Below are 460,020 nucleotides of genomic sequence, written 5' to 3' on the forward strand. Positions count from 1 at the left end.
GCACCATCGCAAACATCGTCAGGGTGTTAACGCTGTAGCCAAAGGCGTAGAGCACGGAAAAAGTACCCATCAGGACGACGGGAACTGCGATTGTAGGGATCAGCGTGGCGCGGAAGTTTTGCAGGAACAGGTACATCACAAGAAATACCAGCGCGATCGCTTCCAGCAGCGTTTTCACCACGTCGATAATTGAGGCTTTGACAAAGGAGGTAGTTTCATACGCCACCTTGTATTCCAGCCCGTGCGGAAAATACTGTGAGAGCTCGTTCAGGCGGTCGATAACCAGCTCCGCCGTTGCCATTTCATTGGCGCCGGAGGCCAGTTTTACCCCCAGACCGGAAGCCGGGTGGCCGTTGAAGCGGCTGAGATAGTCATACTTTTCCGCACCCATTTCGACCATCGCCACATCACCCAGTTTAACTTCTGAGCCGTCCTGATTGACGCGTAGTGTAATCGCGCGAAATTCATCCGGAGTCTGTAGCAGCGACTGGGCGTTGATCGTCGCATTCAGCGCTTGTTTGTCCACCGAAGGCGTGCCGCCAAGTTGCCCGACGGCAATCTGCGCATTTTGTGACTCGATAGCATCGGTCACATCTTTAGCGGTCATCTGGAAGCTGTTAAGTTTGACCGGGTCGAGCCAGATACGCATGGAATATTGTGAACCGTAGGCGTCAATATCGCCCACGCCGTTTAAACGACTGAGCGGATCCTGGATATTACTGGCGACGTAGTCGGCGATGTCCTGCTTATCCATTGAGCCATCGGTGGAGACGAAGGCGATGGTCAGAATATTGGTGTCACCGGTCTTGCGCACCGTGACCCCTTGATTCTGTACCGCCTGCGGCAGCTTACGCATTGCCGATTGCAGCTGGTTTTGCACCTGCTGGACGGCTTCATCAGGATCGGTTCCCGCGAGGAAGCTCAGCGTAACCGACGCCTGGCCTGTCCCGCTGCTCTGCGACGACATGTACATCAGATTATCGAGACCAGTCATGTTCTGCTCGATAACCTGGGTGACGGTATTTTCCAGGGTTTGTGCGGACGCGCCAGGGTAGTTCGCGGTTACCCGCACGTTTGGCGGTGCCAGATCGGGGTATTGCTCAACGGGCAGCGAAAAAATAGCCAGGGCTCCTGTCAGGCACAACAGGATTGCTAACACCCAGGCAAAAATGGGGCGATCGATGAAAAAATTCGCCATTAAAAGGGGACCTCGTGTTTCTGCGTATCGTTATGGGTGTGAATTGCTTCACTTTAGCGGCAAGGTACGGGGCAAACGTGGAGAAAAAAAGAAGATAATGTAAATTATCATGCCCGTTTACAGCATACCTTTCGTGCCAACGCCGTCAGGCCTGGATCGAGAACCGACGGCGCTTTGCGGTTCTTTACGTTAGCTCTCCGTCGGATTCTGCCGAACGAAAACTGATGCTCACCAGCGTTCCCCCTCCGGAGGGTTGAGAGAAAGTCAGCGTGCCGCTCAGCCTTTCCGCCCGCTCGCGCATAATATTTAACCCATAGTGCCCCGAAGGCTCATGCGGCTCGCCAATGCCGATGCCGTTATCGCGAATATAAACCGTGTGATTACCATCCGGCGCAGTCACGCAACTGACGGCAATTTCGGTTGCGCTGGCATGTTTAATCGCGTTCAGCACCGCTTCACGGACGATCTGCAGCAGATGCACCTGCATTTGCGCGTCCAGCGCCAGGGTCGGTAACCGGCAATCAAGCGTCAGTTTAGCTGAGGTCTGATTTTGCAGCGTTTCCAGCATTTCATGCAGGGCGGAGGGGAGATCGGCCTGCTGTAAAGTCAGGCGGAAGGTGGTGAGCAGTTCGCGTAGCTGGCGGTAGGCATCGTTCAGCGCCTGAGAGAAATCCGCCATAATGCTTTGCGCTGGGGCGTTATCTTCGGGAATCGAACGCTTCAGCAGCGTGAGCTGAATGCGTAAATAAGAGAGCACTTGCGCCAGAGAGTCGTGCAGCTCGCGCGCAATCGTCGCCCGTTCCTCCATTAACAACAGCTGCTGAAAATGTTTTTGCGCCTGGTTGAAGTACAACCCGCGACCCAGCATCGAGGAGACGCTGTTAAGCAGCGGGGTAGAAGCATTGACGTTCGGGCTTTGCCAGTGCAGTTCACCGTAGACGGTTTCCTGCATGGTGACCGGCAGGATCTGCATCGGCAGCTCGGGGCTTTTTGCGCCTTCGCTAATTCGCCAGTTATCTCCGACGGTGAGTTCCAGGAAATAGGCGGCGTCATGCTCGCGGACGATCTGTAAAATATGGCGGAAGCAGTACACATCAATCTGACTGGTATTTAACGCCTGAGAGCACTGATACAACACTTCCAGACGACGATGAGCTTCGTGGAGATCGTGGGTCTTCTCAGCGACAGACGCTTCCAGCGAGCGGTACAGCTTGTGTAATTCACTCGACATCTGGCTGAAGGTCTTGCCTAACAACCCGAGTTCGTTGGGCAGATCAGTATCCAGCGAGGGGATGTCAAACTGACCGTGTTCAATGTGCTGGCTGGCCACCACCAGCTTATTCAGCGGACGCACCACCTGCTGGCGAATACGCCGTAAGGTAAAGAAAACGAGGGTGAATATGCCGATCCCGCCCGCCAGTGAAATACCAAAAACCAGCATCACTTTGCGTTCGGCATAATGCTGCAGCGCCAGCACGAAGAGATCGATTTGATCGACATAGTTATTGATATTGCTCTGGTACCAATTTAAATCGCCATCGATCAGACGGGCGTTCATTTCCAGCCAGTTTGCATGTAGACGCCCATAGCGACTTTTTACTGCTTGAGGCACATACCACGCGTTCAGGTTCTGTAGTGCTGGCGAGTTTAGCGCCTGCTGGAAAAGCTGGCGGTGAGCGTTAAGCTGCGGACTTTGGCTTTGCAGATCGTAACCCAGACGGTAACTTTGCATGCGCAATGAGCCAGCCACGTTGATGGCTTCGGCATCTCGTAAGCTGCTGGTCAGCGTGAGCAGCGCAATACCCGTTGAGAGAATCGACAACAGCACTATGTAGAAAAAAGCTTTAGCCAGACTGGCCGAGACCGGACGCTTTACCGTCACTTGTGCATCCTCACACAATACACGTCGCGCCTTAAAACAGCCCGAACGATGCGGTGTATTTGATAAATGTTAATAAAACGCCATGAAACTGGATGGTAACTGAAACGCAATTTCATATGCGATGAAATAAATTGATCTGCCACAGGTTCTGGATAAATAGTTGTGCTTCCTGGGCAAATGAACATTGCCGCTTCCTTCCGTGTCGGTTAATAACAACACTCATATAAAGAATAAGGTTTTTGCAACCAAAAAAGAAGGAAGCCATGAATCGTTTTATTATGGTTAATAGCCAGCAGTGCCTGGGATGCCATGCCTGTGAGGTCGCCTGCGTCATGGCTCACAATGGCGAGCAGCATGTCCTGAGTCAACGGCATTTCCAGCCCCGAATTACCGTCATCAAGCATCAGCAGCAGCGCAGTGCGGTAACCTGCCATCACTGTGAAGATGCGCCCTGCGCCAGAAGTTGCCCGAACGGGGCAATCAGCCATGATAACGACAGCGTTCAGGTGAACCCGAAAAAGTGTATTGGCTGTAAATCGTGCGTCGTTGCTTGTCCTTTCGGCACGATGCAGATCGTACTCACTCCTGTCGCTAAAGGGAAGGTGAAAGCCACTGCGCACAAATGCGATTTGTGTCAGGGACGCGAACAGGGACCCGCCTGCGTAGAGAACTGTCCGGCGCAGGCGTTACAACTGGTGACGGAAAATTCGCTTACCGGTCTGTCAAAAGCGCGCAGGCTACGCACCGCCAGTCTGGAAAGCCAGCCCTGGCATGCCAACGCCACCGATTTCGTTTCGCATGCAATTACCAAACGTGAGCAAATGCAGGCGACGCCTGCGCGTGGTGAGCCGGATAAGCTGGCAATTGAGGCCCGTAAAACCAGCTTTGAGGAGATCTATCTGCCGTTTCGTACGGCGCAGGCGGAACGGGAAGCGTCCCGCTGCCTGAAATGCGGCGACCACAGTATTTGCGAATGGACCTGCCCATTGCATAACCATATTCCGCAGTGGATTGAACTGGTCAAAGCCGGGAATATCGATGCGGCGGTTGAGCTTTCTCACCAGACCAACTGCCTGCCGGAAGTGACCGGGCGCGTATGTCCGCAGGACCGACTCTGCGAAGGGGCATGTACGGTGCGTAGCGAGCATGGGGCGGTCACTATCGGAAATATTGAGCGTTACATCTCTGATCGGGCCCTGAGCAAAGGATGGCGACCGGACTTAAGCCACGTGCAGAAAGTGGATAAGCGCGTTGCTATCATCGGCGCGGGTCCGGCGGGTCTGGCCTGCGCGGATGTGCTGGCGCGCAGCGGAGTCAGCGCCACCGTATACGATCGCCACCCTGAAATCGGCGGTTTGCTGACGTTCGGCATTCCGGCCTTCAAGCTGGACAAATCGCTGCTGGCCCGCCGCCGTGAAATCTTCAGCGCCATGGGTATTCATTTCGAACTTAACTGTGAAGTGGGTAAGGATGTGGCGCTGTCGGCGCTGCTGGAGGATTACGATGCCGTGTTCGTGGGCGTAGGAACCTATCGTTCCATGAAGGCGGATCTGCCGAATGAAGACGCGCCTGGCGTTTATGACGCGTTACCGTTCCTGATTGCCAACACCAAGCAGGTGATGGGGCTGGATGAACTGCCTGAAGAGCCGTTCATCGATACCGCCGGACTGAACGTGGTTGTACTGGGCGGAGGCGATACGGCAATGGACTGCGTGCGTACCGCGCTGCGTCATGGCGCACGCCAGGTGACCTGCGCTTATCGTCGTGATGAAGCCAACATGCCCGGTTCGAAAAAAGAGGTGAAGAACGCCCGGGAAGAGGGGGCGAACTTCGAGTTTAACGTCCAGCCGGTTGAGCTGGTGTTGCATGATGATGGCCGAGTCAGCGGCGTGCGTTTTTTACGTACCCAGCTTGGCGAGCCGGACGCGCAGGGGCGTCGTCGCCCGGTTCCCCTCGCCGGGAGTGAGTTTGTCATGCCCGCAGATGCGGTGATCATGGCGTTTGGTTTTCACCCACATGGCATGCCGTGGCTGGAGACGCATGGGGTTAAGGTCGATAACTGGGGGCGCATTGCCGCCAATGTTGAAAGCGCATACCGTTATCAAACCAGTAACCCGAAAATCTTCGCCGGTGGTGATGCGGTACGCGGTGCGGATCTGGTGGTTACGGCCATGGCGGAAGGACGGCATGCCGCCCAGGGGATCGTTGACTGGCTGGGCGTAAAATCAGTCAAATCTCACTAAGTCGCTCAGAAGGCCGGATAAGGCGCGTTAGCGTTGCTATCCGGATCTGTGCCGCATAATTGCCTGATGGTGCTTCGCTTATCAGGCCGACATTGCACCAAGACAAACCCGGTTTCACGGCGTAGTATTATTTCTCACTTCTTGCTGTGGAGCCGGTATGTCGCAAAAAATTACCCTCATCAAAGATAAAGTCCTTTCCGATAACTACTTCATCCTGCGCAATATCACCTATGACCTGACCCGTAGCAATGGAGAGGTGATTCGTCACAAACGCGAGGTTTACGATCGCGGCAACGGCGCCACTATCCTGCTGTATAACCCGGAGAAGAAAACGGTGGTGCTCATCCGCCAGTTTCGCGTCGCCACCTGGGTCAATGGTAATGAAAACGGTCAACTGATTGAAACCTGCGCCGGGCTGCTGGATAACGACGAACCGGAAGCGTGCATTCGGAAAGAGGCCATTGAAGAGACCGGCTTTGAAGTGGGTGAAGTGCGTAAGCTGTTTGAACTCTATATGTCGCCGGGCGGCGTGACGGAGATAATTCATTTCTTTATTGCACAATACAGCGACAGCCAGCGGGCAAATGCGGGCGGAGGGGTGGAAGATGAAGATATTGAGGTTCTGGAGCTGCCGTTCACCCAGGCGCTGGAAATGATTAAAACGGGTGAGATCCGTGACGGTAAGACGGTGCTATTGCTGAACTATTTGCAGTCGTCGCATCTCATGGACTAATGCGCGGGATTTATATTTCTTTACAAATTTTCGGCCAATCCGACGATTCTTATTGAGCCACATCAGTCGCGCAAGGAAGATACCGCTTAGGCTGTGTGTTTTGACTTCGGGGTTGTACCGTCCATGCGCTATCGCGTTATTTTACTTTTCCTGCTCGGGTTGTTACCCGTCCGTTTGCTGTGGGCCGCGCCCGCGCAACAGACGTTTTCTGACTGGCAGGTGACGTGCAATAACCAAAACTTTTGCGTGGCGCGCAATACCGGAGAACATCACGGCCTGGTCATGACCTTGAGCCGCAGTGCCGGGGCACATACCGACGCCGTGTTGCGTATTGAACTGGGTGGGCTGGAATCGCCTACAGCCAAAGAGAGCGATATTGCGCCACGTCTGCTACTGGATGGCGCGCCGCTCCCGCTTCGCGGCGAACACTGGCGTATTACCCCCTGGCAGCTGATGACCGATGATCCGGCCACCATCAGCGCATTTTTAACAACCGTACAGGACGCAAAGGCAATAACCCTGCAAAAAGGGACGCAAAACCTGTCCCTGGTCGGGCTAAAAGCCGCGCTGCTTTTTATCGACGCCCAGCAAAAACGGGTCGGCAGCGAAACCGCATGGATCGAAAAAGGCGACGAGCCTCCGCTCAGCGTTCCTCCCGCTCCCGCTTTAAAAGGCGTGGCTGTGATTAACCCAACGCCAACGCCTCTCACGCAACAAGAGCGCAGTGAATTGCTGGATTACGGTAACTGGCGGATCAACGGTATTCGCTGTTCGATCGATCCGCTGCGTCGCGAGATGCGCGTCACGGCCTTAACGGATGATAAAGCGCTGCTGATGATCGGCTGTGAAGCCGGGGCATATAACACCATCGATCTGGCGTGGGTGGTTTCACGTACTACCCCGTTGACGTCACGGGCGGTACGGCTAAGCCTGCCTTTTAAAACGGATGCGGAAAGCCGCGATATGGAGCTGACCAACGCCACGTTTGATGAGAAGTCGCGCGAGCTGGTAACCCTCGCTAAAGGACGAGGGTTGGCAGATTGCGGTATCCAGACTCGCTGGCGCTACGACGGTCAGCGTTTTCGTCTGGTGCGCTATGCCCAAGAGCCAAGCTGCGATAACTGGCATGGGCCAGATGCCTGGCCCACGCTGTGGATCACACGTTAAGCACCTTATGCGCTTTGTCGACAATGTTATCCACCGTAAAGCCGAAGAACGGGAACAGCTTGTCTGCCGGAGCCGACTCCCCATAACCCGTCATACCGACAATCGCCCCTTTCAGCCCAACATATTTGTACCAGTAGTCGGCAATTCCTGCTTCTACCGCCACGCGCGCGCTGACGTTTGAGGGGAGGACCGATTCCCGATACGCCTCATCCTGGGCGTCGAAAATATCGGTTGAGGGCAGAGAAACCACCCGCACGTTACGACTTTCACCGGTCAGTTTTTCCGCCGCCAGCAGCGTGATTTCCATTTCTGAACCGGTAGCAATCAGAATAACATCCGGCTTACCGCCGCCATCCTTCAGCACATAGCCGCCGCGGGCAATCTGCTGCACTTGCTCAGGCGTCCGCTCAACCTGCGCCAGATTTTGCCGCGAGAGGATCAGCGCCGTTGGCCCGTCATGGCGTTCGACTGCCAGCTTCCAGCCTACCGCCGCTTCAACCTGATCGCAGGGTCGCCAGGTGCTGAAATTAGGCGTCAGACGCAGGCTGGCGAGCTGTTCGACGGCCTGGTGCGTGGGACCATCTTCCCCAAGGCCAATCGAGTCGTGGGTATAAACCATGATTTGTCGGGCTTTCATCAGCGCCGCCATGCGTGCGGCATTACGGGCATATTCGACAAACATCAGGAACGTTGCGGTGTACGGTACGAAGCCCCCGTGGTGAGCGATACCGTTGGCAATCGCGGTCATGCCAAACTCCCGCACGCCGTAGTGGATGTAGTTTCCTGCATGATCCTCTTTAAGAGAAGTGGAGCCTTTCCAGATGGTCAGGTTGCTGGGCGCCAGATCCGCCGAACCGCCAAGCAGCTCAGGCAGTATCGGCCCGTAAGCGTTCAGGGTATTTTGCGAGGCCTTACGGGTGGCGATTTTGGCCGGATTGGCCTGCAGTTCGGTGATATATTTCTGGGTCGTTTCTTCCCACTCTTCCGGCAGTCCACCGCTCATCCTGCGGGTAAACTCTGCCGCCAGGTCCGGATGCGCATGTCGATAAGCGGCAAATTTCTCATTCCAGCTCTGTTGGGCTTTCTCGCCTTTTTCACGAGCGTCCCACGCCCGGTAAATCTCTTTGGGGATTTCAAAGGCAGGATGATGCCACCCCAACTTCTGCCGGGTCAGCGCCACTTCTTCTTCACCCAGCGCAGCGCCGTGCGCTTCCTCTTTCCCGGCTTTATTCGGTGAACCAAAACCAATCACCGTGCGGCAGATAATCAGCGACGGTTTATCGGTAACGGCCTGTGCTTCCTGAATCGCTTTTTTCACCGCCTCAGGGTCATGACCGTCAATCTCGTGCACTACATGCCAGTGATAGGCCTCAAAGCGTTTCGCGGTATCGTCGGTAAACCAGCCGTCGGTTTCGCCATCAATTGAGATGCCGTTGTGATCGTAAAAGCCGATGAGTTTGCCAAGTCCCAGGGTGCCCGCCAGCGAGCACACTTCGTGAGAAATGCCCTCCATCAGACAGCCGTCGCCCATAAAGACCCAGGTATAGTGATTAACAATCTCGTGGTCTGGCTGGTTAAACTGCGCCGCCAGCGTGCGTTCTGCAATCGCCATTCCGACAGCGTTGGCTAAACCCTGACCCAACGGTCCGGTGGTGGTCTCCACGCCCGGCGTATAGCCAATTTCCGGGTGTCCTGGCGTCTTCGAATGGAGCTGGCGGAAGTTCTTTAACTCTTCGAGCGGCAGGTTGTAGCCGGAAAGATGCAGCAGGCTGTAAAGCAGCATTGAGGCGTGGCCATTGGACAAAATAAACCGGTCACGATCGTACCAGGTGGGATCGGACGGGTTATGGCGCAGGAAATCGTTCCACAGCACTTCGGCGATATCGGCCATCCCCATTGGTGCGCCAGGGTGGCCAGAGTTAGCTTTTTGGACGGCATCCATACTTAGCGCACGAATGGCATTGGCAAGCTCTTTACGGGTCATAGGAAATACTCCTTGAAAAGTAAAGTGTTAGATGCGTGTTGTGATTCACACTTTTGAGATAATTGCGGGCGTTGTCAGCAAAAAGCATAGCAGACAAGCATGGTATTGCTGGCTTAAGCAGGTAACATAGATGTTATAAATTGATAACAAATTCTTTCTTTGAATGGTGAGAGTATGGGGACCTTCAAAGTTTGTGCCGTTGACTGAGGTGATAATGTGCGGCTCAGTAGAATGGTTACCCGCGCCACTTTTTTGATAGATACGTGAAAGGAACAACAAGATGGATGACCAGTTAAAACAAAGCGCCCTCGATTTCCACGAATTTCCGGTACCCGGTAAAATCCAGGTTTCTCCGACCAAGCCTCTGGCAACCCAGCGCGACCTCGCGTTGGCCTACTCGCCGGGCGTGGCTGCACCGTGTCTTGAAATTGAAAAGGACCCGCTGGCAGCCTACAAATACACCGCACGCGGCAACCTGGTTGCGGTTATTTCCAACGGTACTGCGGTTCTGGGCCTGGGTAATATTGGCGCGCTGGCCGGTAAACCAGTGATGGAAGGTAAAGGCGTTCTGTTTAAGAAATTCGCCGGGATTGACGTGTTCGATATCGAAGTTGATGAACTCGATCCGGATAAATTTATCAACGTGGTAGCGGCGCTTGAACCAACGTTTGGCGGCATTAACCTCGAAGATATCAAAGCGCCGGAGTGCTTCTACATTGAGCAAAAACTCCGTGAGCGCATGAATATTCCGGTATTCCATGATGACCAGCACGGCACGGCAATCATCAGTACTGCCGCAATCCTTAACGGTCTGCGGGTTGTTGAGAAAAATATCTCTGATGTGCGCATGGTGGTGTCCGGCGCAGGTGCGGCGGCGATTGCCTGTATGAACCTGCTGGTGGCGCTGGGGATGCAGAAACACAACATTGTGGTCTGCGACTCCAAAGGGGTGATTTACAAAGATCGTGAACCAAACATGGCGGAAACCAAAGCGGCTTACGCAGTGGTGGATGACGGTAAGCGTACGCTGGATGATGTCATTGACGGCGCGGATATTTTCCTCGGTTGCTCTGGTCCGAAAGTGCTGACGCAGGAAATGGTTAAGAAGATGGCGCGTGCGCCAATGATCCTGGCCCTCGCCAACCCGGAACCGGAAATCCTGCCGCCGCTGGCGAAAGAGGTGCGTTCCGACGCCATCATTTGCACCGGCCGTTCCGACTACCCGAACCAGGTTAACAACGTCCTGTGTTTCCCGTTCATCTTCCGCGGCGCGCTGGACGTCGGCGCTACCGCCATTAACGAAGAGATGAAACTGGCCGCGGTACACGCCATTGCTGAGCTGGCGCACGCCGAGCAGAGCGAAGTCGTGGCCTCCGCCTATGGTGACCAGGACCTGAGCTTCGGGCCGGAATACATCATTCCGAAACCGTTCGACCCGCGTCTGATCGTCAAAATCGCCCCTGCGGTGGCGAAGGCAGCGATGGATTCCGGTGTGGCAACGCGTCCGATTGCCGACTTTGATGCTTACATCGATAAGCTGACCGAATTCGTCTACAAAACCAACCTGTTCATGAAGCCGATTTTCTCTCTGGCACGCAAAGCGCCGAAGCGCGTGGTGCTGACTGAAGGGGAAGAGGCGCGTGTACTGCATGCCACGCAGGAGCTGATCACTTTAGGTCTGGCGAAACCGATCCTGATCGGTCGTCCGAGCGTTATCGAAATGCGTATCCAGAAACTGGGTCTGCAGATCAAAGCAGGCGTCGATTTTGAGATCGTCAACAATGAATCCGATCCGCGCTTTAAAGAGTACTGGAGCGAGTACTACCAGATTATGAAACGTCGTGGTATTACCCAGGAGCAGGCGCAGCGTGCGGTAATTGCCAACACCACGGTGATCGGCGCGATCATGGTGCAGCGCGGCGAAGCGGATGCAATGATCTGCGGTACGATTGGCGACTACCATGAGCACTTCAGCGTGGTGAAAGAGGTGTTTGGTCACCGCGATGGCGTGCATACTGCCGGGGCGATGAACGCCTTGCTGCTGCCAAGCGGTAACACCTTTATCGCCGATACCTACGTTAACGACGATCCTACGCCGGAGCAACTGGCGGAAATCGCCGTGATGGCGGCAGAAACCGTGCGTCGCTTTGGTATCGAACCGAAGGTGGCGCTGCTGTCGCACTCCAACTTTGGTTCATCTAACTGTCCGTCGGCCAGCAAAATGCGCGAAGCGCTGGAGCTGATTAAGGCGCGTGCGCCAGAGTTGATGATTGACGGTGAAATGCACGGCGATGCCGCGCTGGTGGAAAGCATCCGTCATGACCGCATGCCGGACAGTCCGCTGAAAGGCTCAGCGAATATTCTGGTGATGCCGAATATGGAAGCTGCCCGTATTAGTTACAACTTACTACGCGTTTCCAGCTCTGAAGGCGTAACGGTCGGCCCGGTGCTGATGGGGGTTGCGAAACCGGTTCACGTATTAACGCCGATCGCATCTGTTCGTCGTATCGTTAATATGGTGGCGCTGGCGGTCGTAGAAGCCCAAACTCAGCCGCTGTAATTTCACTTTAATTTATTTCCGGCGCGGGTTTCTCCCGCGCCTTTTTGTGCACAGAAAACCCCCAGCTAGGCTGGGGGTTCCGGAAAGCTTTCAGCTTTGGGCCAGTTATTAAAACCCCTTTTGATTTGTTAAAACACATTGCGGTCTGGCAACTGCAAATGTTTAACAAGAAATCAAAAGGGGGTCCCAATGGGGGACGAAAAGAGCTTAGCGCACACCCGATGGAACTGTAAATATCACATAGTTTTTGCGCCCAAATACCGAAGACAAGCATTCTACGGGGAGAAACGCAGGGCGATAGGCAGCATTTTAAGAAAGCTGTGTGAGTGGAAAAACGTGCGGATCCTGGAAGCGGAATGCTGTGCGGATCATATCCATATGCTTGTGGAAATCCCACCCAAAATGAGCGTATCCGGCTTTATGGGGTATCTGAAAGGGAAAAGCAGTCTGATGCTGTATGAACAGTTTGGGGATATGAAATTCAAGTACAGGAATAGAGAGTTCTGGTGCCGGGGATACTACGTAGATACGGTGGGTAAGAACACGGTGAAGATACAGGAATACATAAAGCACCAGCTTGCAGAAGATAAAATGGGTGAGCAGTTATCGATCGCTTATCCGGGTAGCCCGTTTACGGGCCGTAAGTAACGAAGTCTGATGCAAATGTCAGATCGTATGCGCCTGTTAGGGCGCGGCTGGTAACAGAGCCTTATAGGCGCATCCGAAAAACCTCCGGCTATGCCGGAGGATATTTATTATTTCCCCTTTCTTAGTGATCCACTTCACCTTTTAAACATGGTTGCCGAATTTTGTTATTTACTCTGACAAAAAATTGCTACGATGAGGGCAGTTTTAGCGGAGGCGGTGAGCAATGGAAAAAGAACGCATTATTCAGGAATTTGTGCCGGGGAAACAGGTTACGCTGGCGCATCTCATTGCGCACCCTGGTGAGGAACTGGCGAAAAAGATCGGCGTTCCCGAAGCGGGCGCCATCGGCATCATGACGCTGACGCCAGGCGAAACCGCGATGATTGCCGGTGACTTAGCTATGAAGGCGGCAGATGTACATATCGGCTTTCTCGATAGATTCAGCGGTGCGCTGGTCATCTACGGCTCGGTAGGCGCGGTAGAAGAAGCGTTATTACAGACGGTAAGCGGTCTGGGTCGGTTATTAAATTTCACTTTGTGCAACCTGACAAAAAGTTAATCAGAGGCGGCGATGAAACGTATTGCGTTTGTCGGTACGGTGGGGGCGGGGAAAACAACGCTCTTTAATGCGCTACAGGGAAATTATTCCCTCGCCAGAAAAACACAGGCCGTGGAGTTTAATGAAAATGGCGATATCGACACGCCAGGAGAATATTTTAGCCATCCGCGCTGGTATCACGCCTTAATTACCACGCTGCAGGATGTTGATACGTTGATTTATATACACGCGGCAAATGATAAAGAAAGTCGCTTACCTGCCGGGCTGTTGGATATCGGCGCCAGTAAACGACAAATCGCCGTTATCAGCAAAACGGACATGCCGGATGCCGACGTCGCCGCAACGCGACAACTACTTCGCGGGATAGGGTTCCAGGAGCCGATTTTCGAACTCAACAGCCATGACCCGCGCAGCGTGCAGCACCTGGTGGATTATCTGACTGAGCTCAGCCAAAAGGAGGAAAGGGCAGGTGAAAAAACTCATCACAGCTAACGATATTCGTGCGGCCCACGCACGCGGCGAACAGGAAATGTCGGTTGTTCTGCGCGCCAGCATCATCACCCCGGAGGCGCGCGAAGTTGCGGAGCTGCTGGGCGTCACCATCAGTGAATGCGATGAATCCGCGCCAACCGCTGCTGCTGCCGCACCGGTTGCGGTGGATGATGGCAAAACGGAAAGCCAGCGCATTCGCGAAACCATCATTGCGCAGTTACCGGAAGGGCAGTTTACCGAAAGCCTGGTCGCCCAACTGATGGACAAAGTCATGAAGGAGAAACAGTCGCTGGAGCAGGGCGGAATGCAGCCGAGCTTTACCTCGGTGACCGGCAAAGGCGGCGTCAAAGTCATCGACGGCAGCAGCGTGAAGTTTGGTCGTTTTGACGGCGCACAGCCGCACTGCGTGGGTTTAACCGATCTGGTGACCGACCAGGACGGTAGCAGCATGGCCGCCGGGTTCATGCAGTGGGATAACGCTTTTTTCCCATGGACGCTGAACTACGACGAAATCGACATGATTCTGGAAGGCGAGCTGCACGTTCGCCACGAAGGCGAAACCATGATTGCTAAAGCCGGGGACGTGATGTTTATCCCGAAAGGCTCCAGCATCGAATTTGGTACGCCATCGACGGTGAAATTTCTGTATGTGGCCTGGCCTGCGAACTGGCAGTCCTGCTAAGGCGGATGTATGAAGGATTTCATTACCGAAGCATGGCTCAGAGCGAATCATACGCTCAGCGAAGGGGCTGAAATTCATCTCCCCGCTGATGCTCGCCTGACGCCATCTGCCCGGGAATTACTGGAAAGCCGACATCTGCGCATTAAGTATATCGACGAGCAGGGCAGCCTGTTTATTGATGACGAAGAACAGCAGCCGCAGCAGGTGCATGGTTTAACCAGCAGCGATACGCATCCACAGGCCAGTTGCGAACTGTGTCATCAACCGGTGGTGAAGAAAGCAGACACGCTGACGCATCTGACAGCGGACAAGATGGTCGCTAAAAGTGACCCGCGCCTGGGATTTCGCGCCGCGCTGGACAGCACCATCGCCCTGGCCGTGTGGTTGCAAATAGAGCTGGCGGAACCGTGGCAGCCGTGGCTGGCGGATATCCGTTCGCGTCTGGGCAACATTATGCGCGCCGACGCTATCGACGAGCCGCTGGCAGCACAAGCTATCGTCGGGTTAAGCGACGAAGATTTACACCGGCTTTCGCATCAGCCGCTGCGCTATCTGGACCACGACCATCTGGTGCCTGAAGCCAGTCATGGCCGTGATTGCGCGTTGCTTAATCTGCTGCGTACCAAAGTTCGTGAAACGGAGACGGTGGCGGCCCAGGTATTCATCACCCGTAGTTTTGACGTGATGCGACCGGACATCATGCAGGCGCTCAACCGCCTTTCCAGTACGGTCTACGTGATGATGATTCTGAGCGTAGCGAAGCATCCACTGACGGTTAGCCAAATTCAACAGCGACTGGGGGAGAAGCAATGATCATTGAACGTGCTCGTCAACTCGCCCAGCGCTCACCTGCACGGGTGGTGTTCCCGGATGCGCAGGATGTTCGGGTGTTGAAAGCGGCAAATTACCTGCATCAGCACGGTCTGGCACATCCTGTTCTCGTCGCCAGTCCGTTTGCGCTGCGCCAGTTTGCCCTCAGCCATCGGGTGGCGATGGATGGCATTCAGGTTATCGACCCGCAAAGCAACCAGTCCATGCGTGAAGAGTTTGCGCTGCGCTGGCTGGCCCGCGCGGGAGATAAAACGCCTGCAGATGCGCTGGAAAAACTCAACGATCCGCTGATGTTCGCCGCCGCCATGGTTAGCGCGGGTAAAGCTGACGTCTGTATTGCGGGCAATTTGTCGTCGACAGCAAACGTGCTGCGCGCTGGGTTACGCATTATTGGGTTACAGCCAGGCTGTAAAACGCTGTCGTCAATTTTCCTGATGCTGCCGCAGTACCTCGGGCCGGCATTAGGGTTTGCCGATTGCAGCGTCGTGCCGCAGCCCACAGCCGCACAACTGGCGGATATTGCGATTGCCAGCGCGCAGACATGGCAGGCGATTACCGGTGAAGAACCGCGCGTGGCCATGCTGTCGTTTTCAAGTCAAGGCAGCGCTCGTCATCCCAACGTCGCTAACGTGCAGCAGGCTACGGAGATCGTTCGTGAGCGTGCCCCGCAGCTTACCGTGGATGGGGAACTGCAATTTGATGCCGCCTTTGTTCCGGATGTCGCCGCGCAAAAAGCGCCCGCCAGTCCGTTAAAGGGCAATGCCAATGTGATGGTCTTCCCATCGCTGGAGGCAGGCAATATTGGCTACAAAATCGCCCAGCGTCTGGGAGGGTATCGTGCCGTAGGTCCGTTAATCCAAGGGCTTGCCGCACCGCTTCATGACCTCTCTCGCGGCTGTAGCGTACAGGAAATTATCGAACTGGCGTTGGTGGCAGCAGTGCCGCGTCAGACTGACATGAGTCGTGAAAACGCCTCACACACACTGGTTGTTTAGGTCCCGTTCTGGACCCCTTAATGAGAGGAAAACACAATGGAAGCATTAGGAATGATTGAAACCCGGGGCCTGGTTGCACTGATTGAGGCTTCTGACGCAATGGTTAAAGCGGCACGCGTGAAACTGGTCGGCGTGAAGCAGATCGGCGGCGGTCTGGTTACTGCAATGGTCCGTGGCGACGTAGCGGCATGTAAAGCCGCAACGGATGCTGGTGCTGCTGCTGCACAGCGTATTGGTGAGCTGGTTTCCGTACACGTAATCCCGCGTCCGCATGGCGATCTGGAAGAAGTGTTCCCGATCAGCTTTAAAGGCGACAGCAACGACATGTAAGTCGTCCATGTGACGCCACAGACTTCATTGCTGGCGTCACCCTCTCTCCTTTTCACATTACCTTCTGCGGAGGGTAGGGGGAGGTTTTACCTGAAATATGCCACGGAGGCGCGTATGAAACTGGCAATCGTCACAGGACAAATTGTTTGTACCGTACGCCATCAGGGGCTCGCGCACGACAAGTTGCTGATGGTGGAAATGATTGATGCCTGCGGAAATCCCGACGGGCAATGTGCTGTTGCTATCGACAGCATTGGGGCGGGAACCGGAGAGTGGGTGCTGCTGGTCAGCGGAAGCTCAGCCCGTCAGGCGCACCGTAACGAATCATCACCTGTCGATCTGTGCGTGATTGGCATTGTTGATGAAGTGGTGGCAGGTGGTCAGGTGATCTTCCATAAATAAGGCAGAAAATCATGAATCAACAGGATATTGAACAGGTCGTGAAAGCGGTACTGCTGAAAATGAAAGACAGCAGCCAACTCGTCAGTGCCGTTCAAGAAATGGGCGTTTTTGCCTCCCTGGATGACGCAGTGGCGGCAGCAAAACTGGCCCAGCAAGGGCTGAAAAGCGTTGCCATGCGCCAACTGGCTATCACGGCCCTACGTGAGGCGGGCGAAAAACATGCCCGAGAATTAGCGGAACTTGCCGTCACAGAAACCGGCATGGGACGCGTTGAAGATAAATTTGCCAAAAACGTGGCGCAGGCGCGCGCCACGCCGGGCGTGGAATGCCTGTCTCCACAGGTTCTGACCGGTGATAATGGCCTGACGCTGATTGAAAACGCGCCGTGGGGCGTGGTGGCCTCGGTGACACCGTCCACCAACCCGGCTGCGACCGTTATTAACAACGCCATCAGCCTGATTGCAGCTGGTAACAGCGTGGTCTTCGCACCGCATCCGGCTGCCAAGGGCGTGTCTCAGCGCGCTATCACTCTGCTTAACCAGGCGGTAGTTGCTGCAGGCGGACCGGCAAACCTGCTGGTTACCGTGGCCAATCCGGATATCGAAACCGCCCAGCGTCTGTTTAAGTACCCAGGCATCGGCCTGCTGGTGGTGACCGGCGGTGAAGCCGTAGTGGATGCCGCGCGTAAGCACACCAACAAACGTCTGATTGCCGCCGGTGCGGGAAATCCGCCGGTGGTGGTTGATGAAACGGCTGATCTGGCACGCGCAGCGCAGTCGATCGTCAAAGGCGCTTCGTTTGACAACAACATTATCTGCGCTGACGAAAAAGTGCTGATCGTGGTCGATAGCGTCGCTGATGAGCTGATGCGTCTGATGGAAAGCCAGCATGCAGTCAAGCTGACCACGGCTCAGGCCGAACAGCTGCAACCGGTGCTGCTGAAAAATGTCGATGAACGCGGTAAAGGCACGGTCAGTCGTGACTGGGTAGGCCGCGACGCAGGAAAAATCGCTGCGGCGATTGGTCTGAACGTACCGGAGCAAACCCGGCTGTTGTTCGTCGAAACCTCTGCGACTCACCCATTTGCCGTAACCGAACTGATGATGCCGGTTCTGCCGGTAGTGCGGGTCGCCAACGTCGAAGAGGCCATTGAACTGGCGGTCAAGCTTGAAGGCGGTTGTCACCATACGGCGGCGATGCACTCGCGCAATATCGACAACATGAACCGCATGGCAAACGCCATTGATACCAGCATTTTCGTTAAGAACGGACCGTGCATTGCCGGTCTTGGACTCGGCGGCGAAGGCTGGACCACGATGACCATTACCACGCCAACCGGGGAAGGGGTGACCAGCGCACGCACATTTGTGCGTCTGCGTCGCTGTGTGTTGGTGGACGCCTTCAGAATTGTATAAGGAGTGAACGACATGGCGCACGACGAACAACGTTGGCTGACACCCAGATTGCTAAAAGCGGCAACGCTATGTAACCAGACGCCCGTAAAGAGCGATTCACCGCTGTGGCTGGGCGTGGATTTGGGGACGTGTGATGTGGTGTCGATGGTTGTCGACAGTGACGGACAGCCGGTTGCAGTTTGCCTGGACTGGGCCGACGTCGTGCGCGATGGCATCGTCTGGGATTTCTTCGGTGCGGTGACCATCGTTCGTCGCCATCTCGATACGCTCGAACAACAGTTGGGTTGCCGCTTTACCCACGCGGCAACCTCGTTTCCACCGGGAACTGACCCACGGATCTCGATCAACGTGCTGGAATCTGCCGGGCTTGAAGTCAGTCATGTGCTCGACGAACCGACCGCGGTGGCAGACCTGTTGCAGCTTGATAACGCTGGCGTGGTGGATATCGGTGGCGGTACCACCGGGATTGCGATTGTGAAGCGAGGCAAGGTGACTTACTCCGCCGATGAAGCGACCGGCGGGCACCACATTTCTCTGACGCTTGCCGGGAACCGTCGCATCCAGTTGGAAGAGGCGGAGCAGTACAAACGCAGCAACGGTAAAGAAATCTGGCCGGTGGTTAAGCCGGTCTACGAAAAAATGGCGGAAATTGTGGCTCACCATATTGCCGGACAGGGCGTGGCAGATTTATGGCTGGCCGGTGGTTCCTGTATGCAGCCGGGCGTTGATGAACTGTTTCGTAAGCGTTTCCCGGAACTGCAGGTGCATTTACCCCAGCACAGCCTGTTTATGACCCCGCTGGCGATTGCAAATAGCGGAAAAGAAAAAGCGGAAGGAATCTATGCAAGCTGAATTGCAGACCGCGCTCTTTCAGGCATTCGATACCCTGAATCTGCAACGCGTAAAAACGTTTAGCGTTCCACCGGTTACGTTGTGTGGACTGGGAGCGCTCAGTACCTGCGGACAGGAAGCACAAACGCGCGGCCTGACGCATATGTTCATCATGGTCGACAGTTTCCTGCACCAGGCGGGGATGACCGCCGCACTGGAACGCAGCCTGGCGATGAAAGGCGTGGCGATGACGCTGTGGCCATGTCCGGTGGGCGAACCGTGCATTACGGACGTCTGCGCGGCGGTCGCGCAACTGCGTGAATCGAAGTGCGATGGCGTAGTGGCCTTTGGTGGCGGTTCCGTATTGGATGCCGCAAAAGCCGTGGCGTTGCTGGTGACCAATCCCACCCAGACGCTGGCAGACATGGACGAGAGCAGCGCGTTACGCCCGCGTCTGCCGCTGATTGCCGTACCGACTACAGCCGGAACGGGTTCAGAAACCACTAATGTCACGGTGATTATCGACGCTGCGACCGGGCTTAAAAAAGTGCTGGCCCACGCAACCCTGATGCCGGATGTGGCGATTCTTGACGCTGCGCTGACGGAAGGTGTGCCCGCACACGTAACGGCGATGACCGGGATCGATGCGCTGACGCACGCCGTTGAAGCGTATAGCGCTCTGAACGCGACGCCGTTTACCGACAGTCTGGCGATTGGCGCGATTGCGATGATAGGTAAATCGCTGCCGAAGGCCGTTGGCTATGGTCAGGATCTGGCGGCGCGAGAAAGCATGCTACTGGCTTCCTGTATGGCCGGGATGGCGTTTTCCAGCGCAGGGCTGGGCCTGTGTCACGCGATGGCGCACCAGCCGGGTGCGACGCTGCACATCCCACATGGACAGGCTAACGCCATGCTGCTGCCCACAGTAATGGGTTTCAACCGCATGGTGTGTCGTGAGCGTTTCAGCCATATCGGACGGGCGCTAACCAACAAGAAGTCGGACGATCGCGATGCCATCAACGCCGTCAGCGAGCTGATTAGCGAAGTGGGCCAGACCAAACGACTCTCTGACGTTGGGGCGAAGCCCGAGCATTACAGCGCATGGGCTCACGCCGCGCTGGAAGATATTTGTATTCGCAGTAACCCACGCACCGCCACGCAGGCCGACATTATCGCGTTGTATGCGGCGGCACAATAAATACACATATGACAGGGAGTGAAGGTTATGGGAATTAACGAAATCATCATGTACATCATGATGTTCTTTATGCTGATTGCCGCCGTGGACAGGATCCTGTCGCAGTTCGGCGGTTCGGCACGCTTCCTCGGTAAGTTCGGTAAGAGTATTGAGGGATCGGGCGGCCAGTTTGAAGAAGGTTTTATGGCGATGGGCGCGCTGGGTCTGGCGATGGTCGGTATGACCGCGCTGGCACCGGTACTGGCGCATGTGCTCGGGCCGGTGATTATTCCACTGTACGAAATGTTAGGTGCTAACCCGTCGATGTTTGCCGGAACGCTGCTGGCGTGCGATATGGGCGGCTTCTTCCTGGCGAAAGAACTGGCGGGCGGCGACGTTGCGGCGTGGCTGTACTCTGGCCTGATCCTCGGGGCGATGATGGGGCCGACGCTGGTCTTCTCTATTCCGGTTGCGCTGGGGATTATTGAGCCGTCCGACCGTCGTTATCTGGCGCTGGGCGTGCTGGCTGGGATCGTCACCATTCCGATTGGCTGTATTGCGGGTGGTTTGATCGCGATGTACTCCGGTGTCGAAATCAACGGGCAGCCGGTGGAGTTCACCTTCGCGCTGATCCTGATGAACATGATCCCGGTGCTGATCGTTGCCGTGCTGGTGGCGCTGGGACTGAAATTCATCCCGGAAAAAATGATCAACGGCTTCCAGATCTTCGCGAAATTCCTGGTGGCGCTGATCACCATCGGTCTGGCGGCAGCGGTGATCAAATTTCTGCTCGGCTGGGAACTGATTCCGGGTCTTGATCCTATCTTCATGGCACCAGGTGACAAGCCGGGTGAAGTGATGCGCGCCATCGAAGTTATCGGTTCTATCTCCTGCGTGCTGCTGGGTGCGTACCCAATGGTACTGCTGCTGACCCGCTGGTTTGAAAAGCCGCTGATGAGCGTCGGTAACCTGTTAAAAATCAATAATATTGCGGCTGCGGGCATGGTGGCGACGTTGGCGAACAACATCCCAATGTTCGGCATGATGAAGAATATGGATACCCGCGGCAAAGTGATCAACTGCGCTTTTGCGGTCTCCGCAGCCTTCGCTCTGGGTGACCACTTAGGTTTCGCCGCGGCCAACATGAACGCGATGATCTTCCCAATGATTGTCGGCAAGCTGATTGGCGGCGTGACGGCGATTGGTGTGGCTATGCTGTTGGTACCGAAAGACGAAGATGTTCCGGCACCAGCAGAAACCAACCCGGAGGCGCAATCGTGAATACTCGCCAGCTACTCAGCGTCGGTATCGATATCGGCACCACCACCACTCAGGTGATCTTCTCGCGCCTTGAGCTGGTCAACCGTGCGGCAGTGTCGCAGGTGCCGCGTTACGAATTCATCAAACGCGAAATTAGCTGGCAAAGCCCGGTGTTCTTTACCCCCGTTGATAAGCAGGGCGGGCTGAAAGAGGCCGAACTTAAGGCGCTGATCCTCGCCCAGTATCAGGCGGCGGGGATTGCGCCTGAGACCGTCGATTCCGGCGCGATCATCATTACCGGAGAAAGTGCCAAAACCCGCAACGCGCGACCTGCGGTGATGACGCTCTCTCAGTCGCTGGGGGACTTCGTGGTTGCCAGCGCCGGTCCGCATCTGGAATCAGTGATTGCCGGTCACGGCGCAGGGGCTCAAACCCTGTCAGAGCAGAAGTTGTGCCGCGTACTGAATATCGACATCGGTGGCGGGACGTCGAACTACGTCCTGTTCGATGCCGGAAAAGTCAGCGGTTCGGCCTGCCTGAACGTCGGCGGACGGCTGCTGGAAACGGACGGTCAGGGGCGGGTGGTGCATGCGCATCAGCCAGGACAGATGATTGTTGATGACGTATTTGGTCCAGGCACCGACGCCCGGACCCTCAATGCGGCGCAGCTTGTTCAGGTGGCCCGACGGATGGCGGCGCTGATCGTTGAGGTGATTGACGGCACGCTGTCACCGCTGGCGCAGGCGCTGATGCAAACCGCTCTGTTGCCGACGGGTGTGAAGCCGGAAGTGATTACGTTGTCCGGCGGGGTGGGCGAGTGCTACCGCAACCAGCCTGCCGATCCATTCTGTTTTTCCGATATTGGGCCGCTGTTAGCGACGGCGCTGCATGAACATCCGCGTCTGCGTGAGATGAACGTGCAGTTCCCGGCGCAAACCGTGCGCGCCACGGTGATTGGCGCCGGTGCGCATACGCTGTCGCTTTCGGGCAGCACCATCTGGCTGGAAGGTGTGGCGCTTCCGCTGCGCAATCTGCCGGTGGCGATTCCGGTTGATGAGGCTGATTTGGTGGCCGCCTGGCAACAAGCGCTGATGCAGCTCGATCTGGACCCGCAAACAGACGCTTACGTGCTGGCGCTGCCCGGTTCGCTGCCGGTGCGCTACGCCGCGCTGTTAACGGTTATTGATGCGCTACTGGCCTTTGTCGCGCGCCATCCGAATCCGCATCCCCTGCTGGTGGTAGCCGAGCAGGATTTTGGTAAAGCCCTGGGCATGCTGTTACGCCCACAGTTACAGCAACACCCGCTGGCAGTCATCGATGAGGTGGTTGTCCGGGCGGGGGACTATATCGACATTGGTACGCCTCTTTTTGGCGGATCGGTTGTGCCGGTGACGGTGAAATCACTCGCATTTCCTTCCTGAGGGAACGACTTATGAAACTAAAGACCACATTGTTCGGCAATGTTTATCAGTTTAAGGATGTTAAAGAGGTGCTGGCAAAAGCCAACGAACTGCGTTCGGGGGATGTGCTGGCAGGGGTAGCTGCAACCAGTTCGCAAGAGCGAGTGGCGGCCAAACAGGTGCTGTCGGAAATGACGGTAGCGGATATCCGCAACAACCCGGTGATTTCCTATGAAGAGGACTGCGTGACGCGTCTGATTCAGGACGACGTCAACGAAACGGCCTATAACCGCATCAAAAACTGGAGTATCAGCGAGCTGCGCGAGTACGTGCTGAGCGATGAAACCTCCGTTGATGACATTGCGTTTACGCGCAAAGGATTAACGTCGGAAGTGGTCGCAGCGGTTGCAAAAATCTGCTCTAACGCGGACCTGATCTACGGCGGTAAGAAAATGCCGGTGATCAAAAAGGCCAACACCACCATTGGTCTGCCGGGCACCTTCAGCTGTCGTTTACAGCCGAACGACACCCGTGATGACGTGCAGAGTATTGCGGCACAAATCTACGAAGGGCTGTCCTTCGGGGCGGGCGATGCGGTGATTGGCGTTAACCCGGTAACAGATGACGTGGAAAACTTAAGCCGCGTACTTGATACCGTGTACGGCGTCATCGACAAATTCAATATCCCGACCCAGGGCTGCGTCCTGGCGCACGTTACTACCCAGATCGAAGCCATTCGTCGCGGCGCGCCGGGCGGGCTGATTTTCCAGAGTATCTGCGGCAGCGAGAAAGGCTTAAAAGAGTTTGGCGTTGAGCTGGCCATGCTGGATGAAGCGCGTGCAGTGGGCGCTGAGTTTAACCGTATCGCCGGGGAAAACTGCCTGTACTTCGAAACCGGACAAGGGTCTGCGCTCTCCGCTGGCGCTAACTTCGGTGCCGATCAGGTGACGATGGAAGCACGTAACTACGGTCTGGCGCGTCACTACGATCCGTTCCTGGTGAACACCGTTGTCGGCTTTATCGGGCCGGAGTATCTCTACAACGACCGTCAGATTATTCGCGCGGGTCTGGAAGATCACTTTATGGGCAAGCTGAGCGGCATCTCAATGGGCTGCGACTGCTGCTATACCAACCATGCTGATGCTGACCAGAACCTCAACGAAAACCTGATGATTCTGCTCGCCACCGCTGGCTGCAACTACATCATGGGCATGCCGCTCGGTGACGACATCATGCTCAACTATCAGACCACCGCCTTCCACGACACCGCGACCGTGCGCCAGCTGCTGAACCTGCGTCCGTCGCCGGAGTTTGAACGCTGGCTGGAAACCATGGGCATTATGGCAAACGGTCGCCTGACCAAACGGGCGGGCGATCCGTCACTGTTCTTCTGATGACGCGGGGATGACACACGATGGATCAAAAACAGATTGAAGAAATTGTACGCAGCGTGATGGCGTCAATGGGTGAGTCGCAGCCGCAGGCTCAAGCGCCGGCAGTACAAGCGCAATGCAGCACCACCCAGTGCGCCGCGCCGACCGGTGAAAGCTGTGCGATGGATTTAGGCTCAGCCGAGGCTAAAGCGTGGATTGGCGTTGAGAATCCACACCGCGCAGAGGTGTTGACTGAACTGCGTCGCAGCACTGCGGCGCGTGTATGTACCGGTCGAGCCGGTCCACGTCCGCGTACCCAGGCGCTGCTGCGCTTCCTGGCCGACCACTCGCGTTCGAAAGATACGGTATTGAAAGAAGTGCCGGAAGAGTGGGTAAAAGCCCAGGGGCTGCTGGAAGTGCGCTCGGAAATCAGTGACAAAAACCTGTATCTGACGCGTCCGGATCTGGGGCGTCGTCTGAGTGCGGAAGCCATTGAAGCGCTGAAATCACAGTGTGTAATGAACCCGGATGTGCAGGTGATTATCTCTGATGGCCTGTCTACGGACGCTATCACCGCTAACTACGAAGAGATTCTGCCGCCGCTGTTGTCTGGATTAAAACAGGCCGGATTGAAGGTCGGGACGCCGTTCTTTGTTCGCTATGGTCGCGTGAAAATCGAAGATCAGATCGGCGAACTGCTGGGCGCGAAAGCGGTGATCCTGCTGGTTGGGGAACGTCCGGGCCTGGGCCAGTCGGAAAGCCTTTCTTGCTACGCCGTCTATTCGCCGCGTGTGGCGACGACCGTTGAAGCTGACCGTACCTGTATCTCGAACATTCACCAGGGCGGTACGCCACCGGTTGAAGCGGCGGCGGTCATTGTGGATTTGGCCAAGCGCATGCTGGAGCAAAAAGCATCCGGCATCAATATGACCCGTTAAGGAGGCATCATGCCAGCATTAGATTTGATTAGACCTTCAGTCACCGCAATGCGCGTGATTGCCTCGGTAAATGACGGTTTTGCCCGTGAACTTAAATTACCGCCACATATACGTAGCCTCGGACTCATCACAGCAGATTCTGATGACGTGGCGTATATTGCCGCAGACGAAGCGACAAAACAGGCAATGGTGGAAGTGGTTTATGGCCGCTCGCTGTATGCCGGCGCGGCGCACAGTCCCTCTCCAACTTCGGGTGAAGTGCTGATTATGCTCGGTGGACCCAACCCGGCAGAAGTTCGCGCAGGTCTGGACGCGATGGTAGCCAATATTGAAAGCGGCGCGGCGTTTCAGTGGGCGAATGACGCAGAAGATACCGCCTTCCTGGCGCATGTGGTTTCGCGTACCGGCTCGTATCTCTCGGCGACCGCAGGATGCCGGCTTGGCGATCCGATGGCGTATCTGGTGGCGCCGCCGCTGGAAGCGACATTTGGTATTGATGCTGCGCTGAAATCGGCTGATGTACAACTGGTGACCTACGTTCCGCCGCCGTCAGAAACCAACTATTCGGCTGCGTTTATGACCGGTAGCCAGGCTGCTTGTAAAGCTGCATGTAACGCCTTTGCCGATGCCGTTCTGGATATTGCCCGTAACCCAATCCAGCGCGCGTAAGAGAGGTTGTGATGATCAATGCACTGGGATTACTGGAAGTGGATGGCATGGTCGCTGCCGTGGATGCGGCGGATGCCATGCTGAAAGCCGCGAACGTGCGCCTGCTTAGCCACGAAGTGCTCGATCCTGGCCGGTTGACGCTGGTGGTGGAAGGCGATCTGGCTGCGTGCCGCGCAGCGCTGGATGCCGGCAGCGCCGCTGCTGCGCGTACAGGCCGTGTTATCAGCCGTAAGGAAATCGGCCGACCGGACGATGATACCCAGTGGCTGATCGGCGGTTTTAAGCGCCAGCCGAAGAAACCAGAACAGAAGCCAGAAGTGAAAACAGATGTAAAAACGCAGAAGACGCAGGACGCCCCGTTGACGCCTGAATCCCCTGATCAACTTCTGACGCTGTTGGCATCGGTCCGTCAAGGAATGACGGCAGGGGAAGTGGCTGCCCACTTTGGCTGGTCACTTGATGAAGCCAGAAAGGCGCTGGAACAGCTCTTTTCTGACGGAGCGTTGCGTAAACGCAGTAGTCGCTATCGCTTAAAAAATTAACCTGTCGGAGGGCCGGGGGCTTCATTGAAGCTTCCGGCTTAAAAGATCATGAAAAAGAACCGTACTGCAAACCTGCACCATCTTTATCATGAAGCATTACCCGAAGACGTTAAACTTACGCCGAAAGTGGAGGTGGACAACGTTCACCAGCGGCGAACAACGGATGTGTATGAGCATGCGCTGACGATTACCGCATGGCAGCAGATCTACGACCAGTTACATCCGGGAAAATTTCATGGCGAGTTCACGGAAATCCTGCTCGATGATATTCAGGTGTTCCGTGAATACACCGGACTGGCGTTGCGTCAGTCGTGTCTTGTCTGGCCGAACTCTTTCTGGTTTGGTATTCCGGCCACGCGCGGCGAACAGGGATTTATTGGCACCCAGTGTCTGGGGAGCGCTGAAATTGCCACCCGCCCTGGCGGGACAGAGTTTGAACTGAGTACGCCGGATGATTACACCATTCTGGGTGTCGTCATTTCGGAAGAGGCGATTGCCCGTCAGGCCAACTTCCTGCATAACCCGGAAAGAGTGCTGCATATGCTGCGCAACCAGTCGGCGCTGGAAGTAAAAGAACAACACAAAGCCGCGTTATGGGGCTTTGTGCAGCAGGCGCTGGCGACGTTTAGCGAAAATCCGGAAAACCTCCATCAACCTGCGGTACGCAAAGTGCTGGGCGATAACCTGCTGCTGGCGATGGGCACTATGCTGGAAGAGGCGCAGCCGATTATCACGGCTGAGAGCATCAGCCATCAGAGCTATCGTCGCCTGCTGTCGCGTGCGCGCGAATATGTGCTGGAAAATATGTCAGAACCGCTGACCGTGCTCGATCTGTGTAATCAACTGCACGTCAGCCGTCGGACGTTGCAAAACGCCTTTCATGCGATCCTTGGTATCGGTCCGAATGCCTGGTTAAAACGCATTCGCCTGAACGCCGTACGTCGCGAGCTGATAAGCCCGTGGTCGCAGAGTACGACGGTGAAAGACGCCGCCATGCAGTGGGGATTCTGGCATTTAGGGCAGTTTGCCACCGACTACCAGCAGCTGTTTGCGGAAAAACCTTCATTGACGCTGCATCAGCGCATGCGCCAGTGGGCATGATGCGATGAATGTGCCGGATGCGACGCAAATGCGTTTTATCCGGCCTGGGGGCTGGTATTGTCTGGGGTTACACCCAGTCGCGAACCTGAATAAACTCGCTAAGGGCGGCTTCCGGGCTGTTCGCTTCCGGCTGCCAGTCATACTCCCAGCGCACCAGCGGCGGCATCGACATCAGAATCGATTCCGTACGGCCGCCGGTCTGCAGACCGAATAACGTGCCGCGATCCCACACCAGGTTAAATTCCACATAGCGTCCGCGACGGTAAAGCTGAAAATTGCGTTCACGTTCGCCCCAGCTCATTGCTTTGCGGCGCTCAACGATGGGCAGATACGCTTCGGTATAGCCTTGACCTACCGCCTGCATAAAGGCGAAGCCGTGGTCGAAATCCGGCGTATTCAAATCATCGAAAAACAGCCCGCCAATGCCGCGCTGTTCGTTGCGATGCTTGAGGAAGAAGTAGTCATCGCACCACTTCTTGTAACGGGGATAAACGTCTTCGCCGAACGGCTGGCACAGATCTCGCGCCGTGCGGTGCCAGTGAACCGCATCCTCATCAAAGCCGTAGTAGGGCGTTAAGTCAAAGCCGCCGCCAAACCACCAGACCGGGTCAGTGCCCGGTTTTTCCGCGATAAAAAATCGCACGTTGGTGTGACTGGTCGGAATGTAGGGATTCTGCGGATGTACCACCAGCGAGACGCCCATGGCCTCAAAGCTGCGTCCCGCAAGCTCCGGGCGATGGGCGGTAGCCGAGGCCGGCATTGCCTCGCCGTGAACGTGGGAGAAGTTGACGCCCGCTTGCTCGAAAATACCGCCGTTACGCAGCACCCGGCTGCGCCCGCCACCGCCTGCTTCACGTTGCCAGTTATCCTCAACAAACTCGGCGCCGTCTACAGCGGATAACTGCTGGCAAATATCATCTTGCAGGCTGAGCAGGAACTGTTTTACGCGCTGTGCATCGGGCTTCATGGTTAACGTTTCTTCGAGTGTGCTTTCTGGTTATCAAACCAGTGGAAATAGCTGATGATGCCATTGGCGATAGCGGTGGCGATTTTCTGGCGAAATGCCGCCGTGCCCAGCAGACGTTCTTCTTCCGGGTTGGTAATGAACGAGGTTTCGACCAGTACCGACGGAATTGATGGTGATTTTAGCACCACGAAGGCGGCTTGTTCCGTGCTGCGACTGTGAAGACGATGTACCGGCTTGATCTTCTTGAGAATATGCGAGCCTAACGTCAGGCTGTTTTTAATGGTATCCGTTTGCACCAGATCGAACAGCACCTGCTGCAGCAAATGGTCTTTATCGGTGGTCTTCTTCCCGGCCACTTCATCGGCCCGGTTTTCACGATCGGACAGATACTTCGCCATGGCGCTACTGGCACCGCGATTGGACAACGCAAAGACCGACGCACCTGCAGCGCTCGGATTGGTAAAACCGTCGGCGTGGATCGACATGAACAGGTCAGCGCCATGCTTATGTGCGATCTCGACGCGATCGTAAAGCGGAATAAATGTATCGCCGGAGCGCGTCAGGCGCGCATCAATCCCCTGGTTGCGTAGAATCGAGCGCACGTTTTTGGCAATCGCCAGTACCACGTGCTTTTCCTTCGACCCATTGCGACCAATTGCGCCGGTATCAATCCCTCCGTGACCCGGATCAAGGACAACAACGCGCTTAGCGCCGGCTTTTTTCGCTTTCGGTTTGCTGTGTCCATTGCTGGTCTTAAGCGCTTCTTCTTTAGCGATGGCTTGCGACATGCCTGACAGCGTTAGGGCGGCCAGCCCGGCTTTCAACACCTGGCGGCGCGATGTGAGTGTTTTTAGTGGTTTAAAAGTGCTCATACGGCCTGAGTTGTAAAAAAAGGTTCTAAACGTTATATCGTATCGCGTTGTCCGTTGCGACGGATCGGGATAAGAATTGTTTTACTTTTCATTTCAATACGTGACAATTCCGTATTATGCCATTTTTTCCGCCGCTTCGCGTCAGATATTGGCTAAATCAGCCGTTCGCGCCATAATCGCTTTTTAACGTCCTGAAAAGGTACCCAATACCATGGAAATACGCGTTTTTCGCCAGGAAGATTTCGAAGAGGTGATCACCCTCTGGGAGCGCTGTGATTTGCTGCGTCCATGGAACGACCCTGAAATGGACATTGAGCGTAAACTCAATCATGACGTCAGCTTGTTCCTGGTCGCTGAAGTGAATGGCGAGGTGGTCGGTACGGTGATGGGAGGATATGACGGGCATCGCGGCTCGGCCTATTACCTGGGCGTACATCCTGAGTTTCGCGGTCGCGGCATTGCCAATGCGCTGCTCAACCGGCTGGAGAAAAAGCTCATTGCCCGCGGTTGTCCGAAGATTCAAATCATGGTGCGTGACGATAATGACGTCGTACAGGGTATGTATGAACGTCTGGGCTATGAACATGCGGATGTACTCAATCTGGGCAAGCGTTTGATCGAAGATGAAGAGTACTGAGTTTCATCCGGCCGACTATGACGCTCATGGGCGTCTGCGCCTGCCTTTTCTCTTCTGGTGCGTGCTGCTGCTGCAGGCGCGCACCTGGGTTCTGTTTGTGATTGCCGGTTCTTCCCGTGAGCAGGGCAACACGCTGCTGAATCTGTTTTATCCCGATCACGACGCTTTCTGGCTGGGTTTGCTTCCCGGCGTTCCTGCGGTATTGGCATTTTTACTCAGCGGGCGACGCTTTGCGTTTCCGGTGGTATGGCGCTGGCTGCGAGGATTACTGATCCTCGCTCAACTGGTGCTACTGTGCTGGCAGCCGGTGATGTGGCTGGCAGGCGATCCGGTCAACGGCGTCGGGCTGGCGCTGCTGGTGGCGGATGTCGTTGCGCTGATCTGGCTGTTAACTAATCAACGTCTGCGCGCCTGTTTTTCCCTCGAGAAAGAATAACGGCACTTTTTGGCGAAACCGGACTCCAAGCAACGTTGATAAATAAGGAAGGAAGTGAAATGAAATCACTGCGTTTGACTTTATGCGCGATGCCGCTGCTATTGACCGGGTGTTCAACGTTGTCATCGGTGAACTGGTCTGCCGCCAATCCGTGGAACTGGTTTGGTTCTTCAACGCAGGTCACTGAGCAGGGCGTCGGAGCGTTAACTGGCGCAACCCCGCTGGATGAAAAAACCATTGCTGATGCGCTGGACGGTGATTACCGCCTGCGTAGCGGGATGAAGACCGATAACGGTAATGTGGTGCGCTTTTATGAAGCGATGAAAGATGACAAGCTGGCGATGGTCATCAATGGCAATCAGGGAACGATTAGCCGTATTGATGTAGTCGACAGCGATATTCCCTCTTCTGCGGGTGTCGAAATCGGTACACCGTTTAGCGACCTTTACACTAAAGCCTTTGGTAATTGTCAGAAGGCGACTGGCGATGACAGCGCGGGTGTTGAATGTAAAGCTGAAGGAAGTCAACATATTAGCTACGTCTTTTCCGGTGAGTGGAGCGGGCCTGAGGGCTTAATGCCGTCTGACGATACGTTGAAAGCATGGAAAGTAAGCAAAATTATCTGGCGGCGTTAATTTGCGTCTGAACAAATCGGCTTGTTAAAAAAACAGGTAGAATAGCGCCCATCAATGCCACGATGTCGTGGCATCTTTTTTTTCAGGAGGAACAATGTCTCAGGTTCAGAGTGGCATTTTGCCAGAACATTGCCGTGCGGCGATTTGGATTGAAGCCAATGTTAAAGGCGACGTTGAGGCCCTGCGTGGGGCCAGCAAAACCTTCGCCGATAAGCTGGCGACCTTTGAAGCGAAGTTCCCGGATGCGCATCTGGGCGCGGTTGTTGCTTTTGGCAACAACACCTGGCGTACACTGAGCGGCGGCGTTGGCGCAGAAGAGTTAAAAGACTTTATCCCTTACGGTAAAGGTCTTGCGCCAGCCACCCAGTATGATGTGCTGATTCATATTCTCTCTTTGCGTCATGACGTGAATTTCTCCGTTGCACAGGCGGCAATGGAGGCCTTTGGCGACTATATTGAAGTCAAAGAAGAGATCCACGGTTTCCGTTGGGTTGAAGAGCGCGATCTCAGCGGCTTTGTTGACGGAACGGAAAACCCGGCAGGCGTTGAAACGCGCCGTGAAGTCGCGGTTATTAAAGATGGCGTGGATGCTGGCGGCAGCTATGTGTTTGTGCAGCGTTGGGAACATAACCTGAAGCAGCTTAACCGCATGAGCATTCATGACCAGGAAATGATGATTGGGCGTACCAAGGAAGCCAACGAAGAGATCGACGGTGATGACCGTCCGGTTACTTCTCACCTGAGCCGCGTCGATCTCAAAGAAGACGGTAAAGGACTGAAAATTGTGCGCCAGAGCCTGCCATACGGTACCGCCAGCGGTACGCACGGCCTCTATTTCTGTGCCTATTGCGCCCGTTTGCACAACATCGAGCAGCAACTGCTGAGCATGTTTGGCGACACTGACGGCAAGCGCGATGCGATGCTGCGTTTCACTAAACCGGTGACCGGCGGCTATTATTTCGCGCCATCGCTGGATCGTTTGCTGGCCCTGTAATTTTTTGATGCCAGATGGCGCTGATGCCGCCATCTGGCACAATATAGCTCTCCCCCGAATCACCCAACGTCCGCCATGCTGATGATGCACTCGCGTTGACGCTCATCCTGAAAAATCACCTCCCACGTTCATTATTATTTACCTGCCAGTTTCTCGGTTATGACAACGGTATTAAATGGAATTATTTGGAATTAATAAACTATTAATACCAATTTATTACTTTAAAAATTCTGAATATATCTGAATTAAATCACAATTTAAATGTGAGGAAGATCAGGTTTTTTAATGCAATTTATGAAAACAAAATAAATAATAAGTGTAATTAATTTCGCTATAAATTGATTTAATGCCTTCATTTGTTGACAATTAAAATGACTGTCTTGTAATCTGAAAATGACCGAAAAATAACGGAATTTATATTTAACCATTTTGCAACAAAGGGTCATTGGAGGTTTTATGTCTACAAAATTATGGGGTGGGCGTTTTGATATGCCTACAAATAAACTGGTCGAATCTTATAATGCGACAATTATGCTGGAACAACGTCTCTGCCCTTTTGATATTCAGGGGAGTATTGCTCACGCCACTATGCTGGGCCGTCAGGGGATTATCACGCAGGATGAAGCGAATGTGATTATTGGCGGGTTAAGGCAAGTTAATAAAGAGATTGAGGACGGGCAATTCGTTTTTGATACCGTTGATGAAGATATTCATATGGCGATAGAAAGACGTATGACAGAAATAATTGGTCCTGTAGGCGGGAAGCTACATACCGGCCGCAGTCGTAATGACCAGACGACTGTCGATTCGAAAATGCACATGAGATCGACTATTCGTGAAATTCAGCAGGATATCGTTCATCTACAAAAAGTTATTATCAGCAAGGCTGAAAATAACATTAATGCGATCATGCCTGGCTATACTCATTTACAGACCGGTCAGCCTATACTTCTGTCGCACTGGATAATGGCATATTATTGGATGTTACGCCGTGACTGGACTCGTTTTGCAGACCTTTATCAACGCATGGGGGAATGCCCTTTAGGTTCAGCAGCCCTTGCTGGTACTACTTTCCCCATTGATCGTGATTTCACGGCTAAAGAGCTTGGCTTTGACAAACCGACTGAAAACAGTATTGATTCTGTCAGCGATCGTGACCATATGGTTGAATTCACTGCCGCCGCTGCTATGTGCTTTATGCATCTTACCCGTTTGTCAGAAGAACTGGTTTTATTCTCAAGTCAGGATTTTAAATTTATTGAGCTTTCAGATGATTTCTGTACCGGTTCCAGCATCATGCCACAGAAGAAAAACCCCGACGTGGCTGAAAAAATGCGCGGTAAAGGGGGGCGTATGTACGGAAATCTAATGGCGATGTTGACCATTATGAAAGGTATCCCTCTGGCCTATAATACTGATATGAGTGAGGATAAAGAGCAGGTCTATGACTCTATGGATACCTTACAGACCAGTCTGAAAATTATGGCGCCGATGCTCGAAAAAATGGTTATTCTTTCAGATAATACTCGCAGCGCAGCGGCAAGAGGATTTTCAAACGCAACCGATATGGCTGACTACCTGGTTCGTAAAGGCATTCCTTTTAGAGAAGCTCACCATATTGTTGGCAGCGCTGTTAATTACTGTATAAAACATAGAAAAATGTTGGAAGAGCTTACTCTGAATGAATTCCACACATTTGATGATAAAATCGAAAATGATATTTATGAGAGTATATCTCTCGAAGCATGTATTAAATCAAGAATGTCTTATGGTGGCACAGGGACTGATGCTGTTAAAAAACAGATCGAAATTGCTAAATCATATTTAAACTAATCCCGAGCATAGTAATTAATATCTCCCGGATGCAATATCCGGGAGACGCTTTGAGGTGAAAAATGGATGCTTTATTTTTTATACAATTATTTATTGTACTCGCCTGTATTGGTATAGGCGGACGTTATGGCGGAATGGGGCTGGGTGCTGGTGGAGGACTTGGTGTTGCAATATTAGTTCTGGGTTTTGGACTTAAACCCTCCGCACCATCTATTACTGCAATGCTAATTATTATTTGTGTGATTGGCGCTGTCAGCGTATTACAGGCCGCTGGTGGGCTTGATTATCTTGTGCGCGTGGCTGAAAAATTACTCCGTAAAAAACCACAGGCAATTACTTTTGTTGCCCCCATATTAACTTCCATATTTACGCTATTCTGTGGGACTACTTACGTTGCTTTCTCTTTGTATCCGGTTGTCGCTGAAGTTGCTGCTGAAGCAAAGGTCCGTCCGGAGCGAGCGTTGTCCGCAACGGTTATTGCGGCAAGTGTCGCGGTTGCTGCCAGTCCGATGAGTGCGGCAACCGCGGGGATGCTGGCTATTCTGCATGAATATGCCGGGATTAGCCTTGGGCAAATACTGACGATTGCTCTCCCATCATTCTTTATGGCAGCTATTGTTACCAGCTTTTCAGTTTATAAACGCGGAAAAGAGCTGGAGGATGATCCGGAATTTCAGAGGAGAGTTGCTGCTGGCGAATATGAGTTCATGCATACTGAGCAGAAAAAAGAATTTGTTGCTTCAGCTGGCGCTAAAAAAGGTGTCGTTATCTTTGCGATTGGTGTGGTACTGGTACTTATTTTAGGTTCTTTTACTGAGTTACTCCCTTCCTGGGATGGAAAAAGACTGTCAACCCCAATGGTTATTCAGATGGTCATGTTGACAGCCGCGTTGTTTATTATGATTGTCAGTAAAGTACCAAGTAGTACCTTGAATAGCGGCTCAGTCTTCCGTGCAGGTTTGATGGGAGTGGTAGCAATACTCGGTGTTTCATGGATGACGGCAACGTTTTTTGATGCTTATCAGCCAGAACTGATTAAAGTTTTTGGTGGCATTGTCAATGATGCACCAATGCTATTTGGTGTGGTTGTATTCTTGTTCTCGCTGGTCATTATGAGCCCGGCGGCGACGGTAGCTGCCATCATGCCACTCGGTGTTACCTTAGGTATTCCAGCCCCGTTTCTTATCGCTATTTTTGCTTGTACCTGTGGTGACTTCATTATACCTGGAGCAAATCAAATCGGCTGTGTTGCATTTGATCGAACAGGTACCACAAAGATTGGACGCTTTGTTGTCAACCATAGCTATATTCGTCCGGGCTTTGTGATGGTTATCTCTCAGGTAATTTTTGCTTATCTCATTGCTCAGGTTGTTCTGTAAAGTAAATTCTATGGAAAATTGCAGTGGCGCTATTCAGAAGTGAGTAACAGGCATCCTCTCTGAATTCATTCAGGGGGGATGCCATGAAGAAATGGTTTACCACAATTAAATTGCTCTCTCACTACATCAGCATTTTGGAAAAAAGGAAGCAAAAAAGAGTTGATGCTACAACGGTGACAAGACCAGGTAGCATGTAGCTGTGATTAACCACATACTTGCCAATTCGAGTTGTCCCGGTACGATCAAACGCCACACAGCCAATCTGTGCCCCCCCTGGAATAATGAATGATCCACAAGTCAGCGGGAGCAGGGCGACCAGGGTTTCTGCCGGATATCCCATTAACACGCCAGCGGGGAGTAGCGCGACAGCAGTCGCTGCGGGGCTATAAATTACGGCTGAAAGACCAAAAACAATAATGCCGAACAAGACTGGATTCTGAAAACCGTGGAAAGCCGTGTTAAATAATTCGTGCCATGCCTCAAAAAAGGAGTTCATCATCCATGACAGACCAAATATGGCGACAACACCTACAAGACCTGCTTTAAAGACAGAACCTGAATCGAGTTTTGACGGAGAAATTCGACATACCATCATAATAATACATGCTGTTGTCAGCATAACTATTTGCAGCGTGGTAGGGATACTCATACGCTCCATTCCGGTACCGTTATTCCACTCAGGACGTAATTCAGGAATTGAACCCATAAGTACGACCAGAATGATACCGGTAAGGAAAATCAGCAATCCTCTCTTCGCCTCTTTTGTCACTATATTGGCTGTTCGCTCTTCAGCTTTTACTGATTCAAACTCACCTTCAGCAACCCTGCGTTGGAATTCCGGATCATTTTTAAGCTCATGACCTCTTTTGAAGACGAACAGGCAGCCGACAACGCAGCCAAGGAACGTTCCGGGAACGGTGACTAACAAGATATCTAAAGCAGAGACATGTAATCCAGCAAGGACAGCAATTGTCCCTGTTACGACCGCACTGACCGGGCTGGCAATAAGCCCAAAATTGGCAGCGATTACTGACATCGACATGGCTCTCTCTGGCCGTACTCTGGCATCTGCTGCAATTTCAGCAATGACTGGATAAACCGAAAAGGCAACATATCCTGTTCCGCAGATAGCAGTAAAAAGATAAGCGACTGCGGGGCCGAGGAAAGTGATCGCGCCCGGCCACTTTCTGAGGATCCGTTCTGCCATCGTAACGAATAAATCAAGCCCGCCAGCCGCCTGGAGGATTGTGATGCAAGTGATAACCGCAAGGATAATAGAAATAACAGTGAAAGGAGGTGAGTCGGGAGGGAGTCCAAAACCAAAAGTCAGGATAGCGAGTCCTAACCCGCCAGCAGCCCCCAGGCCAATCCCACCAAAACGCCCACCTATACCGATACATATAAGTACTATCGCAAACTGAGTTACGAATAACACCATAATTAATTCCTTTTTATTAACAAATGGCTTGGTATAATTTGAATAATAGGGGCTATAATCTTACCATAACAGTATATTAAGCAATCTAACTTATTAGATTATTTATACTCATCAGTTTTGCAGCACTTTAATCCGAGAGTGTTTATGGATAACAAAAACGAACTGTTTGAAAGTATTAAAAATTATCTGCTTGATGATGCTAACCGCAAAGCTGATGGTCGCATTGAAACTGAAACTGAGCTTGCCGTTCGTTTTAATACATCAAGATATAAAGTTCGTCAGGCGCTTAGCACACTGGTACAGATGGGAATGTTGGAACGATCTCCTCGTCGTGGCAGCGTCTTGAAGAATTTGGAACAGCACAACATAAATCACCAGTTGTTAATGCAGTTTGATTTGTCTGGGTTTGATATCACAGAATTTACAGAGGCGAGGATCCTGATTGAATGCGCGATTATCCCTCTGGCAACGCGTAGAATTTTCCCGGCGATGCTCTCCAAACTTGAAAATGAGCTAAGGCTTATTGAAGAGAATGCGGATAACCCCCAGGTGGCCGATCGTCACGATAGAGATTTTCATTTGCTCTTGCTACAGGCGAGTGGCAACCGGGTGCTGCAGGTTTTCTCTGATGTCCTCATTACTTATTTTGAGAAAACAAGGGAGTCGTTACCTGCGAACGATCGTCAGTATTTTCTTGATACGGCGGCAAAACAGAGGGAAATACTGCTTCATATTAAAAAAGGGGATGCGCAGATGGCATCGGAGTTGATGAGAGCACACTTGCTGGAAAAACGGCTGTAAGTCTTCTGTTAATCTGGTCAGAGCATGTTTACCGTTGAGTCCCCGCAACGCCGGGGATTTTTTTTACCTGAGATTAACCTGATTTAGTGAGCTATTCCTCAGCACTTATTTGTTATTGCTGTATCTTCTGCGTGAATGAAGCGAATGCTTCATATTCAAAAGGAGAATATTGAAATGGGAAAACTCACGGGCAAAACAGCATTGATTACGGGCGCATCTCAGGGTATTGGCGAAGGGATCGCCAGAACATTTGCCCGCCATGGCGCGAACCTAATCCTGCTGGATATCTCCGATGAGATTGAAAAACTGGCGGATGAGTTGGCTGGGCGCGGGCACCGTTGCACCGCCGTACACGCTGACGTCAGAGATTTTGCGTCGGTCACGGAAGCGGTAAAACGCGCGAAGAAGATTGAAGGCAAAATCGATATTCTGGTCAACAATGCGGGCGTATGTCGCCTCGGCAACTTCCTTGATATGAGCGATGAAGATCGCGATTTCCACATTGATATCAACATTAAAGGCGTCTGGAACGTGACGAAAGCCGTTCTGCCGGAGATGATTGCGCGCAAAGACGGGCGCATCGTAATGATGTCCTCTGTGACCGGCTATATGGTTGCCGATCCGGGCGAAACGGCCTACGCGCTGTCGAAAGCCGCAATCATCGGTTTGACCAAATCTCTGGCGGTGGAATACGCGCAGTCCGGCATTCGCGTTAATGCTATTTGCCCGGGCTACGTTCGTACGCCGATGGCGGAAAATATCGCTCGTCAGTCTAATCCGGAGGATCCTGAATCCGTATTAGTCGAAATGGCAAAAGCGATCCCGATGCGCCGCTTGGCCTGCCCACTTGAGGTTGGTGAACTGGCGGCATTCCTGGCGTCGGATGAGTCCAGCTACTTAACTGGCACGCAAAACGTGATTGATGGCGGCAGCACCCTGCCTGAAAGCGTTAGCGTCGGCGTCTGATTGATGCCGGTCTCCTCCCCGTGCGCTGGGGAGGAGGTACCCTTATTCTCTTTTCAACTTTCAAATCATCAAACGGTATATAAAACCGTTACTCCTTTAGCACTGGTTATAAATATGATGACCATAAGAAAGTCATTAAATTTATAAGGGTGCGCAATGGCCGTTAACTTACTGAAAAAAAGAACCCTGACGCTGGCAGCAATGCTGTTGCTGGTGGGTCAGGCGCAGGCAACGGACCTGCTGAACAGTTCATACGATGTCTCTCGCGAGCTGTTTGCCGCCCTTAACCCGCCGTTTGAACAGCAATGGGCGAAGGATAACGGCGGTGACAAACTGACGATTAAACAATCTCATGCCGGGTCATCAAAACAGGCGCTGGCGATTCTGCAGGGGCTGAAAGCCGATGTGGTGACCTATAACCAGGTGACCGATGTGCAGATCCTGCATGACAAAGGCAAGCTGATCCCAGCCGACTGGCAAAGTCGTCTGCCGAATAACAGTTCGCCATTCTATTCCACCATGGCGTTTTTGGTGCGTAAGGGTAACCCGAAGAATATCCACGAATGGAACGACCTGGTTCGCCCGGACGTGAAACTGATTTTCCCGAATCCGAAAACCTCCGGTAACGCGCGTTATACCTATCTGGCTGCGTGGGGTGCGGCAGATAAAGCGGATGGTGGGGATAAAGCCAAAACTGAACAGTTCATGACCCAGTTTCTGAAAAACGTGGAAGTGTTTGATACCGGCGGTCGCGGGGCAACCACCACATTCGTGGAACGCGGCCTGGGCGATGTGCTGATCACCTTTGAATCAGAAGTGAACAACATCCGTAAACAGTATGAAGACCAGGGCTTCGAAGTGGTGGTGCCGAAGGTCAACATTCTGGCGGAGTTCCCGGTGGCCTGGGTAGATAAAAATGTGCAGGCTAACGGTACTGAAAAAGCGGCAAAAGCTTACCTGAACTGGCTGTACAGCCCGCAGGCGCAAACCATCATTACCGATTTCTACTACCGCGTGAATAACCCGCAGGTGATGGACAAACTGCAGGATAAATTCCCGCAGACCGAACTTTTCCGCGTGGAAGACAGGTTTGGCTCGTGGCCTGAGGTAATGAAAACGCACTTTGTCAGCGGCGGTGAGTTGGACAAACTGTTGGCGGCGGGGCGTAAGTAAATGTTTGCTGTTTCTTCCCGACGCGTGCTGCCCGGCTTTACCTTAAGTTTGGGCACCAGCTTACTGTTTGTCTGCCTGATTTTGCTGCTGCCGCTTAGCGCGCTGGTGATGCAATTGGCGCAAATGAGCTGGGCGCAATACTGGGATGTGATTACCAACCCGCAGGTGGTGGCGGCTTATAAAGTGACGCTGCTGTCGGCGTTTGTGGCGTCGATTTTTAACGGCGTGTTTGGTTTGCTGATGGCGTGGATCTTAACCCGCTATCGCTTTCCGGGCCGTACGCTGCTGGATGCGCTGATGGATCTGCCGTTTGCGCTGCCTACGGCGGTAGCAGGTCTGACGCTGGCATCGCTTTTTTCGGTCAACGGTTTCTACGGCGAGTGGCTGGCGAAGCTGGATATTAAAGTGACCTACACCTGGCTTGGCATTGCGGTGGCGATGGCTTTTACCAGCATTCCATTCGTGGTGCGTACCGTGCAGCCGGTGCTGGAAGAGTTAGGTCCGGAGTATGAAGAAGCGGCGGAAACGCTCGGCGCTACGCGCTGGCAGAGCTTTCGTAAAGTGGTACTGCCGGAGCTGTCTCCCGCGCTAGTCGCGGGCGTTGCGCTCTCGTTTACCCGCAGCCTCGGTGAGTTTGGCGCGGTTATCTTTATCGCCGGAAACATCGCATGGAAAACGGAAGTGACCTCGCTGATGATTTTTGTTCGTTTGCAGGAGTTTGACTACCCGGCCGCCAGCGCGATTGCATCTGTGATCCTCGGGGCTTCGTTGCTGCTGCTGTTTTCAATTAACACCCTGCAAAGTCGCTTTGGTCGACGCGTGGTAGGTCACTGATGGCAGACATTACCCAATTGAAACGTTATGGCGCACCCCGCATCAACTGGGGGAAATGGTTTCTGATTGGCACGGGCATGCTGGTATCCGCCTTTATTTTGCTGGTGCCGATGGTTTACATCTTCGTGCAGGCGTTCAGCAAGGGGTTGATGCCGGTATTACACAACCTGGCTGATCCGGACATGCTGCACGCCATCTGGCTGACGGTGCTGATTGCGCTGATTGCGGTGCCGGTGAACCTGGTGTTTGGCGTGTTACTGGCCTGGCTGGTGACCCGCTTTAACTTCCCTGGACGCCAGTTGTTGCTCACGTTACTGGATATTCCATTTGCCGTTTCACCAGTGGTCGCTGGCCTGGTCTATCTGCTGTTTTACGGCTCTAACGGCCCGCTTGGCGGATGGCTGGATGAACACAACCTGCAAATTATGTTTGCCTGGCCGGGAATGGTGCTGGTGACGGTGTTCGTGACCTGTCCGTTTGTGGTGCGCGAACTGGTGCCGGTGATGTTAAGCCAGGGCAGCCATGAAGATGAGGCGGCGGTTCTGCTTGGCGCATCCGGCTGGCAAATGTTCCGTCGCGTTACGCTGCCGAATATCCGTTGGGCATTGCTGTACGGCGTGGTGCTGACCAACGCCCGTGCGATTGGCGAGTTCGGTGCGGTATCGGTGGTTTCTGGCTCGATTCGCGGTGAAACCTTGTCTTTGCCGTTACAGATTGAATTACTGGAGCAGGACTACAACACAGTCGGCTCCTTTACCGCCGCGGCGCTATTAACGCTGATGGCGATTATTACCCTGTTTTTGAAGAGCATGTTGCAATGGCGCCTGGAAAACCAGGAGAAACGCGCGCAGCAGGAGGAAAATCATGAGCATTGAGATTGCCAATATTAAGAAGTCTTTTGGTCGCACCCAGGTGCTGAACGATATCTCGCTGGATATTCCTTCAGGTCAGATGGTCGCTCTGTTGGGGCCTTCCGGATCGGGCAAAACCACGCTGCTGCGCATCATCGCCGGGCTGGAGCATCAGTCCAGCGGGCATATCCGTTTCCACGGCACTGATGTCAGTCGTTTGCACGCCCGCGACCGTAAGGTGGGGTTCGTGTTTCAGCACTATGCGCTGTTTCGTCATATGACCGTTTTCGACAATATCGCTTTTGGTCTGACTGTTCTGCCACGGCGTGAGCGCCCTAATGCGGCGACGATCAAAGCAAAAGTGACCAAACTGCTGGAGATGGTTCAACTGGCTCATCTGGCGGACCGTTTCCCGGCACAGCTCTCCGGTGGGCAAAAGCAGCGTGTGGCGTTGGCGCGTGCGCTGGCGGTAGAGCCGCAGATCTTGTTGCTCGACGAGCCGTTTGGCGCGCTCGATGCTCAGGTGCGTAAAGAACTGCGTCGCTGGCTGCGTCAGTTGCATGAAGAGCTGAAGTTCACCAGCGTGTTTGTTACCCACGATCAGGAAGAAGCGACGGAAGTCGCAGACCGCGTGGTGGTGATGAGCCAGGGTCATATCGAGCAGGCCGATGCGCCCGATCAGGTATGGCGCGAACCGGCTACCCGTTTTGTCCTGGAATTTATGGGTGAAGTTAACCGCCTGCAAGGGACGATTCGCGGTGGACAATTCCACGTGGGCGCACATCGCTGGCCGTTGGGCTATACGCCTGGCTATCAGGGTCCGGTGGATCTGTTCTTGCGTCCGTGGGAAGTGGACGTCAGCCGTCGTACCAGTCTGGATTCGCCGTTGCCGGTACAGGTGCTGGAAGCCAGCCCGAAAGGACACTACACCCAATTAGTTGTGCAACCCTTGGGGTGGTATAACGAACCGCTGACGGTGATTATGCAGGGCGATGATTCCCCGAACCGCGGCGAACGTCTGTTTGTTGGGCTGCAAAATGCGCGTTTGTATAATGGCGACCAGCGTATTGAAACGCGTGAAGAGGAACTTGCCCTGGCGCAAAGTGCCTGATAGGTTAATTCGTATAGTTATCATCCGGTGGCGCTGCGCTTACCGGGCTTAACGGGTGGTGCATGACCTGTAAGCCGGGTAAGCGCAGCGCCACCCGGCATTTTATTGAGCTGAAAACGTGAATACATTAGAACAAACAATTGGCAATACGCCTCTGGTGAAATTACAACGTCTGACGGCGGATAACGGCAGTGAAATTTGGGTCAAGCTGGAAGGCAATAATCCCGCAGGTTCAGTGAAAGACCGCGCGGCGTTGTCGATGATCGTTGAAGCGGAAAAGCGCGGGGAAATTCAGCCAGGCGACGTGCTGATTGAGGCCACCAGCGGTAATACGGGTATTGCGCTGGCGATGATTGCCGCGCTGAAAGGCTACCGCATGAAGCTCCTGATGCCAGACAACATGAGCCAGGAGCGACGTGCGGCGATGCGTGCTTACGGGGCTGAACTGGTTCTGGTGACCAAAGAGCAGGGGATGGAAGGGGCGCGTGATTTAGCCCTTGAGATGGCGCAGCGCGGAGAAGGTAAACTTCTCGATCAGTTTAATAATCCTGATAACCCGTATGCGCACTACACGACTACCGGACCCGAAATCTGGCAGCAGACGTCAGGCCGTATTACCCATTTCGTCTCCAGCATGGGGACGACAGGCACCATTACCGGCGTATCGCGTTTTCTGCGTGAACAGGACAAACCCGTCACCATCGTTGGCCTGCAGCCGGAAGAAGGCAGTAGTATTCCGGGCATTCGTCGCTGGCCAGCGGAATATATGCCGGGCATTTTCAACGCCTCGCTGGTGGATGAGGTGCTGGATATTCATCAGAACGATGCGGAAAACACCATGCGTGAACTGGCCGTTCGCGAAGGGATTTTTTGCGGAGTGAGTTCTGGCGGCGCGGTTGCGGGCGCGTTACGCGTGGCGCGCGCGACACCGGGGGCGGTGGTGGTGGCGATCATCTGCGATCGCGGCGATCGCTACCTTTCCACCGGGGTCTTTGGCGAAGAGCATTTCAGCCAGGGACTAGGTATTTAATTTGTCGGCCTGATAAGCGTAGCGCTAGCAGGCAACCGTACGGCACGCTCGCCGGATGACGACGCAAAGCGTCTTCTCCGGCCCGCACTGTTCAATCGTTACGTTTTTCTACCAACTTATCAAGGAATTGCCACAGCGTCTCATTCATCTGCTGGTAATCCCAGGTGCGCATCTCTTCAACAGCGCGAATAAAGCGTTTCCCTTTCGCTTCGGCCAGTTCTTGCTCAGAGTGCTGAATTAATCCTTCGACCGCTTCGGCGGTAAACTCCATATGGCACTGAAAACCATAGACGAAATTACCGTATTGTACGATTTGTCGCGGACATCCCTCGCTTGTGGCAAGAATTGTCGCCTGGTCGGTCAATCCCGGCATGTCATTGTGCCAGTGACCCACGTTGAGCGGTGAGCCGAAATGGCTGAACAACGGATGCTGTTGGCCTGCCTCGGTCAGGGCGATCGGATAGTGACCAATCTCTTTTTCCGGGCTTTGGCACACCTTCGCGCCCAGTGCTTCGCCGATTAACTGCGACCCCAAACAGATCCCCACCACGATTTTTCGTGCCGCAATCGCCTGGTTTATCAGATGTTGCTCTGCCTGAGAGTCAAAGTATGGGCACTCTGCGAGCGTGGTGCGGGGTGACTGCGGCCCACCAAATACCACCAGCATATCGAAGCCATCGGCATTAGCGGGAACAGTTTCTCCGGCGTAAACGCGCGACCAACTGATGGTATAGCCGCGTGATTCGGCCCACGGCAGGTACGCGCCAGCAGATTCGAAAGACTCATGAATAACAAAATGAACTCGCACTTTTTCTCTCCTGTTAGCGCTTTAGCGCCTGATGGATATCAGTCGCCAGCTTATCAATGTCGCTGTCTGCTAATGTTGACAGCGTAATGCGCAAGCCATGCGCAGGCGTATTGACGCCAAACACTTCGCCTTCACGTACCAGCCAGCCGGACTTTGCCAGCGCAAAAGCGATCGCCTGGCTGTTATCTTCTAGCGGCAGCCACAGATTAAGACCGTCGCAGTCGGGCAGCGTAATGCCATGAAGCCGCAGAGCCGCTGTCAGCTTTTGCTGCTGGGCGGCGTAAAACTGCTGAGTTTGCGCCAGCGTGTGTTGATAAGTCTCGTCACTCAGGCAGGCGCAGGCCAGATCCTGCAGCAGATGGCTGACCCACTGACTGCCGGCGTTGAGCCGTAAACGCAGTTTCGCGGAAGTGAGTGGATCGCTGGCGACGATGGCCAGGCGTAAATCCGGGCCTAAAGTTTTCGACATTGAGCGAACAATCGCCCAGCGCGTGGTTTCCTTCGCAATCACCGGATACCAACGGCATGCGGACAGCAGCGCAAAGTGGTCGTCGACGATCACCAGCGTCTGCGGATAGCGGGTCAGGATTTCCTGCAATTGCGCCGCGCGGGATGCGCTCAGACTGCATCCTGTCGGATTATGGGCGCGCGGCGTCAGAATCACCGCCCGCGCGCCTTTCTGTAGCGCGATTTCCAGCATGTCTGGCTGCATGCCTTCGCTGTCAACGTTGACCGGACTGGCGGAGAATCCGGCATAACGCAGCATGTTGATGCTGCTCAAAAAGCATGGATCTTCTACCACAACGCTGTCGCCAGGCAGTAAATGGGCGCACAGCAACCGCTCAATGGCATCAATGGCGCCGCTGGTGATATCAATTTCTCCCGTGGCTGGCATCGCATCTTGCATCCATTGCGCGGCCCACGCCTTAAGGCCGGGTGATACAGCGGCATCACCGTACAAACGAGGATTCTTATTTATTTGCGCGAAATAACGGCTGAGGTCGGGAAGACGCGCGGGGGCTGGATTACCGCCGGAAAGATCGATAAGCGCGGTATCCGGATTGCCGCCTTCCAGCGCAACGGGGGCTGAAATCCCCTTGATTACCGTGCCGTTACGTCCCTGGCTTTGTGCCAGCCCGGAGGTGACCAGGCGTTTATAAGCCGCCGCGACAGTATTACGGTTAACGTTCAATGCTGTTGCCAGTTCACGCACCGGCGGCAACGTTTCTCCTGCTGCCAACGTGCCTGTAGCGACATGTTGACGAATACTGTCAAAAATTTCGTTAGCGGTTTTTCCGTCGATCATTATTGACCTATGACAAAATGAATTTTAGCATATGCCGATAATAGTGAGGCGTAAGCCCGCTGTCCAGCGAGAGGAGAAATTTATGGAGCAGGGGAGTGATATTCAGTCAGTGCTCTTCGGCGACAAGCATCGGGCGTTACAGACCGATATCGTCGCCGTCCAGTCACAGGTGGTTTATGGCAGCGTAGGCAACAGCATCGCCGTTCCAGCCATTAAAGCGCAGGGATTACGCGTGACGGCAGTGCCAACGGTGCTGTTCAGTAATACCCCGCATTATGAAACATTTTACGGCGGCGTTATTCCGGCCGACTGGTTTAGCGGGTATCTCCGCGCCTTGAATGAGCGTGATGCTTTACGCGAGCTGAAGGCGGTGACTACAGGCTATATGGGCAGTGCAGAGCAAATCGCTCTGTTAGCACAGTGGCTGAAAACGGTGCGGGCTACGCATCCGACAGTGTGCATTTTGGTTGACCCGGTGATTGGCGATACGGACAGCGGTATGTATGTAAAAGCTGAAATTCCGCAGGCCTACCGTCAGCACCTGCTGCCGCTGGCTCAGGGACTGACGCCGAACGTGTTTGAACTGCAAATGCTGAGCGGAAAGCCGTGTCGTACGCTTGATGAAGCCATCACGGCGGCGCAATCGCTGCTTACCGAAACGCTGAAATGGGTGGTGATCACCAGCGCGCCGGGGGATAGCGAAGATATTATTAACGTGGCGGTAGTGACGGCTGAAACGGTTGAGGTGTTCGCTCATCCACGGGTTAAAACGGATCTGAAGGGAACTGGCGATCTGTTTTGTGCTGAGCTGGTGAGCGGTATTGTGCTGGGTAAAGCGCTGACAACCGCGACGCACGATGCAGCACAGCGCGTACTGGAAGTGATGAAATGGACCAATCTGTGCGGTTGTGATGAGTTAATTCTGCCACCGGCAGGGGAGGCGCGATGAAGAGTTACCGGCTGGTGGTTCGCCAGAATGGGCGTATGGTTGGACATTTTGACACCAGCGGGGCAACGGCGCTGGAAGATATCTGTGTGGCGCGGGCCATGTTTGGCATCGCGGGTGGCTACAATTGTGAACTGTTAGTGGCGGATTCGGAGCGACGGATGCTGGAAAGCGGGCCGGAAGGGATGAAAATCCTGATGCGCGAGGCGTGTTACCGACCAGTCACCTCACAAATTTAGCGTTATCCGGCAGATTTTGAGGTCTGCCAGATAAAAAAATGGCGCCATCAGGCGCCATTCTTCTCTGCAGCAAGAATTACTTCTTGATGCGGATAACCGGAGTTTCACCCACTGTCACGCTACCGGACAGTTTGAGCAGCTCTTTGATTTCGTCCATGTTGGAGATAACAACCGGAGTCAGGGTAGACTTGGCTTTTTCTTCCAGCAGCGGCAGATCGAATTCAATAACCGGGTCGCCCACTTTGACGCGCTGACCTTCTTCAGCGATGCGCTTAAAGCCTTCGCCTTTCAGTTCAACGGTATCAATACCGAAGTGAACAAACAGCTCAATGCCGCTGTCGGATTCGATAGAGAAAGCGTGGTTGGTTTCAAAGATTTTGCCGATGGTGCCATCAACAGGGGCGACCATTTTGTTACCGGTTGGTTTGATAGCGATGCCATCACCAACGATTTTTTCAGCAAAAACTACATCCGGCACGTCTTCGATGTTGACGATCTCGCCAGAGAGCGGAGCAACAATCTCAATAGTTCCGGTGTCTTTCTTATCATCAGAAACCAGAGATTTCAGTTTATCGAACAAACCCATGATCTTCTCCTAAGCAGTAAATTGGGCCGCATCTCGTGGATTAGCAGATTGTTTTTTCTTCAATGAACTTGTTAACCAGCGTCATTAACTCGTCCGTTGTCGGTTGAGCAAGAGCCTGCTCTGCTAACACCTTCGCATCTTCGAAGTTCGTGTTACGGATAATCTTCTTAATGCGCGGGATAGAAATGGCGCTCATAGAGAATTCGTCCAGACCCATCCCCAGCAACAGAAGTGTAGCACGTTCGTCGCCTGCAAGCTCACCACACATGCCAGTCCATTTGCCTTCCGCATGAGAAGCATCAATAACTTGCTTGATCAGCGTCAGCACAGATGGCGACATCGGTTGGTAAAGGTGTGAAATCATATCATTACCACGGTCAACTGCCAGGGTGTACTGCGTTAAATCATTGGTGCCGATACTAAAGAAATCAACTTCTTTGGCTAAATGACGCGCAATTGTTGCCGCTGCCGGTGTTTCCACCATCACGCCAATCTCAATGCTTTCGTCAAATGCTTTTCCTTCGTCGCGCAGTTCCTGTTTGTAGATTTCGATCTCTTTGCGTAGTGCGCGCACTTCTTCAACAGAGATGATCATTGGGAACATGATGCGCAGTTTGCCGAAAGCAGAGGCGCGCAGGATTGCGCGAACCTGATCCCGCAGGATCTCTTTACGATCCATGGCGATACGTACGGCACGCCAGCCCAGGAACGGGTTCTCTTCTTTTGGGAAGTTCATGTACGGCAGCTCTTTATCGCCGCCGATGTCCATGGTACGGACGATGACCGCCTGAGAGCCACAGGCTTCAGCAACGGCTTTATACGCGGCAAACTGTTCTTCTTCAGTCGGCAGCGATTCACGGTCCATGAACAGGAATTCGGTGCGGTACAGACCAACACCTTCGGCGCCATTACGCTCAGCGCCTTCAACGTCACGAACGGTACCGATGTTGGCGCAAACTTCTACCTGATGTCCGTCCAGCGTGATAGCCGGGAGATCTTTCAGCTTAGCGAGTTCCGCTTTTTCGGTAGCAACCTGCTCCTGAACGGCGCGCAGTTGCTCAATAACTTCATTGGTCGGATTGACGTAAACCTGGTTGTTTACGGCATCCAGAATCAGATAGTCGTCGTTTTTAACCTGAGAGGTGACGCTACCCGTACCTACGATGGCTGGCAGTTCCAGAGAACGCGCCATGATAGAAGTATGGGAAGTCCGTCCGCCCGCGTCAGTGATGAAACCCAGCACCTTGTTCAGGTTCAGCTGTGCGGTTTCTGACGGGGTCAGGTCTGCGGCTACCAGGATAACTTCTTCCTGAATAGCGCTCAGGTCGATAATAGCCAGACCCAGGATGTTACGCAGCAGGCGTTTACCGATGTCACGTACGTCAGCCGCACGTTCTTTCAGGTATTCATCATCCAGCTCTTCAAGGGCTGTGGCCTGACCTTCGATAACTTCATGCGCAGCTGCATCAGCCGTCATGTGCTTATCTTTAATCAGGGCTATGATTTCCTGCTCCAGCTCCTCATCTTCGAGCAGCATGATATGCCCTTCAAAGATGGCTTCTTTTTCTTCACCGAACGTTTCACCAGCTTTGGTTTTGATCGCTTCCAGTTGCGCAGATGCCTTGGCACGACCGCTCAGAAAACGTTCAACTTCCTGATCAACCTTGTCGGCAGAAATTTTTTTCCGGTCAATGACGATCTCGTCTTCTTTCAGCAGCAATGCTTTACCGAAAGCGATACCCGGGGATGCTAAAATGCCTGAAATCATAACCCTACCTTACTTGTGACTGATATTTAAAAGAACTCGTTGAACTTACTCGAGTTCAGCCATCAGTTTAACCAGATGCTCAACTGCTTTCTGCTCGTCTTCACCTTCTGCGGACAGGGTGACAACGGTACCCTGAGTCAGGCCCAGAGTCTGCAGTTTAAACAGGCTTTTGGCGCTAGCGCTTTTGCCGTTGGAAGTCACAGTAATTTCAGAAGTAAAGCCTTTTGCTTCTTTAACAAACTGAGCAGCAGGGCGAGTATGCAGACCGTTCGGAGCGGTAATGGTAACTTCTTGCTGGAACATTATATTTCCCCAACTTATAGGTTTAGTGTTGTGGAACTAAAGTCTAGCCTGGCGGTTCAACTTTAGCCTGTATTGTTAGCATCGGCGTAAACTGGACGCGACACAAAAGGAGTTCGGTGCAATCCGTTGCTGGCAACTTCTTGCCGCTGACGTTTCGTTCGTCATTAAACATTATGCCGCGAAAGGAAGAGTTGAACCAAATCATAAAATCGATTCAGCTAGCGCTTTTCCTGTAACGATTAATTTCGCGCATCAAAATAATTAGTTTGGTTAAATACCAGTTCCGGCGGGTTGAATCAATGCCAGGAGAGTTGAAAATTTGAAGCAGGCCACAAAAAAGCACCCCAAAGGGTGCTTTTTTACGCGTTTTTAACATGCTGGCATTACTGTTGCAGTTCTTTCTCTGTGAAGAGATCGGCAAACAGTGCAGTGCTCAGATAACGCTCACCCGATGACGGTAGGATAACCACAATATTCTTGTTGGTAAAGGATTCATCTTCCTGGAGCTTAAGCGCGGCAGCCACGGCTGCGCCAGAAGAGATCCCTGCCAGAATACCTTCTTCTTCCATCAGGCGGCGCGCGGTAGAAATAGCTTCATCATTGGTGATGGCAACGACTTTATCGATAAGCTTCAGATCAAGGTTGCCAGGAATGAAGCCCGCGCCAATACCCTGAATTTTATGCGGGCCAGGTTTGAGTTCTTCACCCGCCAATGCCTGGGCGATAACAGGGGAGTCAGTAGGTTCTACCGCGACGGTGATCAGATCGGTTTTGCCTTTAGTGCCTTTAATGTAACGGGTCACGCCAGTTAGCGTACCGCCGGTGCCGACGCCGGAAATAAAGACATCAACCTGGCCATCGGTATCTTCCCAGATTTCCGGGCCGGTGGTTTTTTCGTGAATTTCCGGGTTCGCCGGGTTGCTGAACTGCTGCAGCAGCAGGAATTTTTCCGGATCGCTGGCTACGATTTCTTCCGCTTTCTGAATTGCGCCCTTCATACCTTTTGCGCCTTCAGTCAGCACCAGGTTCGCGCCCAGCGCTTTTAAGAGCTTGCGGCGCTCAATGCTCATGGTTTCCGGCATGGTCAGAGTCAGTTTGTAACCACGGGCGGCGGCAACGTAGGCCAGCGCAATCCCCGTGTTGCCGCTGGTCGGTTCTACCAGCTCAACGCCAGGTTTCAGTACACCACGTTTTTCGGCATCCCAAATCATATTGGCACCGATACGGCATTTGACGCTAAAGCTTGGGTTGCGTGATTCCACCTTCGCCAGAATGCGTCCGTTACCGATACGGTTCAGTCGAACCAGCGGCGTATGACCGATAGTCAGCGAGTTATCTTCAAAAATCTTACTCATGGCCTGTCCTTAACTGTATGAAATTGGGATACCGCTTCAGCATACCTGTTGAGAAAGTATGGGGAAGTAAGGAATTCGCATATCTATATGCTGATGAGAAATAATGCGTAGCAGTATGGAATAAGAGCGGGTATAAGCCAGCCCGCTTTTACACATTTTTGCATTACTTCCATAACGCGTGTTTAGCACGATAGCAGTCTACCCACATCGCCGTGGCACCACAAACTGCTACCGGCATGATGAACAGATTGAGCACCGGAATCATGGTGAACAGGCTGGTCAACGCGCCAAACTGCATATTGGTCACTTTGCGCGTGCGCAGCGCGACGCGCATCTCCTTAAAAGGCACCTTATGGTTATCAAAAGGATAATCGCAGTACTGAATGGCCAGCATCCACGCGCTGAACAGGAACCACAGGACCGGGGCGACGGTCTGCCCAATGCCTGGAATAAAATAGAGGATCAGCAACACGAAGGCGCGCGGGAGATACCACGCCAGCTTTTGCCATTCGCGTTTCATAATGCGCGGAACGTCTTTCATAATGCCGAGAATGCCGGTGTCGGGCGGTGTTGCGCCCGTTAAGCGCGCTTCCAGCTGTTCAGCCAGCAGACCGTTAAACGGTGCGGCGATCCAGTTGGCGATAGTGGAGAACAGGTAGCCGAACACCAACAGCACGGAAATGGTCACAATCGGCCACAGTAAATAGCTGAGCCACTGAAGCCAGTCAGGGACGTGACTCATCAGCGCGGGAACCCAGTTACCGAGTTGTGTAAATAACCACCAGAATGCGCCGCCCATCAGCAGGATATTCACCAGCAAAGGCAGAATAACAAAACGACGAATGCCCGGTTGGGTGATGAGCTTCCATCCCTGAGAAAAGTAATAAAGGCCGCTGCGAGGTACAACTGCAGATGATGAAACCATGGTCAGGACGTACTCCTTGTTATATAAGCTCTGGTAAACTGTGCGTATCTTACCGGGTTGTTGAGCGTTAAGCTGTTCGGAAATGTTCGAAAAAACAGCAAAAAGCACAATTTTGTTCATCTTTATGCCGTGAAAGCCAAGAGTACACTTGCACTTGGCGTAATCGACAAATACTCTTAGTGAGTAAATGTTTGCCGTGGTGGCAAGGTGTTAGAACAACAGAGAATATAATGATGCAGGATTTGCGTCTGATATTAATCATTGTTGGCGCGATCGCCATAATCGCTTTACTGGTACATGGTTTTTGGACTAGCCGTAAAGAGCGGTCTTCTATATTCCGCGATCGCCCACTGAAACGCATGAAGTCTAAACGTGAAGACGAGGATTCGTTCGACGACAACGTCGAGGAAGACGAAGGCGTGGGCGAAGTTCGCGTTCATCGTGTGAATCATGCTCCCGGTAATGCGCAGGAACATGGTGTTCCTCCTCAGTCGCCGCAACACCAGTACCAGCCGCCTTATGCGTCTGCTCAGCCGCGTCAGCCTGCGCAGCAGCCTGCACAAGCGCCGGTACCGCCGCCGCATGTTCAGCAGCCGCAGCAGCCGGTGCAACATCAGCCTGTTCAGCAGCCACCTGTGCAGCAACCTGTTGCCCCGCAGGTTCAGCAACCTGCTCAGCAAGCACCGCAACCTGCGCCGCAGACCTTCCAGCCAGCAGAGCCTGTCGTTGAACATCAACCGCAGCCCGAGCCGGTAGTAGAAGATGCGCCTGTTGCTGAAAAACCGCAGCGTAAAGAAGCGGTCATCATTATGAACGTTGCGGCTCATCATGGTAGCGAGCTCAACGGGGAAGTACTGCTCAACAGCATTCAGCAGGCCGGTTTCAAATTTGGCGATATGAATATTTTCCATCGTCATTTGAGCCCGGATGGCAGCGGTCCGTCGCTGTTCAGCCTCGCTAATATGGTTAATCCGGGAACGTTTGACCCAGAAATGACGGGCGACTTCAGCACCCCTGGCGTGACTATTTTTATGCAGGTTCCGTCCTACGGGGACGAGCTGCAAAACTTTAAGCTGATGCTGCAGTCCGCACAGCACATTGCCGATGAAGTGGGTGGTGTGGTGCTCGACGATCAACGTCGCATGATGACGCCGCAGAAACTGCGCGAGTATCAGGACCGCATCCGCGAAGTTAAAGAATCTCTCGCCTGATTTTCCTCTGGCGTGACATTTCCTTTCTAAACCCCCGCCTGTCGGGGGTTTTTTATCATTGATGGTGCGATATGGAATCAATCGAACAACAACTGACAGAACTGCGAACCACGCTTCGCCATCATGAGTATCTCTACCATGTGATGGACGCGCCGGAAATTCCTGATGCGGAATACGATCGCCTGATGCGCGAACTGCGCGAGCTGGAAGCGCAGCATCCGGACCTTGTTACCCCCGACTCGCCAACCCAACGCGTTGGCGCAGCGCCGTTAACCGCGTTCAGCCAGATTCGCCATGAAGTGCCGATGCTGTCGCTGGATAACGTGTTTGATGAAGAGAGTTTTCTCGCTTTCAACAAGCGCGTGCAGGACAGGCTAAAGAGTACCGATAAACTGACCTGGTGCTGTGAACTGAAACTGGACGGCCTGGCGGTGAGTATCCTGTATGAAAACGGTGTGCTGGTCAGCGCCGCAACGCGTGGTGATGGCACTACGGGTGAGGACATTACCTCTAACGTGCGCACCATTCGCGCAATCCCGTTAAAACTGCGTGGCGAAAACATCCCTTCACGTCTTGAAGTGCGCGGTGAAGTGTTCCTGCCACAGGCCGGATTTGAAAAAATTAACGAAGAGGCCCGCCGCACTGGCAACAAAGTGTTTGCTAACCCGCGTAACGCGGCGGCCGGTTCATTACGCCAGCTCGATCCACGTATCACAGCGAAGCGACCGCTTACTTTCTTCTGCTATGGCGTTGGTGTGTTGGAAGGCGGCGCGCTGCCAGATACCCATCTGGGCCGCCTGCTGCAATTTAAAGAGTGGGGCCTGCCGGTAAGCGATAGAGTGGCGCTTTGCGACTCCCCGGAGGAAGTACTTGCTTACTATCACAAGGTTGAAGAAGACCGACCAACGCTGGGATTTGATATCGATGGCGTGGTGATCAAAGTCAACTCCATGGCGTTGCAGGAGCAACTGGGCTTTGTTGCCCGCGCGCCGCGCTGGGCTGTGGCCTTTAAGTTCCCGGCACAGGAGCAGATGACTTTTGTACGCGATGTTGAGTTTCAGGTTGGACGTACCGGGGCGATTACGCCCGTCGCCCGCCTTGAGCCGGTCCAGGTTGCCGGGGTGCTGGTCAGTAACGCAACGCTGCATAACGCTGATGAAATCGAGCGTCTGGGGTTGCGTATTGGCGATAAAGTCGTCATTCGCCGTGCGGGCGATGTCATCCCGCAGGTGGTGAACGTCGTGCTTTCTGAACGCCCGGAAGATACCCGCGAAATTGTGTTTCCAGCGCATTGTCCGGTTTGTAACTCTGATGTTGAACGTGTGGAAGGCGAAGCGGTCACTCGCTGCACCGGCGGTTTAATCTGTGGAGCACAGCGTAAGGAATCGCTGAAACACTTTGTTTCCCGCCGCGCGCTCGACGTTGACGGTATGGGCGACAAAATTATCGATCAACTGGTCGAGAAAGAGTATGTCCACACGCCGGCGGATCTTTTCACCCTGACCGCCGGTAAACTGACGGGGCTTGATCGTATGGGGCCGAAGTCGGCGCAAAACGTGGTCAACGCGCTGGAAAAAGCGAAAGAAACCACGTTTGCCCGTTTCCTCTATGCGCTAGGCATTCGTGAAGTCGGCGAAGCTACGGCTGCTGGTCTGGCGGCGTATTTTGGCACGCTTGACGCGCTGGAAGCCGCTTCCATTGAAGAGCTGCAAAAAGTGCCGGATGTCGGCATTGTGGTGGCGACGCACGTGTTTAATTTCTTCGCCGAAGAGAGCAACCGCGAGGTGATTGTTCAACTGCTGGCGCAGGGGATCCACTGGCCAGCGCCGGTGGTCATTAACGCTGAAGAAATCGACAGCCCCTTCGCAGGTAAAACGGTGGTGCTGACCGGGAGCCTGAGCCTGATGTCGCGCGATGACGCCAAAGCGAGACTGACCGAGTTAGGTGCAAAAGTGGCCGGTAGCGTGTCGAAGAAAACCGATCTGGTGATTGCCGGTGAAGCGGCGGGTTCGAAACTGGCAAAAGCTCAGGAACTGGGTATTGCCGTGATCGATGAAGCTGAAATGATCCGCTTACTGGGTGCCTGAGATGGAAAAAGAGCAGCTGGTTGACATCGCCAATACCGTGATGCCCTTTGGCAAATATAAAGGGCGTCGGTTGATTGATGTCCCGGAAGAGTATCTGCTGTGGTTTGCCCGTAAGGATGAATTCCCGCCGGGCAAGCTTGGCGAGCTGATGCAAATCACGCTGCTGATTAAAACTGAGGGGCTGACGCAACTGGTGCAGCCCCTGAAACGTCCTCTTTAAGCCTTCGCGGCGCGGCTTTTCTGTTGCGCCTGCAATGCGTCCGTCTGTTGCTTGTAGCGACGCGCCAGCACGGCGCACACCATTAGCTGTATTTGATGGAAGATCATCAACGGCAGCACCATCATCCCAATCACCGAAGTCGGGAACAAAATATTGGCCATTGGGATCCCGTTCGCCAGGCTCTTTTTCGAACCGCAGAATACAATGGTGATTTCATCAGCTTTGTTAAAGCCGCATTTGCGCGCAACAAAGACATTTATGCCAATCACGATTGCCAGCAGTATGATGCTGACCACCACGATAAACAGCAGTGAACCCACCCCCACTTTGTGCCAGATCCCGTTAACGACGGCTTCACTGAAGGCGGAGTACACCACCAGCAAAATAGAGGATTGATCCGTTTTCGCGATCCATTTTTTATGTCGAGAAACCCAGTTTCCAATCCACGGACGTGAAAGGTGACCCAGCACGAACGGCAGCAGCAGCTGCAACATGATTTTTCCCACCTGCTCCAGGCTGCCTTCTGCGCCGTGCATATTCATCACCAGCCCTACCAGCAGCGGCGAGAGAAAAATACCCAGTAGGCTGGAGGCCGAAGCAGAACAAACGGCGGCGGCAACGTTACCGCCCGCCAGCGACGTAAAAGCGATGGCTGACTGCACAGTGGCAGGCAAAATACACAGGTACAGGAAACCGGTGTACAGCATCGGGTCAACGTTGACCGGTGCCCACCAGGCGAACAGAACGCCCAGAACCGGGAAGACAACAAACGTGCTGCACATCACCCACAGATGCAAACGCCAGTGGCTACCACCGGCAATAATGGCTTCACGCGAGAGTTTCGCCCCGTGCATAAAAAACAGCAGGGCAATGGCGGCGGTGGTTAAGCCTTCAAAGAAAGGCACAAAACCACCTTCGGCCGGGAAAAAGGACGCCAGCAAAACAACGGTTATCAGCGTTATCGTGAACGGATCAAGAATACGAAAAAGTTTCATAAAGACTCCTGAAATTCGGTAGTAACATTTTGCTTTTTTCCGTTTGAGAAATAAAATTGATTTATTGCATCCATATATGAATCGAATAGATGAATTACTCTCTGCGTCAGTTGCGTATCTTTGTCACCGTCGCTCAGGCCAAAAGCTTTAGCCGGGCGGGGGATATCATCGGCTTAAGCCAGTCGGCGGTCAGCCATAGTGTAAAAGAGCTGGAAGGGCAGACGGGTGTGCGGTTATTGGACAGAACGACGCGGGAAGTGGTACTGACGGAGGCCGGACACCAGTTGGCGGCGCGGCTGGAACGTATTCTGGATGAATTGCATAGCACGCTGCGCGAAGCCGGACAGGTAGGAACGCAGTTAACCGGCACGGTGCGGGTTGCCGCCAGCCAGACGATCTCTGCTCATCTTATTCCGCAGTGTATTGCCCAGAGTAATCAGCTTTATCCGGCTATCGATTTTGTGCTGCACGACCGGCCACAGCAATGGGTGCTGGAGAGTATTCGCCAGGGAGAAGTGGATTTTGGCATTGTGATTGATCCCGGCGCAGTCACCGATTTGCAGTGTGAAGCCGTGCTGTCCGAACCGTTCCTGCTGCTGTGTCGCCAGGATCATCCGTTAGCCCAACGAGAGTGGGTGAACTGGCAGGATTTGTATCATGAACGCCTGGTGCTACAGGATTATGCTTCCGGTAGTCGACCGCTGATCGACGCTGCGCTGGCCCATTTTTCCATTGATGCCAATATCGTTCAGGAGATTGGCCATCCCGCCACGCTGTTTCCGATGGTTGAGGCGGGGATTGGCATCAGCGTGCTGCCCGCGCTGGCGCTCCCCTTACCGCAGGGCAGTCACTTGCAGGTTAAGCGCCTGACGCCGGTTGTTGAACGGCAACTGATGCTGGCCCGACGTAAAAACCGCTCTTTATCAACCGCTGCTCAGGCGTTGTGGGATGTGGTGCGTATGCAGGCCAGTGAATTAACCGCAGCCCGCGCCCGCGATCCGTTGTATCAGTTATAACGCTCACACTGGTGGTTATCAGAGGGGAAATGGTTCTTCTCTGCATAGTAAAAAGGCGCCTTTAGGGCGCCTTTTTACATTGGTGGGTCGTGCAGGATGACTCGCTTCGCTCGCCCTTCGGGCCGTCGCCGTAAACGGCTCCGTTGTCTCACTACGTTCGACTCGACCTGCTGCAGGTTCGAATCTTATAAATTGCAGATAGCAAAAAGGCGCCTTTAGGGCGCCTTTTTACAATGGTGGGTCGTGCAGGATGACTCGCTTCGCTCGCCCTTCGGGCCGTCGCCGTAAACGGCTCCGTTGTCTCACTACGTTCGACTCGACCTGCTGCAGGTTCGAATCTTATAAATTGCAGATAGCAAAAAGGCGCCTTTAGGGCGCCTTTTTACATTGGTGGGTCGTGCAGGATTCGAACCTGCGACCAATTGATTAAAAGTCAACTGCTCTACCAACTGAGCTAACGACCCGAAGTGGTGGGTGATGACGGGATCGAACCGCCGACCCCCTCCTTGTAAGGGAGGTGCTCTCCCAGCTGAGCTAATCACCCACTTCGGTACTTCACATTTTAACAAGAAATCCAGCTGGCGAGAAAGTGGTGGGTGATGACGGGATCGAACCGCCGACCCCCTCCTTGTAAGGGAGGTGCTCTCCCAGCTGAGCTAATCACCCACTTCTCAATTTCTTGTTTTACACGGCGGAGACTACATAAAGTAGTTGGTGGGTGATGACGGGTTCGAACCGCCGACCCCCTCCTTGTAAGGGAGGTGCTCTCCCAGCTGAGCTAATCACCCCCGCTGTGTGGAGTCGCATTATAGGGAGAGTTGAAAATGAGTCAACGCATTTTCTAAAGAAATTGTTCGTTCGTCGTAAATTTAAACAAAACGATCGCAAAACAGTCCGTGCGGCATGATTTGTATACGAAAATGGCAAAGCGTAATGTTCCAACCTGAACAACATTGAGGAATCAGACCACGGTGATAGAATACGAGCCTGATAATCTTCCCTGGATTTGCCGGTTGTCGGCATCTTTATAAACGTAAGGCCATTTCATGAAAATCAAAACTCGCTTCGCGCCAAGCCCGACAGGCTACCTGCACGTCGGCGGTGCGCGTACTGCTCTTTATTCCTGGCTTTTTGCACGCAACCATGGCGGTGAGTTTGTGCTGCGTATTGAAGACACCGATCTCGAACGCTCCACTCCGGAAGCTATTGAAGCCATTATGGATGGCATGAACTGGCTGAATCTGGAATGGGATGAAGGCCCGTACTTCCAGACCAAACGTTTTGATCGCTACAACGCGGTGATTGATGAAATGCTGGAAGCAGGCACCGCATATAAATGCTACTGCTCTAAAGAGCGTCTGGACGCGCTGCGCGAAGAGCAGATGGCGAACGGTGAGAAGCCGCGTTACGACGGCCGCTGCCGCCACGGCCACGAGCATCACGCTGCTGATGAACCTTGCGTGGTTCGTTTTGCCAACCCGCAGGACGGTTCCGTTATTTTTGACGACCAGATCCGTGGGCCGATTGAATTCAGCAACCAGGAGCTGGATGATTTGATCATTCGCCGTACCGACGGTTCCCCGACCTACAACTTCTGCGTTGTTGTCGACGACTGGGATATGGAAATCACCCACGTTATTCGTGGTGAAGACCATATCAACAACACTCCGCGTCAGATCAATATCCTGAAAGCGCTGAACGCGCCGGTGCCAGTTTACGCACACGTATCAATGATCAACGGTGACGATGGTAAAAAACTCTCCAAACGTCACGGTGCGGTCAGCGTTATGCAATACCGCGACGACGGTTACCTGCCGGAAGCGCTGCTGAACTATCTGGTGCGTCTGGGCTGGTCCAGTGGCGATCAGGAAATTTTCACCCGTGAAGAGATGATCAAACTGTTCTCCCTTGGTGCGGTGAGCAAGTCTGCGAGTGCGTTTAACACCGAAAAACTGCAGTGGCTGAACCATCACTATATTAATGCGCTGGCACCGGAATATGTAGCAACCCATCTGCAGTGGCATATTGAGCAGGAAAATATCGATACCCGCGTAGGCCCGCAGCTGTCAGAGCTGGTTAAACTGCTCGGTGAGCGCTGCAAAACGCTGAAAGAGATGGCGCAGAGCTGCCGCTACTTCTACGAAGACTTTGCCGAGTTCGACGCTGATGCAGCGAAGAAACACCTGCGCCCGGTTGCGCGTCAGCCGCTGGAAGTGGTTCGCGACAAGCTGGCTGCGATTAGCGAGTGGACGGCAGAAAACGTGCACCATGCGATTCAGGCAACGGCTGATGAACTGGAAGTTGGCATGGGTAAAGTCGGGATGCCGCTGCGCGTAGCCGTTACCGGCGCGGGTCAGTCCCCAGCGTTAGACGTTACGGTGCATGCGATTGGTAAATCCCGCAGCATTGAGCGTATTAATAAAGCGCTGGCGTTTATTGCTGAGCGTGAAAGCCAGCAATAAGACTGATTGACCGATGAAACAACGGCAGGAGCGTATCCTGCCGTTTTTTTTGCCTGTTATTCAGACTCATCAATACCCAAACGAGTAAGAAAAGTGCGAATACCTTCGCGCGAAATATACATCGCCAGCTTTTCTTGTTCCGTTGGGGACATGTTGTCCAGTGCGCTAATTATCTGGCGACACGCGTGGCTGCGTACTACGTGGGTGTATTCTGCCAGCGGTTCTTCAGCCTGATAAACTTCAGGAACTTTGCGAAAAGCGGGAATATTGAGCAGAAACGCGCGGACGCTGGAGTCAATATGAATCAGTCTTGCACGACCACCTTTAACGCCGGGAAACTTTTCGGTAGTCCAGTTTTGTTCTCTGATCCAACGATTGACGGTTTGTTTGGCAACCCCGAGACATTCCGCCAGCTCTTCGGTCGTCATTTTGCTGCGTAATTTTTTCATATTATTTGTTTTCGCGGATCCCTAAACGCTGTAATAAACCCGTAATGCCTTCACGCAGGATCAGTGAGGTAAACATTTTCTGTTCTGTCGGTGTCATTTCTTTGGCGAGCCTAATCAGCAGCGCTTCAACAGAGGTATCGCCGGATATCGATAAGTTATCTGACAAACCTTCGGCTGAACGCTCAGCGCTGCGAATGTATTCACGAACTTGTTCGGTGACGTGAACCAGCCGGGCTTTACCGCCCTGAACGCCTGGTTTTGGTGATGTCGCCCAACCTTCTTTGCGTACCCATTTATTGATGGTCTGTCGGCTGTATCCGGTCAGATTAGCAAGTTCTTCTGGCGTCATCCGTTCCTTGAACATAACGATTCCCTGAATAGTCGTGGGGTTAATTAGTGGTTCATTTTATAGCACCATTTTAGTAGAAACCGTGACGCGTTTAACTACTGAATGCGAGTTGTTACGCAATGTTCTTCATTTGACTGCTTTTTCAGCGATTGAATTCTATGAGTTAATTTTGCCGTTGACACACGCGAAGGGAATTCATATGATGCCGCCCGTCAACTCGACAAGCTTTACGTAATGGGGCTATAGCTCAGCTGGGAGAGCGCTTGCATGGCATGCAAGAGGTCAGCGGTTCGATCCCGCTTAGCTCCACCAAATTTAATCCCAATGAATTTGGTACGTACGTAAAAGCATCGTGGGGCTATAGCTCAGCTGGGAGAGCGCTTGCATGGCATGCAAGAGGTCAGCGGTTCGATCCCGCTTAGCTCCACCAAAATTTAAACCCTCGCTGAAAAGCGGGGGTTTTTTGTTTCTGCATCCTGCCAGTTCTTACTCTTTAGCTCTTCGGTTTGCTGAATCGCAGGCATAAAAAAACCGGGGAGAATATGAATCTCCCCGGTCTTATCACTGCGACGTTGTCTTACGCTTACAGCACCAGTGCGGCGATAGATGCGGACAGTACGCTCACCAGCGTAGAGCCGTACACCAGCTTCAGACCAAAGCGAGAAACCACGTTACCTTGCTCTTCGTTCAGGCCTTTAATCGCACCAGCGATAATACCGATGGAAGAGAAGTTAGCGAAGGAAACCAGGAACACGGACAGGATGCCTTCTGCGCGCGGGGAGAGCGTAGCGGCGATTTTCTGCAGATCCATCATCGCAACGAATTCGTTGGAAACCAGTTTAGTTGCCATGATACTGCCTACCTGCAGCGCTTCGCTGGACGGCACACCCATTACCCATGCAACCGGGTAGAAGATGTAACCCAGGATGCCCTGGAAGGAGATGCTGTAGCCAAACCAACCGGTCACGGTGGCGAACAGGGCGTTCAGGGCAGCGATCAGTGCGATGAAACCAATCAGCATCGCCGCAACGATAATTGCCACTTTGAAACCAGCCAGAATGTATTCACCCAGCATTTCGAAGAAACTCTGGCCTTCGTGCAGGTTAGACATCTGGATATTTTCTTCGCTGGCATCAACGCGGTAAGGGTTGATCAGCGACAGCACGATAAAGGTGCTGAACATGTTCAGAACCAGCGCCGCAACCACGTACTTCGGTTCCAGCATGGTCATGTACGCGCCGACGATAGACATGGAAACGGTCGACATCGCCGTTGCTGCCATGGTGTACATACGGTTGCGAGACATTTTGCCGAGAATATCTTTATAGGCGATAAAGTTCTCGGACTGACCCAGGATCAGAGAGCTGACGGCGTTGAAGGATTCCAGTTTGCCCATACCGTTTACTTTGGATAACAGGAAACCAATCGCGCGGATGATTACCGGCAGTACGCGGATATGCTGCAAAATACCGATCAGGGCGGAGATGAAGACGATCGGGCAAAGCACTTTCAGGAAGAAGAATGCCAGGCCTTTATCGTTCATGCTACCGAAGACAAAGTTAGTCCCTTCATTAGCAAACCCGAGCAGTTTCTCAAACATCTCGGAGAAGCCTCTCACGAAGCCCAGACCGACATCAGAGTTCAGGAAGAACCATGCCAGTAACACTTCGATAACAAGCAATTGAATAACATAACGAATGCGGATTTTTTTACGGTCACTGCTTACCAGCAGTGCGAGTACCGCAACCACGGCAAGGGCCAGGACAAAATGAAGAACGCGGTCCATATTTGCTCCAAATATGAGGCAGGTTTAGTTTTCGTGCACATTCTATGTAACAACCATAAAGAAAACGAGATCAAACACACACTATAATAAGGACCTGTGACGAGATTCAAAATTAGTGATCGGTGATACACTTCCGTTATGTTTAGTATGGAAGTGAAAAGTTATGTCATTGTGCTATTCTCATAACAATAATTAAACATCTCGCCGGTATTTCCAGAATCCTTATCGATCCATAGACAAACGCTATCAGAAAAATCAACGTCACCCATTAAAATGAATTTGATAATCATTCTCAGTAGGCGTAGCTTGAAATATAGCAAAGGCTATGTTTCTGAGGCACTAAAATGACTAACGATCGCGTTGAGAGTAGCAGTGGGCGGGCAGCGCGCAAGTTGAAGCTCGCATTAATGGGACCTGCGTTCATCGCGGCGATCGGCTATATCGATCCGGGTAACTTCGCCACCAATATCCAGGCAGGGGCCAGCTTTGGTTATCAATTGCTGTGGGTGGTGGTCTGGGCAAACCTGATGGCGATGCTGATTCAGGTGCTGTCGGCAAAACTCGGCATTGCTACGGGTAAAAACCTGGCGGAGCAAATTCGCGATCATTATCCTCGCCCGGTGGTGTGGTTCTACTGGGTGCAGGCAGAAATTATCGCTATGGCAACAGACCTTGCTGAATTTATTGGCGCTGCGATTGGCTTCAAACTGATCCTCGGCGTTTCCTTATTGCAAGGGGCCGTACTCACCGGTATCGCGACGTTCTTAATTCTGATGCTGCAGCGTCGCGGTCAAAAACCGCTGGAAAAGGTGATTGGCGGCCTGCTGCTGTTTGTGGCCGCGGCTTACATTGTGGAGCTGGTTTTTTCCCAACCGAACTTTGCGCAGCTTAGTAAGGGAATGGTGATCCCAAGCCTGCCTAATTCCGAAGCGGTGTTCCTGGCCGCTGGGGTACTCGGTGCGACTATCATGCCGCACGTCATTTATCTGCACTCTTCCTTAACTCAGCATTTGCACGGCGGAACACGCCAACAGCGCTATGCGGCCACTAAATGGGATGTGGCTATCGCCATGACGATTGCCGGATTTGTCAATCTGGCGATGATGGCGACGGCTGCCGCTGCATTTCATTTTAGCGGGCATACCGGTATTGCCGATCTCGATCAGGCGTATCTGACACTTGAACCGTTGTTGAGTCACGCTGCAGCGACGGTGTTTGGTTTAAGCCTGGTGGCTGCGGGACTCTCTTCTACCGTGGTCGGTACGCTGGCGGGGCAGGTGGTGATGCAAGGGTTTATCCGTTTTCACATTCCGCTATGGGTACGCCGTACCGTCACCATGATGCCATCATTTATTGTGATTCTGATGGGATTGGATCCGACCCGTATTCTGGTGATGAGTCAGGTGTTGCTCAGTTTTGGTATCGCGCTGGCGCTGGTGCCGCTGCTGATCTTCACCAGCGACAGTAAGCTGATGGGGGATCTGGTCAATCGTCGTTGCGTTAAACAGATTGGCTGGGTCATTGTGATACTGGTCGTGGCGCTCAATCTCTGGCTACTGGCAGGCACGGCGATGGGGCTATAATCAACCGTGACTCGCGACGGGTCACGGTTTTAATTGAGCTTTTCCTCTATTATGTGCCCTGCATAATTAACTGGCAGGCGTTCATGAATCACTTTGATCTCTCTTTCCTGAAATATCTCCAGGACAACAGTCCGCTCCCCGTTGAAGAGGCTGTCGAGCGTTTCGGTAAAACGCTCTCCACGCTAAAACGGACAATGAAAGAGCTCAATGAACTTCTGCCAGAAAATGTCCAGCTACATCAGGATAATCAGTTTATTACCACCCGGATTGGCTACAGCGAATACCGACAGTTTTTAGCGCGCGTCCAGTTTAATCGCTATATCACTACGGCAGAAGAGAGGGTGAAGGATCTCTTTGTGGCGCTCTGTTTGCACGATGTCGTGAATAAAAATGATTATTACAAAAAATTTTATGTCAGTGCGGGAACGGTAAAAAATGATAATCCCGTCATGATGAGCCTGGTGCAGGAACGCGATCTGATTGTGCAAAGTATCCCGCGTAAGGGCTCCCGGCTTGCGGGGGATGAGTTCCAGCTGCGGCTGGCGGCGTGCATGACGATACTAAAAACGGTCGAAATTGGTGAGGATCACCGACTTATCGCCCACCAGGCCAATGAGCCGACAGGCCGTTCAATTGCCGAACAGTTTCTTCATCAGTGTGCTGCAGAGATAAACCAGGCGGCAGACTATTACGAAGATAAAATCAGTCCGGTCATCGCCTTGGGATATAACGGCAGAAAATACTTACTGGTCTATCTTAGCCTTGCCCTGCACCGTATCCGCAGGGGACACAGAATTACGGAGAGTTCGGCGGCTGAGTTTTTGACGACCTTTCCTTATGGCGTATTGCCTGATGCGGATGAAAATATCTGTCTGGATCTGCTGATTGCTTCACTGACGTTTACTCATCGCCCCTTCACATTATACGACGCCCGGCTGGTCTCTTACGTTAAGCGCACCTGTCACGCTTTAGCCGGATGTCTGGAGAACACCATTCACAATCAGCACGCCTGGTTTGCGGAGATTTATAATTTTATCTATGCCGCCATCATCCAGAATAAATTTCATCTCTGGTTCGATGATAAAAAGCTCCATGATGTCCAGCGACGCTATCCTGAGCTATGGGATCATGTCCAGTATGCGGTGAAGGAGATTGAACATCACTGGCAAACGACCTTTTCTGCTATTCACCTGGCAACCCTGGTGCTGATTATCAAAAAGTATGCGCTCAAAAATCGGGTTGTTGGCGATAAGAAGAAGCGGGTCATTATTGTGACGAACTCGTCAGAGAGTAAGGTCGGCTATTTTAAAGAGATGCTTTTCTCCCGCTTCCATATTGAAATCCCCGCCTGCATCAACATCAATGAGATTGCGCGGCTTCAGCAGCTCGAATTCGACCTGCTGATTACCTTTACAAACAAGATATCGAGTCATCTCCGCTTCGCCGGGCTGGATTATGTCAAAGTGAATTTCTGGCTCACGCAGGACGATCTCCTGTTATTACGCGAAAATGGACTTCCCTCCGCGCGCAAAAAAATACCTGCTGAGGAATTTATTCAGCAGGTTCAGGGAATGAGCCAGGAGGCGTTAAAAATTTTTCTTGATATGCATTACAGTGATATTTTTATTTAGCCAGAGGTTGCGAAACGCCGCGACACCAGACGGCTTCCAGGTTTAACTCTGCACCCAACACGAGAATATCGGCATCTTTTCCTGACGTCAGGCTGCCTTTTCTCGCGTCAACACCCGCCAGGATTGCCGGATTAAGGCAGGCAATCTGCGCGGCTGAAACCCAGCCTTTTTCCAGCCTGTCGACCACATTTTTCACGGAGTCCAGAAAGCTCATCTCCAGTTTGCACAATTCGGACCACTCCGTGGGTGAAACCGTTCGGGTCTTTCCGCTGTGGTCGGTGATTTCAAGACAATGATTGTGAATGCGAAACGTCTCCTGGCGCAGGTAATGGTGGAATTCAGATCCTTCGGGAAAATCCACATATCCCAGACAATCGCTGACCATGACCAACCGGCGATCTTTTTTCAACCGATAGAGAATGTCGAACACTTCTGGTCGCAACGTAATCCCGCTCTGCTTTGCCACCTCGGCATACGTATTCTGATGGTACATCAGCGCCCCCACCACGCCAGGCTCCCGGTGATGCAGCCCGCGCATGGCGCTAAAGGCATGGGTAAAGTGGGTTAAACCGGCTTCAATAGCGAGAGTGGTTTCATCAAAGGTGGCGTCGGTATGACCGGCTGACACGGTGACGCCTGACTGGCGTAAATAGCGGATTAGCGCCAGGGCGCCCGGCAGTTCGGGTGCGAGCGTCATCAGACGGATATTTCCCCTCGCGGCGTGCTGATAGCGTTTGAATCCTTCGATACCGGGTGGTTGAATCGCGTCCTTGCTCTGCATTCCGCTGTATGCAGGGTTAATAAAGGGGCCTTCCATATGAATACCCACCGCTTCGGCACCATCTTCCGCTTTTGCGTCTGCAATCCAGTCTGCGGCGGTGGAAAGACTCTCCAGCAAGAACGTTTCCGGCTGGGTGGCTGATGTTGCAAGCCACGCGGTAACCCCGGCGTTAACCAGATCCCGGCTCATCGCCTGCAAAGAACGGCGTTCACCTCTCCAGGCAAACGACCCTCTCCCCCAGCCGTGAACGTGAATATCCACAAAACCGGGCATCAGCATGGCATGGCGATAATCGACGATTTTTCCGCGTGGCGTACTGTCGAGGCCAGAAATACGTCCGCTTTCAATATGCAGATAGCCGCTTTCGATTCCATTCGGGGTGACAATGCGTTCACTTGCCAGAGAAAGCAGGGGATCAGCCATTGTCTTTCTCCCATACGCGAGCGGCCGTTTCCTCGGCGATTTCTGCGCAAAGGCCGATGTAGTGAGCAGGATCCAGCAGCGTATTAATTTCTGAGTCGCTAAAGTGCTGGCGAATAAGAGGGTCATCACGCAGCACATCAGCGTAGGGGATGCCTTCATGCGTGCTGCGCATTGCCAGTTGGTAGACGCGTTCATGTGCGGCATCTTTGCCCAGCCTTTCCACCAGCTGCATCATGATTTTTTCGCTATTAATAAGACCATGCGTTAACTGCACATTCTGGCGCATACGACCAGGATTGATGACCAGCGTCCGCGTCAACTCTTCGGCTCGCATCACAATCTCAGCCATTAACTCCATACTCTCCTGAATATTACCGTCAAAGATAAAGTAAGCGGAGCTGTCTGCTTCGAAGGGACGTGGGCTGACATACAGGCAGGAGGTCATTACTGAGTACAATTTCTGCGCGTTGGCGATGATCCCCTTCGCCAGTTTAGGATTCACTTTTTGCGGCATGGTGCTGCTGCCAACGGTGCCTTTAGTGAAGGCTTCTGAAACTTCGGCAAACTCTTCGCTTGAGGTCTGATAAACCTCTTCGGCTATTTTGTGTAACGTCGTCGCCAGCAGGCACAAATTACTGATGTATTCAGTGCGGTAAATGCGCGAGTTACGGGAGGGAATCGCCATTGAATGCATTCCCAGCTTTTGGGCAACGCTATCCTGAACCCGGCGGCCGGTTTCACCGGTCGCGTGGAAGGCGCCCACGGCTCCCCCCATCATCACGGTAAAGACGCGTTTTTCCGCTTCCTGCATGCGCTGCTGGGCGCTCAGTAACTCATCAATCCACACGGCGGCTTTATAGCCCCAGGTTATGGGTAGCGCGTGCTTACCGTGGGTACGTCCGGCCATAATCGTTGCTTTATGGTCAGATGCCATCTTTGCCAGGTTACGCAGAATATCGTCCACAAAACCCTGCATGATGGTATCGAACTGCTTTGCCAGATAAAGCTGTGCGGTTTGCTGAATATTCTGCGTGGTGACGCCGTAATGCACGTATTTTCCGCTTTCACTGTCACAGGCTTTGACCAGTACTTTGATGACCGGAACGAAGCCGTGACCAATCTCGCGCAGCAGGCGTTCCATTTCCGTCAGGTCAATCTTATCCACGTGGCAGTTAGCGGTAATATTGACTGCGGCGCTGGCGGGGATCATGCCGTGTCCGGCCTGAGCCTGAGCCAGGGCGGCTTCAACATCGAGCCATGACTGTACCCGCGCTGGCTGCGCGAGGAGAGATTTCATTCCTCGATCGTCGATCGTTTTGCTTTTTGAATCATACAGTGCACGCATTACTATCTCCTTGAATTTATTTCGCACCGACGAGGCGGTCGTCTACCGCGTTACGGACAAATTCTACGTGTGGGCCGAATACCACATGAACATGGTTGCTGGAGGGGATAAAGGTTCCCAGCGAGCCAGATTCTTTAAGAATGGCCATGTCCATTTTTTTCTGATCTTTCAAATCAATACGTAACCGTGAAACGCAGTTTTCAACGCGCTTGATATTGTCTGTCCCGCCCAGCCCCTGAATCACCAGTTCGGCGACTTTGTCGTACTCTTTATTGTTCAGTAAGGTGCTGTCAGCGATTTCACTCTCGCGGCCTGGGGTCTTAATATCAAATTTACCGATCGCAAAGCGGAAGACGAAATAGAAGACAACAAAGTTAATCACGCCGAGGATAATTAAATTAATCCATTGGGTGTGTTCATACATCAAACCGAAAATACCAAAATCAAAAATGGTGCCGCGAATATAGCCGATGGAGACTTCCAGTAATTGCAGTGGAATGGTCAATAAGCCACAGAGTACCGCATAGACAATAAAGAGTTTTGGCGCGATAAACAGGAAGGAGAACTCCAGCGGTTCGGTAATATTCCCCAGCATGGCGGTCAGCACCACGGTCAGGATCATCCCTTTGGCAAATTTCTTATTCTTGAAATAGGCCATGTGGTACATCGCCAGACCAATCGCCGGAACGCGGAACAGCGTCGTGAGCATTTGTGATGAGGCAAGATAGCTGGTGAGCGTCGGCATATACTCTTTCCAGGCCGGATGGGTGGGACCAAGCTCAAACAGGATTTTATTGATAGCGGGCAAAATACCGACATAGGTCTGCCCGTCAATCAGGTACGTACCGCCTGCCGCGGTGAAACGCACGGTGGAACTGAGAACGTGGTGCAGGCCAAACGGGATCAGCAGGCGATTGAGCGTCATATAGATACCTGCACCAATGTTGGGTGCCATCATTATTGTTGATATGGCGCGCATACCTGCGGTAAACAGATCCCAGATAAAAGGAATGATCAAGCCGACGGGAATGGAAAAAGCAATGGCTAAGATCGCGACGGATTTTTTACCGCTGAAAAAGGCGAAAGCGAGAGGTAATTGCAGCCGGTAAAAACGGTCGGTTATTTTAGCTGCCAGCAGCCCGGCAATAATACCGCCCAGCGCTTCGATTTTCAGCGTCTGAATACCTAATACCATTCCCTGTCCGACGAAAGCCATATCCTCTTTCGCCAGCGTACCCGCCAGCTTAAGATGCACATGCATGGCGATAAGCAGAGTCAGGTAAGCCACGACGGATGCAAATACAGCAATCCCTTTTTCTTTTTTAGACATACCGTAGGCGACACCCATCGCGAACAGTAAAGGAATATTATTAAAAACGACGCTGCTGATTAATCCCAGAGAAGAGAGAATTGCTCTGAAAATTTCATTGCCCAGAAAGGGGAGTTTATCAATCATATAGCTCTGCCCTAACGCAGCGCTAATTCCCATGACCATCCCCACAGGCGCCAGTACGGCGATCGGTAATAATAGCGATCGACCGAATGTCTGAATTTCATTCTTAAAATTAGCATTCATAAGTTAATCCTGACGTGAATTCTCTTGAGGATAAGATACGTTCAGGAGATTTTTGCTCAAGGGCAAATAGTGAAAAATAAAAAGCGCAGGATTTGACCATAAAAAAGCAGCCTGCAGGCTAATGCTGGTCACTTAAGGATTGATTAGCTGCAAAGGTATTTTTTATTAAAGCGAAACGGATTGAACTGAAAGTCAGCGTACTGAAGCGATCCGAAGGAAGACGACATAAGGCGAATAGATCACGAAGTGACGATTTTTCCTGCCGGAAGCCTGGGTGGCAAGGGAGACGGTGAGCCTCCCTTGCCCGTTACGGGAATGAGGGTTTCAGAGAAACAATGAACATACGGTGAACGGAACCCTTTGCCATTGTTAAAAATTATCTGTTATCGCAGGTTCCTTTTCTTAATGACGATGCCCGTGACCGCCGTGCCCACGACCGCGATGGTCGTCACGGTCATTCCAGCCTTCTCGATAGCCGCGTTCATAAGCTTTGCGTTTATCCCAGCCACGATGGTAGCCGTTGTCATGACGCCACCAGCGGTTTTTGCGCCACTCATAGTTATGGTGCCAGTAATCCCGGTCGCGCCAGCGGCCGCCATCCCAGTAGTTACCGTAATTATCGCGATCGCCAATTTGCAATTTTATTGATGGCAGCAGGGTGATTTCGCCAGCGTTCGCGGCCAGCGGTGTAAAAGCCATTAAGACTGCCGCCAGAATCAGTGACCTGAACATGTTTTCTCTCCTTCACGATCGAGCCGTAGCCGGCCTGTTAACGTAATATTACGGGGCAGTAAAGCCCCGTTTCATCGCCACAACTCTTAAATCGCAAGTGAGAGCACTTTTTGTTAATAAATGTGTCTTTATTTCAACCGACTCAGAATGGCATCAATCTCCGCGCACTCTTCAGGCGTAAAGTGACGGTTTGCCAGCATGCCGACGGCATCTTCAATTTGCGCCGGTTTACTGGCGCCAATCAGCACAGACGTAACTTTGTCTTCCCGAAGAACCCACGCGAGCGCCATCTGAGACAGCTTTTGTCCCCGTCGCTCTGCCAGTGCGTTCAGCGCTCGAACTTTTTCCAGTTTTTGTGGGGTGATCTGGTCCGGATTCAGAAAACGGCTGGTGCTTGCGGCGCGAGAATCCGCAGGAATACCGTTCAGATAGCGGTCGGTTAACTGCCCGCCAGCCAGCGGTGAGAAGGCGATACTACCGACGCCTTTTTCCTGTAAAAGCGACAGCAGGCTCTCTTCGACCCAACGCTCAAACATAGAATATTTGGGCTGATGAATAAGGCATGGCGTACCTAAATCGTCGAGTATTTCAATCGCTTGTCTGGCAAGTTCAGCCGGATAGTTAGAGAGGCCTACGTACAGCGCTTTGCCCTGACGGACGATATGATCCAGTGCGCGCATGGTTTCTCTGAGCGGTGTTTCAGGGTCGGGGCGATGGTGGTAGAAGATATCGACATACTCCAGCCCCAGACGCTTCAGGCTTTGATCGAGGCTGGCAATCAGGTATTTGCGTGAACCCCAGTCCCCGTAAGGGCCTTCCCACATGGTGTAACCCGCTTTGGTGGAGATGATCAGCTCATCTCGCCACGGTAAAAAATCTTCCTGCAGGATGCGACCAAAATTTCGCTCCGCTGAACCCGGCGGTGGACCATAGTTATTCGCCAGATCAAAATGGGTGATCCCCAGATCGAATGCACGCTGTAACAGCGCCCGACTGTTCTCGACCTGCGTGGTATCACCAAAATTGTGCCACAACCCCAGTGATACAATCGGGAGCTTGAGGCCGCTCTGACCGCAGCGGCGGTACTCCATTGTCTGATAACGATTTTCAGCAGCCTGATAAGCCATATAGCCTCCTGTCAGATAAGGTGTGACTTTGAGTGTATACGTTTACACAAGGCCAGCTGCAATTAAATTTAGGGATGAAAACTGTACATCTTGCTTTCCACCCCCTTCACAGCGACTTTCCTGGACAGTCATCACAGTTCTTCGATACTCAACATGAGGTTACCGTCAGAAGGAAAGCTGTCATGCAAACCCCGTATTCCGTTGCTGATTATCTGCTGGACAGGCTGGCAGGCTGTGGTGTTGGCCATCTCTTTGGTGTGCCTGGCGATTATAATTTGCAGTTTCTTGACCACGTGATTGAACATCCCAGCGTACGTTGGGTCGGGTGTGCGAACGAGTTGAATGCGGCTTATGCTGCGGATGGCTATGCCCGGGTATCCGGGGTGGGGGCGCTGCTCACCACGTTTGGCGTGGGTGAGTTAAGCGCGATTAACGGTATCGCGGGAAGCTATGCGGAATATGTTCCTGTTTTGCATATTGTTGGCGCGCCCTGTCGCGGTGCTCAACGTCGTGGGGAGTTGATGCATCACACCCTTGGGGACGGTGATTTTCAGCATTTTTATCGTATGCAGCAGGCGGTGACGACGGCCAGCGCAGTGCTGGATGAACAAAACGCCTGTTATGAAATTGACCGCGTGCTGCGAACAATGCTCATCGAACGCAGACCGGGCTATCTGATGTTACCTGCTGATGTGGCAAAACAGCGCACCACGCCGCCGAATGACATCCTGATTGTTCCTCTGAGCGAGCCAGAAAGCAGCGTGGCAGAAGCGTTTCGCTACCATGCCCGCGAGCGGTTACTGGACAGCCCGCGCGTAGCGCTTCTGGCAGACGTTCTCGCGCAACGCTTTGGCCTGCAGCCGGTATTGCAACGCTGGATGGCGGAAACGCCGATGGCCCACGCCACGTTGTTGATGGGCAAAGGGCTATTCGATGAGCGCCATCCGGCGTTTGTCGGCACCTACAGCGCTGGAGCCAGCAGCGACTATGTACGTCAGGCGATAGAAGATGCCGACACGATAGTATGTGTTGGCACACAATTTGTTGACACTCTGACCGCCGGGTTTACGCAACAGTTACCACAGGAGCGCACGATTGAGGTGCAGCCACATGCCTCACGGATTGGAAACCGTTGGTTTAACGTCCCGATGGAGCAGGCGGTAACCACCTTGCGGGAGCTGTGTCTGGAGATGTCCTTTTCACTGCCGCCAGAACGCCCGCCAGTTAGACGTATTCAGGTTGAGAAGGGACCTCTGATGCAGGAAAATTTCTGGCATACGGTGCAGCAGTATCTGGCGCCCAATGACATTATCCTCGTCGACCAGGGGACCGCTGCATTTGGTGCGGCTGCGCTCACGCTACCCGGTGGAGCGGAGGTGCTGGTTCAGCCACTGTGGGGGTCTATCGGCTACGCGCTCCCGGCTGCATTTGGCGCGCAAACCGCCTGCCCGGACCGCCGGGTGATCCTGATTATTGGCGATGGTGCGGCGCAGCTCACCATTCAGGAACTGGGCTCTATGCTCAGAGACGGGCAATCTCCCGTTATTTTGCTGCTAAATAATGACGGCTATACCGTGGAGCGGGCCATACATGGCGCAAATCAGCGCTATAACGATATCGCCGCCTGGAACTGGACGCAGGTGCCGCAGGCGTTTTGTCGTGAATGTCAGGCAGAGTGCTGGCGTGTGGAGCAGGCGGTACAACTGGAAGAAGTGCTGGCCCGTTTGTCCCATCCGCAACGATTGTCGTTAATTGAGGTGGTACTACCGAAAGCCGATCTTCCTGAGCTATTGCGCACGGTGACCCGTGCGCTGGAAACGCGTAACGGAGGCTAACTACTTATCGGTGCGCTCGGCGACCATCATCGGTTTGCCCGCCAGCAGCAGCCAGGCGGGCAGCATGACGATGCACAGGAGCGGCAGCAGGGTGGAATCTGGCACCACCACTGCTGCCATAAACAGGCTCAGCCAGGCGTCACGGGTGACGACCAGCACCAGTCCAAGAATCGCGCAGGAGACGGTAATGGCCGCTGGCACCGCTTCAACGTGGGCGTGCAGCATCAGGCCAAGCGCGACCCCAACGAATACTGCCGGGAAAATTCGCCCGCCGCGAAAACCACTCGCAGCTGCAACCACTAATGCCGCCAATTTGATCACGGCGAGCATGAAATAATCCGATGCTCCCAGCGTCTGGCTAAATGCCATTTGCTGCATTTCGTCCAGACCTTTAAACAAGGTAAGCGGTCCGCCGATAACGCCTAAAATGCCGAGGATTAAGCCGCCTGCCCCAAGAATCAGGACCGGGTGTTTCAATCGATGCATTAAATGGTGTAAACGCGGCAGACACCAGACAGCCACCATCCCGGCGGCAATGGCGATGGCGGCAACGACCGCACCGCTGAGGATATCGATCACGTGCATCTGCGTGTAGTGCGCGATGGGCAGTGAAAAATGGGGGTGAAAAAACAGACTGGTGGTCAGCGAGCCCGCGGCGGCGGCCATTAACGGCGCAAACAGGCGATCCCACAAAGGAACATTGTCCGAGCTATTCAGCGTTTGTGAAAAGACCAGCGCGGCGGCAACGGGGGTGCCAAATAGCGCGCCGATGGTGCCGGCAGAGGCGAGGATGGTCCAGTCCAGCTTAGCAATGCGGGGAAACATACGGCTGCCGAGCGCCACAGCCAGTGCGATATTCACGGTCATGATCGGGTGTTCCGGACCCAAACTGACGCCACCCGCCAGGCCGAGGATGAGCGCTGCCAGCAAGCCCGGAATTGCTGAGGTGGGGACCGGCATTCCAATTAACGGCTCACAGGCAGGATCCGGTCCCGCGTGACCCTGGCTGTAGCGAATAACTAACCCGACCATGATCCCCGTGAGCGTCAGCATGCCGATAATCCACAGCGGAGAGTCCTGGGCAATACCGATGCTAACGGGCAGGCGTTCCCACAAAAATTGCTGTAAAACGGACGCCACTTTCATCACAACGATCAACACCAGGCTGGAGGCAATACCAATAATTAGCGCAGGAGTTGATAGCAAGAGCATCGTTCTGGCTCGTGGATGAAGCATATTCTATTCCTTAAAACAGAGTCATAGACATAGTTTGCACAGCCTGCGCAACCGCATCGCTGCAAATGGTGCTGAAACGATAAAGTAATTATGTGATCTGGATCGATTTTCCACGGGCATCAGCCTTCAGGGCGTTGTTGTTATGCCCCCATGAATTTACAGTGTGGCAAAGATTTATTCTGACTTTAGCGGAGCAGTGGAAGAATGACAAAATATGCTTTAGTAGGTGATGTTGGCGGCACCAACGCGCGTCTTGCTCTGTGCGACATTGCCAGCGGCGAGATTTCGCAGGCAAAAACCTATTCCGGGCTGGATTACCCAAGCCTCGAGGCGGTAGTACGCGTATACCTGGATGAGCATAGCGTCAGCGTCGAGGATGGTTGTATTGCCATTGCCTGTCCGATCACCGGTGACTGGGTGGCAATGACCAACCATACCTGGGCATTCTCTATTGCTGAGATGAAAAAAAATCTGGGCTTCAGCCATCTGGAAATCATCAATGATTTCACCGCCGTGTCGATGGCGATCCCGATGCTGAAGAAAGAGCATTTGATCCAGTTTGGCGGTGCGGAACCTGTTGAAGGCAAACCGATTGCTGTCTATGGCGCAGGTACCGGACTCGGCGTGGCGCATTTGGTGCATGTAGATAAACGCTGGGTGAGCTTGCCTGGTGAAGGCGGTCACGTGGATTTTGCGCCTAACAGCGAAGAAGAAGGGATTATCCTTGAGGTCCTGCGTGCGGAAATTGGTCACGTTTCCGCAGAGCGCGTACTGTCAGGTCCGGGGCTGGTTAATCTGTATCGCGCCATCGTCAAATCAGACGGGCGCCTGCCGGAAAATCTGCAGCCGAAGGATATCACCGGGCGTGCGCTGGCTGATTCCTGTATCGACTGTCGTCGCGCGCTGTCGCTGTTCTGCGTCATCATGGGGCGTTTTGGCGGCGATCTGGCGTTAACGCTGGGCACGTTTGGCGGTGTGTACATCGCTGGCGGCATCGTACCGCGCTTCCTCGACTTCTTTAAAGCTTCGGGTTTCCGTGGTGGTTTTGAAGATAAGGGGCGTTTTAAAGCCTACGTACAGGATATTCCGGTATATCTGATCGTGCATGATAACCCGGGCCTGCTTGGTTCCGGTGCGCATCTGCGCCAGACGCTGGGCCATATTTTGTAAGACCAACGCCGGACGGTGCACAGCGCTTATCCGGCTTACATATATCCCGCAAAACCGCGTTTATTACGCGGTTTTTTTATGCCTGCCGCCCGCCTTTCCGACCTTCGTCACATTTCCGAATGGCGGGATTATTTGTCCAGTAAAAGCATTATTTGTCTGATAACGGTCGTTACTTTCCCCGGACCATAATTTCACTCGTTAACTATTACGAGGAAATGATTATGAGCAAAAAACTGATTGCCGTTTGCGCGTGCCCAATGGGGCTGGCCCATACCTTTATGGCGGCTCAGGCGCTGGAAGAAGCCGCGGTTGAAGCGGGTTATGAAGTGAAAATTGAAACCCAGGGTGCGGACGGAATTCAAAATCGCCTGACGGCGCAGGATATCGCAGAGGCAACGTTGATCATCCATTCTGTTGCCGTTACTCCGGAAGATAACGAGCGTTTTGAGTCGCGTGACGTCTACGAAATTACGTTACAGGACGCGATAAAAAATGCAGCCGGCATCATCAAAGAGATCGAAGAGATGGTTGCCGCTGAACAACAATAATTATCGACAGGGAATTACGTATGGCCATTAAAAAACGCAGTGCAACCGTTGTGCCTGGCGCATCTGGTGCGGCAGCGGCAATAAAAAATCCACCGGCCTCCCGCAATAGCTTCTGGGGCGAACTTCCGCAGCATGTGATGTCGGGTATTTCGCGCATGGTACCGACGTTAATTATGGGCGGGGTAATTCTCGCCTTCTCGCAACTGATCGCCTATAGCTGGCTCGATATTCCTGCTGACACCGGCATCATGGATGCGCTGAACAGCGGAAAATTCAGCGGTTTTAATCTCTCATTACTGAAGTTTGCCTGGCTGTCGCAATCTTTTGGCGGCGTGCTGTTTGGTTTTGCTATTCCGATGTTTGCCGCGTTTGTCGCCAACTCTATCGGCGGTAAGCTGGCGTTTCCGGCGGGGTTCATTGGTGGACTGATGTCCACTCAGCCCACGCAGATACTGAATTTTGACCCAGCGACGCTGCAATGGGCAACCAGTGCCCCCGTCCCGTCAACCTTTATTGGCGCGCTGATTATCTCGATTGTCGCCGGGTATCTGGTGAAGTGGATGAACCAAAAAATCCAGTTGCCTGATTTCCTGCTGGCATTCAAAACCACCTTTTTACTGCCCATTCTTTCCGCGATCTTCGTCATGTTGGCGATGTATTACGTGATAACGCCGTTTGGCGGGTGGATCAACGGCGGAATTCGTTCTCTGCTGACGGCGGCTGGAGAGAAAGGCACGCTGATGTACGCGATGGGGATTTCTGCGGCAACGGCGATTGACCTCGGCGGTCCGATTAATAAAGCCGCAGGATTTGTCGCCTTTAGCTTTACTACCGATCACGTTCTGCCGGTAACCGCACGCTCTATTGCCATCGTGATTCCTCCAATTGGCCTCGGGTTGGCTACGCTTCTCGACCGGCGCTTAACTGGCAAACGCCTGTTCAACGCACAGCTCTACCCGCAAGGGAAAACGGCAATGTTCCTCGCGTTTATGGGCATCAGCGAAGGGGCGATCCCGTTTGCACTGGAAAGCCCCATCACGGCAATTCCATCCTATATGGTTGGCGCTATTGTCGGATCGACGGCTGCCGTCTGGCTGGGGGCGGTGCAGTGGTTCCCGGAATCGGCCATCTGGGCATGGCCGCTGGTCACTAACCTCGGCGTCTATATGGCGGGGATCCTGTTAGGTGCGGTGATTACGGCGCTGATGGTGGTGTTCCTGCGCAACATGATGTACCGCAAAGGCAAATTGCTGATTGAAAGCCTCTGATTAGAAGGATTGTGACCATGAGCTTACTTGCCTCGCTGCGTGACTGGCTAACGGCGCAACATCTCGATGCGATGCTGCTGTCATCGCGGCAGAATAAACAGCCGCATATGGGGATCTCCAGCGGTTCAGGGTTTGTGTTTATCAGCCATCAAAGCGCGCATATTCTGGTCGACGCCCGTTACTACACCGATGTTGCTACGCGTACTCAGGGCTATCAGATCCATCTACTTGATGGCGCGCAGACGCTGTATTCACGGGTGAATCACATTATTGCTGACGAAAAGCTGCAGACGGTGGGATTTGAAGGCGAGCAGGTAAGCTGGAATACGGTGAATGGATGGTCGGGCAAACTGCGTGCCCGACTAGTGAGTGCCGTGCCGGATGTGCTCCGGCAGGTAAAAACGGCGCAGGAGATAGCCTGCATTCGCGAAGCCTGCCGGATAGCTGACCTTAGTGCTGAACATATTCGCCGCTTTATTCAACCTGGCCTCAGTGAGCGCGAAATCGCCGCTGAACTGGAGTGGTACATGCGCACGCTCGGTGCAGACAAACCCTCTTTTGACACCATTGTCGCCAGCGGCTGGCGCGGTGCGCTGCCGCACGGTAAAGCCAGCGACAAGCGTGTCGAGGCGGGTGAGTTCATCACGCTGGATTTTGGCGCGCAGTATCAGGGCTATTGTTCGGATATGACGAGAACCTTTCGCATCCCAGACGCAAACCAGCCAGCGCAAGAAAGCCCGCTGTTTTCCGTGTATCAGATTGTTCTGGCGGCGCAGCGCGCGGCGGTGGCGGCAATTCGACCAGGTCGGCGTTGCCATGAGGTTGACGCCGCAGCCAGGCAGGTCATTACGCAGGCGGGCTATGGTGATGAGTTTGGTCACAATACCGGACACGCTATCGGCATTGAGGTGCATGAAAATCCCCGTTTTTCCCCCACCGACGCGACGCTTCTGGCGGCTGGCATGCTGCTCACCGTTGAGCCGGGTATTTATCTGCCGGGGCAGGGAGGCGTGCGTATTGAGGACGTGGTGCTGGTTACGCCAGACGGCGGCGAGGTGCTCTACACCATGGCGAAGACTTTGTTACACACGGGAGAAGCGTAATGGACTTATCGCTACTGAAGGCGCTGAGTGAGGCGGACGCGATCGCCTCTTCAGAACAGGAAGTGCGGCAGATCCTGCTTGAAGAGGCGGATCGTCTGCATAAAGAGGTGCGCTTTGACGGCCTGGGATCGGTGCTGATCCGTCTGAATGAATCAACCGGTCCGAAGGTAATGATCTGCGCGCATATGGATGAAGTGGGATTTATCGTGCGCAGTATTTCCAGCGAAGGAGCGATCGACGTATTACCGGTGGGAAATGTGCGTATGGCGGCCAGGCAATTGCAGCCGGTGCGGATCACTACCCGTGAAGAGAGCAAAATTCCCGGTCTGCTCGACGGAGTGCGCAGCGGTAATGACGTCAGTGCGCTGCAGGTGGACATTGGCGCGCGGTCTTATGAAGAGGTACTTCAGGCCGGCGTACGCCCTGGCGATCGCGTCACCTTTGACACGACGTTTCAGGTTTTGCCGCACCAGCGAGTCATGGGCAAAGCCTTTGATGATCGACTTGGATGTTATTTGCTGGTGGCGCTGCTGCGCGAATGGCATAACGCCATTCTCCCATGTGAGGTCTGGCTGGTGGCCAGTTCCAGTGAAGAAGTGGGACTGCGCGGAGGACAAACAGCAGCACGTGCGGTCGCCCCGGATGTGGCGATCGTGCTGGATACCGCCTGCTGGGCCAAAAACTTTGATCATGGTGCGGCCAACCATCGGCAGATTGGTAATGGCCCGATGCTGGTGTTAAGCGATAAATCGCTGATTGCCTCGCCAAAGCTGACGGCGTGGGTTGAAAGCGTGGCCACCGATGCGGGCATTACCCTGCAGCTTGACATGTTCAGTAACGGCGGCACTGACGGCGGGGCGGTGCACGTAAGCGGCACGGGGATCCCCACGGTTGTCATGGGGCCAGCTACGCGGCATGGACACTGCGCGGCGTCGATTGCCGACTGCCGTGACATCATCCAGACGCAGCAGTTGTTGTCGGCTCTTCTTTCACATCTTACGTGCGAAACCGTGGTTCATCTGACGGATTTCAGGTGCTGATTTCGCGCTAAACAGGAGTTGTTATGCTAACGATTCAATTTCTTTGCCCGCTACCCAATGGCCTGCATGCGCGTCCGGCGTGGGAGCTGAAAGAGCAGTGCAGCCAGTGGCAAAGTGAGGTGATATTTCTTAACCATCGCCAGAACGCCAGGGCAGATGCGAAAAGTTCGCTGGCGCTGATTGGCACCGGGACGCTGTTTAATGACAGTTGTAGCTTAACCATCACCGGTCGCGATGAAGAACAGGCCCGACGAGCGCTGGAGGAGTACCTCCTGCACCGGTTTATTGACAGCGACAGCGTTCAGCCGACGCCAGCGGAACTGGCGGCACATCCGTTGCCACGTTCGCTGATTCGCCTCAACCCAGACCTTCTTTATGGCACCGTGCTGGCAGGAGGCGTAGGGGCAGGTTCGCTCACGCTTTGGCAGAGCGATAATCTGGAAAGCTATCGCGCGATTGCGCCGAGTGCGGAAGACAATACCCGGCTGGAGCATAGTCTGGCGACGCTTGCCGAACAGCTCAATCAGCAACTGCGCGAGCGTGAGGGTGAGAGTAAAACCATCCTCAGCGCCCATCTGTCTCTGATTCAGGACGACGAGTTTGCCGGGAATATTCGTCGCTTAATGCGGGAGCAGCATCTGGGGTTAGGGGCGGCGATTATCGCCAATATGGAGCAGGTGTGCGACAAGCTGTCGGCCTCCGGTAGCGATTACCTGCGCGAGCGCGTTAGCGATATCCGTGATATCAGCGAACAGCTGCTGCACATCACCTGGCCTGAAAGACGTCCGCGCAATGCGCTGGTGCTGAATAAGCCGACGATTCTGGTCGCTGAGGATTTGACGCCCAGCCAGTTTTTAAGCCTCAATTTGCAGCATCTGTCAGGCATGATCCTGGAGAAAACAGGGCGCACATCGCACACCCTGATCCTTGCTCGCGCGTCGGCTATTCCGGTGCTTAGCGGCTTGCCGCTGGAGGCCATTAGCCGCTATGCAGGCCAGCATGCGGTACTGGATGCCCGCTGTGGGGTACTGGCCATCAATCCAGACGATGCAGTTCGCGGTTATTACGCGATTGCGCAGAAGCTGGCCGATGAATGCCAGCGGCGGCAGGCGCTGGATGCCGCTCAGCCCGCGCTGACCAAAGATAATCAGCGTATTGACGTTGCAGCGAATATCGGTACCGCGCTGGAAGCGCCGGGGGCGTTTGCCAATGGCGCGGAAGGGATTGGGCTGTTTCGTACTGAAATGCTGTTTATGGACCGCGACAGCGCTCCCGACGAGCAGGAACAGTTTGAAGCCTACCAGCAGGTCTTATTGGCCGCGGGCGACAAGCCGGTTATCTTTCGCACCATGGATATTGGGGGGGATAAAAATATCCGTTACCTCAATATTCCGCAGGAAGAGAATCCTTTCCTGGGCTACCGCGCGGTGCGAATTTATCCAGAGTTTGCCGGACTGTTTCGCACGCAGCTGCGCGCCATCTTACGTGCGGCAACCTTCGGCAATGCGCAGCTGATGATCCCAATGGTGCACAGCCTTGACCAGATTTTGTGGGTAAAAAGCGAACTGCAAAAAGCGCTGGTGGCACTGAAAGCCGACGGTTTACGCCATGCTCCGACAATTTCATTGGGGATTATGGTTGAAGTGCCGTCGGTGTGTTACATCATCGACCATTTCTGCGATGAGGTGGATTTCTTCAGTATTGGTTCAAACGACATGACCCAGTACCTGTACGCCGTCGATCGTAATAACCCGCGCGTTTCGCCGTTGTACAACCCGATTACGCCGTCGTTCCTGCGAATGTTGCAGCAGATTGTCCGCGTGGCGCACGAACGCGGTAAATGGGTGGGCATTTGCGGCGAACTGGGGGGCGAAGGACGCTATTTACCGCTGCTACTGGGCTTAGGACTCGACGAGCTGAGCATGAGCAGTCCACGTATTCCGGCGGTGAAAAGTCAGCTTCGTCAACTGGAGGGCCAGGCATGCCGTGAACTCGCCATACGGGCCTGTGAGTGCCGTAGCGCTCAAGAGATAGAAGATCTGCTCAACCAGTTTGCACCGCAGAAAGACGTGCGTCCGCTGCTGGCGCGGGAGAACATCTTTGTTGGTGAATCTCTGAGTAACAAAGAGCAGGTGATTCAGTTTCTGTGCGGCAATCTGGGTGTTAATGGGCGAACTGAACATCCGTTTGAGCTGGAGGAAGATATCTGGCAGCGCGAAGAGATAGTCACCACTGCTGTCGGTTTTGGTGTGGCTATTCCGCACACTAAGTCCCAGTGGATCCGCCATTCCAGCATCAGTATTGCCCGGCTTGCTCATCCCGTTGACTGGCAGTCAGAGATGGGCGAAGTGGAACTGGTTATCATGCTGACGCTGGGGGCTGATGAAGGCATTAACCACGTGAAGGTCTTCTCGCAGCTGGCGCGTAAGTTGGTGAACAAGCCGTTCCGCCAGTCGTTGTTTGCCGCTGAAAATGCCGACAGTATTCTCGCGTTGCTGGAGGCGGAACTGACGTTTTAAGCTTCACTGAAAGAGCGCTCTCCAGCCTGCGACGATCTGGTTGCAGGCTGGATGAACGCGACCGGAAAGCGACATCATCAATGCGGCGCGTTTGGCACCGGCAGTTTCCCGGCTCTTAAGAGCGTCATTTCTTGCTTACAGAGCAGAACCACCGCCTGGCGAGCTTTAACACGGCGGGAGGTAAGGGCTCTTTTCACGGTCTGACGATCCGCACCTGATTCCAGCATCTGAAAACACATCAGGGAGAGTGCACGTCTGTTTTTCATCGCATATTCACTTTATTGAGTAAGCCTGCAGGGGGAGCTACATGCCGTTATTTTACAACGATGCAAACGGATATTACTAACCTGTTGGTGTTGTCTCACTTAACGTGCTGACTGAAAACGTACGCTGTACTCTCCCGGCGTCAGGCCAAACTGACGCCGGAACAGGCGGCAGAAATAATTACTGTCCTGATACCCGCACCGCTGTGCGACTTCGCTAATCGACAGATGGTATTTCTGTAAGATGATGCGCGCCTTCGCCATTCTGACCCACCGCAGGTACTCGACGAACCCCATGGTGCCGTGCTGGGCAAACACTTTTGACAGGTGGTTGGGCGTGATATTAAAAAACTGCGCTACGCTTTCCCGGGTCAGCGGTTGGGCATAGTTATCCTGCACCCAGTTACACATACTATGATAGAGAAATTCAGCGCGCGGACGCTCTGTGTCAGGGCGGGTATTCACCACGCTACGACACAGATGCAGCAGGCTAAGCACCAGCGGCTGAATAATATCCTGGGCCTGAGGAGAGCGGCTTAAATGGGTTAATGCGGTGAGCATCGCCTCGCCTTCGCCGCGCTGCGGATGTGGTAACTCAATACGGCGGATCGGACGTAACAGCGATGCCGTTCGATTATCGTAAAAAGAGAGCCCCAGCCAGGCCGGAGAAAACACCAGACTCAGTAGCATCACGGGTTTATCGCTGCCGGGCAAATTCGCTGCCTTCGCCGGGATAAACAGCATGTCGCCTTCTGGCAGGCTATGCTGCTGTTTTTCCAGTTGATTACTGTATTCGCCACGCAGCACGATATCGAGGCGCGGAAGGTCAATACACAAACTGCCGGACGGAAACGTGGTGGGCTGGGTCGCGAACCACACGCGGCCAAGACGCTGCGGGTTCAATACCAGGCCGCTGAACAGATCGGCGAAAAACTGTTGGTCTGCGGGGAGGCCTGGCTCTTTCATCGCTCTTTCTCTGCGCTATAAGTGCATTAACTGCCTGAACTCTTTCACTTTACTCCGACTCACCGGGATTTCAAATTCCAGATCTTTTAAGCGCAAAATGTAGGTGTTGTTAAACCAGGGTTCGATCTCGCGGATTTTATTCAGATTCACACAGAACGAGCGGTGGCAGCGGAAGAAATGCGAAGCAGGCAATTTGCTGCAAAATTCAGTGATGTTCATCGGCATCACGTACGATTCGCGCCGGGTGTAGACAAACGTCATCTTTTCATGGGCTTCTGCGTAGTAGATGTCGTTGATCGGGGTCACGATGATCCGCTCATCTTTGATCAGATTGATCGTATCGTTTTCGCGGGTCACCGGACTGGCAGGCGAGGTTCCCGTTTGCTGTTGCTGCCAGGCTGCTTCCAGCTTTTGCAGCATGCCGACGATGCGTGATTCCTGATACGGCTTCAGGATGTAGTCAAAAGCCTCCAGTTCAAAGGCTTCAACAGCGTGCTCTTTCCACGCGGTAATAAAGATAATAAAGGGCTTGTGCGCGAACTGGCTGATGTTTTGCGCCAACAGGACGCCATCCAGCGAGGGAATATTGATATCCAGAAAAATGGCGTCAACGCGGTTGTGCTGGAGATATTTCAGCACGTCCAGACCGTCGTCAAATGTGCCGACAATCTCCATCTGGCTGTGCTCTTTTATCAGCCAGCTAAGTTCCTGTTGGGCCAGGAATTCATCTTCAACAATGATGACTTTCACGACTTCACTCCTGGTTAAAGCAACAATGTGGCCGGTGCGGCTGCGGGCGAGTGCTGATTAGGCACATAAAAGGCAATCTCAGTGCCTGGCTCCAGACGGCGGATATGGAGGCCCTCGCCGTAGAGCAGCTTAACGCGATGATGCACATTCAACAGACCAATTTTATTGCCCGGCATTTCATTGGATTCGACCCGTTCAATCACTTTTGGATCGATGCCGTGGCCCGTATCCCGCACGGCAATCCGTACCCGATTACCGCACTCCGCAACGCTGATGGTGACCACCCCTTTTCCTTTGCAGGGTTGAATCCCATGGACGATAGCGTTCTCTACCAGCGGCTGAATCAGCAGGCTGGGAATATAACAGCTTACCTCTTCATCGATATCATAAATAACCGTCAGCTTGTCGCCAAAACGGGCCTGTTCGATGGCGATGTAATCCTTGATTTGATACAGCTCTTTTTTGATGTCGATCTGCTCATCGTCTTTTAATTCAATATTATAGCGAAGATAGCGCGATAAATTAAAAATCAGCTGGCGCGCAGTGTCTGGATTCAGCCGCACCGACGATGAAATTGCGTTCAGGGCGTTAAACAGGAAATGGGGATTTATTTTACTTTGTAGCGCACGCAGCTCTGCCTTATTTGCCATTTCGCGTAGCTGCTCCGCCCGGGAGACTTCCAGCTGAGTCGAGATAATTTGCGACAGGCCGATGGCCATTTCCTGCAGCGAGGAGGTTATCTGGTGGGCGTGACAGTAGTAGATTTTTAGCGTACCGGTGACAACACCTTTCTCCCAAAGCGGAATCACCAGCATGGAGTGTATTTCCGGCGTACGGTGCGCTTCATCATTGTTTTTAATGATGATTTTTCCGTAATTGATCGCCTGTTGCGTAGTCGGACTGACGAAATCATCATTATCGCGGTAGTTAAGCTCACCCACGCCAACGTAGGCCAGCACGTGCTGGGTGTTGGTAATAGCGACGGCATCAGCATGGATATCATGGCGAATAATTTCGCACACCTGGCGAAGCGATTCGCTATTGACCTGGCGAAAAAGCGGCAGAGTTTTGTTGGCGATATCCAGAGCCAGCTTAGCCTGCTTCGCGGCGCTGGCTTCTTTCTCGCCTTCCACGCTTTGCACCAGCATGACGATAAAACCAATGCAGACACTACCCAGAATCATTGGGATGCCGATTTTCGAGACGATATCCAGCCCCAGTTCGGTGGTGGGCGCCCAGGCGACGACGAGGATCATGGTCAGAGATTCGCACAGCATTCCGCCTAAAATACCCGCACGCCAGTGCTGCGCTTTGGGGATCCTACGGTTGATCCAGCCGGCAATGCAGCCTGCCAGAATGCTGGTGATAAAGCAGGGCAGGGCGGTTACGCCGCCGATGTCGATCAGGTAGCGGTGGGTGCCCGCGATCAGGCCTGTAATGATACCGACCCAGGGACCGAACAGAATTCCCCCTGACATGACGGCGATAATACGTACGTTAACCAGTGAGCCTTCTACCGGTACGCCGGACCAGGTACTGAACAGGGCAAACATTGAGAAAATCGCGGTAACGGCGAGCAGCTCTTTCGGGGAGTGGGCTGACTTGTGCAACAGTTCGCGAAACAGGCGGATACGAATCAGGAAAAACAGACAGAACAGCATCAGCGCTGCCCGGTCGAATACCGCCAGCAGCATATTGAATATTTCGTGCACGGGTGACTCTTGCGCAAGGGGTAAACCTCTATGATAGGTAACCTGAGGCTGGATGACCAGCACACCCGCAGCCTGTGGCTAATGGGGAAAAACCTTAGTATTAAAAGGGGATTGTTGCATGATTGTTGTATTTACAATGCCTGTCCTGTCAACGGAGCGCGTAAAGTAATATGTTTAACAATAAAATGTTAAATGGTGGTAATTTTAAGCGGAGTGTGAAAAATTTTATTTCCTCATTTTTTCTGGCTATTCCTCTTTTATCTCAATAAAAAATATTTTGTTTTGCCTCTCGACAGAAGGAAATTATTCAGGCTATTTTCTAAACGTGCCACCATCGTGGCAGCGTCGCTCGGACGGTCCGGGCGCTAACGTTAATCTGAGGATATTATGGCTGACTCCCGCCCTGAACGTCGCTTTACGCGTATTGATCGCCTTCCCCCTTACGTTTTTAACATTACTGCTGAACTGAAGATGGCTGCGCGTCGGCGCGGCGAAGATATTATCGATTTCAGTATGGGGAACCCGGATGGGGCCACGCCTCCTCACATTGTCGAAAAACTCTGTACCGTGGCGCAGCGCCCGGATACGCACGGTTACTCCACCTCGCGCGGCATTCCGCGTCTGCGTCGGGCGATTTCCCGTTGGTACCAGGAACGCTATGACGTTGAGATCGATCCGGAATCCGAAGCGATTGTGACGATTGGCTCGAAAGAAGGATTGGCGCACCTGATGCTGGCCACGCTGGATCACGGCGATACGGTCCTCGTACCGAACCCGAGCTATCCGATCCATATTTATGGGGCGGTGATTGCCGGCGCGCAGGTACGCTCAGTGCCGCTGGTCGAAGGCGTCGATTTCTTTAATGAGCTGGAGCGCGCGATTCGCGAAAGCTACCCGAAACCGAAGATGATGATCTTAGGTTTTCCTTCCAACCCGACTGCGCAGTGCGTCGAGCTGGAGTTCTTCGAAAAAGTTGTGGCCCTGGCTAAACGCTATGACGTGCTGGTGGTTCATGACCTGGCCTATGCCGATATCGTCTACGATGGCTGGAAAGCGCCGTCGATTATGGAGGTACCGGGCGCTCGTGATGTCGCGGTGGAGTTTTTCACCCTATCGAAAAGCTACAACATGGCGGGCTGGCGTATCGGTTTTATGGTAGGTAACAAAACGCTGGTGAACGCGCTGGCTCGAATTAAGAGCTATCACGATTACGGAACCTTTACTCCGTTGCAGGTTGCAGCAATCGCCGCGCTGGAAGGCGATCAGCAGTGCGTGCGGGATATTGCTGAGCAATATAAACGTCGTCGAGATGTGCTGGTTAAGGGGCTGCATGAAGCCGGGTGGATGGTCGAGATGCCCAAGGCCTCGATGTACGTTTGGGCGAAAATCCCAGAGCAATACGCCGCGATGGGCTCACTTGAATTTGCCAAGAAACTGCTGAACGAGGCGAAGGTATGCGTTTCGCCGGGGATTGGTTTTGGTGATTATGGTGATACGCACGTGCGCTTTGCGTTAATTGAAAACCGCGACCGTACCCGCCAGGCGATCCGTGGCATCAAAGCAATGTTCCGCGCCGATGGCTTACTGCCTGCCAGTGCAAAATCGGCCACTGAAAGTACCGACTAACAACACGTTTTCCCAAAAGCAAACAGGAACCATCAGGCTCCTGTTTTTTTTGCTGCGTCTTTTAATTTAGATCATCAGGGCGAAAGTACCGGCCCAAACGATGACCATAAAAGAAATGCCCATAAAGAAATATTTCACTTTTCATCTCTCCGCGTACCTGAGGTACGTCTAAATGAACATATGCTAACCTGACAGAGAGCTGATGCACGCGTAAACGAAATGGAGAATTCCCTTCGTTTGCTTGTCTGCATCACCTCAGAATTCTGAGCTTTTATGCTCCAGACGGCGCTAATGTACGCCTAAAAATGAGGTGAGACAAGAGGCATTTTTTTATTTAATTTTAATAACTTACAAGTGTCGTGATTCGGCGACAGTTTAATTTCTATCGGTAATAAATTGCTATTGAGCGACGGAATGTTTACTCGGAGAATTCTCATATCTCCATGATGTTAATGCGGTTAATTTTTCGCGGAATGAGATTATGAAAAGGTTAAAAATGACCAGATTAATGATGTTAGCACTCGTTCTTACGCCAGTGACGTCGATGGCGGCCTCGCCGATGGCATTCAATTTCAGCTGCGCAAGTATTGGTGGTGTGAATAGTGATGGTAAAGGCAATATCTGGATTGATGGCACTAAGGCGACGGTAAAGGCCTTCAATGAAAATTACTGGGAAGCAAAAAGCGGTAATAATACCGTGTCTATCTCCCGTAAAGATGACGGGAATCCGGACGTTTCCTGGACCGGGCCTAATCGTAAGCACGGGATTTGCCTGCCTGAAGACAATATCGACTTTTCAGGGGCAAAGAAATCGACCAGCAACGGGCCTTCTTTTTCCTGTTCTGCGGTAGCAAAGGGCAGTATCGAGGAGGTTATCTGTCAAAGTCCTTCGCTCTCAGCCATGGATTTGGCATTGAACGGGGCCTACAAGCAGGCGCTGGTTAAATCGAATAATAACCCGACGCTCAAAGCAGAGCAACGCGGCTGGGTGAAAGGGCGTAACGAATGCTGGAAAGAGCAGGATAAGCCAGCGTGTATAGCCCGTAACTACAATGAGCGAATGGCTGAATTACAGAACAAGTGGGGCGTGAAGTAATTCAGGCGCAGAAAAAAAGAAAGGCCTTTCGGCCTTTCTTTTTAGATGTACAACGAGGCTTCACCCATCGGGCGAGTTTTGAAGCGACGGTGGATCCAGAGATACTGCTCGGGTGCGCGCATGATCTCTTTTTCGATAATTTTGTTCATATACGCCGCTGCCTGGCTTTCATCTGTTGGATAACCTTCCATTTCTGGCGTGATGAACAGGCGGTAACCGGAGTTATCTGCTTTTCTCACCATGGTTACGGTCAGCATCGCTGCGCCCGATAAGCGTGACAGCACGTAAGTACCGTTGGTGGTTGCGACGTTTTTGACTGCGAAGAAGGGGGCGAATGAACTCCCTTTACGACCGTAGTCCTGATCGGGGGCAAACCATACCGCTTCCCCTTTTTTCAGGGCGCCGACAATACCGCGCAGATTATTTCTGCCGATCATGGCCTTGTTGGAGCGCATACGACCGCGGGTTTGGATCCACTCCATCAACTTATTATTGTGCGGGCGATAGGTTGCCATCATCGGTTGGCAAAGTCCCATTACGCGACCACCCAACTCGAGTGACATAAAGTGTACGCCTACCACCATCACGCCACGGTTTTGCATCTGTGCGCGTTTCAGGTTGTCCAGCCCTTCTACATCAAACCATTTGCGTACCCGGCGATCCGGCCAGAACCAGGCCATACCCGTTTCAAGCAGGGCCATGCCGAGTGAACGGAAGTTCTCATCGACCAGTTTGTCTCTTTCTTCTTGCGACAGATTTGGGAAACAGAGTTCGAGATTTTTATGAGCAATAGATTCACGGCGCTTTAAAAATGGACGAGCCAGCGTGCCTGTACGGGTACCAAGAAAACACAATACCGGATAGGGAAGCTGTACCAGTAACCAGAGCACACCGACGCCAAACCATGTGAGCCAGTAGCGCGGATGCAAAAACGCGCGTGAAAATTTACATTGGGGGAACATAAGCACCTGTTGTTGATACGAAATAGGTGTATCGCGAAGATTCTTTAGTCTGCCGCTTTACAGTCTGTACTGATCGTTAGGCCGCCATGAACGACATTGGTTCCTGTAAAGAGTGTAAAACTGAGTCAGGACAAAACCAGGAAGGGGCATGAATGATCGGACGCTCAATGTACACCCGAATATTAATGTCAGCCAGAAATAATTACTCAAGATGCGTAAATGTTTTTACGGCGATTAAGGTCAAAAATGAGTCGATATATAATGTGTTGTTTTTATGACGATTAAATAAACGGCTGTCGAATAAATTAGTAGTCAGCGATTGAGTGATTTTTGTAACGAAAATGTTGCTTAAATTGCGAACCATTGGGAATTGTCTTAGAATATAAACTCAAGGGAGTGTAAGGACTTACGTAAATTTTTACGGCAAACAGGAGGTATCGCTATGTTCTATTTTTGGATCTTTCTCGCGTTGAGCATTCTGAGCGTCAGTTGCTATATCTGGCAGGTTATGGGGGCTGCGGCGTCAATAAGTGCTTTTATCGGCATGGCCATACTCACGGCATTAATTTACGTTTTTACTATGCAGTTGACCAATGGTAACGAGATGGTTACCGGATTATTCCTTTTTCTTGCCCCAGCATGCGGATTGATCATCCGCTTTATGGTGGGTTACGGTAAGCAATAAATTATCACGTTGAGCTATTTATTCTTTATCTGAATGTATTGAAGTGCCAGCATCGCTGGCACTTTTTGCGAGACTCAAATCGGTTACCGGGCATCAGCCAACTGGAGTGACGCTTCCTCTTGCTGAGCGTTTTTCCGTTGTTGTTCGAGTTCCAGCGCGCCGCGATGGGAGAGGTAGCAGAACAGGATGCAGCAGACAATCCCGCCCATCAACAGATAGAAGCCGCCATGCCATCCCATTTTATCGACCATCACGCCAAACAGGCTGGTTCCCAGCGATGCGCCAAAAATGTAGCTCATGAATCCGCGTAACCCTACCGCAGAACCTACTGCGAAGCTGGGGACGATTTCCATGGTCTGAACGGAGGCCAGGAACTGCGGAACATAAATCAGGCAACCCACGATGGCGGCAAAAATAGTGACCATCAGCAGCGATTCACTTTTCCAGTAACCGATCAGGCAGACGAAAATCAGCGCCATACAGATCATGGCCAGCGGCATGCGACGGCCTTTAAACAGTTTATCGGTGAGCCAACCCGCCAGTAATGTGGAAGGAATTGCCGCCCATTCGAAAAACAGAAAAGCTATGCTCATTTGCTCTTTCGAGAAATGTTTTTCGGTTAATAAATAAATTGGCAGCCAGCTAATCATACCAAAACGCACCATATAGACAAAGACGTCTACCAGTGAAACATACCAGGCATTCTTATTACGCAATACATAGGTGCAGAAGATCTGGAAGGCACTCATATTTTCTGGCGCCTGGACAGCGTGTCGGGAATTTAATACGACTTTTTCTTCCGGCATCATTTGTTCCAGAGCCGGTAAACCCTCCTGGCGTGGTGAACCTTTCCCCAGCATCAGCACAATAAAAGCAAACAGTACGGCAACACAGGCCGGAACAATATAGCTGGCGCTTTGCCAGTGTTCGCTCCCCAAAATGGCAAACGCGGCGCCAACAATCGGGGCGACAATACCACCGCCAACGTTGTGTGAGATATTCCAGAATGCGCCAACGCGTCCACGTTCTTTACGTGGAAACCAGTTAGCGATGGTAATAAATGAAGGGCCAACGCCCATCCCCTGAAACAGACCGTTGAAAACGACCAGCGCGGCAAATATCCAGAATCCGGTACTGAACCCCAGACCTACGTTGACGATAGCGCACAGGATCAGGCCGCATGCCATGAAGACTTTCGGGCTGGCCTTGTCTGCCAGACTGCTCATAATGCCCTTACTGATCCCATAGGCAATAAGCATGCAGCTGCTGAGTAAACCAATCTGCGTAGCGCTGAGATCCAGATGCTCCTTCAGGTATGGAGTCGAGAGCGTGAAGTTATTGCGCACAATATAGTACGCAAGATAGCCAAGAAATACGCTGAGTAATGCCTGAATGCGGTATCGGCCATAAGTTGCCTGGACTTTCTCCGCCGGGACTTTATTCGCCGCTGGTCCTGCCTTAAATATTGATAACATATCATCACCTAATTTTTTATTGATGTGAATATCAGGATTTTTCGCAGTGAAGAGTGAAATAGACGGCGAAGAAACTCAAGTTGATGAAATGTGTCACTATTGACTCAATTTTCGGGCGGCGTAGCAGATTTTGACTCTTTTTTAATAATGGATTTTCAATTCTATTCTTTCACGGGAATTTTTATCATCGGCGTGTGCGGATATTAACAAATTCAGGCTGCATTTTCGGGTATTCTTTACTGATGTCGTCACTTTCCGTTTGGGTATTCTACGAATAACCTTATTCTTCCCCCCAGCGGTGATAAACGGGTAAGTTTTGTCTCAATATTATTTTTTGTACATGTTGGTATTTATGAACGGGATCACAAACAGACTGTTGGGCCGGGGGCGTTTTTGGGCATTCTTGCTCTGTTTTATGTCGCTGTCGGCGAGCTGCCAGGTCCTGGGTAAAGAGCTGGTGATGGCGACCACCTTTTCCCCAGGGGCCACGGCCTGGATTATCCAGCGCTGGCAGACGGAGCCAGGGTCAGTGATGATTCGCACGTTAAACCGGACCAGCGGTTCGCTGGAACAGTTGCTGGATACTGCGAATGCGGAAAACGTCGATCTGATTTTGACCTCATCACCCATGCTGTTGCAGCATCTTCAGGAGCACCAGAAGCTGGCACCTTTCGATAATGCGCTGCCTGAAAGCCAGCGGCTGGTGCCAGACTCGATTCGCTCGACCTCCGTGGCTGTGGCGATATCAGGGTTTGGCCTGTTGATTAATCGTTCTGCGCTGGCGGCGCGGCATCTTCCGCCGCCTGCCGACTGGGGGGATTTAACGCAGCCTAAATATCAGAACGCGCTGTTGATGAGTAGCCCGTCGCGTTCCGATACCAACCACCTGATGGTTGAGTCGCTGCTGCAACAGAAAGGGTGGGAAGAGGGCTGGGCGACGTTGTTGGCCAGCGCCGGTAATCTGGTAACGATTTCATCACGCAGTTTTGGCGTGGCCGACAAAATTAAGAGCGGTCTGGGTGTGGCGGGGCCGGTTATTGATAACTATGCCAACCTGTTGCTTAACGATCCGCACCTTACTTTTACCTATTTCCCTCGCTCGGCGGTGTCACCCACCTATGTTGCCGTACTCAAGAATAGCCAGCACCCCAACGAAGCGCGTCGCTTTATCCGCTATCTGTTAAGCCCGGAAGGACAGCGGATCCTTGCGGATGCGAACACGGGGAAATATCCGGTCACGCAGCTCGCGCCTGATAACCCACGCGCCGCTCAGCAGGCTATTTTGATGAGCCAGCCCGCGCTTAATTATCGGCTGATCCTTAAGCGGCAACAGTTGGTGCAGCGGATGTTTGATACCGCCATCAGTTTTCGACTCGCGCAGCTGAAAGATGCCTGGCGGGCGCTATACAGTGCGGAAGCGCGCCTGAAACGCCCGCTACCCGAAATCAGAGCATTACTGACCAGCGTCCCGATAGATGCCAGAAGTAGTGAGGATGAGGCCTGGCTTGCGCAATTTGAGAATAAAAGCGTAGCCGAACAGCAGATGATGGAGTGGCAGCTCTGGTTTCTTAAAAATCAGCGTCAGGCGATATCCAAACTGGAAGAGTTAAAATGAAAGGTGGTTCGATACTGCAACGCCTGCGCCAGCTCAGCATCAGCAGCAGCCTGCGGGGAGCGTTTCTGACGGGCGCATTACTGACGTTGAGCGTAAGCTGCGTCAGTTTGTACTCCTGGCATGAGCAGAGCTCGCAGATACGCTATTCACTTGATGATTACTTCCCGCGCGTACATTCCGCTTTTTTGATAGAAGGAAATCTCAACCTGGTTGTGGATCAGCTTAATGAATTCCTGTTGGCCCCCAACACCACGGTGAGGCTGCAACTGCGCAATCAAATTATTTCTCATCTGGACAAAATTGAGGTGCTGAGCCGGGGATTACAATCGGCAGAACAACAGCAGTTGGCGGTGATTTTGCAAGACAGTCGGGCGCTGATGGCGGAGCTGGACCGGGTGCTCTACAACATGTTCCTCGTGCGCGAAAAGGTGAGTGAACTCTCCGCGCGCATCGACTGGCTACATGATGATTTTACTACCGAGCTGAATTCGCTGGTGCAGGATTTTACCTGGCAGCAGGGGACGTTGCTGGATCAAATTGAGGCCAAAAACGGCGATGCAGCGCAGTATCTCAAACGTGCCAGAGAGGTACAAAACGAGCAGCAGCAGGTCTACACCCTGGCAAGAATTGAAAATCAGATCGTGGATGATTTACGCGACAGGCTCAATGAACTGAAGTCGGGTAGTGACGACGGGATGCTGGTGGAGAATCATATCCGCTATCTGGAGAACCTGAAGAAAACGGCGGATGAAAATATCCGTACCCTCGATGACTGGCCCAGTACTATCACCCTGCGGCAAACCATTGATGAGTTACTGGAAATCGGGATGATGAAAAATAAAATGCCCGATACCATGCGCGATTATGTCGCCGCGCAAAAAGCGCTCGTTGATGCTAACCATGCCAGAGAGGCAACGCTCGGGCGCTTTCGAACACTGCTTGAGGCGCAGTTGGGGAGTAGCCATCAGCAAATGCAGATGTTTAACCAGCGACTGGAACAAATTGTTCGCGTCAGCGGTGGACTTATTCTGCTGGCGACGCTGCTGGCGCTACTTCTCGCCTGGGGGCTCAACCATTACTTTATTCGTTCGCGTCTGGTGAAGCGTTTTACCGCTCTCAACCAGGCCGTGGTGCAAATTGGTCTTGGCAGAACGGATGCCACCATCCCGGTTTATGGGCGCGATGAGCTCGGGCGCATCGCAGGATTGCTGCGCCATACTCTGGGCCAGTTGAGTGCGCAAAAAAATCAGCTGGAGCAGGAAGTGACAGAGCGCAAGGAGATAGAGTCCGATCTCCGGGCAACGCAGGATGAACTGATCCAGACGGCAAAACTGGCAGTGGTTGGACAGACCATGACCACGCTGGCGCACGAGATTAACCAACCGCTGAATGCGCTGTCGATGTACCTGTTTACGGCGGGAAGGGCAATTGAACAAGGACAATCCGCTCAGGCCAGAAGTACGTTAACCAAAGCGGAGGGGCTGATTACCCGTATTGATGCCATTATCCGTTCGCTGCGTCAGTTTGCACGTCGGGCTGAGCCGGGCGCGCCTTTGCATCCGGTCGATCTGCGACAAACATTCAGCGCCGCCTGGGAACTGTTGGCCATGCGGCATAAGCCACAGCAGGGTACGCTGACGCTTCCAGCCCAGAGTGTATGGGTGACAGGTGATGAAGTGCGTATTCAGCAGGTGCTGGTAAACGTACTGGCAAATGCGCTGGATGCCAGTCCGACTGGCGCGCAAATAGAGGTTCACTGGCAGGCTGAGGGCAGCCGATTGTGCGTCTTTGTCTGCGATAACGGCCCCGGCTGGCCTGAGGCGTTATTGCCATCACTATTAAAGCCGTTTACCACCAGTAAGGATGTGGGGCTCGGTATTGGCTTATCGATTTGTGTATCGTTAATGGGGCAAATGAACGGCGAGCTGCGCCTGGCGTCGACACCGGGGCGTAATGCCTGCGTCGTTCTGCAATTTAATCTGACGGATGTAAACGATGTTGTGTGATGACTATTCTGTTCTGCTGATTGATGATGATGCCGATGTTCTCGACGCTTACACTCTGTTGCTTGAACAAGAGGGGTACCGTGTCTACGCATGCAATAACCCTTTTGATGCCCGAAACTGGCTGCAGGCCGACTGGCCGGGGATTGTTCTGAGCGATGTGTGTATGCCTGGCTGCAATGGAATAGACCTGATGACGTTGTTTCATCAGGATGATAATCAGTTGCCAATCCTGCTTATCACCGGGCATGGCGATGTCCCGATGGCGGTGGAGGCAGTAAAGAAAGGCGCATGGGACTTTCTGCAAAAACCGGTCGACCCCGGCAAACTGCTGTCGCTGGTAGAAGATGCGCTGCGTCAGAGAAAATCCGTGATTGCCCGTCGCCATTATTGCCAGCAAAAGCTTCAGGTTGAACTGCTCGGCTACAGTGACTGGGTCAATCAGTATCGTCAACGTCTGCAACACCTGGCGGAAACGGATATTGCCGTCTGGTTTTATGGCGAGCCGGGAACGGGACGTATGACCGGAGCCCGGTATTTGCATCAGCTTGGGCGGAGCGCTGATGGGCCGTTTATCCGCGGTGAACTAACGCCCGGGAACGCGGGACTACTCAATGACCTTATTGCACAGGCGCAAGGAGGAACGCTGGTCCTGAGCCATATTGAGTGCCTGACACGTGAACAGCAGCACCATCTGGTGCATCTGCAAAGCCAGGAGCGGCGTCCGTTTCGTCTGATAGGCATTGGTGACACATCGTTAGTGGAACTGGCGGCAACCAACCAGATTGTGGCCGAACTCTACTACTGTTTTGCGATGACGCAAATCGGTTGTCAGCCGCTGTCACAGCGTCCGGATGATATTGAGCCGCTGTTTCGTCATTACCTGCAGAAAGCCTGTCTGCGCCTGAACCATCCCGTTCCCGAGGTTGAAGGGGAGTTACTGAAAGGCATGCGGCGTCGCGTGTGGTTAAGTAATGTTCGAGAACTGGCGAATGCCGCCGAGCTTTTTGCCGTTGGGCTACTCCCGCTGGCTGAAACCGCGAATCCGCAGCTGCATCTGCCTGAACCAACACCGCTCGATCGGCGGGTTGAAGAGTACGAGCGACAGATCATTACTGAAGCGCTAAATATTCATCAGGGGCGCATTAATGAAGTGGCGGAGTATTTACAAATCCCGCGTAAAAAATTGTATTTACGCATGAGAAAATACGGGCTGAGCAAAGAACACTATAAGTTTTAGTCGCCAGAATTGGGGGAGAAGGGACGTCGAGAGTATTTCGGTGGCGGCGTTGGCGTTCACCGAAATAGGCAACGGAAGTCCGGGTGATTATCTGGTTGTTTTTCTTACCACATCAAATCATCAGGGATGACAAAATCAGCATACGGATCGTCTTCGTCCTTCGCTTCCTGGCTCAGCTCGCAATTTAAAACAATATAACTTGCATCGCGCTGCGCAATCTTGTCGGCGACGACAGCCGGGATAATGGCGTATTCGCTATCGTTGCCGCTTTCAGCCGTCAGTCGGGCAATGGCCAGACGGCCCTTGATCAGCTGAGACTGAGTCACCTTATCAACATAGACTTTTTTGATCAGGTTATTATCTGTAAAGTTGTAACCAATATCGCCACGGGTAATGGTGATTTTATTCATTTCAATCAGTTGCTTGATCTGGGCTTTATATTCTTTAGACAGCGCGGCCTGTTTCTGCTGTTCGCTGAGCTGCTTGTCGCGCTCAATTTGCGCTTTTTTATTCTCTTCAACCGCTTCTCTGGCTTCGCGAGCCTGAACGCGCGATTTCTTCGCCGTTCTTTGCACTTTGGCCACTTTTTTGCTGCTGACCAGACCTGCCTTAAGCATCTGTTCTTGTAGGGTAAGTTTTGTCATCGTCGCTTCTAATCCAATAAAATCGTTGTCAGGATTATAACCTTAACGTTCGGCGGGATGCCAGAAAATGGCCGTGCCACGACGGTTATCTCCAGTAGGCGTCACCGTTCTGTGTCTTACTCCCTTTCCGAATCGTGTTGATAGTTAACCCGTTTTTTAATAAGAAATAATATGCTAAATGATTTAACTAACTTGAGAATAGATATCATAAATATAAATATTCCAGTGATTTATCCTGATTGTCATAATCAAATAGAGTTATTTTGGCAGGTATTTAATCTAAAAAACAATCAGTTGTCTCTTGATCAAATTTAAAGTGCAGCCTCATTGCGCCGATAACCATAATGAAAATATGGACAATGGAGGGAAGTGGCATGTGGTGGGTTTATCGAATGCCGATGAAAATGAAGTTAATAATCGCGCTACAACCACTATTATTGGCGTTATGTTGGTTTGCTGGTTCAGGAATATTGACGCGCATTGAGACAGAACGGCAGATGGAAAATATTGCTCAACTGACAGCGCTCGCGCGTAGTGCCGGAAATGTGGTGCATGAGCTGCAAAAAGAACGGGGAATGAGCGTCGGATTTCTGGGGGCTGAAGGGAAGACGTTCAAAGATGAGTTAACCGCACAGCGGGCTTTAACCGATCGCGAGATCGAGGTCTTTGTGCGTTCACTGTCCGATACTGCATTGCCAGAAGGGGATGCCGCCAATTCTGTCACCACGTTCAAGAAAAACATTCTGTCGCTTGCCACCATCCGGGAAAACGTCACGCGATTGGGGCTTCCGGCCTCAGATGTCGTTAAGTTTTATACTAATGTCATTGCTGATGTGCTGAGTTTTGTTGGCAGGTTGGGGCAGTTGACGGATTCAGGCGAGATGGCGAACGCATTCGCCGCCTACTACAACTTGCTGAATTTGAAAGAACAAGCAGGTATTGAACGCGCGCTGCTGTCAAATATCTTTTCCTCCGGTCATTTCGCCGAGGGGCAGTTACATCAACTCAGTGATGTCGTCAGTAAACAGAACGTCTGGCTGGCACAATCGTTGCGTCTGAGCCCACCGGAACAGGCGGCCATGCTGGAAAGCCGCTTACAGTCCACAGAAGCGTCAAAAGCCCTCTCATTTCGCGAAACCGCGTTTAGTCATGCCGCGAACGGTGGATTTGATGTCGATCCTACTGTCTGGTTCAAGGTTCAAACCCAGCGTATTGAAGTGATGCGGCAGATAGAAGATGTGACGGCGAATCTTCTGTTAGCGAATGCGGAAAAACTCGAGCAGGATGCACGAAAAAACTGGCAAAGATATATGATTGTCAGCTTGTTAGCGCTCCTGGCATCATTGGCATTCGCAGGGGCAATCGCTATCAATATGCATCGTCAATTTAGTGACACGCTCCGCAAGATTGCGGGTATGAACGGCGATCTGACTCAACGACTGGCGACCCCGGGGAAAGATGAGCTTTCCTCACTTAATCGCGCCTATAACACGATGCTGGAAAGTATTCAGCATATCGTCCAGGAGATTAAACAAGGCTCCGTGGTTTTATCCGATGCCAGCAGCAGTATTACGGCGGGTAATCAGGACCTGGCCCAACGCACGGATGAACAGGCAGCATCAATAGTACAAGCGGTGGCCAGTATGGAACAGCTCTCCACGACGATTACGCAAACGGCAGACAATGCCCGCGAAGCGGAGCAACTGACAATCAGGCTGGAAAAAGAGGTCCGGCAGGCCAGTAACGTCGCCAGTGCGGCAAATCAGAGCATGGGGGATATTCGCTCTTCCAGTGAGAAAATCTCGAATATTGTGACCTCGATTGACGATATTTCGTTTCAGACTAACTTGCTGGCGCTGAATGCGGCAGTGGAAGCTGCACGGGCAGGAGAGATGGGCAGGGGGTTTGCGGTTGTCGCCAGTGAAGTGCGAAATCTTTCGCAGCGTTGTGCCAAAGAAGCTAATCAGATCCGCGAGCTGGTCGCGCAGAATATGGTAAAAATTAGTGAGGGTGTTGAGCGGGTTACGGCGTCCGCTACCGCGCTAGAAGCCGCGGCGGACAATACCACCAGCATGAAGCAATATATTGCGGATATCGCTCGTGTAGCGACGGAACAATCGCAAGGGGTAACTCAGATTAACCTGGCACTGCGACCTATGGAGCAGGTCACGCAGCAAAACGCGGCGTTGGTTTCTCAGGCCGCGAGCGACAGCCAGCGCCTGGACAATCTGTCTGTCACCATGAAGGATCTGGTCAATCGTTTTGTTGTCTGACCTGACGCCGTTTAACCGACCCGGACAACATACCGGGTCGGTTCATCCCCTGGCGGGGAAATAGTATTAACGATAAATTGCTACAACGGGTTTTCCGTCATCGCCTATGGTTCCCCGGTACATACCTTCAGAGTTGAAGGACATGGTGTAATTACCGGCTTTATCAAGCACAATTACTCCACCGCTGCCATTCAGCGCCTTAACTTCATCCAGAGCATTCTGCGCTGCGTCTTTTAAAGGGGTATTGCGGTATTTCACCTGGGCTGCAATGTTATACGCGGTCAGCGTGCGGATAAACATTTCTCCTGAGCCGGTTGCGGATACCGCCACGGTTTCATTGTCGGCATAATTTCCTGCGCCAATGATAGGTGAATCCCCCACACGTCCGTAACGTTTGTTGGTCATTCCGCCTGTAGATGTTCCGGCAGCGAGATTACCGTCTTTATCCAGAGCAACAGCGCCGACAGTGCCATATTTATAGTCATACATCATTGGGTCAGCGAACAGGGCAGCGCTCTTTCCATCGTGATCAAGGAGCACTTTTTCTTTTTTGATTGCATTCTGTAATTGCTGCCAGCGAAAATCTGTTTTGAAATAAGCAGGATCAACGGTTGCGAGTCCCTGTTCTTTTGCAAAGGTATCCGCGCCTGTCGAGACCATGAGAACGTGCGGGCTTTGAGTCATAACGGCATACGCCGCATTAATTGGGTTTTTAACCGTGGTTACACCGGCAACGGCACCGGCTTTTCGGGTTTTCCCATCCATAATGGACGCATCCAGTTCATTGCGGCCATCGTGGGTAAACACGGCACCTTTACCTGCATTGAAGAGAGGAGAATCTTCCATCACATTAATCGCTTTCTGAACGGCTTCCAGGCTGCTACCGCCTTTATTCAGAACCGCATAACCTGCATTCAGAGCTTCAGTGAGTTTTTCTGTATACTGCTTTTCCTGTTCTGGTGTGATGGTATCTTTTGTAATGGTACCGGCACCACCATGGATCACCAGCCTTATCGGCGATTGCGCGTCTCCCCATGCGGGAGCTGTCAGTAAGGTACAAAGGGTCAAAGTAGCGATACTGGTCTTGATTCTGATCATATGAATAAATTCCTTTTTTCTGAGTGATGAATCATTTCCGATAATGTTTCTCATTACCGGTATTAATCAGCCTGTTTATGGAGAACTTATTCCTGACAAACTGGCTAAAGATTAATCATGGCTATACTTCAATAATCATAATTTTGGTTAATTGATTTTAGTCAAAATATATTTTTAATGATTGATTTATCAAAAAATGAAGCGTTTCCGCAGAAGTTTCTATCATTCCACTGACCATACTCGCAGGCTTCCGGTTGCAGTCTGTCGCTGGTAAAGTGAGCAACCAATACCGAGATGTGGCCAGAAGGGAATTCCGAGTGACCGAACGTATTGATTATCAGACTGAAAAATACAGCTTTACTGAGGCGACTGAAAGTTCCCGTCTGGCTGGTCAGTGGGCTGATGTTATTGCTGAATGTCGGGAAATGAAGGCGGGTCCGGAAGAGCGTCTGCGTATTGCTTTATTGAATGTGGACTATGTGACCAGCTTTGAGCTGCCTTTCCGTTTGTTATTACTCCGTACCCCGCAACTGATTGCCAGCGTTCGTGAAGAGCTGCAACTTAGTCAGAAAAACGTAATCTTTAACGGTAAACGCTTTGGTTGTGTTTACAGCCTGAAAGCCAGTCTCGGCGGGATACCGGATGAATTTCAGTACCGCCTGTCGCATCGTATTCGACGCATTAATCGTGCAGGTTCAAGCGAAGCGCCATATCAGCAAATTGCTAAAACGGTGAAAGCACCGCGTGAGCGTCTGAAGCTGGCACTGGAATCAGGCCTTGATGTCACTGCTTTGGACGGGCTTTTCTGGTTTGGCAGCCAACGTATTGCTGCTGACGTACTGAGGCTGAGAAAATCAGGGATGCGGATAGCTACTGAGCAGACAATGGTGTCCGACAATCTTACTGCAACGGTGAGGAATGTGCCGTTTTATCGCCTGGCTTAGGGATGAACTGACAGGTAAATGAAAGGATTTAGCCGGATGCATTTAATTAAAAGTGTCCCTGCAGGAATCGAATGAGAATTTAATCGATTGATATTAATTGGTTTATAACCTGATCGATTGCTGGGTACCATCAAGGATACCATCAGATGATCATGAGTGACTCAATATTGAGTGTCGCGGGAATAGAACTTGGGAAAGTGATCCGCATTGAATTCACCCCTTACCTTTTTGTGCGCGGGTCATCCCATCGGTTTGGTTTGTGAACTGTTACTATAGCCATTTCGAACAACGGAAGATGGCAGAGGGAATATGGTGAGTCATCATTTGCTGGACCAAATGACAGAATGCTTGAAAGAAGCCCGAAAGAAACATGAAGACCTCAACAAAAAAGATGCGATTGAGTTTAACGTCTTTCGGTATATCACTCCTGACGAAAATGGTCTTTCACGCATCATTGCGGATTTGCTAAACGTGCATGATGTTCATGGTCAGCAAAGCCTCTTTCTAAGTAGCTTTCTGGAAATGATTGGAAGAGGGGCGTGGGATGCAACCTCTTGCAGGTTTGTACAGTGTGAGCAGAAAACCGATGCCCTGGGCACTAAACGTCGAATTGATATCGTTGTACAGGGGGAGCGATGGACTTTAGGGATAGAGAACAAACCCAGTGCAGCCGATCAACCTAACCAAGTTTTGGACTATCTCCACGAGCTAAGGAAGCGCCGCAGCGTACTGAACGAAACGCTGCTGATTTACCTGACTCCTGAAGGGAGCAGGCCAAGCCTGATTAGTATCGATGAGCACCAATGTGATGCAGCTCTTCAGTCCGGCGAACTTGTCCTCTTGTCTTATCAAAGCATCGTTACGTGGCTTGATAGGTTATGCAAAAATGATGCGATACCTTATCGTGTGCGAGTATTTTTATTCGATTTGCAGCGTTTTATTTCGGCGAATGTGCTGAATTGTAGAGAGGGGAAAGTTGTGGATGTGTTGTTAGACAAGATCTTTAATGACGAATCAACGCTGGATACGACGTTAAGCTTATTGAGCCTGCAAAATAACATTTATCAAACCCTGACTAAAAAAGCGACTGCAGATTTGATACCACCGGCAGGTTGGGAAGTATGTCGAAAATTATATCCAGATTACGGGATTGGGTTGCGGCCACCAGAGGCCATTGGCTGGCACTATTGCATCGAACCAGCAAAAGGAAGTTATCAGGATTGGAGTTACGGTATTAAGCTTGATAACGCGTTGACCACTACTGAATCGGCCTTGCTGGCTGCGCAACAACTCAAAATAGATTTCCCTACAGGGGCAAAATCCAGTGATTGGTGGCCCTGGTGGCGAAGCTTTAATGGGTATCTGCCGCATGACCTTGATCCCACTGAATACAGGGATTGGCTCACGAGTAATCGTGCCTGGCTTGATATGAACAATGGTGAGTTTTCGAGGCGCTGTGTCGATTTGTTTATTCGGCTACATAAGTCGGTGAGCAGCGGAAGTAATTCTAACATGTAAGGCCTTTTCATCTGATTACCCAAAACCTCCTTTCAGGTCATTACGTAACGCACTAATCTGTGTAAAATCAGAGCTAACCCAATATCGTGGAGTGCTCTGCTATGGATGGCGTAAACAAAACTCATTTGACCGAAACGGACATCATTACCAAATTCATCCTGCCCGCGATTAAAGACGCGGGCTGGGATGTGATGTCGCAGATCCGCCAGGAAGTGAAGCTCCGCGATGGTAAAGTGGTGGTGCGCGGCAAGCTGGCGGCGCGTCTAACCGTAAAATCAGCGGACATTGTGCTTTACCACAAACCGGGATTACCGCTTGCAGTCATCGAGGCGAAAGCTAATAAGCATGAGGTAGGCAAGGGTATGCAGCAGGGGCTGGATTACGCTTGCCTGCTCGACGTGCCTTTTATCTTTGCTTCTAATGGTGATGGCTTTGTCTTCCACGACAAAACGAATCCCGCACAGCTTGAATCTGAAATCACACTCAACGATTTCCCAACGCCGGAGCAGCTATGGAATAAATACTGCGTCTGGAAAGGTTTCACCGCCGAGCAATTGCCTGTCATTAGTCAGGATTACCACGACGATAGCACCGGGAAATCCCCTCGTTACTACCAGCTTCAGGCAATTAATAAAACGGTCGAAGCTGTTTCAGCGGGACAAAAGCGCCTGTTACTCGTCATGGCGACAGGAACGGGGAAAACTTACACCGCGTTCCAGATAATCTGGCGTTTATGGAAAGCAAAAAGTAAGAAACGTATTCTGTTTTTGGCTGACCGCAATATTCTGGTCGATCAAACAATACTTAACGACTTCCAGCCTTTTGGAAGCGCGATGTCAAAAGTGACGAGCAGGACGATTGATCCGGCCTACGAAATTCAACTGGCACTTTACCAGGCCATTACTGGTCCGGAAGAACATCAAAAAGCGTTTAAACAAGTTGCCCCGAATTTCTTCGACCTGATTGTGATTGACGAATGCCATCGCGGCAGCGCCTCGGAAGACAGCGCTTGGCGTGAAATCCTCGAATACTTCAGCAGCGCTACGCAAATTGGCCTGACCGCCACGCCGAAAGAAACCGAAGAAGTCTCCAGCACCGACTACTTTGGTGAGTCGGTTTACACCTATTCGCTCAAAGAAGGCATCGAAGACGGTTTCCTTGCCCCTTACAAAGTGGTGCGTGTGGATATTGATGTCGACTTACAGGGCTGGCGGCCAACCAAAGGGCAGGTTGATAAACACGGTGAACTGATTGAAGACCGTATTTATAACCAGAAAGATTTTGACCGCACGATGGTCATTGATGAGCGCACCTGGCTGGTGGCACAAACCATCACTGACTATCTGAAACGCACCAACCCGATGGATAAAACCATCGTTTTCTGTAACGACATCGATCACGCCGATCGTATGCGCCGGGCGCTGGTAAACCTGAATCCGGAGCAGGTGGCAAAGAACGAAAAGTACGTAATGAAAATCACCGGCGACGACGATATCGGCAAAGGGCAACTGGATAACTTCATCAACCCGAAGAAAGCCTACCCGGTTATCGCCACCACCTCAGAATTGATGAGTACCGGTGTGGATGCGCAGACCTGCAAACTGGTGGTTCTGGACCAGAACATTCAGTCGATGACCAAATTTAAGCAGATCATCGGGCGCGGCACGCGTATCAACGAAAAATACGGCAAGCTGTGGTTCACCATTCTCGACTTCAAAAAAGCGACCGAGCTATTTGCAGACGAACGCTTCGACGGCGTACCAGAGAAAGTGATCCGTACCACGCCGCAAGATATTACCGATCTTGAATTTGATTTCGACCACCAGCTTGAAGACGAAACGCCAGAGCACGAATCACCTGATTTGATAAATGGCGTCGCTGAAACACCTGCCATCTATGACCCAACATCAGGTAACGGCAGTGGGGTTTTTGAAGAAGACGACGAAAACAAAATCCGTAAGTTCCACGTCAATGGCGTCACCGTAAAAGTGCTGGCGAAACGCGTACAATATTACGACGCGGATGGCAAACTGGTGACCGAATCCTTCCAGGACTACACCCGCAAAACGCTGCTCAAAGATAAAGACTACGCATCGCTTGATGACTTCATCCGTAAGTGGCACTCTGCGGACCGCAAACAGCTCATCATTAATGAGCTTGAGCAGCTCGGTGTGCTTTGGGATGTGCTGGCCGAAGAGGTGGGGAAAGATCTCGACCCGTTCGATCTGCTGTGCCACGTAGTTTACGGCCAGCCGCCGTTGACGCGCAAAGAGCGCGCCGACAATGTGCGCAAGCGGAACTACTTCACCAAATACTCCGGGCCTGCGCAGAACGTATTGAATACGCTGCTGGATAAGTACGCCGATGAAGGCGTGCAGGAGATCGAGGACATCCAGGTGTTGAAACTGAAACCGTTCGATTCACTCGGACGCCCGCTGGAAATTATCAAAAGCAGCTTTGGTAGCAAACAGGCTTACGAAGATGCCGTGAACGAACTGGAAAGTGAAATCTACCAGTTGCCACCACGCACTGCCTGATAACCCAACCCTCATTCTGCCACCTGGCGCTGACGGCTCCCGGTGGCATCCTTTTTTAAGAACGGAAAGAAAACATGTCGATTAGCTCAGTCATTAAATCCCTGCAAGACATCATGCGTAAAGACGCAGGCGTAGACGGCGATGCCCAGCGTCTGGGGCAGCTTTCATGGCTGCTGTTTTTGAAGATATTTGATACCCAGGAAGAAGAGCTGGAACTGGAGCAGGATGACTATCGTCTGCCTATCCCGCAGCGCTATCTGTGGCGCACCTGGGCAGCCGACAGTGAAGGCATTACCGGCGATGCGCTACTGGAATTCGTCAACGACGATTTGTTCCCAAAACTAAAAAATATGACCGCGCCGATGGACACCAATCCGCGCGGCTTCGTGGTGAAACAAGCGTTCAGCGATGCCTACAACTACATGAAAAACGGCACCTTGCTGCGTCAGGTGATCAACAAGCTCAACGAGATCGACTTCAGCAGCAGCCAGGAACGCCATCTGTTTGGCGATATCTACGAACAAATCCTGCGCGACCTGCAAAGCGCCGGGAATGCGGGTGAGTTCTATACCCCACGTGCGGTAACGCGCTTTATGGTCAATCGCATCGACCCGAAACTGGGCGAGTCGATCATGGATCCGGCGTGCGGTACCGGCGGCTTCCTCGCCTGCGCCTTCGACCATGTGAAAGAGCACTACGTCAAAACCACCGAAGACCATAAAACGTTGCAACAGCAGATCCACGGCGTAGAGAAAAAACAGCTCCCACACCTGCTGTGTACCACCAACATGCTGCTGCACGGCATCGAAGTGCCGGTGCAAATCCGCCACGATAACACGCTCAACAAACCGCTATCTTCCTGGGATGAACAGCTCGATGTGATCATCACCAACCCGCCGTTTGGTGGCACCGAAGAAGACGGTATTGAGAAAAACTTCCCGGCAGAGATGCAGACCCGTGAAACGGCGGACCTGTTCCTGCAACTGATCATCGAAGTGCTGGCAGACAAAGGCCGCGCGGCGGTTGTGTTGCCGGACGGTACGCTGTTTGGTGAGGGCGTAAAAACCAAAATCAAAAAACTGCTAACCGAGGAGTGCAACCTGCACACCATCGTGCGGTTGCCGAACGGCGTGTTTAACCCGTACACCGGCATCAAAACCAATATCCTGTTCTTCACCAAAGGTCAGCCAACCAAAGATGTCTGGTTCTACGAGCACCCGTACCCGGCGGGCGTGAAGAACTACAGCAAAACCAAACCGATGAAGTTTGAAGAGTTCCAGACTGAAATCGACTGGTGGGGAAATGAAGCTGACGGTTTTGTCAGCCGTGAAGAGAACAATCAGGCGTGGAAAGTCAGCATCGGCGACATCATCACCCGTAACTTCAACCTTGATATCAAGAATCCGTACCAAGGCGAAACCATCAGCCACGACCCGGACGAACTGTTAGCGCAGTACCAGACGCAGCAGATGGAGATCAGCGAACTGCGTAACCAGTTGCGCGACATCCTCGGTGCCGCGCTGGCGGGCAACAAGGGGGCGAACTGATGACCGTAGATAAGCTTATCACCGACCATATTGATATCTGGTCTTCCGCGCTGCAAACCCGCTCCACTGTCGGGCGTGGCAGTAACGGCAAAATCGACCTCTATGGCATCAAGAAGCTGCGCGAGCTGATTCTGGAACTTGCGGTGCGCGGCAAACTGGTGCCGCAAGACCCGAATGATGAACCGGCATCGGAACTGTTAAAGCGTATTGCCGCAGAGAAAGCGGAGCTGGTGAAGCAAGGGAAGATTAAAACGCAGAAGCCGCTGCCGGAAATTAGCGAGGATGAGAAGCCATTTGAGCTGCCGGAGGGGTGGGAGTGTGCTCGTTTAGGTAACACTGTTGCAATTATTCGTGGAATTACATTTCCTGCGAGTGAAAAGCATAAAGAACTGTCGAAGGGGAAAATTGCTTGCCTGCGGACAGCGAATGTTCAAGACAGCATTGAATGGGATGATTTACTTTATGTCAGTGAATCATTTGTGAAGCGTTCTGAGCAATTCGCTGAAAAAGGCGATATTGTTATGTCAATGGCAAATAGTCGAGAGCTAGTTGGGAAAGTTGCATATATCTATAATATTCCTACTGGCTCCGCAACATTTGGTGGTTTCTTAAGCGTCATTAGGCCATATGGCTTTAATGCTGCTTTTCTGATGTCAGTATTACGTTCTCCTAATATAAAATCTATTCTTATTGATAGTTCAAGTCAGACAACAAATATTGCTAATATTTCTCTCGAAAAGTTAAACCCGCTTGTTATTTCAGTTCCGCCTATTGGCGAACAGAATCGAATTGCTTCTAAAGTAGAAGAACTCATGTCCCTCTGTGACCAACTGGAACAGCAATCGTTGACCAGTCTGGACGCGCATCAGCAACTGGTGGAAACCCTGCTGACAACGCTTACTGAAAGCCAGAATGCCGAAGATTGGGCGCGAATCAGCCAGCATTTCGACACGCTGTTCACCACCGAAGCGAGTATCGACGCGCTTAAACAAACCATTCTGCAACTGGCAGTAATGGGTAAACTGGTACCGCAAGATCCTAATGACGAACCTGCTTCTGAACTGCTTAAACATATTGAGCAGGAAAAAGCGCAACTGGTGAAAGACGGTAAAATCAAAAAGCAAAAACCGTTGTCGCCAGTGAGTGAAGAGGAAATACCTTTTGAATTGCCCATCGGTTGGGAGTGGGTAAGGTTGGGAAGTTTATGTGAATTCGTAACAAGTGGTTCACGAGGGTGGAACCAATTTTATTCCGATGAAGGGTCAATATTTATTAGATCTCAAGATATAAAATTTGATCGTTTGGAGTTTGATAATCGAGCTTACGTTAAACTACCTTTGAATACGGAAGGAATACGAACGCGCGTTGAATTCGGCGATCTATTAATGACAATCACTGGTGGTAATGTTGCAAAAGTGGCAATTGTTGATTTAGATTTAGAAGATGCTTATGTTAGTCAACATGTTGCATTAATTAGATTGATGTATAAAGCAATAAATACATATATACACACCTGGTTAATTGGTGAGCATGGTGGTCGAAAACTTCTTTTAGATATAAGTTATGGAGCAAAGCCAGGGCTCAATTTAAAAAATATAAATGACCTGCTTATCCCCTTCGCTCCTCATAAACAGCAAGAAAAGATATTAAAGAGAGTCAATGAATTGATGTCACTGTGTGACAACCTTAACATGGTCTTGCAATCAACCCGGCAAACCCAGCTCCACCTGGCAGATGCGCTCACCGATGCAGCATTAAACTAAGGAGCAGACGATGCCGGTTCATCATGCAATCTGGCGGATAGGGGAGAATCCCCAGCCGCTAACTATCAGCAAACTCGCCAGCGAGCAACTGCTGGAGAAGATGATTTTAAACGACCCCACTATCCTCTCCGATCAGTGGATGATTATCGGGCATCAGGAAAATACACTCGACAAAGGGCGTATCGACCTGTTGGCGATTGCGCCGGATGCCTCGCTGATCCTGATTGAGCTTAAACGCGACCGCACGCCGCGTGAAGTAGTCGCGCAGGCGCTGGATTACGCTTCCTGGGTGGATGACTTAACCGCCGATCGTTTGTCACAGATTTATGAAAAATTCTCCGGCGGCGGCAATCTGGGCGATGCGTTCAGACAGCGCTTTAATACTGAGTTGGAGGAAGAGTCGCTCAACCTGTCGCACCAAATCATCATTGTGGCAGCAGAGCTGGACCCCTCTACCGAACGCATCGTCGATTACCTGAGTAAGAATGGTATCTCAATCAACGTCCTGTTCTTCAAAGTGTTCCAGCACGGAGACGAGCAGTTCTTAAGCCGCGCCTGGCTTATTGACCCGAGTGAAACGCAAACCAACGCAGCACAGGCCACTGCCACTAACGCTAATGCAAAAGAGCCCTGGAACGGCGAGTTTTACGTTTCGTTTGGCGATCCAAACAGCCGTGTTTGGGAGGAGGCTCGCAGCTACGGATTTATTAGCGCAGGCGGTGGGAGCTGGTACAGCCAGACCTTAAAACAGCTTCAGCCAGGCGACCGCATTTGGGCAAAAATCCCGGCAACGGGTTATGTCGGCGTCGGCATCGTACAGAGCGCTGTTGAACCAGCGAGCAGCTTCACCATTAACACGGAACACGGCGAAAAGCTGGCAATGGACGTACTCAGATTTGGCGACGGGTATCGTGAAAATGCTGATGACCCTGACAAATCAGAATATTTTGTTCCCGTGAAATGGCTGGAAACCCGCGCAGAAAGTGAAGCCGTGAATGAGGTCGGTTTCTTCGGCAATCAGAACACGGTCTGTAAGCCTACCACGCCGAAATGGCGTCATACCGTCGATAAACTCAAACGCAGTTTCCCCCGCTGGAACGCCGAGCGGTCTGAGTAAAAACATCTGTAAATCGTACTGGAGGAAAGTATGACCACAGCAGCATTAGGGCAGTTAGCGGTAGTGCAAAAACTCAAGAGCCTTGGGGCCAGCAATGTTGTCGTTCAGAAAGAAGGCAATAAACCGTTTATCACCTTTATTGCCCCGAATGGCAAAACGCACAAAGTGATGACCAGAGCCAAAACGGCAGGGACCTGGCAAACATCAACCCGTTACGGTATTGAAAGTGTTGTTGATAATAATGGCAGCGAGTTCTGGGTATTTATCGATCTTGGCCGGGAGCCCAATGCGTTCTATATCACGCCACTCTCCTGGATTAGAAATGACATTCATCAGGCTCATCTGGATTATCTGGATAAACATGGCGGACACCGTGCTCAAAACGATGAATCAACTCATCACGCCATATCAGTAAAACGCATTGCTGGCTGGAAAGATAACTGGGAGCAGATGGGATTTTAGTAGCAAGAGTTGTTGTGAGTACATCTTTGGTATGAGCGTGCCAGAAAGCTTCATGATGTCGTTTCTATTCTCCGGCAAGGATGCCAGCGAGAAATTTCTCAATCTGTACATCCTCCGACCATTCCACTTGCTTTGAAGGTCAACAGGCAGGCAATTTCTGGTTGCTGATTGTATCCTGGATTGAGCTAATGGAATCAATTTCCCCCTACAAGCCCGTACTAATGACAGTCCGGTAAACCACAGTCTGCTTGGCCTTAAGATAGGGTAAGTTATCAGTTAATCGCATTTTGCGCGGCATGCTTTTTTTTAATGGGATACAAATATTGCTTTCGTTGTTTTTTATTTCAGGTGGAAGTGAGTAATTTTCATATCTTCGAACGTGTGATTTTTCTCTGACTGGTGGTTAATCTGACGCATCAAATTTGATGTGATAGATGAAATTGAACATTTATCCTATGCTTTTTTGATGAGTAGATAACCCTCTGGGCAATAGTGAATATCAAGCAAGTTTTGACAGATAAGCTCAGAAGGTTATTGGTTTTTTATCCTATGGAGTATTAGTCGATTTCATCATAGTGAATCGCCACGGATAATCTAGACACTTCCGAGCCGTTGATAATACTGTTTTTCATATTCTGTCGGTGACATCTGTTCGCTAGAACCATGCCGACGCTTACTGTTATAAAACATTTCGATGTAATCAAAAATATCACTGCGGGCTTCTTCTCGCGTTCCGTAGATCTTTTTCTTTATCCGTTCACGTTTCAACAACTGGAAAAAACTTTCTGCAACCGCATTATCATGGCAGTTACCGCGACGGCTCATGCTACCCTCCAGGCCGTGTGATTTCAGGAACGACTGCCACTCATGGCTTGTGTACTGACTGCCCTGATCCGAATGAACCAGCACCTGTTTTTCGGGATTACGCCGCCATACAGCCATCAGCAGTGCGTTCAGGACAATGTCCTTTGTCATCCGGGATTGCATGGACCAGCCGATAATTTTGCGTGAGAACAGATCAACAACAACGGCAAGATACAGCCAGCCTTCGTGGGTCCTGATGTAGGTTATGTCCGTTACCCAACGCTCATCAGGAGCATCCGGATTGAACTGTCGCTGGAGCCTGTTGGGTGACACGATACTGGCCTCGCCTTTACGTGCCCGCGGGCTTCGGTATCCGACCTGAGCCTTTATTCCGACACGTTTCATCAGTCTCCAGACTCTGTTTACTCCGCACTGTTGCCCGCTGTCACGCAGATCCAGATGGATTTTGCGATAACCATAGACGCATCCCGATTCCAGCCAGAACTGTTTAATCTGTCCTGTCAGTCTCAGGTCTGCCTGATGGCGTTGTGAATGCGGCTGCTGAAGCCAGGCGTAAAAACCACTGGGATGAACATCCAGCACCCGACAGAGCAGGCGAACAGGCCAGCAACAGGAGTTGTCACGGATAAAGGCGTACCTCAGTCGGACAGCTTTGCGAAGTACGCCGCAGCTTTTTTTAATATGTCCCGTTCGTCGGTAACCCGTTTCAGCTCTTTCTGGAGACGGCGGATCTCGGCCTGAGCATCTGACTGTTCTTTATTAGTGGAAGAATCCGGACCGTACTTCTTTATCCAGGCATAAAGGCTGTGGGTGGTGATATCGAGACGTGTTGCAACGCTGGCAACAGAATAACCGCGATCAACAACCTGTTTGACTGCTTCAGTTTTAAACTCTTCGGGATAACGCTTACCGCTCATGGGCACCTCTCTTTAAGCCATCTTAAATGACTCTGAGGTGTCTGTTAAACCCGTGGCGATTCACTAGTGTGAACTCTTCATCTCCTTTGTAAATAAAAAAGGTAGAGCATATTTCATTGGACTTATTGATAGGTTGGAATAAGCAACATCCATTAGATTTTTCATTTGATATGAATATGCCGCTGTTCTCATTTATAACTCCGGAGCTAATAATCCATAATCCATTGATGTACCCTGAAAAATTAAATCCATAACGTAGTTGATGAAAATACACACCTTCTTTATATCCTCGCTTAGAATTAAAGATCGAACCATAGAAGCTCAAGTCGGCTGTAATATTGTACGAGAGGTTGTATCGTTCAATATTATCAGCAACATTTTCGTAAAAACTAACAGACAAATCACCAGCTAAATTTTTTGGCTCAAAAGCTAATGATATAGCACCTATTTTATTCCAGTGAATTAAGTCTTCACATTCGCAATTGAGCAATTTAGCAGCTCTTTCGAATGAGCAGTATTCTAAAGGCGCAATTCGGTTCTCTTTCCAGACGTTGCTATCCATCACCTCACCCTCGTGCGCACCTGATGAAAACCGAGGCAGGCAGCAGGTGTTACTGCTTTTCGCCTGACCGAGCTAGCCTCAGTTAGTTCGGTTAACTGCCAACAACTCGTAATTTCTTCATGTCATATGGTGCGACATGTTTATCCGAGTTTGCTTCAAGATAGTCTGACCACCACTGCATCATTCGGCGGCGCTCCTGCATATGCTGCGCCAGGTGAACATAAGCCGCACGTACCTCATTACGTTCCTGATGACTCATTTGCCGCTCTACGGCATCCCGTGACCACAATCCTGATTCGGTAAGAGCAGAGCAGGCCATTGCCCGGAAACCATGTAAGCAAATATCGGCCTGGGTATCATAACCCATAGTACGGAGCGCTTTATTAACTGTGTTCTCACTCATAGGCTTATAGGGGTTGCTATCGCCAGGAAAAATCAGCGTGTATTCACTGCTGATGGTTTTAATCGATTTCAATATGTCAATTGCCTGCGAAGACAGTGGTACTGCATGCCCACTGCCCATTTTAGCCCCACGTTCAGAGAATTTTACGCCTGCAATTTCTTCTCGCTGGCCAGGGATTGTCCACATGGCAGTTTCAAAATTTATCTCGTCCCAGCGAGCATGGCGAAGTTCGCTTGAACGAACGAATGTATGAAGAGAAAGTAACACGGCGAGTTTGGTGAGAGATCTGCCTGTGTACGTTTCAGTTTTCGTCATCAATTCTGGCAGGCGATCCAGAGGAAGGGCGGGGCGGTGTTTAGTTTTAGGACTCGTCAAAGCACCTTTCAGGTCGTGAGCTGGGTTGTACTCGACTATTCCACGCTGAACCGCATAGCGGAATACGCTGCTCATCGTTGTCTTTACTCTTCCCGTAGTAGCACCAATGCCTTGTTCGTTCATGCTGATAAGCAAGGGTAGCAGATCCCGTGTTTTTAAGTTGTCGATGGGTTTGCTACCGATGAGAGGAAATATGTGGTTTTCCATTTCCCTCAATATTTTATTACGAGTGATCTCTTTCCACTCAGGATGTCCCATCGTTCCGCCGTGCCACTCACGGGCTATAGCCTCGAAAGTCGGTGACGTTGGTTCAGTGCTTTCAGCTTTTTTTGCTTCACGTGGATCTCTGCCGTCGGCAAGCAGCTGTCTGGCTTCATCTCTGCGTTTACGTGCTGTTGTCAGTGGAACATCCGGATACACGCCTAGGGCTAATGTCGCCTGCTTACCAGCAAAGCGATAATTCATGCGCCAGTATTTGCCACCGGTCTTTTTGACCAACAGGTACAGGCTGCCACCATCCGTTAGCTTGTAATCGGAATTCTGTGGTTTGGCATTCTCGATCTGTTTGGGTGAAAGCTCGTTTATAGCCATAAGGGGCACCCCTCAAGAGGTAATTGATGGTATCTGGATATCGAACTGACGAATACCATCACTTATACCATCAGAGTGCTGTAATGTCATGAAGGTAATTGAAAGCTGTGTAAGAAGGAGTGTTGCTGAAAGGCCTGGTATTACTGGGTTTTAGAAATGAACTGAAGTGTTGTGAAATAACTCAATGGTGTCCCCTGCAGGAATCGAACCTGCAACTAGCCCTTAGGAGGGGCTCGTTATATCCATTTAACTAAGGGGACATATATCTAACTGATTTTCAAGCGTTCAGCTTGGGTCGCATGTTATCCTATCATTCCCCGTATCATCAAGCATTTCATTCCTTTTATTTCCTATCCTTTCTTATCTTTCCGCTTAGAAAATCACTTCGTTCACTTGCCATTGCGTACAGATTGAGTACAGAATGCTGAAATTCAGTGTGTACAGGATACAGAGCCGTGGCCCTTAGTGATACCAAACTTCGCAGCATCAATGCTAAGCCCTACAGCGGCGCACCCGAAGTCACAGATGGTGACGGTCTGAGTGTACGCATAACCCCGACAGGAACGATTACGTTTCAACATCGCTACCGTTGGAACGGTAAGCCAGTGCGCCTTACTATCGGACGCTATCCGGCAATGTCTCTGAAAGATGCTCGTGTCATCGTGGGTGAGATGCGCGAATTGTACCTCAAGGGACTAAACCCTAAAAATTATTTTGCTAAAGAAGATGGTGAGCTAACGCTCAAGGAGTGTCTCGACCAGTGGTGGAGCAAGTATGTTGAAACGCTGAAACCCAATACACAGACGCTTTATAAGTCGGTTGTGTACAACACCATGTACACAGAATTTCCAGATGCACCGGTAGTAAATATCCCTGTTTCAGCTTGGGTCAGGTTCTTCGACAAGCAGGAAAAGAAAAACGTTAAAAAGGCAAGGGTGCTGCTTCTCCAGCTCAGATCAGTTATGAACTGGTGTATAAGCCGACAGTTAATCGCTTCATGCGAAGTCTTGAAGCTCAGCGTTAAGAACATAGGCAAGAAACCTGATGTCGGTAGCCGGGTTCTCACCTATACCGAGTTGGCAAAAATATGGTTAGCGCTGGAAAACAACAAGATCGTTACCTCTAACAAGGTGCTTCATCAGCTTCTGTTGCTTTGGGGGGCAAGGTTGTCGGAACTTCGCCTTGCTACCGCCAGCGAGTTCAATATAGATGATCTGATTTGGACAACGCCAGCAGAACATTCCAAGATGGGTAACGTCATTCGTCGGCCTGTGTTTGATCAGGTGAAGCCTTATGTTGAGCGGCTGCTAAATGCAGGAAATAATGTACTGTTCCCAGGACAAGAGTTGGACAAACCTATAGATCGTTCGTCAGCGAATCTCTACATGAAAAAATTAAGGGATAAAATTGATATACCGGAATGGCGAACACATGACTTCAGGCGCTCGCTGGTGACGAATTTATCAGGGGAAGGGGTTATGCCCCATGTCACCGAAAAGATGCTGGGGCATGAACTGGGAGGCGTGATGGCGGTGTATAACAAACACGACTGGCTGGTGGAGCAGAAAGATGCGTATGAACTGTATGCTGATAAGATATTCTGGCATGTTAAACAGCTCGGTTGACGCCACCCTCATCTATCCATTTCATTACAGCTTTTCTGCTGTATCGGGAAGGGTAGGTAAGTACCGGATTAGGGAATCCGTGTTCTTTTCGTAAACGCCAGATTGCCGTTTTTTTCTTTTTGAGCAGGTCAAAAACTTCCTGCTCTTCCATAAAATCGGTAGTAGTCATGAGCACCTCATCAAAAATTACCGTTAAAAATGCACGCTCCACATCCACCGCGAGCACCTTCAGTACAGGCATCGCAGTGGTCTACTTTTTTTGTGCTGGTTCTTCCGCCTGAAGCGGTGCTGCTGCGAGCATGGCTTTGTATCCAGCGACATGTCCACGCCAGTTAGCGATTTCTGACAACCATGCATTCAGCATCTCATTCGTTGGCTCTTTCGGAACCATCACGTAGCCTGGAGGCGCAAGGTAGCGAACCTCCACCGAGCGATCAGGTTCAGATGCTAGGTCAATGCCGATTACCGGAGAGTTGCCAGCCTGGAGAATAGATTTCAGCGCTGCCCTTGGCATTGCCGACCAGGACAGAAATACGTCTGGCCTGTCGACATCTTCTGTCGGGAGAGTGTTTTCGATTTCGTCCAGCGCTTCACTTAGCTTCTGAAATGCGTCGTCTGGAACAACGTGGCACTCTTCGCCATCAACATCTTGCTGACAGCTATCATCTGCGAGTTCGAATGCGGACAAGCAAACATTGAGCAGCATTTCAATAACGCGACGGTGTTCTGCTGTTACGCAATTCTCCGGCACTACTGGCGCTGGCGGTGCACTGTAGAGAGGGCCTGGCGCAACATCGAAACGACGCCAGCGAATATCACAGATTCTTTCCTCATTCGGCGATGACCAGGCCACTACATCAGCAACAGGCTCCGACGCCAGTACCCCATCAATCACCTTCACGGCATCAGCCATTGCGTAGCCGAGATTACCGCCGTCGCTTTGTGCTGCTGCTTTGCTGAGTATTTCGCTTATCTGGTGCAGGCGCTTGAGTGATACAGGACCGTGCGCCGGGTGGTTGTTAGTTGTCATGCTGTAGTCTCTTTTTGATATTTTTCGAACCAGAACACAACCGGCTTTTCGATTACTTCAACCAGGCCAAAGCGTTCAGCGGTGCGGAAATTCACAGAGGTTTTTAATGCACGACCAGCCTGCATCGCTATCTGGTTGCGAAATTCCTCAATATCGAAAACAGATTTAAACAAGTTGCATGGAGCACATGCCGGGAACAAATTGCCGTAATTGTCATATTGAGGGCGATAAACTTCCCCTGTCTGTTTTAGCTTCCATTTCCCTTTCAGCCTGGCTTCTTCATCAATTACCAGTTTGCGATGGACAGCCTCAACATGGTCAGCATGCCAGCCTTTCTCTGGTAGTTCGCAGCCACAATAAGCACAGCGACCGCCAAACTTCATGCGTAGCTCTGCACGTTGTTTTTTCGTCAGCGCCATCTCACTCCCCCTTCACGCCAATGCCAGCGGCAATGCAGATTAGAATTGTTTTCAGTTGGTTAATCATGGCTAGCCTCGAGATCTTGTCGAAGATCATCATTATTTACTCGTGCCAGTACGAAGGACTGATAGTCCAGTTTGTCCATGATCGCGTCATGATCCACACCGTAAATGGCACAAAAGCGTAAATAATCAGGTAAGTAGACATCCATTTTACGTAGCGTCATCGTCAGTGCCGTAGCTTCGTAACCATTAAGTACATGCGCCATCAGGTCCGCTTTTTTAGTTTCTAAATCTGATATGCGCTTCTCTGCGGCTTCCAGCTTTTCACGCGCCTCCCGCATATCGTCACGCATAGCAATCGCAACTGCTTCAAGCGAATCTTTGTCGCGCTGTAGTTGGAGATTCTCATCCAGCAGCGCCAGCACTCGTTGCGCTAACCAACGTTTTTCTTCATCGCCATATGCATTGCCAGCTATCTCTTTGAGACGACCACTTCCAATATCACCGCCATCAGCGCGGTATGCCCGTTTGTTTAGTGCTGTCATTGGGCTGCCTCCATTGAGAATGTCCCTGCTGTAATAGCCATTGCAAGCCTTTGTGCTGCAGCTTTCTGTGCCGGAACGCTGGCAATTACCGTGGCTCTTTCTTTGCTGGCATCAGCACAAACACCATCCCATGAAGAGATAAGGAAGAAGTCTTCCAGCTCGGTCATTGTGGCTTTTGTTACCAGTTCTTCGATCATCTGCACGATGATATGCGCAGGGCGATGCCTCAGTAGTTCCTGGACTGCATAGCCAAACGCATTGATCATCACCGCATGGAATTGGATGTAGTCTCGCTTGTATTCAGCTGGTGATACACCGTGTCGGATACCGTCAATAGCCGTCAGCTTCAGCCACGCTTCCCAAAGGTCATAAATATCGGCAGTAGACAGCGCGTCGTCCCCGTTACCCGCGAATTTTGCAGTGGCATCGCCAATGGCCTTAAAACTTATCCAGAGATCACTTTTTGCAGGAACCACGCTGTGTTCAAAATCGGTGATCTCGGAGAACACTGAGTGAGTGGAGAGGAATGACACCATTGTCTGGGCAACCTGATCCCTGCCGTTATAAGCCATATTTATTGCTGCAGAAGGCTTAGATACGTTGTTATTGATATCAGAGAAAAATTGCTGGCGTGTCTTCAGTGGTAGTTGCAGAGTCATCATCAAAGGTACAAACAGGGGGGTATCGTATTCTCTGCAGAACATGGTTATACCTGCACCACGATGTTGCCCATCAAAAAGTTTAATTTCTGCGTCCATTGGGAACCGAACAACGCCTACGTTTGTATTGCCGAACTCTTCAAACTCCACATGTGAAGCACAGTTACCAACCAGTGGTGGGATGATGAAAGGCTCCTTATTTTCAGCAGCTGCCACTAGGTATTCGTAAAATTTTTTTACGCGTGATTTATTGAGTTCACGCTGAGAACGCTCAAGCGTGTGTCCGTAATTATCGGATGCAAGTACACGGGACAAGGTTCGCCCTGGAACGTTCATCAGAAGAATAAGCGTATTCCCCTGTAACCCGCGAGAGGCTGGGAATTCAAAGTAATATTCCATGCTTGATTTGCTCATCATAAAACCTCTTATCTTGCTTTTTCTACCAACGCAACCCACTGCGGAGCCAGAGTTTCTTCTGCCTTTGCCCGGCTACTGGCCGGTCCGTTAAGCTTCACGCTGTAATGGTCATACGGGCATCTGATACCACCCCAAACCCAGCCAAGATGATTGGGTTTCAGCGAGTATTCGGGCATGTTTCCGCATGTTGGGCATCTTGGTAAATCAGACTGTTTCATGACGAAATTCCCGAAGAATAGAGATAATTTCAGCCTGTATTGCTGGTGGCACTTCAATGGTCAGCACTTCACCAGAGTCCTCAGCACATGAAGAAATAAGCTCAAGAAACTTTCTTGCTTTTCCGGCATTAAACTGAGGATTAGCGATGCTCTTGGTTATTTTTTTCTTTCCTGCCGCTTCCGCTTTCTTCATCAGCCGGGAGGCTTCACGGTCTGCGTACACGCCATGCTCGCGGGAGATGCCGATCGCGATGGCATAATTCATGGAACCATCACGCACGAGCTTTTTGATATACGGGGTGCATTCGTGAAGTTGAAGGTGTTGCAGAATATCGGACTCAGAACGTTTAACTTTTGCCGCTATTTCTGAAGGACTCCAGCCCTGATTCTGAAGGCGATGATATGCAGCGCCACGTTCAAGAGGAGTAAGCGCCAATCCTTGCGAGCTGGTTACCATGAAGGCGATCTTGTCGGCTTCACTACCGACGAAATCTTTGCATTCCAGGCGCACAATGTCGTGGCCCATTTCGATAGCAGCCAGCGCACCGTGATAGCGGTGATGGCCGTCGATAACCTTCACGCCACGCTCGGTAACTTCCACGGCCAGCGGCGGGATGTATTCACCGGCAATAAACGCATCGCGGAATTCTTCAACATGCGCACGATTGAGTTCACGAACGTTGTAGCCTTCTTCGGCGTAAATTTTATCCAGCGGAACATTGTAGGTTTTGCGGGTAGTTAACCCGGCGTCTTTATCATTATAGAGCTGGCCTAAACTGGGCATGGTTACTCCTTCATGTAGTGGGAGAGTGCTTTGCTATGCGCCCGCAGGGCAGGCGCATAAAACAACACACGGTGGGATTAAACAGAGCCTTCGTAGATAGGCAGGTCTTCGCCGAGTTGGCTTTCCATATCGGTGACGATTTCCTGGAATGCGTGCTCAACAACTTTCTTCGGTTCGATCAGCTCATACCAGAGGACCAGTTGACCATCACGCAGGCGGTAGCGGATACGTGCATCGACCTGGTAAGGAGAGCCGTTGTGGAATGGTGAAATTGCCAGGCTGATTTTTTCCGGCATTTTGGTATTACCAGAACCTGATTTTTCATCGCTGAACTGGAACTGGCAGGTACCATCAGAAAGGCGTTTAACAGACTTAAACTCAGATTTGCGAGTCTCCTGGAATGCCAGAACCATTTCGAGTAGTTCAGTACCGGACGGGCCCTGGTATGAATCACTAACCGGCGCAACATTCTGAATATTGTTTTCCAGGAATTCAGCGAAGTTGATCTGGTCCATTTTGCTGCCATCGTTGGCAGTCCATGATTTCCAATCGTCGGAGAATGGACAGTCATAAACAGCTTTATGTGCAGCCCAGCTCGGATTGTCTGCGTTCTGGTGGAAATCCAGCACGGCGACAATGCGCGTTTTAGTTTTATCCGCGAAAACTACAGTACGTTCATCACGGAATCGCTGGATGTAAGCGATCAGCGAACCCGGAGAAATCAGGTTGGCGCTCTGACGAATACGCGACGGAGCCAGTTGCAGACTTTCGAGGGATTTGACTTCAAAGCCATCGGGTACAACAACTGACGGAATGTCCGTCTCGGTCTTCAGAGTTGCAGAGACCAGATCACGAATGTCGAGCACGGCAGAGCCTTCAATTTGAGACATTGAATATTTCCTTATCAGATTGGAATGGTTTTTTTGGTGGGTATTACTGAGCCAGCTTGATCGGTGCTGTTTGTGGTGCAGGTTCGATAACCTTTAAATCAAGCTGTGTTTGAGAGGGATCGTCACGCAGTAGATCGCCATCGGCGGTTGCGAACATGATGGTATCAGCGCGGTCCAGTTCAGGGATGGTTCGGGAGACCTTTGGCGTTACCTTCATGGTGTTTTCGTCACGGGTATTCAACATGGCGCAATTTAGCGTCAGCGTAACCGCACCTTTCTTGCCAGTCTCACGGACTGCTTTAATCACTTCGGCCAGCGCTTCGGTCAATTCAGCATCCAGTGTGCCTTTATTGATATAAGCCAGTTGCTGGCTGAATGGTGTGGTGTTCTTTGTTTCTGACATAGTTATCTCCAGTTATAAACGAGGATCGCCTTTCTGAGTGAGTAACCTGCATAACCAGCTACGCCGCCAGAAATTAGCGATTGTTTTTGGATTACGAACAGCCTGCACCCCACGAGTGACGCGCATCAGGTCGCCGTAGTAAAAATTAACGTTACGGAAGGTCATATAAGTCACCATATGATTAGGTATCCGGCAGGAGTTGAACCTGCGCTGGGTAGGGAGTCCCAGTCGACACCGGAAGCGGACACATTGAATAAAAAGGGCGGCTATCTGTCAGAACATTATCTTCTTCCTCCTGTGAGTTGGTTGAAGACCAGATAACCGCCAAGGCACAGCAACTATTAGAAATTAGTGATTAGCTCACTTTGGTGGTGTGGTGGCCGGTGCTTATCTTCGGCTTGTCTCGGTGGACTGCAATTCACCACACCCCAAAGGGAACTATGTTTAGCTAATGAGACGCCTGTCTTTTCACCACTTCAGGCTCGGTGGTATTCTTGGAGTTCTCACACAACCAAGAGGGATGTTTATGGGCGCTTTTGATAATCAGGAAATTACGTTACCCGCATGCCCCGAGTGCGGCACTAAGACGAAGAAGAAAATCGCTTGGCTTAAGTCGAACAAAAGTTTCACTTGTCGATGTGGGGCCACTATCAATGTCAATAGCAGCCAGCTTACTTCCGAAATCAGGAAGGTTGAGGATCAGTTGAAGAAGCTCTTTAAATAGTTCTTTATCGACAGATATCATTTCTTTATCAGGGATTGTTTTTTCAATCTCTGATTTTTTAATTGTGATTATTGTTTCCACGCATGCTTGACCAAGTGCCTTGCGGGCTTCAGAAACACCAGGTGCATTGTCAGAAATAAAACCAACTATTTTTCCACTTTTTAACGCAGCTCTGTACATATCAGCCAGCGCTGCGTTTTCCGCATCCTTCGCAGCATCGCCTGTAGGCTTCTCCAGCAGGTAAATCAGCACCGAAACATCACGCGAGGTTCTCTCATCTACGTCAGGATGAGTTGCTGCCTGTTTATGTGTGGAATATTCCAGGGCAGCATCAGAGGTCAGATTTAAAATAAGCTTATCAACAGTGTTCAATTCACGCTGAAGGAATTCTTTATGGGCGCGTGCAGATTTTAATTGCTCTATAGATTTGGATTTTTGCTGCATCCACTCATACATCTCTTCCTCTGAATAGTCTCCGGCACATACAGAAGGTTGTTTTTTCAACATAATCATCTCCGTAATCGTTACTTACTGCTGGTGGATTCAGCCCAACCCCCTCATACAGAAGGGGCTGGAATAAATCATTTTGCGCTTGCACACTTCCCCTGCCAGTGCTGCCCATTCACGCACGATTAATATCGTGGCTAACCCTCCCACCGACCGGATCGCGCCCGGTGACACGTCGCATTTATGCGTAGGGGTCTAAACAGGTTTCATGTGCTGTTCCGACTTTGCTGATTGTTAAAGAGCGTGCCTGTCTTTTCACCACATCAGGCTCGGTGGTATCCTTCTAAGCCCCTACAACATCGAAGGAATTGCACATGACAAGATCAGATGTCATATTGCGCTGCTTACTGAACTCTGGTTGCAGCCTTACCGAAGAAGACATTAAGGAGCGCATTAAGCTTGTTTTCGCCGAGGCATATCCGAGAGAAAAATACTCAAAATGGGATATGGAAATTAACGACGAAACCGGAAAGCAAATAATCAAAACCGTTGGTCGCGCCTCACAGATCAGGGTTGATTTGTTCATCCGGGACTTGTGGGATATTCACTGAGCCGATAAAACTAAACCCGTGCCCATTGATAGTGCGGCCACTTTTATTTGCTTCTCGTTCGAGGCTCTCCCTATCACTCAGGAGGGCTTTGATAACTCCATCCAGGAACAACAGATAGTCTGCTGCTACGGCAGTCTCTGTGTTGAGAAACGCCAGCGGAGCGCCATTCACCAAAAGCTCAATCGTTCGTCCTGGCTTGCTCTTCTGCATAACCACCTCATTAATTGTCAAAATCACATCTGCGAATCATCCGGTTATTCATACGCCACCGGCGGCTACTTCGTGGGCGTCCTGCCTGTTCGCTTGCCTGTGTAACTAAAGGTACCTTTTGTTACCTTGGCAGTCAAGTGCGATATGTACCTATAGTTACATTGAGCGGTAAAAAAATAGCCGAAGGTAACTTCGGCTATAGAGGGAGAGGGGAGGGGGAATTAAAGGTTTTGTGTAATCTGTACTACTCGGCCAACAATTCTACAGTTCCCATCGATCTGAATTGGTTTGAAAATCGGGTTAAGTGGCATGAGATAGGCATATGGACTATCCCAAACCAGCTTTTTGACCGTAGCCTCTGTTGAACCATCTAACATAGCCACGACAATCTTTCCATACAGATCATCAAGTTGACCATAATGCGGCTCAACTATAACAATTGAACCTTCTGGAATTGATGGTAGTCCGTGAGGGTTAGTCATTGATTCGCCTCTTACTTCAAGCCCGAAAGCTTCATCGGAGACGTTAGCAGTCGTTTGTGTCCAGCAAATCACATCAGTAAGCCTTGAGCTGGCGTAAGTATCGGTCCACACACCTGCCTGAACGGCAGATATAACAGGTACAGTCACTGGCGGTTTAAGAAAGGGCATCACCTTAATATCGTCTTTAGCTACCTCTCCTTCACCATAGAGAATCCACTCCGGGCTTACCTGGAGAGCCAAAGCAAGTTGATGAAGATTTTCCCCATCAGGCTTGGTTGTGCCGTTTTCCCACTTTGTTACAGATACACGACTGACCCCAAGTTTTTTGGCGAGGGTTGATTGCGTTATGTCGAGCTGAACTCTGCGGGAGCGGATTCGATCTTTCATTTCTGTTTTCATGTAACCAATGTTACCAATGATTGAAGTAACTTTTGTTTGCTATTTATGGTACCTTTTGTTACCTTCGGTTCATCAGATAACAGGAGTAACCATGCGAAAACATGAAGTCATAGAGTATTTCGGCGGTGTGTCAAAAACCGCCAGTACTTTAGGGATTTCTCATCCGGCGGTTTGCCGCTGGGGTGAGGTGATCCCTGAAAAACAGGCATTTGTTATTGAGCGCCTCACAAATGGAAAGCTTAAGTACGACGCCAATCTTTACCAAAAGTCTACCAATGCTGGCGTGCAATAGTAACCACAGAATCAAGGGGTTAACCGTGGGTAACGAACCTGAGTGGAAAGTCGAACGCCAACCAGCATGGCTGGTGGCTGCTATCAGAAAAACCATTGCGACATTGCCCGGTGGTTACGCCGAGGCGGCTGAAATCATTGATACATCACAAGACGCTCTTTTTAACCGCTTACGCGCTGGTGGTGATCAAATCTTCCCTATGGGGTGGGCGATGGTGCTGCAAAGGGCTGCAGGTGTCAGCTATGTCGCTGATGCGTTCTCACGGCAGACAGATAACGGGATTCATATCCCCGGTGCCGCGCCTGACTCAGAGAACCAGGAGATCGGTTTAAAACTTGCTGAGCTGGTGGGGCATTTGGGGGATTTGGTCAATGCGTACCGACACTACATCGACGATGGAGTGGTTGATAAGAACGAGTGGACCAGCCTGAACGACATAGCCTACGAGTTCAGAGTGACGCTGATGACATTTCTCAACCTGATTTCTCGCGTCTACTGCATTCCAAAGCCGGATGACGATGCGGACTGATTAAGTAATTGCCCAATGCGCTAATCGCGCCGGAGGGCTAATGCACCAAAACGAATATTTTCATGTGACCATGCCCACGGTTTTTTCTCGTGAGGACGCCCCGTGGATTAAACAGCAGTTAGCAACACTCCCGGCAGGTATGCGGGAAAAAATCGCGATGGCGTATGCGCAGGCGTACCAGGAGGCGTTCGACGCAGAACCGGTGTCTTTCCGGCAGCAGAACGCAGCACGACGAACGGCAAACCGCCGATTGCGAGAGTTTTGCACGAGATATACCCCAGCGGTCAGGGGATATACCTCGCTCCCACCCAGGGTATGAATTTTTGAAACCGGGTTGGGGGAAAGGGGGCGGTGTTGGGTTTTAGCCCGAAGGGCTGGAACAGCTTTACCAGAAGAGATCGATCTAACAGATAGATCACTGTATGGGGTTAAAACGTTGATTGGGAATCCAGACGTTTAGCCATCCAAAAGGAGATAAAATGATTTATTCAGACGCTAACGAAAAATGGGCCCCTGTTCCAGTTGAGCTTTATTCAAAAGCTTATGAAGTCAGCAATCTTGGCCGTGTTCGCAGCATTCCACGCCTGGCTAACTCTGAATATTTTATTCGTCACATTCACGGAGGTTTTCTCAAAGGCCGCATGCGTAAAGACGGCACAAAAACAGTTACGTTGTCCGTTCGGCGTCAGCGCGAGAAATTTGTCATTGCCGATCTGGTTGCTAAATCTTTCGGGGAGGTATCAGCCAATGCTTAACATCCAGCCTCGCGAGAAACAGATCGTCGCACTCAACATGCTGCGCGGCGCATGGAAGCAGAATAATTCGTTCATGCTCTATGCCCCGGTTGGTTTCGGCAAAACAGCTATTGCCGCGCTGATCACTGATGGCTTTGTCAGCCGCGAAATGCGCGTAATGTTTGTGGCCCCGTATACGGTACTGCTTGACCAGACTGCCACCCGATTCATGGAATATGGTCTTCCTGGCGAAGAGATCAGTTATGTCTGGCGTGATCACCCGTCATATAACCCGACAGCGCTTATTCAGATTGCCAGCGCCGATACACTCATTCGCCGTGAATTCCCGGACAACATCGACCTGCTGATCGTTGACGAAGCCCACCTGAAGCGCAAAAAGTTGCTGGAGGTTATCGACAACCTGACCCGCAACACAAAAACGAAGGTGGTCGGCCTTTCCGGTACGCCTTTCGCCAAGTTCCTTGGCAATTACTATCAGCGCCTGATTAAGCCAACAACGATGAAGGAACTGATCGCGATTGGCGCACTGAGCAAATACGAGTTTTACGCGCCGTCACATCCCGATCTCTCTGAGGTGGAAACGTCTTACGTTGCTGGTTATGGCAGCGACTACAAGGAAGGCCAGCTCAGTAAGGTCATGAGTGAAGCCAAACTGGTTGGCGACATCGTGAAAAACTGGCTGGAGAACGGGCAGGATCGCCCAACAATCTGTTTCTGCGTTGATGTGGCCCATGCGAACTTCGTCACGATGGAGTTTTCCCGCGCCGGGGTGACCGTTGAAGTCATGACGGCAAGCACACCACATGAAGAACGTCAGTTGACTATTCGTCGCTTCGAGCAGGGTATTACCAAAATCATCATCAACGTTGGTGTACTGGTGGCCGGGTTCGACAGTGATGTTCGTTGCATCATCTTTGCCCGACCGACCAAAAGTGAAATTCGCTGGATTCAGACGCTTGGGCGTGGATTACGCGCGGCCCCTGGCAAAGATCACTGTCTCATCTTCGACCACAGCGGCACAGTCAACAAGCTGGGTTATCCCGATGACATTGAATATGACTACCTCCCTTCGTCGTCTGACGGCATGGAAGAAGCCCCGCAGCGTGTTACCAAGACAGACGAGCCGGAGAAACTGCCGAAAGAGTGCAGCCAGTGCCATTACGTGAAACCTGCCGGAATTTATATCTGCCCGAAATGTGGGTTTAAACCGCTGGCCGGGGAAGACGTTGAAACAGACAAATCCCGTGGACTGACCAAGGTCAGCAAAGCGGAAGTTAAATACACCCCAGAGCAGAAACAATCCTGGTGGTCTCAGATTCTTTTCTATCAGCGCACCCGCGCAGCACAGGGACGCCCTGTCAGTGACGGATGGTGTGCGCATACCTATCGCCAAAAATTCGGTGTATGGCCGAGAGGGTTACATCACACCCCGCAGCAAATCACACCTGAAGTGACGAATTTCATCAAATCAAAACTAATCGCCTTCGCGAAACGGAAAGAGAAACAAGGGGAAGCCGCATGAATACCAAACAAGCCGCAATTGGTCGCTGGGCTGAGATATACAAACACTACGGTCTTCCTGGAATTACCGGGAAAAACCACCTTAAAGGGGAATGTCCTCTGTGTGGTCGTAAGGGAAAATTCCGTTGTGACAATAAAAACGGTACCGGTTCATACATCTGCGTGTGTGGTTCAGGTGATGGCTGGGCGCTGCTGACAGCAAAAACAGGGAAAGAATTTAAGGTTCTTGCATCTGAGATAGACAGGCTGATCGGCAATGAATACACCTCAGATCGCACCAATGTAAACCCGGTACGCACATCGCTGGCGCAGCAGCGTGAGAAGGTAAGCCGTAAATTTGCAAAGCTCATCCCGCTGCGTGGGACCAGTGCAGACAGTTACCTGAAGGGGAGAGGGCTTAACACCCTTCCAGCCGAAAGCGTCAGATTCTGCGACAAACAGCCGGTAGGCGGTAAAAGCCTCCAGGCTATTTACGCGCTGGCGACGGATGACAAAGGCGAGCTTTGCTACCTGCACCGCACTCTGCTTGACGGGGACAAGAAAGCGCAAACAGGAGGCGCAGCCAAGAAGATGATGAAGCTACAGGAGGATAGTTATCTGGAGTTTGCTAAATCCGTTGCTATCCGCATGTTCCCCGTATCCTCCACGCTGGGTATTGCTGAGGGTATCGAAACCGCGCTGGCCTGCCATCAAATAACCAAATGTCATACCTGGGCAACGATGAACACTGCTTTCATGAAGAAGTTCCGCGTTCCTGCCGGGGTAAAGAACCTGATTATTTTTGCTGATGCTGACGCAAACGCTGCCGGGCATGCTGCCGCATTTGAATGTGCTGCTGCCAACCTCCACGCCAAAAACGATCTGGAGACTGTATCAGTCCGCTGGCCTGCACAGGGTGACTTTAACGATCTGCTGCAAAACGGCTCCGAAGTATTCGAATGGGTATTCCACAGGGGGATGAAGCAGTGAAGAAGCCAGCCAGACAAAAGCTAAAGGTGTACAAGCCCAAGGTATGCGCTCAGTGCGGAAAGACATTCACCCCAGATCGTAATCTGCAGAAAGTGTGCGGCCCTCGCTGTGCGATTGACTACAACCGTGCGCTGAAAGCCAGGAAGGCAGAAGCAGAGAGAAAGGTCAGCCTGAAGATTCGTAAGAAGGCACTCCAGCCTCGTGGGTACTTTGTCAGTAAGGCGCAGACGGCGTTTAACGCTTTTATCCGCGAACGTGATGAAGGCAAGCATTGCCCGTCCTGCGGCACATATCATCCCCCAATGATTTTCGGCGGTCAGTGGGATTGTGGTCACTTCCTCAGCGTTGGATCACGTCCTGAACTGCGTTTTGAAGAGAAGAACGCCTATCGCCAGTGCAAAGCCTGTAACGGTGGCGCTGGTCGCTTTACCGCTAAAAACAAAACAGTACACGAGCGCTACAGAGCAACGCTAATCGAATGGTTTGGCCTTGAGCTGGTGGAATGGCTGGAAGGTCCGCACAAGGCGAAGCATTACACCAGAGAAGAACTTGAAGATATTGCGGCTACCTACCGCCGTAAAACCCGCGAACTGAAAAAACAGAGGGCAGCATGATTACAGTGCTACTGATCATCTATGCGTTTATGGCTGGTATGACCGCTGAGTATACGCACACCAGGCTGAAAACAATGTCTTCCTCAGGACATCTAATTCTGACTTCTATCATCTTAGGAGTTATATGGCCTTTCGAAATTTTCTGGAGGTCAAAATGAGTTATGACCTTATCTACTGTGATCCACCGTGGGAATACGGCAACAGAATCAGTAACGGTGCGGCCTGTAATCATTACAGCACTATGAGCATGGAAGAACTCAAGCGTCTTCCAATATGGAAAGTGGCTGCTGAAAACGCTGTTCTGGCGATGTGGTACACCGGGACCCATAACCGTGAGGCTGTAGAACTGGCTGAATCATGGGGATTCCGTGTCAGAACGATGAAAGGCTTTACGTGGGTGAAGCTGAACCAGAACGCTGCTGATCGCTTCAATAAGGCATTGAGCGCTGGAGAGCTGGTGGACTTTAACGATCTGCTTGAAATGCTGGACCGTGAAACCCGCATGAACGGTGGCAATCATACCCGTAGCAACACCGAGGATGTGCTGATTGCTACCAGAGGAACGGGCTTGCAACGCGCTAGCGCGTCAGTAAAACAGGTCGTGCATACCTGCCTTGGCGAACATAGCGCAAAGCCGTGGGAAGTAAGGAACCGACTTGAACAATTATATGGTGATGTGAAAAGAATCGAAATATTCGCTCGGGAAGAGTGGAACGGATGGGACCGCTGGGGAAACGAATGCAACAACAGCATTGAAATGATTACGGGCCAGATAAAAGAGGTGAACCATGCAGCGTAATATCCAAATGGTAATGGAGCGCTGGGGCGCTTGGGCAGCAAACAACAGTGAAGACGTTACATGGGCTCATATTGCGGCTGGCTTTAAAGGACTCATACCAGCAAAGACCAAATCCCGCGTTCAGTGCTGTGATGATGACGCGATGGTTATCTGTGGCTGTATGGCCCGACTGAACAAAGGCAATAGTGAGCTTCATGATTTGCTGGTGGACTATTACCTGTTCGGAATGACATTCATGTCGCTGGCAAAAAAGCATAATTGCTCTGATGGTCATATAGGAAAAAAACTACAAAAGGGAGAAGGAATAATTGAAGGAATGCTGATGATGCTTGAAGTGAAACTTGAAATGGATGTCGAGGTGTCATTTATTCCTGAAGGAAAAATTGTTGCGGCTGCATAAAAATAGTTTACGTACGTAAAAATATGAATAAGCTGTTAAGAGTGGTCACTTAGACGCGAACTTAAATATTTCAGAACCTCGCCAATCGGCGGGGTTTTTGCTTTTCGCACTCAGTGTAAGTGAAATATAACCATGTGCTTTCAGGGTGAGTTACTATGCAGATTCCTTTCAAAAGTTGTCTGGAGAGTGGCATGGAATTAACATTTAAGGATCTGAAAGAAAAACGCACTAAACTGGTCGAGGCGCAATGGAAGTTACAGGATAAACTTCAGGAGAAGGCGAGCGAACTACTACGAGAGTATTCAGGTTCTCTTGATCTTACATCTCGTGAGTGGACTGGTTCTGACGGAACAAGATGGCCTTATGTGGACATTGGTATTTGGGAGGAGGAGGGGAAGTTCTTTCCTGTATTAATCCCCCAACTCAATATGGACAGCCGTTACCACTTGAATTTCGTGATTGCAACCACTCTTGATGATTCTCCGCTAACAGGTGGCTACAGGCAGGGCGTAAGCATCTCACTCTGGTATGAGAACTCATCATTTTATGCTGAAGTAGGCTCAGGAGACGACGTCTCCCGTTTTTCTGTCTCATCTCAGCTGGGTGGCTTTTATCAGGTATGCAACGCTATTAAGGCGTTAATTAGCTCTTCTATGGATCGCGCCATGCCAGATATTCCAGCGAATTAATAAAGCATAAACATCTTTCAGGGCTATGCAAATGCATGGCCTTTTCTATATCCCGTTGTGAAATGTTCGTGAGGCATGGGTTGTCAGCCAAAGGATCACCGGGAGACACCCGGCACCACGCATCCATTATTGCATAGCAAAAAGGCTCACAACGGTGGAACTTTTAGCAGGGCGAAAAAAAGCCCGCATTGGGTTGCGGGCATAACAGAGAACAAATAGCTAATATTCAAGTTGTCTTTCATCAACTTGTCAGAAGAATTTAACCTTAAGAAAAATTGATGTAAAGACAATATTGATTTCTGGTTATAGGCTGCGCATTTGCGTGGCCTTTTTCGTATTCAGGCTCACGGGAATCATCCGCTACGTGCTTTGTTGATAAATCCAGCCCGTGAAGCCTGACCCTTTCATCACACACAGCACCCGCTAACTATGCGAGGTGAGGCTATGAAAATGAATGACAAGAACCCTGAATTCTGGGCTGCGGCTTTGACCGGACTCAAAAATGCGTGGCCCCAGATTCTGGGGGCGTCAATGGCCGGACTCATTGCCTATGGTCGTCTGATATATGACGGTGCAACACGAAAAAATAAATGGCTTGAGGGCGTCCTTTGTGGCGCCCTTTCTTTATGCATCACCAGCGCGCTTGATGTGGTTGGCCTTCCTGTATCGATATCACCGTTCGTCGGTGGTGTGATTGGATTCGTCGGCGTAGACAAACTGCGCGAAATCGCTATCAGCGCACTCAAAAAAAGGGCAGGGGTGACCGATGACAACCAGTAATGTTTCCCGCGGTATCCGCAACAATAATCCCGGCAATATCCGCTGGGGTGACGAATGGCAGGGCCTGGCACCCAAAACACAGCGCACCGATAAAGCATTTTGCCAGTTCACCACGCCTGAGTATGGTATCCGGGCGATGATCATCATCCTGCGCAACTACCAGCGCAAGCATGGTCTGAACACTGTAAGCGGCATTATCAAACGCTGGGCCCCGCCAAACGAGAACAATACACAGGCGTATATCAACAGCGTGGCTCAGGCGGCGGGCGTTACCCCCGACCAGCGCATCGATACCAGCGACAGCCGTTTCATGATGAAATTGCTACAGGCAATCATTAAGCACGAGAACGGTAGCCAGCCTTACGGATTCGATACGTTTGTTCGCGCAGTCGAACTGGCGGGGTAATCATGAATATCGCGCTGGTGGAACAATACTGGAAACCACTGGCTCTAATATTGCTGGTGGTAGGCGCGTTTATCACCGGAAATGTCTGGAGTGATCGGGGCTGGGAAAAGAAGTGGGCTGACCGTAATAGCGCGGAATCATCGCGAACAGCGAACGCGCAGACCGCCGCCCGCATGATTGAGCAAGGGCGCATAATTGCCCGTGATGAGGCCGTAAAGGATGCACAAGCGAAAGCTGCTAAATCTGCTGACACTGCTGCTGGTCTGTCTGCCACTGTTAGCAAGCTGCAGCAACAAGCCAAAAAACTCGCTACCAGCCTGGACGCCGCAAAGCACACCGCAGATCTTGCCGCTACCGTCCGAAGCAAAACAACCAACGCCGACGCCAGAATGCTCGCCGACATGCTCGGAGATATTGCAGCAGAAGCTAAACGTTATGCTGGAATCGCTGACGAACGCTATGCCGCCGGGATGACTTGTGAGCGCATTTACGAGTCGGTGAGAGAGTCCAATAACAGCAGGGTTACACGATGAACGCAGAAAACCTAAGTGAAGCGTATTACCTCAATAACGATATAAAATAACTACAGCGTCAGAAAAGCATACTGGAAAGTGGTGCTGGACTTGGTGTGACAATCCAGTCTACCTATCAGGATAATGTCTTTCTTGAGGCCATACGTCCGCATGCAGTGGCTGAACTTGACCGCCGTATCGATGAAAAGAAAGTTGTGCTGGTTAATTTGGGAATTTCCTTCTCTTAATGTGAGTCGTAATAGGGCGGGGAAAACCCCGCCTGAAGCACTTAGAAGCTGCGCGGAGCAGTAGAAAGAATGGATGCCAGCTCTTCCTTCGTTAAATTCCAGCTCCGATTCACAGCGTCAATTTTCTTAAATTCATCAAGCATTGCGTTATAGAGATGTTCTGTATGTGAATGAGTATTGGCGATGGGCTGTTGCTGTTCGGGGAAGCGATCAAATTTCTGATATGCCTCAATGATGCTGAAGTAATCGCATTCATTATTACCGTCGAAACCTGGGAGCTGAATTGCCCCATCATGCACTTTTAGATGATGGTCACGGATTAATTCTTTTTGCTCGCCATCACTAAGTTTCCTGAAAGCATTGGAAAGTCCGCGGTACATATTCAAGACGGCAGTAACAAAATCACGGTCTTCTTTACTTGGTTCGTCAACATCTAATGATGAATATTCTGCCTTGAGAACCCAATCATTACCGGATGACACAGCATATTTAACAAGATGTGGATCAATATCAGTATCGATACCCAAGTGAATGGCAATGTCGCATAACAGAATGGTATTTATTTTATCCTTAATATCCATGAGCTAACCCTCTGAAGTAAAAGAGTAATATCTACACCTGTTAGGTCATGAAGTCTATTGATCTGGCTCACATCTGTAGCAAAACAATTCTATGGAGATTTCAGATGCAGGTCACTTTTGATTTGTGTAAGGGCGTTGCATGCCAGCACTAATTCCTCGCGCCTGTCGCAAGAGAGGTTGTCCTGGCACGACTACGGAGCGCTCTGGTTACTGTGAGCGGCACCGCAATGAAGGCTGGCAACAGCATCAACAGGGTAAGAGTCGGCATGAACGTGGTTACGGTAGCAAGTGGGACATCAAGCGCGCTCGCATTCTGAAGCGTGACAATCATCTGTGTCAGAACTGCCTGCGTACTGGTCGCGCTGTTGCGGCCACAACCGTTGACCATATCAAGGCTAAGGCACATGGGGGTACCGATGACGATTCGAACCTCGAAAGTCTGTGCTGGCCCTGCCACCGCTCGAAAACAGGGCACGAACGATTCAAATGATAGTGATTATCATCAAAAGACGTGGAGGGGAGGGGGAGGTCAAATCCCTGTAGCCGGGCGACCAAAGGACCGCCGCCTAGCCTTTCTTCACATCGCCGCAGGTTAGAAAACTTTTTTTGGGGTCCCCCAGCCGATGATTAATAGGAGTTTTCGATTATGTCAGGACCGCCGAAAACCCCTACCCATCTGCGTTTGGTGAGGGGTAACCCTTCCAAACGACCAATCAACAAAAACGAGCCGCAGCCACCTAAAGGGGTCCCCCCAGTTCCCAAGCATTTCGACAAGCAGGGGAAGTACTGGTTTAAGCGGATGGCCGAAGAACTTGATGCCATTGGCGTCATATCTCAGCTTGATGGGCGAGCCCTTGAGCTGCTTGTGGAAGCGTATACCGAATACAGACATCACTGCGACACGCTGGAGATTGAGGGATATACGTACCGAACTGAAACGCAGACTGGTGACGTCATGATAAAGGCACACCCGGCAGCAATTATGAAAGCCGACGCCTGGAAGAGGCTGCGAGCCATGCTTGGTGAGTTCGGAATGACGCCTGCCAGTCGATCTAAGGTAAGTACAAAAACTCCGGGCGAAGTTGATCTTATTACTGAATTTATGAAAGCGAGGGACTAATGGCTAAAGTTGCCGATGGGATACGTTACGCCGAACGCGTCGTTGCCGGTGAAGTTATCACTTGTGAATTTGTCCGCCTCGCCTGCCAGCGTTTTCTTGATGATCTGAAATACGGTGAGGAACGTGGTATCTATTTCAGCGAGCCCCGCGCACAGCACATCCTCAATTTCTATAAATTCGTGCCTCATGTAAAAGGAGCACTGGCAGGCCAGCCGATTGAGCTGATGGACTGGCATATTTTCATTCTGATCAACATTTTCGGTTTTGTTATCCCACTGGTAAATGAAGAAACAGGCGAAGTCGTGCTGCGTAATGATGGCAGTGGCCGTCCTGTGATGGTCCGCAGGTTTCGCACGGCATATAACGAGGTAGCCCGTAAAAACGCCAAATCGACATTATCCTCTGGCGTTGGTCTCTATATGGCTGGCGCCGATGGTGAGGGCGGGGCAGAGGTTTATTCCGCAGCGACAACGCGGGATCAGGCTCGCATCGTTTTTGAAGATGCGAAAAACATGGTTAAAAAAGCGAAACCCACACTTGGGCGACTGTTTGAATTCAACAAACTGGCGATCTACCAGGAGCAGACAGCATCCAAGTTTGAACCGCTATCTTCTGATGCCAACAATCTTGATGGTCTCAACATCCATTGTGGCATCGTCGACGAACTTCATGCGCATAAAACCCGTGATGTCTGGGACGTTCTGGAGACTGCAACCGGCGCACGATTGCAGTCTCTTCTGTTTGGCATAACGACAGCCGGGTTTAACAAAGAAGGGATTTGTTACGAGCTGCGCGATTATGCCATTAAGGTGCTGCGTGGCTATAACAGCGAAGTGGAAGGCGCGGTGAAGGATGACACCTTTTTCGCCATCATCTTCACCCTGGATAAAGATGATGATCCGTTTGATGAAACGGTGTGGCAAAAGGCTAACCCCGGACTCGGAATCTGTAAGCGCTGGGATGACCTTCGCCGTCTGGCTAAGAAGGCCAAAGAACAAGTTTCCGCCAGGGTTAACTTTTTCACCAAACACATGAATATCTGGGTGACCGCTGAGTCAGCCTGGATGGACATGATCAAGTGGGAAAAATGTGAGTTTATAGCCCCCCGTCATGAGCTGAAAACCTACCCGATGTGGGCTGGCGTGGATCTGGCCCACAAGATTGATATTTGCGCAGCAGTAAAACTCTGGCGGGCAGACAACGGTCACGCGCATGCAGACTTTAAATTCTGGTTACCCGAAGGGCGGCTGGAAAAATGTTCCGCTCAAATGGCGCAGATGTATCGCAAATGGGCGGAGCTTGGGAAGCTGGAACTGACCGATGGTGATGTTATCGATCATGCGCAGATTAAAGCTGATTTTCTGGAATGGATTAGTGGCGAAAACCTGAAGGAAACCGGATTCGACCCGTGGAGCGCAACGCAGTTTAGCCTGGCTCTGGCAGAAGAGGGCGTGCCGCTGGTGGAGGTTCCGCAGACGGTCAGAAACTTTTCTGAGTCAATGAAAGAGGTTGAATCGCTGGTTTACGGCGGGCGTTTTCATCACAGCAATCATCCTGTAATGAACTGGATGATGTCTAATGTCACCGTCAAACCTGACAAAAACGACAATATCTTTCCGAACAAATCCACGCCAGAAGCGAAAATAGACGGGCCTGCCGCCTTGTTTACCGCAATGAGCCGCATGCTTGTAAACGGCGGCGAACAACAGGACAGCCTCTCTGACCATCTGGAAAGTTACGGCGTCCGTTCATTATAAAGAGGCAGTTATGATCCTGATGATTCTCGCCCCGCTGATCGGGGTGATGGGCGCTATTTTGCTTTCGTTTGGTGTATGGATGATTTATCCGCCAGGAGGTTTAATCAGTGCCGGTATGCTTTGCCTTATCTGGTCATGGCTGGTTTCCCGCACGCTTTCGCTGGCCGGGAAAACATTGCGAGGAGGGACTGACTGATGTTTTTCCCCGGAATGTTCAAAAAAAGTGATGCCCCTGTCACTACTGCGGCAGAACTCGCTGAAGCAGTGGGAATGACTTACGACACCTATACAGGGAAAAGGGTAAGCAGCCAGAAAGCCATGCGGCTTACAGCGGTTTTCGGTTGCATCCGTGTTCTTGCTGAGTCGATGGGCATGCTGCCCTGTAACCTGTACAAGATAACCGGAAACAGTAAACAAAAAGCGACTTCCGAAAGGCTGCATAAATTACTGACGATGAAGCCAAATGATTACATGACCCCCCAGGAGTTCTGGGAACTGGTCATTGTCTGTCTTTGTCTTCGCGGTAATTTTTACGCCTACAAAGTTAAAGCGCTTGGCGAGGTGGTGGAGCTTCTTCCCATTGACCCTGGGTGTGTTGAACCAAAGCTTAACAGCCAGTGGCAACCGGTTTACCAGGTAACATTCCCCGATGGCTCAACAGACGTGCTTGGGCAGGATGATATCTGGCATGTCAGAACGCTTACCTTTGACGGGCTGGTGGGGCTGAACCCTATAGCCTATGCAAGAGAAGCAATATCTCTGGGAATGGCAACAGAGGAACATGGGGCGCGGTTGTTCTCAAATGGCGCGGTTACCTCCGGCGTACTCCGCACTGAGCAAACGCTCACTGACGCTGCTTACGCAAGGCTGAAAAAGGATTTTGAGGATCGTCACCTCGGGCTGAGCAACGCGCACCGACCAATGATTCTCGAAATGGGACTGGACTGGAAGTCGATGGCGCTCAATGCGGAAGACAGTCAGTTCCTTGAGACCAGGAAATTCCAGCTGGAGGAAATATGCCGCCTGTTCCGGGTGCCGATGCACATGGTGCAGAACACTGACCGCTCGACGTTTAACAATATTGAAAACCTCGGCATGGGGTTTATCAATTATTCACTCGTTCCGTACATGACCCGCATTGAGCAGCGAATCAACATCGGGCTGGTGAAGGAATCAAAGCAGGGTGTGTACTACGCAAAATTCAATGCCGGCGCATTGCTGCGCGGGGATATGAAGTCGCGATTTGAGGCGTATTCAACAGGCATTAACTGGGGGATTTACTCACCAAATGACTGCCGGGAGCTTGAAGAACTTAACCCACGCGCAGGAGGGGATATTTACCTTACGCCAATGAACATGACGACGAAGCCGTCAGACAGCAGCAAGAACAAAACAACCGAGGAACAACATAATGCCGATGACTAAACAGCGGCTGGATATTCCGCTACAGCTAAAGTCTGTCAGCGACAGCGGGGAGTTTGAAGGCTATGGCTCTGTTTTTGGCGTAAAGGACAGCTTCGATGATGTTGTTGTGCCAGGCGCCTTTTCGGCCTCCCTTCAGGCATGGAAAGAAAAGAATGCTCTCCCTGCATTACTCTGGCAGCACCGTATGGATGAACCCATCGGTATTTACACTGAGATGAAAGAGGATGAGGTTGGCCTTTATGTTAAAGGCCGGTTACTCATTGATGACGACCCCCTTTCGAAACGCGCACACGCCCACATGAAGGCCGGTTCTTTAACCGGCCTTTCTATTGGTTACATGCTGAAAGACTGGGAGTACGACCGTGTTAAGGGCGTGTTCCTTCTTAAAGAGATTGACCTGTGGGAAGTCAGTCTCGTCACGTTTCCGTCGAACGATGAAGCGCGTGTAAGTGATGTCAAAAGCGCATTTTCCCGCGGAGAAATCCCTTCTCAAAAAAGTATTGAACGAGTCCTGCGCGATGTTGGGCTCTCACGCACCCAGGCTAAAGCATTCATGGCCGGGGGTTATAGCTCACTTTCACTGCGTGATGTTGATGAAGTGAGTACCGCACTGGATGCACTGAAAAACATCAAATTTTAATCAGGAGTTAATTATGTCAGTTGACGTTAAAGACGTAGAGCAGGTCGCGCAGGAACTGCAGGCGAAGTTTGATGCGTTCAAAGAAAAGAACGATAAGCGCCTGGAAGCAGTTGAACAGGAAAAGGGCAAGTTAGCGGGGGAGGTTGAAACCTTAAACGGCAAGTTGTCTGAACTGGATGAGCTTAAATCTGCGCTGGAAGAGGAACTGAAGCAGGTTAAACGTCCAGCCGGTGGTCCTCAGAGCAAAGCCGCAAGCGAACATAAAACCGCTTTCATTGGCTTTATGCGTAAGGGTAAAGATGACGGGCTGCGCGAACTTGAACGCAAAGCTCTGCAGGTCGGTGTGGATGAAGATGGTGGCTATGCCGTGCCGGAAGAACTGGATCGAACGATCCTTAATCTTCTGAAAGATGAAGTGGTGATGCGCCAGGAGGCGACAACCATCACAGTCGGCGGCGCTAACTATAAAAAACTGGTTAATCTCGGCGGTACGGCTTCCGGCTGGATTGGTGAAACTGATGCCCGCCCGGAAACCGATGCGTCTAAACTCGGTCAGATTGAGCCGTTCATGGGGGAAATTTACGGTAACCCGCAGGCGACTCAAACCATGCTGGATGATGCCTTTTTCAATGTCGAAGACTGGATCAACAGCGAACTGGCAATTGAGTTTGCAGAGCAGGAAGAAATCGCCTTTACCAGCGGTAACGGGACGAAGAAGCCGAAAGGTTTTCTGGCATACGCTTCCACGCTTGATCCGGACAAGACTCGTGCATTTGGTACTCTCCAGCACATTCTCTCTGGCGCTGCGGCAGGCGTAACGGCTGATGCGATCATCAAACTGGTCTACACGCTGCGTAAAGTGCATCGTAATGGCGCTAAGTTCATGATGAACAACAACAGTCTGTTTGCTATCCGAATCCTGAAAGATTCAGAAGGCAACTACCTGTGGCGTCCTGGTCTGGAACTGGGTCAGCCCTCCTCTCTGGCCGGGTACGGTGTGGCAGAGAACGAACAGATGCCGGATATCGCGGCTGATGCTAAAGCAATTGCATTTGGCAATTTCAAGCGTGGTTACACCATTGTTGACCGCATCGGCACCCGCATTCTTCGTGACCCCTACACCAAAAAACCATTCGTTGGTTTCTACACCACCAAACGAACCGGGGGAATGCTGGTGGATTCTCAGGCCATTAAACTGCTGCAGATCGGCACTGGCGCTTAATTCTCTGGGGCTTCGGCCCCATTCTTATGGAGGTCATGATGCTGCTGAAAAAAGACCTGAAATGGTCACCTGATGGCATTCAGGTCAGAAACATTCCTGCTGGTGAATATGAGGCTGGCACACTTCCTGACCGTGCTCTTGAGGTTGCTTCTCAGATGGGGATTCTCGACGGCACTGAACAGCCTGAAATTGAAACACCAGTTAAGCCTAAAACCAGCAATAAGCGGGGTGAGGGAAAATGAAGCCCTCTGTAAAAGAGCTTCGTTACCAGTGCCGTATCGACAGCGATGATGACACAGAAGATGTGATGTTAACGCTCTACCTCAACGCCTCTCTGAAGCATGCGGAAAAAATGACTAATTGCCGTCTTTATGATAACGCTGTTCCAGACGACGATCCTGATGGACTGGTGATAGAAGATGATATCAAACTGGCCCTGATGCTCCTGGTGTCGCACTGGTATGAAAACAGGGAACCTGTGAGCGGCGACAGCGTTAATACTATCCCGTTCGGCGTCAAATCAATTTTTGAACAGCACCGCAAAGTACCAGGCACGTAGGAGGTGATATGCAGGCAGGACGATTACGGCACAGGGTCACCATTCAGAACTTCACAACCTCCAGAACGCCTTCCGGCCAGCCGGTTGAAAAATGGGAAGATGGGAAAACCATCTCTGCTGAAGTGAAAGGAAGAAGCGGGCGGGAAATGATGGCATCTGGTGCTGAGCATGCTGAAGCAACAATAAGGGTATGGGTGAGATTTAAAAGCGGATCGAGTATTTATGCTACCTCCAGGTTGAAGGTGCTCTCTGGTCCATATAAGGGCCAAACGTTGAATGTGGTAGGGCCGCCCATACCTGACCCTAAAGGGACCCAGCTTGAAATTCTTTGCAAACAGGGGACCGAAAAATGATTGAGACGAGCCTCGATTTTTCTGGGTTAAATGACATAGCAAAAGACCTGGAGGCGCTTAGCCGCGCTGAAAACAACAAGGTTCTGCGTGATGCCACGCGCGCCGGCGCCGAAGTGCTTAAGGAAGAAGTGATCGCCCGTGCACCGGTGCGCACCGGGAAACTGAAAAAAAACGTGGTGGTGGTGACCCAAAAAAGCCGTCGCCGCGGGGAAATTTCTTCCGGCGTCCATATTCGTGGCGTTAACCCGCGCACCGGCAACAGCGATAACACGATGAAGGCGAATAACCCGAGAAACGCCTTTTACTGGCGATTCGTAGAAATGGGCACCGCGAACATGCCTGCACATCCGTTTGTGCGACCCGCTTACGATACGCGCGAGGAAGAGGCCGCCAGCGTCGCCATTGCCAGGATGAGTCAGGCTATTGATGAGGTATTGAGCAAGTGAATGAAGATAATATCTACGCCTTGCTTTCTCCCCTGGCAGAAGGACGGGTATATCCCTATGTTGCGCCATTAGGTAGTGACGGGAAACCGTCGGTCACTCCACCCTGGATTATCTTTTCCATCGTCGATGATGTTTCCGCTGACGTGATGTGTGGCCAGGCAGAGAGCAGGGTTTCCGTTCAGGTCGATGTGTATGCCACAACGATCACTGAATCACGATCTCTGAGAGATTTGGCGCTTGCTTCGCTTAAGTCGTTAAACCCTACAGAGGTGGTAAAAATCCCCGGATACGAGCCATATTATCGGCTATACCGTGCCACCCTGGATTTTAAAGTTACACCTTGATAAATCATTCACCCAACGAACCCGCTTAATGGCGGGTTTTCTTTTACCAGGAGACAGCTATGTCTGCACTTTATGAAAAATCGCAGCTGACGAAGATCCTTATTTCCTCTGCGCCAGCCACCAAAGAAACGATGGATACCGCAACCTTCCTCGATCTGAGTTGCACCATCAAAGAAATTCAGTTCACTGGTGGCCAGAAGCAGGATATCGACGTAACCACGCTTTGCTCTACCGAGCAGGAGAACATCAACGGCCTGCCTTCTCCGTCAGAAATCTCTCTGTCCGGCAACTTCTACAAAAACCCGGCGCAGGACGCCTTGCGTGAAGCGTATGACAACGATACGACCTACGCTTTCCAGGTTATCTTCCCGTCCGGCAAGGGCTTTAAGTTCCTGGCTGAAATCCGCCAGCACACCTGGTCTTCCGGTACCAACGGCGTAGTTGCGGCAACGTTCTCCCTGCGCCTGAAAGGTAAGCCTGAAAACATCGAGTCTGGCTCCTGAGAGGTCGCATGAAGAATATTAAAAATCTCGCCCTGGCTAAGATGTCGGGATTTCGTCATAAGACGGTCGCCGTTCCTGAGTGGGAGGGCGTCAAAGTGGTTCTGCGTGAGCCGTCAGGTGAAGCCTGGCTGCGCTGGCAGGAGGTGGTGAAAGCGGGTACTGATGATGAAAATGTGTCGGTATCGGAAAAGGCACACCGTAATCTTTGCGCTGACGTGGTGCTCTTCATTGACGTTCTGTGTGACACCGATAAGCAGCCGGTATTCAGCGTAGACGAAGAAGAGCAGGTGCGTGAAATCTACGGCCCCGTCCATTCACGCCTGCTCAAACAGGCGCTTGACCTGATCAACAATGCGGACGAAGCGCGGGAAAAGTCTCAACCCCCGGCGTAAAGTTTCTGATGTCGCTTGCGCTCCGGATGGGGCGCACGCTCTCAGAGCTTCGGCAGAATATGACGGCAAGCGAGCTTCTGATGTGGATTGAGTACGACAGGCAAAGTCCGGTTGGCGATATCCGTGGCGACATTCAGGCCGCCCAGCTCGTCTCTGCTATCTACGGCTCGCAGGGGGCAAAAGTACCGCTGGACGATGCGATCCTGCGATGGGGTGGCGATCAGCAATCAGAACCGAAGGACCCGTTTGCAGGGCTTGAGGCGGCGCTAACTGCTGCAACTCAGTGACATTTTGCTACATACATAATATTATCCCTCTTTAACTGGAGGGATTATGGTGAAAATTTTAATACTCATAATATTTCTGATTGCGGGTTGTACTGGTGATACAAGGAACGATATAAAGAATAATAAAAAACTTTCTTTCTCATCAAGCAGAAGTGCAGATGACGTAAGTGGTTGTATACTAGATAAACTAGATTTTTTAATACCAGAAAAACTTGTTACCAATAACTTAGTTGATGGGGAAGGTTTGGAGATTTATATTGGTGCGATTCAGTTCTCCCGCATGAAGTATTTTCATAGGGTAGAGATTAAAAAAAACAATAGTCAATCTTTAATCTCTTATCAACGTTCTGAAACTGACTTCGTACCAATTTCTGAAAAGGAAGTTTTGGAAATAATCAAAGAATGCAAATGAAATTAATTATCCCATTATGATAACCCGCCTCGGCGGGTTTTTTTTCGCCTGGAGAAATGTGATGGCAACATTACGTGAATTGATTATTAAAATTTCCGCTAACTCGCAATCATTCCAGACGGAAATTTCCCGCGCCTCACGAATGGGGCAGGATTATTACCGCACTATGCAGAATGGTGGTCGGCAGGCCGCTGCTGCTGCCAGAGAGAGCGAAAGGGCGCTCTCTGATTTGACTGCCGGATTTGCATCTGCTGGAAGGGCTGCCGCCGCAGCTACGGCAGCTTTTGCAACGGGTAAAATTGTGCAGATTGCTGATGAGTGGAACTCCGTAAACGCTCGCCTTAAACAGGCATCATCTTCTGCTGATGATTTTGCCGCTTCACAGCGTCAGTTAATGGAAATCAGCCAAAGAACCGGCACGGCATTTTCAGATAACGCAAACCTTTTTTCCCGCGCAGCAGCCTCAATGCGCGAGTACGGTTATAGCTCTGACGAAGTTCTGAAAATTACAGAAGCTGTCTCTACCGGCCTCAAACTTTCTGGGGCTAACACCCAGGAAGCGAGTTCTGTTATCACTCAATTCAGCCAGGCGCTCGCACAAGGCGTTCTTCGTGGTGAAGAATTTAATGCCGTTAACGAAGCCGGTGATCGGGTAATCCGCGCTCTGGCTGCGGGAATGGGTGTAGCCCGTAAAGACCTCAAGAGCATGGCTGACCAGGGACAGCTTACGATCGATAAGGTTGTCCCAGCTTTAATGAGCCAGTTAGGAGCATTGCAGGGCGAATTTGCCAGCATGCCACAAACGGTTTCTGGATCCCTTCAAAAAGTAACTAACTCATTCATGGCCTGGGTGGGCGGTGTAAACCAGGCAACCGGTGCTACTGATGCGTTGTCTGGCGGATTGGATAATGTTGCCCAGACGCTTGATTCTTTTACTTCATCAGCAGTGAGCGGCGCGCTTAGTGACGTTGCTGACAATATGTCAACAATTACAACAGTCGCTGGGGCGCTTGTTGGCGTGGGACTGGCACGCTACCTAAGCGGAGTTGTAACCAGTGCCACGAGTGCAACAGGTGCGCTAATTTCAGCTGCGAAATCAGAGGTTGCCCTTGCAGTCGCGCAGGATAAAGCGGCGCAGTCTGCTGTTGCGGCTTCCAGGGCTGAAGTTTATCGGGCTCAGCAAGCAGTACAGAGTTCAAGAAGTGCAGATGTTCAGGCGGCTCAGCAAGAAAAGGTCGCGGCGGCTGAAGCAAAGGTCACTGCGGCCCATACCAGACTGACTACCGCTCTTGCCAGTGGTACAGCTACGGAAAAGGTGCGAGCCAGAACAGCACTTGAACGCGCGCAGGCAGGGCTGGTAGCAGCTAAAAATGCCGACGCTCAGGCTGTCGCTGAAAGGCGTCTGGCTGCCGCTCAGGCTGCTTTAAACCGTAACATCTCAAATCGTGTTTCGACTCAAAGCAATCTCAATAGCGTAACATCTGTCGGCACTCGCCTGATGAGTGGTGCGCTTGGCCTGATTGGCGGCGTGCCGGGTCTGGTGATGCTGGGAGCAGGAGCCTGGTATGCGATGTATCAGAATCAGGAGCAGGCTCGGCGTTCGGCGCAGGAATACGCCACCACGATTGATGAAGTCAGTAAAAAGTCGAAGGCAATGTCTTTACCTGAAGCTTCAGACAATGCTGAGAAAACGCGCGCAGCATTGAATGAGCAGAACAGGCTGATAGATGAACAAAAGAGCAAGATAGAAAATCTGAAAGAGCAGATAGCTGGTTATCAGTCAGTGATCAGTAATCCCGGTCCAACGACCAGCGGTGGTTTCATGATTAACCACCTGACATCTTTGGATACCGTGAACCGTGGACTGGCTACAGCCACTGAACAGTTATCTGTTGAGCAGGAAAGGCTTGCCCAGATGCAGGAGAAATCTGCCTCTATCCAACAGGTTCTTGAAGGTCTTGAGCATCGGCGTGTGACGCTAATTCGGGAGGAGGCAGCGAATCAGAACCGGGCTTATCAATCACTTCTGTTGATGAATGGGCAGCACGATGAACTTAATCGATTACTCGGCCTGGGTAACCAACTCCTTATGGCGCGTCAGGGGCTGGCTAACGTCCCGCTCAGACTTCCGCAGGCCGATCTCGACAAAAAGCAAACCGATGCCCTCGAAAAGAGCCGCCGGGATCTGGAGTTGTCACGCCTGAAGGGTGAAGCAAAAGAGCGCCTGCGACTGAGTTATGCAGCCGATGACCTGGGGTTAACCAGTGATCCGCAATTCCAGACAGGCCGTCAGGAGTTGATTAATAACGGTCTTGCTGAATGGCGGAATAATGAGGCCAACAAACCTAAGGCGAAGGGTGGTAAAACCGAAGGCGAGAAAACCGAGGATGTGTATAAGCGCCTTATCAAGCAGCAAAAAGAGCAGATTGCTCTGCAAGGCCAGAATACTGAACTGGCGAAGGTTAAATACCAGGTCAGCCAGGGCGAACTTGCTTCTCTGACAGAAGCCCAGAAAAAGACGGTATTGCAGAATGCTGCGCTGATTGACCAGGTTAAATTACGTGAGCAACTGCGAAATTACGAAGCCAACCTTGCTGACAGTAACGCCAGCGCCCGCGCAGCCAATGAAGCGCAACTGCTGGGCTACGGGCAGGGCTCCAGGTTCCGTGAAAGACTTCAGGAGCAGTTCAATCTGCGTAAGGAGTTCGAGCAAAAGAATACCGATCTTCTCCGCCAGCGTCAGGCTGGTGAAATCGACGAGACGTTCTATCAGCAGGGACTGGCACTTAATAAGCGCTATCTCGATGAGCGCCTGCGCGACCAGGAGGGATATTACGCAGCTTCTGATGCGCAGCGTGACGACTGGATGACGGGACTGTCTGAGGGTTATGCGAACTGGGTGGACGAAGCTACTGATTATTCTTCCATGGCCGCTGACGGCATGAAGCAGGCCATGGGTGGCGCGGTCACCACGATCACCGACATGCTCAATGGCAACGTTGACAGCTGGAAGGACTGGGGCGTCAGCGTACTGAAGATTATCCAGAACGTCCTGGTGAATATGGCTGTTGCTAATGGCGTTAGCTCAATTGGTTCACTGTTCAGTTTTGGTGCCTCGTCAGCCGCTACCGCCAGCAGCGGTACCGCTATTCAGAATGCTGGCGCGAACTTTACCTTTAATGCGAAGGGTAATGTTTACGACTCTCCGTCCCTGAGCGCTTACAGCAATGGCGTTTTTCAGACGCCTCAGCTGTTTGCTTTTGCCAAAGGTGCAGGGGTTTTTGCCGAAGCTGGTCCGGAAGCCATTATGCCGCTTACGCGCGCCGCTGATGGTTCGCTGGGCGTTCGGGCAGTTGGTACTCCGCAGGTCTCCGGCGGTGTGCCTTCAGTTAACTTCGGCGATATCAATATTCAGGGTGGATCACCACAGGCAGCAAGTCAGGGAACCGCCGGCGCCGCTGGCAGACAACTGAAAGATGCCATCACTGGTGTCATTAACGAACAGGCCAGCATGCCGGGCTCGCCTCTGTGGCGATTAATCAAGGGAGTTTAACCATGGCAGTCGAAACCTTCAGCTGGTGCCCAAAGGTTGCCTCTCAGGTTGATACAAGTTTTCGTACCCGAAAGGCGCAGTTTGGCGATGGCTATACACAGGTGGCCGGGGACGGCATCAACCCGGTAACACCTCAGTGGAGCGTGAGCTTTACCGGCGACGAGGCTTACATTCAGGCCATTAAAAACTTTCTGAACAGACATACAGGGTGGAAGTCATTTATCTGGAAGCCGCCGCTTGAGCCTTCAGGTTTATGGCGCGCGGAATCCTTCCAGATATCTACCCACGGCAACAAAAAATACACCCTCAGCAGCACATTCATACAGGCATACCATCCATGAGTATTTCATCTGATGTCCAGAAACTGGAGCCGGGTAAGCGCGTCCGCCTGATCGAGGTGGACGGCTCAGCGTTCGGTGCGGGTATTCTTCGCTTTCACAACGAGACAATCCCGCATACCGAGGCGGAAATCATCGCCGCAGGCGGCGACGAGTCAAAACTTGAGCCGAAGTCGGTGTGGTGGCAGGGGCAGGAGTATGGCGCGTGGCCGTATGAACTGACCGGCATATCTGTCAGCAGTGACGGCCAGAGTTCACGGCCGTCACTCACTGTTGCAAACATCAGCGGTACGATTGGCGCGCTGTGCCGCAGGTTTCAGGGGATGGCTAAAGCAAAGGTGATCATCCATGACACCTTCGCTCACTATCTGGACGCAAGAAATTTTCCTGGCGGGAACCCGACTGCGAATCCCAACGAGGAGCGCAAACAGGTTTATTACATCGACCGTAAATCAGGGTCAGACGATGAAACCGTAGAGTTTGAGCTTTCCAGTCCAGCCGATCTGCGCGGGCAACTCATTCCGACCCGGCAAATTCAGCCAATGTGCACGTGGTGCATGCGGGGCTGGTACAAAACCGGGAACGGCTGCACCTACGCCGGGCAAAACGGCTGGTTCGATAAAGACGGCAATCGGGTGGACGATCCTTCACAGGATGTTTGCTCCGGATTGCTGTCAACGGGCTGTAAACCTCGCTTCGGAGAGAATGAACAGCTGGATTATGGCGGGTTCCCCGGCGCTTCACTTCTGAGAGGATAATCATGCGCGACAAAACAGTTAGCGCCATTCTGGTGCATGCCGCCGCATCCTTCCCCGAGGAGTGCTGTGGCGTGGTTATTCAGAAGGGGCGGGTGGAGAAATACATCCCCTGCAAAAATAATGCTGAGTCGCCGACTGAGCAATTTGAACTTAATCCTGAGGATTATGCGGCCGCCGAGGAGCAGGGCACTGTGGTGGCGATCGTCCACAGCCATCCCGGCGACGGGGCAACAACTCAGCCGAGCGAGCTCGACATGCTGATGTGTGATGCCACGGAACTGCCCTGGATTATTGCATCGTGGCCGGAGGGCGACATTCGCACCGTCATGCCTCGCGGAGACCGTCCCCTCACAGGGCGCCAGTTTGTACTCGGGTATGCAGACTGCTGGTCTCTCATCATGGACTATTTCCGCATCGAGCACGGCATTGAACTGCCCAACTACAGCGTAGATCGCCACTGGTGGGAGCAGGGTGAAAACCTCTATATGGATAACTGGCAGGAATGCGGTTTCCGTGAGTACGACGGTCCCGCTCAGCCAGGTGACATGGTTATCATGCAGGTTCAGTCCACCGTCCCGAACCATGCCGGGATTTTGCTTGATGGCAACATGCTACTGCATCATATGTATGGCCAGCTAAGCCAGCGTATTCCCTACGGTGGCTATTACCGTGACCGTACCATCAAAATTCTGCGTTATAAGGATTTGATGTAATGGAAAGAAAAACCGTTATCAAACTCAGCGGCTCAATGGCTCAGCGATTTGGCAGGACGCATCGCCGCGCACTAACGTCTGCCAGCGAAGTGTTCAGGGCGCTTTCTAACACCATTGACGGCTTTGATGCTTATCTGCGTGAAGCTCGGGCAAAGGGACTGGATTTTGTTATTTTCCGGGATCGTCGCAATATCGGGCACGAAGAGTTTGAACTCCTGGGACCGGGTGATGAGTTAAGAATAATCCCTGTGATAAGGGGTAGTAAAAGAGCTGGAGTTTTCCAGGCGTTGCTCGGAACGGCTCTGGTCGCTGCTGCCATATGGATGCCGGGAGTTAGTATCGCAGCAAGTAACATCATGTTTCCCGTTGGTGCCGCAATGGCCGTTGGTGGTGTAGTGCAAATGCTCTCTCCTCAGGTTTCAGGCCTGCGAATGCGTCAGGAACCTGATAACAAACCCTCCTATGCGTTTGGTGGGCCAGTTAACACAACAGCATCTGGCAATCCCGTCCCCCTGCTTTATGGGCAACGCGAAATTGGCGGCGCAATTATATCCGCCGGGGTTTATGCAGAAGATCAGCAATAAACCAAACCACGTACTATAAGCCACCTGACGGTGGCTTTTTTTATGGACGCGATATGACGACGACAATCATCAAAGGCCGCGGTAAAGGTGGCAGCAATCAGACCAGAACGCCCGTGGAAGCACCGGACAGCATTCAGTCCATTGCGAGGGCAAAGGTGCTGATTGCTCTTGGAGAGGGTGAGTTCGCTGGCGGACTTGATGGTAAAAACATTTTTCTTGGTGACTCTTCTTCATACACGCCCCTTCAGAACGCCGACGGAAGTTATAACTTCAATAATGTAAAATATGAGTTCCGTTCCGGTACTCAGGACCAGGACTACATTCAGGGCTTCCCCGGCATTGAAAACGAGATTCAGGTTTCATACGAGCTGAAACAGGCCGTGCCGTACGTTCGCGCGGTATCCAACACGCAGCTCTCTGCGCTGCGAATTCGCCTGGGATGGCCAACTCTTTTACTCCAGAAAAACAACGGCGATAAAGTCGGCACCCGCGTTGAGTATGCTATCGATCTGTCGGTCGATGGTGGGCCGTATGAAACGGTGATTAACGGTGCTGTTGATGACAAAACCACGTCGCTTTATGAGCGCAGCCACCGCGTCAATCTTCCAAAAGCCTCGACTGGATGGCAGTTGCGGGTTCGCAGAATCACGCCGGATTCCACGAGCGTGAATGTCGTGGACATCATGCGCGTTGTGGCCGTTACTGAAATTATTGACGCCAAACTTCGCTACGTTAACACAGCTCTGCTGTATGTAGAGTTTGACGCAAAGCAGTTCCCCAATGGCATTCCTCAGGTTGTGTGCAATCCGAAAGGGCGAATCATCCGTGTACCTGACACGTATGATCCTGAAACCCGTACTTACTCTGGTACATGGGAGGGCGTATTTAAATGGGCATGGACGGATAATCCAGCCTGGATATATTACGACATCATCCTGAACGAGCGTTTCGGGCTGGGTCAAAGAATCGACGCGACTCAGATAGACAAATGGGAGCTATATCGCATCGCTCAGTATTGCGATCAGCCGGTACCAGACGGCAGGGGCGGCAGCGGGACGGAGCCTCGCTTTCGTTGTAACGTTTATATTCAGGACCGTAATGACGCCTGGACCGTACTTCGTGATCTGGCGGGTATATTTCGCGGCATGGCGTACTGGGGCGACAACAAGATGTATGTCCTCGCCGATATGCCCCGCGATGTGTGGCACATCTATAACCACTCCAGTGTTGTTGAAGGAAAATTTACCTTTGCAGACCCGAGTGAAACCACCCGAAATACCGCCGCGCTAGTGAACTGGTCAGATCCAGCTAACCACTATAAGGACACGCCTGAGCCAGTTTACGATAACGATCTGGCCATGCGCTTCGATTATCGTCAGCTTGAAATGACCGCAATCGGCTGCACAAGGCAGTCAGAGGCAAACCGGCGCGGGCGCTGGGCGCTGCTTACTAACGGTATCGGCGAGGTGGTGACCTTCAGCACGGGCATGGATGTCCCCCCTGTCGGGGAGGTGATCGGCGTGGCTGCCAACGAGCTGGCCGGAAGAACCATTGGCGGCAGAGTGAGTGCGGTTAACGGTCGCAACATAACTCTCGATCGCGCTGCTGATGTGAAAGCGGGGAACAGGCTGTTTTTGAATCTGCCATCAGGCATAGCTCAGGCCAGAACCGTTCAGGCCGTTAACGGAAACACAGTCACTGTAACCACATCCTACAGCGAAACGCCTGAGGCTGAATGTAACTGGGGTGTTGATTCTGACGATCTGTTTATTGCGCTTTTTCGTGTTACGGGAACGCGGGATAACAATGATGGCACTTTCGAAGTCACCGGAACGACATACAACCCTGACATCTATCCTGCCGTTGACACCGGAGCAAGACTGGACGAGCGTCCTATCAGTGTCATTCCTCCGGGTGTTCAGACTCCTCCAGGAAATATTGTCGTAGACAGTTACTCTACGGTTAACCAGAACATTGCGATTACCACTATGCGCGTCGCTTGGGATGCTGTTCAGGGTGCAGTTGCGTACGAGGCGGAATGGCGGCGTGACAGCGGAAACTGGGTAACCGTGCCCCGAACGTCTTCTCTCGGCTTTGAAGTGCAGGGTATCTACTCGGGTCGCTATCTGGTCCGCGTTAGGGCGGTGAACACCAGCGACGTTTCATCAGTCTGGGCGATATCATCAGAAGTAAATCTTACAGGCAAGGTGGGAAATCCACCGAAACCTGTCGGCTTTGCGACAACTCCGATCAACTGGGGGATTCGCCTGAACTGGGGATTCCCGGCTAACACCGGGGACACGCTGAAAACGGAAATTCAGTACACCGCGAACAGTGATTTCTCGAATCCTCTGTTGCTGTCGGATGTGCCTTATCCGTCTGCCGAATACACCCAACTGGGTTTAAAAGCGGGGCAGGAATTCTGGTACCGCGCGCAACTGGTAGACAGAACGGGTAATGAATCAGGCTGGACCGACTGGGTTCGTGGAGAATCTAATGCGAATGCTGACGACTACCTGGGCGATATTGCAGATGACTTTCTCACATCTGCCGACGGTGACCGCCTGACAGGCGACATTGATACCAACCTCGAAGCCGCATTGCAGAATGCGCTGGCCAACCATGGAACAGTTGAGCACCAGTGGGCGCAGTACGGTGAAGTACGTGCGGATATTCTGGTGGTCAAAACGACCATTGCACAGGTCGATAAGGCCATGGCTGAAATGTCCACGCAGGTGCAGGCGCAGTTCAATGATGTGACTGCCGCGCTGGAAGATAAGCTCACCGCCGTGGTTGATGCGACCGGGGCATCTGCAATTTACACCCTTAAAACCGGAGTTCGAATAAACGGTGTGATGTATAACGCCGGGATGTCGATCGCGGTGCTGGCGGAAGCGGGTAAGCCGGTAGTCACCCGCGTCGGATTTAACGCTAATCAGTTCGTCCTGATGAGTGGTAGTGGCAACACGCAATATTCACCGTTTGCGGTGGTCAATGGTCAGGTATTTATCAGCGATGCGTTTATTCAGGATGGCAGCATTACCAATGCCAAAATTGGTAATTTTATCCAGTCGAATAACTTCGTTGCGGGTTCAGCAGGCTGGCGCATTGATAAAAATGGAAACGCTGAATTACATGGCAAACTTTACGCTGACAGTGGCCAGTTTGCATTTAATGGCACCAATAACACTGTCGTCATCAACGGGAATGGGCTGACGGTCAATTTGTCCGGTGGTGGTCGGGTTGTAGTCGGGAGGTGGTGATATGCCGGAGGGGATATTAATCGACTATAACGATGGACGTCCGGTGATGGCAATTACTGCGGGGCTGCGAGCCCCGAGTTTTTGTACATCGTTCTCGGGCTGGTCATCCCAGTTCATGCAGTATCCGGTCAATACGCCACTTGTTGCAGGTTCACAGGTTATCGTGGTGCCAACCAACCCCATTTACATCTATTCCTATGCTGAATTTGATGTGGCCATTATGACCGGCGTCACCCGCAACGGTAATTCCGGGGTAATCATCGGGGCTGAGACAATCGGAGGGAAAAGCATTGTCCCCGACTGGTCAGGCTACGTTATGGAGCTGCTCCCTGCGGCGACGTATAACGAAGGATTACTGGTTTCAAACTCGACTGACTTCACCGCCATATCTAATCAGGCTGCGCTGATGACCTGCGCCTGGTCGGGACGCATTATGGTTAACGGCAGCGCGCCGCTTCCGGTCAGCGGTATTCCTTTTGGCAAATGGGATAACCCGAATGTGTCGGTGGGGTTTGACGGCGGCAGTATCATCGTGCGCGACATTTCCTACACAGGGCGGGATGACGTGGCCGGCACGGCGACGATTGACCTGGTGATATTCAATCAGACCGCACCTGTCGGTGGCGACGGTATCACGATGACCAACGCCGCAGGCCAGGTGACATTCTCCACGCTGAAACGCCCCTTTGTATATGACCGACAAATCCAGATCACCGATGCCTTCCAGGATATAGGCGGCGGGTTCTGCCAGATAGTCTATACCGGCGTGCAGGTGCGTATGAGTGGTGGATGGGGAAATATCAGAACCAAAGGCGTGGTCATGTCTGGCGGCAGCGTCAGGTCAGCCTACAACAAAGTGTTTGCAAACCGTAATTCCGGTTCATGGGATATGACCCGAAACAGAAATATCGCCATGCCCATTCTTATTATTCCTAACATGTACTGAGGAAAAACTATGTCAGCAGGAACCTTAACCCTGACGAATAACTCTGCTGCGGTCGCTGGCAGCGGGACCGCGTTTACCACCGAGGTGGCGGCCGGAGATTTTATTGTTGTTACGGTCGGTGGTGTTCCCTATACGCTTCCGGTTAAGTCCGTGGAAAGTGGTACAGCGTTGATGCTGGTCAGCAATTACACCGGGCCAACCCAATCTGGCGCGGCCTGGTCAGCTGTTCCTCGTATTGCGCTGAATATGGTTACCGCGGCGCTGGTGGCTCAAAGCGCGGAGGCACTGCGCGGACTGAACTACGACAAACAGAACTGGCAACTGTTATTCTCTGCGAACGGCAATATTACTGTCAGGCTTCCTGACAATTCGGAGTTTACCGGACCATCATGGAAAAGCATTATTGAGCAGGTCAATAATGCGTTGTTGAAAAGCCAGGCCCTGGCCGATCTGCCTGATAAAAATGCGGCCCGCGATAATCTCACTTTGGGAAACTCTCAGGATGTTACATTCGGTAGTGTTCTTGGCTCCCGTGGCGTCAATTCGGTGGCGGGTGGGTCAGGTACAGGCGTCAAAAGCACTGAAGGCGTCAAGAAGGATATTTTACTGACGTCGAATAACGTTGATGGTGAACAGGGCTGGATGATGAACCAGTTGCAGGGATGGATGGGGAATTCGTTCTACCAGTTTGGCGGGATACGAGGCGCGGGAAATTATCTTGATGCCATTGCTTTAATCGCAAGTAGTTTTGGCTCAGGTGCAGTCACATACCGTTTCAACTTTCTTTCTGGTTATGGCGGAGTTGTACAATCACCACGCGGTTTTTGGGGTTCGTGCCAACATGGGGGCTGGGGGGATGTTGACGGCCCCTGGACCACACCTTACTGGTCGTCCATTATTGGTGGAAACGATGAGGGTTGGGCACCAATTGTTTCTGGGGGGTCTTCATCAACAGGAGGATATAGCACCCGATTGTCGCTTGGTATCATTGCCACGGGGGCCAACTCTTGGCCCCACGGAGTCTTACATTTTATGGGCGATGCCAGATTTCACAGGATGTTCAGATTCAATCCTCAGTCTGGTGATATCACTACTGATGTATGGAACGAATCCGGGTCAGGCTGGCAGGGATCGTTCGTGTTCGCCAAGAATGCGACGTCAGACCGCGATCTCAAAGAAGATATTCAATATCGGGACGGGAAAGACAGTTTCGACCGTGTCATGCAGTGGTTGCCGACCATGTTTAAGTATAAGGGGTCGGATACACAGCGTTTTGGCCTTATTGCCCAGGATCTGACTAAAGTTGATCCGCAGTACGTAAAGATAGTGCCTGGTGGACCTGTTTTTGAGGACGTTGTTGGTGTGGATGAGTCCGGTAACGAATATGTTGACCATCAGATTGAGGTTGGTCTCAAAGACGATACCCTTGCCCTTGATAATAATGTCATTATGGCCGATATGGCCTGCGCTATGGTTTATATGGGCAGAGCGATGAAGGAACAGATGTCTGAACTCAATTCCCTGAAGAATGTGATTGAGACGCTGAAAGGTAGCCAGCAAAATTGACGGTTGCCGCAACCACGCCGTATGCAAGAGCATGATTGCGGCCGACTGGCGAACGTTCGATAGTGCGAGTATTGAATGATTGCCAGTCACGGCGGATTGTACTTAAGTAATATGACGGTTCAAGGCGTTTAATCTGAAACCAGCCACATATCAGCCTCTTCAAACATTTCCTGAACAGTACGGCTTATCTGTTCCTTTTCATGCTTGCTGGCGTCAGTGTTGATCGCCGGCAATGTCATCATCGGTTTTACCCGGACATCAGCATCCGGAAAAATCCGGTGAACCCTCTTACTCAATTCGCCCAGAATGATATCTTTTGCACCAGGCAGACCATCAAAATTCCTTTTGTCATAAACGAGTTCCACGAACATTGATTATTACTCCTTTACTGGATGGATATACAGTATTTATACTGTGTTTTTACCCGGTATTCAAGAGAGGGCATAAACATGGGCTTTCCTTCACCTGCGGCAGATTATGTTGAAACACGAATCTCCCTCGATCAGCAACTAATCAGCCAGCCCGCAGCGACTTATTTCATGCGGGCATCGCGTTCACATTTCAGGGAAGGAATACTCCAGGGGGCGTTGCTTGTTGTGGATGCATCACTTACTGCCTGCGATGGTTCACTGCTGATATGCGCAATCGACGGGGAATTCAGGATCAAGCGATATCGGACTCATCCTCAGCCGCACCTGGTTAATCTGGATAACGGGAGAAGGGAAGCGCTGCCAGCAGATGATGATGGTTACAGTTCTGCACCCGCTGTATTTGGAGTGATCACGTACATCATTAATGATGCCAGGAATGCGGAGTTTGATGACTGCCCGGTGATGTAACGATTTTAGAGAGCCAAGGAACGGCTTCAAAATGTGTGTACATATTTGAGTACATAAAGATAAAATAAATTGCAAATAAACTCTTATTATTTAGTTATTTACAATTTTATATAACTATATCCATTTAACTAAGGGGACGAAGCGGCACGAGTATAGCGTTTTTTACTCACAACGGTAAGCCTCAGGCCGCCCAACTGCTCAAACCGTCACCATTCAAGCCTGTTTTTTCTGGTTTTTCTGCTTTTGCTCATCCCGCCTGGCTTGTAACCTGGCTTCTTCTTTGCGTTTATTGCTCATATCATTGCGGATCTGCGCGTGGCTCATCAGCGCGAAGATAAACGTCCCGCCACAGATATTCCCGGCGAGCGTAGGGAGAGCAAAGGGCCAGAAGAAATCACTCCAGTGCAGCGTACCATTAAAGACCAAGTAGAGAATTTCCACCGAACCGACGACGATGTGCGTGGTATCGCCCAGCGCAATCAGCCAGGTCATCAGAATAATAACCACAATCTTTGCCGCCCCGGCGGCGGGAAACATCCATACCATTGTGGCAATTAACCAGCCGGAAATGATGGCGTTGGAAAACATCTCCGTTGGCGTGTTTTTCATCACATCCATGCCGATTTTGACAAAAGCATCGCGGGTTTCTTCATCAAAAATCGGCATATGCTCAAACGCCCATGCCGCAACCCCGGTGCCAATAATATTACCTAGCAGAACCACACTCCACAGGCGCATCAGCAGGCCAAAATTGCCGAGCGTAGGGTTTTGCATTACCGGCAGGACGGCGGTGACGGTATTTTCGGTAAACAGTTGCTGGCGGGCCATAATGACAATTATAAAGCCGAAGGTATAACCGAGGTTCTCCAGCAAAAATCCCCCAGGCGCACCTTCCAGTTGCACATGAAAAATTCCTTTAGCCAGTAGCGAGGCGCCCATCGACAGTCCCGCAGCGATGGCTGACCACAGTAGCGCCATCGCGTCGCGCTCCATTTCTTTCTCCCCATCCTGGCGGATATGTTCATGGATCGCCATGGCGCGGGAGGGGAGTCTGTCCTCATCGACCTCAATCTTTTTACCCTCTAGCTTTTCGTCACTGTCGACCTGAAGTTCGTCGCTGTGCCGATCAATCTTTTCGTTCTCAATGTCATTCATAGCCGAATCCTGAATTAGCACGTATTGCTAAAGCGTAGCGGCTTTTGCCCGAAAATCAGCGGGAGAAAGTCTGAGATAGCAAAAATGGTAACGTTTGTTTTTATTGGGGTAGCTAGAATAGAGCCGCCGCGGAGTACGCATTACCAGGCTATGATCAAATCAGTAACACAGGGTATATAGACATCATTTGACGTGCTGTTACAATCGCTCACATCTAAACAGGCGGATACGTCATCGTTCCGTCATGGATGGCAATCAGCGATAGCCATAATACACAGGGAGACACTTATGAAGCTTCGCCTGTCGGCGCTTGCGCTGGGAACCACACTTTTGGTGGGGTGTGCGAGCTCTGGTACTGAACAGCAGGGGCGTTCGGACCCATTCGAAGGGTTCAACCGCACCATGTACAACTTCAACTTTAATGTTTTAGATCCATACGTTGTTCGACCGGTGGCAGTTGCCTGGCGTGATTATGTCCCGCAGCCGGCGCGTAACGGTTTGAGCAATTTTACCGGCAACCTTGAAGAGCCGGCCGTTATGGTCAACTACTTCCTGCAAGGCGACCCCTATCAGGGTATGGTGCACTTCACCCGTTTCTTCCTGAACACCCTGTTAGGTATGGGCGGATTTATCGACGTGGCGGGTATGGCTAATCCGAAGTTACAGCGCGTTGAACCACACCGTTTTGGTAGTACGTTAGGCCACTATGACGTTGGTTATGGACCGTATATGCAGCTTCCATTCTACGGCAGCTTCACGCTGCGTGATGATGGCGGCGACATGGTGGATACGCTGTATCCGGTACTGTCCTGGCTGACCTGGCCGTTGTCGATAGGTAAATGGACGGTTGAAGGGATTGAAACCCGCGCGCAACTGCTTGATTCCGACGGTCTGCTGCGTCAATCTTCCGACCCTTACATCATGGTGCGAGAAGCTTACTTCCAGCGTCATGACTTTATTGCGAACGGTGGGAAACTCAAACCAGAAGAAAACCCGAACGCGAAAGATATTCAGGACGATTTAAAAGAGATCGATTCTGAGTAAGGAAGGATGAAAATAAAAAGGTGAGCTAAAAAGCTCACCTTTTTTATATCTGAAGAAAATCAGAATGCGTAGTTGAAGTTGGTACCGAACAGCCAGGCTTTACCTTCAGAATCGAAAGTATACGGGCCTTCTTTGACGGTCACTTTCTGGCCGTGCATATAAGAAACGCCTACGTCAATGGACGCGTCATCATTGAAGGCGTAAGTGGTACCCGCACTCAGCCACAGACGGTCCTGGTCCGGAATGGAGATGGAACGCTTGCTCGCAGGAACCGGGCTATCGTCATAGGCGATACCGGTACGGAAGGTCCAGCTTTTATCCATGTAATAAGTCGTACCCAGCGCGATGCGGTAAGAATCTTTGAAGCCTTCTTCTTTATAGAACAGCGTCTGCCCGTTGGTGCCGGTTGCTTTCAGTTCCTGGAACTGACTCCAACTGGTGTAAGCCATGCTGTAGTGAATAGCCCACTGTGGTGCAACGCGGTTGTAACCCGACAGTTCCCACATTTCCGGCAGGTTAAGCGTCAGAGAACCTGGGACGGTGGCGTTGGTGGTTCCCCAAGGGAACGCCGTGCCTGCGCCAGGTAACGCGTTGGCCTGGGTGCGGATGCCGCTCTTGTAATCGCCATCGAAGTCGATTTTGACTTCAGAACGATACGTTAAACCGTAGCGGTTATTTTTATCCAGCTCGTACAAAATACCAGCGTTCCAGCCGTAACCCCATTCGTCACCTTTCAGGCTGGCAATTTTCTGGCTGACTTTTGGCAATGCAGCAGTTTGTTCACCGGAATAACGCTCAATTTTTGCATCGGCATAGACGGCATTAAAACCAACGCCAAAGCTCCAGCTATCATTCAGACGGTAGGCACCGCTCAGGTTCAGGTTGACCGTTTTAAGATCAGTCTTCCCGCCGTATTCGCCGACGATGTAGTTATCGTTAAATTCGGTTGCCAGGCCATAGTTTGACGTGACAGAAGCCCCCCAACCAAACTGTTCGTTGATCGGCATCACGAAGTGAGCATTGGGAACCCACGCCGTAGGCGCGATGTTGTCCGCATCGGTGCTGCGACCGGTGTATGGTGATTTACCGGAAATATTCACGTCTGGATCGATATACACCGCACCCGCTGAAAAAGTAGGGCGGTCAAACATCATAATCAGCGCCGGGTTACGACTGGCGTTACCTGCATCATCTGCAATAGCGCCTTCACCCGAATATGCCCGGCCAAGGCCAGAGGAAGAAAATTCGTTTAACTGAAAGCCTGCAGACCAGGCCTGTGTGGAGATAATTGCCACTGCGACTGCGAGAGCAGACTTTGTAAACAGGGTTTTCTGGCTCATGACCATAACCTCATTGATTTATTTTTATACAAACAATGTTACATACCGTAACAGGAGCGCGAAGTGTAGGGTCTGAGGTACAACTTAGAAATCAGACCAGTGCCGAGAGTATAGGTCTGACCAGCTGAAATGTTGCAAGTATGTTTATAAATATTTTCAATTCTGATCTCGGAAACGCGATCCAGCTGGCAAAATTGCGGGTATGCACACTCACCTGTTTGGGTGATTTTTGTTTTAGATCATTTTTAAGTGTGATTTCGGTCACTTATCCCATTTCATACAATTAACGACTGGAGAGGCGAATAAGGGGAGCGTAAAATATCCCCATCGTTTATCTGGCACCACAGGTGCGAATACAGAGGAAATCTACAATGAGTAAATGCAGTGCTGATGAAACCCCGGTTTGCTGCTGTATGGATGTTGGCACCATCATGGACAACTCCGATTGCACCGCGTCATACAGCCGTGTGTTCGCGAATCGTGCAGAGGCAGAAGAAACGCTGGCCGCTCTGACTGAGAAGGCGCGTGGCGTGGAATCTGAGCCTTGCCAAATCACCTCGACCTTTACTGAAGAGTCTGAAGGTGTGCGTCTGGATATCGACTTTGTTTTTGCCTGTGAAGCTGAAACGCTGATCTTCCAACTGGGTCTGCGTTAATCCCTTCTTTAAAAGCCCTTGTTACCCGGTAGCAAGGGCTTTTTCGTCACTGTCAGTGATTATTCACTGTGTCTTAGCTCCCACTTTCTTTTCTCCCTGCTTGGCTAAATGTAAAAAATTGGTTAAGACTGTGATCAGGTCAGACCACTTATTTTTATTTTTTACAGGGGAGTGTTATGAGTCAGGCTTTACCGCTGGTTACCCGCCAGGGCGATCGCATCGCCATCGTAAGCGGATTGCGTACGCCATTTGCCCGCCAGGCAACCGCGTTTCATGGCATTCCCGCCGTAGATTTGGGGAAAATGGTCGTTGGCGAGCTGCTGGCGCGCAGCGAAATTTCTGCTGATGTGATTGAGCAACTGGTCTTTGGCCAGGTGGTGCAAATGCCCGAAGCCCCAAATATTGCTCGTGAAATCGTGCTGGGAACCGGGATGAATGTGCACACCGATGCCTACAGCGTAAGCCGAGCCTGCGCCACCAGTTTCCAGGCGGTGGCGAATGTCGCGGAAAGCCTGATGGCGGGGACTATTCGCGCAGGAATTGCCGGCGGTGCGGACTCCTCGTCAGTTCTGCCTATTGGCGTTAGCAAAAAGTTGGCGCGGGTGCTGGTGGATGTCAATAAGGCCCGGACCACCGGTCAGCGTCTTAAACTTTTCTCCCGACTGCGCTTACGTGACCTGATGCCCGTACCGCCAGCCGTCGCCGAGTATTCCACCGGTTTACGCATGGGGGATACGGCCGAGCAAATGGCCAAAACTTATGGGATTACGCGAGAGCAACAGGATGCCCTGGCGCACCGTTCTCATCAGCGCGCCGCTCAGGCGTGGTCTGAAGGAAAACTGGCAGATGAGGTGATGACCACCTACGCGCCACCTTTCAAAGATCCTTTTTCAGAAGATAACAATATTCGCGGCAACTCTACGCTGGCCGATTACGCCAAACTGCGTCCGGCCTTTGACCGAAAGCACGGCACCGTTACCGCGGCGAACAGTACCCCGCTAACGGACGGCGCAGCCGCCGTGATTATGATGACGGAATCGCGTGCGAAAGAGTTGGGGCTGGTGCCGCTGGGATACCTGCGTAGTTTTGCCTTTACCGCCATCGATGTCTGGCAGGACATGCTGTTGGGGCCGGCGTGGTCAACGCCGCTTGCCCTGGAGAGAGCGGGTCTGACCATGGCTGATTTAACCCTGATCGATATGCATGAAGCATTTGCCGCACAAACGCTGGCGAATCTTCAACTGCTGGGTAGCGAACGTTTTGCCCGCGAAGTGCTGGGCAGGGCGCATGCCACGGGCGAGGTCGATGACAGTAAATTTAACGTGCTGGGCGGATCGATTGCCTATGGACACCCCTTCGCCGCCACCGGTGCTCGCATGATCACCCAAACTCTCCATGAGTTACGACGTCGTGGTGGTGGTTTTGGTTTAGTGACAGCCTGTGCAGCAGGTGGTCTGGGTGCGGCAATGGTTCTGGAGGCGGAATAATGGAAATGACATCGGCTTTTACACTAAACGTACGTCTGGATAACGTCGCTGTTGTCACCATTGATGTGCCCGGAGAGAAAATGAATACCCTGAAGGCGGAATTTGCCTCCCAGGTTCGGGTCATTCTGAAACAAATTCGCGATAACAAAGCATTACGCGGCGTGGTGTTCATTTCGGCGAAACCCGATAATTTCATTGCCGGGGCGGATATCAACATGATTGGTCGCTGTCGCAGCGCGCAGGAAGCTGAAACGCTGGCACGCCAGGGGCAGCAGATTATGGCGGAAATAAACGCCTTGCCGATCCCCGTTATCGCCGCAATTCATGGCGCCTGTCTCGGCGGTGGCCTTGAGATGGCGCTGGCGTGCCACAATCGTATTTGTACCGATGATGCTAAAACCGTACTGGGTTTACCGGAAGTGCAGCTTGGTCTGCTGCCCGGCTCTGGCGGTACCCAGCGGTTGCCCCGTCTGATTGGCGTCAGTACCGCGCTGGATATGATCCTCACCGGAAAACAACTACGCGCAAAACAGGCGCTGAAAGTGGGTTTAGTGGATGAAGTTGTACCGCATACCATTTTGCTGGAAGCGGCCGTAGAACTGGCCAAAAAGGACAGTCCCGCACACCGAACTCTGCCGGTGCGAGAGCGTGTGCTAGCGGGGCCGCTGGGGCGGGCGCTGTTATTCCGCATGGCCAGTAAAAAGACGGCGCAAAAAACGCAGGGCAACTACCCTGCAACAGAACGTATCCTTGAGGTCATCGAAACCGGCCTGGCGCAAGGCAGCAGCAGCGGTTACGACGCCGAAGCCCGCGCGTTTGGCGAACTGGCGATGACATCTCAGTCTCAGGCGCTGCGGCACATCTTTTTTGCCAACACCGATGTGAAAAAGGATCCCGGAAGTGATGTGAAGCCCGGCCCGCTAAACAGTGTAGGCATTTTGGGCGGCGGTCTGATGGGGGGCGGTATTGCCTATGTGACGGCCTGTAAAGGCGGCTTGCCAGTGCGTATCAAAGATATAAATGCCAAGGGAATCAACCACGCGCTGAAGTACAGCTGGGATCAGCTTGAAACGAAGGTTCGCCGCCGTCATATCAAAGCCAGCGAGCGTGATAAACAGCTGGCGCTGATTTCGGGATCAACCGATTACCGTGGCTTCGCTCATCGCGACCTGGTTATTGAAGCCGTATTTGAAGATCTGGCGTTAAAACAACAGATGGTGGCAGAAGTTGAGCAAAATTGCGCATCTCATACCATTTTTGCCTCTAACACCTCATCTTTGCCAATTGGCGATATTGCGGCGAACGCTGCCAGGCCTCAACAAGTAATTGGTTTGCACTTCTTTAGCCCGGTGGAAAAAATGCCGCTGGTCGAGGTTATCCCGCATGCCACGACCTCTGAGCAGACAATTGCCACAACCGTTAAACTGGCGAAAAAGCAGGGCAAAACTCCGATAGTGGTCAGAGATAAGGCCGGATTTTATGTTAACCGCATTTTAGCACCATACATTAACGAAGCTATTCGTATGCTGACCGAAGGCGAGCGGGTTGAAGCCATTGACGCCGCGCTGGTTAAGTTTGGTTTTCCGGTCGGGCCAATCCAACTTTTGGATGAGGTCGGAATTGATACGGGCACTAAAATTATACCAGTGCTTGAGGCTGCATATGGAGAACGTTTTAGCGCGCCTGCAAATGTTGTTGCTTCAATTTTGAATGACGATCGCAAAGGTAGAAAAAATGGTCGGGGTTTCTATCTTTATGGAGCGAAAGGGCGTAAAAGCAAAAAACAGGTCGACCCTGCAATTTATACGCTTATTGGCGTCCAGGGTCAGGGCCGACTCACCGCCGCGCAGATAGCCGAGCGGAGCGTCATGTTAATGCTCAATGAAGCAGCACGCTGTTTTGATGAGAAGATTATCCGCAGCGCGCGTGATGGCGATATCGGCGCTGTATTTGGTATTGGTTTTCCGCCCTTCCTCGGCGGCCCGTTCCGGTATATGGATTCGCTCGGCGCGGGTGAAGTGGTTGCTGCTCTGCAACGACTGACCACGCAATACGGCTCGCGGTTTATGCCGTGTGAGCAGTTATTGCAGATGGCGGAACGTGGTGAAAGATTCTGGAGTAATGAGGAAACTGACCTGAATTCATGAGGTCAAAGGTAGGATGAATCCGCACTGAATGTATGGGTCGCGCTCAAAATGTAAACAGAGATTGACTATACTTACGCCGTTGAGGTAAAAAACAGCGTTTCATTCGGTGAATGGATAAGGCACAATGCCGGCCACCACATCGTTACCACGGTCAATAGGGGCTGTGGATAAAGGTGTCGGTGATTCTGGTTAACAAAAGCGGTGCACTATGCAAGTTTTTATCATGCGTCACGGCGACGCAGCCCTCGATGCCGCCAGTGATTCGGTTCGTCCCTTAACCTCCTGTGGTTGTGACGAATCTCGCCTGATGGCGAACTGGCTGAAAGGTCAAAAAGTGGATATCGAACGTGTTCTGGTGAGCCCGTTCCTACGAGCCGAACAAACGCTGGATGTGGTGGGGGAGTGTATGAACCTGCCAACCGGTGTGGATGTTTTGCCGGAGCTGACTCCCTGCGGCGATGTCGGTCTGGTCAGCGCCTATTTACAGGCTCTGGCCAATGAAGGTATCGCCACGGTGCTGGTCATTTCTCACTTACCTTTAGTGGGGTATCTGGTGTCTGAACTTTGCCCAGGCGAAACACCGCCGATGTTTACCACATCAGCGATAGCCAGCGTAACGCTTGATGAGAGCGGGAAGGGTACTTTTAACTGGCAGATGAGCCCGTGTAACCTGAAAATGGCAAAAGCGATTTAAAAAGCCTGGAATCGGATAAGGCACAGCCATCATCCGGAAAATCAAAGAGCCGCAAATGCGGCTCTTTCTGTTTTTCTGCATCAGGGAAGTTCGGGTGGTTGCCACTCTTCCACTTCAATCAGCAGCAGCAGCGCGGCGTCGCCACCGTACTCTTTTGGCGCTTGATGAAAGGCCATCACGTGCGGATGCTGCGCCAACCAGAGCGGTGTTTGCTGCTTAAGAATATGTTTTCCGTGGCCATGCATCACGCAGGCGCAAAACACATGCTCACGACGACAGGCGGCAATCAGCGCGCCTAACTCCTGTTTGGCCTGCTGCTGGGTCAGCCCGTGCAGATCGAGAAACAGCTCCGGGGAGTAATCGCCACGGCGCATTTTCTTCAGTTCGAAATGGCTGACGTCGGCACGCAGATATCTTACCGGGCCGTCCGTATTCAGCAGCGGCTGAAACTCGTCCGAGAAATAGTGACTGGCATCAGCTTGTTCCTGCAGCAGCCTTTTAACCGGAACCTCGGTAATTTTTTTACGTAGAGGTCGGTGAACAATGGTGTCCTGTTTAATTTTACGCGTGCCGGTCATCAGCTGGCGAAACAGCGTCTGATCCTCCTCGCTGAGCGATGTTTTCTTTTTCATTCGAGAGTCTCATCTTTTATTTTTCGTTAGTTTAACCCGACTCGGCGGGCATCCGATCGCTTAAAACGCAATTTTCGCGCTCAGGCCCTGTGTGAATGCTGATTTATCGCCGTCTTCGTGGCAAACTAGCCGCCGAAATTAATACGAGCATGCCCTGGAGGAATACGTGGATAAAATTTTCGTCGATGAAGCAGTGAGTGAACTGCATACCATTCAGGACATGTTGCGTTGGGCGGTCAGCCGTTTTAGCGCGGCGAACATCTGGTATGGCCATGGCACGGATAACCCATGGGACGAGGCCGTACAACTGGTGCTGCCGTCACTTTATCTGCCGCTGGATATTCCAGAAGATATGCGTACCGCGCGTCTGACTTCCAGCGAGCGCCATCGCATTGTTGAACGCGTGATTCGCCGCGTCAACGAGCGCATTCCGGTCGCTTATTTGACCAACAAAGCCTGGTTCTGCGGACATGAGTTTTATGTTGATGAACGCGTGCTGGTGCCACGTTCACCGATTGGCGAGCTTATTAATAACCGCTTTGCGGGCCTTATCAATGAGCAGCCGCAGCATATCCTGGATATGTGTACCGGCAGCGGCTGTATTGCCATTGCCTGCGCCTATGCTTTCCCGGAGGCCGAAGTGGATGCGGTGGATATTTCCACAGACGCGCTGGCGGTGACCGAACACAATATTGAAGAGCACGGCCTGATCCATCATGTTACGCCGATCCGTTCCGATCTGTTCCGCGATCTGCTGAAAGTCCAGTATGACCTGATTGTGACCAATCCGCCGTATGTCGATGCGGAAGATATGTCCGATCTGCCAAACGAATATCGTCATGAACCTGAGCTGGGTCTGGCGTCCGGCAGCGATGGACTAAAACTTACCCGTCGCATTCTGGGTAACGCTCCGGACTACCTGTCAGATAACGGTATTCTGATTTGTGAAGTCGGAAACAGCATGGTACATCTGATAGAGCAATACTCGGATGTACCGTTCACCTGGCTGGAGTTCGACAACGGCGGTGAAGGTGTATTCATGCTGACCAAAGAGCAGTTAGTTGCTGCTCGCGAGCACTTCAGCATTTATAAAGACTAAATACACGCGCACATACACAACACTCATAACGGAGCCGTGATGGCAGGAAACACAATTGGGCAACTCTTTCGCGTAACCACTTTCGGTGAATCACACGGGCTGGCGCTCGGTTGTATTGTCGATGGTGTTCCGCCGGGCATTTCTCTGACAGAAGCTGACCTGCAGCACGATCTCGACAGACGCCGTCCGGGCACATCGCGCTACACTACGCAGCGTCGTGAGCCGGATCAGGTGAAAATCCTCTCCGGTGTGTTCGAGGGCGTTACCACCGGCACCAGCATTGGCCTGTTGATCGAAAATACCGATCAGCGTTCACAGGATTACGGCGCGATTAAGGACGTTTTTCGTCCAGGACACGCCGACTATACCTATGAGCAGAAATATGGCCTGCGTGACTACCGTGGCGGCGGACGCTCATCCGCACGTGAAACGGCGATGCGCGTTGCGGCCGGAGCGATTGCCAAAAAATATCTGGCGGAAAAGTTCGGCGTTGAAATTCGCGGCTGTCTGACGCAGATGGGTGATATTCCGCTGGAGATCAAAGACTGGTCCCAGGTGGAACTTAACCCGTTCTTTTGTCCAGATCCGGATAAACTCGAGGCGCTGGACGAACTGATGCGTGGGCTGAAGAAAGAGGGCGACTCCATCGGAGCGAAGGTGACCGTGGTTGCAAGCGGCGTACCAGCGGGTCTCGGCGAACCTGTATTTGACCGCCTGGATGCTGATGTCGCTCACGCGCTGATGAGCATTAACGCCGTTAAAGGCGTTGAGATTGGCGACGGTTTTGACGTTGTTGCACTGCGCGGCAGCCAGAACCGTGATGAAATCACCAAAGAAGGTTTCCAGAGTAATCATGCGGGCGGCATTCTTGGTGGGATCAGCAGTGGGCAACAAATCATTGCTCATATGGCGCTGAAACCGACCTCGAGCATTACCGTTCCAGGGCGCACTATTAATCGCTTTGGTGAAGAAGTCGAAATGATCACCAAAGGTCGTCACGATCCGTGTGTTGGGATCCGCGCCGTGCCAATCGCCGAAGCGATGCTGGCGATCGTGTTGATGGATCACCTGCTGCGTCAGCGGGCGCAAAATGCGGACGTGAAGACCGATATTCCACGCTGGTAAGAGATGAAAAAAACGGCACTTGCGGCGCTGGCTCTGTTTGCCAGCACCGCCTGTCTGGCGGCGACGCCCTGGCAGAAAATTACCCATCCGGTTGCAGGCAGCGCGCAGTCTATCGGCGCATTCTCCAATGGCTGTATTGTTGGCGCAGATACGCTGCCTGTACAGTCAGAACACTATCAGGTGATGCGCACCGATCAGCGCCGTTACTTTGGCCATCCGGATCTGGTGATGTTTATCCAGCGTCTGAGTAATCAGGCCAACAATCTGGGGCTGGGTACGGTGTTAATCGGCGATATGGGCATGCCGGCCGGTGGGCGATTCAATGGCGGTCACGCCAGCCACCAGACGGGACTGGATGTAGATATTTTCCTGCAACTGCCGAAAACCCGCTGGACCCAGTCGCAACTGCTGCGGCCGCAGGCGTTAGATCTGGTCTCACAGGATGGCAAACGTGTCGTGCCGTCACTCTGGAAGCCGGAGATTTTCAGCCTGATCAGGCTGGCGGCAAAAGATAATGAAGTCACGCGTATTTTCGTGAATCCGGCGATTAAGCAGCAACTTTGTCTGGATGCAGGGACCGATAGGGACTGGTTGCGTAAAGTGCGGCCATGGTTCCAGCATCGTGCGCATATGCACGTACGGTTGCGTTGTCCTGCCGACAGTCTTGAGTGCGAAGATCAACCGTTACCACCACCGGGTGACGGCTGCGGCGCGGAGCTGCAAAGCTGGTTCGAACCTCCGAAACCTGGAACCACCAAGCCTGAGAAGAAGACACCGCCGCCGTTGCCGCCTTCCTGCCAGGCGCTACTGGACGAGCATGTACTCTAATGGATCATTTCGCCTCTCTGTTTATGGTGTCGCCACTGCTGTTAGGTGTGCTTTTTTTCGTGGCGATGCTGGCAGGTTTTATTGATTCTCTGGCCGGAGGCGGTGGTTTACTCACTATCCCGGCATTGATGGCGGCCGGAATGCCACCCGCGCAAGCGCTGGCCACCAATAAGCTACAGGCCTGTGGAGGATCTATCTCTTCCTCCCTCTATTTTATTCGCCGGGGCGTGGTTAATCTGGCGGATCAGAAGCTCAATATCTTCATGACTTTTATCGGCTCAATGAGCGGCGCGCTGTTGGTTCAGCACGTGCAGTCAGATATTCTGCGCCAGATCCTGCCGGTTCTGGTTATCTGTATTGGCCTTTACTTTCTGTTGATGCCGAAAGTGGGGGAGGAGGACCGACAGCGTCGGTTGCATGGGTTGCCTTTCGCGCTGGTGGCCGGGGGCTGCGTCGGCTTTTATGATGGCTTTTTTGGTCCGGCTGCGGGGTCGTTCTACGCGCTGGCCTTTGTCATGCTGTGCGGCTACAACCTGGCGAAATCGACGGCCCACGCCAAAGTATTAAATGCCACATCGAATATCGGTGGGCTGTTGCTGTTTGCCCTCGGCGGCAAAGTGATTTGGGCGACCGGATTTGTGATGCTCATTGGCCAGTTTATTGGCGCACGGATGCGCTCACGGCTGGTGCTCAGTAAAGGACAAAAACTCATTCGGCCAATGATCGTCATTGTCTCCGCCGTGATGAGCGCCAAGCTACTTTATGATAATCATGGACAGGAGATTCTCCACTGGCTGGGGATGAACTAATGAATAATACCCATCACTACGAACAGTTAATTGAGATTTTTAACGGCTGCTTTGCCGATGAATTTAATACCCGTCTGATTAAAGGCGATGACGAACCGATCTATCTTCCTGCGGATGCGGAATTACCGTATCACCGTATCGTTTTTGCGCATGGCTATTACGCCAGCGCGTTACACGAAATTTCACACTGGTGCATCGCCGGTAAGGCGCGGCGTGAACTGGTCGACTTCGGTTACTGGTACTGTCCGGACGGACGCGACGCGAAGACGCAATGCCAGTTTGAAGATGTGGAAGTGAAGCCGCAGGCGTTTGACTGGCTGTTTTGCATGGCGGCGGGCTACCCGTTTAACGTCAGTTGCGACAACCTTGAAGGGGACTTTGAACCGGATCGCGTGGTATTCCAGCGCCGTGTCCATGCTCAGGTGATGGAGTACCTGGAAAAGGGGATCCCTGAACGTCCGGCGCGCTTCATTAACGCGTTACAGAATTATTATCACACGCCTGAACTTAAGGCGGAACAATTCCCGTGGCCCGAAGCGCTCAACTGAAGTCGCTGCCACGTTTACAATGAGGAAAGAAGATGATCGCGGAGTTTGAATCACGCATTCTGGCATTAATCGACGATATGGTAGAGCACGCCAGCGATGATGAGTTGTTTGCCAGTGGCTATTTGCGTGGACACCTGACGCTGGCCGTGGCCGAACTGGACGCTGGCGAGGACCATTCCGCTGAGGCATTGTACGCCAATGTGACCAGCAGCCTGGAAAAAGCCATCAGCGCAGGCGAACTATCGCCGCGTGACCAGGCGTTAGTGAAAGAAATGTGGGACACTCTGTTCCAGAAGGCTACTGCACAATAATTGCGGTAAATTGTGCCGGATGGCGACGCTCTGGTGTCTTATCCGGCCTACCTTGTTGGGGTGTTTGTAGGCCTGATAAGCGTAGCGTCATCAGGCCATCCTTTTATTTCACCGCTTTACCCTTCAATAACTTCCTGACCCACAGACGATTTGGATTTAGCGCCGCCAGCGTGCTGGCATCCATGGGAATCGGTTCATTGCTCATTTGCGAAGCCAGAATTTCTGCACACAGCGGGGCAGTACACAGCCCGCGCGATCCCAGCGCGCCCAGCATAAATAAATCGGAATAAACCGGCGCGCTTACGGCGTGCTCTTTGTCTGCAGCAAGTGTGGTGTACTGGCTGAGCGTGGCGTCATAGTCCGCGACGTTGCCGACCATTGGCATGTGATCGCGCGTGGCGCAGCGCACCCCGCAGCGGGCGGCATTGTCACTAACGTCTACCTCTTTTGCCCACATAGCGTTCGGGAAGCAGTCGATTAAGCGTTGACGGTTTTGTTGCTGATCGTCCTCGCGATACGCTGTCTCTTCACTCCCACGATGATAGCTGGCGCCAATGCAGTGCTGCTGATTTTGCGGGTTGTGCGGCGTGAGGTAGCCGTCATAGCACAGCACCTGACGTAGCGCTGAAAGTGCAGGTGTGGTGGGAATATGACTCACCTGACCGCCCACGGAGTACACCGGTAGCGGCTGCGTTTGCTCAAAGCCGCTAATGCGATGACCGTTAGCCAGAACGACTGCTGCGTGAGAGGTGGTTTCTCCACTGGAAAACTGCAATTGCCAGTTTGCTGTCTGGCGAGTCAGTGAGGCCAGCGTATGTTGGTAGCGGGTGCGTAATCCCAGGGTTGTTGCATAGTCCAGTACCGCGGCGGTTAACTGCGCCGGGTATAGCCATCCTCCGGCCGGATACTGAATCCCGCCGCATCCGGTTTCCACACCTGTTGTTTGTAAAACCTGCTGTGCGTCAACCCCGACTGCGAGCGCTGCGGGCAGTTCAAGGGACAGCATCTGGGTGATTTTTTGCTGGCTTTTCTCATCCCACGCGAGTTGCGTCACGCCGCACCAGTCATGCGCGAACTCAACGGGGAGGGCGTCATACAGTCGACGGGCGAAGGTAAACGCAGTGGGGAAAAAGAGATTAATGGCCGCGTCATGTTTGCTAAGTAGGGGGTAGAGCGCCCCCTGGCGATTACCGGAGGCGCCCCCGGCAGGTTTATCGTCGGCGCAATACAGCGTGACCTGCCAGCCGCGGCGCAATAACGCCAGTGACAGCAATGCGCTGGCAATTCCTCCACCAATAATGGCGGCTTCGCGCTTATCTGTTCCCGTACGCGCAAACCATGGCGCCGAGGACGTGAGCGCCTGAGTCTGTTCCATCACGCCACAGAGCATTTCGCGTTTGCGCCCAAAGCCTTTACATTTTTGCATTGTAAACCCGGCTTCCTGCAACCCCCGACGTACAAAGCCTGCCGAGGTAAAGGTTGCCAGCGTCCCGCCGGGACGAGCCAGTCGGGCCATCGCGTTAAACAGCGTTGGCGTCCACATATCCGGGTTTTTTGCCGGTGCGAAACCGTCCAGGAACCAGGCGTCCACCTTTTGATTCAGAGAGTCATCCAGAGTACTGGTCAGTTCGTTAATATCGCCAAACCACAGATCCAGCGTGACGCGCCCATCATCAAGCAGCAGGCGATGACATCCCGCCAGCGGCAGCGGCCATTGTTCTTGCAGTGCCGTGGCCCACGGGGCAAGTTCTGGCCAGTGCTGGTGGGCTAAGGTGAGATCTTCACGCGTCAGCGGATATTTTTCAAAGCTGATGAAATGTAATCTTTCCAGGGTAGCTTCAGGGTGGGTATCGCGAAAATCGGCAAATGCCTGCCAGAGCGTGAGGAAGTTAAGTCCAGTGCCAAACCCGCTTTCTGCCACCACGAAGAGGGGACGTGAATGCGCAGGGAATCGTTGTGCGAGATGGTTACCGCCGAGAAAGACGTAACGTGTCTCTTCCAGCCCGTTATCATTAGAAAAATAGACATCGTCAAAATCTCGGGAAACAGGTGTACCCTCAGCGTTGAATTCAAGGTTGGCAGGTTGTATAGCGTATTGTTTCACGTAAGTTACTCGTCTGACAGGCTGTGCCCCGATCTTAGCGATGAGTGCCTGGCTGCGCAAATTTCCACATAAAATGGCTGATCGGACTTGTTCGGCGTACAAGTGTACGCTATTGTGCCTCTCGAAACTTTAAAATAGTGCGACTTACAGAGGTATTGAATGAAACGTGCAGTGATTACTGGCTTGGGCATCGTTTCCAGCATCGGTAATAACCAGCAGGAAGTCCTGGCATCTCTGCGTGAAGGACGTTCAGGGATCACTTTCTCTCAGGAGCTGAAGGACTCCGGCATGCGTAGCCACGTTTGGGGCAACGTAAAACTGGATACCACTGGCCTCATTGACCGCAAAGTAGTGCGCTTCATGAGCGACGCATCCATCTATGCATTCCTATCAATGGAGCAGGCAGTGGCTGATGCCGGCCTGGCTGCAGAAGATTACCAGAACAACCCGCGCGTTGGCCTGATTGCAGGTTCCGGCGGCGGCTCCCCACGTTTTCAGGTGTTTGGCGCTGACGCAATGCGTAGCCCACGTGGTCTGAAAGCGGTTGGCCCGTATGTGGTCACCAAAGCGATGGCGTCCGGCGTTTCTGCCTGCCTCGCAACGCCGTTCAAAATCCACGGCGTAAACTACTCCATCAGCTCTGCCTGTGCGACATCTGCGCACTGCATCGGTAACGCGGTAGAACAAATTCAGTTGGGCAAACAGGATATCGTTTTTGCTGGCGGCGGCGAAGAGCTGTGCTGGGAAATGGCGTGTGAATTCGATGCAATGGGCGCGCTGTCTACCAAATACAACGACGATCCGTCAAAAGCTTCCCGTACCTATGACGCAAACCGCGACGGTTTCGTTATTGCTGGCGGCGGCGGTATGGTCGTGGTTGAAGAACTGGAGCACGCTCTGGCACGTGGCGCGCACATCTATGCGGAAATCGTCGGTTACGGCGCAACGTCCGATGGCGCAGACATGGTTGCTCCGTCTGGCGAAGGCGCAGTACGTTGCATGCAGATGGCGATGCACGGTGTAGACACGCCGATCGACTACCTGAACTCTCACGGTACCTCAACTCCGGTAGGCGACGTGAAAGAACTGGGCGCAATCCGCGAAGTGTTTGGCAACAACAGCCCGGCAATCTCCGCAACCAAAGCGATGACAGGTCACTCACTGGGCGCGGCTGGCGTGCAGGAAGCTATCTACTCTCTGCTGATGCTGGAACATGGCTTTATCGCGCCAAGCATCAACATTGAAGAGCTGGATGAGCAGGCGGCAGGTCTGAATATCGTGACCAAACCGACCGAGCAGGCGCTGACCACCGTGATGTCCAACAGCTTCGGCTTTGGCGGCACCAACGCTACGCTGGTTATGCGTAAGCTGAAGGCGTAAGTCTCCGCTTGAATACGAAAAAAGGGAGCCGACAGGCTCCCTTTTTACCGTGTTTACTTCGGCATTTTTTCGTATTCCGGCGCGATCTCAGCGGACCATGCTCTGGCTCGCGTAATCTCTCCGGCATTGTAAATGGGCTGCTCGTAATGACGACCCGCGTCCCGGACACGATAAATTTTCCACCGTCCTTCCTCCCAACGGGTATAAACCTCCAGTTGAATAGGGGCTGACTCAGTGCCTAACTGCAGGTTCAGTTTTTCACCGCCGAGGAATGGCTGCGCCTGTCCAACCCGCAACAGCGGGATCCATGCCGGTGCGTAATCCTGCACATACATAAAGTAGTCCGCTTGCACGATCTCCTGCTCATAAAGCATATCAATTAGCGCCAGACGCCCGATAACCTCTTTGGCGACATAGCGTTGCAGTAATGCTGATGTTTCGCGGGGCGCATCCGGATCCTGAGTGTAGTTTTTCATCCACGAAAGATAGAACTGTTTCACATCCTGCGTGCTGTCACGGTGAGAAGGGGTACAGCCACAAATCAGCAGGATGAGAACAATCAGTGGAAAGGCTTTCATTACTTCTTCCTGTAAATGGTGTATGACGGCTTTGCGATCCGATAACCTGGACCGGCCCACATGTCTCGCTGTTTGAAGTCGGAATACCAGTCATGACCGTCATATATCGCCATGTGACCGCTCGGGTTTCCATTAGCATAAGGTTGAATGATGATGACATCCCCTTCGCGCGGCTCTTCAAGCGCGCCAATGGCGCTGAAACCGGCGTTTTTCAGCATCGGACCATAATCTTTGGCATGGTAAGTGCGCCCAAGAGTAACGCCGCCTGCCTGAACAGCTTTGCGGGTATATTCCGCACAGCGCCCTTGTGAATGTGAACTCGCGTGCGATTTGGCGTAATTGACCGCCACCTTTTTATCCCAACTCATAACGACTCCTGTTAATAACATACGTAATAGCAATTACGTGATGCTTTAACAGTATTTACGCAATTGGAAATGGCAAATAGTGCTATTAATATTCTCAATATATTAAGCTGGGATATTTATTAATTTATATGCTCGATAAATTACGAGTGATCTATTTAATATTCAGTATTACTTGTTTTATCCTCTGGCTGCTGGTGTGGATAGCGTGACGGCCAAATCACGTCTGGCGAGGTTTCGAGCGCCTGCGCAATGATCTGTTCCGCTCTGGGCCAGCTTCGGGTAAATACATTGCGCAGTGAATCGGGTGATAATCCAGCCGCGCGAGAAAGATCTCTGAGCGTGATTCCTTTTTTTTCCAGTGCACTTTTAATATCTGCACGATGCCAGTCTTGGCTTTTGTGTTCCATTCTGTAATCCTAAGGAAATGTGTTATCGGCGCCGATATTTTTCAGGGTATAAACCAGAGAAACAAAAGAATGTAACTTTCTTTTTTGTCACTGGAATATTGCCAGAATAAAACTGAAATTTCGCGCAAAAGAAAAAATATTTTTTATTCCACAGGCAGAAAGGAAAGAAACTAATGGCAAAAGAGTGGTTCACGGTAAAGGAATGTCTTGAATTGCCGGGGTTTCCAGGAAGCGCGCCTGCGGTTCGTTCCCGTTTAAACATGTACAGTGAAGGCAAAGAGGGCGTGAAGCGCAAACGTGTTAAATCAAAGGCTGAGGAGTTCCATATCTCCATTTTCCCTTTGTATGTCCGTCCTTACCTGAAAGAAACTGAAAAGGTGATGGCCTTAGAGAGCCGTTGCGTACAGGAAGCGGAACCGAAAGAGATCTGGGATATGATGTTCAGACTGCTGACGCCGGGGCAGCGCAAGCAGGTGACCGGACTGTTTGGCACAAAAGGAATTGATGCTGTATTTCCTTTTTTATTCGACGAAAAGTCGTCTTTACCGTGAACCAACCTGGTGAGATTTCAGGGTTGACAAATTTAGTGGCTCACAGGCAGACTTCGCACTCAACATTATCTATCTGATAATGCGTAAGCGTTTAACGTTATCCAACGCACCTTAATCCTGAAAGTCAGGTAGAGGGGGCGTGGACATTCCTCGCCTTACTCTGCATTTTGGAGTAACGCATGACAGCTGTAACCCAACAAGAAAAAACACCTTCGGCGAACTTTTCGCTGTTTCGTATCGCTTTTGCAGTTTTCCTGACCTATATGACGGTCGGCCTACCTTTGCCCGTTATTCCTCTGTTTGTGCATCAGGAGCTGGGCTATGGCAACACCATGGTTGGTATCGCCGTAGGCGTACAGTTTCTGGCAACGGTATTAACGCGCGGCTACGCCGGGCGCTTAGCCGATCAATATGGCGCCAAACGTTCGGCGCTACAGGGGATGTTTGCCTGTGGGTTGGCGGGTGCGGCGTGGCTGTTAGCCGCGCTATTGCCTGTTTCTGTCCCTGTAAAATTTGCATTGTTAATCGTCGGGCGTTTGATCCTCGGTTTTGGCGAAAGCCAACTGCTCACCGGAACGCTGACCTGGGGGCTTGGGCTGGTCGGTCCAACACGCTCGGGTAAGGTGATGTCGTGGAACGGGATGGCGATTTACGGTGCGCTGGCCGCCGGTGCACCGCTGGGCTTGCTGATCCATAGCCACTTTGGCTTTGCGGCGCTGGCGGGAACGACAATGGTATTACCGCTGCTGGCATGGGCATTCAACGGCACCGTTCGCAAAGTGCCCGCTCATGCAGGAGAGCGCCCTTCGTTATGGAGCGTGGTAGGGCTTATCTGGAAACCGGGCCTGGGCCTGGCGCTGCAGGGCGTTGGCTTTGCGGTGATCGGTACGTTTATTTCACTCTATTTTGTCAGCAACGGCTGGACGATGGCGGGGTTCACCCTGACCGCGTTTGGCGGGGCGTTTGTGCTGATGCGCATTCTGTTTGGCTGGATGCCGGATCGGTTCGGAGGCGTGAAGGTAGCCGTTATCTCCTTACTGGTTGAAACCGCGGGGCTGATTCTGCTGTGGCAGGCCCCATCAGCATGGATTGCGCTGCTCGGGGCGGCATTAACCGGGGCAGGATGTTCGCTTATCTTCCCGGCATTGGGCGTAGAGGTTGTGAAGCGAGTGCCCGCGCAGGTTCGCGGTACGTCGCTGGGCGGTTACGCCGCGTTTCAGGATATCTCCTACGGCATAAGCGGCCCGGTCGCCGGGGTACTGGCCACCGCGTACGGTTATCCCTCGGTATTCCTTGCCGGAGCGATATCCGCCGTGGTGGGGATTGTCGTGACGCTGCTTACGCTGCGCAAAGGTTAAGCGACCAGCCAGAAAATGGCTAATGCGATCATTAACGCGACAAACAGCAGTCCCGGTCGTGCCGACAGAGATTTTACCGTTTCAATCATCGGCGCGAACGGGCTGTAAATAGGCTGAAGATGGCGCGGATCGTTTAGCTCGCGTTCCCGTTCTACGCGGCGCAGGAAGATTTGATTCAGCAAGTCCTGCACCTGCACCGTGGTCAGAATCGTTTGTGGTTGGATCTGATACGTCTGCTGCGCGTACTCTTTTATTGCCGTCAGCTCATTCGGCTCTAATGGCAGCTTCAGGGCCGCCTGGAGCGTTTGTAGCGTCGGGGCGCTTTGCAGGCTGAGCGTCTGGCGCGCCTGCAGCCAGGTGACCAGATGAGTAAACTGTTTGGCGGGGATCAGCTCACCGCTTTTTACGCCAGACAGCTCTAACATTGACTGCCAGATCATCTTACCTGACTCTCCCGTGGCCGCCGCCAGTTTGGTAACCAACTGGTTCAGCGTATTGTGCTCTGCGGGTAACAACGGACGATCGGTGGCCGGGCGCTGTTGCGGTTGCGGTATAGAAAGCTGCCCTTGTTGCAGCAGCGTGAGCACGTTCTTCAACTGCTCAGGCGTGAGCTGGCTGAGCGCCGTTTGCCCATACTGCTGACGGATAAAATCACTTACCGCCTGGCGGTTATTTCCCTGACTCAGTAATTCAGTGAGCTGTGAGAGAACCTGACGATTAGCATGATTTTGCTGAGCAACACCCAGCCGCTGATTCAGGTTTTGCTCCGCGGCAGGAAAGTGACGTGATTGCAGCGGCGTATCACTTTTGACGCCCAGATCGTGCTTCATTCCGGCCCACACCTCGGCGCTTTGCTGTTGGGTGAGTGAAATCAGACGGGTAATCAGTCGTTCCAGCACGGTACGTTGTTGTGTGGATAACGGTTGTTCACCCGCAGCAGAAGGGGCATTTTGGCCTTCGCCGGGAGGGCGTGCGGGTGTACCTGAAATGGGCTGCATCATCTCTGTTCCTTAAATCTGTGCTGACCAGGTCTCGCAGTATGCCTGGCGGCGAGATTATGGCACACTTGCCCGGTTAACTCTCGTTCTCAAACAGGTGCGAAAGACGTGAAAATCCTCGTTGATGAAAATATGCCCTATGCCCGCGAACTGTTCAGTCGTTTGGGGGAGGTCAAAGCGGTTCCCGGTCGCCCGATTCCCGTTGCCGAACTGGATGATGCGGATGCCTTAATGGTGCGCTCGGTGACGAAAGTAAATGAATCACTGCTTAGCGGAAAACCGGTTCAATTTGTCGGCACGGCAACCGCAGGCACGGACCATGTGGATGAAGCCTGGCTTGCGCAGTCGAAGATCGGCTTTTCCGCAGCGCCCGGCTGTAACGCGATTGCGGTCGTAGAATATGTTTTTTCAGCGTTGCTGATGCTGGCGGAGCGCGACGGGTTTGCGTTACGCGATCGTACTGTAGGCATCGTAGGCGTGGGCAATGTGGGCGGACGTTTGCAGGCACGTCTGGAAGCACTGGGGATCCGCACGCTGCTGTGCGATCCGCCACGAGCCGATCGCGGTGACGAGGGAGATTTCCGCTCGCTGGACGAACTGGTAGAGCAAGCCGATGTGTTGACTTTCCATACGCCGTTGTTTAAAGACGGACCGTACAAAACGCTGCACCTGGCAGATGATGCGCTGATTAGCCGGCTGAAGCCGGGCACCATTGTGATCAACGCCTGCCGCGGGCCGGTCATCGACAATACGGCATTGCTGAACCGATTGAATGCCGGGCAGTCGCTGAGCGTCGTGCTGGATGTCTGGGAAGGGGAGCCGGATCTCAATGTGGCATTGCTGGAGAAAGCCGATATCGGCACGGCGCACATTGCCGGGTATACCCTGGAAGGAAAAGCGCGCGGCACCACGCAGGTCTTTGAGGCTTTTAGCAAGTTTATTGGTCGCGAACAACACGTTGCGCTCAATACCCTGTTACCTGCGCCGGAATTTGGTCGTATCACTCTGCATGGCCCGTTAGATCAGCCAACGCTGAAAAGGCTGGTGCATTTAGTGTATGATGTGCGCCGCGATGATGCGCCGCTGCGTAAAGTCGCTGGAATTCCGGGTGAGTTTGATAAGCTGCGTAAAAATTATCTTGAGCGCCGTGAATGGTCGTCTTTATACGTGATGTGTGACGACGCAACGGCTGCTGCCTTGCTGTGTAAGCTGGGTTTTAACGCTGTTTATCACCCGGCACATTAATGTCTTCTTAATGCTCCCTGTCGAATAATGCGACAGGGACGCTTATGTATTTCTGGAGTAAATCACCATGTCTGAAGGCTGGAATATTGCCATTCTGGGCGCAACGGGCGCCGTAGGCGAAGCCCTGCTCGATACGCTGGCTGAACGCCAGTTCCCGGTCGGTGAAATTTATGCGCTGGCGCGTAATGAAAGCGCGGGTGAGCATCTGCGTTTTAACGGTAAATCGGTCCTTGTTCAGGACGTTGTAGACTTTGACTGGACGCAGGCGCAACTGGCATTTTTTGTTGCGGGCGCTGAAGCCACCGCCGCATGGGTGGAAGAAGCGACCAATGCCGGTTGCCTGGTTATCGACAGCAGTGGCCTGTTCGCGCTTGAGCCGGACGTTCCGCTGGTGGTTCCGGACGTTAACCCGTTCGTACTGGCGGATTACCGCAACCGTAATGTGATTGCGGTCCCTTCCAGCCTGACCAGCCAACTGCTGTCTGCGCTGAAGCCGCTAATTGATGACGGCGGGCTGTCACGTATTACGGTGACCAATATTATTTCCGCTTCCGCTCACGGTAAAAAAGCCGTAGATGCGCTTGCCGGACAGAGCGCGAAACTACTGAACGGCATCCCGATTGACGATGACGATTTCTTTGGCCGTCAGCTGGCGTTCAACATGCTGCCGCTGCTGCCGGATCGCGAAGGTAGCGTGCGCGAAGAGCGTCGTATCGTCGATGAAGTGCGCAAAATTATGCAGGACGACGGGCTACTTATCTCCGCCAGCATCGTGCAGTCACCGGTATTTTATGGCCACGCGCAGATGGTGAATTTTGAAGCTCTGCGCCCGTTGGCGGCGGAAGAAGCACGCGATGCGTTTTCACGCGGTGAGGACGTAGTGTTGTCAGAAGAGACCTATATCCCGACGCAGGTTGGCGATGCGTCAGGTACTCCGCACCTTTCAGTTGGCTGTGTGCATAACGATTACGGGATGCCGGAACAGGTTCAGTTCTGGTCTGTGGCAGACAACGTACGCTTTGGTGGCGCGTTGATGGCGGTAAAAATTGCGGAAAAACTGGTGCAGGAGTACCTGTACTAATGTCTGACCTGCAACAGCCGTCAACCCATAAAATTGCGCTGGGCATTGAGTATGACGGCAGCAAATATTATGGCTGGCAGCGCCAGAACGAAGTGCGTAGCGTTCAGGAAAAACTGGAAAAAGCGCTCTCTCAGGTGGCGAATGAACGCATCACTGTCTTTTGTGCGGGACGCACGGATGCGGGCGTTCATGGCACAGGGCAGGTCGTGCACTTTGAAACGACTGCCCAGCGTAAAGATGCAGCCTGGACACTGGGGGTAAATGCGAATTTACCTGGTGACATCGCTGTGCGCTGGGTGAAAGCTGTACCCGATGATTTCCATGCCCGATTTAGCGCCACGGCTCGCCGTTATCGCTACATCATCTACAATCATCGGTTGCGCCCTGCGGTTTTAGGTAAAGGGGTAACCCATTACTATGAACCGCTGGACGCTGAGCGTATGCATCGTGCGGCCCAGTGTTTGATTGGCGAAAATGATTTTACTTCGTTTCGGGCGGTGCAGTGTCAGTCGCGCACACCGTGGCGTAACGTGATGCACATTAACGTTGAACGTTTTGGTGCATATGTGGTGGTGGATATTAAAGCGAATGCCTTTGTACATCATATGGTCAGGAATATTGTCGGCAGCCTGATGGAAGTAGGCGCCAACAACCAGCCGGAGAGCTGGATAGCAGAACTGCTAGCGGCGAAGGACAGAACGCTGGCAGCGGCAACGGCGAAAGCGGAAGGGCTGTATCTGGTTGCAGTAGATTACCCGGAACGGTTCGACCTGCCAAAACCGCCTATGGGCCCGCTATTTCTGGCGGACTAATTTGAGTCGTATAAAGGCAAAACTATGGACCTGATTTACTTTCTTATCGATTTTATCCTGCACATTGATGTGCATCTGGCGGAGCTGGTTGCGGAATACGGTATCTGGGTATACGCAATTCTGTTTCTGATCCTGTTCTGCGAAACCGGGCTGGTGGTGACGCCGTTCCTGCCGGGAGACTCGCTGCTGTTTGTCGCTGGCGCGCTTTCTGCGCTGCCAACTAACGATCTCAATGTTCATCTGATGGTGATGTTGATGATTGTGGCGGCGATTATCGGCGATGCGGTGAACTACACGATTGGCCGTTTGTTCGGTGAAAAACTCTTCAGTAACCCGAACTCTAAAATTTTCCGTCGCAGTTACCTGGATAAAACCCATGCGTTCTACGAGCGTCATGGCGGCAAAACGATTATCCTCGCGCGTTTCGTACCTATTGTGCGTACATTTGCACCGTTTGTTGCCGGTATGGGGCACATGTCCTACCGTCATTTTGCGATGTATAACGTCGCAGGCGCGCTGCTGTGGGTATTGCTGTTCACCTATGCAGGCTATCTGTTCGGCGATCTGCCGATCGTTCAGGAAAACCTGAAATTACTGATTGTGGCGATCATCGTCCTTTCCGTATTGCCGGGCATAATTGAAGTGATTCGCCATAAACGCGCTGCGTCACGGGCTGCAAAATAGAAAGTAACTCAGCGGTTCGACCACTTTTTTATCCAAAGTTTCGGGCTGTTATGTTTTAATGTGCAACATTCATGGTCTGTTAGGGGCAAAAATGGCATTATGCGCCCCTTATAACAAAGCTGACTAGGGTTCAGGCAGAAAGGTCACCAATGAGCTGGATTGAACGAATTAAAAGCAACATTACTCCCACCCGCAAGGCAAGCATTCCTGAAGGGGTGTGGACCAAGTGTGATAGCTGCGGTCAGGTTTTATACCGTGCTGAGCTGGAACGTAATCTTGAGGTCTGTCCGAAGTGTGACCATCATATGCGCATGTCGGCGCGCAATCGCCTGCATAGCCTGTTAGATGAAGGTTCTCTTGTGGAACTGGGTAGCGAACTTGAGCCGAAAGATGTGCTGAAGTTTCGTGACTCCAAAAAGTACAAAGACAGACTGGCTTCTGCGCAGAAAGAAACTGGCGAGAAAGATGCGCTGGTGGTAATGAAAGGCACACTGCACGGTATGCCGGTCGTTGCTGCTGCATTCGAGTTCGCGTTTATGGGCGGCTCCATGGGCTCTGTGGTCGGCGCGCGTTTTGTCCGTGCCGTTGAGCAGGCGCTGGAAGATAACTGTCCGCTGATCTGCTTCTCCGCTTCTGGCGGGGCGCGTATGCAGGAAGCGCTGATGTCTCTGATGCAGATGGCGAAAACCTCTGCTGCGCTGGCGAAAATGCAGGAACGCGGTTTACCGTATATTTCTGTACTGACCGACCCAACAATGGGCGGTGTTTCTGCTAGCTTCGCGATGCTGGGCGATCTCAACATTGCAGAACCGAAAGCACTGATCGGCTTTGCTGGTCCGCGTGTTATCGAGCAAACCGTACGTGAGAAACTGCCGCCGGGATTCCAGCGTAGCGAGTTCCTGATTGAAAAAGGCGCTATCGATATGATCGTCCGCCGTCCTGAAATGCGCCTGAAACTGGCAAGCATTCTGGCGAAGCTGATGAATCTTCCTACGCCGAATCCGGATGAGCCGCGTGAAGGCGAGGTGGTACCTCCGGTTCCCGATCAGGAATCAGAGGCCTGATAGTTTACTCTATGGGTTTCGGGTTGCAGGCAGGCGATAAGAGAGTAGATCCCGATGAGCTTACACAGGTAAGTGATTCGGGTGAGCGAGCACAGCCAACGCATCTGCAACGTGAAAAACAACGTGTAAAAAAGGGCAGGCCGGTTGGTGCTGCCCTTTTGCTTTTCTCAACGTAAAGAATCTACAGCCATCATGGACAATAAACGTATTCCTCAAGCCGCGTCGCCCCTGGCATCGTGGCTTTCTTATCTGGAAAACCTGCACAGTAAAACCATCGATCTCGGCCTGGAACGCGTAAGTCAGGTGGCGCGCAAACTGGGTGTGTTGAAACCCGCGCCATTTGTTTTTACGGTGGCGGGAACCAACGGGAAAGGCACAACCTGCCGTACGCTGGAATCTGTGCTGACCGCAGCAGGTTATAAAGTTGGCGTTTACAGTTCGCCGCATCTGGTGCGCTACACGGAACGCGTACGCGTGCAGGGACGTGAACTGCCGGAATCAGCGCATACAGCCTCGTTTGCTGAGATTGAAGATGCGCGTGGCGACATTTCCCTGACCTACTTTGAATACGGTACGTTATCGGCGCTCTGGTTGTTTAAACAGGCCCAACTGGATGTCGTCATCCTGGAAGTTGGGTTAGGCGGTCGCCTTGACGCGACCAATATCGTGGATGCCGATGTTGCGGTGGTCACCAGCATTGCGCTTGACCATACTGACTGGCTGGGCCCGGATCGCGAAAGCATTGGTCGTGAGAAGGCGGGAATTTTCCGTGCAGAGAAACCGGCTATCGTCGGCGAGCCGGAAATGCCTTACACCATCGCCGATGTTGCACAAGAGAGCGGGGCGATTTTGCAACGCTGCGGCGTGGACTGGCGCTATGCGGTCACGGAGAACGACTGGTCCTTTACGGACGATCACGGCACGTTGGCGCACCTGCCGTTGCCGCAGGTCCCACAACCTAACGCCGCGACCGCACTGGCAGCACTGCGCGCAAGCGGGCTTAACGTCAGCGAGCAGGCCATTCGTGATGGTATTGAACAGGCGATTTTACCGGGGCGCTTCCAGATTGTGAGCGAGTCGCCGCGGGTGATTTTTGATGTTGCCCATAACCCGCATGCGGCGGAGTATCTGACCGGCCGTCTGAAAAAATTAGTGAAAAGCGGGCGTGTACTTGCGGTTATCGGTATGCTACATGATAAAGATATTGCCGGTACGTTAGCCTGGTTAAAAAGCGTGGTTGACGCCTGGTACTGTGCGCCCCTGGAAGGGCCGCGTGGTGCTACTGCAGAACAACTGCTGGAGCATCTGGGTAAAGGCTACGCCTATGACAGCGTGGCGCAGGCATGGTCTGCGGCGCTAGCTGAGGCGAAGCCAGAAGATACCGTGTTGGTGTGTGGATCGTTTCACACTGTCGCACATGTCATGGAAGTGATAGACGTGGGGAGAAGCGGTGGCGAGTAAGTTTCAGAATCGATTAGTCGGCACAATTGTGCTGGTCGCGCTGGGGGTGATTGTGCTCCCCGGGCTGCTTGACGGGCAGAAAAAGCATTATCAGGATGAGTTTGCGGCGATCCCGCTGGTGCCGAAACCCGGCGATCGCGATGAACCAGACATGATGCCTGCAGCCACGCAGGCGCTGCCGACGCAGCCGCCGGAAGGGGCGGCTGAAGAGGTGCGCGCGGGTGATGCTGCCGCGCCATCGTTGGATCCGTCACGTTTGACGACGGCAAACAGCGCGGAGTTAGATCCTGTCCCCGCGCCTGTAGAACAGCCGAAACCCAAACCGAAGCCGCAGCCGGTTGCCGTCGCTCCGACGCCAGCACCGGCTCCAGCGCCGAAACCGGCCGCGGTGGAACCGCCAGCGCCAACCGGCAAAGCGTACGTTGTACAGCTCGGTGCGCTGAAAAATGCGGATAAGGTCAATGAGATCGTGGGTAAACTTCGTGGCGCGGGCTTCCGGGTATATACTTCCCCGTCAACGCCGGTGCAGGGTAAAATAACCCGTATTCTCGTAGGACCTGACGCCTCCAAAGATAAGCTGAAGAACTCGCTGGGCGAGCTGCAGAAGATCTCCGGTCTGAGTGGCGTAGTGATGGGGTACACCCCTAATTAAGGGATTGCGCTGTTCACGGCGCTGCTCTTAATTCAGGCCGGATAGGGCGTTTATACCGCTATCCGGCAGTGCCCGAAGAGGCATAAAACGGTATGGCGTTGAAGATTTTTTCAGCGCCATTTTTATTTACGCGTGGAAAGGAAATCCCTACGCAAACGTTTTCTTTTTCTGTTAGAATGCGCCCCGAACAGGACGACAGGGCGTTAAATCGTGGGACACTTATGGTCTGGATTGATTACGCCATTATCGCGGTGATTGGTTTTTCCTGTCTGGTTAGCCTGATCCGTGGCTTTGTTCGTGAAGCATTATCGTTGGTGACTTGGGGTTGTGCTTTCTTTGTCGCCAGCCATTACTACACTTACCTGTCTGTCTGGTTTACGGGCTTTGAAGACGAACTCGTTCGAAATGGGATTGCTATCGCGATACTGTTTATCGCGACACTTATCGTCGGCGCTATCGTTAACTTTGTGATAGGCCAACTGGTAGAGAAAACAGGCCTGTCGGGTACTGACAGGGTGTTGGGGATCTGCTTTGGTGCTCTGCGAGGAGCGCTGATCGTCGCCGCCATACTGTTCTTTCTCGATACCTTTACCGGTCTGTCGAAAAGTGAAGACTGGAGCAAGTCGCAGCTGATCCCGCAGTTCAGTTTCATCATCAGATGGTTCTTTGACTATCTGCAAAGCTCGTCAAGTTTCTTGCCCAAAGTATAAACTTTGGGTTGTTGCTGAACGAGGAAAAGACGTATGTGCGGTATTGTCGGTATCGCCGGTGTTATGCCGGTAAACCAGTCGATTTATGACGCGTTAACGGTGCTCCAGCATCGTGGTCAGGATGCCGCAGGCATCATCACCATTGATGCCAACAACTGCTTCCGCTTGCGTAAAGCAAACGGAATGGTGAGCGATATTTTTGAAGCGCGCCATATGCAGCGTTTACAGGGCAATATGGGCATCGGTCATGTGCGTTACCCAACGGCTGGCAGCTCCAGCGCCTCCGAAGCTCAACCTTTTTACGTCAACTCACCGTATGGCATCACGCTTGCCCATAATGGCAACCTGACCAATGCGCATGAGCTGCGTAAAAAGCTGTTTGAAGAAAAGCGCCGCCACATCAATACCACTTCAGATTCTGAAATTCTGCTGAATATTTTCGCCAGCGAGCTGGATAACTTCCGCCATTATCCGCTGGAAGCCGATAATATTTTTGCTGCTATTGCGGCAACCAACCGCCAGATCCGCGGCGCCTATGCCTGCGTGGCGATGATTATTGGCCACGGTATGGTTGCCTTCCGCGATCCTAACGGTATCCGTCCGCTGGTACTGGGTAAACGCGATATCGGGGATGGTCGTACCGAGTATATGGTGGCCTCCGAGAGCGTGGCGCTGGATACGCTGGGCTTTGAATTCCTGCGCGATGTGGCACCTGGCGAAGCGGTGTATATCACCGAAAAAGGTCAGCTGTTTACTCGCCAGTGTGCCGATAACCCGGTCAGCAATCCGTGCCTGTTTGAATACGTTTACTTCGCACGTCCTGACTCCTTTATCGACAAGATTTCCGTCTACAGCGCCCGTGTAAATATGGGTACCAAGCTTGGCGAAAAAATTGCTCGTGAGTGGGAAGATCTGGACATTGACGTGGTGATCCCGATTCCGGAAACCTCCTGCGATATCGCGCTGGAAATTGCCCGTATTCTCGGTAAGCCGTACCGTCAGGGTTTTGTGAAAAACCGCTACGTGGGTCGTACCTTTATCATGCCCGGCCAGCAGCTGCGCCGTAAATCCGTGCGCCGTAAGCTGAACGCCAACCGTGCGGAATTCCGTGATAAAAACGTGCTGCTGGTGGATGACTCCATCGTGCGCGGTACCACCTCGGAACAGATTATCGAGATGGCGCGTGAAGCCGGAGCGAAGAAAGTGTATCTGGCCTCTGCGGCCCCGGAAATTCGCTTCCCGAACGTTTATGGTATCGATATGCCTACGGCGACGGAGCTGATTGCTCATGGTCGCGAAGTGGACGAGATTCGCCAGATAATCGGTGCAGACGGTCTTATCTTCCAGGATCTGAACGATCTGATTGAAGCGGTCCGCGCTGAGAACCCGGATATTCAGCAGTTTGAATGTTCAGTGTTTAACGGCGTGTACGTCACCAAGGACGTCGACCAGCAATATCTCGATTTCCTTGACTCCCTGCGTAATGACGATGCCAAAGCAATTTTGCGTCAGAACGAAGCGGAAAACCTCGAGATGCATAACGAAGGGTAATGTTCTGTTGCAGGTCAGGACACATAGAGTGGACTGACTTGCAACTGCGCATAAAAACCTGCAAAGTCAGCCCTGAAGCAAGTAAGGGCGAAAAAATGAAACGACTCATTGTAGGGATTAGCGGTGCCAGTGGCGCGATTTATGGCGTGCGCCTGCTGCAGGTTTTGCGTGACGTTACTGATGTGGAAACCCATCTGGTGATGAGTGCTGCTGCCCGACAGACGCTGGCGCTGGAAACTGACCTCTCTGTACGCGACGTGCAGGCACTGGCGAATGTAAATCACGATACGCGCGATATCGCCGCCAATATCTCTTCCGGCTCTTTTCAGACCGCCGGAATGGTAATATTACCTTGTTCAATCAAAACGCTTTCAGGCATCGTCCACAGTTACACCGATGGGCTGCTTACCCGTGCGGCAGACGTGGTGTTGAAAGAACGCCGCCCGCTGGTGCTGTGCGTGCGTGAAACGCCGCTGCATCTGGGGCATCTGCGACTGATGACGCAGGCGGCAGAAATTGGCGCGGTGATTATGCCGCCAGTCCCGGCATTCTATCATCGCCCGCAAACGCTAGATGATGTGATTAATCAAACGGTTAACCGCGTACTCGACCAGTTTGATATCTCCCTTCCACAGGATCTGTTCACCCGCTGGCAAGGGGCGTAAAACCGTTCCATCAGCGTGCAAAGAAACATCCGTTGCCCTGTTTCAGGGCAATTTTGTAACCGCGATCATATCCTCAACATTTAATTCGTTAAAACTCAACGAAACGCTGCGGTTCAACCGTCAGACCTGCTATCTTCAAAATCAGGACATTATTGCAACGTTTTATTAACATATTTAACGTCGAATATCCTCATCGACGCGACAATGGCATAAGACCTGCATGAAAAAGTCTGCAAACACACAACACAACGTAAAACATAATAAAATTACGCCACTTGAGGGTTATGTATGAAGAAGACGGTTCTTGCTTTGTCTTTGCTGTTAGGACTCTCCGCCACCGCGGCCAGCTACGCAGCACTTCCGCAGACGGTTCGTATTGGTACAGATACAACGTACGCACCTTTTTCCTCTAAAGATGCCAAAGGCGACTTTGTCGGCTTTGATATCGATCTGGGAAATGAGATGTGTAAGCGCATGCAGATCAAATGTACCTGGGTAGCCAGCGACTTTGACGCGCTGATCCCGTCGCTGAAAGCGAAAAAAATTGATGCCATCATCTCCTCGCTTTCAATTACTGAGAAGCGTCAGCAAGAGATTGCGTTCTCAGACAAACTTTACGCAGCAGACTCACGTCTGATCGCCGCGAAAGGTTCCCCAATTCAACCAACTCTGGATTCCCTCAAAGGTAAACATGTTGGTGTACTGCAAGGCTCGACTCAGGAGGCCTATGCTAATGACAACTGGCGCAGCAAAGGCGTAGATGTGGTGGCCTATGCGAACCAGGACCTCATCTATTCTGACCTGACAGCGGGGCGTCTGGACGCGGCGTTGCAGGATGAAGTCGCGGCCAGCGAAGGTTTCCTGAAGCAGCCTGCCGGTAAGGACTACGCTTTTGCTGGTCCGTCGGTGAAAGATAAAAAATACTTTGGTGACGGCACCGGGATTGGCTTGCGCAAAGATGATGCAGAGCTGAAAGCTGCTTTCGATAAAGCGCTGGGCGAACTGCGCAAAGACGGCACCTACGACAAAATGGCGAGCAAGTATTTTAACTTCAATGTCTACGGCGATTAATACGCCGCAGCGGGGAATGGACTGCACCATTGCGGGTAACCATTACGGTGCATAATAAATTCAGTGCACTGTTTTGGTGCTTTTGTCGCTGTCTTAATAAGCATGAGTGCATACTTAAGCGCTTTTCATGCAAATAAATACCGTCGACAGGGTAGAATGCTTTGCCTTGTCGGCCCGATTAATGGCACGATAACTGCACCTGGTCCTGTAAAGATCCCCTATAAAAGACAGTCTGTTGAGGATAGTTATGAAAAAACTGGTGTTGTCTCTTTCTCTGGTCCTGGCTTTCTCCAGTGCTACCGCAGCATTTGCAGCCATTCCGCAAAAAATTCGTATCGGTACCGATCCTACTTATGCGCCGTTCGAATCGAAAAATGCACAGGGTGAATTAGTCGGTTTTGATATCGATCTGGCTAAAGAGCTGTGCAAACGTATCAATACACAATGTACCTTCGTGGAAAACCCGCTGGACGCGCTTATCCCTTCGTTAAAAGCGAAGAAAATCGATGCGATTATGTCCTCGCTTTCCATCACTGAAAAACGTCAGCAGGAAATCGCCTTTACCGACAAGCTTTATGCAGCCGACTCGCGTCTGGTTGTCGCTAAAGATTCTGCTATTCAACCAACCATTGAGTCGCTGAAAGGTAAACGTGTTGGCGTGCTGCAGGGCACGACTCAGGAAACCTTCGGCAACGAGCACTGGGCGCCAAAAGGCATTGAAATTGTCTCTTATCAGGGGCAAGACAATATCTATTCTGACCTGACTGCCGGGCGTATTGATGCTGCATTCCAGGATGAAGTCGCGGCCAGCGAAGGCTTCCTGAAACAACCGGTCGGTAAAGATTACAAATTCGGCGGCCCATCTGTAAAAGATGAGAAGTTATTCGGTGTGGGTACCGGTATGGGGCTGCGCAAAGATGATAACGAACTGCGCGAAGCACTGAACAAAGCCTTTGCCGAGATGCGAGCTGACGGTACTTACGAGAAGCTGGCGAAAAAGTACTTCGATTTTGATGTTTACGGCGGTTAATCACCGCAGGTGCTGATAAAGCCCGTAGATTTTTGACGTGTTGAATTTATGCCTGATGGCGCTGTGAGTATCCGGTCTACAGCGATTTTGTAGGCCAGATAAGGCAAAGCCGCCATCCGGCATTTAACGATTTGTCTGAAATCAAAAGAGGCTTATTACTCCACCACACACGACAGGACAGGCAGCATGTTGTATGGCTTTTCAGGTGTTATTTTACAGGGCGCAATTGTTACGCTGGAGCTGGCACTTAGCTCGGTGGTACTGGCGGTTCTGATAGGCCTTGTCGGCGCGGCAGCAAAGCTGTCGCAAAGCCGGGCGCTGGCGCTTATTTTCGAAGGGTACACAACGCTTATCCGCGGCGTGCCCGATCTGGTCTTAATGCTGCTCATCTTTTACGGATTACAAATCGCGCTGAATACCCTTACCGATGCAATCGGTATCAGCCAGATTGATATCGATCCGATGGTCGCGGGTATTATTACGCTCGGGTTTATCTACGGAGCCTATTTTACCGAAACATTTCGTGGCGCATTTATGGCCGTGCCAAAAGGACATATTGAAGCCGCGACGGCATTCGGTTTTACCAGTTCACAAATATTTCGCCGCATTATGTTCCCGGCGATGATGCGCTATGCCTTACCGGGAATTGGCAACAACTGGCAGGTCATTCTTAAGGCCACGGCGCTGGTATCGTTGCTCGGCCTGGAAGACGTGGTGAAAGCCACTCAGCTTGCCGGAAAAAGTACCTGGGAGCCGTTCTATTTTGCCGTAGTGTGCGGGGTCATCTATCTGGTGTTTACCACTGTTTCTAATGGTGTGCTGCTGTACCTTGAGCGCCGCTATTCCGTGGGTGTGAAGAGGGCTGACCTGTGATTGAGATTATTCAGGAATACTGGAAGTCCCTGCTGTGGACCGACGGGTATCGCTACACCGGCGTGGCTATCACCCTGTGGCTTCTGATTTCGTCGGTGGTGATGGGCGGGATACTGGCGCTGTTTTTGGCAATTGGTCGTGTTTCCAGTAATAAATTTATCCAGTTTCCCATCTGGCTGTTCACCTATATTTTTCGTGGGACGCCGCTGTACGTCCAGTTGCTGGTGTTTTATTCCGGGATGTATACGCTGGAGATAGTCAAAGGCACGGACTTCCTCAACGCGTTTTTCCGCAGTGGGCTAAATTGCACCGTGCTGGCGCTGACGCTGAATACCTGCGCCTATACCACGGAGATTTTCGCCGGGGCTATTCGTTCCGTACCCCATGGTGAGATTGAAGCCGCGCGCGCTTACGGTTTCTCGTCGTTTAAACTGTATCGCTGCATTATTTTGCCTTCCGCGCTGCGTATTGCGCTGCCGGCTTACAGCAATGAAGTTATTTTAATGCTGCACTCCACGGCGCTGGCATTTACCGCAACGGTGCCTGATTTGTTGAAAATCGCCCGCGATATCAACTCGGCAACGTATCAGCCGTTTACCGCCTTCGGTATTGCCGCTGTTCTGTATTTGATTATTTCGTATGTCCTGATCAGTCTGTTCCGTAAAGCGGAAAAACGCTGGTTGCAGCATGTATCCTCTAAATGATTCGAGTAACACGATGTCTGAAAATAAATTAAACGTTATCGATTTACATAAGCACTACGGCGAACATGAAGTGCTGAAAGGGGTATCGCTGCAGGCCAATGCGGGTGATGTTATCAGTATTATTGGCTCGTCAGGTTCCGGTAAAAGTACCTTCCTGCGCTGCATTAACTTTCTCGAGAAACCGAGCGCCGGGTCGATTGTCGTCAGTGGTCAGAACATTGGTCTGGTACGCGACAAAGACGGCCAGCTTAAGGTTGCAGACAAAAATCAGCTGCGCTTGCTGCGCACGCGACTGACGATGGTCTTTCAGCACTTTAATCTGTGGAGCCACATGACGGTGCTGGAAAACGTGATGGAAGCGCCGATCCAGGTATTGGGGCTGAGCAAGCAGGAAGCTCGCGAACGTGCGGTGAAGTATCTGGCGAAAGTGGGTATTAATGAGCGCGCTCAGGGCAAATATCCGGTGCATCTGTCCGGTGGTCAGCAGCAGCGTGTCTCCATTGCTCGTGCGCTGGCGATGGAACCGGAAGTGTTGCTGTTTGATGAACCCACGTCGGCACTTGACCCGGAGCTGGTGGGCGAAGTGCTGCGCATTATGCAACAACTGGCCGAAGAGGGAAAAACCATGGTGGTCGTGACCCACGAAATGGGGTTTGCCCGTCATGTCTCCACGCACGTGATTTTCCTGCATCAAGGGAAGATTGAAGAAGAGGGCGATCCGGAGCAGGTATTTGGTAATCCGCAAAGTCCGCGTTTGCAGCAGTTCCTCAAAGGTTCGTTGAAGTAAGTCACCTGCCCGGAGGCGCTACGCTTTCCGGGCCTGGAATTTTAGCGCGTCGCACTCCAGACGATAAACCCAGTCGTCGTAGGCGATACCATCAATCTCATACGCCTTTTCCAGCACCTGCGTACGCACGAACCCCGTTTTTTCCAGAATCCGTATTGAGCCCTTATTATCCGCCAGTGCGTAAGCATTTATCGCCGTGACCGCCGCGTGCTCGAAGGCGTACTGGCACACCGCGCGTACGGCTTCGCTGGCAATACCTTTCCCCTGCGCCTGTGGCATGATGGCGTAGCCGAGGTCGGCTTCGTGCGGGTAGAGATGGCTGATTTGCAGACCAATATCGCCGAGCGGCGTCGGGTTGTTGTGCTCGCGGATGACAAAAGTGTGCTGTGCGGCAAGGCGTCTGGCGAATAACAGACGCGTATCTTTCGCCGGGGCGATGTTGCCCATATAGCGCATGACTTCAGGACATTCACGTAGTTTCTGGAAAAATGACCAGTCAGAAAACTGAAACAAAGAGAGGGTAAGTCGGGGAGTCGAAATTATCGCCATAACGTCGCCATTGCAGAAATCTGGCCTATAACCTTACCACCACAACGGCGACCGTGAATAGCGCTTAGGGGTTATCGGATGACATCCGCCAGCGCTTCTTCTAAATCGTACCAGCGAAACGCGAAACCGGACGCTTCCAGGCGTTTTGGCAACGCTCGCTGCCCGCCGAGAACCAGCACTGAAGATTCGCCCATCAGCAACCGCATTGCGGTGGCGGGAACGCGCAGAATGGCAGGACGGTTCAGGGCGTGGCCCAGCGCGTGGGCAAACTGCTCATTGTGCACCGGGTACGGTGAAACCATATTGAAGGGACCGCGCAGATCGTTATCCAGCAGCCAGAGAATTCCGTTGACCATATCATCAATATGGATCCAGGCCATATACTGGCGTCCGTTGCCAATTGGTCCGCCTAAGCCAAGACGAAACGGCGGGACCATTTTCGCCAGAATGCCGCCAGCAGAGGCCAGTACCACGCCGGTGCGCAGCATACACACGCGGGTTTTGTCGCTTTGCGCGGTGCTGGCAATTTGCTCCCAGCGGGCGCACAGCTTATGGGTAAATTCGTTATGCGGCGGCTCTTCTTCTGTGACCACCACTTCGCCTAAATCGCCGTAGTAACCGGTAGCGGAACCGGAGATTAGCACTGCGGGCGGTGTCTCGCTGGCATTGATTAAATCGACCAGCTTCTGCGTGATGACCCAGCGGCTCTGACACAGGCGTTCCTTTTGCTGGGCACTCCAGCGCTTGTCCGCAATCGGCTCTCCGGCAAGGTTAATGACGGCATCAATGTCATTGAGATTTTGCCGCTCTTCCAGCCCTTTGGACAGCGTAACCCGGGAGTCGAGAATCTGACGCGCCTTATCAGGAGAACGGGTCACTACGGTTATCTGATGCCCCAGCTCCAGCAAGCGGGGGATCAGATGACGTCCAATCAGGCCAGTACCGCCGGTAATCAGAATCTGCATGTCGCCTCCCGGGTTATGTTTAGCGCTGCCAGCTCAGCGTCATAGAGACTGAGTCGGCGTAACGTAATGCGTGAAGTTTATCTATCTCTACTTGAGCATAAGTGACCCAGTGATGTTCGCGTGCGATATCGAGCACATCTTGAGTTAATTTTTCTAACAATGAGAAGCGGTTACCCTCCACGTGGGCAATGATGCTCTTGGTGATAGTGCGATAATTCAGCGCGTCGTTGATATCTTCACTGGTACGGGCTTTGTCTGCCGGATAGTGAATGGCAATGTTGATGACGATATCCTGGCGGTTAAGGATCTCCTCTTCTTTGATGCCGATAAAAGTGCGCAGACGAAGGTTTTTTATACGAATAATTGCGTCAGGTTGTGACATTGCAGGTTTCCTCCATGTATGAACCTTTGCATGATACACGAGAACCGAATCGCGTCACCGCTTCTCACTTTGTGCTTGTTGCATGGCGCGTTCCGTTGCGGGACGCGTACGGATGCGTTCATGCCAGTTATTGACCGCCGGGTAGTTGTCGAGGTCGATGCGCTGACGCTGATGGGCGTGGATCCACGGCCAGCAGGCAATGTCGGCAATGCTGTAGTGATCGCCTCCCAGCCAGGGGGACGTTTCCAGACGTTTATTCATCACGTTGTACAGGCGCTGGGTTTCAACCTGGTATCTTTCAATGGCGTAGGGAATCGTTTGTGGGGCGTAGTGGCTAAAATGATGATTCTGACCCAGCATGGGTCCGAGGCCGCTGACCTGCCAGAACAACCACTGCAGTGTAGTGTGGCGTTCACGTAACTCACCGCTCAGCAGCTTACCGCTCTTTTCTGCCAGATAGAGTAAAATTTCTCCGGACTCAAACAGGCTGATGGGCTTTCCGCCGTCTACCGGGGCACTGTCGATAATGGCCGGGATTTTATTGTTTGGTGAGATTTGCAGAAAATCAGGGTGAAACTGGCTACCTTTGCTGATATCGACATGAATCAGACGGTATTGCAGCTGCGCCTCTTCAAGAAACAGCGTGATTTTGTGACCGTTTGGCGATGGAGTGTAATAGAGATCGATCATTTTCAGCGTCCGTTTTGTCATGAACCGGGTCATAACAAGTATAGAGCCTGTTGGCGTGCGTGAGTTTTCATCAAGTGACAGTGAGAGAAAGACTCTATATTTTGAAGGCAAGCCAATACATTTCAGAGGACATTATGAGCAAATCTGCAATTACGCTGTGGTCAGATGCCAATTTTTTCTCCCCTTACGTGCTGTCTGTTTATGTCGCTCTGCAAGAGAAAGGACTGCCTTTTACGCTGAAAACCGTTGATCTCAACAGCGGCGAACACTTGCAACCTTCATGGCAAGGGTATGTGTTAACGCGGCGCGTGCCGGTGCTTGAAATCGACGGTTTCGAGCTGAGCGAATCATCAGCGATTACTGAGTTCCTGGAAGAGAGCTTTGCACCACCGCAGTGGGAGCGTATCTACCCACACGATGTGCAAAAGCGCGCGCGGGCGCGCCAGGTTCAGGCGTGGATCCGCAGCGATCTGATGCCTATCCGTGAAGAACGCTCAACGGACGTGGTTTTTGCTGGCGTGAAAAAAGGTCCGTTAAGCGAAGCGGGAAAAGTCAGTGCGGAGAAATTGTTCGCCACTGCGAGCCATTTATTGAGCCACGGGAAGCAGAATTTATTTGGCGAATGGTGTATTGCCGACTGCGATTTAGCGCTAATGCTGAATCGTCTGGTCCTTAACGGCGATGAGGTTCCCGAAGCGCTTGCAGAATATGCCGCCTTCCAGTGGCAGCGCGCTTCAGTCCAGCGTTTTATCGCGCTTTCAGCGAAGCGTTCCTGCTGAAAAACGGGGCGTAATCCAGTATCATTACAGGGTACTTTTCAACGAGGAGTGAGTGATGAAACTGATGTTCGCATCGGACATTCATGGTTCGTTGCCAGCCACGGAACGCGTACTTGAACGGTTTGCCGCAAGCGGTGCGCAATGGCTGGTGATATTGGGTGATGTTTTAAACCACGGACCGCGTAATGCGCTCCCGGAAGGCTATGCGCCTGCGCAGGTTGCTGAGCGGTTGAATGCGCTGGCAGCGCGGATTATCGCGGTACGTGGCAATTGTGACAGCGAAGTGGATCAGATGCTTCTGCATTTTCCGATGACCGCGCCGTGGCAGCAAATTCTGACAGAAAATCAGCGACTCTTTTTGACGCACGGGCATCTTTTTGGCCCGCAAAATATGCCGGCGCTCAACGTGGGAGATGTGCTGGTTTATGGGCATACACATTTGCCCGTCGCTGAGCGTCAAGGGGATGTTTACCACTTCAATCCCGGCTCGGTAAGCATCCCGAAAGGGGGCTTTGCGGCAAGTTACGGGATTCTGGATGATAATGTTCTCAGCGTAATGGCACTCAATGATCAAAGTGTTATTGCACAGGTCGAGATTAATCCGTAATTTACCCCACAAACATAAACGCGCCGTAAGAGCGCAAGAAAAAAGAAGGTTTCCTGATGGTGGAACAGCGTCGTTTGGCAAGTACGGAATGGGTGGATATTGTGAATGAAGACAACGAAGTCATTGCACAATCCAGCCGGGAACAAATGCGGGCGCAACGCTTACGCCATCGTGCAACGTATATCGTCGTGCATGATGGTATGGGCAAAATTCTGGTTCAGCGTCGTACTGAGACAAAAGATTTTTTGCCCGGCATGCTGGATGCCACCGCTGGCGGTGTTGTGCAGGCTGACGAGCAACTACTGGATTCAGCGCGCCGTGAAGCGGAAGAGGAACTGGGGATTGCGGGCGTACCGTTTGCCGAGCATGGGCAGTTTTATTTTGAAGACCAGAACTGTCGCGTCTGGGGCGGGCTGTTTAGCTGTGTTTCCCACGGACCGTTTGCGCTTCAGGAAGAAGAGGTTAGTGAAGTTTGCTGGCTGACGCCGGAAGAAATTACCGCGCGCTGCGACGAATTTACGCCGGACTCACTGAAAGCCCTGGCGCTGTGGATGACCCGCAACGCTAAGAATGAAGGGGCGAAAGCCGAAAAGCAGGAAGAAGCTGAGTAAAATCTGCTCATCCGGCCTACAGCGTCGAGAAATCGTGTAGGCCGGGCAATCGTTTTTTAATGGTAACCCATTATCTGCGCGCCAATTACCACCACGCTGGACATAATAAACAGCAGTCCCAACAGCGTGGCGCCTACCTTCAGCCAGTTACGAAAATCCACCCGACACACGCCTAACGTCGCCATCAGCGATGCCGATGTAGGATAGATAATATGACTGAATCCGTCGCCAAACTGGAAGGCCAGTACGGTGACCTGACGGTTTACGCCAACCAGATCGCCTAAGGGTGCTAATAACGGCATGGTCAATGCAGCCTGACCAGAGCCGGAAGTAACGAAGAAATTAAACACCGCCTGGAACAGCAGCATAAACCACGCCGCGATGGCGTTATCCAGCCCGCTGATGCCGTTGGCAATGCTGTGCAGCAGCGTGTTCAACACGCTGGCTTCCCCCGCTTCTCCATTACCGACCAGCAGTAATATGCCCTTGGCAAAACCGACCAGCAGGGCAGGGGCAATCATCATTCGCGCGCCTTCAGTGAATGAGGAGGCCATGATGTTGACCGTCATGCCGTTGAGACGAAAGACCACGCCGATGATGCCAATTACCAGGCCCATGGTGAAGAACTGGCTGGCGATCTCAGGAATAAACCACGCGTTGACGATCACGCCCCAGACAACCCAAATCATTACCGCAGTCAGCACCAGCAGCACCAGCCAGTCGCCCAGCGTGAAGCGTCGTTCCACAACGTCGTCCTGCTGTTCGCGAAAGAAACGGTCGGATTCATGTACCCGGGACAAAAGCGGATTCTTTTTGATGCGTGCCGCATAGGCCAGCGTGAAGGTCAGCCCTATCAGGGTCGCAACCACCCAAACAATGATACGTAGACCGGAACCAGAGAGCACCGGCACGCCCGCAATCCCCTGCGCGACGACCACGCAAAACGGGTTCATCCATGAGCTGGCGAATCCAATTTGAGTCGCAATATAGGTGACCAGAACGGTGGTGATACTGTCGTAACCTAACCGTACCATTAACGGTGCGATAATAATGGCAAAGGCGACCGCCTCTTCCCCCATGCCAAACACCGCGCCGCCTAATGAGAAGAGAACAAACAGCACCGGGATAAACAGGACTTCGTTTCCTCGCGTATGGCGGATGAGCGCCAGGATGCCGTTATCGATGGTTCCGGTACGCATAACGATGCCGAATGCGCCGCCAATCACCAGCATAAACATAATAATGCCGACGGCAGTGCCGAATTTAGAGCCGGAGGTTAACCCTTCAAACGGAAAATTCATCAGGCCCGGGCGCTCATCACCGGTGGTGAAAAACTGCACCCGATGATACTGCTCTTCGCCCGCGTCGTTGGTCAGAATTCGAAAAGAATGGGGGTCGACCACCTTACGGGTTTTGGTTTGTCCATCAACCTGATACTGCACTTCCTGACTGTCGAACATCCCGACGGGAACAACCCATGTCGCCAGACTGGTTAAAATGGCAACGAAAAAAATAATCACCAACGTATCGGGCATCGCCCATTTTTTAGCTGGCTGTGTTTCTGTTACTGCTGACATGAAAGACTATCCCTGTTGCAATGCAAAAGAGGATAAGTATGCAAACAGGAGAATAGTTATTCATTGATGCAGCGCATCCTGGCAAATGTTTCAGAATATGCCAACGGGAAAAACAGGTATAAAAAAACCGGAAATATAAGCTATTTCCGGTTTAATAAGCAGAAGTGTTGCCGGATAAGACATCCGGCACACTCGACAGATTACTGCTGCTGTTGGGAAGACTGGATCGCGGTCAGAGCGATGGTGTAGACGATGTCGTCAACCAGCGCGCCACGAGACAGGTCGTTCACAGGCTTGCGCATACCCTGCAGCATTGGCCCGATGGAGATCAGGTCGGCAGAACGCTGTACCGCTTTGTAGGTGGTGTTACCGGTGTTCAGATCCGGGAAGATGAACACGGTAGCGCGACCTGCAACCGGAGAGTTCGGCGCTTTGGATTTTGCTACGTCAGCCATAACGGCTGCGTCATACTGCAGCGGACCGTCGATCATCAGGTCAGGACGTTTTTCCTGCGCCAGACGCGTGGCTTCACGAACTTTTTCTACGTCGCTACCTGCACCAGAAGTACCGGTGGAGTAGGAGAGCATTGCTACACGCGGTTCGATACCGAAAGCAATGGCGGATTCAGCGGACTGAATCGCGATTTCTGCCAGTTGCTCTGCAGTCGGATCCGGGTTGATCGCGCAGTCGCCGTATACGTAAACCTGATCCGGCAGCAGCATGAAGAACACGGAAGACACCAGGGAACTACCTGGTGCAGTTTTGATCAGCTGCAGCGGCGGACGGATGGTGTTCGCGGTGGTATGAACTGCACCAGAAACCAGACCGTCAACGTCGTCCTGTTCCAGCATCAGGGTACCGAGAACCACGTTGTCTTCCAGCTGTTCGCGGGCAACGGTTTCGGTCATACCTTTGTTTTTACGCAGTTCGACCAGGCGAGCAACGTAGCTTTCGCGAACCACATCTGGATCAACGATTTCTACGCCAGCGCCCAGCTCAACGCCCTGAGAGGCCGCAACGCGGGTGATCTCATCCGGGTTGCCCAGCAGTACGCAGGTTGCGATACCGCGTTCAGCACAGATAGCCGCCGCTTTAACGGTACGCGGCTCGTCACCTTCCGGCAGAACAACGCGCTTGCCGGCTTTACGTGCCAGCTCGGTCAGCTGATAACGGAACGCTGGCGGAGACAGACGACGGCTGCGCTCAGAGGTCGCAGTCAGGGATTCAATCCAGTCAGCGTTGATGTAGTTAGCAACGTATTCCTGAACTTTCTCAATACGTTCGTGATCGTCAACCGGAACTTCCAGGTTGAAGCTCTGCAGGCTCAGAGAGGTCTGCCAGGTGTTGGTGTTCACCATGAATACCGGCAGGCCGGTTTCAAATGCACGTTCGCACAGTTTAGTGATACGCGCGTCCATTTCGTAGCCGCCAGTCAGCAGCAGGGCACCGATTTCCACGCCGTTCATGGCTGCCAGGCATGCTGCAACCAGCACGTCAGGACGATCGGCGGAAGTCACCAGCAGAGAACCGGCACGGAAGTGCTCCAGCATGTGCGGAATGCTGCGTGCGCAGAAAGTCACAGACTTCACGCGACGGGTATTGATATCACCTTCGTTAACGATAGTGGCGTTCAGATGACGCGCCATATCGATTGCACGCGTTGCGATCAGATCGAAGCTCCATGGCACCGCGCCCAGAACCGGCAGCGGGCTGGATTCTTGCAGTTTAGCCGGATCAACTTTGATCACTTTTGCTTTGGAAGAGTCGTCGAAAATCTCGGACAGATCCGGGCGAGTACGGCCCTGCTCATCAACCGGTGCGTTCAGTTTGTTAACGATTACGCCGGTGATGTTGGTGTTTTTCGCGCCGCCGAAGCTGCTGCGAGTCAGTTCAATACGCTCGTTCAGCTGTTCCGGGGTATCGGTACCCTGAGACATTACGAAGACGATTTCTGCGTTCAGCGTTTTCGCGATTTCGTAGTTCAGAGACTGCGCGAACTGATGTTTGCGGGTTGGGACCAGGCCTTCAACCAGTACAACTTCAGCGTCTTTAGTGTTCGCGTGGTAGTTCGCGATGATCTCTTCCATCAGCACATCTTTCTGATTGCTGGACAACAGAGATTCAACGTGGCTCATCTTCAGCGGCTCAGCGGCTGGCAGAGAAGAGTTAGCACGGACGATGCTGGTAGTCTGGTCTGGCGCATCGCCACCGGCACGCGGTTGAGAGATCGGCTTGAAGACGCTCAGACGAACGCCTTTGCGTTCCATTGCGCGGATCACGCCAAGGCTGACGCTGGTCAGACCGACGCTGGTTCCGGTAGGGATCAGCATAATAATACGGGACACGGTTTATCCTCTTTCGTTACCGTCGATGTAGACGGGTTACAAAACAGCACCGCCAGCTAGGCTGGCGGTGTGAAATCAGGCAGTCAGACGGCTCGCGTCTTGCGCGATAACCAGTTCTTCGTTGGTTGGGATTACCACCGCAGGACGGGTACCTTCTTTGTTGATGAAACCAGATTTGCCGAAACGTGCGGCCAGGTTACGTTCGTGGTCAACTTCAAAGCCCAGAACGCCCAGTTTGCCCAGAGACAGTTCACGAACCATCGCTGCGTTTTCACCGATACCACCGGTGAAGACAACTGCATCCAGACGACCATCCATCAGCGCAGTGTAAGAACCGATGTATTTCGCCAGACGGTGACAGTAAACGTCCATTGCACGTTTAGCGTCTTCTTTAGTCGCGTAGTTATCTTCAACATAACGGCAGTCGCTGGTGACTTCGGTCAGACCCAGCAGGCCGGACTCTTTGGTCAGCATTTTGTTGATCTGGTCAACGCTCATGCCCAGGGTGTCGTGCAGGTGGAAGATGATCGCCGGGTCGATGTCACCGGAACGCGTACCCATCACCAGACCTTCCAGCGGGGTCAGGCCCATGGAGGTATCAACACATTTACCGTTACGGATAGCAGAGACAGAACCGCCGTTGCCCAGGTGGCAAGTGATGATGTTCAGCTCATCAACCGGTTTGTTCAGAATTTTTGCCGCTTCCTGAGTCACGAAGAAGTGGCTGGTGCCGTGCGCGCCGTAACGACGAACACCGTGTTCTTTGTACAGGCTGTATGGCAGAGCATAGAGGTAAGACTCTTCCGGCATGGTCTGATGGAACGCGGTGTCGAACACAGCCACGTTTTTGTCTTTCAGATTCGGGAAGGATTTCAGCGCTTCTGCGATACCGATCAGGTGTGCAGGGTTATGCAGCGGTGCAAAAGAGGCTGCGTCTTTGATACCCTGAATAACAGAATCGTCGATAACCACAGAGCCGGTGTATTTCTCGCCGCCGTGAACAACACGGTGACCAATCGCAGTCAGCTGAGCAGACAGTTCTGGTTTTTGTGCCAGAATAGTATTAACGATAAAATTCAGCGCTTCACTGTGAGCGGCGCCTGCACCTAAAGCCGCTTCTTGTTTACCGCCGTCCATTTTCCACTTGATACGTGCTTCTGGGAGATGGAAACATTCGGCTAAACCAGAGAGGTATTCTTCACCGTTTACTGCATCGATGATGGCAAATTTCAGTGAGGAGCTACCGCAGTTCAGAACCAGTACTAACTTACTCGACATGGAAGTACCTATTTATGATACGTGGCTAAAAAAACGTCAGGAAGTCATAGAGCGTAGCGCATGATGACACCGACGTTTATGATTAACATCATGCGCCATAGTCTTTTTGGGCACGATGGAATAAATACCTTTGAGTCTATGTCATTTTGCGTATTTTTCAGCCAATGGCATACTATGTGTCAATTTGACGACTCAATGATTTTGGACTAAAGGCCTTACAGGCCGGCACAGGATACCTGAATGTGGGTATTAAAGACAAAATGTTTTGAACGATGTCCTTTGTAGTTGTTGTTTTGCACAAATTTTTTAATTTTTATATGTGAAGTTGAGGTAACCGCCATGTCGACACCGGATAATCGTTCCGTCAATTTTTTTAGCTTGTTTCGCCGGGGGCAGCACTATGCGAAGACGTGGCCAATGGAAAAGCGCCTCGCGCCTGTGTTTGTAGAGAACCGCGTGATCCGCATGACGCGTTACGCGATCCGTTTTATGCCGCCTATCGCCGTCTTCACCTTATGCTGGCAAATTGCGTTAGGTGGGCAGTTGGGACCGGCCGTGGCGACTGCGCTGTTTGCGCTCAGCCTGCCGATGCAGGGCATGTGGTGGCTGGGTAAACGTTCTGTAACGCCGCTGCCGCCTTCAATACTCAACTGGTTCTACGAAGTTCGGGGTAAATTGCAAGAAGCCGGGCAGGCGCTCACTCCGGTAGAAGGAAAGCCTGATTATCAGGCGCTGGCTGACACGCTTAAGCGCGCCTTCAAACAACTGGATAAAACTTTCCTTGATGATTTGTAATTGACCCCTGATTACGCATATAAAAGAAGGCACAAGATGCCTTCTTTTTTTTCATCGCAGTAGTAGTGATACAGGAGTCCCAAATGGAAATGACCAACGCTCAACGTCTGATTTTGTCTAATCAGTACAAAATGATGACTATGCTCGATCCCACTAACGCCGAGCGTTATCGTCGTTTGCAGACGATTATTGAACGCGGTTACGGCTTGCAGATGCGCGAGCTGGATCGTGAGTTTGGTGAGCTGACGGAAGAAACCTGTCGTACGATTATCGATATTATGGAGATGTATCACGCATTACATGTGTCCTGGACTAATCTTAAGGACGCGCAGGCTATTGATGAGCGTCGCGTGACCTTCCTTGGCTTTGACGCCGCAACGGAAGCCCGTTACCTCGGGTACGTACGTTTTATGGTTAATGTAGAAGGTCGTTATACCCACTTTGATGCGGGTACGCATGGCTTCAACGCCCAGACCCCGATGTGGGAAAAATATCAGCGTATGCTGAATGTCTGGCACTCTTGCCCGCGCCAGTATCACCTGAGTGCGAATGAAATTAACCAAATCATTAATGCCTGAGGGGGCGAGCGTGCAGTGCAAAGGTTTTCTGTTTGATCTGGATGGAACGCTGGTCGATTCCTTACCCGCAGTAGAACGCGCGTGGTGCAACTGGGCCGATCGTTTTGGCCTCGATCACGCCGAGGTGCTCGGCTTTATTCATGGCAAGCAGGCCATTACCTCCCTGCGACACTTTATGGTGGGCAAATCTGAGGCTGAGATCGCCGCGGAATTCACCCGCCTGGAGCAGATCGAAGCGACGGAAACCGCGGGGATCACAGCGCTGCCGGGAGCGGTTGATTTACTCAACCACCTCAATAAAGCGGGTATTCCATGGGCAATTGTGACCTCCGGATCCATGCCGGTCGCACGAGCGCGTCATCGTGTCGCGGGGCTGCCTGCTCCTGAAGTGTTTGTCACCGCCGAGCGGGTAAAAAGAGGCAAACCCGAGCCAGACGCCTATCTGTTAGGCGCCCAGCTTCTGGGTCTTGCGCCACAGGAATGCGCGGTGGTGGAAGATGCCCCCGCTGGGGTGCTTTCAGGACTGGCTGCAGGGTGTCATGTGATAGCGGTCAACGCGCCTGTGGACACGCCGCGTCTGGATGAGGTCGATTTTTCGCTGACCAGTCTGGAACATATTTCTGTGACCAAACAGCCTAACGGAAATGTGGTCGTGGTAAGAAATACCTGAACATGATTTAGCCCCAGATTGTTGGGGCTTTTTTATGGCAGAATCGATCCATCCCTCTCATTTAACAAGGATATGTTGTGAACGGTGAATTGACATGGGTTCTCTCATTGCTGGCGATTGCCGTCGTCTTGTTTGTCACTGGCAGAGTGCGTATGGACGCGGTCGCTTTGCTGGTCATCATTGCCTTTGTTCTGAGCGGAACATTGAGCATCACAGAAGCCTTTTCCGGATTCAGCGATCCTAACGTTATTTTGATAGCGGCATTATTCATTATCGGCGACGGCCTGGTGCGTACCGGGGTGGCGACGGTAATGGGTGCCTGGCTGGTGAAGGTGGCTGGCAGCAGTGAAGTCAAAATGCTGGTGTTGCTGATGATTACCGTTGCCGGACTCGGGGCGTTTATGAGTTCGACCGGCGTGGTCGCCATCTTTATCCCGGTGGTCTTAAGCGTTTCCATGCGCATGGAAATTTCCCCTTCACGCCTGATGATGCCGCTGAGCTTTGCCGGCCTGATAAGCGGCATGATGACGCTGGTGGCGACGCCGCCGAACCTGGTCGTCAACAGTGAACTGTTACGTGAAGGACTTAACGGGTTCAGCTTTTTTAGCGTTACCCCGCTGGGGCTGGTGGTTCTGGTTCTCGGCATAATTTATATGCTGCTGATGCGCTTTATGCTCAAGGGAGAAGATTCCAGACAGCCGGGAGACGGCTGGAAACGCCGGACCTTTCGCGATCTGATTAAAGAATATCGTCTGACCGGGCGCGCGCGTCGCCTGGCGATTCGTCCCGGTTCTCCTATGATTGGCCAGCGTCTGGATGATCTGAAGCTGCGTGAGCGCTACGGGGCAAACGTGATTGGCGTGGAACGCTGGCGTCGCTTTCGTCGCGTAATAGTCGACGTTAACGGGGTTTCTGAGTTTCGCGCCCGTGATGTATTGCTGATTGATATGTCCGCGGCCGATGTCGACCTGCGTGAATTTTGCAGTGAACAGTTTCTGGAACCAATGGTACTGCGCGGCGAATACTTCTCCGAGCAGGCGCTTGATGTGGGGATGGCCGAGATCTCTCTGATCCCTGAATCGGAATTGATCGGCAAAACGGTACGGGAAATCGCTTTTCGTACCCGCTACGGGCTGAATGTCGTTGGGCTGAAGCGCGATGGCGCGGCTCTGGCTGGAGCGGTGGTGGATGAGCCATTGCTGATGGGCGATATCATATTAGTGGTGGGCAACTGGAAGCTCATCACACTGTTGGGACAAAAAGGGCGTGATTTTGTCGTGCTGAATATGCCCGAGGAAGTCAGTGAAGCTTCTCCGGCGCACAGCCAGGCACCGCATGCGATTTTCTGTCTGGTGCTGATGGTTGCTCTGATGCTCACTGATGAAATTCCCAATACGGTGGCTGCGATCATCGCCTGTCTACTGATGGGGAAATTTCGCTGTATTGATGCCGAAAGTGCCTATAAAGCGATTCACTGGCCAAGCATTATTTTGATTGTCGGGATGATGCCCTTCGCGCTGGCTTTACAAAAAACCGGCGGTGTCGACTTGGTGGTGAAAGGGCTGATGGATGTCGGTGGCGGGTATGGCCCGTATGTGATGTTGGGCTGCCTGTTCGTGCTGTGTGCGACTATCGGGTTATTTATCTCCAACACCGCGACGGCGGTGCTGATGGCGCCAATCGCGCTGGCGGCTGCAAAGTCGATGGGCGTTTCACCGTATCCTTTTGCGATGGGGATTGCGATGGCGGCATCCGCAGCCTTTATGACACCTGTCTCTTCCCCGGTAAACACTCTGGTGCTCGGACCTGGCAACTACAGCTTTAGCGATTTCGTGAAGATTGGCGTACCGTTTACCATCATTGTGATGGCGGTGTGCGTGGTGATGATCCCGATGCTGTTTCCGTTTTGATGTTGTTGTCTGATGGCGACGGGGATGTCTTCGCCGCCACCGGGTCATGCGTTTATAGCGGAGAATCCTGGCTGATTTCATCTAATGAGAGGTGAAAACTCGGGACAAACACGTCCATAAAGTAGTCCATCTCTTCGCTGCGTCGCGACTCGAGCGTTTTTTCCAGACGCGTCTTGGCAAGCAGAAATTCGTTGTTACCGGCAGAGAGTTCCTCCAGACACTTCAGATACGCGCACAGGGCATCGGCCTGTTTAACAATCGATCTCTCTTCTTCACTTAAGGCATGTTCATCAATGAGCGGCGCAAAAATATCGCGCAGTTCATCAGGTACCATATCGACCAGTTTTTGCTGGGCAATTTTCTCTATCGCTTTATATTCCTGCGCAATCTGCGAGTTGAAATATTTCACCGGGGTAGGGAGATCACCGGTCAGCACTTCTGACGCATCGTGATACATCGCCAACAGAGCAATACGCTCAGCATTAACCTGACCACCAAATTTGCGGTTTTTGATCGCGGCCAGCGCATGGGCAACCATGGCAACCTGCAGACTGTGTTCAGACACGTTTTCGGTGCGCACGTTGCGCATCAGCGGCCAGCGATTAATGAGCTTCAGACGGGAGAGGTGGGCAAAAAAATGGCTCTGCTTCATAACGACCCTTATATGATGGCAACCTAAGAGTCATTTTGCGCAGAGAAGGCTGTCAGATGCAAATACTCGTCATCCATCCGACAGCCTTTGTTTAATTACAGCTGGTGATACCCTGACAGGAAACGCTCAAATTTACTCAGCGACATTTCAATATCGTCAATACGCGGCAGCGTGACGATGCGGAAATGATCCGGCCACGGCCAGTTGAACGCTGTTCCCTGAACCAGCAGTACTTTTTCCTGCAGCAGGAAGTCGAGCACCATCTTCTGGTCGTCATGAATGTTGAAGCGTTTAGCATCAATTTTCGGGAACATATACAGCGCGCCGCGCGGTTTTACGCAGGAGACACCAGGAATGTCATTGAGCAGTTCCCAGGCGCGGTTGCGTTGTTCATACAAACGCCCACCAGGCATGATAAATTCGCTGATGCTCTGGTATCCGCCCAGTGCGGTCTGAATGGCATGTTGCGCCGGAACGTTGGCACACAGGCGCATAGAGGCCAGCATCTCAAGACCTTCAATATATCCTTTAGCATGTTTCTTCGGCCCGTTCAGCACCATCCAGCCCTGACGGAAACCGGCAACGCGATAGGTTTTTGACAGGCCATTGAAGGTGATGGTCAGCAGATCCGGCGCCATTGCAGCAATGGAGTGGTGTTCAGCGTCGTCGTAGAGAATTTTGTCGTAAATCTCATCCGCAAAGATGATGAGGTTGTTCTGGCGAGCAATCTCAACAATCTCCATCAGCAGCTCTTTAGAGTAAACAGCGCCGGTTGGGTTGTTTGGGTTGATGATGACGATCCCACGCGTACGCGGCGTGATTTTGGCGCGGATATCATCCAGGTCCGGGAACCAGTCTGATGATTCGTCACACAGGTAGTGCACGGCATTACCGCCGGAGAGCGATACCGCCGCCGTCCACAGCGGATAATCAGGAGCAGGAACCAGCATTTCGTCCCCACTGTTCAGCAACGCCTGCATAGCCTGCACAATTAATTCAGAAACGCCGTTGCCGATATAAATATCTTCCACGGTTACGTCGCGCATACCACGGGCCTGGTAATGCTGCATAATCGCTTTCCGGGCGGAATAAAGGCCTTTGGAGTCGCAATATCCTTGCGCTGTTGGCAAATTGCGGATCACATCCACCAGTATTTCATCTGGCGCTTCAAACCCGAATGGCGCGGGGTTGCCGATGTTCAGTTTCAGAACCTTATTGCCTTCTTCTTCCAGGCGCTTTGCTTCCTTCAGAACCGGGCCGCGAATGTCATAACAGACGTTTTCTAATTTGCTGGATTTTTCAATGGGGGACATGAACGTTGACCTTTTTAGCTGTGAATGCCACTCCCTGCCATGGAAGTCAGCCCAGCACAATGTACTCCCACGGCGGTGAGTTTTGAAGGGTCTTTAGTAGAAGATTTTGAAAAGCTATGAAGTGATAATTAACTGTTAACAACTAAATAATGTAAATATTATGAGATAATAATCTATCTAGATTTGTTTTGTTGGTAGTATGTTTTGTTTTATTGGTTTGGTTGTGGTGAATTGTTTGGTCAAAAAAAGTTAAGCCTGTAAAGCGAAATGTCACGGGTGTCTGGTAATGACTCCAACTTATTGATAGTGTTTTATGTTCAGATAATGCCCGATGACTTTGTCATGCAGCTCCACCGATTTTGAGAACGACAGCGACTTCCGTCCCAGCCGTGCCAGGTGCTGCCTCAGATTCAGGTTATGCCGCTCAATTCGCTGCGTATATCGCTTGCTGATTACGTGCAGCTTTCCCTTCAGGCGGGATTCATACAGCGGCCAGCCATCCGTCATCCATATCACCACGTCAAAGGGTGACAGCAGGCTCATAAGACGCCCCAGCGTCGCCATAGTGCGTTCACCGAATACGTGCGCAACAACCGTCTTCCGGAGCCTGTCATACGCGTAAAACAGCCAGCGCTGGCGCGATTTAGCCCCGACGTATCCCCACTGTTCGTCCATTTCCGCGCAGACGATGACGTCACTGCCCGGCTGTATGCGCGAGGTTACCGACTGCGGCCTGAGTTTTTTAAATGGCGGAAAATCGTGTTGAGGCCAACGCCCATAATGCGGGCGGTTGCCCGGCATCCAACGCCATTCATGGCCATATCAATGATTTTCTGGTGCGTACCGGGTTGAGAAGCGGTGTAAGTGAACTGCAGTTGCCATGTTTTACGGCAGTGAGAGCAGAGATAGCGCTGATGTCCGGCAGTGCTTTTGCCGTTACGCACCACCCCGTCAGTAGCTGAACAGGAGGGACAGCTGATAGAAACAGAAGCCACTGGAGCACCTCAAAAACACCATCATACACTAAATCAGTAAGTTGGCAGCATCACCCCTTCGTTGCTGTTGCCGACCTGAATACCTTTGCGGCTGCGGCAGCTGCGGTATGTCGAACTCAGTCTGCGGTGAGTCAGCAAATGCAGCGTCTTGAGCAACTCGTGGGGAAAGAGTTGTTCGCGCGCCATGGACGCAACAAACTACTGACCGAACATGGTATACAACTGTTGGGTTACGCCAGAAAAATACTGCGCTTTAATGATGAGGCATGCTCATCATTAATGTTTAATAATCTTCAGGGAGTGTTAACTATCGGTGCTTCTGATGAATCAGCCGATACCATACTGCCTTTCCTGCTCAACCGAATAAGTTCGGTTTATCCGAAGCTTGCGCTGGATGTGAGGGTCAAGCGTAACGCCTACATGGTGGATATGCTGAAGTCGCAAGAAGTGGACTTGGTTGTGACTACCAACCGTCCTGGCGATTTTGAATGTCTGAATCTGCGTACCTCGCCAACGCATTGGTACTGTGCTGCCGAATATATTCTGCAAAAAGGTGAGCCGGTACCGTTGGTTCTGCTGGACGATCCGAGCCCGTTTCGCGATATCGTGCTGGCGACATTAAATGCTGCTCAGATCCCGTGGCGTCTGGCTTATGTCGCTTCAACATTACCTGCGGTTCGCGCGGCGGTAAAAGCAGGGCTCGGCGTCACTGCGCGACCTGTTGAAATGATGAGTCCGGATTTACGCGTACTGGGTGCCGCCGACGGATTACCGCCATTGCCTGATACTGAGTATCTGTTGTGCTGCGATCCGTCCACGCAAAATGAGTTGGCAGAAGTTATCTTTAAGTCGATGCAAACGTATCAAAATCCTTGGCAATACAATCAGTTTACCCCTGAAGGGGGAGATGACTCGCTGATTGTTGAAGGCGACTTTGAGTAATCCGTCACAAAAAATCGTTTTAAAATGTTAGTGTAAAAAAGAGCCACTGGTGATGAAAAAACATCCAGTGGCTCTTTTTTTATGCAAATATTGCCGCTTTATGTCATTTGCTATACTAAAACTTAACAAAATCAGAAGGTAAAAAAACGGCCTGACGCCTGGCTGAAAAATAAGCAGCAGCGTTACTAATTGTTTCCATGTTAAAAAACTAGAGAAATTGTTGCTGTTTTTTATGGTGAATTAACAAAAGCGTGTCACAGATCAAGAAAATACTCCCATTTAGGGGGAGGCATCTGGGTGAATTCCTGTCAAAATAGGTGAGTATTATCTTTTTTACTTCACTACGGACACGATTCAACAACATTAAAAATGACCGATGATGCGATCGAAATTGGTCTAAATAGCACTTTATGTTAATGAAGTTGGAGCGGTGTAAAATAATGTGAGGAAACTTTTGTTAAAGTTGACAAAAGGTTATAGAAAGGAGTAAAAAACCCCATCAATTAGCTGTATAAAATGGTTTTTCACAGTGATTGTAAGGTTTTTTTTATTCCTCCCCATGAATCGATGTGGCGTTCATCTGCCGAAAAGAGCAGAGAATTTGGCGCTACTTTTGATGAGTAAGCAATGAGTATGTCAACATCCACTGAAATCATCGCTCATCACTGGGCATTCGCTATCTTTCTTATTGTTGCCATTGGCCTGTGCTGCCTGATGCTCGTCGGCGGCTGGTTTTTAGGTGGTCGCGCGCGCGCGAGATCTAAAAACGTGCCGTTTGAATCAGGTATCGACTCGGTCGGCACCGCCCGCTTGCGCCTGTCTGCCAAGTTTTATCTGGTAGCCATGTTCTTCGTTATCTTCGACGTTGAAGCGCTGTATCTGTTCGCATGGTCAACTTCTATCCGTGAAAGCGGCTGGATTGGCTTTGTGGAAGCTGCAATTTTTATTTTTGTGTTACTGGCAGGTCTGGTTTATCTGGTGCGTATTGGCGCGCTGGACTGGACGCCCGCGCGTTCACGCCGCGAGCGTATGAACCCGGAAACGAACAGTATCGCTAATCGTCAACGCTAACCGCGAGGCATTAAGATGGATTATACGCTCACCCGCATAGATCCTAACGGTGAGAACGACCGTTACCCCCTGCAAAAACAGGAGATCGTAACCGACCCCCTGGAGCAAGAAGTTAACAAAAACGTGTTCATGGGCAAGCTGCATGACATGGTTAACTGGGGCCGTAAAAACTCAATTTGGCCCTATAACTTTGGCCTTTCCTGCTGCTACGTTGAGATGGTGACCTCGTTTACCGCCGTGCACGATGTGGCCCGTTTTGGTGCGGAAGTACTGCGTGCATCGCCGCGTCAGGCTGACCTGATGGTCGTAGCCGGAACCTGCTTTACCAAAATGGCGCCGGTTATTCAGCGCCTCTACGATCAGATGCTGGAACCGAAATGGGTTATTTCCATGGGCGCATGCGCCAACTCCGGCGGTATGTACGACATCTATTCTGTGGTGCAGGGCGTTGATAAATTTATTCCGGTCGATGTGTACATCCCGGGATGCCCGCCGCGTCCGGAAGCGTATATGCAGGCTCTGATGCTGCTGCAAGATTCCATTGGCAAAGAACGCCGTCCGCTCTCCTGGGTGGTTGGCGATCAGGGCGTTTATCGCGCCAATATGCAGTCAGAACGCGAGCGTAAACGCGGCGAACGTATTGCTGTAACGAATCTTCGTACACCAGACGAGATTTAATTTGCGCCTGTCGGCAGCAGCACTTCCTTCGCTTATCACTACATAAATAGCGCGAAGCACTGCCGACCACCACGGACCATTTGCAATGGTGAACAATATGACCGACTTAAGCGCGCAAGACGCTGTATGGCAAACACGGGATCACCTTGATGACCCGGTCATTGGCGAACTGCGCAACCGTTTTGGGCCGGATGCCTTTACCGTTCAGGCGACTCGCACCGGGGTACCTGTTGTTTGGGTCAAGCGTGAACAATTACTGGAAGTTGGCGATTTCTTAAAGAGACTGCCGAAACCTTACGTCATGCTGTTTGACTTACACGGCATGGACGAACGTCTGCGTACGCACCGCGAAGGGTTACCTGCCGCGGATTTTTCCGTTTTCTATCACCTGATCTCCATTGAACGCAATCGCGATATCATGCTCAAGGTGGCATTGTCTGAAAACGACCTGCGCGTACCGACGTTCACCAAACTGTTCCCGAACGCCAACTGGTATGAGCGTGAAACCTGGGAAATGTTTGGCATCGACATCGAAGGTCACCCGCACCTGACGCGTCTGCTGATGCCGCATACCTGGGAAGGTCATCCGCTGCGTAAAGACTACCCGGCGCGTGCGACCGAATTCGATCCGTTTGAGCTGACCAAAGCCAAACAGGATCTGGAAATGGAATCACTGACCTTCAAACCAGAAGAATGGGGCATGAAGCGTAGTTCCGAAAACGAGGACTTCATGTTCCTCAACCTCGGTCCTAACCACCCGTCTTCTCACGGTGCGTTCCGTATTGTGCTGCAGCTTGATGGCGAAGAAATCGTCGACTGCGTGCCTGACATCGGCTACCACCACCGTGGCGCTGAAAAGATGGGTGAACGTCAGTCCTGGCATAGCTACATTCCGTACACCGACCGTATCGAGTACCTCGGCGGCTGCGTTAACGAAATGCCTTATGTACTGGCCGTTGAGAAACTGGCTGGCATCACCACGCCGGATCGCGTCAACGTGATTCGCGTTATGTTGTCTGAACTGTTCCGTATCAACAGCCACCTGCTGTACATCTCCACGTTCATCCAGGACGTCGGCGCGATGACGCCGGTCTTCTTCGCCTTTACCGACCGTCAGAAAATCTATGACGTAGTGGAAGCGATCACCGGTTTCCGTATGCACCCGGCCTGGTTCCGTATCGGCGGTGTGGCACACGATCTGCCGCGCGGTTGGGACAAACTGCTGCGTGACTTCCTCGACTGGATGCCAAAACGTCTGGATTCCTACGAGAAAGCCGCACTGCGTAACACCATCCTGAAAGGCCGTTCGCAGGGCGTTGCCGCTTATGGTAAGAAAGAAGCGCTGGACTGGGGTTGTACCGGTGCTGCGCTGCGTGCGACCGGTATTGATTTTGACGTGCGTAAAGCGCGTCCATACTCTGGCTACGAAAACTTTGACTTTGAAGTCCCGGTTGGCGGCGGCGTGTCCGACTGCTATACCCGCGTGATGCTGAAAGTTGAAGAGCTGCGCCAGAGTCTGCGCATCCTTGAGCAGTGCCTCAACAACATGCCGGAAGGCCCGTTCAAAGCGGATCACCCGCTGACTACGCCGCCGCCGAAAGAGCGCACGTTGCAACATATCGAAACCCTGATCACCCACTTCCTGCAGGTTTCGTGGGGACCGGTTATGCCGGCAAACGAGTCCTTCCAGATGGTGGAAGCGACCAAGGGTATTAACAGTTACTACCTGACCAGCGATGGCAGCACCATGAGTTACCGTACCCGTATCCGTACCCCGAGCTATGCGCACCTGCAGCAGATCCCGGTAGCGGTACGTGGCAGCCTGGTGTCCGACCTTATCGTCCACCTGGGTAGTATCGATTTTGTTATGTCAGATGTGGACCGCTAATTATGCACGAGAATCAACAACCACAAACCGAGGCTTTTGAGCTGAGTGCGGCTGAGCGTGAAGCGATTGAGCACGAGAAGCACCACTACGAAGACCCGCGTGCGGCGTCCATTGAAGCGCTGAAAATTGTTCAGAAACAGCGTGGCTGGGTGCCGGATGGGGCGATCTATGCGATCGCTGATGTGCTGGGGATCCCGGCAAGCGACGTAGAAGGTGTTGCCACGTTCTATAGCCAGATCTTCCGCCAGCCGGTAGGTCGCCACGTGATCCGCTACTGCGACAGCGTGGTGTGCCATATCAACGGCTATCAGGGGATCCAGGCTGCGCTTGAGAAAAAACTCAACATCAAGCCGGGGCAGACGACCTTTGACGGTCGTTTTACGCTGCTCCCGACCTGTTGCCTGGGGAACTGCGATAAAGGGCCGAACATGATGATCGATGAGGATACTCATGCTCACCTGACCCCGGAAGGCATTCCCGAACTGCTGGAGCGGTATAAATGAAAGACATTATCCGTACTCCCGAAACGCATCCGCTGACCTGGCGTCTGCGTGATGACAAACAGCCGGTCTGGCTGGACGAATACCGTAGCAAGAACGGCTACGAAGGTGCGCGTAAGGCCCTGACCGGGCTGTCACCGGACGAAATCGTTAACCAGGTAAAAGACGCTGGCCTGAAAGGGCGCGGCGGTGCGGGCTTTTCCACCGGTCTGAAGTGGAGCCTGATGCCGAAAGACGAATCCATGAACATCCGTTACCTGCTGTGTAACGCCGATGAAATGGAGCCGGGTACCTATAAAGACCGTCTGCTGATGGAACAGCTGCCGCACCTGCTGGTGGAAGGCATGCTGATCTCCGCGTTTGCGCTGAAAGCGTACCGTGGTTACATCTTCCTGCGTGGTGAATATATCGAAGCGGCTGTGCATCTGCGTCGCGCGATTGCCGAAGCAACCGAAGCCGGCTTGCTTGGCAAAAACATCATGGGCACCGGTTTCGACTTCGAACTGTTTGTCCACACCGGGGCAGGGCGCTATATCTGCGGTGAAGAGACGGCGCTGATTAACTCCCTTGAAGGTCGTCGTGCTAACCCACGCTCTAAGCCGCCGTTCCCGGCAAGCTCTGGCGCTTGGGGTAAGCCGACCTGCGTTAACAACGTCGAAACCCTGTGTAACGTACCAGCTATCCTCGCGAACGGCGTGGAGTGGTATCAGAACATTTCGCAGAGCAAAGACGCGGGCACCAAGCTGATGGGCTTCTCAGGTCGCGTGAAGAACCCTGGCCTGTGGGAACTGCCTTTCGGTACTACCGCGCGCGAGATCCTCGAAGATTACGCGGGCGGCATGCGTGATGGCCTGAAATTCAAAGCCTGGCAGCCGGGCGGCGCGGGTACTGACTTCCTGACTGAAGCGCACCTCGATCTGCCGATGGAATTCGAAAGCATTGGTAAAGCCGGTAGCCGTTTGGGCACCGCGCTGGCAATGGCCGTCGATCACGAGATTGGCATGGTTCCTCTGGTGCGTAACCTCGAAGAGTTCTTTGCCCGCGAGTCCTGCGGCTGGTGTACGCCGTGCCGTGACGGTCTGCCGTGGAGTGTGAAAATTCTGCGCGCGCTGGAGCGTGGCGAAGGCCAGCCTGGGGATATCGAGACGCTTGAGCAACTGTGTCGTTTCCTCGGCCCGGGTAAAACCTTCTGTGCACACGCCCCGGGTGCGGTGGAGCCGCTGCAGAGCGCCATTAAATATTTCCGCGAAGAATTCGAAGCTGGCATCAAGCAGTCCTTCAGCAATACCCATCAGATTGGTGGTATTCAGCCGAACCTGCTGAAAGAGCGCTGGTAATAGCAGGGTAACCCTGAATCGCGATCAGAAATTCGATTAACGCTCGGTTTTAGACCGAGCCAACTGGAAGCATGCTGACTATGGCTACGATTCATGTAGACGGCAAAGAATATGAGGTCAACGGAGCGGACAACCTGCTGGAAGCTTGTCTGTCTCTCGGCCTTGATATTCCGTACTTTTGCTGGCACCCGGCGCTGGGAAGCGTCGGTGCTTGCCGCCAGTGTGCGGTGAAGCAATATCAAAACGCGGAAGACACGCGTGGTCGCCTGGTGATGTCTTGTATGACACCGGCCACCGAAGGCACCTTTATTTCAATTGATGACGAAGAAGCGAAACAGTTCCGCGAAAGCGTAGTGGAGTGGTTGATGACTAACCACCCGCACGACTGTCCGGTCTGTGAAGAGGGCGGTAACTGCCACCTTCAGGATATGACCGTCATGACCGGTCATAGCTTCCGCCGCTACCGCTTCACGAAGCGTACACACCGCAACCAGGACCTGGGGCCGTTCATCTCTCACGAAATGAACCGCTGCATCGCCTGCTATCGCTGCGTACGTTACTACAAAGATTACGCCGATGGTGCGGATCTGGGCGTCTATGGCGCACATGACAACGTCTACTTTGGTCGTCCGGAAGACGGTACGCTCGAAAGCGAATTCTCCGGTAACCTGGTGGAAATTTGCCCGACCGGCGTCTTCACCGATAAAACGCACTCCGAGCGTTATAACCGTAAATGGGACATGCAGTTTGCGCCGAGCATCTGCCAGCAGTGTTCTATCGGCTGTAACATCAGCCCGGGCGAGCGCTACGGTGAACTGCGTCGTATCGAAAATCGCTACAACGGTACCGTTAACCACTACTTCCTCTGCGACCGTGGTCGTTTTGGCTATGGTTACGTGAACCTGAAAGACCGTCCACGCCAGCCGGTACAGCGTCGTGGCGATGACCTGATCACGCTGAACGCCGAACAAGCGATGCAGGGCGCGGCAGATATTCTGCGTCAGTCGAAGAAAGTGATTGGTATCGGCTCCCCGCGTGCCAGCGTTGAAAGTAACTTTGCGCTGCGTGAACTGGTCGGTGCGGATAACTTCTATACCGGTATTGCCCAGGGCGAGCAGGAACGTCTGCAACTGGCTCTGAGCGTGCTGCGTGACGGCGGTATTCATACCCCGGCACTGCGCGAAATCGAGTCATACGATGCGGTTCTGGTGCTGGGGGAAGATATCACCCAGACTGGGGCACGCGTTGCGCTGGCGGTACGTCAGGCGGTGAAAGGTAAAGCGCGTGAGATGGCGGCGGCTCAGAAAGTGGCTGACTGGCAGATTGCGGCAATCCTTAATATCGGCCAGCGTGCCAAACACCCGCTGTTCGTGACCAACGTCGATAACACCCGTCTGGATGATATCGCGGCATGGACCTACCGTGCGCCGGTTGAAGATCAGGCGCGTTTAGGTTTCGCGATCGCCCATGCGTTGGATAACAACGCACCGGCGGTTGACGGTATCGACCGTGACCTGCAGAACAAAATTGACGTCATCGTTCAGGCTCTGGCTGGGGCGAAGAAACCACTGATTATTTCCGGTACCAACGCCGGTAGCGCCGACGTGATTCAGGCTGCTGCCAACGTGGCGAAGGCGCTGAAAGGCCGTGGCGCAGACGTCGGAATCACCATGATTGCTCGCTCTGTCAACAGTATGGGGCTGGGTATGATTGGCGGTGGTTCCCTCGACGACGCGCTGACCGAACTGGAAACAGGTCGTGCTGACGCCGTTGTGGTGTTGGAAAATGACCTGCATCGCCATGCTTCAGCAACGCGTGTGAACGCCGCGCTGGCGAAAGCGCCGCTGGTACTGGTTGTTGACCATCAGCGCACGGCTATTATGGAAAACGCCCATCTGGTGCTTTCCGCCGCTAGCTTCGCCGAAAGCGATGGTACGGTAATTAACAACGAAGGTCGCGCCCAGCGTTTCTTCCAGGTCTATGACCCATCCTACTACGACAGCAACACCGTAATGCTGGAAAGCTGGCGCTGGCTGCACTCGCTGCACAGTACCGTGCAGAGTCGTGAAGTGGACTGGACGCAGCTCGACCATGTTATCGACGCGGTCGTTGAGAAGTTACCGCAGTTGGCGGGTATTAAAGATGCCGCGCCGGATGCAAGCTTCCGTATCCGTGGACAGAAACTGGCACGTGAACCGCACCGCTACAGTGGCCGTACTGCAATGCGCGCCAACATCAGCGTCCACGAACCGCGCCAGCCGCAGGACAAAGACACCATGTTCGCTTTCTCTATGGAAGGGAACAACCAACCGTCTGCGCCGCGTTCGCAAATTCCGTTTGCCTGGGCTCCGGGCTGGAACTCCCCACAGGCGTGGAACAAGTTCCAGGATGAAGTGGGCGGTAAACTGCGTCATGGCGATCCGGGCGTGCGTCTGATCGAAGCTTCGGCAGATGGTCTGGATTACTTCACAACCGTTCCGGCGAGCTTCCAGGCTCAGGATGGTCAGTGGCGTGTCGCGCCTTACTATCATCTGTTTGGTAGTGACGAAATGTCCCAGCGTGCGCCTGTCTTCCAGACCCGTATGCCGCAGCCGTACATCAAACTCAACCCGGCTGATGCCGCGAAGTTGGGTGTGAATGCCGGTACGCGCGTTTCTTTCAGCTACGATGGCAACACGGTTACGCTGCCGGTTGAAATCGCTGAAGGATTAACGGCAGGGCAGGTTGGTTTGCCAATGGGTATGCCTGGCATCGCGCCGGTTCTGGCTGGTGCACGTCTTGAGGATCTGCAGGAGGCACAACAATGAGTTGGATTACACCCGATCTGATTGAGATCCTGCTGAGCGTTCTCAAAGCGGTCGTGATTCTGCTGGTGGTGGTCACCTGCGGGGCATTCATGAGCTTTGGCGAACGTCGTCTGCTCGGTCTGTTCCAGAACCGTTACGGACCGAACCGTGTTGGCTGGGGCGGTTCGCTCCAGCTGGTTGCGGACATGATCAAGATGTTCTTTAAAGAAGACTGGATCCCGAAATTCTCGGATCGCGTCATCTTTACCCTGGCACCGATGATCGCCTTCACCTCGCTGCTGCTGGCTTTCGCCATCGTGCCGGTGAGCCCGAACTGGGTGGTTGCTGACCTGAACATCGGGATCCTGTTCTTCCTGATGATGGCAGGCCTCGCGGTATACGCGGTGTTGTTCGCAGGCTGGTCCAGTAACAACAAATACTCGCTGCTCGGTGCGATGCGCGCGTCTGCGCAGACGCTGAGCTACGAAGTATTCCTCGGACTTTCCCTGATGGGCGTGGTGGCGCAGGCCGGTTCATTTAACATGACCGACATCGTCAACAACCAGGCTGATATCTGGAACGTTATTCCGCAGTTCTTTGGTTTTGTCACCTTTGCCATCGCGGGCGTGGCGGTGTGTCACCGTCACCCGTTTGACCAGCCAGAAGCCGAGCAGGAACTGGCCGACGGTTACCACATTGAATACTCCGGTATGAAATTCGGTCTGTTCTTCGTGGGTGAGTACATCGGCATCGTCACCATTTCTGCACTGATGGTTACCCTGTTCTTCGGTGGCTGGCATGGTCCGTTCTTACCGCCATTCGTCTGGTTCGCGCTGAAAACCGCGTTCTTCATGATGATGTTCATTTTGATTCGTGCGTCGTTACCGCGTCCTCGTTATGACCAGGTAATGTCCTTCGGCTGGAAAGTCTGTCTGCCGCTGACGCTCGTCAACTTGCTGGTAACGGCGGCTGTCATTCTCTGGCAGGCGCAATAAGGGACACAAAGACCATGACCTTAAAAGAATTGTTCGTAGGTTTCGGCACCCAGGTACGCAGTATCTGGATGATCGGCCTGCATGCGTTCGCGAAACGCGAAACGCAGATGTACCCGGAAGAGCCGGTCTATCTACCGCCCCGTTTTCGTGGTCGTATCGTTCTGACCCGTGACCCGGACGGCGAAGAGCGCTGCGTTGCCTGTAACCTGTGTGCGGTAGCGTGTCCGGTAGGCTGTATCTCTTTGCAAAAAGCAGAGACCAAAGACGGCCGCTGGTATCCAGAGTTTTTCCGCATTAACTTCTCACGCTGCATTTTCTGCGGCCTGTGCGAAGAAGCCTGTCCGACAACGGCTATTCAGCTGACTCCAGATTTCGAGCTGGGTGAGTACAAGCGCCAGGACCTGGTTTACGAGAAAGAGGATCTGCTGATCTCCGGTCCGGGTAAATACCCGGAATATAACTTCTACCGGATGGCAGGTATGGCAATCGACGGCAAAGATAAGGGCGAAGCAGAGAACGAAGCCAAGCCTATCGACGTCAAGAGCCTGTTACCGTAAGGAGAGGGGCAATGGAGTTCGCTTTTTATATCTGTGGCCTGATAGCCATTCTCGCAACCTTGCGGGTGATCACCCACACCAATCCGGTACACGCACTGCTGTACCTGATTATTTCGCTGCTGGCGATTTCCGGGGTGTTCTTCTCGTTAGGTGCTTACTTCGCGGGGGCGCTGGAAATAATCGTCTACGCGGGCGCCATCATGGTGTTGTTCGTGTTCGTGGTCATGATGCTCAACCTCGGTGGTTCTGAAATTGAACAGGAACGCCAGTGGCTGAAACCGCAGGTGTGGATTGGACCGGCGATTCTGTCGGCCATCATGCTGGCGGTTATTGTTTATGCCATTCTGGGTGTTAACGATCAGGGCATCGACGGGACGCCAATTAGCGCGAAAGCTGTCGGTATTTCCCTGTTCGGACCGTATGTACTGGCGGTCGAGCTGGCTTCGATGCTGCTGCTGGCAGGTCTGGTTGTAGCCTTCCACGTAGGGCGCGAAGAGCGTTCTGGTGAAGTGCTGAGCAATCGCACCGATGACCGCGCGAAAAGAAAAACGGAGGAGCACGCATGATCCCCTTACAACATGGACTGATCCTCGCGGCTGTCTTATTCGTACTGGGCTTAACCGGTCTGGTTATCCGCCGCAATCTGCTGTTTATGCTGATCGGGCTGGAAATCATGATTAACGCCTCCGCGCTGGCCTTCGTGGTCGCCGGAAGCTACTGGGGCCAGACCGATGGTCAGGTGATGTATATTCTCGCCATCAGCCTTGCGGCTGCGGAAGCGAGCATTGGACTTGCGCTGTTGCTGCAACTTCATCGCCGTCGCCAGAACCTGAACATCGATTCAGTAAGTGAGATGCGTGGATGAACATGCTTGCCTTAACCATTATTCTGCCATTTATTGGCTTTGTATTACTGGCGTTCTCTCGCGGTCGTTGGTCAGAAAATCTGTCCGCGACCGTGGGCGTCGGGTCGATTGGCCTGGCGGCGCTGGTGACCGCGTTTGTTGGCGTTGACTTCTTTGCTAATGGTCAACAGGCCTACAGCCAGCCGCTGTGGACGTGGATGTCTGTCGGTGACTTCAATATCGGTTTTAACCTGGTGCTGGACGGCCTGTCGCTGACCATGCTCAGTGTGGTGACCGGTGTGGGTTTCCTGATCCACATGTTCGCCTCCTGGTATATGCGCGGTGAAGAGGGATACTCCCGTTTCTTCGCCTACACCAACCTGTTTATCGCCAGCATGGTGGTTCTGGTACTGGCGGATAACCTGCTGCTGATGTACCTCGGCTGGGAAGGCGTGGGCCTGTGCTCCTATCTGCTGATCGGTTTCTATTACACCGATCCGAAGAATGGCGCTGCGGCAATGAAAGCCTTCGTCGTGACCCGTGCGGGTGACGTGTTCCTCGCCTTCGCATTGTTTATCCTCTACAACGAGCTGGGCACGCTGAACTTCCGCGAAATGGTGGAACTGGCACCTGCTCACTTTGCCGATGGTAACAACATGCTGATGTGGGCAACCCTGATGCTGCTGGGCGGTGCGGTGGGTAAATCCGCGCAGCTGCCGTTGCAGACATGGCTTGCTGACGCGATGGCAGGTCCGACGCCTGTCTCCGCGCTGATCCACGCCGCGACGATGGTTACCGCCGGTGTCTACCTGATTGCACGTACTCACGGCCTGTTCCTGATGACGCCGGAAATCCTGCATCTGGTGGGGATTATCGGGGCTATCACTCTGGTACTGGCTGGTTTCGCCGCGCTGGTACAGACCGACATCAAACGCGTTCTCGCATACTCCACCATGAGCCAGATTGGTTATATGTTCCTGGCTCTCGGGGTTCAGGCGTGGGACGCGGCGATTTTCCACCTGATGACGCACGCCTTCTTTAAAGCGCTGCTGTTCCTGGCATCCGGCTCGGTTATCCTGGCCTGTCACCACGAACAGAACATCTTCAAGATGGGCGGTCTGCGTAAGTCTATTCCGCTGGTGTATCTCTGCTTCCTGATCGGTGGCGCGGCGCTGTCGGCTCTGCCGCTGATTACCGCAGGCTTCTTCAGTAAGGATGAGATTCTGGCCGGTGCGATGGCGAACGGTCATATCAATCTGATGGTTGCAGGTCTGGTTGGTGCGTTCATGACCTCTCTGTACACCTTCCGTATGATTTTCATCGTGTTCCACGGTAAAGAGCAAATTCACGCTCACGCAGGGAAGGGGATTACACATCATCTGCCGCTGATTGTGCTGATGATCCTGTCCACCTTCGTTGGCGCACTGATTGTGCCACCGCTGCAGGGTGTACTGCCTGCGACGACCGAGCTTGAGCATGGTCGCGTGATGACCCTGGAAATTACCTCCGGTATCGTCGCGATTGCAGGCATTCTGATCGCTGCATGGCTGTGGCTGGGTAAACGTACGCTGGTGACGTCGATTGCCAACAGTGCGCCAGGCCGTCTGCTGGGTACCTGGTGGTATAACGCCTGGGGCTTCGACTGGCTGTACGACAAAGTGTTCGTCAAGCCGTTCCTGGGCGTTGCATGGCTGCTGAAACGCGATCCGCTGAACGCAATGATGAACATTCCGGCGATCCTTTCCCGCTTTGCAGGTAAAGGCCTGTTGTTAAGCGAGAACGGCTATCTGCGTTGGTATGTAGCATCAATGAGCATCGGTGCCGTCGTTGTGCTGGCTCTGTTGATGGTACTGCGTTGATCGTAAAGTGAATTTTATCCAAATTCGTTGAAAATCAGGCCTCTATTAGGGGCCTTAAAAAGGAATAAAAATCGCCATGTTACTACCCTGGCTAATATTGATTCCCTTTATCGGTGGCTTCCTGTGCTGGCAGACCGAACGCTTTGGCGTGAAGGTGCCGCGTTGGATCGCGCTGATTACCATGGGACTGACGCTGGCGCTTGGCCTGCAACTTTGGTTGCAGGGCGGCTATTCACTGACGCAATCCACTGGCATTCCGCAGTGGCAGTCTGAGTTTGTCCTGCCGTGGATCCCACGCTTTGGCATCTCGATTCATCTTGCTATCGACGGTCTGTCGCTGCTGATGGTGGTGCTGACCGGCCTGCTCGGTGTTCTGGCGGTACTTTGCTCCTGGAATGAAATCGAAAAATACCAGGGCTTTTTCCACCTGAACCTGATGTGGATCTTAGGCGGCGTAATCGGCGTGTTCCTTGCCATCGACATGTTCCTGTTCTTCTTCTTCTGGGAAATGATGCTGGTGCCGATGTACTTCCTGATCGCGCTTTGGGGGCATAAAGCCTCTGACGGTAAAACGCGTATCACGGCAGCAACCAAGTTCTTCATTTATACCCAGGCGAGTGGTCTGGTGATGTTGATTGCCATCCTGGCGCTGGTGTTTGTGCACTACAAAGCGACCGGTGTGTGGACTTTCAACTATGAAGAATTGCTGAATACTCCGATGTCCCACGGCGTGGAATACCTGCTGATGCTGGGCTTCTTCATCGCTTTCGCGGTGAAAATGCCGGTGGTTCCGCTGCACGGCTGGTTGCCGGATGCTCACTCCCAGGCACCGACCGCAGGTTCCGTTGACCTGGCAGGTATCTTGCTGAAAACCGCAGCCTACGGTCTGCTGCGCTTCTCCCTGCCGCTGTTCCCGAATGCGTCAGCGGAGTTTGCACCTATCGCAATGTGGCTTGGCGTCATCGGCATCTTCTACGGCGCGTGGATGGCCTTTAATCAGTACGACATCAAACGTCTGATTGCTTACACCTCCGTATCCCACATGGGCTTCGTACTGATTGCTATCTACACCGGCAGCCAGTTGGCATACCAGGGTGCGGTGATTCAGATGATCGCGCACGGCCTGTCCGCAGCCGGTCTGTTCATCCTGTGTGGTCAGCTGTACGAACGTCTGCACACGCGTGATATGCGTATGATGGGCGGCCTGTGGGGCAAAATGAAATGGTTGCCTGCGCTGTCAATGTTCTTTGCAGTGTGTACGCTGGGTATGCCGGGTACAGGTAACTTCGTTGGCGAATTTATGATTCTGTTCGGCAGCTACCAGGTGGTTCCGGTTATTACCGTGATCTCGACATTTGGTCTGGTGTTTGCTTCTGTTTACTCGCTGGCGATGCTGCATCGCGCTTACTTTGGTAAGGCGAAGAGCCAGATTGCCAGTGTTGAACTGCCAGGGATGTCGCTGCGTGAGCTGTTTATCATCCTGTTGCTGGTCGTGCTTCTGGTACTGCTTGGCTTCTATCCGCAGCCGATTCTGGATACCTCGCATTCTGCGATGAGCAACATCCAGCAGTGGTTTGTTAATTCCGTTACTACTACAAGGCCGTAAATCGCCATGACAATAACTCCACAACACCTGATTGCGCTGCTACCGCTGCTGATCGTCGGCTTGACGGTGGTGGTTGTGATGCTCTCCATTGCGTGGCGACGCAATCACTTCCTTAATGCCACGCTGTCGGTCATTGGGCTTAACGCCGCACTGGTTTCGCTCTGGTTTGTTGGCCAGGCGGGCGCTATGGACGTCACCCCGCTGATGCGGGTTGACGGTTTCGCCATGCTCTACACCGGGTTGGTGCTGCTGGCGAGTCTTGCCACCTGTACCTTCGCTTACCCGTGGCTGGAAGGCTACGACGACAACCGGGAAGAGTTCTATCTGCTGGTGCTGATTGCCGCGCTCGGCGGTATTCTGCTGGCTAACGCTAACCATCTGGCGGCGCTGTTCCTTGGTATTGAGCTTATCTCTCTGCCGCTGTTTGGTCTGGTTGGCTATGCGTTCCGTCAGAAACGTTCGCTGGAAGCCAGTATCAAATACACCATTCTGTCTGCCGCAGCGTCTTCCTTCCTGCTGTTTGGTATGGCGCTGGTGTACGCGCAGTCTGGCAACCTGTCGTTTGTCGCGCTCGGTAAGAGCCTCGGCGACGGTATGCTGCAAGAACCGCTGCTGCTGGCGGGCTTCGGTCTGATGATTGTTGGCCTCGGCTTTAAACTCTCGCTGGTTCCATTCCACCTGTGGACGCCAGACGTATACCAGGGCGCTCCGGCTCCGGTTTCCACCTTCCTGGCGACGGCGAGCAAAATCGCTATCTTCGGCGTGGTGATGCGTCTGTTCCTGTACGCACCGGTAGGTGATAGCGAAGCGGTACGGATCGTGCTGGGTGTGATTGCCTTTGCTTCTATTATCTTCGGTAACCTGATGGCGCTGAGCCAGACCAACATCAAACGTCTGCTTGGTTACTCTTCTATCTCTCACCTCGGTTACCTGCTGGTGGCGCTGATTGCCCTGCAGAGCGGCGAGATGTCGATGGAAGCGGTTGGCGTTTACCTGGCCGGTTATCTGTTCAGCAGCCTCGGTGCGTTCGGTGTGGTCAGCCTGATGTCCAGCCCGTACCGCGGCCCGGATGCAGACTCTCTGTTCTCCTACCGTGGTCTGTTCTGGCATCGTCCAATCCTCGCGGCGGTGATGACGGTGATGATGCTGTCTCTGGCGGGTATTCCGATGACGCTGGGCTTTATCGGTAAGTTCTACGTACTGGCGGTGGGTGTGCAGGCTAATCTGTGGTGGCTGGTTGCCGCTGTGGTGGTGGGTTCCGCGATTGGTTTGTACTACTACCTGCGCGTTGCCGTGAGTCTGTATCTGAGCGCACCGCAGCAACTGAATCGCGATGCGCCGTCCAACTGGCAGTACAGCGCGGGCGGTATTGTGGTGCTGATTTCTGCCCTGCTGGTACTGGTGCTGGGTATCTACCCGCAACCGTTGATCAGCATCGTGCAGTTAGCGGCTCCGCTGATGTAATTCATCATGCTGTGATCGAAAAAGAGTCTGGACAATGTCCAGACTCTTTTTTTTACCTGTCTATACTCATCATACTTCAAGTTGCTGGGGCGTCAGGCCGAAAGTTGACGGCTCACCAGCGGGCCGCTGATGCCTTTCGCTGTGCGATCCATCACTTCCTGAATTACTGAAGACAGCTCATTGACTTCGAATTTGGCCACGTAACCATCTGCTTTCACTCGGCGTACGTGATCTTCATTAGCGCTACCGGAAAGTGAGGAGTGGATAACGACCGGGATCTTCTTCAGGCGTTCGTCGGTTTTTATCTTACGGGTAAGCGTAAAACCGTCCATCTCCGGCATTTCCAGATCGGTGAGCACCAGCGCAATCTTCTCGCTGATTGGTTTACCTTCCGCTTCTGCTTCTTCAGATAGCTGTTGTATCTTTTCCCACGCATCCTGGCCCGTCACATGCATCAAGTGTGGGATCTCCATGGCGTTAAGCCCTTTTTCCAGCATCGCGCGAGCCACTTTGGAATCATCAGCCACAATCGCCACCGCACCCGGCGTAATGTTGAACTTATTGGTTTTCAGCTCTGTTGCGCGCAGGTCGTGGTTCGACGGTACGATGTCGTACAGGATCTGTTCGACATCGAGCACCAGCGCCAGATTGTTAGTCTCTTTGTTGTCGTCCAGACAGGCGATACTGGTAATGTAGCGACCATTGACGGCTTTTTCGGCGGTATGCACCTGTTGCCAGTCCAGACGCATAATGTTTTCTACCGACTCCACCGCAAACGCCTGAACGCTGCGGGCATATTCCGTGATCAACAGGATGTTGAGTCCGGTCTCTGGCTTACAGCCCGCGACGGCAGGCAGATCAATCACCGGGATCACCTGATCGCGAATGTTAACCATACCCAGCAACGGGGCTTTCATACCTGCGGGACGCGTAAAGGTCGGCATCGGTACGATTTCACGCAGTTTGAATACGTTGATGCCAAACAGTTCTGATTTCTGCTCCTCGACGGATTTGCCAAGGCGAAACAGCAGCAGTTCAAAACGGTTAGACAGGGTTAGGTTTGTCCTGTCATCAATATCTTTCTGGAAATTGTTCATCCTGTCCTCAGTGTGAAAGCCAGCCTTTCCACTGTTATCGGCACTGAGGCGGAAAAATGGAGCATTAAACGGTGAAAATGGCGAAATCGTGAGCCAGTTCAGTGTCTGGAAATATCGCTTTGCACTCTTCGAGTAACCGCTGACAACCTTTTTCATCGTAGCGTGAGCTAACGTGGGTCATGATCAGGCGTCCCACTCCGGCCTCAAGCGCCAGCTGGGCGGCTTGTCGGGTCGAGCTGTGACCGCGGCTGTTGGCTTTTTCCTCCATTGAGGAGTCCAGTGTGGTTTCATGTACCATCACATCCACACCGCGTGCCAGTTCAATGGCGGACGCGCAAGGTCCTGTGTCGCCGAAAATAGCCACAGATTTTCCTCTGGTGGCAGGGGCGAGAAAATCGGCACCGTTAATCGCTCGACCATCCTCCAGCACGATGGTTTTCCCGGCTTTCAAATCCTGGAACCACGGGCCCGCTTTAACACCAGCCGCCTTCAAGGCGCTGGCGTCAAGTGCCCCCGGTTTGTCGTGCTCTTCAACACGAAAACCGTAGCACTCCAGCGGATGCTCCAGCGGGTACGCCGTTACTTTACGCAGGCCGTCATCAACAATTTCACCCGCGGTGATTTCGACAATATCCAGCGGATAGTCGGTCCAGGAGCCGCTCAAACGCAAAGCCGTTTCGGTAAACTCTCGCAACCCCTTTGGTCCGTAAAGCGTCAGTGGCTGGACGTTCCCGGCCATTGAGCGACTGCACAGCAGCCCCGGTAAACCAAACAGGTGATCGCCGTGTAGATGGCTGATAAAAATACGCTCGAGTTTTCCAGGGTTAAATGGCGTGGTCAGCATCTGATGCTGCGTTCCTTCACCACAATCGAAAAGCCACAGCCCCGCCTGAGTCGGGTGTTGCAGATTCAGTAAAATTGCCGTTACATTGCGTGAGCGCGTGGGGACTCCCGCAGACGTGCCTAAAAATAGTAATTCCATCTTCGCGTTACACTTTTCGCCATCAATAAGGCAGGGTGTTCAGGTTATCACAACAAAGGGGCAGACTATGATTCACTGGCAAGATCTCCACCATGCAAAGCTCAATACACAGCAGCTGTACGCCATTCTTGAGCTTCGCTGTGCGGTATTTGTTGTTGAGCAACGGTGTCCGTATCAGGATGTGGATGGTGATGACCTGAGTGGTGAAAACAGGCACATTCTGGGTTGGCATAACGATGAACTGGTGGCGTATGCGAGGATTCTGAAAAGCGATGATGAGCTTGAGCCGGTCGTCATTGGGCGGGTGATTGTAAGCGAAGCGCTGCGGGGTGAAAAATTGGGGCAACAGCTAATGACTCAGACGTTGGCCTCCTGTACGCAGCATTGGCCGCACAAGGCGCTGTATCTGGGGGCGCAGGCACATTTGCAATCATTCTATGCACGCTTTGGCTTTGTGCCGGTCACGGATATTTATGACGAAGACGGTATTCCACACGTCGGAATGGCGCGGGAAGCACATCAGGCGTAAACAGGCGCAAACACGCCTGATTGTCTATAGTTAGCGGGTACGTCAATAGAAAGGGAGAATAAAATGTCTTTTCATTCTTATGAATCACGTATCGATGACGATCTGGAATTATTGAGTGAAACGCTGGAGGAGGTGCTGCGTTCTTCCGGCGATCCAGCCGATCAAAAATACCTTGAGTTAAAAGCGCGGGCAGAGCGGGCGTTAGAAGAGGTGAGAAATCGCGTCAGCCATGCCTCTGACAGCTACTATTACCGCGCGAAGAAAGCCGTTTGCCGGGCGGATGATTATGTGCATGAAAAACCCTGGCGCGGAATCGGCGTTGGCGCCACGGTCGGTTTAGTGATGGGATTATTGTTAGCACGGCGATAAATTCCATTCCGTCAGCGCATTTGTACGTACTCCCTAACTGGGGGTACTGCTTTTTCTGCTCAGTACCCCGTATAATGTGAGGTTTTTAACAGGGAGAGGTCCGCGTGCATTCAATCACTACTGCGCTGGAAAGTCTGATGCGTCATTTGTCGCAAGAGATACCAGCAGCACCTGGAATTCGTATTTACGATATCCCTTTCCCACTGAATGATGCGTTTGACGCTTTAGGATGGCTGGCCAGTCAACCTGTCTGGCCCCAGTTTTACTGGCAACAGCGTAATGGCGATGAAGAAGCCGCCGTACTGGGCGCTGTTGCCACATTTTCCTCGCTCGAATTAGCCCAGCATTTTTTACACCAGCATGATGATAATCCTGACCTGCGTATCTGGGGCCTGAATGCCTTTGAGCCTCAGCGCGGCCATTTGTTATTGCCACGGCTGGAGTGGCGACGTTGCGCGGGGGTGGCGAGCTTACGCTTACATCTCTATAGCGACGTGTCGCTGCGTGAAGACGCCGCGCAGGCGGTGGTGTTTATCTCATCGCTCGCCAACGTAAAGCCGCTGCCCGCATTGCGTCTTCGTTTGACGGGAGAACAGAACTGGCCGGATAAAACTGGCTGGACAGATCTGATAAAGCTCGCCACGCAAACGATCAATAGGGAACAGCTCGATAAGGTCGTGCTGGCGCGGGCGACCGATTTACAGTTTTCTCAGTCGGTTAACGCCGCGGCCGTGATGGCTTCCAGTCGTCGTCTAAACCTGAACTGCTACCATTTCTTTATGGCGTTCTCTGCAAAGTGTGCGTTTCTTGGTTCTTCCCCTGAACGGCTGTATCGGCGGCGTGACACGGCGCTGCGCACCGAGGCGCTGGCGGGAACTGTTGCCAACCACCCTGAGGATCATCGGGCCTGGCAGTTGGGGGAATGGCTAATGAAAGATGATAAAAACCAGCGCGAGAATATGCTGGTGGTCGAAGATATTTGCCAGCGTCTGCAAGGCTGTACGCAAACTCTTGATGTGCTGCCGCCACAGGTGCTCAGACTGCGCAAAGTGCAGCACCTGCGCCGCTGTATCTGGACGGAACTGAATCAGGCTGATGATACGCTTTGTCTGATGCAGCTCCAGCCCACGGCGGCAGTCGCAGGTATTCCGCGTGAGCTGGCGCGTGAATTTATCCAACATAATGAACCGTTTGAACGCGAGTGGTATGCCGGTTCTGCGGGTTACCTTTCTCTGCGCCAAAGCGAGTTTTGCGTGTCATTACGGTCGGCGAAAATTAGTGAAAATGTGGTACGCCTGTATGCCGGGGCAGGGATCGTGCGTGGTTCAGATCCTGAACAGGAATGGCAAGAAATAGACAATAAAGCGGCAGGACTGCGCACTTTATTACAGATGGAAGGGTAATGAGTTGTATATTACCGACTCATATCAAAAATCCATTTATTCGATTCTTTATACTGTGTCGCAATATTGATACCGGACAATCTCATGTCAGTAAGCGCATTTAACCGACGCTGGGCGGCGGTCATTCTGGAAGCACTCACTCGCCACGGCGTCAGGCATGTCTGCATTGCCCCTGGCTCTCGTTCTACACCGTTGACTCTGGCGGCTGCGGAAAACCCCGCTTTTATTCACCATACTCATTTTGATGAGCGTGGCCTTGGGCATCTGGCCTTAGGTCTGGCAAAAGTCAGCCGGCAGCCTGTCGCTGTGATTGTGACGTCCGGTACGGCGGTGGCAAATTTGTATCCCGCGTTGATTGAAGCGGGCCTGACCGGTGAAAAGCTGATTCTACTCACGGCTGACAGACCTCCTGAGCTTATCGACTGCGGCGCTAACCAGGCGATTCGTCAGGCCGGAATGTTTGCCTCGCATCCATCGCAAACGCTCTCTTTACCGCGCCCGACCCAGAACATTCCGGCTAGTTGGCTGGTATCCACCATTGATAACGCCTTAGCTGCGCTGCATAGCGGGGCGGTTCATATCAATTGCCCATTTGCAGAACCGCTGTATGGCGATATGGACGAAACGGGGATTGACTGGCAGCAGCGCCTTGGCGACTGGTGGCAGGATGATAAACCCTGGCTGCGTGAGTCGCGTCGGCTGGAAAGCGACAAGCAGCGTGACTGGTTTTTCTGGCGACAAAAACGCGGCGTTGTTGTTGCAGGCCGCATGAGCGCGGAAGAGGGCAAAAAGGTTGCGCAGTGGGCGCAGATGCTAGGCTGGCCGCTGATTGGCGATGTTCTGTCACAAACCGGACAACCTTTGCCGTGCGCCGATCTGTGGCTGGGAAATGCGAAAGCGGTCACTGAATTACAGCAGGCGCAGATTGTGGTGCAGCTTGGCAGTAGCCTGACCGGAAAACGGCTCCTGCAATGGCAGGCCAGCTGTGATCCGCAGGAATACTGGATTGTCGATAATATCGAAGGCCGCCTTGATCCGGCTCACCATCGTGGGCGCAGACTGGTAGCGACGGTTGGCGACTGGCTGGAGTTGCATCCGGCGGAGAAACGTCAGCCCTGGTGCGTGGAGATCCCACGCCTGGCGCAACTGGCCTGGCAGGCGGTAGAAGCCCGTCGTGACGCGTTTGGTGAAGCGCAATTAGCCCACCGTATCCGCGAATACTTGCCGGAGCAGGGGCAACTGTTCGTGGGCAACAGTCTGGTGGTGCGCCTGATTGATGCGCTGTCGCAGCTTCCGGCGGGTTACCCGGTCTATAGCAACCGTGGCGCGAGCGGCATTGACGGCCTGCTGTCAACGGCAGCAGGCGTACAGCGCGCCAGCGCGAAATCGACGCTGGCTATCGTCGGCGATTTATCTGCGCTGTATGACCTCAATGCGCTGGCGTTATTGCGCCAGGTTTCCGCGCCGTTTGTCCTGATAGTGGTCAATAATAACGGCGGGCAAATTTTTTCCCTGTTGCCGACGCCAGCAAGCGAACGCGAACGGTTCTACCTGATGCCGCAGAACGTGCATTTTGAGCATGCTGCCGCCATGTTTAACCTTAAATACCAGCGCCCGGAAAACTGGGAGCAACTGGAGAGCGCGTTGACTAATGCCTGGCGTACTCCGGCGGCAACGGTGATTGAGCTGGTGGTAAACGAAACTGATGGGGCGCAAACCCTGCAGCAACTGCTGGCGCAGGTAAGCCATCTATGATCCTGCACGCGCAGGCGAAAGTGGGCCAGACGGGATTTCCCTGGCTGGTTTTCCTGCACGGTTTTTCCGGTGATTGTCGGGAATGGCAGAGGGTTGGCGAAGCGTTTAAGAATTATTCGCGGCTGTATATCGACCTGCCGGGACACGGTGGCTCCGCTGACATCAGCGTGAGCGGATTCGACGACGTAAGCGCTTTGCTGCGTAACACGTTGCTTAGTTACAACATACTTAAATACTGGTTAGTCGGTTACTCTCTTGGCGGCAGAGTCGCGATGATGGCGGCTTGTCAGGAGATACCTGGACTGTGCGGTCTGGTGGTTGAAGGTGGACATCCAGGCTTGCAAAGTGAGGAGGCGCGCGTTCAGCGTCGCCTCTCTGATGGTCGCTGGGCTGCGCGTTTTCGCGCTGAGCCGTTGTGCGAGGTGTTTATTGACTGGTATCAACAGCCGGTTTTTTCCTCGCTGAATGCGGCGCAAAGAGAAGCGCTGGTCGCACTGCGTAGCCAGAATAACGGGCATACGCTGGCAGCGATGCTGGAGGCCACCTCGCTAGCCGTACAACCTGATTTACGTGCGCAACTCACTACGCGCACATTTCCGTTTTATTATTTATGTGGTGAACGTGACGATAAATTCCGTGCTCTGGCGGCGGAAATATCCGTACCAAGCCATGTGATTCGTAATGCCGGACACAACGCGCATCGGGACAATCCCGCTGGCGTGGTGGACTGTCTGGCTCAGATTCTGCATCGCTGACTATAGGACATTTTATGATCTATCCTGATGAAACAATGCTTTACGCACCGGTAGAATGGCACGATTGCTCTGAAGGCTACACCGACATTCTCTACGAGAAATCCACCGACGGTATCGCAAAAATCACCATTAATCGTCCGCAGGTACGCAATGCCTTCCGTCCGGTCACCGTGAAAGAGATGATCCAGGCGCTGGCGGATGCTCGCTATGATGACAACATTGGCGTGATTATTCTGACCGGTGCTGGCGACAAAGCGTTCTGCGCAGGTGGCGATCAGAAAGTGCGCGGTGACTACGGCGGATACCAGGATGATTCCGGTGTGCATCACCTGAACGTACTGGACTTCCAGCGCCAGATTCGTACCTGTCCGAAGCCGGTAGTGGCGATGGTTGCAGGCTTTTCCATCGGTGGCGGCCATGTGCTGCACATGATGTGTGACCTGACCATTGCGGCTGAAAACGCCATCTTCGGCCAGACCGGTCCGAAAGTTGGTTCCTTCGATGGCGGTTGGGGTGCCTCTTACATGGCGCGTATTGTCGGTCAGAAAAAAGCGCGTGAAATCTGGTTCCTGTGCCGTCAGTACGATGCGAAGCAAGCGCTGGATATGGGCCTGGTAAACACCGTGGTTCCGCTGGTCGATCTGGAAAAAGAGACCGTACGCTGGTGTCGCGAAATGCTGCAAAACAGCCCGATGGCGTTGCGCTGCCTGAAAGCTGCACTGAACGCCGACTGCGATGGTCAGGCTGGTCTGCAAGAGCTGGCGGGTAACGCCACTATGCTGTTCTACATGACGGAAGAAGGTCAGGAAGGCCGTAACGCCTTTAACCAGAAACGTCAGCCGGATTTCAGCAAATTTAAACGGAATCCGTAATGCGTAGCGCGCAGGTATACCGCTGGCAGATCCCCATGGACGCGGGGGTGATTCTGCGCGACAGGCGGTTAAAAACGCGTGACGGGCTGTACGTTCGCCTTTGTGACGGCGAGCGCGAAGGGTGGGGAGAGATCTCCCCGCTGCCGGGCTTCAGTCAGGAGAGCTGGGAAGAGGCGCAAACCGAGCTGCTGGCCTGGGTCAACGGCTGGCTACAGGGGGATTCTTCCTTACCGCAGCTGCCTTCGGTCGCCTTTGGCGCAAGCTGTGCGCTGGCCGAACTGGCTGGCGTATTGCCAGAGGACGCAGACTACCGTGCTGCGCCGCTGTGTACGGGCGATCCTGATGATCTGGTACTGCAACTGGCGGACATGCCGGGTGAAAAAGTAGCGAAGATCAAGGTCGGACTGTATGAAGCGGTTCGCGACGGTATGGTCGCCAACCTGCTGCTTGAGGCTATCCCGGAGCTGCATTTACGACTTGACGCCAACCGAGCCTGGACGCCGTTGAAAGCCCAGCAGTTCGCGAAGTACGTTAATCCAGAGTACCGCGGGCGCATTGCTTTTCTCGAAGAGCCATGCAAAACCCGCGATGACTCTCGTGCTTTTGCGCGTGAAACCGGCATTGCCATTGCCTGGGATGAAAGCCTGCGTGAAGCGGATTTCCTCTTCGAAGCCGAAGAGGGCGTCAAGGCAGTGGTTATCAAACCTACGCTGACGGGCAGTCTCGATAAAGTGCGCGAACAGGTGGCAGGGGCGCATGCGCTTGGTCTCACCGCTGTTATTAGTTCGTCGATCGAGTCGAGCCTGGGCTTAACCCAACTGGCGCGAATTGCCGCCTGGCTGACGCCGCAGACCATTCCGGGGCTGGATACCCTGAGCCTGATGCAGTGCCAGCAGGTACGCACCTGGCCGGGTAGCGCATTGCCGTGTATCGATGTTGATGCGCTGGAACACCTGCTATGACCCAGCGGGAAATGCCCGATAGCGTAAGCATATCGGGCCTGGTACAACCCGATGACTGGCCGTGGCGTCACTGGCGACAGGTTCGTGCAGAGGTGCCTGCTCTACGCCTCAACGATGAAGTATTAAGCTGGAGCGAGCTCTGCACGCGCGTTGACCATCTGGCCAACGGTTTTGCCGCTCAGGGCGTGGAAGAGGGCGATGGCGTCCTGCTTCGCGCCTGGAATCATCCGCGTGCTTTGCTGGCCTGGCTGGCATTGCTGCAATGTGGGGCGCGGGTTTTACCTGTGAACCCGCAGCTGCCTCAATCGCTGCTTGACGCGCTGGTCCCGGACTTAACGCTGCGTTTTGCGCTGGATCTTGAGGCAGCTAATGTTCTCGCGGGACTCCATCCGTTGCAGATGCAGGCCGTGCCAGGCAAGCATGCCGCCGCGTGGTTACCCCAGCGGTTGAGCACGATGACGTTAACCTCAGGTTCTACCGGATTGCCAAAGGCGGCGGTGCATACCTGTCAGGCTCATCTGGCAAGCGCGCAGGGCGTGCTGTCATTAATGCCGTTTGACGCTGAAGATGATTGGCTGCTCTCGCTGCCGCTGTTTCATGTTTCCGGCCAGGGTATTTTGTGGCGTTGGTTGTTTGCCGGGGCACGAATGACCGTGCGCGACAAGCAACCATTGGAACAAATGCTGGCTGGATGCACTCATGCTTCGCTGGTGCCCACGCAGCTGTGGCGCCTGCTGGTCAACAAAACGGCGGTAACGCTCAAAGCAGTGCTCCTGGGTGGCGCGGCAATTCCTGTTGAATTGACGGAACAGGCGCGCGAGCAAAGGATTCGCTGCTGGTGCGGTTACGGTTTAACGGAGTTTGCTTCTACGGTCTGTGCGAAAGAAGCGGATGGCCTGGCGGATGTGGGGTCGCCCCTGGCAGGCAGAGAAGTCAGAATCGTTGATGGTGAAGTCTGGCTGCGTGCCGCCAGCATGGCGCAAGGTTACTGGCGTAACGGGCAGCTGATTCCTTTAGTAAACGCGGAAGGCTGGTTTGCCACCCGCGATCGCGGGGTGTTGAAGGACGGCAAGTTAACCATTGTCGGTCGGATGGACAATCTGTTCTTTAGCGGCGGGGAAGGCATACAGCCGGAAGAGGTGGAACGCGTGATTGCTGCGCATCCGCATGTTCTGCAAGCCTTCATTGTGCCGATAGAAGACAAAGAGTTTGGTCATCGCCCGGTGGCGGTCGTTGAGTATGACACCAATGCGGGTGACACCAATCTGGCAGAGTGGGTGAAAGATAAGCTGGCCCGCTTTCAGCAACCGGTATGCTGGCTGACATTGCCACCCGAACTAAAATCCGGAGGGATTAAAATCTCTCGTCGTGCGCTGTCAGATTGGGTAAGTGCTTCATTCTTAAAATTAAGCAAACAGTAATTACATTTCTCACTTTCGCTATTGAGTCGCTATTGTCATTTTGTTTATCTGCTAATGTGTAACCTGTTGTGAAATTTTTTAACAAAAGGTGCGCTATGGAATGGCATGTGAAGAAGTCTTGCTGTCACAAAAAAGCAGGCAGGCTCTATATCGTACTTTGTGATGGCGGCGGTTCGCTAAAAATGCTGGCTGAGGCGCACTCTTCCGAGTGGGTTAAGCCCGGAGACCTCCTTTCACCGCTGAAAGATGCACTGTATTGCATTAATCGCGATACCTCACGGTTAATCAAAATAATTGATGCCAGACAGTACACGTGCGAGGAATGGGAACGCCTGTTACGACTGTCTGAAGATAAATAATCTCAGGGTTGGCGCTGGTGTGAAGGTAAAAAAATCGTCAGCAGCCCTGCCATGATGCACAGCACTCCGGCGAGCGCTTTCGCTGATAATATTCCCTGCCAGCCGGGCAGGATCATTGATGCAACCCACACCAGTACATAGCTCAGGCTGAGCAGGGCATACGCTTTGCTCAGTGCGAGCTGGTGCAGCGCTTTATGCCAGCAAATCACCGACAGTAAATACCCTGCCAGTCCGGCATACAGAGCAAATGCGCTGACGCTAAGAGAGAATACGGCGGAAATGAATTGCTGCGGCTGCAGCATTGGCGGCAGATTATCCATCGCAAAGCCGAGACTCAACTGGGCGGCTGAAGTGATAATAACGCTGCATAATCCCCAAAAGATGCCCATTACACCGCGCTCCCAAGAATAAAGATGCCGGTGATGATTAACCCCACTCCCAGCCAGTGGCGCGGGGTGACGGGTTCGCGCCAGATTTTCCAGGCAGCCAGAGTCACCCATACAAAATTAAGACTCAGCATGGGGTAGGCGATGCCGACCGGAATGTTCTGCAGCACCGCCAGCCATAGCAGCATGGCCAGACCGAGACTTGCCAGAGCAAGCCCAATCCATAGCGTAATGTGGCGTTTTCGCGCTCGAACGGGAACGGGTCGCGACGCCTGCTTCTGGCATAACTGACCGCAGACGCTGAGCAGGCTGGCGAGAACTAAGGCTATCCAGATCATTTCGGCCGATACTGAATCAGGACCAGACGCCCCTGATTATCGATATAGTCAGCGGGAGGGATAGCAAGTCGATTAATATCTTCATCCTTATCAATTGTGAGCACGAGCGTAATGTTTCCTTGCTGACGATGTTGCGCTAACCACGCGGCAAAGTTCCCCCGACCGACAAAACGCCCCTGGGCATCCGGGTAGTTAAGGCCATATTTTAACTCGCCCGTTTGTCCGTACATTATGATGTCGTCACGCTTCAGGCTCCAGGCCAGCCCCGCGGCGACGCCAACGCTGTCGGTGAGAATATAACGGCTCGACTCCAGCCACTCTTTGGTCATCTCGACAAAAAATTGTGGCTGTTTAGATTCCATCACCCGGTCAGGAATGGAGAAGCCAAACAACAGTGCCAGTCCTAATGGACACAGCGCTGCGAACGTCCAGTTCTTCTCGCGGTTATTTAGCGTATACCAGCCAAAGAGCGTCCAGATGATAAAAATGCCCCACGCACAAAACACCTTATAGGTTTCGATATGCGACCAGACCGGCGTCTTTAATGGACCCAGTGTAGAAACAATAAACGTGGCGACAATGCCGGTTACACCGAACAGAACGTTGATCCAGCCATTCACGCGCAGCGCGGTTGCACCTTTTTGCGCGGCCTGCAGGCCGAACCGCGCCGTCAATATTGCCAGCGGCGCGAAGCAGGAAAGAATATAGGTCGGCAGTTTTCCTTTCGCGATGCTGAAAAACAGGATTGGCATGATAATCCAGCTCAGCAGGTACAGTGCGCTGCGCGGAACATCCCGTTCACGCCAGCCCGTACGCAGCGCGCCGGGGAGCAGCCCGAGCCACGGTAATGCGCCAGCCACCAATACCGGAATGTAGTACCAGACGGGGGCCTTATGTTGGGCATCCTCCTGCGCGAAGCGTTGAATATGTTCGACCCAGAAGAAGTAATGCCAGAAATCCGGCTCACGCCGGGCAATCGCTATTCCCCAAGGCAGCACAGTCACGATGCAACCGACTACTGCCAGCAGACCGTAGATAATGAGATCTTTCCAGCGCTTTTGTACGAAAACCCACGGCAGTACGCTGAGCACAGGAACGGCGAGTGCCAGGAAACCCTTGGTCATCACGCCCATGCCGCAGGTTAACCCTAACAGCAGAAAGGCGGTAATTTTGCGCGTTCTGCTGGTGGCTTGCATCCCCTCCCAAAAGCAGCACATGCCCGCCATTAGCCAGAGCGCAATGATGGGATCAAGTACCGCGTAGGTGCCGATGCTGTAAACCGAAAAAAACGTTAAAAAGATAACCGAAGAGAGTACGGCGGTGCGCTTATCCCGCCACAACCGCATGGCAAGCCAGGCTACCATTAGCGCCGTCAGCAAAGTGGCAAAGATGGCTCCTGCTCTGACGCCGAAATTATTGGTGCCAAACAGCCATTGCCCGATGCTGTTTAACCAGTATCCGGCAATCGGTTTTTCAAAATACCGCAGCCCTAAAAAGTGCGGAACGATCCCGTCGCCAGAGGTCAGCATTTCCCGACTGATTTCGGCATAGCGCGTTTCATCAGGCTGCCACAGCAGGCGACTGTTGATGGGGAGAATAAAATACAGCGCAATAAAAGCGATAAATGCCAGGGTGTAGCGGACAGTATGTTTCATCTTGTCACACTCACCGGTTGTTGGCGGCCGACCCATCCCTCTCTGCCGGGTATTTTGCCACGCACGATCTGCCCTGTTGGCAGCGAACTGACATCGTCCGGTAACAGGTCGCCGAGCGGGCAAAATGTTATCCCCATGTCTGCGGCGCGAGTAAGCAGCTCGTCAAAATTCTGCTGAAAGGCGATGCCTTCAACTTCCGCATGAATGGTATACACCGGTGTTCCTCTGCTCATCTGGATGTGGGAGAGAATGTAAGTGTTGAAGTCCACCGCCTGGACTTCCTGACCAACCACTTCATCCCAGGTGGGTAGCGTGACGGGAATTTGCGGCGTACCTGTTTTCCCGGATGTCAGCACCGGACGGAATAACGACGTTCCCCGACAGTCGCTGTTATAACGCAGATGGAACGTTTCTTTGGCGTGGACGACGCGATCGTCGGCACGCCATCCGGCAACGGCAGAACAAGTGACGGGTTGTCCGATAAGAGTTTCAAGGGCCGTGATGCCTCGTGAAATATCATCAATCAGCTGTTTATCATTCCAGTTTCCGCTTCGCGCCTGCCAGGCATGGTGATCCCAGGCATGCAGACCGGTTTCATGAATCAGGGCGGTTTGCGCAATGATCGCCGCGTTGGCCAGGCCGATCTCTTTTCCCGGCCAGGCGGTTCCCGCCAGCAATATATCCCATCCGTAAAGTGATGCGGCGTTTGAGCGCAGCATCTTCCACAGAAATTGTGGTTTCACAAGACGCCAGAGATGGCGTCCCATGTTGTCCGGTCCAACGCTAAAGAAAAAACTTGCCCGCACGTTATGTCGGTTCAATGTCTCCAGCAGGCGGGGTACGCCTTCGCGCGTCCCCCTGAAAGTATCGACATCTATGCGCAAGCCGACTTGGGTCATGATGTGTGTTCCGTGATATTCACACTGCGTAAGAAGAAGTCCAGCGTCTCTTCTACCGTTTCCTGCATCTCAATGATGGGCTCCCAGTTCAGGCAGCGTTTCGCATTGCGGATGTTGGGCTTACGATGTTCAACGTCTTGATAACCTTTACCATAGTAGCTGCTGCTTTCGACGTCACGGAAACCGGCAAACGGCGGGAAGTGGCTACGCAATGGATGTTTTTCAAAGCAGGTAAGCAGCATTTCTGCCAGTTCCTGAATACTCGCTTCGTTCTGCGGATTACCGATGTTGATAATCTCACCGTCGCAGCGTCCGCCTTCGTTTTCAATGATGCGGTACAGGGCTTCGATACCATCCCGAATGTCGGTAAAGCAGCGTTTTTGCTTGCCGCCTTCAATCAGCTTAATCGGTGAACCCTCCACCAGATTGAGGATCAGTTGGGTAATGGCGCGTGAGCTGCCGATACGCGCGGCGTTAAGGCTGTCCAGACGCGGCCCCATCCAGTTAAACGGGCGGAACAGGGTGAAGCGCAATCCCTCTTTTTCGCCGTACGCCCAGATTACGCGGTCCAACAACTGCTTGGAAACGGAGTAGATCCAGCGTGGTTTATTCACCGGACCGACGATCAGATTCGAGCTGTCCTCATCGAAGACTTTGTCGGTACACATGCCGTAGACTTCGGACGTTGACGGGAAAATGATGCGCTTACGGTATTTCACGCAGTAGCGAATGATTTTCAGGTTCTCTTCAAAATCGAGCTCAAATACGCGCAGCGGGTTGCGGGTATATTCGATTGGCGTTGCGATCGCCACCAGCGGCAGCACGAGGTCGCATTTTTTAACATGGTATTCAATCCATTCGGAGTGAATGCTGATGTCGCCTTCGACGAAGTGGAATCGCGGATGCTGCAGAAAACGTCCAATGGCGTCACTGCCAATATCGAGCCCATACACTTCGTAATGATCTTCTTGCAGCAGGCGTTCGGTCAGATGGTTACCAATGAAGCCATTGACGCCGAGGATCAGCACGCGTGTACGACGTTTAGTGGTGGTAACTGATTGACTGTTCAGGCGGGAGCCTGGAACCAGGCCCAGAACCTGCGCCAGTTGCGACCCTTGCATTGCAATACCATCGCCAGCTTGTCCGGTAATAATTTCCAGGGCGCCATCGCCACAGGCGATCAGCAAAGGAGAAACGGAGATGACGGTACCCGGTTGGGCCGCTGAGTTATTTACGCAAACGCGCGATGACCAGACGGTGAACTTTTGTGTACCGACATAGCTATATGCGCCCGGCCACGGATCGCTGACGGCGCGGACCTGGTTATGCAACTCTACGGCAGGTGTGTTCCAGTCGAGGAAGCTATCTTCCGGTGTACGGCGACCGAAACAGGTAGCATCTGCTTCCTGTTGGGGGCGTTCTGCATAATCCCCGGTTTTAATCGCGGGCAGTGCCTGTTCCAGCAGCTGACACGCAGCCTGGCACAATTTATGGTGCAGCGTTAACGCCACGTCATCCGGCGAAATAGCGACGCGCTGCTGGGCAATAATGGCGCCAGCATCCGCGCGTTTGACCATGCGGTGAAGCGTGACGCCGGTTTCGGTTTCGCCATTGACCAATACCCAGTTCAGCGGCGCGCGACCACGGTATTTCGGCAGCAACGAACCGTGCAGATTAAAAGCCCCGGCAGGCGCAAGACTGAGGATCTCATCACTCAGTAAATGACGATAGTAGAACGAGAAGATAACATCCGGCGCCAGTTGGCTAATGCGTTCAATCCACAAGGGATGATTGACCTCGTCCGGGGCGTAAACCGGAATTCCGGCGCTGGCGGCAAGGCGGGAAACCGATCCAAAAAATGCTTTTTCGCCCGGATTATCAGTGTGCGTAAAAATGGCAGCGATTTCATAACCGGCATCCAACAAAGCCTGGACACCCTGACATCCCATATCGTGATAGGCAAATACGATGGCTTTCATGCGCGGTTTTCCTCGGTTGGCTGCGTGGTTTGTGGGCGGATAACGTGTTGAACAAAATAGCGGGGGCGGGCGCGGACATCGTTATAGATGCGACCGATATATTCGCCGAGTAAACCCATGCCAATAAACTGTGCGCCGATAAAGGTAAACAGGACGGCAAACAGCATGAATACCCCTTCCGCGGCCCACTGTGGACCGAGCGTCAGACGCAGAACCACAAGCAGGATAGACAAGGTAAAGCCAGTGGCGGCGATTACGCTGCCCAACAGGCTCAACATACGAAGTGGCGTTGTGGTCAGACAGGTCACCAGGTCATACATCAGGTTGATCAGACGCATAAAGCTGTATTTGGAGTCACCAAATTCTCGCTCTGCATGGTGTACCGGGATTTCCGTAGCGCGCCGGGCAAAAATGTTGGCCAGAATCGGGATAAAGGTACTGCGCTCCTGGCAATGCAGCATGGCATCGACGATGTGGCGGCGATAAGCGCGTAACATGCAACCGTAGTCGCCCATCGCTTTACCGGTGGTGCGCTGAATCAGATGGTTAATCATTCGCGATGCGGTCTTACGAAATACGCTGTCCTGACGGTTCTGACGTACCGTGCCGACCACATCGAAGCCTTCATCTGCGGTGGCGACCAGCCGTGGGATCTCCTCCGGCGGGTTTTGCAAATCGGCATCCAGTGTGATGATCACGTCGCCGGTGACATGACTGAAACCGGCCATAATCGCCGAGTGTTGCCCGTAATTGCGATTCAATAAAATAGAAACAATGTGGCTGTTCGGTGCCTGGGAAGCGTCCATCATCAGCTGTGCGGAATGGTCGCTGCTGCCGTCATCAATTAGCAAAATTTCATAGTCTTTGCCCAATTTTTCGCAGGCAGCGCTGGTACGTCTGATTAACTCCGGTAAGCTTTCCTGCTCATTAAAAACGGGAATGACCACCGAGACTTTTTTGATCGGTGCTGCTTCAAACATGGTTATTGTCCTGCAATCTCGTGAAGTGCCGTAATTACCCGCTGGGTGTCATCGGCGGTCATATCGGGGAATAACGGCAGTGAGCAAATGCGCGCGCTATTCCATTCTGTATTGGGGAGCGAAAGGGTAGTGAAGCGTTCGCGGTAATATTTTTGCGTATGGGCCGCACGAAAATGCAGACCGGTGCCGATATTTTTGGCCTTTAACGCCTCCATTAAGGCATCTCTGCTCAGACCGCAGCGGGCTTCGTCAACGCGGATGATGAACAGGTGCCAGGCGTGAACGTGCGCCCACTGGGGCAGACTCAGTGGTTGAAATGGCGTATCGGCCAGCGCCTGTTGATACTCGCGGGCAATTTGCGCCCGGCGTGAGTTCAGGTGTTCCAGTTTATTTAGCTGTACCAACGCAATGGCGGCATTGATATCCGTGAGGTTGTACTTGTACCCTGGCGCAAGCACTTCGGCCTGCGGCGCCCGGCCATAGGTTTGTCGATCAAAGGCATCAACGCCCAGACCGTGAAACTTCAGGCTGCGAAGCCGTTGGGCAAGCTGGCTGTCGTCGGTAACGATCAACCCGCCTTCGGCGCAGGTAATATTTTTGATGGCGTGAAACGAGAATATTGCCGTGCCGCGCGCGCCGACATGACGACCTTTATACAACGTCCCTACGGCGTGGGCCGCATCTTCTATAATCGGAATGCCATAGCGTTCGCCAATGGCATAAATCGCGTCCAGGTCGGCGGGGGCGCCTGCGTAATGTACCGGAATAATGGCTTTGGTTCGCGGGGTGATGGCGGCCTCAATTTGCTCCGGTGTGACCATGAGCGTATCGCGGTCGACGTCGATCATGACTGGCGTCGCACCCAACAGGACAATCATGTTGAGGGTAGAAACCCACGTCATTGACGGTGTGATGACCTCATCGCCTGCACCGATGTCCAGCGCCATCAGCGTGATGTGCATTCCTGCCGTAGCGGAGCAGACGGCGACGGCGTGTTGATTTCCCGTGAGCTGGCAGAAGGCTTCTTCCAGCTGTTGATTTTTCGGGCCGGTGGTTATCCATCCAGAGTCCAGAACCGTCTTCACAGCGGCAAGTTCTTCAGCCCCCATTGCCGGGCGAGAGAAAGGCAAAAAGTCAGGCATCATTATTCCTTCAAGCCATTTAACGCCACCGACGTTTTATTTTTAGTGATAAACAGGGGCGTCGTTAATTATTTCATCAGGCTTCAAAGGGTAATGACGGAAGGTTAATTTATCCTTAAGAGTTTAAGGTTTGGGAAAGAGAGAGGAATAGCGTATTTTTTATTTATCTTAATGAAAAAAAGATCATGTAGGTTTGAGTGGTTTGGGCGACATTGCTGTTATCTGCAGACTGATGAGCGCAATGCCGCTATTAAGAATGCTAATTATATGCCGTTATTAAAATGATGATTTACAGTAACCCTTTCAAGGTTAACGTTTTACGCGTGGCGATATTTAAATCGTAAGAGCCGAGATCTTGCGCTTTAACCCAGGCGAATGCCTGGAATTCTTCATTAATTTTCACTTCACGATTAGCCGCCACACAATCGAAGATGAGATAAATCATATAAATCTCTTCCTGACTGCCATCGGCGTACGTTTTGGTGCGAACATCGTCACTGAAGGTCCATGGCGTAATATCTGATAACACCAGTTGTTCGCCCAGCTCTTCTCTTACTTCACGGCGCAAAGCTTCTTCAATACGTTCACCCGGTTCAACGCCGCCGCCAGAAAGCGCCCACTGACCGGGGAACACACCGCGGTCGTCAGCCATTTTGCACAGTAAATAACAGCCATCGTTTTGAATTAATGGGCAAACAATTGTTCTTTGGCGCATAAGTCGAATCCTTGTAGGGGGAGGTATAGAAAATTCCATCGTGCACGCATCTTACCTTTTGCTGACGGTAGAAAAAACGCTTCATCGACGAATAACGCCGCTTTGCCAGGGAAAACAGGATGTTTGTTGAAAATGGCGTTCTGCTGCCCTCAGTGGCGTAATTGCTACAAGAATTTAACCTTATCTAAATCTTGTGAGTAGTATTTGCTTACAATATGTTATTGCATCGCTTTTTTAGTGCATTGATTCCTCGTGATCTAACAGTACAATTCACCGGTTTTGGGGCTATGTTTTGATTCTTGCTGGAAAGGATAGAAAATGAAAAAAAGTTTAATGTTGGGTTTTGCCGGAATGCTGTTTGTTTCCGCGTCGGCGAGCGCGATTAGCATCAGCGGCCAGGCTGGCGAAGACTACACCAACCTGGGGTTCGGTATGGGTACTGAGACCACCGGTTTGGCCGTCAGCGGTAACTGGATGCATAACGATGACGACGGCGATGCGGCCGGTCTGGGACTGGGTCTGAATATTCCTCTCGGTCCGCTGCTGGCAACGGTCGGTGGGAAAGGCATTTATACTAACCCGAATGATGGTGACGAGGGTTACGCGGCGGCGGTCGGTGGCGGTTTGCAGTGGCCGATTGGCGACAGCCTCCGCCTGTTTGGCGAGTATTATTACTCTCCCGATTCTCTTTCCAGCGGTATCGACAGCTATGAAGAAGCGAATGCAGGTGCGCGTCTGACCATTATGCGTCCGCTGAGCATTGAAGCCGGTTATCGCTACCTGAACCTGGCAGGCAAAGACGGTAACCGCGATAACGCGATTGCTGACGGCCCGTACGTTGGGGTTAACGCGAGTTTCTGATTTTTCCGGCGCGGCGTTCAGTCGCGCCTTCCCCCCTCCATGCGTTATAGTGTTTTCATCATAAAAGCAGGAGAACACGATGTTAAACGTGGAGATGCTATCCACCGGGGATGAAGTGTTGCACGGACAAATCGTCGACACGAATGCCGCCTGGCTGGCCGATTTTTTCTTTAATCAGGGGTTACCACTAACCCGTCGCAACACGGTAGGTGACAATCTTGATGATTTGGTCGCCGTTTTGCGTGAGCGTAGCGAACATGCCGATGTACTGATCGTTAACGGCGGTCTGGGACCAACCAGCGATGATTTGAGCGCGCTGGCGGCGGCAACGGCAAAAGGTGAAGGGCTGGTGCTGCATGAAGCATGGCTCGCCGAGATGACGCGTTATTTCCGCGATCGTGGACGCGTGATGGCACCGAGTAACCGCAAACAGGCTGAGCTACCTGCCAGCGCGGAATTCATCAATAATCCCGTAGGAACCGCGTGTGGGTTTGCCCTGAAGCTTAACCGCTGCCTGATGTTCTTTACCCCAGGAGTGCCATCAGAATTTAAAGTCATGGTTGAGCATGAGATCCTGCCGCGTTTGCGTGAGCGTTTTTCGCTGTCTCAACCCCCGCTATGCCTGCGATTAACCACCTTTGGTCGTTCTGAAAGCGAGCTGGCGCAGAGCCTGGATCCGCTGCAATTGCCTCCGGGAGTGACAATGGGCTACCGCTCGTCAATGCCGATTATCGAACTAAAGCTGACCGGGCCGGATTCCCAACGGGAAGCGATGCTGGCGCTGTGGCCAGAAGTTAAGCGGGTTGCCGGGCAGAATATGATTTTCGAAGGTACGGAAGGTTTACCCGCGCAAATCGCCCGCACGTTGCAGGAACGGCAATACAGCCTGACGCTAAGCGAACAATTCACCGGTGGTCTGGTGGCGCTGCAGCTTTCGCGCGCGAATGCTCCGCTGTTGGCGAGCGAAGTGGTTCCGCCCCAGGAAGAAACGCTGGCGCAAACGGCACACTGGATAACCGAACGACGCGGCAACCATTATGCCGGGCTGGCGCTGGCGGTATCGGCTTTCGAAAACGAACATATTAACTTTGCGCTGGCAACGCCTGATGGAACGCATGCCTTACGCGTACGGCTGAACGCTAATCGTTATAGTTTGTCGGTGCGTCAGGAAGTTTGCGCAATGATGGCGCTCAATATGCTGCGCCGTTGGCTCAACGGGCAGGATATTGCCAGCGAACACGGTTGGATAGAAGTGGTTGAATCCCTGACGCTGCCTTCCTGACTTGCACTCTCTCACGCGCTTGTTATGGGAAGGCATTCTGGCCTTCCCGTTATCAGTCCAACCTGTTGTACTCTCTGTAAAAAAATCCGTGCGTTAGTTCACAATTATGCTCGTTTTTTCTCCAGCCAGCTGGAAGAACGAGAGGATTTGATGCGCTTCACAATTTTAACCCCCTTAACCTACCACACTGATTCCAGTATCTCAGACTGGAGTCCAGTATGTTGGAATCAAGCAAAGTTCCCGCGCTCACCAGGGCGATCGAAATACTCAATCTCATTGCGCGTATCGGCCCATGTAGCGCTGCCACCATCATAGAGACGCTGGGCATTCCAAAAAGCACCGCGTACCTGTTACTTAATGAACTGAAGCGTCAGCGCTTTATCAGCATTGATCATCAGGAAAATTACTGCCTGTGGACCAAGCTGGTTGAGTTGTCCGGGCATGCGCTGAGCAAGATGGATTTACGTGAATTGGCGCGTCCACGGCTGACACAACTGATGGATGAGACAGGGTTACTTTGCCATCTCGGGATCATCGACCACGAAAGCGCGTATTACATTCTGAAAGTGGAATCGTCATCCACTATCAGCGTGCGCTCCCACGAAGGGAAAAGTCTTTCGCTCTATCGCTCGGGTATCGGCAAATGCCTGCTGGCCTGGCAACCGGCAGCCGCACGAAAAGCCATTATTGAACAGCTGATATGGGAACAGGCAACGCCGACCACTATCACCAGGCCACAACAGTTGAATGACGAGCTGGAGCGTATTCGACAGCGTGGATGGAGCTTTGATGATGGCGAAGATTATCCCGATGTTCGCTGCGTCGCAGCGCCTGTTTTTAACGCTAACAATGAACTGACCGCCGCGATTTCAGTGGTCGGCACTCGTCTGCAAATTAACGAAGAGAACCGTGATTATCTGGCCGGTAAAGCGATTGCCTGCGCCAGGGATATTTCACGCCTGTTGGGATGGAAAAGTCCCTTCGACTCACTCGCTTCATAAAAAGGAGAACACCATGACCCTACCTAAAATTAAACACGTTCGTGCCTGGTTTACCGGTGGTGCTACGGCGGATAAAGGCGCTGGCGGCGGCGATTATCACGATCAGGGGGCTAACCACTGGATTGACGATCATATCGCCACGCCAATGAGCAAATATCGTGAATATGAGCAATCGCGCCAGTCCTTTGGCATCAACGTATTAGGAACACTGATTGTTGAAGTGGAAGCTGAAAACGGACAGACCGGTTTTGCTGTTTCCACGGCAGGGGAGATGGGGTGCTTTATTGTGGAAAAGCATCTCAATCGTTTTATTGAAGGGAAATGCGTCAGTGATATCAAACTCATTCACGACCAGATGCTGGGCGCAACGATGTACTACTCCGGCTCCGGCGGTCTGGTGATGAACACCATCTCGTGCGTGGATCTGGCGCTGTGGGATCTGTTTGGCAAAGTGGTGGGGTTACCGGTCTACAAGCTACTGGGCGGCGCGGTACGCGACGAAATTCAATTCTACGCGACCGGTGCGCGCCCTGATCTGGCGAAAGAGATGGGCTTTATTGGCGGCAAAATGCCAACCCATTGGGGGCCGCACGACGGGGATGCAGGGATCCGCAAAGATGCGGCAATGGTAGCCGACATGCGTGAGAAATGCGGTCCGGATTTCTGGTTGATGCTCGATTGCTGGATGAGTCAGGACGTGAACTATGCCACCAAACTGGCCCATGCCTGCGCACCGTCTAATCTGAAGTGGATCGAAGAGTGTCTGCCGCCGCAGCAGTATGAAGGCTATCGCGAGCTGAAACGTAACGCCCCGGCGGGGATGATGGTCACCAGCGGTGAACACCACGGGACGCTGCAGTCCTTCCGCACACTCTCAGAAACCGGCATCGATATCATGCAGCCTGATGTGGGCTGGTGCGGTGGGTTAACCACGCTGGTGGAAATTGCCGCTATTGCTAAATCGCGCGGACAGCTGGTGGTGCCGCATGGTTCCTCGGTTTACTCGCACCACGCGGTAATCACGTTCACCAATACCCCGTTCAGCGAGTTTTTGATGACCAGCCCGGATTGTTCAACGATGCGTCCACAGTTTGATCCGATCCTTCTGGACGAACCGGTACCCGTCAATGGCCGCATTCATAAGTCGGTGCTCGACAAACCAGGATTTGGCGTCGAGCTTAACCGCGACTGCAATCTGAAGCGCCCTTATAGCCACTAATGACCAGTGCGTTGCCAATGCCACGGCAACGCCCTCATTTCTTTGAGGATCTTGCTATGAGTACCACGTTACTTGATGGTGTGGTGAAGAAAAACCGCGCCCGTTTGATTCCCTTTATGCTGGCGCTGTATGTGCTGGCGTTTCTTGACCGCTCGAACATCGGTTTTGCCAAAGAGACCTATCAGATTGATACCGGTCTGAGCAACGAAGCTTATGCGTTGGGCGCGGGGATTTTCTTTGTGGTTTACGCCTTTCTGGGGGTTCCTGCCAACCTGTTGATGCGTAAATTTGGTGCCAGAACCTGGATTGGTACCACCACGTTGCTGTGGGGATTCCTCTCTGCGGCGATGGCATGGGCGGATACTGAATCGAAATTTCTGATTATCCGTACTCTGCTGGGGGCGGCAGAGGCGGGCTTCTTCCCCGGTATGATCTACCTGACGTCCCAGTGGTTCCCCCAGCGTAACCGCGCCAGCATCATGGGGCTGTTCTACATGGGGGCGCCGCTGACGTTAACCCTGGGATCGCCGCTTTCCGGTGCGCTGTTGGATATGCACGGCTTTATGGGGCATCCAGGGTGGTTCTGGATGTTCGTTATCGAAGGTTTACTGGCGGTAGGTGCGGGCATTTTCACCTTCTTCTGGCTGGATGATACCCCGCAGCAGGCACGTTTCCTGAGCGCGGAGGAAAAGGCGGTGCTCATTAGCCAACTGACAAGTGAAGAGGAGAAAAAGGTCACTTCACGCCTGTCGGATGCGCTGCGTAATGGCCGTGTCTGGCAACTGGCGATTATCTATCTGACGATCCAGGTGGCGGTGTATGGCCTGATCTTCTTCCTGCCAACTCAGGTTGCTGCGTTGTTAGGGACAAAAGTGGGCTTTACGGCTTCGGTCGTGGCGGCAATACCGTGGGTGGCGGCGCTGTTTGGTACCTGGCTTATTCCCCGCTACTCCGATCGCACCGGCGACCGGCGTAATGTTGCCGCGCTGACGCTGTTGGCGGCAGGAATCGGCATTGGCCTTTCCGGGCTGGTTTCACCGGTACTGGCGATTGTGGCGCTCTGCGTCGCGGCGGTCGGTTTCATTGCGGTACAGCCGGTGTTCTGGACGATGCCAACGCAACTTCTTTCCGGGACTGCTCTGGCGGCGGGGATCGGCTTCGTCAACCTGTTTGGTGCCGTCGGCGGCTTTATTGCTCCCATTCTGCGCGTCAAAGCCGAAACGGTGTTTGCCAGCGATGCGGCGGGCCTGCTGGTCCTCGCGGGCGTCGCGATTATTGGCTCGCTAATCATCTTTACGCTGAGTGTGAACCGTTCAGTTTCACAAGCAGGCGCTGCGCATCATTAATCTTATCTACGTTGTAAGGATCGTTATGAACGCATTGTTATCAAATCCCTTCAAAGAAGGATTACGCAAAGGGGAAGTCCAGGTCGGCCTGTGGCTCAGTTCGACCACCTCTTACATGGCGGAGATTGCCGCGACGTCGGGCTATGACTGGCTGCTGATTGATGGAGAACACGCGCCGAACACGGTGCAGGATCTTTACCATCAGTTGCAGGCGATTGCGCCTTATGCCAGCCAGCCTGTGGTTCGCCCGGTGGAAGGCAGTAAAGTGAAGTGGTTTACTGAATTTGGCCACCTGAACAGAGGTGATATGCTCACCTCAGAACAACACAGGTGCCATAATGAAAAAAAGAAATTTCAGCGCAGAGTTTAAACGCGAATCCGCTCAACTGGTCGTTGACCAGAATTACACCGTGGCAGATGCAGCCAGCGCTATGGATGTCGGCCTTTCCACAATGACGCGATGGGTGAAACAATTACGTGATGAGCGGCAGGGAAAAACACCAAAAGCCTCTCCCATTACCCCGGAACAAATTGAAATCCGTGAGCTCAGGAAAAAGCTACAACGTATTGAAATGGAAAATGAAATATTAAAAAAGGCTACCGCGCTCTTGATGTCAGACTCCCTGAACAGTTCTCGATAATCGGGAAACTCAGGGCGCGTTATCCTGTGGCCACTCTCTGCCATGTGTTCGGGGTCCATCGCAGCAGCTACAAATACTGGAAAAACCGTCCTGAAAAGCCAGACGGCAGACGGGCTGTATTACGCAGCCAGGTACTTGAACTGCATGGCATCAGCCACGGCTCTGCCGGAGCAAGAAGCATCGCCACAATGGCAACCCAGAGAGGCTACCAGATGGGGCGCTGGCTTGCTGGCAGACTCATGAAAGAGCTGGGGCTGGTCAGTTGCCAGCAGCCGACTCACCGGTATAAGCGTGGCGGCCATGAGCACGTTGCTATCCCGAATCATCTTGAGCGACAGTTCGCCGTAACGGAACCAAATCAGGTGTGGTGCGGTGATGTGACCTATATCTGGACGGGTAAGCGCTGGGCGTACCTCGCCGTTGTTCTCGACCTGTTCGCAAGAAAACCAGTGGGCTGGGCCATGTCGTTCTCGCCGGACAGCAGGCTTACCATGAAAGCACTGGAAATGGCATGGGAAACCCGTGGTAAGCCCGTCGGGGTGATGTTCCACAGCGATAGTAATAATGCCGATGTCAGTCTTTACCACCACTTAGTTTGCCGTTTAACCAGATTGGTGTGATTACTGATGCAGTGAAGACCTTCCCGCATCCTGACTCACACAGCGATCGACCTTTTGTGTCCTGCCCTGGACCCGTCGGTTGCCGGAAGCGCCTTCATGCGAGGCATCTCCTCACCGATGCGCGTGACTCAAGAAGGGCCTGACGGCTTGTCTCGTTACTGTCCTGTCCGGGTTATCTGTCTGGAGATTCAACTCTGTTTCCTCACAGGAGCTCTGTCATGGTTGATAAAGTTACCGAAGCTGCCGTTGTGGGTGGCGTGGATACACATAAAGATTTGCACGTTGCCGCTGTCGTAGATCAGAACAATAAAGTCCTTGGGACTCAGTATTTCTCCACAACACGACAAGGTTACCGGCAGATGCTGGCATGGATGACCTCGTTTGGGACATTAAAGCGAATTGGTGTTGAGTGCACAGGTACCTATGGTTCCGGTTTGCTTCGTTATTTTCAGAACGCCGGGTTAGAAGTTCTTGAGGTGACTGCTCCAGACCGGATGGAGCGACGCAAACGGGGTAAAAGTGACACAATTGATGCTGAATGTGCCGCTCATGCAGCATTCTCAGGCATCAGGACAGTTACTCCCAAAACGCGTGATGGCATGATTGAGTCCCTGCGGGTATTAAAAACTTGCCGAAAAACAGCAATATCAGCCCGCAGAGTCGCTCTCCAGATTATCCATTCAAATATTATCTCTGCCCCGGATGAATTACGTGAACAGCTCAGAAATATGACGCGCATGCAGCTCATCAGGACCCTGGGTTCCTGGAGACCTGATGCCAGTGAATACCGCAATGTAACCAACGTTTATCGCATTTCATTAAAGTCCCTTGCCCGACGCTATCTCGAGTTACATGACGAAATCGCTGATCTGGATGTCATGATTGCGGCAATTGTCGACGAGTTGGCACCTGAGCTGATTAAACGTAATGCTATCGGATACGAAAGCGCTTCACAGTTGCTGATCACTGCCGGAGACAATCCTCAACGGTTAAGATCAGAATCAGGATTTGCGGCACTGTGTGGTGTCAGCCCGGTCCCCGTTTCTTCTGGAAAAACGAACCGTTACCGACTTAATCGTGGTGGAGATCGTGCTGCAAATAGTGCACTTCACATCATCGCCATCGGACGCTTACGAACTGACGCAAAAACAAAGGAATATGTCGCCAGGCGTGTAGCCGAAGGACATACAAAAATGGAAGCGATACGCTGTCTAAAGCGATATATCTCCCGCGAAGTTTACACGTTACTGCGCAATCAAAACAGGCGGATCAACAGTATCCCGATAACAGCTTGACTCTTAGAAGGGCGTCCAAGGCAGTCATTATACGAGCAGGCAGTTCCGGCAGTTACTGTGGCGATACCGGATCAGGCAGAGTATGAGTCGGCGTGGAAACTGCTGGGATAACAGCCCAATGGAGCGCTTCTTCAGGAGTCTGAAGAACGAATGGGTGCCAGCGACGGGCTATGTAAGCTTCAGCGATGCAGCTCACGCAATAACGGACTATATCGTTGGATATTACAGCGCACTAAGACCGCACGAATATAATGGTGGGTTACCACCAAACGAATCAGAAAACCGATACTGGAAAAACTCTAACGCGGTGGCCAGTTTTAGTTGACCACAACAAAGCGTTGATCAAGCAGGTGCTGGATATTGGCGCGCAGACGCTGCTTGTCCCGATGGTCGACAGCGCAGAGCAGGCGCTTCAGGTGGTTTCCGCGACTCGTTATCCACCGCTCGGCGAGCGTGGTGTCGGCGCCAGCGTGGCACGGGCGGCGCGCTGGGGACGTATCGACAATTATATGGCCCAGGCTAATGAATCACTCTGCCTGCTGGTACAGGTCGAAAGCAAAGCGGCACTGGATAATCTGGATGCCATTCTGGACGTTGACGGTATTGACGGTGTCTTTATTGGCCCGGCGGATCTTTCTGCGTCGTTGGGCTATCCGGATAATGCCGGACACCCGGAGGTGCAGCGGATCATTGAGCAAAGCATTCGCCGTATTCGCGCAGCCGGAAAAGCAGCCGGTTTCCTCGCTGTTGACCCAGCAATGGCGCAGAAATGTCTGCAATGGGGAGCAAATTTTGTCGCGGTAGGCGTGGATACCATGCTTTATACCGAAGCGCTGGATCGCAGGCTGGCAATGTTTAAGCCAGACCAGAGTACGCAAAAGTTGAAAAGCAGTTATTAATATCGGGCCCGATGGTGTAGCGCCATCGGGCCTGAAATAGCTCCTAATGGTGATGTTCTGTCACGTCGTCAGCAGAAAATCCGGTAATGGTCAGGACTGTCTCATGATCGATGCCTCGCTCCAGCATCATGCGGGCAATACGTAATGCTTCTTCTCGTGTTCCTTTTAGCCAGCCTTCCTGCAATCCATTGTGATGGCCTTCCTGGCGTAGTTTCTCTGCGATCGTCATCAATTTCTCCTTGTTATGGGGTGAGCGCCCGGCAATTTCACGGATAAATTCGCTGACATGAGAAGCCTCACCGCGCTGTAGCAGATAATTAAACAGCGTTTGCAACTGGCTGTCATTAACGGTACGAGTAACTAAAAGCGCGACCAGCCTGTCCACCAGTCCCATCAAATCGCGATCGCGGATATGTTTTTGCATCAGTTCAAGTAGAGCGATACGCCGATGCTGCATAATCTCGTCGTCAGATACCACAGTGATGTCCACTAGCGGAAATGCTTCTGAGTAAAGCTTGCGCGCCAGTTGTGGGTAATCAAATTCGTCCAGCCAGTTGAGCGACCACGGATACGGGCTCTGTTGCCCGTGATAAAAAAGCATGGGGATAACCAGAGGTAGCGTTCTGTATCCGGCATCCAGGTGATATTGCATGGCGGCAGTGGCATAACGCATCAGATGAAATGCCATGTGTTGTACCGCTGTACTCTGATGTTCGATAACGCAGTAGATGTAGCCTTCACCTTCGCGGGTTTTTAACGACCACAATACGTCGGAATAGTAAGCACGGAGATCCTTTTCGATAAAACTGGTAGGCTCCAGCTTCAGCGTTTGCAGGTCACATATCTCGCGTAATGCGACGGGAAGGTGAATTTCAAGAAAATCGCGAGCCATCTCAGGATAAGAAATTATCTTTTTAAAAACCGCATCATGCGGTGTTGATGTTGCTGATTTAGCCATGGTAGTCCGTCACCAGAGGAAGAAGATGGCGTGACGGTACCCACGGATGACGCGGGTTGCATTCGTGGAATTGATTCTTTGCGTGGAGGAGTCAGAGATAAATACGTCCGGTTGCAACGTATTCAGTTATGTACAACGGCATTCGCAAAATGCCCGGTAGCCAACGCCACCGGGCAACAGAATTAACCTAACGCTTTGGCAAGCAGGGTGATGGGGTGTTCGCAGCGTTTGCTTGTCGACATCTCAATCTGCCATTTACAGGTTTCGCAGTCGGTGACGACGATATCAGCGCCGCTGTCTTCAATCTGGCGGAACAGCGGTGCGCCAATGGACTGCGATGTCGGGTAGTTTTCCTTTTTAAAGCCGTATGTCCCGGCAATCCCGCAGCATTGCGAGTCCAGCACCGTTAGCTCCAGCCCTGGAATTTGTCGTAGCAGTTCCAGCGTGTAGAGCGTCCAGCCCATTTTCTCCATGTGGCATGGCGTGTGGTAGACCACTTTCAGCGGCAGCGTTTTCAGCGGCAGCGTTTTGCCTTCATCCAGCTTGCGCCACAGCCAGCGGGTTGCCAGTTCAATGTGTTCGCGTAGACCTGAGTTGTCGACGTCCAGCACTTCCGGATATTCATCACGCAGCGCAAAGGTGCAGGTTGATGAGGTGGCGATCACCGGAATGCCTTTACCGTCAATTGCTTCTCTGAGCGAGGCCACGTTGCTCACCGCCTGCTTACGCGCTTTATCGGTAAAGCCGTTGGCAATCAGCGGTACGCCGCAGCATTTCTCTTTGCTCAGCAGTTGCACCCCGGTTCCCATCGCATTCAACACTTTGATCAGGTCTTTGCCGAGCTGCGGATGGTTATAATTCACAAAACAGCCGTGGAAAAAGGCAACCTGATCCTGATATTGCGCTTGCTGTGCGGCAACGCTGCGATACCAGCGGCGGAAGGTACCGAAAGAGTACTTCGGCAGCGTACGGCGATGGTCGATTTTTAGCGCGTAATCCAGCAACTGACGCACCGGTTTGAGTGAGGTGGCGGTATTCACTATCGGGGCGAACGGTGTGGACACGCTACCCATCAAATCGGTATGGCTTAAGACGAAGTTACGCAGCGACGGACGCGTAGTGTCGTATTTGGCGCGCGCGCGTTGGATGATATCGCCAATCTTCACATCTGACGGACAGGCCACTTCGCAGCGCTTACAGTTGATGCAGTATTTCAGCGCATCGTCATATAACGCGCCATCTTTCAGGCGCAGACGCTCACCGTCCGGTCCGGCCTGTTTAGGACCAGGGTAGTTCGGATTGACGCGACTTACCGGGCAGGCCGTGGTGCACACCGTGCATTTGATACAACTTTCAAAACGTGTGTCGCTCATTGCTGGCCTCCTGCACGTTTCGCAATATGATGTGCGGCGTGTAAGGCGCTAACAGCGCACACGCCGCCTCCGCAACCCTGGGCGATAGGGTCGAATCCGCCGAGAACGGAACCGATGGCATACATGTTCTCTATCGTTTGTCCCGCCAGCGACGGGCGCAGCCCGGCATCGGTCGTAACGCCAAACTGCTGCCACGGTTGTGGGTCGAAGACGTCACGCTCATACCACTCGGCGCGCGTGGCGGTTTGCTGTACATCCAGCCCCAGGATAGGTTCGTAGATGGCCTCACGCGTGGCGACCAGCCCGCTGCTGAAGAAGCTGCCGCTGGCGAGCACGGCGAAACGTGGCCGCAAAGGAATATCGGCATGATTACGGGTCCAGATTTCGCTGACTACGCCGTCCTGACAGGTGATTTTCTTCACTTCATCACCCGGCATCCAGACGCCGCCCTGGCTCACAAACTGGCGCTGCAATTTGTTATGCAAACGCATACCCAGTACCGAAGGCGGGAGGGTCGGTAACAGCGTCAGCGAGCAGGGGAGACGCTCGTTAAGCCATTGCCAGAGCTGTTCATCCGCCAGACCGAAGCAGGCCGGCATAATTATCATGTCGCAGGTTTTTGCTACTGGCAGTAAAGCGTCATAGAGCAGCGACCATTTATCTTCGTTATCCAGCAGGCGCGCAATATTGACGGCGCGAAACTCGGTCGGGTTATCACGCAGGACATCCAGCTCAGGCAGATCGATTTCTGCCGTCTCGACGCTGAGATTGCGTTGACGCAGCGACGCCGCGGCGAGATGTGCCTGAAAATCCAGTAAACCGCTAATACCTACAACGCAGATACGCTGCGCGGACAGCGGCCAGACCGGAACTTCCGGGGAACTTAACCAGGTTGAGCGCAGCGTTCCCAGCGGGGTGATGCGTTGATGTGACTGATGTACCTTGCCTTGCAAATGCGTTCCGCATTCTTCCAGCAGATTTTGCGCCTGCTGGGCCAGCTCCAGGACGTTGTGCGTTCCGATGGTGCTGTACGGGTGCGCGGGGGCCTGAGTGCGCAGCGCATTCAGGCCTGCTTCTATATCCGTCACCGGTTGGCCATCGGGTAAGTTGCTGAGCAAATCCAGTGAGCCGGAGGAGAAATGCAGGGCGCTTTGGCCGCGAGTGACAATCGTGCAGCGTAAACCGCTTTTTTGCAGTTGCAGGCCGCACAGTAGTCCGGCCAGGCCGCCGCCGATAATGACGGTATCAAATTTCATCCTGGTGCTCCTTTTCCAGACCGCACAATCCCTGATAGACCCAGCGTGTGAATTCGCTTTCGCGCAGCGCATCTCCCCAGGCGATAGGCTGCACGCCTTTCCAGCGTTCATTGAGGAAATCGGAAAGCTGAGTGATAGATTGCGCGGCGGTGGTGACATTAAAACGTTGCAGCAAACCTGCGGCGCGGCAGGCACACAATTCGCCCTGGCAGGTCCCCATTCCAACACGGGTACGGCGACGCAAATCCAGCAGGCTGTTGACGGTCAAATTCTCGACGGCGTACTGCACTTCACCTGCAGTGACCGCTTCGCATTCACAGACCAGGCTGCGGTGCTGACGACCTTCGCTAAGCCACGCAGGGGTGCGATCGCCGTGACGGTAGACCGCTGAGCCGCGCAGTGGCGCGGGCAACGAGATCACGCGTTTGAGCGTATGCTCGGTCGATTCTTGTGAGCCAGGCAGCGCCGTGTCTGCCGTTGTGCAAGGTTGGGTATTGCCCAGTTTACGGCAAACGGCATCGGTGGCCCACTCTGCCATCAGGCGGTAGGTCATCAATTTGCCGCCGGTAATGGTGATAAACCCGTCTAGTCCGTCACGCTGGGCATGATCGAACAGTACAATCCCACGGCTGACGTTACGGCCACTTGGATCGTCGTCGCTGGCTACCAGAGGACGCACGCCGGAGTAGGCGCGTAAAATGCGCGTTTTCGCCATAATCGGCGCCAGTTTTTCGCCTTCACGCAGCAGTATATCGACCTCTTCTGCGGTGACGCGGTTGCTGTCGATATCATCGTAATCAATGTGCTGTGAGGTGGTGCCAATCAGCGAAATGGTATCACCGGGCACCAGGATATCGGCGTCAGATGGCTTACGACAGCGGTTGATGACATGCTGGTTAATGCGGTGATCCATAATCAGCAGCGAACCTTTGGCCGGGAACATACGGATGCTCAGATCGGCATATTCCGCAATGCGCTGGCCCCAGATCCCGGCGGCGTTGACGACTACCGGTGCATGCAGAGACTGCATCTCACCCGTCAGATGATTGCGTACGTTCACGCCGCAAACCGTTGCCCCTTCACGAATCAGTCCCGTCACTTCATGCGCCGTTAAGATTACTGCGCCATGCTCACGCGCATCCAGCATGTTGGCGGCGGTTAAGCGGAAAGGATCAACCGTGCCGTCCGGCACTTTTACCGCGCCAATCAGCTGTGGGTTGACGGAAGGTTCGATAATGCGCGCCTGCTTAGGGTCAATTGCTTCTGCGCGAATACCGGCCTCTTCACAGGCGCGAATAAAGGTTGCCTGGAAGGAGAGTTCATCTTCCGGCAGGGTAATAAACAGACCGTCCGTCGGCTCAACGCAATGACGGGCGATACGTTTGAGAATTTGGTTTTCGCTGATGCACTCCCGGGCAGATTCAGCGTCGGTGACGGCGTAGCGTGCACCGCTGTGCAGCAGACCGTGGTTACGTCCGGTCGCCCCTGTGGCGATATCGTGGCGTTCCACTAAGATGACGCGCAACCCGCGCAGCGCACAATCGCGTGCGATCCCTGCACCTGTTGCTCCTCCACCAATGATAATCACGTCACTTGTTTGCGAGTCGCGAATTTTCATTGTTTTTCCTCACAGTTCGTTTTTTATCATTTAGCCACATAAAAAACATGGATTGTTTGATTTCGCGCATAATCGCTCATTATTCGAAAATGAAACGTGATTTCGTGCGCCTTTATGAACATTTGTCATAAATCTGTAACAATATGTGCAGCGTTTCACATTTTTGTTATGTATCTTTCCTTAACATCGCGGCCACACTGGGAGCGGTAGGGTAGTAATGACGAACTGCAGTGTTTACTTCGAATGAAAGACGGCCACGGAGGCTACACTATGTTGAGCATTTTTAAACCAGCGTCACACACGGCGCGTTTGCCTGCAGCGGAGATCGACCCGACATATCGTCGATTACGTTGGCAGATCTTTCTGGGGATTTTCTTTGGTTATGCCGCGTACTATCTGGTACGTAAGAACTTTGCCCTTGCGATGCCGTACCTGGTTGAGCAAGGTTTCTCGCGTGGCGATCTGGGTTTTGCGTTATCCGGTATCTCCATTGCTTACGGATTTTCGAAATTCATCATGGGGTCCGTTTCGGATCGCTCGAATCCGCGCGTTTTCCTGCCAGCGGGTCTGATTCTGGCCGCCGCAGTCATGTTGTTCATGGGCTTTGTGCCGTGGGCGACTTCGAGCATTGCGGTTATGTTTGTGCTGCTGTTCCTCTGCGGATGGTTCCAGGGAATGGGGTGGCCGCCGTGTGGTCGTACCATGGTGCACTGGTGGTCGCAGAAAGAGCGTGGGGGCATTGTTTCCGTCTGGAACTGTGCGCACAACGTGGGCGGTGGTCTGCCTCCTCTGTTGTTCCTGCTGGGTATGGCCTGGTTCAATGACTGGAAAGCGGCGCTGTATATGCCTGCTTTCGGTGCGATCGTCGTCGCGCTGTTTGCTTTTGCTCTGATGCGTGATACGCCGCAGTCTTGTGGCCTGCCGCCTATCGAAGAGTACAAGAACGACTATCCGGACGATTACAACGAGAAAGCGGAAGAAGAGCTGACTGCGAAGCAGATCTTCATGCAATACGTACTGCCGAACAAACTGTTGTGGTACATCGCTATCGCCAACGTGTTTGTTTATCTGCTGCGTTACGGCATCCTAGACTGGTCCCCGACCTATCTGAAAGAAGTGAAACATTTCGCGCTGGATAAATCATCCTGGGCCTACTTCCTGTATGAATATGCGGGTATTCCGGGCACGCTGCTGTGCGGCTGGATGTCGGATAAAGTCTTCCGTGGCAACCGTGGTGCGACCGGCGTGTTCTTTATGACGCTGGTGACTATCGCGACTATCGTCTACTGGATGAACCCGGCAGGCAACCCGAACGTGGATATGGCTTGTATGATTATCATCGGCTTCCTGATCTACGGTCCGGTAATGTTGATTGGTCTGCATGCGCTGGAACTGGCACCGAAAAAAGCGGCGGGTACGGCGGCTGGCTTTACCGGTCTGTTCGGTTATCTCGGCGGTTCCGTAGCGGCGAGCGCCATTGTTGGCTATACCGTTGACTTCTTCGGTTGGGACGGCGGCTTTATGGTGATGATTGGCGGTAGCGTGCTGGCGGTTATTCTGCTGGTGGTCGTCATGATTGGCGAAAAACGCCATCACGAAGAGATCGCACTGAAGCGTAACGGGGGCTAATAGATGAAAACCACATTGAAAAGTCTCAGCGTGGCGCTAATGCTGACAGGTATTGTGGTGAGCAGCGCGGCGGTTGCCGCAGAAAAAATCGTGATTGCGCACCGTGGCGCCAGCGGTTATCTACCGGAGCATACGCTGCCAGCAAAAGCGATGGCTTATGCTCAGGGGGCTGATTACCTGGAACAGGATTTGGTGATGACCAAGGACGACCATCTGGTTGTCCTGCATGACCACTACCTTGACCGCGTCACCGATGTTGCCGAGCGTTTCCCGGATCGTGCGCGTAAAGATGGGCGCTATTACGCTATCGACTTTACGCTGGATGAGATTAAATCGCTGAAATTTACCGAAGGCTTTGATATCGAAAATGGCAAAAAGGTCCAGACCTACCCAGGGCGTTTCCCGATGGGTAAATCTGATTTCCGTGTGCACACTTTCGAAGAAGAGATTGAGTTCGTTCAGGGATTAAATCATTCAACCGGTAAAAACATTGGCATTTACCCGGAAATGAAAGCGCCGTGGTTCCATCATCAGGAAGGGAAGGACATTGCGGCTAAAACGCTGGAAGTGCTGAAAAAGTACGGGTACACCGACAAGAATGACAAGGTTTATCTACAGTGTTTTGATGTCGCAGAGTTAAAGCGCATTAAGAATGAACTGGAACCGAAGATGGGGATGGATCTCAATCTGGTACAGTTGATTGCGTACACTGACTGGAATGAAACTCAGGAGAAAAAGCCGGACGGTAGTTGGGTTAATTACAACTACGACTGGATGTTTAAACCGGGTGCCATGAAGCAGGTTGCGCAGTATGCGGACGGCATTGGGCCGGACTATCACATGCTGATTGATGAGAAGTCGAAGAAAGGCAATATCTCGTTAACGGGTATGGTACAGGACGCGCATCAGAATAAGATGGTGGTGCATCCTTATACCGTTCGTGCCGATCAGCTGCCGGATTACACCACTGACGTAAACCAGCTGTATGACATTCTGTATAGCAAGGCGGGCGTTGACGGGCTGTTCACCGACTTCCCCGACAAAGCAGTGACATTCCTGAATAAAGAGTAATGGCACAAGGTCTGTGATGCACCTCCGGTCACAGGCCTGGTTGGATCAAACGTTATTAACGGCTAGATAAGGCCGTCTGCCGTCAACGTGGCCATACCTGCCTCCAGGAGAAATAAAGAGCTGCCGTCCATCGGCGGCTCTTTTTTAGTCGTAATTTTTATCCCGCCACGCGTTACAGCTCTATTTCAATATCGCCTTTTGCCCGACAGCAGCAGGGCAAAATTTCACCTGGCTGAATGAAGGCCAGAGGTTCGGCAATCCAGTCGACCTGTCCCGCTACCAGACGGGTACGGCAGGAGCCGCAATAACCTGCGCGGCACTGGTATTCAACTTCAACATTGTGCGATTCGAGCGCGGCAAGCAGGGAAGGGTGTTCATCCTGGCACAGCAGTTGTGTGCCAGAGATGCGCAGAGTAACGCGGCCCATCAGAGCTGGAAGTTACTCAGGTCGTCGGTATCGACTTCCGAATCGATCTGGCCGACCAGGTAAGAGCTGACTTCCACTTCCTGCGGCGCAACCTGCACGTTATCAGACACCAGCCAGGTGTTGATCCATGGGATTGGGTTAGAGCGGGTCTGGAACGGCAAGTCGAGTCCGACAGCCTGCATACGGATGTTGGTGATGTACTCAACGTACTGGCACAGAATGTCTTTATTCAGGCCAATCATTGAGCCGTCACGGAACAGATAATCCGCCCACTCTTTTTCCTGCAGCGCGGCCTGTACGAACAGGTCGTAGCATTCTTGTTTACACTCTTCGGCGATTTCCGCCATTTCCGGATCGTCCACGCCGCTGCGCAGCAGATTCAGCATATGCTGGGTCCCGGTCAAATGCAGGGCTTCATCGCGGGCGATCAGGCGAATAATTTTCGCGTTGCCTTCCATCAGTTCACGTTCGGCGAAGGCGAAGGAGCAGGCGAAGCTGACGTAGAAGCGGATCGCTTCCAGCGCGTTCACGCTCATCAGGCACAGATACAGCTTCTTCTTCAGTTCACGCAGGCTTACGACAACCGTTTTACCGTTAACGGTATGCGTGCCCTCGCCCAGCAAATGCCAGTAGCTGGTCATCTCAATCAATTCGTCGTAATAGCTGGAAATGCCTTCCGCGCGTTTCTGGATCTGCTCGTTGGTGACGATGTCATCAAACACCACCGCCGGATCGTTCACGATGTTACGAATGATGTGGGTGTAGGAACGGGAGTGGATCGTTTCTGAAAACGCCCATGTTTCCACCCAGGTTTCCAGCTCAGGGATCGAGATTAACGGCAGCAGCGCCACGTTCGGGCTACGTCCCTGAATGGAGTCCAGCAGCGTCTGATATTTCAGGTTACTGATGAAGATATGCTTTTCATGTTCCGGCAGCGCCTGGAAGTCGATGCGATCGCGAGAAACATCAACTTCTTCCGGACGCCAGAAGAAAGAGAGCTGCTTTTCGATCAGTTTTTCGAAGATGTCATATTTTTGCTGATCGTAGCGGGCGACGTTCACCGGCTGGCCGAAGAACATCGGTTCCAGAAGTTGGTTATTTTTCGTCTGTGAAAAAGTGGTGTATGCCATTGATGTGAATCCTTTGTGGGATGAGTGCCGGATGGCGTTACAAGCACCCTTTCCGGCCTACAAACCAAGCTACTGTAGGCCGGGTGAGCCTGGTGCCACCCGGCATCGTTCATCAGATCTTACATGCGCCGCTTTCGCAGCCGTCGTCCTGAATGGACGGCACCAGATCGTCCTGAGAATCTTCCGCACCGTCACGGGTGTTTTGATAATACAGCGTTTTGACACCAAATTTGTAGGCGGTGAGCAGGTCTTTCAGCAACTGCTGCATCGGTACTTTTCCGGATGGGAAGCGCGACGGATCATAGTTGGTGTTGGCGGAAATCGACTGATCGATAAATTTCTGCATGATACCTACCAGTTGCAGATAGCCATCGTTGTTCGGCATTTCCCACAGCAGTTCGTACGCGTCGTGCAGGTGTTCGTAGTCCGGCACGACTTGGCGCAGAATACCGTCTTTCGACGCTTTGATGCTCACATAGCCGCGCGGTGGTTCAATACCGTTGGTGGCGTTAGAGATCTGCGAAGAGGTCTCCGATGGCATCAGGGCTGACAGCGTGGAGTTACGCAGACCGTGCGTTTTGATGGATTCGCGCAGTTGTTCCCAGTCCAGATGCAGCGGCTCGTTGACAATAGCATCGAGATCTTTTTTATAGGTATCGATCGGCAGAATACCTTTGGAGTAGGTCGTTTCGTTAAACCACGGGCACGCGCCTTGCTCTTTCGCCAGCTCGTTAGAGGCTTTCATCAGGTAATACTGAATGGCTTCAAAGGTTTTGTGAGTCAGGTTGTTCGCGCTGCCGTCAGAATAACGCTTACCGTTTTTCGCCAGCCAGTAGGCGTAGTTGATCACGCCAATACCCAGCGTACGGCGACCCATCGCGCCGCGTTTGGCGGCAGGAATCGGATAATCCTGATAATCGAGCAGCGCATCCAGCGCGCGCACCGCCAATTCGGCCAGCTCTTCCAGCTCGTCCAGGCTGTTGATAGCACCGAGGTTAAATGCGGACAGCGTACACAGCGCAATTTCGCCGTTTTCGTCGTTAACGTCGGTCAGCGGTTTGGTCGGCAGGGCGATTTCCAGGCACAGGTTAGACTGGCGCACCGGAGCGACAATTGGATCAAACGGGCTATGGGTGTTGCAGTGGTCAACGTTCTGAATATAGATACGCCCGGTAGAGGCACGTTCCTGCATCATCAGTGAGAACAGCTCAACGGCTTTCACGCGTTGCTTGCGGATACTGTCGTCGTTTTCATATTTGGTGTACAGACGTTCGAATTCGTCCTGGTCAGCGAAGAACGCATCATACAGGCCTGGAACGTCGGACGGGCTGAACAGCGTGATGTCGCCGCCCTTCAGCAGACGGGTGTACATCAGTTTGTTGATCTGTACGCCGTAGTCCATGTGACGCACGCGGTTGCCTTCGACGCCACGGTTGTTTTTCAGGACCAGCAGGCTTTCAACTTCCAGGTGCCACATTGGGTAGAACAGCGTTGCAGCACCGCCGCGTACGCCGCCCTGGGAGCAGGATTTTACCGCGGTCTGGAAGTGCTTGTAGAACGGAATACAACCGGTGTGGAACGCTTCTCCGCCGCGGATCGGGCTACCCAGCGCACGGATGCGACCGGCGTTGATACCGATGCCGGCGCGCTGGGAAACGTATTTCACAATCGCGCTGGAGGTGGCGTTGATGGAGTCCAGGCTGTCGCCGCACTCGATCAGTACGCAGGAGCTGAACTGACGGGTAGGGGTGCGCACGCCGGACATAATCGGCGTCGGCAGCGAAATTTTAAACGTAGAAACGGCGTCGTAGAAACGTTTTACGTATTGCAGACGCGTTTCACGCGGATAGTTAGAGAACAGGCACGCCGCTACCAGAATGTAGAGGAACTGCGCGCTTTCATAAATCTCACCGGTAACACGGTTTTGTACCAGGTATTTACCTTCTAACTGCTTCACCGCAGCGTAGGAGAAGGTCATATCACGGTCGTGTACGATGAACGAGTCCATCTGCTTGAACTCTTCTTCCGTGTAGTCTTCCAGCAGATGATTGTCGTATTTGCCCATTTCAACCATTTTCACGACATGGTCGAACAGTTTCGGCGGTTCAAACTCGCCGTAGGCTTTTTTGCGCAGATGGAAAATCGCCAGGCGAGCAGCCAGGTACTGATAATCCGGTGCCTCGCGGGAGATCAGGTCGGCGGCAGCTTTGATGATTGTTTCATGGATATCGGATGTCTTGATACCGTCATAAAACTGAATGTGGGAGCGCAACTCGACCTGAGAAATCGATACGTTATTCAGTCCTTCTGCCGCCCAATCCAGAACTCGGTGGATTTTGTCGAGATTGATGCGCTCTGTACTACCATCACGCTTTGTCACCAGCAGACTCTGATTCATGTGGTTTTTTACCTGTCCGTGAAAGAAAAAATATCCCCCATATTATCCACAAAGTCATGTTGTGACTAAGTCTGTGGATAAATACTATATGTAGGGGTTGTTTGATAAAGTAGACGCTATATGGTGAGTATTCTAGTAGGGATTCTTTTCAGTACAAGAGTTGATTTTGAGGTTAAATTGAGGTTGCAAAAGGGTAATAATCGCTAAGTGCGCGTCTTATAAGGCCTGGCGAGGATGTCAATAATTGAGAAAAAAAATAGAAAATTTGATCGAGTGCTGATTTCTTCATCTAAGGCAAGGTAAGTTCTTATGACCTGGCGCAAAAATTGCCCTGACGATCCTACTCAGGATTGGTAGGCGATGCGCAGGCCCGAAAGCTGCGCACTATCAGGCACGGTGCCGGATTGCGGCGTTGCACGCCTTATCCGGCCGGGTGGAGGGGGTTAATCTGCTTGCGCGGTAGTGTGTAGCATATAGTTCACATCAACGCCGGGGCCGAGTTTAAAACTGTTGGTGATCGGGTTGTAGTGCAGGCCGGTCATATGACGCTCTTTCAGCACGGTCTGGTCAACCCACTCTAACAGTTCAGCCGGCTTAATGAATTTTTTCACATCATGCGTGCCTTTCGGCACCATACGCAAAATATATTCCGCGCCGACCACCGCCATTAGCCAGGATTTGCCGTTGCGATTAAGCGTGGAGAAAAACACTTCGCCGCCCGGTTTGACCAGTCTGGCGCAGGCCCTGACCACCGACTGCGGGTCCGGTACGTGCTCCAGCATTTCCATGCAGGTCACAACGTCATACTGATGCGCATGTTTTTCCGCATGTTCTTCAACCGTTTCTTGAACGTATTCCACCTGGATGCCACTCTCCAGCGCATGCAGTTTTGCTACCTGTAACGGTTCAAAGCCCATGTCAAGCCCGGTGACGGTTGCGCCCTCGCGCGCCATGCTTTCCGCCAGAATGCCGCCGCCGCAGCCGACGTCGAGTACCTTTTTACCAAACAGGCCGCCTGAGCGCTCCGTGATATAGCCCAGGCGCAGTGGGTTAATACGGTGCAGTGGCTTAAATTCACCCTCAAGATCCCACCAGCGTGACGCGACTGCTTCAAACTTGGCAATTTCTTCCTGATCAACGTTGTGAGTTACCGGAGGTTTTTCGGCATTCATTGGGGCTTCTACTCCTAAATTTGCGATGCAAATGAGTATATCAGCCTGACGGGATGAATAAAGCCTCTGTCAGGGGGAATCCATTTACCTGAATCTGCACGGATGTGTTATAATTTGCGACCTTTGAATCCGGGATACAGTAGAGGGATAGCGGTTAGATGAGCGACCTTGCGAGAGAAATTACACCGGTCAACATTGAGGAAGAGCTGAAGAGCTCCTATCTGGATTATGCGATGTCGGTCATTGTTGGCCGTGCGCTGCCGGACGTCCGAGATGGCCTGAAGCCGGTTCACCGTCGCGTACTTTACGCCATGAACGTATTGGGCAACGACTGGAATAAAGCCTATAAAAAATCTGCCCGTGTCGTTGGTGACGTAATCGGTAAATACCACCCTCATGGTGATACCGCCGTTTACGACACCATTGTTCGTATGGCACAGCCATTCTCCTTGCGTTACATGCTGGTAGATGGTCAGGGTAACTTTGGTTCTGTCGATGGCGACTCCGCAGCGGCGATGCGTTATACGGAAATCCGTATGTCGAAAATCGCCCATGAGCTGATGGCTGACCTGGAAAAAGAAACGGTGGATTTCGTCGATAACTACGACGGCACCGAACAAATTCCTGACGTCATGCCAACCAAAATTCCTAACCTGCTGGTGAACGGCTCGTCCGGTATCGCGGTAGGTATGGCGACCAACATTCCGCCGCACAACCTGACGGAAGTGATCAACGGCTGCCTGGCATACATTGACGATGAAGACATCAGCATTGAAGGGCTGATGGAACATATTCCGGGTCCGGACTTCCCGACCGCCGCGATCATCAACGGTCGTCGTGGTATTGAAGAAGCCTACCGTACCGGCCGTGGCAAAGTGTACATCCGCGCACGCGCGGAAGTCGAAGCGGATGCCAAAACTGGCCGTGAAACCATCATCGTCCATGAAATTCCGTATCAGGTGAACAAAGCGCGCCTGATCGAGAAAATCGCCGAGCTGGTAAAAGACAAACGCGTTGAAGGTATCAGCGCGCTGCGTGACGAGTCTGACAAAGACGGTATGCGCATCGTTATTGAAGTGAAACGCGACGCAGTCGGGGAAGTGGTTCTGAACAACCTCTACTCCCAGACCCAACTGCAGGTTTCTTTCGGTATCAACATGGTTGCGTTGCACCATGGACAGCCGAAAATCATGAACCTGAAAGATATTATTGCTGCGTTTGTACGTCACCGCCGTGAAGTCGTAACCCGCCGTACTATCTTTGAACTGCGTAAAGCCCGCGACCGTGCGCACATCCTTGAAGCACTGGCGATTGCGCTGGCGAACATCGATCCGATCATCGAACTGATCCGCCGTGCGCCGACCCCGGCAGAAGCGAAAGCAGCGCTGGTCGCGCGTTCGTGGGAGCTGGGTAACGTTTCTGCTATGCTGGAACGTGCCGGCGATGATGCCGCGCGTCCTGAATGGCTGGAGCCGGAATTTGGCGTGCGTGACGGTCAGTACTACCTGACTGAACAGCAGGCCCAGGCCATTCTGGATCTGCGTTTGCAGAAACTGACTGGCCTTGAGCACGAAAAACTGCTCGACGAATACAAAGAGCTGCTGGAGCAGATCGCTGAACTGCTGCACATTCTGGGCAGCGCCGATCGTCTGATGGAAGTCATCCGTGAAGAGATGGAGCTGATTCGTGAACAGTTCGGCGACGCACGTCGGACCGAAATCACCGCGAACAGCGCTGACATCAACATCGAAGATCTGATTAGCCAGGAAGATGTTGTCGTGACCTTGTCTCATCAGGGCTACGTGAAATATCAGCCGTTAACCGATTACGAAGCGCAGCGTCGTGGCGGTAAAGGCAAATCTGCAGCACGAATTAAAGAAGAAGACTTTATCGACCGCCTGCTGGTGGCCAACACCCATGACACGATCCTCTGCTTCTCCAGCCGCGGTCGTTTGTACTGGATGAAGGTTTATCAGTTGCCGGAAGCAAGCCGTGGTGCGCGTGGACGTCCTATCGTCAACCTGCTGCCACTGGAAGCTAACGAACGTATCACCGCAATTCTGCCAGTACGTGAGTACGAAGAAGGCGTCAACGTCTTCATGGCAACCGCCAGCGGTACCGTGAAGAAAACAGCGCTGACCGAGTTCAGCCGTCCGCGTTCAGCCGGTATCATTGCGGTTAACCTGAACGAAGGCGATGAGCTGATTGGCGTTGACCTGACGTCTGGTAGTGACGAAGTTATGCTGTTCTCTGCTGCCGGTAAAGTGGTGCGCTTCAAAGAGGGGGCTGTTCGTCCGATGGGACGTACCGCGACCGGCGTACGCGGTATCAAACTGGCGGAAAGCGACAGCGTGGTATCGCTGATCGTTCCGCGCGGTGAAGGTGCTATCCTCACCGTTACCCAGAACGGCTACGGTAAACGTACGGCGGCGGAAGAGTATCCGACCAAGTCTCGTGCGACCCAGGGCGTTATCTCCATCAAAGTCACCGAGCGCAACGGTTCCGTTGTCGGCGCAGTGCAGGTTGAAGATACCGACCAGATCATGATGATCACCGATGCAGGTACGCTGGTGCGTACTCGCGTGTCGGAAATCAGCGTGGTAGGACGTAACACCCAGGGCGTTATCCTCATCCGTACTGCGGAAGATGAAAACGTTGTGGGTCTGCAACGCGTTGCTGAACCGGTTGATGATGAAGAGCTCGACTCCATCGACGGTAGCGCTGCTGAAGGGGACGAGGATATCGCGCCTGAAGCGGAAAGCGATGACGATGCAGCGGACGACGCTGAAGAGTAATTAAGACGTGATAAAAAGGGCCGGAAATATCCGGCCCTTTTTTTTAATTCATTCGCTCCACTATCATCGCAATGCCCTGACCGCCGCCGATGCACAGCGTGGCCAGTCCAAGCGTTTGATCCCGTGCCTGTAGCGCATGCAGCAGCGTCACCAGTATTCGCGCGCCGCTGGCGCCGATAGGGTGTCCCAACGCAATTGCCCCTCCGTTGACGTTAACCTTTTGCGGATCAAATCCCAGCGTTTTACCGACGGCAAGAAACTGAGCAGCAAATGCTTCGTTGGCTTCGATCAGATCGATATCAGAAAGCTGTAAGCCGCTCAGTTGCAGTGCCTTCAGCGTGGCGGGAACCGGCCCCATCCCCATCATCGCCGGTGCTACGCCGCCACTGGCCCAGGCTTTGATCCGCGCCAGTGGCTTCAGCCCAGCCTCCAGTGCTGCGGACTCTTCCATTATCACTAATGCCGCTGCACCGTCGTTGATCCCCGAGGCGTTACCTGCGGTGACGGTTCCTGCTTTATCGAAGGCTGGACGCAATGCGGCGAGGCCTTCGGCCGTCGAGTCAGCTTTGGGGAATTCGTCACGCTCAAAGATGATGGTTTTCTTCCGTGATGACACGCTGACGGGCACGATTTCAGCCTCAAATGCGCCAGACTCGATTGCGGCAACGGCTTTACGCTGTGACTGCAGAGCCAGTTCATCCTGCATTTCGCGGCTGATGCCATACTCTTTGGCAACATTTTCTGCAGTGATCCCCATGTGGTAACCATGCTCGGCGCAGATCAGGCCATCGCGCAGAATCACGTCGGACAATTGCCCGTCACCGAGGCGATAGCCCCAGCGGGCTTTTGCGTCTAACAGGTAGGGGGCCAGGCTCATGTTTTCCATCCCTCCCGCGACGATCGCCTGGGCTTGTCCGGCCTTGATAGCGAGGGCGGCAAGCGCCACGCTTTTCAGGCCAGAGCCGCACACTTTGTTGACGGTAAAGCCGCAAACGGTGTCGGACAGGCCGCTTTTTAATAATGCCTGACGCGCTGGGTTTTGCCCGAGTCCTGACTGCAGCACGTTGCCCATAATCACCTCGTCCACGCGCTGTGGGTCAAGGTGCGCGCGTTCAAGAGCGGCTCTAATGACGGTTGAGCCAAGCTCGACGGCACCCGTAGTTGCCAGTGCGCCGTTAAAACTGCCGATTGCGGTACGTGCCGCGCTGACGATGACACAGTTTTTCATTTTTCAGTTCCTTTAATTAAGTTGTTGCCGTCAGAACAAGGTCAATCCAATAACAAAAATGACGCCGGAGAAGAGCAGGGCGGTGATGCAGTAGCCCATAATGTCGCGTACTCCGAGACCGGCGATGGCCAGCGCGGGTAGCGCCCAGAACGGTTGTGCCATGTTCATCCACTGCTCACCGTAGGCAATGGCCATGACTGATTTGCCAAGATCGGCACCCAGCGCCTGAGCGGCAGGCATGACGAACGGTCCCTGAATAACCCAATGGCCACCGCCGGATGGCACGGCAAAGTTAATCAGCGCTGAACTGAAGAAAGTCATCAGTGGGAAGGTATCTTTGTTGGCAACGTTGATGAAAAATTCAGTAATGAGCCCACCGAGGCCGGAGTGCTCCATCATCAACTGAATGCCGGCATAGAAGGGGAATTGCACCAGAATCCCAGCGGTACTCCGTGCGGCAGCACTAACGGCACGCATATAGGCCATCGGCGTTTTGTGCAGCAGCAAACCGGCAATCATAAACATCAGGTTGACGGTGTTGATGGTGATGTTGAAACCTTTCTCGGCAAAGTAGATACCCAGATAGGCAATCCCTAATGCACCGATGATCAGCGCCAGAATGCGGCTCTCTTCCAGTTTTTCAGATGGCGGCGCATCTGGCGGCAGTTTCTTCTGAAAATCAGCTTCTTCCAGTAACAGTTTCGGATCGATGCTCACCACATCTGAAGGTTTTGGCGTCATCATCCGGGTGATAAACGGCATCACCACAATCAGGCCGAGCGTGATGAAAATATTGAAGCCGGTGAACAGGGTATCCGCGACAGGAATGAGGCCCGCTACGTGCTCGACTGGGTTGCCAGGCGTTGCCGCCAGCAAAGGCATTGAGCCGGAGAAGCCGCCGCCCCAGGTCAGGAACCCGATGTAGGCGCAGGCAATCAGTAACGGATAATCGGAACCCGGTACCCGACGAGCAACTTCGCGGGCGAACATCGCCCCGACCACCAGACCAAATCCCCAGTTAATAACGCAGGCAACTGAACCAAAAAAAGTCACCAGCATGACGCCCTGAGCGGGGGTTTTGGCGGCGGATGCCGCCGTACGCAGCAGGCTTTTCACCGGCCCGGAACTGGCTAACGCATGGCCGGTTACGATGATCAGCGCCATCTGCATACCAAACGCCAGCAGGTTCCAGAAACCGTCACCCCAGAATTTCACCATGCTGATGGGGGTCTGCGGCGTTAACCACAGCGCGATGCCAAAGGTCAGCAACGTTAATAACATGGCGAAAATCAGTGGGTCGGGCAGCCAGCGGCTGACTACCCGTGTCATAAAGCGAGCGATGCGGCCAATCATGCGTCACCTCGCAGGATGCGCAGATCGTCGGCAATTTCAAACTGTGCTTCGGTTTTTTCACATAGCGTGGCGATGTCGCATCCTTCGACGATTTCAGTCAGCCACATCTTGCCATCTATAAAGCGGAATACAGCCAGCTCGGTGACCAGCATATGCACAGCATGCTGCGCGGTGAGCGGCATGGTGCATTGACGCAGGATTTTTGCGGAGCCGTCTTTTGCGCAATGCTCCATGGCGATAATGACTTTACGCGCACCGGTCACCAGATCCATTGCGCCCCCCATGCCGGGCACCATCTTGCCGGGAACCACCCAGTTGGCGAGGTTTGCCTGCTCATCGACCTGCAACCCGCCAAGCACACAGGCATCAACATGACCGCCGCGAATCAACGCGAACGACATGGCGCTATCAAACATCGCCGCGCCCGGCAAAATACCGCACGGTTGGCCGCCCGCGTTCACCAGGTCAGGATGGGCGGTGGTGACTGGGCCCAGCCCCAGAAAACCGTTCTCAGATTGCAGCGTAATGTGAATATCAGCAGGTAAGTAGTTAGCTACCATCGTTGGCAGGCCGATACCTAAGTTGACGATATCGCCATCGCGAAGTTCTTGCGCCACCCGGCGCGCAATACGTTGTTTAGCATCCATGATTAGCTCTCCTGTGGAATGACGATATGGTCGATAACGGCGGCGGGGGTCACAATCTGGTCAGGCTGCAGCTCCCCTGTTTCAACCATTTCGTCCGGTTCGACCAGCGTGATATCAGCGGCGAGGGCAATCAGAGGGTTAAAGTTACGGGCGCTGAGCTGGTAGGTGAGGTTGCCAAGCATGTCAGAGCGGTGGGCGCGAATAAGCGCTAAATCGGCGCGTAATGGGCGTTCAAGGAGCCAGGTTTTACCCTCAAGCGTCATGGTTTGCTTGCCTTCTTCCACGATGGTGCCAACGCCAGTGGGGGTCAGAAAGCCGCCAAGACCCGCGCCGCCGCAGCGAATCTGCTCGATCAGGGTACCTTGCGGAACCAGCTGTACATCCATCTCGCCGGCAATCATGCGACGACCGGTTTCCGGGTTTGTACCAATGTGCGAGGCAATCACTTTGCTCACCCGCCCATTGACGATCAGGGGGCCGATACCGGTATCGACAAAGGCGGTATCGTTAGCAATCAGCGTCAGATCTCTGACGCCGGACTCCAGCAGGGCTTCAACCAGACGAGGTGGTGTGCCAACGCCCATAAAACCACCGACCATGATGGTCATGCCATCACGAAAGAAGCCCGCAGCGTCTTGTAAGGTAATCAGTTTTGTTTTCATTATGTTTCCCTTTTTGCATACTCCATTTTGGGTACGCTCAGGGAATTGCAAGCAGGGTGCCAGAATGACTAAAGAAACGTATTAATGTTTAGTTTATTGAATTTATTGGTTTATTTTTGTGGTCTTGGTGAAAGGAGACCACGAGGGGTTATGCAGAATTTTGCGCAGTGTGCAAAATTCTGCATAGCAAATTTGCGTATCAGGAACCTGATGGGTCGATGCCGTACTCTTGTAATTTATACATTAAAGCGCGACGGCTAATTCCCAGCATCAGCGCCGTGCGGGTGCGATTGCCGTCCTGATTGTCGAGGACTTCGAGGATAATTCGTTTTTCCTCACGTTTAATCTCTTCTTTCAGATTGCGTTCCCCGGAGTAAGTCGGTTTTGTTTCTGTTGTGGCGCTAACCGGGTTGCGCAACGGGTCGGGGAGATCGTCGGCAAAGATCACCGCACCGGTATTCATAACGACTGCACGTTCGATGACGTTTGACAGTTCGCGAATGTTACCGGGCCAGGGCCAGGCGGTGAGGATCGACATCGCCGTCGGGTCGATTTCGATAATATCCCGCTGATTTTCAGAGCTGAATTTTTGTAAAAAGTGGTTTGCTAATAAGGCAATATCTTCACGACGCTCGCGTAATGGCGGCAAAGTCAGATGGATAACGTTGAGACGGTAAAACAGGTCTTCTCGAAACGTTCCTTCCTTCACCATCGTTTGCAGACAGCGGTTGGTGGCGGCGACGATTCGAATGTCAACGCGAATGGTCTGGTGCCCGCCGATGCGTTCAAACTCCCTCTCCTGCAAAATGCGCAGCAGCTTAGCCTGCAGCACCAGCGGCATCTCGCCAATTTCATCAAGCAATAAAGTTCCCTGATGAGCGCGTTCGAACAATCCCTGGCGTAATGTCTGTGCCCCGGTAAACGCGCCTTTTTCGTGACCAAATAGCTCGCTTTCCAACAACGACTCCGGCAGGGCCGCGCAGTTAATTTTGATAAAGGGGCCATTGGCGCGTTTGCTGTTGTAGTGAATGGCGCGGGCGATCAGCTCTTTTCCTGTACCACTTTCACCGCTAATCAACACGTTTGCCTGGGAGAGGGCGATTTTCGCCGTGTCTTTACAGATATCCATCATACGCGGGCTGGTGGTCAGAATGTGTCCCCACTGCCAGCTGGTGGTCAACGCTTTATGCAGATTGCGGATTTCCTGTTTCATCTCCTGCAGTTGCAATGCGCGTTGAATCACCATGCTTAGCTCGTCGAGATCAAAGGGCTTAATCACGTAGTCGAATGCGCCGCTACGTAAAGCTTCTACTGCGGTTTCTACTTCAGCGTAAGCGGTCATCAGTATGACGGGGATCCGTGGTTGCTGCGTGCGCATAACTTTCAGCGCGTCGATACCGTCCATCTCCGGCATGCGAATGTCCATCAGCACCACGTCTGGCTGCGTTTCGCTAAACAGGCTCAGCGCGGCTTTCCCGTCGCTGGCGCAATGTGTCTCATGCCCTTGCAGGGAAAATGCGGTGGCAAGCATACGGCGAACATTTTCTTCATCATCAACGATGAGAATACGATAGGTCGTTTTCATTCTGACGGATTTCCCTGCGGGTTAAGAGGTAAAATCAGAGTGAATATCGCCCCGCAGCCAGGCTGGCTGGTTACGTGGATATCCCCCTGATGCGCGTTGATGATGCGCTGGCTCAGCGCCAGTCCAAGACCGGTGCCTGATGCTTTTGTCGTAAAAAAGGGATCGAATATTTTCTTCTGTATGGCGAGATCGATACCGTTGCCATTATCTTCAATCATCACGGCCTGTTGCGAGGCCGAGTATTGCCAGGTACGGATGCGAATTTCGCCTCGCGCAGCGATCGCCTGTACCGCATTGATTAAAATATTGAGGATCACCTGTTTGAGGAGTTCGCGATCGGCGACGAGCGGCGGCAGGCTGGGATCTAATTCCGTTGTAAAGGCGATCCGTGCCTGTAGGCCAGCGGTTTGCACCAGGATTAGCGTCTCTTCAATGAGCGCATTGAGCCGAATCTGTTGCCACTGGCTTTGTCGTGGTCGTGAGAAATCTAACAGTTGTTGAATAACTTTATTGATGGAATCAATTTCATTCAGCACAACAGATAAATATTCCTGATGTTCCGGCAGCGAGGTTTGCTGGCGGATGATCTGGACGTACCCACGAATTGCGGTCAGCGGGTTTCGCACTTCATGCGCGACGCCGGCCATCAGCTCACCCAGGGTGGCAAGCCTTTCGGTTTGCGCCAGTCGACGCTGGGTCTCTTTACGGGCGGTTAAATCGGAGAAAATAACCAGCGCGCCAATCAGCTCGCCGTGTGCGTTATGGATCCGACTGGTGGTTACACTGATCTCAATGGTGCGTTCACGTCCTGGAAAGCTAATTTCCTGGGCCACATGTTCAGTACCGTGCTCAAGGGTGTCCAGTACCGGGCTATAAAACTGCGTATTGGCAAAGAGCGTCGCATAGGGCTGTCCGACCAGCTCATGCAGCGTGTAGCCCGTTATCTGTTCTGCCGCCGGGTTCATGGTGGTAACGTCGCCTTGCCTGTCGATGGCGATCACGCCATCTGCGGCATTTTCAATGATCAGATCGTTAAGGGTTTTGGTTTCCCGTAGCGTTTGTGCCAGCGCATTGACGCTACGGCTGATTTGTCCTAACTCGCCGGGGAGTTCAGGCAATCGGGTAGGGGTTTTTTGTGCCAGCGTGGAAAGCCCATCGGTGATGATGTCGATATTCGCACTGAGTCGGCGTGAGAAGTGCACGATGAGCAGCAGACTACAGATGAGCCCGGCAACCAGTACGGCAATAATCCTGACGTCCATTCTCCAGGCCTGCTGGCGGATATCTTCGGTGAGCTCATTGGCCCAGATATACCCAATAACCTCTCCCTGGCGCGCTATTGGGATCATCGAGTTGAGTATGTCGCCGCGAACCTGTCGCCCGGAATAGACCACAGGCGCGTTGCTACTCATCACTTCGCGCCCGGGATGATCCTCGGTGATGGTGATACCTACGTTGCCTTGGTAAAGCGCGGAGGGAGCGTAGGTGATAATTGCATCCAGCGCTTTGTGATAATACCCGGCGCCAATGCCGGGAAACGCTTGCGTAATGCGCTCGGTGATGGGGGCCAACTCTTGATTAAGCGCGCGAATGCGTGCTTCACGCGGCAAATTTGGGTAGTGACTAAAGCGGTCGCCCAGCGCATCGTTTAGCAGGGTTATCACCGATGACAGTTTTTTCTCTTTTTCAGATAAGACTGCTGAACGGCCTTCAGTTTCTACGATATAACCTATAGATATCGTCGGAATGATGACCATCAGGATGGCCATCATGATCATTTGGTTGCGTAATCGTCGTGGGTATAACCGACGAGCCAGCCATCTCAGGTCGCGCATTCTGACATCCGTGCAGTGTTTTTCAGGCAAACGACGATTATCACGGGTTAAGACAATGGTTTCAGAGCGGTGTATCATATTCCCGTAAAGAGAGGGCATTGCGACGCCGGACATTTACCGCTACCTTAACCACACTCTATTAATGCCCTGAGGCGGAGCTTCGCCCCTTTGAAATACCTTGCTTCCGTTCATTCAACGCTAAAAGTCTCACGCTATCTGTTCAGGGCGTTGGCGCTCCTGATCTGGGGGCTAATCGCATTTGCCTCCGTTTTCTACATCGTGAATGCGCTGCACCAGAGAGAGTCCGAGATTCACCAGGAGCTTAACCTCAGTTCCGATCAGGCCCAACGTTACATTCAGCGCACCTCTGATGTGATTAAAGAGCTGAAATATATCGCGGAGAATCGCTTAACGGCGGAAAACGGCGTGATGTCGTTGCGCGCGCGGGATGATAAAACCGCCGTGCCAAACTTCGAGCCGCTGTTTGCCGACTCCGACTGCTCGGTGATGGGCAACGCCTGGCGAGGTTCGCTGGAATCGCTGGCGTGGTTTATGCGCTACTGGCGGGATAACTTTTCCGCGGCCTATGATTTGAATCGTGTGTTCCTGATCGGCAGCGACAACCTTTGCATGGCCAATTTCGGTCTGCGTGATATGCCTGTCGAACGTGACGGGGCGTTGAAGGCGCTGCATGAGCGCATTATTAAGTATCGCAATGCACCGCAGGACGAAAATGGTAATAACCTGTTCTGGATTAGCCAGGGGCCGCGGCCGGGGATAGGCTATTTCTATGCGCTGACGCCGGTTTATCTCGCTAATCGCCTGCAGGCGCTGTTGGGTGTGGAACAGCCTATCCGCATGGAGAACTTTTTCACGCCGGGCAGTTTGCCGATGGGAGTGACCATCCTTGATGAAAATGGTCATGCGCTGATTTCGCTCACCGGTCCTGAGGGGAATATTAAGGCTGAACCTCGCTGGATGCAGGAGCGCTCCTGGTTTGGCTATACGTCGGGTTTTCACGAACTGGTGCTGAAGAAAAACCTGCCACCGTCATCGCTAAGCATTGTGTACTCCGTACCGGTTGACCTGGTACTGGAGCGGATCCGCATGATGATCCTGAACGCTATTCTGCTGAATGTGCTGGTTGGCGCGGCGTTATTTATGCTCACGCGCATGTATGAGCGACGCATTTTTATTCCTGCGGAAAGCGATGCCCAGCGTCTGGAAGAGCACGAGCAGTTTAACCGTAAAATCGTGGCTTCCGCGCCGGTTGGGATTTGTATTCTGCGTACGATAGATGGCATTAACATCCTGAGTAATGAGCTGGCGCACACCTATCTCAACATGCTAACGCATGAAGACCGGCAACGGTTAACGCAAATTATCTGCGGCCAGCAGGTCAATTTTGTTGATGTGCTGACCAGCAACAATACCAATCTGCAAATCAGCTTTGTGCACTCGCGCTATCGTAATGAAAACGTGGCAATTTGTGTGCTGGTTGACATCAGCGCGCGCGTTAAAATGGAAGAGTCGTTGCAGGAGATGGCGCAGGCGGCGGAGCAGGCGAGCCAGTCCAAATCGATGTTCCTTGCGACGGTAAGCCACGAGCTGCGTACGCCGCTGTATGGCATTATCGGTAACCTTGATTTGTTGCAAACCAAAGAGTTACCCAACGGAGTGGATCGCCTGGTGACGGCGATGAACAACTCTTCCAGCCTGCTGTTGAAGATTATCAGCGATATTCTCGATTTCTCGAAAATTGAATCTGAACAGCTGAAGATTGAACCGCGCGAGTTTTCACCGCGAGAAGTAATGAATCATATTACGGCTAACTATTTGCCGCTGGTGGTTCGCAAACAGCTGGGGTTGTACTGCTTTATCGACCCGAATGTACCGGTGGCGCTCAATGGTGATCCGATGCGTTTGCAGCAGGTGATTTCCAATCTGCTGAGTAATGCTATCAAGTTTACCGATACCGGCTGCATTGTGCTGCACGTGCAGTGTAACGAAGACTATCTCAGTATTCGCGTGCGTGATACCGGGGTTGGGATCCCAGCTAAAGAGGTCGTCCGCTTGTTCGATCCTTTCTTCCAGGTGGGAACCGGCGTACAGCGTAATTTCCAGGGAACCGGGCTTGGTTTGGCTATCTGTGAAAAACTGATCAGCATGATGGATGGGGATATTTCCGTCGATTCTGAACCGGGAATGGGTAGCCAGTTTATGCTGCGTATTCCGCTTTATGGCGCGCAGTACCCGCTGAAAAAAGGTATCGAAGGGCTTGTCGGCAAACGTTGCTGGCTGGCGGTGCGTAACGCGTCGCTGTACCAGTTTATTGAATCCAGTCTGGCGCGTAACGGGATGACGGTGCAGTGCTATGAGGGACAGCAACCGGATGCGGATGACCTGCTGATTGCCGACGATGTGCTGGAGCAGGCGTGGCAGGGACGCGCCGCGGTGATTTTCTGCCGTCGTCATATCGGTATTCCGCTGGAAAGGGGGCCTGGGGAGTGGGTGCACAGCGTGGCATCGCCTCACGAATTGCCCGCGCTGTTGGCGCATATCTACAGCCTTGAGCTGAGCAGTGAAGAGCTTTCAACGGCGTTGCCAGCCCCGGATAAAGTTGCTGCAACTAACGATGACATGATGATTCTGGTGGTCGACGATCATCCTATCAACAGGCGTTTACTGGCCGATCAGTTGGGATCGTTGGGGTATCAGTGTAAAACCGCGAATGACGGCGTGGACGCACTCAATGTACTGAGTAAAAACCATATCGACATCGTGCTGAGCGACGTTAACATGCCGAACATGGATGGTTATCGTCTGACCCAGCGTATTCGCCAGTTAGGATTAACCCTGCCGGTTGTCGGCGTGACGGCCAACGCGCTGGCTGAAGAGAAGCAGCGTTGCCTGGAGTCAGGTATGGATAGCTGTCTGTCTAAGCCGGTGACGTTAGATGTATTGAAGCAAACGCTGACGGTCTATGCGGAAAGAGTGAGAAAGGCGCGGGAATAAAAGAGGCCGGATGGGGGCATTTGCCTTATCCGGCCTACGGAACACGCACAACATCGTGTCATTCGTAGGCCTGATAAATGCCGTGCCATCAGGCACGTCGAGGTTAAAAGAATTACTCTTTGTCTGACGGACTCAGCGTGACGGAAGAAAGGTAATTCAACAGGGCGATATCGTTTTCCACACCGAGTTTCATCATTGCCGACTTTTTCTGGCTGCTGATGGTTTTAATACTGCGGTTGAGTTTTTTCGCGATTTCAGTAACCAGGAAACCTTCGGCAAACAGGCGCAGAACTTCGCTCTCTTTCGGTGACAGACGTTTGTCGCCGTAACCGCTGGCGCTGATTTTTTCCAGCAGACGAGAAACGCTTTCCGGGGTGAATTTCTTACCCTTCTGCAGCGCGGCAAGCGCTTTCGGCAGATCTGTTGGCGCGCCTTGCTTCAGGACAATTCCTTCAATATCGAGATCCAGCACCGCGCTCAGGATTGCCGGGTTGTTGTTCATAGTCAGAACAATAATCGACAGGCTCGGGAAATGGCGCTTGATATACTTAATTAACGTGATCCCGTCACCGTATTTATCTCCCGGCATGGAGAGGTCGGTAATCAACACATGAGCATCTAACTTAGGCAAATTGTTGATCAGTGCAGTGGAGTCTTCAAATTCGCCGACAACGTTTACCCACTCGATTTGCTCAAGTGATTTACGAATACCGAACAGTACAATCGGGTGGTCATCGGCAATAATTACGTTCATAGTGTTCATGTATTGGGCTACCTTGCTACAGCAAGCTCTTGACGTAATCGTCAATGTCGCTGATGTATTTTTCTATACCTGGAGCATCTTTCTCTTGAATAAGATGTTCCAGCGCTTCACATAACTGCTTGCCGGGTACCAGATTAAGCATGGCAAACACGCCTTTCAGGCGATGGGCCGTTTGGGCTAACGCAGCGAAATCGCTGGTTGCTGCCTCAGTATACAACCTCTTAACATCATCCGGTACTGTGTCTACAAAGAGTGCATAGTAACCACTGGCATGAAGTTCGGCGTTTTCATCTCCGCCGAGGGGGAGTTCCTGGATCTCTTCTTGTGCCAGCTGCTCTTCTATCAGCTCGAGGACAGCTTCCTGCATAGCATTGCTCATATTAAAGTTGACGCGCAGCTGACCAGGGCCAATTTTCCGCACGCCAGACTCATCATCGCTTAAAAGAAGGCCTGAGGCAGTAAGATTAGACGGATTATCTGTTAAAAAGAGATCATATTCTTGACTATTCAACCGCTCATCAGGCGTGATGCAGGTTGCTCCCCAGTTCTCCAGTTGGCGTAATACGATGCTGCGTACGTCATTAGAGGTGACATCAACCATTATGCAGACGTCATCTAACAAACGCTCTTCACTTTCAGCATGTTGATCGTGCAGCGGCATTTTAACATGGACTATATAACGTGTTCCAAGTTCTTCCCGCGCTTTAATGTTCAGGTATCCACCTAGCTTGCGGGCGAGCTGATCGCATAACCAGAACGTCAGCGGGTTGGCCTTGCTATACCGATCGCCCTGGGTGTCATTGATGAACGGGAAGTGCAGGTTATCAACTTCATTCAACGTGACACCTTGCCCGGTATCCAGAATGCGGAAGGTCAGGCGTTCAGTCTCCGACTCATCCTGGTCGACTTCCAGCGTGATTTTGCCAATTTGCGTGGTGGTTACCGCATATTGGATCAGCAACAGCAAAATACGGCGCAGGGCATCGCGGTCGCCGCGGCGTTCATCATGGGCGCTAAGGTGATTTTTAATCAGTAGCTGCAGCCCTTTACGTTTAATGGCTGGCAGAACCTCCGGAACCACGTCATCAATTAACGACTGCACGGAAAACAGCGTCGATTCACTTTTCCAGGCGTCGCTTTCCAGCAGGTTGGCCAACTGGATTTCATCTACCATACGCACCAGAACGTCTGCCTGATTGGCCAGTTTCTGGCTGTCCGGGCTATTCAGTGCGGCAGCATTAGCGGCAAGTGTTTTCGCCGGGTCTTTCAGTGCGCTGCCGATATTCTGCATAAAGGCCGCCCGGGCCTGCTGGTTTTTCTCATACAGTCGCTGCGCTTGCTTCAGCTTCTTATTAACCAGCACTTCGCGGTCCTGGTCACGAATAATAAAGATCTGCGTTCTCGATGAGATCTGGCTACGGAACAGCCGGATCTCATACAGCTCATTATTGATGGTGGCCTGAATCACCCCCTGATGCTGCTCCGCCATACTGGTAATGTTTTGCAAATTTAAATGCGGTAGCAGGTGGTCGGCAATTTTATTGCTGATAACCGTGCGGTTTGCTTCTTGATCGTGCACCAGCAAGCCCAGAGGCAGCAAAGAAACAATCTCTTCATTGATGGCGCGCAGAACACGCAGTTCATTATTTGCCGCAAGGTTTGGTGCCACTTCGGTGGAACGGGCAGGGAGGTGGCGAAAGGTGGTATAGCCAAACAGCGCCAGGGCCAACAAAGCAATGTTGAGTAATAGCGGCAGAAGAATGCTTTGCAAGGTGTCGAGCAGCAATGAGCCAAACGGAACCTGCCACACCAGTCGCATATCCGTTGAATTTAGCGCCGAAGAGATCTCAATTTTACTGTTGTTGAAATTAATGCTGACGCTGTCAGGCGACTCTTTTTCATTCAGATGCTCGGTTGTTGACGTGGCATCTGGAACCAGATGGAAGCTGTCCAGCGGCATGCCGGGTGGGATCAAGTCATTAATCGGCAGGTCAAAGGCGACAACTGTTGCCAGATGTCCAGGCTGATTAAAGGTCGTGCGTAGCGTGAAGTAATGCCCGTTCTGCCATGCCAGACGGCGCAGTGAAGAGAAGCTTTCACGTTCATCCAGTGCATTGGCCTGTTGTAACATTTCCGCGCGCCGTGAATCGACAATATTACCAATCGTCGACTCTTTAAAACCGGAAGTCAGATCTTTTAGCGGCAACGTTGAGATAAGGATCAGGCTATTGTCCTGACCATTCAGGTAATACATAGACCACGGAACATTTTCCGCGCCCCACAGCGTATCAAGATAGGTTGAGATGCGTTGGGTCATCTCCAGCGTAGAACTGTCATGGGAACCGAAAATCAGCGCCTCGGTCTTTCTGCGCGGTTTCTCAAGATAATAGACGTCTTGTTTCAGACGCGTTTCCTGCAGTCCTTCTGCACCAGGTGAACTGGCCGTGGCGGCAATATTGTCATAGATTTGCCAGGTCACGTATCGCCAGGTATCGACCCTTTTATGAATGGCATGGGTGATATCGACAATCTGATAGCTCTTATCCTTTAACCAGGTGTTGACGGCGCTCTGGACCATAACGCCCATCATCACCAACAGCACAACGATCAGTAATAAGAAGAAACGGGTAATACTTCCCGGTAGCAGGGAGAATCGGGTAGAAGCCGTTGTGTCAGACTGACTCATTCGTGTTTATGACCTGTTAAACGACGCGAAAGATGATGGGGCAGTATAAAGGGTAATATATGAATTGCCACACTTACACCACGCCGGATGGCCCGCATTTTTTACGCTCCATTCTGTTGCAGCCATCACAATGCAAAGGTGTACAGTGGATAAAGGCGGGTACAAATATTTGTACGGAATGTATACATTTAGCATTAAATAACAAGAAATTATTAATCAGATTTATATCTGAATACGACGCAATGAGATAGTTAATAGTTGTTATAGTTTTGCATCGGTAGCACAGAACGGTAAGTTTTGTGTAAAGAAGGGTAAAAAAAAACCGAACGCGAAGCATTCGGTTGAAATAGGGGTAAACAGACATTCATGAATGAATGACGGTAATAAATAAAGTTAATGATGATAGCGGGTCTATTTTAGTTGCGAGTGAAGATTTTGTTTTGTCATTCAGTGCTATAACTATTTTCGATGTAACCTATTGATTTTAAATTTAATTAAAATGGTTCTTGATTATTTGTGCTTATTTTGCCTGTTTTTTGATTTTAAAAAAGTTCCCTCGTATTAATATTTTGAAACATCTATGCAGATAAATGAAACACCTTAAAAGTTTTAGTATCATATTCGTGTTGGATTATTCTGTGTTTTTGCGGAGAATGAAGTTGCCGACTGGTTAATGACCTTAATCAGTATGCAGTGGCATAAAAAAGCAATAAAGGCATATAACAGAGGGTTAATAACATGAAAGTTAAAGTACTGTCCCTCCTGGTACCAGCACTGCTGGTAGCAGGCGCAGCAAATGCGGCTGAAATTTATAACAAAGACGGCAACAAATTAGACCTGTACGGTAAAGTAGACGGTCTGCACTATTTCTCCGACAACAAAGGTGATGATGGTGATAAGACTTACATGCGTATTGGCTTCAAAGGCGAAACCCAGGTTAACGACCAACTGACCGGTTACGGCCAGTGGGAATACCAGATTCAAGGCAACCAGAGTGAATCCAGCAACGACGCCTGGACGCGTGTGGCATTCGCAGGCCTGAAATTCGCTGATGCAGGTTCTTTCGACTACGGTCGTAACTACGGTGTAACTTATGATGTAACGTCCTGGACCGACGTCCTGCCAGAATTCGGCGGTGACACCTACGGTGCGGACAACTTCATGCAGCAGCGTGGTAACGGTTATGCGACCTACCGTAATACAGATTTCTTTGGCCTGGTTGATGGTCTGAACTTTGCCCTGCAGTACCAGGGTAAAAACGGCAGCGTAAGCGGTGAAAACGAAGGTGGTCGTAGCCTGCTGACCCAGAATGGCGATGGTTACGGCGGCTCTCTGACTTACGATCTCGGCTCTGGCTTTGGTATCGGTGGTGCGATCACTACCTCTAAACGTACCGCTGATCAGAATGCTCTTGGCGTGTACGGTAACGGTGACCGTGCAACGGTTTATACCGGTGGTCTGAAATACGACGCTAACAACGTTTACCTGGCTGCACAGTACTCCCAGTCCTATAACGCAACCCGCTTCGGTACCTCTAACGGTAGCAACCGGACCGCTGCATATGGCTTCGCAGATAAAGCACAGAACTTTGAAGTTGTGGCACAGTACCAGTTCGATTTCGGTCTGCGTCCTTCCGTGGCTTACCTGCAGTCAAAAGGCAAAGACATCAGCAATGGCTTCACCAACTACGGTGACCAGGATATCGTGAAATATGTTGATGTTGGCGCGACTTACTACTTCAACAAAAACATGTCTACCTATGTTGATTACAAAATCAACCTGCTGGATGACAATGCGTTTACCCAGGCAGCAGGTATTGCTACCGATGATATCGTAGCGCTGGGTCTGGTTTACCAGTTCTAATCTGCGCTCATGTCGTTAAAAGGCCCTGCGGGGCCTTTTTTAATGCCGTTTTTTCGTCGTACAAACAACGATTTTTGGTGTACTCTTGCGCCCGTTCGCATGAGGATAATTACGTATGGAAGTGAATTTCTATCGCGCAGCACTACTGGCTGTGACGATCTTTTTTGTCGGGTGCGATGAAGCCCCGAAACCTGCCCAGACCACACAACCTGCCACCGTTCTGGAAGGTAAAACCATGGGCACTTTCTGGCGGGTCAGTGCGGTGGGCGTAGATGCCAAACGCGCCGGGGAACTGCAGGCGAAGATCCAGGCTCAGCTGGATGCCGACGATCAGCTTCTCTCTACCTATAAAAATGATTCTGCGTTAATGCGCTTTAACCTGTCGAAAAGCTTGTCGCCATGGCCGGTTAATGATGCTATGGCCGATATCGTGACTTCGGCGCTACGCATTGGCGCAAAAACCGGTGGGGCCATGGATATTACCGTGGGTCCGTTGGTCAATCTGTGGGGCTTTGGCCCGGATCAGCAACCGGTGCATATTCCTACGCAGGCGCAAATTGACGTCGCAAAAGCGCAAACCGGGCTTTCACATCTGAAGGTTGTTAATGAGGCGCATCGGAACTACCTGCAAAAAGATTTGCCCGAGCTGTACGTGGATCTCTCGACCGTTGGCGAAGGTTATGCCGCCGATCATCTGGCACGATTAATGGAGCAGGAAGGGATCGCCCGTTATCTGGTATCCGTTGGTGGAGCATTGAACAGCCGCGGTATGAATGCAGACGGGCTTTCGTGGCGAGTCGCGATTCAGAAACCGACCGATCGCGAAAACGCGGTGCAGGCGATTGTCGACATTAACGGGCATGGCATTAGCACCTCCGGCAGCTACCGTAACTATTATGAGCTGGATGGTAAGCGCCTTTCCCATGTTATTGATCCGCAAACCGGTCGTCCGATTGAACACAACCTGGTATCTGTAACGGTAATCGCACCAACGGCGCTGGAGGCTGACGGCTGGGATACCGGATTGATGGTTCTCGGCCCGGAAAAGGCCAAAGAGGTGGTGCGTCGTGAAGGACTCGCGGTCTATATGATTATAAAAGAGGGCGAGGGGTTTAAAACCTGGATGTCGCCGCAGTTTAAAAGCTTCCTGCTCAGCGAAAAAAATTAAAAAGCAAGATTGCGGGTTTTTGTATCCGGCTATGGGGACACACTGAGGCTAAGCGCTATGCTTAACAAAGGAGTCCATAATGAAAAATCGTTTACACATAACTGATGATGACCGCTGGCAGTCCGTTGTGGATCGTGACGCCGACGCTGACGGTCAGTTTGTTTTCGCCGTCCAGACTACCGGCATTTTCTGCCGTCCGTCCTGTCGGGCGAAACATGCGCTGCGCAAAAATGTCAGTTTCTTTGCCGATGCCCGGCAGGCGCTGGCCGCCGGTTTTCGTCCCTGTAAACGTTGTCAGCCGGATAAAGACAGCGCCCACCAGCATCGGCTGGAGAAAATAGCCCACGCCTGCCAGTTGCTGGAGCAGGAATCTCCCCTCACGCTGGACGAGCTGGCGCAGCAGGTGGCGATGAGCCCGTATCACTTACATCGCCTGTTCAAAGCCACAACGGGCATGACCCCCAAAGCGTGGCAGCAGTCCTGGCGCGCTCGCCGTCTGCGCGATGCGCTGGCGAAAGGCGTTCCGGTAACGCAGGCAATTCTCAACGCCGGATTTCCCGACAGCAGCAGCTACTACCGAAAAGCGGATCAGACGTTAGGCATGACCGCAAATCAATTTCGTAAAGGTGGCGACAACGTTTCTGTACGCTATACCCTGGCAGATTGCTCTCTGGGTCGCTGTCTGGTGGCGGAAAGCGAACGTGGTATCTGCGCGATCTTACTAGGTGATGATGACGCTACGTTGGTTGCGGATCTGCATGAGCTGTTTCCCGCCGCTCAGGATGTGCCAGCAGATGCCGATTTTCAGCAGCGCGTGCGCGAAGTGATCGCCGCAATCAATGCGCGTGACGCGCCGTTATCGCTGCCGCTGGATATCCGCGGAACCGCATTTCAGCAGCAGGTGTGGCAGGCGTTGCGCGCAATTCCGTGCGGCGAAACGATGAGCTACCAGCAACTGGCCAGCGCCATCGGCAAACCGAAGGCGGTGCGTGCGGTGGCCAGCGCCTGTGGGGCGAATAAACTGGCAATCGTCATCCCGTGTCACCGGGTGATCCGCGGCGATGGCGCGCTTTCGGGCTACCGGTGGGGCATTGCGCGCAAAGCACAGTTACTGCAACGTGAAACGACTGGCGAGGAAACATAATGCTCGATCTCTTTGCGGATGCGAAACCCTGGCAGGAGCCGCTGGCGTCAGGCGCGGTTATTCTGCGACGCTTCGCTTTTGACTGCGCACCGTCTCTGCTGCAGGCGATAGCGGCTATCGCCAGACAGTCGCCGTTTCGCCAGATGGTGACGCCCGGCGGCTACACGATGTCGGTGGCAATGACCAACTGCGGTCGTCTGGGTTGGACGACGGATCAACATGGTTACCTTTATTCTCCTTTTGATCCGCTAACCGGCGCGCACTGGCCGCCGCTGCCGGATGCATTCGCTGACCTGTGCCAACAGGCAGCGACGGCGGCGGGCTATGCTGATTTTCAACCCGATGCCTGTCTGATTAACCGCTACACGCCAGGGGCAAAACTGTCCTTACATCAAGATAAAGACGAACCCGACCTGCAGGCGCCGATTGTCTCGGTGTCGCTAGGATTGCCGGCCATCTTTCAATTTGGCGGCTTGCGCCGTAATGACCCCTTAAAGCGTTTGCTGCTGGAACATGGCGATGTGGTGGTGTGGGGCGGTACTTCGCGGCTGTTTTATCATGGGATCCAGCCGCTTAAGACGGGGTATCATCCGTTGACCGGAGACTGTCGCTACAATCTGACGTTTCGTCAGGCGGGTAAAAAGGAATAAAAATAAGAATTATTATTGCTGTCAGCGAAGAGATGTTTAAACTGCGGGCTGTTATTACTTGTCCGGGTTGTTCGCATGGAACTTTTACTTCTTGTCTGGCGGCAGTATCGCTGGCCATTTATCAGCGTCATGGCGCTCAGCCTCGCCAGCGCTGCGTTGGGGATTGGGCTGATTGCGTTTATCAACCAGCGTCTGATTGAAACGGTCGACACCACGCTGATGGTGCTGCCGGAGTTTCTTGGCCTGTTGCTGCTATTGATGGTTGTCACTCTCGGCTCTCAGCTGGCGTTGACCACGCTCGGCCACCACTTTGTCTACCGCCTGCGTAGCGAATTTATCAAACGTATTCTGGATACCCACGTCGAGCGTATTGAACAGCTTGGCAGCGCCTCGTTGCTGGCCGGTTTAACCAGCGATATTCGCAACATCACCATCGCTTTTGTTCGTCTGCCTGAGCTGGTGCAGGGGATTATCCTGACCATCGGATCGGCGGCGTATCTGGCGATGCTGTCGACCAAAATGCTGCTGGTGACGGCTATCTGGATGGCAATCACCATCTGGGGGGGATTTGTGCTGGTGGCGCGGGTGTATAAGCACATGGCTACCCTGCGCGAAACGGAAGACAAGTTGTACAACGATTATCAGACGGTGCTGGAAGGGCGCAAAGAGCTGACGCTCAACCGCGAGCGCGCCGAGCATATCTTTAATCAGATGTACGTCCCGGATGCCAAAGAGTACCGTCACCATATTATTCGCGCCGATACCTTCCACCTGAGCGCGGTCAACTGGTCAAACATTATGATGCTGGGCGCCATTGGCCTGGTGTTCTGGATGGCGAATAGTATGGGCTGGGCGGATACCGCCGTGGCGGCGACTTACTCACTGACGCTGTTATTCCTGCGTACGCCGCTGCTCTCTGCCGTTGGCGCGCTACCGACCCTGCTCACCGCGCAGGTGGCTTTCAACAAGCTGAATAAATTCGCACTGGCACCTTTTAAGGCCGAATTCCCGCGCCCAACCGCTTTTCCAAACTGGCAAACGCTGGAACTGCGTAACGTGGTTTTCCACTATCAGGATAATGCGTTTTCCGTAGGGCCGGTCAATCTGACGATTCATCGCGGTGAACTGATCTTCCTGATTGGCGGCAACGGCAGCGGGAAATCTACGCTGGCGATGTTACTGACCGGGCTATACCAGCCGCAGTCAGGTGAAATTTTGCTTGATGGTAAGGCCGTGGCCGTTGAAAAGCCGGAAGATTATCGCAAGCTGTTTTCCGCCGTGTTTACCGACGTCTGGCTGTTCGACAAACTGCTGGGGCCGGAAGGTAAAGAAGCCAATCCGCAGCTGGTAGCGAAGTGGCTGGAACATCTAAAGATGGGTCACAAGCTGGAGATGAATGATGGTCGCATCCTCAATCTGAAGCTGTCGAAAGGGCAGAAGAAACGCGTGGCGCTGCTGCTGGCTTTGGCGGAGGAGCGCGACATCATTCTGCTGGATGAATGGGCAGCCGATCAGGATCCCCATTTCCGTCGTGAGTTCTATCAGGTCCTGTTACCGCTGATGCAAGAAATGGGTAAAACTATCTTCGCCATTAGCCATGACGATCACTATTTTATTCACGCCGATCGTCTGCTGGAAATGCGTAACGGACAGTTGAGTGAACTGCTGGGCGATGAGCGTGATGCCGCCTCGCGTGACGCGGTGGCCCGCACTGCGTGATCCCACATGCCGCCGGTTTTTTATCCACCCGGCGGCACTGTTTATTGTTATTTACATAAATCAGCATCATGATTAATGATATTTCATATCATGGATTTATGATTAATGCCTGTAACAAACAAAAACAGCGCCAGACTGCGTGATGAAGAGCGTGCGCGTCTTATCTGGCTGCTGACCACTGATAAAGCCGTTGTTTCAACGCTATTGGGCAAGCTTACCCTGGCTGAGCAATATGACGTCGGCACGTTAGCCGACGATATTGCTGAGGTAGGGGCGCTGGTCGCCCACCTGCCGCCGCCCGATCTGGCGGATACCCTCGAAGCATTACCTTCTGAAGAGCGTCACGCCCTGTGGCGACTGGTCGAAAGTGAAAAGCGCGGTAACGTCCTGCTTGAGGCGTCAGAAAACGTCTGGGACGACCTGATCGATGAGATGAGCGACCGTGAGCTGCTGGATGCGTTGCAATACCTTGATATCGACGAACAGATTTATCTGGTTCAGCACCTCCCTCGTAACCTCACGGGTCGACTGCTGGCGACGTTACCGGCCGAGGAGCGGGCGCGCGTCCGCCAGGTGCTGCACTACGAGAAGAATCGCGTCGGTGCGATTATGGAGTTCGAAGTTATCACCGTGCGTCCGGACGTGACGCTGGAAGTGGTGCAACGCTACCTGCGGCGGCTGGGAAAAATGCCGGAGAACACCGATAAACTCTTCGTGACCGACCGCAATAAAGTGCTGGTCGGGGAACTGACGCTCACCTGTATTCTGCTCAATGACGTGCAGCGAAAAGTCAGCGAGGTGATGGAAGATGATCCGCTCACCTTTTCTCCGGAAGATATCGCCGAACACGCCGCGCGAACCTTTGAACGTGACGACCTGGTCAGTGCCGCGGTCGTTGACTCTTCAGGTAAACTGATGGGCCGTTTAACCATCGATGAGATCGTCGATGTGGTCTATGAAGAAACCGATACCGATCTGCGTCGAATGGGCGGCTTAAGCGCCGGAGAGGATGTGTTTGCCCCCGTCACGAAAGCGGTAAAAACCCGCTGGGCGTGGTTGGCCGTTAACCTTTGTACCGCCTTTATCGCTTCGCGAGTGATCGACGGCTTTGAACATACAATTTCGCAACTGGTCGCGCTGGCCTCGCTGATGCCGATTGTGGCGGGGATCGGCGGCAACACCGGGAATCAAACCATCACCATGATTGTTCGCGCGCTGGCGCTACAAAATATTCAGCCGGGAAACCTGACGTTTTTGATCCTGCGCGAAATGGGCGTGGCGTTGATTAATGGCCTCGTGTGGGGCGGAATTATGGGCGGCATTACCTGGTGGCTGTACGATGACATGGCGCTCGGCGGCGTGATGACCCTGGCGATGATGCTCAATTTGCTGATGGCGGCGTTGATGGGCGTTATTATTCCGATGACGATGGTGAAGCTCGGGCGCGACCCGGCGGTCGGCTCGAGCGTCATGATTACGGCAATCACCGATACCGGAGGTTTCTTTATTTTTCTCGGTCTGGCAACGCTGTTTCTGATGTAGCCGCACGTTTGCCTCTGACGATACGCGGCAGAATGAGCATCGTCATCACCCCGGCAACCACGCCAAGCGCCAGGTTGCCGGTTGACACCGTCGCCGCGACGGTCATCAGCATCACCAGCGTTTCAGTAACGGGGAGTTGCCGCAGCGTAGCGGGCTGGATGCTGTGCCAACTGAAGGTTTTCACCGCCACAATCACCATAATTCCCGCCAGCACTGACATGGGGATTTTCGCCATTACTTCGCTTAACGCAGTGACCAGCAACAACAGCACCAGCCCGGCGGCGACCGTCGAGACGCGGCTGCGTCCTTTGCCCATCTCGACGTTAACGATGGTTTGACCAATCATCGCACACCCGGCGATGCCGCCATAAAAACCGGCCAGAATATTGGCTATCCCCAGCCCGGCGCTCTCGCGATTCTTATTCGACGGCGTAACCGTCAGGTCATCCACCAGACGGGCGGTTAACAGCGACTCCATTAATCCGACAAAAGCGATGCTCAGCGCGCAGGGCCAGATAATCGCCAGCGTTTGCAGGTTGAGTGGTACCAATAACTGCGTGAATCCCGGCAGGCCGCCGCGCATTGAACCTTCGTCACCGACGGTCGGTAATAGTTGTCCGCTGGTGACAGTGAACACCGTCAGCAGCACGATGGCGATAAGCGGCGCGGGGATCGCTTTAATAAACCGCGGAACCCACAGCACAATCAGCAGGGTCAGGACAAACAGCCCCCAGATTAGCGGGCTTTTACCCCAGAAATGCGGGACCTGGGCAAAGAAAATCAAAATACCCAGCGCGTTCACAAAACCGGTCATGACGGCTGTAGGAATGAATCGCATCAGACGCGCCATCCCCAATACGCCAAACAGGATCTGAATAATCCCGGCCAGCACCACCGCAGGCAGGATGTACTGGACGCCGTGTTGATGCACCATCGGGCCAATCACCAGCGCGACCGATCCTGCCGCTGCGGTAACCATTGCCGGACGGCCACCTAAAAATGACATTGCCAGGCACAGTACGACTGAGGCTATCAGGCTGACTTTAGGATCGACGCCGGCGATAACGGAAAAAGAGATCACTTCCGGGATCAGCGCCAGGGCGGTTACCACACCGGCCAGCGTTTCGCGAACCAGTAAACGGGGTTGGCGCAGCACTGCGCGCGTCGCGTGCTCCGCTACTGCGACAGAGGTGGGTTGAGTTGCAGACATCGTTACTCTTAGGTCAAAAATGGCCCGATACAGCAGACCGACAGGCATCCGTGCGGTGAATAGCAAAGCGCAGCATAGTACCTGTCTGACGGACCGGTTTCCAGAAATGATTGTCAATAACCGTATAAACTATCAACGTATTAATAACATTTTTAAAAATTAAATATAATTTATAAACAATAATTAAATATTTTTACTTAAGTGTTACCGTTGATGCCGCTCGATTTTCACCTGCATTAAAAGCAAAAAAGCGATACTAAAAGTAAGGCATTAACATTATGAAAAAAGTGACTGCCATGCTCTTCACCATGGCCGTTGGGCTGAATGTTGTCTCGATGGCGGCAAAAGCGAAAGCGGCGGAAGAGCAGGAAACGGATGTACTGTTGATTGGCGGCGGCATCATGAGCGCCACGCTGGGAACCTATTTACAGGAGCTGGAACCGCAATGGTCAATGACCATGGTTGAGCGACTGGATGGTGTAGCGCAGGAAAGCTCAAACGGCTGGAATAACGCCGGAACAGGCCACTCCGCACTGATGGAGCTGAACTACACGCCTAAAAAGGCCGACGGTAGCATCAGCATTGAAAAGGCAGTCGAAATCAACGAAGCCTTCCAGATCTCCCGCCAGTTTTGGGCCTATCAGGTCAATAATGGCGTAATGCATGAACCACGCTCATTTATCACCACCGTTCCGCACATGAGTTTTGTCTGGGGTGACGAGAACGTGAACTTCCTGCGTGCCCGTTACACCGCACTGCAGCAGAGCACGTTATTCCGTGGCATGCGTTATTCCGAAGATCACGCGCAAATTAAAGAGTGGGCGCCGCTGGTCATGGAAGGCCGCGATCCGAAGCAGAAAGTCGCGGCAACGCGTACCGAGATTGGTACTGACGTAAACTACGGCGAAATCACGCGCCAGCTGATTGCCTCGTTGCAGAAAAAGCCCAACTTTGCGCTGCAGCTGAGTACCGAAGTGCGTGGCTTTAAACGCAATGCCGACAATAGCTGGACCGTCACGGTCGCCGATCTGAAAAATAACGAAGCGGAACATGATATTAAGGCGAAGTTTGTCTTTATCGGTGCCGGTGGCGCTGCGCTGAAGCTGTTGCAGGAAACCGACATTCCGGAAGCGAAAGGTTATGCCGGATTCCCGGTTGGCGGGCAGTTCCTGGTTGCGGATAATCCGGACGTGGTGAATCGCCACCTGGCGAAAGTGTACGGTCAGGCCTCCGTTGGCGCGCCGCCGATGTCCGTGCCGCACATCGATACCCGTATCCTTGATGGCAAGCGCGTCGTGCTGTTTGGGCCATTCGCGACATTCTCCACCAAGTTCCTGAAAAACGGTTCATTGTGGGATCTGCTCAGCTCGACCACCACCTCGAACTTTATGCCGATGGTCAACGTGGGTCTGGATAACTTCGATCTGGTGAAATATCTGGTAAGCCAGGTGATGCTCAGCGATGACGACCGTTTTGCCGCGCTGCAAGAGTACTATCCGCAGGCGAAAAAAGAAGACTGGCGTTTATGGCAGGCGGGCCAGCGTGTGCAGATCATTAAAAGTGATGCGGAGAAGGGCGGTGTGCTGCGTCTGGGTACCGAAGTCGTCAGCGATAAAGAGGGCACCATTGCCGCGCTGCTGGGCGCTTCTCCGGGTGCATCAACCGCGGCGCCGATTATGCTGCATCTGATGGAAAAAGTGTTTAAAGATAAAGTGGCCAGCCCTGAATGGCAGGCGAAACTGAAAACCATTATTCCGTCTTATGGTACCAAGCTGAACGGTAACGTTGAAGCTACGGAACAAGAGCTGCAATACACCAGTGATGTTCTGGGGCTGAAATATGACAAGCCGCAGGCTGCTGATGAAGCGCCGAAACCTCAGCTGAAACCTCAGGCGCAACCGCAGCCTGAGCAGAAAACTGTAGCGGATATCGCACTGTAAATAAAATGCCGGATAAGGCGGTACGCCGCCCTCCGGCACATTCTTACTTATCGCGCGACTGCGTCCTGAATCTTCTCTTCCGCTTTCCAGATACGGTATTTCACTTCCACGTTCTCCGGCGTATAGACCACAATCGGTAACTTGCTGTTGTAGCGCAGCATGCCGTCATCACCCAGATACGCGGTAATAAATTTCTTCTCTTTCTTACCGTCCGGGCAGGCCATCATGGTTGAAACCGGAGACGTCACTTTGTCGAAGACATAGTAGTCATATCCCCAACCTTCCAGCGTTTTGCTGTCCAGTTCTCCGCCCAGGCGGTGTTGGTTGCAGTCAACTTCCAGCGTTTGTCCGATCAGCAGTTCTACTTTCAGAGTAGATTCATCTTTCTCAGGAGTAAGCTGGATAACCTGGCGCTTCATACCCTTTTCCGCCTTAGGATAAGGGGCGACTTTTTCCAGCGGCTGAGCGCCGGCATCGTTACTGGCAGCCCATGCAGAGGTGCTGGCAAAGGCGGCGAAAAGTACGGCAGGGACAATTGTTTTCATCTTATTGTTCACAGTGTTTCCTTTCTTCTGTCTTATGAACGAGTCTGGGGCAGGTTAACATATTTACATAATCGATTAATCTGGATTTACTTATATTTTAAGTGTATTTGGTAGAAGTCTGCTTTCAGACTAGCGATATATTCTAAGAATAATCTTAATTATAAAATCATTCTCTTTTTGAGTGGTTCGTTATATATAGTGTTATATAACTCATTGAAATGTGAGCAAAAGCGCATTTTTTCCCGCCAACTCAACACTCCTTTGATCCGGCAACAGCATTTACCCCGATTGGGGTATGCACCTCTAACACATCCTGAAATATCTTACGACTAAAAATAACTACTCATAAATAGTGCAGTTTTTTATGTCGTTCAACCCGCCAGGGAAGGGCGTCATTATGGAAGGACAATGTCATGGTTGATTTATCCCGTCGAGGCATGTTGACAGGCAGTTGGCGAAACGCCAACTCAGGGATCCGTCCGCCCTGGAGCAAGGAAGACTCTCACTTTCTGGCCCATTGCCTTCGTTGTGACGCCTGCATCCAGGCGTGTGAAACCGACATCCTGCAGCGAGGCCAGGGCGGTTATCCGAGCGTAAATTTCAAACACGGCGAGTGTAGCTTTTGCTATGCCTGCGCAGAGGCCTGTTCTGAATCCCTTTTTCTTCCGCGCCACACCAGGGCATGGGATCTGAATTTTACGATTGGGGAAAACTGTCTCGCATATCAGTCCGTTGAATGTCATCGCTGTCAGGATAGCTGTGAACCCATGGCCATAACCTTTCGTCCCACGCTGTCCGGCATTTATCAGCCGCAGCTCGACAATCAGGACTGTAACGGATGTGGCGCATGTGTCGCTATCTGCCCGGTATCAGCCATTAACGCGGAGTACAACCATGGACAATAACTGGCAGGTCTGCAGCCTGGTCGTTCAGGCCAAAAGTCAGCATATCAATGATATCGCCACGCAGTTGCGTTCGTTCCCAGGTTGCGAAGTTGCACTCAGCGATGTGGAAAGCGGTCAACTGATCGTGGTGGTGGAAGCTGAGCACAGCGAAACGTTAATGAAAACTATTGAGTCAGTGCGCAACGTTGCGGGCGTGCTGGCGGTGTCGCTGGTTTATCACCAGCAGGATGAGCAAGGTGAGGAAACACCATGAAACTCAGTCGTCGTAGCTTTATGAAAGCTAACGCCGTTGCGGCCGCTGCGGCGGCTGCCGGGTTAAGCGTGCCGGGCGTAGCCCGTGCGGTAGTCGGTCAGCAAGAAGCCATCAAATGGGACAAAGCCCCGTGCCGTTTTTGCGGGACGGGCTGTGGCGTATTGGTCGGGACGCAGCAAGGGCGTGTTGTGGCATGCCAGGGCGATCCGGATGCGCCGGTTAACCGTGGGCTTAACTGCATCAAAGGTTACTTCCTGCCGAAAATCATGTACGGAAAAGACCGTTTAACGCAGCCGATGCTGCGCATGAAGGACGGTAAGTATCACAAAGAAGGCGAGTTCACCCCGATTAGCTGGGACCAGGCCTTTGACGTGATGGAAGAGAAATTCAAAACGTCCCTGAAAGAGAAAGGCCCGGAGTCTATCGGTATGTTCGGCTCGGGTCAGTGGACGATTTGGGAAGGTTATGCCGCTGCCAAATTGTTTAAAGCGGGTTTCCGTTCGAATAACATCGACCCGAACGCGCGTCACTGCATGGCGTCAGCGGTAGTCGGCTTTATGCGTACCTTCGGTATGGATGAACCGATGGGCTGCTATGACGATATCGAGCATGCAGATGCTTTCGTCCTGTGGGGCGCGAATATGGCGGAGATGCACCCGATCCTGTGGTCGCGCATCACCAACCGTCGTCTGTCCGATCCCAATGTTAATGTCGCGGTGCTCTCCACCTTCCAGCACCGCAGCTTTGAGCTGGCGGATAACGGCATGGTCTTCACGCCGCAAACCGATCTGGTGATCCTCAACTACATCGCTAACTACATCATTCAAAACAATGCGATCAACCAGGATTTCTTTAGCAAGCACGTTAATCTGCGTAAAGGCGTGACGGACATCGGCTACGGCCTGCGTCCAACCCATCCGCTGGAAAAAGCGGCGAAAAACCCGGGATCCGATGCCTCTGAGCCGATGAGCTTTGAGGATTACAAAGCCTTTGTTGCCGAGTACACGCTGGATAAAACCGCCGAAATGACCGGCGTACCGAAAGATCAGCTGGAACAACTGGCGCAGCTGTATGCCGATCCGAAGAAAAAAGTCATCTCCTACTGGACGATGGGCTTCAACCAGCATACCCGCGGCGTGTGGGCCAACAACCTGGTCTATAACCTGCACCTGTTGACCGGTAAAATCTCCCAGCCAGGCTGCGGTCCGTTCTCTTTGACCGGTCAGCCTTCCGCCTGCGGTACCGCGCGTGAAGTCGGTACGTTCTCCCACCGTCTGCCTGCGGACATGGTGGTTACGAACGAAAAACACCGCGATATCTGTGAGAAGCACTGGAATATTCCGGCGGGGACCATTCCGGCAAAAATCGGTCTGCATGCCGTGGCGCAAGACCGTGCGCTGAAAGATGGCAAGCTCAATGTCTACTGGGCGATGTGTACCAACAACATGCAGGCCGGTCCGAACATCAACGAAGAGCGTATGCCGGGCTGGCGCGATCCGCGCAACTTCATCATCGTCTCCGATCCGTACCCGACGGTCAGCGCTCTGTCGGCCGACCTGATCCTGCCGACCGCGATGTGGGTAGAGAAAGAAGGTGCTTACGGTAACGCGGAACGTCGTACACAGTTCTGGCGTCAGCAGATTAAAGCGCCGGGTGAATCGAAATCGGATCTGTGGCAACTGGTGCAGTTCTCTCGTCGCTTCAAAACAGAAGAAGTGTGGCCGGAAGCGCTGTTGGCGCAGAAACCGGAACTGCGCGGCAAAACGCTGTATGACGTACTGTTTGCCACGCCTGCAGTGACGAAATTCCCGGTGGCTGAACTGGCAGAAGATCAGCTGAACGATGAATCCCGCGAGCTGGGGTTCTATCTGCAAAAAGGGCTGTTCGAAGAGTACGCCTGGTTTGGCCGCGGTCACGGGCATGACCTTGCGCCATTTGACGATTACCACAAAGCGCGCGGTTTACGCTGGCCGGTCGTTGAGGGCAAAGAGACCCAGTGGCGCTACAGCGAAGGCAACGACCCTTACGTGAAAGCGGGTGAAAGCTACAAGTTCTACGGTAAGCCGGACGGCAAAGCGGTCATCTTCGCGCTGCCATTTGAACCTGCCGCAGAAGCGCCGGATAAAGAGTACGACCTGTGGCTGTCTACCGGACGTGTGCTGGAGCACTGGCATACCGGCAGTATGACGCGTCGCGTACCTGAGCTGCACCGTGCTTTCCCGGAAGCTGTGCTGTTTATCCATCCGCTGGATGCAAAAGCACGCGATCTGCGCCGTGGCGACAAAGTCAAAGTGGTTTCCCGTCGTGGTGAAGTTATCTCGATAGTTGAAACGCGCGGGCGTAACCGTCCACCGCAGGGGCTGGTCTACATGCCGTTCTTCGACGCCGCACAGCTGGTGAACAACCTGACGCTGGATGCGACGGATCCGCTCTCCAAAGAGACGGATTTCAAGAAGTGCGCTGTGAAACTGGCGAAGGTGTAACGCGTTATGTCCCGGTCAGCAAAACCCCAAAATGGCCGCCGCCGCTTTCTGCGCGATATGGTTCGCGCAGCGGGCGGACTGGCCGTCGTTGGCGTGGCGCTGGGGTTGCAACAGCAAACCGCACGTGCAACCGGCGTGCGGCTACGCCCGCCAGGCGCACTGAGCGAGGAGGCATTCGCCAGTGCCTGCGTGCGCTGTGGTCAGTGCGTTCAGGCCTGCCCGTATGACACGCTGAAGCTGGCGACGCTGGCCTCAGGGCTGGCTGCCGGTACGCCGTATTTTGTCGCGCGTGATATTCCCTGCGAAATGTGTGAAGACATTCCGTGCGCCAAAGTTTGCCCCAGCGGCGCGTTGGACAGGGACATTGAATCTATTGACGATTCACGCATGGGGCTGGCGGTACTGCTGGATCACGAAAACTGCCTCAACTATCAGGGATTACGCTGCGACGTTTGCTATCGCGAATGCCCGAAAATCGATGAGGCTATCACCCTGGAGCTGGACCGCAACATGCGTACCGGCAAGCATGCGCGGTTTATTCCGACCGTACACAGCGATGCCTGTACCGGCTGCGGGAAATGCGAAAAAGTCTGCGTCCTGGAGCAGCCAGCAATAAAAGTGCTACCCCTGTCGCTGGCGAAAGGGGAGTTAGGACACCATTACCGCTTCGGTTGGCTGGAGGGGAACAATGGCAAATCGTAAACGTGACGCCGGGCGTGAAGCGCAGGCAAAAAAAGGATGGTGGAAGAGTCATCGCTGGCTGGTGCTGCGTCGTCTGAGCCAGTTTCTGATACTGGCGATGTTCCTTAGCGGCCCGTGGCTTGGCGTCTGGATCCTGCATGGCAATTACAGTAGCAGCCTGTTGCTGGACTCCATCCCGTTCACCGATCCGCTGATTACCCTGCAAAGCCTGGCCAGCGGACACCTGCCGGCGACGGTTGCGTTAATGGGGGCGGTCATCATCACGGTGCTGTATGCCCTGGCGGGTAAGCGACTGTTTTGCAGTTGGGTTTGTCCCATGAACCCTGTCACCGATTTAGCCAGTTGGTTGCGCAGAAGGTTTGACCTGAATCAGTCTGCAACCCTGCCGCGCCATATACGGTACGTCCTGCTGGTGGTTATCCTGGTCGGTTCCGCGCTGACCGGTACGCTGCTGTGGGAGTGGATAAATCCAGTCTCTCTGCTCGGACGGAGCCTGGTCATGGGATTTGGCAGCGGGGCGCTGCTGATCCTCGCGCTGTTTTTATTTGATCTACTGGTCGTTGAGCATGGCTGGTGCGGGCATCTTTGCCCACTGGGTGCGCTGTATAGCGTGGTGGGGAGTAAAGGTGCATTAACCGTTTCGGCAAAAGAACGTAACAGATGTAACCGCTGTATGGATTGTTTTCATGTTTGCCCGGAACCGCATGTGCTACGTGCGCCGGTGCTGGATGAGCAAAGTCCGGTGCAGGTAACCAGCCGCGATTGCATGGCCTGCGGTCGCTGTGTGGATGTCTGTTCTGAGGATGTTTTTACAATAACAACACGATGGAGTTCGGGAGCGAAATCATGAAAAGCCATGACCTGATTAAAGCGCTGAGTCAATGGACGGCTGCGCTGGCCCTGGTAGTCAGTGGGGCCGTTTGGGCTGCAAACGGAGTGGATCTGAGCCAGTCACCGGAAGTCTCAGGGACACAAGAAGGGGCGATTCGCATGCCGAAAGAGCAAGTGCGTATGCCGCTGAACTATGTGAATCAGCCGCCGATGGTTCCGCACAGCGTTGAAGGGTATCAGGTGACGACTAACACTAACCGCTGCCTGCAATGTCACGGTGTGGAAAGCTATCGCACCACCGGTGCGCCGCGCATCAGTCCGACGCACTTTATGGACAGCGACGGTAAGGTATTGGCTGAAGTCGCGCCGCGTCGTTATTTCTGCCTGCAATGTCACGTTCCGCAGGCTGACGCCGCGCCGATTGTTGAAAATACCTTCACCCCCTCGAAAGGTTACGGGAAATAAGAGGTCATTATGGAAAATTCTAACCGTAAACCAGGCTGGATTAAGCGCGTCTGGCAATGGTGGCGTCGCCCCAGCCGTCTGGCGCTCGGCACGCTGTTGTTAATCGGCTTTGTGGGCGGCATTATTTTCTGGGGCGGCTTTAATACCGGTATGGAAAAGGCCAATACAGAAGAGTTCTGCATTAGCTGTCACGAAATGCGCAATACGGTGTACCAGGAATACATGGAAACCGTACACTACAACAACCGTAGTGGTGTGCGAGCGACTTGCCCTGATTGCCACGTCCCACATGAGTGGGGTCCGAAAATGATTCGTAAGATCAAGGCCAGTAAAGAGCTGTACGCGAAAGCACTGGGGTTGATAGATACACCGCAGAAATTTGAAGACCATCGTTTAACGATGGCGCAAAATGAGTGGCGGCGTATGAAAGATAACAATTCGCAAGAGTGTCGAAACTGTCACAACTTCGAGTTTATGGATTTAACCGCCCAGAAAGGCGTTGCGGCCAAAATGCACGACCAGGCCGTGAAAGACGGGCAAACCTGTATTGACTGTCATAAAGGGATAGCGCACAAACTGCCTGATATGCGCGAAGTCAAACCGGGATTTTAACAGGATGTAGATAACCAGGTATGCTTGAAGCCAGAGAATTACTTTGCGAGCGGGATGACAGAATACTGTTCAGCGATTTGTCATTTCGCGTCAACGCAGGGGAATGGGTACAAATTACCGGCAGCAACGGCGCAGGGAAAACCACTTTGCTGCGGTTACTTACCGGGCTGGCGCGTCCCGACGCAGGGGAGGTTTGCTGGCAAGAGCAACCGCTGCATCACGTGCGGGACAGCTACCATCAACAACTGCTGTGGATCGGACATCAGCCGGGGATAAAAACCCGGCTTTCGGCGTTGGAAAACCTGCGTTTCTTCCACCATGACGGCGACGTCGCACAGTGTCTGGCTGCGCTGGCGCAGGCGGGGCTTGCCGGATATGAAGATATCCCGGTGAATCAACTCTCCGCCGGACAACAGCGGCGCGTGGCGCTGGCCCGTTTGTGGCTGACTCGCGCCCGGCTGTGGATCCTCGACGAACCCTTTACCGCCATTGATGTGAACGGCGTTGAGCGACTGACTCAGCGTATGGCGCAGCATACGGAGCAGGGCGGTATTGTTATTCTCACCACCCACCAACCGCTCAATGTAGAGACCGATAAAGTGCGACGTATTGCGCTGACCAGCGAGAGGGCAACGCAATGATGTGGCGAATCTTCCGTTTAGAACTACGAGTTGCGTTTCGTCATAGTGCGGAAATCGCCAATCCTTTATGGTTCTTCCTGATTGTTATTACGCTGTTCCCGCTGAGCATTGGGCCGGAGCCGCAACTGCTGGCGCGTATTGCACCGGGCATCATCTGGGTTGCGGCGTTGCTGGCGTCGTTGCTGGCGCTGGAGCGCCTGTTTCGTGATGATCTGCAGGACGGCAGCCTTGAGCAACTGATGCTGCTGCCGTTGCCGCTGCCGGCAGTGGTGCTGGCGAAAGTAATGGCGCACTGGGTCGTGACCGGCCTGCCGCTGCTGATCCTCTCGCCGCTGGTGGCGTTGCTGCTGGGCATGGATATGTACGGCTGGAAAATTATGGCGCTGACCTTGTTACTCGGGACGCCGACGCTGGGCTTCCTCGGCGCGCCGGGCGTGGGGTTGACGGTGGGCTTAAAGCGCGGCGGCGTGCTGTTAAGCGTACTGGTACTCCCGCTCACCATACCCTTACTGATTTTTGCGACCGCGGCGATGGATGCGGCTTCCATGCACTTACCGGTTGAAGGGTACATGGCGATTCTGGGCGCGTTGCTGGTCGGCAGCGCCACGCTAAGCCCGTTTGCCACAGCTGCGGCGTTACGGATCAGCGTGCAGTAGCGCAGTTGAGATATGCAGGCCGGGCAAGGCGCTCCGGCACAATGGATATTAATTTACGGAGTCTGGTGACTGAACTATGTGGAAAACACTTCATCAATTGGCGATGCCTCCTCGGCTCTATCAGATCTGCGGTTGGTTTATCCCGTGGCTGGCGATTGCCAGCGCGGTGGTACTGATAACCGGGTTGATCTGGGGCTTTGGCTTCGCGCCTGCGGATTATCAGCAGGGGCAGAGCTATCGCATTATTTATCTGCACGTTCCGGCGGCAATCTGGTCGATGGGTATTTATGCATCGATGGCCGTTGCCGCGTTTATTGGCCTGGTCTGGCAGATGAAAATGGCCAATCTGGCGCTGGCCGCGATGGCGCCCATTGGTGCCGTGTTTACCTTTATTGCGCTGGTGACGGGCTCTGCATGGGGCAAACCGATGTGGGGCACCTGGTGGGTCTGGGATGCCCGACTCACCTCTGAACTGGTGCTGCTGTTTCTCTACGTTGGCGCCATTGCGCTGTGGCATGCCTTTGACGACCGCCGTCTGGCTGGTCGCGCTGCCGGCATTCTGGTGCTGATTGGCGTGGTCAACTTGCCGATTATTCACTACTCGGTCGAGTGGTGGAATACGCTGCATCAGGGGTCGACTCGTATGCAGCAGAGTATCGATCCGGCAATGCGCGCGCCGCTGCGTCTGGCGATCGTCGGCTACCTGTTACTGTTTGTCACGCTGGCGCTGATGCGCATGCGTAACCTGATTTTGATGATGGAAAAACGCCGCCCGTGGGTGAGCGAACTGATCTTAAAAAGAGGCCGCCAATGACCCCTGCATTTGCATCATGGAGTGATTTTTTCGCGATGGGCGGTTACGCCTTGTATGTCTGGCTGGCTGTGGCGATGAGCGTTATCCCGCTGGTGGCGCTGGTGCTGCATTCTGCGTTACAGCATCGTGCCATCTTACGCGGTGTCGCGCAGCAGCGGGCGAGAGAAGCGCGTATGCGCGCGGCGCAAGTGCAACGGGAGGCGGCGTGAATATTCGACGTAAAAATCGGTTATGGATAGCCTGCGCGGTCCTGGCAGGTCTGGCTTTGACCATTTCGCTGGTGCTCTACGCGCTGCGTTCCAATATCGATCTGTTCTATACGCCGGGAGAGATACTCTACGGTAAGCGCGAAACGCAGCAAATGCCTGAAGTCGGCCAGCGCCTGCGCGTGGGCGGTATGGTTATGCCTGGCAGCGTAAAGCGCGATCCGCAGTCGTTGAAGGTGAATTTCAGCATCTATGACGCCGAAGGTGTGGTGGATGTCACCTATGAAGGCATTCTGCCGGATCTGTTCCGCGAAGGGCAGGGCGTCGTCGTTCAGGGCGAACTGGACGGGGGAAATCATGTGCAGGCTAAAGAAGTGCTTGCTAAACATGATGAAAATTACACCCCGCCGGAAGTCGAAAAAGCGATGCAGGAAAACCACCGTCGCCCGGAAAGTGTTTATAAGGATAAAACGTCATGATGCCTGAAATTGGCAATGCGCTGTTGTGCCTTGCGCTTGGCGTTGCATTACTGCTGTCGGTCTATCCTCTGTGGGGCGTAGCGCGCGGCGACGTGCGGATGATGGCCTCCGCGCGTCCCTTTGCCTGGGTACTGTTTATCTGTGTGATGGGGGCGTTCCTGATTCTGGTCAACGCCTTCGTGGTTAATGACTTTACCGTGACCTACGTCGCCAGCAACTCCAATACCCAGCTTCCGGTCTGGTATCGGGTGGCGGCGACGTGGGGGGCGCATGAAGGCTCGCTGCTGCTGTGGGTGCTGCTGATGAGCGGCTGGACGTTCGCCGTTGCAGCGTTCAGCCAGCGCATGCCGCTGGATATCGTCGCCCGCGTGCTGGCGGTCATGGGAATGGTCAGCGTCGGTTTCCTGCTGTTTATTCTGTTTACCTCCAACCCGTTTGCCCGCACGTTGCCGAACTTCCCGATTGAAGGACGTGACCTGAACCCGCTGTTGCAGGATCCGGGGCTGATTTTCCATCCGCCGCTGCTGTACATGGGGTATGTCGGCTTCTCGGTCGCCTTTGCGTTTGCGATTGCTGCGCTGATGAGCGGACGACTGGACAGCACATTCGCCCGTTTTTCGCGTCCGTGGACGCTGGCGGCGTGGGTGTTTCTGACGCTGGGCATTGTGCTCGGTTCGGCCTGGGCCTATTACGAGCTGGGCTGGGGCGGCTGGTGGTTCTGGGATCCGGTTGAAAACGCCTCGTTTATGCCATGGCTGGTGGGAACGGCGCTGATGCACTCGTTGTCGGTAACCGAACAGCGCGCCAGCTTTAAAGCCTGGACGCTGTTGCTGTCAATCTGCGCATTCTCACTTTGTCTGTTAGGTACTTTCCTGGTGCGCTCCGGCGTACTGGTGTCGGTGCATGCTTTCGCCTCCGATCCGTCGCGCGGGATGTTTATTCTGGCCTTTATGGTGCTGGTAATTGGCGGCTCCCTGCTGCTGTTTGCGGTGCGCGGTCACAAGGTTCGCTCACGGGTGAACAACGCGCTGTGGTCGCGTGAATCACTGCTGCTGGGGAATAACGTCCTGCTGATTGCCGCCATGCTGGTGGTGCTACTGGGCACGCTGCTGCCGCTGGTGCACAAACAGCTGGGGCTGGGCAGCATTTCGATTGGCGAGCCGTTTTTCAACACCATGTTCACCTGGCTGATGGCGCCGTTCGCACTGTTGTTGGGGATTGGGCCATTAGTGCGCTGGGGCCGTGACCGACCGCGTAAACTGAAAACGCTATTGCTTATCGCGTTTGTCACCACCCTTGTTCTGTCGCTGCTGCTGCCGTGGCTGCTTGAGGATCGCATTGCCGCCATGACAGTGGTGGGGCTGGCGATGGCGTGCTGGATATTCGTACTGGCGATGTCCGAAGCGTTCCTGCGTATTTCCCGTGGGACAAAGCTAACGCCAAGCTACTGGGGCATGGTATCGGGTCACGTCGGGCTGGCGATTACCATTGTTGGTATTGCCTTTAGCCAGAACTACAGCGTTGAACGCGATGTGCGCATGAAAGCGGGTGATAGCGTTAGTATCCATAACTATCAGTTCACTTTCCGCGAAGTGAAAGATATTACCGGGCCAAACTACCGGGGCGGCGTTGCCATTATTGGCGTTACCCGAGATGGTAAGCCGGAAGCCACGCTGCATGCGGAAAAACGCTTCTATAACAGCACCAGTTCGATGATGACCGAAGCGGCAATTGACGGCGGATTCACGCGCGATCTGTACGCTGCGCTGGGTGAAGAACTGGATAATGGCGCATGGGCTGTACGCCTGTACTACAAACCGTTTATTCGCTGGATTTGGGCCGGAGGATTGCTGATGGCGCTGGGCGGGTTGTTCTGCCTGTTTGATCCACGCTATCGCCAGCGGACGCGACCTCGCGCCGCGGTGCAAAAAAATGCGTCGGAGGCTGTATGAAGCGCAACGCACTGTTAATTCCGTTTATTATTTTTCTCATCATTGCGGCGGCGCTGTTGTGGCAGCTCGCGCGTAACGCTCAGGGGGACGATCCCACTAATCTGGAATCGGCGCTGATCGGCAAACCTGTTCCGACATTCCGCCTGGAGTCACTGGAAAATCCGGGTCAGCACTATCAGGCCGATGTGCTGACGCAGGGCAAACCGGTATTGCTGAACGTCTGGGCGACCTGGTGCCCAACCTGTCGCGCCGAGCATCAGTATCTGAATCAGCTGTCTGCGCAAGGCGTGCGGGTAGTGGGTCTGAACTATAAAGATGATCGTCAGAAAGCCATTGTCTGGCTGAAAGAGCTGGGTAATCCTTACTCATTAAGTCTGTTTGACGGCGACGGTATGCTCGGTCTGGATCTTGGCGTGTACGGTGCTCCGGAGACGTTCCTGATCGACGGCAAAGGCATTATTCGCTATCGCCATGCCGGCGATCTGAACGCCCGGGTGTGGGAGAGCGAGATCAAACCGTTATGGGACAAGTACAGTAAGGAGGCTGCGCAATGAGATTTTTACTGGGCCTGCTAATGCTGGTTATCTCGGGATCCGCGCTTGCGACTATCGACGTGATGCAGTTTAAGGACGAAGCGCAGGAGCAGCAGTTCCGCCAGCTTACTGAACAACTGCGTTGTCCTAAATGCCAGAACAACAGCATTGCCGATTCTAACTCGATGATTGCCACCGACCTGCGTCAGAAAGTGTACGAACTGATGCAGGAAGGAAAAAGCCAGAAAGAAATTGTCGATTACATGGTGGCGCGCTACGGCAACTTCGTCACTTACGATCCGCCGTTCACGCCGCTCACCGTGCTGCTGTGGGTGATGCCGGTGGTAGCGATTGGTCTGGGGGGCTGGATTATTTTCGCCCGTACTCGCCGACGCGTTCGGGTGAAACAGGAAGCGTTTCCTGACGATATTATTCCGAATGGCAAGCGCGGTGGATTCGGGCTGTTTGTGCCTGGGATCCTGGTGGCGCTGGTGGTTGGCGCAGTAAGCTATTACCAAATCGGCAGCTATAAGCAGGTTCAGGTCTGGCAGCAGGCCACTGCTCAGGCTCCGGCGCTGCTGGAACGGGCGTTGGATCCGAAAGCGGAACCGCTCAATGAAGAAGATATGGCGCGTCTGGCGCTGGGGCTGCGCACACGTTTACAAGCCGATCCCGCAAATGTTGAAGGCTGGATCATGCTTGGACGCATTGGCATGGTTCTCGGTAACGCCAGTACGGCCACTGAAGCCTATGCCAATGCCTATCGACTGGATCCTAAAAACAGCGATGCGGCGCTGGGCTATGCGGAAGCGCTGACCCGTTCTTCCGATCCTGATGATAACCGTCGGGGAGGGGAGCTGCTACGCCAACTGGTGCGTGGCGAACATGCCAACGTGCGGGTTCTCAGCATGTACGCTTTCAACGCCTTTGAACAGCAGCGCTTCGGCGAGGCGGTTGCGGCGTGGGAGATGATGCTGAAACTATTACCTGCCAACGATACCCGTCGGGCGGTAATAGAACGGAGCATTAAGCAGGCGATGGAGCAGCTAACGCCGCAGGAGAAATAAGTATCCAGAATAGCCCCGATAGCGCTTAGCATATCGGGGCTATCCGGCCTCTTCATGGATTACTGCATTCCGCGCGTTTGTAAAAACAGGATGGTGGCAGCAACGCGAGAGCGCACATTGAGTTTGCGCAGCAGGTTGCGAATATGCACTTTCACTGTCTGTTCGGAAATATTCAGCACTGACGCAATCTGTTTGTTCGACAGCCCCTGAGCCAGTTCATGTAATACATCCAGTTCACGTTCGGTGAGAATGCTGAAGGGATCTTCTTGTGCGCCGAACAGATCGCGTTCGCGCAGATATTCGCTGACGCGTGTGCTAAAAGCTTTACCGCCTTTGGCGCCGCTGCGAATGGCCTCCAGCAAGACTTCAGGATCGCTGTCTTTGAGTAAATAACCATCCGCGCCGGCATCAATTAAGGCGTACACATCGCTGGCGGCATCCGAGACGGTAAGAATAATAATTTGCGCGGTGACGCCATCCCGGCGCAGCGCATTCAGGGTGTCCAGTCCGCTCATGCCTTTCATATTGAGATCCAGCAGGATCACATCCAGGTCCAGACGGTTAGCCAGATCGATAGCGCTGGCGCCGTCACCTGCTTCAGCGACTACGTTAAATGCGGGATCCAGTTGCAATAATTGACTAATTCCTCGCCGCATTAGTGGGTGGTCGTCGACAATCAGCACCCGAAAAGGCGTTGCTTCAGGCATACTATTCTCCTGAGTTTTTATTAGTATCATTATTGTTTTCAGCGCATCACTCGTCTAGTTTCATCGCGCTGATGAGAGGGTAAATTTTACCCCAATTTGTGCATGGGTAAGTAGTAAAACCTGTGCTAAAGGCCGGGGTAATAATAAGGAACGTGGAATCGCGGGCATAAAAAAACCAACCATGAAGGTTGGTTTTTTCTGGGATTTTTGGTCGGCACGAGAGGATTTGAACCTCCGACCCCCGACACCCCATGACGCCGCTTGTAAAACGCTGAGAACCGTACCATTGCTGGTGGTAGGTACTATTCATATGTATAAACAAACAGTGCTTTTTTAGCAAAATCTGCTCTATATACATCAATGACTTAGGCGATGGTTTCTCCCCATTCTATTTAAGTGGAATAACTCAAAGAATCTGTTAGTTTTTCAAGGCGTGATAAAAGTAACAGTATGAGTTTGCAGATAAAAAATTTAGGTGATTTTCGATCAATGTCATAGCTTGGCACTTGGCCGAGTTTAAACTGCATGGGATAACCACACTGTAGCTGCTGTGTGATGGAGTCTCATAAAAGGTGATAATAATGTGCAATGTTGACGATACAGCTCCCGATACTCAACCACCTCTCGAACTAAGCCAGGATGTGCAGGCGCTGATCAACAACGGTTTGGACTTTCTGGATAAAGCCCGTGAAGAATTGGAAGCATCAAAGCCTAAGTTCTCCGTCGTCAGCTTCTGGACGGCAGTAGAGATTTTACTAAAAGTACCTCTTGCGCATGAACACTGGTCGTTGGTCTGCAGTCCAAAGAAACCAATAAAAAAGCAGGACTACTTAGCTGGTGATTTTCAGTCTGTGACCTATGAAGAAACTCGTAGTCGGCTTAAGGATGTACTTGAAAAACCACTAGATAAGGAAACGGATAGTGCTTTTGATAAGGTCAGAAAGCACCGCAACCGCGTGGTTCATTTCTACCATCCAACTTTTACTGCAGATGAACAGCGCCAGATACTCAAAGAACAAGCGGATGCTTGGTTTGCTCTGAACAGGTTATTAAGGGAAGAATGGAAAGTCATTTTTGGAGTCAAACATAATTGGACGCTTGCTTTTGGTGAGACTCGATTAATTAGGGGAAATGAATTTTATGCCCAAGTGCGGCTGAATCAGGTTAAACCTGAATTAGAATCTCTTGCAGAAAAGGGCATGCTAATTGGTACTTGTAATGAGTGCCATCAGCGTTCGTTAGTAACGGACACTAAAATAATTGGTAATGAAAAACGTGAACTTGAAGTTACGCGATGTAAGGTTTGCACTAGTGTTTTACGGCAAATTAATCTAGTTTGTCCCGACTGTGGGGAAGTTCAATTGCTTCAGGAGGGGGATGATGTTTTTGAATGTAGACGCTGCAACTACGCTCAGAGTAGATATGATTTGCTAGATGAGGAAATATTCCATAGTGTGGATGAACAGCTTCTCTCTGGATTTCCTGCTGGATGTACCAACTGCATGAACCCTGAAAGTGTATGCAAATTTGGCGAAGGCTATATCTGTACTCGGTGTTTATCCTATTACACTGAAATTCAACAATGTAATAGTTGCAACCACTTGAGCGATAGTGTTCCTGAATTTAGTCATATTCGAGGATGTGAATTTTGTGATGGCGACCAGCGTTATTTTGATGACTGAATGGCTATACATAATCTAGGCCTGTACGGTAGCTATCTTTTGATGGGCGATCCTTACGTAATGTTAGAATTGCATGGCACAGAGCTTCCGTAAGAGGATATTTAGCTTTGTGCCATAGCAGGGCTCTGAACAAACATTAAAAATGTCTAATAAGATAGTACTAACTAGCTTTAATTTCTCCATGAGGAACTACGACCCAATCGATATGATTTTGGGTATAGATCTTTGTTGATTTCGCATCACTATGTGCCATTCGTCCTTGCGGATCGATACCCTGCTGATCGAAAAGATGCGCTGCCAGCGCTCTAATTTCATGAAAGGTTGGTCTTTCGTCCATCGGTAGATGGTCGCATAAACCTAGCTTGTCACGCGTAGCTGAAAATGACCGACTCAAATAGTCCGGTGCAACTTGACTAGGGTGTGAAACCTCTTTGCTGCGTTTAATCTGCCGTTCAGGGATCCTGTGAACGACAAACGGACTGGCCACATTATCTCGGCTATCGTCTATTATCCGTTTCAACTCTTCCCCAATCGGGATTGCAACGTGAGATGCCTCTTTTTTTTGCACTTTCTGCCTGTGGATGTAGAGAGTCCCATAAATACCGTTTTCTGGTTGCGCTAACCATACGCACCCGCAGATACCGTCTTTTGGCTCTCTTATGGAGTAACGGATCCGTGAGACCTCCAATCGTGCGTGTGTTGTCTGCAATGCCAAATCCATAGCGGTTCGTAACCATGGTTCGGCTGCGCGCCTGATGGCTTTAAAGTTATCAAGTGAAAGGCGCTGGCGCTTCTTCTCTTCTGTCCTACGCATTTTTTTACGGGTTGCCGGGTTATCGAACATTAGTGATTCATCGACCGCATAGGAAAATAATTTTTTAAGAAAGCTGACTTTCCTGTTTTGTACGTTTGCTGATGCTTCGGCATGGTAGTGGTTTATATAGGCGTTCACATGCTCCAGCTCAATATCGCAAGCTGGTATGTTGATGAAGAATTCTTTCACCCTCAGAGCATCGTTGTTCCAATCGTCGAGTGTATTCTGTGAAGGGCGCTCATTCTCAATCGCCCGCTCCATAATATGATCTACGTGTTCAGCAAATGGTTTTGCTTCCCCAGTTACACCGCCAGATTCACGGACAAGTATTTCTACTGAAGGTACATTTGCAGGTCTCATTCTTAGGTTGTATTCACGGGCTATAGCGATCGCTACAGCCCTGTCTTTACCAATATTCTTTTTTTTCCCAGTTATGAGCGTAAATTTATAAACCCCGCGATCTTTGTCGAATATTAGATATTCGGGTAGATGGCGGTATTCTCTTTTTCTTGGCCTGGCTGCCATGGTTAACCCTCACTGATAAGCTGGCGAACCGTATGATTAACCATTGAGTCGACCCCCCATTTTTCAGACTCGCAGACCCAAACAGATCCGTCTACGATTTTGCCTGTGAGAAGTCCGTTTTCAACCCAACGTTTAATGGTTCGATTATCCGGGATCGAGTCTTTGGTAAATTCGCGTTTACCCCACTGACTCGCCTTCATAAGTTTTGCCATGACAGATTCTCCATACGGCCCGGCTGCACCCGGGCTTACATATTTATAAATTATTGCTGGTGGGGCAGTAGGCGTTGCCAAATTGCTGAAACGTATTTGGCCTGGTGGCGGGCATCGGCAAGTGCATTATGTGCGACCCCATCGAATGGCATATCACGCTTAGGATCAAAGCCTACAATTCTGCCTAGCGTAACGATGGTTCTTACGTCGTGATCATTCCAAAATTGCCACGGGCAAACCTGGTCGGCACGCTCATATGCGCCGCGCAATATAACGTTGTCGAAAGTTGCTCCATTGCCCCAAACCTTTAAATATTTAGGGTTATCAGAATGCCGATTAATGAAATGGCTAAGTTCAGATAGGGCAGACGATATTGGCTGAGCATCATCAACACAGATTGCTGATCGTGCTTCTGGGCTTTGTCTTAACCACCACAGAATAGTGTCACCATCCGGCACAGCGCCCTGTTCCATAGCACTTTCAAGGCTAACGGCGGTGTAAAACTCCTGGCCCAGTTCACCGCTTTGCGGATCGAAGAACACCGCACCAATGGAGACGATAGGGGCATTTGGTTTTTTGCCCATGGATTCAAGGTCGATCATTAAATTGTTCACGTTAAATATTCTCCTGTTTTGGTGCTGCTGAAAGCATTGCGGCGCGGCAGGCGTTCCATCCCCTGACTTCAGCGATTGCAGCTACAGCGTCTATCGCATGCATTTTCGACGCTTCTGGCATCGGCTTTTCATCCGGCACTACCGGCGCTGGCGGGGTGCGATATTTATCAACGATACGCGCCAGTGAGTTGTAATTCATGAATGGTACGGCCTGATGCCCCTTGTAAATATTGGCATCCCACGCATGTTGATTACCTCCAGTGACCTCTGCCATCGCTGCATTCAGCTCGTCGAATGATACAGGCTCAGCACACGCCTTGCGGCGTTCCTGTAGATCTTCGGCGTCAGCCTCATCCCGGTTTTCAGCCTCGTAGAGCTGCGCCTGAACGTCCTCAATCTCACCACGTAGCGCCAAATAGGATCGGCGCAATTCCTTTAGCTCTGCCTGCCCTGCATCAGCAGCATCAATCAGCGCTTTCCACGCATCAGACAACGGGACAGAATCAGCAGCGAGTAGAGTTGCGATACGCGAGCCAATAGTGCGCCCGCCTGTTAGTTCTGGTTTATTGGTCATTTAATCGTTCTCTCACCCTTCACGCCAATGCCAGCGGCGCGGAGTGCTTCTATGAAAACATCAAGCCCCTGATTAAATCCGATAGCCTCATAAAACTGTTTTGTGTGCATGTCCGGTGAATTGCGATATTCGGGCAGCTTCACCGTCCGCGCCTCCAGTTCTGCTATGTGCTGCCGAGCAGACTGATAAGCATCGATAACCACGTCCAACAATTGCCCGTCACACAGCAGTTTGCTAAGTTCAGGCTTCCACGCTACGCAGTCATCATCCGGGTCCTGCATGTTGTAGACGTAAGTATCAAAGGCACCCATAAAGCGCCCGAATCCACCTTTGTCGTCTACAAGCACTTGCCAGGCGCGGAGAAGAAAAAGTTTTTGGTTACGATCTAAATCCGTTCGGGATAGCTCATCGGCGATATTGCTGATTTCACTACCGTGCCAGCGAGCATCGTTGCGTTGCGCCGCATGAAACAATTTCCAGAAATACTCGGTTTCTTTCTGGTCAGGGCGGCATTGCTTAATTGTATGGACTGTCATGCTGCACACTCCTGTTTGTTGTGTGCTGTCATTGGGCTGCTCCTTGTCTGGCTCTGCTCAAGAGCTGGTTAAACATCATGGTTAGGCTGTTACTGCACCCAAACGGCATATCGTTAATACGGTATGTAGGAATACCATTGCGAATACCCGATTTAACGATCCGGCCAGTGGTATAGAGTTGCGATAATGCGCCAGCGACCGCGGGTGTCTTTTTGTTCATACCTTTGGCGATTTCACCGCTGGTGGCATTCGGATGAGCCTGGAGATATTCAAATACGGTCATGGCGTTTTACCTTTACGTTCCTGTTCCAGTTGCACCAGAGACTCTTTTAATGCTGCGAACGCAGCGTCCAGTCTGGTGGCGACTTCACGCATAAGCGGTGCATGTTTTGGTGGTAATTCAGCAATGGAGGCAAAAGCCTCCGCTACGAGCTCTTTTACCTTCATGCGGCGCATTGGCGCAGCTCCATCAGTTCGTTAAAGCGATTCATGAACAGGCCATAGGCTTGACCAGGACGGAGAGGGATAACCTGAACGAGATCAGAGCAGGGAATACCTTCGAGAATTTCCCACTTCGAACCGTCATCAATTTCCAGATCACGGCGCTCGGTGGCTAACATGGTGAGATCGGCATATTTCACGACAGCAGCTTGTTCAAGAGAGATACCGAATTTAAAGCGGATAAGACCATCAATATAAGTTTCCAGGCGCTGGTAGTCAGGTAACAATGCTTTGAGTGGGGCCGGAATATCCTGGCAATATGCTTCCGCAGCATCGTGCATCAATGCTTCAAAGGCGAACTCTGGGGGAACAATCTTGCTAACAAGCACAGAGTGCTGGGCCACACTGTAAAACTCTGGCAGATGCCCCGCGAATCGACAGATGTTGGAAAGAGCTGTCGCGATATCCTCAACATCGATATCGTCGATTGTGGCGGTCAGGTAGTTAAATTTTTTACCGGATAATGTCTGAATATAGCTCATGGTTTTCTCCATATTGGCGCGCTGCACCGCGCAGATTTTGGTTGCACGAATCCCTCGCCGATTGGCGATAATTAATGGAATTACGCTTCAATAAATCCCCGCGGCGCCGGGGATTTAATGCAGAGCAATTAGGCTTTAAAGTTACCGATGAAAGTTTCCACTGATTCACCGTCGAACTTGTTGATCAGCAAATCGCGGAATTCGTTGGCGATCTCTTCTTCCTTGGCTTCAAGTTGGACGATGCGCAGAACAAAGCAGGGTTCATCGCTGGTCAGCAGGCTGTTACGCAAGCTAAAGCGGCGTTCGCCCAGACCTTCATACGGCATACATTTGAATTCGAATGCCACAGGCATTACGTCTTTGCTGCTTGCTTCAACGCTTTGCATCAGGGATTTTTTACCAGCGAAATCACCAGTTTCATGGTCCTGCTGGGTTGCTTGTTGAATGGTGATACGACGCACTGCCTGAGCAGCCTGGGAAATCTGCATCGTATTACCATCGGCATCAAACGCCAGCAGGTAATCACTCCAGTCTTCGAGCCATTCGGCGATTTGCTTTTGCTTCAGACGTTGACCGTCGATCTGCAGTAGCGCACGGAACGGGGCGGTTTTCTTCAGGGTGATTGAAGCAACGTTATCGGCGTGACCGGGATTATCCAGGGTGCCGATGTTGAACACTGAACGGGCGGTCATGTTGTCAGCGTCAATGAAGCAACGTGCTGGCTCGCTGGCGCTGGCGTAACCTTTAGAATAACGTGCGAAATCATCAATACTGGTTGTTGTCATTGCACCACGAAAGCGGAAACGCTCCAGAGAGAAGCGCTCGAGGCTTTCAACGCCAGTACCCTCTGGCAGTAATACGGTCGGGCAAGCCAGGTCCTGAATATCATTCAGGTGATAACCGGAAAGAACCAGGTCTTTGACCTGCTTGAAGGTACCGCTGTCTAACTGAGACATAGAAATTCCTTATTAACTGATGATCAAAGTGGTATCAGTGAGTTTGTTGTTGCGGATCACTGAGCCGCTTTAAGCTTTCCATCCACCGCGCCAGTGATCCCGAACAGCTGACCCTGATCTTCCTGCAGGATGGTGAGCTTCCCGCCTTTGTTGACCCACATCGGGGTTTCGGTTGTGTCCTCTTCGGAGGCTTTACCACGCGGTGTAGGGGTGCTGTAGTTCAGCTTGTGCTTGATCTTGACGCGCTTCTCTTCAACGGAATTACCCATGCGCTCAAAATCAAATGTGAGGACTACTTTGCCTTTGTTGCCGTTGTTCAGAACGCCAAGCGCGGTGGTATTAAGTGCTGCCGCGATTTTGTTCATGAACACGCCGGCATCCAGTTCGCCAAGAAAATCTGGCACTACGGTCATGCGGTCATTACTCATGGTTTTACCCTCGTTATGGCGGCTGCCACCGCCGAACTTTCTCCATACACAACAGAGAAGGGCACCTGCATTGTCGGCGACTGCAATCGCCATCCTCTTGCCCGGGTGGATTGGGTTATGAGCCCGTCGCTCGGTGATGCCCTTTTCTGTTGTGCCCTGAAAAAGGCTGGCGGTTACCGGACAAATGGGAAAACACCGGGCCGCCAGAACAGGGAGTTACTTGTTATTGCTTTGGCCTGCTTTTAACCACATCAGGCGCGGTGGTAGGTATCTTCGGGCGGGGTGCTAAGGGGGTGATTAGCCCTTGCCCTTAACACTCCTGCTGGTTTTGGTATTCCTGGCTTGGGTATCGCCACCAGCTATAGGAATTTGACTACGAGTTGCGGTTAATCAGGCCGCGCCTCTGTTACCCCTCCCGAAGACACCTGTCAGCGAATCATCCGGTTATTCATATGCCACCGGCGGCTACTTCGTGGGCGTCCTGCCTGTTCGCTATGGAGTAGACAATAAAATTAAATTGCGAATAACGCAAGTAAATAATTGCGAATTGCGCAATGTTAGGTGCATAAAAAAACCGCCTTAAAGGCGGTTTCAATATTGATATGTAGTGTCAGGCGTGACGTTTGAATGATTGAGATTGGCTTATCATTACTTTCCCAAAAATGTAAAAACGGTGTTCGTTGGTCTTGTCCACGGACCATTCTCTATATTTTGGGTTATCCGATATCACCAACAACTTATCAGGTATCATCTGTAATCGTTTGACGTAAATTTTATCATCAAAACCAAATACATAGATCCCATCACCATCGAACTCATGAATAGAGATATCAACGAAGAGAAGATCACCAGGCTCGATAGTCTCAGCCATACTGTCGCCTCGAACGTTGATTACCTTTACTTGATCTGCTGTTCTTCCGCCGAACATCGCTAGCGCACGTTCATTGTTGTATTCGATTGACCTGATGACATCAATGATGTCGCTGCCTTGAATAAAGCCGCCACCAGCACTGGCACTAACATCAAGAATCTCCACTCTAAACACAGATCCATCTCCAGAATGTGGGTTACTGCCACTGTATTCACATACAGTAGTTTTATTTCCACCTGGAGTAAATAGATCAGCAACGCTAACGCCTAAAGCTTGAGCATATTTGCTAAGTGATTGTTCAGTAAATGACTTCTGCTTGCCAGTTTCTACACGCGAGATGTTAGCTCCGTCGACACCAACGGCTTCAGCAAGATCAGCGATTTTTAGACCCTTCGCAGTGCGAAGTTCTCTTATGCGATTTCCTATGTTCATGCGTCTATTACATGTTTTTTTTGCGTGATGTGCAAAGCAACTTGCGCAAGTCGTATGTTCCAATTAATATGCGTTTTACGCAATTAAAGGAGGGTATATGCAATCACCGTTACGAATCTTGCGTAAATCGCAAGGTATGACTCTTTCCTATGTAGCAAAAGGGGTTGATATCGACCCGGGAAATCTAAGTCGGATAGAGCGAGGGCAGCAAATTGCTTCACTGGATATTGCTGAACGTCTTGTCAGTTTCTTCTCTGGAAAAATCAATGAGCTAGAAATCCTTTATCCACATCGCTATTCGAACTGTACAGGCGCGAGTACAGACACAAAACCACAGAACTAAGGGGTAAGCCGTGGGTAACGAGCCTATTTGGAAAGTCGAACGTCAGCCAGCATGGCTGGTGGCTGCGATAAAAAAGACGATTACCGACCTGCCAGGTGGCTACGCCGAAGCGGCGGAATGGTTGGGGGTAACAGAAAACGCATTGTTTAACCGCCTTCGTGTCGACGGGGATCAGATCTTCCCTATTGGATGGGCGATGGTTTTACAACGTGCTGGTGGTTCAACTCATATCGCTGATGCCGTTGCGCGCCATTCTCAGGGCGTATTTGTACCGCTGGCAGATGTTGATGATCTGGATAACGCCGATATAAACCAGCGCCTGATGGAGTCCATCGAATGGATAGGCCGTCATTCTAATTTTGTACGTAAAGCCACGGCTGATGGGGTAATTGACGCAGATGAGCGTGCTCAGATTGAGGAAAACAGCTATCAGGTTATCGCGAAGTTCCAGGAGCACGTAACGCTTCTTTATCGAGTTTTTTGTGTCGCTGAAAAGAGTGACGCCCGCGAGTGTGCAGCTCCGGGCGCCTTGGCGAACAACTCTTCGAGTATGGAGAAATAATCCGCATGAGCAGTTTAACGGCTTTTAACCGTCTACCGCAACTCAGGATGATCCCGGTTTCGGGTACTCCGTTGTTTCGGTATGAACGCAGATTATCAAACCGCTGGGTTCCGTGTAACCACAGTAGGGCGGTTTCAATTGTGGGGGTGTACAACCGGAGGGCAAAACGCCTGTGCGCGAACTTAACCGAAGGTTCAAAGACCACCGCGGAGTGCCAGTCCGTGTTATCCGCTGGGAGTCAGAAACACAGCGCGTTATCTATCTGCGTGATGGCTACCCGCACGAATGCTTCAGCCCACTTGAGCATTTCAGGCAAAAGTTCAGGGAGATAACGGACGATCATGAGCACTAAATTAACCGGCTACGTATGGGATGGTTGCGCGGCGTCGGGCATGAAGTTGTCTAGTGTCGCGATCATGGCTCGCCTTGCTGATTTCAGCAGCGATGAGGGGGTGTGCTGGCCGTCCATTGACACTATTGCTCGCCAGCTTGGCGCAGGGCCGAGCACTATCAGAACGGCAATCGCTAAGCTTGAAAAAGATGGCTGGCTCACGCGTACACAGCGCCGTAATGGTAACCGTAATGCGTCGAACGTGTACCGCCTGAATGTGGTGAAACTTCAGGCTGCCGCATTTTCTCAACTGTCAGATTCTGACACGTCAAAATCTGACGCATCAAAATTTGACTCCTCAAAAACTGACCCGTCGAAATCTGGCAAAAACGGCGGTTTTGACCCGTCAGAATCTGGCGGGGATCCGTCAGTAAAATCAACACAAGATCCACAAGTAACTTCAAAACCCTCTTGTCCGGTTGCGACGCAACCAGACCCTGAAGTGATGATTACCGATCAGGCTATCGAAGTTTTGAATCACCTGAACAGGGTCAAAGGTTCGAGATTCCAGAAATCAAAATCGTCCCTCGAAAACATCAGGGCACGGATCCGTGACGGGCACAGCGCCGACGACCTGAAACTCGTTATTGACCTGAAGCATGAGCACTGGCGCGACAATTTCGAAATGTACCAGCACTTGTGCCCTGAGACCCTGTTCGGCCCGAAGAAGTTCGAGAAATATCTCCAGAGCGCTATCGGTTGGGAGCGCAATGGTCGCCCACCACGCGATGAATGGGAGAAAAAGAAGCCGGTAACTACGGCGCTTGCCCGTTCAAGTTTCCAGGGGGTTGATTATTCATTGCCAGAGAATTCGGGGTTTCGTTCATGATGACAAACAAATATTGCCAGGCGCTGGCGGCACTACGTAGCCAACCAGCCCACGAATTGAAAGAAGTTGGCGATCAGTGGCGGACACCGGATCTGCTTTTCTGGGGTATCAACGCGCTATTTGGGCCATTAGTTCTGGACTTGTTTGCTGACGACGACAACGCGAAGTGCCCGGCATGGTACACCGCCGAAGATAATGCACTGACGCAGGACTGGTCAGCACGATTGCAGGAACTCGGCGGGGCTGGTTATGGCAACCCACCGTATAGCCGTTCGCAGTACCACGAGAAACAGGCGATCACCGGCATGACGCACATCATGAACTACGCAGCAGCCCAGCGCGAAAAGGGCGGTCGCTATGTATTCCTGATAAAAGCAGCGCCGAGCGAAACGTGGTGGCCGGAAGATGCCGATCACATCGTATTCATCCGTGGGCGCATTGGGTTCGATCTGCCAGTGTGGTTTGTACCTGCTGACGAAAAACAGAAGCCCACCAGCGCGTTTTTTGCCGGTGCCATAGCTGTATTCGATAAGTCATGGCGTGGTGAGCGGTTCAGCTATATCAACCGTACAGAACTGGAGGCAAAAGGGCGGGCGTTTATGACTTTGGCGCAATTTGCTGCCAGCAAGTCTCAACCTGCAACTGCCACACCATCTGTAGCTGACAAGCCAGAAGCAGAGTTGCCACTTACCCAGAAAGATATTTTTGATATCAGCGGTGTCGAGGCGTGGGCATGTGTTAGAGCTGCGTTCGGCGATAAAGAAGAATACACATTCAGTGAATCGAAGTTTGGGCATACCTGGGCGGCGGATTCTGTCGAAGCACCGGAATTCACTCAGGTATCACCATTAACGATCGACAAAGCGAAGCTGCTTATTCGTGAGAGCATTTTGATCGGTGTGGATGAGTGGCTGTTGTCGATTCAATTCGATGACGCTGCTGCGCGCCTGGATATGTCGGAACGTATTCGCACTGTTGCCCTTGAGGCATCCGGTGAATATGGCATGAACAGTGCTGATTTCATTGCAGCTATGGGAAGCCTGGATGTATCCAGTTGGTCCAATATTCGCCACATCCGCATGCACATCCGTGAGAAAGCTAAACCAGTGGCGGATCCGCTTCCCGAGTCCCGTATCTGGCCGTTGGAGGTTGGAATTGTATTCGACCAGGTTGATGGCGCTGACATGCTGAATGAATCACAGCAGAACAAACTGAAAGCCAATATCAATCAACTCTGGCTGGAGCGGACGGCCACCAGCGAAATCATTACTGCAGCTTCTGAACTTGTTCGCAGTATGAGGGGAGAGGCCGCGTGAAACTGATCCTGCCTTTTCCTCCGAGCGTGAACACTTACTGGCGCGCCCCTAACAAGGGGCCGCTGGCCGGTCGTCACCTCATTAGCGCTGATGGCCGTAAATACCAGAGCGCTGCCTGCGTGGCGATCATTGAGCAATTACGACGCCTTCCAAAGCCATCGACTGAACTTGCAGCGGTAGAAATCACCCTGTACCCGCCGGATGCGCGCCGCCGGGATATCGATAATTACAACAAAGCCCTGTTTGACGCGCTGACGCATGCGGGTGTCTGGGAAGACGACAGCCAGATTAAGCGCATGCTGGTGGAATGGGGACCCGTTGTGCCGAAAGGTCGGGTAGAGATAACGATCAGCAGATATGAACCGGCGGGTGCAGCCGCCTGATATGGAGAAAAGTATGAGCCAGTTAATCGTGAATGGTGTAGTAACAATGTCCAGCCGTGATATTGCGGATCTGGTTCAAAGTAAACACAGTGACGTGAAACGCTCGGCTGAGCGTCTTGTTGCTGCGGGAATTTTAACCGCGCCGTTGGCGCAGTTCGATTTTGAGCATAACGGTAATGTGTACCAGGAGTATCGTTTTAACAAACGCGACTCTCTGGTGATTGTTGCCAGATTGTCTCCTGAATTTACCGCCGCGGTCGTCGATCGCTGGCAGGAACTGGAAGAAGGGCTGAGTGTCAGTGTTCCCCGCTCATTGCCGGAAGCGCTTCGCCTGGCTGCTGATTTAGCCGAGCAGAAAGAGCAACTGACCATCCAGCTGGCAGCCGCGGCGCCAAAAGTGGAGTTTGTTGATCGTTATTGCTCTGCAAAAGGCTCCATGTCATTCCGGCAGGTAGCCAAATTGCTCAACGCAAAAGAAACCGAGTTCCGCCTGTTCCTCATTGAACGCAATATCCTGTATCGCCTCGGCGGCACACTTACCCCCATGGCGCAGCACATTTCCGCGGGAAGATTTGAAGTTAAGACGGGAACATCGAGCACATCCAATCACGCATTCAGCCAGACGCGTTTCACTGCCAAGGGAGTACGCTGGATTGGTGGTTTGTGGGCTGAATATATTGCAGGGGGACAGGCGGCGTGAGGGCTTTGTTAACTCCTGAAGTAGCCCATCGTATGGGGATTGTGTTGTTTCGGCCCGGTGCGGAACTGATGCATCTCTTCATGCGCGGTCGCGTTCTGCTCGAGCCTGAACCAGAAGAAATGGCGTCATTCAGTACCGGGGCTGTTCCGGCAGCCATTCAGCCGCTGGCTGATGATCCTGTAATGCGGCAGGTATTCGAGAATGAACGGGTTATTCAGCGTGCCGGCGGGCTTCCTTCCCTTGAGCAGTGGCTGAGTTATCGGTTTGAATGCCAGTGGCCCCATTCATCGTGGCACGACAAGAACTTCACAACAATGCGGCACGAGCCAGGAAGTATTCGCCTGTGCTGGCATTGCGATCACACTTTGTCCGGGCAGCATACAGAACAGCTTGCAGGTATAGCGGCCGGAAACCTGGTATCCTGGATTCTGGAAGTCATTCGGCGTGATTCTGGTTTTCCCGAGTCGCATATCCTGACGCTTCCGGAACTGTGCTGGTGGATGGTCAGAAACGACCTGGCTGATGTTATTCCGGAAAGCGTTGCGCACAAGGGGCTACGCCTTCCGGATGAGAAGATCCGCTCGGTCATGAGGGAAAGCGACATCGTGCCCTCCGCGTCAGCAACCAGACTCGTGCAAGAGAAGGCTAAGAAGATCCTCATGCTCTCTGTTGATCCTGAGTCGCCAGAGTCTTTTATGCTCAGGCCAAAACGTCGCCGCTGGATAAATGAGACGTACACCCGCTGGGTTAAAACACAACCCTGTGAGTGTTGCCGACGGCCAGCAGATGATCCGCACCATATCGTAGGGCACGGTATGGGGGGGACAGCAACAAAAGCCCATGACCTCTTCGTGATCCCTCTGTGCAGAGAGCATCACGACGAGTTGCATGCTGATCCTGTGGCATTTGAAGCGAAATACGGTGACCAACTGGTTTTGGTGTTTCGGGTTATAGATCGTGCGCTGGCAATCGGCGTACTGGCGTAAGTGGAGAACGCTAAATGATTAATCCTTCTGAAGTTGGTAAATCTGGTGAAATGGTTCGTCTTCGTACTCTGGAAAGCATCTGGATACAGGGTAAGTTGCGCATGTGGGGCCGCTGGTCTTATATCGGCGGTGGTAGTGGTGGGAACATGTTTAACCAGCTTCTGGCATCCCGGAAAATCACCAAAAAGGCAATCAACGAAGCGCTACGCCGGATGAAGAAAGCGGGTATTAGCAAGCCCGAACTGGAAGCGTTCTTCAAAGAGATTAAGGAAGGGAAGAATAAAAGCGGCCTAGCGTTTTGCACTGATGAGGAAGCAATGGTGGTCAACTCAGTCCTCAGTGAGATTTTAATTCGTTCGGGCAATAAGCGTTTATATGACTTGATAGAGGATCGGTATATCAAACGCCTCAGCAAAAAGGCTATGGCCAGAGACCTGAACGAGAAACATCCTGAATGGTGCTTGCGTACTTGTGAGAGTCGGATCGATGTTTGGCTAAATTTTGCAGAATCGATGCTTTACGCACCAATGTGTGACGCATTTGGCACAAATAGCGACAGATTTTACTTGAATGCTTGCACGGAAAGTGCTTAAATTATGATAAGCTCGGGACGTTAAACCGAACTGAGCAACAAACATCAGAAACCCGCCTAGGAGCGGGTTTTTTCATATCTAAAGCAACCCTATAGCACCACCAGCTATAGCAGTAACCAGCGGATGCTCGGCTAATTTGCGGAGCAGGCTTTTTGCTTCTTCTTTCTGCTGCGGTGTGCCCTGAGAGCTATTTATCAAGTTATTCAGGGTCTCAATGCTATTGGTAATCTCCTGACGGTTATGATCTCCAATCTGTACATTCCCTCCGTGAATGTTGATTTGCTGAGAAGAAACAGCTGGTTGTACCTTTTTGGGGCCAACCTTGAGTTGGAAGTGTGGGCCAAATCCACCAATGCTTGTGTCGTAAAAATTAGCTTTATAAACTTCTTTATGTTCTTCCTTACCGTTTGGAAGGACTCGAATAACAGTATCTCCGTCATCGATGTCGGCCATTTGGTCGTTTACGATAACTGTATCACCTGCAAACTTGGCCTTATACGGGCCGCATCTGCTGCCATCACTTTTTAAGATGTAGGCATCGTCTTTAGCTGTAAACATTTCTACTCCTGTGTGAAGTCATAGCCAGAAAACGCTGGCGCTAAACATTTACCGTTAAATGACAAGGAAATATGAGATATAGGTCAAAAAAGACAATTCAATGAAACACAAGGCCTCGCAACTAAGCGGGGCTTTTTAATTTCAGGCTCACGGGAATCATCTGCTACGTGCTTTGTTGATAAATCCAGCCCGTGAAGCCTGACCTTTTCATCACACACAGCGCCATCCGAAAAATCGGAGGTGAGGCTATGACCAGAATGAGCACCATTTACAGCAGACTTTCATATGGATCAGGAACCACGCTTGCCGGCTGCGGTGTATCAGCGAAGGCATATGCCGAAACAGCTAAAACAGCAAAAGAGGTGTCCTGGATGTTGGCCGACAGAATTGCAGGGTTAAGCCTGAGCGACTGGGCGATTATTGTCGGTATCGCATGCACCGTTATTACCTGTGCAGTGAATTGGTACTACAGGCAAAAGGAAAGGGAGGACCGGCTTAATGGCAATGTCACCAAAGCTGAAGAATAAACTGAGCACAGCGGTCGTTGGTTTGATTCTTGCCGGGGCTTCCGCGCCCGTGATTCTCGATCAGTTTCTGGATGAGAAAGAGGGTAATAGCACTGCAGCGTACAAGGACGGCTCTGGTATATGGACCATTTGCCGTGGCGCCACGATGGTTGATGGTAAGCCGGTAGTACAGGGCATGAAGCTGTCTGCTGAAAAATGCGCCCAGGTGAACGCCATAGAACGCGACAAGGCGCTGGCGTGGGTTGAGCGAAATATCAAGGTACCACTGACCGAACCACAGAAAGCGGGTATCGCTTCTTTCTGCCCATATAACATCGGCCCCGGAAAATGTTTCCCGTCCACGTTCTATAAGCGCATCAATGCCGGCGACCGTAAAGGAGCCTGTGAAGCGATCCGCTGGTGGATTAAAGACGGTGGTCGCGATTGTCGCCTGACCAAAGGCCAGAAAAATGGCTGCTATGGGCAGGTAGAAAGGCGAGACCAGGAAAGCGCGCTGACGTGCTGGGGGATAGACCTGTGAAGGATAATATCTTCTTGATTGCTTTGTCCATAATTGCTGGCCTATCGATCGCTCTTGTAAAAAGCTGTGCAGATGTAAAAACTATAAAATACGATAACGATGTTCTGCGAAATGACAACATCCTTCAAGGTCAGGTTATCGCAACTCAGACTTTCAACTTCAACCGCTTTAATCAGGCTGCTGCAGAAACTGGGCGATTAAATTCTCTGATTGGCGCTCATACCGAAAAAACGGTGATTGAATACCGGGAGATACTACGACGTGATAAGACCTGCGATCTGCCTGTACCTGATGATGTCGCTAATGGGTTGCTCGAATACGCGACCCGTTTACGTCTCAGGGCAATGCACCCCGATACCCGCGGATTTAATTCGCCCGATATTGGTGCCGCTACCACCAGAAAATTGACATATTGTGAAGTTGTATTGTGGGTTAATCCCCTTTTGTCTGCTATCGACAAGGCTAACAATCAAATCATAGGGATTAGTACGATTGAAAAAGAACGAAAGTGAAAGCTGTGATGATTGGGACCTGCATATCTTCTGAGCTTCAAAGATTGGTGCTATTCTCTGTATGCTAGATTAAAGGAGAATGACTATGTTGAGAGGTGTTGTGTGTACTCCATTGGAGTTGACTAAAACAGCCGATGGGAGTGGATTTACGACAGGCTCAGGGCTAACGAAATTAGATTTGAATTACTTTACGCTGTACTGGGATAAAATTGTCAGCCCAACATCAAATTTTTATCATTTTTGCTTTTCTAATGAAGACGACTTAATAGCTTGTGGCGTTCTCGAAAGGCCAACGTATAGTACTCATGATGGGCGTATGCATGATTCATTTTTTCCTGAATTTTACGCTGCAGCCCAAATTGATGCGCTTCAAAAAAAGAGAAGTGGACAAGGAGATGTTGATTGGCGTATGCATTTTCATAATGCAGAAATTGCTTTGCCGAGACGTTATTCTATTGAAAAAGAAACTATAAGATTCGAGTTGTTAAATGCGCTTCCTGTACCTGACGTAGATACCCATTTACACGAAATATTAGAGTTTAAAGAGCGCAGAAGAGCTGAGTTAGATGCACTTCACAGTTATTTAGATGAGTTGTATTTGGATGTTATACGCTCTGGTGATTTGAATCTGCAAAAAGCAAAATCACTTTCAGCCCTTAAAGGATCTATATCTGATATTCAAAAATTGAATGGGGAGAAATTTCGGAGCCCCATTAAATTTGATTTATCATCAAGTTTTGAGTTCAAGTTGAGCGATTTAGCTTCCGCTGCGGGAGCTATTGCCTCAGTTGTTCATGGCAAATATGATCTTGCAGCAGCCTTAGGATTCAAACCATTGGTGGAGTTTATTGGCGGATGTATCTCTGTCAAGCCCGTTCTACAAAATATGAAAATACCATGCGACCCTAACCTTGCATATATATGCAAAGCTAGGAGTGAAGGTGTGATTAAATAATTTGAGGGGTAAAAGGAATAATCTTCTTTGATCCGGATAAATTCAAGATTATGGTGAAATAAACTATTGCTTTAATCTGAATATTAAAACCAATATCAAGTACTAAATCGGAAACACATGATTTTCTCATGGGTCCTCCCCGCAAGGTGGCCTGCCACGGGGCGGCGTGCTCGCGGAAAACGGCTAGTTTTTCGGATCTGAGGTCATCATCATCATTTGCGCAGGTTATTGATCTCATTAGAGGCGATTTCGTGCAGATGTCGAATCGTTTAAAAAGTGTTCACCATCATGAACCAGGAAATTGCCGCTTTAAAACTGAACATCAACCAGCTGGCGGGGATCACCGGCGTACACCGTCAGACGGTTGCCGCCAGGCTGAAAAATATTGAACCGGCACCAGGTAGCAACAGCAAATTAAAGCTTTACCTGATCACCGACATTCTGACCGAACTGATGATCCCCACTGTGTCAGCCAATATCGATGACATGCCGCCATCGGACAGGCTTTCCCACTGGAAAGCGGAGAATGAGCGCCTCAAGTTCGAGCAGGACACGGGGCAACTGATTCCCGCCGATGAAGTTGCGCGCGAATTCTCATTGATGGCGAAAGCGGTCGTCATGGTACTTGAAACCCTCCCTGATGTACTTGAGCGTGACTGTGCATTAACGCCCGTTGCGGTTTCTCGCGTGCAGAGCGTTATCGATGACCTGCGCGATCAGATGGCGGAGAGGGTACAGGATGCTGAAGCAGAGGAGGAAGAGCCAGAGGAGGACTGATGGCAAAGCGGGCATCAGCCAGAGGCATCCGCCGCGATGTTTCCGGTATCTTACGTGCCCCGCGTCGAATGCAGGTGGCCGATGCGGTCAGTACTTATATGCGCGTGCCAATGGGGGCGGGTAACTCCGTTCCATGGGATCCGGATCTGGCACCTTACGTGATTGAACCGATGAACTGTCTGGCATCACGTGAATATGACGCGGTGGTGTTTGTTGGTCCGGCGCGAACCGGTAAAACCATTGGTCTGATTGATGGCTGGATTGTTTACAACGTTGTCTGTGATCCGGCTGATATGCTCCTGATTCAGATGACTGAGGAAAAGGCGCGCGAGCACTCCAAAAAGCGTCTTGATCGTACATTCCGTTGCAGCCCTGAAGTGAAATCCCGACTGAGCCCGCGGCGTAACGATAACAACGTATATGATCGCACGTTTCGTGCCGGGAACTACCTGAAAATCGGCTGGCCATCGGTCAATATTATGTCCTCATCGGACTATAAATGCGTGGCACTGACCGATTATGACCGTTTCCCGGAAGACATTGACGGGGAAGGTGACGCCTTTTCACTGGCATCAAAGCGAACCACAACGTTCATGTCATCAGGTATGACACTGGTTGAGAGTTCGCCGGGCCGCGATATACGTGACACAAAATGGCGCCGTAGCTCACCGCATGAAGCACCTCCCTCAACGGGGATTCTGGCGCTGTACAACCGTGGTGATCGCCGTCGCCTTTACTGGCCGTGCCCACATTGCGGTGAATATTTCCAGCCTGAAATGGACAACATGACAGGTTACCGCGATATCGCAGACCCTGTTCAGGCCAGCGAGAAAGCGAGTCTTCAATGCCCTGCCTGTAAAGATCACATCACGCCGGATATGAAGCGTTCGCTGAATATGAAAGGCGTGTGGCTGCGCGATGGGCAAACCATCGACAGCGATGGTGTTATCACTGGAGAAGGGCGCCGCTCGCGCATTGCCTCCTTCTGGATGGAAGGACCCGCCGCCGCGTACCAGACCTGGGCGCAGCTCATCTATAAATTTCTTACTGCCGAGCAGGACTATCAGGCCACCGGCAGCGAAGAAGCACTGAAGACGGTAATCAACACCGACTTTGGGCGTCCGTACCTTCCCCGATCCAACATGGAGCAGCGTAAAAGTGAATTGCTTGAGCAGCGTGCGGAGGATATACCAAAGCGCTCTGTTCCGGACGGGGTTTGTTTTCTTATGGCGACCGTCGACGTTCAGGCGGGGCGCAACCGGCGTTTTGTTGTTCAGATTACTGGTTACGGCAGCATGGGAGAGCGCTGGCTGGTGGACCGCTACAACATCCGGCAGTCGATGCGCCATGACGCCAATGGTGAGAGCCAGCAGATTGACCCGGCAAGCTATCCGGAAGACTGGGATTTATTGCTGACCGATGCGTTTAACAAAGCCTGGCCATTGGCATCGGATCCGACCCGGTGTATGCGGCTGATGGCGATGGCCGTTGACTCCGGCGGTGAGGATGGTGTGACCGACAACGCTTATAAATTCTGGCGTAAGTGCCGTCGGGAGGGACTAGGAAAACAGGTTTATCTGTTCAAAGGCGACAGTGTCCGCCGATCAAAACTCATCTCCAGAACCTTTCCTGATAATACCGGACGCTCAAGTCGACGAGCACAGGCTTCTGGTGATGTCCCGCTTTACCTGCTCCAGACCGATGCTCTGAAAGACAGGGTGAACAACGCTTTGTGGCGTGATTCACCTGGCCCTGGCTATGTGCATTTCCCTGACTGGCTCGGCAGCTGGTTTTACGATGAACTGACCTATGAGGAGCGTTCGACCGATGGTAAATGGAGTAAGCCGGGACGTGGTGCAAATGAAGCATTTGACCTGCTGGTCTACGCTGATGCGCTCGCCATCCTCCACGGCTACGAGAAAATCAAATGGCCCGCTGCTCCTGAGTGGGCGAGGCGGGAAACCTGGCTGGAGAACGCGCCGCCGGAAGCTGGCGAAGCGTCATCCCAGGCACCAGAACCAGTACCCGCCAAAAAACGGAAGCGGAAAAAGCCCGTAACCGATGATGCTAACCCTTGGAGTACTTCAGGAGGATGGTTGTGAACCGTGTTGATATTGAAGCCATGATCCAGCGTTATACCGAAGCCGAAATGGCGGTGTTGGATGGCAAAACTATCCGTTTCAATGGGCAGGAAATGACGATGGAGAACCTGTCGGAAATCCGTAAAGGGCGGCAGGAGTGGGAGCGTCGTCTCTCATCTCTTATTTCTCATCGCCGAGGGCGACCCGGTTACCGACTGGCGAGGTTTAAATGAGCCTTTTAGATGATGCGATTGGTGTCTTTTCGCCTGGCTGGAAAGCTGCCCGTCTGCAGGCGCGCGCGAAAATCAGGGCATATGAAGCCGTTACCCCGACCAGAACGCACAAAGGGCGCCGTGAAAACCGTTCGGCAGATCAGCTCAGCAAAATGGGGGCTGTATCACTGCGGGAGCAGGCCCGGTGGCTCGATAACAACCATGATCTGGTGATTGGGGTGTTCGATAAGCTTGAAGAACGGGTGGTGGGTAAAGCCGGAATTATTGTTGAACCCCATCCCAAACTGATGAACGGTCAAATCGCCAAAAAGCTGGCCGATCAGATCCGTAATAAATGGGCAGAATGGTCTGTCAGGCCAGATGTCACAAACCAGTTTACCCGTCCGATGCTTGAGCGCCTGATGTTGCGTACCTGGCTGCGGGATGGCGAAGTGTTTGCCCAGCTTGTCAGTGGAACCGGGAATGGTCTTACGCCAGCAGCCGGTATTCCTTTCTGGCTTGAAGCGCTTGAACCCGATTTTATTCCCATGAATAGCGATGCTGCCAGCCAGCTTAATCAGGGAGTATTTGTCGACAACTGGGGCAGACCAAGGAAATATCAGGTTTATAAAAGCCTGCCCGTTTCAGGCCGTCAGCTTGATACCAAAGAAGTGGATGCGGAAAACATGCTGCATCTTAAATTTGTCCGCCGTCTGCACCAGACCCGGGGCGTATCGATGCTGTCTGGCGTACTGATGCGCCTCAGCGCACTCAAAGAATATGAAGACGCCGAGCTCACCGCCGCACGTATTGCTGCCGCGCTGGGCATGTACATCAAAAAGGGGGACGGGCAAAGCTTCGAAGAGAGTAACAGTTCTTCCGACGATGATGATCGGGAAGTGATGATTCAGCCAGGCATCATTTATGACGATCTTAAGCCTGGTGAAGATATCGGCATGGTGAAATCTGACCGACCCAATCCTAACCTTGAAACCTTCCGTAATGGGCAACTTCGCGCTGTCGCAGCCGGCAGTCGACTCAGCTTTTCAAGCACAGCCAGAAACTACAACGGCACCTATAGCGCGCAGCGGCAGGAACTGGTGGAATCAACAGACGGTTATCTCATTTTGCAGGACTGGTTTATTGGCGCGGTGACCCGGCCAATGTACCGCGCCTGGCTGAAAATGGCGGTGGCCGCCGGCGAGATTAAATTGCCCCGCGGTCTGGATATGGAGTCGCTGTACTCGGCAGTTTATTCCGGCCCTGTTATGCCGTGGATCGATCCGGTTAAAGAGGCCAACGCCTGGAAGTTACAGATCCGGGGCGGAGCGGCAACGGAATCCGACTGGGTCCGCGCCAGCGGACGTAACCCGAACGATGTGAAGGCGCGACGGAAGGCAGAAATCGACGAAAACAAAGAGATGGGGCTGGTGTTTGACACTGACCCTGCCAATGACAAAGGAGGCACAAGTGCCGAAGCCAAAGAACCGGGCGCATCACCGTCCGAAAGCCAGCGCAAAAAGTAATTCCTGGTTCCGTATGCAGGCCAGCGCCGACAACGAAGCGGATATTTATATCTACGACGAGATCGGCTACTGGGGGGTGACGGCGCGCCAGTTTGTGAATGACCTGAAGGCGCTGGGCGACATTACCCATATCAACCTTCATATCAATTCGCCCGGTGGCGATGTCTTTGATGGCATCGCCATTTTTAATGCCCTGAAGCATCACGGCGCAGCGATCACCGTTCACATCGATGGTCTGGCAGCTTCAATGGCTTCGGTGATTGCGATGGTTGGCAACCCGGTCATTATGCCGGAAAACACCATGATGATGATCCACAAACCATGGGGATTCGCAGGTGGTGATGCCAACGATATGCGGGATTATGCCGATCTGCTGGATAAGGTTGAGTCTGTCCTGATCCCGGCGTACGCGGAGAAAACAGGAAAAACGACCGAGGAAATCGCCACCATGCTGGACGATGAAACCTGGATGGATGGTAAAGAATGCCTGGCGCATGGCTTTGCCGATCAGGTCACTACATCTCTGCAGGCGATGGCCTGTATTCAATCAAAACGTATCGAGGACTTTGAAAAGATGCCAAACAGCATTCGTAACATGATCACCCCGCCGCGCAATACTACCCAGCGCGAACCGCAGCAACCGCAACCACAGGTGGCGACAACGACGATCCCTGCGCCAGCGTCAACTTCTGATGAAGCCACTATCCGTGCACAGGTGCTTGCCGAGCAAAAGAACCGTGTTACCGCGATTAACGATCTCTTTGCGATGTTCGGCGGCAAGCATCATGAGTTGCAGAATAAATGCATCGCGGATCCGGAATGCACCGTTGCACAGGCTAAAGATGAACTGCTGGCAGCGCTGGGCAAAAATGCAACCCCGTCGAATAAAACCACGGATGCGCATATTTACGCCGGGAACGGTAACTTTGTTGGCGATGGAGTTCGCCAGGCACTGATGGCGCGCGCGGGCTTTGAGAGCCTGGAGCGGGACAACGTCTATAACGGCATGACGCTGCGCGAATATGCCCGTATGGCGTTGACCGAGCGCGGCATCGGCGTTTCCAGCTATAACCCGATGCAGATGGTCGGTATGGCACTGACGCACAGCACGTCTGACTTCGGCAATATCCTGCTCGACGTTGCTAATAAAGCGTTGCTTCAGGGCTGGGAGGAAGCGGCAGAAACTTTTGAGCAGTGGACCAAGAAAGGCCAGTTGTCTGACTTTAAAACGGCGCATCGTGTCGGCCTGGGTGGTTTCTCCTCCCTGCGTCAGGTACGCGAGGGGGCTGAATATAAGTATGTGACCACCAAAGATAAAGGTGAAAGCATCGCGCTGGCCACCTACGGTGAAATCTTCTCTATTACCCGTCAGGCTATCATCAACGACGATCTGAATCAGTTAACCGATGTACCTATGAAGATGGGGCGCGCGGCAAAAGGGACGATTGGCGATCTGGTATATGCCGTTCTTACCGAAAACGCGAAATTGGCTGATGACAAGCCGCTGTTCCATGCTGATCACGGCAATATTTCCGCAGGCGCGATTTCTGTAGCCAGCCTTGATGAAGCGCGCAAGATGATGCGCCTTCAGAAAGAGGGAGAGCGTCCCCTGAATATTCGCCCGGCATTCATACTGGTGCCAGTCGCCCTCGAAACCCTGGCAAACCAGACGATCAAGTCTGCCAGTGTGAAAGGGGCGGATATCAACGCCGGTATCATGAACCCAATTCAGAACTTTGCTGAAGTTATCGCGGAGCCACGTCTTGACGCCAAAGACACCAGCGCCTGGTATCTGGCCGCGTCTAAGGGCACGGACACCATCGAAGTGGCTTACCTGAACGGCGTTGATACTCCGTATATCGACCAGCAGGAAGGCTTCACGACCGACGGCATTGCGACCAAGGTGCGCATCGATGCTGGTGTTTCCCCTCTGGATTATCGTGGACTGGCGAAATCTACCGGGAAATAATTCCTTCCACTCAAGCAGCACATCACAGCCCATCAGGGCTTTTTTTGTATCTGAATTCGGCCCCAACAGGGGCTGGATGGAGACTGAATTTATGGCGAAGAATTTTGTACAGCATGGCAAAACTATTGAGATTGCCAACACGGGCAGCGTTGCGATCCTGAGTGGTTCGCCGGTGCTGGTGGGGAAAGTCGTGGCGATTGCCATTACTGATATTCCGGCAGGCCAGGCGGGGGACGGTTTTGCCGAAGGGGTTTTCCTGCTGCCCAAGCTGACTACCGATGCGATCACCATCGGTGAGCAGGTTCATATCAAAGATGGCAAAGTGCAGAACGACGCGACAGGTGCCGAGCTGGCCGGGGTAGCCTGGGAAGATGCTGCTGCCAGTTCCGCAATTGTAGCCGTGAAAATCAATGCCTAATCCCTTTGACAGACTTGTCAGCCGCATGGATGCGGCCACGGTAAACAAAATGGGCAAGCCAGCGACCATCAACGGGGAGCCCATGATTGTTATTCCGGCTGAGTTTCTGGAAGAAATGGGGCCTTTGAGCGGAACAGGGCGGTCACTGGTGGTGTTTACTGCAGGATACAGGCCGCGCCGTAATGACGTGGTGATTTTTGAAGGGGAGGAATTCCATCTTACCCGCCACGAACGCTTTAACAGCAAGCCACGCATCTTTATCGAATAGGAGGGGGGGATGTCGGTTAAAGGCCTGGAAAGGGCTATTCAGAATCTCAACAGCCTCAGCCGGTTAATCGTTCCTGAGGCCACCGCGAAAGCACTTAACCGTGTGGCCAGCAGAACGATAAGTCAGGGCAGCAAAACTGTAGCGAAAGAAACAAAAGTTGATAATAACCGGAAAACGGGGCTTCCGGTTCGTCTGGTCCGGCAGCGTTCCCGTTTACGCAAGGCCCGCCACGATCGTCCGGTCGCGTCGATAAAAATCAACCGCGGTAACCTTCCCGCGATAAAGCTCGGTACTGCTCGCGTCCGGCTGTCGCGTAAAAAAGGTGCCAGAAACGGATCGGGCAGCGTCCTTAAAATCGGACCCTATACCTTTCGCAATGCGTTTATTCAACAACTGGCGAACGGTCGCTGGCAGGTCATGCGGCGCGTAGGTAAAGCCCGTTATCCGATTGATGTGGTCAAAGTTCCTCTTGAGACACCGCTAACCTTGGCATTCACCTCTATTTCAAAGCGCCTTATTGAAAGCGATATGCCCAAAGAACTTTCCGCAGCACTGAAAAATCAACTGAGGATCCACCTGAAGCGATGAACAGACACAGCGCAATTCGTGCAGCCATTCTGGCGAAACTGAAAGCTGATATCACCGATACCGTCACCTGGTTTGACGGGCGTCCCGTATTTCTGGAGGAGCAGGATCTGCCTGCGGTGGCGGTGTATATCTCAGATGCAGAGTACACCGGTGATTCGCTCGATGAAGATTCGTGGCAGGCGGTCATCCACATCGAGGTATTTCTTAAAGCCTCCAGCCCCGACAGCGCGCTCGATTCCTGGATGGAAGAGAAAGTTTATCCGGCAATGGCCTTCATCCCGGGTCTGACCGATCTGGTCGAGACGTTCACCCCGCAGGGTTATGACTACCAGCGGGATGATGAAATGGCCACGTGGGGTTCAGTAGATTTAACGTACTTAATCACTTATTCAATTTAAGAGGTTCTTATGCCTACTCCAAATCCGCTGGCACCCGTGAAAGGCGCCGGTACCACACTCTGGCTGTACACCGGAACGGGTAACGCTTTCGCAAATCCACTCTCGGATATCGACTGGAACCGTCTGGCGAAAATTAAAGAGCTGACGCCGGGTGAAATGACCGCCGAATCGTATGACGACACCTACCTTGATGATGAGGACGCCGACTGGAACGCGACCGCTCAGGGGGCAAAATCGGCAGGTGATACATCACTTACGCTTGCCTGGAAGCCGGGAGAACAGGGACAGAAAGAACTGGTCACCTGGTTTAACGATGGTTCTGTCCGGGTGTACAAGATTAAATATCCGAATGGTACCGTCGACGTTTTCCGCGGCTGGTGCAGCAGCCTGGGTAAAGCTATCCCGGCAAAAGAGGTTATTACCCGCACAGCGAAAATCACCAATACCGGCAAGCCAGAACTGGCTGAAGAAAGTGGTTCTGCGCCCATTGCTGTTACAGGCGTTACGCTGGATAAATCCACGGCAAGCGTCGCCGTTGCGGCGACCACCATGCTTAATGTGACGGTTAATCCTGCCAGTGCATCGGATCCTTCGTTCCGGGTTGCCACATCTGATGGGACCAAAGCGACCGTATCTGTAAGCGGCAGCACGATCACCGTAACGGGCGTGGCAGTCGGTACCGCAGACATCATTGTCATGACCAGCGACGGCAATTTCGTTGCAGTCTGCAAAGTCACTGTCACCGCTTCCTGAGGAGGGGGATATGTTCCTCAAAAAAGAACCATTTAACTACCTTGGTGAATCCACCACGCTGAATGAACTGTCAGCGCTTCAGCGTATTGAGTATCTTGAATTTCTGGCAACGGAAGAAAAGACACTCGGTCATGAAAGCGACATCATCAGCGATCAGGAAATGACTGCCCGTCTGGTGGGTTCAAACATCCGCTGTGGAGCGCGCGTGATCGCACTTTCTCTCTGGCATAACGATCCAGCAGGTCCCGACGAAGAAGCGCTGTACCAGCAGGTTCTCAAAGGCTGGCCGCCCGAAGCGATCGGCAAGGCTGAAATGCAGGTTAAGTTGCTCTCCGGCATGCTCGTTCCCGTTGAGGATGGCAACGATGCCGATCCGGATGCCCCACTGGAGGTCGAAGGCGCGGAAGAAGTTACGGCGGAAAAGCCCTTGCCAGCGAGCTGAAATTTGTCCTGAATCTGGCGCGCGAGTTCGAGCGACCCGACTGGCGCGCCATGCTGGCTGGAATGACTTCCGGTGAACTGGGCGACTGGCACCATTTCTATCGGGATCATTATTTTCAGGACGCGCAGCTCGATGCGCATTTTTCCGGGCTGCTTTATTCCATCTCTTCTCTTTTCTTCCGCGATCCGGAACTTACCCCCGCGCATTTCAGCCTGCTTTCTCCTTCCGGTAGCGTCATCAGCGATGATGAACCGGATGATGACACGCTGATGGCCGCAGCTGAGGGGATAACAGGAGGTATCCGATATGGCCCAGCAGATTAGCGATCTGGTCATTAACCTTGATGTCGACAGCGCCACGTTCAGCGAGCAGGTTGCCCGTATAAAGGGCCAGCTCACAGGGATGGCTGATGAGTCTGATAAAGCCCAGACGCGAATGCAGCGCGCCTCAGATCGACAGGTTGCAGCATTAAAAAGTGTGGGGGATACAGGTGCTTCTGCTGCGGCGGAAATCAAATCTCGCCAGGCAGACGCCACGGAAGGACTGACTCAAAACTGGCAAAAAGTATCTAAATCCGTTGATGAAACACACCGCCGTGTGTCTGACCTCAGCCAGCGTATGCGTCAGAATGATGGTCAGGCGGCAGAGCTCGCCAGACGGCAGGATGAACTTGCTGCATCTTTTTTTCGCCAGATAGACAGTGTTCGCCAGTTGAACGGGGAAACACAATCTCTCGCTAATGTGCAGGCACGTTTTCGTGCCGCAAGGGCGCAGGGAAATATTACCCAGCAGGATTACCTTGCGTTGATATCTCATACGACAGCCCGACAGAAAGAGCTTCAGATTGTCGAAGAGAAGGCAGGGATTGCACGGGCACGTTTTCTCCGTCAACTGAAGTCTCAGGTTGTAGAACAAAAGCTCTCCGGTACCGAACTGCTGCGAATGAAGGCTGCACAGGTTGGGGCCAGCGATGCCGCGGAAGTTTATATCCGTAAGCTCGAAGCGGCTAAAGTGGCCACACATGGGCTGGGTCTGCAAAGTGCTGCAGCGCGTCGGGAACTGGGCGTGCTAATGGGCGAAGTCATGCGCGGTAATTTTGGTGCCCTTCGTGGTTCCGGTATTACGCTGGCCAACCGTGCCGGATGGATAGACCAGCTGATGACTTTACGCGGGCTGGGCATGGCCGGCATGGTTGGTGGTATCGCTGCGGCGGTTGTCGGGCTGGGTAAGGCCTGGTATGACGGTAGCAAAGAGTCTGAGGAATTTAATAAACAGCTAATACTGACCGGGAATTATGCCGGTAAAACATCCGGTCAACTGCAGGCGCTGGCGCGTTCGCTGGCAGGTAATGGCATCACGCAGCATGCAGTTGCAGATGTGCTGGCGCAGGTCGTTGGAAGCGGTGCGTTTAGCGGTAATGACGTCAGCATGGTCAGCAATGTAGCCGCCAGGCTGCAGCAGGCAACAGGGCAGGCTGTCGATGAAACCATAAATCAGTTTAAACGCCTGAAGGATGATCCGGTTAACGCGGTCACGACGCTGAACGATTCCCTGCATTTTCTGACGGCTACCCAGTATGAACAGATTGCCTCAGCTCAGGCGCTGGGGGATTCGCAAAAAGCCGCCGAGCTGGCAATGCGTGCATATTCTGATGCCGTTATACAGCGTGCGGGGGCTGTCGAGGACAATCTTGGCTCTCTCGAAAAAGCCTGGAACTGGGTGAAGAACGCCGCTTCCGGGGCGTGGGATGTGATGCTGGGCGTAGGACGTAATCCTGACACCGCGATGAAGCGCCAGGACTCTTTTGCTGAATGGCAGGCTGCAGAGAAAGAGTACCGCGCGCTGTCCGGCAATCTTAAAGTCGACCCGGATTATGCCGGTAACAACGTACTGCAGAAAGCTGATGCGGAACGGCTGAGAAACGCGCGCCAGCAGGTGGAGCTTAAAAAGCAGGCTTATGATCTGGCTGATCAGCAATATGCCCAGGAAGGACTGACAGCCGCGCGGGAAAAAATGCGGACGGACCAGCAGACTCAGGCAATCCGTAACCAACAGCAGTTTAACCAGTTGGTGGAATCCGGCGCGACGGCGGCAGAAAAGCGGGCTTCAGCAGAGAAAAAACTCAGTCAGCTTATTGAGAAAAACCGCCAGGATGCGAAAGACGGCATCGCCACACTGTGGACTGACAAAGACATTGCTGCGGCGCGGGCCGGGATCGAAAAGCAGTTTAAGGACGCCAAAACCCCCAAAGGCAAAAGCTATTCAACGCCAGCCGGGGACAAAGCAGAGGAAAAGGCGCAGGCCGAACTCCTCACCCTGCAGGCCCAGCTTAAAACGCTCGAGCAACATACCAGCGTAAACGACGTCATAAGCAAACAGCGTCAGGACCTCTGGCAGACTGAAAATCAGTTTACTGTACTGCAGGAGGCCGCAGGGCGTCGCCAGCTTACGGTGCAGGAAAAATCCCTGCTGGCTCACAAGGAAGAAACGCTTGTGTACAAGCGGCAACTGGCCGACCTGGGCGATAAGGTTGCCAGCCAGCAAAAGCTTAACCAGCTTGCCGATCAGGCTGTGAAGTTTGAGCAGCAGCAAAAGGCAGCGAGAGCGGGTATTAAGGAGCAGTCAGAAGGGGTTTCTTCACGCGATGCCGGGCGTGCAGCCACTCTGGAGCGCCTGCGCGAAAGCTACGCCCATAATCCGCAGGCTCAGCAAAAGATTCTGGAAGAGCAAAGAGCGACATTTAAAGATGAAGATGCCCTGCGCGCGAACTGGCTGGCCGGTGCCAAACAGGGCTGGGCTGAATATCAGGATTCAGCGACAAACGTTTTCAGCTCGGTACAACAGATTTCACAGGCAACGTTCAGCGGGCTGGCGGGCCAGCTTACCAGTCTGGTGACAACCGGCAAAGCCAGCTTTAAGGACTTTACCAGTTCGATTCTCAAAATGATTGTGTCCGTAATTAATCAGTTGCTGGTGGCCTACGCCATCCAGAGCGCGATGGGGTGGGTGAGTGGGGGGGCTAAAGCCCCGACGTCAGGCCAGTCTTTTGCGGTACCGTCCTTCCGGCCTCCGGGCTATGACGTGGGTGGTTATACCGGGCATGGTGGCAAATATGAGCCTGCCGGTATTGTTCACCGCGGCGAGTTTGTTTTTACCAAAGAGTCTACCAGCCGTATCGGCGTGGCCAACCTGTACCGGCTTATGCGCGGTTATGCCTCGGGTGGTCTGGTTGGCGGTGGCGGTGCGGTTTCTTCACCGATGGGGGTTAGCGTTTACGCACCCGTCTCAGTCACCACTGCGCAATCCAGTGACCAACAACAGCAGGGCAGAGGCGATGTGCTGACCAGGGCCTATCAAAAGGTGATCGACCGCTCCATCCGCGATGGTATTGCTAAAGAGGTCCGTCCTGGCGGGATTATCTGGAGCGCCAATAAACAGAGGTAACTGATGGCTATAGAACACTTTATCTGGCGGATTCAGGCTGCGAGCCAGCCCACTCTCAGCAGCAAGGATACTGTCAGAACAGCTCAGTTCGGTGATGGATACAAGCAGATTAGTGGGGCAGGGTTGAATGACGAGGTACTTGGATACGCTTTTTCTTTTACTGGTGATCCGGTTACAGCTAGGGAGATTTATGCCTTCCTGAGAAGGCATAAGACCAAATCATTCACATTTTCTCCTCCCGGTGGTGATTTAGCTCTCTGGCGTGTTGTAGCTGACAGCCTTCAGCGAGTCACTCTGAATAAAAAGGTCGAAACTGTTTCGGCAACTTTTGAACAGGCGTTTGCACCATGAGCTTAAACAGTGATTATCAGAAACTTGAGCCGGGCAATGTTGTCCGGCTTTTTGATGTCGATGGCACCGCATTTGGTGTTTCCGACGTTCTCCGCTTCCACGCCCACAATATTGCCCACACTGCCGATGAAATAGCCGCTGCTGGTGGAGATGAAAATAAGCTCCCGGCAAAATCTATCTGGTGGCAAGGGCAGGAATATAAAGCCTGGCCTTGTCAGATAGAGGGTATCGAGACGGCGACCGACGGGACCAGCGCGCAGCCAACGCTCTCGGTCGCTAACCTGGACAGTTCCATTACGGCCTTATGTCTTGCTTATGATGACCTGCTGCAGGCAAAGGTCACCGTTCACGATACGCTGGCACAGTACCTCGATGCGCAAAACTTCCCCGCCGGTAATCCTTCGGCAGACCCGACGCAGGAAAAGCTGAAAGTGTTCTACATTGACGCAAAAAGCGCGGAAACCAACGAGGTGGTGGCGTTTACGTTGTCCAGTCCGATGGACCTACAGGGGCTGATGATCCCGACGCGCCAGCTACATTCGCTTTGTACCTGGTGTATCCGGAACAAATACCGCTCCGGTGATGGATGCGACTATGCCGGGACGCGCTATTTCGACAAGCACAACAACCCGGTTAACGATCCGTCGCTCGATGAATGCCCCGGTACACTCACTGCGTGCAAGTTGCGACATGGCGAGGGGAACGAGTTGCCGTTCGGTGGTTTTCCGGGCACATCCCTGATCAGGAGCTGATATGCGTCAGAAAATTATCGACGCCATTATGGCGCATGCTGCCGCTGAATATCCGCGGGAGAGCTGCGGCGTGGTGGTGCAAAAAAGCAGGGTGCAGCGGTACATTCCCTGCCGTAATCTGGCAACTGATCCGACAGAGCATTTCCACCTGTCACCGGAGGATTACGCCGCTGCCGAAGACTGGGGTACGGTGATTGCCATTGTCCACAGTCACCCGGACGCAACGACACAGCCAAGCGAACTGGATAAAGCGCAATGCGATGCAACGCTCTTACCCTGGCACATCGTGAGCTGGCCGGAGGGGGACCTACGTACCATCCACCCGCGGGGAGAGTTGCCGCTACTGGAGCGCCCGTTTGTGCTCGGTCACTTCGATTGCTGGGGGCTGGTGATGAGTTACTTTAGGCAGACGCATGGTATTGAACTGAAGGATTACCGCGTCGATTATCCCTGGTGGGAGGACAGTTACCCCGAAAACTTCTACCACGATTGCTGGTATGAATGCGGATTTCGTGAATTCAGCGGTGCACCGCAGCCAGGTGACATGGTCATCATGCAGGTCCAGGCTAATAAGTGGAATCACGCAGGAATTCTACTGGAAGGTAACATGCTGTTGCATCACCTATATGGGCACCTCAGCCAGCACGTTCCTTATGGTGGCTACTGGCAGGAACGGACGATGAGGGTACTGCGCTACAGGGATTTAATTAAACCCTATTAGAATGGAGCCTCACTCTTTCTGAAGGGGGCTACCTTGGGATAGTAGAAATAATATTTTCCTTAAATTGGCGCTTTCAGTTTCTATGTTTCTTGCCATTATGGCCGCGGCATCTTTTAGAACTCCCTGAACTTTTTCCTTCTCTTTGTCGTTTAGCTTTGCAAACTCCTCGGGCTCCGTTAGGCCAAGAATGAATTCAATACCCTCCTGTGCTAAAGCCGGTTGAGATATAGCATTTGCAATTATATCCACTATCTCTGAATTCATGGATCTCCCATTGCGCTTTGCTCTCTCAGCTATAACGTCACGCATCCCGTCAGGGAAGCGTAGGTTGAACTTGTCTTGCATTTGGCTGGGGTACTTGCTCATCACATCACCTACAAAGATTTAATAAAATTATTATGGGGCCAACTTGACATCTATCGCAATGGTGTTAACTTAACACTAGGTGTCAACTTGGCCCCAAAAGGAGGGTTTAATGCAAGATTCACTTTATACAGAAAGAAAGAATATTAAACGTAACCTTCGCCTACCAGCGAGATTAGACCAGGAAATTAGGAGATTGGCGGAAATGGACTGCATTTCACTGAACTCCGCGATTGTTCGTTTATTGGCAAAAGGAGTAAGGGAAGAGGTAGAAAATGGTCGTTAAAAGTAGCGAAGCCCAGAAGTGCGCTAAGGAAGGTGCGAATAAGTAGGTCATTTCTTCCCAAGCTGACTCGCTGATTAAAATTTCGCGGATCTGGGCCGATTTTTTTCCCGCAAACACATCGAATCAGCCTATTTAGGCTATTTTTTCCACCATTTCTGGCGTTATTTCCGGTTTTTACTGAGATCTCTCCCACTGACGTATCATTTGGTCCACCCGAAACAGGTTGGCCAGGGTGAATAACATCGCCAGTTGGTTATCGTTTTTCAGCAGCCCCTTGTATCTGGCTTTCACGAAGCCGAACTGCCGCTTGATGATGCGAAACGGGTGCTCCCCCCTGGCACGGATGCTGGCTTTCATGTATTCGATGTTGATGGCCGTTTTGTTCTTGCGCGGATGCTGCTTCAAGGTTTTTACCCTGCCGGGACGCTCGGCGATCAGCCAGTCCACATCCACCTCGGCCAGCTCCTCGCGCTGTGGCGCTCCTTGGTAGCCGGCATCGGCTGAGACAAATTGCTCCTCTCCATGAAGCAGATTACCCAGCTGATTGAGGTCATGCTCGTTGGCCGCGGTGGTGACCAGGCTGTGGGTCAGGCCACTCTTGGCATCGACACCAATGTGGGCCTTCATGCCAAAGTGCCACTGATTGCCTTTCTTGGTCTGATGCATCTCCGGATCGCGTTGCTGCTCTTTGTTCTTGGTAGAGCTGGGTGCCTCAATGATGGTGGCATCCACCAAAGTGCCTTGGGTCATCATGACGCCTGCTTCGGCCAGCCAGCGATTGATGGTCTTGAACAATTGACGGGCCAGTTGATGCTGCTCGAGCAGGTGGCGGAAATTCATGATGGTGGTGCGATCCGGCAGGGCGCTATCCAGGGATAATCGGGCAAACAGGCGCATGGAGGCGATTTCGTACAGGGCATCTTCCATGGCACCGTCGCTCAGGTTGTACCAATGCTGCATGCAGTGAATACGCAGCATGGTCTCCAGCGGATAGGGCCGTCGGCCATTGCCCGCCTTGGGATAAAACGGCTCGATGACAGCGGTCATATTCTGCCATGGCAGAATCTGCTCCATGCGGGAGAGGAAAATCTCTTTTCGGGTCTGACGGCGCTTAGTGCTGAATTCACTATCGGCGAAGGTGAGTTGATGGCTCATGATGTCCCTCTGGGATGCGCTCCGGATGAATATGATGATCTCATATCAGGAACTTGTTCGCACCTTCCCTAACCAAGAGTTAACCCGCTTCGGCGGGTTTTTTATGGTGATAATATGAAAGAAGTAATGACAAAAATACAGCTTGGTGGAGTGTTAGGAAAGACCTTCGGTAGAACCCATCAACGACTGATAGCGCGAACTGGTGAAGCTGCTATTGCTCTAAGTAAAACAATACCCGGTTTCGAAAGTTTCATGATCAGCAGTAAACGTCGCGGATTAACTTTTGCGGTGTTTAGAGGAAAAAGGAATATCGCTGCAGATGAGATGGGTTTTCCCTCTGAAGGCGACGTAGTAAGGATCATGCCTGTAATTATTGGCAGTAAACGAGCTGGTCTTTTTCAGACTATATTAGGAGCTGTTTTGATAACAGCTGCTGTCTTTGTTTCTGGCGGTATTGGCGCTGCGTTCGCTGCTGGAGGCTTGACGGGGTTTGCCGCAGCCACTGGTGCTTCGTTGGTCCTCGGCGGGGTTATTCAGCTTCTTTCTCCGCAGCCTTCCGGCATAGCCAGCAAACAAGGTGCAGACAACCGGGCTTCGTATGCGTTTGGTGGAGTAACAAATACAGCGGCGCAGGGATATCCCGTTCCTCTTGGATATGGTAAGCGTCGAATTGGTGGGGCGATTATTTCTGCCGGAATATACGTCGAAGATCAGCAATAACCAAAATAATCTTCCTTTCAGGCTACCAGATGGTGGCTTTTTTTATGGGCGCAATATGGCTACAACAACCCAGATTAAAGGCCGCAAGGGCGGCAGTTCCAGTTCCCGAACCCCTACCGAACAGCCTGATGATCTGCAATCTGTAGCGAAGGCTAAAATCCTCGTTGCGCTTGGGGAAGGGGAATTTGCAGGGCAATTAACCGGAAAAAATATCTACCTGGACGGCACTGCGTTGGAAAACTTCGACGGCTCCCAAAACTTTAGCGGCGTAACGTGGGAGTTTCGCGCGGGAACGCAGGCACAAAATTACATTCAGGGCATTCCCGGTACCGAAAACGAAATCAATGTTGGAACTGAAGTATCAAGCGCTACTGCCTGGACGCGCACCTTCACCAACACCCAACTATCAGCCGTTCGCCTCCGACTGAAATGGCCTTCACTGTTTAAGCAGGAGGACAACGGCGATCTGGTAGGGTATTCCGTCAATTATGCGATAGACCTACAGACTGATGGTGGGACCTGGCAAACCGTTCTTAATACTAGCGTAACCGGCAAAACGACGTCTGGTTATGAGCGCAGCCACCGTATTGATTTACCGCAGGCTGGCAGTACCTGGACAATCCGACTGCGTAAGATTACTGCTGACGCAAACAGCGCCAAGATCGGCGACACAATGACACTGCAGAGCTTCACGGAGGTAATTGACGCCAAATTGCGTTATCCAAATACCGCTTTGTTGTACATCGAATTTGACTCAAGCCAGTTCAATGGCTCTATCCCACAGATTTCTTGCGAGCCAAAAATGCGCGTGATCCGTGTACCGGATAATTACGACCCTGAAACAAGGGCTTACAGCGGTACATGGCAGGGGGTGTTTAAATGGGCATGGACCGATAACCCGGCGTGGATTTTTTACGATCTGGTGGTGTCAGACCGCTTTGGTCTCGGTCATCGGCTCACTGCGGCGAACATCGATAAGTGGACGCTGTATCAGGTGGCCCAGTATTGCGATCAGCCAGTTCCGGACGGTAAAGGTGGCAGTGGTACCGAACCTCGCTATACCTGCAACGTGTACGTTCAGGACCGAAACGACGCCTACACGGTCCTGCGTGATTTTGCCGCTATATTCCGTGGCATGACCTACTGGGGCGGTGATCAGATTGTGGCCCTGGCTGACATGCCGCGCGATGTTGATTACAGCTACACGCGTGCTAACGTTGTTGACGGTCGCTTCACCTATTCGAGCAGCACTTCGAAAACGCGCTATACCACAGCGCTTGTGTCATGGTCAGATCCCGGCAATGCTTACGCCGACGCTATGGAACCTGTATTTGAGCAGTCGCTGGTGGCACGGTATGACTTCAACCAGCTGGAAATGACAGCCATCGGCTGCACCCGGCAGTCAGAAGCGAACCGAAAGGGGCGCTGGGGTATTCTCACCAACAACAAGGATCGTATTGTTTCATTTGATGTTGGCCTGGACGGAAACATTCCGCAACCGGGATACATCATCGCCGTGTCAGACGAGCTTCTGTCCGGCAAAGTTATGGGCGGCCGCATCAGTGCTGTTAACGGTCGCGTGATTAAACTTGACCGCGTAGCTGATGCATCAGCAGGCGATCGCCTTATTCTCAATCTTCCCTCCGGTGCGTCACAGAGCAGAACTATTCAGGCGATTAACGGGGAATCAGTCACAGTCACCACGGCATACAGTGAGACACCACAGGCCGAAGCTGTATGGGTGGTTGAGTCAGATGAACTCTACGCCCAGCAGTATCGTGTTGTCAGTGTCTCCGATAACAATGATGGTACCTTCTCGATTACCGGCGCATGGCACGACCCGGATAAATATGCCCGTATCGATACCGGAGCCATCATTGACCAGCGGCCGGTGAGTGTGATCCCGCCGGGTAACCAGTCGCCGCCGGCTAACATTGTGATCAGCTCGTTTTCAGTGGTGCAGCAGAATATCAGCGTCGAAACCATGCGTGTGAGCTGGGACCAGGCGCAGAATGCCATCGCCTACGAGGCACAGTGGCGCCGCAATGATGGTAACTGGGTAAACGTGCCGCGCAGCTCCACCAACTCATTTGATGTATCGGGTATTTATGCAGGGCGCTACCTCGTGCGTGTGCGTGCCATTAATGCCGCTGAAATTTCCTCTGGCTGGGGCTATTCCGAAGAAAAAACGCTGACGGGTAAGGTGGGAAATCCACCGAAACCTGTCGGCTTTGCGACAACGCCGATCAACTGGGGGATTCGCCTGAACTGGGGATTCCCGGCTAACACCGGGGACACGCTGAAAACGGAAATTCAGTACACCGCGAACAGTGATTTCTCGAATCCTCTGTTGCTGTCGGATGTGCCTTATCCGTCTGCCGAATACACCCAACTGGGGTTAAAAGCGGGGCAAGAGTTCTGGTACCGCGCGCAACTGGTAGACAGAACGGGTAATGAATCAGGCTGGACCGACTGGGTTCGTGGTGAATCTAATGCGAATGCTGACGACTACCTGGGCGATATTGCTGATGACTTCCTGACATCTGCCGACGGTGACCGCCTGACTGGCGACATTGATACCAATCTCGAAGCCGCATTGCAGAACGCGCTGGCCAACCATGCAACCGTGGAACACCAGTGGGCGCAGTACGGCGAGGTACGCGCGGATATTCTGGTGGTTAAAACGACCATTGCGCAGGTCGATAAGGCCATGGCTGAAATGTCGACGCAGGTGCAGGCGCAGTTCAATGATGTGACTGCCGCGCTGGAAGATAAGCTCACCGCAGTGGTTGATGCGACCGGGGCATCTGCAATTTACACCCTTAAAACCGGAGTTCGAATAAACGGTGTGATGTATAACGCCGGGATGTCGATCGCGGTGCTGGCGGAAGCGGGTAAGCCGGTAGTCACCCGCGTCGGATTTAACGCTAATCAGTTCGTCCTGATGAGTGGTAGTGGCAACACGCAATATTCACCGTTTGCGGTGGTCAATGGTCAGGTATTTATCAGCGATGCGTTTATTCAGGATGGCAGCATTACCAATGCCAAAATTGGTAATTTTATCCAGTCGAATAACTTCGTTGCGGGTTCAGCAGGCTGGCGCATTGATAAAAATGGAAACGCTGAATTACATGGCAAACTTTACGCTGACAGTGGCCAGTTTGCATTTAATGGCACCAATAACACTGTCGTCATCAACGGGAATGGGCTGACGGTCAATTTGTCCGGTGGTGGTCGGGTTGTAGTCGGGAGGTGGTGATATGCCGGAGGGGATATTAATCGACTATAACGATGGACGTCCGGTGATGGCAATTACTGCGGGGCTGCGAGCCCCGAGTTTTTGTACATCGTTCTCGGGCTGGTCATCCCAGTTCATGCAGTATCCGGTCAATACGCCACTTGTTGCAGGTTCACAGGTTATCGTGGTGCCAACCAACCCCATTTACATCTATTCCTATGCTGAATTTGATGTGGCCATTATGACCGGCGTCACCCGCAACGGTAATTCCGGGGTAATCATCGGGGCTGAGACAATCGGAGGGAAAAGCATTGTCCCCGACTGGTCAGGCTACGTTATGGAGCTGCTCCCTGCGGCGACGTATAACGAAGGATTACTGGTTTCAAACTCGACTGACTTCACCGCCATATCTAATCAGGCTGCGCTGATGACCTGCGCCTGGTCGGGACGCATTATGGTTAACGGCAGCGCGCCGCTTCCGGTCAGCGGTATTCCTTTTGGCAAATGGGATAACCCGAATGTGTCGGTGGGGTTTGACGGCGGCAGTATCATCGTGCGCGACATTTCCTACACAGGGCGGGATGACGTGGCCGGCACGGCGACGATTGACCTGGTGATATTCAATCAGACCGCACCTGTCGGTGGCGACGGTATCACGATGACCAACGCCGCAGGCCAGGTGACATTCTCCACGCTGAAACGCCCCTTTGTATATGACCGACAAATCCAGATCACCGATGCCTTCCAGGATATAGGCGGCGGGTTCTGCCAGATAGTCTATACCGGCGTGCAGGTGCGTATGAGTGGTGGATGGGGAAATATCAGAACCAAAGGCGTGGTCATGTCTGGCGGCAGCGTCAGGTCAGCCTACAACAAAGTGTTTGCAAACCGTAATTCCGGTTCATGGGATATGACCCGAAACAGAAATATCGCCATGCCCATTCTTATTATTCCTAACATGTACTGAGGAAAAACTATGTCAGCAGGAACCTTAACCCTGACGAATAACTCTGCTGCGGTCGCTGGCAGCGGGACCGCGTTTACCACCGAGGTGGCGGCCGGAGATTTTATTGTTGTTACGGTCGGTGGTGTTCCCTATACGCTTCCGGTTAAGTCCGTGGAAAGTGGTACAGCGTTGATGCTGGTCAGCAATTACACCGGGCCAACCCAATCTGGCGCGGCCTGGTCAGCTGTTCCTCGTATGGCGCTGAATATGGTTACCGCGGCGCTGGTGGCTCAAAGCGCGGAGGCACTGCGCGGACTGAACTACGACAAACAGAACTGGCAACTGTTATTCTCTGCGAACGGCAATATTACTGTCAGGCTTTCTGACAATTCGGAGTTTACCGGACCATCATGGAAAAGCATTATTGAGCAGGTCAATAATGCGTTGTTGAAAAGCCAGGCCCTGGCCGATCTGCCTGATAAAAATGCGGCCCGCGATAATCTCACTTTGGGAAACTCTCAGGATGTTACATTCGGTAGTGTTCTTGGCTCCCGTGGCGTCAATTCTGTGGCGGGTGGGTCGGGTACAGGCGTCAAAAGCACTGCAGGCGTCAAGAAGGATATTTTACTGACGTCAAATAACGTTGATGGTGAACAGGGCTGGATGATGAACCAGTTGCAGGGATGGATGGGGAATTCGTTCTACCAGTTTGGAGGGATACGAGGCGCGGGAAATTATCTGGATGCCATTGCTTTAATCACAAGTAGTTTTGGATCAGGCGCAGTCACATACCGTTTCAACTTTCTTTCTGGTTATGGCGGAGTAATACAATCGCCGCGCGGTTTCTGGGGGGAGTGCCGACAGGGGGGGTGGGGGGATGTTGATGGTCCCTGGACCGCACCTTACTGGTCATCCATTATTGGTGGAAATGACGGTGGCTGGGCTCCAATCGTTTCTGGTGGATCTGCATCATCGGGTGGGTGGAGTACCCGTCTGTCACTTGGGCTCATTTCTAATGGCGCCAATGGCTGGCCTCATGGTGTCCTACATTTTATGGGCGATGCCAGATATCACAGGATGTTCAGATTCAATCCTCAGTCTGGTGACATTACTACTGACGTATGGAACGAATCCGGGTCAAACTGGCAGGGATCGTACGTGTTCGCCAAGAATGCGACGTCAGACCGCGATCTCAAAGAAGATATTCAATATCGGGACGGGAAAGACAGTTTCGACCGTGTCATGCAGTGGTTGCCGACCATGTTTAAGTATAAGGGGTCGGATACACAGCGTTTTGGCCTTATTGCCCAGGATCTGACTAAAGTTGATCCGCAGTACGTAAAGATAGTGCCTGGTGGACCTATTTTTGAGGACGTTGTTGGTGTGGATGAGTCCGATAACGAATATGTTGACCATCAGATTGAGGTTGGTCTCAAAGACGATACCCTTGCCCTTGATAATAATGTCATTATGGCCGATATGGCATGCGCTATGGTTTATATGGGCAGAGCGATGAAGGAACAGATGTCTGAACTCAATTCCCTGAAGAATGTGATTGAGACGCTGAAAGGTAGCCAGCAAAATTGACGGTTGCCGCAACCACGCCGTATGCAAGAGCATGATTGCGGCCGACTGGCGAACGTTCGATAGTGCGAGTATTGAATGATTGCCAGTCACGGCGGATTGTACTTAAGTAATATGACGGTTCAAGGCGTTTAATCTGAAACCAGCCACATATCAGCCTCTTCAAACATTTCCTGAACAGTACGGCTTATCTGTTCCTTTTCATGCTTGCTGGCGTCAGTGTTGATCGCCGGCAATGTCATCATCGGTTTTACCCGGACATCAGCATCCGGAAAAATCCGGTGAACCCTCTTACTCAATTCGCCCAGAATGATATCTTTTGCACCAGGCAGACCATCAAAATTCCTTTTGTCATAAACGAGTTCCACGAACATTGATTATTACTCCTTTACTGGATGGATATACAGTATTTATACTGTGTTTTTACCCGGTATTCAAGAGAGGGCATAAACATGGGCTTTCCTTCACCTGCGGCAGATTATGTTGAAACACGAATCTCCCTCGATCAGCAACTAATCAGCCAGCCCGCAGCGACTTATTTCATGCGGGCATCGCGTTCACATTTCAGGGAAGGAATACTCCAGGGGGCGTTGCTTGTTGTGGATGCATCACTTACTGCCTGCGATGGTTCACTACTGATATGTGCAATAGACGGGGAATTCAGGATCAAGCGATACCGAACTCACCCTCAGCCCCACCTGATAAATCTGGAAAACGGGAGAAGGGAGGCGCTGCCAGTAGATGATGGCGGTTACAGTTCTGCACCCGCTATATTCGGGGTGATCACGTACATCATTAATGATGCCAGGAACGCGGAGTTTGATGACTGCCCGGTTATGTGAATAGCTGAAACTTTACGGTAAAGCCGATGTTTTGTGTCGGGGTTTTTCCCCGATTATTCCCCATAGCTTCCCCGTTCAGAAAACAGGCACAAAAAAACCAGCCGTAACAGGCTGGTTCTTAGAGGATTTTTGGTCGGCACGAGAGGATTTGAACCTCCGACCCCCGACACCCCATGACGGTGCGCTACCAGGCTGCGCTACGTGCCGACGCTATGGCTGCTAATACTACTGCTTTCCGCTGCGAATGCAAGGGGAAGCATCGCTAAGTGATTTATAATTAATCAGTTAGCAATAAATCGTTTCTCATCCGTCAGAACCTGTAGCAGCAGGCTTAGCTGCGGTTTCTGATCTTTTATTTTTTCGCCGCGTAAATCATAGGTCTGATAATTACCGTTGTTGTTCAGCACCAGCGTCATCTCTGGCGTGGTAACGGCCATCGTGCTGCCGTCGGCGGCGGTAACCCAGTAATGGCGGCGGTTTGCATTGAACAGATCCTGCCCCTGCGAGTATTCGTTAGCAGGCGTGCTGACGTGCAGCAGGCGCTGCATGAGCGTTGTCATCAGGTCTGTATGATCGGTCAGGCTATTGATGCGTTGGGCAGGCGTTCCCGGCCAGTGAATAACCAGCGGAACCTGCAGATGACCACGCGACCAGGCAAAATTGTTCTCTTCCTGAGTCAGCGGCACGCCCCGACCTGCGGTAATAATCACTACCGTGTTGTTCAGTTTACCGGAGTCGCGCAGGGCACTAAGAATACGGTTAATATTGGCATCCACATCCTGAGCGGCGCTGGCATAGCGTTTGGCAAAGTTCTTCTGGTTGCTGTTATCAAGGTTCGTCCCGTTAAAGGAGACCCACGAGAACCAGCGGTTATCTTCCTGCGCGTAGCGCCCCAGCCAGTTAATCCACTGGCTTGCGGTTTGTTCGTCAGATTGCGTTTGTACGCTTGGCATGGAGAAGTCTGACAGCAGCGCCTGGCGATACAGCGGGCTGGTAAAGCCATCCGAGGAGAATAGCCCTAACTGGTAACCCTGCTGGTTCAGTGCAGTAATCAGCGCCGCAGGCGTACGGGTCGACAAAATGCCGTCCATGTAGCTTGGCGAGACACCATAGAACAGGCCAAAGATGCCGTTATCCGTGGTGTTGCCTGAGCTCATGTGACGCGTAAACGAGATATTCTGCCCGGCGAATTCAGCCAGCGCAGGCATCTGTTTTTCAAAGCGTGAGTAGTTCAGACCGTCGACGGTAATCAGCAGCACGTTCTGACCGGTGCCCATATCGCGATAGCGCAGTTCGCTAAGCGGGTACTGCACGGAAACCGCTTCTGGATTGCCCTGTTCGATCAGGCGGCGCTGATACTCTTGCGCATCCAGCAGGCCATGTTTTTCCAGGAATTTACGTGCCGTCATCGGGTAGGAGAGCGGCAGATTCGCACGCTGCATGGTAATCGGGCGATAGAAATTGGCATCCGCCCAGATATACACCACGTGCGAGGCGATAAAGGAAACGAAGAAGAATGCTGCTAACGGTTTGGCAAAATGGCGACGACGCGTCAGGCTGCGCAGCTTTTGCCAGCTCCAGGTTGCAAACAGCATTTCAATTAACAGAATAACCGGTACGCTGATAAACATCAGCTGCCAGTCACGCGCCGCTTCATTCTGGTCTGGGTTGATGACCAGTTCCCAGACGATCGGATTGAGATGCAGGTGGAAGCGGGTGAAAACTTCGCTGTCGATTAGCAACAGCGTCATGCCAGCCGTCGCCAGAATAGCTGATAAGAATCGCATCAGCCTCTGGGACATGACGATAAACGTCAGGGGAAACAGGATCAGCAGATAGGTGGCGAACACCAGAAAGCTAAAATGCCCGACAACGCTCAGGTAGGAATAAACACGACCTGCAAGGGTTGTCGGCCAGTCGGCGACAAACAGGTAACGGCTACCGAGCACCATGGCCAACAGAATGTTGAACAAGGCAAACCAGTGCCCCCAGCTAACCATCTGGGAGACTTTCTCACGGTAGCGTTGACGATGAGTTACCATAAACTGTTGTTCGTTTCCCCGGAGCAGGCTCTTAATGCGCTTGGTCGTCGTTTACCGAAGACTGCAATGCGCGGGCAAAAGAGTTGGCAATCGCCTGGCGCTGGGCCGGTGCGATGCTTGTATTGATAAGGTTAGTCACCATATTTCCCAGTACCATCAGGGAAAGGTCGGTCGGCGCCTTATGTTTTTCCAGTACGTTGAGCATCTCATTCAGCAGTTGTTCAACGTGTTCGTCACTATAGCGGGAAATTTGTGGCATAAATCGAAATCAGTCTGTTCATGAAAGGGCAACATATTACCGTACAGACAGTTTTTTTTCTGCTTTTTTATCTTCTATTGCGTCACTGCCCGGCAGGTGGTTGAATACCGCCCGGTCTAAAAGGAGAGTTTATCATGAGTCTGGATATCAACCAGATTGCCCTGCACCAGCTTATCAAACGTGACGAGCAGAACCTTGAGCTGGTCTTGCGCGATTCATTACTGGAACCGACAGCGACCGTTGTCGATATGATGGCTGAGTTGCATCGGGTATACAGCGCCAAGAATAAAGCTTATGGCCTGTTTAGCGCAGAGAGTGAACTGGCGCAAACGCTGCGTTTACAGCGTCAGGGCGAAGAGGATTTTCTGGCCTTTAGTCGTGCAGCGACAGGGCGCTTGCGGGACGAACTGGCGAAATATCCTTTTGCTGATGGCGGCATTGTCCTGTTCTGCCATTACCGCTATCTGGCGGTAGAGTATCTGCTGGTCGCCGTGCTGAACAATTTAAGCAGTATGCGCGTCAATGAAAATCTGGATATCAACCCGACGCACTATCTGGATATCAATCATGCGGATATCGTGGCGCGTATTGATTTAACCGAGTGGGAAACCAACCCGGAGTCCACGCGCTATCTGACGTTCCTGAAAGGGCGGGTAGGGCGCAAAGTCGCCGATTTCTTTATGGACTTCCTGGGTGCCAGCGAGGGTCTTAACGCTAAAGCGCAAAACCGCGGCCTGTTGCAGGCGGTCGATGACTTTACTGCCGAGGCCCAACTCGATAAAGCTGAACGCCAGAACGTGCGTCAGCAGGTCTACAGCTACTGTAACGAGCAACTGCAGGCCGGTGAAGAGATCGAGTTGGAGTCGCTGTCCAAAGAGCTTTCCGGCGTCAGTGAAGTCAGCTTCAGCGAATTTACCGCTGATAAAGGCTACGAGCTGGAAGAGAGCTTCCCGGCGGATCGCAGCACGCTGCGTCAGTTAACCAAATTTGCCGGAAGCGGCGGCGGGTTAACCATCAACTTCGACGCCATGTTACTGGGTGAGCGTATTTTCTGGGATCCAGCCACAGATACTTTGACCATCAAAGGTACGCCGCCGAACCTGCGCGATCAGCTACAGCGTCGTACTTCGGGCGGGAAATAAAGCCGTTTGCCGGATGGGGGCGTTAACGCCCCCATCCGGCCTGTGTGATTCATCTTTACCGCCAACAAAATCCCATAAAAAACCCCGCCGAGGCGGGGTTTTTCTTCAACTTGTAAGCGATTACGCGCGAACGAAGTCGATGTGTGCCAGCTTCGGCTTGAACGGGTGACGCTGTACTGCCTGAGCTTTAACTTTCACTTCTTTACCGTCAACAACGATGGTCAGAACTTCGCTGTAGAATTCAGCTTTAGCTTGCATGTTCATAACTGCATCGTGATCCAGTTCGATAGCAACCGGGGCTTCTGCGCCACCATAGATGATTGCCGGGAACTTGTTAGCGGCACGCAGGCGGCGGCTCGCACCCTTACCCTGCTCTTTACGTACTTCAGCGTTGATAGTAAACATTTAAATCTCTCTTTAATAATTCCTGCTACAGGCGACCCAGCAACAGGTAAGTGATCTGCTTTGCGTATGCAAAAGCGGGCGAGATTCTATACTTAAACGGCTGGTACATCAATCAAAAGTACGATTAACCGCGTAATTCATGTGCCCGACGATAGCGTCCTTCATAATCGAAGACCTTTTCACGGACCTGCCAGTACTGACCTTTCATGCGCGCCACCACGAAATCAGGATGACGTAACAGCGCCTGCTGGGCGAGGATATCGGCGGCGGTTATCCAGCGTAAGGGAATGCCGGGCGTTCGGGTGTGCGGGCGAATAAACAGTTGCTCGAAAGCCGTACGCTGCGCGGGAGTATGCAGGCGAAAGCGTTCGCTAACGTCGGCACCATCTTCATCGTAATAGGTGATTTTTAGCCATTCGCCTTTTTCATCCTGGCCGTTTTGTAACACCATGCCGCTACAGCGCAGGACCAGCGCATCTTTGAGCCTGAGCGCGGCTTTCAGCATGTCATCCGGGTCAACCAGCACCGTGTCGCACTCCCGACAGCGGCGGGCGGCGATATCATTTTCCGCGTTGCATTGTGGGCAGTTTTTAAAACGAAAACGAAAATCGCACTGTTCGCGATGGCCGTCATCATCTTCAAACCACCCCTGACAGCGGCGGCCAAAGTGTTCAATCAGCGTGCCGTCTGCCGTTGTTTTGCCCCAGAAGGTGTTTGCAAACCCGCAGGCGGGACAGAACACCTGCACCGGAACGTTATCGCTTTTCCCTTTCGGCGCACCCACTTCCGGCGCGTAAAGATCGTGCGGGTTACCGGCATAATCGAGGATCAGACAGTCGGTTTTACCCGGCGCCAGGCGCAGGCCGCGACCGACAATTTGTTGGTAAAGGCTAACTGACTCCGTCGGGCGCAGAATGGCGATAAGGTCGACGTGCGGGGCATCGAAGCCAGTGGTCAGGACCGACACATTCACCAGATAGCGAAAGCGCTGGGCTTTGAACTCTTCAATCAGCACATCACGCTCAGCGCCAGGCGTGTCTCCGGTGATTAGCGCGGCATCGTCAGCAGGCAGCAGGCCCAGAATTTCTTTGGCGTGCTCCACTGTGGCGGCGAAAATCATCACCCCTTTGCGCGTCTGGGCAAACTCGACAATCTGGCTGATGATATGCGGCGTTATTCGCTGCTGCTTTTTCAGTTCCTGATTCAGATCCGTTTCGCTAAACAGGCCGTTACTCTGCGCCTGCAGGCGGCTGAAGTCATACTGCACTACCGGCATGTCGAGGCGTTCTGGCGGCGTCAGGTAGCCGTGTTTAATCATGTAACGCAACGGTAATTCATAAATGCAGTCACGAAACAGCGCTTTTTCATCGCCGCGCACCATACCGTGATAATGAAAGTGATAAATCCAGCCTTTGCCCAAACGAAAAGGAGTGGCAGTAAGCCCGAGCAGGCGTAAGTGGGGATTTACTTTGGTCAGGTGAGTGAGGATTTGCTGATATTGACTCTCGTCATCATCACCAATACGGTGACATTCATCGACGATAAGCAGCGAGAATTCTCCCTGAAAGGCGTCAAGATTACGCGCCACCGACTGTACGCTGCCAAATACCACTTTCCCGTGGCTCTCTTTACGCTTCAGTCCTGCGGCAAAAATATCGGCTTCCAGCCCCAACGCGCGATATTTGGCATGGTTTTGCGCGACCAGTTCTTTAACGTGCGCCAGTATCAGCACGCGACCACGCGCCACGCGGGCCAGTTCAGCAATCACCAGGCTTTTTCCCGCACCGGTTGGTAGGACGATAACCGCTGGCGTGCGATGGTGGCGGAAATGGTTGAGCGTGGCATCCACGGCTTCTTTTTGGTACGGGCGAAGAGTAAAAATCATGGGCTCATTAAGGTAAGCAGCAACAATGTATAGTATGCCATGAATCATTTCCCTTGAGGGATGGTGTAACGCCGCTATACTGGGCGGATAATCGTCCCACTTTTCGGGCGCAATCCCGCTTCTTGTTTTTTACAGGCAAAAATCACACTCATGCGACTTGATAAATTTATCGCTCAGCAACTCGGCGTCAGCCGCGCTATTGCCGGGCGTGAGATCCGTGCTAACCGCGTTACCGTCGACGGTGAAATCGTCAAAAACAGTGCCTTTAAGCTGTTGCCAGAACACGACGTAGAATATGACGGCAATTCCCTGATTCAACAAAATGGCCCGCGCTATTTTATGCTGAATAAACCTCAGGGCTATGTTTGCTCAACGGATGACCCGGATCACCCGACAGTGCTCTATTTCCTTGATGAGCCGGTTGCCTACAAACTGCATGCGGCAGGGCGCCTGGATATCGACACCACCGGACTGGTGCTGATGACCGATGACGGACAGTGGTCGCATCGCATCACTTCGCCACGTCACCATTGTGAGAAAACCTATCTGGTAACGCTGGAGTCGCCGGTGGCAGATGACACCGCCGAACAGTTTGCCCATGGCGTACAACTGCATAATGAGAAAGACCTGACCAAACCGGCCGTGCTGGAGGTTATTACGCCAACTCAGGTGCGATTGACCATCAGCGAAGGGCGCTATCATCAGGTTAAACGTATGTTTGCCGCCGTAGGTAACCACGTTGTGGAACTGCACCGTGAACGGATTGGTGACATCAAGCTTGATGAGGATCTGGAGCCGGGTGAATACCGTCCATTGACCGAAGAAGAAATCGCCAGCGTTAACTTAACCCCGCGTTAATTTCAGGAGCTAAATGTGACCACCCGGCAGAACTCGTCAATTGCCATTGTCTTTATCCTTGGCTTGTTAGCCATGCTGATGCCGTTGTCGATTGATATGTATCTTCCGGCACTACCTGTTATCTCTGAACAGTTTGGTGTGCCTGCAGGTAGCGCGCAGATGACCCTCAGTACCTATATTCTTGGGTTCGCGGTGGGGCAGTTACTCTATGGTCCAATGGCTGACAGCATTGGGCGCAAGCCGGTGATTCTGGGCGGGACGCTGGTGTTTGCGGCGGCGGCAGTTGCCTGTGCGCTGGCACAAACTATCGATCAACTGATCGTGATGCGTTTCTTCCATGGTCTGGCTGCGGCAGCGGCGAGCGTGGTTATCAACGCCCTGATGCGCGATATCTATCCGAAGGAAGAGTTTTCGCGCATGATGTCATTTGTCATGCTGGTCACGACAATTGCACCCTTACTGGCACCCATCGTGGGCGGCTGGGTATTGGTATGGCTGAGCTGGCACTACATCTTTTGGATCCTCGCCGTGGCGGCTATTCTGGCGTCGGTGATGATCTTTACGCTGATCAAAGAGACCTTGCCGGTTGAGCGCCGCCAGCCGTTTCGCTTGCGTACTACTCTCGGCAACTTTGCCTCGCTGTTTCGCCACAAGCGTGTACTGAGCTATATGCTGGCCAGTGGGTTTAGTTTTGCCGGGATGTTCTCGTTCCTGAGCGCCGGACCTTTTGTTTACATTGAGATCAACCACGTTTCACCGCAGCATTTCGGCTATTACTTCGCGCTGAACATTGTTTTCCTGTTCGTGATGACCATCATCAACAGCCGCTTTGTTCGTCGGGTTGGGGCATTGAATATGTTCCGTGCTGGCCTGTGGATCCAGTTCGTGATGGCGGGCTGGATGGTCTTTAGCGCGCTGTTCGGGGTTGGTTTCTGGGCGCTGGTAGTGGGCGTTGCGGCGTTTGTTGGCTGCGTGTCGATGGTGTCATCCAACGCCATGGCGGTCATTCTGGATGAATTTCCGCATATGGCGGGAACGGCGTCATCGCTGGCAGGGACGTTCCGTTTTGGCATTGGCGCCATCGTTGGGGCGCTGCTGTCACTGGCGACTTTTAACTCGGCCTGGCCGATGATCTGGTCGATAGCATTTTGCGCTACCTGCTCAATTCTCTTCTATCTCTACGCCAGCCGCGCCAAAAAACGGTGATCTATTACACAACCTGGGGGCGATAGGGCCTCCAGAGTTGATGTACATCAACCGAAAATCTATCAATTTCCCCGCTTATGTTTATTTTATGTAAAATCAATTTATGTAAAAAGTCACATCATTGTAGTTAAAAAGGTTGAGTTAGATCGCAGAAACGAGTACATATAGCGCGGAAATATGCCAGAACCGTTGAATAAATTTAAATATTTGGTTCGGAAAGTGGCATAAAGTCAGGGTGTAAACGTTTACGAACTGTTTAAAGACGTATTGTCAATGATGTGTTAATATTGATGTAAAATAATTGTGAAGTGATTGTACTTCCAGGGAAAGAAAGTGATGACATTACAACTCTCAATCGTTCATCGTCTGCCACAGTGCTATCGTTGGTCGGTGGGTTTCGCAGGTTCAAAGGTTGAACCGATTCCGCAAAACGGTCAGAGCAATGAGAACAGCCTGGTGGCGCTCAAATTGCTTAGCCCTGATGGCGACAGTGCGTGGTCAGTCATGCATAAACTCAGCCAGGCCCTCAGCGACATTGAGGTACCTTGTTCCGTGTTGGAATGCGAAGGAGAGCCGTGCCTGTTTGTGAATCGCCAGGATGAATTTGCCGCGACCTGCAGACTGAAAAATTTCGGCGTGGCCATCGCAGAGCCGCTTTCAAATAACAATCCGTTTTGAGCGTCAGCTTAGCGCGAGCAGCTGACGCGTATATGCCTGCTGTGGCGCGTTAAATACGTGCTCGCATTGTCCTTGCTCCACGACCTCTCCCTGCCTTAGCACAATAACCTGATGGCATAACGCGCGTACTACGTGCAAATCATGGCTGATAAAGATATAAGCTAGGCGATGCTTTTCCTGTAAAGACTTTAACAACGTCAGGATTTGCGCCTGTACGGTTCTGTCGAGCGACGATGTTGGTTCATCCAGAATGATCAGGGAAGGCTTGAGAATCAAGGCTCTGGCAATGGCTATGCGTTGACGTTGACCGCCGGAAAACTCCGCCGGGTAACGATGCCGCGTTTCGCTATCCAGTCCCACTTCCGCCATTACCGCTTTCACCTGCGCTTCGCGCTGCTCGGCTGACAGGGTTGGCTGATGAACGCGCAGTCCCTCCTCAATAATCTGTAGCACGCTCAGGCGCGGGTTCAGCGAGGAGTTGGGATCCTGAAAAACAACCTGAATGCGGTGACGTACCGGTAACAGCTGGCGGCGATTTAAGGTATGCAGCGCCAGGCCATCGAACACAATGCTTCCCTGTGAGGTGATTAACCTCAGTAGCGCCAGCCCGGTAGTGCTTTTCCCCGATCCTGACTCCCCGACCAGCCCCAGCGTTTCACCGGGCCGGAGGGAAAAACTGACGTTGTTAACCACAACGTTATGGTCCACCACACGCTTCAGGATACCTTTACGGATGGGGAAGGCGACGCAGAGTTTTTCCACTTCCAGCAATGGCGCTTGCCCGGCAGGTACAGGCACCGGATCGCCGGAAGGTTCGCTGTTTAACAATTTCTGCGTGTAGGGATGTGTTGGCGCAGTGAGCAGCTGTGCTGCTCGATTTTGCTCAACGCACTGGCCGTTTTGCATCACCGCAACGGTATCGGCCAGTTTTTTCACAATGCTGAGGTTGTGGGTGATAAACAGTAATCCCATGTTCAGCTCGCGCTGTAACTCCCGCAGCAGCTGCAGGATTTGCGCCTGTACGGAGACATCCAGCGCGGTGGTCGGTTCATCGGCAATAAGCAGCTCCGGTCGCGTAAGCAGCGCCATGGCGATCATCACGCGCTGGCGTTCGCCGCCGGACAGTTGGTGCGGATAGTCTGCGAGACGTTTGGCCGCCTGACGGATGCCGACCCGATCCAGACAGGTCAGTATTTCTGCCCGCGCGGCCTCCCGACGCATTCCCCGATGCAGCGACAGCACTTCATACAGCTGTTTTTCCAGGTTGTGAAGCGGGTTTAGCGACACCATTGGTTCCTGGAAAATCATGGCGATTTTATTCCCGCGAACGCCGCGAAGCGTCTGCTCATCGGCATGAAGCAATGATTCGCCATGAAAACGGATGTCGCCGGAAAGGTAGACTGCGGGAGGGGTCGGTAATAACCGTAGAATAGAAAGTGCGGTCACGCTTTTACCCGAACCGGACTCGCCCACCAGCGCCAGAGTTTGCCCGGCTTCAACCCTCAGTGAGAGGGTATTGACCACGGTGCGCACGGTCTCCTGTTGGCGAAAACCTACCGATAAATTTTCAATAGTTAATAGCGGTTGTGTCATCTTAAATCGCCTTGTTGGGATCGAACGCGTCGCGTACCGCTTCACCAATAAATATCAGTAGCGATAATAGCAGGGCAACGGAGATGAACGCGGTGATACCAAGCCACGGTGCCTGCAGGTTGTTTTTACCCTGTAACAGGAGTTCTCCCAGCGATGGCGATCCAAGCGGTAAGCCGAAGCCAAGAAAATCCAGCGAGGTCAGAGTGGTGATCGAGGCGCATAATATAAACGGTAAAAAGGTCAGGGCGGCGACCATCGCATTGGGCAGCATATGGCGCAGAATAATACTGCGATCGCTCACGCCAAGCGCCTGAGCGGCACGAATGTAATCAAAGTTTCGGGTACGTAAAAATTCCGCGCGTACCACGCCAACCAGGCTCATCCAGCCAAACAGCACGGTAATGCCCAGTAGCCACCAGAAGTTTGGCTGGACCACGCTCGACAGCAGTATGATCAAAAACAGCGTTGGCATACCTGACCAAACCTCAATGAATCGTTGCCCCCACAAATCCACCTTGCCGCCATAATAGCCCTGGATTGCGCCAGCCATGATCCCCATCACGCTGGAGCACAGGGTTAGCATTAATCCAAACAGGACAGAAATACGAGTGCCGTAGAGGATCCGTGCCAGCACATCACCACCGTTGGCGTCCGTTCCCAGCCAGTTTTGTGCAGAAGGCGGGGAAGGGAAGGGCTTATCAGTGGCAAAGTTAATGCTGGTGGCTCCAAAGCGTATCGGCGCCCACAGGATCCAGCCCCGGTTTTCCAGGCGCTGCTGTAACCACGGATCCTGATAATCAGCCTGGGTCGCCAATGGTCCGCCGAAGTCGCTTTCACTGTAGTTTTTGAACAGGGGGAAATACCAGCTACTGTCGTAGCGCACCAGTAGCGGCTTATCATTGGCAATCAGTTCTGAACACAGGCTAAGGCCGAAGAGCAGTAGAAAAATCCACAGCGACCAATAGCCGCGACGGTTATGGCGAAAACGCGCCCAGCGGGCCTGATTGACGGGGCTTAATCGCGACATTAGCGTCCCTCAAAATCAATACGGGGATCGACCAGCGTATAGCTGATGTCGCTGAGGATATTCAGCAGCAGACCGATCAGGGTGAAGATATAGAGCGTGCCAAACATTACCGGGTAGTCACGTGATACGGTGGATTCATAACCCAGTAGTCCCAGACCGTTAAGTGAAAACATCACTTCAATCAGCAGCGAACCGGTAAAAAACATGCTGATAAACGTTGCCGGGAAGCCAGCGATTACCAGCAACATGGCATTGCGAAACACATGTTTCCACAGAATGTTTTTCTCGCTGACCCCTTTGGCGCGCGCGGTGACGACATACTGTTTGCGTACCTCATCCAGAAATGAGTTTTTGGTCAGCATGGTTAGCGCGGCAAAACCCCCAACCACCGTCGCCAGCACTGGCAGGGTAATATGCCAAAGGTAGTCGGTCACTTTCTGATACCAGGGCAGGGAATCAAAATTGGCGGAAACCAGTCCGCGAAGCGGGAACAGGTCGTAATAGCTGCCCCCGGCAAAAAAGACGATCAGTAAAATCGCAAACAAAAAGGCCGGTATGGCATAGCCAATAATAATGAATGCGCTGCTCCAGACATCAAATCGGCTGCCGTTGTGAACGGCTTTGCGGATCCCAAGCGGTATCGACACCAGATAGATAATGAGCGTACTCCATAGCCCCAGCGTGACGGAAACAGGCAGGCTGTCTTTGATAAGCGTCAGCACTGAGGCGCTACGAAACAGGCTGTCGCCGAAATCGAAACGAATATAGTCCCAGAGCATTTTGAAATAACGCTCATGAATAGGCTTATCGAACCCGTAACGGCGAGTGATTTCGGCGATCACTTCCGGGTCAAGACCACGGCCGCCTCGGTAATTACTGTCGCTGATATTGCCGACGCCGGTTTGCGCGTGGCTGGCGCGAATGCCTTCACTACCCGCGCCGGGTAATGCCCCGCTTTGCCCGAACTCAATGGCGGCGACGGCCTGCTCAACCGGACCACCGGGGGCAATCTGCACGATAAAAAAGTTGATGGTGATGATGGCCCAAAGCGTTGGGATCACCAGTAGCAGACGTCGAATCAGATAAGCGCCCATTTATTCTCCCTGCCGTCTGGCTGCTGGCAGTTTCGCCGCTTTGTTAACGTCGTACCACCAGTTGTCGAGACCAATGGTATAAATGGGGCGAATAGCTGGATGCGAAAACTTATCCCACCAGGCGATGCGATCCTCTGCCATAAACCACATCGGCAACATGTAGTAGTTCCAGGTTAATACCCTGTCCAGTGCCCGACCGAGTGGGATTAGTTTGGCTTTATCACCCTGCGCCGCGATGATTTGGTTGATCAGTTTATCAATCACCGGGCTTTGCACGCCCGGGGCGTTATAGCTGGAGTCAATATATTCAGAGGCCCAGAGAATTTGCAGGTCCGAACTTGGCCACGGCATTGCGCGATACAATCTCGGCATCATGTCATAGTCACGACTGCGCAGCCGGTTTGTGATTTGTGAGTTATCAACCTGGCGGATGTTCATTGTAATGCCTAAGCGCTGCAGGTTGTGCTGGAACGGCAGCACCCACTGACTGTTACTGCCCGCCGGGAGCAACAGTTCAAAGCTCAGAGGTTTACCGTTGGCGCTGTTTACGCGCTGTTGTCCCTTAAGTACCCATCCGGCCTGCTCCAGTAAGGCATCGGCTTTCAACAGGTTGTCACGATCGTAGCCATCGCCTTTTGATTTCGGCGGCTGATAAATTTGGCTGAAGACCTCAGGAGGGAGATCTTTTTTCAAGGGCGCAAGTATTACCAGTTCATCCGCATCGGGGTAATTTTTAGCGGCATACTCGGTATTCTGAAAATAGCTGTTGGTCCGACTCCAGGCGTTATAGAACAGAGCTTTATTCATCCATTCAAAATCAAAGGCCAGGGTGATGGCTTCTCGCACCCGTCGGTCGCTGAACACCGGGCGCTGAATATTAAACGCCAGCCAACGCGTATCCTGGGCGGATTCGTTTTTTTGCTCATCTTTGATGATGTAATGATTCGCGAAATTTTTACCGGTATAACGTGTCGCCCAGTTTTTGGCATCGTTTTCAAGACGCAGGTCAAACGCTCCGGCCTTAAACGCTTCAAAGGCGACGTTGTCATCCAGATAGTAGTCGTAGCGGATGGTATCAAAGTTCCAGCGGCCACGGTTGACGGGCAGATTAGCGGCCCAATAATCGTTGACGCGCGAATAGACAATGTACTGACCCATCTTCCATTTCGTGATGCGATAAGGACCGCTGGCGAGCGGAGGCGATGATAAGGGATCGCTGAGCTTATGATCTTTCCAGTACTTCTCTGGCATCACGGGTAATGAAAACAGGCTAAGCATGTCCTCTTTACCCGGTTTGGCTAATTCAATACGTACGGTTAATGGCGCGATCGCTTTTACCGTTGTTCCCTTGTAGACCAGGCGAAATTGCGGCACGCCTTCAGTCATAAATTTGTGGAAGGTGAATGCGACATCGCTGGCGGTAATGGGGGAGCCATCGTGAAAACGCGCTCGCGGATTAATGGCGATTTCTACCCAGGAATAGTCATCAGCATAGCGTGCGCTGTCGGCGATGAGCGGATAATAGCTGCCAGGTTCATCGTCAGAGGTAGTAAACAGCGTATCGTAAAGCGTTTCGGTACGTGCTCCGGGATTACCGCGCATCGCATAGCGGTTGAAGTTATCGAATGTGCCGATGGCGGAGAGTGTGATTTGCCCGCCTTTGGGGGCCGAAGGGTTGACGTAATCAAAGTGATTAAAGTTAAACGCGTACTTCGGTTCGCCCAGTACGGCAAAAGCATAGCTTTCTTTGATGGACTGCGCCTCGGCGCTAAACCCGATGAGGGCGATAAACAGCAGCAATACGCGAGGGATCATTAAATGCGATTTCCTTTTCCTGCCACAACCCGACGGGCATCATGCCTGAAAGATAAGGGATGTGGCGGCGAGTGAGAGTATATGATTCGCATACTGCGATCACCACGTCGGCTTATTGGGCTGCGCCATCCAACGCACGAAATCAGCAAGTTTTAATGGTCGGCTAATCCAGTATCCCTGGAAAAAATGCACTCCACGATCGCGCAGCCAACGGGCTTGCTCAGGCGTTTCAACCCCTTCAGCCACCGTCAGCATATTAAGACGCTTAGAGAGTGTCAACACGGCGTCCAGAACCGGAGAGGTCAGGGTCTCTGTTCCAATGGCGTTAATAAACCCGCGATCGATTTTCAGGTAGTCAACGGTAAAGCGTTCCAGATAAATCAGCGCGCTATGGCCGGTGCCAAAATCATCAATGGCAATTTCAAAACCTGCGGAATGAAGCCATTCAAAAAGCTTTGTTGCCTCGTGTTGATTAAGCATATCCCGTTCGGTGATCTCCAGCACCATCTGGAAATGGTTTGCGGGAAGCGAGGCCTGCAGGTGATGAATGTCGTCTTTAAACGTCTCGCCGTGCAGATGAGTTGGCGCGATATTGATCCCCAATTTTGCACCAGCAGGTAACACTTTTTGCAGCATCGGTGCGTCCTGGGCTATCAACTTAAAGAGATGCTGGGTCAGCGGGACAATCATTTTCTGGGATTCGGCGTAGTGAATAAAAGCATCCGGTGGGATCTCACCCGTTGTCGGATGATTCCAGCGTAATAACACCTCTACACCTTTCACCTCCAGTGTCTGCACCTCTACGACGGGCTGGTACACCACATAAAACTGGTTATGTTTGATAGCGTTGAGGATATCTTTGCCCGGACGTAAACGGATGGTGTAGATGTAGTACCAGAGAAGAAGTGCGGCAATAATCCCCGCCATGCATCCCAACATAATCGAATACCAGACATCGGTATAGGTCCATTCATCGGCATATAAACGAATCTGTAGCGGAATACCTTCCAGGGTCGCCTGCCGCCAGTGAGAGTGGGGCAGAGCGGAGGCATCAATAATCCGTGATGAAAATGTTGAAATCGCGTTATCACCGACGACTATGGCAATACCGTTAAAATCATCCTGTCGGGCGGTATAAAGCAGGTAAGGGGCCAGATTAATATTCAGTGAGGTAAACACGCCGCTATCAGTGAACGATGGGTTCCGGTGCCAAATCATTATCGCCGGCTTGTTCGGCATCATGGGCGTACCGGGGAGTAATTCCACATCAATATTTCTGCTGATATCGAGGCTTGGGACCAGATCTAAAATCGGGGTGAACATTGCTCCCGTTGCGGAGGAGCAGAAAGCAATGCCGTTTTTGACCAGTAAAAATGCGCGAACGTTGAGGCTAAAGGCTGCGCTGGAGGTCAGTTGAGCAGCGACTTGTTGACAACTGTTGGCGACCAGTGGCTGAAGGTCATCTGTGGTGGATTTGAGATCGGCGAAGTAGCTGCTGACATAATTCTGGATATCGGAAAGGAGCGTGTCGTACTTAATGTCTCGTTTATGCCAGGTCACGAAAAATTGCAGGGTACTCACCAGGAGCGCGACGATAAGCCCCGTTAACATACAGGAAAGCAGGATTTTCTGATTGGATGAAGAGGAGCGTTTAAACATAGTTCCTTATGTTTACCTGAGTTAACCGCTTATTCTGTATGAATATAACCTGAAATGACTCACCTTGTGAGATTTTTCTTAGTCACAAGACAAAGCAAAAAAAAAGCACCGCCGAAGCAGTGCTTTTCAAAATGTCTCATCAGGATAGCCAAGGGATAGCTGCCAAACGAAATTAACTGCGGCTCAGGACCCGGCGAGCTTCGTTGTAACGTTTTTTCCAGTAAGGTTCGTTCATGCTGGAAATGATAACGCCGCTGCTGGTCGAGGCGTGTACGAACTGGTTGTTGCCGATATAAATACCAACGTGACGGCCAGTGGAGCCAGCACGGAACAGAACCAGATCGCCTGTGCGCAGGTTAGTGCGCGAAACGGATTTACCCGTTTCCTGTTGTTCGTAGGTTGAGCGAGGAAGCTCTAAACCAAATTGCTCGCGGAACGTACGTTGTACGAAGCTTGAACAATCAATACCTTTTTTGGTGCTGCCGCCAAGGCGGTAACGCACGCCTTTCCAGTCAGCATACTGGTCCATAATACGTGATTTAACATCGATATTACGGACCATATTTTCAAATTCATCCTGAGAGGCTTGCAGTGAAGAGTTATCTCCATTGCCCACAGCATGCGTCTCAGAATGCATATTCCTGGCGGTGTTCGTTGTGCTACATGCAGAAAGCAGAACCGCAACTGCTATCGCGGGTATGCCCCGCAAGATATATCTCAAAATCGGTTGAGATTTGACCATTTTGTTTGTTTTCCCTTGAAGTCCTTAACGATAAATATCGTTATAAAAAATGCCAAACGTGACGAGACTAATTACCATCGCACGATGAGACAATTCTTTAAGGTCAAATCTGTGGCAGAACGCACAAATTTATTCCTGAAGAGAATAATTATCCCGCGAGGCAAAACGAGTTCGAGATTACCCGATCGGTCCGGTCATTGCGAGTGAATTTACGTGATTTCTTATAAGAAAAATTGATACAGAAAGTGAATAACCGGCATTGCCTAAATTAAGAACAATCGGGATAAAAAAGACGCAACCCAATCATTTTAAAGATGAATAAGATGACGGGAGAATGACAGCCAGAATGATGAAATATTGACAAGCATCATCAGGGAATCAGAGTTTTCCCTGATGATGTTAATTACTGTGCGTTATTTGTTTAAAAAATGTTTGTTTTTACCGGGCAGATAATTCGCAAACAGAGTGACTAATCGGTCGCTTAACGGTGTCATTAGCCACCAGGGAAGACCAATCAAGACGACAGTCATGGAACCGATCACGATATCGGTGAGCCAGTGAGCGCCAATCATTATGCGTGGAAAGGCAAAAACCACAGCGATAATAAGGCCGATTATTCCGGCGACTTTTCCGAAATAACGCAGCATAAATGCGGAAAAAATAAGCAGCATCATACCGTGATCGCCGGGGAAACTGTCTCTGGACGCATCTTTAGTCGGAATATGCAACAGTTCGCTGACGCGATAAATATTATCCAGCATCAGAGTAGGGCTGGCGCGTTTAACGGGAATAAGCGCCTGGCCTAACTGATTTAATACCACTGCGGTGAGCAGCATAACCAGGCCAATAGCGACAATGCGTCGGCGACCTTCCGACGTCTCTTTCAGCCAAAAATGCAGCATCAAGGCGCCCATTGCCAGCAAGGAGCAACCATCAAATGCCCGGTTATTGGTAATAGCAACAATCCACAAGAACTGCGGGCTTTCCACCAGTTTCTGGTTAAAGAAGCGGAAAACGCCCGTATCCAATGAAGACCAGATCCCATGCCCGGCAGGAAGATACCAGGACAGAAACAGCGCCAGCCCCGCAATATTGAGTAGGAGAATAAGAGGGTATCGGGTTTTCATCATCGTTTACCATTGCTATAAAAACGAAGGCAACCTTACGCGTTAGCGTCTAAACGAAGTCTCAACAATGCACTCTGTAGCGTATTCCAGTCGGTCTCAGTATCGGCGATGAGTTCAATACGGCTATCCGGTGGCGCGACGTTTTGCGTCTCAATATGCCAGTCGTCTCCCTGGCGGTTAATGCGCACCAGCCCTTCCTTTATATGCATGACACCTTTCACGCGCCCCACGGGGGCAAGACGGGACCATTCCAGCAGACCGATGGTATCGAACACCGTATCGGCGTCAAAAATCCAACCGCAGGCCTGATGGCCCTGGCCGCTGTTCAGGCTGCGCCGCCAGCGCTGCTGTGACGGCAGACTCAATGCCGCCAGTCCCTTTTTGTCTGCATGGCTATGGGCGTGCTCTGCGCTTGCAGGAAGCTCTGCCAGGTTTAGTCGGGGTAAATCCAGTAACTGCCCGTCAATTTGCCCATGGTCGGCATGAACCAACTGGCGATTGCCGCCGTAGTGTTGCCACCAGGTTTGCAAGGCGTTTTCGCTTTCCGCTGTGGCGCGGTCGGCTTTATTGGCAACAATGATATCTGCGGCGGCCAGCTGATCGCGGAAATTGTCATTGGCGACGCTTTTTTCATCCAGTAACAGCCGGGGGTCAAGAATACAGAGGGTCGCGCGCAGATCGATCCACGGTTCGTAAACCGGTGCGGTGAGTAAATCCAGAATTTGTTTAGGGTGTCCGAGGCCAGTAGGTTCAATCAGCAATCGATCGGGTTTTCCCTGACGCAGCAGCGTATTGAGGCCAACCTGCATCGGTAGACCGTTAACGCAGCACATACAGCCGCCGGGGATCTCTTTTAGCAATGCGCCGCTGTCGGCTAACAGGGCGCCATCAATACCTACTTCACCAAACTCATTGACCAGCACGGCCCACTTCTCTGCGGGATCCTTGTTCGCCAATAGATGAAGAATAGAGGTGGTTTTGCCACTGCCGAGAAAACCAGTGATGAGATTGGTTTTAGTCACAATTACTCCAGAATCATAAATTACCGTAATGGCATTTAACAATCCTGGCGAAAAATGGGGAAAAAGAGAAGGGGTGAGGGGACGAAGACGTGCTTCGTCCTGTTTAATGGCAGAAATCGTTAATTTTTTAACGTTTCAATGACAGCCTGATGCGCACCGTATTGGGCAATACGTTGCCAGGCCTGTTGAATGGCTGCGACAAACTGCGGGTTCTGTACGAGATCGGCGGAGAAAATCTCATGCAGCGAAAGCAGGGCGCTGACACGTTCTGATTCAGTGCTCTGTGCCACCAGAGCGGCAATTTTCTCACTGAGCGGGTCACGAATATCAATCGTAGCGCCTGAATCATCCACACCGCTCACGTAGCGCATCCAGCCTGCGATGCCGAGCGCCAACAGCGGCCACTCGCTTTGACGTGATAAATGAACGCGGATCCCTTCCAGCATTCGCTGGGGTAATTTCTGGCTACCATCCATCGCGATTTGCCAGGTTTTGTGTTTCAGCGCCGGGTTGGCAAAGCGGTCCAGCAGGCTTAAGGCATACTGGTTTAAATCAACATCGGTAATTTGCAGCGTGGGGGCCTGTTCGGTGAGCATTAGCCGGTAAGCGGCTTCACGAAATGCGCTATCCTGCATACAGTCGCTGATGTGCTGGAATCCGGCCAGATAGCCGAGATAAGCGAGAAACGAATGGCTGCCGTTCAGCATCCGCAGTTTCATTTGTTCCCACGGCAAGACGTTTTCAACCATCTGGACACCCGCGGTTTCCCATTGCGGACGACCACAGACAAAGTTGTCTTCAATCACCCACTGAATAAACGGCTCGCAGCTGATTGCGCAAGGATCGGCAACGCCCAGCTCATGGGCGATTTCAGCCAGCGACTCTTCGGTGGCGGCGGGAACAATCCGATCCACCATAGTACCCGGGAAACTGACGTGTTCCTGGATCCAGTGCGCCAGCTCAGGAGAGCGTTTTTCCGCCATCCCCAGTACGGCATTTTTTACCACATGACCATTGTCCGGGATGTTATCGCAGGAGAGGACGGTAAACGGCTGCAGCCCACGTTCACGTCGGCGGTGCAGCGCTTCAACGATAATACCGGGGGCGGAGTGCGGTTCAGCCGGTGTCTGCAGATCGTGAATAATACGCGCATTAGAGAGATCTAACGAACCCGTCGCCGGATCGATGCAGTAGCCTTTTTCCGTGATGGTTAACGAGACAATCGCGACCTGAGGCTCGCAGAATTTTTCAATAATGGCCGCCAGCGAATCCAGCGTGGCGTTCAGGCATTCGTTAACGGCACCGATAACAATAGGCTGGTTGCCGTTAGCCCCTTTTTCTAACACGGTAAATAAATGATCCTGTTCGCGAAGCTGACGCATCAGCCGATCGCCACTGAACAGGCTAATCTCGCAAATCCCCCAGTCTCCGCCCTGCGCGTTCAGCACCCTGTCGGTTAATAACGCCTGATGGGCGCGGTGAAAAGCACCGAAACCAAAATGTACAATCCGCGTTTTTAATTGTTGGCGGTCGTACTGCGGCATCATGACATTTTCCGCCAGTGGCGCTGAGGCAATAGTTTTCATTAAATACACCTGATTAACCATTAATTAACAATGGCAGTATAAAGTTATATGACAGCAAATTGAATTGGTGTGCCTCATTTATCCGGGGAATGTGAGCTGGATCAATCAATGATAGGCCATCTGTTGAACATCTACGGGATGGCTGTATGGTAGTCGTCATTCAGGTAGTTTAATTTGGTATAACAACTTGTGGGGTGAAACAATGGAACAAACCTGGCGTTGGTACGGACCTAACGATCCGGTATCGCTTGATGATGTGCGTCAGGCTGGCGCAACGGGTGTTGTGACCGCCTTGCACCACATTCCCAACGGTGAAGTGTGGCCGGTAGAAGAGATTCAACAGCGTCAGGCTATTCTGGCTGAAAAAGGGCTGACCTGGTCGGTGGTGGAAAGTATTCCTGTCCACGAAGATATCAAAACGCGTTCAGGCCAGTACCAAACGTGGATTGCCAATTATCAGCAGAGTATCCGTAATCTGGCGACCTGCGGCATCGATACCGTGTGCTATAACTTCATGCCGATCCTCGACTGGACGCGTACCGATCTCGAATATCAGCTGCCGGACGGCTCCAAAGCGCTACGTTTTGACCAGATTGCTTTTGCAGCCTTCGAACTGCATATTCTTCAGCGCCCAGGCGCCGCAGCGGATTACACCGCAGAAGAACAACGCCAGGCGCTGAATTACTTCAATGCTATGAGCGATGCCGATATCGAAAAGCTGACCCGCAATATCATTGCCGGCCTGCCCGGTGCGGAAGAGGGCTATACGCTGGATCAGTTCCGTGCGCGCCTCGCTGAATATGACGGCATCAGCAAAGACGATCTGCGCGATAATATGGCGGTATTCCTGCGGGCGATTGTGCCTGTGGCGGAAGAAGTCGGCGTGCGTCTGGCTGTCCACCCTGACGATCCGCCGCGTCCGATCCTCGGCCTGCCGCGCATTGTTTCGACTATCGAAGATATGCAGTGGCTGAAAGAAACCGTCGACAGCATCAATAACGGTTTCACCATGTGCACCGGTTCCTACGGCGTGCGCGCCGATAACGATCTGGTGAAAATGATCGAAACCTTTGGCGATCGAATCCACTTCACGCATCTGCGCTCCACCTGCCGTGAAGATAACCCGAAAACCTTCCACGAAGGTGCGCACCTGCAAGGCGATGTGGATATGGTATCGGTGGTTGCTGCCATCCTGAGCGAAGAACAGCGCCGTAAAAAGGCGGGCGATTTGCGTCCTATCCCGATGCGTCCGGATCACGGACACCAGATGCTTGACGACCTGCACAAGAAAACCAACCCAGGCTACTCCGCGATTGGTCGCCTGAAAGGGCTGGCGGAAGTTCGCGGCGTTGAGCTGGCGTTAAAACAAACGCAGTTCCGCGATCTGCTGTAAGGTTAACAACAGGGATTGTGCCGCAGGCGCGATCCCTGAAATTCATCAAGGCTGCGCTAGCGCCTGCTCCAGTACCGACAGCACCTTTTTGATCTGCTGTATCTGCAATCCGCCAAACCCGAAAAACATAACAGCATCGCTATTCTCCCTACGCCATGCGGCACCTGAGCCATTTTCTATATCTGGCAGAGTGTCAAAGCGGATCCCTGCCAGCAGGCAGCGCTGTTGCAGCCTGGCTATCATATCTGGGTGTCTGTCAACGCGTAACGAGAGGTGCAGACCCGCCGTTGCGCCAGCGATTTTCCCTGACGGAAACAGAACAGAAAGGCCATCGCGTAACAGATTGAGGCGCGCCGCATAGTTGCAGGCCAGCTTGCTGATGTGCGAGTAAAACACCTGATTTTGCATTAATTCGGCTAAAAATTGCTGCAATAGCCACTGACTGCCGTTGTTGTTGAGCGCTTTCATATTCTTTACTGCCGGGAGCAGTTCATCAGGACAAATGAGATAGCCAAGACGCGTTCCCGGCCCCAGCGTTTTGGAAAATGTCCCCATGTAGATAACCCGGTTGTGATAATCCATAGCTTTCAGGGCAGGAAGGGGGTTCTCGCCATAGGTAAAAACAGCATCGTAGTCGTCTTCAAGGATATAAGCGCCGACGCGCTGCGCCCACGTCAATAATGACTGACGGCGCTCCAGCGAAAGGACGCTTCCCATTGGATACTGGTGAGCCGGAGTCACATAGCAAAGCTGGGTTTCATATTCGGGTAATTTATCTGTTTGCAGCCCGTGGTTATCTACAGCAATTGACGTAATGTCTGCACCGTAATAATTAAACAGATGCCATGCGCCAGAATAGCAAGGGGATTCGGCCACAACGTGGCACTTTTTTTGCTGACTGACGGCATGATGAACAATAAATATTTGACTGAGCAGCGACAATCCTTCCTGAATCCCATTGGTAATGATGATGTTCTCCGCCCGGGTATTAATGCCGCGAGATAAATTAAGGTACCTGGCTAGTTGCTCACGCAGTGAAAATAATCCATTTGATGAATGATATCGGGTAAACAATTGCTCTTTAAGTACGCTTGGCGCGTTATTCCATTTTCGCCAGCTTGCCCAGGGAAAAGCATTGGGATCGGGGACGCCCATCCGGCAGTAGCACTCCCGCCCAGGCTCTGCGTAAACATCGGTAGAGACCCCGGCCGCTTTTGGTGTTACTGGCGGAGAGCCCTGGGGTACGGACACATGCGCTGGGGTTACACGTACAGGCGTGGTGAATATCACCTCATAGCCAATGCCGTGTCGGCTCTTAATTAATCCAGCCGCCATCAGCTTATCATAGGCCATCACTACCGTTATTTTGGCAATGTTCAATGCCTGAGCCTGCTCGCGAATAGAGGGGAGTTTATCTCCACACAGCAAATCACCCCGCTGAATGGCCTGTAAATAAAATTGAAATATCTGCAACTGCAGCGGAGTCCGGCTTTCTCTATCGAGAGTCAGTTTGAGCATGATAAATTCCTTATTTATAGATGGTAATTATATTACGGACTTCTGCTCTTTACTATTTGACGAACCTCATAGAGTGGATGCTGTTCCTATAATCTGCCTTCGCTGTCTCTATTTTTGATTTTTATTATCCCTTAGCGTGTCGCTATTAAAAAAATGGAGGCAAGCATGTCGTGGATAAGAAAAAACACACTATGGTGCGCATTCGCCGGGGCGGTAGCAATGGCCCTGGCTATTTGGGGAACGTGGCAAGGCGTTCATTACACCAGTTCTACCGAGTTTTGTTTATCGTGTCACTCGATGCGCACATCTGGCGAGGAGTATAAAACCAGCGTGCATTTTCGTAATGCTTCAGGTGTGCGTGCGGAGTGTAAGGATTGTCATATTCCGCCAGGCATCGTCCCAACGCTGGTTCGTAAAACGCAAGCCTTAAACGACCTCTACCACACCTTTATCTCTCCTTCGATCGATACCCCGGAAAAATTTGCCGCAAAGCGGGCGGAGTTGGCCCAGCGAGAATGGGCGCGCATGAGCGCGAATAATTCAGCGGCGTGTAAATCCTGCCATAGCTACGAGGCGATGGATCACGGCAAGCAATCGGCAAATGCAGCGGCGCAAATGACCGCGGCGGCGGCAAAAGACAGTAACTGTATCGATTGTCACAAAGGCATTGCCCATCACAAACCCGATATGAGCAGCGGTTTTCGCGATCGTTACCAGCAGCTGCAGCGTCAGGGAGAGCAGTTACCCACGGCGACGACGCTGTATTCGTTAGGCGAAAAATCACTGACTGCGACAGCAGAGAGCCCGGCAGGTAAAGCCATGCTGTACCCGGCAACGCAAGTGCGTGTGCTGAAAAGAGAAGGGAAAAACGTTCAGATAGAGCTGACCGGCTGGCGGGAAAGCAAAGGACGTGGACGGGTGATTACCCAGTATATGGGTAAACGCGTTTTTGCTGCCGTATTAGATGCCTCGCTGATGAGCAATGTGAAGGTTGAGCAAACACAGGTTGATCCGGAGTCACATCAGGAGTGGCAGCAGGTAAGCGTGACAGCCTGGAGTTCGGCGGAGGGGTTTACCGACAATATTGACCCCCTCTGGCAATACGCCGATCAGATGTTGCAATCCACCTGTAGCGCTTGCCACAGCACGCCGCCGCCGACCCGCTATTCCGCGAATGGCTGGATCGCCGGACTGAAATCCATGTCCACCTACTACCGGCTTAATCCGGTGGAAGACCGTACGTTGTTGAAATATCTCCAGACTCACGCCAGCGATATACCTCAACCTAACAATTCAAAAGGATAATTTATGGATATTCATGATTTTAATCCGTCACGTCGACGGTTTTTAAGCGGAATGCTGGCAGTCGGTGCCGTCAGCGCTTTAGGGCCAAATCCACTGATCTCAAAGGTCTGGGCAGCGGGTGAAAACCCGGAGCAATGGATCCAGTCTGGCTCGCACTTTGGCGCTTTTGAAGCCAAAGTCGTGAACGGTGAATGGGTCGATACCCGCCCCTTCAAACATGACAAATACCCCTGCGATATGCTGAATGCGGTGCGTGAAGTGGTCTACAACCCATCGCGCGTACGCTACCCGATGGTGCGGCTGGACTGGCTGCGCAAGCGTGAAAAGTCAGATCGCAACCAGCGCGGCGATAATCGCTTTGTCCGTGTGAGCTGGGATCAGGCGTTGGATCTGGTTTATGAAGAGCTGGAGTGGGTACAAAAGACCTACGGATCTTCTGGCGTCTTTACCGGGCTGGCGGACTGGCAAATTGTTGGCAAATATCATAAGGCCGGCGGCGCGATGGATCGGGGACTCGGTTTGCACGGTAGCTATGTAACGACCGTCGGCGACTACTCGGCAGCCGCAGCGCAGGTGATTTTGCCGCATGTGATTGGTTCGCTGGAAGTTTACGAGCAGCAAACGTCGCTCCCGCTGGTTATCGAAAATACCCAAACCATCGTGCTGTGGGGCTGCGATCCTATCAAGAATCTGCAGATCGAGTTCCTGGTTCCCGATCACGATGCGTTTGGTTATTGGCAGCAGATTAAAGAAGCGGTTGCGCAGGGTAAGATGCGCGTTATCAGCGTTGATCCGGTGCGTAGCAAGTCGCAAAACTATCTTGGCTGTGAGCAGCTGGCGCTGCGACCGCAAACGGATGTCGCGTTATTGCTGGCGCTGGCGCATACCCTGTACGAAGAAAAACTGTATGACGTGGCGTTCATTAACGATTATACCGTGGGCTTTGAACAGTTCTTGCCGTATCTGCTTGGGGAAAGCGACAAGCAGCCGAAAAACGCCGAATGGGCGGCGGAAATCTGCGGCCTGACGGCGGAGCAGATCCGCGACTTCGCCCGCCTGCTGGTCAAAGGCCGGACACAGTTTATGGGCGGCTGGTGCGTGCAGCGTATGCACCATGGCGAGCAGTATCCGTGGATGCTGGTGGTGCTGGCCAGCATGGTTGGCCAAATTGGCTTGCCGGGCGGCGGAGTAGGGTTTGGCTGGCACTATAACGGCGGCGGGACGGTCACCTCTGGCGGTCCCGTCCTGTCCGGCCTCGGGAGCATCAACAATCCTCCGGCCGCGAAATACAAAGCGGATTTCCGCGGCGCTTCAGAGCATATTCCTACCTCGCGGATGATCGATTGCCTGCTGGCGCCAGGCAAAAAGATCGCTTTCAACGGTGAAACATTAACTTTCCCTGATATCAAAATGGCGATTTTCAGCGCCGCCAATCCGTTCCATGCGCAGCAGGATCGTAACCGCATGATCGAAGCGTGGAAGAAGCTGGAAACCGTGGTCGTTCTGGATCATCAGTGGACAGCATCCTGTCGTTTTGCCGATATCGTCCTGCCGGTGACCACGCGCTTTGAGCGTAATGACATTGAGCAGTTCGGTACACACTCGAATAAAGGGCTGATGGCGATACATCAGGTGGTTAAACCGCAGTTTGAAGCGCGACATGACTTTGATGTCTTTGCCGGTCTGTGCAAACGCTTTGGTCAGGAAGAGACATACCGCGAAAAGCGGGATGAAATGCAGTGGATAAAAGCCATTTATGATGAGGGCGCGAAAACGGGAGCGTCCCTTGGCGTGAGTATGCCGAACTTCGAGAGCTTCTGGCAGGGCGAAGGATACATTGAATATCCTGCCGGGAAGCCGTGGGTGCGTCATGGAGAATTTCGCGAACAGCCGGATATCAATCCGTTAGGAACACCCTCTGGTCTGATTGAAATTTACAGCAAAACCATCGCGGGCTTTGCCTACGAGGACTGCCCGGGGCATCCGGTGTGGATGGAACCCTTTGAGCGTACCCATAGCAGCAAAACAGATAAATATCCGCTGCATCTGCAGTCCTGCCATCCGGATAAACGTCTGCACTCCCAGTTGTGCTCAAGCGAGGCGTTTCGTAACACCTATGCGGTGGCAGGAAGAGAGCCGCTGTACATGAGCGAGTCGGATGCCCGCGCACGTGGCCTGAAAGCCGGGGATATTGCGCGCGTGTTTAACGCCAGAGGCCAGGTGCTGGCCGGGGTGGTGATCAGTCCGGATTACGCGCCTGGCGTCGTCCGGATTCATGAAGGCGCGTGGTATTCGCCGCAGGAAGGCGGGAAAGCGGGCACATTATGCACTTATGGCGATCCGAATGTGCTGAGTGCGGATATCGGTACATCGCAACTGGCGCAGGGGCCTTCGGCGCATACGGTGCTGGTCGAGGTGGAGCGGTACCAGGAGAATGCCCCGCAGGTCACGGGCTTTGGCGGGCCGGAGGTTGTGAAAGAGGAGGGGGCAAGTGCAGCATAATCATATTCATCGACAGCGGGCGGCGGTGTACCAGTGGTTTTCTCAACTGCTGTTCCGCGAGCTGGACGAGGAGCAACTCATCCGCCTGGAAAGTGGGGAAAGCCGAAAGTGGCTGGCGTCGTTGACGGCTATCCCTGGGTTATCCGTTGATGTCAAAAACCTGGAACGTAGTCTCGTTCGGGCGCTGCGCCGGGAAAGCCGACAACTGGAGCTGGCGGCGGACTATGCCTCGTTGTTTTTGCTGGCACCTCCTGGCGGTGTTTCACCTTATGCGGGGCATTATCCGCATACGACCGCGCCTGAAGAACGCAAGGAAATGAATGTGCTGTTAGTCGAGTATGGGCTGACCCCGCAGGACAACGAGCCTGCCGACCATATTGCTGTACAGCTGGCACTGATGGCGAGAATGGTTACCAAAAAGGAGACGTTATCGGCGCAATATTACTTTTTGCATCATCACATTATGTGCTGGGCACCCCTGCTACGGGAAAGTTGTTTACAGCGGGACGAAGAGGGGGTTTATCCTCAGGCGGTAAACGTCATAACGCATTTTATGCGTGAGGATGAGCTGTATCTGGAATCTCTGTTGATGGATGATTTTTACCTCAGCAGCCAGGGCTGAAAAGAACAAAGGGACAGCAAATGCTGTCCCTTTTCACCGGTGTCGCAGCAGAAAAATTAGTCTGCGCGGCCCATGTAGCGACGTTCTTCGATATGAATACGGATTTTTTCACCTGCACTCAGATACTCAGGAACCAGGATAACCAGACCGGTGCTCATGGTCGCTGGTTTGTTACGCGCACTTGCTGACGCGCCTTTAATGCCCGGAGCCGTTTCAACGATTTCCAGGTCTACCGTTTGCGGCAGTTCAAGCGCCAGCAGCTGGCCGTCCCAGGTCAGTACCTGCATATCCGGCATTCCGCCTTCCGGGATGAATAGCAATTCTTCTTCGATCTGGTCTTTGGTGAAGGTATACGGGGTATAGTCTTCTTTATCCATGAAGACGTATTCGTTGCCATCGACATAGGAGAAATCAACGCCACGACGGCTCAGGGTGACGGTATCAACGATGTCATCACCTTTGAAGCGCTCTTCAACTTTCAGACCGGTACGAACATCAGAAAAACGCATTTTGTACAGCGTGGCGGCGCCACGTGCGGTTGGTGATTGAATATCAATATCTTTTACAATCAGCAGCTTGCCGTTGTAATTCAGTACCATACCTTTTTTAATTTCGTTCGCTCTTGGCATCGAAAAAATCCTGTAATGAGGAGTGTCTAAAATATCGCGTAAAACTACTCGCGCCGGGGCATTCAGGCAAGCGGAATTGATGCTTTTGCTGGTGCAAAAAAGGTGTTACTGTGCGCTTCCTGCACAATCCGATGGTTTACGATAAAGAGAGTACTGTATGGAATGCCGTCCGGATTGTGGTGCATGTTGCACCGCGCCTTCAATTTCCAGTCCCATCCCCGGCATGCCTGATGGCAAGCCCGCTAATACACCATGCGTTCAGCTGGATGAATCCCTGCGTTGTAAAATTTTTGCTTCGCCTCTGCGGCCAAAAGTGTGCGCCGGTTTACAGCCCAGTGCGGAAATGTGCGGACAGACGACGCACCAGGCCATGGTCTATCTCATCGAGCTCGAGGCGCTGACCGCACCTTAAACGTCTTTGATGCGCGTCAGGCACGCGACGGTGGCGACGATCATCACCAGCGCAAACCAGAATACCGCGTGATAGTTCCAGATTTCAGCGGCAATACCCGCCAACGATCCGGCAATAATCCAGCCCACGCGAATGGTATTTGTATAGAGAGTCGTGGCTGAACCCGCTTGTCCCGGCATCAGATCCTGGAAATAGAGCATGCCAATCCCGCCGAGGATGCCGATATAAATCGCGTTCAGCAGCTGTAAGCCAAGTAATATCGCCGGAGAGTGGGCTAACAGCATGCCGACATAAAAGAAAAATCCGGCGACAACGGCGATTCTCATTAACAGGCGTTTGCCCAGACGCTTCGCGAAGTATCCGGCAATCAACATGGTTGGGATTTCCAGCCCCGCGGCAGTTCCCATCATGATGCCCGCCAGCTTTTCCGGCAGATGCAGCTCGTTGATAATAAACAACGGCATATTAATGATATAGAGACTGTTGGTCCCCCACATTAATGTGCAGATAACAAACAGTAGCAGCGTGTCGCGTCGATTGCGGCGCGGGGCTTCTACCGCGCCTGTCGCGAGAGGCACGTTTTTACTCATCGAGGGTAAGAACAGCCAGACCATTACGCCGCAGACAACAAACGCCACCGCCGCGCTGAGGTACATCACCGTAAAGCTAAACCCCATGGCGAGCGCGTAGGCCAGCGGCGGGCCAATCACCCAGGCCAGCGAAACCTGCGCACGTAATATTGAACTGAACATGACGGCTTCCCGACCCGTACGGTCGGCGTGCTCGCGGGCGAGAGCAAACATTTGCGGGTTGGCGGTCGAACCGAAGCTGCTGAGGAATACCCCGACAAACAGCAGAATAAAATAGTTACGGTTCCAGGCGAACAGCACGCAGGCCAACATCCCCAGCACGCAGCAAAACACAATCAGGTTTTTGCGATCGCCTTTTTTATCTGAACGTCCAGCCAGAAACTGACTCACCAAAATGCCGATCACGGCGCTACCGGTAAAAAAGAACCCGACCATGCCGGGACGGGCATGGACTTCATCCGTCAGAAAAAGGCTGAGCGTTGGCGTCTGCAACGCACCGGCGATACCCGTCAGAAATGCGACAAGCAGGAACGCCGAAGACGTTAAATCAAACGCCTTGGGTGTGGCGGCTACGGGGGTGTTGTGCATGTTTTGATATCAATAATGTGAAGAGACGCGGAGTTTACGCTGCTTGTCAGAAAATAAACAGGGAGCCAAATCAAAATCGGCATCAAAAATCAAAATAGCATTTCAGTCAGAGAAAGCAGTTTGCTGACGCTGCTGAATCTGACAGGCTGACGCCGTTTTTGCGTCAGCAATTTTTTCTCCTCCGCGGAAAAAATGTGCGTTATCTCTAAATTCAGCAAGTAATTTGTCAACTTTACTTGTGTGCTGAAGAAAAAAGAGCAAGACTTCTTGAAACGTTTCAGCGTCATCTCGCCATAACTGATGGAGTCAGGTGACGCCTTTTTTCTCATGTTAGCTGAATCGTTTCAAATCAGCGGGAGAGGAGAACCATGTTCCAGTTATCTGTTCAGGATATTCACCCGGGCGAACAGGCCGGGAATAAAGAAGAGGCTATTCGCCAGGTTGCCGCTGCCTTAGTGCTGGCAGGTAACGTAGCGGAAGGCTACGTCGATGGCATGCTGGCGCGTGAACAACAGACGTCCACGTTCCTCGGCAACGGTATTGCTATTCCTCACGGTACGACGGACACGCGCGATCGGGTGCTGAAAACCGGCGTGCAGGTGTTTCAGTTTCCGCAGGGTGTGATCTGGGGTGAAGGGCAGGTTGCTTATGTGGCAATCGGCATCGCCGCCAGCTCTGATGAGCACCTCGGTTTACTGCGTCAGCTGACGCACGTGCTGAGCGATGACTCCGTCGCTGAACAGCTGAAATCTGCGACCACGGCGGAAGAGTTGCGCGCGTTGCTGATGGGGGAAAAGCAAAGCGAACAGCTGAAGCTTGATAACGAAACGCTGTCGCTGGACGTCGTTGCCAACTCGCTGGTCACGCTGCAGGCGCTCAACGCCGCACGGCTGAAAGAGGTCGGCGCGGTTGACGCCACCTTTGTGGCCAGAGCCATTAATGAGCAACCAATGAATCTCGGTCAGGGGATCTGGCTGAATGACTGTGCTGAAGGCAATGTGCGCAGCGCCGTTGCGGTCAGCCGCGCAGCAACAGCGTTCGATGTACAAGGTGAAGCGGCAGCCCTGCTGGTGACCGTCGCCATGAATGACGAACAACCGGTTGCGGTGCTGAAGCGCCTTGGCGATCTGCTGCTGAATAATAAAGCTGACCGTTTGTTGAAAGCCGATGCGGCAACGGTGCTGGCGCTGCTGACCAGCGATGATGCCTTAACTGATGATGTACTGAGCGCCGAATTTATTGTGCGCAATGAGCATGGTTTACACGCCCGCCCGGGCACCATGCTGGTGAATACGATTAAACAATTTAACAGTGAAATTACCGTGACAAATCTTGATGGAACCGGCAAGCCGGCGAATGGACGCAGTCTGATGAAAGTTGTGGCATTAGGCGTGAAGAAAGGACATCACCTGCGCTTTACCGCCCAGGGTGAAGATGCTGAACAGGCGCTGAAAGCGATTGGCGAAGCCATCGCGGCGGGTCTTGGGGAGGGCGCGTAATGAGCAGACGTGTTGCTACTATCACCCTTAACCCAGCCTACGATCTGGTGGGTTTCTGCCCGGAAATTGAACGCGGTGAAGTGAACCTGGTTAAAACGACCGGTCTGCATGCGGCAGGGAAAGGGATTAACGTCGCTAAGGTTCTGAAAGATTTAGGTATCGATGTAACGGTGGGCGGTTTCCTCGGTAAAGACAACCAGGATGGTTTTCAGCAGTTGTTCAGCGAGCTGGGTATCGCCAACCGTTTTCAGGTTGTACAGGGGCGTACGCGTATCAACGTCAAGCTGACCGAAAAAGACGGCGAAGTGTCTGATTTCAATTTCTCCGGCTTTGAAGTCACCCCGGCTGACTGGGAACGCTTTGTGAATGACTCGCTGAGCTGGCTGGGCCAGTTCGACATGGTGTGCGTCAGCGGCAGTTTGCCGACCGGCGTTAGCCCGGAAGCATTCACCGACTGGATGACGCGCCTGCGCAGTCAGTGTCCTTGCATTATCTTTGATAGTAGTCGTGAAGCATTAGTGGCCGGTCTGAAAGCGGCACCGTGGCTGGTGAAACCAAACCGTCGTGAACTGGAAATCTGGGCAGGCCGTAAGCTGCCAGAAATGAAAGATGTGATTGAAGCTGCACATGCGTTGCGCGAGCAGGGTATTGCTCACGTGGTGATTTCACTTGGCGCGGAAGGTGCGCTGTGGGTTAACGCTTCGGGTGAGTGGATTGCTAAACCGCCGTCAGTCGAGGTGGTAAGCACCGTAGGCGCGGGTGATTCAATGGTTGGCGGCCTGATTTACGGCCTGCTGATGCGTGAATCCAGTGAACACACCCTGCGTCTGGCAACCGCTGTTGCCGCCCTGGCGGTAAGCCAAAGCAATGTGGGCATTACCGATCGTCCTCAGTTGGCCGCAATGATGGCGCGTGTCGACTTAAAACCGTTTAACTGACAGCAGGAGAGGCATAATGAAAACGCTGCTGATTATTGACGCTAATCTCGGCCAGGCTCGCGCTTATATGGCGAAAACCCTGCTTGGAGCGGCGGCGCAGAAAGCACATCTGGAAATTATTGATAATCCTAATGATGCCGAACTGGCAATTGTTCTGGGCGACACGCTGCCTGCCGACAGTTCGCTGAACGGCAAAAAAGTCTGGCTGGGCGATATTGGTCGTGCGGTTGCGCATCCTGAACTTTTCCTCAGCGAAGCGAAAGGCCACGCAAAACCTTATAGCGCTCCGGTTGCGACAGCGTCCGTGGCCAGTAGTGGTCCAAAACGCGTGGTGGCGGTGACGGCTTGTCCAACTGGCGTAGCCCATACGTTTATGGCCGCTGAAGCTATTGAAACAGAAGCGAAAAAACGTGGCTGGTGGGTGAAGGTTGAAACCCGTGGTTCTGTTGGCGCAGGCAATGCCATTACGCCGGAAGAGGTGGCTCAGGCGGATCTGGTGATTGTGGCGGCTGACATTGAAGTTGATCTGGCGAAGTTTGCCGGAAAACCAATGTACCGTACTTCTACTGGCCTTGCGCTGAAGAAAACGAAGCAGGAGCTGGATAAAGCGCTGGAAGAAGCAACGCCGTACCAGCCTGCCGGCAAAGCGCAGTCTGCAACCACTGAAGGTAAGAAAGAGAGCGCTGGCGCGTATCGTCACCTGCTGACGGGCGTATCCTACATGCTGCCGATGGTGGTTGCTGGCGGTCTGTGTATTGCACTCTCATTCGCTTTTGGTATCGAAGCGTTCAAGGAGCAGGGTACGCTGGCGGCGGCGCTGATGCAGATTGGCGGTGGTTCAGCTTTCGCGCTGATGGTGCCGGTTCTGGCGGGCTACATCGCGTTTTCCATCGCTGACCGTCCGGGTCTGACGCCAGGTCTTATCGGCGGTATGCTGGCGGTGAGCACCGGTTCCGGCTTTATTGGCGGGATTATTGCCGGTTTCCTTGCCGGTTATGTGGCGAAGCTCATCAGCACGAAGCTGAAACTTCCGCAGAGTATGGAAGCGCTGAAACCGATCCTGATCATTCCGCTGCTCTCAAGCCTGGTGGTTGGTCTGGCCATGATCTACCTGATCGGTAAACCAGTGGCGGGCATTCTGGAAGGTCTGACCCACTGGCTGCAAACCATGGGAACCGCGAACGCGGTGCTGCTTGGAGCGATTCTTGGCGGCATGATGTGTACCGATATGGGCGGTCCGGTTAACAAAGCGGCGTATGCTTTCGGTGTGGGCCTGCTTAGTACGCAAACCTACGCGCCGATGGCGGCGATTATGGCGGCGGGTATGGTGCCTCCGCTGGCCCTGGGGCTGGCAACGCTGGTGGCGCGTCGTAAGTTCGACAAAGCACAGCAGGAAGGCGGTAAAGCTGCGCTGGTATTGGGCCTGTGCTTTATTACCGAAGGGGCTATCCCATTCGCTGCCCGTGACCCGATGCGCGTTCTGCCTTGCTGTATCGTTGGCGGCGCGATTACCGGGGCTATCTCGATGGCGGTGGGGGCTAAGCTGATGGCGCCGCACGGCGGTCTGTTCGTGCTGTTAATCCCTGGCGCAATCACTCCGGTGGTTGGATACCTGCTGGCCATTATTGCCGGTACGCTGGTAGCCGGTCTCTCCTACGCGGTGCTGAAACGCCCGGAAGCAGAGGTTGTGGCAAAGACGGCCTGATTTAACGCTGACATCCGGGGCAGAGATTTCTCTGCCCCTTTTTTTATTCATTAGATCTGCCTGGCTGTGTTAAACCGGTTCAGGCAATCATTGGTGCGATGATAAAACCAAAGGCAACGCCAGCAATGATCCCGCCAAGCCCTGGCAACATAAACGGATGGTTTAAGACATACTTACCCACGCGCGTTGTCCCGGTGGTGTCGAACTCCATTGCCGCCAGCGAAGTCGGATAAGTTGGCAGAACAAACACGCCGGTCACTGCGACATAGGAAGCCAGAATGGCCCATGTGGGTACGCCGAGCGCGACGGCAAGAGGGATAATCAGCGGCGTGGTGGCTCCCTGCGAATAGAGAAGCGCGCAGGTACCAAACAGCACCAGCGCCAACAGCATCGGATAAGCCCGTAGAATATCGCCCGCGATATCCTTTATCCCCGTTAAGTGGGCATCAATGAAAGTTGTGCCCAGCGTAACAATACCCAGAATCACTGCCAACGAACTCATACCCGCCCGAAACGTGGATGTCAGGACAATCGCGTCTGTTGATGTTTTGCATAGCACCACCATCAGACATGCGGCAGCTAGCATGCAGATAATGATAATATCCCGGGTATTCATTGCGTTACCTGCATCGAATCCAGGGCGCAATTGAGGGCATGCGGCAAGAATAACGATGACCACCGTTGCCAGCATAAACAGGGCGACTGACAGTCTGGCACCTGGCGTTGTGCTGTTTTGCCCTGCATATTTACGCACCAATCCTTTTTGCAGGCGTTCCAGATAGACTTCATCATCCTGTAGCTCACATCCCTGACGTGAGGCGATAAAAGCGGCGACCATCGCGGCGACAAATGAGGCAGGCAGACAAACTGCCATGACCTGAATAAAGCTGATACCGTTGCCTTCCATAATAGTCAACATAGCGGCCATTGCGGCACTGATCGGCGAACCGGATATCGCCACCTGAGAAGCGACTACGGAGCCTGCGAGCGTACGAGAAGGGCGAATACCTGACTCTTTGGCAACTTCGGCAATCACCGGCAGAGTAGAAAAGACGATGAACCCTGTTCCCGCCATAATCGTCATCGACCAGGTGATAATCGGCGCAATAATATTGATATATTTAGGGTTACGGCGCATAAAATTACCGGCAATGCGAACCAGATAATCCATGCCTCCGGCGGCCTGTAGCGCCGATGCCGCCACCACCACCGTCATAATAATAAGAATAACGTCAACGGGGGGTGAACCAATTTGCAGCCCAAATCCCAGCGTTAAAATAGCCAGCCCCAGCCCGCCACATAAACCAATACCAATTCCGCCAAGGCGGATACCGAAAAATATTGCGCCCAACACTACGATAATTTCTAGCCAAATCATAATGGCCTCCGCCAGAGAGTAATTTGTAATTAAAATGGATTTTTATTTAATGCAACAATTAAACAGGTATGGACATTCATTGTGCCAAAAGGTGATTTTTACCAACGCGTTTCTCGTACCATTTAATACCGGCACGAACCAACGAACCGGTTGAATCAATATATTTTTCAGGTGACTTTTTGACTGCTTCAGCAAGAATGACAGGAACTTCAGTACATCCGAGCACGATGACTTGTGCCCCGCGTGAGAAGAGTGCTTCAGCCTGTTCATTCATCAGCGTTTGTGCCCGCTTAGCATCACCAGCTTTTAAGCAATAGATGCTTTCCATCACTTTTTCCTGACTGGATGAGTCAGGGCTGATGCAGGTTAACCCAAGAGATTCTATGCCTTTTTGATAGAGGCCCATGTATAAAGTGGCGTTGGTGGCGAGTAATCCGATTTGCGATTTCCCGCAGTTTTTAACCTCATTGATGGTCGTTTCAACGATACTGAGCAGCTCTGTATGGCAGCACGCTTTTAATTCATTAAACCAAAAGTGGGCGGTGTTACAGGGGATCACAATACACTCGGCGCCAGCATCTTCGAGTTTATGCATATAATCGCGCATTGCCGGAAGTGGGGAATGACCATGATGCATTAACGCGTCGGTTCTGTCAGGAATGTCAGGAATAGATGAAATAATTAAGGGGATATGTTCCTGGTCACGTTGCGCAGCGGTAAAAGTGACGAATTTATTAAACAGATCGACCGTTGCAGCAGGTCCCATACCACCAAGCACGCCAATTAAACCTTTCACGATATATACCTCAATTCACCGATGATTAATATTCAGAGCCGGGTTGTGTCTGCTGATAATGTTTAACAGCAGTGAGAGGTGAGGAGAAATGCAATAATGTATGGTTCAATGCAAAAACCGCATGACTGTGGTTTATTGTGTAACCTCAGCAGGCCGGTATTCGGCCAGAGGCTCCGCGTTACGCGGCGGACAAGCGGTCGTAACCGATAGGGAGAGAAGTATGTTAATGTTAAAAATGAAGCCTTGATGCAAAAAACGAATCACCAGGCGCTAATGATGAATGTCATCTTCGGAACTATTCAGGCATGATGCTTTAAGGCTAATAGGCATATTTAAATATCCGCGTGATAAGCATGAAAAATATTGAGACAAAATGGTTATATGACTTTCTGACGTTGGAGGCATGCCGTCATTTTTCCCAAGCGGCTGAGGAGCGCAACATATCCCAACCGGCATTTAGTCGGCGGATCAAGGCGCTCGAATCAGCCGTGGGTGTGCTGCTTTTTGATCGCACAACGAGCCCACTGCAACTCACGGAGGAGGGCAAGCTATTTCATTCGCAAACCCGTAGTTTGTTGCAACAGCTGGAATGTAATCTGGATGAGCTAAGCGGCCACAATTTACTGGGTGTACCCAATATCAAAATAGCGGCGGCACATTCTTTGTCGCTGACGATGTTGCCCAGATTGGTGCACTCAATGGCGGCCTGGGGGGAGGAGTTTGTCTATCACGTTGAAGCTATTGATGTTGTTCAGGCGGTGAATACTCTGCGCGAGGGGAAAAGCGATTTTATTATCTCCTTTCGGGATGAAGACTTAATGCAGTCACCTTTCTGCGGCTTGAAGGTTTTTGAGTCTGAACTGTACCCCGTTTGTGCTGCAGATGCGCAGGGTAAGGCGTTGTTTGATATCTATCAGTCGCAGGCACCGATTCTGAACTATACCAGCACATCCTACATGGGAAGATTGGTAAACCGTCATCTGGCGGAAGTAGGCGGCATTTCAGCCCGTACGCTGTTTATGTCTTCGATGAGTGAGTTATTAAAAAATATGGCATTGGATGGGCATGGTATCGCCTGGCTGCCGGCGTGGACAATCGTAAACGAACTGCGCGAAAAGCGGCTGGTTTGTCTGCAGACGCCGGAACTGATGGTGCCTATTCAGGCTTATATTTACCGAATGGATACCCGGTTGAATAAAACGGCTGAGCACTTCTGGCGGATTTTGTACAACCATATGCCAGAAGACCTTGTTTCGCTCAGTTGATACGAACCGGTTCGCCTGGCGCATCTGAAAAATCTCCGGTTATGCCGGAGTTAAACTCTTTAGACTGCTTGAATTGTGTACTACCTCTCATTTTCTCTTTCCTTTACAGACTGTATCTATAAAAAATTGTGATTCTGTTCATATCTATTGAGTTTAGATCTTGAATATGGATTTACTTTGTCAAAAACATGCTTACTATGAACACATGTTTGATAGTGAACATGTGCTCTAATAACCTGATGTGTGGCGTTGGTTATTTTTAACGAACTCATTTGTGGCAAGTTAATTGCCAGGGGACGTGCTATGCGTGAAAAGGAATACATAGTAACTATTGGCTCGGCCAATATGGATGTTGCTGGGTATTCGCATGCTTCTCTAAATTATGCGGATTCGAATCCAGGAAAGATAAAATTCACCCCCGGCGGAGTTGGACGTAACATTGCACATAATCTCGCGCTGCTGGGGAAAAATTCATGGTTACTGACGGCGGTTGGTAATGATTTTTATGGACAATCGTTATTGGCGCAAACCAATCAATCCGGAGTTCATGTTGATAAGTGTCTTATCGTTCCCGGAGAGAATACGTCCAGTTATTTATCATTGCTTGATAACACCGGTGAAATGTTGGTTGCCATTAATGATATGAGCATTACCGAACATATTTCAGCAGATTTTTTATCACAGCATCATGATTTTATTCGGCAGGCGAAAGTCATTGTCGCCGATTGCAATATCAGCGAAGATGCCCTGGCATGGGTGCTGGAAAATGCCGGAGAGGTTCCGGTGTTTGTTGACCCGGTATCGGCATGGAAATGCGTCAAAATTCGCGAGCGGCTTGCACAAATTCACACTCTTAAACCCAACCGGCTTGAAGCCGAAACGCTAAGCGGTATTGCGCTTTCCGGGCGTGATGACGTGGGTAAAGTCGCCGCCTGGTTTCATGATCGCGGCTTAAATAGGCTGGTGCTCAGCATGGGCGGTGACGGTGTTTATTACAGTGATATTGCGGGGAGTCGTGGTTGGTCGCTGCCGATTAAAACTCACGTCATTAATGTTACCGGGGCTGGCGATGCGATGATGGCTGGACTGGCTTCCTGCTGGGTAGACGGCATGCCCTTTATTGATTCGGTTCGATTTGCGCAGGGTTGTTCATCAATGGCGTTAGCCTGTGAATATACCAATAACCCTGATTTGTCTGTTGCGAATGTAAGCTCATTAGTGGAGAACACAGAATGTCTGAATTAACTCTTTCCTCTGAATTATTACAAATATCTCCAGAAGTACAGGAAGCATTAAACAGTAAGAAGCCGATTGTTGCACTTGAATCAACCATTATTTCTCATGGTATGCCATTTCCGCAGAATGCCCAGACAGCGATTGAAGTAGAAGAAACTATTCGTAAACACGGTGCGGTTCCTGCGACCATTGCCATTATTGGCGGAATAATGAAAGTTGGTTTAAGCAAAGATGAAATTGAGCTGCTTGGGCGAGAAGGTCATAGCGTTACGAAAGTAAGTCGTCGTGATTTGCCGTTTGTGGTCGCGGCAGGAAAAAATGGTGCAACGACTGTTGCCTCAACCATGATTATTGCCGCCCTGGCGGGAATTAAAGTATTTGCGACAGGGGGAATAGGTGGGGTTCATCGTGGTGCTGAACATACCTTTGATATTTCCGCGGATCTGCAAGAACTGGCGCATACCAATGTCACGGTAATTTGTGCCGGGGCGAAATCTATTCTTGATCTCGGCTTAACTACTGAATATTTAGAAACCTTTGGTGTGCCGTTAATTGGTTATCAAACCAACGCGTTGCCAGCATTTTTCTGCCGTACCAGTCCGTTTGAGGTCAGTATCCGTCTGGACAGTGCGCAAGAGATTGCCCGTGCCATGGCGGTGAAATGGCAAACGGGTCTCGACGGCGGTCTGGTTGTTGCGAACCCCATCCCAGAGCAGTTTGCGATGGCCGAAGAGAAAATTAATGCGGCAATCGATCGGGCGGTAAAAGAAGCGGAAGATCAGGGCGTTGTGGGCAAAGAGAGTACGCCGTTCCTGTTAGCGCGGGTTGCAGAGCTGACCGGTGGTGACAGCCTGAAATCAAATATTCAGCTGGTGTTCAACAATGCGGTACTGGCCTGTGAAATTGCGAAGGAGTATCAGCGCCTCGTCTGACAGAGTTTCCCGGGCAGAATGCGGTCGCCCGCGAATATCAAACCTACCAAAACCTGGCGATAACGCCGGGTTTCCTGGCATGAAGGGAATTTCATTATGGATATAATGAGAAGTGTTGTGGGTATGGTGGTATTACTGGCCATCGCGTTTCTGCTGTCAGTAAATAAAAAACGTATCAGTCTGCGCACGGTCGGGGCTGCACTGGTACTGCAAATCGCAATCGGCGGCATTATGCTGTACTTCCCGCCGGGAAAATGGCTGGTTGAACAGGCTGCGCTCGGTGTCCACAAGGTGATGTCATACAGTGACGCGGGAAGCGCATTTATCTTTGGCTCCCTGGTTGGGCCAAAAATGGATGTGCTGTTTGACGGAGCCGGGTTTATCTTTGCTTTTCGGGTGCTACCGGCCATCATTTTTGTGACCGCACTGATCAGTCTTCTCTACTACATTGGCGTGATGGGGCTATTGATCCGCATCCTCGGCGGTATTTTCCAGAAAGCGCTGAACATCAGTAAGATCGAGTCATTTGTCGCCGTAACGACGATTTTCCTCGGGCAAAACGAGATCCCGGCGATCGTGAAGCCGTTTATTGACCGCCTGAATCGCAATGAGCTGTTTACCGCTATTTGTAGTGGGATGGCCTCGATTGCTGGCTCAATGATGATTGGTTACGCCGGAATGGGCGTTCCGATTGACTATTTGCTGGCGGCATCGTTGATGGCAATCCCTGGCGGTATTTTGTTCGCGCGTATGCTGAGTCCGGCAACTGAAGAATCTCGTGTCACCTTTGAGAACCTGTCATTTACTGAAACGCCACCGAAAAGCATCATCGAAGCAGCGGCGAGCGGAGCGATGACCGGGCTGAAAATTGCCGCTGGCGTGGCGACGGTCGTAATGGCATTTGTCGCCATTATCGCGCTGATTAACGGCATTATTGGCGGAATTGGTGGGTGGTTTGGCTTTGGTCACGCCACTCTGGAAGGGATCTTTGGCTATGCGCTAGCCCCGCTGGCGTGGATTATGGGTGTGGACTGGGGCGATGCGACGCTGGCAGGCAGCCTGATCGGACAGAAGCTGGCGATTAATGAGTTTGTCGCTTATCTCAACTTCTCGCCGTATCTGCAAACGGGTGGAACGCTGGATGTGAAGACCATTGCGATTATCTCGTTTGCGCTGTGTGGTTTCGCTAACTTTGGTTCGATTGGCGTTGTCGTCGGGGCATTTTCGGCGATTGCGCCACAGCGTGCCCCGGAAATCGCGCAACTTGGCATGCGCGCGCTGGCAGCAGCAACGCTGTCAAACCTGATGAGCGCCACTATAGCCGGTTTCTTTATCGGGCTGGCATAGCGAAAATAATGCCGGATACGCGTAGCGCCATCCGGCATTACATTTAAGCAGTTTGCAGCAAATACAAGGCGTTATCTGCTGAGAGGGTTGGGTTGTTGATGCTGACGCTGGCTCGCGATAATGCCGCGCAGGCCATGGCAAAGTGAGCGCTTTCACGAAATTCACTACCTTCCAGAAAGCTGTACAGCAATCCCGCCATAAAAGCATCGTCGGCGCCAAAACTGTCTACAACCGTATGCTCAGGAGGCGTCAGTAAAAACTGTTCTCCGTCCTTTTCGCTGCAAAAAACGGATTCATCTTCCAGGCAAACAAAGATTCGTTTTACCCCTTGCTGATGGAGACTATTGACGGCCAGTACGCGATCGGCATCTGAATGAATAGGTTGACCCCACAAAATCGCCAGCTCTTTCTGCGTTGGTTTTAGCGTATGAATACGCGTAAACCAGGTCTTCATTTTTGCCGCTTTGAACTCTGAAACGGTGTCAATGAATACCGGAATATCATCAGCAATAGTAAAGACCCACTCAATGGCTTCGGCAGTCAGATTGCAATCAGCCAGTACGACACCGGAATGGCGGATCAAATCTCGCGAACTGTTCAGTAACTGCGGCGTCAATTGTTGCAGGATATGGGTATCGTTAATTGCCAGTACGGTCTCTTCCTGCTGATTAGCGATCGACAGGTAAGTTGAGGTGTTATGTCCATGCAGGCGTATGCAACTGGAAACGTTAACACCGGCCTGACGCGTTTGTTCCAGCAATGTTTCGCCATAGAAATCACTGCCAACAGCGGAAATTAAGTGGACGTCACGGCCCAGCAGCGCCAGGTTGTGGGCGATGTTACGTCCCACGCCGCCTGCCGAGCAGTGAATGCTACCAGGGTTAGAGGCAGCCTGAGGATAGTGGATGTCAGCAACACCACGAATATCCATATTGATCGCCCCGACAACCACGCAATAATCCTGTTCGGTAAGGATATAACCTTTACCTTTGATCATGCCTTTACGCATCAAATCCATAATATGCGCAGCAACGCGTGAACGGCTGATCTGCAAAATATCGGCGATTTCATTCTGCTGAATCAACGGATTGCGACGCAGGATCTTAAGGATCTGCTTTTCCCTGTCGTTCATGATTATGCCACCGCTTTTTCTGTTTGCTGGGCTTTCAGCCAGGCAATCTCTTCTGCCCAGATATCCGGATTAATCGTTTCCAGCACCAGCGGAATGCCGTCAAAACGATTGTCCTGCATGATCCAACGGAAGGCATCGTGGCCAATATTGCCTTCACCTAAGCTGTGGTGACGGTCAACGCGACTGCCAAATGCGCTCTTGGCGTCGTTCAGGTGCATACCGCGTAGGTACCTGAAGCCGACAATACGTTCAAATTCCGCAAACGTCTTTTCGCATTCCTCGACGGAGCGCAAATCGTAACCGGCCGCGAAGGCATGGCAGGTATCAATACAGACGCCGACGCGGGACTTGTCTTCGACGCCGTCGATAATGGCGGCAAGGTGCTCAAACTTAAATCCAAGGTTGCTGCCTTGTCCGGCGGTATTTTCGATAACTGCCGTAACGCCCTGGGTCTGAGCAAGGGCGATGTTGATGGATTCGGCAATGCGCGCCAGACATTCATCTTCCGGGATCTGCATCAAATGGCTGCCCGGGTGAAAGTTCAGCAAGGATAAGCCCAGCATTTCACAGCGCTGCATTTCATCTATAAACGCATCACGTGATTTTTCCAGCGCATCGCTAACCGGATGACCGAGGTTAATCAGGTAACTGTCGTGAGGCAGGATCTGGGCGGCAGTATAGTGATACTTCTCGCAGGCAGATTTAAAATCATCAATGATTTCGGTGGTCAGCGGCGCGGCACGCCACTGGCGCTGATTTTTGGTGAACAGGGCGAATGCGGTCGCTTCGATTTCTGCGGCTCGAATAGCGGCGTTAGCCAGACCGCCAGCGGCGCTTACGTGCGCTCCGATATATTTCATAAATTTAACCCGCCATACTCAAATACAAAAAGGGAGAGTATAGCGGGTTAATAGAGGTGAGTCGTGATCGTTTATGCCATCAGCGCGTGGATAGCGACGTTAATCGCACCACCACCCACAATCAGCCAGACAAACAGCAGCAGGGCCATCAGTAACGGTTTGGCACCGGCTTTTTTCAGCGCGCTAACGTGCGTGGTCAGCCCCAGGGCAGCCATCGCCATTGCCAGCAAAATGGTGTCCAGCGTTACCAGCATGTTCACTACTGACTGTGGCAGCAGGTGGAACGAGTTAAAAATTGCGACCACAATGAACAGGATGGCAAACCATGGAATGGTTATTTTGCTCTTCTCACCGCCCGTGGCCGGAGACAGTTGTTTAACGCGTGCGGCCAGGAGGATAAGGAACGGTGCCAGCATCATGACGCGCAGCATTTTGGCAATAACCGCGGCGTTTTCCGCATCCGGGCTAATGGCGTGCCCGGCAGCCACAACCTGTGCAACTTCATGCATGGTGGAGCCAATGTAAATGCCGTAGGTTTCTGGGCTAAACCAGTGTGAAAGCAACGGATACATCGCCGGATACAGGAAGATTGCGATAGTACCGAAGATAACCACGGTGGCGACAGCGACGGTCACTTTACTGGCTTCTGCTTTCACCACTGGTTCGGTTGCCAGCACGGCGGCGGCACCACAAATGCTGCTACCCGCGCCAATCAGCCAACTGGTGTGACGGTCCAGACCAAATACTTTCTGCCCCAGGAAACAGGCAATCATAAAGGTACTGCTTAGCGTTAACACATCAATCACGATACCGCTGACGCCGACGTCAGCAATTTGCGCGAAGGTGAGGCGGAAACCGTAGAGGATAATCCCCAGACGTAATAAATGTTGTTTCGCGAACAGCACGCCGCCGTCACAGCTTTTCCAGATGTGCGGATAGACGGTGTTGCCGAGAATCATCCCCAATAAGATGGCTAAGGTGAGGGCGCTGAACCCGGCACCTGCGACGGCGGGAATGGATCCTCCCCATAAGGCGACCCCAGTGATAACTGCACTCAGGGCAAGCCCCGGAATAAAATGCCACGCTGTACGACGATGAGTCTGTAAGGTGAGTTCTGTCATATCCTTCTCCTTTATCTGGGTAAAAGAGTAAGGCGAAGTGGTTTAAAAATAAAATTGATTATATATTTATAATTAATCTATATAAGTGGTATACCCGTCATACTTCAAGTTGCATGTGCGTTGGCTGCGCTCGTTCACCCCAGTCACGTACTTAAGTACGCTCCGGGGGATGCTCTCTCTTGCCGCCTTCCTGCAACTCGAATTATTTAGGGTATAAGTAACGGCTATCCGGTGGAAAACGACTATGCATATCACCCTACGACAACTTGAAGTGTTTGCTGAGGTACTAAAAAGCGGCTCAACGACCCAGGCATCTGTCATGCTGGCATTGTCGCAGTCGGCGGTGAGTGCGGCGCTTACCGATCTGGAAGGGCAACTTGGCGTGCAACTGTTTGACCGTGTCGGCAAACGGCTGGTGGTTAACGAACACGGACGCTTGCTTTATCCGCGCGCGCTGGCGTTACTTGAGCAAACCACCGAAATCGAACAGCTTTTTCGCAAAGATAATGGCGCCATTCGGGTCTATGCCAGTAGCACCATCGGTAATTATATTCTGCCCGCCATGATCGCTCGTTATCGCCAGGACTTCCCCGATTTGCCGCTGGAACTTAGCGTGGGCAACAGCCAGGACGTGATCAATGCGGTGCTGGATTTTCGGGTAGACATCGGGCTGATTGAAGGGCCGTGTCACAGTACGGAAATCATCTCTGAACCGTGGCTGGAGGACGAACTGGTGGTGTTTGCCGCACCGTCGTCACCGCTCACAAAGGGGCCCGTTACGCTGGAACAGCTGGCTGCTTCGCCGTGGATCCTGCGTGAGCGAGGATCGGGTACGCGTGAACTGGTGGATTACCTGCTGTTGTCTCATCTGCCAAGATTTCAGATGGCGATGGAGTTGGGGAACTCCGAGGCCATTAAGCATGCGGTGCGCCATGGTCTCGGGATCAGCTGTTTGTCGCGTCGGGTCATTGCGGAGCAGTTACAGGCAGGGACGCTGAGCGAAGTTACCGTGCCACTGCCGCGTTTAGTGCGCACTCTCTGGCGCGTTCATCACCGGCAAAAACATATCTCCAATGCCATTACGCGTTTTTTATATTACAGCGACCAGGTTGAGTAGGGCGAATAGCGCGCTAACTCTCGTCAGGTCACCCTATCCATAATGGCTGTTACGTCTTAACCGCCTTGTGCTGCTCATTTTCTGCTTTACTTATAATCCGCGGCCAGTCATGAAGGTCTCTTATAACAGCGCATTTGTGCCGGAAGAATGCCATTTCGTCTGCTACAATCGCGCCTCATTTTTTGGATGGATAGCATTTTCACATGGTTTCCGAAACTAAAACCACAGAAGCGCCCACGCTACGTCGTGAACTGAAGGCGCGTCACCTGACGATGATTGCCATTGGAGGCTCCATCGGTACAGGTCTTTTCGTTGCATCTGGTGCAACTATTTCTGCGGCGGGTCCTGGCGGCGCGTTGTTCTCTTATATCCTGATCGGTCTGATGGTGTACTTCCTGATGACCAGCCTCGGTGAACTGGCTGCCTATATGCCGGTTTCCGGCTCGTTCTCCACTTACGGTCAAAACTACGTAGAAGAAGGCTTTGGCTTCGCGCTGGGCTGGAACTACTGGTACAACTGGGCGGTAACGATTGCCGTTGACCTGGTGGCCGCACAGTTGGTGATGAGCTGGTGGTTCCCGGACACGCCGGGCTGGATCTGGAGCGCACTGTTCCTCGGCGTTATCTTCCTGCTGAACTACATTTCCGTTCGCGGATTTGGTGAAGCGGAATACTGGTTCTCGCTGATCAAAGTTACCACTGTAATTATCTTCATCGTGGTTGGCGTGATGATGATTTTCGGTATCTTCAAAGGCACTCAGCCAGTGGGCTGGAGCAACTGGACGACCGGTGATGCACCGTTTGCCGGGGGTTTTGCCGCTATGATTGGTGTGGCGATGATCGTCGGCTTCTCCTTCCAGGGAACTGAGCTGATCGGTATCGCGGCAGGCGAATCTGAAGATCCTGAAAAGAACATTCCACGTGCGGTGCGTCAGGTGTTTTGGCGAATCCTGCTGTTCTATGTGTTCGCGATTTTGATTATCAGCCTGATTATCCCATACACCGATCCGAGCCTGCTGCGCAACGATGTGAAAGACATCAGCGTTAGCCCGTTCACGTTGGTATTCCAGCATGCGGGTCTGCTGTCAGCCGCAGCAGTAATGAACGCGGTTATCCTGACGGCGGTACTGTCAGCGGGTAACTCCGGGATGTATGCCTCCACGCGTATGCTTTACACCCTGGCATGCGACGGTAAAGCGCCGCGTATTTTCGGCAAACTGTCTCGTGGCGGTGTTCCGCGTAACGCGCTGTATGCGACGACTGTGGTGGCGGGGCTGTGTTTCCTGACCTCTATGTTTGGTAACCAGACCGTGTACCTCTGGCTGCTGAACACCTCCGGGATGACGGGCTTTATCGCCTGGCTGGGGATCGCGATTAGCCACTATCGTTTCCGTCGCGGTTATGTGCTGCAGGGGCGCGATGTGAAGGATCTGCCGTACCGTTCTGGCTTCTTCCCGCTGGGTCCGATCTTCGCCTTTGTGCTGTGCCTGATTATCACTCTGGGCCAGAACTACGAAGCGTTCCTGAAAGATAGCATTGACTGGGGCGGCGTGATGGCAACCTATATCGGTATCCCGCTGTTCCTGATTATCTGGTTTGGCTATAAGCTGGCGAAAGGAACTCATTTTGTTCGCTACAGCGAAATGAAATTCCCGGATCGCGTGAAGAAATAACAGTATAAAAAGCATAACAAAAACCCCGGCATGATGAGTGCCGGGGTTTTTTTATTGCGCCAGACTTAGAAGCTGTAAGTCAGGCCAACCGTGTAACGACGACCATCGAGAACAGTGTCGTAGGTATCGTAATCGATTTGCTTATCCAGCACGTTATACACGCCAGCGGTCATCAGCAGATCTTTGTTTGCATAATAGCGCAAACCAACATCGACCTGAGTATAGGACGGGGTGCCCTGCGCCATGGAGGTACGGCTCAGGTATTCAGACGTTTTCCCGCGCAGATTCAGACGGCTCCAGAAACCGAGATCCTGCGTGGCCTGCCAGTCCAGCGTGGTGTTGAACATATGCTTTGGCATTTTGTTCAATGGCTCACCGGAGAACTGACCGCTTTTCTGTTCAGATTCCGTGTAAGTGTAGTTCGCCGTCCAGTTGATGTCGGAAGTCATCTTCCAGCCGAAAGTGGATTCTACGCCGCGCATATTGGCTTTATCGACGTTAACGCGATCGCTGACGAAGTCATAGTGGGTATTGCCGATGGTACAGGCCGGATCGGAGCTGCTGTTACAGCGGCGCACTTCGGTGATTTTGTCTTTGAAGTCAGTATTGAACAGCGTGACGCCCGCGTTGAGATCGTTGCCGTTATCCCACAGTAAACCGATCTCTTCGCTGAGGCTTTTCTCCGGCTTCAGGTCCGGGTTGCCGACAATGATGCCGTTCAGTCTACCGCCGCCGGTGACCTGTCCCCAACTGGCAGACGACTGGCGCAGATCCGGTGCGCGATAGCCCGCTGAAACGCCGCCTTTTAAGGTCCATTGATCGCTCAGATGCCATACGCCATAACCGCGCGGCGTCCAGTTGTCGCCGTAGTTTTCATCTTTATCCATACGCAGACCGCCAGTCAGCGTGAAGGTATCGGTAACGGCCCACTCATCTTCAGCAAACAGCGCCCAGCTCCAGCGGGTCAGTTTGTTCAGTCCATCAGCAGCTTGCAGCTGGTTGCCGTTATCACTCAGTTTTTCATAACGGTATTGCCCGCCCAACGTCAGGGTGTGCGCCCCAAGGAAGACCTGGTTCTGGTTATTGAAAATCGTGTTGTAGGACTTCATCTGGCGACCTGGGTTTTCGGTCTCTTCCTGCTGGACATAGCTGGTGGAGTTGAAGTCGTCGTAATAACCGCTGTGGGTTAGTGAATACGTTGTGTGCACATACTTGTTTTCGCTTTTACTGTTGGGCTTGCAGCTTCCGTTGCGGCAGCTTTCCTCGGCCATGGATTTGCCTGGCGTACTGTCGCGATCCTGCAGTTCACGTGCGTAATCGAAGTCGATGTCATTTTTATCATCTGGCGTAAAGTTCAGGGTTAAGCCCCCGTTACGCATACGCTGTTCATTGTAGCCATTGAGGATTTTGTCCTCTGCCCGATGAGAGAATAACCCGGTCACTTTTGCGCCGAGTAATCCGTCAATCAGGGGCCCAGACGCATAGGCGTTGGTCTGATAAATATCGCCGGAGTCTCTGTCTTCCTGGAAAGTGGCATCGCCGTGCAGAGAGCCGGTCCAGGCTTTGGTATTCGACACTTTCTTGGTGATGACGTTGATGACGCCGCCCATCGCATCGGAGCCGTACAGAGATGACATTGGGCCACGGATTACCTCGATACGCTCGATGGATTCCAGCGGCGGCAGCCAACCTTGCTCAATACCTGAGTTGTCGCTGTTAGGACGTGTGCCGCGTGTGCTGATGCGTTTACCGTTGACCAGGAAGAGCGTGTATTGCGAAGCCATACCACGAATACTGATATCGCTGCTGCTACCCCCGCCGGTGACGACGACGCCAGGGACATCTTTTAGCGCATCAGTAACATCGCGATAGGCTTTGTCCTCAATCTGCTGCTTGGTAATAACAGATATCGAAGCGGGGGCGTCCTGAATTTTCTGTTCGAAGCCGGTGGCGGTAACCACCACGGTGTCTTGTTCAGCGGCATGCCCGAGTGATGGGAGACTGGCGACGCATACTGCGGCAGCTACAGCCTTAACGTGAGGTATAGTCATTTGTATCATTCCATTTAAATGAATTTACCCGGCATACTTCAAGTTGCAGATGCGTGGCTACGCGCGTTCATACAACTCGAATTATTTAGGGTAACGATCAGCGCGTCATGTGAAAGGCCATGACAATTGTATGTATTTGTCTTTTAAGGACTCTTTTCAGTAAAGAAGCGAATGGATTGTACAAAAGTATGAATGTTTGTAAACACAAATGATAATCGAAATCATTTGTGTTTGATATCGTTTTGAGGGTAATGCTTTTTAAATCAATAGGATAGTGGAGAAAGAAAAAAGGAGAAAAAGTGAAGGAATGATGGAGAAATGAAGAGGGCTGGCGCCCTCACTCAGGCGTTACTTCAACAAATACTGGGCGTGGAAGCGCAGGTGATCCTCAATAAACGACGCAATAAAGTAATAGCTATGGTCGTAACCGGGCTGGATGCGTAGCGTCATTGGCCATGCGGTTTGACGGGCCGTTTCGGCCAGCACCGCGGGTTGCAGCTGATCGGCGAGAAACTGATCGCTGTCTCCCTGATCAATAAGCGTCGGAATCGCGTCTGCGGGCTTGCTGGCCAACATTAACTCGCAGCTGTCCCACTCGGCCCACTGTGATTTATCTTCACCCAGATACGCGCTAAAAGCCTTCTCCCCCCACGGAACGCGGCAAGGATTTACGATCGGTGCAAAGGCGGAAATGCTGGTGTATTTCCCGGGATTTTTCAGCGACATAATCAATGCGCCGTGACCGCCCATGGAGTGTCCACTGATGGCGCAGCGATCGCTGACGTTAAACTGCGATTGAATCAGTGCCGGCAGCTCATCACGCAGATAGTCATACATGCGAAAATGCGTTGCCCATGGCTGTTGGGTAGCATTGAGGTAAAATCCCGCCCCCTGGCCTAAATCGTATCCATCATCATTGGCAACCTGTTCGCCGCGCGGACTGGTGTCCGGCATCACCAGTACAATGCCCAGCTCAGCCGCGATGCGTTGTGCGCCGGCTTTAGTCGTGAAGTTTTCATCATTGCATGTCAGACCCGACAGCCAGTACAGCACCGGAGGCGGGGTGTTATCGCGCGGGGGAGGAAGAAAAATACTGAAGGTCATGGTGCAATTTAACGTGGCGGAGTCGTGACGCCAGCGTTGCTGCCAGCCTTCAAAACAGCGGTGCTCTTCAAGCATTTCCATGCGGGGCTCCTTGTTGTGTTGAACCTGAATATGTTTGCGAACTCACCATAATACAGATTATTCATGGCACTGTGAGCAACTTTCACTTCCGCATTGAGCAAACATACTTCATCATCTATATAACTTTACATTAACACTCGACGTCGCCGGGTAGAACGACAAGTGAAATCAGCTACGCTGAAAGGCTGTGCCAATTTCAATAATTATCGCGGTGAATACTGGATTATGTGCGCCGCCTCACGCACAATGTTCTGGCTGTGACACAGCCTAAAAACTTTGCCCCATGCAGGGCAGAGGCGCCCCACCTGCAGGAGAAGAAGAAATGTCATCACTCAGTAAAGAAGCGGCCCTGGTTCATGAAGCGCTGGTCGCGCGTGGTCTTGAAACGCCACTACGCCCGCCCGTGCAAGAGATGGATAACGAAACGCGCAAACGTCTTATCTCGGGCCATATGACCGAGATTATGCAGTTGCTCAATCTCGATTTGAGCGATGACAGTTTGATGGAAACTCCGCATCGCATTGCGAAAATGTATGTCGATGAGATTTTCTCCGGCCTCGACTACGCCAACTTCCCGAAAATTACCGTCATTGAAAACAAAATGAAGGTGGACGAGATGGTCACGGTCCGCGATATCACGCTGACCAGCACCTGCGAACACCACTTTGTTACTATCGATGGCAAAGCGACGGTGGCGTATATCCCGAAAGATTCGGTTATTGGTCTGTCGAAGATTAACCGCATTGTGCAGTTTTTCGCACAGCGTCCGCAGGTTCAGGAACGTCTCACCCAGCAAATTCTCACCGCGCTGCAAACGCTGCTCGGGACGAATAATGTGGCGGTGTCGATTGATGCGGTACATTACTGTGTGAAAGCGCGCGGCATTCGCGATGCGACCAGTGCGACCACGACCACTTCTCTTGGCGGATTGTTTAAGTCCAGCCAGAACACGCGTCAGGAATTCCTGCGCGCAGTACGTCATCACAACTGATTAGGGCAGGGACCATGGAGCGTAATGTCACGCTGGATTTTATTCGTGGCGTCGCCATTCTTGGTATCCTGCTTCTCAATATTAGCGCCTTTGGCTTGCCAAAGGCGGCATACCTCAATCCCGCGTGGTATGGCAACATCACCTTATCCGACGCCTGGACCTGGGCGCTGCTCGATCTCTTTGCGCAGGTAAAATTCCTCACGTTGTTTGCGCTGCTGTTCGGTGCCGGTCTGCAAATGCTGCTCCCGCGCGGTAAACGCTGGATCCAGTCGCGGCTTACGCTGCTGGTTCTATTGGGTTTTATTCACGGTTTACTCTTCTGGGATGGCGATATCCTGCTGGCATATGGCTTAATCGGCCTGATTTGTTGGCGGTTGATCCGTGATGCGCCGTCGGTAAAAAGCTTATTTAACACCGGCGTACTGCTTTATCTGGTGGGCGTTGGCGTATTGCTGCTGCTGGGGGTAATCTCCGGGAGTGAGACCAGTCGTGCCTGGACGCCGGATGCCTCAGCGTTGCTGTATGAAAAATACTGGAAAATAAACGGTGGAATGGAAGCCGTCAGCAATCGCGTGGATATGATGTCCAATAGTTTGCTGGCGCTGGGCGCACAGTACGGCTGGCAACTGGCGGGGATGATGCTGCTCGGCGCGGCATTGATGCGCAGCGGTTGGTTAAAAGGGCAGTACAGCTTACAGCATTACCGACGCACCGGTGTACTGCTGGTCATTCTAGGGATGGCGATTAACCTGCCTGCTATCGTCGCTCAGTGGCATCTGGAATGGGCATATCGCTGGTGTGCCTTCTTGCTACAAGCCCCGCGAGAGCTGGGCGCGCCGTTGCAAACCATTGGTTACGCCGCGCTGATGTTCGGCTTCTGGCCGCAGCTTAGCCGCTTAAAATGGGTCATTGCCATCGCCTGTGTGGGGCGCATGGCATTAACTAACTATCTGTTACAAACCTTAATCTGCACCACGCTGTTTTACCAGGTCGGCTTATTTATGAAATTTGACCGACTGGAGCTGCTGTATTTCGTCATTCCGGTTTGGGCCGTTAACCTACTTTTCTCCGTCATATGGCTACGTTATTACCGCCAGGGCCCGGTGGAATGGCTGTGGCGTCAATTAACCCTGCGTGCTGCGGGGACATCATTGCCGCGTACATCCAGATAACGATCTGGATCACATTCATTAACAAAACGGATGTAAGCGCTTTCATTCCTGTGACATCTCTCACGCAGTGCGTTTCGTTGTGCTGACAAAATACCCAGCCTGGGGTGTCTGCGGGCAACCGCAATCTAAAACAGGGCAGTGAATATGATCACCATACGTGATGTGGCACGACAGTCTGGCGTTTCTGTAGCGACCGTTTCCCGCGTACTGAACAACAGTGCGCTGGTGAGTCCCGATACGCGTGAAGCGGTAATGAAGGCAGTTACTCTGCTGGGCTATCGACCTAATGCCAACGCGCAAGCGCTGGCGACGCAGGTGAGCGACACGATTGGTGTTGTGGTCATGGATGTATCAGACGCCTTTTTTGGCGCGCTGGTAAAAGCCGTGGATATGGTTGCCCAGCAGCATCAGAAGTATGTCCTGATTGGCAACAGCTACCATGAGGCTGAAAAAGAACGTCATGCCATTGAGGTGTTGATTCGTCAGCGCTGTAACGCACTGATTGTACACTCTAAAGCACTGAGCGATCGGGAACTGGCCGAGTTTATGGATCAGATCCCCGGCATGGTGCTGATCAACCGTCTGGTGCCGGGTTACGCCCACCGTTGCGTCTGCCTGGATAACATCAGCGGTGCCAAAATGGCGACCCGAATGCTGCTGAATAATGGTCATCAACGCATCGGTTATCTGGCGTCAAGCCATCGCATTGAAGATGACACCATGCGCAAAGAAGGGTGGTTAACAGCCCTGAAAGAGCAGGGGATTGTTGCGGCAGAAAGTTGGGTCGGCACCGGTTCGCCCGATATGCAAGGCGGAGAGTCTGCGATGGTAGAACTGCTGGGACGTAACTTACAACTGACGGCGGTTTTCGCCTATAACGACAATATGGCTGCCGGCGCGCTGACCGCGCTAAAAGACAACGGCATCGCTATTCCATTACACCTTTCTATCATTGGCTTTGATGATATTCCTATCGCGCGTTACACCGATCCGCAACTGACCACCGTACGCTATCCCATTGCCTCCATGGCAAAAATGGCGACGGAGCTTGCGCTACAGGGGGCTGCAGGCACGTTAGACCTGGAGGCGACGCATTGCTTTATGCCGACGCTGGTGCGTCGCCATTCAGTGGCGCTACGGCAGAATGCGGCACCGATCACTAACTCATAACGTTGCGCGATGTAACCGCTTTCAATATGTGAGTAAATTCACAGTATATTAACAATGCGATAGCTATGATGACACTGTTTGTTGCGCTGTAACTACTATGTAACGGTGAATAATCACTTTCACCGAGGTAAAGGTGCCTTAAACAAAAATTAAAGCCTGTTTTTGGAGCGTTGCCAGACACGGAAGAAATATTTTTTAAAAGTGAGCTTCGGCGTTCAGTAACACTTCAGTAACGTTCTGCCTGCCGAGCATTTATCTCAAGTACTACCCTGCATAATAAAACCGGAGATACCATGAATAAGAAGGTGTTGACCCTGTCTGCTGTAATGGCAAGCATGTTATTCGGCGCGGCTGCGCACGCTGCTGATACCCGCATTGGTGTGACTATCTATAAGTATGACGATAACTTTATGTCTGTAGTACGTAAGGCTATTGAAAAAGATGCCAAAGCGGCGCCAGATGTACAGCTGCTGATGAATGACTCGCAGAACGACCAGTCCAAACAAAACGACCAGATCGACGTGCTGCTGGCAAAAGGCGTTAAAGCACTGGCGATTAACCTGGTTGACCCGGCAGCGGCAGGCACGGTCATTGAAAAAGCACGCGGGCAAAACGTACCGATCGTGTTCTTTAACAAAGAACCTTCTCGTAAGGCGCTGGACAGCTATGACAAAGCGTTTTACGTCGGTACCGACTCTAAAGAGTCCGGTATTATTCAGGGTGATTTGATCGCCAAACACTGGGCAGCGAACCCGAACTGGGACCTGAACAAAGACGGCAAAATTCAGTTTGTTCTGCTGAAAGGCGAACCGGGACACCCGGACGCTGAAGCACGTACCACTTACGTGATTAAAGAGCTGAACGATAAAGGCATTAAAACTGAGCAACTGCAGTTAGATACTGCAATGTGGGATACCGCTCAGGCAAAAGATAAAATGGATGCGTGGATGTCCGGTCCGAACGCCAACAAAATCGAAGTGGTTATCGCAAACAACGATGCGATGGCAATGGGCGCAGTTGAAGCACTGAAAGCGCACAACAAAACCAGCGTACCGGTATTTGGTGTGGATGCGCTGCCTGAAGCGCTGGCTCTGGTGAAATCTGGCGCAATGGCTGGTACCGTGCTGAACGACGCCAACAACCAGGCGAAAGCCACCTTCGATCTGGCGAAAAACCTGGCTGACGGCAAAGGTGCGGCAGATGGCACTAACTGGAAAATTGAGAACAAAATTGTTCGCGTTCCGTACGTAGGTGTCGATAAAGATAATCTGGCAGAGTTTACCAATAAGTAAATACTCCGTCTTTGGGCGCAATGTCATTGCGCCCTTAATAACGCACTCTGCAAGGCCAACAAGGTATAATTATGGTCAGCACACATACTCAGTCGTCAGGCGAATACTTGTTGGAAATGACCGGCATCAACAAGTCCTTCCCCGGCGTTAAGGCTCTTGATAATGTCAATTTAAAAGTCCGCCCACATTCCATTCATGCCTTAATGGGGGAGAATGGCGCGGGGAAATCAACATTATTGAAATGTCTTTTCGGTATCTATCAAAAAGATTCCGGTAGTATTTTATTTCAGGGTAAAGAAATCGATTTTCATTCTGCTAAAGAAGCGCTTGAAAATGGTATTTCGATGGTACACCAGGAATTAAACCTGGTATTACAACGTTCTGTGATGGATAACATGTGGCTGGGACGCTATCCCACCAAAGGCATGTTTGTCGATCAGGACAAAATGTACCGCGATACCAAAGCGATATTTGATGAGCTGGATATTGATATCGATCCGCGTGCGCGCGTTGGTACATTATCCGTTTCTCAAATGCAGATGATTGAAATTGCAAAAGCGTTCTCCTATGACGCAAAAATCGTCATCATGGATGAGCCAACGTCATCGTTAACCGAGAAAGAAGTTAATCATCTGTTTACCATTATCCGTAAGCTGAAAGAGCGTGGATGCGGTATTGTTTATATTTCTCATAAGATGGAAGAAATCTTCCAGCTATGCGATGAAATTACCGTGCTGCGCGATGGCCAGTGGATTGCGACCCAGCCGCTGGAAGGGCTGGATATGGATAAGATCATCTCCATGATGGTCGGCCGCTCACTGAACCAACGTTTTCCGGATAAAGAAAACAAACCAGGCGAAGTCATTCTGCAAGTGCGTAACCTGACCTCGCTGCGTCAGCCATCGATTCGTGATATCTCGTTTGATTTGCACAAAGGGGAAATTCTCGGGATTGCCGGGCTGGTCGGCGCAAAACGTACTGATATCGTTGAAACGCTTTTTGGTATTCGTGAGAAATCATCGGGTACGATTACGCTACACGGCAAAAAGATTAATAACCACAGCGCAAATGAGGCCATTAATCATGGTTTTGCGCTGGTCACGGAAGAGCGCCGCTCAACCGGTATTTACGCGTATCTGGATATTGGTTTTAACTCGTTAATCTCCAATATCCAAAACTATAAAAATAAAGTTGGTCTGCTGGATAATTCCCGCATGAAGAGTGATACCCAGTGGGTAATTGACTCAATGAGGGTGAAAACGCCGGGCCATCGTACACAAATCGGTTCACTGTCCGGTGGTAATCAGCAAAAGGTGGTTATTGGTCGCTGGTTATTAACGCAGCCAGAAATCCTGATGTTAGATGAACCCACGCGTGGTATCGATGTTGGCGCGAAATTTGAAATTTATCAGCTGATTGCCGAACTCGCGAAAAAGGATAAGGGGATTATTATTATTTCCTCTGAAATGCCGGAGCTGCTGGGTATTACCGATCGTATTCTGGTGATGAGCAATGGTCTCGTTGCCGGAATTGTTGACACTAAAACAACAACGCAAAACGAAATCCTCCGTCTTGCGTCTTTGCACCTTTAAGATTAGGGGCTCCTCATGAGTGCGTTAAATAAGAAAAGTTTTCTTACTTATCTGAAAGAAGGCGGAATTTACGTTGTTCTTTTGGTTTTGCTGGCGATTATTATTTTCCAGGATCCCACTTTCTTAAGCTTACTGAACCTGAGTAATATTCTGACGCAATCCTCGGTGCGTATTATTATCGCATTGGGTGTGGCCGGGCTGATTGTTACCCAAGGGACAGATCTGTCGGCGGGACGTCAGGTTGGCCTGGCGGCAGTCGTGGCGGCAACCTTGCTACAGTCGATGGAGAACGCCAACAAGGTGTTCCCGGAAATGGCTACAATGCCAATCATCGTAGTCGTGCTGATTGTTTGCGTGATTGGCGCCATTATCGGTCTGGTGAACGGTATTATCATTGCTTATCTGAATGTGACGCCGTTTATTACTACCCTGGGTACGATGATCATCGTTTACGGGATCAACTCCCTGTACTACGACTTTGTCGGCGCATCACCAATTTCTGGCTTTGACAGCGGATTCTCCACCTTCGCGCAGGGCTTTATTGCGCTGGGTAGTTTCCGCCTCTCCTACATTACCTTCTATGCGCTGATTGCGGTGGCGTTTGTCTGGGTGCTGTGGAACAAGACCCGCTTCGGTAAAAACATTTTCGCCATCGGCGGAAACCCTGAAGCCGCGAAAGTGTCCGGGGTCAACGTTGCGCTGAACCTGCTGATCATCTATGCGTTGTCTGGCGTGTTTTATGCCTTTGGTGGTTTGCTCGAAGCCGGGCGTATCGGCTCGGCGACTAACAACCTCGGCTTTATGTATGAGCTGGATGCGATTGCGGCGTGCGTGGTTGGCGGCGTGTCGTTCAGCGGCGGGGTAGGGACCGTGTTTGGCGTGGTGACCGGTGTGATTATCTTCACCGTCATCAACTACGGTCTGACCTACATCGGCGTGAACCCATACTGGCAGTACATCATCAAGGGCGGCATTATCATCTTCGCGGTCGCGCTGGACTCACTGAAGTACGCGCGTAAGAAGTAATCGTATACTGCAAAAAGCCCGGTGCAGCGTAATCTGTACCGGGCTTTTTTGTCAGCGTTACAACGTTAACGCATGCTCTTTCTCACCGGGTTTAAATTTCACTTCACCCAGCTCAATACAGGCTACCGGACAAACGTGACCACACAGCAGGCATCCCACACATTTTTCTGTGTTGCAGTACGGTGTGCGGGTTTCCTCATTCCATTCCATCGCCTGATGTCCACCGTCATAACAGGAGATGTAGCAGCGGCCACAGCCAACGCATTTATCAAGATGGATGTTCGGATAGACGATGTAGCTTCGGTCAAGATCCTCCGCGGGGATGATATTGGCATTGGCAAGACCAACCATCTCCTCCAGTGAGTCAATCCCTTGATCGGCGAGGTAATGTGACAGCCCGCTGGTCATGTCCTCCACAATCCGGTAGCCATACTGCATGATCCCGGTGGTCACCTGCAGCGTGGCCGCGCCTAACAGTAAAAACTCGGCGGCATCTTCCCAGGTCTCAATTCCCCCGATGCCGCTAATCGGGAAATCGCGCAGTTCAGGGTGCATGCGCAGTTGTTGGATAAATCGCAAAGCAATAGGTTTAACGGCCTTGCCGGAGTAGCCGGAAATACTGGATTTACCGTTGACGACCGGCATCCCGATTTTTCGGTTCAGATCGATATTCGTGATGGATTTAACCGTATTGATGGTCGCGATACCGTCGGCACCTCCGTGTTTTGCTGCCAGAGCCACCTCACACATATCACCAATGTTCGGTGTCATTTTCGCCAGCATCGGCAGGGACGAGCCGCGTTTAACGGCCCGACAATACTTTTCAACCAGCTCAGGGCTTTGCCCGACATCGCTACCCATGGCATGTGAGGTCATTTGCGGGCACGAGAAGTTACACTCGATCATGTCTGCACCCGCGTCTTCAACCAGGCGGGCCAGTTCCTGCCATTGCTGCTCATTTTCCCCCATAATCGACGCAATCAGGACTTTGTCCGGGTAGTCCTGTTTCAGCCGACGAATTGCGGCCAGATTCTCCTCCAGCGGATGCTCGGCAATTTGTTCCATGTTTTTGAAGCCAATAAAGCCGGTATCTTCTTTGGTGAGATGGTCAAAGCGTGGGGAGACTTCATTAGCAACAAAGAACCCGATCGTTTTAAAAACAATGCCACCCCAGCCGCTATCATAGGCTTTGGCGCACATTTCATAGCAGTTGCCCACCGGAGAGGAAGAGAGGCAGAACGGGTTGGGGAATTTGACGCCGCAAAAAGTAATAGAAAGATCTTTCGTTAACATGAGCAAGCTCCCTCTAAATAGTGATGAATGGCCTGAGCGGCTTCTTTTCCCGTTTTCACGGCGTAAACAACGGTTTTATCGCCTTTAACAATATCGCCCGCAGCAAACAGAGCCGGATCGGCGGTTTGATAATTGTGCGTATCGAGAAGATTTCGCTGTGGCTTTAACGCGGCGAAATTATCAAGCTGAGCATGTTGGCCGACGGCGAGAATAATCTGTTCGGCTTCAAGCGTGAGTTCTCCTGGCAGGCGTACGTGCTTAAAGGTGACTCGATTTCCGCTAACCGCCACGGGCGTGAAGCCGTCAATTATCGACACCCCTAAAGCCTGTGTGCTGCTGAATTCTTTGTCGCTGGCCGGGAAGTCGGCGAGTTCTTCACGCGCGACACAGGTGACTGACGGGCAGCCCAGCAGCTTCAACGTACTGGCGACATCCATCGCCACGTCGCCACCGCCGATGATTAATGCACTTTGTGCGACGGTAATATCGCCGTTGGATTGCCGGGCTCGTTGCAGAAAATCGACGGCGATTTCGACGTGATTCGCCCTCTCAAACAGAGGCAACGTTGAACCGTAAGACATCCCTACGGTAACCAGTACGGCGCGGTATTCTGCTTTGAGTTGCTCAACGGAAAGGGCATTGCCGACTTCACAATTGCACTTGATGGTCACGCCCATTTCAACGATACGGGCAATTTCAAGATCCAAAACTGCTTGCGGCAGACGAAACTCAGGAATGCCATAACGCAACCAGCCACCTGGCTGGGCCTGTTTTTCGAAGATTGTGACATCATAACCAAGATTACTTAGCGTTACGCTGGCCTGTAACCCTGCCGGACCCGCCCCGATGATAGCTACCTTGCCGAGCGTTTTTGTTGCCGGCTGATAGATTTTCATTGCGGTCTGCTGTTCAAAATCGGTAATAAAGCGTTGCAGACGTGCAATATCGATAGGTTTATCAATTCCTGAGCGCGTACATCCGCGCTGGCATAATTTTTCGGTTGGGCAAACCCGGGCGCACACCGCACCGAGCGCATTATTTTCGCGGATAGTTTCGGCAGCGCCTTTAAAATTACGAAAATAAATAGAGCGAATAAATTTCCCTGGGTCTGTTTGCGCCGGGCAATCATGACTACAGGGGGCGTCGTGACATAATAAACAGCGAGAAGCCTCTTTTATTGCTAATAATGGGGTAAAAGCAGGCGTGAGCTCATCCAGATAATTTTGTTGTGGCATATTTTCTTCCTTAATGCTTGAGTAAATTAAGGCAAACCGTTAATAACAAAATATAAAAAGTGAAGGCTATTCTTAAGGCTAAGCACTGCAGGAAGAGTATTCTGTGAAAGGATTCACAAATAGAAGATAGTCTGAGGGAAATGCTGGCGGGCAGCATTAATCCCTTACATTGAAATGGTAACTATTATCAAAATATTAGCTATTCTCAAATGCTAATATAAAGGAAAATTCTTTAGCGATAAAAGACTAAGTAAATGACCATCCCGAAGGATAAACATCCGCACCCGGCATAAACCAGCACATAAGACCAAAATTGCAGGGGCTCTTGATTGCGATAAGCGTAAACCGGTTCGCGCGCATTCTTTTTAATTTTATCTACTGCCCCAGAGCGCCAGCCTTTCCATGCTTCGCGAAAACAAAATACGGGAATGAGCAGAAAGGCCAACACGACGAAAAGGGTTTGTACATCCATGCTTATTTTCCTTGTTTCTTTTGTAATTCGAGTAGTTGTTCAGGCGTGACCGCCGGATATCCCTGTGCATCGTCCGGTACCTGATGCATGGTAGGGATGGGCACCAGCGGGCCTAAAAAGCGGGGTTCACGTTTGAAAATATAGAGATCGGCCAGTGCGCCAAAGCGGGCGCCAAATTCACGTACCCGCACGGTGAGCATATCTTTTGGTGAGGGCACCGCATAGCACTGGGCCTGGATGCCCATATGCAGCGCAATAAACAAGGCGCGCTCACAGTGGAATCGCTGAGTAATAATGATGAAATCGTTGGTATCGAACACCTTGCGGGTTCGTACAATTGAATCGAGCGTCCGGAACCCGGCGTAATCAAGCACGATGTCAGCGGGATCGACACCTGCGGCAATCAGATCTTTACGCATCGTCATGGGTTCGTTGTAGCTTTGCTGCGCGTTGTCGCCGCTCAGCAGCAGATAGTTTACCTTTCCGCTGTTATAGGCGTTCAATGCGCCCTGAATGCGGTAGCGGTAATACTGGTTGATGACGCCGGTGCGATAGTATTTCGCCGTGCCCAGGACCACACCGACCTGGCGGTAGGGTAAATCCTGCAATTCGTCGTAGATGTAGGGAGCGGTCTTCCAGCTCATCCACCTGTCGAGCCCAAGCACAGTCAAAAGCAGCAAGCCTACCAGGACTAACAGGCTGTAAAACACGCGCTTTAACATGCAGAAAACTCGTTATTTGGATGGAATTTCAATCAGGCTACTGTACCGGAAGACGTAGCGCAAGAAACAGCAATCTGATTGAGGGGATTTTCAGCAAAACGGCCCTGTTGGATGGTAGCAACTGCAAGTCTGGCCGACAACCTGGAGCGATTGCAGGCCAGATAAGCGTAGCGCCAGGCAATTAACCGAGCAGCACGCGCTCAATATTATTGCAGCCCAGCGCTTTCAGGGTAGCGGAGGTCGCATCCCACTGAATCAACGGCGCATCGGCTTTTTCAGCCAGCACAGCACGCTGGATATCCGGGTAGTCATAACCGTTAAGGTTCAACAGGTTTAACGCGCCTTGCAGCGGCGGCAGGGTCGGGTTGAAGGCGGCATTTTCCGCATAGCTACCGCTAAAAATTCGACCATCTTTACATTCCAGCGCCACGCCGCTTGGGGAGTTGCTGTACGGCATATGAGATCTGTTGGCGGCGGTGATAGCCGCTTGGGTCAACGCATCGCCCTGCAGCGCGAAGCCGTGATCCTGATCGTCCATCAGCAGCGTTTTAATCTCCAGATCTTTCGGTCCGAAGGCGTCTGGCAGGTAATCGCGCAGCACGTGTGGCGCACGTCCCGGCAGATGAATACGTAAATCCAGTCCACTGTTCAGTTCGTTCATAAACTGGCGACAGTGGCCGCACGGCGTGTAGTTGACGGTGATGGCGGCGAGCCCTTTTTCACCGCGCAGCCAGGCATGGCTAATGGCGCTTTGCTCGGCATGAACGGTTTGCTGCATGGTCGCCCCCAGGAACTCCATGTTCCCACCGAAGTACCAGGTGCCGCTGATGCCGCGAGAAATTGCCCCAACGTTGAAGTTGGACAGCGGAGTACGCGCGCAGGCCGCAGCCAGCGGCAGTAGAGCGAATGCCAGCGCGTCTTCGTCCAGTCCCGATTCGCGTTTCAGCAAAGAGACCTGCTCAGCAGTCAGCATGGCGGGGAAATGCGCATCCGCCAGAACAGGCGCCAGGGCTGATTGCAAGTTATCCGCGAGTTGGGCAAAAGCAGTTTGAAAACGTGGATGCATGGCGATGCCTCATAACAATGTAATGGAATCGTAGTTTACGGGCCTGTTACGGCTTTATATGTGATCCAAATCTCATTGTGTATGCAACTTATGAAACTTAAATTAAAAATGTGCAACGCATCGCAAATAATTAGCCAAAAATTGAAGGTTAACCGACCAGGGCCAGAATAATCGGGAACAGGAATGGGGCGACCAACGAGGTGATAATGCCGCAAATAACCAGCGCCAGAGAGCTAAACGCGCCTTCCTGATAGTCCAGCTCTGCACAGCGTGCGGTACCCAGGGCGTGCGAAGCGGTACCCATAGCCAGTCCACGTGCGGCTTTGGTGCGAATACGCATCGCATTGAGCAAAGTATGACCAAACACAGCCCCGAGGATACCAACAAAAATGACGCACACGGCGCTGATGGCCGGAATACCACCAATGCTGCCTCCCACTGCCATAGCGATAGGCGTGGTTACCGATTTCGGCATGATTGACGCCGCAATTTGCGGCGATGCGCCCATCAACAAGGCGATTGTTGTACCTGTAACCATCGCCACAACGCTCCCCGCAAAGCAGATGGCAATAATTGATTTCCAGCGAGCGCGAATCTGGTGCAGCTGTTCGTATAACGGATAGGCCAGCGCAACCACGGCAGGTTGCAGCAAATCGTTCAGCACCTCACTGCCTTTGAAATAGTGATCGTAGGGAATTCCGGTCAGCATCAGAATGGGAATGATCACCACCATGGCGACCAGTAGCGGGTTCAATAGAGGCATTTTAAATCGTGCAGCCAGCTTACGTGCGCCAAAAAATACCGCCAGCGTAAGGGGTAACGACCACCAGATATACGACATCATTCTTTAGACCCTTTTTGCCCAACGATTTTGCGCTCACCGTGCACAATGTGAGAACTCCAGCTCACCACCAGGAAAACGACCAGCGTACTGATGGTACAGGACACCACCACCGGACCAAATTGCGCACGGAGCAGATCAAAGTACTGCATGATCCCCACGCCAATCGGGACAAACAGCAGGGCCATATAGCGAATCAGCACATAGCAGCCGGGGTTAACCCATTTTGCCGGTAACACCTGCAAAGCCAGTAAGACAAACAGAATCAGCATGCCGATAATGCTGCCCGGAATGGTGATGGGGAGTAGCGATGCAAGAAAAATACCTGCATAGAGGCAGGCATAAATCAGGACGAATGCGCGCAAATATTGCCAGATAATGTTCAGTGCTTTGCTCATAATTGAAACCCTTGACGAGACTGATTCATCATACAATTAAACTTCAAAACGTGCTACCGATCACATCATGAATTCTAAGCATAGAAGAAATAGATATCTGGAACATCGGGCGATGGCCCTAACTGTTCACGTTAAACCTGTGCCAGGTAATACAGAAAACGATTCAGGGCGGTCGTGGGCGTTTCATTGTTGCGCCAGAACACGCCTACGCTGCCTTTTTGTTCAATCTTCGGCAGATTCAGGATAGCCAGCTGTCCCTGGGCGGCATAACGCTGCGCCAGGCGTAGAGAAAGAATAGAGATCATGTCGCTACTTTGCAGCAGGTTGGTGCTGACGTTTATCGACGCCGACTCAATGATGTTTTCCGGTAGCATGACGCCGTTATCTACCAGCGCGTTGTCAATGCTTATCCGGATGGGCGTTCCCGTCGGCCAGACAATCCAGCGCCAGTTAGCCAGATCATGCCAGGTGAGCAGGGGATATTTTGCCAGCGGATGGTCGGGGCGCGCGACGAAACATACCGGCTCGGTATACAGCACCTGGTAATTGAGCGGCAACTGAAGCGCCCGGCCACCGACGCGTCCGACCACCACATCCACCGAACCCGCGAGCAGATCGTGCAACAGCGGGGTCATCACCTTCTCTTCAATATTAAGATGCAAGGTCGGCAGCTCTGTGAGCAAACCCAGTATCGCCTGTGAAACGCAGTCCGTCGCCACCGGCGAGCAGCCAATCTTCAGACTCCCTACCAGGCCTCCCTGCTTAAAACGGGCGATTTCATACTGTGAACGTTCCATATCATTGATCAGGCGTTGGGCATGCTGCAGTAGCAGCTTGCCGCCTTCTGAGGGGCGTAAGCCTTTGCTATGACGTTCAAAGAGTGTGATACCCATCTCATCTTCGAGCTGTGATAACCATTTTGACAACGCTGGCTGGGTGATATTCATCATTCGGGCGACGTGAGTCAAATTCCCCTGTTCGCCCAGCGCAATAAGCGTTTGCAGGTGGTGTAACTTAAGTTTCTGCGCCCAGTTAGCCATTTGCTATAACCTCCAGGTTATGCCTCTGCATGAAAAGCCATTGTACATTTCATCTCCAAACATACAAAGTCGCAACATACCTAAAACAAAACAGACATCTACTCTACCTGCACTGAGGCATTCACTATGACTCAACAACGTGATCTACAAGCACTGATCGATTCCGCCCCCGTCGGTAAGACCCAGTGGCGCGTTATCATTTGCTGTTTTTTGGTCGTCATGCTCGACGGTTTTGATACCGCGGCTATTGGTTTTATCGCGCCCGACATTCGCACCCACTGGCAACTGACGGCCGGAGATCTGGCGCCGCTGTTTGGCGCAGGCCTGCTGGGTCTGACCGCTGGCGCACTGCTCTGCGGTCCGCTATCGGATCGTTTTGGCCGCAAACGGGTGATTGAACTCTGCGTGGCGCTGTTCGGCGCACTGAGCCTGATCTCGGCTTTTTCCCCCGATCTGCAAACGCTGGTTTTTTTGCGCTTCCTTACCGGGTTAGGCCTGGGCGGCGCGATGCCAAATACTATCACTATGACCTCAGAATACCTGCCAGCGCGTCGGCGTGGCGCACTGGTCACCATGATGTTCTGCGGTTTTACCCTGGGCTCGGCGATGGGCGGGATTGTCAGCGCACAGCTGGTGCCGGTTATTGGCTGGAACGGCATCCTGGTGCTGGGAGGCGTGCTACCGCTGATGCTGTTTGTGGCTCTGCTGTTTGCGCTGCCGGAATCCCCGCGCTGGCAGGTTCGTCGTCAGTTGCCGCAAAACGTGATTGCCAGAACCGTCAGCGCCATCACCCGGGAACGTTATGACAATACCCAATTTTATCTCAACGAGGGCGCCGCGATTGCCAAAGGCAGCATTCGCCAGCTGTTCGTCGGGCAACAGTTGCCCATTACCCTGATGTTATGGGTGGTGTTCTTTATGAGCCTGCTGATTATTTATCTGCTCTCCAGCTGGATGCCAACGCTGCTTAACCATCGCGGAATTGACCTGCAGCATGCCTCATGGGTGACCGCCGCCTTTCAGATTGGCGGTACGCTCGGTGCGCTGGTGCTGGGAGTGCTGATGGATAAATACAACCCTTTCCGCGTGCTGGCAGTGAGCTATGCGCTGGGTGCGGTGTGTATTGTCATGATTGGTCTGAGCGAGAACGGCCTGTGGCTGATGGCGCTGGCCATTTTTGGCACCGGCATCGGCATCAGCGGTTCGCAGGTGGGCCTGAATGCCTTAACCGCCACGCTTTATCCGACGCAGAGCCGGGCCACGGGCGTCAGCTGGTCTAATGCGATTGGCCGCTGCGGCGCGATTGTCGGCTCGCTCTCCGGCGGCGTGATGATGGCGATGAATTTCTCATTCGATAACCTGTTTTTCATTATTGCCGTTCCGGCGGCCATCAGCGCGGTGATGCTTATGCTGCTGACGGTTGTTATCCGCCAGTCGGCCTCTGTCCCTGACGCGTTGTCACGCGTAGGCATCGTGAACAAATAAGGAGAATCTCTATGTCAGAACTTAATCAGGATGTTAAGAACAGCCGTCAGCAGTTTTACCAGCATATTTCCGGGCAGAATCTGACCCCGCTGTGGGAGTCGCTGCACCGCCTGGTACCGCCAACGCCGAACGCACATTGTGCTCCTGCGTACTGGAACTATCAGGAGATCCGCCCGCTGCTGCTGGAAAGCGGCGATCTGATTGGCGCGAAAGAGGCGATTCGTCGCGTACTGGTGCTGGAAAACCCCATGCTGCGCGGACAGTCTTCAATCACCCCAACGCTGTACGCCGGATTGCAGTTAATCATGCCGGGCGAGGTTGCCCCGAGTCACCGGCATAATCAGTCTGCGCTGCGCTTTATTGTCGAAGGGAAAGGGGCATTTACCGCGGTGGATGGCGAGCGCACCCAAATGCATGAAGGCGATTTTATTCTGACGCCACAGTGGCGCTGGCACGACCACGGCAACCCAGGCAGTGAACCGGTGGTGTGGCTGGACGGTCTGGATCTGCCACTGGTGAATCTGCTGGGTTGCGGCTTTGCGGAAGATTACCCGGAGGATCAGCAGCCGGTCACGCGTAAGGAAGGGGATTACTTACCACGCTACGCGGCCAATATGCTGCCGCTGCGTCATCAGAAGGGTAACTCATCGCCAATTTTCAACTATCGCTACGATCGCAGCCGTGAAGCGCTGCATGACCTGACCCGCATGGGCGACGCCGATGAGTGGGACGGTTACAAGATGCGTTACGTCAACCCGGTAACCGGTGGTTATCCCATGCCTTCAATGGGGACCTTTTTACAACTGTTGCCGAAGGGCTTTTCCTCGCGGATGGCGCGTACCACCGACAGCACTATCTATCACGTGGTGGAAGGAAGCGGGCAGGTCACCATCGGCACCGAGATCTTCAATTTTTCGCCAAAAGATATCTTCGTGGTGCCAACCTGGCACGGCGTGTCATTCCAGGCCCACGAAGATGCCGTCTTATTTAGTTTTTCGGACAGACCGGTTCAGGAAGCGCTGGGGTTGTTCCGTGAAGCACGTTATTAATTTGGGAGAGAGAAAATGACGCAATACGTATTCGAACCACAAGCGCCTGTTACCGTTCCGGTCGTTGGCAGTAATGAACAGTTTCCCGTGCGTCGCGTTTACTGCGTGGGCCGCAACTATGCCGCTCATGCGCGTGAAATGGGTTTTGATCCGGATCGCGAACCGCCGTTCTTCTTTTGTAAACCTGCCGATGCGGTGGTTCCGGTGGCGGCCGGTCAAACCCTCGAGCTGCCATACCCGTCGCAGACCGATAACTATCACTATGAGATAGAGCTGGTGGTGGCGATCGGTAAAAAGGGCAGCGATATACCCCTGGAAAAAGCGCACGAATATATCTGGGGCTATGCCACTGGTCTGGATATGACCCGCCGCGACAGGCAGATGGAGATGCGCCAGATGGGGCGTCCGTGGGAAATCGGCAAAGCATTTGATCTCTCAGCCCCCATCGCGCCACTGCATAAAGCCAGCGAAAGTGCGGATGTTAACAACGCGCCTATCTGGTTGCAGGTCAACGGCGACGATCATCAGCGTAGCGATATTCGCCACCTCATCTGGTCCGTTAATGAAACGATTAGCTATCTGTCCGGCTTTTTCGAACTACAGCCGGGTGATTTGATCTACACAGGCACGCCAGAGGGCGTGGGCGCAGTGGTGAAAGGAGATGTGATCACCGGCAATGTAGACGGTTTAACCCCCATCGCTGTGAAGATTGTCTGAGGTGGATGATGAAGCTGTACAGTTTCTTTAACAGCTCCGCGTCATATCGCGTACGCATTGCGCTGGCGCTGAAGGGGCTTGATTACCAGACGGTGGGCGTCAACATTCGCATCGGTCAGCAAAACGAGCTGGCCTACCGGCGGATGAACCCGGTAGGGCTTGTACCGACGCTGGTCACTGATGAGGGAGAATCACTCGGGCAGTCGCTGGCGATAACCGACTGGCTGGATGGTCACTTTCCGCAGTCGCCGCTGCTGCCAGCCGACTTCCCGACGCGCAGCCGGGTGCTGGAAATTGTTTATGCCATCGCTTGTGATATCCATCCCGTGAATAACATGCGGGTACTGCGCTACCTGAGCGAAGAGCTAAAGGTCAGTGAAGAGGATAAAAAACGCTGGTATGCGCACTGGATCCAGCAAGGGTTAAGCGCGGTTGAACAGATGCTGCGCCAGAGTCACTCGGGGACGTTCTGCGTGGGGGATGCGCCGACGCTGGCGGATTGCTGTCTGATCCCGCAGTGGGCGAACGCGTTACGTATGGGCTGTGATCTGAGCGGGTATCCGCGCTGTAAGGCGGTATACGATGCCTGTACCCAGCTTCCGGCGTTTATCGCCGCCGCGCCCGAGAATCAACAAGACAAAATTCCAGCCTGATAAGGAGAACGACAATGGCTAAAGTGACACGCGCAATTATCGTGGGTGGCGGGATTGGCGGCGCGGCGACCGCGCTATCGCTGGCCCGTCAAGGCATTAAAGTGATGTTGCTGGAGAAAGCGCACGAGATTGGTGAGATTGGTGCGGGCATTCAGCTCGGGCCGAACGCGTTTTCTGCTCTGGACAGCCTTGGCGTGGGTGACGTCGCTCGCAAGCGCGCCGTTTTTACCGATCACATCACCATGATGGATGCGGTAAACGCGAAAGAGGTTGTACATATTGAAACCGGGCAAGCGTTCCGCGATCACTTTGGCGGTCCTTATGCGGTTATCCATCGGGTTGATATTCATGCTTCTGTCTGGGAAGCGGCACTGGTTCATCCCAACGTTGAGTATCGCACTTCAACTAACGTGGTTGATATTCGCCAGACAGAAGATGAGGTGACGGTCTTTGATGAGCACGGTAACAGCTGGACAGCGGATATTTTGGTGGGCTGTGACGGTGTGAAGTCGGTTGTGCGTCAGTCTCTGATTGGCGATGCGCCACGCGTGACCGGGCACGTGGTCTATCGCGCGGTGATTGATTGCGATGATATGCCGGAAGATTTGCGTATTAACGCGCCGGTGCTGTGGGCCGGACCGCACTGCCACCTGGTGCACTATCCACTGCGCGGCGGCAAGCAGTATAACCTGGTGGTGACCTTCCACAGTCGTCAGCAGGAGGAGTGGGGGGTAAAGGATGGCAGTAAAGAGGAAGTGCTCTCCTATTTTGCCGGTATTCATGCGCGTCCGCGTCAGATGCTGGATAAGCCGACGTCATGGCGTCGCTGGTCCACCGCTGACCGCGAACCGGTAGAGAAATGGGGGACCGACCGCATTACGCTGGTGGGTGATGCTGCGCATCCGGTGGCACAATATATGGCGCAGGGCGCCTGTATGGCGCTTGAAGATGCCGTTACTCTCGGTAAGGCGTTACAGCAGTGTGACGGCGATGCGGCTGATGCCTTTGCCTTGTATGAGTCGGTGCGTATTCCGCGTACTGCGCGCATCGTCTGGTCGACGCGCGAAATGGGACGTGTGTACCACGCCGCAGGCGTCGAGCGCCAGGTGCGTAATCTGCTGTGGAAAGGCAAATCTCAGGCGGAATTTTATCGTGGTATGGAATGGCTGTACGGCTGGAAAGAAGATAACTGCCTGTTGCCGCGCTGAGCCTCTTTAATCTCCCGAACGGAGGCGCTACCATAGCGCCTCTTTTTTTGCGGGTGACGATATGCGTGTTTTACTGGCGCCGATGGAAGGCGTGCTCGACTCACTGGTGCGCGAGCTGCTGACTGAAGTGAATGATTACGATCTGTGCATCACCGAGTTTGTGCGCGTGGTAGATCAGCTCCTGCCGGCAAAAGTATTCCATCGGCTCTGCCCGGAACTGCATAACAATAGCCGGACGCCATCCGGCACGCGGGTGCGCATACAGTTGCTGGGGCAGTATCCGCAGTGGCTGGCGGAGAACGCGGCGCGCGCGGTAGAACTGGGCTCGTTTGGTGTCGATCTGAACTGTGGCTGCCCGTCGAAGCTGGTCAACGGCAGCGGCGGTGGCGCAACGTTATTAAAAGATCCTGAACTCATCTACCGGGGCGCAAAAGCCATGCGCGAGGCGGTTCCGGATCATCTCCCCGTGACGGTGAAAGTGCGTCTGGGCTGGGACAACAGCGACAGGCAGTTTGAAATTGCTGATGCCGTTCAGCAGGCGGGCGCCAGCGAGCTGGCGGTGCATGGCCGAACCAAGGAACAGGGCTATAAGGCCGAACATATCAACTGGCAGGCGATCGGTGAGATCCGCCAGCGGCTTACCATTCCGGTTATCGCAAATGGCGAAATCTGGGACTGGCAAAGCGCCCAGGACTGTATGGCTATCAGCGGATGCGATGCGGTGATGATCGGCCGTGGGGCATTAAATATTCCGAACCTGAGCCGTGTGGTGAAGTACAACGAGCCGCGTATGCCGTGGCCTGATGTCGTGATGCTGTTGCAAAAATATACTCGTCTTGAAAAGCAGGGTGATACCGGGCTGTACCACGTGGCGCGGATTAAACAATGGTTAGGATATTTGCGTAAAGAATACTCAGAGGCAACCGCGCTGTTTCAGGAAATTCGCGCATTAAACAATTCACCGGATATCGCGCGCGCGATTCAGGCCATTGATATCGCTAAATTGCATTAACACATTAATCGGCCACCGGAGTGGCCTTTGTTTCAAAAAATCATCTTAAACACGCCAGTTACCACCAATAACCCAATCAGAAAAATAACTAAAATAATCCACAGTAAGATTTTCATCAGCGTTCCTTTTTTGGTGAGTTCAGGTTAAGTATAGGAAAGCCTGTGAAAATCTTCCTGTAATGACCCTACTCCGGTTTACGCGCGCTGAGCAGAAACACCATTGGCCGCTCTTTTTCTTCATCCAGCGCCGGGTTTTCAGCAATCTGTTCAGCGGACGGCCCCCATTCATCGACACAAACGATTTCGAATCCGGCGGCTATCAGCGCATTAATCCAGGTCGCCAGCTTACGGTGCTGTTTTTTGACACCCTCCGCGAACCAGTTACTGATGCGTGTGCCTTCCTGCTGATAATGATTGACCGGCCAGGACTGTTGCCCGGTTTTATCTTTTATCCAACCCTGGTTAAGCGGTGCAGTATAAATGGGATGCTCGGCAGAGAATACCAACATGCCTCCCGGTGTTAACGACTGGTAAATCGTTACGAATAATCGCGCGATATCGCGCAAATAGTGCAGGGCAAGTGAGCTGTAAACCAGGTCAAAGGAATTTGGCGACAGGGAAAGCGTCTCGAGATCTTCACGTCGATAAACGATGCCATTACCCTGCGTCATGCTGTGCGCCTGGGTTAACATCTTTTGTGAAATATCCAGTCCCACTACGCTGGCCGCCTGGTTATCGCGCGCGTAGCGGCAAAACCAGCCATATCCGCAACCCAAATCGAGGATATTTTTTCCCTGTAGAGCGGGGAGCATCGCTTGTATTGTCGGCCATTCTGGCGCACCGTCGAGCCCTTTTACTGAACGGTCCAGCGTGGCATATCCGGCAAAGAACTCGGGATCGTCATAGATATTCTGTGACATAATGTCTCCATCCATAAATTATTAAAATTAATTAATCTAAATTATTTGTTGGGTGTATATTTTGCCGATTATATATTTTTATTGCCAAAGGTGTATTGCCACGCGTAACTAAAAAAGGAAACGCGACAAGTCGTAATCTCAGCACATCTTTTCTTACCTGTGTCTCTCCATGAATCGTAATTCTGCTTTTGTCACGACGGCATTGTTGCCGCTTTTTATTTTGATGTCAGGTTGCGCGCCGATGCATGATGACCGCCAGTCTCTGTCACAGCAGACCCCCGCTGCGAATGTCGATACCACACTGCCTGCGGCGTTAAAAAATGGTTGGCCGGACAGCCAATGGTGGAAGGCATACCATGACCCCCAGCTTAATGCGCTGATTGACAGCACGTTACGCAACTCCCCTGATATGCAGGTCGCGGAACAGCGCATTCAACTGGCGGAGGCGCAGGCTAAGGCTGTGGAGGCGCAGGATGGCCCGGAGATCGATTTCTCTGCAGATGTGGAGCGTCAGAGAATGTCAGCCGAAGGGCTGATGGGACCGTTTGCTATCACCGATCCGGCCGCCGGGACGACCGGGCCGTGGTACACCAACGGCACCTTTGGTTTAACTGCTGGCTGGAATCTGGATCTGTGGGGTAAAAATCGGGCCGAAGTGACGGCACGTATTGGGGCCGTTAAGGCGCGTGAAGCCGAGCGCGAGCAAACGCGACAGGTGCTGGCGAGTGGTGTGGCTCGTCTTTACTGGGAATGGCAAACGCAGGCCGGGCTGAAAACCGTGTTAACGCAAATAGAAACCGAGCAGCAGAACGTCATTAACGTTGATCGTCAACTGTATCAAAATGGTCTTACTTCTTCGGTGGAAGGCGTTGAAACCGATATCGATTCCAGCAAAACAGAGCAGCAGTTGAACGATGTCAGCGGTAAAATGAAGGTAATTGAAGCGCGGTTGAGCGCGCTGACCAACTCGCAGTCCACAGTCCTGAAACTCCATTCGACCCCGCTGCCCGCGGTGGAAAGCCAGCTCCCGTCCCAGCTAGGTTATTCGCTGCTGGCCCGCCGACCGGATTTGCAGGCGGCGCACTGGTACATTGAGTCATCGCTGAGCAGCATTGATGCGGCGAAAGCGGCGTTTTATCCCGATGTAAATCTGATGGCATTTTTACAACAGGATGCGTTACATCTGAGCGACTTGTTTCGCCATTCCGCGCAGCAAATGGGCGTAACGGCCGGGCTGACGCTGCCTATCTTTGATAGCGGCAGGCTGAACGCGAATCTCGACATTACTCAAGCGCAAAGCAACCTGACGGTGGCGAATTACAACAAAGCCGTGGTGGATGCGGTGAATGACGTGGCGCGTGCAGCTTCGCAGGTAGAAACCCTGGCGCAGAAGAATCAGCATCAGCAGCAGATTGAGCATGATGCACTGCGCGTAGTGGGTCTGGCGCAGGCGCGCTTCAATGCCGGAATTATTGCGGGCTCCCGGGTCAGTGAGGCAAAGATCCCGGCATTACGTGAACGGTGCAACGCTCTGCTTTTACAAGGACAATGGCTGGATGCCTCAATCCAGTTGAACCGTGCGCTGGGGGGCGGCTACCACGCTTCGTAACGCACCCGCCCGGTAGACATCGCGCTATCGGGCCGTACTTTTGCTGCTGCGTTTTTTTAACCACCACCGGACGCCTGGCACCAGCACAATCACCAGAGCCAGCCATATCCAGTGCTTAATATGCTGGTCGAGATTGTGTAGCCACGGCGCAATGACTTCTCCCCCCACGTAACCCAGAGTGGTAAATATCAGCGCCCACGCCAGCGCCCCCAGGATATTCAACGGCAGGAAAATTTTAGGCGGCAAATGGCTTGCGCCAATCAGTAACGGGCCGATCACGCGAAAACCATACATAAAACGGGTGCCAATCACGAACAGATAAGGACGGCGCTGGATCATTTTCTGCGCCCGGCGGATTTTGTCGCGATGTTTTGAGAAACGACGCAAAATTTTTCCACCGTAACGACGCCCAAGCAGATACAGCAATTGATCGCCAATCATCCCGCCCAGGGCCACAGAGATAACCACCAGAGGAAATTTAAGTAATCCCTGATGTGCCGCCACGCCGCCCAGCAGGGTAATGGTTTCACCTTCGGCCAAACTGCCAATGACCAATGCGGCGTAACCGTAATGTGCAATAAGACTGTTTATATCCATATGTCTGGATGACCTCCCGACGTTAAGCATACACCCTGTGAATCATCGTGGGGTTTAAAAGCGCTGAATTAGCGGTTCGTCATTTTTGTTGTTGTACAAAAATTAATCCAAAGCTGAATTATACTTGAACTGTTGAGGTCCGGAGCTGACAAGAAGGGGGCGGTATGAACCATGTCTGGGGGCTGTTTTCCCATCCCGATCGTGAAATGCATGTGATCAACAGCGAAAACGAAAGCGTTTCGCATCACTACACCCACCATGTACTGCTGATGGCGGCAATCCCGGTTGTTTGTGCGTTCATCGGTACCACACAAATCGGCTGGGATTTTGGCGATGGCAATATCCTGAAATTATCCCTGTTGACTGGATTTGCAATGGCGATTCTGTTTTACGGGGTGATGCTGGCGGGCGTTGCCGTCATGGGCCGGGTTATCTGGTGGATGGCGCGTAACTACCCGCAGCGTCCGTCGCTGGCGCATTGTATGGTGTTTGCCGGATATGTCGCGACGCCGCTGTTTTTAAGCGGGCTGGTCGCACTTTATCCACTGGTCTGGCTGTGCGCATTAGTCGGGACTCTCGCGCTGTTTTACACTGGTTATTTACTTTATCTCGGTATTCCGACGTTCCTGAATATCACTCGTGAGGAAGGGTTGAGTTTTTCCAGTTCGACACTGGCAATCGGTGTGCTGGTACTGGAGGTTCTGCTGGCTATTACGGTAATCCTGTGGGGTTACGGCTATCGGTTATTCTGACGGATAAACCTGTCTACGCTGCGTTGTTGACGTAAAAGTCAGCAACGCAGCATTTCGAGACGATTCTCCTGTGGCAGCAAACCTGCCGGATCGCTATGATGCCTGAGCTAGCTTGAGATAATACTTAATCTCTGGCGGTGTGCGTTGTGACGTGCGTGAACCATTATCAGAAATCTCATCATGCTGAAATTCCGAGTTTCATTATTAAGCCTTGCCCTGGTGCTGGCCGTTCCTTTTGCACCCCAAGCCGTGGCGAAAACGGCAACTACCGCAGCGGCTTCTCAACCTGAGATAGCGTCCGGTAGCGCGATGATCGTTGATCTGAATACCAACAAAGTTATCTATTCGAACCACCCGGACCTTGTGCGTCCGATTGCGTCGATTACCAAATTAATGACGGCGATGGTGGTGCTTGATGCACGACTGCCGCTGAATGAAAAGCTGAAAGTCGATATTAGCCAGACGCCGGAGATGAAAGGCATTTACTCTCGCGTACGACTGAACAGTGAAATCAGCCGTAAAGACATGTTACTACTGGCGCTGATGTCATCAGAAAACCGTGCGGCGGCGAGCCTGGCGCATCATTACCCGGGCGGATACAACGCGTTTATCAAAGCCATGAATGCCAAAGCGAAAGCGCTCGGCATGACTCAGACACGCTTTGTGGAACCCACTGGCTTGTCGATTCATAACGTCTCGACCGCCCGTGACTTAACCAAGCTGCTGATCGCCAGCAAACAGTATCCGCTGATCGGCCAGCTAAGTACCACGCGTGAAGATATGGCGACGTTTGCCAACCCTGCGTATACGCTGCCGTTTCGTAACACCAACCATCTGGTATACCGCGATAACTGGAATATTCAGTTAACGAAAACCGGGTTTACCAATGCGGCAGGTCACTGTCTGGTGATGCGCACGGTGATTAATAACAAACCGGTGGCGCTGGTGGTGATGGATGCCTTTGGTAAATATACTCACTTTGCCGATGCCAGCCGTTTACGTACCTGGATTGAAACCGGCAAGGTGATGCCGGTTCCGGCGGCGGCGCTGAGCTATAAAAAGCAAAAAGCTGCGCAGATGGCGGCGGCAGGTTCGGCGAAGGGCGAGCAAACCGCACAGAACGATTAAATAAGATGTCTTATCCGGCCTACGCATAGCGAATGTAGCAGTAGGCCGGGCAAGCAAAGCGCCCCGGCAACATGCCCGGTAGCGCTTATCTTTTTCAGGTTTACGATTCTTTCCAGAACTTCTGCTTACTCGTTTTCCCGATACCCGGATTCATACTGTTGGTGGGGTCATTCTCACGGTAAAAACGGGTCAAGGTTTCCGGTGCCTGATACAGATGCCCGACGTTATGCTCTGCCGGATACTGCGCCCCACGCTCGCGAAGGAGTTCCAGCATCTGCTCTTTGAGCGCATGCGCATCCACGCCCTTTTTCACGATGTAATCCTGATGGAAGACGTAACACATAAAGTGACCGTAATAGAGTTTGTGCACCAGTTGACTGTCGATCTCTGGAGGCAGATGCTCGTACCATTCGGTGTCGTTACGACGCAGCGCGATATCCAGCGCCAGAATATCTTCCACCTCATCCGCATGTACGGCCTGATAACGAATAGCCGCGCCAGCCGCCGCGAAGCGGTGCAAGAACGCCTTGCTGCCTTCTTCCGCCGTACAGGCAAAGAAGTCGCCTTCAGCGGTTTTGAAATACTCGCTTAGCCAGTTTTGGGCTTCAGCCACGCCGCCACCGGCCATTTTTAACAGCAGGTGATGCTCGTACTTATCGCGCCAGCTTTTCATGCGCGCCGGTAAGTGGCTGGGGAACAAATGACCAAATTTCTGCATTGCCCGGTCGGTGAAGTGAGGACGGAAAATTTTCACTTTTTCCAGCATCGCATCGGTGCGGCCTTTCAGGGTGAAGAAGAACGGCATTTTGTCGGTGCCGAGCTTGTCGATCATCAGAAACGTATCTTTGCCGTATTGCTCAGCGATGTCGTAAATATCGCGGTGCATATATTCACCGGCGACCGGCAGATGCTCGAATTTTGCCAGAATATGACGGCGGATCTCCGTCAGCACCTCTGGCTGGTTGGTGCCGATGTAAAAGACCTGCTGGTTTTTTTCGGCTTCGAAGGTGTCCAGACGCACGGCAAAGACCGCGAGCTTGCCTGCACAACCGGACGATTCAAACAAGCGATCCGGGTCGGCGTTATAGCGTGCGGGCGTGTCTGCGTCGATATCTCTGACACGGGTAACGTAGTCGTGATCGTGCGCGTGACGCCCGTCGTGGCGAACATCGTCATCTCGAATACGCTCGTCATCCAGTTTGCTCAGGATCTGCTCCGGGGTCTGGCCCAGCTCAATACCCAGATGGTTAACCAGCTGTAATTTTCCCTGTTCGTCAATACGCGCAAACAGCGACATCTCCGTGTATGCCGGGCCGCGCTGTACCAGCGAGCCGCCGGAGTTGTTGCAAATGCCACCGATAACCGAAGCGCCGATACAGGAAGATCCGATTACCGAATGCGGCTCACGGCCAAACGGTTTGAGTGCTTTTTCCAGCGAATAGAGCGTGGTTCCTGGATAGGCCAGCACCTGTTCACCTTTGCCGATGACGTGCAGCTTATCAAGACGCAGGGTGCTGATAATGACAATCTCGCGGTCGTAATCATTACCGCTCGGCGTAGACCCTTCGGTCAGGCCGGTGTTAGCGGCCTGCATCAGGATAATTTTATCCGCGGCGACGCAGGCGCTCAAAACGCGCCACAGTTCTAAAAGCGACCCGGGGAACACGACGGCAAGCGCATCGCCCTGGCCGGAGCGGAATCCCTTGCGATAGCGGGCGGTTTTAGCAGGTTCTGTCAGCAGGTGTGAATGACCCACCAGACGGGTCAGTTCATTCAGGAAAGCTTTATTATCTGTTGTAATGGAAGACATTCTCCACTCCTTGTGGTGGGACTCAATATCAGGAACAAGCATAGCGCTTTGTATGACAATACGCTTTCTCATTCATATTGTCTCTGGTTCGTCTTTTACTGATTCGCGCTGGTTTCGAAAATTAGGAGAATAACCTTAGCTTTCTTTATCGCTCCCGTTTAGTCTTACGGCAAACTGCGGTTTTTGTTATATTTTCGCTGCCTCGTCGGGAAAAAATAAAGAGAGAATCAACATGAAATGGCTATGTTCTGTAGGTGTCGCGGTGAGTCTGGCATTACAACCAGCGTTGGCGGACACTCTGTTTGGTAACCATCCACTGACGCCAGAAGCGCGGGATGCCTTCGTTACCGATTTACTCAAGCAGATGACCGTGGATGAGAAGATTGGGCAACTGCGTTTGATAAGCGTCGGGCCTGATAACCCGAAAGAAGCCATCCGCGAGATGATCAAAGACGGGCAGGTTGGGGCAATTTTTAACACCGTCACGCGCCAGGATATCCGCAAAATGCAGGATCAGGTGATGGATCTCAGCCGCCTGAAAATCCCTCTCTTTTTTGCCTACGACGTATTGCACGGTCAGCGTACCGTATTCCCGATAAGCCTCGGTCTGGCATCCTCCTTTAATCTCGATGCGGTCAGAACCGTTGGTCGAGTGTCTGCGTATGAAGCCGCCGATGATGGTCTGAATATGACCTGGGCGCCGATGGTCGATGTCTCGCGCGATCCGCGCTGGGGCCGCGCCTCGGAAGGGTTTGGCGAAGATACGTATTTGACCGCTACGATGGGCAAAACCATGGTGGAAGCGATGCAGGGTAAAAGCCCTGCCGATCGCTATTCGGTGATGACCAGCGTCAAGCACTATGCCGCCTATGGCGCGGTTGAAGGCGGCAAGGAATACAACACCGTCGATATGAGCCCGCAGCGTTTGTTCAACGACTATATGCCACCGTACAAAGCTGGACTGGACGCCGGTAGCGGTGCGGTGATGGTGGGGCTTAATTCGCTGAACGGTACGCCGGCGACTTCGGATGCATGGCTGTTAAAAGACGTGCTGCGCGATGAGTGGGGCTTTAAGGGCATTACCGTTTCCGATCACGGCGCGATTAAGGAACTGATTAAGCACGGTACCGCCGCCGATCCTGAAGATGCGGTGCGTGTGGCGATCAAGTCCGGCATCAACATGAGCATGAGCGATGAGTATTACAGCAAATACCTGCCGGGGTTGATTAAGTCAGGTAAGGTGACGATGGCGGAGCTGGATGACGCTGCGCGTCATGTGCTGAACGTGAAATATGATATGGGGCTGTTTAACGATCCGTACAGCCATCTGGGGGCTAAAGAATCTGACCCGCAGGACACCAACGCGGAAAGCCGTTTGCACCGCAAAGAGGCGCGTGAAGTGGCGCGTGAAAGCCTGGTGCTGCTGAAAAACCGTCTGGAAACATTGCCGCTGAAAAAATCCGCCACCGTAGCGGTTGTCGGTCCGCTGGCCGACAGCAAGCGTGATGTGATGGGCAGTTGGTCTGCTGCCGGGGTTGCCGATCAGTCGGTAACGGTGCTGACGGGGATTAAAAATGCCATCGGCGAGCAGGGCAAAGTGGTATACGCCAAAGGGGCGAACATCACCAACGACAAAGGCATTGTCGACTTCCTCAACCAGTATGAAGAGGCGGTGAAGGTTGACCCGCGTTCACCGCAGGCGATGATTGATGAAGCCGTTAACGCCGCGAAGCAGTCTGACGTAGTCGTCGCGGTAGTTGGTGAAGCGCAGGGAATGGCGCATGAAGCCTCCAGCCGCACCGATATCACCATTCCGCAGAGTCAGCGTGACCTGATTACCGCGCTGAAAGCCACGGGTAAGCCGCTGGTTCTGGTACTGATGAACGGTCGTCCGCTGGCGCTGGTTAAGGAAGATCAACAGGCCGATGCGATCCTCGAAACCTGGTTTGCCGGAACGGAAGGCGGTAACGCCATCGCCGATGTGCTGTTTGGCGATTACAACCCGTCAGGCAAGTTGCCGATGTCTTTCCCGCGCTCTGTCGGACAGATCCCGGTCTATTACAGCCATCTCAATACCGGTCGCCCGTATAATGCCGATAAGCCGAATAAGTACACGTCGCGCTACTTTGACGAAGCGAACGGTCCGTTGTATCCCTTTGGCTATGGCCTGAGCTACACCACATTCACGGTTTCTGATGTGAAACTCTCTTCTCCGACGATGAAGCGTGACGGGACCGTGACGGCCAGCGTGCAGGTGACCAACACCGGCAAACGCGAAGGTGCGACGGTGATTCAGATGTATTTGCAGGATGTTACCGCTTCAATGAGTCGTCCGGTAAAACAGCTGAAAGGTTTTGAGAAGGTGAATCTTAAGCCGGGTGAAACCCAAACCGTTAGCTTCCCAATTGATGTTGAAGCGCTGAAATTCTGGAACCAGCGTATGCAATACGATGCCGAACCGGGCAAGTTCAACGTCTTTATCGGCGTGGATTCTGCCAGAGTGAAGCAGGGCGAATTTGAACTGCTGTAGTAATTGATATCATGCCTGATAGCGTGACGCTTATCAGGCCTGCGAAATCGTACCATCCGGTAAACTCACTTTGGGTTTGCCGGATTTTTTTTATTGTATTATCGCCTTACCGCGAGTAACTCTCAGTGTTACTACCCAATTGCCAGGTTAAGGCTTGATTTTTCGACTATGCTTTTTCCTCAAGTCTCTGAAAAGGGCCGTAAAAGAATGAGGAGTGCAGCATGATAATTTCAAAAGTTTGGGTGGGTTCGCTGGCGTTATTAGCCGCGATCAGCTTGCCCTTACAGGCCGCGTCACCCGTCACGGTCGGTTCAAAAATAGATACCGAAGGGGCGCTGCTCGGCAACATTATTTTGCAGGTGCTCGAAAGTCACGGCGTGAAAACCGTTAATAAAGTACAGCTGGGTACCACTCCGGTGGTGCGTGGGGCAATCACCTCCGGTGAACTGGATATTTATCCGGAATATACCGGCAATGGCGCATTCTTTTTTAAAGATGAGAATGATCCTGCATGGAAAAATGCGCAGGCTGGTTATGACAAAGTGAAAAAGCTGGACGCAGAGCAAAATAAGCTGATCTGGCTAACGCCTGCGCCCGCCAACAACACCTGGACCATTGCGGTTCGCCAGGATGTCGCGCAAAAGAATAAGCTTGAGTCTCTTGCCGATTTAGGCCGTTACCTGAAAGACGGGGGGACGTTCAAACTTGCCGCCTCTGCGGAATTTATTGAACGGGCTGACGCGCTGCCTGCCTTTGAAAAAGCCTATGATTTCAAACTGAATCAGAATCAGCTGTTGTCGCTGGCGGGGGGGGATACCGCGGTGACGATTAAAGCGGCGGCGCAGCAGACCTCAGGGGTCAATGCAGCGATGGCCTACGGTACCGATGGTCCGGTTGCGGCGCTTGGTCTGCAAACATTAAGCGATCCGCAAGGGGTCCAGCCCATTTATGCGCCAGCGCCCGTTGTGCGTGAATCGGTGCTGCAGGACTACCCGCAAATGGCAGAATGGCTACAACCGGTATTTGCCAGCCTGGATGAAAAAACGCTGCAACGGCTGAATGCCAGTATCGCCGTGGAGGGGCTGGATGCGAAAAAAGTCGCAGCAGACTACCTGAAGCAAAAAGGATGGGTGAAGTAACGGAGTTTGCAGCAGGTGGGTGTTTTGTCGAATATTTCAGTAAATCGGGTGCTGTTGCTGCTGGTGTTTCTTACCATCGCGGCGGCAGCGCTTCCTTTCATTAGCTATGCTCCCAATCGCCTGGTTTCCGGTGAAGGTCGTCAACTCTGGGATATCCAACCCGACATGGCATGGGGATTAGCGGCGGCCTGTGTGTTGCTGTTTCTTCTGTGCTTTGTACCGGGAAAATCCGGCAATATATTGACGCTTATCGTTAGCCAACTGTTGGTGATTGCGGCGCTGGTCATCGCCGGCACAACGGCAACGTATTTGGCCCAGACGGGTAGCCCGCTGGCCAGAACCAGCCTGGGCAGCGGGTTCTGGTTAGGGCTGGGACTGATGCTGCTGGCAGCCAGTGACGCCATTCGTCGCATCACCGAACGGGCGTCGTGGCGTTGGTTATTGCACGCACAAATATTTATTTTGCCGCTGGTGTTACTGCTCTCCGGTACGTTTAACGATCTTTCTCTGCTTAAAGAATATGCCAATCGCCAGGATGTCTTTAACGACGCGCTGGCGCAGCATCTGACGATTCTGTTCGCTACCGTGGTGCCCGCGCTGCTCATTGGCGTGCCGCTGGGCGTCTGGTGTACTTTTTCTGTCTCCCGTCAGGGGCCGGTATTCGCGGTACTGAACATCATCCAGACTATTCCCTCCGTCGCGCTGTTTGGCCTGTTAATTGCGCCGCTTGCCGGACTGGTGAAGCACTTTCCCTTGCTGGGTTCGCTTGGCGTAGCGGGAACCGGTCTGACGCCTGCGCTTATTGCGTTGGTGCTGTATGCGCTTTTACCGCTGGTTCGCGGCGTAGTGGCCGGGTTGAATCAGGTTCCACGCGATGTACTTGAAAGCGCCCGGGCGATGGGGATGAGCGCGCGTCAGCGGTTTATCTCGGTGCAGTTTCCACTGGCGCTGCCGGTCTTCTTGCGCAGTTTGCGAGTGGTGATGGTCCAGACGGTGGGGATGGCGGTGATAGCCGCGCTGATTGGTGCAGGGGGATTTGGCGCGCTGGTCTTTCAGGGATTGCTCAGTAGCGCTGTTGATTTAGTGCTGTTGGGCGTGATCCCGGTCGTTGTGCTGGCTGTGTTGATTGATGCGCTGTTTGATTTAGGGATCGCGCTGCTAAAGGTATCGAATAATGATTGAATTTCGCCATGTCAGTAAAACCTATGGCCAACAAAAAGCTGTCGACGACCTTAACCTGCAGTTAGGAGAGGGCAGCTTTTCGGTATTAATTGGCACGTCAGGTTCGGGCAAGTCTACCACGCTAAAGATGATCAACCGGCTGGTTGAACATGACAGCGGGCAGATCCGTTTCGCCGGGGAGGAGATCCGCAGCCTGCCGGTGCTGGAGTTACGACGGCGCATGGGGTACGCGATTCAGTCTATTGGTTTGTTTCCCCACTGGACCGTCGCGCAGAATATTGCCACCGTACCGCAGCTGCAAAAGTGGTCACGTTCACGTATTGATGACCGAACAGATGAACTAATGGCGCTGCTGGGCCTCGAGGCGAGTTTACGTCACCGTTATCCGCATCAGCTTTCCGGCGGACAACAGCAGCGGGTTGGAGTTGCGCGTGCGTTGGCCGCAGATCCACAGGTGCTACTGATGGATGAGCCTTTTGGCGCGCTGGACCCGGTCACCCGCGGCGCGCTGCAGCAGGAGATGACGCGTATCCATCGTTTATTGGGACGTACCATTGTGCTGGTGACGCATGATATCGACGAGGCGCTGAGACTGGCGGAGCATCTGATTTTGATGGATGCGGGAAAAGTTGTGAAGCAAGGCACGCCGCTGTCGATGCTCACTGCGCCAGCGAATGATTTCGTGCAAACTTTTTTTGGCCGCAGTGAACTGGGCGTAAGGCTGTTGTCGCTGCGTACGGTAGGGGATTTTATCCGTCGCGGCGAACACTCAGACGGCGAGCCGCTGGTGGATGAGATGACGCTACGTGATGCATTGTCGGTGTTCGTGGCGCGTGGTTGCGATGTCTTGCCGGTCGTGACGCCGCAGGGGTTGCCCTGCGGGACGCTTCATTTTCGCGATTTGCTTTCGGAGACGCCGACCCGTGAAACGTCTTGCTGATCCATTGCTATGGCTTGTTGCGCTGTTTCTGATCCTGTTGGTGGGGTTGCCCCACAGTCAGGCCCTGTTTAGTTCGCTATTTCCGGCGCTGCCGCGTCCCGTGTATCAGCAGGAAAGTTTTACGGCGCTGGCGTTGAGTCATTTTGCGTTGGTGGGGATTTCAAGCCTTATTGCCGTCATTATTGGCACCGGAGCGGGAATAGCGGTAACCCGGCCCTGGGGCGCGGAATTCAGGCCGATGGTGGAAACGATTGCCGCCGTGGGGCAGACATTTCCTCCGGTCGCCGTGCTGGCGATCGCCGTACCGGTGATGGGGTTTGGGCTTGAACCCGCGATTATCGCGCTGATTTTGTATGGCGTGTTACCAATCTTGCAGGCAACTCTGGCGGGACTCGGCGGAATTTCTCCCAGCGTGATGGATATCGCCAGCGGAATGGGCATGAGTCAGGGCCAGCGGCTGCGGAAAGTGGAGTTGCCGCTGGCGGCACCAGTTATTCTGGCGGGAATTCGCACGTCGGTGATTATTAATATCGGCACCGCTACGATCGCGTCAACCGTCGGGGCGAACACGCTGGGCACGCCGATTATCATCGGCCTGAGCGGGTTCAATACCGCCTATGTGATTCAGGGGGCGCTGCTGGTCGCGCTGGCTGCGGTGATAGTTGACCGCGGGTTTGAGCGATTAGCGAGGCACCTTACCCGGCACGTAAAATGAATGTGTAGCCTGCCAGCATGACGCCGCCGATACCGCCGATGGCCATCAGCAGGAAGAGGGTAATGACACCGATTTTAGCTGCGCTCATTATGCACTCCTTATGTGAATCTAAGGATTGTACACGTTTGTTAACAGAATATTAAGAGCCGATCCTGGTTGGCTTTAAATACCGAGCGGATAAATATCGTGACCTAACGCGCGCCATTCGTTCAGTTGTTGCTGCTGAGCAGGCGTTTGGCTTTCGCCGCACCAGACCAGTAAGGTTCGGCCTTCAAACAGTTCCGGTCGCAATTGGTTTAGCGAGTGGGCGAGGACGTCAACGCGCCATCCCTGCTGGCTGGCTACCCAACCCTCCAGCCATAAGCGGGTGGTATCATGAATGTTCCAGCCGACAACCAGGGCATCTTTCCCCTGTTTCTTGCGCGCCGAGGCCAGACAAATCGCGATGTAGTTGATGAGGACACCGTCGAGGATCCCCAGTAACGCCTGCAGGATCGGCTGCTGACATTGCAGGCGGCGGCGTAACGGAATGAACAAATGGGTGTTGAGCGTTTGTGCGGGATAATCCTGACCGCGCTCTTTGATCCACATCCTGAGGCTATGCAGATTATTACTTTGCAAATAGCTCAACAGCGTCTCTTGCTGTTCGCGCCAGCCGTTATGCACATCAATGTTCTCATTGCTGAGCAACATTTTTACCTTACTGACCTGAACGCCGTTATTTATCCAACGTTTTATCTCACGGATTCGGTCGATATCCGCGTCGTTAAACAGGCGATGCCCGCCGTCTGTTCGCTGCGGTTTCAGTAATCCGTAACGCCTCTGCCACGCGCGTAAAGTGACAGGGTTGATATCACAAAGCAAAGCCACTTCACCTATTGTGTAAAGCGCCATCGTCGTCTCACTTATGCTCGCGAGGTCCCAGTTTTACTTTAGACGCTCTTTTGCGAACCAGGTAGTTTTGTCTGTTTTTTGATCAACAAATGGGTGAATTTGTAGTCATGCTCGCGCTTTCGAGTGATCGTTCTCACAAATTCCTTTTTTTTTGCAACACTTCAAAGAAAGTTACGCGCAGCCCATGTATGTTACGCGCTTTTAAGTGATGTGTGGTTGGCAGGTATGTACGAGTTTAATCTGGTGTTGCTGCTGCTTCAGCAGATGTGTGTGTTTCTCGTTATCGCGTGGCTCATGAGCAAAACGCGTTTGTTTATCCCGCTGATGCAGGTCACGATCCGGCTCCCGCACAAGCTGCTTTGCTACGTTACCTTTTCCATTTTCTGCATTTTGGGCACCTATTTCGGGCTGCACATTGATGATTCTATTGCTAATACCCGAGCTATCGGCGCGGTGATGGGTGGGCTGCTTGGCGGCCCGGTGGTCGGCGGTTTGGTCGGCCTAACCGGTGGCTTACATCGTTATTCAATGGGCGGAATGACGGCGCTCAGTTGCATGATTTCGACCATTGTGGAAGGTTTGCTCGGCGGGCTGGTGCACAGCGTGCTCACCCGTCGTGGCCGTACCGATAAAGTCTTTAGCCCACTGACCGCGGGTGCCATTACTTTTGTCGCCGAACTGGTGCAGATGCTGATCATCTTGTTAATCGCCCGGCCGTTTGACGATGCGTTTCGGCTGGTCAGTAATATCGCCGCGCCGATGATGGTGACGAATACCGTGGGCGCAGCCTTATTTATGCGTATTTTGCTCGATAAACGGGCGATGTTTGAAAAATATACCTCTGCTTTTTCCGCCACTGCGCTCAAAGTTGCCGCCTCAACGGAGGGTATTTTGCGCCAGGGGTTTAACGAGGTTAACAGCATGAAGGTCGCTCAGGTGCTGTATGAAGAGCTGGATATCGGTGCTGTGGCAATTACCGACCGCGAGAAGCTGCTGGCATTTACCGGCATTGGTGACGATCACCATCTACCCGGAAAACCTATTTCGTCGTCGTACACCCAACGGGCGATAGAAACCGGAGAGGTGGTGTATGCCGATGGGAATGAAGTCCCTTACCGCTGCTCTTTGCACCCGCAATGCAAATTAGGCTCGACGCTGGTGATCCCTTTGCGGGGGGAAAACCAGCGGGTGATGGGAACCATCAAACTGTATGAAGCCAAAAACCGCCTCTTTAGCTCGATCAACCGCACGCTGGGGGAAGGGATCGCCCAGTTGCTTTCGGCGCAGATTCTGGCCGGGCAGTATGAGCGGCAAAAAGCGATGCTCACGCAGTCGGAAATCAAACTCCTGCATGCACAGGTGAACCCCCATTTTTTGTTTAATGCGCTCAACACCATCAAAGCCGTGATCCGACGTGATAGCGAGCAGGCCAGCCAACTGGTGCAGTATCTGTCGACGTTCTTTCGCAAAAACTTAAAACGTCCGTCGGAGATTGTGACGCTGGCTGATGAAATTGAGCACGTTAATGCCTATCTGCAAATTGAAAAGGCGCGATTTCAGTCGCGCCTGCAGGTGACTTTAACGGTGCCAGATGCGCTTTCGTATCAGCAATTACCTGCCTTTACCCTACAACCTATTGTGGAGAATGCCATTAAGCACGGTACCTCTCAGCTACTGGATACCGGCGAAGTGTCGATTACCGCCCGCCGCGAAGGGCAGTATCTGATGCTGGATATTGAAGATAACGCCGGGTTGTATCAGCCAACGTCTGAGGCCAGCGGATTGGGTATGAATCTGGTTGATAAACGACTGCGCGAGCGGTTTGGCGACGATTTTGGCATCAGCGTAGCGTGTGAACCTGACCGCTTTACCCGAATCACTTTACGACTTCCTCTGGAGGAACTGGCATGATCAAAGTGCTGATTGTCGATGACGAACCGTTAGCGCGGGAGAATCTGCGGATCCTGTTGCAGGCGCAAAGCGACATCGAGATCGTCGGCGAATGTTCGAATGCGGTGGAAGCCATCGGCGCGGTACATAAACTGCGTCCGGATGTCCTGTTCCTTGATATTCAGATGCCGCGTATCAGCGGTCTGGAAATGGTTGGCATGCTTGATCCTGAGCATCGTCCGTATATTGTTTTCCTTACTGCGTTTGATGAATATGCGGTGAAAGCTTTTGAAGAACACGCGTTTGATTATCTTCTCAAACCGATTGAAGAGGCGCGACTGGAAAAAACGCTGAGCCGTTTGCGTCAGGAGCGCACAAAACAGGATGTATCGCTACTGCCGGAGAATCAGCAGGCGCTGAAGTTTATTCCGTGCAGCGGCCACAGCCGAATCTATCTGCTGCAAATGGATGACGTGGCGTTTATCAGCAGCCGCATGAGCGGCGTGTATGTGACCAGCAGCGATGGTAAAGAAGGTTTCACCGAACTGACGCTCAGAACGCTGGAAAGCCGTACACCTTTACTGCGCTGCCATCGGCAGTATCTGGTGAATATGGCGCAATTGCGGGAGATCCGTCTGGAAGAAAACGGTCAGGCCGAACTGATTTTACGCAACGGGCTGACAGTTCCGGTAAGTCGCCGTTATCTTAAAAGTCTAAAAGAGGCGATTGGACTGTAAAACTGATACACTGCGCGCCATTGCATCACCGACAGTTGAAGGCTCTATGCTAAGTAACGATATTCTTCGTAGCCTGCGCTACACCCTGAAAGCGAACAATAACGACATGGTGCGTATTCTTGCGCTTGCTGACATGGAATCCACCTCCGCAGGTTTTGATACCTGGATGACAAAAGAAGATGAAGCCGGGTTTATTCGCTGCCCGGATATCATTCTCTCCGGATTTTTAAACGGTCTGATTTATCATCTGCGTGGTAAAGACGATTCTGCGCCGGAACTGGCGCTTGAGCGTCGTGTTAACAACAATACGGTGCTGAAAAAGCTGCGTATCGCCTTTTCGCTGAAAACCGATGATATTCTGGCCATTATGACCGAGCAGAAGTTTCGTGTGTCGATGCCGGAAATTACCGCCATGATGCGCGCGCCGGACCATAAGAACTATCGCGAATGCGGCGATCAGTTTCTGCGTTATTTCCTGCGGGGTTTGACGTCGCGAGTGCACAAAACGAAAGCGTAAAACGACGCTGGCGACCGCGATGAATTTCGGGTCGCCAGGATGTTATTTCACCTCTTTAAAACCTGCCGATTCCATTACCGTTTGCATTTGCTTCATGCTGATATTTTTATCGGCTTTCTCAGAAAGCTTCATCCCGGAAATTGCCTGTAACGCTTTTATATCGACTTTTTCCATATCGATAGTGACATTTTCCTGCGCGTAGGTATCTGTATAGGTGAGCTTTTCTTCTACGCCTGCAATATTTTGATATTTAGCGCTTAACGCGTCGAATACTTTTGCGGCTTCCTCTTTATTGCTGGCGCCGACAGACGCATAGCTGATTTTACTTTCGGAGCTTTGTTTCAGAACTTTGTCACCTTTATAGGTGTAAGAGACGGTGATATCCGAACCGTTAAGATTGGCATTGAATGTTTTCGTCTCTTCTTTTTCACCACAACCCGCCAGGGAAAAAACCACAACCGATGCCGCGGCGAGAGAAACTAATTTTTGTAACGCTGTCATGTAAAACTCCATTTTATGAATATCGAATGCTAAATAATAATTCTAATGAATATGATGGGGCCGGGCGGCCTTAATAGCAGAGCAGTATAGAATAAATCTAATAGCGATGGCTAAGCAGTCCGAAAATGGAGTGGGGGAGTGTGTTTAAGATTAAAGGTAAATCCCTCAGCAAAAAAAAAAGCGCTGCAGTTGCAGCGCTCGAGATGTCTGATTTATTTCACCTGTTGGCCAGGTTTTGCGCCTTCGTCCGGGCTTAACAGGAAGATATCTTTCCCGCCAGGACCTGCCGCCATGACCATCCCTTCAGAAATACCGAAGCGCATCTTACGAGGTGCCAGGTTAGCAACCATAATGGTCTGACGTCCAATCAGGGTCTGCGGATCCGGATAGGCAGAACGAATACCAGAGAAGACGTTACGCTTCTCGCCACCGAGATCCAGCGTCAGACGCAGCAGTTTGTCAGAACCTTCCACAAACTCGGCGTTTTCAATCAATGCTACACGCAGGTCAACTTTGGCGAAATCGTCAAAGGTAATGGTTTCCTGAATCGGGTCATCCGCCAGCGGGCCGGTTACTGGTGCGGCAGCGGCCTTCACTTCTTCTTTCGACGCTTCCACCAGCGCTTCAACCTGTTTCATGTCGATGCGATTGTAGAGCGCCTTAAAGGTGTTGACCTTGTGACCGAGCAGCGGTTGCTTAATAGCATCCCAGCTCAGCTCGCTGTTCAGGAAAGCTTCTACACGTTCAGCAAGCGTTGGCAGAACCGGTTTCAGGTAAGTCATCAGGACGCGGAACAGGTTGATACCCATGGAGCAGATCGCCTGCAGGTCGGCATCGCGGCCTTCCTGTTTAGCAACGACCCACGGAGCCTGTTCGTCAACGTAGCGGTTTGCCACATCGGCCAGCGCCATGATTTCACGGATAGCTTTACCAAATTCACGGCTTTCCCATGCTTCGCCAATCACCGCAGCAGCGTCAGTGAAGGTTTTATACAACGCCGGGTCGGCCAGTTCAGCAGCCAGTACGCCGTCAAAACGCTTGCTGATAAAGCCTGCGTTACGTGATGCCAGGTTGACTACTTTGTTGACGATATCGGCGTTTACACGCTGGACAAAGTCTTCCAGGTTCAGGTCGATGTCATCAATGCGCGAAGAAAGCTTCGCCGTGTAGTAGTAACGCAGGCTGTCGGCGTCAAAGTGCTTCAGCCAGGTGCTGGCCTTAATGAAGGTACCGCGAGATTTGGACATCTTCGCACCGTTTACCGTCACATAACCGTGTACAAACAGGTTGGTCGGCTTACGGAAGTTGCTGCCTTCCAGCATCGCCGGCCAGAACAGGCTATGGAAGTAGACGATGTCTTTACCGATGAAGTGATACAACTCAGCGTTGGAATCTTTCTTCCAATACTCATCAAAACTGGTCGTGTCGCCGCGCTTATCGCACAGGTTTTTGAACGAACCCATATAGCCAATTGGTGCGTCCAGCCAGACGTAGAAGTACTTGCCTGGCGCATCCGGGATTTCAAAACCGAAGTATGGGGCATCGCGGGAAATATCCCACTGCTGCAGGCCGGATTCGAACCATTCCTGCATTTTGTTGGCGACCTGCTCCTGCAACGCGCCGCTGCGTGTCCAAGCCTGCAGCATCTCGCTGAATGACGGCAGGTCAAAGAAGAAGTGTTCGGAGTCGCGCATTACCGGCGTCGCGCCAGAAACGACGGATTTCGGCTCGATAAGTTCGGTCGGGCTGTAGGTTGCGCCGCAGACTTCACAGTTATCGCCGTACTGATCCGGAGATTTACATTTCGGGCAGGTGCCTTTAACGAAACGGTCCGGCAGGAACATGCCTTTTTCCGGATCGTAAAGCTGGGAGATAGTACGGTTCTTAATAAAACCGTTCTCCTTCAGGCGCGTATAAATCAGCTCAGACAGCTCACGGTTCTCTTCGCTGTGCGTAGAGTGGTAGTTGTCATAGCTGATGTCAAAACCCGCAAAATCAGTCTGATGCTCCTGACTCATTTCACCGATCATCTGCTCTGGCGTGATCCCAAGCTGCTGTGCTTTCAGCATGATTGGCGTACCGTGTGCGTCGTCCGCGCAGATGAAGTTAACCTGGTGGCCGCGCATTCGCTGGTAACGGACCCAGACATCAGCCTGGATGTGCTCCAGCATATGGCCGAGGTGGATAGAGCCGTTGGCGTACGGCAGCGCGCACGTTACCAGAATTTTCTTCGCGACTTGAGTCATAGTGAGCAATTACTTCTTTTGTAGTGAAAAGGGCTTTGATAGTACCAAAATGGTAATTACTGCGCCAAGCGATAAGGGCATTTATCCGTAAATGAATAATTGTTGCGGTTGGAGTAAACTACCTGGTGACTATTGTATTTTCAGAACAACAAAAAGGAGTCGGGATGAACGCACAATCCCAGGCCAAATCACCAGAGACCCTGCGCGCGATGGTTGCCGGGACGCTGGCGAATTTTCAGCATTCAACCCTGAAGCATAATCTGACGACGCTTAAAGCGTTGCATCACGTCGCCTGGATGGATGACACGTTGCACGTTGAGCTGGTCATGCCGTTTGTCTGGCAGAGCGCGTTTGAGGACTTAAAAGAGCAATGTAGCGCCGATCTGCTGCGTATTACTGGTGCGAAAGCGATCGACTGGAAACTGTCGCATAACATTGCGACGCTGAAACGCGTGAAAAACCAGCCGGGCATTAATGGTGTAAAAAACATCATCGCCGTCAGTTCGGGTAAAGGTGGCGTGGGTAAATCCTCTACTGCCGTGAACCTGGCGCTGGCGCTGGCTGCCGAAGGGGCGAAGGTAGGGATTCTGGACGCCGATATTTATGGCCCGTCAATCCCGACGATGCTCGGTGCGGAAAACCAGCGTCCTACCTCTCCAGACGGTACCCACATGGCGCCGATCATGTCTCACGGCCTGGCGACAAACTCTATTGGTTATCTGGTTACTGACGATAATGCGATGGTGTGGCGTGGCCCGATGGCCAGCAAAGCCCTGCTGCAGATGCTGCAAGAAACCTTATGGCCGGATCTTGATTACCTGGTACTGGATATGCCGCCGGGTACGGGTGATATCCAGTTGACGCTGGCGCAAAACATTCCGGTCACGGGGGCGGTTGTGGTGACCACTCCGCAGGACATCGCGCTGATCGATGCGAAAAAAGGCATCGTGATGTTCGAAAAAGTCGAAGTGCCAGTGCTGGGTATTGTTGAGAATATGAGTATGCATATTTGCAGCAACTGCGGTCATCACGAGCCAATCTTCGGCACCGGTGGCGCGCAGAAACTGGCTGAGCAGTATCACACCCAACTGCTGGGACAGATGCCGCTGCATATTTCTCTGCGTGAAGACCTGGATCGTGGTACGCCGACGGTCATCAGCCGTCCTGACAGCGAATTTACCGCCATTTACCGCGACCTGGCAGGACGTGTCGCTGCCCAGCTCTACTGGCAAGGGGAAGTGATTCCGGGTGAAATTGCCTTCCGCGCGGTGTAATTAATAGCGTTAAAAATATTCACTGAATCAATAATGAATTGATTCAGTGAATATATTGGATGAAAAATCTCACTCAATTATTTATCCGGACTGTATAATTCATCTCTTTTTCTGAATAAACGCCCTCAATTCATCATTTAAATTGATCAAATTGGTCGAATTAATCTACAATCTCAATTAGTCTTAGCGAGGCAGTTAATCCATAATCTACTGGAAAGACGGCTTGTGTGCTGTTTCCCAACCGATACAGGAATAATGAACGTAATGAAAAAAAATTATTCTTGGGAGTTATTACTTTGGCTTATGGAATGAGCGCTTCTGCTTTCGCCACAGATACTGCCACCTTGAATATCAATGGTCGGGTAACTGAACCCACCTATAGCGCTGATGCCGGGTGTATATTTCAGATAAAAATGATGGGTTAACGACAATTAATCTAGATATGACATCTGGACCAGCAATGATTTTTCAGTAAGTAGAATTTAAGCTTTACAGTAACGCATAAACCCATCACGTGTCAGTTTTCATTACCCCGATACGAAATTAAAATGCCAGATACCACATTAAATGAGATGCTCACGGTTAATAATACCAAATCGGGTTCCACAAATCTGGTATTGAATTGCGAAAGTATATATAACGTCACCACCAATCCCGTAACTTTTAAGGTGGTGCGCGGTGTCTGGGATGAAAGCGGGAAAATACTAAAAAACACGATAGCGAATGGCGCCAAAGGGGTGGGGTTCCAGATATATAATGGCACCGCGACTTCTCCTCTAAAACAGGGGGATAATCTGATGAACAGAATGACCAAACTGGAAGCAATCAGTAATCAGTACACTTTCCCTATCACTGCGAAATATATTCGCGTGACAGGGGAATCATTACTGCCTTGTGAAGTACAAAGTAAAGTGATATTTGCAGTATCTTATGACTAATTGATTTGCGGGTATTTCACGTACTTTCTTGTTGAAAGTACGTGTTTTTTCTATTAACGATGATAAAAAATCTCGCCGTCGTAGGCTTTAATGATCTTACCGTCAGCATCGTTGATCAGCACGTACGCACCACCCATGTAGGTCCAGTGGGTACCGGCGGTAGGGGCAGGCAGGTTGCGTTGGTTCCATTGCTTAATCGCATATTCGTCAGTACGGTACAGCGGTGGGACCGTGTCACCAGGTTTAAAATGGGTAAAGTCGGCGATGAAACCGCTCAACTCATACTTATCAATTCCGGTGGGAGCAGCTGTTGCGGCCGGCGCGGCCCAGACGACGCTGCTTGCAAGCAGGAGTGCACCCAGCAACATTTTATTCTTCATACCCATCCTCTTTACCTGTTCGGGTCATCAACATCAGTCGTGTATCATTCCTGGCTTATAGGGCATCTGACAAGAACTTTTTTGTGTTCACGCCAGTCATTTCGTAAAAAGTGTAAATGAATGTACAGAATTACGACAATCTCGAGCGCAAGATCCATCACGAACTGCAAGATAGCGAACAACAGTGTGCGATTAATCGGGTCTGGCGGCTGATGAAGTGTCCCGGGAAAAGGCTCAGGTCGGGGACCGAAGCCTACGAGCGCGTAAAGGGGAGGCCAGTATCGTGACGCCAACAGGCTCCAGCGGCAGTTCAATCCGGAAGCACCGGATGAACGTTGGGTAACGGACATATATATAAATTTAACTATACGATTTTAATTTTATCGCAGCGGTAAACGGTTGGATAATTAAAGTCATAAAGTTTTGATTCAGATCAGATAAAGATATTTAAAATAATTCGGAGCAGAATATTTCCTAGTGATAAAACAGGCATTTCACACTAATAGCTTTGGAGAAGGATAGAAGCCATACAAAGCCGTTACAAATAATTGTATTATTGGATGTAATTGTAGGGGTAAGAGTATCAATCACCCCCTCATTTATGCAAATGTAGGATTTAGGTAAATCTATTCTTTGAACAGGGTATGGTTCTTTAATGTTCTCCCTTGTGAAGAAAGACGACTAGCTAAATTGGTTTCAACCATTGACCTAAGGTTGTTATAAGCTTCAATATTTTTCTCGTGCTCTATCCAATCGGCTTTTGGAATTGTATGTAATGCCTTCCTGTAATAGATAATGGCATTCATTAAATTATCTGAGTACCACTCTGTACTACAATAATTAAAGAGTTCGGAATGACAGTTATCTAAGCAATATAGATAATGTGTTTCATATAAAGGATGGGGGGATTATAAAACGTTTTTAGTGAAGTGCAATTAATGAAGCATGATCGCTACTGATAATGAATTGATCTGCTAGTTCACCGAATTCATCTAGTTCATTTTTTGTAATTAACAAAATGACTCTTTAGCTAAAAATTAATAAGTAAAAGGGGCATTGTAGCCCCTCCATAATTTAAGCTACTGTATCTAATATTTCTGATAAGAAATCTGTAAAGTTAGGGAATGATCCAAAGACATTTTCGGTGCCTACATTATCTCTAATTTCAAAAAGGTTTGTTTTACTATCGTAAGTAAATATAGAGATACTATCATTGCCAATCACTAATCGCTCACTTAAATCAGGATTGATGTAATCATCATTATCCCTATAAAAATCATTCATAATAAACAAGTTTCTTACTAATGGCTCTTGTATGGATAGGCTAAATAAGATTAAACCATCAAATTCAAATCCATCCATTGTTTCTAAAAATGTAACATAGTCAGGTTGATTTACTAATAATAAGCAAACTTCATCACCTAGCTTATCAAGCGTTGGACTTAAGATAGAAGTTGATTTTCGCTTATTTATACTCACAATGTATTGGTCTGTGATAGGCTCTTCTATTGGATAATTCCAGTTGGTCATTTTGCTTTTCAAATCATTCAGGATTTCACTAATATTATTACTCATTTAAATTCCTAATAATTAATTTAGCAGATAAATTGAACCAGTTGGCACAGCCCAAAAATAAAAATGATTCCAGTAATAATTCCAATTACGAGATTTATTAATCCCAATGAACCAGCCTTCATCTATGTTGCGTTGTGTATTGTCATATACCTCATCAGCCATAGCTCGTTGCTTCCTCTTATATGGATGAGTAACATAAACAATGTTCCGTTTCCTTTCTGGTATATCATAAATAGAGGGTACTTTTGTATAGTGATACTCTTCTGCGTCTAATTCGTAATAGATTCGTGATTCATCGAAAGCTCTGAAAGGGATCAGTATATGCTGAAAATCCTCAGGGGCTAGCTCCCATCCGGCATCCCATGCCCGGATAAGCCTAAATTCTCTCATGTAAAACCTTCATGAAGTAAAAAGTTTATATTATTATCGGCCGATGCGTGGTCAATTATTTAGATTATGAATGCTTCAAATGATATTCATTGGTTTCATGGGTGAAATACAAACTTGGAAATGATTCAGGTTAATTATTTTATTCACTGATTAAAACCCTTCTTTTCTTCTGTCCTTTGAACAGAAACTATAGTTGTGAGTAAAATTTACTTGAATGATTTCTAATGTGAAAGAACCTACGGCTCCTTCAACCGACTTAATCACGGCGATGATCTGATGCACAGTAAAACGGGCTTTACGCATAGCGATCTCCTTCGTTGGCAGATTGAGTATGCTGGAAGATATCTCTAGATGTGAATGGCACGATTATGCGGGATGTTTACAGGACGCCGGTCAGGGGCTTGCTTTAGCAAGCTACTTCCTCTACGCTGTTAATATTATTGGAATTTATGTAACTAAATGACTCGGGGTGCCCTTCCTGGTGAAGGCTGAGAAATACCCGTACCACCTGATCTGGATAATGCCAGCGTAGGGAAGTCTGACACTGCTCGTGTCCCTTCTTCGCGCGGGCAGGAGCTGAACCATGCAGCCTGACCTGCACAGCCGCACACTCGCGGCTCACACCTTACACCAATTTAGAACGCTTTCCCCTCTCACACACTGCATGACCAACGAGGTCGTGCAAAGCTTTACGGCCAATACGCTGCTGGCGCTGGGCGCATCACCTGCAATGGTAATCGAGCCCGAGGAAGCCAGTCAGTTCGCGGCTATTGCCAGTGCATTACTGATTAACGTCGGCACCTTAACCCGGGAACGGGCTACGGCGATGCGCGCCGCAGTTGAGCGGGCACAACTTGCTAAAACCCCGTGGACGCTCGATCCCGTTGCCGTGGGGGCGCTGGAGTTTCGTCGTCGCTTCTGTCTGGATTTGTTGGCGCTACAGCCTGCAGCTATCCGCGGCAACGCTTCGGAAATACTGGCTCTGGCGGGTATGAACGGTGGGGGACGCGGCGTGGATACGACCGATACGGCAGCCGCTGCGCTTCCTGCAGCGCAGGCACTGGCTCGTCAGGTTGGGACCATTGTCGTGGTTACCGGCGAAATTGACTATGTCACCGATGGTCAGCGTACCGTCTGCGTGAACGGCGGTGATCCGTTGATGATGCGCGTGGTGGGCACCGGATGCGCGCTGTCGGCGGTCGTTGCAGCCAGCTGCGCCCTGCACGGTGACCGGCTTGATAACGTCGCCTCTGCCTGTAGCTGGATGAAACAGGCCGGACAAATAGCCACTCAACAATCAACCGGACCGGGCAGTTTTGTCCCGGCATTTATCGACGCCCTCTATAACCTGAACGCGCAGGAGCAACTATGAAACGGATTAACGCATTAACCATTGCCGGAACCGATCCAAGCGGTGGCGCAGGTATTCAGGCCGATTTAAAAACGTTCTCGGCGCTTGGCGCTTACGGCTGCTCGGTTATCACGGCGTTGGTGGCGCAAAATACGCGCGGGGTGCAGTCGGTGTATCGCATTGAACCTGACTTTGTCGCCGCACAACTGGATTCGGTGTTCAGTGATGTGCGTATCGACACCACTAAAATCGGTATGCTGGCGGAAACGGATATTGTTGAAGCGGTCGCCGAACGTTTGCGTCGCCATCGGGTGCAAAATGTCGTGCTGGATACCGTGATGCTGGCGAAAAGCGGCGATCCGTTGCTGTCTCCTTCGGCGGTTGAAACACTGCGTACCCATTTGCTGCCGCAGGTTTCGATTATCACCCCAAATTTACCCGAAGCTGCGGCGCTGCTCGGGGCTCCCCACGCGCAGACTGAGCAGGAGATGTTAGAGCAGGGAAGGGCGCTGCGGGCGCTGGGTTGCGAGGCGGTGTTGATGAAAGGCGGTCATCTGGAGGATGCGCAAAGCCCCGACTGGCTCTTCACCCGTGATGGCGAGCAGCGTTTTACCGCGCCAAGGGTGATGACCAAAAATACCCACGGTACTGGCTGTACGCTATCGGCGGCGCTGGCGGCGCTGCGTCCGCGCCATGACAACTGGGCACAGACAGTGCAGGAAGCTAAGTTGTGGCTTTCAGCGGCATTGGCGCAGGCCGACACCCTGGAAGTCGGTGAGGGAATTGGTCCGGTGCATCATTTCCACGCGTGGTGGTAATGAGTATACTGGCTGCAGAAACGGCTGCAGGAAAAAGATAAATGGAACAAGCGCATACCCAGCTTATCGCGCAACTGAATGAACGTATTTCCGCGGCAGATAACACGCCGCTGTATATGAAATTTGCGCAAACGGTGAAAAACGCTGTGCGCAGCGGGATTCTGGAGCATGGAAACATCCTGCCCGGCGAGCGCGATCTCAGCCAGTTGACCGGCGTTTCGCGAATTACGGTTCGTAAGGCGATGCAGGCCCTGGAAGAAGAAGGTGTCGTGACGCGCGCCCGCGGTTACGGGACGCAGATCAACAACATCTTCGAGTATTCGCTAAAAGAAGCGCGTGGTTTTTCACAGCAGGTGGTGTTGCGCGGTAAAAAACCAGATACGCTGTGGGTTAACAAGCGGATTGTGCCTTGCCCGGAAGAGGTAGCGCAGCAGCTGGCTGTTGCCACGGGGAGTGACGTCTTCCTGCTCAAGCGCATTCGCTACGTAGATGAAGATGCGGTTTCTATTGAAGAGTCATGGGTTCCTGCCCATCTAATCCATGACGTGGATGCCATCGGCGTTTCACTGTATGACTATTTTCGCAGCCAGCATATTTTCCCGCAGCGCACCCGCTCACGTGTCAGTGCCCGAATGCCTGACGCAGAGTTCCAGGCGCACATTCAAATGGACAGCAAAGTGCCGGTGCTGGTGATCAAGCAGGTAGCGCTTGACCAGCAGCAACGGCCCATTGAATACAGCATCAGCTATTGTCGAAGCGATCTATACGTGTTTGTGTGCGAGGAGTAACGCCTCGCGCGTAGGGGCGCAATCGCCCCCGCGATGCCCTACCACCCAGGACGCCACGGCGTTTCCAAGCAGTACCGCGTCAGCCAGCGACCAGCCAGACGCCAGTCCCGCCAGTATGCCGCCAGCGTGGCTGTCACCTGCGCCAATAGTATCAACGACCGCTGTCGCAAATGCCGGTACGCAACCGGAAGTTTGGGTGCTGAAATACCACGCACCGTCTTTATCGTGGCGTACCACCACCGGTGTGGCAAAACGTTGCACCCATTGTGCGCCAAAACCTTCTATATCCTGGCTTAATGCAAACCGCTCGGCGGCAATTTCCGCCTCCTGCCGATTGAGCGATACCAGTGGACGGCAGGCCATAATTCTTGCCAGTAAGGGCTCGGGAATGTCGCCGATGCGTGGGCCAAAATCGATAAACGGCGTCACGTCCTCCAGCCCTTCCAGCCAATGCACCAGCAACTCACCACACGGTGAGGCTAACTGATAGCCCGAGAGATAAACCAGGCTGTGACGTGGGATCTCCAGCTGTGCCAGCCAGTCAGCGTTCCACTGATTTTCGACGCCACTAAAGGACATAAAGGTACGTTCGCCATCCGGCTCGACCAGAGCCAGACACCAGCCGTTATCGCCTGCGGCGTTATCGATCAGGCTGTGCAGTCCCTCTTTTACCATCCGGTTGCGGATAATATCGGCCCACACCCCCTGACCCAGCGGTAAAGCATTACTGGCGTCGATACCTAACCGCTTGAGTGCTACGGCGATATTGAGCGCGCAGCCGCCAACGTTCACCCCTTGCTGTTTGAGTTCAATGTCACATCCGCGCCAGGGAAGGGCATACGCATCGGCAATGACATCAATCACCGCCGCACCCACCACCGTAACGGGTCGCTGTGTGCGTAACTGCGGGAGAAGTTGTTGCAGACGCGTGGTGCTCATAGTGCCTCCCGCTGCTCGCGCAGTCGCATCAATCCACTGGCGTAGCGGATAAAGTCCAGCTGATTTACTGCATCGAGCTCATGTTTCAATGCCGGATTAATCGCACTTACGCCGTGGAGCGCGCCACAAATGGCAGTTGCCATCGCCCCGATGGTGTCGGTATCGCCCCCGAGGTTCGCGCACAGAATGGCGCAGCGGTTAGGATCGGTCTGCGCCAGCTCAACCATAGCGATGGCGCATGGCACGGATTCAATGGTACTGGTTCCGGCCCCCACAACCTGATACAACTGCTCGCAGGCAGACTCAATGCCGTCAGCGTTACGGACAATTTTCAGCGCCAGTTCAAGGCGTGCAGAGAGCGATGCGCTAAAGGTAGTGATCCTTTTTTGCTGCGCATTTCGGGCAATGGCTGGCAGCGCGTCGACAATCTCTGACCATTTTCCGCCATCGATAGCGCGTGATACCGCCCATGCGACCACCACTGCGCCAGCGATAGCCAAATCCGATTTATGTGTCGGGCTGGAGGCTAATGCCACATCATCGATAAAGGCATCGAGATCGCGCGCGGGGAGCAGGCATCCCAGCGGTGAAACGCGCATTGCCGCTCCGTTGGTAACGCCGTTATTTTCCAGTTCGGCGACAGGTTTGCCGTCGCGAATGGCTTTTAGCGCAATTTTTGAGGTCGGGCCGAGCACGTTTTTATTAAAAGCATCAAAACGTTCGGCCCAGGCCAGAATATTGCGGCCAATAACGTCGGGTACAATCTCTCCGTCGCACTCAAGCAGGGCATCAGCCAGACACAGTGCCATGGAGGTGTCATCAGTGAACTCCGCCTGGTTAAAATAGCAGGCGGCATTATTCTCCGCAGGGCCGGGTAAAAAACGGTCGATCCAACCGAAATGGGCTTTAACCCGGGTTCTTGGCCACAGTTCCGACGGCATACCCATCGCATCCCCTAACGCCTGCCCATAAAGAGCACCGAGAATACGTTCTGCTTTCATTTTACTTCCCCTTGTTTCAACGCTACATCGCGATCGTCCACCTTAATGGCGGTGATTTCTTTATCTGACTCGCGAAAGAAAATCATAAACATTACGGCAATGACGGCGATCATGACTGCGCCAAATCCCCACATGCCAGCCCAGTTAAAGGTAAGACCATTCACCGGTTCCTGATAAGCAAACATTTTTTCCATCATCACGCCGCCCAGACGATAACCGAGCAGGCTACCGAATCCCTGACAGCAGAGGGTGATAAGCCCTTGCGCCGCGGTGCGCATATGTACGGGCGCTTTTTTATCGACATAAATGTAGGCTGTGACGTAGTAGAAGTCGTAACTGACGCCGTGCAGCAGAATGCCGAGAAACAGCAGAGCGTAAGTGAAATATTCTTCCGCGCCGCCGTAAACGAAAAATCCATAGCGGATAGCCGCAGTAATAAGACCAAGCAGCAATACCTTTTTAATGCCAAAGCGTTTGGTGAAAAACGGTAGCGCCAGCATAAAGAAGATTTCAGAGAACTGGCCCAGCGTCATCCAGCCGGTGGCGTTTTTCATCCCGACTTCTGTCAGATAACCGTTGGCGAAGATGTAATAGAACGCCAGCGGCATCGCGAACAGAAAAGAGCAAAAGAAAAAGACGAGGAAGTTCTTATCCCGCAGCAGGATCAGCGCATCCAGACCCAGCATGACCTTGAAATCCATTTTGCCGGTACTTTTCGGCGGCGTATCCGGTAAAAAGAACGCAAAGACGCCTAACAGAGCGGAGCTTCCGGCAGTGATAAGCAGAGGAATATTGGTAGGGGAGATGTCACTATAGCCAAGCATTTGCGGTAAGAAACCGCAGGCCAAACCAGAGGCGATCCAGCCAATGGTCCCCATCACACGGATGCGCGGGAAATCACGCTCAACATCACTGACGTTGGCAAAAGCGATACTGTTGGTCAGCGCAATCGTCGGCATATAGGTCAACGAATAGGCCAGTAACAGCGGGAAAAATCCGCTGAAGGTGGTTTGCTGGGCGGCGAAGTACATCAAAATAGCGCCGACGAACATCAGCACCGCCAGCACTTTTTGCGCGGAGAAAAAACGGTCAGTGACAGAACCGACCAGGATGGGCGACAGGATCGCAGCAATCGCGGTACAGGCGTAGGACCAGCCGATCTCCCCGGCGCTAAAGCCACTTTTACTCAGCCACAGCCACAGCGGTACAAACCAGGCGCCCCAGATAAACCACTCTACAAACATCATGAACGACAGCTTAACTGTAGTTTTCATCTTTAAATCCTTCATGACAGGTAAGGTACGCACTGATAGTACCATTCGATAATACCTTTAAAATACCTTTGAGGTCTAAATTTGACCGCCTTAACATTATTTCTTCCTGAATCGAGCCAGCAGAAGTTGCTGAAAAGTGCGCTAAAGATGGAAAAAAAACGCAGTCGGTACCAGGCTTATTGCTGCCCGCAACAAAGCGGGTCAGGACAATCCACATTCCGGTTTCAAATCGGAACTTACGGGAGCATAGCTATGACTGATATTGCGCAGTTGCTTGGCAAAGATGCCGACAACCTTTTACAGCATCGTTGTATGACCATTCCTTCTGACCAACTTTACCTGCCTGGACATGATTACGTCGATCGCGTGATGGTGGATAACAACCGTCCGCCAGCGGTGCTGCGTAATATGCAAACGCTGTATAACACGGGCCGACTGGCCGGGACAGGTTATCTGTCGATTCTACCGGTGGATCAGGGCGTGGAACACTCCGCGGGGGCATCGTTCGCGGCTAACCCGCTGTACTTTGATCCGAAGAATATTGTGGAACTGGCTATCGAAGCAGGATGTAATTGCGTGGCATCGACCTATGGCGTGCTGGCTTCCGTCTCCCGTCGCTACGCGCACCGCATTCCGTTTCTTGTAAAAATTAACCACAATGAAACGCTGAGCTACCCCAATACGTTTGACCAGACGCTGTATGCCAGCGTAGAACAGGCATTCAATATGGGTGCGGTTGCGGTAGGGGCAACCATCTATTTCGGTTCAGAGGAGTCCCGTCGCCAGATTGAAGAGATTTCTGCGGCGTTCGAGCGTGCTCATGAACTGGGGATGGTCACCGTGCTATGGGCGTATCTGCGTAACTCCGCGTTTAAAAAAGATGGCGTGGATTACCATGTTTCCGCCGATCTCACCGGGCAGGCTAACCATCTGGCAGCCACTATCGGGGCGGATATCGTTAAGCAGAAAATGGCGGAAAATAACGGCGGGTATAAAGCAGTCAACTTTGGCTACACCGACGATCGCGTTTACAGCAAGCTGACCAGCGACAACCCAATCGATCTGGTGCGTTATCAGCTGGCGAACTGCTATATGGGGCGCGCCGGATTAATTAACTCTGGCGGTGCGGCTGGCGGCGAAACCGATCTGAGCGATGCGGTACGTACGGCAGTGATTAACAAACGTGCTGGCGGCATGGGGCTGATTCTTGGACGAAAAGCATTCAAGAAAACCATGGCTGACGGCGTTAAGCTGATTAACGCCGTGCAGGATGTTTATCTGGACAGCAAAGTCACCATTGCCTGATTCCAGTTGGGGTGTCGTCGTGTTAACGCAGTAGCGGACAACCCGGCGGCAGTCTGCAACGTAGCGCTGCGGGCAGGATTTCAATATGAAATTCTTGTCCGCTAAGCGGTTCGCCATCGAGATTAAACGTAATTTCATGCGGGGCGCGGATATCAAACCACGATGATGCGCCTTCGATGATGTTAGGGTTGTCTTCGGATTGCGTTAACGCCGAAAGCAGCCCTGGCAGTAGCTCCTCGCCGGTAAAAATACGCAGTTGCAGCAGACCATCGTTGATCAGCGCCGTCGGGCAAAGCTGTTGCCCACCACCGGCCTGACGACCATTACCGATACCAATGACCAGCGCCTTACCCTGCCAGTGAAAATCTTCCCCACGAATGTCGCAGATATCGGGTTTGAGCGTATCCATGCGCATTAATCCGTGAATAAAGTACGATACGCCACCTAATGCGGCCTTGAGTTTTTCTGGCGTCTCGCTGGTGATGCGTGTGCCGAAGCCGCCGGTCGCCATATTGATAAAACAGGTTTTATCATTGACCTGAACCATATCGATATCAGTCGCATTTCCGGCGATAGCCAGTTTCAACGCCTTATCAAGGGCGTCGGGTATGCCTACGCTGGTTGCAAAATCATTCGCCGTTCCCAACGGTAAAATACCGAGCGCCGGGATATTGCCGCCCTGTGACTGGATCAGCGCCGTCGAGACTTCGTTAATTGTGCCGTCGCCGCCGCCGGCAATCACCGTTGCAACGCCTAACTGGCGAGCTTCATCAACGTAGCGTTGGGCGTCGCCTTTTTCCCAGGTAACGCGAACATGGATTTCCACGCCTTCATCGCGTAGCTCTGCAATGACATCACGCAGGGGGAGATTATCAGCACTTTTTCCATTGAGGATCAGTAAACTGGCAGGGAACGCTATCATCCGTTTGCCTCACTTTTTTTCGTTTTAACAAGTGTACGCCAGGAATGGGTTTATGGCGTAAGAACTGACTGAAAGCGAAGGCGAAGAGATAAAAAAAGCCGCAGGATGCGCAATACTGTTCAGTTAAGCATTATGGGGAACATGTGATTCTTGCTCAGGGTTCCGTTCACCTCGGCGGTAGCAATTCTCTGAAGCGCAGATACCCGTGAACGTGTAAAGGGCGTGGCGGAGAACGCCCTTTACACGTTCACAGGAACCGGTGTTTCAGAGAAACGATGCACATGAGGTGAACGGAACTCTTACGGTGAGATAGCATATTCATAACTTCTACCAACACAGGTGATGCTTTCTGATACAGAGGCGTTAACTGAACCGCATTACGCAGAATGCGGCTTTTCAGATTGGGTGGACGTTACTGTGGGAACCACTGATCGCTGATTTTTTGGTACGTGCCGTCAGCTTTGATTGCGGCCAGCGCGCTATTCAGTTTTTCCAGCAGGGCTTTGTTATCCGGGCGAACCGCAATGCCAAGACCAGTACCGAAGTATTGTGGGTCGGTCACTTTGTCAGTGGCTACACCTAACTGCGGGTTGGTTTTCAGCCACTCGTTAACCACGGCGGTATCGCCAAATACGCCATCAATACGACCATTTTTCAGGTCGATAATCGCATTCTGATAGCTGTCGTAGGCCACGGTTTTCACTTCAGGGTGTTTGTCCTGCAGGTATTTCTGGTGCGTGGTACCGTTTTCCATGCCAATGCGTTTCCCTTTCAGGTCGGCAAAGGTTTTATAGGTGTCTTTTTTCGCAATCACCAGCGCGGAGTTTGCATAGTAAGGCTGAGTAAATGCCACCTGCTTGCTACGCTCAGGCGTGATGTCCATTCCGGAAATCACCGCATCATATTTTTTGAATTTCAGCGCGGGAATCAAGCTATCAAAAGCATGATTGGTGAAAGTACAGTCAGCCTGCATTTGTTTACACAGTGCCGTTGCCAGGTCGATGTCAAAACCGACAATTTTGTTGCTTGCATCCAGTGACTCAAATGGCGGATAAGTCGCTGATACACCGAAACTAATTTTATCAGCAGCTGAGGCGCCTGCGGCGAAAGTAGCAAGTAATGCGGCCAGTACTAACTTTTTCATGGTGGAACTCCCGTCTGTCAATCTTATGATTATTTACCGTGTCTGCGGCGTGAATTAACAATGCCATTTAATGAATTTATATGCAATAAAAATGATTAAATATTTTCTCTGATATAAAAAAAGACGGACAATTTAGGTTGTTGTCCGTCTTTTTTATTTTGGCTTTATGCATATTCACCGGAGAGTGTACAACGGAAGATGAATCGTAGCCTGATAAGCGTAGCGCCATCAGACATAAAAACCGATTTAATTCCGGTGTTCAAACGCCAGCGCTTTACGTTCGATCAAGCGCATCATCAGCGTCAGCAAACCGTTGACGATCAGGTAAATCACACCCGCCGCGCCGAAAACCATGACGTCATAAGTGCGACCGTACAGCAGCTGACTATAGCCCATGACTTCCATCAGCGTGATGGTGTATGCCAGTGAGGTACTTTTAAACACCAGCACCACTTCGTTGGAATACGAGGAGAGGGCGCGTTTAAAGGCGTACGGCAACAGAATCGCCAGCGTATCCTTCTTACTCATCCCCAACGCTCCACAGGACTGCCACTGGCCTTCCGGGATTGCGCGGATGGCACCGTAGAACAGCTGGGTGGTATAAGCCGCACTGTTTAACGATAGCGCAATTAAGGCGCACAGCCACGGTTCAGAGAGCAGGTGCCACAGTACCGGATACTCCTGTAGCGTCGGGAACTGCCCTGGCCCGTAGTAGATGAGGAAGATTTGCACCAGCAGCGGAGTACCGGTAAACAACGTGATATAGGCGCGCACCAACCAGACCACAATCGGCGTTTTTAGCGTCAGGATGACGGTGAAAACCAGCGCCAGCACCAGAGCAACCACGATGGAGGCGACCGTCAGCGTCAGGCTGGTATGCAGCCCTTTTAACAATTCAGGTAAATACTCAAGCATTAGCCTGGCCTCCGCTCAAATCGTGTCGCGCGCAGGTCAATGCGTTTGAGAATGTACTGACTCACCAGCGTAATCACCAGGTAAATAGCCGCCGCCACAATGTACCAGGTAAACGGCTCCTGGGTACGGGTGGCAATGCTCTTGGTTTGCAGCATCAGATCGTTCACGCTGATAAGGCTGACCAGCGCGGTATCTTTCAGCAATACCAGCCACTGGTTACCCAGTCCCGGCAGAGCGTGGCGCCACATCTGCGGCATCACCAGGCGGAAGAAGATCGCGGCTTTAGACAAACCCAACGCCTGACCTGATTCCCATTGTCCGAGTGGTACGGCCTTCAGCGCGCCACGCAGCGTTTGCGACGCGTAAGCCGCATACAGCAATGACAGCGCAATTACACCGCACAGGAACGGGCTGACGTCGAAGTTTTCGATCTGCATCTGAACCGGGATTTGTACAAACCCGAGATTGATCGTAAAGCCATCGGCCAGCGTCAGCAGCAGCTGTGAAGAGCCGAAATAGATGAACAGAACCACCAGAATTTCCGGCAGACCACGCAGGATGGTGACCAGAGCTGAGCCCGTCCATGCCACCGGACGCCATTTTACTGACTCCCAGACGGCAAAAAACATGGCGAGCGCGAGGCCAATAATCAGCGCACAAACGGCAAGGCCGACGGTCATCCCGGCGGCGCTTGCTAAAGGAAAAAATTCATTCATCAAGTATTACTTCTGGAACCATTTGTTGTAGATGGTCTCGTAAGTCCCATCTTTCTTCACTTTTTCCAGCGCAGCGTTAAATTTCTGCTGCAGCTCGGTATTGCCCTGGCGCACAGCGATGCCCAGACCCGTACCGAAGTAATCTTTATCCGTCACTTTGTCGCCAACTGCGGCCAGCTTTGGATTATCTTTCAGCCATTCGGTCACCACTGCGGTATCACCAAATACGCCGTCAATACGACCATTTTGCAGATCGAGTTTGGCATTCTGGTAGCTGTCATACGGTACGGTGGTCACTTCCGGATGTTTATCCATGATGAATTTCTGGTGCGTAGTACCGTTTTGTACACCGACTTTTTTGCCTTTCAGCTGGTCAATGCTGGTGTATTTACCCTGTTGGCCAACAAACAGGGCAGAGTTGTCGTAATACGGGGTGGTGAACAGAACCTGTTTTTCACGCTCTGGCGTGATGTCCATACCGGCCATCACCGCGTCAAAACGACGGAATTTCAGGCTCGGGATCAGGCTGTCGAAGGCCTGATTGGTGAAGGTACAGGTCGCGTCAATCTCTTTACACAGCGCATTCGCCAGATCAACGTCAAACCCTACGATTTTGTTATTCGCATCAATAGATTCAAACGGAGGATAAGACGCTTCGGTGGCGAAACGGATGGTTTGGGCTGCGGTAGCGGAAAGGCTAAAACCTGCGATTAGCGCGGCAATCAGAACTTTTTTCATTGTATTGTCCCGAATCTTAGTGAGAGAGATAGTTTTTAAACGCTTCGGTTTGCGGGTTGGCAAAGCAGCTCGCATCCCCAAACTCGACGATATGACCGTTTTCCATATACACCACACGGCTGGCCGTTTTACGTGCAACTTCCACTTCGTGGGTGACGATCACCTGAGTAATGTTGGTTTCCGCCAGTTCACGAATGATGCTGACGATTTGGGCAGTAATTTCCGGATCAAGCGCTGCGGTAGGTTCATCAAACAGCAGCACCTGCGGCTCCATCATCAACGCGCGGGCAATGGCCACACGCTGTTGCTGGCCACCGGAGAGATGCAGTGGGTAGCGATCGCTGTACGGCTTCAGGCGCAGACGTTCCAGCAATTTTTCGGCACGCGCCAGCGCTTGATCTTTTGTCAGACCCAGTACGCGGCAGGGCGCTTCAATCAGATTCTGCACAACCGTGAGATGCGGCCAAAGGTTGTATTGCTGGAAGACCATGCCCACGTTCTGACGCAGCTCCCGAATGGCTTTGTCTGATGGGGTCTTCGTGAAGTCGAAACGGTTTCCCGCAATAGAGAGCGTGCCCGAGCGCGGCATCTCAAGCAGGTTGAGTACGCGCAGCAGCGAGCTTTTCCCGGCTCCACTTGGGCCAAGTAACACCAGTGTTTCACCCTGAGGGCAATCCAGCGTGATATCGAACAGCGCCTGATGTGCGCCGTAGAAGCAGTTAATGCCGTTTAATTGAATACTCATTGACACTCGATACTGGCAGTCTGATAGCTATTGAAGCCGCAGATACTACCTTTGACAGAATAGTTATGCAATATTTATGCGTTAAAAGTTAAATGCAAACCGCATTCTTATCTAAACATAGCACAAAATAGCGGGGCCACCAGTGGGCAAGAATAATTGTCGGCATTCTATGCAGAATGCCAGACAATTTATGGGGGTTATGATTCAGGCGGGTGAATGGGGCGGTTAGCGGTTTTCGACAGACTGGCGCAGCGTCCCGGCTGGCGCGTGTACGCTGCCGCCCAGATAGCGGACATCGTCAACTACCCAGCACTGGCCTTCGCGGATCATCAGCACTTCATCACGCCAGCTTTGGTCACCCTGTTTAAGCTCTACGCGCAGCGGAATGTTGCGTGCATCACTATTCGGAATGGTCGATGCGCTGGCGACGCTGGCACTGTCCGGTAACGTAGCGCGACTAGAGAACGGATCGCTGTTAAACAGATCGCGATGCGCGTTATCACGGCTGGCATCGTTCAGCAGTTTCGCCAGGTTGTCGCTGAGGTACGGACGAAGGGGGGTAATGTCATTGTTTCGGTGCTGAATACGGTAATCATAGAATTGTTGAGCCACGCTGTCTGGCCCGCCTTCTACGCATGAGCCGCTACGCGTGCCGTTATCTTTGTAGGCCGGCGTTACGGTAGTACAGGCGCTGAGAAGTAGTGCACATGGAACCAGCAGAGAGAGTTTCGAGTAGCGCATAATGATTTCCTTATTAGCTTTCTACTATTAGTGTTCTACGTTGATTTACATGTCATACTTCAAGTTGCTTGTGCGTTGGCTACGTGCGTTCACCCCAGTCACATAGTTATCTATGCTCCTGGGGATTCACTCTCTTGCCGCCTTCCTGCAACTCGAATTATTTTGTGTAAAGAATATATCCTTTCAATGATAGTGGATCGGTTCGATAATGCTTTTGAGATCGTGCTCTTAGCGCAAAAAGGAGATTAACCATGCAGTTTTCGACTACCCCTACGCTGGAAGGGCAGAGCATCGTGGAATACTGCGGTGTTGTGACTGGCGAAGCCATTTTAGGCGCGAATATCTTCCGCGATTTCTTCGCCGGCATTCGCGATATCGTCGGCGGTCGCTCCGGCGCGTATGAAAAAGAGCTGCGTAAAGCGCGTGAGATTGCTTTTCAGGAGCTTGGTGAACAGGCAAAAGCGCTCGGTGCTGATGCGGTAGTCGGTATCGATATCGATTACGAAACCGTAGGCAAAGACGGTAGCATGCTGATGGTGAGCGTCAGCGGCACCGCGGTGAAAACTCGCCGATGAAGCGTCTGCTGTCTCTGCTGGCATTAACGCTGCTGCTGGTAGGATGTGCTGGCGAAAAAGGGATTGTCGACAAAGACGGGTATCAGTTAGATACCCGTCGTCAGGCGCAGGCTGCTTACCCGCGCATTAAAGTGCTGGTTATCCATTACACGGCCGATGATTTCGACTCTTCTCTGGCTACGCTGACCGATAAAAACGTCAGCTCGCACTATCTGATCCCGGCAGTGCCGCCGCTCTACCACGGCAAACCGCGTATCTGGCAACTGGTAGCGGAAAAAGATCTGGCCTGGCATGCGGGGATTAGCTTTTGGCGCGGCGCTACGCGAATTAACGATACTTCGATCGGCATTGAGCTGGAAAACCGTGGCTGGCAAAAATCGGCGGGCAGCAAGTATTTTGCGCCGTTTGAACCCGCGCAAATTCAGGCGTTAATCCCCTTGGCGAAAGATATTATTGCCCGCTATGACATAAAACCGCAGAACGTGGTGGCCCATGCGGATGTCGCACCGCAGCGCAAGGACGATCCAGGTCCACTGTTTCCATGGGAAGAACTGGCTGCGCAAGGAATTGGCGCGTGGCCGGATGCTCAGCGGGTGGCGTTTTATCTTGCCGGGCGAGCGCCCGATACACCGGTAGAAACCTCATCATTGCTCGATCTGCTGTCGCGCTATGGTTATGAGGTAAAACCTGAAATGACGCCGCGTGAACAGCGGCGGGTGATTATGGCCTTCCAGATGCACTTCCGCCCGACGTTGTGGAACGGCGTGGCGGATGCAGAAACTCAGGCGATTGCCGAAGCGTTACTGGAGAAATACGGGCAGGGTTAACGCGGCAGCTTGCCGTGGTCACGCAGCCAGGCCGCAGTACGCTCAATCCCTTCATCCAGCGTCACAACGGGCTGATAACCTAATTCTTCCTGAGCGCGGGTGGTATCCAGCGTAAAGTCAAAATTCAGCTTCGAGACGCCGTAATGCGTAAGCTTTGGCTCTTTCGCGGATTTATTGCCTAGCCGCTCCATGCTGCGGGCAATCATGTCCAGCATCGGGTAGGGCACGGAGCGGATGCGGCAATCAATATTTAGCTCGTCGATGAGTTTCTGCACAATACTGCGCAGGGTGCGATGCTCGCCGTTGGTAATGTTGTACGCGCGACCCGACGGCAGATTATCGCAGGCTTGCTGACTTGCCAGCCACATCGCGTGCACCGCATTCTCGTAGTAGGTCATATCCACCAGCGCACTTCCGCCGTGCGGCAACAGGATGCTGCCGTAGTGGTACATCATATGGGCCAGGCGCGGGATAAAGACTTTATCGTGTGGTCCGAACAAGCTTTGCGGACGCAATACCGTAAAACGGGTCTGCGGGTTGGCCTGTGTCAGCAACGCAATCACATCTTCGCCAGCCGCTTTACTGCGGGCGAATTCATTGGCAAAGCGTTGGGGGCGGAAGTCCTCTTTGATATCCCGATGGTGGTGATAATCAAAATAGAGCGACGGTGATGAGATATGAATGAAGTTACGAACGCCCCAGGCCACGGCCCACTCGCCCAGACGGCGGGTTGCGCGAACGTTGGCCAGATCGAAAGCTTCCTGAGTTCCCCATGGTGAGGTAAAACTGGAGCAGTGCCACAGCGTATCGATACCGGCGAGCATCACTTTTGCCTGCGAAGAGACCAGCTCGGTCAAATCGGCATGCACAAACTCTGCGCCCATTTTCTCCAGCAGCTTGCCCATCGCTTCGTTGCGACCGGTAGCTCTGACGCTGACGCCTTTGCTGCATAAAAACTCAACCGCGTTTCGGCCTAAGCCGCTGGTGGCTCCGGTAACCAGTACCTTCATATCAATCCACTGTGTTTAAAAAACGTCGTGCGCATTCTTCCGTGAATTTCGTCTGTATGCAATGGGAAACATGAAAGAATACAGGCTCTTTTTATCATGAGTCTGTGATTTGTTCTGCAAGTTTAGCAATACGCTTCGCCATCCCTCTGAAAATGAACAGATGCGCCGGGATCATCAGCAGCCAATAGAAGAGGCCTGGCATGCCGTGCGGATGCCACCAGGCGCGGACATCAATGCGTCGGTGGTCGCCTTTATCTTCCAGCGTGAAGCTCAGTCGACCCAATCCTGGCGCTTTCATCCCAAACAGCAGCGTCAGCTGTTTTTCTGGCTCAACGATGATAACTTTCCAGCTATCAACGGTATCGCCAACCTGCAACAGAGAGTGTTGCGGTCTGCCTTTCGCCAGCTTATGGCCGACCAGCAGGTCCAACGCCGCACGCGTTTTCCATAAAATATTGCCAAAGAAATAGCCTTCTTTGCCGCCGAGGCGATTCACCACCTGCCACAGCGCCTGCCGACTGGCGGAAGTTTCAACGCTAAAGCCAGCTTGTTTAGCGAAATAGCCATATTCGGGGCGCCAGCGGGCAAATGCCTGCGCGTCGTAACCCCAGTCGCTGGAATTGACCAGCTTTTCTTCTTCTTTCAACGTGCTGCGCACCGCGTCATCAAAGGCAATCAGCTTTTGCGGGATCAGGGTGCGTAATTCGGTGTCATCGGCCAGCAGGTCGTGTTTTAACCCCTGTATCAGCGCTTTTGCCGTGGTCGGCGGCACTGACGTTATGACGTTCAAAAACCAGACCGAAATCCAGCGGGTA

The 460,020-nt window shown here is 52.3% G+C and carries 441 protein-coding genes, 8 tRNA genes, 2 other RNA genes, 11 pseudogenes and 1 riboswitch (2 of these 463 cut by a window edge); of the genes and pseudogenes, 288 read left to right on the plus strand and 174 right to left on the minus strand.

Annotated features, from left to right (window positions below; genetic code table 11):
• Both acrD and narQ read right to left on the minus strand, forming a co-directional pair.
• Positions 1-1,198: the 5' portion of a multidrug efflux RND transporter permease AcrD gene (gene acrD, locus HV334_RS07005; RefSeq protein WP_181221342.1), read on the minus strand. It extends 1,916 nt beyond the left edge of the window; only the first 1,198 of its 3,114 coding nucleotides appear in the window; its start codon is at positions 1,196-1,198; its stop codon lies beyond the left edge, outside the window.
• Positions 1,199-1,382: 184 nt separating this feature from the next.
• The gene (gene narQ, locus HV334_RS07010) at positions 1,383-3,080 is read right to left on the minus strand and encodes a nitrate/nitrite two-component system sensor histidine kinase NarQ (protein WP_047501606.1); all 1,698 of its coding nucleotides are present in this window, start codon (positions 3,078-3,080) and stop codon (positions 1,383-1,385) included.
• Between the two features lie 263 nt (positions 3,081-3,343).
• Here narQ and aegA point away from each other — a divergent pair, with 263 nt between their 5' ends.
• The 3 genes from aegA to HV334_RS07025 all read left to right on the plus strand — a co-directional run bounded on the left by aegA (position 3,344) and on the right by HV334_RS07025 (position 7,223).
• On the plus strand, positions 3,344-5,323 hold the full coding sequence (aegA, locus tag HV334_RS07015) for a formate-dependent uric acid utilization protein AegA (RefSeq protein ID WP_049270080.1): 1,980 nt from the start codon (positions 3,344-3,346) through the stop codon (positions 5,321-5,323).
• A 157-nt stretch (positions 5,324-5,480) separates the two neighbouring features.
• On the plus strand, positions 5,481-6,056 hold the full coding sequence (gene nudK / locus HV334_RS07020) for a GDP-mannose pyrophosphatase NudK (RefSeq protein ID WP_047501610.1): 576 nt from the start codon (positions 5,481-5,483) through the stop codon (positions 6,054-6,056).
• A 123-nt stretch (positions 6,057-6,179) separates the two neighbouring features.
• Positions 6,180-7,223 (plus strand): DUF1176 domain-containing protein, encoded by a 1,044-nt coding sequence (locus HV334_RS07025; protein ID WP_103766637.1) that lies wholly within the window; start codon positions 6,180-6,182, stop codon positions 7,221-7,223.
• Here HV334_RS07025 and tkt read toward each other — a convergent pair.
• Positions 7,213-9,207 carry a transketolase gene (gene tkt, locus HV334_RS07030; protein WP_181221343.1) on the minus strand — a complete coding sequence of 665 codons (1,995 nt, stop codon included), beginning with the start codon at positions 9,205-9,207 and terminating at the stop codon, positions 7,213-7,215. The genes HV334_RS07025 and tkt overlap by 11 nt on opposite strands.
• A gap of 280 nt (positions 9,208-9,487) precedes the next feature.
• Between tkt and maeB the strand changes: the two genes are divergently transcribed.
• From maeB to eutR, 19 genes are all read left to right on the plus strand, one after another.
• Positions 9,488-11,767, plus strand: a complete 2,280-nt coding sequence (gene maeB / locus HV334_RS07035) for an NADP-dependent oxaloacetate-decarboxylating malate dehydrogenase (RefSeq protein ID WP_016153959.1) — start codon at positions 9,488-9,490, stop codon at positions 11,765-11,767.
• Between the two features lie 189 nt (positions 11,768-11,956).
• Positions 11,957-12,415, plus strand: coding sequence for an IS200/IS605 family transposase (tnpA, locus tag HV334_RS07040; RefSeq protein ID WP_131381019.1), 459 nt, complete (start codon positions 11,957-11,959; stop codon positions 12,413-12,415).
• A 223-nt stretch (positions 12,416-12,638) separates the two neighbouring features.
• On the plus strand, positions 12,639-12,974 hold the full coding sequence (gene eutS, locus HV334_RS07045) for an ethanolamine utilization microcompartment protein EutS (RefSeq protein ID WP_003037995.1): 336 nt from the start codon (positions 12,639-12,641) through the stop codon (positions 12,972-12,974).
• A 12-nt stretch (positions 12,975-12,986) separates the two neighbouring features.
• The gene (gene eutP / locus HV334_RS07050) at positions 12,987-13,466 is read left to right on the plus strand and encodes an ethanolamine utilization acetate kinase EutP (protein ID WP_016153958.1); all 480 of its coding nucleotides are present in this window, start codon (positions 12,987-12,989) and stop codon (positions 13,464-13,466) included.
• The gene (gene eutQ, locus HV334_RS07055; protein ID WP_181221344.1) at positions 13,444-14,148 is read left to right on the plus strand and encodes an ethanolamine utilization acetate kinase EutQ; all 705 of its coding nucleotides are present in this window, start codon (positions 13,444-13,446) and stop codon (positions 14,146-14,148) included. The genes eutP and eutQ overlap by 23 nt, the downstream gene beginning before the upstream one ends.
• A gap of 9 nt (positions 14,149-14,157) precedes the next feature.
• The gene (gene eutT, locus HV334_RS07060) at positions 14,158-14,961 is read left to right on the plus strand and encodes an ethanolamine utilization cob(I)yrinic acid a,c-diamide adenosyltransferase EutT (RefSeq protein WP_019077358.1); all 804 of its coding nucleotides are present in this window, start codon (positions 14,158-14,160) and stop codon (positions 14,959-14,961) included.
• Positions 14,958-15,974: a phosphate acetyltransferase gene (pta, locus tag HV334_RS07065; RefSeq protein WP_181221345.1), complete on the plus strand. Its 1,017-nt coding sequence runs from the start codon at positions 14,958-14,960 to the stop codon at positions 15,972-15,974. Before eutT ends, pta (HV334_RS07065) begins: the two co-directional genes overlap by 4 nt.
• Before the next feature lie 36 nt (positions 15,975-16,010).
• A complete protein-coding gene (gene eutM, locus HV334_RS07070) occupies positions 16,011-16,304 on the plus strand; it encodes an ethanolamine utilization microcompartment protein EutM (RefSeq protein WP_003835054.1) in 294 nt (97 codons plus the stop codon).
• 114 nt (positions 16,305-16,418) lie between these two features.
• Entirely contained in the window at positions 16,419-16,706 is a 288-nt protein-coding gene (gene eutN, locus HV334_RS07075) for an ethanolamine utilization microcompartment protein EutN (protein ID WP_016153954.1), read from the plus strand.
• Between the two features lie 11 nt (positions 16,707-16,717).
• Complete coding sequence (locus tag HV334_RS07080; protein ID WP_181221346.1) at positions 16,718-18,121, plus strand: aldehyde dehydrogenase family protein; 1,404 nt, start codon at positions 16,718-16,720, stop codon at positions 18,119-18,121.
• A 12-nt stretch (positions 18,122-18,133) separates the two neighbouring features.
• On the plus strand, positions 18,134-18,973 hold the full coding sequence (gene eutJ, locus HV334_RS07085; RefSeq protein WP_016153952.1) for an ethanolamine utilization protein EutJ: 840 nt from the start codon (positions 18,134-18,136) through the stop codon (positions 18,971-18,973).
• Positions 18,963-20,150 (plus strand): ethanolamine utilization ethanol dehydrogenase EutG, encoded by a 1,188-nt coding sequence (gene eutG, locus HV334_RS07090; protein ID WP_181221347.1) that lies wholly within the window; start codon positions 18,963-18,965, stop codon positions 20,148-20,150. The genes eutJ and eutG overlap by 11 nt, the downstream gene beginning before the upstream one ends.
• A gap of 27 nt (positions 20,151-20,177) precedes the next feature.
• Positions 20,178-21,410, plus strand: coding sequence for an ethanolamine utilization protein EutH (gene eutH / locus HV334_RS07095; RefSeq protein WP_016153950.1), 1,233 nt, complete (start codon positions 20,178-20,180; stop codon positions 21,408-21,410).
• Complete coding sequence (gene eutA, locus HV334_RS07100) at positions 21,407-22,810, plus strand: ethanolamine ammonia-lyase reactivating factor EutA (protein WP_181221348.1); 1,404 nt, start codon at positions 21,407-21,409, stop codon at positions 22,808-22,810. Before eutH ends, eutA begins: the two co-directional genes overlap by 4 nt.
• A gap of 11 nt (positions 22,811-22,821) precedes the next feature.
• Positions 22,822-24,183, plus strand: coding sequence for an ethanolamine ammonia-lyase subunit alpha (gene eutB / locus HV334_RS07105; protein WP_003038029.1), 1,362 nt, complete (start codon positions 22,822-22,824; stop codon positions 24,181-24,183).
• Between the two features lie 20 nt (positions 24,184-24,203).
• Positions 24,204-25,100, plus strand: a complete 897-nt coding sequence (eutC, locus tag HV334_RS07110) for an ethanolamine ammonia-lyase subunit EutC (protein WP_016153947.1) — start codon at positions 24,204-24,206, stop codon at positions 25,098-25,100.
• Positions 25,101-25,109: 9 nt separating this feature from the next.
• Positions 25,110-25,769, plus strand: a complete 660-nt coding sequence (eutL, locus tag HV334_RS07115) for an ethanolamine utilization microcompartment protein EutL (RefSeq protein WP_016153946.1) — start codon at positions 25,110-25,112, stop codon at positions 25,767-25,769.
• Between the two features lie 11 nt (positions 25,770-25,780).
• On the plus strand, positions 25,781-26,311 hold the full coding sequence (gene eutK / locus HV334_RS07120) for an ethanolamine utilization microcompartment protein EutK (RefSeq protein WP_181221349.1): 531 nt from the start codon (positions 25,781-25,783) through the stop codon (positions 26,309-26,311).
• A gap of 48 nt (positions 26,312-26,359) precedes the next feature.
• Positions 26,360-27,412: an HTH-type transcriptional regulator EutR gene (gene eutR / locus HV334_RS07125; RefSeq protein ID WP_016153944.1), complete on the plus strand. Its 1,053-nt coding sequence runs from the start codon at positions 26,360-26,362 to the stop codon at positions 27,410-27,412.
• 67 nt (positions 27,413-27,479) lie between these two features.
• Here the strand turns inward: eutR and hemF are convergent, their stop codons facing one another.
• Both hemF and amiA read right to left on the minus strand, forming a co-directional pair.
• Positions 27,480-28,379 carry an oxygen-dependent coproporphyrinogen oxidase gene (hemF, locus tag HV334_RS07130; RefSeq protein WP_181221350.1) on the minus strand — a complete coding sequence of 300 codons (900 nt, stop codon included), beginning with the start codon at positions 28,377-28,379 and terminating at the stop codon, positions 27,480-27,482.
• A gap of 2 nt (positions 28,380-28,381) precedes the next feature.
• Complete coding sequence (gene amiA, locus HV334_RS07135) at positions 28,382-29,251, minus strand: N-acetylmuramoyl-L-alanine amidase AmiA (protein ID WP_016153942.1); 870 nt, start codon at positions 29,249-29,251, stop codon at positions 28,382-28,384.
• A 211-nt stretch (positions 29,252-29,462) separates the two neighbouring features.
• Between amiA and HV334_RS07140 the strand changes: the two genes are divergently transcribed.
• The 6 genes from HV334_RS07140 to HV334_RS07165 all read left to right on the plus strand — a co-directional run bounded on the left by HV334_RS07140 (position 29,463) and on the right by HV334_RS07165 (position 35,165).
• On the plus strand, positions 29,463-29,888 hold the full coding sequence (locus HV334_RS07140) for a GNAT family acetyltransferase (RefSeq protein WP_047501622.1): 426 nt from the start codon (positions 29,463-29,465) through the stop codon (positions 29,886-29,888).
• Positions 29,875-30,324 carry a DUF2919 domain-containing protein gene (locus tag HV334_RS07145; RefSeq protein ID WP_016157098.1) on the plus strand — a complete coding sequence of 150 codons (450 nt, stop codon included), beginning with the start codon at positions 29,875-29,877 and terminating at the stop codon, positions 30,322-30,324. Before HV334_RS07140 ends, HV334_RS07145 begins: the two co-directional genes overlap by 14 nt.
• Before the next feature lie 59 nt (positions 30,325-30,383).
• Entirely contained in the window at positions 30,384-30,959 is a 576-nt protein-coding gene (locus tag HV334_RS07150) for an RpoE-regulated lipoprotein (protein WP_016153940.1), read from the plus strand.
• A gap of 94 nt (positions 30,960-31,053) precedes the next feature.
• On the plus strand, positions 31,054-31,953 hold the full coding sequence (gene yfeX, locus HV334_RS07155; protein WP_181221351.1) for a porphyrinogen peroxidase: 900 nt from the start codon (positions 31,054-31,056) through the stop codon (positions 31,951-31,953).
• 456 nt (positions 31,954-32,409) lie between these two features.
• A complete protein-coding gene (gene argH, locus HV334_RS07160) occupies positions 32,410-33,786 on the plus strand; it encodes an argininosuccinate lyase (protein ID WP_181221352.1) in 1,377 nt (458 codons plus the stop codon).
• 62 nt (positions 33,787-33,848) lie between these two features.
• Positions 33,849-35,165: an anaerobic C4-dicarboxylate transporter family protein gene (locus HV334_RS07165; protein ID WP_016153937.1), complete on the plus strand. Its 1,317-nt coding sequence runs from the start codon at positions 33,849-33,851 to the stop codon at positions 35,163-35,165.
• A gap of 121 nt (positions 35,166-35,286) precedes the next feature.
• Here HV334_RS07165 and HV334_RS07170 read toward each other — a convergent pair whose 3' ends face one another.
• Entirely contained in the window at positions 35,287-36,603 is a 1,317-nt protein-coding gene (locus HV334_RS07170) for an anaerobic C4-dicarboxylate transporter family protein (RefSeq protein WP_016153936.1), read from the minus strand.
• A 144-nt stretch (positions 36,604-36,747) separates the two neighbouring features.
• On the opposite strand from HV334_RS07170, the gene HV334_RS07175 reads away from it, so the two are divergent.
• From HV334_RS07175 to cysM, 7 genes are all read left to right on the plus strand, one after another.
• Positions 36,748-37,404 carry an FCD domain-containing protein gene (locus HV334_RS07175; RefSeq protein ID WP_047499839.1) on the plus strand — a complete coding sequence of 219 codons (657 nt, stop codon included), beginning with the start codon at positions 36,748-36,750 and terminating at the stop codon, positions 37,402-37,404.
• A gap of 174 nt (positions 37,405-37,578) precedes the next feature.
• Positions 37,579-38,370: an SDR family oxidoreductase UcpA gene (gene ucpA, locus HV334_RS07180; RefSeq protein WP_181221353.1), complete on the plus strand. Its 792-nt coding sequence runs from the start codon at positions 37,579-37,581 to the stop codon at positions 38,368-38,370.
• A 156-nt stretch (positions 38,371-38,526) separates the two neighbouring features.
• Positions 38,527-39,543: a sulfate ABC transporter substrate-binding protein gene (locus tag HV334_RS07185; protein WP_047499838.1), complete on the plus strand. Its 1,017-nt coding sequence runs from the start codon at positions 38,527-38,529 to the stop codon at positions 39,541-39,543.
• Positions 39,544-40,377, plus strand: coding sequence for a sulfate/thiosulfate ABC transporter permease CysT (cysT, locus tag HV334_RS07190; RefSeq protein WP_003038061.1), 834 nt, complete (start codon positions 39,544-39,546; stop codon positions 40,375-40,377).
• Positions 40,377-41,252 carry a sulfate/thiosulfate ABC transporter permease CysW gene (cysW, locus tag HV334_RS07195; RefSeq protein ID WP_016153932.1) on the plus strand — a complete coding sequence of 292 codons (876 nt, stop codon included), beginning with the start codon at positions 40,377-40,379 and terminating at the stop codon, positions 41,250-41,252. Before cysT ends, cysW begins: the two co-directional genes overlap by 1 nt.
• Positions 41,242-42,339: a sulfate/thiosulfate ABC transporter ATP-binding protein CysA gene (cysA, locus tag HV334_RS07200; RefSeq protein WP_016153931.1), complete on the plus strand. Its 1,098-nt coding sequence runs from the start codon at positions 41,242-41,244 to the stop codon at positions 42,337-42,339. The genes cysW and cysA overlap by 11 nt, the downstream gene beginning before the upstream one ends.
• Before the next feature lie 118 nt (positions 42,340-42,457).
• Positions 42,458-43,369: a cysteine synthase CysM gene (gene cysM / locus HV334_RS07205; RefSeq protein ID WP_016153930.1), complete on the plus strand. Its 912-nt coding sequence runs from the start codon at positions 42,458-42,460 to the stop codon at positions 43,367-43,369.
• 91 nt (positions 43,370-43,460) lie between these two features.
• On the opposite strand, the gene HV334_RS07210 is transcribed toward cysM, so the two are convergent.
• Together HV334_RS07210 and ptsJ are read right to left on the minus strand one after the other, a co-directional pair.
• On the minus strand, positions 43,461-44,177 hold the full coding sequence (locus HV334_RS07210) for a GMP synthase (protein WP_016157091.1): 717 nt from the start codon (positions 44,175-44,177) through the stop codon (positions 43,461-43,463).
• A 13-nt stretch (positions 44,178-44,190) separates the two neighbouring features.
• Positions 44,191-45,483, minus strand: coding sequence for a transcriptional regulator PtsJ (gene ptsJ, locus HV334_RS07215; RefSeq protein WP_103766600.1), 1,293 nt, complete (start codon positions 45,481-45,483; stop codon positions 44,191-44,193).
• Positions 45,484-45,565: 82 nt separating this feature from the next.
• Here ptsJ and pdxK point away from each other — a divergent pair, with 82 nt between their 5' ends.
• Both pdxK and HV334_RS07225 read left to right on the plus strand, forming a co-directional pair.
• Entirely contained in the window at positions 45,566-46,432 is an 867-nt protein-coding gene (gene pdxK / locus HV334_RS07220) for a pyridoxine/pyridoxal/pyridoxamine kinase (protein ID WP_047499829.1), read from the plus strand.
• Positions 46,429-46,668, plus strand: coding sequence for a hypothetical protein (locus HV334_RS07225; protein ID WP_016153926.1), 240 nt, complete (start codon positions 46,429-46,431; stop codon positions 46,666-46,668). The genes pdxK and HV334_RS07225 overlap by 4 nt, the downstream gene beginning before the upstream one ends.
• Positions 46,669-46,744: 76 nt before the next feature.
• On the opposite strand, the gene crr is transcribed toward HV334_RS07225, so the two are convergent.
• The 5 genes from crr to cysZ form a co-directional block, all read right to left on the minus strand.
• Complete coding sequence (gene crr, locus HV334_RS07230) at positions 46,745-47,254, minus strand: PTS glucose transporter subunit IIA (protein ID WP_068987126.1); 510 nt, start codon at positions 47,252-47,254, stop codon at positions 46,745-46,747.
• A gap of 40 nt (positions 47,255-47,294) precedes the next feature.
• Positions 47,295-49,022: a phosphoenolpyruvate-protein phosphotransferase PtsI gene (gene ptsI / locus HV334_RS07235; RefSeq protein WP_016153925.1), complete on the minus strand. Its 1,728-nt coding sequence runs from the start codon at positions 49,020-49,022 to the stop codon at positions 47,295-47,297.
• A gap of 45 nt (positions 49,023-49,067) precedes the next feature.
• On the minus strand, positions 49,068-49,325 hold the full coding sequence (ptsH, locus tag HV334_RS07240) for a phosphocarrier protein Hpr (protein WP_002913505.1): 258 nt from the start codon (positions 49,323-49,325) through the stop codon (positions 49,068-49,070).
• 383 nt (positions 49,326-49,708) lie between these two features.
• Positions 49,709-50,680, minus strand: a complete 972-nt coding sequence (gene cysK / locus HV334_RS07245; RefSeq protein WP_005121957.1) for a cysteine synthase A — start codon at positions 50,678-50,680, stop codon at positions 49,709-49,711.
• Between the two features lie 163 nt (positions 50,681-50,843).
• Positions 50,844-51,605: a sulfate transporter CysZ gene (gene cysZ / locus HV334_RS07250; RefSeq protein ID WP_016153924.1), complete on the minus strand. Its 762-nt coding sequence runs from the start codon at positions 51,603-51,605 to the stop codon at positions 50,844-50,846.
• Between the two features lie 230 nt (positions 51,606-51,835).
• Between cysZ and zipA the strand changes: the two genes are divergently transcribed.
• From zipA to HV334_RS07265, 3 genes are all read left to right on the plus strand, one after another.
• Entirely contained in the window at positions 51,836-52,816 is a 981-nt protein-coding gene (zipA, locus tag HV334_RS07255) for a cell division protein ZipA (RefSeq protein WP_181221354.1), read from the plus strand.
• A gap of 71 nt (positions 52,817-52,887) precedes the next feature.
• A complete protein-coding gene (gene ligA, locus HV334_RS07260; protein ID WP_142417578.1) occupies positions 52,888-54,903 on the plus strand; it encodes an NAD-dependent DNA ligase LigA in 2,016 nt (671 codons plus the stop codon).
• 1 nt (position 54,904) lies between these two features.
• The gene (locus tag HV334_RS07265) at positions 54,905-55,123 is read left to right on the plus strand and encodes a DUF3820 family protein (protein WP_016153921.1); all 219 of its coding nucleotides are present in this window, start codon (positions 54,905-54,907) and stop codon (positions 55,121-55,123) included.
• On the opposite strand, the gene HV334_RS07270 is transcribed toward HV334_RS07265, so the two are convergent.
• Positions 55,120-56,118: a bile acid:sodium symporter family protein gene (locus HV334_RS07270; RefSeq protein WP_016153920.1), complete on the minus strand. Its 999-nt coding sequence runs from the start codon at positions 56,116-56,118 to the stop codon at positions 55,120-55,122. The genes HV334_RS07265 and HV334_RS07270 overlap by 4 nt on opposite strands.
• Before the next feature lie 89 nt (positions 56,119-56,207).
• Between HV334_RS07270 and HV334_RS07275 the strand changes: the two genes are divergently transcribed.
• Positions 56,208-57,134, plus strand: a complete 927-nt coding sequence (locus HV334_RS07275; RefSeq protein ID WP_016153919.1) for a LysR family transcriptional regulator — start codon at positions 56,208-56,210, stop codon at positions 57,132-57,134.
• A gap of 80 nt (positions 57,135-57,214) precedes the next feature.
• Here HV334_RS07275 and HV334_RS07280 read toward each other — a convergent pair.
• From HV334_RS07280 to HV334_RS07305, 6 genes are all read right to left on the minus strand, one after another.
• Positions 57,215-57,339: non-coding RNA, RtT sRNA (locus tag HV334_RS07280), on the minus strand.
• 29 nt (positions 57,340-57,368) lie between these two features.
• Positions 57,369-57,493, minus strand: a non-coding RNA gene (locus HV334_RS07285) — RtT sRNA.
• A gap of 29 nt (positions 57,494-57,522) precedes the next feature.
• Positions 57,523-57,598 (minus strand) — tRNA-Lys (locus HV334_RS07290).
• Positions 57,599-57,602: 4 nt separating this feature from the next.
• Positions 57,603-57,678: transfer RNA gene (locus HV334_RS07295), tRNA-Val, on the minus strand.
• Positions 57,679-57,724: 46 nt separating this feature from the next.
• Positions 57,725-57,800 (minus strand) — tRNA-Val (locus HV334_RS07300).
• A gap of 46 nt (positions 57,801-57,846) precedes the next feature.
• A tRNA-Val gene (locus HV334_RS07305) sits at positions 57,847-57,922 on the minus strand.
• Between the two features lie 258 nt (positions 57,923-58,180).
• Here HV334_RS07305 and gltX point away from each other — a divergent pair.
• Positions 58,181-59,596, plus strand: a complete 1,416-nt coding sequence (gene gltX, locus HV334_RS07310) for a glutamate--tRNA ligase (protein WP_005130009.1) — start codon at positions 58,181-58,183, stop codon at positions 59,594-59,596.
• A 56-nt stretch (positions 59,597-59,652) separates the two neighbouring features.
• Here the strand turns inward: gltX and HV334_RS07315 are convergent, their stop codons facing one another.
• Positions 59,653-60,045 carry a YfeC-like transcriptional regulator gene (locus tag HV334_RS07315; RefSeq protein ID WP_016153914.1) on the minus strand — a complete coding sequence of 131 codons (393 nt, stop codon included), beginning with the start codon at positions 60,043-60,045 and terminating at the stop codon, positions 59,653-59,655.
• Between the two features lies 1 nt (position 60,046).
• A complete protein-coding gene (locus HV334_RS07320) occupies positions 60,047-60,409 on the minus strand; it encodes a YfeC-like transcriptional regulator (protein ID WP_047499824.1) in 363 nt (120 codons plus the stop codon).
• Positions 60,410-60,630: 221 nt separating this feature from the next.
• Between HV334_RS07320 and HV334_RS07325 the strand changes: the two genes are divergently transcribed.
• Positions 60,631-60,706: transfer RNA gene (locus tag HV334_RS07325), tRNA-Ala, on the plus strand.
• 42 nt (positions 60,707-60,748) lie between these two features.
• Positions 60,749-60,824, plus strand: a tRNA-Ala gene (locus HV334_RS07330).
• A 153-nt stretch (positions 60,825-60,977) separates the two neighbouring features.
• Here HV334_RS07330 and nupC read toward each other — a convergent pair.
• Positions 60,978-62,180 (minus strand): nucleoside permease NupC, encoded by a 1,203-nt coding sequence (gene nupC / locus HV334_RS07335; RefSeq protein ID WP_016153912.1) that lies wholly within the window; start codon positions 62,178-62,180, stop codon positions 60,978-60,980.
• Positions 62,181-62,524: 344 nt separating this feature from the next.
• On the opposite strand from nupC, the gene HV334_RS07340 reads away from it, so the two are divergent.
• Both HV334_RS07340 and HV334_RS07345 read left to right on the plus strand, forming a co-directional pair.
• A complete protein-coding gene (locus HV334_RS07340) occupies positions 62,525-63,763 on the plus strand; it encodes an Nramp family divalent metal transporter (protein ID WP_016153911.1) in 1,239 nt (412 codons plus the stop codon).
• Between the two features lie 83 nt (positions 63,764-63,846).
• Positions 63,847-65,394 (plus strand): hypothetical protein, encoded by a 1,548-nt coding sequence (locus tag HV334_RS07345; RefSeq protein WP_181221355.1) that lies wholly within the window; start codon positions 63,847-63,849, stop codon positions 65,392-65,394.
• Here HV334_RS07345 and HV334_RS07350 read toward each other — a convergent pair.
• The 5 genes from HV334_RS07350 to mgrA all read right to left on the minus strand — a co-directional run bounded on the left by HV334_RS07350 (position 65,387) and on the right by mgrA (position 71,378).
• On the minus strand, positions 65,387-66,598 hold the full coding sequence (locus HV334_RS07350) for an amidohydrolase family protein (protein WP_181221356.1): 1,212 nt from the start codon (positions 66,596-66,598) through the stop codon (positions 65,387-65,389). The genes HV334_RS07345 and HV334_RS07350 overlap by 8 nt on opposite strands.
• Positions 66,591-67,943 (minus strand): adenylosuccinate lyase family protein, encoded by a 1,353-nt coding sequence (locus HV334_RS07355; RefSeq protein ID WP_181221357.1) that lies wholly within the window; start codon positions 67,941-67,943, stop codon positions 66,591-66,593. Before HV334_RS07355 ends, HV334_RS07350 begins: the two co-directional genes overlap by 8 nt.
• Positions 67,944-67,959: 16 nt before the next feature.
• Positions 67,960-69,519: a PTS transporter subunit EIIC gene (locus tag HV334_RS07360; RefSeq protein ID WP_016153907.1), complete on the minus strand. Its 1,560-nt coding sequence runs from the start codon at positions 69,517-69,519 to the stop codon at positions 67,960-67,962.
• Positions 69,520-69,921: 402 nt separating this feature from the next.
• On the minus strand, positions 69,922-70,251 hold the full coding sequence (gene ypeC / locus HV334_RS07365) for a DUF2502 domain-containing protein YpeC (protein ID WP_181221358.1): 330 nt from the start codon (positions 70,249-70,251) through the stop codon (positions 69,922-69,924).
• A gap of 128 nt (positions 70,252-70,379) precedes the next feature.
• Positions 70,380-71,378 (minus strand): L-glyceraldehyde 3-phosphate reductase, encoded by a 999-nt coding sequence (mgrA, locus tag HV334_RS07370; protein WP_016153905.1) that lies wholly within the window; start codon positions 71,376-71,378, stop codon positions 70,380-70,382.
• A 182-nt stretch (positions 71,379-71,560) separates the two neighbouring features.
• Between mgrA and HV334_RS07375 the strand changes: the two genes are divergently transcribed.
• Positions 71,561-73,213 carry a thiamine pyrophosphate-binding protein gene (locus tag HV334_RS07375; protein WP_181221359.1) on the plus strand — a complete coding sequence of 551 codons (1,653 nt, stop codon included), beginning with the start codon at positions 71,561-71,563 and terminating at the stop codon, positions 73,211-73,213.
• Here HV334_RS07375 and HV334_RS07380 read toward each other — a convergent pair whose 3' ends face one another.
• On the minus strand, positions 73,214-74,449 hold the full coding sequence (locus HV334_RS07380) for an ion channel protein (protein ID WP_049281508.1): 1,236 nt from the start codon (positions 74,447-74,449) through the stop codon (positions 73,214-73,216).
• A 204-nt stretch (positions 74,450-74,653) separates the two neighbouring features.
• Between HV334_RS07380 and glk the strand changes: the two genes are divergently transcribed.
• The 6 genes from glk (at position 74,654) to ptsP (ending at position 82,097) form a co-directional block, all read left to right on the plus strand.
• Complete coding sequence (glk, locus tag HV334_RS07385; RefSeq protein WP_016153902.1) at positions 74,654-75,619, plus strand: glucokinase; 966 nt, start codon at positions 74,654-74,656, stop codon at positions 75,617-75,619.
• A gap of 221 nt (positions 75,620-75,840) precedes the next feature.
• Entirely contained in the window at positions 75,841-76,167 is a 327-nt protein-coding gene (locus HV334_RS07390; protein WP_003028254.1) for a fructose PTS transporter subunit IIB, read from the plus strand.
• 20 nt (positions 76,168-76,187) lie between these two features.
• The gene (locus HV334_RS07395; RefSeq protein WP_019077334.1) at positions 76,188-77,435 is read left to right on the plus strand and encodes a PTS fructose transporter subunit IIC; all 1,248 of its coding nucleotides are present in this window, start codon (positions 76,188-76,190) and stop codon (positions 77,433-77,435) included.
• 17 nt (positions 77,436-77,452) lie between these two features.
• Entirely contained in the window at positions 77,453-78,538 is a 1,086-nt protein-coding gene (ypdF, locus tag HV334_RS07400) for an aminopeptidase (RefSeq protein ID WP_153690167.1), read from the plus strand.
• The gene (gene ypdE / locus HV334_RS07405; RefSeq protein WP_181221360.1) at positions 78,538-79,578 is read left to right on the plus strand and encodes an aminopeptidase; all 1,041 of its coding nucleotides are present in this window, start codon (positions 78,538-78,540) and stop codon (positions 79,576-79,578) included. The genes ypdF and ypdE overlap by 1 nt, the downstream gene beginning before the upstream one ends.
• 23 nt (positions 79,579-79,601) lie before the next feature.
• Positions 79,602-82,097: a phosphoenolpyruvate--protein phosphotransferase gene (gene ptsP, locus HV334_RS07410; RefSeq protein ID WP_181221361.1), complete on the plus strand. Its 2,496-nt coding sequence runs from the start codon at positions 79,602-79,604 to the stop codon at positions 82,095-82,097.
• 77 nt (positions 82,098-82,174) lie between these two features.
• Here the strand turns inward: ptsP and HV334_RS07415 are convergent, their stop codons facing one another.
• From HV334_RS07415 to HV334_RS07430, 4 genes are all read right to left on the minus strand, one after another.
• Positions 82,175-82,363, minus strand: coding sequence for a hypothetical protein (locus HV334_RS07415; RefSeq protein ID WP_032931709.1), 189 nt, complete (start codon positions 82,361-82,363; stop codon positions 82,175-82,177).
• Between the two features lie 99 nt (positions 82,364-82,462).
• Positions 82,463-83,326, minus strand: a complete 864-nt coding sequence (locus HV334_RS07420; RefSeq protein ID WP_049268945.1) for an AraC family transcriptional regulator — start codon at positions 83,324-83,326, stop codon at positions 82,463-82,465.
• A gap of 15 nt (positions 83,327-83,341) precedes the next feature.
• Positions 83,342-84,076, minus strand: a complete 735-nt coding sequence (ypdB, locus tag HV334_RS07425; protein ID WP_181221362.1) for a two-component system response regulator YpdB — start codon at positions 84,074-84,076, stop codon at positions 83,342-83,344.
• A 14-nt stretch (positions 84,077-84,090) separates the two neighbouring features.
• Positions 84,091-85,788, minus strand: coding sequence for a sensor histidine kinase (locus tag HV334_RS07430; RefSeq protein ID WP_029139619.1), 1,698 nt, complete (start codon positions 85,786-85,788; stop codon positions 84,091-84,093).
• 387 nt (positions 85,789-86,175) lie between these two features.
• On the opposite strand from HV334_RS07430, the gene alaC reads away from it, so the two are divergent.
• On the plus strand, positions 86,176-87,414 hold the full coding sequence (alaC, locus tag HV334_RS07435) for an alanine transaminase (RefSeq protein ID WP_016153894.1): 1,239 nt from the start codon (positions 86,176-86,178) through the stop codon (positions 87,412-87,414).
• Positions 87,415-87,480: 66 nt separating this feature from the next.
• Here the strand turns inward: alaC and ypdK are convergent, their stop codons facing one another.
• Positions 87,481-87,552, minus strand: a complete 72-nt coding sequence (gene ypdK / locus HV334_RS07440) for a membrane protein YpdK (RefSeq protein ID WP_010723117.1) — start codon at positions 87,550-87,552, stop codon at positions 87,481-87,483.
• Positions 87,553-87,895: 343 nt separating this feature from the next.
• On the opposite strand from ypdK, the gene HV334_RS07445 reads away from it, so the two are divergent.
• Positions 87,896-88,510: a lysozyme inhibitor LprI family protein gene (locus HV334_RS07445; protein WP_181221363.1), complete on the plus strand. Its 615-nt coding sequence runs from the start codon at positions 87,896-87,898 to the stop codon at positions 88,508-88,510.
• 41 nt (positions 88,511-88,551) lie between these two features.
• Here HV334_RS07445 and lpxP read toward each other — a convergent pair whose 3' ends face one another.
• Positions 88,552-89,472: a kdo(2)-lipid IV(A) palmitoleoyltransferase gene (gene lpxP, locus HV334_RS07450; protein ID WP_016157070.1), complete on the minus strand. Its 921-nt coding sequence runs from the start codon at positions 89,470-89,472 to the stop codon at positions 88,552-88,554.
• Positions 89,473-89,914: 442 nt separating this feature from the next.
• Here lpxP and HV334_RS07455 point away from each other — a divergent pair, with 442 nt between their 5' ends.
• Complete coding sequence (locus tag HV334_RS07455) at positions 89,915-90,157, plus strand: DUF2545 family protein (RefSeq protein WP_016153891.1); 243 nt, start codon at positions 89,915-89,917, stop codon at positions 90,155-90,157.
• A gap of 83 nt (positions 90,158-90,240) precedes the next feature.
• Here HV334_RS07455 and pgtP read toward each other — a convergent pair whose 3' ends face one another.
• Positions 90,241-91,632: a phosphoglycerate transporter PgtP gene (gene pgtP, locus HV334_RS07460; RefSeq protein ID WP_016153890.1), complete on the minus strand. Its 1,392-nt coding sequence runs from the start codon at positions 91,630-91,632 to the stop codon at positions 90,241-90,243.
• A gap of 415 nt (positions 91,633-92,047) precedes the next feature.
• Between pgtP and pgtC the strand changes: the two genes are divergently transcribed.
• Genes pgtC through pgtA form a run of 3 tightly spaced genes read left to right on the plus strand, consistent with a single transcriptional unit; the run spans position 92,048 to position 96,490 of the window.
• Entirely contained in the window at positions 92,048-93,247 is a 1,200-nt protein-coding gene (gene pgtC, locus HV334_RS07465; RefSeq protein WP_019077323.1) for a phosphoglycerate transport regulator PgtC, read from the plus strand.
• Positions 93,248-93,258: 11 nt separating this feature from the next.
• A complete protein-coding gene (gene pgtB / locus HV334_RS07470) occupies positions 93,259-95,253 on the plus strand; it encodes a two-component system sensor histidine kinase PgtB (protein WP_170973721.1) in 1,995 nt (664 codons plus the stop codon).
• Positions 95,243-96,490 (plus strand): two-component system response regulator PgtA, encoded by a 1,248-nt coding sequence (gene pgtA, locus HV334_RS07475; protein WP_137351906.1) that lies wholly within the window; start codon positions 95,243-95,245, stop codon positions 96,488-96,490. The genes pgtB and pgtA overlap by 11 nt, the downstream gene beginning before the upstream one ends.
• A 104-nt stretch (positions 96,491-96,594) precedes the next feature.
• Here the strand turns inward: pgtA and HV334_RS07480 are convergent, their stop codons facing one another.
• Entirely contained in the window at positions 96,595-97,134 is a 540-nt protein-coding gene (locus HV334_RS07480) for a DUF2058 domain-containing protein (protein ID WP_016157066.1), read from the minus strand.
• 374 nt (positions 97,135-97,508) lie between these two features.
• On the opposite strand from HV334_RS07480, the gene HV334_RS07485 reads away from it, so the two are divergent.
• Positions 97,509-99,407, plus strand: a complete 1,899-nt coding sequence (locus HV334_RS07485; RefSeq protein ID WP_181221364.1) for a methyl-accepting chemotaxis protein — start codon at positions 97,509-97,511, stop codon at positions 99,405-99,407.
• A 66-nt stretch (positions 99,408-99,473) separates the two neighbouring features.
• Here HV334_RS07485 and HV334_RS07490 read toward each other — a convergent pair whose 3' ends face one another.
• Positions 99,474-100,505 (minus strand): isoaspartyl peptidase/L-asparaginase, encoded by a 1,032-nt coding sequence (locus HV334_RS07490; RefSeq protein ID WP_019077319.1) that lies wholly within the window; start codon positions 100,503-100,505, stop codon positions 99,474-99,476.
• Between the two features lie 317 nt (positions 100,506-100,822).
• Between HV334_RS07490 and HV334_RS07495 the strand changes: the two genes are divergently transcribed.
• From HV334_RS07495 to HV334_RS07525, 7 genes are all read left to right on the plus strand, one after another.
• Positions 100,823-101,449, plus strand: coding sequence for a DNA-binding protein (locus tag HV334_RS07495; protein ID WP_053389554.1), 627 nt, complete (start codon positions 100,823-100,825; stop codon positions 101,447-101,449).
• A gap of 309 nt (positions 101,450-101,758) precedes the next feature.
• Positions 101,759-102,967, plus strand: coding sequence for a PD-(D/E)XK nuclease family protein (locus HV334_RS07500; protein WP_049002111.1), 1,209 nt, complete (start codon positions 101,759-101,761; stop codon positions 102,965-102,967).
• Between the two features lie 101 nt (positions 102,968-103,068).
• Positions 103,069-105,504, plus strand: coding sequence for a DEAD/DEAH box helicase family protein (locus HV334_RS07505; protein ID WP_049002110.1), 2,436 nt, complete (start codon positions 103,069-103,071; stop codon positions 105,502-105,504).
• 74 nt (positions 105,505-105,578) lie between these two features.
• The gene (locus tag HV334_RS07510) at positions 105,579-107,051 is read left to right on the plus strand and encodes an N-6 DNA methylase (protein WP_049002109.1); all 1,473 of its coding nucleotides are present in this window, start codon (positions 105,579-105,581) and stop codon (positions 107,049-107,051) included.
• Positions 107,051-108,814 (plus strand): restriction endonuclease subunit S, encoded by a 1,764-nt coding sequence (locus tag HV334_RS07515; RefSeq protein ID WP_049002108.1) that lies wholly within the window; start codon positions 107,051-107,053, stop codon positions 108,812-108,814. The genes HV334_RS07510 and HV334_RS07515 overlap by 1 nt, the downstream gene beginning before the upstream one ends.
• Before the next feature lie 10 nt (positions 108,815-108,824).
• Entirely contained in the window at positions 108,825-109,931 is a 1,107-nt protein-coding gene (locus tag HV334_RS07520) for a nuclease (RefSeq protein ID WP_049002107.1), read from the plus strand.
• Between the two features lie 30 nt (positions 109,932-109,961).
• A complete protein-coding gene (locus HV334_RS07525) occupies positions 109,962-110,393 on the plus strand; it encodes a hypothetical protein (RefSeq protein WP_049002106.1) in 432 nt (143 codons plus the stop codon).
• Between the two features lie 594 nt (positions 110,394-110,987).
• Here HV334_RS07525 and HV334_RS07530 read toward each other — a convergent pair.
• The 4 genes from HV334_RS07530 to HV334_RS07545 all read right to left on the minus strand — a co-directional run bounded on the left by HV334_RS07530 (position 110,988) and on the right by HV334_RS07545 (position 114,326).
• A protein-coding gene (locus HV334_RS07530; protein WP_131020090.1) for an IS3 family transposase occupies positions 110,988-112,135 on the minus strand; the annotation gives its coding sequence in 2 pieces (ribosomal slippage) (positions 110,988-111,886 and positions 111,886-112,135; 1,149 coding nt in all).
• A gap of 22 nt (positions 112,136-112,157) precedes the next feature.
• On the minus strand, positions 112,158-112,697 hold the full coding sequence (locus HV334_RS07535) for a hypothetical protein (protein WP_181221365.1): 540 nt from the start codon (positions 112,695-112,697) through the stop codon (positions 112,158-112,160).
• A 91-nt stretch (positions 112,698-112,788) separates the two neighbouring features.
• Complete coding sequence (locus HV334_RS07540; protein ID WP_049002101.1) at positions 112,789-114,066, minus strand: integrase arm-type DNA-binding domain-containing protein; 1,278 nt, start codon at positions 114,064-114,066, stop codon at positions 112,789-112,791.
• A gap of 185 nt (positions 114,067-114,251) precedes the next feature.
• Positions 114,252-114,326 (minus strand) — tRNA-Arg (locus HV334_RS07545).
• Between the two features lie 195 nt (positions 114,327-114,521).
• On the opposite strand from HV334_RS07545, the gene HV334_RS07550 reads away from it, so the two are divergent.
• Positions 114,522-115,691 carry a site-specific integrase gene (locus HV334_RS07550; protein ID WP_088731839.1) on the plus strand — a complete coding sequence of 390 codons (1,170 nt, stop codon included), beginning with the start codon at positions 114,522-114,524 and terminating at the stop codon, positions 115,689-115,691.
• Here HV334_RS07550 and HV334_RS07555 read toward each other — a convergent pair.
• The 13 genes from HV334_RS07555 to HV334_RS07615 form a co-directional block, all read right to left on the minus strand.
• On the minus strand, positions 115,675-115,860 hold the full coding sequence (locus tag HV334_RS07555) for a hypothetical protein (RefSeq protein ID WP_099531370.1): 186 nt from the start codon (positions 115,858-115,860) through the stop codon (positions 115,675-115,677). The two genes, HV334_RS07550 and HV334_RS07555, sit on opposite strands and share 17 nt — an antisense overlap.
• An 81-nt stretch (positions 115,861-115,941) precedes the next feature.
• Positions 115,942-116,721: a hypothetical protein gene (locus HV334_RS25270; RefSeq protein ID WP_249415059.1), complete on the minus strand. Its 780-nt coding sequence runs from the start codon at positions 116,719-116,721 to the stop codon at positions 115,942-115,944.
• Complete coding sequence (locus HV334_RS07565; protein WP_181221366.1) at positions 116,718-117,140, minus strand: HNH endonuclease; 423 nt, start codon at positions 117,138-117,140, stop codon at positions 116,718-116,720. The genes HV334_RS25270 and HV334_RS07565 overlap by 4 nt, the downstream gene beginning before the upstream one ends.
• A gap of 59 nt (positions 117,141-117,199) precedes the next feature.
• Positions 117,200-117,688, minus strand: a complete 489-nt coding sequence (locus tag HV334_RS07570; protein WP_181221367.1) for an ead/Ea22-like family protein — start codon at positions 117,686-117,688, stop codon at positions 117,200-117,202.
• Positions 117,685-118,761, minus strand: a complete 1,077-nt coding sequence (locus HV334_RS07575; protein WP_181221866.1) for a DGQHR domain-containing protein — start codon at positions 118,759-118,761, stop codon at positions 117,685-117,687. The genes HV334_RS07570 and HV334_RS07575 overlap by 4 nt, the downstream gene beginning before the upstream one ends.
• A gap of 11 nt (positions 118,762-118,772) precedes the next feature.
• Entirely contained in the window at positions 118,773-118,940 is a 168-nt protein-coding gene (locus HV334_RS07580) for a hypothetical protein (protein ID WP_249415060.1), read from the minus strand.
• Between the two features lie 28 nt (positions 118,941-118,968).
• Positions 118,969-119,766: a DNA-binding protein gene (locus HV334_RS07585; RefSeq protein WP_181221369.1), complete on the minus strand. Its 798-nt coding sequence runs from the start codon at positions 119,764-119,766 to the stop codon at positions 118,969-118,971.
• A 77-nt stretch (positions 119,767-119,843) separates the two neighbouring features.
• Positions 119,844-120,656, minus strand: coding sequence for a DUF2303 family protein (locus tag HV334_RS07590; protein ID WP_181221370.1), 813 nt, complete (start codon positions 120,654-120,656; stop codon positions 119,844-119,846).
• Between the two features lie 43 nt (positions 120,657-120,699).
• Positions 120,700-121,059, minus strand: coding sequence for a hypothetical protein (locus HV334_RS07595; protein ID WP_103284074.1), 360 nt, complete (start codon positions 121,057-121,059; stop codon positions 120,700-120,702).
• Between the two features lie 12 nt (positions 121,060-121,071).
• Complete coding sequence (locus tag HV334_RS07600) at positions 121,072-121,224, minus strand: hypothetical protein (protein WP_162875782.1); 153 nt, start codon at positions 121,222-121,224, stop codon at positions 121,072-121,074.
• A 391-nt stretch (positions 121,225-121,615) separates the two neighbouring features.
• Complete coding sequence (locus tag HV334_RS25275) at positions 121,616-122,290, minus strand: hypothetical protein (protein WP_249415061.1); 675 nt, start codon at positions 122,288-122,290, stop codon at positions 121,616-121,618.
• A gap of 500 nt (positions 122,291-122,790) precedes the next feature.
• Positions 122,791-123,051, minus strand: coding sequence for a hypothetical protein (locus HV334_RS07610; RefSeq protein ID WP_181221371.1), 261 nt, complete (start codon positions 123,049-123,051; stop codon positions 122,791-122,793).
• A 221-nt stretch (positions 123,052-123,272) separates the two neighbouring features.
• Complete coding sequence (locus HV334_RS07615) at positions 123,273-123,932, minus strand: S24 family peptidase (RefSeq protein ID WP_181221372.1); 660 nt, start codon at positions 123,930-123,932, stop codon at positions 123,273-123,275.
• 91 nt (positions 123,933-124,023) lie between these two features.
• On the opposite strand from HV334_RS07615, the gene HV334_RS07620 reads away from it, so the two are divergent.
• From HV334_RS07620 to HV334_RS07680, 13 genes and pseudogenes are all read left to right on the plus strand, one after another.
• The gene (locus HV334_RS07620) at positions 124,024-124,224 is read left to right on the plus strand and encodes a Cro/CI family transcriptional regulator (protein WP_085048962.1); all 201 of its coding nucleotides are present in this window, start codon (positions 124,024-124,026) and stop codon (positions 124,222-124,224) included.
• A gap of 25 nt (positions 124,225-124,249) precedes the next feature.
• Positions 124,250-124,753, plus strand: a complete 504-nt coding sequence (locus HV334_RS07625) for a YmfL family putative regulatory protein (protein ID WP_181221373.1) — start codon at positions 124,250-124,252, stop codon at positions 124,751-124,753.
• A 479-nt stretch (positions 124,754-125,232) separates the two neighbouring features.
• The gene (locus tag HV334_RS07630; RefSeq protein WP_181221374.1) at positions 125,233-125,508 is read left to right on the plus strand and encodes an NUMOD4 domain-containing protein; all 276 of its coding nucleotides are present in this window, start codon (positions 125,233-125,235) and stop codon (positions 125,506-125,508) included.
• Positions 125,501-127,030, plus strand: a complete 1,530-nt coding sequence (locus tag HV334_RS07635) for a DEAD/DEAH box helicase (protein ID WP_115490033.1) — start codon at positions 125,501-125,503, stop codon at positions 127,028-127,030. The genes HV334_RS07630 and HV334_RS07635 overlap by 8 nt, the downstream gene beginning before the upstream one ends.
• Positions 127,027-127,998, plus strand: a complete 972-nt coding sequence (locus HV334_RS07640) for a toprim domain-containing protein (RefSeq protein WP_103284068.1) — start codon at positions 127,027-127,029, stop codon at positions 127,996-127,998. Before HV334_RS07635 ends, HV334_RS07640 begins: the two co-directional genes overlap by 4 nt.
• Positions 127,968-128,612 (plus strand): recombination protein NinG, encoded by a 645-nt coding sequence (locus HV334_RS07645; RefSeq protein ID WP_103284067.1) that lies wholly within the window; start codon positions 127,968-127,970, stop codon positions 128,610-128,612. Before HV334_RS07640 ends, HV334_RS07645 begins: the two co-directional genes overlap by 31 nt.
• Positions 128,613-128,766: 154 nt before the next feature.
• Complete coding sequence (locus HV334_RS07650) at positions 128,767-129,411, plus strand: MT-A70 family methyltransferase (protein ID WP_088731888.1); 645 nt, start codon at positions 128,767-128,769, stop codon at positions 129,409-129,411.
• Positions 129,401-129,811: an antiterminator Q family protein gene (locus HV334_RS07655; protein WP_088731892.1), complete on the plus strand. Its 411-nt coding sequence runs from the start codon at positions 129,401-129,403 to the stop codon at positions 129,809-129,811. Before HV334_RS07650 ends, HV334_RS07655 begins: the two co-directional genes overlap by 11 nt.
• 191 nt (positions 129,812-130,002) lie before the next feature.
• Positions 130,003-130,500, plus strand: coding sequence for a hypothetical protein (locus HV334_RS07660; protein WP_000423994.1), 498 nt, complete (start codon positions 130,003-130,005; stop codon positions 130,498-130,500).
• A 450-nt stretch (positions 130,501-130,950) separates the two neighbouring features.
• Positions 130,951-131,280 (plus strand): phage holin, lambda family, encoded by a 330-nt coding sequence (locus tag HV334_RS07665; RefSeq protein ID WP_088732446.1) that lies wholly within the window; start codon positions 130,951-130,953, stop codon positions 131,278-131,280.
• A complete protein-coding gene (locus HV334_RS07670) occupies positions 131,267-131,686 on the plus strand; it encodes a structural protein (protein WP_060854482.1) in 420 nt (139 codons plus the stop codon). Before HV334_RS07665 ends, HV334_RS07670 begins: the two co-directional genes overlap by 14 nt.
• A 2-nt stretch (positions 131,687-131,688) precedes the next feature.
• Entirely contained in the window at positions 131,689-132,219 is a 531-nt protein-coding gene (locus HV334_RS07675; RefSeq protein ID WP_088731894.1) for a DUF2514 domain-containing protein, read from the plus strand.
• Positions 132,216-132,446 (plus strand): annotated as a pseudogene (locus tag HV334_RS07680) (hypothetical protein). Before HV334_RS07675 ends, HV334_RS07680 begins: the two are co-directional and overlap by 4 nt.
• Positions 132,447-132,487: 41 nt before the next feature.
• Here HV334_RS07680 and HV334_RS07685 read toward each other — a convergent pair.
• On the minus strand, positions 132,488-133,027 hold the full coding sequence (locus tag HV334_RS07685; protein ID WP_088731902.1) for a YfbU family protein: 540 nt from the start codon (positions 133,025-133,027) through the stop codon (positions 132,488-132,490).
• A 139-nt stretch (positions 133,028-133,166) separates the two neighbouring features.
• Here HV334_RS07685 and HV334_RS07690 point away from each other — a divergent pair, with 139 nt between their 5' ends.
• The 24 genes and pseudogenes from HV334_RS07690 (at position 133,167) to HV334_RS07805 (ending at position 154,208) form a co-directional block, all read left to right on the plus strand.
• A complete protein-coding gene (locus HV334_RS07690; RefSeq protein ID WP_088731904.1) occupies positions 133,167-133,517 on the plus strand; it encodes an HNH endonuclease signature motif containing protein in 351 nt (116 codons plus the stop codon).
• Positions 133,518-133,673: 156 nt separating this feature from the next.
• Complete coding sequence (locus tag HV334_RS07695) at positions 133,674-134,147, plus strand: phage terminase small subunit P27 family (protein ID WP_131445344.1); 474 nt, start codon at positions 133,674-133,676, stop codon at positions 134,145-134,147.
• Positions 134,147-135,904: a terminase TerL endonuclease subunit gene (locus tag HV334_RS07700; RefSeq protein WP_181221375.1), complete on the plus strand. Its 1,758-nt coding sequence runs from the start codon at positions 134,147-134,149 to the stop codon at positions 135,902-135,904. Before HV334_RS07695 ends, HV334_RS07700 begins: the two co-directional genes overlap by 1 nt.
• Positions 135,905-135,914: 10 nt before the next feature.
• Complete coding sequence (locus HV334_RS07705; RefSeq protein WP_008323320.1) at positions 135,915-136,100, plus strand: hypothetical protein; 186 nt, start codon at positions 135,915-135,917, stop codon at positions 136,098-136,100.
• Positions 136,100-137,329, plus strand: coding sequence for a phage portal protein (locus tag HV334_RS07710; RefSeq protein WP_129256093.1), 1,230 nt, complete (start codon positions 136,100-136,102; stop codon positions 137,327-137,329). The genes HV334_RS07705 and HV334_RS07710 overlap by 1 nt, the downstream gene beginning before the upstream one ends.
• Complete coding sequence (locus HV334_RS07715) at positions 137,316-137,969, plus strand: HK97 family phage prohead protease (protein ID WP_008323324.1); 654 nt, start codon at positions 137,316-137,318, stop codon at positions 137,967-137,969. The genes HV334_RS07710 and HV334_RS07715 overlap by 14 nt, the downstream gene beginning before the upstream one ends.
• Before the next feature lie 13 nt (positions 137,970-137,982).
• Positions 137,983-139,191: a phage major capsid protein gene (locus HV334_RS07720; RefSeq protein WP_071698630.1), complete on the plus strand. Its 1,209-nt coding sequence runs from the start codon at positions 137,983-137,985 to the stop codon at positions 139,189-139,191.
• A gap of 35 nt (positions 139,192-139,226) precedes the next feature.
• Complete coding sequence (locus HV334_RS07725) at positions 139,227-139,433, plus strand: hypothetical protein (protein ID WP_064351955.1); 207 nt, start codon at positions 139,227-139,229, stop codon at positions 139,431-139,433.
• Entirely contained in the window at positions 139,430-139,750 is a 321-nt protein-coding gene (locus tag HV334_RS07730; RefSeq protein ID WP_044701266.1) for a head-tail connector protein, read from the plus strand. Before HV334_RS07725 ends, HV334_RS07730 begins: the two co-directional genes overlap by 4 nt.
• A gap of 8 nt (positions 139,751-139,758) precedes the next feature.
• Complete coding sequence (locus HV334_RS07735; protein WP_044701262.1) at positions 139,759-140,103, plus strand: phage head closure protein; 345 nt, start codon at positions 139,759-139,761, stop codon at positions 140,101-140,103.
• A complete protein-coding gene (locus HV334_RS07740) occupies positions 140,100-140,549 on the plus strand; it encodes an HK97-gp10 family putative phage morphogenesis protein (protein WP_032665934.1) in 450 nt (149 codons plus the stop codon). Before HV334_RS07735 ends, HV334_RS07740 begins: the two co-directional genes overlap by 4 nt.
• Complete coding sequence (locus tag HV334_RS07745; RefSeq protein WP_032665935.1) at positions 140,546-140,893, plus strand: DUF3168 domain-containing protein; 348 nt, start codon at positions 140,546-140,548, stop codon at positions 140,891-140,893. Before HV334_RS07740 ends, HV334_RS07745 begins: the two co-directional genes overlap by 4 nt.
• 59 nt (positions 140,894-140,952) lie before the next feature.
• Positions 140,953-141,372 (plus strand): annotated as a pseudogene (locus HV334_RS07750) (phage tail tube protein); the annotation flags it as partial.
• A 32-nt stretch (positions 141,373-141,404) separates the two neighbouring features.
• The gene (locus tag HV334_RS07755; protein WP_023330763.1) at positions 141,405-141,788 is read left to right on the plus strand and encodes a phage tail assembly chaperone; all 384 of its coding nucleotides are present in this window, start codon (positions 141,405-141,407) and stop codon (positions 141,786-141,788) included.
• A gap of 8 nt (positions 141,789-141,796) precedes the next feature.
• The gene (locus HV334_RS07760) at positions 141,797-142,075 is read left to right on the plus strand and encodes a DUF4035 domain-containing protein (RefSeq protein ID WP_131445346.1); all 279 of its coding nucleotides are present in this window, start codon (positions 141,797-141,799) and stop codon (positions 142,073-142,075) included.
• 46 nt (positions 142,076-142,121) lie between these two features.
• On the plus strand, positions 142,122-142,487 hold the full coding sequence (locus HV334_RS07765; protein WP_058647333.1) for a hypothetical protein: 366 nt from the start codon (positions 142,122-142,124) through the stop codon (positions 142,485-142,487).
• Positions 142,488-142,548: 61 nt separating this feature from the next.
• Positions 142,549-146,040, plus strand: coding sequence for a phage tail tape measure protein (locus HV334_RS07770; RefSeq protein WP_131445348.1), 3,492 nt, complete (start codon positions 142,549-142,551; stop codon positions 146,038-146,040).
• A gap of 2 nt (positions 146,041-146,042) precedes the next feature.
• Positions 146,043-146,381 carry a phage tail protein gene (locus HV334_RS07775; protein ID WP_022648882.1) on the plus strand — a complete coding sequence of 113 codons (339 nt, stop codon included), beginning with the start codon at positions 146,043-146,045 and terminating at the stop codon, positions 146,379-146,381.
• Positions 146,378-147,136, plus strand: coding sequence for a phage minor tail protein L (locus HV334_RS07780; protein ID WP_016240208.1), 759 nt, complete (start codon positions 146,378-146,380; stop codon positions 147,134-147,136). Before HV334_RS07775 ends, HV334_RS07780 begins: the two co-directional genes overlap by 4 nt.
• Before the next feature lie 2 nt (positions 147,137-147,138).
• Complete coding sequence (locus tag HV334_RS07785; RefSeq protein ID WP_088731917.1) at positions 147,139-147,849, plus strand: C40 family peptidase; 711 nt, start codon at positions 147,139-147,141, stop codon at positions 147,847-147,849.
• Entirely contained in the window at positions 147,849-148,433 is a 585-nt protein-coding gene (locus HV334_RS07790; protein WP_044701244.1) for a tail assembly protein, read from the plus strand. Before HV334_RS07785 ends, HV334_RS07790 begins: the two co-directional genes overlap by 1 nt.
• 53 nt (positions 148,434-148,486) lie before the next feature.
• Positions 148,487-151,696, plus strand: coding sequence for a host specificity protein J (locus HV334_RS07795; RefSeq protein WP_181221376.1), 3,210 nt, complete (start codon positions 148,487-148,489; stop codon positions 151,694-151,696).
• A gap of 1 nt (position 151,697) precedes the next feature.
• A complete protein-coding gene (locus HV334_RS07800) occupies positions 151,698-152,642 on the plus strand; it encodes a DUF6453 family protein (protein ID WP_181221377.1) in 945 nt (314 codons plus the stop codon).
• A 9-nt stretch (positions 152,643-152,651) separates the two neighbouring features.
• Positions 152,652-154,208 (plus strand): tail fiber domain-containing protein, encoded by a 1,557-nt coding sequence (locus tag HV334_RS07805; protein ID WP_181221378.1) that lies wholly within the window; start codon positions 152,652-152,654, stop codon positions 154,206-154,208.
• 128 nt (positions 154,209-154,336) lie between these two features.
• On the opposite strand, the gene HV334_RS07810 is transcribed toward HV334_RS07805, so the two are convergent.
• Complete coding sequence (locus HV334_RS07810) at positions 154,337-154,579, minus strand: DinI family protein (RefSeq protein ID WP_038642073.1); 243 nt, start codon at positions 154,577-154,579, stop codon at positions 154,337-154,339.
• A 21-nt stretch (positions 154,580-154,600) separates the two neighbouring features.
• Between HV334_RS07810 and HV334_RS07815 the strand changes: the two genes are divergently transcribed.
• Positions 154,601-155,047: a S24 family peptidase gene (locus HV334_RS07815; RefSeq protein WP_249415062.1), complete on the plus strand. Its 447-nt coding sequence runs from the start codon at positions 154,601-154,603 to the stop codon at positions 155,045-155,047.
• A 213-nt stretch (positions 155,048-155,260) separates the two neighbouring features.
• Here HV334_RS07815 and HV334_RS07820 read toward each other — a convergent pair whose 3' ends face one another.
• Positions 155,261-156,202: a formate/nitrite transporter family protein gene (locus HV334_RS07820; protein WP_181221380.1), complete on the minus strand. Its 942-nt coding sequence runs from the start codon at positions 156,200-156,202 to the stop codon at positions 155,261-155,263.
• 288 nt (positions 156,203-156,490) lie between these two features.
• Here HV334_RS07820 and mlaA point away from each other — a divergent pair, with 288 nt between their 5' ends.
• Entirely contained in the window at positions 156,491-157,246 is a 756-nt protein-coding gene (gene mlaA, locus HV334_RS07825) for a phospholipid-binding lipoprotein MlaA (RefSeq protein ID WP_003028190.1), read from the plus strand.
• Positions 157,247-157,305: 59 nt separating this feature from the next.
• Here mlaA and fadL read toward each other — a convergent pair whose 3' ends face one another.
• The gene (fadL, locus tag HV334_RS07830; protein WP_016157062.1) at positions 157,306-158,586 is read right to left on the minus strand and encodes a long-chain fatty acid transporter FadL; all 1,281 of its coding nucleotides are present in this window, start codon (positions 158,584-158,586) and stop codon (positions 157,306-157,308) included.
• 371 nt (positions 158,587-158,957) lie between these two features.
• On the opposite strand from fadL, the gene HV334_RS07835 reads away from it, so the two are divergent.
• The 4 genes from HV334_RS07835 (at position 158,958) to sixA (ending at position 163,570) form a co-directional block, all read left to right on the plus strand.
• The gene (locus HV334_RS07835) at positions 158,958-159,242 is read left to right on the plus strand and encodes a YfcZ/YiiS family protein (protein ID WP_003834838.1); all 285 of its coding nucleotides are present in this window, start codon (positions 158,958-158,960) and stop codon (positions 159,240-159,242) included.
• A 176-nt stretch (positions 159,243-159,418) separates the two neighbouring features.
• The gene (gene fadI / locus HV334_RS07840; RefSeq protein WP_016153879.1) at positions 159,419-160,729 is read left to right on the plus strand and encodes an acetyl-CoA C-acyltransferase FadI; all 1,311 of its coding nucleotides are present in this window, start codon (positions 159,419-159,421) and stop codon (positions 160,727-160,729) included.
• Positions 160,729-162,876, plus strand: coding sequence for a fatty acid oxidation complex subunit alpha FadJ (fadJ, locus tag HV334_RS07845; protein ID WP_181221381.1), 2,148 nt, complete (start codon positions 160,729-160,731; stop codon positions 162,874-162,876). Before fadI ends, fadJ begins: the two co-directional genes overlap by 1 nt.
• A gap of 208 nt (positions 162,877-163,084) precedes the next feature.
• Entirely contained in the window at positions 163,085-163,570 is a 486-nt protein-coding gene (sixA, locus tag HV334_RS07850) for a phosphohistidine phosphatase SixA (RefSeq protein WP_181221382.1), read from the plus strand.
• Positions 163,571-163,650: 80 nt separating this feature from the next.
• Here sixA and smrB read toward each other — a convergent pair whose 3' ends face one another.
• Positions 163,651-164,202: an endonuclease SmrB gene (smrB, locus tag HV334_RS07855; RefSeq protein ID WP_016157059.1), complete on the minus strand. Its 552-nt coding sequence runs from the start codon at positions 164,200-164,202 to the stop codon at positions 163,651-163,653.
• Positions 164,203-164,368: 166 nt separating this feature from the next.
• Here smrB and prmB point away from each other — a divergent pair, with 166 nt between their 5' ends.
• The 6 genes from prmB to HV334_RS07885 are packed head-to-tail and all read left to right on the plus strand — an operon-like array spanning position 164,369 to position 168,922.
• The gene (gene prmB, locus HV334_RS07860) at positions 164,369-165,301 is read left to right on the plus strand and encodes a 50S ribosomal protein L3 N(5)-glutamine methyltransferase (protein WP_181221383.1); all 933 of its coding nucleotides are present in this window, start codon (positions 164,369-164,371) and stop codon (positions 165,299-165,301) included.
• Positions 165,302-165,340: 39 nt separating this feature from the next.
• Positions 165,341-166,426 carry a chorismate synthase gene (gene aroC / locus HV334_RS07865; RefSeq protein ID WP_153690176.1) on the plus strand — a complete coding sequence of 362 codons (1,086 nt, stop codon included), beginning with the start codon at positions 165,341-165,343 and terminating at the stop codon, positions 166,424-166,426.
• 3 nt (positions 166,427-166,429) lie between these two features.
• Positions 166,430-167,254: a penicillin-insensitive murein endopeptidase gene (gene mepA / locus HV334_RS07870; protein WP_016153875.1), complete on the plus strand. Its 825-nt coding sequence runs from the start codon at positions 166,430-166,432 to the stop codon at positions 167,252-167,254.
• Positions 167,254-168,063: a sulfite exporter TauE/SafE family protein gene (locus HV334_RS07875; protein ID WP_181221384.1), complete on the plus strand. Its 810-nt coding sequence runs from the start codon at positions 167,254-167,256 to the stop codon at positions 168,061-168,063. Before mepA ends, HV334_RS07875 begins: the two co-directional genes overlap by 1 nt.
• Entirely contained in the window at positions 168,063-168,611 is a 549-nt protein-coding gene (locus HV334_RS07880; RefSeq protein WP_016153873.1) for an elongation factor P hydroxylase, read from the plus strand. Before HV334_RS07875 ends, HV334_RS07880 begins: the two co-directional genes overlap by 1 nt.
• A gap of 32 nt (positions 168,612-168,643) precedes the next feature.
• Positions 168,644-168,922 (plus strand): YfcL family protein, encoded by a 279-nt coding sequence (locus HV334_RS07885; RefSeq protein WP_016157057.1) that lies wholly within the window; start codon positions 168,644-168,646, stop codon positions 168,920-168,922.
• Positions 168,923-169,025: 103 nt separating this feature from the next.
• Here the strand turns inward: HV334_RS07885 and mnmC are convergent, their stop codons facing one another.
• Positions 169,026-171,026 carry a bifunctional tRNA (5-methylaminomethyl-2-thiouridine)(34)-methyltransferase MnmD/FAD-dependent 5-carboxymethylaminomethyl-2-thiouridine(34) oxidoreductase MnmC gene (gene mnmC / locus HV334_RS07890; protein ID WP_181221385.1) on the minus strand — a complete coding sequence of 667 codons (2,001 nt, stop codon included), beginning with the start codon at positions 171,024-171,026 and terminating at the stop codon, positions 169,026-169,028.
• 159 nt (positions 171,027-171,185) lie between these two features.
• On the opposite strand from mnmC, the gene fabB reads away from it, so the two are divergent.
• Complete coding sequence (gene fabB / locus HV334_RS07895; RefSeq protein WP_016157055.1) at positions 171,186-172,406, plus strand: beta-ketoacyl-ACP synthase I; 1,221 nt, start codon at positions 171,186-171,188, stop codon at positions 172,404-172,406.
• 53 nt (positions 172,407-172,459) lie between these two features.
• Here the strand turns inward: fabB and HV334_RS07900 are convergent, their stop codons facing one another.
• The 3 genes from HV334_RS07900 to HV334_RS07910 all read right to left on the minus strand — a co-directional run bounded on the left by HV334_RS07900 (position 172,460) and on the right by HV334_RS07910 (position 173,759).
• Complete coding sequence (locus HV334_RS07900; RefSeq protein WP_181221386.1) at positions 172,460-172,984, minus strand: YbjP/YqhG family protein; 525 nt, start codon at positions 172,982-172,984, stop codon at positions 172,460-172,462.
• Positions 172,984-173,352, minus strand: a complete 369-nt coding sequence (locus tag HV334_RS07905; protein ID WP_049281495.1) for an NlpC/P60 family protein — start codon at positions 173,350-173,352, stop codon at positions 172,984-172,986. The genes HV334_RS07900 and HV334_RS07905 overlap by 1 nt, the downstream gene beginning before the upstream one ends.
• A 155-nt stretch (positions 173,353-173,507) precedes the next feature.
• Positions 173,508-173,759 carry a helix-turn-helix domain-containing protein gene (locus HV334_RS07910; RefSeq protein WP_049281494.1) on the minus strand — a complete coding sequence of 84 codons (252 nt, stop codon included), beginning with the start codon at positions 173,757-173,759 and terminating at the stop codon, positions 173,508-173,510.
• A 173-nt stretch (positions 173,760-173,932) separates the two neighbouring features.
• Between HV334_RS07910 and HV334_RS07915 the strand changes: the two genes are divergently transcribed.
• Positions 173,933-174,310 (plus strand): hypothetical protein, encoded by a 378-nt coding sequence (locus HV334_RS07915; RefSeq protein ID WP_181221387.1) that lies wholly within the window; start codon positions 173,933-173,935, stop codon positions 174,308-174,310.
• 179 nt (positions 174,311-174,489) lie between these two features.
• Positions 174,490-175,668 (plus strand): MFS transporter, encoded by a 1,179-nt coding sequence (locus HV334_RS07920; RefSeq protein WP_181221388.1) that lies wholly within the window; start codon positions 174,490-174,492, stop codon positions 175,666-175,668.
• On the opposite strand, the gene flk is transcribed toward HV334_RS07920, so the two are convergent.
• The gene (flk, locus tag HV334_RS07925) at positions 175,665-176,666 is read right to left on the minus strand and encodes a flagella biosynthesis regulator Flk (RefSeq protein WP_016153864.1); all 1,002 of its coding nucleotides are present in this window, start codon (positions 176,664-176,666) and stop codon (positions 175,665-175,667) included. The genes HV334_RS07920 and flk overlap by 4 nt on opposite strands.
• A 108-nt stretch (positions 176,667-176,774) precedes the next feature.
• Between flk and pdxB the strand changes: the two genes are divergently transcribed.
• From pdxB to hisP, 15 genes are all read left to right on the plus strand, one after another.
• Positions 176,775-177,911, plus strand: coding sequence for a 4-phosphoerythronate dehydrogenase PdxB (gene pdxB, locus HV334_RS07930; protein ID WP_016153863.1), 1,137 nt, complete (start codon positions 176,775-176,777; stop codon positions 177,909-177,911).
• Between the two features lie 67 nt (positions 177,912-177,978).
• On the plus strand, positions 177,979-178,992 hold the full coding sequence (locus HV334_RS07935; protein WP_016157051.1) for an aspartate-semialdehyde dehydrogenase: 1,014 nt from the start codon (positions 177,979-177,981) through the stop codon (positions 178,990-178,992).
• Complete coding sequence (gene truA, locus HV334_RS07940) at positions 178,992-179,804, plus strand: tRNA pseudouridine(38-40) synthase TruA (protein WP_016157050.1); 813 nt, start codon at positions 178,992-178,994, stop codon at positions 179,802-179,804. The genes HV334_RS07935 and truA overlap by 1 nt, the downstream gene beginning before the upstream one ends.
• A gap of 24 nt (positions 179,805-179,828) precedes the next feature.
• A complete protein-coding gene (locus HV334_RS07945) occupies positions 179,829-180,488 on the plus strand; it encodes a DedA family protein (protein WP_016153860.1) in 660 nt (219 codons plus the stop codon).
• Between the two features lie 149 nt (positions 180,489-180,637).
• Entirely contained in the window at positions 180,638-181,552 is a 915-nt protein-coding gene (gene accD / locus HV334_RS07950) for an acetyl-CoA carboxylase, carboxyltransferase subunit beta (RefSeq protein WP_016153859.1), read from the plus strand.
• A gap of 192 nt (positions 181,553-181,744) precedes the next feature.
• Entirely contained in the window at positions 181,745-183,013 is a 1,269-nt protein-coding gene (folC, locus tag HV334_RS07955) for a bifunctional tetrahydrofolate synthase/dihydrofolate synthase (protein ID WP_047500877.1), read from the plus strand.
• Positions 183,003-183,665 (plus strand): cell division protein DedD, encoded by a 663-nt coding sequence (dedD, locus tag HV334_RS07960; protein ID WP_016153857.1) that lies wholly within the window; start codon positions 183,003-183,005, stop codon positions 183,663-183,665. The genes folC and dedD overlap by 11 nt, the downstream gene beginning before the upstream one ends.
• Positions 183,666-183,886: 221 nt before the next feature.
• Positions 183,887-184,375 (plus strand): colicin V production protein, encoded by a 489-nt coding sequence (cvpA, locus tag HV334_RS07965; protein ID WP_005129678.1) that lies wholly within the window; start codon positions 183,887-183,889, stop codon positions 184,373-184,375.
• A gap of 33 nt (positions 184,376-184,408) precedes the next feature.
• Positions 184,409-185,926, plus strand: a complete 1,518-nt coding sequence (gene purF / locus HV334_RS07970; protein WP_005129677.1) for an amidophosphoribosyltransferase — start codon at positions 184,409-184,411, stop codon at positions 185,924-185,926.
• Positions 185,927-186,021: 95 nt separating this feature from the next.
• Positions 186,022-186,591, plus strand: a complete 570-nt coding sequence (locus HV334_RS07975; protein WP_181221389.1) for a UbiX family flavin prenyltransferase — start codon at positions 186,022-186,024, stop codon at positions 186,589-186,591.
• Positions 186,592-186,879: 288 nt separating this feature from the next.
• Positions 186,880-187,662 (plus strand): lysine/arginine/ornithine ABC transporter substrate-binding protein ArgT, encoded by a 783-nt coding sequence (argT, locus tag HV334_RS07980; protein ID WP_181221390.1) that lies wholly within the window; start codon positions 186,880-186,882, stop codon positions 187,660-187,662.
• Positions 187,663-187,909: 247 nt separating this feature from the next.
• A complete protein-coding gene (gene hisJ, locus HV334_RS07985) occupies positions 187,910-188,692 on the plus strand; it encodes a histidine ABC transporter substrate-binding protein HisJ (protein WP_003028120.1) in 783 nt (260 codons plus the stop codon).
• 186 nt (positions 188,693-188,878) lie between these two features.
• Positions 188,879-189,565, plus strand: a complete 687-nt coding sequence (locus tag HV334_RS07990) for a histidine ABC transporter permease HisQ (RefSeq protein WP_016153853.1) — start codon at positions 188,879-188,881, stop codon at positions 189,563-189,565.
• Positions 189,562-190,269 (plus strand): histidine ABC transporter permease HisM, encoded by a 708-nt coding sequence (hisM, locus tag HV334_RS07995; RefSeq protein WP_003028116.1) that lies wholly within the window; start codon positions 189,562-189,564, stop codon positions 190,267-190,269. Before HV334_RS07990 ends, hisM begins: the two co-directional genes overlap by 4 nt.
• 13 nt (positions 190,270-190,282) lie before the next feature.
• Positions 190,283-191,056 carry a histidine ABC transporter ATP-binding protein HisP gene (hisP, locus tag HV334_RS08000; RefSeq protein ID WP_181221391.1) on the plus strand — a complete coding sequence of 258 codons (774 nt, stop codon included), beginning with the start codon at positions 190,283-190,285 and terminating at the stop codon, positions 191,054-191,056.
• A gap of 18 nt (positions 191,057-191,074) precedes the next feature.
• On the opposite strand, the gene HV334_RS08005 is transcribed toward hisP, so the two are convergent.
• The 4 genes from HV334_RS08005 to yfcG all read right to left on the minus strand — a co-directional run bounded on the left by HV334_RS08005 (position 191,075) and on the right by yfcG (position 193,642).
• Positions 191,075-191,605 (minus strand): GNAT family N-acetyltransferase, encoded by a 531-nt coding sequence (locus HV334_RS08005; protein WP_141875459.1) that lies wholly within the window; start codon positions 191,603-191,605, stop codon positions 191,075-191,077.
• A 71-nt stretch (positions 191,606-191,676) separates the two neighbouring features.
• Positions 191,677-192,570, minus strand: a complete 894-nt coding sequence (locus HV334_RS08010) for a TIGR01777 family oxidoreductase (RefSeq protein ID WP_016153850.1) — start codon at positions 192,568-192,570, stop codon at positions 191,677-191,679.
• 19 nt (positions 192,571-192,589) lie between these two features.
• Positions 192,590-192,952: a dihydroneopterin triphosphate 2'-epimerase gene (gene folX, locus HV334_RS08015; RefSeq protein WP_016153849.1), complete on the minus strand. Its 363-nt coding sequence runs from the start codon at positions 192,950-192,952 to the stop codon at positions 192,590-192,592.
• A 54-nt stretch (positions 192,953-193,006) separates the two neighbouring features.
• Positions 193,007-193,642, minus strand: coding sequence for a GSH-dependent disulfide bond oxidoreductase (gene yfcG, locus HV334_RS08020; RefSeq protein WP_016153848.1), 636 nt, complete (start codon positions 193,640-193,642; stop codon positions 193,007-193,009).
• A 134-nt stretch (positions 193,643-193,776) separates the two neighbouring features.
• Between yfcG and yfcF the strand changes: the two genes are divergently transcribed.
• Genes yfcF through yfcD form a run of 3 tightly spaced genes read left to right on the plus strand, consistent with a single transcriptional unit; the run spans position 193,777 to position 195,639 of the window.
• Positions 193,777-194,421, plus strand: coding sequence for a glutathione transferase (gene yfcF, locus HV334_RS08025; RefSeq protein ID WP_094761645.1), 645 nt, complete (start codon positions 193,777-193,779; stop codon positions 194,419-194,421).
• A gap of 55 nt (positions 194,422-194,476) precedes the next feature.
• Complete coding sequence (gene yfcE, locus HV334_RS08030; RefSeq protein ID WP_016153846.1) at positions 194,477-195,028, plus strand: phosphodiesterase; 552 nt, start codon at positions 194,477-194,479, stop codon at positions 195,026-195,028.
• Between the two features lie 56 nt (positions 195,029-195,084).
• Positions 195,085-195,639 (plus strand): NUDIX hydrolase YfcD, encoded by a 555-nt coding sequence (gene yfcD / locus HV334_RS08035; RefSeq protein ID WP_006683645.1) that lies wholly within the window; start codon positions 195,085-195,087, stop codon positions 195,637-195,639.
• 56 nt (positions 195,640-195,695) lie between these two features.
• Here yfcD and yfcC read toward each other — a convergent pair whose 3' ends face one another.
• The 3 genes from yfcC to ackA form a co-directional block, all read right to left on the minus strand.
• Complete coding sequence (yfcC, locus tag HV334_RS08040) at positions 195,696-197,216, minus strand: putative basic amino acid antiporter YfcC (protein ID WP_016157044.1); 1,521 nt, start codon at positions 197,214-197,216, stop codon at positions 195,696-195,698.
• Between the two features lie 200 nt (positions 197,217-197,416).
• Positions 197,417-199,561, minus strand: coding sequence for a phosphate acetyltransferase (gene pta, locus HV334_RS08045; RefSeq protein ID WP_016153844.1), 2,145 nt, complete (start codon positions 199,559-199,561; stop codon positions 197,417-197,419).
• Positions 199,562-199,636: 75 nt separating this feature from the next.
• Positions 199,637-200,839, minus strand: a complete 1,203-nt coding sequence (gene ackA, locus HV334_RS08050; RefSeq protein ID WP_016153843.1) for an acetate kinase — start codon at positions 200,837-200,839, stop codon at positions 199,637-199,639.
• 339 nt (positions 200,840-201,178) lie between these two features.
• Here ackA and yfbV point away from each other — a divergent pair, with 339 nt between their 5' ends.
• The 4 genes from yfbV to HV334_RS08070 all read left to right on the plus strand — a co-directional run bounded on the left by yfbV (position 201,179) and on the right by HV334_RS08070 (position 204,792).
• A complete protein-coding gene (yfbV, locus tag HV334_RS08055; RefSeq protein WP_016153842.1) occupies positions 201,179-201,634 on the plus strand; it encodes a terminus macrodomain insulation protein YfbV in 456 nt (151 codons plus the stop codon).
• 83 nt (positions 201,635-201,717) lie between these two features.
• A complete protein-coding gene (locus tag HV334_RS08060) occupies positions 201,718-202,212 on the plus strand; it encodes a YfbU family protein (protein WP_016153841.1) in 495 nt (164 codons plus the stop codon).
• On the plus strand, positions 202,205-202,882 hold the full coding sequence (locus HV334_RS08065; protein WP_085951065.1) for a sugar phosphatase: 678 nt from the start codon (positions 202,205-202,207) through the stop codon (positions 202,880-202,882). The genes HV334_RS08060 and HV334_RS08065 overlap by 8 nt, the downstream gene beginning before the upstream one ends.
• A 77-nt stretch (positions 202,883-202,959) precedes the next feature.
• Positions 202,960-204,792 (plus strand): SLC13 family permease, encoded by a 1,833-nt coding sequence (locus tag HV334_RS08070; RefSeq protein ID WP_016157043.1) that lies wholly within the window; start codon positions 202,960-202,962, stop codon positions 204,790-204,792.
• Positions 204,793-204,844: 52 nt separating this feature from the next.
• Here the strand turns inward: HV334_RS08070 and yfbR are convergent, their stop codons facing one another.
• From yfbR to HV334_RS08085, 3 genes are all read right to left on the minus strand, one after another.
• A complete protein-coding gene (gene yfbR, locus HV334_RS08075; RefSeq protein WP_003028083.1) occupies positions 204,845-205,444 on the minus strand; it encodes a 5'-deoxynucleotidase in 600 nt (199 codons plus the stop codon).
• Positions 205,445-205,539: 95 nt separating this feature from the next.
• Positions 205,540-206,757 (minus strand): alanine transaminase AlaA, encoded by a 1,218-nt coding sequence (alaA, locus tag HV334_RS08080; RefSeq protein WP_005129483.1) that lies wholly within the window; start codon positions 206,755-206,757, stop codon positions 205,540-205,542.
• A gap of 297 nt (positions 206,758-207,054) precedes the next feature.
• Positions 207,055-207,752, minus strand: a protein-coding gene (locus HV334_RS08085) for an IS1-like element IS1B family transposase (RefSeq protein WP_095033700.1) whose coding sequence is annotated in 2 segments (ribosomal slippage) — positions 207,055-207,503 and positions 207,503-207,752 — 699 coding nt in all. Because the reading frame shifts where the segments join, the coding sequence is not laid out codon by codon here.
• A 57-nt stretch (positions 207,753-207,809) separates the two neighbouring features.
• Between HV334_RS08085 and lrhA the strand changes: the two are divergent.
• The 14 genes and pseudogenes from lrhA to nuoN form a co-directional block, all read left to right on the plus strand.
• Positions 207,810-208,694, plus strand: a pseudogene (gene lrhA, locus HV334_RS08090) (transcriptional regulator LrhA); the annotation flags it as partial.
• 627 nt (positions 208,695-209,321) lie between these two features.
• Positions 209,322-209,765, plus strand: coding sequence for an NADH-quinone oxidoreductase subunit NuoA (gene nuoA / locus HV334_RS08095; protein WP_003028077.1), 444 nt, complete (start codon positions 209,322-209,324; stop codon positions 209,763-209,765).
• Between the two features lie 15 nt (positions 209,766-209,780).
• On the plus strand, positions 209,781-210,443 hold the full coding sequence (gene nuoB, locus HV334_RS08100; protein ID WP_003028075.1) for an NADH-quinone oxidoreductase subunit NuoB: 663 nt from the start codon (positions 209,781-209,783) through the stop codon (positions 210,441-210,443).
• 85 nt (positions 210,444-210,528) lie between these two features.
• Positions 210,529-212,331 (plus strand): NADH-quinone oxidoreductase subunit C/D, encoded by a 1,803-nt coding sequence (gene nuoC, locus HV334_RS08105; protein ID WP_181221392.1) that lies wholly within the window; start codon positions 210,529-210,531, stop codon positions 212,329-212,331.
• Positions 212,332-212,333: 2 nt separating this feature from the next.
• Entirely contained in the window at positions 212,334-212,834 is a 501-nt protein-coding gene (nuoE, locus tag HV334_RS08110) for an NADH-quinone oxidoreductase subunit NuoE (protein WP_003028069.1), read from the plus strand.
• Positions 212,831-214,168, plus strand: a complete 1,338-nt coding sequence (gene nuoF / locus HV334_RS08115) for an NADH-quinone oxidoreductase subunit NuoF (RefSeq protein WP_016153836.1) — start codon at positions 212,831-212,833, stop codon at positions 214,166-214,168. The genes nuoE and nuoF overlap by 4 nt, the downstream gene beginning before the upstream one ends.
• A gap of 80 nt (positions 214,169-214,248) precedes the next feature.
• Positions 214,249-216,975, plus strand: coding sequence for an NADH-quinone oxidoreductase subunit NuoG (nuoG, locus tag HV334_RS08120; protein ID WP_181221393.1), 2,727 nt, complete (start codon positions 214,249-214,251; stop codon positions 216,973-216,975).
• Entirely contained in the window at positions 216,972-217,949 is a 978-nt protein-coding gene (gene nuoH / locus HV334_RS08125) for an NADH-quinone oxidoreductase subunit NuoH (protein WP_016153834.1), read from the plus strand. The genes nuoG and nuoH overlap by 4 nt, the downstream gene beginning before the upstream one ends.
• A 14-nt stretch (positions 217,950-217,963) precedes the next feature.
• Positions 217,964-218,506: an NADH-quinone oxidoreductase subunit NuoI gene (nuoI, locus tag HV334_RS08130; RefSeq protein ID WP_003028062.1), complete on the plus strand. Its 543-nt coding sequence runs from the start codon at positions 217,964-217,966 to the stop codon at positions 218,504-218,506.
• Between the two features lie 11 nt (positions 218,507-218,517).
• On the plus strand, positions 218,518-219,072 hold the full coding sequence (nuoJ, locus tag HV334_RS08135; protein WP_016153833.1) for an NADH-quinone oxidoreductase subunit J: 555 nt from the start codon (positions 218,518-218,520) through the stop codon (positions 219,070-219,072).
• Positions 219,069-219,371, plus strand: coding sequence for an NADH-quinone oxidoreductase subunit NuoK (gene nuoK, locus HV334_RS08140; protein ID WP_006683663.1), 303 nt, complete (start codon positions 219,069-219,071; stop codon positions 219,369-219,371). Before nuoJ ends, nuoK begins: the two co-directional genes overlap by 4 nt.
• Positions 219,368-221,209: an NADH-quinone oxidoreductase subunit L gene (nuoL, locus tag HV334_RS08145; RefSeq protein ID WP_181221394.1), complete on the plus strand. Its 1,842-nt coding sequence runs from the start codon at positions 219,368-219,370 to the stop codon at positions 221,207-221,209. Before nuoK ends, nuoL begins: the two co-directional genes overlap by 4 nt.
• 76 nt (positions 221,210-221,285) lie before the next feature.
• Entirely contained in the window at positions 221,286-222,815 is a 1,530-nt protein-coding gene (gene nuoM / locus HV334_RS08150; protein WP_016153831.1) for an NADH-quinone oxidoreductase subunit M, read from the plus strand.
• Between the two features lie 6 nt (positions 222,816-222,821).
• Positions 222,822-224,279 (plus strand): NADH-quinone oxidoreductase subunit NuoN, encoded by a 1,458-nt coding sequence (gene nuoN, locus HV334_RS08155; RefSeq protein WP_016153830.1) that lies wholly within the window; start codon positions 222,822-222,824, stop codon positions 224,277-224,279.
• Between the two features lie 92 nt (positions 224,280-224,371).
• Here the strand turns inward: nuoN and HV334_RS08160 are convergent, their stop codons facing one another.
• Complete coding sequence (locus tag HV334_RS08160; RefSeq protein ID WP_016157041.1) at positions 224,372-225,376, minus strand: chemotaxis protein; 1,005 nt, start codon at positions 225,374-225,376, stop codon at positions 224,372-224,374.
• Positions 225,377-225,440: 64 nt separating this feature from the next.
• Positions 225,441-226,358, minus strand: coding sequence for a ribonuclease BN (rbn, locus tag HV334_RS08165; RefSeq protein WP_047359224.1), 918 nt, complete (start codon positions 226,356-226,358; stop codon positions 225,441-225,443).
• 67 nt (positions 226,359-226,425) lie between these two features.
• On the opposite strand from rbn, the gene HV334_RS08170 reads away from it, so the two are divergent.
• The 9 genes from HV334_RS08170 (at position 226,426) to pmrD (ending at position 234,783) form a co-directional block, all read left to right on the plus strand.
• Positions 226,426-226,887, plus strand: a complete 462-nt coding sequence (locus tag HV334_RS08170) for a GNAT family N-acetyltransferase (RefSeq protein WP_016153827.1) — start codon at positions 226,426-226,428, stop codon at positions 226,885-226,887.
• A 63-nt stretch (positions 226,888-226,950) separates the two neighbouring features.
• Positions 226,951-227,256, plus strand: a complete 306-nt coding sequence (gene elaB / locus HV334_RS08175) for a stress response protein ElaB (protein ID WP_003027683.1) — start codon at positions 226,951-226,953, stop codon at positions 227,254-227,256.
• Between the two features lie 104 nt (positions 227,257-227,360).
• A complete protein-coding gene (gene menF, locus HV334_RS08180; RefSeq protein WP_181221395.1) occupies positions 227,361-228,659 on the plus strand; it encodes an isochorismate synthase MenF in 1,299 nt (432 codons plus the stop codon).
• 84 nt (positions 228,660-228,743) lie between these two features.
• Positions 228,744-230,414, plus strand: coding sequence for a 2-succinyl-5-enolpyruvyl-6-hydroxy-3-cyclohexene-1-carboxylic-acid synthase (gene menD / locus HV334_RS08185; RefSeq protein ID WP_016157038.1), 1,671 nt, complete (start codon positions 228,744-228,746; stop codon positions 230,412-230,414).
• Positions 230,411-231,169, plus strand: a complete 759-nt coding sequence (gene menH, locus HV334_RS08190) for a 2-succinyl-6-hydroxy-2,4-cyclohexadiene-1-carboxylate synthase (protein ID WP_181221396.1) — start codon at positions 230,411-230,413, stop codon at positions 231,167-231,169. The genes menD and menH overlap by 4 nt, the downstream gene beginning before the upstream one ends.
• Before the next feature lie 14 nt (positions 231,170-231,183).
• The gene (gene menB / locus HV334_RS08195; protein WP_053389241.1) at positions 231,184-232,041 is read left to right on the plus strand and encodes a 1,4-dihydroxy-2-naphthoyl-CoA synthase; all 858 of its coding nucleotides are present in this window, start codon (positions 231,184-231,186) and stop codon (positions 232,039-232,041) included.
• A complete protein-coding gene (gene menC, locus HV334_RS08200) occupies positions 232,041-233,003 on the plus strand; it encodes an o-succinylbenzoate synthase (protein WP_181221397.1) in 963 nt (320 codons plus the stop codon). The genes menB and menC overlap by 1 nt, the downstream gene beginning before the upstream one ends.
• A complete protein-coding gene (menE, locus tag HV334_RS08205; protein WP_181221398.1) occupies positions 233,000-234,424 on the plus strand; it encodes an o-succinylbenzoate--CoA ligase in 1,425 nt (474 codons plus the stop codon). Before menC ends, menE begins: the two co-directional genes overlap by 4 nt.
• A gap of 95 nt (positions 234,425-234,519) precedes the next feature.
• Positions 234,520-234,783 (plus strand): signal transduction protein PmrD, encoded by a 264-nt coding sequence (pmrD, locus tag HV334_RS08210; RefSeq protein ID WP_047416297.1) that lies wholly within the window; start codon positions 234,520-234,522, stop codon positions 234,781-234,783.
• A gap of 2 nt (positions 234,784-234,785) precedes the next feature.
• Here the strand turns inward: pmrD and arnF are convergent, their stop codons facing one another.
• The 8 genes from arnF to nudI all read right to left on the minus strand — a co-directional run bounded on the left by arnF (position 234,786) and on the right by nudI (position 242,877).
• Positions 234,786-235,172, minus strand: a complete 387-nt coding sequence (gene arnF / locus HV334_RS08215; RefSeq protein WP_181221399.1) for a 4-amino-4-deoxy-L-arabinose-phosphoundecaprenol flippase subunit ArnF — start codon at positions 235,170-235,172, stop codon at positions 234,786-234,788.
• Positions 235,172-235,507: a 4-amino-4-deoxy-L-arabinose-phosphoundecaprenol flippase subunit ArnE gene (gene arnE, locus HV334_RS08220; RefSeq protein WP_016153819.1), complete on the minus strand. Its 336-nt coding sequence runs from the start codon at positions 235,505-235,507 to the stop codon at positions 235,172-235,174. The genes arnF and arnE overlap by 1 nt, the downstream gene beginning before the upstream one ends.
• Positions 235,504-237,162 carry a lipid IV(A) 4-amino-4-deoxy-L-arabinosyltransferase gene (gene arnT, locus HV334_RS08225; RefSeq protein ID WP_181221400.1) on the minus strand — a complete coding sequence of 553 codons (1,659 nt, stop codon included), beginning with the start codon at positions 237,160-237,162 and terminating at the stop codon, positions 235,504-235,506. Before arnT ends, arnE begins: the two co-directional genes overlap by 4 nt.
• A complete protein-coding gene (gene arnD, locus HV334_RS08230) occupies positions 237,159-238,061 on the minus strand; it encodes a 4-deoxy-4-formamido-L-arabinose-phosphoundecaprenol deformylase (protein ID WP_155574478.1) in 903 nt (300 codons plus the stop codon). Before arnD ends, arnT begins: the two co-directional genes overlap by 4 nt.
• Positions 238,058-240,040: a bifunctional UDP-4-amino-4-deoxy-L-arabinose formyltransferase/UDP-glucuronic acid oxidase ArnA gene (gene arnA, locus HV334_RS08235; RefSeq protein WP_181221401.1), complete on the minus strand. Its 1,983-nt coding sequence runs from the start codon at positions 240,038-240,040 to the stop codon at positions 238,058-238,060. The genes arnD and arnA overlap by 4 nt, the downstream gene beginning before the upstream one ends.
• A complete protein-coding gene (gene arnC, locus HV334_RS08240; protein ID WP_049281478.1) occupies positions 240,037-241,020 on the minus strand; it encodes an undecaprenyl-phosphate 4-deoxy-4-formamido-L-arabinose transferase in 984 nt (327 codons plus the stop codon). The genes arnA and arnC overlap by 4 nt, the downstream gene beginning before the upstream one ends.
• Positions 241,021-241,022: 2 nt before the next feature.
• Positions 241,023-242,162, minus strand: a complete 1,140-nt coding sequence (gene arnB, locus HV334_RS08245) for a UDP-4-amino-4-deoxy-L-arabinose aminotransferase (RefSeq protein WP_181221870.1) — start codon at positions 242,160-242,162, stop codon at positions 241,023-241,025.
• A 289-nt stretch (positions 242,163-242,451) separates the two neighbouring features.
• A complete protein-coding gene (gene nudI, locus HV334_RS08250; protein ID WP_049281476.1) occupies positions 242,452-242,877 on the minus strand; it encodes a nucleoside triphosphatase NudI in 426 nt (141 codons plus the stop codon).
• A gap of 318 nt (positions 242,878-243,195) precedes the next feature.
• Here nudI and HV334_RS08255 point away from each other — a divergent pair, with 318 nt between their 5' ends.
• The 10 genes and pseudogenes from HV334_RS08255 to HV334_RS08300 all read left to right on the plus strand — a co-directional run.
• Entirely contained in the window at positions 243,196-243,738 is a 543-nt protein-coding gene (locus tag HV334_RS08255) for a YfaZ family outer membrane protein (protein WP_016153812.1), read from the plus strand.
• Between the two features lie 79 nt (positions 243,739-243,817).
• A complete protein-coding gene (locus HV334_RS08260; RefSeq protein WP_080858929.1) occupies positions 243,818-245,020 on the plus strand; it encodes a nicotinamide mononucleotide deamidase-related protein YfaY in 1,203 nt (400 codons plus the stop codon).
• 218 nt (positions 245,021-245,238) lie between these two features.
• Positions 245,239-246,021, plus strand: coding sequence for an IclR family transcriptional regulator (locus tag HV334_RS08265; protein WP_181221402.1), 783 nt, complete (start codon positions 245,239-245,241; stop codon positions 246,019-246,021).
• A gap of 13 nt (positions 246,022-246,034) precedes the next feature.
• Entirely contained in the window at positions 246,035-247,240 is a 1,206-nt protein-coding gene (gene rhmD / locus HV334_RS08270; protein WP_016153809.1) for an L-rhamnonate dehydratase, read from the plus strand.
• 56 nt (positions 247,241-247,296) lie between these two features.
• Positions 247,297-248,586 (plus strand): MFS transporter, encoded by a 1,290-nt coding sequence (locus HV334_RS08275; protein WP_181221403.1) that lies wholly within the window; start codon positions 247,297-247,299, stop codon positions 248,584-248,586.
• A gap of 25 nt (positions 248,587-248,611) precedes the next feature.
• A pseudogene (locus tag HV334_RS08280) lies at positions 248,612-248,851 on the plus strand (aldolase/citrate lyase family protein); the annotation flags it as partial.
• Positions 248,852-248,924: 73 nt separating this feature from the next.
• Positions 248,925-249,784, plus strand: a pseudogene (locus HV334_RS08285) (IS3-like element ISEc52 family transposase); the annotation flags it as partial.
• A 281-nt stretch (positions 249,785-250,065) separates the two neighbouring features.
• Complete coding sequence (locus HV334_RS08290; RefSeq protein WP_000227969.1) at positions 250,066-251,142, plus strand: IS110 family transposase; 1,077 nt, start codon at positions 250,066-250,068, stop codon at positions 251,140-251,142.
• A 16-nt stretch (positions 251,143-251,158) separates the two neighbouring features.
• Positions 251,159-251,467: pseudogene (locus tag HV334_RS08295) on the plus strand (integrase core domain-containing protein); the annotation flags it as partial.
• Positions 251,454-252,041: pseudogene (locus HV334_RS08300) on the plus strand (aldolase/citrate lyase family protein); the annotation flags it as partial. The pseudogenes HV334_RS08295 and HV334_RS08300, both read left to right, overlap by 14 nt.
• A 43-nt stretch (positions 252,042-252,084) precedes the next feature.
• Here the strand turns inward: HV334_RS08300 and HV334_RS08305 are convergent.
• The 4 genes from HV334_RS08305 to glpA all read right to left on the minus strand — a co-directional run bounded on the left by HV334_RS08305 (position 252,085) and on the right by glpA (position 257,246).
• Positions 252,085-252,999 carry an Rpn family recombination-promoting nuclease/putative transposase gene (locus tag HV334_RS08305; RefSeq protein ID WP_181221404.1) on the minus strand — a complete coding sequence of 305 codons (915 nt, stop codon included), beginning with the start codon at positions 252,997-252,999 and terminating at the stop codon, positions 252,085-252,087.
• A gap of 182 nt (positions 253,000-253,181) precedes the next feature.
• Positions 253,182-254,372, minus strand: a complete 1,191-nt coding sequence (gene glpC / locus HV334_RS08310; RefSeq protein ID WP_016153805.1) for an anaerobic glycerol-3-phosphate dehydrogenase subunit GlpC — start codon at positions 254,370-254,372, stop codon at positions 253,182-253,184.
• A complete protein-coding gene (gene glpB / locus HV334_RS08315; protein ID WP_181221405.1) occupies positions 254,369-255,628 on the minus strand; it encodes a glycerol-3-phosphate dehydrogenase subunit GlpB in 1,260 nt (419 codons plus the stop codon). Before glpB ends, glpC begins: the two co-directional genes overlap by 4 nt.
• Entirely contained in the window at positions 255,618-257,246 is a 1,629-nt protein-coding gene (gene glpA / locus HV334_RS08320; RefSeq protein WP_016157025.1) for an anaerobic glycerol-3-phosphate dehydrogenase subunit A, read from the minus strand. Before glpA ends, glpB begins: the two co-directional genes overlap by 11 nt.
• A gap of 270 nt (positions 257,247-257,516) precedes the next feature.
• Here glpA and glpT point away from each other — a divergent pair, with 270 nt between their 5' ends.
• Together glpT and glpQ are read left to right on the plus strand one after the other, a co-directional pair.
• A complete protein-coding gene (glpT, locus tag HV334_RS08325) occupies positions 257,517-258,875 on the plus strand; it encodes a glycerol-3-phosphate transporter (protein WP_016153802.1) in 1,359 nt (452 codons plus the stop codon).
• A 3-nt stretch (positions 258,876-258,878) separates the two neighbouring features.
• A complete protein-coding gene (gene glpQ / locus HV334_RS08330; protein WP_047500916.1) occupies positions 258,879-259,946 on the plus strand; it encodes a glycerophosphodiester phosphodiesterase in 1,068 nt (355 codons plus the stop codon).
• A 172-nt stretch (positions 259,947-260,118) separates the two neighbouring features.
• Here the strand turns inward: glpQ and yfaE are convergent, their stop codons facing one another.
• The 4 genes from yfaE to ubiG all read right to left on the minus strand — a co-directional run bounded on the left by yfaE (position 260,119) and on the right by ubiG (position 265,073).
• Positions 260,119-260,373: a ferredoxin-like diferric-tyrosyl radical cofactor maintenance protein YfaE gene (gene yfaE / locus HV334_RS08335; RefSeq protein WP_016153800.1), complete on the minus strand. Its 255-nt coding sequence runs from the start codon at positions 260,371-260,373 to the stop codon at positions 260,119-260,121.
• Entirely contained in the window at positions 260,373-261,503 is a 1,131-nt protein-coding gene (nrdB, locus tag HV334_RS08340) for a class Ia ribonucleoside-diphosphate reductase subunit beta (RefSeq protein WP_016153799.1), read from the minus strand. Before nrdB ends, yfaE begins: the two co-directional genes overlap by 1 nt.
• Before the next feature lie 112 nt (positions 261,504-261,615).
• Positions 261,616-263,901 carry a class 1a ribonucleoside-diphosphate reductase subunit alpha gene (gene nrdA / locus HV334_RS08345; protein ID WP_016153798.1) on the minus strand — a complete coding sequence of 762 codons (2,286 nt, stop codon included), beginning with the start codon at positions 263,899-263,901 and terminating at the stop codon, positions 261,616-261,618.
• A gap of 443 nt (positions 263,902-264,344) precedes the next feature.
• On the minus strand, positions 264,345-265,073 hold the full coding sequence (gene ubiG / locus HV334_RS08350) for a bifunctional 2-polyprenyl-6-hydroxyphenol methylase/3-demethylubiquinol 3-O-methyltransferase UbiG (RefSeq protein ID WP_016157023.1): 729 nt from the start codon (positions 265,071-265,073) through the stop codon (positions 264,345-264,347).
• Between the two features lie 158 nt (positions 265,074-265,231).
• Here ubiG and gyrA point away from each other — a divergent pair, with 158 nt between their 5' ends.
• Positions 265,232-267,868 carry a DNA topoisomerase (ATP-hydrolyzing) subunit A gene (gyrA, locus tag HV334_RS08355; protein ID WP_016153796.1) on the plus strand — a complete coding sequence of 879 codons (2,637 nt, stop codon included), beginning with the start codon at positions 265,232-265,234 and terminating at the stop codon, positions 267,866-267,868.
• Positions 267,869-267,911: 43 nt separating this feature from the next.
• On the opposite strand, the gene HV334_RS08360 is transcribed toward gyrA, so the two are convergent.
• The 6 genes from HV334_RS08360 to atoS all read right to left on the minus strand — a co-directional run bounded on the left by HV334_RS08360 (position 267,912) and on the right by atoS (position 275,178).
• On the minus strand, positions 267,912-269,096 hold the full coding sequence (locus tag HV334_RS08360; RefSeq protein WP_047359204.1) for an acetyl-CoA C-acetyltransferase: 1,185 nt from the start codon (positions 269,094-269,096) through the stop codon (positions 267,912-267,914).
• Positions 269,097-269,126: 30 nt separating this feature from the next.
• A complete protein-coding gene (locus HV334_RS08365) occupies positions 269,127-270,449 on the minus strand; it encodes a TIGR00366 family protein (protein ID WP_016153794.1) in 1,323 nt (440 codons plus the stop codon).
• Positions 270,446-271,096, minus strand: coding sequence for a 3-oxoacid CoA-transferase subunit B (locus HV334_RS08370; protein WP_016157021.1), 651 nt, complete (start codon positions 271,094-271,096; stop codon positions 270,446-270,448). Before HV334_RS08370 ends, HV334_RS08365 begins: the two co-directional genes overlap by 4 nt.
• Positions 271,097-271,098: 2 nt before the next feature.
• A complete protein-coding gene (gene atoD, locus HV334_RS08375) occupies positions 271,099-271,758 on the minus strand; it encodes an acetate CoA-transferase subunit alpha (RefSeq protein WP_016153792.1) in 660 nt (219 codons plus the stop codon).
• Between the two features lie 199 nt (positions 271,759-271,957).
• A complete protein-coding gene (gene atoC, locus HV334_RS08380; protein WP_019077262.1) occupies positions 271,958-273,343 on the minus strand; it encodes an acetoacetate metabolism transcriptional regulator AtoC in 1,386 nt (461 codons plus the stop codon).
• Positions 273,340-275,178, minus strand: coding sequence for a two-component system sensor histidine kinase AtoS (atoS, locus tag HV334_RS08385; protein ID WP_095715831.1), 1,839 nt, complete (start codon positions 275,176-275,178; stop codon positions 273,340-273,342). The genes atoC and atoS overlap by 4 nt, the downstream gene beginning before the upstream one ends.
• Before the next feature lie 168 nt (positions 275,179-275,346).
• Here atoS and rcsC point away from each other — a divergent pair, with 168 nt between their 5' ends.
• Positions 275,347-278,193, plus strand: coding sequence for a two-component system sensor histidine kinase RcsC (rcsC, locus tag HV334_RS08390; RefSeq protein ID WP_019077260.1), 2,847 nt, complete (start codon positions 275,347-275,349; stop codon positions 278,191-278,193).
• 112 nt (positions 278,194-278,305) lie between these two features.
• Here the strand turns inward: rcsC and rcsB are convergent, their stop codons facing one another.
• Both rcsB and rcsD read right to left on the minus strand, forming a co-directional pair.
• Entirely contained in the window at positions 278,306-278,956 is a 651-nt protein-coding gene (gene rcsB, locus HV334_RS08395; RefSeq protein ID WP_003027592.1) for a response regulator transcription factor RcsB, read from the minus strand.
• Between the two features lie 16 nt (positions 278,957-278,972).
• Positions 278,973-281,642: a phosphotransferase RcsD gene (gene rcsD, locus HV334_RS08400; RefSeq protein ID WP_181221406.1), complete on the minus strand. Its 2,670-nt coding sequence runs from the start codon at positions 281,640-281,642 to the stop codon at positions 278,973-278,975.
• A gap of 738 nt (positions 281,643-282,380) precedes the next feature.
• Between rcsD and HV334_RS08405 the strand changes: the two genes are divergently transcribed.
• The 6 genes from HV334_RS08405 (at position 282,381) to mgtE (ending at position 289,728) form a co-directional block, all read left to right on the plus strand.
• On the plus strand, positions 282,381-283,505 hold the full coding sequence (locus HV334_RS08405; RefSeq protein ID WP_016157015.1) for a porin OmpC: 1,125 nt from the start codon (positions 282,381-282,383) through the stop codon (positions 283,503-283,505).
• A gap of 115 nt (positions 283,506-283,620) precedes the next feature.
• Positions 283,621-284,673 carry an FAD:protein FMN transferase ApbE gene (gene apbE, locus HV334_RS08410; protein WP_181221407.1) on the plus strand — a complete coding sequence of 351 codons (1,053 nt, stop codon included), beginning with the start codon at positions 283,621-283,623 and terminating at the stop codon, positions 284,671-284,673.
• 79 nt (positions 284,674-284,752) lie between these two features.
• Positions 284,753-285,817, plus strand: a complete 1,065-nt coding sequence (gene ada / locus HV334_RS08415; protein WP_181221408.1) for a bifunctional DNA-binding transcriptional regulator/O6-methylguanine-DNA methyltransferase Ada — start codon at positions 284,753-284,755, stop codon at positions 285,815-285,817.
• Positions 285,817-286,467 (plus strand): DNA oxidative demethylase AlkB, encoded by a 651-nt coding sequence (gene alkB, locus HV334_RS08420; RefSeq protein ID WP_181221409.1) that lies wholly within the window; start codon positions 285,817-285,819, stop codon positions 286,465-286,467. The genes ada and alkB overlap by 1 nt, the downstream gene beginning before the upstream one ends.
• 75 nt (positions 286,468-286,542) lie before the next feature.
• Positions 286,543-288,186, plus strand: coding sequence for a multidrug ABC transporter permease/ATP-binding protein (locus HV334_RS08425; protein ID WP_047500931.1), 1,644 nt, complete (start codon positions 286,543-286,545; stop codon positions 288,184-288,186).
• Between the two features lie 105 nt (positions 288,187-288,291).
• Positions 288,292-289,728, plus strand: a complete 1,437-nt coding sequence (gene mgtE / locus HV334_RS08430) for a magnesium transporter (protein WP_016153782.1) — start codon at positions 288,292-288,294, stop codon at positions 289,726-289,728.
• Here the strand turns inward: mgtE and HV334_RS08435 are convergent.
• Positions 289,691-290,938 carry a SulP family inorganic anion transporter gene (locus tag HV334_RS08435; protein WP_141875444.1) on the minus strand — a complete coding sequence of 416 codons (1,248 nt, stop codon included), beginning with the start codon at positions 290,936-290,938 and terminating at the stop codon, positions 289,691-289,693. The genes mgtE and HV334_RS08435 overlap by 38 nt on opposite strands.
• A 278-nt stretch (positions 290,939-291,216) precedes the next feature.
• On the opposite strand from HV334_RS08435, the gene mqo reads away from it, so the two are divergent.
• Positions 291,217-292,878 (plus strand): malate dehydrogenase (quinone), encoded by a 1,662-nt coding sequence (mqo, locus tag HV334_RS08440; RefSeq protein WP_047500935.1) that lies wholly within the window; start codon positions 291,217-291,219, stop codon positions 292,876-292,878.
• Positions 292,879-292,925: 47 nt separating this feature from the next.
• Here the strand turns inward: mqo and eco are convergent, their stop codons facing one another.
• Positions 292,926-293,423, minus strand: coding sequence for a serine protease inhibitor ecotin (gene eco, locus HV334_RS08445; RefSeq protein ID WP_141875535.1), 498 nt, complete (start codon positions 293,421-293,423; stop codon positions 292,926-292,928).
• A gap of 413 nt (positions 293,424-293,836) precedes the next feature.
• Between eco and napF the strand changes: the two genes are divergently transcribed.
• The 15 genes from napF to HV334_RS08520 all read left to right on the plus strand — a co-directional run bounded on the left by napF (position 293,837) and on the right by HV334_RS08520 (position 306,022).
• A complete protein-coding gene (gene napF, locus HV334_RS08450) occupies positions 293,837-294,328 on the plus strand; it encodes a ferredoxin-type protein NapF (protein WP_131405173.1) in 492 nt (163 codons plus the stop codon).
• A complete protein-coding gene (napD, locus tag HV334_RS08455; RefSeq protein ID WP_016153776.1) occupies positions 294,318-294,581 on the plus strand; it encodes a chaperone NapD in 264 nt (87 codons plus the stop codon). The genes napF and napD overlap by 11 nt, the downstream gene beginning before the upstream one ends.
• Complete coding sequence (gene napA, locus HV334_RS08460; RefSeq protein ID WP_016153775.1) at positions 294,578-297,064, plus strand: nitrate reductase catalytic subunit NapA; 2,487 nt, start codon at positions 294,578-294,580, stop codon at positions 297,062-297,064. Before napD ends, napA begins: the two co-directional genes overlap by 4 nt.
• A 6-nt stretch (positions 297,065-297,070) precedes the next feature.
• Positions 297,071-297,766, plus strand: a complete 696-nt coding sequence (gene napG / locus HV334_RS08465; protein WP_016153774.1) for a ferredoxin-type protein NapG — start codon at positions 297,071-297,073, stop codon at positions 297,764-297,766.
• Complete coding sequence (gene napH, locus HV334_RS08470; RefSeq protein ID WP_080858920.1) at positions 297,753-298,616, plus strand: quinol dehydrogenase ferredoxin subunit NapH; 864 nt, start codon at positions 297,753-297,755, stop codon at positions 298,614-298,616. Before napG ends, napH begins: the two co-directional genes overlap by 14 nt.
• A complete protein-coding gene (gene napB / locus HV334_RS08475) occupies positions 298,613-299,062 on the plus strand; it encodes a nitrate reductase cytochrome c-type subunit (protein WP_016153772.1) in 450 nt (149 codons plus the stop codon). Before napH ends, napB begins: the two co-directional genes overlap by 4 nt.
• Positions 299,063-299,071: 9 nt before the next feature.
• Complete coding sequence (gene napC / locus HV334_RS08480) at positions 299,072-299,674, plus strand: cytochrome c-type protein NapC (protein ID WP_003027548.1); 603 nt, start codon at positions 299,072-299,074, stop codon at positions 299,672-299,674.
• A gap of 20 nt (positions 299,675-299,694) precedes the next feature.
• On the plus strand, positions 299,695-300,315 hold the full coding sequence (gene ccmA / locus HV334_RS08485; RefSeq protein WP_016153771.1) for a cytochrome c biogenesis heme-transporting ATPase CcmA: 621 nt from the start codon (positions 299,695-299,697) through the stop codon (positions 300,313-300,315).
• Positions 300,312-300,971 (plus strand): heme exporter protein CcmB, encoded by a 660-nt coding sequence (ccmB, locus tag HV334_RS08490; protein WP_003027542.1) that lies wholly within the window; start codon positions 300,312-300,314, stop codon positions 300,969-300,971. Before ccmA ends, ccmB begins: the two co-directional genes overlap by 4 nt.
• A gap of 76 nt (positions 300,972-301,047) precedes the next feature.
• Complete coding sequence (locus HV334_RS08495) at positions 301,048-301,785, plus strand: heme ABC transporter permease (RefSeq protein ID WP_016153769.1); 738 nt, start codon at positions 301,048-301,050, stop codon at positions 301,783-301,785.
• Positions 301,782-301,994, plus strand: a complete 213-nt coding sequence (gene ccmD, locus HV334_RS08500) for a heme exporter protein CcmD (RefSeq protein ID WP_016157004.1) — start codon at positions 301,782-301,784, stop codon at positions 301,992-301,994. The genes HV334_RS08495 and ccmD overlap by 4 nt, the downstream gene beginning before the upstream one ends.
• Positions 301,991-302,470 (plus strand): cytochrome c maturation protein CcmE, encoded by a 480-nt coding sequence (ccmE, locus tag HV334_RS08505; protein ID WP_016153767.1) that lies wholly within the window; start codon positions 301,991-301,993, stop codon positions 302,468-302,470. Before ccmD ends, ccmE begins: the two co-directional genes overlap by 4 nt.
• Positions 302,467-304,422, plus strand: a complete 1,956-nt coding sequence (locus tag HV334_RS08510; RefSeq protein ID WP_016153766.1) for a heme lyase CcmF/NrfE family subunit — start codon at positions 302,467-302,469, stop codon at positions 304,420-304,422. Before ccmE ends, HV334_RS08510 begins: the two co-directional genes overlap by 4 nt.
• Entirely contained in the window at positions 304,419-304,976 is a 558-nt protein-coding gene (gene dsbE / locus HV334_RS08515) for a thiol:disulfide interchange protein DsbE (protein ID WP_003834613.1), read from the plus strand. The genes HV334_RS08510 and dsbE overlap by 4 nt, the downstream gene beginning before the upstream one ends.
• Positions 304,973-306,022, plus strand: a complete 1,050-nt coding sequence (locus HV334_RS08520) for a cytochrome c-type biogenesis protein CcmH (protein WP_181221410.1) — start codon at positions 304,973-304,975, stop codon at positions 306,020-306,022. Before dsbE ends, HV334_RS08520 begins: the two co-directional genes overlap by 4 nt.
• A 59-nt stretch (positions 306,023-306,081) precedes the next feature.
• On the opposite strand, the gene narP is transcribed toward HV334_RS08520, so the two are convergent.
• Complete coding sequence (narP, locus tag HV334_RS08525; protein WP_016153764.1) at positions 306,082-306,729, minus strand: nitrate/nitrite response regulator protein NarP; 648 nt, start codon at positions 306,727-306,729, stop codon at positions 306,082-306,084.
• 581 nt (positions 306,730-307,310) lie between these two features.
• Here narP and HV334_RS08530 point away from each other — a divergent pair.
• A complete protein-coding gene (locus HV334_RS08530) occupies positions 307,311-308,411 on the plus strand; it encodes a hsdR (RefSeq protein ID WP_181221411.1) in 1,101 nt (366 codons plus the stop codon).
• A gap of 160 nt (positions 308,412-308,571) precedes the next feature.
• Here the strand turns inward: HV334_RS08530 and HV334_RS08535 are convergent, their stop codons facing one another.
• The 11 genes from HV334_RS08535 to HV334_RS08585 form a co-directional block, all read right to left on the minus strand.
• Complete coding sequence (locus tag HV334_RS08535) at positions 308,572-309,750, minus strand: phage integrase Arm DNA-binding domain-containing protein (RefSeq protein ID WP_181221412.1); 1,179 nt, start codon at positions 309,748-309,750, stop codon at positions 308,572-308,574.
• A gap of 2 nt (positions 309,751-309,752) precedes the next feature.
• Positions 309,753-309,962 carry a hypothetical protein gene (locus HV334_RS08540; RefSeq protein ID WP_001096408.1) on the minus strand — a complete coding sequence of 70 codons (210 nt, stop codon included), beginning with the start codon at positions 309,960-309,962 and terminating at the stop codon, positions 309,753-309,755.
• A gap of 50 nt (positions 309,963-310,012) precedes the next feature.
• Positions 310,013-310,576 carry a 3'-5' exonuclease gene (locus HV334_RS08545; RefSeq protein ID WP_181221413.1) on the minus strand — a complete coding sequence of 188 codons (564 nt, stop codon included), beginning with the start codon at positions 310,574-310,576 and terminating at the stop codon, positions 310,013-310,015.
• Position 310,577: 1 nt separating this feature from the next.
• Positions 310,578-311,150, minus strand: coding sequence for a hypothetical protein (locus tag HV334_RS25280; protein WP_249415083.1), 573 nt, complete (start codon positions 311,148-311,150; stop codon positions 310,578-310,580).
• Positions 311,147-311,686 (minus strand): hypothetical protein, encoded by a 540-nt coding sequence (locus HV334_RS08555; RefSeq protein WP_249415063.1) that lies wholly within the window; start codon positions 311,684-311,686, stop codon positions 311,147-311,149. Before HV334_RS08555 ends, HV334_RS25280 begins: the two co-directional genes overlap by 4 nt.
• A 28-nt stretch (positions 311,687-311,714) precedes the next feature.
• On the minus strand, positions 311,715-311,969 hold the full coding sequence (locus HV334_RS08560; protein WP_181221414.1) for a hypothetical protein: 255 nt from the start codon (positions 311,967-311,969) through the stop codon (positions 311,715-311,717).
• The gene (locus HV334_RS08565) at positions 311,966-312,142 is read right to left on the minus strand and encodes a hypothetical protein (protein ID WP_181221415.1); all 177 of its coding nucleotides are present in this window, start codon (positions 312,140-312,142) and stop codon (positions 311,966-311,968) included. The genes HV334_RS08560 and HV334_RS08565 overlap by 4 nt, the downstream gene beginning before the upstream one ends.
• On the minus strand, positions 312,130-312,669 hold the full coding sequence (locus HV334_RS08570) for an HD family hydrolase (RefSeq protein WP_181221416.1): 540 nt from the start codon (positions 312,667-312,669) through the stop codon (positions 312,130-312,132). Before HV334_RS08570 ends, HV334_RS08565 begins: the two co-directional genes overlap by 13 nt.
• A gap of 128 nt (positions 312,670-312,797) precedes the next feature.
• Entirely contained in the window at positions 312,798-313,625 is an 828-nt protein-coding gene (locus HV334_RS08575; RefSeq protein WP_181221418.1) for a DUF2303 family protein, read from the minus strand.
• Between the two features lie 56 nt (positions 313,626-313,681).
• A complete protein-coding gene (locus HV334_RS08580; RefSeq protein WP_001515608.1) occupies positions 313,682-314,053 on the minus strand; it encodes a hypothetical protein in 372 nt (123 codons plus the stop codon).
• A gap of 610 nt (positions 314,054-314,663) precedes the next feature.
• Positions 314,664-315,356, minus strand: a complete 693-nt coding sequence (locus HV334_RS08585) for a helix-turn-helix transcriptional regulator (protein ID WP_060854491.1) — start codon at positions 315,354-315,356, stop codon at positions 314,664-314,666.
• 97 nt (positions 315,357-315,453) lie between these two features.
• Between HV334_RS08585 and HV334_RS08590 the strand changes: the two genes are divergently transcribed.
• The 9 genes from HV334_RS08590 (at position 315,454) to HV334_RS08630 (ending at position 321,459) form a co-directional block, all read left to right on the plus strand.
• Complete coding sequence (locus tag HV334_RS08590; protein ID WP_181221420.1) at positions 315,454-315,699, plus strand: helix-turn-helix transcriptional regulator; 246 nt, start codon at positions 315,454-315,456, stop codon at positions 315,697-315,699.
• A gap of 10 nt (positions 315,700-315,709) precedes the next feature.
• Entirely contained in the window at positions 315,710-316,261 is a 552-nt protein-coding gene (locus tag HV334_RS08595) for a YmfL family putative regulatory protein (RefSeq protein ID WP_181221426.1), read from the plus strand.
• Positions 316,262-316,433: 172 nt separating this feature from the next.
• Entirely contained in the window at positions 316,434-316,613 is a 180-nt protein-coding gene (locus tag HV334_RS08600) for a DUF4222 domain-containing protein (protein ID WP_095715239.1), read from the plus strand.
• Positions 316,603-317,481 (plus strand): conserved phage C-terminal domain-containing protein, encoded by an 879-nt coding sequence (locus HV334_RS08605; RefSeq protein ID WP_181221428.1) that lies wholly within the window; start codon positions 316,603-316,605, stop codon positions 317,479-317,481. The genes HV334_RS08600 and HV334_RS08605 overlap by 11 nt, the downstream gene beginning before the upstream one ends.
• Positions 317,478-318,797: a phage N-6-adenine-methyltransferase gene (locus HV334_RS08610; RefSeq protein WP_181221430.1), complete on the plus strand. Its 1,320-nt coding sequence runs from the start codon at positions 317,478-317,480 to the stop codon at positions 318,795-318,797. Before HV334_RS08605 ends, HV334_RS08610 begins: the two co-directional genes overlap by 4 nt.
• Positions 318,794-319,180 (plus strand): RusA family crossover junction endodeoxyribonuclease, encoded by a 387-nt coding sequence (locus HV334_RS08615; RefSeq protein WP_000767088.1) that lies wholly within the window; start codon positions 318,794-318,796, stop codon positions 319,178-319,180. The genes HV334_RS08610 and HV334_RS08615 overlap by 4 nt, the downstream gene beginning before the upstream one ends.
• 13 nt (positions 319,181-319,193) lie before the next feature.
• On the plus strand, positions 319,194-319,880 hold the full coding sequence (locus HV334_RS08620; protein WP_181221432.1) for a DNA-binding protein: 687 nt from the start codon (positions 319,194-319,196) through the stop codon (positions 319,878-319,880).
• Entirely contained in the window at positions 319,877-320,866 is a 990-nt protein-coding gene (locus HV334_RS08625) for a DUF968 domain-containing protein (RefSeq protein WP_181221434.1), read from the plus strand. Before HV334_RS08620 ends, HV334_RS08625 begins: the two co-directional genes overlap by 4 nt.
• A gap of 14 nt (positions 320,867-320,880) precedes the next feature.
• Positions 320,881-321,459, plus strand: coding sequence for a DUF1133 family protein (locus HV334_RS08630; protein ID WP_181221436.1), 579 nt, complete (start codon positions 320,881-320,883; stop codon positions 321,457-321,459).
• A gap of 78 nt (positions 321,460-321,537) precedes the next feature.
• Here HV334_RS08630 and HV334_RS08635 read toward each other — a convergent pair whose 3' ends face one another.
• On the minus strand, positions 321,538-322,017 hold the full coding sequence (locus tag HV334_RS08635) for a hypothetical protein (protein WP_096878852.1): 480 nt from the start codon (positions 322,015-322,017) through the stop codon (positions 321,538-321,540).
• A 248-nt stretch (positions 322,018-322,265) separates the two neighbouring features.
• Here HV334_RS08635 and HV334_RS08640 point away from each other — a divergent pair, with 248 nt between their 5' ends.
• From HV334_RS08640 to HV334_RS08735, 20 genes and pseudogenes are all read left to right on the plus strand, one after another.
• Complete coding sequence (locus HV334_RS08640; protein ID WP_072025529.1) at positions 322,266-322,544, plus strand: phage holin; 279 nt, start codon at positions 322,266-322,268, stop codon at positions 322,542-322,544.
• Positions 322,516-323,064, plus strand: a complete 549-nt coding sequence (locus HV334_RS08645) for a lysozyme (protein WP_181221438.1) — start codon at positions 322,516-322,518, stop codon at positions 323,062-323,064. Before HV334_RS08640 ends, HV334_RS08645 begins: the two co-directional genes overlap by 29 nt.
• Entirely contained in the window at positions 323,061-323,576 is a 516-nt protein-coding gene (locus tag HV334_RS08650; RefSeq protein ID WP_181221440.1) for a hypothetical protein, read from the plus strand. Before HV334_RS08645 ends, HV334_RS08650 begins: the two co-directional genes overlap by 4 nt.
• A gap of 85 nt (positions 323,577-323,661) precedes the next feature.
• Complete coding sequence (locus HV334_RS08655) at positions 323,662-324,531, plus strand: DUF6236 family protein (RefSeq protein ID WP_181221442.1); 870 nt, start codon at positions 323,662-323,664, stop codon at positions 324,529-324,531.
• 288 nt (positions 324,532-324,819) lie between these two features.
• The gene (locus tag HV334_RS08660; RefSeq protein WP_181221444.1) at positions 324,820-325,308 is read left to right on the plus strand and encodes a DUF1441 family protein; all 489 of its coding nucleotides are present in this window, start codon (positions 324,820-324,822) and stop codon (positions 325,306-325,308) included.
• Positions 325,308-327,410 (plus strand): phage terminase large subunit family protein, encoded by a 2,103-nt coding sequence (locus HV334_RS08665; RefSeq protein ID WP_181221446.1) that lies wholly within the window; start codon positions 325,308-325,310, stop codon positions 327,408-327,410. The genes HV334_RS08660 and HV334_RS08665 overlap by 1 nt, the downstream gene beginning before the upstream one ends.
• Positions 327,407-327,622: a hypothetical protein gene (locus HV334_RS08670; RefSeq protein WP_181221448.1), complete on the plus strand. Its 216-nt coding sequence runs from the start codon at positions 327,407-327,409 to the stop codon at positions 327,620-327,622. Before HV334_RS08665 ends, HV334_RS08670 begins: the two co-directional genes overlap by 4 nt.
• The gene (locus HV334_RS08675) at positions 327,619-329,127 is read left to right on the plus strand and encodes a phage portal protein (RefSeq protein WP_181221451.1); all 1,509 of its coding nucleotides are present in this window, start codon (positions 327,619-327,621) and stop codon (positions 329,125-329,127) included. Before HV334_RS08670 ends, HV334_RS08675 begins: the two co-directional genes overlap by 4 nt.
• Positions 329,054-331,096, plus strand: coding sequence for a ClpP-like prohead protease/major capsid protein fusion protein (locus tag HV334_RS08680; RefSeq protein WP_181221453.1), 2,043 nt, complete (start codon positions 329,054-329,056; stop codon positions 331,094-331,096). The genes HV334_RS08675 and HV334_RS08680 overlap by 74 nt, the downstream gene beginning before the upstream one ends.
• 91 nt (positions 331,097-331,187) lie before the next feature.
• Positions 331,188-331,514 (plus strand): capsid cement protein, encoded by a 327-nt coding sequence (locus HV334_RS08685; protein WP_079905890.1) that lies wholly within the window; start codon positions 331,188-331,190, stop codon positions 331,512-331,514.
• Positions 331,507-331,782 (plus strand): ATP-binding protein, encoded by a 276-nt coding sequence (locus tag HV334_RS08690; RefSeq protein WP_181221455.1) that lies wholly within the window; start codon positions 331,507-331,509, stop codon positions 331,780-331,782. The genes HV334_RS08685 and HV334_RS08690 overlap by 8 nt, the downstream gene beginning before the upstream one ends.
• A gap of 9 nt (positions 331,783-331,791) precedes the next feature.
• Positions 331,792-332,370: a phage tail protein gene (locus HV334_RS08695; RefSeq protein WP_181221457.1), complete on the plus strand. Its 579-nt coding sequence runs from the start codon at positions 331,792-331,794 to the stop codon at positions 332,368-332,370.
• Positions 332,367-332,768, plus strand: coding sequence for a phage minor tail U family protein (locus HV334_RS08700; RefSeq protein ID WP_181221459.1), 402 nt, complete (start codon positions 332,367-332,369; stop codon positions 332,766-332,768). The genes HV334_RS08695 and HV334_RS08700 overlap by 4 nt, the downstream gene beginning before the upstream one ends.
• A 9-nt stretch (positions 332,769-332,777) precedes the next feature.
• Positions 332,778-333,521 (plus strand): phage tail protein, encoded by a 744-nt coding sequence (locus tag HV334_RS08705; protein WP_181221461.1) that lies wholly within the window; start codon positions 332,778-332,780, stop codon positions 333,519-333,521.
• A 10-nt stretch (positions 333,522-333,531) separates the two neighbouring features.
• Entirely contained in the window at positions 333,532-333,963 is a 432-nt protein-coding gene (locus HV334_RS08710; RefSeq protein ID WP_181221463.1) for a phage minor tail protein G, read from the plus strand.
• A pseudogene (locus tag HV334_RS08715) lies at positions 333,960-334,277 on the plus strand (phage tail assembly protein T); the annotation flags it as partial. The gene HV334_RS08710 and the pseudogene HV334_RS08715, both read left to right, overlap by 4 nt.
• On the plus strand, positions 334,270-337,407 hold the full coding sequence (locus HV334_RS08720; RefSeq protein ID WP_181221465.1) for a phage tail tape measure protein: 3,138 nt from the start codon (positions 334,270-334,272) through the stop codon (positions 337,405-337,407). The pseudogene HV334_RS08715 and the gene HV334_RS08720, both read left to right, overlap by 8 nt.
• Before the next feature lie 3 nt (positions 337,408-337,410).
• Positions 337,411-337,758 (plus strand): phage tail protein, encoded by a 348-nt coding sequence (locus HV334_RS08725; RefSeq protein ID WP_181221467.1) that lies wholly within the window; start codon positions 337,411-337,413, stop codon positions 337,756-337,758.
• Entirely contained in the window at positions 337,755-338,510 is a 756-nt protein-coding gene (locus tag HV334_RS08730; protein ID WP_181221469.1) for a phage minor tail protein L, read from the plus strand. The genes HV334_RS08725 and HV334_RS08730 overlap by 4 nt, the downstream gene beginning before the upstream one ends.
• Position 338,511: 1 nt before the next feature.
• Positions 338,512-339,231: a C40 family peptidase gene (locus HV334_RS08735; RefSeq protein ID WP_181221471.1), complete on the plus strand. Its 720-nt coding sequence runs from the start codon at positions 338,512-338,514 to the stop codon at positions 339,229-339,231.
• Between the two features lie 9 nt (positions 339,232-339,240).
• Here HV334_RS08735 and HV334_RS08740 read toward each other — a convergent pair whose 3' ends face one another.
• Positions 339,241-339,597, minus strand: coding sequence for an Arc family DNA-binding protein (locus HV334_RS08740; protein WP_181221472.1), 357 nt, complete (start codon positions 339,595-339,597; stop codon positions 339,241-339,243).
• A 109-nt stretch (positions 339,598-339,706) separates the two neighbouring features.
• Here HV334_RS08740 and HV334_RS08745 point away from each other — a divergent pair, with 109 nt between their 5' ends.
• Entirely contained in the window at positions 339,707-339,880 is a 174-nt protein-coding gene (locus HV334_RS08745; RefSeq protein ID WP_071596417.1) for an Arc family DNA-binding protein, read from the plus strand.
• A 174-nt stretch (positions 339,881-340,054) separates the two neighbouring features.
• On the opposite strand, the gene HV334_RS08750 is transcribed toward HV334_RS08745, so the two are convergent.
• Entirely contained in the window at positions 340,055-341,035 is a 981-nt protein-coding gene (locus tag HV334_RS08750; protein WP_020899206.1) for an IS5-like element ISKpn26 family transposase, read from the minus strand.
• A 114-nt stretch (positions 341,036-341,149) separates the two neighbouring features.
• On the opposite strand from HV334_RS08750, the gene HV334_RS08755 reads away from it, so the two are divergent.
• The 4 genes from HV334_RS08755 to HV334_RS08770 are packed head-to-tail and all read left to right on the plus strand — an operon-like array spanning position 341,150 to position 347,526.
• A complete protein-coding gene (locus tag HV334_RS08755; protein ID WP_181221474.1) occupies positions 341,150-341,755 on the plus strand; it encodes a tail assembly protein in 606 nt (201 codons plus the stop codon).
• Positions 341,756-341,810: 55 nt separating this feature from the next.
• The gene (locus tag HV334_RS08760; RefSeq protein WP_181221476.1) at positions 341,811-345,014 is read left to right on the plus strand and encodes a host specificity protein J; all 3,204 of its coding nucleotides are present in this window, start codon (positions 341,811-341,813) and stop codon (positions 345,012-345,014) included.
• Between the two features lies 1 nt (position 345,015).
• Positions 345,016-345,960, plus strand: a complete 945-nt coding sequence (locus tag HV334_RS08765) for a DUF6453 family protein (protein ID WP_181221377.1) — start codon at positions 345,016-345,018, stop codon at positions 345,958-345,960.
• A gap of 9 nt (positions 345,961-345,969) precedes the next feature.
• Positions 345,970-347,526 (plus strand): tail fiber domain-containing protein, encoded by a 1,557-nt coding sequence (locus tag HV334_RS08770; protein WP_181221477.1) that lies wholly within the window; start codon positions 345,970-345,972, stop codon positions 347,524-347,526.
• 128 nt (positions 347,527-347,654) lie between these two features.
• On the opposite strand, the gene HV334_RS08775 is transcribed toward HV334_RS08770, so the two are convergent.
• Positions 347,655-347,897 carry a DinI family protein gene (locus HV334_RS08775; RefSeq protein ID WP_038642073.1) on the minus strand — a complete coding sequence of 81 codons (243 nt, stop codon included), beginning with the start codon at positions 347,895-347,897 and terminating at the stop codon, positions 347,655-347,657.
• A gap of 21 nt (positions 347,898-347,918) precedes the next feature.
• Between HV334_RS08775 and HV334_RS08780 the strand changes: the two genes are divergently transcribed.
• Complete coding sequence (locus tag HV334_RS08780; RefSeq protein WP_247754269.1) at positions 347,919-348,365, plus strand: S24 family peptidase; 447 nt, start codon at positions 347,919-347,921, stop codon at positions 348,363-348,365.
• A 130-nt stretch (positions 348,366-348,495) separates the two neighbouring features.
• On the opposite strand, the gene HV334_RS08785 is transcribed toward HV334_RS08780, so the two are convergent.
• From HV334_RS08785 to HV334_RS08795, 3 genes are all read right to left on the minus strand, one after another.
• Positions 348,496-348,572, minus strand: a tRNA-Pro gene (locus HV334_RS08785).
• 74 nt (positions 348,573-348,646) lie between these two features.
• Entirely contained in the window at positions 348,647-350,407 is a 1,761-nt protein-coding gene (yejM, locus tag HV334_RS08790; protein WP_016153760.1) for an LPS biosynthesis-modulating metalloenzyme YejM, read from the minus strand.
• Between the two features lie 31 nt (positions 350,408-350,438).
• Positions 350,439-350,666 carry a YejL family protein gene (locus HV334_RS08795; protein WP_003027506.1) on the minus strand — a complete coding sequence of 76 codons (228 nt, stop codon included), beginning with the start codon at positions 350,664-350,666 and terminating at the stop codon, positions 350,439-350,441.
• Between the two features lie 134 nt (positions 350,667-350,800).
• Between HV334_RS08795 and yejK the strand changes: the two genes are divergently transcribed.
• On the plus strand, positions 350,801-351,808 hold the full coding sequence (gene yejK / locus HV334_RS08800; RefSeq protein ID WP_016157002.1) for a nucleoid-associated protein YejK: 1,008 nt from the start codon (positions 350,801-350,803) through the stop codon (positions 351,806-351,808).
• A 120-nt stretch (positions 351,809-351,928) separates the two neighbouring features.
• Here the strand turns inward: yejK and rplY are convergent, their stop codons facing one another.
• Both rplY and HV334_RS08810 read right to left on the minus strand, forming a co-directional pair.
• Positions 351,929-352,213, minus strand: a complete 285-nt coding sequence (gene rplY, locus HV334_RS08805; RefSeq protein ID WP_016153758.1) for a 50S ribosomal protein L25 — start codon at positions 352,211-352,213, stop codon at positions 351,929-351,931.
• 124 nt (positions 352,214-352,337) lie between these two features.
• Entirely contained in the window at positions 352,338-354,098 is a 1,761-nt protein-coding gene (locus tag HV334_RS08810) for a DEAD/DEAH box helicase (protein ID WP_032931694.1), read from the minus strand.
• Between the two features lie 150 nt (positions 354,099-354,248).
• On the opposite strand from HV334_RS08810, the gene rsuA reads away from it, so the two are divergent.
• The 3 genes from rsuA (at position 354,249) to HV334_RS08825 (ending at position 356,840) form a co-directional block, all read left to right on the plus strand.
• Entirely contained in the window at positions 354,249-354,956 is a 708-nt protein-coding gene (rsuA, locus tag HV334_RS08815; protein WP_016153756.1) for a 16S rRNA pseudouridine(516) synthase RsuA, read from the plus strand.
• 15 nt (positions 354,957-354,971) lie between these two features.
• Complete coding sequence (locus HV334_RS08820; protein WP_016157000.1) at positions 354,972-356,162, plus strand: Bcr/CflA family multidrug efflux MFS transporter; 1,191 nt, start codon at positions 354,972-354,974, stop codon at positions 356,160-356,162.
• A 333-nt stretch (positions 356,163-356,495) separates the two neighbouring features.
• Entirely contained in the window at positions 356,496-356,840 is a 345-nt protein-coding gene (locus tag HV334_RS08825; RefSeq protein ID WP_181221479.1) for a YejG family protein, read from the plus strand.
• A 3-nt stretch (positions 356,841-356,843) separates the two neighbouring features.
• On the opposite strand, the gene yejF is transcribed toward HV334_RS08825, so the two are convergent.
• From yejF to HV334_RS08870, 9 genes are all read right to left on the minus strand, one after another.
• Positions 356,844-358,433 (minus strand): microcin C ABC transporter ATP-binding protein YejF, encoded by a 1,590-nt coding sequence (gene yejF, locus HV334_RS08830; RefSeq protein ID WP_181221481.1) that lies wholly within the window; start codon positions 358,431-358,433, stop codon positions 356,844-356,846.
• Position 358,434: 1 nt separating this feature from the next.
• The gene (locus HV334_RS08835; protein ID WP_016153752.1) at positions 358,435-359,460 is read right to left on the minus strand and encodes an ABC transporter permease; all 1,026 of its coding nucleotides are present in this window, start codon (positions 359,458-359,460) and stop codon (positions 358,435-358,437) included.
• Positions 359,460-360,554 (minus strand): microcin C ABC transporter permease YejB, encoded by a 1,095-nt coding sequence (locus HV334_RS08840; protein WP_016153751.1) that lies wholly within the window; start codon positions 360,552-360,554, stop codon positions 359,460-359,462. Before HV334_RS08840 ends, HV334_RS08835 begins: the two co-directional genes overlap by 1 nt.
• Complete coding sequence (locus HV334_RS08845; RefSeq protein WP_181221483.1) at positions 360,555-362,369, minus strand: extracellular solute-binding protein; 1,815 nt, start codon at positions 362,367-362,369, stop codon at positions 360,555-360,557.
• 99 nt (positions 362,370-362,468) lie between these two features.
• Positions 362,469-364,028, minus strand: coding sequence for a cyclic di-GMP phosphodiesterase (locus HV334_RS08850; RefSeq protein ID WP_049282332.1), 1,560 nt, complete (start codon positions 364,026-364,028; stop codon positions 362,469-362,471).
• Positions 364,029-364,200: 172 nt separating this feature from the next.
• A complete protein-coding gene (mepS, locus tag HV334_RS08855; RefSeq protein WP_003027474.1) occupies positions 364,201-364,770 on the minus strand; it encodes a bifunctional murein DD-endopeptidase/murein LD-carboxypeptidase in 570 nt (189 codons plus the stop codon).
• 413 nt (positions 364,771-365,183) lie between these two features.
• On the minus strand, positions 365,184-365,897 hold the full coding sequence (locus HV334_RS08860; protein WP_019077242.1) for a phosphatase PAP2 family protein: 714 nt from the start codon (positions 365,895-365,897) through the stop codon (positions 365,184-365,186).
• A 35-nt stretch (positions 365,898-365,932) separates the two neighbouring features.
• Complete coding sequence (locus HV334_RS08865; RefSeq protein WP_181221485.1) at positions 365,933-366,919, minus strand: GTP-binding protein; 987 nt, start codon at positions 366,917-366,919, stop codon at positions 365,933-365,935.
• Between the two features lie 119 nt (positions 366,920-367,038).
• Positions 367,039-368,505: a fructuronate reductase gene (locus HV334_RS08870; RefSeq protein ID WP_181221487.1), complete on the minus strand. Its 1,467-nt coding sequence runs from the start codon at positions 368,503-368,505 to the stop codon at positions 367,039-367,041.
• A gap of 202 nt (positions 368,506-368,707) precedes the next feature.
• Here HV334_RS08870 and uxuA point away from each other — a divergent pair, with 202 nt between their 5' ends.
• Positions 368,708-369,898 (plus strand): mannonate dehydratase, encoded by a 1,191-nt coding sequence (gene uxuA / locus HV334_RS08875; RefSeq protein WP_016156994.1) that lies wholly within the window; start codon positions 368,708-368,710, stop codon positions 369,896-369,898.
• A 45-nt stretch (positions 369,899-369,943) separates the two neighbouring features.
• Here uxuA and HV334_RS08880 read toward each other — a convergent pair whose 3' ends face one another.
• Positions 369,944-371,416, minus strand: a complete 1,473-nt coding sequence (locus tag HV334_RS08880; protein WP_016156993.1) for a PLP-dependent aminotransferase family protein — start codon at positions 371,414-371,416, stop codon at positions 369,944-369,946.
• Between the two features lie 165 nt (positions 371,417-371,581).
• Here HV334_RS08880 and torC point away from each other — a divergent pair, with 165 nt between their 5' ends.
• Genes torC through torD form a run of 3 tightly spaced genes read left to right on the plus strand, consistent with a single transcriptional unit; the run spans position 371,582 to position 375,845 of the window.
• A complete protein-coding gene (gene torC, locus HV334_RS08885) occupies positions 371,582-372,721 on the plus strand; it encodes a pentaheme c-type cytochrome TorC (RefSeq protein ID WP_181221489.1) in 1,140 nt (379 codons plus the stop codon).
• A 3-nt stretch (positions 372,722-372,724) separates the two neighbouring features.
• Positions 372,725-375,223 (plus strand): trimethylamine-N-oxide reductase TorA, encoded by a 2,499-nt coding sequence (torA, locus tag HV334_RS08890; RefSeq protein WP_181221491.1) that lies wholly within the window; start codon positions 372,725-372,727, stop codon positions 375,221-375,223.
• Positions 375,213-375,845 (plus strand): molecular chaperone TorD, encoded by a 633-nt coding sequence (gene torD / locus HV334_RS08895; protein ID WP_103766553.1) that lies wholly within the window; start codon positions 375,213-375,215, stop codon positions 375,843-375,845. Before torA ends, torD begins: the two co-directional genes overlap by 11 nt.
• Positions 375,846-375,901: 56 nt before the next feature.
• Here the strand turns inward: torD and yeiP are convergent, their stop codons facing one another.
• Positions 375,902-376,474 carry an elongation factor P-like protein YeiP gene (yeiP, locus tag HV334_RS08900; RefSeq protein WP_016153740.1) on the minus strand — a complete coding sequence of 191 codons (573 nt, stop codon included), beginning with the start codon at positions 376,472-376,474 and terminating at the stop codon, positions 375,902-375,904.
• A 157-nt stretch (positions 376,475-376,631) separates the two neighbouring features.
• Between yeiP and HV334_RS08905 the strand changes: the two genes are divergently transcribed.
• Positions 376,632-376,886: a YkgJ family cysteine cluster protein gene (locus tag HV334_RS08905; protein ID WP_016153739.1), complete on the plus strand. Its 255-nt coding sequence runs from the start codon at positions 376,632-376,634 to the stop codon at positions 376,884-376,886.
• Here the strand turns inward: HV334_RS08905 and setB are convergent.
• On the minus strand, positions 376,883-378,064 hold the full coding sequence (gene setB / locus HV334_RS08910) for a sugar efflux transporter SetB (protein ID WP_181221492.1): 1,182 nt from the start codon (positions 378,062-378,064) through the stop codon (positions 376,883-376,885). The genes HV334_RS08905 and setB overlap by 4 nt on opposite strands.
• A gap of 368 nt (positions 378,065-378,432) precedes the next feature.
• On the opposite strand from setB, the gene fruB reads away from it, so the two are divergent.
• Genes fruB through fruA form a run of 3 tightly spaced genes read left to right on the plus strand, consistent with a single transcriptional unit; the run spans position 378,433 to position 382,206 of the window.
• On the plus strand, positions 378,433-379,563 hold the full coding sequence (fruB, locus tag HV334_RS08915; protein ID WP_016156988.1) for a fused PTS fructose transporter subunit IIA/HPr protein: 1,131 nt from the start codon (positions 378,433-378,435) through the stop codon (positions 379,561-379,563).
• Complete coding sequence (gene fruK, locus HV334_RS08920; protein ID WP_003834544.1) at positions 379,563-380,501, plus strand: 1-phosphofructokinase; 939 nt, start codon at positions 379,563-379,565, stop codon at positions 380,499-380,501. The genes fruB and fruK overlap by 1 nt, the downstream gene beginning before the upstream one ends.
• A 16-nt stretch (positions 380,502-380,517) precedes the next feature.
• On the plus strand, positions 380,518-382,206 hold the full coding sequence (gene fruA, locus HV334_RS08925) for a PTS fructose transporter subunit IIBC (RefSeq protein ID WP_181221495.1): 1,689 nt from the start codon (positions 380,518-380,520) through the stop codon (positions 382,204-382,206).
• A 79-nt stretch (positions 382,207-382,285) separates the two neighbouring features.
• Here the strand turns inward: fruA and HV334_RS08930 are convergent, their stop codons facing one another.
• Positions 382,286-383,584: an anaerobic C4-dicarboxylate transporter gene (locus tag HV334_RS08930; protein ID WP_016153735.1), complete on the minus strand. Its 1,299-nt coding sequence runs from the start codon at positions 383,582-383,584 to the stop codon at positions 382,286-382,288.
• A 76-nt stretch (positions 383,585-383,660) separates the two neighbouring features.
• Positions 383,661-384,380, minus strand: coding sequence for an amino acid racemase (locus HV334_RS08935; protein ID WP_049281984.1), 720 nt, complete (start codon positions 384,378-384,380; stop codon positions 383,661-383,663).
• 353 nt (positions 384,381-384,733) lie between these two features.
• Here HV334_RS08935 and hypT point away from each other — a divergent pair, with 353 nt between their 5' ends.
• The 4 genes from hypT to HV334_RS08955 all read left to right on the plus strand — a co-directional run bounded on the left by hypT (position 384,734) and on the right by HV334_RS08955 (position 389,160).
• The gene (hypT, locus tag HV334_RS08940; protein WP_019077233.1) at positions 384,734-385,645 is read left to right on the plus strand and encodes a hypochlorite stress DNA-binding transcriptional regulator HypT; all 912 of its coding nucleotides are present in this window, start codon (positions 384,734-384,736) and stop codon (positions 385,643-385,645) included.
• 303 nt (positions 385,646-385,948) lie between these two features.
• On the plus strand, positions 385,949-386,890 hold the full coding sequence (locus HV334_RS08945) for a pseudouridine kinase (protein WP_181221497.1): 942 nt from the start codon (positions 385,949-385,951) through the stop codon (positions 386,888-386,890).
• Positions 386,878-387,813, plus strand: coding sequence for a pseudouridine-5'-phosphate glycosidase (locus HV334_RS08950; protein ID WP_016156984.1), 936 nt, complete (start codon positions 386,878-386,880; stop codon positions 387,811-387,813). The genes HV334_RS08945 and HV334_RS08950 overlap by 13 nt, the downstream gene beginning before the upstream one ends.
• A gap of 96 nt (positions 387,814-387,909) precedes the next feature.
• A complete protein-coding gene (locus HV334_RS08955) occupies positions 387,910-389,160 on the plus strand; it encodes a NupC/NupG family nucleoside CNT transporter (protein WP_047359178.1) in 1,251 nt (416 codons plus the stop codon).
• Positions 389,161-389,203: 43 nt separating this feature from the next.
• Here HV334_RS08955 and HV334_RS08960 read toward each other — a convergent pair whose 3' ends face one another.
• The 3 genes from HV334_RS08960 to HV334_RS08970 form a co-directional block, all read right to left on the minus strand.
• Positions 389,204-390,292, minus strand: coding sequence for a sugar kinase (locus HV334_RS08960; RefSeq protein ID WP_047416236.1), 1,089 nt, complete (start codon positions 390,290-390,292; stop codon positions 389,204-389,206).
• Positions 390,293-390,294: 2 nt separating this feature from the next.
• Positions 390,295-391,152, minus strand: a complete 858-nt coding sequence (gene nfo / locus HV334_RS08965; protein ID WP_080858907.1) for a deoxyribonuclease IV — start codon at positions 391,150-391,152, stop codon at positions 390,295-390,297.
• 71 nt (positions 391,153-391,223) lie between these two features.
• A complete protein-coding gene (locus HV334_RS08970) occupies positions 391,224-392,273 on the minus strand; it encodes a YeiH family protein (protein ID WP_016153726.1) in 1,050 nt (349 codons plus the stop codon).
• Between the two features lie 244 nt (positions 392,274-392,517).
• On the opposite strand from HV334_RS08970, the gene yieE reads away from it, so the two are divergent.
• Positions 392,518-393,390 carry a DNA-binding transcriptional regulator YeiE gene (gene yieE / locus HV334_RS08975; protein WP_016153725.1) on the plus strand — a complete coding sequence of 291 codons (873 nt, stop codon included), beginning with the start codon at positions 392,518-392,520 and terminating at the stop codon, positions 393,388-393,390.
• 203 nt (positions 393,391-393,593) lie between these two features.
• Complete coding sequence (lysP, locus tag HV334_RS08980; protein ID WP_047500979.1) at positions 393,594-395,063, plus strand: lysine-specific permease; 1,470 nt, start codon at positions 393,594-393,596, stop codon at positions 395,061-395,063.
• Between the two features lie 65 nt (positions 395,064-395,128).
• Here lysP and HV334_RS08985 read toward each other — a convergent pair whose 3' ends face one another.
• Both HV334_RS08985 and fghA read right to left on the minus strand, forming a co-directional pair.
• Positions 395,129-397,114 (minus strand): ligand-gated channel protein, encoded by a 1,986-nt coding sequence (locus HV334_RS08985; RefSeq protein ID WP_181221499.1) that lies wholly within the window; start codon positions 397,112-397,114, stop codon positions 395,129-395,131.
• Between the two features lie 348 nt (positions 397,115-397,462).
• The gene (gene fghA / locus HV334_RS08990; RefSeq protein ID WP_181221500.1) at positions 397,463-398,299 is read right to left on the minus strand and encodes an S-formylglutathione hydrolase; all 837 of its coding nucleotides are present in this window, start codon (positions 398,297-398,299) and stop codon (positions 397,463-397,465) included.
• A 322-nt stretch (positions 398,300-398,621) separates the two neighbouring features.
• On the opposite strand from fghA, the gene folE reads away from it, so the two are divergent.
• From folE to mglC, 6 genes are all read left to right on the plus strand, one after another.
• Positions 398,622-399,290, plus strand: a complete 669-nt coding sequence (gene folE / locus HV334_RS08995; RefSeq protein ID WP_003027410.1) for a GTP cyclohydrolase I FolE — start codon at positions 398,622-398,624, stop codon at positions 399,288-399,290.
• Between the two features lie 14 nt (positions 399,291-399,304).
• Entirely contained in the window at positions 399,305-400,462 is a 1,158-nt protein-coding gene (gene yeiB, locus HV334_RS09000) for a DUF418 domain-containing protein YeiB (RefSeq protein WP_181221502.1), read from the plus strand.
• Between the two features lie 144 nt (positions 400,463-400,606).
• On the plus strand, positions 400,607-401,632 hold the full coding sequence (galS, locus tag HV334_RS09005; RefSeq protein WP_047359172.1) for an HTH-type transcriptional regulator GalS: 1,026 nt from the start codon (positions 400,607-400,609) through the stop codon (positions 401,630-401,632).
• A gap of 293 nt (positions 401,633-401,925) precedes the next feature.
• On the plus strand, positions 401,926-402,924 hold the full coding sequence (gene mglB, locus HV334_RS09010; RefSeq protein ID WP_016153719.1) for a galactose/glucose ABC transporter substrate-binding protein MglB: 999 nt from the start codon (positions 401,926-401,928) through the stop codon (positions 402,922-402,924).
• 71 nt (positions 402,925-402,995) lie between these two features.
• The gene (mglA, locus tag HV334_RS09015) at positions 402,996-404,516 is read left to right on the plus strand and encodes a galactose/methyl galactoside ABC transporter ATP-binding protein MglA (RefSeq protein ID WP_016153718.1); all 1,521 of its coding nucleotides are present in this window, start codon (positions 402,996-402,998) and stop codon (positions 404,514-404,516) included.
• 15 nt (positions 404,517-404,531) lie between these two features.
• A complete protein-coding gene (gene mglC, locus HV334_RS09020; protein ID WP_003027393.1) occupies positions 404,532-405,542 on the plus strand; it encodes a galactose/methyl galactoside ABC transporter permease MglC in 1,011 nt (336 codons plus the stop codon).
• Positions 405,543-405,599: 57 nt separating this feature from the next.
• On the opposite strand, the gene preA is transcribed toward mglC, so the two are convergent.
• The 8 genes from preA to HV334_RS09060 form a co-directional block, all read right to left on the minus strand.
• On the minus strand, positions 405,600-406,835 hold the full coding sequence (preA, locus tag HV334_RS09025) for an NAD-dependent dihydropyrimidine dehydrogenase subunit PreA (protein WP_181221504.1): 1,236 nt from the start codon (positions 406,833-406,835) through the stop codon (positions 405,600-405,602).
• Positions 406,829-408,070, minus strand: coding sequence for an NAD(P)-dependent oxidoreductase (locus HV334_RS09030; protein ID WP_181221506.1), 1,242 nt, complete (start codon positions 408,068-408,070; stop codon positions 406,829-406,831). Before HV334_RS09030 ends, preA begins: the two co-directional genes overlap by 7 nt.
• A gap of 232 nt (positions 408,071-408,302) precedes the next feature.
• Positions 408,303-408,542 carry a DUF2542 family protein gene (locus HV334_RS09035; protein ID WP_016153715.1) on the minus strand — a complete coding sequence of 80 codons (240 nt, stop codon included), beginning with the start codon at positions 408,540-408,542 and terminating at the stop codon, positions 408,303-408,305.
• Positions 408,543-408,544: 2 nt separating this feature from the next.
• Positions 408,545-409,264, minus strand: a complete 720-nt coding sequence (sanA, locus tag HV334_RS09040; protein WP_016153714.1) for an outer membrane permeability protein SanA — start codon at positions 409,262-409,264, stop codon at positions 408,545-408,547.
• Positions 409,265-409,445: 181 nt separating this feature from the next.
• Positions 409,446-410,330 (minus strand): cytidine deaminase, encoded by an 885-nt coding sequence (gene cdd / locus HV334_RS09045; RefSeq protein ID WP_047500989.1) that lies wholly within the window; start codon positions 410,328-410,330, stop codon positions 409,446-409,448.
• 148 nt (positions 410,331-410,478) lie between these two features.
• Entirely contained in the window at positions 410,479-411,174 is a 696-nt protein-coding gene (locus HV334_RS09050; protein WP_016153712.1) for a CidB/LrgB family autolysis modulator, read from the minus strand.
• On the minus strand, positions 411,171-411,569 hold the full coding sequence (locus tag HV334_RS09055) for a CidA/LrgA family protein (RefSeq protein ID WP_016153711.1): 399 nt from the start codon (positions 411,567-411,569) through the stop codon (positions 411,171-411,173). Before HV334_RS09055 ends, HV334_RS09050 begins: the two co-directional genes overlap by 4 nt.
• A gap of 131 nt (positions 411,570-411,700) precedes the next feature.
• Entirely contained in the window at positions 411,701-412,609 is a 909-nt protein-coding gene (locus HV334_RS09060; RefSeq protein ID WP_016153710.1) for a LysR substrate-binding domain-containing protein, read from the minus strand.
• Between the two features lie 126 nt (positions 412,610-412,735).
• Between HV334_RS09060 and HV334_RS09065 the strand changes: the two genes are divergently transcribed.
• The 6 genes from HV334_RS09065 (at position 412,736) to dusC (ending at position 418,733) form a co-directional block, all read left to right on the plus strand.
• Positions 412,736-414,094, plus strand: a complete 1,359-nt coding sequence (locus HV334_RS09065; protein ID WP_181221508.1) for an aromatic acid/H+ symport family MFS transporter — start codon at positions 412,736-412,738, stop codon at positions 414,092-414,094.
• Between the two features lie 11 nt (positions 414,095-414,105).
• The gene (gene gtdA, locus HV334_RS09070) at positions 414,106-415,143 is read left to right on the plus strand and encodes a gentisate 1,2-dioxygenase (RefSeq protein WP_019077221.1); all 1,038 of its coding nucleotides are present in this window, start codon (positions 414,106-414,108) and stop codon (positions 415,141-415,143) included.
• A 15-nt stretch (positions 415,144-415,158) separates the two neighbouring features.
• Positions 415,159-415,860 (plus strand): fumarylacetoacetate hydrolase family protein, encoded by a 702-nt coding sequence (locus tag HV334_RS09075; RefSeq protein ID WP_016153707.1) that lies wholly within the window; start codon positions 415,159-415,161, stop codon positions 415,858-415,860.
• An 8-nt stretch (positions 415,861-415,868) separates the two neighbouring features.
• Positions 415,869-416,513, plus strand: a complete 645-nt coding sequence (maiA, locus tag HV334_RS09080; protein ID WP_019077220.1) for a maleylacetoacetate isomerase — start codon at positions 415,869-415,871, stop codon at positions 416,511-416,513.
• A gap of 14 nt (positions 416,514-416,527) precedes the next feature.
• On the plus strand, positions 416,528-417,721 hold the full coding sequence (locus tag HV334_RS09085; protein WP_103848047.1) for a 3-hydroxybenzoate 6-monooxygenase: 1,194 nt from the start codon (positions 416,528-416,530) through the stop codon (positions 417,719-417,721).
• Positions 417,722-417,782: 61 nt separating this feature from the next.
• Positions 417,783-418,733 (plus strand): tRNA dihydrouridine(16) synthase DusC, encoded by a 951-nt coding sequence (gene dusC / locus HV334_RS09090; protein ID WP_016153704.1) that lies wholly within the window; start codon positions 417,783-417,785, stop codon positions 418,731-418,733.
• Positions 418,734-418,917: 184 nt separating this feature from the next.
• Here the strand turns inward: dusC and HV334_RS09095 are convergent, their stop codons facing one another.
• Positions 418,918-419,652 carry a class I SAM-dependent methyltransferase gene (locus HV334_RS09095; protein WP_016153703.1) on the minus strand — a complete coding sequence of 245 codons (735 nt, stop codon included), beginning with the start codon at positions 419,650-419,652 and terminating at the stop codon, positions 418,918-418,920.
• 169 nt (positions 419,653-419,821) lie between these two features.
• On the opposite strand from HV334_RS09095, the gene mdtQ reads away from it, so the two are divergent.
• On the plus strand, positions 419,822-421,261 hold the full coding sequence (mdtQ, locus tag HV334_RS09100) for a multidrug resistance outer membrane protein MdtQ (protein WP_181221510.1): 1,440 nt from the start codon (positions 419,822-419,824) through the stop codon (positions 421,259-421,261).
• A 24-nt stretch (positions 421,262-421,285) separates the two neighbouring features.
• Here the strand turns inward: mdtQ and HV334_RS09105 are convergent, their stop codons facing one another.
• Positions 421,286-421,858: a DedA family protein gene (locus tag HV334_RS09105; RefSeq protein ID WP_016153701.1), complete on the minus strand. Its 573-nt coding sequence runs from the start codon at positions 421,856-421,858 to the stop codon at positions 421,286-421,288.
• 164 nt (positions 421,859-422,022) lie between these two features.
• Between HV334_RS09105 and HV334_RS09110 the strand changes: the two genes are divergently transcribed.
• Positions 422,023-422,610, plus strand: coding sequence for a Yip1 family protein (locus HV334_RS09110; RefSeq protein WP_016153700.1), 588 nt, complete (start codon positions 422,023-422,025; stop codon positions 422,608-422,610).
• Positions 422,611-422,790: 180 nt separating this feature from the next.
• Positions 422,791-423,738 (plus strand): D-alanyl-D-alanine endopeptidase, encoded by a 948-nt coding sequence (gene pbpG, locus HV334_RS09115; protein WP_016153699.1) that lies wholly within the window; start codon positions 422,791-422,793, stop codon positions 423,736-423,738.
• Positions 423,739-423,838: 100 nt separating this feature from the next.
• On the opposite strand, the gene dld is transcribed toward pbpG, so the two are convergent.
• Positions 423,839-425,548, minus strand: a complete 1,710-nt coding sequence (dld, locus tag HV334_RS09120) for a D-lactate dehydrogenase (RefSeq protein WP_016153698.1) — start codon at positions 425,546-425,548, stop codon at positions 423,839-423,841.
• Between the two features lie 232 nt (positions 425,549-425,780).
• Here dld and bglX point away from each other — a divergent pair, with 232 nt between their 5' ends.
• From bglX to HV334_RS09145, 5 genes are all read left to right on the plus strand, one after another.
• Positions 425,781-428,078 carry a beta-glucosidase BglX gene (gene bglX, locus HV334_RS09125; protein WP_016153697.1) on the plus strand — a complete coding sequence of 766 codons (2,298 nt, stop codon included), beginning with the start codon at positions 425,781-425,783 and terminating at the stop codon, positions 428,076-428,078.
• Positions 428,079-428,299: 221 nt separating this feature from the next.
• The gene (locus tag HV334_RS09130; RefSeq protein ID WP_016153696.1) at positions 428,300-429,217 is read left to right on the plus strand and encodes an ABC transporter substrate-binding protein; all 918 of its coding nucleotides are present in this window, start codon (positions 428,300-428,302) and stop codon (positions 429,215-429,217) included.
• 15 nt (positions 429,218-429,232) lie between these two features.
• A complete protein-coding gene (locus tag HV334_RS09135) occupies positions 429,233-430,399 on the plus strand; it encodes an ABC transporter permease (RefSeq protein WP_016153695.1) in 1,167 nt (388 codons plus the stop codon).
• Entirely contained in the window at positions 430,392-431,339 is a 948-nt protein-coding gene (locus HV334_RS09140; RefSeq protein WP_016153694.1) for an ABC transporter ATP-binding protein, read from the plus strand. The genes HV334_RS09135 and HV334_RS09140 overlap by 8 nt, the downstream gene beginning before the upstream one ends.
• Positions 431,323-432,054, plus strand: coding sequence for an ABC transporter permease (locus tag HV334_RS09145; RefSeq protein ID WP_181221512.1), 732 nt, complete (start codon positions 431,323-431,325; stop codon positions 432,052-432,054). The genes HV334_RS09140 and HV334_RS09145 overlap by 17 nt, the downstream gene beginning before the upstream one ends.
• Here HV334_RS09145 and HV334_RS09150 read toward each other — a convergent pair.
• The gene (locus HV334_RS09150; RefSeq protein ID WP_003027354.1) at positions 432,035-432,142 is read right to left on the minus strand and encodes a protein YohO; all 108 of its coding nucleotides are present in this window, start codon (positions 432,140-432,142) and stop codon (positions 432,035-432,037) included. The genes HV334_RS09145 and HV334_RS09150 overlap by 20 nt on opposite strands.
• Positions 432,143-432,216: 74 nt before the next feature.
• Entirely contained in the window at positions 432,217-432,948 is a 732-nt protein-coding gene (gene mlrA, locus HV334_RS09155; RefSeq protein ID WP_016153692.1) for an HTH-type transcriptional regulator MlrA, read from the minus strand.
• 225 nt (positions 432,949-433,173) lie between these two features.
• Between mlrA and HV334_RS09160 the strand changes: the two genes are divergently transcribed.
• Genes HV334_RS09160 through HV334_RS09170 form a run of 3 tightly spaced genes read left to right on the plus strand, consistent with a single transcriptional unit; the run spans position 433,174 to position 436,092 of the window.
• Positions 433,174-434,859 (plus strand): sensor histidine kinase, encoded by a 1,686-nt coding sequence (locus HV334_RS09160; RefSeq protein WP_016153691.1) that lies wholly within the window; start codon positions 433,174-433,176, stop codon positions 434,857-434,859.
• On the plus strand, positions 434,856-435,575 hold the full coding sequence (gene btsR, locus HV334_RS09165) for a two-component system response regulator BtsR (RefSeq protein ID WP_016153690.1): 720 nt from the start codon (positions 434,856-434,858) through the stop codon (positions 435,573-435,575). The genes HV334_RS09160 and btsR overlap by 4 nt, the downstream gene beginning before the upstream one ends.
• A 46-nt stretch (positions 435,576-435,621) precedes the next feature.
• Complete coding sequence (locus tag HV334_RS09170; RefSeq protein WP_016153689.1) at positions 435,622-436,092, plus strand: DUF1456 family protein; 471 nt, start codon at positions 435,622-435,624, stop codon at positions 436,090-436,092.
• Positions 436,093-436,134: 42 nt separating this feature from the next.
• On the opposite strand, the gene HV334_RS09175 is transcribed toward HV334_RS09170, so the two are convergent.
• Together HV334_RS09175 and metG are read right to left on the minus strand one after the other, a co-directional pair.
• Positions 436,135-436,593, minus strand: coding sequence for a YehR family lipoprotein (locus HV334_RS09175; RefSeq protein WP_141875420.1), 459 nt, complete (start codon positions 436,591-436,593; stop codon positions 436,135-436,137).
• A gap of 212 nt (positions 436,594-436,805) precedes the next feature.
• Positions 436,806-438,839: a methionine--tRNA ligase gene (gene metG, locus HV334_RS09180; RefSeq protein ID WP_181221519.1), complete on the minus strand. Its 2,034-nt coding sequence runs from the start codon at positions 438,837-438,839 to the stop codon at positions 436,806-436,808.
• A gap of 164 nt (positions 438,840-439,003) precedes the next feature.
• On the opposite strand from metG, the gene apbC reads away from it, so the two are divergent.
• The 3 genes and pseudogenes from apbC to HV334_RS09195 all read left to right on the plus strand — a co-directional run.
• On the plus strand, positions 439,004-440,113 hold the full coding sequence (gene apbC, locus HV334_RS09185; RefSeq protein ID WP_016153686.1) for an iron-sulfur cluster carrier protein ApbC: 1,110 nt from the start codon (positions 439,004-439,006) through the stop codon (positions 440,111-440,113).
• 230 nt (positions 440,114-440,343) lie between these two features.
• A pseudogene (locus HV334_RS25485) lies at positions 440,344-440,502 on the plus strand (DUF2574 family protein); the annotation flags it as partial.
• A gap of 78 nt (positions 440,503-440,580) precedes the next feature.
• Positions 440,581-441,051, plus strand: a pseudogene (locus HV334_RS09195) (fimbrial protein); the annotation flags it as partial.
• Positions 441,052-441,104: 53 nt separating this feature from the next.
• Here the strand turns inward: HV334_RS09195 and HV334_RS09200 are convergent.
• A complete protein-coding gene (locus HV334_RS09200; RefSeq protein ID WP_019077205.1) occupies positions 441,105-441,437 on the minus strand; it encodes an RcnB family protein in 333 nt (110 codons plus the stop codon).
• 140 nt (positions 441,438-441,577) lie between these two features.
• On the opposite strand from HV334_RS09200, the pseudogene HV334_RS09205 reads away from it, so the two are divergent.
• Positions 441,578-441,782 (plus strand): annotated as a pseudogene (locus HV334_RS09205) (IS3 family transposase); the annotation flags it as partial.
• Between the two features lie 723 nt (positions 441,783-442,505).
• Here HV334_RS09205 and HV334_RS09210 read toward each other — a convergent pair.
• The 3 genes from HV334_RS09210 to HV334_RS09220 all read right to left on the minus strand — a co-directional run bounded on the left by HV334_RS09210 (position 442,506) and on the right by HV334_RS09220 (position 443,699).
• A complete protein-coding gene (locus tag HV334_RS09210; RefSeq protein ID WP_141895416.1) occupies positions 442,506-443,006 on the minus strand; it encodes a YrhA family protein in 501 nt (166 codons plus the stop codon).
• A 15-nt stretch (positions 443,007-443,021) separates the two neighbouring features.
• A complete protein-coding gene (locus HV334_RS09215; protein ID WP_181221520.1) occupies positions 443,022-443,396 on the minus strand; it encodes a hypothetical protein in 375 nt (124 codons plus the stop codon).
• A 150-nt stretch (positions 443,397-443,546) separates the two neighbouring features.
• A complete protein-coding gene (locus HV334_RS09220; RefSeq protein ID WP_181221954.1) occupies positions 443,547-443,699 on the minus strand; it encodes a hypothetical protein in 153 nt (50 codons plus the stop codon).
• A 152-nt stretch (positions 443,700-443,851) separates the two neighbouring features.
• A riboswitch (TPP riboswitch) is annotated at positions 443,852-443,948 on the plus strand.
• A 31-nt stretch (positions 443,949-443,979) separates the two neighbouring features.
• Here HV334_RS09220 and thiM point away from each other — a divergent pair.
• The 3 genes from thiM to HV334_RS09235 are packed head-to-tail and all read left to right on the plus strand — an operon-like array spanning position 443,980 to position 446,353.
• A complete protein-coding gene (thiM, locus tag HV334_RS09225) occupies positions 443,980-444,768 on the plus strand; it encodes a hydroxyethylthiazole kinase (RefSeq protein WP_181221522.1) in 789 nt (262 codons plus the stop codon).
• On the plus strand, positions 444,765-445,565 hold the full coding sequence (gene thiD / locus HV334_RS09230; protein ID WP_016156956.1) for a bifunctional hydroxymethylpyrimidine kinase/phosphomethylpyrimidine kinase: 801 nt from the start codon (positions 444,765-444,767) through the stop codon (positions 445,563-445,565). Before thiM ends, thiD begins: the two co-directional genes overlap by 4 nt.
• A gap of 41 nt (positions 445,566-445,606) precedes the next feature.
• A complete protein-coding gene (locus HV334_RS09235) occupies positions 445,607-446,353 on the plus strand; it encodes a GntR family transcriptional regulator (protein WP_016153677.1) in 747 nt (248 codons plus the stop codon).
• On the opposite strand, the gene HV334_RS09240 is transcribed toward HV334_RS09235, so the two are convergent.
• The 3 genes from HV334_RS09240 to HV334_RS09250 are packed head-to-tail and all read right to left on the minus strand — an operon-like array spanning position 446,327 to position 449,567.
• Complete coding sequence (locus tag HV334_RS09240) at positions 446,327-447,292, minus strand: PfkB family carbohydrate kinase (protein ID WP_181221524.1); 966 nt, start codon at positions 447,290-447,292, stop codon at positions 446,327-446,329. The genes HV334_RS09235 and HV334_RS09240 overlap by 27 nt on opposite strands.
• Positions 447,289-448,293 carry an ADP-ribosylglycohydrolase family protein gene (locus HV334_RS09245; RefSeq protein WP_181221526.1) on the minus strand — a complete coding sequence of 335 codons (1,005 nt, stop codon included), beginning with the start codon at positions 448,291-448,293 and terminating at the stop codon, positions 447,289-447,291. Before HV334_RS09245 ends, HV334_RS09240 begins: the two co-directional genes overlap by 4 nt.
• Positions 448,290-449,567 carry a nucleoside permease gene (locus HV334_RS09250; protein ID WP_016153674.1) on the minus strand — a complete coding sequence of 426 codons (1,278 nt, stop codon included), beginning with the start codon at positions 449,565-449,567 and terminating at the stop codon, positions 448,290-448,292. The genes HV334_RS09245 and HV334_RS09250 overlap by 4 nt, the downstream gene beginning before the upstream one ends.
• A gap of 252 nt (positions 449,568-449,819) precedes the next feature.
• Between HV334_RS09250 and fbaB the strand changes: the two genes are divergently transcribed.
• Positions 449,820-450,872, plus strand: a complete 1,053-nt coding sequence (gene fbaB, locus HV334_RS09255; protein ID WP_016153672.1) for a class I fructose-bisphosphate aldolase — start codon at positions 449,820-449,822, stop codon at positions 450,870-450,872.
• Between the two features lie 22 nt (positions 450,873-450,894).
• On the opposite strand, the gene yegS is transcribed toward fbaB, so the two are convergent.
• The 7 genes from yegS to HV334_RS09290 form a co-directional block, all read right to left on the minus strand.
• Positions 450,895-451,794 carry a lipid kinase YegS gene (yegS, locus tag HV334_RS09260; protein ID WP_046275436.1) on the minus strand — a complete coding sequence of 300 codons (900 nt, stop codon included), beginning with the start codon at positions 451,792-451,794 and terminating at the stop codon, positions 450,895-450,897.
• A gap of 412 nt (positions 451,795-452,206) precedes the next feature.
• Positions 452,207-452,938 (minus strand): arginine ABC transporter substrate-binding protein ArtJ, encoded by a 732-nt coding sequence (artJ, locus tag HV334_RS09265; RefSeq protein ID WP_016153670.1) that lies wholly within the window; start codon positions 452,936-452,938, stop codon positions 452,207-452,209.
• 246 nt (positions 452,939-453,184) lie between these two features.
• On the minus strand, positions 453,185-453,853 hold the full coding sequence (gene artM, locus HV334_RS09270; RefSeq protein WP_016153669.1) for an arginine ABC transporter permease ArtM: 669 nt from the start codon (positions 453,851-453,853) through the stop codon (positions 453,185-453,187).
• Positions 453,853-454,569, minus strand: a complete 717-nt coding sequence (gene artQ / locus HV334_RS09275; protein ID WP_016153668.1) for an arginine ABC transporter permease ArtQ — start codon at positions 454,567-454,569, stop codon at positions 453,853-453,855. Before artQ ends, artM begins: the two co-directional genes overlap by 1 nt.
• Before the next feature lie 6 nt (positions 454,570-454,575).
• On the minus strand, positions 454,576-455,307 hold the full coding sequence (gene artI / locus HV334_RS09280; protein ID WP_003027298.1) for an arginine ABC transporter substrate-binding protein ArtI: 732 nt from the start codon (positions 455,305-455,307) through the stop codon (positions 454,576-454,578).
• 16 nt (positions 455,308-455,323) lie between these two features.
• Positions 455,324-456,052 carry an arginine ABC transporter ATP-binding protein ArtP gene (gene artP, locus HV334_RS09285; RefSeq protein ID WP_016156950.1) on the minus strand — a complete coding sequence of 243 codons (729 nt, stop codon included), beginning with the start codon at positions 456,050-456,052 and terminating at the stop codon, positions 455,324-455,326.
• Between the two features lie 225 nt (positions 456,053-456,277).
• Positions 456,278-456,793, minus strand: coding sequence for a lipoprotein (locus tag HV334_RS09290; protein ID WP_016153666.1), 516 nt, complete (start codon positions 456,791-456,793; stop codon positions 456,278-456,280).
• Positions 456,794-457,044: 251 nt separating this feature from the next.
• Between HV334_RS09290 and HV334_RS09295 the strand changes: the two genes are divergently transcribed.
• Positions 457,045-457,368 (plus strand): heavy metal-binding domain-containing protein, encoded by a 324-nt coding sequence (locus HV334_RS09295; RefSeq protein WP_001160725.1) that lies wholly within the window; start codon positions 457,045-457,047, stop codon positions 457,366-457,368.
• Complete coding sequence (locus HV334_RS09300; RefSeq protein WP_016153665.1) at positions 457,365-458,195, plus strand: N-acetylmuramoyl-L-alanine amidase; 831 nt, start codon at positions 457,365-457,367, stop codon at positions 458,193-458,195. Before HV334_RS09295 ends, HV334_RS09300 begins: the two co-directional genes overlap by 4 nt.
• Here the strand turns inward: HV334_RS09300 and HV334_RS09305 are convergent.
• Together HV334_RS09305 and HV334_RS09310 are read right to left on the minus strand one after the other, a co-directional pair.
• Positions 458,192-459,205: an NAD(P)-dependent oxidoreductase gene (locus HV334_RS09305; protein WP_016153664.1), complete on the minus strand. Its 1,014-nt coding sequence runs from the start codon at positions 459,203-459,205 to the stop codon at positions 458,192-458,194. The two genes, HV334_RS09300 and HV334_RS09305, sit on opposite strands and share 4 nt — an antisense overlap.
• 94 nt (positions 459,206-459,299) lie before the next feature.
• A protein-coding gene (locus HV334_RS09310) for an SDR family oxidoreductase (protein ID WP_016156947.1) crosses the window boundary here: on the minus strand, positions 459,300-460,020 show its 3' portion. Its footprint extends 713 nt past the window's final position; the window shows 721 of its 1,434 coding nt (coding positions 714-1,434); its start codon lies off the right edge, out of view; the stop codon is at positions 459,300-459,302.

It is taken from the genome of Citrobacter sp. RHBSTW-00944, from assembly GCF_013615435.1.
Taxonomy (GTDB): domain Bacteria; phylum Pseudomonadota; class Gammaproteobacteria; order Enterobacterales; family Enterobacteriaceae; genus Citrobacter; species Citrobacter braakii.

Coding starts and splice junctions, on each gene's coding strand:
- aegA (WP_049270080.1), top strand. CDS start 3,344: ATGAATCGTTTTATTATGGTTAATAGCCAGCAGTGCCTGGGATGCCAT.
- nudK (WP_047501610.1), top strand. CDS start 5,481: ATGTCGCAAAAAATTACCCTCATCAAAGATAAAGTCCTTTCCGATAAC.
- HV334_RS07025 (WP_103766637.1), top strand. CDS start 6,180: ATGCGCTATCGCGTTATTTTACTTTTCCTGCTCGGGTTGTTACCCGTC.
- tkt (WP_181221343.1), bottom strand. CDS start 9,207: ATGACCCGTAAAGAGCTTGCCAATGCCATTCGTGCGCTAAGTATGGAT.
- maeB (WP_016153959.1), top strand. CDS start 9,488: ATGGATGACCAGTTAAAACAAAGCGCCCTCGATTTCCACGAATTTCCG.
- tnpA (WP_131381019.1), top strand. CDS start 11,957: ATGGGGGACGAAAAGAGCTTAGCGCACACCCGATGGAACTGTAAATAT.
- eutS (WP_003037995.1), top strand. CDS start 12,639: ATGGAAAAAGAACGCATTATTCAGGAATTTGTGCCGGGGAAACAGGTT.
- eutP (WP_016153958.1), top strand. CDS start 12,987: ATGAAACGTATTGCGTTTGTCGGTACGGTGGGGGCGGGGAAAACAACG.
- eutT (WP_019077358.1), top strand. CDS start 14,158: ATGAAGGATTTCATTACCGAAGCATGGCTCAGAGCGAATCATACGCTC.
- pta (WP_181221345.1), top strand. CDS start 14,958: ATGATCATTGAACGTGCTCGTCAACTCGCCCAGCGCTCACCTGCACGG.
- eutM (WP_003835054.1), top strand. CDS start 16,011: ATGGAAGCATTAGGAATGATTGAAACCCGGGGCCTGGTTGCACTGATT.
- eutN (WP_016153954.1), top strand. CDS start 16,419: ATGAAACTGGCAATCGTCACAGGACAAATTGTTTGTACCGTACGCCAT.
- HV334_RS07080 (WP_181221346.1), top strand. CDS start 16,718: ATGAATCAACAGGATATTGAACAGGTCGTGAAAGCGGTACTGCTGAAA.
- eutJ (WP_016153952.1), top strand. CDS start 18,134: ATGGCGCACGACGAACAACGTTGGCTGACACCCAGATTGCTAAAAGCG.
- eutG (WP_181221347.1), top strand. CDS start 18,963: ATGCAAGCTGAATTGCAGACCGCGCTCTTTCAGGCATTCGATACCCTG.
- eutH (WP_016153950.1), top strand. CDS start 20,178: ATGGGAATTAACGAAATCATCATGTACATCATGATGTTCTTTATGCTG.
- eutB (WP_003038029.1), top strand. CDS start 22,822: ATGAAACTAAAGACCACATTGTTCGGCAATGTTTATCAGTTTAAGGAT.
- eutC (WP_016153947.1), top strand. CDS start 24,204: ATGGATCAAAAACAGATTGAAGAAATTGTACGCAGCGTGATGGCGTCA.
- eutL (WP_016153946.1), top strand. CDS start 25,110: ATGCCAGCATTAGATTTGATTAGACCTTCAGTCACCGCAATGCGCGTG.
- eutK (WP_181221349.1), top strand. CDS start 25,781: ATGATCAATGCACTGGGATTACTGGAAGTGGATGGCATGGTCGCTGCC.
- eutR (WP_016153944.1), top strand. CDS start 26,360: ATGAAAAAGAACCGTACTGCAAACCTGCACCATCTTTATCATGAAGCA.
- hemF (WP_181221350.1), bottom strand. CDS start 28,379: ATGAAGCCCGATGCACAGCGCGTAAAACAGTTCCTGCTCAGCCTGCAA.
- amiA (WP_016153942.1), bottom strand. CDS start 29,251: ATGAGCACTTTTAAACCACTAAAAACACTCACATCGCGCCGCCAGGTG.
- HV334_RS07140 (WP_047501622.1), top strand. CDS start 29,463: ATGGAAATACGCGTTTTTCGCCAGGAAGATTTCGAAGAGGTGATCACC.
- HV334_RS07145 (WP_016157098.1), top strand. CDS start 29,875: ATGAAGAGTACTGAGTTTCATCCGGCCGACTATGACGCTCATGGGCGT.
- HV334_RS07150 (WP_016153940.1), top strand. CDS start 30,384: ATGAAATCACTGCGTTTGACTTTATGCGCGATGCCGCTGCTATTGACC.
- yfeX (WP_181221351.1), top strand. CDS start 31,054: ATGTCTCAGGTTCAGAGTGGCATTTTGCCAGAACATTGCCGTGCGGCG.
- argH (WP_181221352.1), top strand. CDS start 32,410: ATGTCTACAAAATTATGGGGTGGGCGTTTTGATATGCCTACAAATAAA.
- HV334_RS07165 (WP_016153937.1), top strand. CDS start 33,849: ATGGATGCTTTATTTTTTATACAATTATTTATTGTACTCGCCTGTATT.
- HV334_RS07170 (WP_016153936.1), bottom strand. CDS start 36,603: ATGGTGTTATTCGTAACTCAGTTTGCGATAGTACTTATATGTATCGGT.
- HV334_RS07175 (WP_047499839.1), top strand. CDS start 36,748: ATGGATAACAAAAACGAACTGTTTGAAAGTATTAAAAATTATCTGCTT.
- ucpA (WP_181221353.1), top strand. CDS start 37,579: ATGGGAAAACTCACGGGCAAAACAGCATTGATTACGGGCGCATCTCAG.
- HV334_RS07185 (WP_047499838.1), top strand. CDS start 38,527: ATGGCCGTTAACTTACTGAAAAAAAGAACCCTGACGCTGGCAGCAATG.
- cysT (WP_003038061.1), top strand. CDS start 39,544: ATGTTTGCTGTTTCTTCCCGACGCGTGCTGCCCGGCTTTACCTTAAGT.
- cysW (WP_016153932.1), top strand. CDS start 40,377: ATGGCAGACATTACCCAATTGAAACGTTATGGCGCACCCCGCATCAAC.
- cysA (WP_016153931.1), top strand. CDS start 41,242: ATGAGCATTGAGATTGCCAATATTAAGAAGTCTTTTGGTCGCACCCAG.
- ptsJ (WP_103766600.1), bottom strand. CDS start 45,483: ATGATCGACGGAAAAACCGCTAACGAAATTTTTGACAGTATTCGTCAA.
- pdxK (WP_047499829.1), top strand. CDS start 45,566: ATGGAGCAGGGGAGTGATATTCAGTCAGTGCTCTTCGGCGACAAGCAT.
- HV334_RS07225 (WP_016153926.1), top strand. CDS start 46,429: ATGAAGAGTTACCGGCTGGTGGTTCGCCAGAATGGGCGTATGGTTGGA.
- crr (WP_068987126.1), bottom strand. CDS start 47,254: ATGGGTTTGTTCGATAAACTGAAATCTCTGGTTTCTGATGATAAGAAA.
- ptsI (WP_016153925.1), bottom strand. CDS start 49,022: ATGATTTCAGGCATTTTAGCATCCCCGGGTATCGCTTTCGGTAAAGCA.
- ptsH (WP_002913505.1), bottom strand. CDS start 49,325: ATGTTCCAGCAAGAAGTTACCATTACCGCTCCGAACGGTCTGCATACT.
- cysK (WP_005121957.1), bottom strand. CDS start 50,680: ATGAGTAAGATTTTTGAAGATAACTCGCTGACTATCGGTCATACGCCG.
- cysZ (WP_016153924.1), bottom strand. CDS start 51,605: ATGGTTTCATCATCTGCAGTTGTACCTCGCAGCGGCCTTTATTACTTT.
- zipA (WP_181221354.1), top strand. CDS start 51,836: ATGATGCAGGATTTGCGTCTGATATTAATCATTGTTGGCGCGATCGCC.
- ligA (WP_142417578.1), top strand. CDS start 52,888: ATGGAATCAATCGAACAACAACTGACAGAACTGCGAACCACGCTTCGC.
- HV334_RS07265 (WP_016153921.1), top strand. CDS start 54,905: ATGGAAAAAGAGCAGCTGGTTGACATCGCCAATACCGTGATGCCCTTT.
- HV334_RS07270 (WP_016153920.1), bottom strand. CDS start 56,118: ATGAAACTTTTTCGTATTCTTGATCCGTTCACGATAACGCTGATAACC.
- HV334_RS07275 (WP_016153919.1), top strand. CDS start 56,208: ATGAATTACTCTCTGCGTCAGTTGCGTATCTTTGTCACCGTCGCTCAG.
- gltX (WP_005130009.1), top strand. CDS start 58,181: ATGAAAATCAAAACTCGCTTCGCGCCAAGCCCGACAGGCTACCTGCAC.
- HV334_RS07315 (WP_016153914.1), bottom strand. CDS start 60,045: ATGAAAAAATTACGCAGCAAAATGACGACCGAAGAGCTGGCGGAATGT.
- HV334_RS07320 (WP_047499824.1), bottom strand. CDS start 60,409: ATGTTCAAGGAACGGATGACGCCAGAAGAACTTGCTAATCTGACCGGA.
- nupC (WP_016153912.1), bottom strand. CDS start 62,180: ATGGACCGCGTTCTTCATTTTGTCCTGGCCCTTGCCGTGGTTGCGGTA.
- HV334_RS07340 (WP_016153911.1), top strand. CDS start 62,525: ATGACTAACGATCGCGTTGAGAGTAGCAGTGGGCGGGCAGCGCGCAAG.
- HV334_RS07345 (WP_181221355.1), top strand. CDS start 63,847: ATGAATCACTTTGATCTCTCTTTCCTGAAATATCTCCAGGACAACAGT.
- HV334_RS07350 (WP_181221356.1), bottom strand. CDS start 66,598: ATGGCTGATCCCCTGCTTTCTCTGGCAAGTGAACGCATTGTCACCCCG.
- HV334_RS07355 (WP_181221357.1), bottom strand. CDS start 67,943: ATGCGTGCACTGTATGATTCAAAAAGCAAAACGATCGACGATCGAGGA.
- HV334_RS07360 (WP_016153907.1), bottom strand. CDS start 69,519: ATGAATGCTAATTTTAAGAATGAAATTCAGACATTCGGTCGATCGCTA.
- ypeC (WP_181221358.1), bottom strand. CDS start 70,251: ATGTTCAGGTCACTGATTCTGGCGGCAGTCTTAATGGCTTTTACACCG.
- mgrA (WP_016153905.1), bottom strand. CDS start 71,378: ATGGCTTATCAGGCTGCTGAAAATCGTTATCAGACAATGGAGTACCGC.
- HV334_RS07375 (WP_181221359.1), top strand. CDS start 71,561: ATGCAAACCCCGTATTCCGTTGCTGATTATCTGCTGGACAGGCTGGCA.
- HV334_RS07380 (WP_049281508.1), bottom strand. CDS start 74,449: ATGCTTCATCCACGAGCCAGAACGATGCTCTTGCTATCAACTCCTGCG.
- glk (WP_016153902.1), top strand. CDS start 74,654: ATGACAAAATATGCTTTAGTAGGTGATGTTGGCGGCACCAACGCGCGT.
- HV334_RS07390 (WP_003028254.1), top strand. CDS start 75,841: ATGAGCAAAAAACTGATTGCCGTTTGCGCGTGCCCAATGGGGCTGGCC.
- HV334_RS07395 (WP_019077334.1), top strand. CDS start 76,188: ATGGCCATTAAAAAACGCAGTGCAACCGTTGTGCCTGGCGCATCTGGT.
- ypdF (WP_153690167.1), top strand. CDS start 77,453: ATGAGCTTACTTGCCTCGCTGCGTGACTGGCTAACGGCGCAACATCTC.
- ypdE (WP_181221360.1), top strand. CDS start 78,538: ATGGACTTATCGCTACTGAAGGCGCTGAGTGAGGCGGACGCGATCGCC.
- ptsP (WP_181221361.1), top strand. CDS start 79,602: ATGCTAACGATTCAATTTCTTTGCCCGCTACCCAATGGCCTGCATGCG.
- HV334_RS07415 (WP_032931709.1), bottom strand. CDS start 82,363: ATGAAAAACAGACGTGCACTCTCCCTGATGTGTTTTCAGATGCTGGAA.
- HV334_RS07420 (WP_049268945.1), bottom strand. CDS start 83,326: ATGAAAGAGCCAGGCCTCCCCGCAGACCAACAGTTTTTCGCCGATCTG.
- alaC (WP_016153894.1), top strand. CDS start 86,176: ATGGCTGACTCCCGCCCTGAACGTCGCTTTACGCGTATTGATCGCCTT.
- HV334_RS07445 (WP_181221363.1), top strand. CDS start 87,896: ATGAAAAGGTTAAAAATGACCAGATTAATGATGTTAGCACTCGTTCTT.
- lpxP (WP_016157070.1), bottom strand. CDS start 89,472: ATGTTCCCCCAATGTAAATTTTCACGCGCGTTTTTGCATCCGCGCTAC.
- HV334_RS07455 (WP_016153891.1), top strand. CDS start 89,915: ATGTTCTATTTTTGGATCTTTCTCGCGTTGAGCATTCTGAGCGTCAGT.
- pgtP (WP_016153890.1), bottom strand. CDS start 91,632: ATGTTATCAATATTTAAGGCAGGACCAGCGGCGAATAAAGTCCCGGCG.
- pgtC (WP_019077323.1), top strand. CDS start 92,048: ATGTCGCTGTCGGCGAGCTGCCAGGTCCTGGGTAAAGAGCTGGTGATG.
- pgtA (WP_137351906.1), top strand. CDS start 95,243: ATGTTGTGTGATGACTATTCTGTTCTGCTGATTGATGATGATGCCGAT.
- HV334_RS07480 (WP_016157066.1), bottom strand. CDS start 97,134: ATGACAAAACTTACCCTACAAGAACAGATGCTTAAGGCAGGTCTGGTC.
- HV334_RS07485 (WP_181221364.1), top strand. CDS start 97,509: ATGTGGTGGGTTTATCGAATGCCGATGAAAATGAAGTTAATAATCGCG.
- HV334_RS07490 (WP_019077319.1), bottom strand. CDS start 100,505: ATGATCAGAATCAAGACCAGTATCGCTACTTTGACCCTTTGTACCTTA.
- HV334_RS07500 (WP_049002111.1), top strand. CDS start 101,759: ATGGTGAGTCATCATTTGCTGGACCAAATGACAGAATGCTTGAAAGAA.
- HV334_RS07505 (WP_049002110.1), top strand. CDS start 103,069: ATGGATGGCGTAAACAAAACTCATTTGACCGAAACGGACATCATTACC.
- HV334_RS07510 (WP_049002109.1), top strand. CDS start 105,579: ATGTCGATTAGCTCAGTCATTAAATCCCTGCAAGACATCATGCGTAAA.
- HV334_RS07515 (WP_049002108.1), top strand. CDS start 107,051: ATGACCGTAGATAAGCTTATCACCGACCATATTGATATCTGGTCTTCC.
- HV334_RS07520 (WP_049002107.1), top strand. CDS start 108,825: ATGCCGGTTCATCATGCAATCTGGCGGATAGGGGAGAATCCCCAGCCG.
- HV334_RS07525 (WP_049002106.1), top strand. CDS start 109,962: ATGACCACAGCAGCATTAGGGCAGTTAGCGGTAGTGCAAAAACTCAAG.
- HV334_RS07535 (WP_181221365.1), bottom strand. CDS start 112,697: ATGGATAGCAACGTCTGGAAAGAGAACCGAATTGCGCCTTTAGAATAC.
- HV334_RS07540 (WP_049002101.1), bottom strand. CDS start 114,066: ATGGCTATAAACGAGCTTTCACCCAAACAGATCGAGAATGCCAAACCA.
- HV334_RS07555 (WP_099531370.1), bottom strand. CDS start 115,860: ATGACTACTACCGATTTTATGGAAGAGCAGGAAGTTTTTGACCTGCTC.
- HV334_RS25270 (WP_249415059.1), bottom strand. CDS start 116,721: ATGACAACTAACAACCACCCGGCGCACGGTCCTGTATCACTCAAGCGC.
- HV334_RS07565 (WP_181221366.1), bottom strand. CDS start 117,140: ATGGCGCTGACGAAAAAACAACGTGCAGAGCTACGCATGAAGTTTGGC.
- HV334_RS07570 (WP_181221367.1), bottom strand. CDS start 117,688: ATGACAGCACTAAACAAACGGGCATACCGCGCTGATGGCGGTGATATT.
- HV334_RS07575 (WP_181221866.1), bottom strand. CDS start 118,761: ATGAGCAAATCAAGCATGGAATATTACTTTGAATTCCCAGCCTCTCGC.
- HV334_RS07580 (WP_249415060.1), bottom strand. CDS start 118,940: ATGCCCGAATACTCGCTGAAACCCAATCATCTTGGCTGGGTTTGGGGT.
- HV334_RS07585 (WP_181221369.1), bottom strand. CDS start 119,766: ATGCCCAGTTTAGGCCAGCTCTATAATGATAAAGACGCCGGGTTAACT.
- HV334_RS07590 (WP_181221370.1), bottom strand. CDS start 120,656: ATGTCTCAAATTGAAGGCTCTGCCGTGCTCGACATTCGTGATCTGGTC.
- HV334_RS07595 (WP_103284074.1), bottom strand. CDS start 121,059: ATGTCAGAAACAAAGAACACCACACCATTCAGCCAGCAACTGGCTTAT.
- HV334_RS07600 (WP_162875782.1), bottom strand. CDS start 121,224: ATGACCTTCCGTAACGTTAATTTTTACTACGGCGACCTGATGCGCGTC.
- HV334_RS25275 (WP_249415061.1), bottom strand. CDS start 122,290: ATGTTGAAAAAACAACCTTCTGTATGTGCCGGAGACTATTCAGAGGAA.
- HV334_RS07610 (WP_181221371.1), bottom strand. CDS start 123,051: ATGCAGAAGAGCAAGCCAGGACGAACGATTGAGCTTTTGGTGAATGGC.
- HV334_RS07615 (WP_181221372.1), bottom strand. CDS start 123,932: ATGAAAACAGAAATGAAAGATCGAATCCGCTCCCGCAGAGTTCAGCTC.
- HV334_RS07620 (WP_085048962.1), top strand. CDS start 124,024: ATGCGAAAACATGAAGTCATAGAGTATTTCGGCGGTGTGTCAAAAACC.
- HV334_RS07630 (WP_181221374.1), top strand. CDS start 125,233: ATGATTTATTCAGACGCTAACGAAAAATGGGCCCCTGTTCCAGTTGAG.
- HV334_RS07635 (WP_115490033.1), top strand. CDS start 125,501: ATGCTTAACATCCAGCCTCGCGAGAAACAGATCGTCGCACTCAACATG.
- HV334_RS07640 (WP_103284068.1), top strand. CDS start 127,027: ATGAATACCAAACAAGCCGCAATTGGTCGCTGGGCTGAGATATACAAA.
- HV334_RS07645 (WP_103284067.1), top strand. CDS start 127,968: ATGGGTATTCCACAGGGGGATGAAGCAGTGAAGAAGCCAGCCAGACAA.
- HV334_RS07650 (WP_088731888.1), top strand. CDS start 128,767: ATGAGTTATGACCTTATCTACTGTGATCCACCGTGGGAATACGGCAAC.
- HV334_RS07655 (WP_088731892.1), top strand. CDS start 129,401: ATGCAGCGTAATATCCAAATGGTAATGGAGCGCTGGGGCGCTTGGGCA.
- HV334_RS07660 (WP_000423994.1), top strand. CDS start 130,003: ATGGAATTAACATTTAAGGATCTGAAAGAAAAACGCACTAAACTGGTC.
- HV334_RS07665 (WP_088732446.1), top strand. CDS start 130,951: ATGAATGACAAGAACCCTGAATTCTGGGCTGCGGCTTTGACCGGACTC.
- HV334_RS07670 (WP_060854482.1), top strand. CDS start 131,267: ATGACAACCAGTAATGTTTCCCGCGGTATCCGCAACAATAATCCCGGC.
- HV334_RS07675 (WP_088731894.1), top strand. CDS start 131,689: ATGAATATCGCGCTGGTGGAACAATACTGGAAACCACTGGCTCTAATA.
- HV334_RS07685 (WP_088731902.1), bottom strand. CDS start 133,027: ATGGATATTAAGGATAAAATAAATACCATTCTGTTATGCGACATTGCC.
- HV334_RS07690 (WP_088731904.1), top strand. CDS start 133,167: ATGCCAGCACTAATTCCTCGCGCCTGTCGCAAGAGAGGTTGTCCTGGC.
- HV334_RS07695 (WP_131445344.1), top strand. CDS start 133,674: ATGTCAGGACCGCCGAAAACCCCTACCCATCTGCGTTTGGTGAGGGGT.
- HV334_RS07700 (WP_181221375.1), top strand. CDS start 134,147: ATGGCTAAAGTTGCCGATGGGATACGTTACGCCGAACGCGTCGTTGCC.
- HV334_RS07705 (WP_008323320.1), top strand. CDS start 135,915: ATGATCCTGATGATTCTCGCCCCGCTGATCGGGGTGATGGGCGCTATT.
- HV334_RS07710 (WP_129256093.1), top strand. CDS start 136,100: ATGTTTTTCCCCGGAATGTTCAAAAAAAGTGATGCCCCTGTCACTACT.
- HV334_RS07715 (WP_008323324.1), top strand. CDS start 137,316: ATGCCGATGACTAAACAGCGGCTGGATATTCCGCTACAGCTAAAGTCT.
- HV334_RS07720 (WP_071698630.1), top strand. CDS start 137,983: ATGTCAGTTGACGTTAAAGACGTAGAGCAGGTCGCGCAGGAACTGCAG.
- HV334_RS07725 (WP_064351955.1), top strand. CDS start 139,227: ATGATGCTGCTGAAAAAAGACCTGAAATGGTCACCTGATGGCATTCAG.
- HV334_RS07730 (WP_044701266.1), top strand. CDS start 139,430: ATGAAGCCCTCTGTAAAAGAGCTTCGTTACCAGTGCCGTATCGACAGC.
- HV334_RS07735 (WP_044701262.1), top strand. CDS start 139,759: ATGCAGGCAGGACGATTACGGCACAGGGTCACCATTCAGAACTTCACA.
- HV334_RS07740 (WP_032665934.1), top strand. CDS start 140,100: ATGATTGAGACGAGCCTCGATTTTTCTGGGTTAAATGACATAGCAAAA.
- HV334_RS07755 (WP_023330763.1), top strand. CDS start 141,405: ATGAAGAATATTAAAAATCTCGCCCTGGCTAAGATGTCGGGATTTCGT.
- HV334_RS07760 (WP_131445346.1), top strand. CDS start 141,797: ATGTCGCTTGCGCTCCGGATGGGGCGCACGCTCTCAGAGCTTCGGCAG.
- HV334_RS07765 (WP_058647333.1), top strand. CDS start 142,122: ATGGTGAAAATTTTAATACTCATAATATTTCTGATTGCGGGTTGTACT.
- HV334_RS07770 (WP_131445348.1), top strand. CDS start 142,549: ATGGCAACATTACGTGAATTGATTATTAAAATTTCCGCTAACTCGCAA.
- HV334_RS07775 (WP_022648882.1), top strand. CDS start 146,043: ATGGCAGTCGAAACCTTCAGCTGGTGCCCAAAGGTTGCCTCTCAGGTT.
- HV334_RS07780 (WP_016240208.1), top strand. CDS start 146,378: ATGAGTATTTCATCTGATGTCCAGAAACTGGAGCCGGGTAAGCGCGTC.
- HV334_RS07785 (WP_088731917.1), top strand. CDS start 147,139: ATGCGCGACAAAACAGTTAGCGCCATTCTGGTGCATGCCGCCGCATCC.
- HV334_RS07790 (WP_044701244.1), top strand. CDS start 147,849: ATGGAAAGAAAAACCGTTATCAAACTCAGCGGCTCAATGGCTCAGCGA.
- HV334_RS07795 (WP_181221376.1), top strand. CDS start 148,487: ATGACGACGACAATCATCAAAGGCCGCGGTAAAGGTGGCAGCAATCAG.
- HV334_RS07800 (WP_181221377.1), top strand. CDS start 151,698: ATGCCGGAGGGGATATTAATCGACTATAACGATGGACGTCCGGTGATG.
- HV334_RS07805 (WP_181221378.1), top strand. CDS start 152,652: ATGTCAGCAGGAACCTTAACCCTGACGAATAACTCTGCTGCGGTCGCT.
- HV334_RS07810 (WP_038642073.1), bottom strand. CDS start 154,579: ATGTTCGTGGAACTCGTTTATGACAAAAGGAATTTTGATGGTCTGCCT.
- HV334_RS07815 (WP_249415062.1), top strand. CDS start 154,601: ATGGATATACAGTATTTATACTGTGTTTTTACCCGGTATTCAAGAGAG.
- HV334_RS07820 (WP_181221380.1), bottom strand. CDS start 156,202: ATGAATGACATTGAGAACGAAAAGATTGATCGGCACAGCGACGAACTT.
- mlaA (WP_003028190.1), top strand. CDS start 156,491: ATGAAGCTTCGCCTGTCGGCGCTTGCGCTGGGAACCACACTTTTGGTG.
- fadL (WP_016157062.1), bottom strand. CDS start 158,586: ATGAGCCAGAAAACCCTGTTTACAAAGTCTGCTCTCGCAGTCGCAGTG.
- HV334_RS07835 (WP_003834838.1), top strand. CDS start 158,958: ATGAGTAAATGCAGTGCTGATGAAACCCCGGTTTGCTGCTGTATGGAT.
- fadI (WP_016153879.1), top strand. CDS start 159,419: ATGAGTCAGGCTTTACCGCTGGTTACCCGCCAGGGCGATCGCATCGCC.
- fadJ (WP_181221381.1), top strand. CDS start 160,729: ATGGAAATGACATCGGCTTTTACACTAAACGTACGTCTGGATAACGTC.
- sixA (WP_181221382.1), top strand. CDS start 163,085: ATGCAAGTTTTTATCATGCGTCACGGCGACGCAGCCCTCGATGCCGCC.
- smrB (WP_016157059.1), bottom strand. CDS start 164,202: ATGAAAAAGAAAACATCGCTCAGCGAGGAGGATCAGACGCTGTTTCGC.
- aroC (WP_153690176.1), top strand. CDS start 165,341: ATGGCAGGAAACACAATTGGGCAACTCTTTCGCGTAACCACTTTCGGT.
- mepA (WP_016153875.1), top strand. CDS start 166,430: ATGAAAAAAACGGCACTTGCGGCGCTGGCTCTGTTTGCCAGCACCGCC.
- HV334_RS07875 (WP_181221384.1), top strand. CDS start 167,254: ATGGATCATTTCGCCTCTCTGTTTATGGTGTCGCCACTGCTGTTAGGT.
- HV334_RS07880 (WP_016153873.1), top strand. CDS start 168,063: ATGAATAATACCCATCACTACGAACAGTTAATTGAGATTTTTAACGGC.
- HV334_RS07885 (WP_016157057.1), top strand. CDS start 168,644: ATGATCGCGGAGTTTGAATCACGCATTCTGGCATTAATCGACGATATG.
- fabB (WP_016157055.1), top strand. CDS start 171,186: ATGAAACGTGCAGTGATTACTGGCTTGGGCATCGTTTCCAGCATCGGT.
- HV334_RS07900 (WP_181221386.1), bottom strand. CDS start 172,984: ATGAAAGCCTTTCCACTGATTGTTCTCATCCTGCTGATTTGTGGCTGT.
- HV334_RS07905 (WP_049281495.1), bottom strand. CDS start 173,352: ATGAGTTGGGATAAAAAGGTGGCGGTCAATTACGCCAAATCGCACGCG.
- HV334_RS07910 (WP_049281494.1), bottom strand. CDS start 173,759: ATGGAACACAAAAGCCAAGACTGGCATCGTGCAGATATTAAAAGTGCA.
- HV334_RS07915 (WP_181221387.1), top strand. CDS start 173,933: ATGGCAAAAGAGTGGTTCACGGTAAAGGAATGTCTTGAATTGCCGGGG.
- HV334_RS07920 (WP_181221388.1), top strand. CDS start 174,490: ATGACAGCTGTAACCCAACAAGAAAAAACACCTTCGGCGAACTTTTCG.
- flk (WP_016153864.1), bottom strand. CDS start 176,666: ATGCAGCCCATTTCAGGTACACCCGCACGCCCTCCCGGCGAAGGCCAA.
- HV334_RS07935 (WP_016157051.1), top strand. CDS start 177,979: ATGTCTGAAGGCTGGAATATTGCCATTCTGGGCGCAACGGGCGCCGTA.
- truA (WP_016157050.1), top strand. CDS start 178,992: ATGTCTGACCTGCAACAGCCGTCAACCCATAAAATTGCGCTGGGCATT.
- HV334_RS07945 (WP_016153860.1), top strand. CDS start 179,829: ATGGACCTGATTTACTTTCTTATCGATTTTATCCTGCACATTGATGTG.
- accD (WP_016153859.1), top strand. CDS start 180,638: ATGAGCTGGATTGAACGAATTAAAAGCAACATTACTCCCACCCGCAAG.
- folC (WP_047500877.1), top strand. CDS start 181,745: ATGGACAATAAACGTATTCCTCAAGCCGCGTCGCCCCTGGCATCGTGG.
- cvpA (WP_005129678.1), top strand. CDS start 183,887: ATGGTCTGGATTGATTACGCCATTATCGCGGTGATTGGTTTTTCCTGT.
- purF (WP_005129677.1), top strand. CDS start 184,409: ATGTGCGGTATTGTCGGTATCGCCGGTGTTATGCCGGTAAACCAGTCG.
- HV334_RS07975 (WP_181221389.1), top strand. CDS start 186,022: ATGAAACGACTCATTGTAGGGATTAGCGGTGCCAGTGGCGCGATTTAT.
- argT (WP_181221390.1), top strand. CDS start 186,880: ATGAAGAAGACGGTTCTTGCTTTGTCTTTGCTGTTAGGACTCTCCGCC.
- hisJ (WP_003028120.1), top strand. CDS start 187,910: ATGAAAAAACTGGTGTTGTCTCTTTCTCTGGTCCTGGCTTTCTCCAGT.
- HV334_RS07990 (WP_016153853.1), top strand. CDS start 188,879: ATGTTGTATGGCTTTTCAGGTGTTATTTTACAGGGCGCAATTGTTACG.
- hisP (WP_181221391.1), top strand. CDS start 190,283: ATGTCTGAAAATAAATTAAACGTTATCGATTTACATAAGCACTACGGC.
- HV334_RS08005 (WP_141875459.1), bottom strand. CDS start 191,605: ATGGCGATAATTTCGACTCCCCGACTTACCCTCTCTTTGTTTCAGTTT.
- HV334_RS08010 (WP_016153850.1), bottom strand. CDS start 192,570: ATGCAGATTCTGATTACCGGCGGTACTGGCCTGATTGGACGTCATCTG.
- folX (WP_016153849.1), bottom strand. CDS start 192,952: ATGTCACAACCTGACGCAATTATTCGTATAAAAAACCTTCGTCTGCGC.
- yfcG (WP_016153848.1), bottom strand. CDS start 193,642: ATGATCGATCTCTATTACACTCCATCGCCAAACGGTCACAAAATCACG.
- yfcF (WP_094761645.1), top strand. CDS start 193,777: ATGAGCAAATCTGCAATTACGCTGTGGTCAGATGCCAATTTTTTCTCC.
- yfcE (WP_016153846.1), top strand. CDS start 194,477: ATGAAACTGATGTTCGCATCGGACATTCATGGTTCGTTGCCAGCCACG.
- yfcD (WP_006683645.1), top strand. CDS start 195,085: ATGGTGGAACAGCGTCGTTTGGCAAGTACGGAATGGGTGGATATTGTG.
- yfcC (WP_016157044.1), bottom strand. CDS start 197,216: ATGTCAGCAGTAACAGAAACACAGCCAGCTAAAAAATGGGCGATGCCC.
- ackA (WP_016153843.1), bottom strand. CDS start 200,839: ATGTCGAGTAAGTTAGTACTGGTTCTGAACTGCGGTAGCTCCTCACTG.
- yfbV (WP_016153842.1), top strand. CDS start 201,179: ATGTCGACACCGGATAATCGTTCCGTCAATTTTTTTAGCTTGTTTCGC.
- HV334_RS08060 (WP_016153841.1), top strand. CDS start 201,718: ATGGAAATGACCAACGCTCAACGTCTGATTTTGTCTAATCAGTACAAA.
- HV334_RS08065 (WP_085951065.1), top strand. CDS start 202,205: ATGCCTGAGGGGGCGAGCGTGCAGTGCAAAGGTTTTCTGTTTGATCTG.
- yfbR (WP_003028083.1), bottom strand. CDS start 205,444: ATGAAGCAGAGCCATTTTTTTGCCCACCTCTCCCGTCTGAAGCTCATT.
- alaA (WP_005129483.1), bottom strand. CDS start 206,757: ATGTCCCCCATTGAAAAATCCAGCAAATTAGAAAACGTCTGTTATGAC.
- nuoA (WP_003028077.1), top strand. CDS start 209,322: ATGAGTATGTCAACATCCACTGAAATCATCGCTCATCACTGGGCATTC.
- nuoB (WP_003028075.1), top strand. CDS start 209,781: ATGGATTATACGCTCACCCGCATAGATCCTAACGGTGAGAACGACCGT.
- nuoC (WP_181221392.1), top strand. CDS start 210,529: ATGGTGAACAATATGACCGACTTAAGCGCGCAAGACGCTGTATGGCAA.
- nuoE (WP_003028069.1), top strand. CDS start 212,334: ATGCACGAGAATCAACAACCACAAACCGAGGCTTTTGAGCTGAGTGCG.
- nuoF (WP_016153836.1), top strand. CDS start 212,831: ATGAAAGACATTATCCGTACTCCCGAAACGCATCCGCTGACCTGGCGT.
- nuoG (WP_181221393.1), top strand. CDS start 214,249: ATGGCTACGATTCATGTAGACGGCAAAGAATATGAGGTCAACGGAGCG.
- nuoH (WP_016153834.1), top strand. CDS start 216,972: ATGAGTTGGATTACACCCGATCTGATTGAGATCCTGCTGAGCGTTCTC.
- nuoI (WP_003028062.1), top strand. CDS start 217,964: ATGACCTTAAAAGAATTGTTCGTAGGTTTCGGCACCCAGGTACGCAGT.
- nuoJ (WP_016153833.1), top strand. CDS start 218,518: ATGGAGTTCGCTTTTTATATCTGTGGCCTGATAGCCATTCTCGCAACC.
- nuoK (WP_006683663.1), top strand. CDS start 219,069: ATGATCCCCTTACAACATGGACTGATCCTCGCGGCTGTCTTATTCGTA.
- nuoL (WP_181221394.1), top strand. CDS start 219,368: ATGAACATGCTTGCCTTAACCATTATTCTGCCATTTATTGGCTTTGTA.
- nuoM (WP_016153831.1), top strand. CDS start 221,286: ATGTTACTACCCTGGCTAATATTGATTCCCTTTATCGGTGGCTTCCTG.
- nuoN (WP_016153830.1), top strand. CDS start 222,822: ATGACAATAACTCCACAACACCTGATTGCGCTGCTACCGCTGCTGATC.
- HV334_RS08160 (WP_016157041.1), bottom strand. CDS start 225,376: ATGAACAATTTCCAGAAAGATATTGATGACAGGACAAACCTAACCCTG.
- rbn (WP_047359224.1), bottom strand. CDS start 226,358: ATGGAATTACTATTTTTAGGCACGTCTGCGGGAGTCCCCACGCGCTCA.
- HV334_RS08170 (WP_016153827.1), top strand. CDS start 226,426: ATGATTCACTGGCAAGATCTCCACCATGCAAAGCTCAATACACAGCAG.
- elaB (WP_003027683.1), top strand. CDS start 226,951: ATGTCTTTTCATTCTTATGAATCACGTATCGATGACGATCTGGAATTA.
- menD (WP_016157038.1), top strand. CDS start 228,744: ATGTCAGTAAGCGCATTTAACCGACGCTGGGCGGCGGTCATTCTGGAA.
- menH (WP_181221396.1), top strand. CDS start 230,411: ATGATCCTGCACGCGCAGGCGAAAGTGGGCCAGACGGGATTTCCCTGG.
- menB (WP_053389241.1), top strand. CDS start 231,184: ATGATCTATCCTGATGAAACAATGCTTTACGCACCGGTAGAATGGCAC.
- menC (WP_181221397.1), top strand. CDS start 232,041: ATGCGTAGCGCGCAGGTATACCGCTGGCAGATCCCCATGGACGCGGGG.
- menE (WP_181221398.1), top strand. CDS start 233,000: ATGACCCAGCGGGAAATGCCCGATAGCGTAAGCATATCGGGCCTGGTA.
- pmrD (WP_047416297.1), top strand. CDS start 234,520: ATGGAATGGCATGTGAAGAAGTCTTGCTGTCACAAAAAAGCAGGCAGG.
- arnF (WP_181221399.1), bottom strand. CDS start 235,172: ATGGGCATCTTTTGGGGATTATGCAGCGTTATTATCACTTCAGCCGCC.
- arnE (WP_016153819.1), bottom strand. CDS start 235,507: ATGATCTGGATAGCCTTAGTTCTCGCCAGCCTGCTCAGCGTCTGCGGT.
- arnT (WP_181221400.1), bottom strand. CDS start 237,162: ATGAAACATACTGTCCGCTACACCCTGGCATTTATCGCTTTTATTGCG.
- arnD (WP_155574478.1), bottom strand. CDS start 238,061: ATGACCCAAGTCGGCTTGCGCATAGATGTCGATACTTTCAGGGGGACG.
- arnA (WP_181221401.1), bottom strand. CDS start 240,040: ATGAAAGCCATCGTATTTGCCTATCACGATATGGGATGTCAGGGTGTC.
- arnC (WP_049281478.1), bottom strand. CDS start 241,020: ATGTTTGAAGCAGCACCGATCAAAAAAGTCTCGGTGGTCATTCCCGTT.
- arnB (WP_181221870.1), bottom strand. CDS start 242,162: ATGCCTGACTTTTTGCCTTTCTCTCGCCCGGCAATGGGGGCTGAAGAA.
- nudI (WP_049281476.1), bottom strand. CDS start 242,877: ATGCGCCAAAGAACAATTGTTTGCCCATTAATTCAAAACGATGGCTGT.
- HV334_RS08255 (WP_016153812.1), top strand. CDS start 243,196: ATGAAAAAAAGTTTAATGTTGGGTTTTGCCGGAATGCTGTTTGTTTCC.
- HV334_RS08260 (WP_080858929.1), top strand. CDS start 243,818: ATGTTAAACGTGGAGATGCTATCCACCGGGGATGAAGTGTTGCACGGA.
- HV334_RS08265 (WP_181221402.1), top strand. CDS start 245,239: ATGTTGGAATCAAGCAAAGTTCCCGCGCTCACCAGGGCGATCGAAATA.
- rhmD (WP_016153809.1), top strand. CDS start 246,035: ATGACCCTACCTAAAATTAAACACGTTCGTGCCTGGTTTACCGGTGGT.
- HV334_RS08275 (WP_181221403.1), top strand. CDS start 247,297: ATGAGTACCACGTTACTTGATGGTGTGGTGAAGAAAAACCGCGCCCGT.
- HV334_RS08290 (WP_000227969.1), top strand. CDS start 250,066: ATGGTTGATAAAGTTACCGAAGCTGCCGTTGTGGGTGGCGTGGATACA.
- HV334_RS08305 (WP_181221404.1), bottom strand. CDS start 252,999: ATGGCTAAATCAGCAACATCAACACCGCATGATGCGGTTTTTAAAAAG.
- glpC (WP_016153805.1), bottom strand. CDS start 254,372: ATGAGCGACACACGTTTTGAAAGTTGTATCAAATGCACGGTGTGCACC.
- glpB (WP_181221405.1), bottom strand. CDS start 255,628: ATGAAATTTGATACCGTCATTATCGGCGGCGGCCTGGCCGGACTACTG.
- glpA (WP_016157025.1), bottom strand. CDS start 257,246: ATGAAAATTCGCGACTCGCAAACAAGTGACGTGATTATCATTGGTGGA.
- glpT (WP_016153802.1), top strand. CDS start 257,517: ATGTTGAGCATTTTTAAACCAGCGTCACACACGGCGCGTTTGCCTGCA.
- glpQ (WP_047500916.1), top strand. CDS start 258,879: ATGAAAACCACATTGAAAAGTCTCAGCGTGGCGCTAATGCTGACAGGT.
- yfaE (WP_016153800.1), bottom strand. CDS start 260,373: ATGGGCCGCGTTACTCTGCGCATCTCTGGCACACAACTGCTGTGCCAG.
- nrdB (WP_016153799.1), bottom strand. CDS start 261,503: ATGGCATACACCACTTTTTCACAGACGAAAAATAACCAACTTCTGGAA.
- nrdA (WP_016153798.1), bottom strand. CDS start 263,901: ATGAATCAGAGTCTGCTGGTGACAAAGCGTGATGGTAGTACAGAGCGC.
- ubiG (WP_016157023.1), bottom strand. CDS start 265,073: ATGAATGCCGAAAAACCTCCGGTAACTCACAACGTTGATCAGGAAGAA.
- gyrA (WP_016153796.1), top strand. CDS start 265,232: ATGAGCGACCTTGCGAGAGAAATTACACCGGTCAACATTGAGGAAGAG.
- HV334_RS08360 (WP_047359204.1), bottom strand. CDS start 269,096: ATGAAAAACTGTGTCATCGTCAGCGCGGCACGTACCGCAATCGGCAGT.
- HV334_RS08365 (WP_016153794.1), bottom strand. CDS start 270,449: ATGATTGGCCGCATCGCTCGCTTTATGACACGGGTAGTCAGCCGCTGG.
- HV334_RS08370 (WP_016157021.1), bottom strand. CDS start 271,096: ATGGATGCTAAACAACGTATTGCGCGCCGGGTGGCGCAAGAACTTCGC.
- atoD (WP_016153792.1), bottom strand. CDS start 271,758: ATGAAAACAAAACTGATTACCTTACAAGACGCTGCGGGCTTCTTTCGT.
- atoC (WP_019077262.1), bottom strand. CDS start 273,343: ATGAAAACGACCTATCGTATTCTCATCGTTGATGATGAAGAAAATGTT.
- atoS (WP_095715831.1), bottom strand. CDS start 275,178: ATGCGCGACCTGAGATGGCTGGCTCGTCGGTTATACCCACGACGATTA.
- rcsB (WP_003027592.1), bottom strand. CDS start 278,956: ATGAACACTATGAACGTAATTATTGCCGATGACCACCCGATTGTACTG.
- rcsD (WP_181221406.1), bottom strand. CDS start 281,642: ATGAGTCAGTCTGACACAACGGCTTCTACCCGATTCTCCCTGCTACCG.
- HV334_RS08405 (WP_016157015.1), top strand. CDS start 282,381: ATGAAAGTTAAAGTACTGTCCCTCCTGGTACCAGCACTGCTGGTAGCA.
- apbE (WP_181221407.1), top strand. CDS start 283,621: ATGGAAGTGAATTTCTATCGCGCAGCACTACTGGCTGTGACGATCTTT.
- ada (WP_181221408.1), top strand. CDS start 284,753: ATGAAAAATCGTTTACACATAACTGATGATGACCGCTGGCAGTCCGTT.
- alkB (WP_181221409.1), top strand. CDS start 285,817: ATGCTCGATCTCTTTGCGGATGCGAAACCCTGGCAGGAGCCGCTGGCG.
- HV334_RS08425 (WP_047500931.1), top strand. CDS start 286,543: ATGGAACTTTTACTTCTTGTCTGGCGGCAGTATCGCTGGCCATTTATC.
- mgtE (WP_016153782.1), top strand. CDS start 288,292: ATGCCTGTAACAAACAAAAACAGCGCCAGACTGCGTGATGAAGAGCGT.
- HV334_RS08435 (WP_141875444.1), bottom strand. CDS start 290,938: ATGTCTGCAACTCAACCCACCTCTGTCGCAGTAGCGGAGCACGCGACG.
- mqo (WP_047500935.1), top strand. CDS start 291,217: ATGAAAAAAGTGACTGCCATGCTCTTCACCATGGCCGTTGGGCTGAAT.
- eco (WP_141875535.1), bottom strand. CDS start 293,423: ATGAAAACAATTGTCCCTGCCGTACTTTTCGCCGCCTTTGCCAGCACC.
- napF (WP_131405173.1), top strand. CDS start 293,837: ATGGTTGATTTATCCCGTCGAGGCATGTTGACAGGCAGTTGGCGAAAC.
- napD (WP_016153776.1), top strand. CDS start 294,318: ATGGACAATAACTGGCAGGTCTGCAGCCTGGTCGTTCAGGCCAAAAGT.
- napA (WP_016153775.1), top strand. CDS start 294,578: ATGAAACTCAGTCGTCGTAGCTTTATGAAAGCTAACGCCGTTGCGGCC.
- napG (WP_016153774.1), top strand. CDS start 297,071: ATGTCCCGGTCAGCAAAACCCCAAAATGGCCGCCGCCGCTTTCTGCGC.
- napH (WP_080858920.1), top strand. CDS start 297,753: ATGGCAAATCGTAAACGTGACGCCGGGCGTGAAGCGCAGGCAAAAAAA.
- napB (WP_016153772.1), top strand. CDS start 298,613: ATGAAAAGCCATGACCTGATTAAAGCGCTGAGTCAATGGACGGCTGCG.
- napC (WP_003027548.1), top strand. CDS start 299,072: ATGGAAAATTCTAACCGTAAACCAGGCTGGATTAAGCGCGTCTGGCAA.
- ccmA (WP_016153771.1), top strand. CDS start 299,695: ATGCTTGAAGCCAGAGAATTACTTTGCGAGCGGGATGACAGAATACTG.
- ccmB (WP_003027542.1), top strand. CDS start 300,312: ATGATGTGGCGAATCTTCCGTTTAGAACTACGAGTTGCGTTTCGTCAT.
- HV334_RS08495 (WP_016153769.1), top strand. CDS start 301,048: ATGTGGAAAACACTTCATCAATTGGCGATGCCTCCTCGGCTCTATCAG.
- ccmD (WP_016157004.1), top strand. CDS start 301,782: ATGACCCCTGCATTTGCATCATGGAGTGATTTTTTCGCGATGGGCGGT.
- HV334_RS08510 (WP_016153766.1), top strand. CDS start 302,467: ATGATGCCTGAAATTGGCAATGCGCTGTTGTGCCTTGCGCTTGGCGTT.
- dsbE (WP_003834613.1), top strand. CDS start 304,419: ATGAAGCGCAACGCACTGTTAATTCCGTTTATTATTTTTCTCATCATT.
- HV334_RS08520 (WP_181221410.1), top strand. CDS start 304,973: ATGAGATTTTTACTGGGCCTGCTAATGCTGGTTATCTCGGGATCCGCG.
- narP (WP_016153764.1), bottom strand. CDS start 306,729: ATGCCTGAAGCAACGCCTTTTCGGGTGCTGATTGTCGACGACCACCCA.
- HV334_RS08530 (WP_181221411.1), top strand. CDS start 307,311: ATGTGCAATGTTGACGATACAGCTCCCGATACTCAACCACCTCTCGAA.
- HV334_RS08535 (WP_181221412.1), bottom strand. CDS start 309,750: ATGGCAGCCAGGCCAAGAAAAAGAGAATACCGCCATCTACCCGAATAT.
- HV334_RS08540 (WP_001096408.1), bottom strand. CDS start 309,962: ATGGCAAAACTTATGAAGGCGAGTCAGTGGGGTAAACGCGAATTTACC.
- HV334_RS25280 (WP_249415083.1), bottom strand. CDS start 311,150: ATGACCAATAAACCAGAACTAACAGGCGGGCGCACTATTGGCTCGCGT.
- HV334_RS08555 (WP_249415063.1), bottom strand. CDS start 311,686: ATGACAGTCCATACAATTAAGCAATGCCGCCCTGACCAGAAAGAAACC.
- HV334_RS08560 (WP_181221414.1), bottom strand. CDS start 311,969: ATGACCGTATTTGAATATCTCCAGGCTCATCCGAATGCCACCAGCGGT.
- HV334_RS08565 (WP_181221415.1), bottom strand. CDS start 312,142: ATGCGCCGCATGAAGGTAAAAGAGCTCGTAGCGGAGGCTTTTGCCTCC.
- HV334_RS08570 (WP_181221416.1), bottom strand. CDS start 312,669: ATGAGCTATATTCAGACATTATCCGGTAAAAAATTTAACTACCTGACC.
- HV334_RS08575 (WP_181221418.1), bottom strand. CDS start 313,625: ATGTCTCAGTTAGACAGCGGTACCTTCAAGCAGGTCAAAGACCTGGTT.
- HV334_RS08580 (WP_001515608.1), bottom strand. CDS start 314,053: ATGAGTAATGACCGCATGACCGTAGTGCCAGATTTTCTTGGCGAACTG.
- HV334_RS08585 (WP_060854491.1), bottom strand. CDS start 315,356: ATGAACATAGGAAATCGCATAAGAGAACTTCGCACTGCGAAGGGTCTA.
- HV334_RS08590 (WP_181221420.1), top strand. CDS start 315,454: ATGCAATCACCGTTACGAATCTTGCGTAAATCGCAAGGTATGACTCTT.
- HV334_RS08605 (WP_181221428.1), top strand. CDS start 316,603: ATGAGCACTAAATTAACCGGCTACGTATGGGATGGTTGCGCGGCGTCG.
- HV334_RS08610 (WP_181221430.1), top strand. CDS start 317,478: ATGATGACAAACAAATATTGCCAGGCGCTGGCGGCACTACGTAGCCAA.
- HV334_RS08620 (WP_181221432.1), top strand. CDS start 319,194: ATGAGCCAGTTAATCGTGAATGGTGTAGTAACAATGTCCAGCCGTGAT.
- HV334_RS08630 (WP_181221436.1), top strand. CDS start 320,881: ATGATTAATCCTTCTGAAGTTGGTAAATCTGGTGAAATGGTTCGTCTT.
- HV334_RS08635 (WP_096878852.1), bottom strand. CDS start 322,017: ATGTTTACAGCTAAAGACGATGCCTACATCTTAAAAAGTGATGGCAGC.
- HV334_RS08640 (WP_072025529.1), top strand. CDS start 322,266: ATGACCAGAATGAGCACCATTTACAGCAGACTTTCATATGGATCAGGA.
- HV334_RS08645 (WP_181221438.1), top strand. CDS start 322,516: ATGGCAATGTCACCAAAGCTGAAGAATAAACTGAGCACAGCGGTCGTT.
- HV334_RS08655 (WP_181221442.1), top strand. CDS start 323,662: ATGTTGAGAGGTGTTGTGTGTACTCCATTGGAGTTGACTAAAACAGCC.
- HV334_RS08660 (WP_181221444.1), top strand. CDS start 324,820: ATGAACCAGGAAATTGCCGCTTTAAAACTGAACATCAACCAGCTGGCG.
- HV334_RS08665 (WP_181221446.1), top strand. CDS start 325,308: ATGGCAAAGCGGGCATCAGCCAGAGGCATCCGCCGCGATGTTTCCGGT.
- HV334_RS08675 (WP_181221451.1), top strand. CDS start 327,619: ATGAGCCTTTTAGATGATGCGATTGGTGTCTTTTCGCCTGGCTGGAAA.
- HV334_RS08680 (WP_181221453.1), top strand. CDS start 329,054: ATGACAAAGGAGGCACAAGTGCCGAAGCCAAAGAACCGGGCGCATCAC.
- HV334_RS08685 (WP_079905890.1), top strand. CDS start 331,188: ATGGCGAAGAATTTTGTACAGCATGGCAAAACTATTGAGATTGCCAAC.
- HV334_RS08690 (WP_181221455.1), top strand. CDS start 331,507: ATGCCTAATCCCTTTGACAGACTTGTCAGCCGCATGGATGCGGCCACG.
- HV334_RS08695 (WP_181221457.1), top strand. CDS start 331,792: ATGTCGGTTAAAGGCCTGGAAAGGGCTATTCAGAATCTCAACAGCCTC.
- HV334_RS08700 (WP_181221459.1), top strand. CDS start 332,367: ATGAACAGACACAGCGCAATTCGTGCAGCCATTCTGGCGAAACTGAAA.
- HV334_RS08705 (WP_181221461.1), top strand. CDS start 332,778: ATGCCTACTCCAAATCCGCTGGCACCCGTGAAAGGCGCCGGTACCACA.
- HV334_RS08710 (WP_181221463.1), top strand. CDS start 333,532: ATGTTCCTCAAAAAAGAACCATTTAACTACCTTGGTGAATCCACCACG.
- HV334_RS08720 (WP_181221465.1), top strand. CDS start 334,270: ATGGCCCAGCAGATTAGCGATCTGGTCATTAACCTTGATGTCGACAGC.
- HV334_RS08725 (WP_181221467.1), top strand. CDS start 337,411: ATGGCTATAGAACACTTTATCTGGCGGATTCAGGCTGCGAGCCAGCCC.
- HV334_RS08730 (WP_181221469.1), top strand. CDS start 337,755: ATGAGCTTAAACAGTGATTATCAGAAACTTGAGCCGGGCAATGTTGTC.
- HV334_RS08735 (WP_181221471.1), top strand. CDS start 338,512: ATGCGTCAGAAAATTATCGACGCCATTATGGCGCATGCTGCCGCTGAA.
- HV334_RS08740 (WP_181221472.1), bottom strand. CDS start 339,597: ATGAGCAAGTACCCCAGCCAAATGCAAGACAAGTTCAACCTACGCTTC.
- HV334_RS08745 (WP_071596417.1), top strand. CDS start 339,707: ATGCAAGATTCACTTTATACAGAAAGAAAGAATATTAAACGTAACCTT.
- HV334_RS08750 (WP_020899206.1), bottom strand. CDS start 341,035: ATGAGCCATCAACTCACCTTCGCCGATAGTGAATTCAGCACTAAGCGC.
- HV334_RS08755 (WP_181221474.1), top strand. CDS start 341,150: ATGAAAGAAGTAATGACAAAAATACAGCTTGGTGGAGTGTTAGGAAAG.
- HV334_RS08760 (WP_181221476.1), top strand. CDS start 341,811: ATGGCTACAACAACCCAGATTAAAGGCCGCAAGGGCGGCAGTTCCAGT.
- HV334_RS08765 (WP_181221377.1), top strand. CDS start 345,016: ATGCCGGAGGGGATATTAATCGACTATAACGATGGACGTCCGGTGATG.
- HV334_RS08770 (WP_181221477.1), top strand. CDS start 345,970: ATGTCAGCAGGAACCTTAACCCTGACGAATAACTCTGCTGCGGTCGCT.
- HV334_RS08775 (WP_038642073.1), bottom strand. CDS start 347,897: ATGTTCGTGGAACTCGTTTATGACAAAAGGAATTTTGATGGTCTGCCT.
- HV334_RS08780 (WP_247754269.1), top strand. CDS start 347,919: ATGGATATACAGTATTTATACTGTGTTTTTACCCGGTATTCAAGAGAG.
- yejM (WP_016153760.1), bottom strand. CDS start 350,407: ATGGTAACTCATCGTCAACGCTACCGTGAGAAAGTCTCCCAGATGGTT.
- HV334_RS08795 (WP_003027506.1), bottom strand. CDS start 350,666: ATGCCACAAATTTCCCGCTATAGTGACGAACACGTTGAACAACTGCTG.
- yejK (WP_016157002.1), top strand. CDS start 350,801: ATGAGTCTGGATATCAACCAGATTGCCCTGCACCAGCTTATCAAACGT.
- rplY (WP_016153758.1), bottom strand. CDS start 352,213: ATGTTTACTATCAACGCTGAAGTACGTAAAGAGCAGGGTAAGGGTGCG.
- HV334_RS08810 (WP_032931694.1), bottom strand. CDS start 354,098: ATGATTTTTACTCTTCGCCCGTACCAAAAAGAAGCCGTGGATGCCACG.
- rsuA (WP_016153756.1), top strand. CDS start 354,249: ATGCGACTTGATAAATTTATCGCTCAGCAACTCGGCGTCAGCCGCGCT.
- yejF (WP_181221481.1), bottom strand. CDS start 358,433: ATGACACAACCGCTATTAACTATTGAAAATTTATCGGTAGGTTTTCGC.
- HV334_RS08835 (WP_016153752.1), bottom strand. CDS start 359,460: ATGTCGCGATTAAGCCCCGTCAATCAGGCCCGCTGGGCGCGTTTTCGC.
- HV334_RS08840 (WP_016153751.1), bottom strand. CDS start 360,554: ATGGGCGCTTATCTGATTCGACGTCTGCTACTGGTGATCCCAACGCTT.
- HV334_RS08845 (WP_181221483.1), bottom strand. CDS start 362,369: ATGATCCCTCGCGTATTGCTGCTGTTTATCGCCCTCATCGGGTTTAGC.
- HV334_RS08850 (WP_049282332.1), bottom strand. CDS start 364,028: ATGTTTAAACGCTCCTCTTCATCCAATCAGAAAATCCTGCTTTCCTGT.
- mepS (WP_003027474.1), bottom strand. CDS start 364,770: ATGGTCAAATCTCAACCGATTTTGAGATATATCTTGCGGGGCATACCC.
- HV334_RS08860 (WP_019077242.1), bottom strand. CDS start 365,897: ATGAAAACCCGATACCCTCTTATTCTCCTACTCAATATTGCGGGGCTG.
- HV334_RS08870 (WP_181221487.1), bottom strand. CDS start 368,505: ATGAAAACTATTGCCTCAGCGCCACTGGCGGAAAATGTCATGATGCCG.
- uxuA (WP_016156994.1), top strand. CDS start 368,708: ATGGAACAAACCTGGCGTTGGTACGGACCTAACGATCCGGTATCGCTT.
- HV334_RS08880 (WP_016156993.1), bottom strand. CDS start 371,416: ATGCTCAAACTGACTCTCGATAGAGAAAGCCGGACTCCGCTGCAGTTG.
- torC (WP_181221489.1), top strand. CDS start 371,582: ATGTCGTGGATAAGAAAAAACACACTATGGTGCGCATTCGCCGGGGCG.
- torA (WP_181221491.1), top strand. CDS start 372,725: ATGGATATTCATGATTTTAATCCGTCACGTCGACGGTTTTTAAGCGGA.
- yeiP (WP_016153740.1), bottom strand. CDS start 376,474: ATGCCAAGAGCGAACGAAATTAAAAAAGGTATGGTACTGAATTACAAC.
- HV334_RS08905 (WP_016153739.1), top strand. CDS start 376,632: ATGGAATGCCGTCCGGATTGTGGTGCATGTTGCACCGCGCCTTCAATT.
- setB (WP_181221492.1), bottom strand. CDS start 378,064: ATGCACAACACCCCCGTAGCCGCCACACCCAAGGCGTTTGATTTAACG.
- fruB (WP_016156988.1), top strand. CDS start 378,433: ATGTTCCAGTTATCTGTTCAGGATATTCACCCGGGCGAACAGGCCGGG.
- fruK (WP_003834544.1), top strand. CDS start 379,563: ATGAGCAGACGTGTTGCTACTATCACCCTTAACCCAGCCTACGATCTG.
- fruA (WP_181221495.1), top strand. CDS start 380,518: ATGAAAACGCTGCTGATTATTGACGCTAATCTCGGCCAGGCTCGCGCT.
- HV334_RS08930 (WP_016153735.1), bottom strand. CDS start 383,584: ATGATTTGGCTAGAAATTATCGTAGTGTTGGGCGCAATATTTTTCGGT.
- hypT (WP_019077233.1), top strand. CDS start 384,734: ATGAAAAATATTGAGACAAAATGGTTATATGACTTTCTGACGTTGGAG.
- HV334_RS08945 (WP_181221497.1), top strand. CDS start 385,949: ATGCGTGAAAAGGAATACATAGTAACTATTGGCTCGGCCAATATGGAT.
- HV334_RS08950 (WP_016156984.1), top strand. CDS start 386,878: ATGTCTGAATTAACTCTTTCCTCTGAATTATTACAAATATCTCCAGAA.
- HV334_RS08955 (WP_047359178.1), top strand. CDS start 387,910: ATGGATATAATGAGAAGTGTTGTGGGTATGGTGGTATTACTGGCCATC.
- HV334_RS08960 (WP_047416236.1), bottom strand. CDS start 390,292: ATGAACGACAGGGAAAAGCAGATCCTTAAGATCCTGCGTCGCAATCCG.
- nfo (WP_080858907.1), bottom strand. CDS start 391,152: ATGAAATATATCGGAGCGCACGTAAGCGCCGCTGGCGGTCTGGCTAAC.
- HV334_RS08970 (WP_016153726.1), bottom strand. CDS start 392,273: ATGACAGAACTCACCTTACAGACTCATCGTCGTACAGCGTGGCATTTT.
- yieE (WP_016153725.1), top strand. CDS start 392,518: ATGCATATCACCCTACGACAACTTGAAGTGTTTGCTGAGGTACTAAAA.
- lysP (WP_047500979.1), top strand. CDS start 393,594: ATGGTTTCCGAAACTAAAACCACAGAAGCGCCCACGCTACGTCGTGAA.
- HV334_RS08985 (WP_181221499.1), bottom strand. CDS start 397,114: ATGACTATACCTCACGTTAAGGCTGTAGCTGCCGCAGTATGCGTCGCC.
- fghA (WP_181221500.1), bottom strand. CDS start 398,299: ATGGAAATGCTTGAAGAGCACCGCTGTTTTGAAGGCTGGCAGCAACGC.
- folE (WP_003027410.1), top strand. CDS start 398,622: ATGTCATCACTCAGTAAAGAAGCGGCCCTGGTTCATGAAGCGCTGGTC.
- yeiB (WP_181221502.1), top strand. CDS start 399,305: ATGGAGCGTAATGTCACGCTGGATTTTATTCGTGGCGTCGCCATTCTT.
- galS (WP_047359172.1), top strand. CDS start 400,607: ATGATCACCATACGTGATGTGGCACGACAGTCTGGCGTTTCTGTAGCG.
- mglB (WP_016153719.1), top strand. CDS start 401,926: ATGAATAAGAAGGTGTTGACCCTGTCTGCTGTAATGGCAAGCATGTTA.
- mglA (WP_016153718.1), top strand. CDS start 402,996: ATGGTCAGCACACATACTCAGTCGTCAGGCGAATACTTGTTGGAAATG.
- mglC (WP_003027393.1), top strand. CDS start 404,532: ATGAGTGCGTTAAATAAGAAAAGTTTTCTTACTTATCTGAAAGAAGGC.
- preA (WP_181221504.1), bottom strand. CDS start 406,835: ATGTTAACGAAAGATCTTTCTATTACTTTTTGCGGCGTCAAATTCCCC.
- HV334_RS09030 (WP_181221506.1), bottom strand. CDS start 408,070: ATGCCACAACAAAATTATCTGGATGAGCTCACGCCTGCTTTTACCCCA.
- HV334_RS09035 (WP_016153715.1), bottom strand. CDS start 408,542: ATGGATGTACAAACCCTTTTCGTCGTGTTGGCCTTTCTGCTCATTCCC.
- sanA (WP_016153714.1), bottom strand. CDS start 409,264: ATGTTAAAGCGCGTGTTTTACAGCCTGTTAGTCCTGGTAGGCTTGCTG.
- cdd (WP_047500989.1), bottom strand. CDS start 410,330: ATGCATCCACGTTTTCAAACTGCTTTTGCCCAACTCGCGGATAACTTG.
- HV334_RS09050 (WP_016153712.1), bottom strand. CDS start 411,174: ATGATGTCGTATATCTGGTGGTCGTTACCCCTTACGCTGGCGGTATTT.
- HV334_RS09055 (WP_016153711.1), bottom strand. CDS start 411,569: ATGAGCAAAGCACTGAACATTATCTGGCAATATTTGCGCGCATTCGTC.
- HV334_RS09060 (WP_016153710.1), bottom strand. CDS start 412,609: ATGGCTAACTGGGCGCAGAAACTTAAGTTACACCACCTGCAAACGCTT.
- HV334_RS09065 (WP_181221508.1), top strand. CDS start 412,736: ATGACTCAACAACGTGATCTACAAGCACTGATCGATTCCGCCCCCGTC.
- gtdA (WP_019077221.1), top strand. CDS start 414,106: ATGTCAGAACTTAATCAGGATGTTAAGAACAGCCGTCAGCAGTTTTAC.
- HV334_RS09075 (WP_016153707.1), top strand. CDS start 415,159: ATGACGCAATACGTATTCGAACCACAAGCGCCTGTTACCGTTCCGGTC.
- maiA (WP_019077220.1), top strand. CDS start 415,869: ATGAAGCTGTACAGTTTCTTTAACAGCTCCGCGTCATATCGCGTACGC.
- HV334_RS09085 (WP_103848047.1), top strand. CDS start 416,528: ATGGCTAAAGTGACACGCGCAATTATCGTGGGTGGCGGGATTGGCGGC.
- dusC (WP_016153704.1), top strand. CDS start 417,783: ATGCGTGTTTTACTGGCGCCGATGGAAGGCGTGCTCGACTCACTGGTG.
- HV334_RS09095 (WP_016153703.1), bottom strand. CDS start 419,652: ATGTCACAGAATATCTATGACGATCCCGAGTTCTTTGCCGGATATGCC.
- mdtQ (WP_181221510.1), top strand. CDS start 419,822: ATGAATCGTAATTCTGCTTTTGTCACGACGGCATTGTTGCCGCTTTTT.
- HV334_RS09105 (WP_016153701.1), bottom strand. CDS start 421,858: ATGGATATAAACAGTCTTATTGCACATTACGGTTACGCCGCATTGGTC.
- HV334_RS09110 (WP_016153700.1), top strand. CDS start 422,023: ATGAACCATGTCTGGGGGCTGTTTTCCCATCCCGATCGTGAAATGCAT.
- pbpG (WP_016153699.1), top strand. CDS start 422,791: ATGCTGAAATTCCGAGTTTCATTATTAAGCCTTGCCCTGGTGCTGGCC.
- dld (WP_016153698.1), bottom strand. CDS start 425,548: ATGTCTTCCATTACAACAGATAATAAAGCTTTCCTGAATGAACTGACC.
- bglX (WP_016153697.1), top strand. CDS start 425,781: ATGAAATGGCTATGTTCTGTAGGTGTCGCGGTGAGTCTGGCATTACAA.
- HV334_RS09130 (WP_016153696.1), top strand. CDS start 428,300: ATGATAATTTCAAAAGTTTGGGTGGGTTCGCTGGCGTTATTAGCCGCG.
- HV334_RS09140 (WP_016153694.1), top strand. CDS start 430,392: ATGATTGAATTTCGCCATGTCAGTAAAACCTATGGCCAACAAAAAGCT.
- HV334_RS09150 (WP_003027354.1), bottom strand. CDS start 432,142: ATGAGCGCAGCTAAAATCGGTGTCATTACCCTCTTCCTGCTGATGGCC.
- mlrA (WP_016153692.1), bottom strand. CDS start 432,948: ATGGCGCTTTACACAATAGGTGAAGTGGCTTTGCTTTGTGATATCAAC.
- HV334_RS09160 (WP_016153691.1), top strand. CDS start 433,174: ATGTACGAGTTTAATCTGGTGTTGCTGCTGCTTCAGCAGATGTGTGTG.
- btsR (WP_016153690.1), top strand. CDS start 434,856: ATGATCAAAGTGCTGATTGTCGATGACGAACCGTTAGCGCGGGAGAAT.
- HV334_RS09170 (WP_016153689.1), top strand. CDS start 435,622: ATGCTAAGTAACGATATTCTTCGTAGCCTGCGCTACACCCTGAAAGCG.
- HV334_RS09175 (WP_141875420.1), bottom strand. CDS start 436,593: ATGACAGCGTTACAAAAATTAGTTTCTCTCGCCGCGGCATCGGTTGTG.
- metG (WP_181221519.1), bottom strand. CDS start 438,839: ATGACTCAAGTCGCGAAGAAAATTCTGGTAACGTGCGCGCTGCCGTAC.
- apbC (WP_016153686.1), top strand. CDS start 439,004: ATGAACGCACAATCCCAGGCCAAATCACCAGAGACCCTGCGCGCGATG.
- HV334_RS09200 (WP_019077205.1), bottom strand. CDS start 441,437: ATGGGTATGAAGAATAAAATGTTGCTGGGTGCACTCCTGCTTGCAAGC.
- HV334_RS09210 (WP_141895416.1), bottom strand. CDS start 443,006: ATGAGTAATAATATTAGTGAAATCCTGAATGATTTGAAAAGCAAAATG.
- HV334_RS09215 (WP_181221520.1), bottom strand. CDS start 443,396: ATGAGAGAATTTAGGCTTATCCGGGCATGGGATGCCGGATGGGAGCTA.
- HV334_RS09220 (WP_181221954.1), bottom strand. CDS start 443,699: ATGCGTAAAGCCCGTTTTACTGTGCATCAGATCATCGCCGTGATTAAG.
- thiM (WP_181221522.1), top strand. CDS start 443,980: ATGCAGCCTGACCTGCACAGCCGCACACTCGCGGCTCACACCTTACAC.
- thiD (WP_016156956.1), top strand. CDS start 444,765: ATGAAACGGATTAACGCATTAACCATTGCCGGAACCGATCCAAGCGGT.
- HV334_RS09235 (WP_016153677.1), top strand. CDS start 445,607: ATGGAACAAGCGCATACCCAGCTTATCGCGCAACTGAATGAACGTATT.
- HV334_RS09240 (WP_181221524.1), bottom strand. CDS start 447,292: ATGAGCACCACGCGTCTGCAACAACTTCTCCCGCAGTTACGCACACAG.
- HV334_RS09245 (WP_181221526.1), bottom strand. CDS start 448,293: ATGAAAGCAGAACGTATTCTCGGTGCTCTTTATGGGCAGGCGTTAGGG.
- HV334_RS09250 (WP_016153674.1), bottom strand. CDS start 449,567: ATGAAAACTACAGTTAAGCTGTCGTTCATGATGTTTGTAGAGTGGTTT.
- fbaB (WP_016153672.1), top strand. CDS start 449,820: ATGACTGATATTGCGCAGTTGCTTGGCAAAGATGCCGACAACCTTTTA.
- yegS (WP_046275436.1), bottom strand. CDS start 451,794: ATGATAGCGTTCCCTGCCAGTTTACTGATCCTCAATGGAAAAAGTGCT.
- artJ (WP_016153670.1), bottom strand. CDS start 452,938: ATGAAAAAGTTAGTACTGGCCGCATTACTTGCTACTTTCGCCGCAGGC.
- artM (WP_016153669.1), bottom strand. CDS start 453,853: ATGCTTGAGTATTTACCTGAATTGTTAAAAGGGCTGCATACCAGCCTG.
- artQ (WP_016153668.1), bottom strand. CDS start 454,569: ATGAATGAATTTTTTCCTTTAGCAAGCGCCGCCGGGATGACCGTCGGC.
- artI (WP_003027298.1), bottom strand. CDS start 455,307: ATGAAAAAAGTTCTGATTGCCGCGCTAATCGCAGGTTTTAGCCTTTCC.
- artP (WP_016156950.1), bottom strand. CDS start 456,052: ATGAGTATTCAATTAAACGGCATTAACTGCTTCTACGGCGCACATCAG.
- HV334_RS09290 (WP_016153666.1), bottom strand. CDS start 456,793: ATGCGCTACTCGAAACTCTCTCTGCTGGTTCCATGTGCACTACTTCTC.
- HV334_RS09295 (WP_001160725.1), top strand. CDS start 457,045: ATGCAGTTTTCGACTACCCCTACGCTGGAAGGGCAGAGCATCGTGGAA.
- HV334_RS09300 (WP_016153665.1), top strand. CDS start 457,365: ATGAAGCGTCTGCTGTCTCTGCTGGCATTAACGCTGCTGCTGGTAGGA.
- HV334_RS09305 (WP_016153664.1), bottom strand. CDS start 459,205: ATGAAGGTACTGGTTACCGGAGCCACCAGCGGCTTAGGCCGAAACGCG.